At 38.6% G+C, this 461,373-nt stretch carries 478 protein-coding genes, 1 other RNA gene, 1 pseudogene and 9 riboswitches (1 of these 489 cut by a window edge); of the genes and pseudogenes, 339 read left to right on the forward strand and 141 right to left on the reverse strand.

Translation table 11 applies throughout. The annotated features are described in order from the left end of the window. From yfmF to cobT, 27 genes are all read left to right on the forward strand, one after another. A protein-coding gene (gene yfmF / locus MHB42_RS05430; protein ID WP_340804807.1) for an EF-P 5-aminopentanol modification-associated protein YfmF crosses the window boundary here: on the forward strand, window positions 1-87 show its final stretch. The gene continues 1,185 nt to the left of window position 1, outside the view; only the last 87 of its 1,272 coding nucleotides appear in the window; the start codon falls outside the window, past its left edge; it ends in the stop codon at window positions 85-87. Beyond that, window positions 84-1,385 (forward strand): EF-P 5-aminopentanol modification-associated protein YfmH, encoded by a 1,302-nt coding sequence (yfmH, locus tag MHB42_RS05435; protein ID WP_340804809.1) that lies wholly within the window; start codon window positions 84-86, stop codon window positions 1,383-1,385. The genes yfmF and yfmH overlap by 4 nt, the downstream gene beginning before the upstream one ends. Beyond that, window positions 1,382-2,110: an elongation factor P 5-aminopentanone reductase gene (gene ymfI, locus MHB42_RS05440; RefSeq protein WP_340804810.1), complete on the forward strand. Its 729-nt coding sequence runs from the start codon at window positions 1,382-1,384 to the stop codon at window positions 2,108-2,110. Before yfmH ends, ymfI begins: the two co-directional genes overlap by 4 nt. 44 nt (window positions 2,111-2,154) lie before the next feature. Then, a complete protein-coding gene (locus MHB42_RS05445; protein WP_340804812.1) occupies window positions 2,155-2,412 on the forward strand; it encodes a DUF3243 domain-containing protein in 258 nt (85 codons plus the stop codon). 217 nt (window positions 2,413-2,629) lie between these two features. Further along, window positions 2,630-3,415, forward strand: coding sequence for a DUF3388 domain-containing protein (locus tag MHB42_RS05450; protein WP_340808539.1), 786 nt, complete (start codon window positions 2,630-2,632; stop codon window positions 3,413-3,415). 16 nt (window positions 3,416-3,431) lie between these two features. After that, complete coding sequence (locus tag MHB42_RS05455; RefSeq protein WP_340804813.1) at window positions 3,432-4,358, forward strand: helix-turn-helix domain-containing protein; 927 nt, start codon at window positions 3,432-3,434, stop codon at window positions 4,356-4,358. A gap of 47 nt (window positions 4,359-4,405) precedes the next feature. Continuing rightward, window positions 4,406-4,984 carry a CDP-diacylglycerol--glycerol-3-phosphate 3-phosphatidyltransferase gene (gene pgsA / locus MHB42_RS05460; RefSeq protein ID WP_340804814.1) on the forward strand — a complete coding sequence of 193 codons (579 nt, stop codon included), beginning with the start codon at window positions 4,406-4,408 and terminating at the stop codon, window positions 4,982-4,984. Window positions 4,985-5,001: 17 nt separating this feature from the next. Then, window positions 5,002-6,261, forward strand: coding sequence for a competence/damage-inducible protein A (locus tag MHB42_RS05465; protein ID WP_340804815.1), 1,260 nt, complete (start codon window positions 5,002-5,004; stop codon window positions 6,259-6,261). Between the two features lie 163 nt (window positions 6,262-6,424). Continuing rightward, window positions 6,425-7,486 (forward strand): recombinase RecA, encoded by a 1,062-nt coding sequence (recA, locus tag MHB42_RS05470; RefSeq protein WP_340804816.1) that lies wholly within the window; start codon window positions 6,425-6,427, stop codon window positions 7,484-7,486. Window positions 7,487-8,131: 645 nt separating this feature from the next. Then, window positions 8,132-9,691, forward strand: a complete 1,560-nt coding sequence (gene rny, locus MHB42_RS05475) for a ribonuclease Y (protein ID WP_340804817.1) — start codon at window positions 8,132-8,134, stop codon at window positions 9,689-9,691. Window positions 9,692-9,867: 176 nt separating this feature from the next. Next, window positions 9,868-10,665: a TIGR00282 family metallophosphoesterase gene (locus MHB42_RS05480; RefSeq protein WP_340804818.1), complete on the forward strand. Its 798-nt coding sequence runs from the start codon at window positions 9,868-9,870 to the stop codon at window positions 10,663-10,665. A 168-nt stretch (window positions 10,666-10,833) separates the two neighbouring features. Beyond that, complete coding sequence (locus tag MHB42_RS05485; protein WP_004224903.1) at window positions 10,834-11,100, forward strand: stage V sporulation protein S; 267 nt, start codon at window positions 10,834-10,836, stop codon at window positions 11,098-11,100. Between the two features lie 261 nt (window positions 11,101-11,361). Next, window positions 11,362-13,101 carry a 2-oxoacid:acceptor oxidoreductase subunit alpha gene (locus MHB42_RS05490; RefSeq protein WP_340804826.1) on the forward strand — a complete coding sequence of 580 codons (1,740 nt, stop codon included), beginning with the start codon at window positions 11,362-11,364 and terminating at the stop codon, window positions 13,099-13,101. After that, window positions 13,101-13,967 (forward strand): 2-oxoacid:ferredoxin oxidoreductase subunit beta, encoded by an 867-nt coding sequence (locus MHB42_RS05495; RefSeq protein WP_340804828.1) that lies wholly within the window; start codon window positions 13,101-13,103, stop codon window positions 13,965-13,967. Before MHB42_RS05490 ends, MHB42_RS05495 begins: the two co-directional genes overlap by 1 nt. Before the next feature lie 260 nt (window positions 13,968-14,227). Continuing rightward, window positions 14,228-14,605, forward strand: a complete 378-nt coding sequence (locus MHB42_RS05500) for a 2-oxoglutarate ferredoxin oxidoreductase subunit beta (protein ID WP_340804829.1) — start codon at window positions 14,228-14,230, stop codon at window positions 14,603-14,605. Between the two features lie 250 nt (window positions 14,606-14,855). Beyond that, entirely contained in the window at window positions 14,856-16,400 is a 1,545-nt protein-coding gene (miaB, locus tag MHB42_RS05505) for a tRNA (N6-isopentenyl adenosine(37)-C2)-methylthiotransferase MiaB (RefSeq protein ID WP_340804831.1), read from the forward strand. Then, the gene (locus MHB42_RS05510; protein ID WP_340804832.1) at window positions 16,401-16,838 is read left to right on the forward strand and encodes a RicAFT regulatory complex protein RicA family protein; all 438 of its coding nucleotides are present in this window, start codon (window positions 16,401-16,403) and stop codon (window positions 16,836-16,838) included. A gap of 100 nt (window positions 16,839-16,938) precedes the next feature. Continuing rightward, window positions 16,939-17,589 (forward strand): outer spore coat protein CotE, encoded by a 651-nt coding sequence (cotE, locus tag MHB42_RS05515; RefSeq protein WP_340804834.1) that lies wholly within the window; start codon window positions 16,939-16,941, stop codon window positions 17,587-17,589. A gap of 128 nt (window positions 17,590-17,717) precedes the next feature. After that, entirely contained in the window at window positions 17,718-20,288 is a 2,571-nt protein-coding gene (gene mutS / locus MHB42_RS05520) for a DNA mismatch repair protein MutS (protein WP_340804836.1), read from the forward strand. A gap of 15 nt (window positions 20,289-20,303) precedes the next feature. Further along, on the forward strand, window positions 20,304-22,148 hold the full coding sequence (gene mutL, locus MHB42_RS05525; RefSeq protein ID WP_340804837.1) for a DNA mismatch repair endonuclease MutL: 1,845 nt from the start codon (window positions 20,304-20,306) through the stop codon (window positions 22,146-22,148). Between the two features lie 206 nt (window positions 22,149-22,354). Continuing rightward, entirely contained in the window at window positions 22,355-22,573 is a 219-nt protein-coding gene (locus tag MHB42_RS05530; protein WP_340804839.1) for a hypothetical protein, read from the forward strand. Window positions 22,574-22,827: 254 nt separating this feature from the next. Further along, window positions 22,828-24,474 (forward strand): glycerol-3-phosphate dehydrogenase/oxidase, encoded by a 1,647-nt coding sequence (locus MHB42_RS05535; RefSeq protein WP_340804840.1) that lies wholly within the window; start codon window positions 22,828-22,830, stop codon window positions 24,472-24,474. Window positions 24,475-24,477: 3 nt separating this feature from the next. Beyond that, window positions 24,478-25,395: an alpha/beta fold hydrolase gene (locus MHB42_RS05540; protein ID WP_340804841.1), complete on the forward strand. Its 918-nt coding sequence runs from the start codon at window positions 24,478-24,480 to the stop codon at window positions 25,393-25,395. After that, a complete protein-coding gene (gene miaA / locus MHB42_RS05545; protein ID WP_340804843.1) occupies window positions 25,382-26,284 on the forward strand; it encodes a tRNA (adenosine(37)-N6)-dimethylallyltransferase MiaA in 903 nt (300 codons plus the stop codon). The genes MHB42_RS05540 and miaA overlap by 14 nt, the downstream gene beginning before the upstream one ends. 79 nt (window positions 26,285-26,363) lie before the next feature. Beyond that, entirely contained in the window at window positions 26,364-26,591 is a 228-nt protein-coding gene (gene hfq / locus MHB42_RS05550) for an RNA chaperone Hfq (RefSeq protein WP_340804844.1), read from the forward strand. Between the two features lie 98 nt (window positions 26,592-26,689). After that, complete coding sequence (locus tag MHB42_RS05555; protein WP_340804846.1) at window positions 26,690-26,992, forward strand: rhodanese-like domain-containing protein; 303 nt, start codon at window positions 26,690-26,692, stop codon at window positions 26,990-26,992. A gap of 106 nt (window positions 26,993-27,098) precedes the next feature. After that, a riboswitch (cobalamin riboswitch) is annotated at window positions 27,099-27,275 on the forward strand. An 83-nt stretch (window positions 27,276-27,358) separates the two neighbouring features. Next, window positions 27,359-28,423, forward strand: coding sequence for a nicotinate-nucleotide--dimethylbenzimidazole phosphoribosyltransferase (gene cobT / locus MHB42_RS05560; protein ID WP_340808540.1), 1,065 nt, complete (start codon window positions 27,359-27,361; stop codon window positions 28,421-28,423). 46 nt (window positions 28,424-28,469) lie between these two features. On the opposite strand, the gene MHB42_RS05565 is transcribed toward cobT, so the two are convergent. Continuing rightward, on the reverse strand, window positions 28,470-29,075 hold the full coding sequence (locus tag MHB42_RS05565; protein ID WP_340804847.1) for a trimeric intracellular cation channel family protein: 606 nt from the start codon (window positions 29,073-29,075) through the stop codon (window positions 28,470-28,472). A 212-nt stretch (window positions 29,076-29,287) separates the two neighbouring features. Here MHB42_RS05565 and MHB42_RS05570 point away from each other — a divergent pair, with 212 nt between their 5' ends. The 3 genes from MHB42_RS05570 to glnA (MHB42_RS05580) all read left to right on the forward strand — a co-directional run bounded on the left by MHB42_RS05570 (window position 29,288) and on the right by glnA (MHB42_RS05580) (window position 32,462). Further along, window positions 29,288-30,541 carry a methionine gamma-lyase family protein gene (locus MHB42_RS05570; RefSeq protein ID WP_340804849.1) on the forward strand — a complete coding sequence of 418 codons (1,254 nt, stop codon included), beginning with the start codon at window positions 29,288-29,290 and terminating at the stop codon, window positions 30,539-30,541. Window positions 30,542-30,694: 153 nt separating this feature from the next. Then, window positions 30,695-31,072, forward strand: a complete 378-nt coding sequence (locus MHB42_RS05575) for a MerR family transcriptional regulator (protein ID WP_340804851.1) — start codon at window positions 30,695-30,697, stop codon at window positions 31,070-31,072. 55 nt (window positions 31,073-31,127) lie between these two features. After that, window positions 31,128-32,462: a type I glutamate--ammonia ligase gene (gene glnA, locus MHB42_RS05580; protein WP_340804852.1), complete on the forward strand. Its 1,335-nt coding sequence runs from the start codon at window positions 31,128-31,130 to the stop codon at window positions 32,460-32,462. A gap of 63 nt (window positions 32,463-32,525) precedes the next feature. On the opposite strand, the gene MHB42_RS05585 is transcribed toward glnA (MHB42_RS05580), so the two are convergent. After that, window positions 32,526-32,837 (reverse strand): CotD family spore coat protein, encoded by a 312-nt coding sequence (locus tag MHB42_RS05585; protein WP_340804854.1) that lies wholly within the window; start codon window positions 32,835-32,837, stop codon window positions 32,526-32,528. 424 nt (window positions 32,838-33,261) lie between these two features. On the opposite strand from MHB42_RS05585, the gene MHB42_RS05590 reads away from it, so the two are divergent. From MHB42_RS05590 to MHB42_RS05655, 14 genes are all read left to right on the forward strand, one after another. Further along, on the forward strand, window positions 33,262-34,266 hold the full coding sequence (locus MHB42_RS05590) for an ABC transporter substrate-binding protein (protein ID WP_340804856.1): 1,005 nt from the start codon (window positions 33,262-33,264) through the stop codon (window positions 34,264-34,266). Window positions 34,267-34,392: 126 nt separating this feature from the next. Continuing rightward, window positions 34,393-35,409, forward strand: a complete 1,017-nt coding sequence (locus MHB42_RS05595) for a FecCD family ABC transporter permease (RefSeq protein WP_340804858.1) — start codon at window positions 34,393-34,395, stop codon at window positions 35,407-35,409. Continuing rightward, complete coding sequence (locus MHB42_RS05600) at window positions 35,402-36,442, forward strand: FecCD family ABC transporter permease (RefSeq protein ID WP_340804859.1); 1,041 nt, start codon at window positions 35,402-35,404, stop codon at window positions 36,440-36,442. Before MHB42_RS05595 ends, MHB42_RS05600 begins: the two co-directional genes overlap by 8 nt. A 39-nt stretch (window positions 36,443-36,481) precedes the next feature. Beyond that, entirely contained in the window at window positions 36,482-37,309 is an 828-nt protein-coding gene (locus tag MHB42_RS05605) for an ABC transporter ATP-binding protein (protein WP_340804861.1), read from the forward strand. Then, window positions 37,306-37,638: a hypothetical protein gene (locus MHB42_RS05610; protein ID WP_340804863.1), complete on the forward strand. Its 333-nt coding sequence runs from the start codon at window positions 37,306-37,308 to the stop codon at window positions 37,636-37,638. Before MHB42_RS05605 ends, MHB42_RS05610 begins: the two co-directional genes overlap by 4 nt. A 259-nt stretch (window positions 37,639-37,897) precedes the next feature. Then, window positions 37,898-38,020, forward strand: coding sequence for a (2Fe-2S)-binding protein (locus tag MHB42_RS05615; protein WP_340804864.1), 123 nt, complete (start codon window positions 37,898-37,900; stop codon window positions 38,018-38,020). A gap of 456 nt (window positions 38,021-38,476) precedes the next feature. Then, window positions 38,477-39,772, forward strand: coding sequence for a YjiH family protein (locus MHB42_RS05620; protein ID WP_340804866.1), 1,296 nt, complete (start codon window positions 38,477-38,479; stop codon window positions 39,770-39,772). 76 nt (window positions 39,773-39,848) lie between these two features. Then, window positions 39,849-40,912 (forward strand): IS630 family transposase gene (locus MHB42_RS05625; protein WP_340808510.1). Its coding sequence is split into 2 segments (ribosomal slippage): window positions 39,849-40,370 and window positions 40,373-40,912, totalling 1,062 coding nucleotides; the frame shifts between segments, so codons are not numbered across the junction. A 219-nt stretch (window positions 40,913-41,131) separates the two neighbouring features. Continuing rightward, a complete protein-coding gene (locus MHB42_RS05630; protein ID WP_340804867.1) occupies window positions 41,132-42,058 on the forward strand; it encodes a CAP domain-containing protein in 927 nt (308 codons plus the stop codon). Between the two features lie 236 nt (window positions 42,059-42,294). Then, window positions 42,295-42,412, forward strand: a riboswitch (FMN riboswitch). 83 nt (window positions 42,413-42,495) lie between these two features. Further along, window positions 42,496-42,613, forward strand: a riboswitch (FMN riboswitch). A gap of 84 nt (window positions 42,614-42,697) precedes the next feature. Further along, a riboswitch (FMN riboswitch) is annotated at window positions 42,698-42,815 on the forward strand. 84 nt (window positions 42,816-42,899) lie between these two features. Next, window positions 42,900-43,017, forward strand: a riboswitch (FMN riboswitch). Window positions 43,018-43,101: 84 nt separating this feature from the next. Beyond that, window positions 43,102-43,219, forward strand: a riboswitch (FMN riboswitch). Window positions 43,220-43,315: 96 nt separating this feature from the next. Continuing rightward, the gene (gene ribD / locus MHB42_RS05635; RefSeq protein ID WP_340804869.1) at window positions 43,316-44,347 is read left to right on the forward strand and encodes a bifunctional diaminohydroxyphosphoribosylaminopyrimidine deaminase/5-amino-6-(5-phosphoribosylamino)uracil reductase RibD; all 1,032 of its coding nucleotides are present in this window, start codon (window positions 43,316-43,318) and stop codon (window positions 44,345-44,347) included. A gap of 9 nt (window positions 44,348-44,356) precedes the next feature. Further along, complete coding sequence (gene ribE / locus MHB42_RS05640) at window positions 44,357-44,989, forward strand: riboflavin synthase (RefSeq protein ID WP_340804871.1); 633 nt, start codon at window positions 44,357-44,359, stop codon at window positions 44,987-44,989. Between the two features lie 12 nt (window positions 44,990-45,001). After that, complete coding sequence (locus MHB42_RS05645) at window positions 45,002-46,189, forward strand: bifunctional 3,4-dihydroxy-2-butanone-4-phosphate synthase/GTP cyclohydrolase II (RefSeq protein ID WP_340804872.1); 1,188 nt, start codon at window positions 45,002-45,004, stop codon at window positions 46,187-46,189. Window positions 46,190-46,201: 12 nt separating this feature from the next. Next, on the forward strand, window positions 46,202-46,666 hold the full coding sequence (gene ribH / locus MHB42_RS05650) for a 6,7-dimethyl-8-ribityllumazine synthase (RefSeq protein WP_340804875.1): 465 nt from the start codon (window positions 46,202-46,204) through the stop codon (window positions 46,664-46,666). A gap of 449 nt (window positions 46,667-47,115) precedes the next feature. Next, a complete protein-coding gene (locus MHB42_RS05655; protein WP_340804877.1) occupies window positions 47,116-48,189 on the forward strand; it encodes a PQQ-dependent sugar dehydrogenase in 1,074 nt (357 codons plus the stop codon). Between the two features lie 136 nt (window positions 48,190-48,325). Here MHB42_RS05655 and MHB42_RS05660 read toward each other — a convergent pair whose 3' ends face one another. From MHB42_RS05660 to MHB42_RS05670, 3 genes are read right to left on the reverse strand one after another with little or no spacing between them, the layout of a single operon-like run. Further along, window positions 48,326-49,021, reverse strand: coding sequence for a hypothetical protein (locus tag MHB42_RS05660; RefSeq protein WP_340804878.1), 696 nt, complete (start codon window positions 49,019-49,021; stop codon window positions 48,326-48,328). A 60-nt stretch (window positions 49,022-49,081) separates the two neighbouring features. Further along, window positions 49,082-49,381, reverse strand: coding sequence for a hypothetical protein (locus MHB42_RS05665; RefSeq protein ID WP_340804880.1), 300 nt, complete (start codon window positions 49,379-49,381; stop codon window positions 49,082-49,084). A gap of 2 nt (window positions 49,382-49,383) precedes the next feature. Then, on the reverse strand, window positions 49,384-49,797 hold the full coding sequence (locus MHB42_RS05670; RefSeq protein ID WP_340808541.1) for an ATP-binding cassette domain-containing protein: 414 nt from the start codon (window positions 49,795-49,797) through the stop codon (window positions 49,384-49,386). A 426-nt stretch (window positions 49,798-50,223) separates the two neighbouring features. On the opposite strand from MHB42_RS05670, the gene MHB42_RS05675 reads away from it, so the two are divergent. Beyond that, window positions 50,224-50,919, forward strand: coding sequence for a hypothetical protein (locus MHB42_RS05675; RefSeq protein ID WP_340804881.1), 696 nt, complete (start codon window positions 50,224-50,226; stop codon window positions 50,917-50,919). Further along, window positions 50,903-52,978, forward strand: coding sequence for an InlB B-repeat-containing protein (locus MHB42_RS05680; protein ID WP_340804882.1), 2,076 nt, complete (start codon window positions 50,903-50,905; stop codon window positions 52,976-52,978). Before MHB42_RS05675 ends, MHB42_RS05680 begins: the two co-directional genes overlap by 17 nt. 121 nt (window positions 52,979-53,099) lie before the next feature. On the opposite strand, the gene MHB42_RS05685 is transcribed toward MHB42_RS05680, so the two are convergent. Further along, window positions 53,100-53,621, reverse strand: a complete 522-nt coding sequence (locus MHB42_RS05685; RefSeq protein ID WP_340804884.1) for a JAB domain-containing protein — start codon at window positions 53,619-53,621, stop codon at window positions 53,100-53,102. 462 nt (window positions 53,622-54,083) lie between these two features. Between MHB42_RS05685 and MHB42_RS05690 the strand changes: the two genes are divergently transcribed. After that, window positions 54,084-54,752 carry a hypothetical protein gene (locus tag MHB42_RS05690; protein ID WP_340804885.1) on the forward strand — a complete coding sequence of 223 codons (669 nt, stop codon included), beginning with the start codon at window positions 54,084-54,086 and terminating at the stop codon, window positions 54,750-54,752. Between the two features lie 51 nt (window positions 54,753-54,803). Here the strand turns inward: MHB42_RS05690 and MHB42_RS05695 are convergent, their stop codons facing one another. From MHB42_RS05695 to MHB42_RS05705, 3 genes are all read right to left on the reverse strand, one after another. Then, window positions 54,804-55,130: a hypothetical protein gene (locus MHB42_RS05695; RefSeq protein WP_340804886.1), complete on the reverse strand. Its 327-nt coding sequence runs from the start codon at window positions 55,128-55,130 to the stop codon at window positions 54,804-54,806. Between the two features lie 69 nt (window positions 55,131-55,199). Beyond that, window positions 55,200-55,409 (reverse strand): hypothetical protein, encoded by a 210-nt coding sequence (locus MHB42_RS05700; RefSeq protein WP_340804887.1) that lies wholly within the window; start codon window positions 55,407-55,409, stop codon window positions 55,200-55,202. Window positions 55,410-55,581: 172 nt separating this feature from the next. Next, window positions 55,582-55,947 (reverse strand): BlaI/MecI/CopY family transcriptional regulator, encoded by a 366-nt coding sequence (locus MHB42_RS05705; protein WP_327037041.1) that lies wholly within the window; start codon window positions 55,945-55,947, stop codon window positions 55,582-55,584. Window positions 55,948-56,180: 233 nt separating this feature from the next. Between MHB42_RS05705 and MHB42_RS05710 the strand changes: the two genes are divergently transcribed. Both MHB42_RS05710 and MHB42_RS05715 read left to right on the forward strand, forming a co-directional pair. Continuing rightward, entirely contained in the window at window positions 56,181-57,317 is a 1,137-nt protein-coding gene (locus MHB42_RS05710) for an ISL3 family transposase (RefSeq protein WP_340804888.1), read from the forward strand. A gap of 47 nt (window positions 57,318-57,364) precedes the next feature. Beyond that, window positions 57,365-58,894, forward strand: coding sequence for a recombinase family protein (locus tag MHB42_RS05715; RefSeq protein ID WP_340804889.1), 1,530 nt, complete (start codon window positions 57,365-57,367; stop codon window positions 58,892-58,894). Here MHB42_RS05715 and MHB42_RS05720 read toward each other — a convergent pair. Next, window positions 58,866-59,051, reverse strand: coding sequence for a hypothetical protein (locus MHB42_RS05720; protein ID WP_340804891.1), 186 nt, complete (start codon window positions 59,049-59,051; stop codon window positions 58,866-58,868). The genes MHB42_RS05715 and MHB42_RS05720 overlap by 29 nt on opposite strands. Before the next feature lie 3 nt (window positions 59,052-59,054). After that, on the reverse strand, window positions 59,055-59,426 hold the full coding sequence (locus MHB42_RS05725) for a GntR family transcriptional regulator (protein ID WP_340804892.1): 372 nt from the start codon (window positions 59,424-59,426) through the stop codon (window positions 59,055-59,057). A 267-nt stretch (window positions 59,427-59,693) separates the two neighbouring features. Between MHB42_RS05725 and MHB42_RS05730 the strand changes: the two genes are divergently transcribed. After that, complete coding sequence (locus tag MHB42_RS05730; RefSeq protein ID WP_340804893.1) at window positions 59,694-59,945, forward strand: phage holin; 252 nt, start codon at window positions 59,694-59,696, stop codon at window positions 59,943-59,945. Between the two features lie 81 nt (window positions 59,946-60,026). Beyond that, window positions 60,027-62,153, forward strand: a complete 2,127-nt coding sequence (locus MHB42_RS05735) for an ABC transporter C-terminal domain-containing protein (protein WP_340804895.1) — start codon at window positions 60,027-60,029, stop codon at window positions 62,151-62,153. Between the two features lie 127 nt (window positions 62,154-62,280). On the opposite strand, the gene MHB42_RS05740 is transcribed toward MHB42_RS05735, so the two are convergent. The 3 genes from MHB42_RS05740 to MHB42_RS05750 are packed head-to-tail and all read right to left on the reverse strand — an operon-like array spanning window position 62,281 to window position 64,820. Then, on the reverse strand, window positions 62,281-63,957 hold the full coding sequence (locus MHB42_RS05740) for a DUF7305 domain-containing protein (RefSeq protein WP_340804896.1): 1,677 nt from the start codon (window positions 63,955-63,957) through the stop codon (window positions 62,281-62,283). 16 nt (window positions 63,958-63,973) lie between these two features. After that, the gene (locus MHB42_RS05745) at window positions 63,974-64,399 is read right to left on the reverse strand and encodes a PulJ/GspJ family protein (protein WP_340804897.1); all 426 of its coding nucleotides are present in this window, start codon (window positions 64,397-64,399) and stop codon (window positions 63,974-63,976) included. A gap of 7 nt (window positions 64,400-64,406) precedes the next feature. After that, window positions 64,407-64,820: a type IV pilus modification PilV family protein gene (locus MHB42_RS05750; protein WP_340804899.1), complete on the reverse strand. Its 414-nt coding sequence runs from the start codon at window positions 64,818-64,820 to the stop codon at window positions 64,407-64,409. A gap of 361 nt (window positions 64,821-65,181) precedes the next feature. Here MHB42_RS05750 and MHB42_RS05755 point away from each other — a divergent pair, with 361 nt between their 5' ends. From MHB42_RS05755 to MHB42_RS05805, 11 genes are all read left to right on the forward strand, one after another. Next, window positions 65,182-66,513, forward strand: a complete 1,332-nt coding sequence (locus MHB42_RS05755) for a VanW family protein (RefSeq protein WP_340804900.1) — start codon at window positions 65,182-65,184, stop codon at window positions 66,511-66,513. 17 nt (window positions 66,514-66,530) lie between these two features. Then, window positions 66,531-68,201 (forward strand): GspE/PulE family protein, encoded by a 1,671-nt coding sequence (locus MHB42_RS05760; protein WP_340804902.1) that lies wholly within the window; start codon window positions 66,531-66,533, stop codon window positions 68,199-68,201. Between the two features lie 11 nt (window positions 68,202-68,212). After that, complete coding sequence (locus MHB42_RS05765) at window positions 68,213-69,259, forward strand: type IV pilus twitching motility protein PilT (protein ID WP_340804904.1); 1,047 nt, start codon at window positions 68,213-68,215, stop codon at window positions 69,257-69,259. After that, a complete protein-coding gene (locus tag MHB42_RS05770; RefSeq protein WP_340804906.1) occupies window positions 69,256-70,461 on the forward strand; it encodes a type II secretion system F family protein in 1,206 nt (401 codons plus the stop codon). The genes MHB42_RS05765 and MHB42_RS05770 overlap by 4 nt, the downstream gene beginning before the upstream one ends. A gap of 121 nt (window positions 70,462-70,582) precedes the next feature. Beyond that, a complete protein-coding gene (locus MHB42_RS05775; RefSeq protein WP_340804908.1) occupies window positions 70,583-71,050 on the forward strand; it encodes a prepilin-type N-terminal cleavage/methylation domain-containing protein in 468 nt (155 codons plus the stop codon). A gap of 57 nt (window positions 71,051-71,107) precedes the next feature. Next, complete coding sequence (locus MHB42_RS05780; RefSeq protein WP_340804910.1) at window positions 71,108-71,563, forward strand: prepilin-type N-terminal cleavage/methylation domain-containing protein; 456 nt, start codon at window positions 71,108-71,110, stop codon at window positions 71,561-71,563. 111 nt (window positions 71,564-71,674) lie between these two features. Continuing rightward, complete coding sequence (pilM, locus tag MHB42_RS05785; RefSeq protein ID WP_340804911.1) at window positions 71,675-72,649, forward strand: type IV pilus biogenesis protein PilM; 975 nt, start codon at window positions 71,675-71,677, stop codon at window positions 72,647-72,649. Further along, window positions 72,649-73,242 (forward strand): hypothetical protein, encoded by a 594-nt coding sequence (locus tag MHB42_RS05790; protein WP_340804913.1) that lies wholly within the window; start codon window positions 72,649-72,651, stop codon window positions 73,240-73,242. The genes pilM and MHB42_RS05790 overlap by 1 nt, the downstream gene beginning before the upstream one ends. Beyond that, window positions 73,239-73,928, forward strand: coding sequence for a hypothetical protein (locus tag MHB42_RS05795; RefSeq protein WP_340804915.1), 690 nt, complete (start codon window positions 73,239-73,241; stop codon window positions 73,926-73,928). The genes MHB42_RS05790 and MHB42_RS05795 overlap by 4 nt, the downstream gene beginning before the upstream one ends. A 61-nt stretch (window positions 73,929-73,989) precedes the next feature. Further along, window positions 73,990-74,742 carry a prepilin peptidase gene (locus MHB42_RS05800; protein ID WP_340804916.1) on the forward strand — a complete coding sequence of 251 codons (753 nt, stop codon included), beginning with the start codon at window positions 73,990-73,992 and terminating at the stop codon, window positions 74,740-74,742. A 34-nt stretch (window positions 74,743-74,776) separates the two neighbouring features. Further along, window positions 74,777-75,499 (forward strand): gamma-glutamyl-gamma-aminobutyrate hydrolase family protein, encoded by a 723-nt coding sequence (locus MHB42_RS05805; RefSeq protein WP_340804918.1) that lies wholly within the window; start codon window positions 74,777-74,779, stop codon window positions 75,497-75,499. Between the two features lie 261 nt (window positions 75,500-75,760). On the opposite strand, the gene lexA is transcribed toward MHB42_RS05805, so the two are convergent. Continuing rightward, the gene (lexA, locus tag MHB42_RS05810; RefSeq protein WP_340804920.1) at window positions 75,761-76,378 is read right to left on the reverse strand and encodes a transcriptional repressor LexA; all 618 of its coding nucleotides are present in this window, start codon (window positions 76,376-76,378) and stop codon (window positions 75,761-75,763) included. A 166-nt stretch (window positions 76,379-76,544) separates the two neighbouring features. Between lexA and yneA the strand changes: the two genes are divergently transcribed. Then, a complete protein-coding gene (gene yneA / locus MHB42_RS05815; protein ID WP_340804923.1) occupies window positions 76,545-76,859 on the forward strand; it encodes a cell division suppressor protein YneA in 315 nt (104 codons plus the stop codon). Next, on the forward strand, window positions 76,856-77,524 hold the full coding sequence (locus MHB42_RS05820; RefSeq protein ID WP_340804926.1) for a YneB family resolvase-like protein: 669 nt from the start codon (window positions 76,856-76,858) through the stop codon (window positions 77,522-77,524). Before yneA ends, MHB42_RS05820 begins: the two co-directional genes overlap by 4 nt. A 15-nt stretch (window positions 77,525-77,539) precedes the next feature. On the opposite strand, the gene def is transcribed toward MHB42_RS05820, so the two are convergent. Both def and MHB42_RS05830 read right to left on the reverse strand, forming a co-directional pair. Further along, on the reverse strand, window positions 77,540-78,118 hold the full coding sequence (gene def / locus MHB42_RS05825) for a peptide deformylase (protein WP_340804928.1): 579 nt from the start codon (window positions 78,116-78,118) through the stop codon (window positions 77,540-77,542). Next, window positions 78,111-78,302 (reverse strand): helix-turn-helix transcriptional regulator, encoded by a 192-nt coding sequence (locus tag MHB42_RS05830; protein WP_340804930.1) that lies wholly within the window; start codon window positions 78,300-78,302, stop codon window positions 78,111-78,113. Before MHB42_RS05830 ends, def begins: the two co-directional genes overlap by 8 nt. A gap of 256 nt (window positions 78,303-78,558) precedes the next feature. Between MHB42_RS05830 and MHB42_RS05835 the strand changes: the two genes are divergently transcribed. After that, complete coding sequence (locus MHB42_RS05835) at window positions 78,559-78,792, forward strand: DUF896 domain-containing protein (RefSeq protein WP_340804932.1); 234 nt, start codon at window positions 78,559-78,561, stop codon at window positions 78,790-78,792. Between the two features lie 126 nt (window positions 78,793-78,918). Continuing rightward, window positions 78,919-80,913: a transketolase gene (tkt, locus tag MHB42_RS05840; RefSeq protein ID WP_340804934.1), complete on the forward strand. Its 1,995-nt coding sequence runs from the start codon at window positions 78,919-78,921 to the stop codon at window positions 80,911-80,913. A 403-nt stretch (window positions 80,914-81,316) separates the two neighbouring features. Here tkt and MHB42_RS05845 read toward each other — a convergent pair whose 3' ends face one another. The 6 genes from MHB42_RS05845 to MHB42_RS05870 form a co-directional block, all read right to left on the reverse strand. Next, window positions 81,317-82,243 carry a DUF2268 domain-containing putative Zn-dependent protease gene (locus MHB42_RS05845; protein WP_340804935.1) on the reverse strand — a complete coding sequence of 309 codons (927 nt, stop codon included), beginning with the start codon at window positions 82,241-82,243 and terminating at the stop codon, window positions 81,317-81,319. A 279-nt stretch (window positions 82,244-82,522) separates the two neighbouring features. Continuing rightward, entirely contained in the window at window positions 82,523-83,158 is a 636-nt protein-coding gene (locus MHB42_RS05850) for a response regulator transcription factor (protein WP_340804937.1), read from the reverse strand. After that, window positions 83,130-84,167 carry a sensor histidine kinase gene (locus MHB42_RS05855; RefSeq protein ID WP_340804939.1) on the reverse strand — a complete coding sequence of 346 codons (1,038 nt, stop codon included), beginning with the start codon at window positions 84,165-84,167 and terminating at the stop codon, window positions 83,130-83,132. Before MHB42_RS05855 ends, MHB42_RS05850 begins: the two co-directional genes overlap by 29 nt. Further along, complete coding sequence (liaF, locus tag MHB42_RS05860) at window positions 84,164-84,847, reverse strand: cell wall-active antibiotics response protein LiaF (protein WP_340804941.1); 684 nt, start codon at window positions 84,845-84,847, stop codon at window positions 84,164-84,166. The genes MHB42_RS05855 and liaF overlap by 4 nt, the downstream gene beginning before the upstream one ends. Window positions 84,848-84,960: 113 nt before the next feature. Further along, a complete protein-coding gene (locus tag MHB42_RS05865; protein WP_340804943.1) occupies window positions 84,961-85,599 on the reverse strand; it encodes a PspA/IM30 family protein in 639 nt (212 codons plus the stop codon). 15 nt (window positions 85,600-85,614) lie between these two features. Next, window positions 85,615-85,971, reverse strand: coding sequence for a lmo0954 family membrane protein (locus MHB42_RS05870; protein ID WP_340804945.1), 357 nt, complete (start codon window positions 85,969-85,971; stop codon window positions 85,615-85,617). A gap of 251 nt (window positions 85,972-86,222) precedes the next feature. On the opposite strand from MHB42_RS05870, the gene sirA reads away from it, so the two are divergent. The 3 genes from sirA to MHB42_RS05885 all read left to right on the forward strand — a co-directional run bounded on the left by sirA (window position 86,223) and on the right by MHB42_RS05885 (window position 87,663). Next, on the forward strand, window positions 86,223-86,648 hold the full coding sequence (gene sirA / locus MHB42_RS05875) for a sporulation inhibitor of replication protein SirA (RefSeq protein WP_340804947.1): 426 nt from the start codon (window positions 86,223-86,225) through the stop codon (window positions 86,646-86,648). A 99-nt stretch (window positions 86,649-86,747) separates the two neighbouring features. Further along, window positions 86,748-86,966, forward strand: coding sequence for a YneF family protein (locus MHB42_RS05880; RefSeq protein ID WP_004232154.1), 219 nt, complete (start codon window positions 86,748-86,750; stop codon window positions 86,964-86,966). Between the two features lie 226 nt (window positions 86,967-87,192). Further along, window positions 87,193-87,663 carry an S-ribosylhomocysteine lyase gene (locus MHB42_RS05885; RefSeq protein ID WP_340804964.1) on the forward strand — a complete coding sequence of 157 codons (471 nt, stop codon included), beginning with the start codon at window positions 87,193-87,195 and terminating at the stop codon, window positions 87,661-87,663. Between the two features lie 47 nt (window positions 87,664-87,710). Here the strand turns inward: MHB42_RS05885 and MHB42_RS05890 are convergent, their stop codons facing one another. Continuing rightward, entirely contained in the window at window positions 87,711-88,688 is a 978-nt protein-coding gene (locus MHB42_RS05890) for an alpha/beta hydrolase (RefSeq protein ID WP_340804966.1), read from the reverse strand. Between the two features lie 206 nt (window positions 88,689-88,894). On the opposite strand from MHB42_RS05890, the gene MHB42_RS05895 reads away from it, so the two are divergent. The 3 genes from MHB42_RS05895 to MHB42_RS05905 are packed head-to-tail and all read left to right on the forward strand — an operon-like array spanning window position 88,895 to window position 90,895. After that, window positions 88,895-90,079, forward strand: a complete 1,185-nt coding sequence (locus MHB42_RS05895; protein WP_340804967.1) for an acetyl-CoA C-acetyltransferase — start codon at window positions 88,895-88,897, stop codon at window positions 90,077-90,079. Between the two features lie 22 nt (window positions 90,080-90,101). Beyond that, window positions 90,102-90,368 carry a YqkE family protein gene (locus MHB42_RS05900; RefSeq protein WP_340804968.1) on the forward strand — a complete coding sequence of 89 codons (267 nt, stop codon included), beginning with the start codon at window positions 90,102-90,104 and terminating at the stop codon, window positions 90,366-90,368. 2 nt (window positions 90,369-90,370) lie between these two features. Continuing rightward, window positions 90,371-90,895, forward strand: coding sequence for a hypothetical protein (locus tag MHB42_RS05905; protein WP_340804969.1), 525 nt, complete (start codon window positions 90,371-90,373; stop codon window positions 90,893-90,895). A gap of 50 nt (window positions 90,896-90,945) precedes the next feature. On the opposite strand, the gene MHB42_RS05910 is transcribed toward MHB42_RS05905, so the two are convergent. Next, window positions 90,946-91,422, reverse strand: a complete 477-nt coding sequence (locus tag MHB42_RS05910) for a VanZ family protein (RefSeq protein WP_340804971.1) — start codon at window positions 91,420-91,422, stop codon at window positions 90,946-90,948. After that, a complete protein-coding gene (locus MHB42_RS05915) occupies window positions 91,419-92,318 on the reverse strand; it encodes an aldo/keto reductase (protein WP_340804972.1) in 900 nt (299 codons plus the stop codon). Before MHB42_RS05915 ends, MHB42_RS05910 begins: the two co-directional genes overlap by 4 nt. A 76-nt stretch (window positions 92,319-92,394) precedes the next feature. On the opposite strand from MHB42_RS05915, the gene MHB42_RS05920 reads away from it, so the two are divergent. The 6 genes from MHB42_RS05920 to MHB42_RS05945 all read left to right on the forward strand — a co-directional run bounded on the left by MHB42_RS05920 (window position 92,395) and on the right by MHB42_RS05945 (window position 97,714). Then, complete coding sequence (locus tag MHB42_RS05920) at window positions 92,395-92,946, forward strand: NUDIX hydrolase (protein WP_340804974.1); 552 nt, start codon at window positions 92,395-92,397, stop codon at window positions 92,944-92,946. 58 nt (window positions 92,947-93,004) lie between these two features. Continuing rightward, a complete protein-coding gene (locus tag MHB42_RS05925; RefSeq protein ID WP_340804977.1) occupies window positions 93,005-93,517 on the forward strand; it encodes a hypothetical protein in 513 nt (170 codons plus the stop codon). Window positions 93,518-93,639: 122 nt separating this feature from the next. Next, a complete protein-coding gene (gene fur / locus MHB42_RS05930; RefSeq protein ID WP_053994113.1) occupies window positions 93,640-94,104 on the forward strand; it encodes a ferric iron uptake transcriptional regulator in 465 nt (154 codons plus the stop codon). 177 nt (window positions 94,105-94,281) lie between these two features. Further along, entirely contained in the window at window positions 94,282-95,184 is a 903-nt protein-coding gene (xerD, locus tag MHB42_RS05935) for a site-specific tyrosine recombinase XerD (RefSeq protein WP_340804980.1), read from the forward strand. An 84-nt stretch (window positions 95,185-95,268) separates the two neighbouring features. Continuing rightward, window positions 95,269-96,450, forward strand: a complete 1,182-nt coding sequence (gene deoB / locus MHB42_RS05940) for a phosphopentomutase (RefSeq protein WP_340804982.1) — start codon at window positions 95,269-95,271, stop codon at window positions 96,448-96,450. Between the two features lie 13 nt (window positions 96,451-96,463). Then, on the forward strand, window positions 96,464-97,714 hold the full coding sequence (locus MHB42_RS05945) for a thymidine phosphorylase (protein ID WP_340804984.1): 1,251 nt from the start codon (window positions 96,464-96,466) through the stop codon (window positions 97,712-97,714). A 44-nt stretch (window positions 97,715-97,758) separates the two neighbouring features. On the opposite strand, the gene MHB42_RS05950 is transcribed toward MHB42_RS05945, so the two are convergent. Beyond that, window positions 97,759-97,947, reverse strand: coding sequence for a hypothetical protein (locus tag MHB42_RS05950; RefSeq protein WP_340804986.1), 189 nt, complete (start codon window positions 97,945-97,947; stop codon window positions 97,759-97,761). Between the two features lie 87 nt (window positions 97,948-98,034). Here MHB42_RS05950 and spoIIAA point away from each other — a divergent pair, with 87 nt between their 5' ends. The 6 genes from spoIIAA to MHB42_RS05980 all read left to right on the forward strand — a co-directional run bounded on the left by spoIIAA (window position 98,035) and on the right by MHB42_RS05980 (window position 103,123). Next, entirely contained in the window at window positions 98,035-98,388 is a 354-nt protein-coding gene (gene spoIIAA, locus MHB42_RS05955) for an anti-sigma F factor antagonist (protein WP_340804987.1), read from the forward strand. After that, window positions 98,381-98,821 (forward strand): anti-sigma F factor, encoded by a 441-nt coding sequence (gene spoIIAB, locus MHB42_RS05960; RefSeq protein WP_340804989.1) that lies wholly within the window; start codon window positions 98,381-98,383, stop codon window positions 98,819-98,821. Before spoIIAA ends, spoIIAB begins: the two co-directional genes overlap by 8 nt. A 10-nt stretch (window positions 98,822-98,831) precedes the next feature. Further along, entirely contained in the window at window positions 98,832-99,623 is a 792-nt protein-coding gene (gene sigF / locus MHB42_RS05965; protein ID WP_340804990.1) for an RNA polymerase sporulation sigma factor SigF, read from the forward strand. A gap of 15 nt (window positions 99,624-99,638) precedes the next feature. Continuing rightward, entirely contained in the window at window positions 99,639-101,087 is a 1,449-nt protein-coding gene (locus MHB42_RS05970) for a spore germination protein (RefSeq protein WP_340804991.1), read from the forward strand. 145 nt (window positions 101,088-101,232) lie between these two features. Then, window positions 101,233-102,552, forward strand: coding sequence for a diaminopimelate decarboxylase (gene lysA / locus MHB42_RS05975; protein WP_340804992.1), 1,320 nt, complete (start codon window positions 101,233-101,235; stop codon window positions 102,550-102,552). 199 nt (window positions 102,553-102,751) lie between these two features. Beyond that, window positions 102,752-103,123: a GNAT family N-acetyltransferase gene (locus tag MHB42_RS05980; RefSeq protein ID WP_340804993.1), complete on the forward strand. Its 372-nt coding sequence runs from the start codon at window positions 102,752-102,754 to the stop codon at window positions 103,121-103,123. Here the strand turns inward: MHB42_RS05980 and MHB42_RS05985 are convergent. After that, window positions 103,120-103,626 carry a DUF309 domain-containing protein gene (locus MHB42_RS05985; RefSeq protein WP_340804995.1) on the reverse strand — a complete coding sequence of 169 codons (507 nt, stop codon included), beginning with the start codon at window positions 103,624-103,626 and terminating at the stop codon, window positions 103,120-103,122. The two genes, MHB42_RS05980 and MHB42_RS05985, sit on opposite strands and share 4 nt — an antisense overlap. Window positions 103,627-103,681: 55 nt before the next feature. On the opposite strand from MHB42_RS05985, the gene MHB42_RS05990 reads away from it, so the two are divergent. The 13 genes from MHB42_RS05990 (at window position 103,682) to MHB42_RS06050 (ending at window position 118,033) form a co-directional block, all read left to right on the forward strand. Next, window positions 103,682-104,461 carry a segregation/condensation protein A gene (locus tag MHB42_RS05990; protein WP_340804996.1) on the forward strand — a complete coding sequence of 260 codons (780 nt, stop codon included), beginning with the start codon at window positions 103,682-103,684 and terminating at the stop codon, window positions 104,459-104,461. Beyond that, a complete protein-coding gene (scpB, locus tag MHB42_RS05995; RefSeq protein WP_340804998.1) occupies window positions 104,433-105,026 on the forward strand; it encodes an SMC-Scp complex subunit ScpB in 594 nt (197 codons plus the stop codon). The genes MHB42_RS05990 and scpB overlap by 29 nt, the downstream gene beginning before the upstream one ends. Window positions 105,027-105,068: 42 nt before the next feature. After that, window positions 105,069-106,139 (forward strand): D-alanyl-D-alanine carboxypeptidase family protein, encoded by a 1,071-nt coding sequence (locus MHB42_RS06000; protein WP_340804999.1) that lies wholly within the window; start codon window positions 105,069-105,071, stop codon window positions 106,137-106,139. Window positions 106,140-106,413: 274 nt separating this feature from the next. Further along, entirely contained in the window at window positions 106,414-107,145 is a 732-nt protein-coding gene (locus MHB42_RS06005) for a pseudouridine synthase (protein ID WP_340805001.1), read from the forward strand. A gap of 336 nt (window positions 107,146-107,481) precedes the next feature. Beyond that, window positions 107,482-108,015, forward strand: a complete 534-nt coding sequence (gene resA / locus MHB42_RS06010; RefSeq protein ID WP_340805002.1) for a thiol-disulfide oxidoreductase ResA — start codon at window positions 107,482-107,484, stop codon at window positions 108,013-108,015. Window positions 108,016-108,028: 13 nt separating this feature from the next. Continuing rightward, window positions 108,029-109,702, forward strand: a complete 1,674-nt coding sequence (gene resB, locus MHB42_RS06015; RefSeq protein ID WP_340805003.1) for a cytochrome c biogenesis protein ResB — start codon at window positions 108,029-108,031, stop codon at window positions 109,700-109,702. Beyond that, complete coding sequence (ccsB, locus tag MHB42_RS06020) at window positions 109,702-110,883, forward strand: c-type cytochrome biogenesis protein CcsB (protein ID WP_340805004.1); 1,182 nt, start codon at window positions 109,702-109,704, stop codon at window positions 110,881-110,883. Before resB ends, ccsB begins: the two co-directional genes overlap by 1 nt. Window positions 110,884-110,998: 115 nt before the next feature. Next, entirely contained in the window at window positions 110,999-111,715 is a 717-nt protein-coding gene (locus MHB42_RS06025; protein WP_340805005.1) for a response regulator transcription factor, read from the forward strand. Then, entirely contained in the window at window positions 111,708-113,483 is a 1,776-nt protein-coding gene (locus tag MHB42_RS06030) for an ATP-binding protein (protein ID WP_340805007.1), read from the forward strand. Before MHB42_RS06025 ends, MHB42_RS06030 begins: the two co-directional genes overlap by 8 nt. Before the next feature lie 78 nt (window positions 113,484-113,561). Then, a complete protein-coding gene (gene sigX, locus MHB42_RS06035; protein WP_402894161.1) occupies window positions 113,562-114,095 on the forward strand; it encodes an RNA polymerase sigma factor SigX in 534 nt (177 codons plus the stop codon). Further along, on the forward strand, window positions 114,092-115,375 hold the full coding sequence (locus MHB42_RS06040; protein ID WP_340805009.1) for an RNA polymerase subunit sigma: 1,284 nt from the start codon (window positions 114,092-114,094) through the stop codon (window positions 115,373-115,375). Before sigX ends, MHB42_RS06040 begins: the two co-directional genes overlap by 4 nt. A gap of 139 nt (window positions 115,376-115,514) precedes the next feature. Continuing rightward, a riboswitch (FMN riboswitch) is annotated at window positions 115,515-115,700 on the forward strand. A gap of 217 nt (window positions 115,701-115,917) precedes the next feature. Next, on the forward strand, window positions 115,918-116,505 hold the full coding sequence (locus tag MHB42_RS06045) for an ECF transporter S component (RefSeq protein WP_340805011.1): 588 nt from the start codon (window positions 115,918-115,920) through the stop codon (window positions 116,503-116,505). A gap of 181 nt (window positions 116,506-116,686) precedes the next feature. Further along, window positions 116,687-118,033, forward strand: coding sequence for a sodium-dependent transporter (locus MHB42_RS06050; RefSeq protein WP_340805013.1), 1,347 nt, complete (start codon window positions 116,687-116,689; stop codon window positions 118,031-118,033). Between the two features lie 52 nt (window positions 118,034-118,085). Here the strand turns inward: MHB42_RS06050 and MHB42_RS06055 are convergent, their stop codons facing one another. From MHB42_RS06055 to MHB42_RS06070, 4 genes are read right to left on the reverse strand one after another with little or no spacing between them, the layout of a single operon-like run. Further along, window positions 118,086-118,472 carry an STAS domain-containing protein gene (locus MHB42_RS06055; protein ID WP_340805015.1) on the reverse strand — a complete coding sequence of 129 codons (387 nt, stop codon included), beginning with the start codon at window positions 118,470-118,472 and terminating at the stop codon, window positions 118,086-118,088. Between the two features lie 57 nt (window positions 118,473-118,529). After that, a complete protein-coding gene (locus MHB42_RS06060) occupies window positions 118,530-120,224 on the reverse strand; it encodes a methyl-accepting chemotaxis protein (RefSeq protein WP_340805017.1) in 1,695 nt (564 codons plus the stop codon). A 21-nt stretch (window positions 120,225-120,245) separates the two neighbouring features. Further along, window positions 120,246-120,668, reverse strand: a complete 423-nt coding sequence (locus MHB42_RS06065; protein WP_340805019.1) for an ATP-binding protein — start codon at window positions 120,666-120,668, stop codon at window positions 120,246-120,248. Window positions 120,669-120,671: 3 nt separating this feature from the next. Then, complete coding sequence (locus tag MHB42_RS06070; RefSeq protein ID WP_340805021.1) at window positions 120,672-121,805, reverse strand: fused response regulator/phosphatase; 1,134 nt, start codon at window positions 121,803-121,805, stop codon at window positions 120,672-120,674. A gap of 378 nt (window positions 121,806-122,183) precedes the next feature. On the opposite strand from MHB42_RS06070, the gene glnA (MHB42_RS06075) reads away from it, so the two are divergent. From glnA (MHB42_RS06075) to MHB42_RS06085, 3 genes are all read left to right on the forward strand, one after another. Further along, entirely contained in the window at window positions 122,184-123,518 is a 1,335-nt protein-coding gene (gene glnA / locus MHB42_RS06075) for a type I glutamate--ammonia ligase (protein ID WP_340805023.1), read from the forward strand. 183 nt (window positions 123,519-123,701) lie between these two features. Then, a complete protein-coding gene (locus tag MHB42_RS06080; RefSeq protein WP_340805025.1) occupies window positions 123,702-123,884 on the forward strand; it encodes a sporulation protein Cse60 in 183 nt (60 codons plus the stop codon). Between the two features lie 131 nt (window positions 123,885-124,015). Next, a complete protein-coding gene (locus MHB42_RS06085) occupies window positions 124,016-124,879 on the forward strand; it encodes an AraC family transcriptional regulator (protein ID WP_340805026.1) in 864 nt (287 codons plus the stop codon). A 46-nt stretch (window positions 124,880-124,925) separates the two neighbouring features. Here the strand turns inward: MHB42_RS06085 and fba are convergent, their stop codons facing one another. From fba to MHB42_RS06115, 6 genes are all read right to left on the reverse strand, one after another. Then, window positions 124,926-125,783 (reverse strand): class II fructose-1,6-bisphosphate aldolase, encoded by an 858-nt coding sequence (fba, locus tag MHB42_RS06090; protein WP_340805028.1) that lies wholly within the window; start codon window positions 125,781-125,783, stop codon window positions 124,926-124,928. Window positions 125,784-125,812: 29 nt separating this feature from the next. Further along, on the reverse strand, window positions 125,813-127,726 hold the full coding sequence (gene iolD, locus MHB42_RS06095) for a 3D-(3,5/4)-trihydroxycyclohexane-1,2-dione acylhydrolase (decyclizing) (RefSeq protein WP_340805029.1): 1,914 nt from the start codon (window positions 127,724-127,726) through the stop codon (window positions 125,813-125,815). A 29-nt stretch (window positions 127,727-127,755) separates the two neighbouring features. Next, entirely contained in the window at window positions 127,756-128,736 is a 981-nt protein-coding gene (iolC, locus tag MHB42_RS06100; protein ID WP_340805031.1) for a 5-dehydro-2-deoxygluconokinase, read from the reverse strand. Between the two features lie 42 nt (window positions 128,737-128,778). Next, window positions 128,779-129,597: a 5-deoxy-glucuronate isomerase gene (iolB, locus tag MHB42_RS06105; RefSeq protein ID WP_340805032.1), complete on the reverse strand. Its 819-nt coding sequence runs from the start codon at window positions 129,595-129,597 to the stop codon at window positions 128,779-128,781. Window positions 129,598-129,684: 87 nt separating this feature from the next. Beyond that, entirely contained in the window at window positions 129,685-131,142 is a 1,458-nt protein-coding gene (locus MHB42_RS06110) for a CoA-acylating methylmalonate-semialdehyde dehydrogenase (protein ID WP_340805034.1), read from the reverse strand. Window positions 131,143-131,197: 55 nt separating this feature from the next. Next, window positions 131,198-131,587 (reverse strand): tautomerase family protein, encoded by a 390-nt coding sequence (locus MHB42_RS06115; RefSeq protein WP_340805035.1) that lies wholly within the window; start codon window positions 131,585-131,587, stop codon window positions 131,198-131,200. 473 nt (window positions 131,588-132,060) lie between these two features. Here MHB42_RS06115 and MHB42_RS06120 point away from each other — a divergent pair, with 473 nt between their 5' ends. The 5 genes from MHB42_RS06120 to MHB42_RS20660 all read left to right on the forward strand — a co-directional run bounded on the left by MHB42_RS06120 (window position 132,061) and on the right by MHB42_RS20660 (window position 135,549). Continuing rightward, window positions 132,061-132,819 (forward strand): DeoR/GlpR family DNA-binding transcription regulator, encoded by a 759-nt coding sequence (locus tag MHB42_RS06120; protein WP_340805038.1) that lies wholly within the window; start codon window positions 132,061-132,063, stop codon window positions 132,817-132,819. A gap of 42 nt (window positions 132,820-132,861) precedes the next feature. Beyond that, window positions 132,862-134,022: an MFS transporter gene (locus MHB42_RS06125; RefSeq protein ID WP_340805040.1), complete on the forward strand. Its 1,161-nt coding sequence runs from the start codon at window positions 132,862-132,864 to the stop codon at window positions 134,020-134,022. A 15-nt stretch (window positions 134,023-134,037) separates the two neighbouring features. Further along, complete coding sequence (locus tag MHB42_RS06130; RefSeq protein WP_340805041.1) at window positions 134,038-134,973, forward strand: aldo/keto reductase; 936 nt, start codon at window positions 134,038-134,040, stop codon at window positions 134,971-134,973. Window positions 134,974-135,129: 156 nt separating this feature from the next. Next, a complete protein-coding gene (locus MHB42_RS06135; protein WP_340805042.1) occupies window positions 135,130-135,339 on the forward strand; it encodes a hypothetical protein in 210 nt (69 codons plus the stop codon). Window positions 135,340-135,342: 3 nt separating this feature from the next. Next, the gene (locus MHB42_RS20660; protein WP_445299987.1) at window positions 135,343-135,549 is read left to right on the forward strand and encodes a helix-turn-helix domain-containing protein; all 207 of its coding nucleotides are present in this window, start codon (window positions 135,343-135,345) and stop codon (window positions 135,547-135,549) included. 131 nt (window positions 135,550-135,680) lie between these two features. On the opposite strand, the gene MHB42_RS06140 is transcribed toward MHB42_RS20660, so the two are convergent. Further along, window positions 135,681-136,520 (reverse strand): helix-turn-helix transcriptional regulator, encoded by an 840-nt coding sequence (locus MHB42_RS06140; RefSeq protein ID WP_340805043.1) that lies wholly within the window; start codon window positions 136,518-136,520, stop codon window positions 135,681-135,683. 189 nt (window positions 136,521-136,709) lie between these two features. Between MHB42_RS06140 and MHB42_RS06145 the strand changes: the two genes are divergently transcribed. From MHB42_RS06145 to MHB42_RS06200, 12 genes are all read left to right on the forward strand, one after another. Continuing rightward, window positions 136,710-137,855 carry a Gfo/Idh/MocA family protein gene (locus MHB42_RS06145; protein ID WP_340805045.1) on the forward strand — a complete coding sequence of 382 codons (1,146 nt, stop codon included), beginning with the start codon at window positions 136,710-136,712 and terminating at the stop codon, window positions 137,853-137,855. Continuing rightward, window positions 137,852-138,733 carry a sugar phosphate isomerase/epimerase family protein gene (locus MHB42_RS06150; RefSeq protein WP_340805047.1) on the forward strand — a complete coding sequence of 294 codons (882 nt, stop codon included), beginning with the start codon at window positions 137,852-137,854 and terminating at the stop codon, window positions 138,731-138,733. Before MHB42_RS06145 ends, MHB42_RS06150 begins: the two co-directional genes overlap by 4 nt. Before the next feature lie 491 nt (window positions 138,734-139,224). Further along, on the forward strand, window positions 139,225-140,217 hold the full coding sequence (locus tag MHB42_RS06155) for a Gfo/Idh/MocA family protein (RefSeq protein WP_340805049.1): 993 nt from the start codon (window positions 139,225-139,227) through the stop codon (window positions 140,215-140,217). Then, the gene (locus MHB42_RS06160; RefSeq protein ID WP_340805050.1) at window positions 140,210-141,208 is read left to right on the forward strand and encodes a Gfo/Idh/MocA family oxidoreductase; all 999 of its coding nucleotides are present in this window, start codon (window positions 140,210-140,212) and stop codon (window positions 141,206-141,208) included. Before MHB42_RS06155 ends, MHB42_RS06160 begins: the two co-directional genes overlap by 8 nt. A gap of 18 nt (window positions 141,209-141,226) precedes the next feature. After that, window positions 141,227-142,729 carry a sugar ABC transporter ATP-binding protein gene (locus MHB42_RS06165; protein ID WP_340805052.1) on the forward strand — a complete coding sequence of 501 codons (1,503 nt, stop codon included), beginning with the start codon at window positions 141,227-141,229 and terminating at the stop codon, window positions 142,727-142,729. Between the two features lie 19 nt (window positions 142,730-142,748). Continuing rightward, window positions 142,749-143,741, forward strand: a complete 993-nt coding sequence (locus tag MHB42_RS06170; RefSeq protein ID WP_340805054.1) for an ABC transporter permease — start codon at window positions 142,749-142,751, stop codon at window positions 143,739-143,741. Between the two features lie 46 nt (window positions 143,742-143,787). Beyond that, window positions 143,788-144,765 carry a sugar ABC transporter substrate-binding protein gene (locus MHB42_RS06175; RefSeq protein WP_340805055.1) on the forward strand — a complete coding sequence of 326 codons (978 nt, stop codon included), beginning with the start codon at window positions 143,788-143,790 and terminating at the stop codon, window positions 144,763-144,765. Window positions 144,766-144,837: 72 nt separating this feature from the next. Next, entirely contained in the window at window positions 144,838-145,845 is a 1,008-nt protein-coding gene (locus MHB42_RS06180) for a LacI family DNA-binding transcriptional regulator (protein WP_340805057.1), read from the forward strand. Window positions 145,846-145,928: 83 nt separating this feature from the next. Beyond that, a complete protein-coding gene (gene iolG, locus MHB42_RS06185; RefSeq protein WP_340805058.1) occupies window positions 145,929-146,939 on the forward strand; it encodes an inositol 2-dehydrogenase in 1,011 nt (336 codons plus the stop codon). Window positions 146,940-147,020: 81 nt separating this feature from the next. Continuing rightward, on the forward strand, window positions 147,021-147,917 hold the full coding sequence (iolE, locus tag MHB42_RS06190; protein WP_340805060.1) for a myo-inosose-2 dehydratase: 897 nt from the start codon (window positions 147,021-147,023) through the stop codon (window positions 147,915-147,917). A gap of 93 nt (window positions 147,918-148,010) precedes the next feature. After that, on the forward strand, window positions 148,011-148,823 hold the full coding sequence (locus MHB42_RS06195) for a sugar phosphate isomerase/epimerase family protein (RefSeq protein ID WP_340805062.1): 813 nt from the start codon (window positions 148,011-148,013) through the stop codon (window positions 148,821-148,823). 153 nt (window positions 148,824-148,976) lie between these two features. Further along, window positions 148,977-149,477 (forward strand): pyridoxamine 5'-phosphate oxidase family protein, encoded by a 501-nt coding sequence (locus tag MHB42_RS06200; protein WP_340805063.1) that lies wholly within the window; start codon window positions 148,977-148,979, stop codon window positions 149,475-149,477. 75 nt (window positions 149,478-149,552) lie between these two features. On the opposite strand, the gene MHB42_RS06205 is transcribed toward MHB42_RS06200, so the two are convergent. From MHB42_RS06205 to MHB42_RS06215, 3 genes are all read right to left on the reverse strand, one after another. Further along, on the reverse strand, window positions 149,553-149,867 hold the full coding sequence (locus MHB42_RS06205) for a DUF5713 family protein (protein ID WP_340805065.1): 315 nt from the start codon (window positions 149,865-149,867) through the stop codon (window positions 149,553-149,555). 16 nt (window positions 149,868-149,883) lie between these two features. After that, window positions 149,884-150,231 carry a hypothetical protein gene (locus MHB42_RS06210; protein ID WP_340805066.1) on the reverse strand — a complete coding sequence of 116 codons (348 nt, stop codon included), beginning with the start codon at window positions 150,229-150,231 and terminating at the stop codon, window positions 149,884-149,886. 230 nt (window positions 150,232-150,461) lie between these two features. After that, complete coding sequence (locus tag MHB42_RS06215) at window positions 150,462-150,725, reverse strand: Parvovirus coat protein VP1-like protein (protein WP_340805067.1); 264 nt, start codon at window positions 150,723-150,725, stop codon at window positions 150,462-150,464. A gap of 183 nt (window positions 150,726-150,908) precedes the next feature. Here MHB42_RS06215 and MHB42_RS06220 point away from each other — a divergent pair, with 183 nt between their 5' ends. Both MHB42_RS06220 and MHB42_RS06225 read left to right on the forward strand, forming a co-directional pair. Then, the gene (locus tag MHB42_RS06220; RefSeq protein ID WP_340805068.1) at window positions 150,909-151,928 is read left to right on the forward strand and encodes a DUF418 domain-containing protein; all 1,020 of its coding nucleotides are present in this window, start codon (window positions 150,909-150,911) and stop codon (window positions 151,926-151,928) included. 111 nt (window positions 151,929-152,039) lie between these two features. Continuing rightward, window positions 152,040-152,249 (forward strand): hypothetical protein, encoded by a 210-nt coding sequence (locus tag MHB42_RS06225; RefSeq protein ID WP_340805069.1) that lies wholly within the window; start codon window positions 152,040-152,042, stop codon window positions 152,247-152,249. Window positions 152,250-152,306: 57 nt separating this feature from the next. On the opposite strand, the gene MHB42_RS06230 is transcribed toward MHB42_RS06225, so the two are convergent. Further along, window positions 152,307-152,777, reverse strand: a complete 471-nt coding sequence (locus MHB42_RS06230) for a YbaK/EbsC family protein (protein ID WP_340805070.1) — start codon at window positions 152,775-152,777, stop codon at window positions 152,307-152,309. Between the two features lie 122 nt (window positions 152,778-152,899). Between MHB42_RS06230 and MHB42_RS06235 the strand changes: the two genes are divergently transcribed. The 3 genes from MHB42_RS06235 (at window position 152,900) to MHB42_RS06245 (ending at window position 154,895) form a co-directional block, all read left to right on the forward strand. Continuing rightward, a complete protein-coding gene (locus MHB42_RS06235) occupies window positions 152,900-154,048 on the forward strand; it encodes a PstS family phosphate ABC transporter substrate-binding protein (protein ID WP_340805072.1) in 1,149 nt (382 codons plus the stop codon). A 32-nt stretch (window positions 154,049-154,080) separates the two neighbouring features. Further along, window positions 154,081-154,177, forward strand: a riboswitch (guanidine-I (ykkC/yxkD leader). 62 nt (window positions 154,178-154,239) lie between these two features. Next, the gene (locus tag MHB42_RS06240) at window positions 154,240-154,581 is read left to right on the forward strand and encodes a DMT family transporter (protein WP_340805074.1); all 342 of its coding nucleotides are present in this window, start codon (window positions 154,240-154,242) and stop codon (window positions 154,579-154,581) included. Beyond that, entirely contained in the window at window positions 154,581-154,895 is a 315-nt protein-coding gene (locus MHB42_RS06245) for a DMT family transporter (RefSeq protein WP_340805075.1), read from the forward strand. Before MHB42_RS06240 ends, MHB42_RS06245 begins: the two co-directional genes overlap by 1 nt. 46 nt (window positions 154,896-154,941) lie before the next feature. Here MHB42_RS06245 and MHB42_RS06250 read toward each other — a convergent pair whose 3' ends face one another. The 8 genes from MHB42_RS06250 to MHB42_RS06285 form a co-directional block, all read right to left on the reverse strand. Further along, a complete protein-coding gene (locus MHB42_RS06250; protein WP_340805077.1) occupies window positions 154,942-155,826 on the reverse strand; it encodes a glycine betaine ABC transporter substrate-binding protein in 885 nt (294 codons plus the stop codon). Between the two features lie 81 nt (window positions 155,827-155,907). Beyond that, window positions 155,908-156,756 carry an ABC transporter permease gene (locus MHB42_RS06255; protein WP_340805079.1) on the reverse strand — a complete coding sequence of 283 codons (849 nt, stop codon included), beginning with the start codon at window positions 156,754-156,756 and terminating at the stop codon, window positions 155,908-155,910. Further along, window positions 156,749-157,948 carry a quaternary amine ABC transporter ATP-binding protein gene (locus MHB42_RS06260; protein ID WP_340805081.1) on the reverse strand — a complete coding sequence of 400 codons (1,200 nt, stop codon included), beginning with the start codon at window positions 157,946-157,948 and terminating at the stop codon, window positions 156,749-156,751. The genes MHB42_RS06255 and MHB42_RS06260 overlap by 8 nt, the downstream gene beginning before the upstream one ends. A 158-nt stretch (window positions 157,949-158,106) precedes the next feature. Beyond that, window positions 158,107-158,742 (reverse strand): TrkA C-terminal domain-containing protein, encoded by a 636-nt coding sequence (locus MHB42_RS06265; protein WP_340805082.1) that lies wholly within the window; start codon window positions 158,740-158,742, stop codon window positions 158,107-158,109. A gap of 320 nt (window positions 158,743-159,062) precedes the next feature. Beyond that, a complete protein-coding gene (solA, locus tag MHB42_RS06270; protein ID WP_340805083.1) occupies window positions 159,063-160,181 on the reverse strand; it encodes an N-methyl-L-tryptophan oxidase in 1,119 nt (372 codons plus the stop codon). A 111-nt stretch (window positions 160,182-160,292) separates the two neighbouring features. Next, window positions 160,293-161,642 (reverse strand): uracil-xanthine permease family protein, encoded by a 1,350-nt coding sequence (locus MHB42_RS06275; RefSeq protein WP_340805084.1) that lies wholly within the window; start codon window positions 161,640-161,642, stop codon window positions 160,293-160,295. A gap of 108 nt (window positions 161,643-161,750) precedes the next feature. Then, the gene (guaD, locus tag MHB42_RS06280; protein ID WP_340805085.1) at window positions 161,751-163,118 is read right to left on the reverse strand and encodes a guanine deaminase; all 1,368 of its coding nucleotides are present in this window, start codon (window positions 163,116-163,118) and stop codon (window positions 161,751-161,753) included. Between the two features lie 210 nt (window positions 163,119-163,328). Continuing rightward, window positions 163,329-164,216, reverse strand: coding sequence for a LysR family transcriptional regulator (locus tag MHB42_RS06285; protein ID WP_340805086.1), 888 nt, complete (start codon window positions 164,214-164,216; stop codon window positions 163,329-163,331). Window positions 164,217-164,336: 120 nt separating this feature from the next. Here MHB42_RS06285 and MHB42_RS06290 point away from each other — a divergent pair, with 120 nt between their 5' ends. Next, a complete protein-coding gene (locus MHB42_RS06290; RefSeq protein WP_340805087.1) occupies window positions 164,337-165,524 on the forward strand; it encodes a YbfB/YjiJ family MFS transporter in 1,188 nt (395 codons plus the stop codon). Window positions 165,525-165,569: 45 nt separating this feature from the next. Here MHB42_RS06290 and MHB42_RS06295 read toward each other — a convergent pair whose 3' ends face one another. Genes MHB42_RS06295 through MHB42_RS06310 form a run of 4 tightly spaced genes read right to left on the reverse strand, consistent with a single transcriptional unit; the run spans window position 165,570 to window position 169,498 of the window. Continuing rightward, window positions 165,570-166,370: an ABC transporter ATP-binding protein gene (locus MHB42_RS06295; RefSeq protein ID WP_340808543.1), complete on the reverse strand. Its 801-nt coding sequence runs from the start codon at window positions 166,368-166,370 to the stop codon at window positions 165,570-165,572. Continuing rightward, entirely contained in the window at window positions 166,370-167,401 is a 1,032-nt protein-coding gene (locus MHB42_RS06300; protein ID WP_340805088.1) for a FecCD family ABC transporter permease, read from the reverse strand. Before MHB42_RS06300 ends, MHB42_RS06295 begins: the two co-directional genes overlap by 1 nt. After that, window positions 167,398-168,432: a FecCD family ABC transporter permease gene (locus tag MHB42_RS06305; protein ID WP_340805089.1), complete on the reverse strand. Its 1,035-nt coding sequence runs from the start codon at window positions 168,430-168,432 to the stop codon at window positions 167,398-167,400. The genes MHB42_RS06300 and MHB42_RS06305 overlap by 4 nt, the downstream gene beginning before the upstream one ends. A 1-nt stretch (window position 168,433) precedes the next feature. Continuing rightward, on the reverse strand, window positions 168,434-169,498 hold the full coding sequence (locus tag MHB42_RS06310; RefSeq protein WP_340805091.1) for an iron-siderophore ABC transporter substrate-binding protein: 1,065 nt from the start codon (window positions 169,496-169,498) through the stop codon (window positions 168,434-168,436). Between the two features lie 219 nt (window positions 169,499-169,717). Here MHB42_RS06310 and MHB42_RS06315 point away from each other — a divergent pair, with 219 nt between their 5' ends. The 3 genes from MHB42_RS06315 to MHB42_RS06325 all read left to right on the forward strand — a co-directional run bounded on the left by MHB42_RS06315 (window position 169,718) and on the right by MHB42_RS06325 (window position 171,913). Further along, window positions 169,718-170,263 carry a DUF6886 family protein gene (locus tag MHB42_RS06315; protein WP_340805093.1) on the forward strand — a complete coding sequence of 182 codons (546 nt, stop codon included), beginning with the start codon at window positions 169,718-169,720 and terminating at the stop codon, window positions 170,261-170,263. Between the two features lie 32 nt (window positions 170,264-170,295). Beyond that, complete coding sequence (locus tag MHB42_RS06320) at window positions 170,296-171,039, forward strand: DUF4184 family protein (RefSeq protein WP_340805094.1); 744 nt, start codon at window positions 170,296-170,298, stop codon at window positions 171,037-171,039. Between the two features lie 421 nt (window positions 171,040-171,460). Next, entirely contained in the window at window positions 171,461-171,913 is a 453-nt protein-coding gene (locus MHB42_RS06325) for a DUF523 domain-containing protein (RefSeq protein ID WP_340805096.1), read from the forward strand. Window positions 171,914-171,942: 29 nt separating this feature from the next. Here MHB42_RS06325 and MHB42_RS06330 read toward each other — a convergent pair whose 3' ends face one another. Together MHB42_RS06330 and MHB42_RS06335 are read right to left on the reverse strand one after the other, a co-directional pair. Beyond that, window positions 171,943-172,959, reverse strand: coding sequence for an ABC transporter permease (locus tag MHB42_RS06330; RefSeq protein ID WP_340805097.1), 1,017 nt, complete (start codon window positions 172,957-172,959; stop codon window positions 171,943-171,945). Then, window positions 172,956-173,684, reverse strand: coding sequence for an ABC transporter ATP-binding protein (locus MHB42_RS06335; protein ID WP_340805098.1), 729 nt, complete (start codon window positions 173,682-173,684; stop codon window positions 172,956-172,958). Before MHB42_RS06335 ends, MHB42_RS06330 begins: the two co-directional genes overlap by 4 nt. A 114-nt stretch (window positions 173,685-173,798) precedes the next feature. On the opposite strand from MHB42_RS06335, the gene MHB42_RS06340 reads away from it, so the two are divergent. After that, window positions 173,799-174,395, forward strand: a complete 597-nt coding sequence (locus tag MHB42_RS06340; protein ID WP_340805099.1) for a TetR/AcrR family transcriptional regulator — start codon at window positions 173,799-173,801, stop codon at window positions 174,393-174,395. Window positions 174,396-174,430: 35 nt separating this feature from the next. On the opposite strand, the gene MHB42_RS06345 is transcribed toward MHB42_RS06340, so the two are convergent. The 9 genes from MHB42_RS06345 to MHB42_RS06385 form a co-directional block, all read right to left on the reverse strand. Next, window positions 174,431-175,288, reverse strand: a complete 858-nt coding sequence (locus MHB42_RS06345; RefSeq protein WP_340805100.1) for a hypothetical protein — start codon at window positions 175,286-175,288, stop codon at window positions 174,431-174,433. 102 nt (window positions 175,289-175,390) lie between these two features. Further along, on the reverse strand, window positions 175,391-175,705 hold the full coding sequence (locus MHB42_RS06350) for a hypothetical protein (protein ID WP_340805101.1): 315 nt from the start codon (window positions 175,703-175,705) through the stop codon (window positions 175,391-175,393). 165 nt (window positions 175,706-175,870) lie between these two features. Beyond that, window positions 175,871-176,731, reverse strand: coding sequence for a YitT family protein (locus MHB42_RS06355; RefSeq protein WP_340805102.1), 861 nt, complete (start codon window positions 176,729-176,731; stop codon window positions 175,871-175,873). A 32-nt stretch (window positions 176,732-176,763) separates the two neighbouring features. Beyond that, window positions 176,764-177,303, reverse strand: a complete 540-nt coding sequence (locus MHB42_RS06360) for a transcriptional regulator (protein ID WP_340805103.1) — start codon at window positions 177,301-177,303, stop codon at window positions 176,764-176,766. A gap of 455 nt (window positions 177,304-177,758) precedes the next feature. Further along, the gene (locus tag MHB42_RS06365; RefSeq protein WP_340805105.1) at window positions 177,759-178,523 is read right to left on the reverse strand and encodes an ABC transporter ATP-binding protein; all 765 of its coding nucleotides are present in this window, start codon (window positions 178,521-178,523) and stop codon (window positions 177,759-177,761) included. Beyond that, window positions 178,520-180,847 (reverse strand): ABC transporter permease, encoded by a 2,328-nt coding sequence (locus MHB42_RS06370; RefSeq protein WP_340805106.1) that lies wholly within the window; start codon window positions 180,845-180,847, stop codon window positions 178,520-178,522. Before MHB42_RS06370 ends, MHB42_RS06365 begins: the two co-directional genes overlap by 4 nt. Before the next feature lie 8 nt (window positions 180,848-180,855). Beyond that, window positions 180,856-182,103 (reverse strand): MFS transporter, encoded by a 1,248-nt coding sequence (locus MHB42_RS06375; protein ID WP_340805108.1) that lies wholly within the window; start codon window positions 182,101-182,103, stop codon window positions 180,856-180,858. Window positions 182,104-182,185: 82 nt separating this feature from the next. Continuing rightward, a complete protein-coding gene (locus tag MHB42_RS06380) occupies window positions 182,186-182,821 on the reverse strand; it encodes a TetR/AcrR family transcriptional regulator (RefSeq protein WP_340805110.1) in 636 nt (211 codons plus the stop codon). A gap of 535 nt (window positions 182,822-183,356) precedes the next feature. Continuing rightward, window positions 183,357-184,754, reverse strand: a complete 1,398-nt coding sequence (locus tag MHB42_RS06385) for a hypothetical protein (RefSeq protein ID WP_340805112.1) — start codon at window positions 184,752-184,754, stop codon at window positions 183,357-183,359. Between the two features lie 351 nt (window positions 184,755-185,105). On the opposite strand from MHB42_RS06385, the gene MHB42_RS06390 reads away from it, so the two are divergent. From MHB42_RS06390 to MHB42_RS06480, 20 genes are all read left to right on the forward strand, one after another. After that, a complete protein-coding gene (locus MHB42_RS06390; protein ID WP_340805113.1) occupies window positions 185,106-185,447 on the forward strand; it encodes a DMT family transporter in 342 nt (113 codons plus the stop codon). Window position 185,448: 1 nt separating this feature from the next. Then, on the forward strand, window positions 185,449-185,763 hold the full coding sequence (locus tag MHB42_RS06395; protein WP_340805116.1) for a DMT family transporter: 315 nt from the start codon (window positions 185,449-185,451) through the stop codon (window positions 185,761-185,763). A 27-nt stretch (window positions 185,764-185,790) separates the two neighbouring features. After that, the gene (locus tag MHB42_RS06400; protein WP_340805117.1) at window positions 185,791-186,372 is read left to right on the forward strand and encodes a TetR/AcrR family transcriptional regulator; all 582 of its coding nucleotides are present in this window, start codon (window positions 185,791-185,793) and stop codon (window positions 186,370-186,372) included. A 383-nt stretch (window positions 186,373-186,755) separates the two neighbouring features. Further along, window positions 186,756-187,427, forward strand: a complete 672-nt coding sequence (locus tag MHB42_RS06405; RefSeq protein WP_340805119.1) for a GntR family transcriptional regulator — start codon at window positions 186,756-186,758, stop codon at window positions 187,425-187,427. A 358-nt stretch (window positions 187,428-187,785) separates the two neighbouring features. Continuing rightward, window positions 187,786-188,991 (forward strand): 4-hydroxyphenylacetate 3-hydroxylase family protein, encoded by a 1,206-nt coding sequence (locus MHB42_RS06410; protein WP_340805120.1) that lies wholly within the window; start codon window positions 187,786-187,788, stop codon window positions 188,989-188,991. Beyond that, on the forward strand, window positions 188,936-189,253 hold the full coding sequence (locus tag MHB42_RS20665; RefSeq protein WP_445299970.1) for a 4-hydroxyphenylacetate 3-hydroxylase C-terminal domain-containing protein: 318 nt from the start codon (window positions 188,936-188,938) through the stop codon (window positions 189,251-189,253). The genes MHB42_RS06410 and MHB42_RS20665 overlap by 56 nt, the downstream gene beginning before the upstream one ends. A gap of 28 nt (window positions 189,254-189,281) precedes the next feature. After that, window positions 189,282-190,073: a carbon-nitrogen family hydrolase gene (locus MHB42_RS06415; protein ID WP_340805121.1), complete on the forward strand. Its 792-nt coding sequence runs from the start codon at window positions 189,282-189,284 to the stop codon at window positions 190,071-190,073. Then, on the forward strand, window positions 190,073-190,747 hold the full coding sequence (locus MHB42_RS06420; protein ID WP_340805122.1) for a DUF2848 family protein: 675 nt from the start codon (window positions 190,073-190,075) through the stop codon (window positions 190,745-190,747). Before MHB42_RS06415 ends, MHB42_RS06420 begins: the two co-directional genes overlap by 1 nt. 1 nt (window position 190,748) lies before the next feature. Further along, window positions 190,749-191,465: a hypothetical protein gene (locus MHB42_RS06425; RefSeq protein WP_340805123.1), complete on the forward strand. Its 717-nt coding sequence runs from the start codon at window positions 190,749-190,751 to the stop codon at window positions 191,463-191,465. 225 nt (window positions 191,466-191,690) lie between these two features. Further along, on the forward strand, window positions 191,691-192,530 hold the full coding sequence (locus tag MHB42_RS06430) for an FAD synthetase family protein (RefSeq protein ID WP_340805124.1): 840 nt from the start codon (window positions 191,691-191,693) through the stop codon (window positions 192,528-192,530). 53 nt (window positions 192,531-192,583) lie between these two features. After that, window positions 192,584-193,912 carry an MFS transporter gene (locus MHB42_RS06435; RefSeq protein WP_340805125.1) on the forward strand — a complete coding sequence of 443 codons (1,329 nt, stop codon included), beginning with the start codon at window positions 192,584-192,586 and terminating at the stop codon, window positions 193,910-193,912. A 150-nt stretch (window positions 193,913-194,062) separates the two neighbouring features. Beyond that, window positions 194,063-194,536, forward strand: a complete 474-nt coding sequence (locus MHB42_RS06440; protein ID WP_340808544.1) for a flavin reductase family protein — start codon at window positions 194,063-194,065, stop codon at window positions 194,534-194,536. 353 nt (window positions 194,537-194,889) lie between these two features. Next, window positions 194,890-195,756: a GTP cyclohydrolase FolE2 gene (folE2, locus tag MHB42_RS06445; protein WP_340805126.1), complete on the forward strand. Its 867-nt coding sequence runs from the start codon at window positions 194,890-194,892 to the stop codon at window positions 195,754-195,756. 17 nt (window positions 195,757-195,773) lie between these two features. Beyond that, window positions 195,774-196,310 (forward strand): dCTP deaminase, encoded by a 537-nt coding sequence (gene dcd, locus MHB42_RS06450; protein WP_340805127.1) that lies wholly within the window; start codon window positions 195,774-195,776, stop codon window positions 196,308-196,310. Between the two features lie 80 nt (window positions 196,311-196,390). After that, complete coding sequence (locus MHB42_RS06455; protein WP_340805128.1) at window positions 196,391-197,587, forward strand: GTP-binding protein; 1,197 nt, start codon at window positions 196,391-196,393, stop codon at window positions 197,585-197,587. Beyond that, entirely contained in the window at window positions 197,550-198,515 is a 966-nt protein-coding gene (locus MHB42_RS06460) for a CobW family GTP-binding protein (RefSeq protein WP_340805129.1), read from the forward strand. The genes MHB42_RS06455 and MHB42_RS06460 overlap by 38 nt, the downstream gene beginning before the upstream one ends. 26 nt (window positions 198,516-198,541) lie before the next feature. Continuing rightward, a complete protein-coding gene (locus MHB42_RS06465; RefSeq protein ID WP_340805130.1) occupies window positions 198,542-199,723 on the forward strand; it encodes a GTP-binding protein in 1,182 nt (393 codons plus the stop codon). A gap of 33 nt (window positions 199,724-199,756) precedes the next feature. Further along, complete coding sequence (locus MHB42_RS06470) at window positions 199,757-200,344, forward strand: hypothetical protein (protein WP_340805131.1); 588 nt, start codon at window positions 199,757-199,759, stop codon at window positions 200,342-200,344. A gap of 119 nt (window positions 200,345-200,463) precedes the next feature. Beyond that, a complete protein-coding gene (locus MHB42_RS06475) occupies window positions 200,464-201,366 on the forward strand; it encodes an NAD(P)/FAD-dependent oxidoreductase (protein ID WP_340805132.1) in 903 nt (300 codons plus the stop codon). Between the two features lie 414 nt (window positions 201,367-201,780). After that, window positions 201,781-204,267, forward strand: coding sequence for an S-layer homology domain-containing protein (locus MHB42_RS06480; protein ID WP_340805133.1), 2,487 nt, complete (start codon window positions 201,781-201,783; stop codon window positions 204,265-204,267). Window positions 204,268-204,370: 103 nt separating this feature from the next. Here the strand turns inward: MHB42_RS06480 and MHB42_RS06485 are convergent, their stop codons facing one another. Next, entirely contained in the window at window positions 204,371-205,147 is a 777-nt protein-coding gene (locus MHB42_RS06485; protein WP_340805134.1) for an acetoin reductase, read from the reverse strand. Window positions 205,148-205,499: 352 nt separating this feature from the next. Between MHB42_RS06485 and MHB42_RS06490 the strand changes: the two genes are divergently transcribed. The 5 genes from MHB42_RS06490 (at window position 205,500) to MHB42_RS06510 (ending at window position 209,095) form a co-directional block, all read left to right on the forward strand. Continuing rightward, window positions 205,500-205,871, forward strand: coding sequence for a hypothetical protein (locus MHB42_RS06490; RefSeq protein ID WP_340805135.1), 372 nt, complete (start codon window positions 205,500-205,502; stop codon window positions 205,869-205,871). Window positions 205,872-206,054: 183 nt separating this feature from the next. Beyond that, a complete protein-coding gene (locus MHB42_RS06495; RefSeq protein ID WP_340805136.1) occupies window positions 206,055-206,639 on the forward strand; it encodes a pyridoxamine 5'-phosphate oxidase family protein in 585 nt (194 codons plus the stop codon). 255 nt (window positions 206,640-206,894) lie between these two features. Next, complete coding sequence (gene vanR / locus MHB42_RS06500; protein WP_053994230.1) at window positions 206,895-207,581, forward strand: VanR-ABDEGLN family response regulator transcription factor; 687 nt, start codon at window positions 206,895-206,897, stop codon at window positions 207,579-207,581. 22 nt (window positions 207,582-207,603) lie between these two features. Next, a complete protein-coding gene (gene vanS / locus MHB42_RS06505) occupies window positions 207,604-208,698 on the forward strand; it encodes a vancomycin resistance histidine kinase VanS (RefSeq protein WP_340805137.1) in 1,095 nt (364 codons plus the stop codon). An 88-nt stretch (window positions 208,699-208,786) separates the two neighbouring features. Next, window positions 208,787-209,095, forward strand: coding sequence for a hypothetical protein (locus MHB42_RS06510; RefSeq protein ID WP_340805138.1), 309 nt, complete (start codon window positions 208,787-208,789; stop codon window positions 209,093-209,095). Between the two features lie 170 nt (window positions 209,096-209,265). Here the strand turns inward: MHB42_RS06510 and MHB42_RS06515 are convergent, their stop codons facing one another. Continuing rightward, window positions 209,266-210,585, reverse strand: a complete 1,320-nt coding sequence (locus tag MHB42_RS06515) for an IS1380 family transposase (RefSeq protein WP_340804206.1) — start codon at window positions 210,583-210,585, stop codon at window positions 209,266-209,268. 218 nt (window positions 210,586-210,803) lie between these two features. Here MHB42_RS06515 and MHB42_RS06520 point away from each other — a divergent pair, with 218 nt between their 5' ends. The 3 genes from MHB42_RS06520 (at window position 210,804) to MHB42_RS06530 (ending at window position 213,134) form a co-directional block, all read left to right on the forward strand. After that, a complete protein-coding gene (locus MHB42_RS06520; RefSeq protein WP_340805139.1) occupies window positions 210,804-211,379 on the forward strand; it encodes a D-alanyl-D-alanine carboxypeptidase family protein in 576 nt (191 codons plus the stop codon). Window positions 211,380-211,449: 70 nt separating this feature from the next. Then, window positions 211,450-211,716 (forward strand): hypothetical protein, encoded by a 267-nt coding sequence (locus MHB42_RS06525; RefSeq protein WP_340805140.1) that lies wholly within the window; start codon window positions 211,450-211,452, stop codon window positions 211,714-211,716. 131 nt (window positions 211,717-211,847) lie between these two features. Then, a complete protein-coding gene (locus MHB42_RS06530; protein ID WP_340805141.1) occupies window positions 211,848-213,134 on the forward strand; it encodes an NtaA/DmoA family FMN-dependent monooxygenase in 1,287 nt (428 codons plus the stop codon). Between the two features lie 61 nt (window positions 213,135-213,195). Here the strand turns inward: MHB42_RS06530 and MHB42_RS06535 are convergent, their stop codons facing one another. The 3 genes from MHB42_RS06535 to MHB42_RS06545 form a co-directional block, all read right to left on the reverse strand. Continuing rightward, window positions 213,196-214,104, reverse strand: a complete 909-nt coding sequence (locus MHB42_RS06535; RefSeq protein ID WP_340805142.1) for a TIGR03943 family putative permease subunit — start codon at window positions 214,102-214,104, stop codon at window positions 213,196-213,198. 11 nt (window positions 214,105-214,115) lie between these two features. Next, window positions 214,116-215,114 carry a permease gene (locus tag MHB42_RS06540; protein ID WP_340805143.1) on the reverse strand — a complete coding sequence of 333 codons (999 nt, stop codon included), beginning with the start codon at window positions 215,112-215,114 and terminating at the stop codon, window positions 214,116-214,118. A gap of 162 nt (window positions 215,115-215,276) precedes the next feature. Further along, entirely contained in the window at window positions 215,277-216,476 is a 1,200-nt protein-coding gene (locus tag MHB42_RS06545; RefSeq protein ID WP_340805144.1) for an AraC family transcriptional regulator, read from the reverse strand. A 150-nt stretch (window positions 216,477-216,626) separates the two neighbouring features. Between MHB42_RS06545 and MHB42_RS06550 the strand changes: the two genes are divergently transcribed. The 11 genes from MHB42_RS06550 (at window position 216,627) to MHB42_RS06600 (ending at window position 227,757) form a co-directional block, all read left to right on the forward strand. Then, window positions 216,627-217,385: an SDR family NAD(P)-dependent oxidoreductase gene (locus MHB42_RS06550; RefSeq protein ID WP_340805145.1), complete on the forward strand. Its 759-nt coding sequence runs from the start codon at window positions 216,627-216,629 to the stop codon at window positions 217,383-217,385. A gap of 213 nt (window positions 217,386-217,598) precedes the next feature. Beyond that, window positions 217,599-218,381, forward strand: coding sequence for an IclR family transcriptional regulator (locus MHB42_RS06555; RefSeq protein ID WP_445299971.1), 783 nt, complete (start codon window positions 217,599-217,601; stop codon window positions 218,379-218,381). A gap of 17 nt (window positions 218,382-218,398) precedes the next feature. Beyond that, window positions 218,399-219,853 carry an alpha-ketoglutaric semialdehyde dehydrogenase GucD gene (gene gucD / locus MHB42_RS06560; protein WP_445299972.1) on the forward strand — a complete coding sequence of 485 codons (1,455 nt, stop codon included), beginning with the start codon at window positions 218,399-218,401 and terminating at the stop codon, window positions 219,851-219,853. A gap of 28 nt (window positions 219,854-219,881) precedes the next feature. Further along, on the forward strand, window positions 219,882-220,823 hold the full coding sequence (locus tag MHB42_RS06565; RefSeq protein ID WP_340805148.1) for a U32 family peptidase: 942 nt from the start codon (window positions 219,882-219,884) through the stop codon (window positions 220,821-220,823). A 37-nt stretch (window positions 220,824-220,860) separates the two neighbouring features. Beyond that, window positions 220,861-221,979, forward strand: a complete 1,119-nt coding sequence (locus tag MHB42_RS06570; protein ID WP_340805149.1) for a UxaA family hydrolase — start codon at window positions 220,861-220,863, stop codon at window positions 221,977-221,979. 16 nt (window positions 221,980-221,995) lie between these two features. Further along, complete coding sequence (locus MHB42_RS06575) at window positions 221,996-222,310, forward strand: UxaA family hydrolase (protein WP_340805150.1); 315 nt, start codon at window positions 221,996-221,998, stop codon at window positions 222,308-222,310. Window positions 222,311-222,332: 22 nt separating this feature from the next. Beyond that, window positions 222,333-223,490 (forward strand): UxaA family hydrolase, encoded by a 1,158-nt coding sequence (locus MHB42_RS06580; RefSeq protein WP_340805151.1) that lies wholly within the window; start codon window positions 222,333-222,335, stop codon window positions 223,488-223,490. Window positions 223,491-223,538: 48 nt separating this feature from the next. After that, a complete protein-coding gene (locus tag MHB42_RS06585) occupies window positions 223,539-224,564 on the forward strand; it encodes a 2-keto-3-deoxygluconate permease (protein ID WP_340805152.1) in 1,026 nt (341 codons plus the stop codon). A 580-nt stretch (window positions 224,565-225,144) separates the two neighbouring features. After that, a complete protein-coding gene (locus MHB42_RS06590) occupies window positions 225,145-226,437 on the forward strand; it encodes a M48 family metallopeptidase (protein ID WP_340808545.1) in 1,293 nt (430 codons plus the stop codon). Between the two features lie 66 nt (window positions 226,438-226,503). Next, a complete protein-coding gene (locus MHB42_RS06595; protein WP_340805153.1) occupies window positions 226,504-227,322 on the forward strand; it encodes a YitT family protein in 819 nt (272 codons plus the stop codon). A gap of 78 nt (window positions 227,323-227,400) precedes the next feature. After that, window positions 227,401-227,757: an MmcQ/YjbR family DNA-binding protein gene (locus MHB42_RS06600; protein WP_340805154.1), complete on the forward strand. Its 357-nt coding sequence runs from the start codon at window positions 227,401-227,403 to the stop codon at window positions 227,755-227,757. Window positions 227,758-227,812: 55 nt separating this feature from the next. On the opposite strand, the gene MHB42_RS06605 is transcribed toward MHB42_RS06600, so the two are convergent. Together MHB42_RS06605 and MHB42_RS06610 are read right to left on the reverse strand one after the other, a co-directional pair. Then, window positions 227,813-228,154: a GIY-YIG nuclease family protein gene (locus MHB42_RS06605; protein WP_340805155.1), complete on the reverse strand. Its 342-nt coding sequence runs from the start codon at window positions 228,152-228,154 to the stop codon at window positions 227,813-227,815. A 17-nt stretch (window positions 228,155-228,171) separates the two neighbouring features. Further along, window positions 228,172-228,927 carry a DUF2087 domain-containing protein gene (locus MHB42_RS06610; protein WP_340805156.1) on the reverse strand — a complete coding sequence of 252 codons (756 nt, stop codon included), beginning with the start codon at window positions 228,925-228,927 and terminating at the stop codon, window positions 228,172-228,174. Window positions 228,928-229,129: 202 nt separating this feature from the next. On the opposite strand from MHB42_RS06610, the gene MHB42_RS06615 reads away from it, so the two are divergent. Then, on the forward strand, window positions 229,130-232,162 hold the full coding sequence (locus MHB42_RS06615) for an Alw26I/Eco31I/Esp3I family type II restriction adenine-specific DNA-methyltransferase (RefSeq protein ID WP_340805157.1): 3,033 nt from the start codon (window positions 229,130-229,132) through the stop codon (window positions 232,160-232,162). A gap of 49 nt (window positions 232,163-232,211) precedes the next feature. Here MHB42_RS06615 and MHB42_RS06620 read toward each other — a convergent pair whose 3' ends face one another. Further along, on the reverse strand, window positions 232,212-233,609 hold the full coding sequence (locus MHB42_RS06620) for an Alw26I/Eco31I/Esp3I family type II restriction endonuclease (RefSeq protein ID WP_340805158.1): 1,398 nt from the start codon (window positions 233,607-233,609) through the stop codon (window positions 232,212-232,214). Window positions 233,610-233,779: 170 nt separating this feature from the next. On the opposite strand from MHB42_RS06620, the gene MHB42_RS06625 reads away from it, so the two are divergent. The 7 genes from MHB42_RS06625 to MHB42_RS06655 all read left to right on the forward strand — a co-directional run bounded on the left by MHB42_RS06625 (window position 233,780) and on the right by MHB42_RS06655 (window position 240,822). Further along, window positions 233,780-234,973, forward strand: coding sequence for a multidrug effflux MFS transporter (locus MHB42_RS06625; RefSeq protein WP_340805159.1), 1,194 nt, complete (start codon window positions 233,780-233,782; stop codon window positions 234,971-234,973). A gap of 148 nt (window positions 234,974-235,121) precedes the next feature. Further along, window positions 235,122-235,958, forward strand: a complete 837-nt coding sequence (locus MHB42_RS06630) for a CbrC family protein (protein WP_340805160.1) — start codon at window positions 235,122-235,124, stop codon at window positions 235,956-235,958. 42 nt (window positions 235,959-236,000) lie between these two features. Continuing rightward, entirely contained in the window at window positions 236,001-237,029 is a 1,029-nt protein-coding gene (locus MHB42_RS06635) for an AbrB family transcriptional regulator (protein ID WP_340805161.1), read from the forward strand. Between the two features lie 66 nt (window positions 237,030-237,095). Next, the gene (locus MHB42_RS06640) at window positions 237,096-237,236 is read left to right on the forward strand and encodes an RAxF-45 family protein (protein ID WP_340805162.1); all 141 of its coding nucleotides are present in this window, start codon (window positions 237,096-237,098) and stop codon (window positions 237,234-237,236) included. A 103-nt stretch (window positions 237,237-237,339) separates the two neighbouring features. Then, window positions 237,340-239,139, forward strand: a complete 1,800-nt coding sequence (gene abc-f / locus MHB42_RS06645; RefSeq protein ID WP_340805163.1) for a ribosomal protection-like ABC-F family protein — start codon at window positions 237,340-237,342, stop codon at window positions 239,137-239,139. Further along, window positions 239,132-239,920, forward strand: a complete 789-nt coding sequence (locus MHB42_RS06650) for a GNAT family N-acetyltransferase (protein WP_340805164.1) — start codon at window positions 239,132-239,134, stop codon at window positions 239,918-239,920. The genes abc-f and MHB42_RS06650 overlap by 8 nt, the downstream gene beginning before the upstream one ends. A gap of 167 nt (window positions 239,921-240,087) precedes the next feature. Next, window positions 240,088-240,822, forward strand: coding sequence for a hypothetical protein (locus tag MHB42_RS06655; protein ID WP_340805165.1), 735 nt, complete (start codon window positions 240,088-240,090; stop codon window positions 240,820-240,822). A 136-nt stretch (window positions 240,823-240,958) separates the two neighbouring features. Here the strand turns inward: MHB42_RS06655 and MHB42_RS06660 are convergent, their stop codons facing one another. The 7 genes from MHB42_RS06660 to MHB42_RS06690 all read right to left on the reverse strand — a co-directional run bounded on the left by MHB42_RS06660 (window position 240,959) and on the right by MHB42_RS06690 (window position 245,940). Next, on the reverse strand, window positions 240,959-241,330 hold the full coding sequence (locus MHB42_RS06660; RefSeq protein ID WP_340805166.1) for a hypothetical protein: 372 nt from the start codon (window positions 241,328-241,330) through the stop codon (window positions 240,959-240,961). Between the two features lie 76 nt (window positions 241,331-241,406). Then, window positions 241,407-242,078 carry a M23 family metallopeptidase gene (locus MHB42_RS06665; protein WP_340805167.1) on the reverse strand — a complete coding sequence of 224 codons (672 nt, stop codon included), beginning with the start codon at window positions 242,076-242,078 and terminating at the stop codon, window positions 241,407-241,409. Window positions 242,079-242,089: 11 nt separating this feature from the next. Then, window positions 242,090-242,359, reverse strand: coding sequence for a phage holin family protein (locus MHB42_RS06670; protein ID WP_340805168.1), 270 nt, complete (start codon window positions 242,357-242,359; stop codon window positions 242,090-242,092). 16 nt (window positions 242,360-242,375) lie between these two features. Further along, window positions 242,376-242,789: a hypothetical protein gene (locus tag MHB42_RS06675; protein WP_340805169.1), complete on the reverse strand. Its 414-nt coding sequence runs from the start codon at window positions 242,787-242,789 to the stop codon at window positions 242,376-242,378. Window positions 242,790-242,855: 66 nt separating this feature from the next. After that, window positions 242,856-243,320: a hypothetical protein gene (locus MHB42_RS06680; protein WP_340805170.1), complete on the reverse strand. Its 465-nt coding sequence runs from the start codon at window positions 243,318-243,320 to the stop codon at window positions 242,856-242,858. 18 nt (window positions 243,321-243,338) lie between these two features. Continuing rightward, window positions 243,339-245,309 carry a DNRLRE domain-containing protein gene (locus MHB42_RS06685; protein WP_340805171.1) on the reverse strand — a complete coding sequence of 657 codons (1,971 nt, stop codon included), beginning with the start codon at window positions 245,307-245,309 and terminating at the stop codon, window positions 243,339-243,341. A gap of 31 nt (window positions 245,310-245,340) precedes the next feature. After that, window positions 245,341-245,940, reverse strand: coding sequence for a hypothetical protein (locus MHB42_RS06690; protein WP_340805172.1), 600 nt, complete (start codon window positions 245,938-245,940; stop codon window positions 245,341-245,343). 354 nt (window positions 245,941-246,294) lie between these two features. Between MHB42_RS06690 and MHB42_RS06695 the strand changes: the two genes are divergently transcribed. The 5 genes from MHB42_RS06695 (at window position 246,295) to MHB42_RS06715 (ending at window position 249,536) form a co-directional block, all read left to right on the forward strand. Continuing rightward, complete coding sequence (locus MHB42_RS06695; RefSeq protein ID WP_340805173.1) at window positions 246,295-246,417, forward strand: hypothetical protein; 123 nt, start codon at window positions 246,295-246,297, stop codon at window positions 246,415-246,417. Window positions 246,418-246,517: 100 nt separating this feature from the next. Continuing rightward, window positions 246,518-246,700 carry a hypothetical protein gene (locus MHB42_RS06700; protein ID WP_340805174.1) on the forward strand — a complete coding sequence of 61 codons (183 nt, stop codon included), beginning with the start codon at window positions 246,518-246,520 and terminating at the stop codon, window positions 246,698-246,700. Between the two features lie 66 nt (window positions 246,701-246,766). Continuing rightward, complete coding sequence (locus tag MHB42_RS06705) at window positions 246,767-247,270, forward strand: 3D domain-containing protein (RefSeq protein WP_340805175.1); 504 nt, start codon at window positions 246,767-246,769, stop codon at window positions 247,268-247,270. 142 nt (window positions 247,271-247,412) lie between these two features. Further along, entirely contained in the window at window positions 247,413-247,943 is a 531-nt protein-coding gene (locus MHB42_RS06710) for a hypothetical protein (protein ID WP_340805176.1), read from the forward strand. Between the two features lie 15 nt (window positions 247,944-247,958). Further along, entirely contained in the window at window positions 247,959-249,536 is a 1,578-nt protein-coding gene (locus MHB42_RS06715) for a flotillin family protein (RefSeq protein ID WP_340805177.1), read from the forward strand. A gap of 67 nt (window positions 249,537-249,603) precedes the next feature. On the opposite strand, the gene MHB42_RS06720 is transcribed toward MHB42_RS06715, so the two are convergent. Both MHB42_RS06720 and MHB42_RS06725 read right to left on the reverse strand, forming a co-directional pair. Next, a complete protein-coding gene (locus MHB42_RS06720) occupies window positions 249,604-250,149 on the reverse strand; it encodes a GNAT family N-acetyltransferase (RefSeq protein ID WP_340805178.1) in 546 nt (181 codons plus the stop codon). 16 nt (window positions 250,150-250,165) lie between these two features. Next, complete coding sequence (locus MHB42_RS06725) at window positions 250,166-250,990, reverse strand: methyl-accepting chemotaxis protein (RefSeq protein ID WP_340805179.1); 825 nt, start codon at window positions 250,988-250,990, stop codon at window positions 250,166-250,168. Window positions 250,991-251,184: 194 nt separating this feature from the next. On the opposite strand from MHB42_RS06725, the gene MHB42_RS06730 reads away from it, so the two are divergent. Together MHB42_RS06730 and MHB42_RS06735 are read left to right on the forward strand one after the other, a co-directional pair. After that, a complete protein-coding gene (locus MHB42_RS06730) occupies window positions 251,185-252,375 on the forward strand; it encodes an MFS transporter (protein WP_340808546.1) in 1,191 nt (396 codons plus the stop codon). A 25-nt stretch (window positions 252,376-252,400) separates the two neighbouring features. Beyond that, on the forward strand, window positions 252,401-253,135 hold the full coding sequence (locus MHB42_RS06735) for a sulfite exporter TauE/SafE family protein (protein ID WP_340805180.1): 735 nt from the start codon (window positions 252,401-252,403) through the stop codon (window positions 253,133-253,135). Between the two features lie 43 nt (window positions 253,136-253,178). Here MHB42_RS06735 and MHB42_RS06740 read toward each other — a convergent pair whose 3' ends face one another. From MHB42_RS06740 to MHB42_RS06750, 3 genes are all read right to left on the reverse strand, one after another. Next, window positions 253,179-253,961, reverse strand: a complete 783-nt coding sequence (locus MHB42_RS06740) for an enoyl-ACP reductase FabI (RefSeq protein ID WP_340805181.1) — start codon at window positions 253,959-253,961, stop codon at window positions 253,179-253,181. A gap of 129 nt (window positions 253,962-254,090) precedes the next feature. Then, the gene (locus tag MHB42_RS06745; RefSeq protein WP_340805182.1) at window positions 254,091-254,723 is read right to left on the reverse strand and encodes a hypothetical protein; all 633 of its coding nucleotides are present in this window, start codon (window positions 254,721-254,723) and stop codon (window positions 254,091-254,093) included. An 80-nt stretch (window positions 254,724-254,803) separates the two neighbouring features. After that, the gene (locus tag MHB42_RS06750; RefSeq protein ID WP_340805183.1) at window positions 254,804-255,052 is read right to left on the reverse strand and encodes a ferredoxin; all 249 of its coding nucleotides are present in this window, start codon (window positions 255,050-255,052) and stop codon (window positions 254,804-254,806) included. A 103-nt stretch (window positions 255,053-255,155) separates the two neighbouring features. Between MHB42_RS06750 and MHB42_RS06755 the strand changes: the two genes are divergently transcribed. From MHB42_RS06755 to MHB42_RS06775, 5 genes are all read left to right on the forward strand, one after another. Further along, window positions 255,156-256,184, forward strand: a complete 1,029-nt coding sequence (locus MHB42_RS06755; RefSeq protein ID WP_340805184.1) for a helix-turn-helix domain-containing protein — start codon at window positions 255,156-255,158, stop codon at window positions 256,182-256,184. Then, window positions 256,185-257,627 carry a RecQ family ATP-dependent DNA helicase gene (locus tag MHB42_RS06760; protein WP_340805185.1) on the forward strand — a complete coding sequence of 481 codons (1,443 nt, stop codon included), beginning with the start codon at window positions 256,185-256,187 and terminating at the stop codon, window positions 257,625-257,627. An 84-nt stretch (window positions 257,628-257,711) separates the two neighbouring features. Continuing rightward, window positions 257,712-258,485 carry a LysM peptidoglycan-binding domain-containing protein gene (locus tag MHB42_RS06765; RefSeq protein ID WP_340805186.1) on the forward strand — a complete coding sequence of 258 codons (774 nt, stop codon included), beginning with the start codon at window positions 257,712-257,714 and terminating at the stop codon, window positions 258,483-258,485. 137 nt (window positions 258,486-258,622) lie between these two features. Next, entirely contained in the window at window positions 258,623-259,378 is a 756-nt protein-coding gene (locus tag MHB42_RS06770; protein WP_340805187.1) for a metallophosphoesterase, read from the forward strand. A 107-nt stretch (window positions 259,379-259,485) separates the two neighbouring features. Beyond that, window positions 259,486-260,451, forward strand: coding sequence for a YpdA family putative bacillithiol disulfide reductase (locus MHB42_RS06775; protein WP_340805188.1), 966 nt, complete (start codon window positions 259,486-259,488; stop codon window positions 260,449-260,451). A 101-nt stretch (window positions 260,452-260,552) separates the two neighbouring features. On the opposite strand, the gene MHB42_RS06780 is transcribed toward MHB42_RS06775, so the two are convergent. Beyond that, a complete protein-coding gene (locus MHB42_RS06780) occupies window positions 260,553-261,521 on the reverse strand; it encodes an asparaginase (RefSeq protein ID WP_340805189.1) in 969 nt (322 codons plus the stop codon). 83 nt (window positions 261,522-261,604) lie between these two features. Here MHB42_RS06780 and prsW point away from each other — a divergent pair, with 83 nt between their 5' ends. From prsW to MHB42_RS06965, 37 genes are all read left to right on the forward strand, one after another. Continuing rightward, entirely contained in the window at window positions 261,605-262,279 is a 675-nt protein-coding gene (gene prsW, locus MHB42_RS06785) for a glutamic-type intramembrane protease PrsW (RefSeq protein ID WP_340805190.1), read from the forward strand. Between the two features lie 100 nt (window positions 262,280-262,379). Beyond that, entirely contained in the window at window positions 262,380-263,189 is an 810-nt protein-coding gene (gene sleB / locus MHB42_RS06790) for a spore cortex-lytic enzyme (RefSeq protein WP_340805191.1), read from the forward strand. Window positions 263,190-263,205: 16 nt separating this feature from the next. After that, on the forward strand, window positions 263,206-264,489 hold the full coding sequence (locus tag MHB42_RS06795) for a PepSY1/2 domain-containing protein (RefSeq protein WP_340805192.1): 1,284 nt from the start codon (window positions 263,206-263,208) through the stop codon (window positions 264,487-264,489). An 86-nt stretch (window positions 264,490-264,575) separates the two neighbouring features. Continuing rightward, window positions 264,576-265,235 (forward strand): flagellar brake protein, encoded by a 660-nt coding sequence (locus MHB42_RS06800; RefSeq protein ID WP_340805193.1) that lies wholly within the window; start codon window positions 264,576-264,578, stop codon window positions 265,233-265,235. Window positions 265,236-265,322: 87 nt separating this feature from the next. Beyond that, on the forward strand, window positions 265,323-265,997 hold the full coding sequence (cmk, locus tag MHB42_RS06805) for a (d)CMP kinase (protein WP_340805194.1): 675 nt from the start codon (window positions 265,323-265,325) through the stop codon (window positions 265,995-265,997). A 102-nt stretch (window positions 265,998-266,099) separates the two neighbouring features. Beyond that, entirely contained in the window at window positions 266,100-267,236 is a 1,137-nt protein-coding gene (gene rpsA / locus MHB42_RS06810) for a 30S ribosomal protein S1 (RefSeq protein ID WP_340805195.1), read from the forward strand. A 191-nt stretch (window positions 267,237-267,427) separates the two neighbouring features. Further along, window positions 267,428-268,738, forward strand: a complete 1,311-nt coding sequence (gene der / locus MHB42_RS06815) for a ribosome biogenesis GTPase Der (RefSeq protein WP_340805196.1) — start codon at window positions 267,428-267,430, stop codon at window positions 268,736-268,738. 105 nt (window positions 268,739-268,843) lie between these two features. After that, complete coding sequence (locus MHB42_RS06820; RefSeq protein WP_340805197.1) at window positions 268,844-269,860, forward strand: NAD(P)H-dependent glycerol-3-phosphate dehydrogenase; 1,017 nt, start codon at window positions 268,844-268,846, stop codon at window positions 269,858-269,860. 186 nt (window positions 269,861-270,046) lie between these two features. Then, on the forward strand, window positions 270,047-270,259 hold the full coding sequence (locus MHB42_RS06825) for a DUF2768 domain-containing protein (protein WP_340805198.1): 213 nt from the start codon (window positions 270,047-270,049) through the stop codon (window positions 270,257-270,259). A gap of 23 nt (window positions 270,260-270,282) precedes the next feature. Further along, on the forward strand, window positions 270,283-271,071 hold the full coding sequence (locus tag MHB42_RS06830; RefSeq protein ID WP_340805199.1) for a hypothetical protein: 789 nt from the start codon (window positions 270,283-270,285) through the stop codon (window positions 271,069-271,071). Between the two features lie 92 nt (window positions 271,072-271,163). Beyond that, entirely contained in the window at window positions 271,164-272,642 is a 1,479-nt protein-coding gene (spoIVA, locus tag MHB42_RS06835; protein ID WP_340805200.1) for a stage IV sporulation protein A, read from the forward strand. A 187-nt stretch (window positions 272,643-272,829) separates the two neighbouring features. Further along, complete coding sequence (locus MHB42_RS06840; RefSeq protein ID WP_004232618.1) at window positions 272,830-273,102, forward strand: HU family DNA-binding protein; 273 nt, start codon at window positions 272,830-272,832, stop codon at window positions 273,100-273,102. A gap of 207 nt (window positions 273,103-273,309) precedes the next feature. Continuing rightward, window positions 273,310-273,879, forward strand: coding sequence for a GTP cyclohydrolase I FolE (gene folE / locus MHB42_RS06845; protein ID WP_340805201.1), 570 nt, complete (start codon window positions 273,310-273,312; stop codon window positions 273,877-273,879). A 62-nt stretch (window positions 273,880-273,941) separates the two neighbouring features. Beyond that, window positions 273,942-274,160, forward strand: coding sequence for a trp RNA-binding attenuation protein MtrB (gene mtrB / locus MHB42_RS06850; protein WP_340805202.1), 219 nt, complete (start codon window positions 273,942-273,944; stop codon window positions 274,158-274,160). Between the two features lie 256 nt (window positions 274,161-274,416). Beyond that, window positions 274,417-275,184 carry a heptaprenyl diphosphate synthase component 1 gene (locus MHB42_RS06855; protein ID WP_340805203.1) on the forward strand — a complete coding sequence of 256 codons (768 nt, stop codon included), beginning with the start codon at window positions 274,417-274,419 and terminating at the stop codon, window positions 275,182-275,184. Between the two features lie 15 nt (window positions 275,185-275,199). Next, window positions 275,200-275,904 carry a demethylmenaquinone methyltransferase gene (locus tag MHB42_RS06860; protein WP_340805204.1) on the forward strand — a complete coding sequence of 235 codons (705 nt, stop codon included), beginning with the start codon at window positions 275,200-275,202 and terminating at the stop codon, window positions 275,902-275,904. Window positions 275,905-275,923: 19 nt separating this feature from the next. Beyond that, window positions 275,924-276,898, forward strand: a complete 975-nt coding sequence (gene hepT / locus MHB42_RS06865; RefSeq protein ID WP_340805205.1) for a heptaprenyl diphosphate synthase component II — start codon at window positions 275,924-275,926, stop codon at window positions 276,896-276,898. Between the two features lie 86 nt (window positions 276,899-276,984). Then, the gene (ndk, locus tag MHB42_RS06870; protein WP_340805206.1) at window positions 276,985-277,401 is read left to right on the forward strand and encodes a nucleoside-diphosphate kinase; all 417 of its coding nucleotides are present in this window, start codon (window positions 276,985-276,987) and stop codon (window positions 277,399-277,401) included. A gap of 213 nt (window positions 277,402-277,614) precedes the next feature. Continuing rightward, window positions 277,615-278,763, forward strand: coding sequence for a thiolase family protein (locus MHB42_RS06875; RefSeq protein WP_340805207.1), 1,149 nt, complete (start codon window positions 277,615-277,617; stop codon window positions 278,761-278,763). Window positions 278,764-278,778: 15 nt separating this feature from the next. Beyond that, the gene (locus MHB42_RS06880; RefSeq protein WP_340805208.1) at window positions 278,779-279,546 is read left to right on the forward strand and encodes a 3-hydroxyacyl-CoA dehydrogenase; all 768 of its coding nucleotides are present in this window, start codon (window positions 278,779-278,781) and stop codon (window positions 279,544-279,546) included. Between the two features lie 75 nt (window positions 279,547-279,621). Beyond that, window positions 279,622-281,247 carry a long-chain fatty acid--CoA ligase gene (locus tag MHB42_RS06885; RefSeq protein ID WP_340805209.1) on the forward strand — a complete coding sequence of 542 codons (1,626 nt, stop codon included), beginning with the start codon at window positions 279,622-279,624 and terminating at the stop codon, window positions 281,245-281,247. A 175-nt stretch (window positions 281,248-281,422) separates the two neighbouring features. Then, window positions 281,423-281,653, forward strand: a complete 231-nt coding sequence (locus MHB42_RS06890; protein ID WP_340805210.1) for a hypothetical protein — start codon at window positions 281,423-281,425, stop codon at window positions 281,651-281,653. Between the two features lie 84 nt (window positions 281,654-281,737). Continuing rightward, on the forward strand, window positions 281,738-282,508 hold the full coding sequence (locus MHB42_RS06895) for a CheR family methyltransferase (protein ID WP_340805211.1): 771 nt from the start codon (window positions 281,738-281,740) through the stop codon (window positions 282,506-282,508). Between the two features lie 273 nt (window positions 282,509-282,781). Beyond that, complete coding sequence (aroC, locus tag MHB42_RS06900; RefSeq protein WP_340805212.1) at window positions 282,782-283,963, forward strand: chorismate synthase; 1,182 nt, start codon at window positions 282,782-282,784, stop codon at window positions 283,961-283,963. 3 nt (window positions 283,964-283,966) lie between these two features. Further along, a complete protein-coding gene (aroB, locus tag MHB42_RS06905; RefSeq protein ID WP_340805213.1) occupies window positions 283,967-285,058 on the forward strand; it encodes a 3-dehydroquinate synthase in 1,092 nt (363 codons plus the stop codon). Continuing rightward, a complete protein-coding gene (aroH, locus tag MHB42_RS06910) occupies window positions 285,055-285,423 on the forward strand; it encodes a chorismate mutase (RefSeq protein WP_340805214.1) in 369 nt (122 codons plus the stop codon). The genes aroB and aroH overlap by 4 nt, the downstream gene beginning before the upstream one ends. Before the next feature lie 18 nt (window positions 285,424-285,441). After that, complete coding sequence (gene hisC, locus MHB42_RS06915) at window positions 285,442-286,542, forward strand: histidinol-phosphate transaminase (protein WP_340805215.1); 1,101 nt, start codon at window positions 285,442-285,444, stop codon at window positions 286,540-286,542. Continuing rightward, window positions 286,539-287,636 (forward strand): prephenate dehydrogenase, encoded by a 1,098-nt coding sequence (locus MHB42_RS06920; protein WP_340805216.1) that lies wholly within the window; start codon window positions 286,539-286,541, stop codon window positions 287,634-287,636. Before hisC ends, MHB42_RS06920 begins: the two co-directional genes overlap by 4 nt. An 80-nt stretch (window positions 287,637-287,716) precedes the next feature. Further along, the gene (gene aroA / locus MHB42_RS06925; protein ID WP_340805217.1) at window positions 287,717-289,006 is read left to right on the forward strand and encodes a 3-phosphoshikimate 1-carboxyvinyltransferase; all 1,290 of its coding nucleotides are present in this window, start codon (window positions 287,717-287,719) and stop codon (window positions 289,004-289,006) included. Between the two features lie 111 nt (window positions 289,007-289,117). Beyond that, the gene (locus MHB42_RS06930) at window positions 289,118-290,368 is read left to right on the forward strand and encodes a tetratricopeptide repeat protein (RefSeq protein WP_340808547.1); all 1,251 of its coding nucleotides are present in this window, start codon (window positions 289,118-289,120) and stop codon (window positions 290,366-290,368) included. A 14-nt stretch (window positions 290,369-290,382) separates the two neighbouring features. Beyond that, window positions 290,383-290,940: a ReoY family proteolytic degradation factor gene (locus tag MHB42_RS06935; RefSeq protein ID WP_340805218.1), complete on the forward strand. Its 558-nt coding sequence runs from the start codon at window positions 290,383-290,385 to the stop codon at window positions 290,938-290,940. A gap of 130 nt (window positions 290,941-291,070) precedes the next feature. Continuing rightward, the gene (locus MHB42_RS06940) at window positions 291,071-291,520 is read left to right on the forward strand and encodes a YpiF family protein (protein WP_340805219.1); all 450 of its coding nucleotides are present in this window, start codon (window positions 291,071-291,073) and stop codon (window positions 291,518-291,520) included. Between the two features lie 156 nt (window positions 291,521-291,676). Further along, the gene (locus MHB42_RS06945; RefSeq protein WP_340805220.1) at window positions 291,677-292,183 is read left to right on the forward strand and encodes a QcrA and Rieske domain-containing protein; all 507 of its coding nucleotides are present in this window, start codon (window positions 291,677-291,679) and stop codon (window positions 292,181-292,183) included. Between the two features lie 19 nt (window positions 292,184-292,202). Continuing rightward, complete coding sequence (gene qcrB / locus MHB42_RS06950) at window positions 292,203-292,877, forward strand: menaquinol-cytochrome c reductase cytochrome b subunit (RefSeq protein WP_340805221.1); 675 nt, start codon at window positions 292,203-292,205, stop codon at window positions 292,875-292,877. 41 nt (window positions 292,878-292,918) lie between these two features. Further along, a complete protein-coding gene (locus MHB42_RS06955; RefSeq protein WP_340805222.1) occupies window positions 292,919-293,713 on the forward strand; it encodes a menaquinol-cytochrome c reductase cytochrome b/c subunit in 795 nt (264 codons plus the stop codon). A 194-nt stretch (window positions 293,714-293,907) separates the two neighbouring features. Next, a complete protein-coding gene (locus MHB42_RS06960; protein ID WP_340805223.1) occupies window positions 293,908-294,504 on the forward strand; it encodes a DUF1405 domain-containing protein in 597 nt (198 codons plus the stop codon). A gap of 60 nt (window positions 294,505-294,564) precedes the next feature. Continuing rightward, window positions 294,565-295,239 (forward strand): zinc metallopeptidase, encoded by a 675-nt coding sequence (locus tag MHB42_RS06965; protein ID WP_340808548.1) that lies wholly within the window; start codon window positions 294,565-294,567, stop codon window positions 295,237-295,239. Between the two features lie 163 nt (window positions 295,240-295,402). On the opposite strand, the gene MHB42_RS06970 is transcribed toward MHB42_RS06965, so the two are convergent. The 3 genes from MHB42_RS06970 to MHB42_RS06980 form a co-directional block, all read right to left on the reverse strand. Further along, entirely contained in the window at window positions 295,403-296,752 is a 1,350-nt protein-coding gene (locus MHB42_RS06970; protein WP_340803925.1) for an IS1182 family transposase, read from the reverse strand. Window positions 296,753-297,100: 348 nt separating this feature from the next. After that, window positions 297,101-297,466 (reverse strand): pilus assembly protein PilB, encoded by a 366-nt coding sequence (locus MHB42_RS06975; protein WP_340805224.1) that lies wholly within the window; start codon window positions 297,464-297,466, stop codon window positions 297,101-297,103. 118 nt (window positions 297,467-297,584) lie between these two features. Beyond that, the gene (locus MHB42_RS06980) at window positions 297,585-298,454 is read right to left on the reverse strand and encodes a YitT family protein (protein WP_340805225.1); all 870 of its coding nucleotides are present in this window, start codon (window positions 298,452-298,454) and stop codon (window positions 297,585-297,587) included. Between the two features lie 150 nt (window positions 298,455-298,604). On the opposite strand from MHB42_RS06980, the gene MHB42_RS06985 reads away from it, so the two are divergent. From MHB42_RS06985 to MHB42_RS07015, 7 genes are all read left to right on the forward strand, one after another. Further along, a complete protein-coding gene (locus tag MHB42_RS06985; protein WP_340804000.1) occupies window positions 298,605-299,732 on the forward strand; it encodes an IS4 family transposase in 1,128 nt (375 codons plus the stop codon). Between the two features lie 101 nt (window positions 299,733-299,833). Next, window positions 299,834-300,169, forward strand: a complete 336-nt coding sequence (locus MHB42_RS06990) for a nucleotide pyrophosphohydrolase (protein ID WP_340805226.1) — start codon at window positions 299,834-299,836, stop codon at window positions 300,167-300,169. Further along, complete coding sequence (gene dapB / locus MHB42_RS06995) at window positions 300,169-300,966, forward strand: 4-hydroxy-tetrahydrodipicolinate reductase (protein ID WP_340805227.1); 798 nt, start codon at window positions 300,169-300,171, stop codon at window positions 300,964-300,966. The genes MHB42_RS06990 and dapB overlap by 1 nt, the downstream gene beginning before the upstream one ends. Before the next feature lie 19 nt (window positions 300,967-300,985). Further along, entirely contained in the window at window positions 300,986-301,390 is a 405-nt protein-coding gene (gene mgsA / locus MHB42_RS07000; RefSeq protein WP_340805228.1) for a methylglyoxal synthase, read from the forward strand. Window positions 301,391-301,487: 97 nt separating this feature from the next. Next, window positions 301,488-302,633, forward strand: coding sequence for an N-acetyl-alpha-D-glucosaminyl L-malate synthase BshA (gene bshA, locus MHB42_RS07005; RefSeq protein WP_340805229.1), 1,146 nt, complete (start codon window positions 301,488-301,490; stop codon window positions 302,631-302,633). Continuing rightward, the gene (locus tag MHB42_RS07010) at window positions 302,620-303,789 is read left to right on the forward strand and encodes a CCA tRNA nucleotidyltransferase (protein WP_340808549.1); all 1,170 of its coding nucleotides are present in this window, start codon (window positions 302,620-302,622) and stop codon (window positions 303,787-303,789) included. The genes bshA and MHB42_RS07010 overlap by 14 nt, the downstream gene beginning before the upstream one ends. A gap of 86 nt (window positions 303,790-303,875) precedes the next feature. After that, window positions 303,876-304,859, forward strand: coding sequence for a biotin--[acetyl-CoA-carboxylase] ligase (locus MHB42_RS07015; protein WP_340805230.1), 984 nt, complete (start codon window positions 303,876-303,878; stop codon window positions 304,857-304,859). Window positions 304,860-304,925: 66 nt separating this feature from the next. Here MHB42_RS07015 and MHB42_RS07020 read toward each other — a convergent pair whose 3' ends face one another. Genes MHB42_RS07020 through MHB42_RS07030 form a run of 3 tightly spaced genes read right to left on the reverse strand, consistent with a single transcriptional unit; the run spans window position 304,926 to window position 306,677 of the window. Further along, window positions 304,926-305,762 carry a DUF4097 family beta strand repeat-containing protein gene (locus MHB42_RS07020; protein WP_340805231.1) on the reverse strand — a complete coding sequence of 279 codons (837 nt, stop codon included), beginning with the start codon at window positions 305,760-305,762 and terminating at the stop codon, window positions 304,926-304,928. Continuing rightward, window positions 305,759-306,364: a DUF1700 domain-containing protein gene (locus tag MHB42_RS07025; RefSeq protein ID WP_340805232.1), complete on the reverse strand. Its 606-nt coding sequence runs from the start codon at window positions 306,362-306,364 to the stop codon at window positions 305,759-305,761. Before MHB42_RS07025 ends, MHB42_RS07020 begins: the two co-directional genes overlap by 4 nt. Then, window positions 306,357-306,677 carry a PadR family transcriptional regulator gene (locus MHB42_RS07030; protein WP_340805233.1) on the reverse strand — a complete coding sequence of 107 codons (321 nt, stop codon included), beginning with the start codon at window positions 306,675-306,677 and terminating at the stop codon, window positions 306,357-306,359. Before MHB42_RS07030 ends, MHB42_RS07025 begins: the two co-directional genes overlap by 8 nt. Window positions 306,678-307,079: 402 nt before the next feature. On the opposite strand from MHB42_RS07030, the gene panB reads away from it, so the two are divergent. The 5 genes from panB (at window position 307,080) to dinG (ending at window position 314,376) form a co-directional block, all read left to right on the forward strand. Then, a complete protein-coding gene (panB, locus tag MHB42_RS07035) occupies window positions 307,080-307,916 on the forward strand; it encodes a 3-methyl-2-oxobutanoate hydroxymethyltransferase (protein WP_340805234.1) in 837 nt (278 codons plus the stop codon). Beyond that, window positions 307,916-308,770: a pantoate--beta-alanine ligase gene (gene panC / locus MHB42_RS07040; RefSeq protein WP_340805235.1), complete on the forward strand. Its 855-nt coding sequence runs from the start codon at window positions 307,916-307,918 to the stop codon at window positions 308,768-308,770. Before panB ends, panC begins: the two co-directional genes overlap by 1 nt. 1 nt (window position 308,771) lies before the next feature. Further along, window positions 308,772-309,155 (forward strand): aspartate 1-decarboxylase, encoded by a 384-nt coding sequence (panD, locus tag MHB42_RS07045; protein WP_340805236.1) that lies wholly within the window; start codon window positions 308,772-308,774, stop codon window positions 309,153-309,155. 157 nt (window positions 309,156-309,312) lie between these two features. Further along, window positions 309,313-311,457: a 5'-nucleotidase C-terminal domain-containing protein gene (locus MHB42_RS07050; RefSeq protein ID WP_340805237.1), complete on the forward strand. Its 2,145-nt coding sequence runs from the start codon at window positions 309,313-309,315 to the stop codon at window positions 311,455-311,457. 144 nt (window positions 311,458-311,601) lie between these two features. Further along, entirely contained in the window at window positions 311,602-314,376 is a 2,775-nt protein-coding gene (gene dinG / locus MHB42_RS07055; protein WP_340805238.1) for an ATP-dependent DNA helicase DinG, read from the forward strand. Between the two features lie 93 nt (window positions 314,377-314,469). Here the strand turns inward: dinG and MHB42_RS07060 are convergent, their stop codons facing one another. Beyond that, window positions 314,470-315,123, reverse strand: coding sequence for a TetR/AcrR family transcriptional regulator (locus MHB42_RS07060; protein WP_340808550.1), 654 nt, complete (start codon window positions 315,121-315,123; stop codon window positions 314,470-314,472). A gap of 140 nt (window positions 315,124-315,263) precedes the next feature. Between MHB42_RS07060 and MHB42_RS07065 the strand changes: the two genes are divergently transcribed. The 5 genes from MHB42_RS07065 to MHB42_RS07085 all read left to right on the forward strand — a co-directional run bounded on the left by MHB42_RS07065 (window position 315,264) and on the right by MHB42_RS07085 (window position 318,715). Then, window positions 315,264-316,103 carry an MFS transporter gene (locus tag MHB42_RS07065; protein ID WP_340805239.1) on the forward strand — a complete coding sequence of 280 codons (840 nt, stop codon included), beginning with the start codon at window positions 315,264-315,266 and terminating at the stop codon, window positions 316,101-316,103. A gap of 281 nt (window positions 316,104-316,384) precedes the next feature. Then, window positions 316,385-316,546: a hypothetical protein gene (locus MHB42_RS07070; RefSeq protein ID WP_340805240.1), complete on the forward strand. Its 162-nt coding sequence runs from the start codon at window positions 316,385-316,387 to the stop codon at window positions 316,544-316,546. A 204-nt stretch (window positions 316,547-316,750) separates the two neighbouring features. After that, complete coding sequence (locus MHB42_RS07075; protein WP_340805241.1) at window positions 316,751-317,320, forward strand: bifunctional transcriptional activator/DNA repair enzyme AdaA; 570 nt, start codon at window positions 316,751-316,753, stop codon at window positions 317,318-317,320. Next, window positions 317,317-318,231: a DNA-3-methyladenine glycosylase family protein gene (locus tag MHB42_RS07080; protein ID WP_340805242.1), complete on the forward strand. Its 915-nt coding sequence runs from the start codon at window positions 317,317-317,319 to the stop codon at window positions 318,229-318,231. Before MHB42_RS07075 ends, MHB42_RS07080 begins: the two co-directional genes overlap by 4 nt. After that, a complete protein-coding gene (locus tag MHB42_RS07085; RefSeq protein WP_340805243.1) occupies window positions 318,218-318,715 on the forward strand; it encodes a methylated-DNA--[protein]-cysteine S-methyltransferase in 498 nt (165 codons plus the stop codon). The genes MHB42_RS07080 and MHB42_RS07085 overlap by 14 nt, the downstream gene beginning before the upstream one ends. A 110-nt stretch (window positions 318,716-318,825) precedes the next feature. Here the strand turns inward: MHB42_RS07085 and MHB42_RS07090 are convergent, their stop codons facing one another. Beyond that, window positions 318,826-319,995: a PucR family transcriptional regulator gene (locus MHB42_RS07090; RefSeq protein WP_340805244.1), complete on the reverse strand. Its 1,170-nt coding sequence runs from the start codon at window positions 319,993-319,995 to the stop codon at window positions 318,826-318,828. Between the two features lie 139 nt (window positions 319,996-320,134). Here MHB42_RS07090 and MHB42_RS07095 point away from each other — a divergent pair, with 139 nt between their 5' ends. The 6 genes from MHB42_RS07095 (at window position 320,135) to MHB42_RS07120 (ending at window position 327,401) form a co-directional block, all read left to right on the forward strand. Then, entirely contained in the window at window positions 320,135-321,379 is a 1,245-nt protein-coding gene (locus tag MHB42_RS07095; RefSeq protein WP_340805245.1) for a Zn-dependent hydrolase, read from the forward strand. 36 nt (window positions 321,380-321,415) lie between these two features. Next, complete coding sequence (gene hydA, locus MHB42_RS07100; protein WP_340805246.1) at window positions 321,416-322,819, forward strand: dihydropyrimidinase; 1,404 nt, start codon at window positions 321,416-321,418, stop codon at window positions 322,817-322,819. 91 nt (window positions 322,820-322,910) lie between these two features. Next, window positions 322,911-324,278, forward strand: coding sequence for an NAD(P)-dependent oxidoreductase (locus MHB42_RS07105; RefSeq protein ID WP_340805247.1), 1,368 nt, complete (start codon window positions 322,911-322,913; stop codon window positions 324,276-324,278). 14 nt (window positions 324,279-324,292) lie between these two features. Continuing rightward, window positions 324,293-325,555 (forward strand): NAD-dependent dihydropyrimidine dehydrogenase subunit PreA, encoded by a 1,263-nt coding sequence (preA, locus tag MHB42_RS07110; RefSeq protein ID WP_340805248.1) that lies wholly within the window; start codon window positions 324,293-324,295, stop codon window positions 325,553-325,555. 110 nt (window positions 325,556-325,665) lie between these two features. Further along, complete coding sequence (locus MHB42_RS07115; RefSeq protein WP_340805249.1) at window positions 325,666-327,156, forward strand: NCS1 family transporter; 1,491 nt, start codon at window positions 325,666-325,668, stop codon at window positions 327,154-327,156. 35 nt (window positions 327,157-327,191) lie between these two features. Continuing rightward, on the forward strand, window positions 327,192-327,401 hold the full coding sequence (locus tag MHB42_RS07120; protein ID WP_340805250.1) for a hypothetical protein: 210 nt from the start codon (window positions 327,192-327,194) through the stop codon (window positions 327,399-327,401). A gap of 76 nt (window positions 327,402-327,477) precedes the next feature. Here the strand turns inward: MHB42_RS07120 and pgeF are convergent, their stop codons facing one another. Beyond that, the gene (gene pgeF / locus MHB42_RS07125) at window positions 327,478-328,239 is read right to left on the reverse strand and encodes a peptidoglycan editing factor PgeF (protein WP_340805251.1); all 762 of its coding nucleotides are present in this window, start codon (window positions 328,237-328,239) and stop codon (window positions 327,478-327,480) included. Window positions 328,240-328,385: 146 nt separating this feature from the next. Here pgeF and MHB42_RS07130 point away from each other — a divergent pair, with 146 nt between their 5' ends. The 3 genes from MHB42_RS07130 to MHB42_RS07140 all read left to right on the forward strand — a co-directional run bounded on the left by MHB42_RS07130 (window position 328,386) and on the right by MHB42_RS07140 (window position 331,080). Next, complete coding sequence (locus tag MHB42_RS07130; RefSeq protein ID WP_340805252.1) at window positions 328,386-329,012, forward strand: transmembrane-type terpene cyclase; 627 nt, start codon at window positions 328,386-328,388, stop codon at window positions 329,010-329,012. A gap of 231 nt (window positions 329,013-329,243) precedes the next feature. Next, the gene (locus MHB42_RS07135) at window positions 329,244-329,852 is read left to right on the forward strand and encodes a CAP domain-containing protein (protein ID WP_340805253.1); all 609 of its coding nucleotides are present in this window, start codon (window positions 329,244-329,246) and stop codon (window positions 329,850-329,852) included. A 259-nt stretch (window positions 329,853-330,111) separates the two neighbouring features. Then, a complete protein-coding gene (locus MHB42_RS07140) occupies window positions 330,112-331,080 on the forward strand; it encodes a VanW family protein (protein WP_340805254.1) in 969 nt (322 codons plus the stop codon). A 15-nt stretch (window positions 331,081-331,095) separates the two neighbouring features. On the opposite strand, the gene MHB42_RS07145 is transcribed toward MHB42_RS07140, so the two are convergent. Genes MHB42_RS07145 through MHB42_RS07155 form a run of 3 tightly spaced genes read right to left on the reverse strand, consistent with a single transcriptional unit; the run spans window position 331,096 to window position 333,659 of the window. After that, window positions 331,096-331,722: an HAD hydrolase-like protein gene (locus MHB42_RS07145; protein WP_340805255.1), complete on the reverse strand. Its 627-nt coding sequence runs from the start codon at window positions 331,720-331,722 to the stop codon at window positions 331,096-331,098. 60 nt (window positions 331,723-331,782) lie between these two features. Then, on the reverse strand, window positions 331,783-332,553 hold the full coding sequence (locus tag MHB42_RS07150; RefSeq protein ID WP_340805256.1) for a YibE/F family protein: 771 nt from the start codon (window positions 332,551-332,553) through the stop codon (window positions 331,783-331,785). Then, window positions 332,550-333,659 (reverse strand): YibE/F family protein, encoded by a 1,110-nt coding sequence (locus MHB42_RS07155; RefSeq protein WP_340805257.1) that lies wholly within the window; start codon window positions 333,657-333,659, stop codon window positions 332,550-332,552. The genes MHB42_RS07150 and MHB42_RS07155 overlap by 4 nt, the downstream gene beginning before the upstream one ends. A gap of 176 nt (window positions 333,660-333,835) precedes the next feature. On the opposite strand from MHB42_RS07155, the gene MHB42_RS07160 reads away from it, so the two are divergent. From MHB42_RS07160 to MHB42_RS07180, 5 genes are all read left to right on the forward strand, one after another. Then, window positions 333,836-335,290, forward strand: coding sequence for a spore germination protein (locus tag MHB42_RS07160; protein ID WP_445299973.1), 1,455 nt, complete (start codon window positions 333,836-333,838; stop codon window positions 335,288-335,290). Between the two features lie 206 nt (window positions 335,291-335,496). Continuing rightward, window positions 335,497-336,804, forward strand: a complete 1,308-nt coding sequence (locus MHB42_RS07165; RefSeq protein ID WP_340805258.1) for a GHKL domain-containing protein — start codon at window positions 335,497-335,499, stop codon at window positions 336,802-336,804. Between the two features lie 87 nt (window positions 336,805-336,891). Continuing rightward, on the forward strand, window positions 336,892-337,116 hold the full coding sequence (locus tag MHB42_RS07170) for a DUF2829 domain-containing protein (protein WP_340805259.1): 225 nt from the start codon (window positions 336,892-336,894) through the stop codon (window positions 337,114-337,116). Between the two features lie 52 nt (window positions 337,117-337,168). Continuing rightward, window positions 337,169-337,924, forward strand: a complete 756-nt coding sequence (locus MHB42_RS07175; RefSeq protein ID WP_340805260.1) for a 3-oxoacyl-ACP reductase — start codon at window positions 337,169-337,171, stop codon at window positions 337,922-337,924. A 151-nt stretch (window positions 337,925-338,075) separates the two neighbouring features. Beyond that, window positions 338,076-338,585, forward strand: a complete 510-nt coding sequence (locus tag MHB42_RS07180; protein ID WP_340805261.1) for a QueT transporter family protein — start codon at window positions 338,076-338,078, stop codon at window positions 338,583-338,585. Window positions 338,586-338,624: 39 nt separating this feature from the next. On the opposite strand, the gene MHB42_RS07185 is transcribed toward MHB42_RS07180, so the two are convergent. Continuing rightward, the gene (locus tag MHB42_RS07185) at window positions 338,625-339,062 is read right to left on the reverse strand and encodes a MarR family winged helix-turn-helix transcriptional regulator (protein ID WP_340805262.1); all 438 of its coding nucleotides are present in this window, start codon (window positions 339,060-339,062) and stop codon (window positions 338,625-338,627) included. 119 nt (window positions 339,063-339,181) lie between these two features. Here MHB42_RS07185 and MHB42_RS07190 point away from each other — a divergent pair, with 119 nt between their 5' ends. After that, window positions 339,182-339,769 (forward strand): NAD(P)H-dependent oxidoreductase, encoded by a 588-nt coding sequence (locus tag MHB42_RS07190; RefSeq protein ID WP_340808552.1) that lies wholly within the window; start codon window positions 339,182-339,184, stop codon window positions 339,767-339,769. Window positions 339,770-339,787: 18 nt separating this feature from the next. Here the strand turns inward: MHB42_RS07190 and MHB42_RS07195 are convergent, their stop codons facing one another. From MHB42_RS07195 to MHB42_RS07210, 4 genes are all read right to left on the reverse strand, one after another. Further along, window positions 339,788-340,864 carry a sensor histidine kinase gene (locus MHB42_RS07195; protein WP_340805263.1) on the reverse strand — a complete coding sequence of 359 codons (1,077 nt, stop codon included), beginning with the start codon at window positions 340,862-340,864 and terminating at the stop codon, window positions 339,788-339,790. After that, window positions 340,861-341,538 (reverse strand): response regulator transcription factor, encoded by a 678-nt coding sequence (locus MHB42_RS07200; protein ID WP_340808553.1) that lies wholly within the window; start codon window positions 341,536-341,538, stop codon window positions 340,861-340,863. Before MHB42_RS07200 ends, MHB42_RS07195 begins: the two co-directional genes overlap by 4 nt. A 14-nt stretch (window positions 341,539-341,552) precedes the next feature. After that, on the reverse strand, window positions 341,553-343,310 hold the full coding sequence (locus tag MHB42_RS07205; RefSeq protein ID WP_340805264.1) for an ABC transporter ATP-binding protein: 1,758 nt from the start codon (window positions 343,308-343,310) through the stop codon (window positions 341,553-341,555). Between the two features lie 139 nt (window positions 343,311-343,449). After that, window positions 343,450-345,150: a multicopper oxidase family protein gene (locus tag MHB42_RS07210; protein WP_340805265.1), complete on the reverse strand. Its 1,701-nt coding sequence runs from the start codon at window positions 345,148-345,150 to the stop codon at window positions 343,450-343,452. A 371-nt stretch (window positions 345,151-345,521) separates the two neighbouring features. On the opposite strand from MHB42_RS07210, the gene MHB42_RS07215 reads away from it, so the two are divergent. The 6 genes from MHB42_RS07215 to MHB42_RS07240 all read left to right on the forward strand — a co-directional run bounded on the left by MHB42_RS07215 (window position 345,522) and on the right by MHB42_RS07240 (window position 350,331). Beyond that, entirely contained in the window at window positions 345,522-346,004 is a 483-nt protein-coding gene (locus MHB42_RS07215) for a cell wall elongation regulator TseB-like domain-containing protein (RefSeq protein WP_340805266.1), read from the forward strand. A 16-nt stretch (window positions 346,005-346,020) separates the two neighbouring features. Then, window positions 346,021-347,214 carry a pyridoxal phosphate-dependent aminotransferase gene (locus MHB42_RS07220; RefSeq protein WP_340805267.1) on the forward strand — a complete coding sequence of 398 codons (1,194 nt, stop codon included), beginning with the start codon at window positions 346,021-346,023 and terminating at the stop codon, window positions 347,212-347,214. Window positions 347,215-347,242: 28 nt separating this feature from the next. Beyond that, window positions 347,243-348,538, forward strand: a complete 1,296-nt coding sequence (asnS, locus tag MHB42_RS07225) for an asparagine--tRNA ligase (protein ID WP_340805268.1) — start codon at window positions 347,243-347,245, stop codon at window positions 348,536-348,538. Window positions 348,539-348,616: 78 nt separating this feature from the next. Further along, window positions 348,617-349,345 (forward strand): DnaD domain-containing protein, encoded by a 729-nt coding sequence (locus MHB42_RS07230; RefSeq protein WP_340805269.1) that lies wholly within the window; start codon window positions 348,617-348,619, stop codon window positions 349,343-349,345. Window positions 349,346-349,357: 12 nt separating this feature from the next. Continuing rightward, entirely contained in the window at window positions 349,358-350,020 is a 663-nt protein-coding gene (gene nth / locus MHB42_RS07235) for an endonuclease III (protein WP_340805270.1), read from the forward strand. Continuing rightward, window positions 350,017-350,331 carry a YpoC family protein gene (locus tag MHB42_RS07240; protein WP_340805271.1) on the forward strand — a complete coding sequence of 105 codons (315 nt, stop codon included), beginning with the start codon at window positions 350,017-350,019 and terminating at the stop codon, window positions 350,329-350,331. The genes nth and MHB42_RS07240 overlap by 4 nt, the downstream gene beginning before the upstream one ends. Window positions 350,332-350,478: 147 nt before the next feature. Here MHB42_RS07240 and MHB42_RS07245 read toward each other — a convergent pair whose 3' ends face one another. Further along, window positions 350,479-353,151 carry a PBP1A family penicillin-binding protein gene (locus tag MHB42_RS07245; protein WP_340805272.1) on the reverse strand — a complete coding sequence of 891 codons (2,673 nt, stop codon included), beginning with the start codon at window positions 353,149-353,151 and terminating at the stop codon, window positions 350,479-350,481. A 3-nt stretch (window positions 353,152-353,154) separates the two neighbouring features. Then, window positions 353,155-353,796, reverse strand: coding sequence for a Holliday junction resolvase RecU (recU, locus tag MHB42_RS07250; RefSeq protein ID WP_340805273.1), 642 nt, complete (start codon window positions 353,794-353,796; stop codon window positions 353,155-353,157). A gap of 338 nt (window positions 353,797-354,134) precedes the next feature. Between recU and MHB42_RS07255 the strand changes: the two genes are divergently transcribed. The 26 genes from MHB42_RS07255 to MHB42_RS07380 all read left to right on the forward strand — a co-directional run bounded on the left by MHB42_RS07255 (window position 354,135) and on the right by MHB42_RS07380 (window position 380,278). Next, on the forward strand, window positions 354,135-354,329 hold the full coding sequence (locus MHB42_RS07255; protein WP_340805274.1) for an endonuclease: 195 nt from the start codon (window positions 354,135-354,137) through the stop codon (window positions 354,327-354,329). A 56-nt stretch (window positions 354,330-354,385) separates the two neighbouring features. Beyond that, complete coding sequence (locus tag MHB42_RS07260) at window positions 354,386-354,769, forward strand: YppE family protein (RefSeq protein ID WP_340805275.1); 384 nt, start codon at window positions 354,386-354,388, stop codon at window positions 354,767-354,769. Then, window positions 354,744-357,014 (forward strand): DEAD/DEAH box helicase, encoded by a 2,271-nt coding sequence (locus tag MHB42_RS07265; protein WP_340805276.1) that lies wholly within the window; start codon window positions 354,744-354,746, stop codon window positions 357,012-357,014. The genes MHB42_RS07260 and MHB42_RS07265 overlap by 26 nt, the downstream gene beginning before the upstream one ends. Before the next feature lie 196 nt (window positions 357,015-357,210). Next, on the forward strand, window positions 357,211-358,431 hold the full coding sequence (locus tag MHB42_RS07270) for a ribonuclease H-like domain-containing protein (RefSeq protein WP_340805277.1): 1,221 nt from the start codon (window positions 357,211-357,213) through the stop codon (window positions 358,429-358,431). 121 nt (window positions 358,432-358,552) lie between these two features. Beyond that, window positions 358,553-358,870, forward strand: a complete 318-nt coding sequence (gene gpsB, locus MHB42_RS07275; protein WP_340805278.1) for a cell division regulator GpsB — start codon at window positions 358,553-358,555, stop codon at window positions 358,868-358,870. 60 nt (window positions 358,871-358,930) lie between these two features. Continuing rightward, window positions 358,931-359,311: RNase P RNA component class B (gene rnpB, locus MHB42_RS07280), an RNA gene on the forward strand. A gap of 413 nt (window positions 359,312-359,724) precedes the next feature. Beyond that, entirely contained in the window at window positions 359,725-361,470 is a 1,746-nt protein-coding gene (locus MHB42_RS07285) for an EAL domain-containing protein (protein WP_340805279.1), read from the forward strand. A 4-nt stretch (window positions 361,471-361,474) separates the two neighbouring features. Beyond that, entirely contained in the window at window positions 361,475-362,611 is a 1,137-nt protein-coding gene (locus MHB42_RS07290; RefSeq protein ID WP_340805280.1) for a THUMP domain-containing class I SAM-dependent RNA methyltransferase, read from the forward strand. Window positions 362,612-362,696: 85 nt separating this feature from the next. Beyond that, entirely contained in the window at window positions 362,697-364,604 is a 1,908-nt protein-coding gene (locus MHB42_RS07295; protein ID WP_340805281.1) for an ATP-dependent DNA helicase, read from the forward strand. A 285-nt stretch (window positions 364,605-364,889) separates the two neighbouring features. Continuing rightward, window positions 364,890-366,296: a sensor histidine kinase gene (locus MHB42_RS07300; RefSeq protein WP_340805282.1), complete on the forward strand. Its 1,407-nt coding sequence runs from the start codon at window positions 364,890-364,892 to the stop codon at window positions 366,294-366,296. Further along, on the forward strand, window positions 366,289-366,867 hold the full coding sequence (locus tag MHB42_RS07305; protein ID WP_340805283.1) for an ANTAR domain-containing response regulator: 579 nt from the start codon (window positions 366,289-366,291) through the stop codon (window positions 366,865-366,867). Before MHB42_RS07300 ends, MHB42_RS07305 begins: the two co-directional genes overlap by 8 nt. 84 nt (window positions 366,868-366,951) lie before the next feature. Beyond that, complete coding sequence (gene eutH / locus MHB42_RS07310; RefSeq protein ID WP_340805284.1) at window positions 366,952-368,199, forward strand: ethanolamine utilization protein EutH; 1,248 nt, start codon at window positions 366,952-366,954, stop codon at window positions 368,197-368,199. Between the two features lie 21 nt (window positions 368,200-368,220). Next, the gene (locus MHB42_RS07315; RefSeq protein ID WP_274796475.1) at window positions 368,221-368,562 is read left to right on the forward strand and encodes a BMC domain-containing protein; all 342 of its coding nucleotides are present in this window, start codon (window positions 368,221-368,223) and stop codon (window positions 368,560-368,562) included. Between the two features lie 10 nt (window positions 368,563-368,572). Beyond that, window positions 368,573-369,070, forward strand: coding sequence for a EutP/PduV family microcompartment system protein (locus MHB42_RS07320; RefSeq protein WP_340805285.1), 498 nt, complete (start codon window positions 368,573-368,575; stop codon window positions 369,068-369,070). A 19-nt stretch (window positions 369,071-369,089) separates the two neighbouring features. Further along, complete coding sequence (locus MHB42_RS07325) at window positions 369,090-370,511, forward strand: ethanolamine ammonia-lyase reactivating factor EutA (protein WP_340805286.1); 1,422 nt, start codon at window positions 369,090-369,092, stop codon at window positions 370,509-370,511. A 5-nt stretch (window positions 370,512-370,516) separates the two neighbouring features. Further along, the gene (locus MHB42_RS07330; RefSeq protein WP_340805287.1) at window positions 370,517-371,887 is read left to right on the forward strand and encodes an ethanolamine ammonia-lyase subunit EutB; all 1,371 of its coding nucleotides are present in this window, start codon (window positions 370,517-370,519) and stop codon (window positions 371,885-371,887) included. A 9-nt stretch (window positions 371,888-371,896) separates the two neighbouring features. Then, on the forward strand, window positions 371,897-372,895 hold the full coding sequence (gene eutC, locus MHB42_RS07335) for an ethanolamine ammonia-lyase subunit EutC (RefSeq protein ID WP_340805288.1): 999 nt from the start codon (window positions 371,897-371,899) through the stop codon (window positions 372,893-372,895). A gap of 12 nt (window positions 372,896-372,907) precedes the next feature. Then, on the forward strand, window positions 372,908-373,558 hold the full coding sequence (gene eutL, locus MHB42_RS07340) for an ethanolamine utilization microcompartment protein EutL (protein ID WP_340805289.1): 651 nt from the start codon (window positions 372,908-372,910) through the stop codon (window positions 373,556-373,558). Window positions 373,559-373,573: 15 nt separating this feature from the next. Beyond that, window positions 373,574-375,064: an aldehyde dehydrogenase family protein gene (locus MHB42_RS07345; RefSeq protein ID WP_340805290.1), complete on the forward strand. Its 1,491-nt coding sequence runs from the start codon at window positions 373,574-373,576 to the stop codon at window positions 375,062-375,064. Window positions 375,065-375,080: 16 nt separating this feature from the next. After that, a complete protein-coding gene (locus MHB42_RS07350) occupies window positions 375,081-375,359 on the forward strand; it encodes a BMC domain-containing protein (protein WP_004269321.1) in 279 nt (92 codons plus the stop codon). A gap of 81 nt (window positions 375,360-375,440) precedes the next feature. After that, on the forward strand, window positions 375,441-376,031 hold the full coding sequence (locus tag MHB42_RS07355) for a phosphate propanoyltransferase (protein ID WP_340805291.1): 591 nt from the start codon (window positions 375,441-375,443) through the stop codon (window positions 376,029-376,031). Window positions 376,032-376,043: 12 nt separating this feature from the next. After that, entirely contained in the window at window positions 376,044-376,913 is an 870-nt protein-coding gene (locus MHB42_RS07360; protein ID WP_340805292.1) for a phosphate propanoyltransferase, read from the forward strand. A 36-nt stretch (window positions 376,914-376,949) separates the two neighbouring features. After that, window positions 376,950-377,234 carry a EutN/CcmL family microcompartment protein gene (locus MHB42_RS07365; RefSeq protein ID WP_340805293.1) on the forward strand — a complete coding sequence of 95 codons (285 nt, stop codon included), beginning with the start codon at window positions 376,950-376,952 and terminating at the stop codon, window positions 377,232-377,234. Next, window positions 377,227-377,583, forward strand: coding sequence for a BMC domain-containing protein (locus MHB42_RS07370; protein ID WP_340805294.1), 357 nt, complete (start codon window positions 377,227-377,229; stop codon window positions 377,581-377,583). The genes MHB42_RS07365 and MHB42_RS07370 overlap by 8 nt, the downstream gene beginning before the upstream one ends. Further along, window positions 377,583-378,530: a malate dehydrogenase gene (gene mdh / locus MHB42_RS07375; protein WP_340805295.1), complete on the forward strand. Its 948-nt coding sequence runs from the start codon at window positions 377,583-377,585 to the stop codon at window positions 378,528-378,530. Before MHB42_RS07370 ends, mdh begins: the two co-directional genes overlap by 1 nt. 254 nt (window positions 378,531-378,784) lie before the next feature. Next, complete coding sequence (locus MHB42_RS07380) at window positions 378,785-380,278, forward strand: carboxypeptidase M32 (protein WP_340805296.1); 1,494 nt, start codon at window positions 378,785-378,787, stop codon at window positions 380,276-380,278. A gap of 40 nt (window positions 380,279-380,318) precedes the next feature. On the opposite strand, the gene MHB42_RS07385 is transcribed toward MHB42_RS07380, so the two are convergent. The 5 genes from MHB42_RS07385 to MHB42_RS07405 all read right to left on the reverse strand — a co-directional run bounded on the left by MHB42_RS07385 (window position 380,319) and on the right by MHB42_RS07405 (window position 384,062). Further along, window positions 380,319-381,980 (reverse strand): b(o/a)3-type cytochrome-c oxidase subunit 1, encoded by a 1,662-nt coding sequence (locus MHB42_RS07385; RefSeq protein WP_340805297.1) that lies wholly within the window; start codon window positions 381,978-381,980, stop codon window positions 380,319-380,321. Further along, complete coding sequence (locus MHB42_RS07390; RefSeq protein ID WP_340805298.1) at window positions 381,967-382,458, reverse strand: cytochrome B5; 492 nt, start codon at window positions 382,456-382,458, stop codon at window positions 381,967-381,969. Before MHB42_RS07390 ends, MHB42_RS07385 begins: the two co-directional genes overlap by 14 nt. A gap of 24 nt (window positions 382,459-382,482) precedes the next feature. Further along, complete coding sequence (locus MHB42_RS07395; RefSeq protein WP_340805299.1) at window positions 382,483-382,605, reverse strand: hypothetical protein; 123 nt, start codon at window positions 382,603-382,605, stop codon at window positions 382,483-382,485. A 223-nt stretch (window positions 382,606-382,828) separates the two neighbouring features. Further along, entirely contained in the window at window positions 382,829-383,290 is a 462-nt protein-coding gene (locus tag MHB42_RS07400) for a chemotaxis protein CheX (RefSeq protein ID WP_340805300.1), read from the reverse strand. A 490-nt stretch (window positions 383,291-383,780) separates the two neighbouring features. Further along, window positions 383,781-384,062, reverse strand: coding sequence for a LytTR family DNA-binding domain-containing protein (locus MHB42_RS07405; protein ID WP_340805301.1), 282 nt, complete (start codon window positions 384,060-384,062; stop codon window positions 383,781-383,783). Here MHB42_RS07405 and MHB42_RS07410 point away from each other — a divergent pair. The 7 genes and pseudogenes from MHB42_RS07410 to MHB42_RS07440 form a co-directional block, all read left to right on the forward strand. After that, a pseudogene (locus MHB42_RS07410) lies at window positions 384,031-384,194 on the forward strand (c-type cytochrome biogenesis protein CcsB); the annotation flags it as partial. The gene MHB42_RS07405 and the pseudogene MHB42_RS07410 overlap by 32 nt on opposite strands. Window positions 384,195-384,292: 98 nt before the next feature. Continuing rightward, window positions 384,293-387,904 (forward strand): dynamin family protein, encoded by a 3,612-nt coding sequence (locus MHB42_RS07415; RefSeq protein ID WP_340805302.1) that lies wholly within the window; start codon window positions 384,293-384,295, stop codon window positions 387,902-387,904. 10 nt (window positions 387,905-387,914) lie between these two features. Beyond that, window positions 387,915-388,709: a sulfurtransferase gene (locus MHB42_RS07420; protein WP_340805303.1), complete on the forward strand. Its 795-nt coding sequence runs from the start codon at window positions 387,915-387,917 to the stop codon at window positions 388,707-388,709. A 171-nt stretch (window positions 388,710-388,880) separates the two neighbouring features. After that, entirely contained in the window at window positions 388,881-389,654 is a 774-nt protein-coding gene (locus MHB42_RS07425) for a hypothetical protein (protein WP_340805304.1), read from the forward strand. Next, the gene (locus MHB42_RS07430) at window positions 389,647-390,192 is read left to right on the forward strand and encodes a hypothetical protein (protein ID WP_340805305.1); all 546 of its coding nucleotides are present in this window, start codon (window positions 389,647-389,649) and stop codon (window positions 390,190-390,192) included. Before MHB42_RS07425 ends, MHB42_RS07430 begins: the two co-directional genes overlap by 8 nt. Before the next feature lie 54 nt (window positions 390,193-390,246). Continuing rightward, entirely contained in the window at window positions 390,247-391,077 is an 831-nt protein-coding gene (locus MHB42_RS07435; protein ID WP_340805306.1) for an MBL fold metallo-hydrolase, read from the forward strand. 421 nt (window positions 391,078-391,498) lie between these two features. Further along, on the forward strand, window positions 391,499-392,701 hold the full coding sequence (locus MHB42_RS07440) for an NAD(P)-dependent malic enzyme (RefSeq protein ID WP_340805307.1): 1,203 nt from the start codon (window positions 391,499-391,501) through the stop codon (window positions 392,699-392,701). Window positions 392,702-392,743: 42 nt separating this feature from the next. On the opposite strand, the gene MHB42_RS07445 is transcribed toward MHB42_RS07440, so the two are convergent. The 3 genes from MHB42_RS07445 to gdhA all read right to left on the reverse strand — a co-directional run bounded on the left by MHB42_RS07445 (window position 392,744) and on the right by gdhA (window position 395,746). After that, on the reverse strand, window positions 392,744-393,397 hold the full coding sequence (locus MHB42_RS07445) for a YIP1 family protein (RefSeq protein WP_340805308.1): 654 nt from the start codon (window positions 393,395-393,397) through the stop codon (window positions 392,744-392,746). 123 nt (window positions 393,398-393,520) lie between these two features. Beyond that, window positions 393,521-394,207, reverse strand: a complete 687-nt coding sequence (locus MHB42_RS07450) for a phosphoribosylaminoimidazolesuccinocarboxamide synthase (protein ID WP_340805309.1) — start codon at window positions 394,205-394,207, stop codon at window positions 393,521-393,523. Between the two features lie 165 nt (window positions 394,208-394,372). Next, entirely contained in the window at window positions 394,373-395,746 is a 1,374-nt protein-coding gene (gdhA, locus tag MHB42_RS07455; RefSeq protein ID WP_340805310.1) for an NADP-specific glutamate dehydrogenase, read from the reverse strand. A gap of 174 nt (window positions 395,747-395,920) precedes the next feature. On the opposite strand from gdhA, the gene MHB42_RS07460 reads away from it, so the two are divergent. Further along, window positions 395,921-396,394 (forward strand): YaiI/YqxD family protein, encoded by a 474-nt coding sequence (locus MHB42_RS07460; RefSeq protein ID WP_340808554.1) that lies wholly within the window; start codon window positions 395,921-395,923, stop codon window positions 396,392-396,394. Next, on the forward strand, window positions 396,387-397,703 hold the full coding sequence (locus MHB42_RS07465) for a D-serine ammonia-lyase (protein WP_340805311.1): 1,317 nt from the start codon (window positions 396,387-396,389) through the stop codon (window positions 397,701-397,703). Before MHB42_RS07460 ends, MHB42_RS07465 begins: the two co-directional genes overlap by 8 nt. Before the next feature lie 141 nt (window positions 397,704-397,844). Here MHB42_RS07465 and MHB42_RS07470 read toward each other — a convergent pair whose 3' ends face one another. After that, entirely contained in the window at window positions 397,845-399,005 is a 1,161-nt protein-coding gene (locus tag MHB42_RS07470; RefSeq protein WP_340805312.1) for a pyridoxal-phosphate-dependent aminotransferase family protein, read from the reverse strand. A gap of 146 nt (window positions 399,006-399,151) precedes the next feature. Here MHB42_RS07470 and MHB42_RS07475 point away from each other — a divergent pair, with 146 nt between their 5' ends. Further along, on the forward strand, window positions 399,152-399,442 hold the full coding sequence (locus tag MHB42_RS07475) for a hypothetical protein (RefSeq protein WP_340805313.1): 291 nt from the start codon (window positions 399,152-399,154) through the stop codon (window positions 399,440-399,442). Window positions 399,443-399,499: 57 nt separating this feature from the next. Here the strand turns inward: MHB42_RS07475 and MHB42_RS07480 are convergent, their stop codons facing one another. Both MHB42_RS07480 and MHB42_RS07485 read right to left on the reverse strand, forming a co-directional pair. After that, window positions 399,500-399,988, reverse strand: a complete 489-nt coding sequence (locus tag MHB42_RS07480; RefSeq protein WP_340805314.1) for a hypothetical protein — start codon at window positions 399,986-399,988, stop codon at window positions 399,500-399,502. A 326-nt stretch (window positions 399,989-400,314) separates the two neighbouring features. Further along, the gene (locus tag MHB42_RS07485; RefSeq protein ID WP_340805315.1) at window positions 400,315-400,941 is read right to left on the reverse strand and encodes a nitroreductase family protein; all 627 of its coding nucleotides are present in this window, start codon (window positions 400,939-400,941) and stop codon (window positions 400,315-400,317) included. A 180-nt stretch (window positions 400,942-401,121) separates the two neighbouring features. On the opposite strand from MHB42_RS07485, the gene MHB42_RS07490 reads away from it, so the two are divergent. Then, window positions 401,122-401,610 carry a metal-dependent hydrolase gene (locus MHB42_RS07490; RefSeq protein WP_340805316.1) on the forward strand — a complete coding sequence of 163 codons (489 nt, stop codon included), beginning with the start codon at window positions 401,122-401,124 and terminating at the stop codon, window positions 401,608-401,610. 39 nt (window positions 401,611-401,649) lie between these two features. Here MHB42_RS07490 and MHB42_RS07495 read toward each other — a convergent pair whose 3' ends face one another. Next, window positions 401,650-402,471 carry a squalene/phytoene synthase family protein gene (locus MHB42_RS07495; protein ID WP_340805317.1) on the reverse strand — a complete coding sequence of 274 codons (822 nt, stop codon included), beginning with the start codon at window positions 402,469-402,471 and terminating at the stop codon, window positions 401,650-401,652. Between the two features lie 181 nt (window positions 402,472-402,652). Between MHB42_RS07495 and MHB42_RS07500 the strand changes: the two genes are divergently transcribed. The 5 genes from MHB42_RS07500 (at window position 402,653) to MHB42_RS07520 (ending at window position 405,561) form a co-directional block, all read left to right on the forward strand. Continuing rightward, the gene (locus MHB42_RS07500; RefSeq protein WP_340805318.1) at window positions 402,653-403,387 is read left to right on the forward strand and encodes an SDR family NAD(P)-dependent oxidoreductase; all 735 of its coding nucleotides are present in this window, start codon (window positions 402,653-402,655) and stop codon (window positions 403,385-403,387) included. Between the two features lie 394 nt (window positions 403,388-403,781). Continuing rightward, window positions 403,782-404,618, forward strand: coding sequence for a type II pantothenate kinase (gene coaW, locus MHB42_RS07505; protein ID WP_340808555.1), 837 nt, complete (start codon window positions 403,782-403,784; stop codon window positions 404,616-404,618). Between the two features lie 181 nt (window positions 404,619-404,799). Beyond that, window positions 404,800-405,024, forward strand: a complete 225-nt coding sequence (locus MHB42_RS07510; protein ID WP_083448589.1) for a hypothetical protein — start codon at window positions 404,800-404,802, stop codon at window positions 405,022-405,024. Window positions 405,025-405,038: 14 nt separating this feature from the next. Further along, window positions 405,039-405,173, forward strand: a complete 135-nt coding sequence (locus MHB42_RS07515; protein ID WP_340805319.1) for a hypothetical protein — start codon at window positions 405,039-405,041, stop codon at window positions 405,171-405,173. A 61-nt stretch (window positions 405,174-405,234) separates the two neighbouring features. Next, complete coding sequence (locus MHB42_RS07520) at window positions 405,235-405,561, forward strand: DUF3889 domain-containing protein (RefSeq protein WP_340805320.1); 327 nt, start codon at window positions 405,235-405,237, stop codon at window positions 405,559-405,561. A gap of 123 nt (window positions 405,562-405,684) precedes the next feature. Here the strand turns inward: MHB42_RS07520 and MHB42_RS07525 are convergent, their stop codons facing one another. After that, window positions 405,685-406,239 (reverse strand): DJ-1/PfpI family protein, encoded by a 555-nt coding sequence (locus tag MHB42_RS07525; RefSeq protein ID WP_340805321.1) that lies wholly within the window; start codon window positions 406,237-406,239, stop codon window positions 405,685-405,687. A gap of 146 nt (window positions 406,240-406,385) precedes the next feature. On the opposite strand from MHB42_RS07525, the gene MHB42_RS07530 reads away from it, so the two are divergent. Then, a complete protein-coding gene (locus tag MHB42_RS07530; RefSeq protein ID WP_340805322.1) occupies window positions 406,386-406,784 on the forward strand; it encodes a MarR family winged helix-turn-helix transcriptional regulator in 399 nt (132 codons plus the stop codon). 5 nt (window positions 406,785-406,789) lie between these two features. Then, complete coding sequence (locus tag MHB42_RS07535; protein ID WP_340805323.1) at window positions 406,790-407,968, forward strand: MFS transporter; 1,179 nt, start codon at window positions 406,790-406,792, stop codon at window positions 407,966-407,968. A gap of 20 nt (window positions 407,969-407,988) precedes the next feature. On the opposite strand, the gene MHB42_RS07540 is transcribed toward MHB42_RS07535, so the two are convergent. The 5 genes from MHB42_RS07540 to MHB42_RS07560 form a co-directional block, all read right to left on the reverse strand. Continuing rightward, window positions 407,989-408,972 (reverse strand): arsenic resistance protein, encoded by a 984-nt coding sequence (locus tag MHB42_RS07540; protein WP_340805324.1) that lies wholly within the window; start codon window positions 408,970-408,972, stop codon window positions 407,989-407,991. A 260-nt stretch (window positions 408,973-409,232) separates the two neighbouring features. Further along, window positions 409,233-409,979, reverse strand: a complete 747-nt coding sequence (locus MHB42_RS07545; RefSeq protein ID WP_340805325.1) for an amino acid ABC transporter ATP-binding protein — start codon at window positions 409,977-409,979, stop codon at window positions 409,233-409,235. Between the two features lie 11 nt (window positions 409,980-409,990). After that, the gene (locus MHB42_RS07550; protein ID WP_340805326.1) at window positions 409,991-410,647 is read right to left on the reverse strand and encodes an amino acid ABC transporter permease; all 657 of its coding nucleotides are present in this window, start codon (window positions 410,645-410,647) and stop codon (window positions 409,991-409,993) included. Window positions 410,648-410,709: 62 nt separating this feature from the next. Next, complete coding sequence (locus MHB42_RS07555; protein WP_340805327.1) at window positions 410,710-411,510, reverse strand: amino acid ABC transporter substrate-binding protein; 801 nt, start codon at window positions 411,508-411,510, stop codon at window positions 410,710-410,712. Window positions 411,511-411,734: 224 nt separating this feature from the next. Next, window positions 411,735-412,124, reverse strand: coding sequence for a ribonuclease HI family protein (locus tag MHB42_RS07560; protein ID WP_340805328.1), 390 nt, complete (start codon window positions 412,122-412,124; stop codon window positions 411,735-411,737). Window positions 412,125-412,281: 157 nt separating this feature from the next. Between MHB42_RS07560 and MHB42_RS07565 the strand changes: the two genes are divergently transcribed. Next, window positions 412,282-412,473 carry a zinc-finger domain-containing protein gene (locus MHB42_RS07565; RefSeq protein ID WP_340805329.1) on the forward strand — a complete coding sequence of 64 codons (192 nt, stop codon included), beginning with the start codon at window positions 412,282-412,284 and terminating at the stop codon, window positions 412,471-412,473. Window positions 412,474-413,567: 1,094 nt separating this feature from the next. Here MHB42_RS07565 and MHB42_RS07570 read toward each other — a convergent pair. Both MHB42_RS07570 and pepF read right to left on the reverse strand, forming a co-directional pair. Further along, window positions 413,568-414,551 carry an SEC-C domain-containing protein gene (locus tag MHB42_RS07570; protein WP_340805330.1) on the reverse strand — a complete coding sequence of 328 codons (984 nt, stop codon included), beginning with the start codon at window positions 414,549-414,551 and terminating at the stop codon, window positions 413,568-413,570. Between the two features lie 219 nt (window positions 414,552-414,770). Then, a complete protein-coding gene (pepF, locus tag MHB42_RS07575) occupies window positions 414,771-416,582 on the reverse strand; it encodes an oligoendopeptidase F (protein ID WP_340805331.1) in 1,812 nt (603 codons plus the stop codon). 197 nt (window positions 416,583-416,779) lie between these two features. On the opposite strand from pepF, the gene MHB42_RS07580 reads away from it, so the two are divergent. Together MHB42_RS07580 and MHB42_RS07585 are read left to right on the forward strand one after the other, a co-directional pair. After that, window positions 416,780-417,220: a Dps family protein gene (locus tag MHB42_RS07580; RefSeq protein WP_340805332.1), complete on the forward strand. Its 441-nt coding sequence runs from the start codon at window positions 416,780-416,782 to the stop codon at window positions 417,218-417,220. Between the two features lie 151 nt (window positions 417,221-417,371). Next, a complete protein-coding gene (locus tag MHB42_RS07585) occupies window positions 417,372-417,809 on the forward strand; it encodes a general stress protein (RefSeq protein WP_340805333.1) in 438 nt (145 codons plus the stop codon). A 237-nt stretch (window positions 417,810-418,046) separates the two neighbouring features. Here MHB42_RS07585 and MHB42_RS07590 read toward each other — a convergent pair whose 3' ends face one another. Then, window positions 418,047-418,946 carry a DMT family transporter gene (locus tag MHB42_RS07590; RefSeq protein WP_340805334.1) on the reverse strand — a complete coding sequence of 300 codons (900 nt, stop codon included), beginning with the start codon at window positions 418,944-418,946 and terminating at the stop codon, window positions 418,047-418,049. A 134-nt stretch (window positions 418,947-419,080) separates the two neighbouring features. Between MHB42_RS07590 and MHB42_RS07595 the strand changes: the two genes are divergently transcribed. From MHB42_RS07595 to MHB42_RS07605, 3 genes are all read left to right on the forward strand, one after another. Continuing rightward, the gene (locus tag MHB42_RS07595; RefSeq protein ID WP_340805335.1) at window positions 419,081-419,959 is read left to right on the forward strand and encodes a LysR family transcriptional regulator; all 879 of its coding nucleotides are present in this window, start codon (window positions 419,081-419,083) and stop codon (window positions 419,957-419,959) included. A 69-nt stretch (window positions 419,960-420,028) separates the two neighbouring features. Next, the gene (locus tag MHB42_RS07600) at window positions 420,029-420,709 is read left to right on the forward strand and encodes a phosphopantothenoylcysteine decarboxylase domain-containing protein (protein ID WP_340805336.1); all 681 of its coding nucleotides are present in this window, start codon (window positions 420,029-420,031) and stop codon (window positions 420,707-420,709) included. 180 nt (window positions 420,710-420,889) lie between these two features. After that, a riboswitch (SAM riboswitch) is annotated at window positions 420,890-420,976 on the forward strand. A gap of 59 nt (window positions 420,977-421,035) precedes the next feature. Then, complete coding sequence (locus MHB42_RS07605) at window positions 421,036-421,191, forward strand: YezD family protein (RefSeq protein WP_340805337.1); 156 nt, start codon at window positions 421,036-421,038, stop codon at window positions 421,189-421,191. Between the two features lie 89 nt (window positions 421,192-421,280). Here MHB42_RS07605 and MHB42_RS07610 read toward each other — a convergent pair whose 3' ends face one another. Continuing rightward, window positions 421,281-421,766 carry a flavin reductase family protein gene (locus MHB42_RS07610; RefSeq protein ID WP_340805338.1) on the reverse strand — a complete coding sequence of 162 codons (486 nt, stop codon included), beginning with the start codon at window positions 421,764-421,766 and terminating at the stop codon, window positions 421,281-421,283. Window positions 421,767-421,881: 115 nt separating this feature from the next. On the opposite strand from MHB42_RS07610, the gene MHB42_RS07615 reads away from it, so the two are divergent. Then, complete coding sequence (locus tag MHB42_RS07615; protein ID WP_340805339.1) at window positions 421,882-422,667, forward strand: VOC family protein; 786 nt, start codon at window positions 421,882-421,884, stop codon at window positions 422,665-422,667. Between the two features lie 50 nt (window positions 422,668-422,717). Here MHB42_RS07615 and MHB42_RS07620 read toward each other — a convergent pair whose 3' ends face one another. Continuing rightward, window positions 422,718-422,996: an amphi-Trp domain-containing protein gene (locus MHB42_RS07620; protein WP_340805340.1), complete on the reverse strand. Its 279-nt coding sequence runs from the start codon at window positions 422,994-422,996 to the stop codon at window positions 422,718-422,720. Window positions 422,997-423,121: 125 nt separating this feature from the next. Between MHB42_RS07620 and MHB42_RS07625 the strand changes: the two genes are divergently transcribed. The 3 genes from MHB42_RS07625 (at window position 423,122) to MHB42_RS07635 (ending at window position 424,770) form a co-directional block, all read left to right on the forward strand. Further along, a complete protein-coding gene (locus tag MHB42_RS07625; RefSeq protein WP_340805341.1) occupies window positions 423,122-423,904 on the forward strand; it encodes an NRDE family protein in 783 nt (260 codons plus the stop codon). Further along, a complete protein-coding gene (locus MHB42_RS07630; protein ID WP_340805342.1) occupies window positions 423,882-424,346 on the forward strand; it encodes a hypothetical protein in 465 nt (154 codons plus the stop codon). Before MHB42_RS07625 ends, MHB42_RS07630 begins: the two co-directional genes overlap by 23 nt. A gap of 292 nt (window positions 424,347-424,638) precedes the next feature. Then, window positions 424,639-424,770, forward strand: a complete 132-nt coding sequence (locus tag MHB42_RS07635) for a hypothetical protein (protein WP_340805343.1) — start codon at window positions 424,639-424,641, stop codon at window positions 424,768-424,770. Between the two features lie 153 nt (window positions 424,771-424,923). Here the strand turns inward: MHB42_RS07635 and MHB42_RS07640 are convergent, their stop codons facing one another. Further along, complete coding sequence (locus MHB42_RS07640; RefSeq protein ID WP_340805344.1) at window positions 424,924-425,124, reverse strand: cold-shock protein; 201 nt, start codon at window positions 425,122-425,124, stop codon at window positions 424,924-424,926. Between the two features lie 185 nt (window positions 425,125-425,309). On the opposite strand from MHB42_RS07640, the gene MHB42_RS07645 reads away from it, so the two are divergent. From MHB42_RS07645 to MHB42_RS07660, 4 genes are all read left to right on the forward strand, one after another. Next, a complete protein-coding gene (locus tag MHB42_RS07645) occupies window positions 425,310-426,989 on the forward strand; it encodes a formate--tetrahydrofolate ligase (RefSeq protein ID WP_340805345.1) in 1,680 nt (559 codons plus the stop codon). Window positions 426,990-427,077: 88 nt separating this feature from the next. Next, window positions 427,078-427,527, forward strand: a complete 450-nt coding sequence (locus MHB42_RS07650; RefSeq protein ID WP_340805346.1) for a GNAT family N-acetyltransferase — start codon at window positions 427,078-427,080, stop codon at window positions 427,525-427,527. Window positions 427,528-427,578: 51 nt separating this feature from the next. Then, a complete protein-coding gene (locus MHB42_RS07655; RefSeq protein ID WP_340805347.1) occupies window positions 427,579-427,878 on the forward strand; it encodes a cupin domain-containing protein in 300 nt (99 codons plus the stop codon). 175 nt (window positions 427,879-428,053) lie between these two features. Continuing rightward, window positions 428,054-428,677, forward strand: a complete 624-nt coding sequence (locus MHB42_RS07660) for a group-specific protein (protein WP_340805348.1) — start codon at window positions 428,054-428,056, stop codon at window positions 428,675-428,677. Window positions 428,678-428,765: 88 nt separating this feature from the next. Here MHB42_RS07660 and MHB42_RS07665 read toward each other — a convergent pair whose 3' ends face one another. Then, window positions 428,766-429,185, reverse strand: a complete 420-nt coding sequence (locus MHB42_RS07665; protein ID WP_340805349.1) for a DUF4830 domain-containing protein — start codon at window positions 429,183-429,185, stop codon at window positions 428,766-428,768. Between the two features lie 156 nt (window positions 429,186-429,341). Continuing rightward, window positions 429,342-430,079, reverse strand: coding sequence for a hypothetical protein (locus MHB42_RS07670; protein ID WP_340805350.1), 738 nt, complete (start codon window positions 430,077-430,079; stop codon window positions 429,342-429,344). Window positions 430,080-430,240: 161 nt separating this feature from the next. Here MHB42_RS07670 and MHB42_RS07675 point away from each other — a divergent pair, with 161 nt between their 5' ends. The 8 genes from MHB42_RS07675 to MHB42_RS07710 all read left to right on the forward strand — a co-directional run bounded on the left by MHB42_RS07675 (window position 430,241) and on the right by MHB42_RS07710 (window position 441,979). Continuing rightward, the gene (locus tag MHB42_RS07675) at window positions 430,241-432,277 is read left to right on the forward strand and encodes a hydantoinase/oxoprolinase family protein (RefSeq protein ID WP_340805351.1); all 2,037 of its coding nucleotides are present in this window, start codon (window positions 430,241-430,243) and stop codon (window positions 432,275-432,277) included. A 2-nt stretch (window positions 432,278-432,279) separates the two neighbouring features. Next, a complete protein-coding gene (locus MHB42_RS07680) occupies window positions 432,280-433,959 on the forward strand; it encodes a hydantoinase B/oxoprolinase family protein (RefSeq protein WP_340808556.1) in 1,680 nt (559 codons plus the stop codon). 159 nt (window positions 433,960-434,118) lie between these two features. Continuing rightward, on the forward strand, window positions 434,119-435,693 hold the full coding sequence (locus MHB42_RS07685) for an OPT/YSL family transporter (RefSeq protein ID WP_340805352.1): 1,575 nt from the start codon (window positions 434,119-434,121) through the stop codon (window positions 435,691-435,693). A 17-nt stretch (window positions 435,694-435,710) separates the two neighbouring features. Then, complete coding sequence (locus MHB42_RS07690) at window positions 435,711-436,754, forward strand: S-methyl thiohydantoin desulfurase domain-containing protein (RefSeq protein WP_340805353.1); 1,044 nt, start codon at window positions 435,711-435,713, stop codon at window positions 436,752-436,754. A 697-nt stretch (window positions 436,755-437,451) separates the two neighbouring features. Continuing rightward, window positions 437,452-438,066: an HD domain-containing protein gene (locus MHB42_RS07695; RefSeq protein WP_340805354.1), complete on the forward strand. Its 615-nt coding sequence runs from the start codon at window positions 437,452-437,454 to the stop codon at window positions 438,064-438,066. A 251-nt stretch (window positions 438,067-438,317) separates the two neighbouring features. Beyond that, window positions 438,318-440,204, forward strand: a complete 1,887-nt coding sequence (locus MHB42_RS07700) for an ABC-F family ATP-binding cassette domain-containing protein (RefSeq protein ID WP_340805355.1) — start codon at window positions 438,318-438,320, stop codon at window positions 440,202-440,204. Between the two features lie 12 nt (window positions 440,205-440,216). Beyond that, window positions 440,217-441,344 (forward strand): conserved virulence factor C family protein, encoded by a 1,128-nt coding sequence (locus MHB42_RS07705; RefSeq protein WP_340805356.1) that lies wholly within the window; start codon window positions 440,217-440,219, stop codon window positions 441,342-441,344. 203 nt (window positions 441,345-441,547) lie between these two features. Beyond that, window positions 441,548-441,979 (forward strand): GNAT family N-acetyltransferase, encoded by a 432-nt coding sequence (locus tag MHB42_RS07710; RefSeq protein WP_340805357.1) that lies wholly within the window; start codon window positions 441,548-441,550, stop codon window positions 441,977-441,979. Between the two features lie 61 nt (window positions 441,980-442,040). Here the strand turns inward: MHB42_RS07710 and MHB42_RS07715 are convergent, their stop codons facing one another. From MHB42_RS07715 to MHB42_RS07735, 5 genes are all read right to left on the reverse strand, one after another. After that, window positions 442,041-442,436 carry an RDD family protein gene (locus MHB42_RS07715; RefSeq protein ID WP_340805358.1) on the reverse strand — a complete coding sequence of 132 codons (396 nt, stop codon included), beginning with the start codon at window positions 442,434-442,436 and terminating at the stop codon, window positions 442,041-442,043. A gap of 94 nt (window positions 442,437-442,530) precedes the next feature. Next, window positions 442,531-443,409, reverse strand: a complete 879-nt coding sequence (locus tag MHB42_RS07720; protein WP_340805359.1) for a DMT family transporter — start codon at window positions 443,407-443,409, stop codon at window positions 442,531-442,533. Window positions 443,410-443,436: 27 nt separating this feature from the next. Next, a complete protein-coding gene (locus tag MHB42_RS07725; RefSeq protein WP_340805360.1) occupies window positions 443,437-444,687 on the reverse strand; it encodes a glutamate-5-semialdehyde dehydrogenase in 1,251 nt (416 codons plus the stop codon). A gap of 12 nt (window positions 444,688-444,699) precedes the next feature. After that, a complete protein-coding gene (gene proB, locus MHB42_RS07730; RefSeq protein WP_340805361.1) occupies window positions 444,700-445,794 on the reverse strand; it encodes a glutamate 5-kinase in 1,095 nt (364 codons plus the stop codon). A 479-nt stretch (window positions 445,795-446,273) separates the two neighbouring features. Then, complete coding sequence (locus MHB42_RS07735) at window positions 446,274-446,660, reverse strand: sodium:proton antiporter (protein ID WP_340805362.1); 387 nt, start codon at window positions 446,658-446,660, stop codon at window positions 446,274-446,276. Between the two features lie 220 nt (window positions 446,661-446,880). Between MHB42_RS07735 and MHB42_RS07740 the strand changes: the two genes are divergently transcribed. Further along, on the forward strand, window positions 446,881-447,504 hold the full coding sequence (locus tag MHB42_RS07740; RefSeq protein WP_340805363.1) for a LysE family translocator: 624 nt from the start codon (window positions 446,881-446,883) through the stop codon (window positions 447,502-447,504). Window positions 447,505-447,516: 12 nt separating this feature from the next. Further along, entirely contained in the window at window positions 447,517-448,314 is a 798-nt protein-coding gene (locus MHB42_RS07745; RefSeq protein WP_340805364.1) for a DUF1835 domain-containing protein, read from the forward strand. Window positions 448,315-448,352: 38 nt separating this feature from the next. On the opposite strand, the gene MHB42_RS07750 is transcribed toward MHB42_RS07745, so the two are convergent. Continuing rightward, complete coding sequence (locus MHB42_RS07750) at window positions 448,353-449,246, reverse strand: LysR family transcriptional regulator (protein WP_340805365.1); 894 nt, start codon at window positions 449,244-449,246, stop codon at window positions 448,353-448,355. 283 nt (window positions 449,247-449,529) lie between these two features. Between MHB42_RS07750 and MHB42_RS07755 the strand changes: the two genes are divergently transcribed. Together MHB42_RS07755 and brnQ are read left to right on the forward strand one after the other, a co-directional pair. Then, a complete protein-coding gene (locus MHB42_RS07755) occupies window positions 449,530-450,282 on the forward strand; it encodes an alpha/beta hydrolase (protein WP_340805366.1) in 753 nt (250 codons plus the stop codon). 204 nt (window positions 450,283-450,486) lie between these two features. Further along, window positions 450,487-451,836 (forward strand): branched-chain amino acid transport system II carrier protein, encoded by a 1,350-nt coding sequence (gene brnQ, locus MHB42_RS07760; protein WP_340805367.1) that lies wholly within the window; start codon window positions 450,487-450,489, stop codon window positions 451,834-451,836. Between the two features lie 91 nt (window positions 451,837-451,927). Here brnQ and MHB42_RS07765 read toward each other — a convergent pair whose 3' ends face one another. Next, a complete protein-coding gene (locus MHB42_RS07765; protein WP_340805368.1) occupies window positions 451,928-452,686 on the reverse strand; it encodes an SDR family oxidoreductase in 759 nt (252 codons plus the stop codon). A gap of 145 nt (window positions 452,687-452,831) precedes the next feature. Here MHB42_RS07765 and MHB42_RS07770 point away from each other — a divergent pair, with 145 nt between their 5' ends. Then, complete coding sequence (locus MHB42_RS07770) at window positions 452,832-453,407, forward strand: TetR/AcrR family transcriptional regulator (protein WP_340808557.1); 576 nt, start codon at window positions 452,832-452,834, stop codon at window positions 453,405-453,407. Between the two features lie 96 nt (window positions 453,408-453,503). Here the strand turns inward: MHB42_RS07770 and MHB42_RS07775 are convergent, their stop codons facing one another. Both MHB42_RS07775 and MHB42_RS07780 read right to left on the reverse strand, forming a co-directional pair. Then, entirely contained in the window at window positions 453,504-454,676 is a 1,173-nt protein-coding gene (locus tag MHB42_RS07775; RefSeq protein ID WP_340805369.1) for a YhgE/Pip domain-containing protein, read from the reverse strand. 59 nt (window positions 454,677-454,735) lie between these two features. Then, window positions 454,736-455,335 carry a TetR/AcrR family transcriptional regulator gene (locus MHB42_RS07780; RefSeq protein ID WP_445299974.1) on the reverse strand — a complete coding sequence of 200 codons (600 nt, stop codon included), beginning with the start codon at window positions 455,333-455,335 and terminating at the stop codon, window positions 454,736-454,738. 161 nt (window positions 455,336-455,496) lie between these two features. On the opposite strand from MHB42_RS07780, the gene MHB42_RS07785 reads away from it, so the two are divergent. The 7 genes from MHB42_RS07785 to MHB42_RS07815 all read left to right on the forward strand — a co-directional run bounded on the left by MHB42_RS07785 (window position 455,497) and on the right by MHB42_RS07815 (window position 461,133). Continuing rightward, a complete protein-coding gene (locus MHB42_RS07785; RefSeq protein WP_340805371.1) occupies window positions 455,497-455,811 on the forward strand; it encodes a PadR family transcriptional regulator in 315 nt (104 codons plus the stop codon). Between the two features lies 1 nt (window position 455,812). Continuing rightward, on the forward strand, window positions 455,813-456,127 hold the full coding sequence (locus MHB42_RS07790; protein WP_340805372.1) for a DUF2812 domain-containing protein: 315 nt from the start codon (window positions 455,813-455,815) through the stop codon (window positions 456,125-456,127). A gap of 81 nt (window positions 456,128-456,208) precedes the next feature. Beyond that, a protein-coding gene (locus MHB42_RS07795; RefSeq protein ID WP_340808510.1) for an IS630 family transposase occupies window positions 456,209-457,272 on the forward strand; the annotation gives its coding sequence in 2 pieces (ribosomal slippage) (window positions 456,209-456,730 and window positions 456,733-457,272; 1,062 coding nt in all). Between the two features lie 40 nt (window positions 457,273-457,312). Continuing rightward, window positions 457,313-457,498: a hypothetical protein gene (locus MHB42_RS07800; RefSeq protein ID WP_340805373.1), complete on the forward strand. Its 186-nt coding sequence runs from the start codon at window positions 457,313-457,315 to the stop codon at window positions 457,496-457,498. A gap of 11 nt (window positions 457,499-457,509) precedes the next feature. Beyond that, window positions 457,510-458,415 carry an ABC transporter ATP-binding protein gene (locus tag MHB42_RS07805; RefSeq protein WP_340805374.1) on the forward strand — a complete coding sequence of 302 codons (906 nt, stop codon included), beginning with the start codon at window positions 457,510-457,512 and terminating at the stop codon, window positions 458,413-458,415. A gap of 7 nt (window positions 458,416-458,422) precedes the next feature. Next, on the forward strand, window positions 458,423-459,643 hold the full coding sequence (locus MHB42_RS07810) for an ABC transporter permease (protein ID WP_340805375.1): 1,221 nt from the start codon (window positions 458,423-458,425) through the stop codon (window positions 459,641-459,643). Between the two features lie 290 nt (window positions 459,644-459,933). After that, window positions 459,934-461,133 carry a toxic anion resistance protein gene (locus MHB42_RS07815; RefSeq protein ID WP_340805376.1) on the forward strand — a complete coding sequence of 400 codons (1,200 nt, stop codon included), beginning with the start codon at window positions 459,934-459,936 and terminating at the stop codon, window positions 461,131-461,133. Window positions 461,134-461,373 lie beyond the last annotated feature (240 nt).

Below are 461,373 nucleotides of genomic sequence, written 5' to 3' on the forward strand. Positions count from 1 at the left end.
ACGAAGGAAGATGTTGTGGAAATGGCAAAAACAGTGCAGCTTGAAGCGGTCTATTTCTTATATGGAAAGGAGCAAGCCGCACAATGAAAACAATTGAATTTAAGCAATTAGATGAAACACTTTATTATGAAAAGCTAGCGAATGGGTTAGATGTTTATATTTTACCGAAGAAAGGCTTTTCCAAAACATTTGTCACATTTACAACTAAATATGGCTCTGTCGATCGTACATTTGTACCGATTGGTGAAACAGAAAGTGTGACAGTACCAGATGGTATTGCCCATTTTTTAGAGCATAAAATGTTTGAAAAAGAAGATGGAGATGTTTTCCAAAAGTTTAGCGAGTACGGTGCCTCTGCCAATGCCTTTACATCATTTACACGCACGGCTTATTTATTTTCATCGACTGACAATATTTATAAAAGTACAGAAACATTATTAAATTTTGTGCAGGAGCCATACTTTACAGAAGCGACTGTTAACAAGGAAAAGGGTATTATTGGGCAGGAAATTACGATGTATGATGACCAGCCTGATTGGCGTTTATATTTTGGGACAATCGAAAATATGTACCATCACCATCCAGTAAAAATTGATATTGCAGGGACAATTGAATCCATTGATGGGATTACAGCAGACCATTTATATACATGCTACAATACATTTTACCATCCATCCAATATGTTACTATTTGTGATCGGCGCAGTGGAGCCAGAGGAAATGATGACTTTTATTCGTGACAATCAAGGAAAAAAAGAATTCCCAGAGCCTACACCAATTCAACGCTTCTTTGATAAAGAGCCAACAGATGTGGCGATTAAGGAACGTACATTAAAGATGGATGTGCAAAAGCCTAAGGTATATATTGGCTTGAAAGCAAAAGACACAAATCTATCAGGTCAAGAAATGCTAAAGCATGAGCTAGCTGTTCAAATTGCGCTTGAGCTTATATTTGGGCGTACCTCTCATTTTTATGAGCACGTTTATGAGGCAGGCTTAATTGATGAAACATATGCCTTTGATTTTACCTTAGAAAAGGGCTTTGGCTTTGCCATGATTGGTTCTGATTCCACGGAGCCAGACCAATTAGCACAAACGATCATAGCAGAATTAGCAAAATATGAGAAAGATGCTAAGTTTGAAAGCGCTGATTTAGAGCGAATAAAGCGTAAAAAAATCGGCTTCTTCTTACGTGCGCTCAATTCAATTGAGTTTATTGCGAACCAATTTACACGTTATTCATTTAATGACATGAATTTATTCGATGTCGTGCCAGTGCTTGAAGCGTTAACAATTGACGATTTGTATAAGGCATTTGCTTCGATTCAAGGCGAATCTCAACAAACAATATTTAAAATTTTACCAACGAAGCAGGATGTACAATGAAAAAATTTGCGCTTATATTAGGTGCATCAGGTGAGATTGGGCATGCTATTTGTCGAAGTTTAGCAGAAGATGGCTGGTCTATCTATCTGCATTATTCCCATAACGTGCAAGCGGCACAGACGTTATATCAATCCCTCTCTAAAGATTTCCCTGCACAGGAGTTTATGCTTGTACAGGGGGATTTTTCAACATCCACTGGTGCTGATAGCATGGCAGCACAAATTTTTCATGTGCAGGCAATTGTTTTTGCAAATGGGCAAGCGCATTATGCACTGCTTGAAGATACAGCTGTGGAGGATATGGATGCATTATGGCGTGTCCATGTGCAAAATCCAATGCGATTAACGGCTTTATTGTCCGCAAAGCTTCGCAAGCATAATGTTAGCTATGTGCTATTTATTGGCTCCATTTGGGGTGAAGCTGGCTCAGCAGGGGAAACATTGTATGCCACTGTTAAGGGAGCGCAGCATGCCTTTGTTAAGTCCTTTGCCAAGGAAGCGGCATTATCTCGTATTCGGGTCAATGCAATTGCTCCAGGCTTTATTAATACAGCTATGAACAGCCATTTAAGTCAACAGGAGCTCAATTATATTTTGGAAGATATTCCACTAGGCGAAATTGGGCAAACAAAGGATGTAGCTGAAATGGTGCGCTTTTATTTATCAGGCAAGGCTGATTATGTAACAGGACAAATTATCCGATTAAATGGTGGTTGGTACATATAATATTCTCTTTTGCACATACTACATGTGTAAAGGAGGAGGAACATATGACGATTTTAGAAAACTGGCAAAAATGGACATCGTTTTTAGGACAAAATGTCATGCAAGCGGAATCGAGCGGTATGCCAAAGAAAATGATTCAACAAGCTGCCGTACAAATCGGTGAATATTTGGCGACAAATGTCGATCCTAAAAATGAGCAAGAGCGTGTTTTGTCGGATTTATGGGGCGTTGCCTCTGAAGATGAAAAGCATGCGCTGGCGAATTGTGTCGTAAAGCTTGTACAAAATAAGCATGTGCAATAACAAAAGAGGAGAGCCTATCTCCTCTTTTTTCTATACAATTTCACTGAAAACGAGAACGTATGTAAGCATATCAGCTATGCATCTAAAAAAATTAGTAAGTTTTTAAAAATAACGCTATAATTCCGTGCATTCTAACTTTCCATTACATAAAAAATCGGCTATGATGGAACTTATAAAGGATTTTTTACGTTAACTAATAGGAAGGGAACGAGTGTGTTTGAGCGATTGGTACTTTGAATATGAAATTCAGGTGAATCGCCCTGGATTATTAGGAGATATTGCTTCACTTTTAGGGATGCTTCGTGTCAATATTATTTCAATAAATGGTGTCGATAAGGATCGACGAGGTATGTTAGTGCATACAGACAATGATGAAGCGATTGAGCGTTTTCGTACAATTGTTTCGACAATGGAACATATTAACGTAACCAAATTTCGACAACCAAAACTTCGTGACCGACTAGCGCTTAGACATGGTCATTATATTCCTCGAGATGCAGACGAAAAAAATACATTCCACTTTGTGCGAGATGAACTGGGAATTTTAGTCGATTTTATGGCAGAGCTCTTTAAAAAAGAGGGACATAAGTTGATTGGTATACGTGGTATGCCCCGTGTAGGGAAGACCGAGTCTGTTGTTGCAGCAAGTGTTTGTGCCAATAAAAAGTGGATTTTCTTATCATCCACAATGATCAAGCAAACCGTTCGTAATAAACTTGTGGGGGATGAATTTAGTAGTAACAATATTTTTATATTAGATGGGATTGTAACACGTCGTTCATCTGATGAGCGGCATATGCAATTGGTGCGTGAAATGATGAATATGCCGTGCATCAAAGTTGTAGAGCATCCTGATATGTTTGTTCAGCATTCAGAATATAAAATAGAAGATTTTGATTATATTATTGAACTACGTCATCACGTTGATGAAGAAATTACTTATGAAATAATGGAAAAAAATCATATGTCCGAATCTGATTCATTTGGAGGATTTAATTTTTAATTTGATGTTAAAGTAGGTGTTATTAGTGGCAGAATTAGGGACTCGACTGAAAGAGGCGAGACTGTCTAAAGGCTACAGTTTAGACGATTTACAAGAAATAACGAAAATTCAAAAACGTTATTTAGTAGGAATTGAAGAAGGCAATTATTCCATTATGCCCGGTTCGTTTTATGTACGAGCTTTTATTAAGCAATATGCAGAGGCTGTTGGTCTAAACGCAGAGGAAATTTTAGAAACATATAAGAATGAGCTGCCAAGTACACCAAATGATCAAGTAAGCCAATCAATAACAAATAGTCCTAGTAGACGTAAGGTAACAAAAGGCCCTTCCAATAAAATGATGGAGGCTATGCCAAAAATTATTGTCGCTTTATTTATTATTGTTATTATTGTTATTATATGGGTGCTATGGCAATCCAAAAATAATGCACAACCAAATGAGGTTGACAATTCGACTCCTGAAATGGAGTACGATACAAATGTTAAACCAATTGATAGTGAAAAAGATAAAAAAGACAACAAAAATGAAGATACGCAAACAGATGACAAACAGGATACAGATGCTAAAGAAGAAACACCAGCTGATGAAGAACAACCTGAAGATGAAGAAACGAAGCAAACAATTTCCGCGGGTACTGTTGAAGCAGATGGAGCAACAACCTCTTATACGTTAACAGGTACAGATACATTGAAACTTCGCATTGAAGTTTCAGGTCCTACATTTGTTGGGATTCGTAACCAGCAGCAACAAGAATTATTAGCAGATACGCGTGTTTATAATGCTGGAGAAGTAGTAGAGTTTGATGCTACTGCTGAAAGCTATGTGCGTATTCGCCTTGGTAATTCAACGCAGGCTAAAATCTTTATTAATGACGAGCCATTAACGTATGCACAGCAAGTTGTCACGCAAAATATCGTCATCAATTTCAATAAAGAACAGTAGTCATCCTATGGTGACTACTTTCTTTCATCATGAAAGGTGTTAGAAAAATGAACATTCCAAATAAAATTACCATCTCTCGAATTTTACTTATTCCATTCTTTGTTATTGTTATGATGTTTGATTTTGGTTGGGGAACATTGACACTATTTGGTGCAGAGATGCCAGTCCATCATTTTGTTGGAGCGCTTATTTTTATTCTTGCTTCTACAACTGACTGGGTGGATGGTTACTATGCACGTAAATATAACCTTGTCACAACATTTGGGAAATTTTTAGACCCGCTCGCTGATAAATTGCTTGTATCAGCAGCTTTTATTTTAATGGTAGAACTAAAGATGGCACCAGCTTGGATCATCATTCTTATTATTAGCCGTGAATTTGCAGTAACGGGCTTACGACTAATTTTGGCAGGTGAAGGAGAGGTCGTTGCAGCCAATCAGCTTGGCAAAATAAAAACATGGGCACAAATTGTAGCGATTGCAGCGGCTCTTTTACACAATACCATCTTTACACTTATTGGTATTCCATTTGATATCATTATGCTTTATATTGCATTGTTCTTTACACTTTGGTCTGGCTGGGATTATTTCTATCTAAATCGACGTGTATTACTTGAGTCTAAATAAGAAAGGTCTTGTGTATCATGAATGCTGAAATTCTTGCGGTTGGCTCAGAATTATTATTAGGTCAAATTACAAATACAAATGCGAGATTTATCTCCAATCAATTATCAGAGCTAGGTATAAATGTTTTTTATCATACTGTAGTGGGTGATAATGCACAGCGTTTAGAGCAAGCGATTGCAGTTGCAGAATCTCGTGCAGATTTAATTATTTTTTCAGGTGGACTTGGTCCTACAAAGGATGATTTAACAAAGGAAACAATTGCTCGTCATCTTGGCGTGCCACTTGAGCTGGATGAGGTTGCTTTAACATATATTGAGCAATTTTTTGCCAAACGAGGTCGTCCAATGACGGACAATAACCGTAAACAAGCATTAGTATTAGCAGGCAGTGAAGTGCTTGCCAATCATCATGGCATGGCACCAGGTATGATTTTTAAAAAGGATCATCGCACTTATATTTTACTGCCGGGACCACCAAAAGAGCTAGAGCCAATGTTCCAATTTGAGGCAAAGCCAAAGCTTGCAGCTATGTTAAATGATGGGGGAACAATCGCCTCTCATGTTATGCGTTTTTATGGTATTGGTGAGGCGGAGCTTGAAGTACGCGTTCAAGATATTTTAGATGCTCAAACAAATCCAACTGTTGCACCGCTTGCCTCAGACGGTGAGGTAACATTACGCGTCACAGCTAAAGCACCAACAGAGCAGCAGGCACAACAGCTAATTGACGCCAAAGTTGCAGAGATACAGGCACTTGTTGGCGACTATCAATATGGTGTCAATGATGATTCGCTTGCCTCTAAAACAGTTGAAATGCTACTGGATAATAAGCTAACAATTGCAGCTGCGGAAAGTTTAACAGCTGGATTATTTCAATCAGAGCTTGCGGAAATTCCTGGGGTGGGCAATGCATTAATCGGAGGCGTTGTTACCTATACAGCTGATGCGAAAGTAAAACAGCTTGGTATTTCAAAAGCGCTAATTGATACACATGGTGTTGTCAGTAGTGAATGTGCAGCGGCAATGGCAAGTGCTGTGCGGGAAAAATTCGCTACAAATATTGGGATTGGTTTAACAGGAGAAGCTGGTCCTACAGCACATGACCATCAGCCAGTAGGCACAGTATGGATTGGTATTGCGATTAACGATGAGGAGCCTCTTACATACTTGCTACATCTATCTGGTATGCGGAATACAAATCGACTGCGTGCAGTGAAGTTTGCATGCCATTATTTAATGCAGTTATTAGAAGAGCGTGGCTATACAAAGCGTTATTAAAAATAAACTAACAAATAGGAATTTGAGTAGAGAAAAACTGCTCAAATTTTTATTTTGAAGAAAAATCGAATAAATGTTCGCTTTTTTCTTGCGCGATTTCTCAAAAGCAAGTATAGTAGAGATAGATAATAACTAATGAACAGTTTTTGAAGGAGGAAAATAAATGAGTGATCGTAAAGCAGCCTTAGAACAGGCGTTAAAACAAATTGAAAAGAATTTTGGTAAAGGTTCCATCATGAAGCTTGGTGAAAAAACGGATTTAGAAATTGCCACATCTTCAAGTGGCTCATTAGCACTTGATGCTGCATTAGGTGTAGGTGGTTATCCACGTGGACGTATTATTGAAGTATATGGTCCTGAATCATCAGGTAAAACAACTGTTGCACTACATGCTATTGCTGAAGTACAGGCAACGGGTGGACAGGCAGCGTTTATTGACGCAGAGCATGCATTAGACCCAGTGTATGCACAAAAATTAGGGGTTAATATTGATGAGCTATTATTATCGCAGCCAGATACAGGTGAGCAAGCACTTGAAATTGCAGAAGCATTAGTACGTAGTGGAGCCATTGATATTATCGTTATTGACTCTGTTGCAGCATTAGTACCAAAAGCTGAAATTGAAGGAGATATGGGTGACTCTCATGTCGGCTTACAAGCACGTTTAATGTCCCAAGCTTTACGTAAGCTTTCAGGAGCGATCAATAAATCCAAAACAATTGCTATTTTCATTAACCAAGTCCGTGAAAAAATTGGTGTGATGTTTGGCAATCCAGAAACAACACCTGGTGGGCGTGCGCTTAAATTCTACAGCTCCGTGCGTTTAGAAGTTCGTCGTGCAGAGGCAATTAAGCAAGGGAATGATATTGTAGGGAACCGCACAAAGGTTAAAATTGTAAAAAATAAAGTAGCACCACCATTCCGTACAGCTGAAGTAGATATTATGTATGGAGAAGGGATTTCTAAAGAAGGTGAAACAGTCGATTTAGGGGTAGAATTAGATATTGTACAAAAAAGTGGTTCTTGGTATGCATATGGTGATGAGCGCCTAGGTCAAGGACGCGAAAATGCGAAGCAATATTTAAAAGAAAATGCTGCTGTGATGGAGGAAATTGCAAATAAAATTCGCTCTTCTTACGGTATTGCTGCTGCTTCTTATACAATTGCCGCGCATGACGAAGAAGAAATGGATGAAGAATTAATGTCACTTCTTGAAGAAGAATAAGCTAATGCATTGCTCTTGCACGAAAAAGCAGGAGCAATGTATTTTTTTTGTGAAAAATTTGTAGCGATATAATCGTTCTATTGAAAGGTGATGTTGTCTATATTGCTGAATTTTTGCGTAGAATATAGTAGAAGCAACACTAAAATACGAGTTAGCTGCAAATTCAACAACTACACGAGCTTGTAAGAAAATATTTCTTATGTACTGGTTTTAACGAAATGCTAGTAAACATAAAATATTTTCTAGTGTAAAAGTATTAGGCAAAATATTCACTTGATGGATAGGACTTACTTTTTTTAGTTGGCAGGTGAATAGACACCTGACTCTCCTTGACAGCGCTTAAGGCTAGTTATACAATAAAATATGTATAATTTCTGAATTATGACTTTAAATAGGCAATACATTTGATTATATCTTCATTAAATAACTATCTTTCATGAAAGCGATATTACAACTTTCAAAGCTTCCTAGTGAAGTGACCATTGTTGTAATTCCTTTCCAGTGGATGGCTCTATTCTGCTGGATGAAGATACACCCTTTGTGAATAGAATGGATGAACAAAAGTTCCTTGTTGTTCACAAGGCTTATATTGATGTATGCGCCGACTGAAACTGTATTACCCAAATAGCAAGAGGAGGTGTTCATATGGATGGAATTACTATCATCTCCGCTTTGCTTGGACTCATCGTTGGTGCCGCTGTTAGCTATATCTACATGAAAAAAGTGAATGACTCAAAAATCACTGGTGCTAAACATGTTGCTGAAACAATCGTTGAAGAAGGAAAACGAGAAGCGGAGGCAATGAAAAAAGAAGCACTACTTGAAGCCAAAGATGAAACTCACAAATTTCGTATTGAAGCAGAAAATGACATTCGTGAACGTCGTTTAGAACTTCAAAAACAAGAGAACCGTTTATTGCAAAGAGAAGAGAATCTTGACCGCAAGGATGATGCTCTAAATAAGAGAGAAGCAGGCTTAGAGCGTAAAGAACATGCTCTAGCTGAAAGACAACAGCATATTGAACAGATGGAGAGCAAAGTGGACGAGCTCGTTGCATCACAAAAAACAGAGCTAGAACGTATTTCTGCTTTAACAAGAGATGAAGCAAAAACAATTATCTTAAATGAGGTAGAAAAAGAGCTAGCGACTGATATTGCAGTGATGACGAAGGAAGCTGAAACACGTGCGAAGGAAGAGTCCGATAAAAAAGCACGTGAAATTTTATCGTTGGCATTACAACGTTTTGCAGCAGATCATGTAGCAGAAACAACGGTATCTGTCGTGAACTTGCCAAACGATGAAATGAAAGGCCGTATTATTGGTCGGGAAGGCCGTAATATCCGTACATTGGAAACATTAACAGGGATTGATTTAATTATTGATGATACTCCAGAGGCGGTTATTTTATCAGGCTTTGACCCAATTCGTCGTGAAACAGCTCGACTTGCACTTGAAAAGCTTGTACAAGATGGCCGTATTCACCCTGCTCGCATAGAGGAAATGGTGGAAAAAGCTCGTCGTGAAGTGGATGAACAAATTCGCGAAACAGGTGAGCAAACAACATTTGAAATTGGTATTCATAACTTACATCCTGATTTAATGAAAATTTTAGGTCGTATGAAATATCGTACAAGCTACGGACAAAATGTTTTAAAACATTCAATTGAAGTCGCATATTTAGCAGGCTTACTTGCTGCTGAACTTGGCGAGGATGTAGCGTTAGCTCGTCGTGCAGGCTTATTACATGATATCGGTAAAGCAATTGACCATGAGGTTGAAGGTAGCCATGTTGAGATTGGTGTAGAATTAGCAACGAAATATAAGGAACATCCTGTCGTTATTAACAGTATTGCTTCGCATCATGGCGATACAGAGGCAACCTCTGTTATTGCAGTATTAGTGGCTGCAGCTGATGCATTATCAGCAGCTCGTCCAGGTGCACGAAGCGAAACACTTGAAAATTATATCCGCAGACTGGAAAAGTTAGAGGAAATTTCAGAAAGCTATGATGGCGTAGAAAAATCTTATGCGATTCAGGCTGGTCGTGAAATCCGTATTATTGTACAACCTGAAAAAATTGATGACCTAGCTTCCCATCGACTTGCACGTGATATTCGCAAACGCATTGAGGAAGAATTGGACTATCCAGGTCATATTAAAGTGACAGTCATTCGTGAAACACGTGCTGTGGAGTACGCGAAATAATATTGAAAGTTAGAGGTTTCTTTAGATAAATATCTGGAGAGCCTCTTTTTTACTGGAAAAGCTTAATTGCTTAATAAACTGCCTAACGTTACAATTAAGGATGTTATTTGAAGCCGGTTATGAAATAAGCCTTGCTGATGGAAAAAGGCATAAGGGAAAGAAAGAGTGGTTAAAAAATGAAGGTTTTATTTATTGGTGATATTGTTGGTTCAATTGGTCGAGATGCAGTGGAAAAATATTTACCTCGCTTAAAAAAGAAATACAATGCTGATGTGGTCATTGCAAACGGTGAAAATGCAGCGGCAGGGCGTGGCATTACTCATAATATTTACAACAGCCTTTTACAAATGGGTGTAGATGTGATTACAATGGGCAATCATACATGGGACAATAAAGATATTTTTGATTTTATTGATGACGCAGATTATTTAATACGCCCTGCTAATTTTTCGAGCGAGGCTCCAGGGAAGGGCATGGTGCAAATTGCTAAAAACGGTGTGACATTATCGGTGATTAATTTACATGGTCGTGTCTTTTTACCTCCACATGAAGACCCATTTGCGATGGCTGATTTGTTGATCGAGGAAGCTCGCCGAACATCACCACTTGTCTTTGTGGACTTTCATGCAGAAGCGACAAGTGAAAAGATTGCGCTTGGCTGGCATTTAGATGGTAAGGCTTCGGCAGTTGTTGGCACACATACACATGTGCAAACAGCCGATGCAAGAATTTATCCAAATGGTACAGCGTATATTACAGATGTCGGCATGACAGGTCCGTATGATGAAATTTTAGGCATGACGAAGGATAGTGTGATTTCTAAATTCCAAACAAATATGCCAACTCGCTTTGAAGTGCCGAAAAAAGGACGTGAGGTATTAAGTGGCTTCTTTGTAGAGATTGATGATAAAACAGGGAAGGCTAGTCACTGTGAACGTATTTATATAAATGACGACTATCCGTTTCAAGGATAAATAAGTCGAAGTTTGTTGGTTTACAACTCTTTTAGTGGGATACAGGATTCTTAGTCTATTTCCTTCTTGTGGAGCATAAAATGTGCTACGGACAATAACTTGAGGTCCAAAAAGGGGGACATGAGTTGTTGAGCGTAAACACTATTCGCGAAACGGGGAGGAATAATTGTGGATTCATTAAAAGTATCATCACGCTCTAATCCAAATTCAGTTGCAGGTGCATTAGTCGCGGTAATCAGAGAAAAAGGGCAAGCAGAAATGCAGGCAGTCGGGGCAGGTGCACTTAACCAAGCCGTGAAAGCAGTGGCCATTGCACGCGGATTTGTAGCGCCAAGTGGCACAGATTTAATTTGCGCGCCAGCGTTTGCTGATATTTTAATTGCTGGCGAAGAACGTACAGCCTTAAAGCTGCTAGTGGAAAAACGCATTCGATAAAAAAGTAATGAAGTAAAATGCCTTGTCACATAATAATGTGGCGAGGCATTTTTTCGTTTTTTCTTTACATATGATAGATGTCACTTGCAATAGAGGCGTGATTTTGCTTAGATTTGAAAATTACAACTTTTTGAAAAAATTTTCAGTCAAAGGTCTGATTTTCGCCTAAATCATTGAGAAACAATAGTACAGAAGGGTTTCTTCGTGTTAAACTTATGAAGGAAAAATAATAGTATACATTGGATTTAAGGAGTTGTTGACATGTTACATCAGCTTTCGTGGAAAGTCGGTGGGCAACAGGGTGAAGGGATTGAGAGTACAGGTGAAATTTTCTCAATGGCAATGAATCGTTTAGGATATTTCCTATACGGTTATCGTCACTTCTCTTCTCGAATTAAAGGTGGCCATACGAATAATAAGATTACAGTTCGTCCAACAGAAGTACGTGCAATTGCGGATGATTTAGATATTTTAGTGGCGTTTGACCAAGAAACAATCGACGTCAATTATCAAGAGCTAACAAATACAGGTGTTATTTTAGCGGATGCAAAATTTGATCCTGTAAAACCAGAAGATTCACAGGCACCATTATTTGCTGTGCCATTTACTGAAATAGCAGCAGAGCTTGGCACTTCATTGATGAAAAATATGGTAGCAATTGGGGCAACAGCTTCATTGCTTAATTTAGATGATGCAGTGTTCCAAAATGTTGTCGATGATATTTTCGGTAAAAAAGGTGAAGAGGTTGTTCAAAAAAATATGGAGGCGATTGCGCGCGGCCATCAAATGATGAATGAGCTTTTAGGTGATCGCGTTGGGGAATGGGAGCTTGCACCAGCAGATGGCAAACGCCGTATGTTTATGATTGGCAACGATGCAATAGCACTGGGTGCAATAGCTGCTGGTACACGCTTTATGGCAGCATATCCAATTACACCAGCCTCTGAAATTATGGAATACTTAATTAAAAAATTACCAAAATTCGGTGGTACGGTTATTCAAACAGAGGATGAAATTGCCGCAGCAACAATGGCGATTGGTGCTAACTTTGGTGGTGTTCGTTCCTTTACAGCTTCGGCAGGTCCTGGTTTGTCATTAATGATGGAGGCAATCGGTCTTTCGGGCATGACAGAGCAGCCACTTGTTGTTGTGGATACGCAGCGTGGTGGTCCTTCAACAGGCTTACCAACAAAGCAAGAGCAATCTGATTTAATGGCAATGCTTTATGGCACACATGGAGAAATCCCTAAAGTAGTTATTGCACCTTCAACAATGGAGGAAGCATTTTTTGATACAATCCAAGCGTTTAATATTGCTGAGGAATTACAGCTCCCTGTTATTTTAATGACCGATTTACAATTATCATTAGGGAAACAATCTGTAGAGCCATTTGATTACAGTAAAATTGAGATTCGCCGTGGTAAAATTGTGACAGATGAGTTGGAAGAAGCGGCAGATAAAGCTTATTTCAAGCGTTATGAAAATACAGACGATGGCATTTCTCCTCGTGTACTTCCTGGTACATTACATGGTATTCACCATGTGACGGGGGTTGAGCATGATGAAACAGGAAAGCCCTCTGAAGCAACAGGCAATCGCCAAATACAAATGGACAAACGCTTCCGTAAGCTTGCACATTTAAAATTTGAACAACCTGTTTATACAAATGCACCATATGATGAGGCGGATATTTTGTTAGTCGGCTTTAACTCAACACGCGGAGCGATTGAAGAGGTGCAGGAACGATTAATTGCACAGGGCATCAAGGTTAACCATGCCCATATTCGTTTAATTCATCCATTCCCATCTGCGGAAGTAGCACCACTTGTAGCGCAGGCGAAAAAAGTGATCGTTGTAGAAAATAACTACACAGGTCAACTAGCCAATATTATGAAAATGAATGTTGGCGGTCACGATAAAATTACGACAATTACAAAATATAATGGTACACCATTCTTGCCAGGTGAATTAGAAAATCGTGTGAAGGAGTTGACTCGCTAATGGCAACATTTAAGGATTTTCGTAATACGGTGAAGCCAAACTGGTGCCCAGGCTGTGGTGACTTCTCTGTACAGGCAGCCATTCAGCGTGCTGCTGCAAATGTAGGCATTGAGCCAAATGAGCTTGCTGTTATTTCAGGGATTGGCTGCTCTGGACGTATTTCAGGCTATATTAATTCCTATGGTTTCCATGGCATCCATGGCCGTGCATTACCAATTGCACAAGGCTTAAAAATGGCAAATCGTGATTTACATGTTATCGCCTCTGGTGGTGATGGTGATGGGTTTGCCATCGGTATGGGGCACACGATTCATGCCATTCGCCGTAATATTGATATTACGTATATTGTTATGGACAACCAAATTTATGGCTTAACAAAAGGGCAAACATCGCCACGCTCTGCAGCAGGCTTTATTACAAAATCGACACCAGGTGGAGCGATTGAACCATCATTAAAACCATTAGAGGTAGCATTGACAAGTGGCGCTACATTTGTGGCACAAGGCTTCTCTACAGATATTAAAGAATTAACAGCTTTAATTGAAGCGGGTATTAATCATAAAGGCTTCTCCTTTATCAATGTCTTTTCACCATGTGTCACATACAATAAAGTAAACACATATGATTGGTTTAAAGAGAACTTAACAAAGCTTGCTGATATTGAAGGCTATGATAATTCAGATCGCGGCATGGCAATGCGTACAGTGATGGAGCATGAGGGCTTAGTAACAGGCATTATTTATCATGATACAGAAACAACTTCTTATCAGGAGAAAGTAACAGGCTACTCAGAGCTACCACTAACAGATATCGATATTAAAATGAGCGAAAACGATTTTAATGAATTAGTAAAAGAGTTTATGTAAAATAGAAAGAGCATTTGGGATCATCGTATCTCAAATGCTTTTTTGCTTAAATCGCGGGTAACAGCCTAAAATTCGTGAGTATTACGCATGGAATCACGGGTAAATGTCTAAACTTCGCAGGTATAATGCACTGAAAGGCGGGTAAACGAAACGCCCAGCATCGTGACAAATCGCAGGTGAATGTATTGCTAGAAAAATAGATGGAGTCTATACAAGCGAAGCTTCTTCAAAAAATGCTACAATAAAAGAAAAAAGAGGCGATGACTGTGAATAACGTCATTGATTTTATTGCAAAGAAAAGGGAACGTGAGGAAAGGCAGCGCGCTCAAGATTTGGAGCGTTATGTGGCTACACAGTGTAATTTTCAGCAACCAGAAAATATTGATGCGCTTGTAGAGGATAGGCTAATTGAAGTGAAGGACCACACATTATTTCTTGGCTTTTTATCCATTTTAAAGGATGCGCAAATAGAGCCGATTGCTATTTTTCAGGATGTATTTTCATTAGAGCCTACACGCTTTGAAATGATCTACAATATGAAATGGTGGTCAGTGGTTCAGTTGGCATTTACATTTTTAACAATTTTAAAGGAAAATGAGCCACATACATATGCTCAATTTTTAGGTCTTTCCACATAATCTAGGTAGATAGCGCATACCTAGATTTTCTTTATCTATGGAATGATGGATAGAATGGAAAAACTGAGGGATAGCATGTCCACTTTGACGGATAGAACCACATAATAGACGGATAGCCAACCAACCATATTTAAGTCGAAAACACGACATTTCATGCACAAACCTTGTAGGATATAGCAACTATTCAGTATAATAGTAAAATGGGAATTCAAGTGCATGGATTTCGTTTGAAAGGAGTTACCTGATTGCAATGAATGAGGAACAACGCTTAGCTAATCAGCAAGTCAATCAACCAAAAAAAGAAGACAAGCCTGAAAAGGATTATAGTAAATATTTTGAGAAGGTTTTTACAGCACCTTCGTTAAAGGATGCTAAAAAGCGTGGGAAAGAAGCGGTTAAATACCATAAAGACTTTAGCATTGCCGAAGAATTTGCTGGCATGGGGAAAGATCGTACCTTCTACATTCGTACGTATGGCTGTCAAATGAATGAGCATGACACAGAAGTAATGGCTGGGATTTTTATGCAGCTTGGCTATACACCAACAGAAATAATTGACGAAGCGGATGTTGTATTATTAAACACATGTGCCATTCGTGAAAATGCAGAAAACAAAGTATTTGGAGAACTTGGCTTTCTGTTAAAATATAAGCGCAAAAATCCAGAAATGCTTATTGGTGTTTGTGGCTGTATGTCGCAAGAGGAATCTGTTGTTAATAAAATTTTAAGAAGCTACCCGCATGTGGATATGGTATTTGGCACACACAATATTCATCGTCTGCCAAATATTTTAAAAGAAGCGTATATGTCGAAGGAAATGGTTGTAGAGGTTTGGTCTAAAGAGGGCGATGTCATTGAAAACCTGCCAAAAAAACGTCTTGGTTCCATTAAGGCTTGGGTCAATATTATGTATGGCTGTGATAAGTTCTGTACGTATTGTATCGTGCCATACACACGTGGAAAGGAGCGCAGTCGACGTCCAGAGGAGATCATTGCAGAAGTGCGTGAGCTAGCAGCAGCGGGCTACAAAGAAATCATGCTGCTGGGGCAAAATGTCAACGCTTATGGCAAGGATTTTGAGGATAGTGACTATCGTCTCGGTGATTTAATGGATGAATTGCGCAAAATTGATATTCCACGTATTCGATTTACAACAAGCCATCCGCGTGATTTCGATGATCATTTGATTGAAGTGCTTGCAAAACGTGGCAATTTAGTGGAACATATTCATTTACCAGTACAATCTGGCTCTAATGACATTTTGAAAATTATGGCACGTAAATATACACGTGAACATTTCCTTGCATTAGTAGCGAAAATTAAAGCAGCGATTCCTGATGTTACATTAACAACAGATATTATTGTAGGCTATCCAAATGAAACAGAGGAACAATTTGAGGAAACATTATCCTTATACCGTGAAGTAGGCTTTGAATCAGCATTTACGTATATTTACTCTCCTCGTGAGGGCACGCCAGCTGCAAAAATGACTGACAATGTCCCTGAAGAGGTGAAAAAAGAGCGCCTTCAACGTTTAAATGAAGTTGTTGGTGAATATTCACGCAAAGCATTGGAACGCTTGAAGGGTGAAGTTGTTGAAGTTTTAGTCGAGGGTACAAGTAAAAAACGCGACGATGTTTTAGCAGGCTACACACGTAAAAATCGTCTTGTTAACTTTAAAGCACCAGCAGAAATGATCGGGCAGCTAGTTAAGGTAAAAATAGTCGAAACATCTTCTTATTCATTAACAGGTGAATTTATGGAAGTTGTAAAAAATGAAAAGGTGGAAGCGTAAATGACACAAGTTTTATATACAAAAGAAGATTTAATTAAAAAATCACATGAAATTGCACATATGATTGCCAATACACCAGAGGTTGAATTTTTCAAAAAAGCAGAGGCACAAATTAATGAAAACCAGCTTGTGCGTGAACGTATTGCTAGCTTAAAAAGTTTACAAAAGCAAGCGGTGAATTTCCAGCACCTAGGAAAAGAAAAAGCGTTAAAAATGATTGAAGAGAAAATTGCTAAAATCGAAGAGGAAATTAATGATATTCCTGTTGTACAGCAATTTAAAGAGTCACAAGGTGAGGTTAATTCTTTACTACAATTAGTATCGAATACAATCGCCAACAATGTAACAAATGAAATTATTCGTTCAACAGGCGGTGATGTGCTGCGTGGTGAAACAGGTTCACAGGTAGCTAACTCTCAGCCAGGTAGCTGTTCATAAAGGTCATGACTAGAAAAGCACAAGAAATCAATTTTTCAAACATTGATTTCTTGTGCTTTTTCAATATTGTCGAAAGCAACTTCGTATTGTCTAAAAATATATGTTCACCCAATGGGCGCTACCTGCATATGATGAAGTGAAAAGAGTCGAAGGAGGAATTGCGCTGAAACGTTTACGACAAATCGTGACGAAAGCAGTAGTTGCCAAGGGGAAGAAAAGAACGGAAGAGCGTGTAGTATTATCGCCAACAAATAAACCGACAAGTATTTTAGGATGCTGGGTGATTAATCATACATGCTCCGCGAAAAAAGTCGGAAAGTTTGTGGAGGTAACAGGAAAATTTGATGTCAACGTGTGGTATGCCTATAGTAATCACTCAAAGACAGCGGTATTTTCCGAAACAGTTCATTATAAAGACAAAGTAAAGCTGCACTATCGTGATGGTGAAATTAGTGTCGGTGATGATGTTCGAGTTCGTGTACTGCAAGAGCCAAATTGTATTGAAGCTATCATCTCTCCATGTGGTACAAAATTTGAAATTGTTGTAGAGCGTGAAGTCATTGTTGAAGTAATGGGTGAAACAACAATTTGTATTAGTGTCCATCCACTAGACTATGAAGAAGATTGGAGCTTTAGTGATGAAAGTTCATCATCCTCATCCAGCTCTAGTTCAAGTTCATCTTCAAGCTCTGAGGGAGAAGGTAGGTATGTGTTAGAGTCCTCATCGTTTCCTGATGAACGATCAAGATAAATTAACCAAACATCATTTTTTGATACATGCGAAATGCTAGCATCTTAAAAAAGGTGAAAAAAGCGTTTCGCATGTATCTTTTGTTATAATAAAAGTATCTATTAGGCAAGAGTGAGGGAATTTTTAATATGACGACATATACTCCAATGATGCAACAGTATCTACAGGTAAAAGAAGAATATAAAGATGCCTTTTTATTTTTTAGATTAGGCGACTTTTATGAAATGTTTTTTGAGGATGCGATTAATGCCTCGCAAATTTTAGAGATTACACTAACAAGCCGAGATGCTGGCGCAAAAGAAAGAATTCCAATGTGTGGTGTGCCGCATCATTCGGCTAAAAATTATATTGAAACACTTGTGCAAAAGGGCTACAAAGTGGCAATTTGTGAGCAAACAGAAGACCCAAAGCAAGCAAAAGGTGTAGTCAAGCGTGAAGTTGTACAGTTAATTACACCGGGTACTATTATGGAAGGCAAGACGCTTGACGGTAAATCGAATCATTTTATTGGAGCGGCTGAGCAACTAGATGCTCAAACATTTGGCTACGCTTATTTGGATTTATCGACAGGTGAAGCGGTCGCTTCTTCGCTTGAAGGTGATGGTAAGGCATTATTAATGCAAATGCAGGCTTATGGTATTCGTGAGCTAATTGTGACAGAAAGCTTACAACTATTATTGGCTGAGCATGCAGTGAATGCAGGAATTGTTCTTTCGATTGAAGAAGATGAAATGACCATGGAACAGGCAGCAAGCTATGTAGAGGCTGTACCACAAGCATTACAAATTCCATGCTTACGCTTGCTTGCCTATATCGATAAAACACAAATGCGCTCATTATCGCATATTCAAGCATTTACATTTAATGAGCTTAAAAATTATTTACGCATTGATTCAAGCTCTAAACGTAATCTAGAGCTGATTCAATCGATCCGTGGCGGCGATCAAAAGGGCACACTGCTATGGTTGCTGGATGATACAGTAACAGCAATGGGTGGGCGTAAATTAAAGCAATGGCTACATCAGCCGCTTGCAACACGTTCAGCAATTGAAGCTAGATTGGCGATTGTCACAGATTTATTAGAAGAATATTTTGTACGAACAGAGCTACAAGCCTCTCTAAAACAAGTATATGATCTAGAGCGCTTGGCTGGTCGTGTTGCTTTTGGCAATGTAGGTGGGCGTGATTTAGCACAGCTGCGCGACTCATTACGACAAGTGCCGACGATTCAGCAGCAGCTACTGGACGCTAATAAGGAAACACTTCAACGATTAGGCGCGGCACTCGATACTTGTGCAGATGTTGAGGCATTACTAGCACGAGCTATTACGGATAATCCACCTATTACCATTAAAGAGGGGGATGTGATTCGTGATGGCTATAATGAGCGCTTAGACGAGCTACGCTATGCCGCTCGCAATGGCAAGGATTGGATTGCCCAGCTTGAGCAGGAGGAGCGTGCGAAAACAGGAATTAAAAACTTAAAAATTGGCTATAACCGTATTTTTGGTTACTATATTGAAATTACAAAATCCAATATTCATTTAGCAGATTTAACACGCTATGAGCGCAAGCAAACATTAGCAAACGCTGAGCGTTATATTACGCAGGAATTAAAAGAAAAGGAAGCATTAATTTTAAATGCAGAGGAAGAAAGCTTAACATTAGAATACAACCTATTTGTGGAAATTCGCGATGCATTAAAGGTATTTATTCCACGTGTACAAGCGCTAGCAGCAAGCATTAGCGAATTAGATGTACTATTAAGCTTTGCAAGTGTTTCCGAAAAATATCGTTTTACAAAGCCAGAATTTCATAAGGGGCGTGCGCTTGAGATTATTGAGGGACGACATCCTGTTGTGGAAAAAATGCTCAATAAACAAATGTATGTACCAAACGATTGTATTCTTGAGGAAGCCAATAATATGATGCTCATTACAGGACCTAATATGTCTGGTAAAAGCACTTATATGCGTCAGGTAGCATTAATTGTTGTGATGGCACAAATGGGCTGCTATGTACCTGCTGAAAGGGCAAAGCTGCCGATCACTGATCAAATTTTTACACGTATTGGTGCAGCAGACGATTTAGCAGCAGGACAATCGACATTTATGGTGGAGATGCTTGAATCACAGCATGCTATTATGCATGCAACGAAAAACAGTTTGATGCTATTTGATGAAATCGGGCGTGGAACATCGACTTATGATGGCATGAGCTTGGCGCAATCGATGATGGAATATATTCATGACAAAATTGGAGCAAACACATTGTTCTCTACGCATTATCATGAATTAACAGCGCTTGAAAAGGATTTGCCACGCTTACAGAATGTGCATGTGTCTGCCACTGAAAAAAATGGTACAGTTGTCTTTCTGCATAAGGTGAAAAAGGGCGCGGCTGATAAATCCTACGGTATACATGTAGCACAGCTTGCTCAATTGCCAGAGGAGATTTTAATAAGAGCGCGTGTTTTACTTGAAGATTTTGAGGCAGGTAAAGAGGTAGTGGCTGAAGTGCAGCAAGTAGCGGAGCAGCCTGTACAGATGTCATTATTTGCAGAGGAGGAACCTCTTTCGCCAGCCAAAGCAGAGGTGCTTAAAAAATTAGAAAAGCTCAATATTTTAGGCACATCACCAATGCAGGCGATCAATATTTTATATGAGCTACAGCAAGAGTTACTAAATGCTAAAAAATAAAGGAGTGATACGAGCATGGGAAACATACAAATTATGGACGAATGGCTCTCCAATAAAATTGCAGCAGGGGAAGTAGTAGAACGACCAGCCTCTGTTGTTAAAGAGCTTGTTGAAAATGCGATTGATGCTGGTAGTACATCCATTGATGTTTTTTTACTAGAAGCAGGTCTTACTTCTATTCAAGTAATTGATAATGGTAGTGGGATGGATGAAGAGGATGCTTTAAAATCATTTTCTCGCCATGCAACGAGTAAAATCTATCAGGAGCATGATTTATTTCGCATTCGTACACTTGGCTTTCGCGGAGAGGCCTTGGCATCCATTGCTGCTGTTTCTAAAATGACGCTTATTACATCCAATGGTGAATCGGGTACATATTTAGAGCTTGAGGGTGGACATATGATGACACACAAGCCTGGTCCTTTACGCAAAGGAACAGATATTACCGTATCACAGCTATTTTTTAATACACCTGCTCGTTTAAAATATATGAAAACCATTCAAACAGAGCTTGGGCATACAATTGACCTTATTAATCGACTAGCCCTTGGCAATCCACAAATTGCGTTTCGCTTATTGCACAATGGTCAACAATTGCTGCAAACAAATGGACGAGGCGATGTGCAGCAAGTGCTTGCTGCGATTTATGGTGTCCATAACGCCAAGAAAATGGTGTCGTTCCAAGGCGAGTCACATGATTATAAAATTTCGGGCTTTTTATCCTTACCAGAAATAACGCGTGCTTCGAAAAATTATATGTCCATCTTTGTGAATGGGCGTTGGGTAAAGCATTATTTAGTGCAAAAAACGATTGTGGATGCATACCATACGTATTTACCGATTGAGCGCTTTCCAATTGTTGTGCTTTATATAAAGGGCGACCCCTATTTAACAGATGTAAACGTCCATCCTGCCAAACATCAAATCCGTTTAAGTAAAGAACCTGAGCTTTTAACATTGATTGGGGAAACAGTACGAGAGGCGCTCCGTTCAGTCATGCGTGTGCCACAAATGGAGAAAAAGGAAAAAGTCCAAAAGCCTGCTACGGAGCAATTAAATATATGGAAGCCAGCACCTAAAATGGATGTTGAAAAAATGAACACCATTGTAGAAAAGCTATACAATGTTCAAACCGTCAAGGAGTCTGAGCTTGATAATAGCGTAGAGCCGGAGCCTATTGCTACGATGATGGAGGATAGCTGGCAACCAATGCCACAGCAGGAGGCGGCAGCGGCTGAAGAGGTGCTAGACGTAGCACAGCCGCCCGCTAAGGAACCATTTCCAGCGCTTGAGGTTGTTGGACAAATTCATGGCACCTATATTGTTGCACAAATGGAGGATGGCTTTTATTTAATTGATCAGCATGCCGCACAGGAGCGCATTAAATATGAGTTTTTCCGTGAAAAGGTTGGTCAGGTCAATCCACAGGAGCGTCAGGCATTATTGCTGCCGCTTACCTTCCACTATACAGCCGATGAAGCGCTTATTTTACGGGAAAATAAGCATGAGCTAGAAACTGTAGGGGTGTTTTTAGAGGAATTTGGACAATCCTCCTTTGTCATACGGGAGCATCCAAGCTGGTTTCCTAAAGGTGAGGAACAGGAAATTATCGAGGATTTAATTGAGCAAGTGCTGACAACGAAAAAAGCAGATGTTAAAAAATTACGTGAGGACGCTGCTATTATGATGAGCTGTAAAAAATCCATTAAAGCTAATCATTATTTAACAAAGGAGCAAATGGAGGCATTGCTGCGAGATTTACGCAAGGCAGAAAATCCATTTACATGCCCACATGGACGTCCAGTGCTTATTCATTTTACAACCTATGAAGTAGAAAAAATGTTTAAGCGAGTGATGTAGTGCAAGGGATGAAAATGAAGATTTATTGTTTGGTGATTATCAAAGGGATAGGCTTATATTACTGATTACTCCGTTGCAGCGCGTACAATGCTCTATCATATTGACGAATTGCAATGGAATCAGGAGCCTTGTTAGCTATTAAATATTCTCATGTCAATGCTGCCTGAGGTAAGAAATTTACACAGCAATAGCACCAAATATTTTCTTTGGCAAAAAAATTCCGATTGCAGGCATTGCTGGTGATCAGCAAGCAGCTCTTTTGGGCAAGCTTGCTTTACAAAGGACATGGCAAAAACACGTATGGCATTGGCTGCTTTATACTATTAAATACAGAGCAACAGGTAGTTCAATCTGACAACGTTACCTATACATTAGAGGGCAATGTGTTTCAGCTATCCAATGGCTTCGTACTGCTAAGAATTTAGAAATGTATTCGAAAAAAGTGGAACATACGGAAGTAATATTTTACAGGTAAAGCTGAATGAATCTACAGCACTAGGAGCAGCCTATTTAGCAGGGCTTGCCACAGGTTTTTGGCAAAATCAAGATGAACTATCTGCACTTTGGACAAGTAGGAAAATCTATCAGCCACAAATGAAGGAAAACTAAGCTACAGCACTGTATAAAGGCTGTAGAGGCGACAACAATTTTTAAATTATAGCTATTGGGGGAGAAAAGTATGTTTTCATTTGAGCAGCGTCCTAAAATTTTACTCTATTTAGAGCACTATAGTTTTGATGTACTCGTTATTGGTGGAGGTATTACAGGAGCAGGCATTGCACTAGATGCTGCATCAAGGGGGCTATCTGTTGCCTTAATTGATATGCAAGATTTTTCAGCAGGTACATCGAGTCGTTCAACAAAGCTGATTCACGGGGGTTTACGTTATTTAAAGCAATTCGATGTTGGCGTAGTAGCGGAAGTAGGACGTGAGCGTGAAATTGTTTATGATAATGCCGTTCATGTTACAACACCTGAAAAAATGCTCTTGCCCTTATATAAAAAGGGCTCCCTTAGTCCGCTCACAACATCGCTAGCATTAAAGGTGTATGACCGTTTGGCGGGTGTAAAAAAGCAGGAGCGTCGAACAATGCTAAGCGCAGAGGAAACGCTTGCATTAGAGCCTTTACTAAACCCAGATGGACTTGTTGGTGGTGGCTATTATGTAGAGTATCGTACAGATGATGCACGACTTACCATCGAAGTATTAAAAAAAGCCGCAGAGCATGGAGCACTTTGCGTTAATTATGCTGAGATGACAGCGTTTATTTATGACAGGAAAAAGCTCGTTGGCATTAAGGTAAAGGATCATGTAACAGGCAGAATCTTTGATGTTCATGCCGCACAAATTGTCAATGCAGCAGGTCCTTGGGTGGATGTAATACGACAAAAGGATAAAGTCACGGATAATAAGCAACTACGTTTAACAAAGGGCGTTCATATTGTTGTAAGCCAAAAATATTTTCCGCTGAAGCAGGCTGTTTATTTTGATATTGTGGATGGGCGAATGGCTTTTGCGATTCCACGTGATGGAAAAGCCTATATTGGCACAACAGATACAGTTTTTGAGGGTGACCCAATACATCCTGTTGCAACAAAGAAAGATGTCGATTATTTAATAGAGGCAGCGAAAAAAGTATTTCCAACGGCTACGATTACCAAGGATACAATTGAATCGACATGGGCAGGAGTACGTCCGCTTATCTATGAAAAAGGCAAGGATCCCTCTGAAATCTCCAGAAAGGATGAAATTTGGATAGCACCAAGTGGGTTAATGACGATTGCAGGTGGTAAACTAACAGGCTATCGTCAAATGGCAGAAACCATTGTGGATAAAATTGTGAAGCTTCGTCGCTATAAGCATGCAGGCCCCTGTCTAACACGTGAGCTCTCACTTTCTGGTGCAAAGGGCATCAATGCGATTAATTTCCCTGACTATATCGCCTATAAAGCGCGAGAAGGTGTACAATACGGCTTAAACTATGATGAAGCAAAGCAGCTTGTCCAAAAGTATGGTACAAATGTCGATGCGTTATTTGACCGTGTCAAATATTTGCATGAACACGGTAGCACAATGCCCCTTGCCTTACATGCAATGTTACTGTATGGCATTGAAGCAGAAATGGTCTACACACCAAGTGACTTCTTTATTCGTCGTACAGGTTTATTATACTTTGATATTGAAGCCGTTAAGCTCTATAAGCAGCAGGTTGTACAAGTGATGCAGCAGCGTTTAAATTATACAGAGGCACAAAAAAATGCCTATATCACACAGCTTGATCAAGCGATTATGGATGCGACATATTTTGCGAAAGAGGGAGAGTAACAAATGACACGCTATATTCAAATGTCAGATCAGCATTTTATTTTCACTCGCACATTACAGCCAAAGGCACCATGCATTGGTCATATTCATATTTTACATGGTATGGCAGAGCATAGTGGTCGTTACCTTTCATTTGCACAAACACTGAATGCAGCAGGCTATGCTGTAACAATGCATGATCATCGTGGACATGGCGAAACGGCTGCCTATAATGGCACTTTAGGCTTTTTCGCTGAACATCATGGCTTTGAGCGTGTTGTGAAAGATGCTCATGAGATTATTACACAGCTACACAAGCAGTTTGCTGATGTGCCATTAATACTTTTTGGTCATAGTATGGGTTCATTTATTACAAGACGCTATATTCAACTATATAGCAATAATGTGGATAGAGTGATTTTATGTGGAACAGGCAATGTTACAGCATTACATGCGGTAGGAAATCTTCTTGCTAGGGCATTAGCAAAAGGACTTGGTAAAGAAACAGAGAGTCAGCTATTAAATCAGCTCAGCTTTGGCAGCTTTAATAAGCAATTCCCAAATCCCAAAACGGCTTACGACTGGCTAACTTCTGTCCAGCAAGAGGTTCAAAAATATATTGATGATCCGTATTGTGGCTTTATTCCAACAAATCAATTTTTCGTTGATTTAACAACAGGCTTTACAACATTGAATCGCAAAAAGGAAATCGCTAAAGTGAGGAAGGATTTGCCGATTCTTTTGATAAGCGGCAGCAAGGACCCTGTTGGTGAACAGGGCTTAGGTGTTTACACAGTTGCTGAGCAATTCGCAGCAGCAGGTGTACAGGATGTAACGGTTTATTTATTTGAGGATAAACGTCATGAAATTTTAAATGAAGATAATCAACAAGCAGTTTTTCAAGTTTTATTACGGTGGTTAGAAAAATATGATACAAAGTAGTATAGAGCAGGCTGAAGTGGTAGCCATCGTTGGTCCCACTGCCTCTGGTAAAACAGCGTTAAGCATTGAATTAGCCAAAAAATATAATGGAGAAATTATTAACGGTGATTCCATGCAAATTTATAAGGGGCTAGATATTGGTACAGCTAAAATTACAGAGCAGGAGATGGAGGGAATTCCCCATCATTTACTTAGCTTTTTAGAGCCAACGGAAGCTTTTTCTGTGGCAGATTACCAAAGGCTAGTACGGGACAAAATTGCAGAAATTCAAGCCAGACAGAAGCTTCCCATCATAGTTGGTGGCTCAGGCTTATACATCCAAGCCGTACTTTATGATTTCCAATTTACTGAAGAACGAGTAGATGAAGCGACACGTAAAGCTTACTATGATGAGCTAGCAGCACTCGGCCCAGAGGCAATGCATCATAAGCTACAAAAGCTAGACCCTAAAACAGCCGCAACCATTCATCCTAATAATACACGCCGTGTGATTCGCGCATTGGAAATGCTGGAGTTAAGTGGTGTATCAAAAGCGGCTGAAGCCCAAAATCGTGGACAAGTACCGCTGTATAAGCATGTTATTATTGGGCTAGGGCAAAATATGTCCCGTGAAGTGCTATATGACCGTATTAACCGTCGTGTCGATATCATGATGGAGCAAGGGCTTTTAGACGAAGTAAAAGGTCTATGGCAGCAGAATATTCGAGGTGTGCAGTCCATTCAAGCAATTGGCTACAAGGAATTATATGATTACTTAGATGGCAAATGCTCATTAGAGGAAGCGATTGATAGCTTAAAACAAAATTCACGCCGCTATGCGAAAAGGCAGCTAACTTATTTTCGTAATAAAATGGACGTTTATTTTTTAACAGCCGATGAGCAATTATAGATAAATTACTCATTGATAAATTGGTAGAACATGCTACTATAGGAATGAAGAGGTAGAAAGTTGGTAGGGAGGCTATTGGATGAAATCAATTAATTTGCAAGATGCGTTTTTAAATCAATTACGTAAAAACAGTATTTTTGTCACTGTCTTTTTGTTAAATGGATTTCAGCTAAAGGGAACAGTGAAATCCTATGATAATTTTACCGTTTTATTAATGGATGTTGAACATAAGCAACATCTTATCTACAAGCACGCTATTTCTACATTCGTTCCAGCCAAGCACGTAGAGTTGTTAGAAACTGAATGATAAAGGTTATAAAACAGCTAATGCGTTCTTCGCACTAGCTGTTTTTTAGACTTCAAGCTATAATGATAGAGGAAATTGCTATTTTGGAGGCTATAATAATGAAATCAATGGAAACAACACAATTATTAGAACTATTGGATGCAAATGAAGATTTATATATTATTGATGTACGTGAAGACGATGAGGTTGCACACGGCATGATCCCTGGCGCACAGCATATTGCTCTTGCTACAATCCCTGAGCGCCTAGAAGAATTAGATGTCACAAAGCCATATATTATTGTTTGTAAGGCAGGAGGACGCTCTGCCAATGCCTGCGCTTACTTAGAGGCACATGGATTCGATGTAACAAACCTTGAAGGCGGCATGCTTGCATATGATGGTGAGTTGGAGTTTAAATAACCTCTTTCAAAGAAAACGGATAGAACAGCCAAAATGGCGGATAGAATCCAAAAAGTGACGGATAGAGTGACCGAACTGATGGATAGAAGGTAGAAATAGAAGTTTCAATTATATAAAAGCATTAGGTGCCCATTACGGGAGAATAGGGAATAAAGTGAAAAGCTTTAGCGGACCCGCCACTGTATAAGGGAGTTTCATAGCGAATACCACTGGTGAATAGCTGGGAAGGTGTTATGAAATGTTGAACTTGAGCCAGAAGACCTGCCTGCTTGCTTTGGGAAGATATAGATGATGGAAAAGTCTGTAGTTTATTTGTCATGACAATAAACTACAGACTTTTTTGTTTAAATGAAGGGAGAAATAATGATGCAATTATTACAAAGTACAATTCATAACATTCAGGGTGTTCAGAAGGAGATGATGGAGCAAGCAAAAATGCGAATCGATACACTATGTAAGCCTCCGGGAAGTTTAGGGAAACTGGAGTCCATTGCTGTACAGCTTGCTGGAATAACAGAACAGTTAGTGCCAAGCCTTGAACAAAAGGTCATGATTGTTTGTGCGGCAGATCATGGTGTTTGTGAGGAGGGTGTTACATCCAATCCACAAGATGTTACGCTCCTTCAAACATTAAATTTTCCGAAGGGTGGTACAGGTGTTTGTGCGATTGCCCGTATAACGAATACAAAGGTTGTCACAGTAGATGTTGGTGTTAAAGGGGATATTCCGCCTGATGCTGGTGTTATAATGCAGAAAATTAAATATGGCACTGCTAATATGGCAAGAGGTTCTGCTATGTCCAGAGAGGAAGCGATTCAATCTATTGAAGTCGGGATTCATGTGGCAATGGAGGAAATAGCACAGGGAGCTACTGTACTTGGAACAGGGGAAATGGGGATTGGTAATACAACACCAAGCGCTGCTATATTAGCTGTTTTGACGGGCTGTGATCCTATTGATGTTACAGGGTTTGGTGCAGGTGTTGGTCAAGGGGGCATTGCACATAAAGTAGCTGTTATTAAAAAAGCCATTGCGATTAATCAACCAAATCCTAAAGATATAATTGATGTACTGGCTAAAGTTGGAGGGCTAGAGATAGGAGCGATGGCTGGTGTTATACTTGCTGCTGCTGCACATCGTAAGCCTGTTGTAATTGATGGTTTTATTTCGACTATTGCTGCACTTATTGCCTATAAGCTTGAGCCGAAAGTAAAGGATTATATGATTCCTTCTCATGCCTCAGAGGAGCCGGGTGCTAAAATGGCTGCTGAATTGCTTGGCATTGAGCCGATGCTACATATGAATATGCGCTTAGGAGAAGGCTCTGGCGCAGCCTTAGCCTTCCCGATTTTGGATGCGGCTTGCTCAATGATGAAAAATATGGCGACATTAGAGGAAACGATGAAATTAGAAAAACCAAACAATGTGTGATAGCATTGTTTGGTTTTTTATTAGTGACGGATAGCTAATAGGAAAATTATGCTCTGTTTAATTTACGTAAGGGTAAACGCCATTTCAACATATAAGAAAGAATACGTAATGCTGTAATGATAGCAAATAAAATATAGAGAAAAATATCTCCTGTAAACATTTCAAGCCCAATAATTAGACCTGCAAGTGCAGCCCATACGCCATAGACTTCATCACGAAGCACTAAAGGCTTTCGTCGTGCTAATAAATCGCGCACAATGCCTCCACCTGAGCCTGTTAAAACAGCAGCGACAATAACGGCACTGATGGGCATATCGAGTTTGACCGCATAGAGCGCACCCTGAATTGCAAATGCGGATAAACCAATGGCATCTGTGAAATTACCCCAGCGATGCCAGTGCTGGATAAGGTGATGCGGAAAAATAAAAAAGATTGTAATGGCTGCAAGTGCAATTTGGAACATCATATCTTGCCCCCATAATGTTGTAACAGGCAGACCAATCAATAAATTTCGGATAGCTCCGCCCCCAAAGGCTGTCACAATTCCCAATATATAAACACCGAATAAATCGTACTCCTCTTCCATTGCAATAATTGCTCCTGAAATAGCAAAGGCAATTGTTCCAATAATACTAAAAACTTCCCAAGCCATCTCCTTCATCCCTTCTTAGTAACAAAATATATGAATTTTCTAGCAAAATTTAGCTGCTAAATAGTCCGCACATTAGCTTAGCGTAAATTGCGCAAAGAAACAATAGGCAAGTTTTGCAGGTAGACAAACAAATTGTTAAGATAATATTGGAATAAAGTAAAACATCCGTCAGCGTAAATATACGGGACAACTGTGAAATGGAGAAGAAAAGAATGACGTTTACGACAAATTTATCAGCACAAACGCTAGCATTAGCGGCAAAAATAGAGGGAAAAGTTCAACCCTATCATGCAAAAGTGGAGGAAATGGCATTTTATAATCAGCAAAAAGTATTAGGGGCTTTTCGTAAGCATCAGGTGAGCGACTATCATCTACATCCATCAAATGGCTATGGCTACGATGATGAGGGGCGCGATAATTTAGAGCGTGTTTATGCGGAGGTATTTGGCGCAGAGGCAGCCATTGTACGACCACAAATTATTTCAGGAACACATGCGATTACACTTAGTCTATTCGGTGTACTACGACCTGGCGATGAACTGCTGTATATTTCAGGTCAGCCATATGATACATTGCAAGCCATTGTCGATGGTGGTGACCGAGATACCGGCTCATTAAAGGATTACAATATTGGCTATCGACATGTTGATTTATTGGATAATCAAGCCATTGATTGGGACGGAGTAGCAGCAGCCATTACCGAGCGCACGAAAATGATTGCTATTCAACGCTCTAAGGGCTATGCGACACGTCCATCTTTTACAGTTGCTGATATTGCGGATATGTGTGCGACAGTGCGTAAATTAGCACCACACGCTGTTATTTTTGTTGATAATTGTTATGGTGAGTTTGTAGAGGCACAGGAGCCAACAGAGGTTGGGGCTGATTTAATGGCAGGCTCACTTATTAAAAATCCAGGTGGCGGCTTAGCAAAAATCGGTGGCTATATTGCAGGGCGTGCAGATTTAGTGGAAAAATGTGCTTATCGTATGACATCTCCAGGGATTGGGGCAGAAGCGGGCGCTACCTTAAATACATTGGCTGATTTTTATCAAGGGTTTTTCTTAGCGCCACATGTGGTATCACAATCATTAAAGGGTGCTATTTTTACCGCAGCGATGCTAGAGGAAATTGGAATGAGCACCTCGCCAAGCTACAATGCAAGTCGTACAGATTTAATTCAATCGGTTTCATTCCAAACAGCTGAGCAAATGATTGCCTTTTGTCGTGAAATCCAAGCGAATTCACCGATTAATGCCCACTATGCACCTGAACCAGCCTATATGCCGGGCTATGAGGATGATGTCATTATGGCAGCAGGCACATTTATACAAGGCTCCAGCATTGAGCTAACAGCAGATGGCCCAATACGCCCACCATTTACAGCGTTTATCCAAGGAGGATTAACGTATGAGCATGTAAAATTTGCCATTTGCAGTGCGGTGCAGGCGATTCAAAATAGCTAAATAAAACGTTATAAACTATAAAATTGAATAGTTTTTTACAATTTTTCATCGGTTTTAAAAAAATATAACCAATCATGTTAGGTAACCTTACATGATTGGTTGACAGTGCAAAAATTTCGTTATATGATTAGCGGGTATTGGAGGAGGACTTAAATGAGTCGTGAAATTAGACGAACGATGCCGTTATTATCGATGAGTATTGTGATGCAATTAACAGAACTTTCGGCACGACAAATTCGTTATTATGAAGAACACCATTTAATTGAGCCGCACCGAACAGAGGGCAACCGTCGCATGTTTTCATTAAACGATGTCGACACATTGCTTGAAATTAAAGATTATTTAGAGCAGGGTATGAATATGGCAAAAATTAAAAAGATTTTTGCGAAAAAGAACAATCCTGCTGCAACGATTGATGAACAAGATTTAAGTGATTCAGAATTACGCAAGATTATGCGTGAGGAAATGCGTCAAGCACAGCGCATGCAAAAAGCATCCATCCGACGCGGGGATTTATCTCGTTTCTATTAATTAATAGGAGTGAGTAAACATATAAGCTAGACAAATTATAGGAGTGTGGAAAACTGTGGGTAAATACACAAAAGAGGACATTAAACGTCTTATCGAAGAAAAACATGTAAGCTTTATTCGTTTACAATTTACAGATATTCTTGGCACAATCAAAAACGTTGAGATTCCTGTAAGTCAACTAGACAAAGCATTAGATAATAAAATGATGTTTGATGGCTCATCTATTGAAGGCTTCGTTCGCATTGAAGAATCAGATATGTATTTATATCCTGATCTTGATTCTTTCGTAGTATTCCCTTGGACTTCTGAAAAAGGAAAAGTTGCACGTTTTATTTGTGATGTATATACAGCTAAAGGCGAACCGTTTGCTGGTGACCCACGTAATAACCTGAAACGAATTCTGAAAAAAATGGAAGAAATGGGCTTCTCAAGCTTCAATTTAGGGCCTGAGCCAGAATTCTTCTTATTCAAATTAGATGCAAAAGGCGAACCAACATTAGAAGTAAATGACCATGGCGGTTACTTCGATTTAGCGCCAACTGACCTTGGTGAAAACTGCCGTCGTGATATTGTATTAGAGTTGGAAGAAATGGGCTTTGAAATCGAAGCATCTCACCATGAGGTAGCACCTGGGCAGCATGAAATCGACTTTAAATATGCAGATGCTATAACAGCTTGTGACAATATCCAAACATTTAAGCTTGTTGTAAAAACAATTGCACGTAAGCACGGCTTGCATGCTACATTTATGCCGAAGCCTTTATTTGGCGAAGCTGGTTCTGGTATGCACTTTAATGTGTCATTATTTAGAGGTAAGGAAAATGCATTCTACGATGCATCTACTGAATTAGGACTTTCTGAAACAGCTATGCAGTTTATGGCAGGCGTTCTTGCACATGTTCAAGGCTTTACAGCTGTCACAAATCCAACAGTTAACTCTTATAAACGTCTAGTACCTGGTTATGAAGCACCATGTTATGTAGCATGGTCTGCACAAAACCGTTCACCATTAATTCGTATCCCATCAGCACGTGGTCTTTCTACTCGTGTTGAGGTACGTTCTGTGGACCCATCTGCAAATCCATATTTAGCGATGGCTGTTATTTTAGAAGCGGGTCTAGAAGGTATCCGTCAACAATTAACACCACCAGCAGCGATTAACCGCAATATCTATGTAATGTCAGAGGAAGAGCGTAAAGCGAATGGTATTGAAAACTTACCACCAGCACTTGACGATGCTTTAGCATTACTTGCAAAAGATAAAGTAGCACAAGCAGCTTTAGGTGAGCATATTTACGCAAACTTTAAAGAAGCAAAAGAAATCGAATTCGATATGTACCGCACAACTGTCCATCAGTGGGAGCGCGATCAGTATTTAAAAATGTATTAATCATTCAAAAGGGTGACTCAAATATAACTTTGAGTCGCCCTTTTTCTATTGGCTCGGTTTTAGTTAATAGCCTTTAGATCTATGATGGCATGGTGGCATATGGCAGTGGTTATGTGGTGTGCCGCAAAGCGTATGGTTTTCACAGCATTCATTGACAACTGATTCTGTATATGGGAAATAGTATTGATGGTCAATCATATGTTTGTTTACTGTTGTAATATGTGCAGGTTGTACATGTGGCACAACTGTATGAATATAATTTGTACGTACATATTGTTCTGTTGGTAAAACTTGTGGTGGATCAAATTGCGTTGGCATCATTTGTGGTGGACAGCAGTGTGGACCTTTTGCCGAATGGCGTCTTCGTTGAAACATGTTATTACCTCCTGTTTTGATAAGTTGTAGTTCATTACTAACATATGAAATCTGTTTGAGTGGGGACTATTTATTTGCCTACTAATACATAGGTAAATCTAATAAGTAACTAAAATAATAGAAAACTTATAGTCAACTTATCTACACCTTTGAATGAAATGAACGTTTTTTTAAAACGCTCTTTGTAGAGTCATAAGCTTATTGTATAGAGCAATCGAATTGGTTAAATGCCATGAATGTTTAATTTAAAATAAATTTTTATCTAGGCTCAGCAAATTCTTTTTGTATCCAAAGCGAAGAGCATCAGCGATTGATTAAAAAAGCATGTTTTTTAAAAAATTGATATTGTCAATAAAACAATCGTACAGTATACTCTTTAATTGATAATGATTATTGTTGTCAATTAATTCTTAGGAGGATATGTATGTCAAAATTACCACTACAAAAAAACAATTTTTTTGTACTTTTCACGCTGCTATTAACCTTCGCGTTATTATTAGTCGGGTGTGGGGAGAAAACATCGAATTCCAGTAGTACACAACAAAATGATACAGCAGAAGAAAGTAATACAGAATCTTCTAGTCGTGAAATTACACATGCAATGGGTACTACAACGATTGAAGGCACACCTACAAAAATTGTTACACTATATCAAGGTGCTACAGATGTTGCAGTAGCAATGGGCATTAAGCCAGTTGGGGTAGTAGAATCTTGGGCTGAAGCGCCTGTTTATAATTATTTAAAAAATGATCTTGATGGCGTTGCGATTGTTGGACAAGAAACACAACCAAACCTTGAAGAAATTGCAAAGCTTAAACCAGATTTAATTATTGCTTCGAAAGTACGTCATGAGGAAATTTATGATCAGTTATCACAAATTGCACCAACAGTAGCTCATGAAACAGTATTTGATTTCAAAGGGACGGCTGAAATGATGGGACAAGCAATGCAGCAGGAAGACAAGGTCAAAGTGTTATTAGAAGATTGGGATACACGAGTTGCTGATTTCCAAACAAAAATCAAAGAGAAGCTTGGCGATAAATGGCCATTCCATGTTTCTGTTGTTAACTTTAGAGCAGACCATGCTCGTATTTATGTGACAGGGTATGCGGGTTCTATTTTATCTGAGCTTGGCTTCCAAGGTCCTAAAAATTTAACAGATGATTCTTTAGAAATTGTGAAGCTAACTGACAAGGAAAGCATCACACAAATGAATGCAGATGTTATTTATATGTTTATGGAAAATGATAACACAGTCAAAAAAACTTACGAGGAATGGACAAGCCATCCACTATGGAAAGAGCTGGATGCTGTGAAGGCAAATCAGGTTTATCAGGTAGATGAAATTAATTGGAATCTAGCTGGTGGAATCATTAGTGCTAATTTAATGTTAGATGATATTTATGACAAATTTGAATTAGAAAGATAGTAAATAAGGGCTGTTTAAAGTGTGAGAGCATGCTTAACACAGCCCTCTTATTGTAGTGTTTGAGCATTTTTGAAACCTACAACTATATGCGTAAGATAAATTGTAGAGCAAGAAAGTTGGCGTAAAATGAGAATTATTCTTTCTAGTACCTCGATGAAACAAATAGGCTTATTCATCAGTTGTTTGATTCTTTTGCTGGCATTTATCATCAGCACAGCTATTGGTCAAACGTCCATACCTTTCTCGTCAATCTATGATGCCATTTTTCATTTTGATGCTACTAACAAGGAGCATGTTATTATTCGAACATCTAGATTTACAAGAGCTGTGATTGCTACAGTAGTTGGCGCAGGTCTTGCTATAGCAGGGGCGTTAATGCGAGCATTAACAAGAAATCCTCTAGCAGCCCCTGATATTTTAGGTATTAATGCAGGAGCTATATTTTTTATTGTCAGCGCGATTACGCTATTTTCCATTAGTTCTTTAATGAGCTATATGTGGATTGCCTTTTTAGGGGCAGGTGTAGCGGGTGCTATGGTATTTTTCCTTGGCTCATTAGGACGAGATGGTTTAACACCGATTAAGATAGTATTAGCTGGTGCAGCGATTACAGCTCTATTTATCTCGTTTACGCAAGGGCTTTTAGTTATTGATGAACAGGGTTTACAAAGCGTCTTGTTTTGGCTAGCAGGTTCTGTATCGGGTCGTAGCATTGACATGCTTGTACCTGTCCTACCGTTTATTTTGGTGGTCACAGTCGTAGCAATATTTATGGGACGTTCTATCAATATTCTACAATCAGGTGATGATATTGCCAAAGGATTAGGACAACGAACAATGATTACGAAAATTACACTAGGTATAATAATTATTATACTTGCAGGCAGTTCAGTAGCTGTTGCAGGTTCAATCGGCTTTATTGGTTTGATTGTCCCTCATCTTGCCATTCATCTTGTTGGGATGGATTATCGCTGGATTATTCCGTATAGTGCCGTATTGGGAGCAATATTGCTACTATTAGCTGATATAGCAGCGAGATATGTAATTATGCCATTAGAAATGCCGATTGGCGTCATGACTGCCTTAATCGGAGCTCCCTTCTTCATCTATATTGCACGAAAGGGGTTAGCGAAAAATGCCTAATTATATGACGGTACGGACAAAATCTAATCGTATATCGTTTCAAATTGCCAAAAGAACTTGCTGGATTCTATTACTATTAAGCTTATTATTAGTGATTATTACGATTCTTAGTTTATCTGTAGGCAGTGAGTTTATCCACCCTATCACAGTGGTGAAAGAATTATTAGGCTATGGGAATGAAGATTACGATTTTGTCTTACATACATTAAGGCTGCCACGTGTATTAATGGCACTATTAGTTGGTGCTGCGTTAGGGGTTGCTGGTTTAATTTTACAAGGAATTATTCGTAATCCTCTTGCTGCTCCAGACATTATTGGTGTAACGAGTGGAGCGTCAATGGGTGCGATTGTCTTTATCGTATATTTTATGGGGTCTGTCAGCATTCAGTTTTTACCTTTAGCTGCTATTTTAGGTGCTGCCATTATCTCCTTTATTATTTATCTCCTATCATGGAGAAAAGGGGTCACACCTATTCGGATGGTGCTTATTGGTATCGGGATTTCTGCCTTAGCCAAGGCAGTTGTGACCATGCTCCTTGTCATCAGTGAAGTAGCCGCAACAACAAAGGCCTATTTATGGCTGACAGGTAGTTTGTATGGGGCGAATATGCAGGATGTCTATTTGCTATTACCATGGCTAGTTATTTTATTGCCACTAACGTTTATTTTGGCAAGAACAGTGAATGTAAAGGAGTTAGGAGATGACATAGCGATAGGGCTAGGTGTAAAAGTGCAAGTGTATCGTTTGCTTTTTCTACTCATTAGTGTGATGCTAGCTGGCTCTGCTGTCGCTTTTGCTGGTGGCATTGCCTTTGTTGGATTAGTGGCCCCTCATATGAGCAGAATGCTTGTCGGGCGTTCCTTTGCAGGATTAATTCCTGTGACAGCTATTATAGGTGGAATCATTGTTATTGTAGCTGATATTGTGGCACGAACAGCCTTTTTACCGAAGGATTTACCAACAGGCGTATTTACAGCTGCCATTGGCGCACCGTTCTTTATTTATTTACTATTTAGAACACGTAATCAATAAAGCTATAGGATAAAAGCGTGAGAAGAGGGTGACAGAATTTTGAAAAATATCTTAGAAGCACAAAATTTACATGTAAGCTATGGTGAAAATTTTATTTTGGAGGATTTGAATCTTCAAATACCAAAAGGCAAAATTACAGTATTAGTAGGGGCTAACGGTTGTGGGAAATCCACACTACTTCGAACATTTGCACGACTACAAAAAGCACAGTCAGGTGAAATTTTCTTAGATGATAATAAACTCGATGCCATTCCAACTAAAGAGGTGGCAAAACGTTTAGCTATTTTACCGCAGGGTCCTGTTGCGCCAGAAGGATTAACCGTTCAGCAATTGATTAAACAAGGTCGCTATCCTCATCAAAGCTGGTTAAAGCAATGGTCTACAGAGGATGAAAAAATTGTAAACAATGCACTTGAGGTAACACAGATGACTGAATTTGCTGATCGACCAGTAGATGCATTATCAGGCGGTCAGCGGCAACGTGTATGGATTGCCATGACATTAGCTCAAAAAACAGACCTTATTTTACTAGATGAGCCTACAACCTATTTAGATATGGCTCATCAAGTAGAAATTTTAGATTTACTATTTGAGTTAAATGAAAATGAAGGACGTACAGTCGTTATGGTATTACATGATTTAAACTTGGCCTGTCGCTATGCCCATCATATTGTGGCGGTGCGTAATAAACAGGTTTATGCGCAAGGTAGGCCAGAGGAGGTAGTGACAGCTGAAATGGTACAAGCAGTTTTTCGTATGGATTGTACAATTATTAACGACCCGCTATTCGGTACACCATTATGTGTTCCACATGGCAAGGGACGAACCGTCCAAACGGAGGAATTAGAGCAGGTAGGGATTAGTTGAGCTTAACACTGTCAGCTGAAGAAATATCAGTTTTGCTACGAGATTATCGCTTAACGATAGAGCCAACTGAAGATACTACTTACTCTCTATGTGCCAAAAATTTATTGGACAATGAACAAGCTCTAGCATATTTACAAAAAATTGCTCACTTCTTTCAGTTACTATCTACATTAGTGACAGCATCGTTATTTGCGAAGCGCTATAGCGTCCTAACGATGACCTCAGCATTCTACGTTATGTCAAAATACGATAAAAGGCTACATTGTAGAATTAATAATATTCGGCTAATAGATAGCACGGTGTCAGTACTAGTAGAAGATTGTGAATGAGGTTCTCAAAGAAATCTTTGCAAATAATTTAGCGAAGGTGTGACAATCATTAACGGCAATAAGTAAAGTTCCAAAAACAATCCTATGGGAAAATACAACGATTTATGTAAATTGGCTCTATAAAACAAAAATAAAAGAAGGAACCAGTGAGCAAGAAATAGCTCGTATACAAGAGGATTATCAGTATATTGTAAACGAAGCGCCAGGCTCCCTTTTTGGTGAAAGAAAGAATCCTTTAACGAACTATTGTAGACCTAAAGTGACAATCAAAGAATTGGAGCAACCAATACGCTTGAGCAAAACATGCTGTTTTTATTATCACACCTCTGAAGAAGCGAATGACTTTTGTATCTCCTGCCCGAAAATAAAAATGCCAAGTTAACCCCATGAAGTATTTACAACTCCCCAAAGTGAATAGACGGTTCCGTTTATTCACTTTTCTTTTTCCCACTATCATTTCCGTTAAATATCATGAGAAATATGAATGCATAAATATGCATAAAAATGTGAGGTTGAACCGAGCTTATGTTAGCGTTTACAATAGTTCTACAAAGTAGATTTGTTATAAAAACATGAATGAAGTTAGTTTTTTTCTGGATTAAACATTAAACTTCAAAGTTTTTGTAAAAGTTTTATAATAGCGGGAGGAATGCTGTATTGAATGAAAAGGGATGATTGTAACCGATATTTTTTATCATAAACAAAGGGGGCATGTTTAGACAGTTTGTACCACATAGAAGGAATATGATAATAAAGTAGTTATTTTCCATATAATGTCGATTGTAATTGTTTAGCAAAAATTTGTACTAGTAAAACAAGAAATGAGGTTTTGTCAAAAATGAAAAAGTATGCTACTTCCACGTATTTTTATTTTATTATTCCATCTTTAATCGGTATATTTTTATTTATGACACCAGTTTTATCAGATGGTGTCTGGAAAGTACCAATAGCTATTTTAGCGAATCAATTTGCAGGTATAGTTGCACCTATAATAAGTTATTTCACTGTTATAATGTTCGCCATTTCTGCCATTGGAGCGCTTATTGCGAAATTTATTCCTCGTAGAAATGCTAAAGAGCCCAGTATTTTAGATACATTATTTTATGTGAATTGGTTTTGGACGATTGTACGCTGTCTTGGTTTAGTGTTTGCATCAATGGTCGTTTTTAATTTTGGGCCTGCTGCTATTAATAATGAAAATACAGGTGGCTTGCTAATGGACCCAAATGGTGGACTTGTGACGTTTTTATTTACCATATTTTTATTCGCAGGGTTCCTTCTACCTTTTTTAACAAATTTCGGACTGCTTGAGTTTTTCGGTACAATGATGGTTCGTATTATGCGACCTCTTTTTAAAAGCCCAGGACGTTCATCCATTGATGCCCTTACATCATGGGTTGGTGATGGAACAATTGGGGTATTAATGACAAGTAAGCAATATGAGATGGGGAACTACACAAAAAAAGAAGCGGCTATTATTGCAACAAGCTTCTCTGTTGTATCTATTACATTTTGTATTGTTGTATTGGAAACAGTAGGTTTAGCAAACTATTTTATCCCATACTATTTAACAGTTGTTCTTTGTGGTCTTGTGCTAGCCATTATTATGCCACGAATTTATCCACTTGCTCAGAAAGAAGATACTTATATTGATGGTACACCGGTAGACTATTCACGTGAGAAGTTACCAGAGGGCTATAGTGCTGCATCGCATGGTTTAGAACATGCACTTGCTGTTGCACAGGCAAATCGTGATCCACGCCAATTTGTAAAGGATGGCTCAAGAAATGTTATTGATTTATGGATTGGTGTTGCACCGATTGTTATGGCTTTTGGTACAACTGCCTTAATGCTAGCTGAGTTTACAAGTATTTTCTCTGTCTTAGGGAAACCATTTGAGCCGATTTTAACAGTGCTTGGTTTACCAGAGGCAGCAGAGGCAGCACAAACAATGGTTGTAGGTTTTGCAGATATGTTCCTACCTTCAATTTTAGGTGCAGGTATTGAGTCAGAAGTAACAAGATTTGTGATTGCGGTTGTTTCTGTATCACAGCTCATTTATATGTCAGAAGTAGGTGGTCTTATTTTAGGAACAAAAATTCCACTGAAATTTTTTGACCTATATATAAGGTGATTAACTTTTAGACTTACACTCTTTTTCTTCGTTTTCCTGTATACTATTCTTAATAGATATGAAACGGAGAAAAATGATGCGTAAAATTGTCCTAATTCCTGAAGAACAAATTCCTGCTGCTTTAGAAGAATTAAAGCTTGTCATGAAAGAAGAAAACAATCATAAAATGTTCGTTCGCTACCAAGTGATTTATATGTTACTTTCCGGCGAATCGTATGAAAAAATTGTCGACTATACAGGTCTTTCTTTAGCGACGCTGTTCAATTATCGCAAAGCTTATTGTGAAAAAGGGATCGCTGGACTTGGACGTAAAAAACAACCTGGTCGAAAGCGTCATTTAACGGCTGAACAAGAAGCACGAGTCGTCGCGACAATTGTCAACCAAACGCCTAAAGATGCTGGTTTTCCCGTTGAAATGAACTGGACAGCGCCTCTTCTTCGCGATTGGATTGAGCGAACATTTGGTGTGTCTTTTTCTGTACGTGGGACACGTGATTTATTGTACCGTCTTGGTTTAAGTTATACGAAACCAACGTATACATTGGAAAAAGCAGACCCCCTCAAACAAGCAGTTTTCCTTGAAAAATTTGAACAGGCGAAAAAAAACTAATTCATGGTCAAATTGATCGTATTTTATTTGAAGACGAGTCAATGATCCGTGATTACCAAGCGATTTCCAACACGTGGTTTCTTAAAGGTCAACAAAAAATCATTCCAACATATGGCCGACATCAAGGGGTTAAGCTAATTGGTACATTGGATTACGAAACGGGCGATGTATTTTGCGTGCAAGAAGAACAATATACCGCTGTTGAATTCCTAAGTTTTTTAGAAAAAGTCATCGCTCGTTATCCGAATGAACGCATCGTGATGGTATTAGACAATGCGCGCATACACCATGCGAAATTGATTCAACCATTTTTAGAAAAGTATCAAGATTTCTTTGAATTTCTGTTCCTTCCGCCGTACAGTCCCAATTTAAATTTAATCGAAGGACTGTGGAAATGGATGAAGACAACGGTGATCCACAATGTCTTTTACTCAAATGTCGGAAAGATTCAACGTGCTGTCCAAGGCTTTATCCAAATGATTAATCAAACACCTGAAAATACGGTGAATAGGCTGTGCTTGAAACTCTAATTTTCTTTCACCGTATATATAGTTATTTTATTTATATTACGTACATTGATTTCATTACCAATTGCAGCAGCGGTGGGGCACTTGCTATTTTAATAAAAATGATCAAGATATTACGATACCTTCCTTGTCTAATATATATATTCGACTATAGATTCATAGAAAATTAAATAGTAAAATTAGGGTAAGAATAACTATAAATGGACAAGGAGGGTGTTACTTATGCTAAAAAAATGGTTCGCTATATTTGCGATAGTGTTACTAATATTTCCTGTCTTAACGCCTATAACGCATGCTAGTGCAAGTGGGGATACAGCGGTTGCAGCGATAAAAAAGTCGGTAATTCAGAAAAAGCCATATAGAACATTTGCATCAGAATATGATATGGAATGGGAAATGGCATCTAAAAACTATCGGCAATTTTATTTAGTTGGTCGTAAAAATAATAAAATTGTTGGTGGCTATGATACACGTAAAGGTCAGTCTTTGTTTGGCATTAAAATTGGTGAATCAAGCACAACTGTGACGAAAAAATATGGTACACCAGTGGACGCTATTTTAAAGGGTATGACTAAGTATACGAAATCTTATAAAGATGCGTATGGTCAAACAACACACGGTACATATCTTATTGATGGTAAATATGTAACATTTTTCTATGATGTACATGCTAAAAATACGGTTCGTTCGATTTTATGGGTAACGAAGGAAATAGAACTATCGAAAAATGGCTTCTACGCACAAGCATCCCAAGCACGTCAAAAAAGCTTTGAGGAATTAACAGTACATTTGATGAATCAAGCACGTGTATCAGAAGGCATAGCTGCACTTTCCTACGCATCACAGTATAATCAGATTGGTCGTCTTCATAGCCTTGATATGGTTACTAATCAGTATTTTGATCATACAAATCTGAAAGGGCAAGAGCCTTGGGATCGTATGAAGGCTGGCGGTATAGAATATTCCTATGCGGGTGAAAATATTGCATATGGTCAATATAGTGCTATTTATGCACATGAAGCACTAATGAACTCATTAGGACATCGTCAAAATATTTTACAGGCTAAATTTACGCATGCATTTGTAGGTGTACAATTCTCAAATAAAAATATTCCATACTACACAATTGGATTTTATACACCTAGGTAAATAAAGCACTGAACTTATTGAAAAAAGAAAGGGCTGAGAAGGAAAGTGCCTTGTTCTCATTCAATAGTTCAGTGCTTTTTTATTCTGTATGAATCAGTATAGGATGAAGGAAACTTTCACTAATTGAAGGCTTACTTTGTAAAGTTTAGAGCAGCAATAACTTTTTAGCTATAAAGTATTTTTAGAAAATGGCTAGATTTTTTTAATGATTGCTGTATAATTAGACGCAATATGAATAGTACCTTCGGGGTCGGGTGCAAATCCCAATCGGCGGTAAAGCCCGCGAGCTTAAATAAGCAGGATTCGGTGAAATTCCGAGGCCGACAGTAATAGTCTGGATGAGAGAAGGTAGGCAAAAAAGCGACAGAGATGTGGCTTTATTTGATGATGCTTATTTTGACCCCACAGTAGAATGTGAGGTCATTTTTAATTGAATAAAAGTCCTTCGGGGTCGGGTGCAAGTCCCAATCGGCGGTAAAGCCCGCGAGCTTAAATAAGCAGGATTCGGTGAAATTCCGAGGCCGGCAGTAATAGTCTGGATGAGAGAAGGTAGGCAAAAAAGCGACAGAGATGTGGCTTTATTTGACAATGCCAAAAATGACCCCGCAGTAGAATGTAGGGTCATTTTTTAATTGAATAAAAGTCCTTCGGGGTCGGGTGCAAGTCCCAATCGGCGGTAAAGCCCGCGAGCTTAAATAAGCAGGATTCGGTGAGATTCCGAAGCCGACAGTAATAGTCTGGATGAGAGAAGGTAGGCAAAAAAGCGACAGAGATGTGGCTTTATTTGACAATGCCAAAAATGACCCCGCAGTAGAATGTAGGGTCATTTTTTAATTGAATAAAAGTCCTTCGGGGTCGGGTGCAAGTCCCAATCGGCGGTAAAGCCCGCGAGCTTAAATAAGCAGGATTCGGTGAGATTCCGAGGCCGACAGTAATAGTCTGGATGAGAGAAGGTAGGCAAAAAAGCGACAGAGATGTGGCTTTATTTGACAATGCCAAAAATGACCCCGCAGTAGAATGTAGGGTCATTTTTTAATTGAATAAAAGTCCTTCGGGGTCGGGTGCAAGTCCCAATCGGCGGTAAAGCCCGCGAGCTTAAATAAGCAGGATTCGGTGAAATTCCGAAGCCGACAGTAACAGTCTGGATGAGAGAAGGTAGGCAAAAAGCTAGCAATTATGCTGGTTTATTTAGTGATGCCTTTTCCGTAAAAGCCCCTTATTTTAAGGTGGCTTTTTATTTTTAAAGGAGGTGAGGAAATGAATGACAAACAAATTATGCAATTTGCTATAGATTTGGCGAAATCAGGAAGCAATCAAACCGCTCCCAATCCATTAGTGGGCTGTGTTATTACAAAAGATCAGGAGATTATAGGCTTTGGAGCACATCTTAAGGCAGGTGAGGCACATGCAGAAATCAATGCGTTAAAAATTGCAGGTGAGAAAGCGCAAGGGGCAACTGTGTATGTCACGCTTGAGCCTTGTAGCCATATTGGACAAACTGGTCCCTGTGTAGAGGCACTTATTCAAGCACAGGTAACACATGTTTTTATTGCCACGCTTGATCCGAATCCACTTGTTGCTGGACGAGGTGTCCAAAGGTTAGAGGAGGCAGGTATTACAGTAAGTGTGGGATTATGTGAGCATGAAGCAAGAGCATTAAATGAAGCATTTTTCTACTATATCTCACAGCGCTTACCCTATGTGACATTAAAGCAAGCTATTTCATTAGATGGCAAAATTACTGCTGAAAAGGGGAAGCAAACAGCCATTACAGGTCGACAAGTTCAAGAAGATGTTCATAATGCGCGTGCAGTGCATGATGCTATTTTAGTTGGCTCAAACACTGTTTGTATAGATGATCCAAGTTTAACAAATCGGTTAGGTACATCAATGAAGCAGCCGATTCGAGTTGTGATTGATCGAGAGGGGAAAGTTCCAAGTTCGGCGAAAGTATTGAATGACAATATAGCTCCAACATGGCTTTTTACAGCAAAGCCACGTTATTTTGCAGGAGTTCGTACATTTGTAATAGCAGATTGCTCCTTGCGCAATATTTTAAGAATACTGGCAGCTGAAGGCATTATGACAGTATATGTTGAAGCTGGCTGTCAAATGGCAGATGCCTTTTTACAGCAACGGCTTGTCCAAAAAATGATAGTGTATATCGCTCCGAAATTATTGGGCGCTGAGGCACTTTCAATGGCAACAGAGGCTTTAGCAGGAGCATTTACTTTTACTGAAGTTGAAAAAATAGGTGAGGATATTAAATTAACGCTAACAATGAAATGAGGTGAGCATTTGTTTACAGGAATTATTGAGGAGCTTGGGACGATTAAGCAAATGGCAAAAGGGCAAGAATCCATTGCTTTGACGATTGGTGTTCAAAAGATTACGCACGATTTAAAAATCGGCGATAGCATTGCTGTTAATGGCGTATGTTTAACGGTAACAAGCTTTACGAATATGCAATTTACAGCTGATGTAATGCCAGAAACAATACGTGCAACAGCCCTTTCACAATTACAAATAGGTGCTACGGTTAACATAGAGCGTGCGATGAGTGCCAATGGTCGATTTGGTGGACATTTTGTATCGGGACATATTGATGAAGTAGGCACGATTTTGCGTAAACGTCCGTTTGCCAATGCAGTTTATTTTGATATAAGAGTTTCTCAAGAGGCAAGTGCGTTATGCATACCCCGTGGCTCAATTGCAATTGATGGTATTAGTTTAACGATTTTTGGGTTACAAAAGGAGCTTGTGACAGTATCTATTATTCCTCATACAATCCATGAAACAACACTGGGCTTTAAGCGGGAAGGGGACCTTGTAAATATCGAAACAGATGTGCTAGGAAAGTATATTGCGAAACAGCTACAGGCAAAATCAACAACATTAACGGCAGAGTTTTTACAACAACATGGATTTTAAAGGTGGGATAGTATGTTTAACACAATTGAAGAAGCACTAGCTGACTTAAAGCAGGGAAAAGTAATTATTGTTGTCGATGATGAGAATCGCGAAAATGAAGGAGATTTTGTTGTATTAGCGGAATATGCAACACCAGAGGTTATTAATTTTATGGCTACATATGGAAAAGGGCTAATTTGTACCCCTGTTAGTACACAAATAGCGCAATTGCTAAAGCTAGCGCCAATGGTTCAGCATAATACTGATCATCATCAAACTGCCTTTACAGTAAGCATTGATCATATTGATACAACTACAGGGATTAGTGCATTTCAACGGGCATTAACGATTGAAAAAATGCTGGATGAACATGCACAGCCATTGCATTTTCGCCGCCCGGGGCATATTTTTCCATTAATTGCACAGGACAATGGCGTTCTTGCAAGACCTGGACATACAGAAGCAGCTGTTGATTTAGCCATGCTTTGTGGCAGTAAGCAAGCGGGTGTTATTTGCGAAATTATGAATGAGGACGGTACGATGGCTCGTCTACCGCAATTAAAAGAGCTTGCTCAACGCTTTCAAATGAAGCTTATAACAATTGAAAGCTTAATCCATTATCGCCTTGCAACAGAGCAAATTATCTCACGCGAAGCGAGCATTCAATTACCATCTCATTATGGTGACTTTACAATGATTGGCTACGCGAACGCTATTGATGCTAAGGAGCATGTTGCCATTATTAAAGGGGATTTACAGCATGTCACAGCACCACTTATTCGTATTCACTCAGAATGCTTAACAGGTGATGTTTTTGGCTCCAAACGCTGTGATTGCGGTGCGCAGCTACAAACAGCGCTTGCTACGATTGAGCAGGAAGGGGTAGGGGCAGTTCTTTATATGCGACAGGAAGGACGAGGTATAGGCTTATTCAATAAACTAAAAGCCTATGAATTACAGGAGCAAGGCTACGATACAGTAGAGGCAAATGAAATGCTTGGCTATGCGAGTGAGCTGCGTGATTACAGCTTATGTGCACAAATGCTAAAAGATTTAGGTGTCACATCTATTCGTTTAATGACGAACAATCCTGATAAAGTAGCACAGCTTGAACGATATGGTATTACAGTGGTGGAGCGTGTACCACTTATCGCTGGTTTAGTAGCAGAAAATGCTCATTATATGGATACAAAAAAAGAAAAAATGGCGCATTTATTATAGGAGGAATGAAGTATGGTTAAAACATTGGAAGCACAGCTGGTAGGTACTGGATTAACAATAGGGATTGTTGTTGGACGTTTTAATGAGTTTATTAATGATAAATTATTGGCAGGTGCCATTGATGGCTTAAAGCGTCACGGTGTAGAGGACGATGCTATTGAAGTTGCTTGGGTGCCGGGCGCATTTGAAGTGCCCTTTATAGCGAAAAAAATGGCAGAGTCTAAAAAATATGATGCTGTTATTGGGCTTGGTACGGTTATCCGTGGAGCAACAACACACTATGATTATGTATGTAATGAATCAGCAAAAGGTATTGCTAACGTAGGCTTACAAACAGGTGTACCAACGATTTTTGGCATTGTCACAACAGAAACGATTGAGCAAGCCATCGAGCGAGCTGGTACAAAGGCAGGCAATAAAGGCTATGATGCTGCTATTGCTGCTATTGAGATGGCAAATTTAACGAAAATGTTATAGCTATTAGCTCATAGTTTAGAGAGAAACCCCAGCTTCATGAATGGAGCTTCTCCTACCTATAGAAAAATACGCTCTTGTAAATTATAAAAAATGTTTGCTGAACTTGAAAACACAGCCTTTAGCATAAGGTTAAATGGTTGAAAGCAAAGCTCACTACTAATATTGCCTGATGCTCTTCTTCTGTAAGATTTGTTCATTGTCTTAATCATGTAGGCTACGATCAATGCAATGGATTAGCTGTAGCAGACATAGGCTCTTGCGTTGCCACTACAAGAATATAGCATATGGTCTGCTTTCTATGCTTATTTGCTATAGATATTTATTCGATATAGGTATTTGCTAACCTTACCATCCCATTCTATAATCGCCTTAAGAGAGGTTTGGTAGGATGATTGTAGCATTGATTTAGGATATAGTAGAAAAAATTGAAAAGCTTAGGGAGGATAACGATGAAAAAGACATTAGCACTCTACTTGCTGATAATCGCTTTACTCGTAGGTTGTTCTGCAAATACGCCACAAGCAAATGATACAGAAAAGGAGCAACAGCTATCTGATGAGAAGATAGAGGTGATTGCAGAAAATTTAGATGCACCTTGGTCCATTCATAAAATCGACAATACATTTTATCTAACAGAGAGATCAGGTAGTATTGTCAAAATAGAGGGAGAAAAAGTACAACGACAAAGTGTAAAGCTTGACAAAGAGCTATCAACAGCATCAGAGGCGGGGCTGCTTGGCTTTGTTGTAGCACCAGATTTTTTAACGTCCAATAAAGCGTATGCGTACTATACGTATGAAGATGCTGACGGTCAATTTAATCGCATTGTTACGTTACAGCTTGAGGATAATAGGTGGATAGAAGAAAGCGTGCTTGTAGATCAAATTCCAAGTGGTACTTATCATCATGGAGGAAGATTGAAAATAGGACCAGATGAAAAGCTTTATGCAACAACGGGAGATGCATCTAATCGCGATATTGCACAAAATCTTGCATCATTAGGTGGGAAAATTTTAAGAATGAATTTGGATGGAACCATTCCAAGTGATAATCCTATTCCAGAATCCTTTATTTATAGCTATGGACACCGCAACCCTCAAGGGCTTACTTGGTCAACAGATGAAACAATGTATGCAAGTGAACATGGAAACCAGGCGAATGATGAGGTTAATGTAATTCATGCGGGTCAAAATTACGGCTGGCCGATTATTGAAGGCAAGGAGGCACAAGAAAATTTAATTGCACCACTGTTTACTTCAGGAAGCGATACAACTTGGGCACCATCTGGTATGGCTTATTATAATGGTCATTTATATGTAGCGGCATTAAGAGGGACAGCCGTCCTACAATTTAATTTAGATACGAAAGAAATACATAAGGTCATCACGAACTTAGGTAGAATTCGGGATGTCTTGATTGAAGATGACTTTCTTTATTTTATTAGCAATAATTCGGATGGTCGGGGAAATCCACAAGAGCATGATGATAAGCTCTATCGTATTCCACTGTCTGCATTGGAGTAATAATAAGGCTGAGGCATCAAAATATTGCCCTAGCCACAGAGTAGCAGCAAGCTAAAATCTAAAAAAATTGGGTTTATAGCAACCTAATTTAAATATAATAGACAAAATCGAAAAAATCGACTTTGTCTATTATTTTTTATGCAGGATTTACCGAAACTTTACGCATACTGGCTGCAATAATAAGATACAGTAAGATGCTAAAAAGAAGTAGCCCGCTAATAAGTGTTGCAATGGATGATGCTGTTAGGAAGTCAAACAATGGGGAATACCACTCGAAAATCACCATTAAAATCGGAATAAACGCAAGCAAGCCAAGAAAACTATAGCCGCCTAATATCCCTAAACGATAAAACACAACATTTAAAAGAAGACCAGAGCTAAGGCAGAATAATAGTAAAACAGTATCCAAAGCCATCATTTGTAAAAATGAAGGGGATGTACCAAAAAATAAAATTGGATGGATAATAAGTACATCTTTGACATGTAATAAGCTTGAAACGTAAGAAATAATTTTATGTGCACAAGCAATGATAAACACACCTATAAGGCTCCAGCTAATAAAAAATAGTCCAATATTCAACATATATTGCTGGCGGCTAACATCAAGCTTTAAAAAATAAGGTAAAGTTTTATTTAAAAACTTAGCTGCCATTGAACTATAGAAAATATAGACGGGAATGGATATCGTCATAGCAAATGTTACATATTGACCAAAAAATGCATCTATAAAAAATGCCAATAGTATAATGGAACATAAAATGCCCCAAAAAATAATAATATTTTTCTTATAGCTTTGAATGAGAATATAAAAGCTACCCTTTAATGTTGTCATTTTCCTGACCTCGCCTTCTGTTTACTTAAATACACCAGCATATCTTGTAGAGAAACCGATTCAAGCTTGACATTTTGTATGGACAATTGCAACCATTTCTTGCATAAACATATGTTGATGGATAATGGCTAATTCACCAATGGCCGCTACAACATCAGTAGCATTAACCTTAACCGCAACAATATGCTGATACCATTCATCAGCCGTTTTTTGAAGTAATAGCTGCCCTTCTTGTAAAATAAAAAATTCCTCAAATAATTCACTAGCTTCGTCAGTTAAATGTGTCGATAAAATATATAATCGTGGATTATCAATTTGCTGGTCGATTAGCAAATCATAAAACATACTACGTGCTGCCACATCTAAGCCAATATAGGGCTAATGGCTGCATTGCTTGCAAAGCCTGTAATAATGCCAAGTGCAGATACCATACCCTTTGATAGGCTCCGCACTTTATCCTTTGGATTTAGCGCAAATGCTTGCAGCAATTCATGTGCAAGCTCCTCATCCCATTTTGGATAGAAAAAGCTGTTTGCCTTTAATGCTTGCGCAATGGTCATATCTTCTTGAAAGTTGCCGCTCTCAGCGATAAAGTAAATATCACGTAAAGTAGAAGGGGCGTTGAAAACATTGTCCCCATTGACTAAAATTGTGCCGTTTGTTGGGGCAATAAGTCCTGCTAAAAGATTTAAAAAGGTCGTTTTACCAGCGCCATTCGGAGCATGTACATATAGACAACCGTTTGAAACCCTTGATATACAAGGCTTTATAGAAATCTAAAGACAATTAAACACATCTATAATCACACCTAAAACATCATTTGAAAGATATTTTATCGACAGATGGCGTTTTTAAATGGGCATTTTCTTTGACCAAACAAAATGAATAGACGTAGATTGTTCTGAGAAACCATGAATTGGAAGCACAAATAATAGAATGGGTGACTGACTATTTCGTTTTGCCTGACACAGAGATAACGAACTTTCCGTTTTTCCTTTTTAATAGCTACCCTACTATTTTATTTTGAGAACAGTCTTATATGTATTGAGCTAAGTTAATCAACCTTTTTTAGATTAATTTTTATTGTTTAACCTAATTTTAACCTTCGCTCTGTATAATTTATCCACGTAAAACAAAATCAATGGAAAGGAACCATGCACATGCAACGAAAAACCAAACAACCCCTTGCTTTTCTAGCAATAATGGTCTTATTCATGCAAATGCTATTTGGTAGTCTACCAGTAATGGCGATAGATGAGAATAATACAATAAGCTCTATCGTCACACAAATACCTACGACCTCCGCAGATAGTGCAGCCATCACACAACAGACAACGACAGCGGATAGTGCGGTGATTTATGTGAAACAAGGAGCAAGTGGAGATGGTACAAGCTGGGCAAATGCCTTTGGCGATTTACAGTCAGCACTTGACGAAGCATCCACTAAATTAACAGCAGGAGCAACAACTGTACAAATTTGGCTGGCACAAGGGACGTATATACCATCGGAAAAAGTTGGTGGAACAACAGACCGTTATAATACCTTCCAAATGCAAAATAATGTTGCGATTTACGGGGGCTTTAATGGCACAGAAACCACTGTTACAGAACGAGATTGGAAGAATCATAAAACGATGTTAAGTGGGGATATTGATAATACCCCAACGGATAATACAGGAAATGCTTATCGTGTCTTTTATCATCCATCTGGCTTGAATTTAAATGATACGGCGATTTTAGATGGTGTAACCATTACAGGAGGAAATGCGGATCATCCAGATACTCCAGAAAGGAATGGGGGCGGTATGTACAATGCTAATAGTAGCCCTTCACTTACGAATGTGATATTCAGTAGCAATACCGCATCTTATTATGGAGGGCATGTACAATACTTATAGTAGCCCCTCTCTCACAAATGTGATGTTCAGTAGCAATGCCGCATTATCTTATGGAGGTGGCATGTATAATGCTAATAGTAACCCTTCTCTCACGAATGTGACGTTTAGTAACAATACCGTATCTTCTGTCCTCAGCGGTGGCGGGGGCATGTACAATGCTAATAGTAGCCCCTCTCTCACGAATGTGATGTTCAGTAGCAATACCGCATCTTATAGCGTAGGTGGGGGCATGTACAATGTTAATAGTAGCCCCTCTCTCACAAATGTGACGTTTGATCGCAATGCCGCAGCTTTTGGAGGGGGCATGTACAATTCCTATAGTAGTAGCCCCACCCTAACAAACGTCACAATGATTGGCAATAAAGGCACAAACGCTATTTATGGCGGCAGTGCAAACAGTAAAATTCACAATAGTATTATCGTAGGTAATGCTGGCAACCCAGCACTTGCTAACTATAGTGGTACGATTGAAAATAGCTTATTGGATGTAGAAGAAAATGGGCAGGTGCTAGCCAAATTTCATCAGTCAACAACGGATATACAACCTGATACGTACACACCAGACGCTATTTTCATTGACCCAAATCAGCAAGATTATCAACTACGAGCAGGGTCGCCCGCGATTAATAAAGGAAACAATGCGCTCAATACACAATCGACTGACCTTTTAGGCAACCCACGTAGGCAAGGTAGCTTCATCGATTTAGGCGCGTATGAATCGGAATTCGCTTACCATGTAATGTATGAAGCAAATGGCGCAACAGGTGATATACCTGTTGATAAACTGACTTATAAACAAGGCGGTGCTGTAAACATACAAAATCGTGGCAACTTAGCAAGAACAGGTTTTACATTTACAGGCTGGAATACACAAGCAGATGGTCAAGGACAGGACTATGCTGAAAATGCCTCTTTCACAATGAACGCACAAAATCAGACATTCTATGCAAAATGGACAACAAACCCAACCTATACAGTGACCTACGATAAAAATGGCGCAACAGGCGGTACTGTGCCAAAAGACAATGGAGTCTACGAAGAAAATGACCATGTAACCGTACAAGGCAATAGCGGTCAGCTCGTCAGAACAGGCTATATATTCAAGGGTTGGAACACGCAAGCAGATGGTAAAGGAACATCCTATGCTGAAAATGCAACATTTCTAATGGGAAAAACCAATGTGACACTGTATGCCGAGTGGACAGCGAACCCACCCGCAACAGGCGGAGGCAGTAATCCACCATCTGTATCGAATGGCAACGACTACTCACCACCAACAAAAGTAACCATCACCTTGCAGACGAATGGTGGCACAGCTTTACAACCAATCGAAATACCCTACAACACAAAAATAAGTGATATACCTCGCCCAACAAGAGAAGGTTATCGTTTTGACGGTTGGTATCAAGATGAAGCACTGACAAAGCCATGGGCAGAGGAAACGATTGTGCGAGAAAATATCTCGCTTTACGCAAAATGGACAGCATTATCTGTGGAAGAGCCAAAGCAGCCACAAGAACCGCCATTACCAAAGCCAAACGTGACATTTCGTGATGTAGAAAGACATTGGGCAAAAGATATGATTGAGGAACTAGCAGCACTAGGCATTATTCAAGGCTATGAGGATGGGTCTTTTCGTCCAAACGCACCGATTAGTCGTATGCATGTGGCAGTGTTATTGACGAGAGCCTTTTCACTCGAAACAGTAAGAACCGCTGAGGATTTCTCAGATGTACCTAAAAATCATCCTTACTATGAGGCGATTGCGATATTACAACAAGCAGGCATTGTAGATGGGGCAAATGGTGCGTTCCTCCCAGCAGAAAATATGACAAGAGCACAATTAGCGAAAGTCCTTGTGGGCGTACTAGGGCTAACACCACAAGGCACAAGTTCATTTAAAGATGTAGATAGCCAACATTGGAGTGCAGGCTATATTGCGGTGTTAGAGCGTGAAGGCATTGCATTAGGCGATAATGGCAATTTCCGCCTAAATGAACCTGTTACAAGAGCGCAGTTTGTTGCCTTTTTATATCGGATTATGCGAATAGAAAAATAACCATTTCATAAGAAAACCTGAATAATTATCGTCACATGTTCATGGAGGAGGATGGCATGAACATGTGCCGTATTTTCACTTGTTAAGCATTTTCAATCAAGTGAAAAGATTGTTTATTTGTCTAGTAGAAGTAGCTTTTTTCTTTTAGCGAGATAAACTGATTACTTGTCACGATTAAATGGTCGAGTAATTCCACCCCTATTATTTCCCCTGCTTGTTGCAAGCGTTCTGTCACTACTTCATCCTCTGGACTTGGCGTACAATTGGAACGCACATGATTATGTGCCACGATGATAGACGCCGCATTTTGCATTATTGCTGTTTTAAAGACTTCTCTTGGTGATACAAGGTTCATATCGAGTGTACCTATGTGACAGCGATGCAAAGATAACAATTCATTTTGAGTAGACAGACAAGCCACTAAAAATATTTCTCTCCCCTCATCACTCATAAACTTGATAGCACTACTCGCAAAATCTTCTGGACTTCTTACCGTATGCTGATTTAACTGCTCAGCAAGGTATTTCTTTGGTAACTTGCGTCTTTCTGCCCTTAATCGAATGATTTCATAGATAGGTTGGAATAATTGTTTTCTGTCATTTTCTTTCCCTCCACGAATTTTTTCGATTGCTTGAAGCCGCAATCTCGAAGTCGGAAGGCTGAATTTTTTCCGATTTCTTGGTAGACCACAGAAATTCGGCATCCACTACATGGCAAGAAATTGTGGAACAATAACTCAAAAATTTTTGTGGCGATAGCCTGTTGACAAAAAATTTTGATGGTTCTTGCCATGTAGTGGGTGAAACTTAGAAAAGGACGTGTTAGGCAGAATCTGACATGTTCTTTTCTTAGTTGAACTGCCGAATTTACAGTGGCGAAAGAAATCGAATAAATTCTCATAATAAAAGGAATGCTTGACGCATTCCTCTCATCTTTTCTTTTTTTGCATAAATGATTTACTATCAATGTATTTAATAATTATATTAGGATGTGTCTAAAATGTTACAGAAAACAAAAAAACTTTTTATCACTTCATAATTTTACAAAATTCGACATATAAGCGATTATATAATACATATAATTACATTAAAGGAGGAAATATAACATGAAGAAAAAAATATCCATTTTATTAGCGGTATTGATGTTAACAATCTTCACTTTTTTACCTATTTCTGGACTTGCTAAAACATCAGATAACCTTAGCCAGCAAGAAATAGAGAGCATCTTAGAAAATGAAGGTATATTATCAACAACAAATAGAGTTACTACTCTTGAAGAATTGGAGATAATAGACAATTACTTTGAAGAAAATGCTAATGCAAAAGTTGAAAACATTGAAGAGGTATTAAAAAAATTAGATTTAGAAGATGTTGAAGTAATACCTGCCGAAGAAATCGAGCCGTTAATAAATGCTACTAGTATTCAACCATTTTTACCTAACGCTGGTATGGTAATGTTCCGTAATGTTAGCCATTCTGATACACTTTTCTATGCTACACTGTACGCTAGAAATATTGGTGTAGATAGCATTGACCAAATAGGTGGCAATCTTTATGGTTATGCAATATTACCAAATACGAATTATTATACACCAGTTGTTAAACAATTTTTTAATGAAACAAGTATCAAACCATTTATAGACAGAAAAATAGGAGATTACAATATTCCTCACTACAAAAATAAAGCCTCATTTATGGCTGAATATGTAGTAAGAGATGGAAGCAAAACTGTTACGCCTACCCCTGCTGGTGTTACCTTCCTTGGTATAAAATAAATAATGTTAATAAAACATCTTATGAACTATTCATTCATAAGATGTTTTATATTATTTTGGAAGTTTAAAAAAACCAGTGTCTTTTATTTCGTAGTGTGTAGAATTTTTAACCGTTTCAAAAGAATAAAACATAAAATTACCCTCTGCAAAATCTATAAAAAAAGTTGTGTTTTCAAAATTATTCAATACATTATTAAAAAACTCAATACGATTAAAATTTTCTTCTAATTTAAATACCTCTAGTGTTTTTTCTAATGATTCTCTTAAAGCAACTCTATCAGTAACCTCTATTTTTTGCACAAATCCTTCTATGTTTCTAGGTCTACTTTCTAATATTTCTGTAATTTCACTTTCACTCAAATATTTAGAATCGCTCATAAATCTCTTGAATACCTCCTTATTCTATATATTTGTGTATTGCAAAATAAAAGTGCAGAGTATTGCAATCTAACTTGGCGTTGTGACTTTACTTGGAGTGGTAGGCATATGATAGCCTTGTTCGGCAAAGCCAGCCATTGATATAGCTAGCTTTTTAGCTTGGTACTCATAACCACAGAGGCTCCATGTCAAGTTAAAACATTGTGTAATTGCAATACTATGTATTTTTTCTTTGCAAATACATATTCCTAATTTATCATTAATTTCTAAATTATTCAATAAATATTATTGTTAAATAACTTGTGAAATATACCATTTATTAAAGCTATTCTATTAATTATTTCACCTTAAGAAAATGGTGGATTTAGGATGACCAAGAAAATTTAACTATTACGAAAACGCAGGCAAAATAGTGATAATATGAGAAGTGCCCTATAGTCCTATCATTAACCTATCTATTCACCTGCTTCTCTGAAAGCCATTGTTCCAATTCATCATCTACTACTCTCTCACCGTAGAGTGTCGTTAAAAAGGTTTTCACAGACCCTTGATACATTGTATCTAATATACTTTTAGCTTCCCTTTTCTTGTATTCTCTAAATGTTATACAAGGGCTATAATGATTCATGCGCCATTTTCCTCTTGTTACAGATAATAATCCTTTATCAACTAATTGAGATAAAAAGGTATTGATGGTTTGTCCTTTCCAAGCTTTTTCTACAAAGATTTCTAATAATTCACTTGATGTAACAGAACGATTCAGTTCCCAAATGATTTGCATAATTTCCATTTCGGTATTCGTTAATTTATGGAACACAGACAAATAATTCACCTCTTTTCTATGAACCCTTTATTTTATAAACTTCAATGATATGGTAAATATTACTATAACTTCATAGTTTTGGTTCTTCACCATAACTTGTGGTTGACTTCCTATTAATTCAATAATTTCATATTTTCTATAGAAGAAAAGCGAAAACTCACGTATCGTAATTGTTGTCGAAACAAACCACGAGAGGAGTTTTCGCTTTGTACTCCAAGTTTATCAAAATGCTATTACCGTTACCATCTTTTTTCGAAGTTTCTTTTCCATCTGACGAAGAACCAAATGTATTTCCTGCTACTGTAGGTGCTTATTCAGTGCCATGTCCAATTTGCCAAGGGAAAACGATTCGTCATGCGCAAACATTACGTCGTTTTCGTCATGGCTATGCTTGGCACCTCGGATTTATTTGGATTGAGATGGCGATTCCACGTCATCGTTGTGTTGCTTGCGACCTCACATTTACCTATGACTTCGGTTTAGGAATTATCCAAGCGTCTTCAGCTATGTTTCGTAAAGAACTTGTAAGGCGTTGCCACGGGCGTTCCATTGCTGATGTGGCACGTGAATATGAACTGCCCTACACGACGGTTGAGCGTTGGTATTACTTGCTGGCAGCTAATGAATTAACGGATGAAATCGCCACTACTATTTGTGTAGACGAGTTCGCTTTGCGCAAAGGACATCATTATGCGACCAGTGTTTTAAATGCCGACTCAGGTCGTATTTTGGCAATTGTTCCTCATCGAAATCAGGACGCTATTACCACTGCTTTACAAAAAGTAACAGGTCCAATTCGTGCGGTGGTCAGTGATTTCGCTCCAGCGATGGCGAATGCGATACAAGCCGTTTATCCCACTGCGATTCATGTGCTGGATCGCTTTCATCTCGTGCAATTTTTCACCGATGCCCAGCAGCGAAGACGCCGGTATTTAGGAGAAGCCAAAAAGCATCATCAATCGCGATTCATTGACCGTTGTTTGGCACGAAAACCTGAACAATTAACGGATGAAGAACGTGGATTTGTTGCACAGTGGCATCAGGAAGATTTGCCTACAAAATACATTTATCAAGCATTGAATCATATGCGTTATGTACTAAAAGCAACAACGATGACACAAGCAAAACGACGATTAACAGAATGGTTTAAACGGTATCAATTTCATCTTTGTAGTGCCGTTTCTAAAATCGCAAAAACATTGAGTACACGTGAAAAAGCATTGCTAGATACCATTATTTCACCGCTATCAAATGGCATGATGGAAGGAACGAATAATAAAATTAAACTTATTAAAAGACGTGGTTTTGGCTATCGAAATGAAAACCGTTTATTTCTTCGTTTACGTTTAGAAATAGGTCACTGATTTTGTCACCCACGGCTTTTGGTGAAGAACCATAGTTTTGTGAATATATGATATTTCAGGATGATGGACAATCTGGTACAACCGACTATGAACGAATAGATTTTCAACGGATGATACGAGATATTGAAACAGGCAAAGTGGACTGTATTATTTGTAAGACGCTTGCGAGAGCTTTTCGGAATTATTCTGACCAAGGCTATTTTTTAGAAAGAATATTCCCTCTCTACAATGTGCACTTTATTAGCATAGGCGACCCAGCTATTGACACCTATATAAATCCAGAGGTCATACAGGGATTAGAAGTGCCAATGACAGGACTATTGAATGACCGTTATGCTGCTCGTATATCAAACGATGTTCGTCGTACTCTTAATACAAAACGACGAAATGGTGAATTTATCGGCTCATTCGCTCCTTACGGCTATAAAAAGAACCCTGAAAATAAAAATCATCTTATTATTGATGAAGAAGCCGCACAAGTTGTCCACAACATTTACCATTGGTTTGTCTATGATGGCATGAGTAAAGCAGGGCTTGTGAAACATTTAAACGAATTAGGTGTTCCAATACCATCTCAGTATAAACGACAAAAAGGGTTTAATCACCGTACACCCAATGATACTAAGAATGATGGCATGTGGGCTTTAGGGACAATCCATCGTATCTTAACCAATGAAATGTATATTGGTACAATGGTACAGGGTCAACAGCGAGTGGTTAGCTATAAAATTCATGATAAAATTACACCACCAGAAGAAGAATGGTTTGTGGTGGAAAACACACATGAACCAATTATTAAAAAATCTTTATTTAAAAAAGCCCAAAGTTTACAAAAACGTGATACCCGTACCACACCAGATGAAAAAAACGTCCATCTTTTCTCTGGCTTCCTTCATTGTCCAGACTGCGGAATGGGCATGACAAGGAAAATAAAGCGACACCAAAGAAAAACAGGATTGAAAGAATATGCTTATTATGTTTGTTCTACCTATGCGATTAAACATAAAGGAAAATGCACACTTCATAGCATGAATGTAGAGGACATCACAGAAGTTGTATTACGAGCGATACAAACACAAATAGTGCTTGTGGATGATATGACCATCATCGTTCAAGAAATTAATAAACAGCCTATTGTTCGGACAAAATCAAAACAATTAGAACAGCTATACAAGGTAAAACAACAAGAGCTAGAAAAAATAACAGCCGTCACAGATAATCTATATATGGATTGGAAAACTGGAGATATTACAAAAGCTGAATATTCATGGATGAAAGCTAAATTTGAGCAGAAAATGAATGAAGTGACACAGGTGATTGCCAACCTCGAAACCGAAATGGCGACTGTTCAAAAAGGCATTGGTGTGAACCATTCCTATCTCCAAACATTTTTAAAGCATAAAAATATTCAAGCACTTGACCGAGGTTTATTGATTGAGCTGATTGATACGATTTATATTCATGAGAACAAAGAAATGACGATTCAATTTAATTTTGCAGACCAGCATCAGCATATGTTGGAATTTATTCAACAAAACAAGAAGCCATTCATGACAATGAAAAACCAAGTGATGTGATTCGCTGACTTGGTTCTTTCCCCTTAAATTCTTCTATATATGCTCCATTATGACCTAAAAATTTAATAATCTTTGGACCTTCTATTGTAAATGTCATATTTTTTAAAACGGTTTTATGTTTATAAGATTTCACAATATTTTTTACTTCAATTTTCACGTATTATCCCCCCTGTAGCATTTTTTGTAATTCTTCATCGGAAATACCTAATCGCCGAGCCTCCTTTTTTAATAGCTCAATATGCTGTTGCAAGAAATTTTCTTTGCGCTTAGCAATTAAAATATTTTTTGCATCTGGATGTACAAACATACCAACACCTCTTTTTTTATAAATAAGACCTTTATCCACTAACTCATTCACACCTTTCCCAGCAGTAGCAGGGTTAATCTGGTATTCCTTAGCAAATTCATTTGTGGAGGGAAGGCGATCCTCAGGCTGTAACTGTCCATCTAAAATAGCATTCTCAACCCTTTCACGAATTTGTTGGAAAATAGGCTTCTCATTATTAAAAGAATGAATCGCAATGCACCTCACTGTTCATTGGTTAATTGCATGTGTAACTAACCATATAACGTTAAGCTTTTTTGTCAATCAAATATTTAACGAAGCAGCTATATGTAGGTGATGTTTCTTTACGATAAAAAATGGTTATAGAATCTTAAAGAGTAGCACGGATAGAAACTTTTCCCATCGCAAAATATTATCAACAATATTACATGAGAGGATAGTAGCTCCATGTTTGCATATATGCGATAAAAGTGCTGTGCATATACTGACAGTAAAGGGGGGAGGTGAGCTTTTATGAGAATTAACTGGAAGGTTCGTCTTCAACATATACCATTTTTACTGGGGCTATTTTCACTATTACTGTTACTAGCACAGCAGGTAGCGGCTATTTTTGGCTTTGAATTAACAAATGCAATGGGTGACCAAATTTCCTCTATTTTCAATACAATTTTATCCATTCTTGTGCTACTAGGCGTAGTTGTAGACCCAACAACAAAAGGCACAAGTGATAGTGAACGAGCTTTAATGTATCGAAGACCAAGATAAAATAAACTAAAAGTGTAATTTTACAATTTTGATATATATGTTATAATGTTAAAAAATTGATAGAGTAGGGAGGGTGATTGCATGTCCCTTGAATTGGAGCGAAGAATTGCTAAGCTTGAAGAGGAGATGGCGGATTTACGCCAGGAATTACAGCACTTAAAACATACGCAAGGCTCTGAGAAAATAAACACGCTTAATGCCAGACAATCAATGATTGAGCAGGCAAGACCAGTAGTACCAAAACCAACACCACCAAAGCCACTAAGAGAACCAATCAATAAACCAGCACTTACACCAAAGCCAAAGTCAGCGAAAGTGCCAGAAAAAGAGGTGCAACCACAGCCAACGATGGAGGAACGTGTTATGTGGGCACTTCCAAAGGTCTTTATGGTTATTTTAGTAATGGGGGTGCTTTGGGGATTAAAGCTTGTTAGTGATTATGGTTATTTATCGAATGGCGTAAAAATCATCCTCGCCTATGCATTATCGGTAGGGCTAGCAGCAATAGCCTATGGGCTGGAGCGTAAAAAAGCAGGCTCATCTGCCATTACGATTTCATTATATGGTGGGGCATTTATTGTTGGTATTTTAACAACAGCAGCTAGCGCTATTTTATATAACATGATCGCTTTAACACCAGCTCTTGGTATTACGTTTGTTTATATTGGCTATGGAATTGCTATTAGTTATTTTAAGAAAAACGAAGCACTTACTATATTTGTTGCATTTACATCTTTATTATTACCATATTTACTAGAATATATGGACTTTAATGCTGTTATTATTTCAACCTTTGTTATCGTGCTATTTGCGATGCTGCAAATAGTCATTTATCAGCATAAGCAAAAGCTGGCACTTTATGTTGCAACATTTTTCTCTGTTGTTGCTGTAAGTGTTGTTGCATTTATGAACTACGAGCAACGACTTGTATTTGCACTAGGTCTACTTGCTATTTTGGCAATCTTTTATGCAAGCTGGTGTCTTTTATATAATGCACAATCTAAATGGAAGCCACTCCATATTGGCTGTTATTTTACATTGAGTACATTTAGTTTGTTATTAATGAATTTGATAATCCCTTCTCTTAATGTAGGGGAATGGTTATTATTTATCTTTATAGGCTTATTAGCTGCTGTGGCTGCATACAGTTACCGACAAAAGTGGCAGGAAGTATTTGATAGTGCGATTACGCTTGCATTTGTTATTTTATGTAATGCACTCTTAATTATGAATATACCAAATAATGTAGAAGACTTACTTTACCCACTTATTACCTTTGCAGGTGTCATGATGAGCTTACGCTTACGGGCAAGTATGATGAAGGTTGTAAGTTCGGGTAGTTTTATGATAACGTTGGTGCTTAACTTTATCTTCCATGAACCAATGCCGTTCTTTAGCATTGATCATTTAAGCCTAGTAATGCCAATTGTATATCTTGCTGTGATTTATGTATATGCAAGACGTCCAAAAGAGGTATTATCGCCATTTGAAAAGGTTATGAAAGATTTATATGTCATTGATATTTTAGCTGTTATCACAGTAGGCTACTTCTTAGCCTATATTAGCAAGCTAGATACAGCTTATATTGTTAGCATGGATAATGTTCCATATATGATGTGTATCGCATTAGCAGTGTTATTTACAGTGTCACTATTTGTACAGGAGCACTATAAAGGGCGTGCCTTAACACCAGTGCTTGGCGCATTTTTCTTATTATTTGCGATTATGGTCGGCACAAGGCCAGCAATGATGGAAAGCTTAAATCTTGGAACAAGAATCATTTACCTTGCCGTAATTGTAGCAATTATTGTGGACATTATTGTCAAAGGCTATATTTATCGCTTATACGAAAAGCATATCGAGAAATATGTAGATGCCATTGTCACATCAGGCATTATACTAACGATGATATCCGTTTTAGGATTTGTACAACAATTTACGTACAATAATATGCTGGATTGGAAAGTAAGCATTGCCTTTACAACACTGACATTATTCCTAACAGCTAGCATTGCTCTTTGGCTTAGCTCAACCCATCAGTTCAAAGCATTACGCACAACAGGCTTTCTTATTTTAGTCGTAGCATTTATCAAACTAATCTTCTTCGACCTATCCGCCCTTGATTTATTAATTAGAGCCATCCTATTTATCACAATCGGTGGTATTGGGATGCTGTTATCAGGTAGGCTGCTGCGGAAGAAGGAATAAAGTAAGGGGATATGGTTATCAGTAGAAGGTAACCATACAAATAAAAAATGCCAAGGCGTTGATTTAACTAGCGCTTTGGCTTTTATGCTGCTAATGAAAGAAACCTTTTCAACAGCTTTCGGCTATTTTATATTTCTAGTATAATATCTTCTGTGATATTTATATCATCAGGCTGAGGCGGAGATGTATTTGGCGGATTACCATTACCTGTACCGCCACCACTACCAGTTCCGCTATTTCCTTTTGAAGCATTGCTTTCACTGAATGTAATAGAAGCACCACCATCCACAAGAATCGTATCTGCAACGATCGCTCCTTTAATATGTGCACCTGCCACTACCTTCACGTCAGCATTCGGTGCAATAATATGCTGTCCCTCTGAATTAAAGCCACCATTAAATGTAATATTATCTCCACCAGAGTAGACATTACCCTTTACACCAACACCGCTTGTAAATGTTAAATCTGCTTCTTTTGCATAAAGTGAGCCATTAATCTGTGTTTCACCTAAAATCGTTACCGGTTTAGTGCCACTATATAAAAAGTTGATTTGACTAACGTCGCCGCCATTATTAAAGGAGCCTTTAATATTGAGCGAGTCTTTGACGTAAATATTGAGCTTTCCTGTACCAATAATTTTAATATGCCCTTGTAAAATATTTAGGTCTTCAATATAGAGGTCTTTATCGGTATCACCCACATTGATAGTAATGGTATTATTTTGATCAACTTTAAATTCTTTAAAATGTGTATCACCAGTTAAATTAAGTGTGTAATTATTTGTTATATAATTAATTGCTTGGAAATTACCATTATTAATAACATTTGTTTTATTCCATGGATCCGCTGCTGCCTCTTGATTAGGAGGGTAACTTAATTGAGAGAGAGTATTCATTCGATCATCTGGAAAAGGTGCAAGTACGTTGCCAGATGGAAAATCCTTACTGTCCGTGACTTGATCTTTATATTTATTAAGACCATCATTATCGACATTAAATTTATCTGGAGAAGTACCTATAGTTCCATTTATAGAGGCTCCACCTTTTAGTGTAATCGTTCCACCAGCACTTGCCACATTGCCATTAATAGTACCTCCCGCATTCACAATAATATTGCCCTTTGTTTGTACCGTATATTCATTTGGAATAAAATGACCGTCACTAGTCGAGCCACCACCCGATCCTCCAGTAGTACCATCACTTGATCCCCCAGTAGTACCATCATTCGATCCTTCTGAAGTGACTTCTAATACTGCTGTTACATTTTGCTGTAAGGTTCTTTGTATAGATGTGCCTTCGAACTCACCAGTCGACTTAATTGTATATTGAAGGCTGGTTGCATTGTTTAAAGTAATGAATATATTTACTTTAGGTGTATGCCCAAATTGGTCATCAAATGTAGGTGTTTCAAAATTTTCAAATCTTGAGTCATCTAACGCTATTTCTATTCCTACATCTGCTGCTTGTATAGGGTATCCTAAGTTAACTAATTCGGTTTTTAAAAAAGCTTCAAGGTCTGGTGGATCAGGAATTAGCTTTTGCTCATAAAGCCGTTTTTGTTCGTCATATTTTTCTTTTGCTAAATCTTTAGCAGTCTTAAAGTGTTCACGCCCATAATTTAATCCAGCCTCTGCAATATAGTAAACAGACTGATCATCTCGTTCATGATCAGAGGTTTTTAAAGTATTACTTGAAACTTTTAAAATACTTAAACCTAATACCGATATTAAAATAATGGTAAAAAAAACAAGTAGAAAAGTATAGCCATTGTCATTTTTTAATACTACTATTTTATTGTTTTTCATAAAACTCCTCCCACATTTAATTTTTGATACTACGTGAAGTTAATTCTGCATTTATTTCTTTATCAGATGTATTTACAATTTTTATGGTTAGAACAACAGGAGTATCTTTTTTAGCCTCTAGTTTAAATTCTTTAATATTATTTGCAATAATCTCCCCATTTCGGGTAATTGTATTGTTAGAAAGGGTATATGTTTGTTGTCCGTCGCTAGTAGTAAATGTATCAGTAGCATCATCAAATTCCGTTGCTTTTCGAAAATCCTTGGTAATTAATTTAAGTACATAGGAAGTATCCTGTAAATTTTTGTTTTTTGTAGTTTGTTTTTGCTGTGTTGATGTGCTGGAGCTTAATATACTAAATAGAAGAACTGAGATAATGCTGATAATAACGACGACGGCCAATGTTTCGACTAAGGTAAAGCCTTGCTGCTGTTTTTTTCGCATTTTTTTATCAGCCTCCTAATTTATATCTATTTTCTATTTTACTTTTGACACTTGTATCTTCTTTTACTTCTATAATAATAGGTGTTAAGCCTAAGTTGTCAGGGTCTTTTAATGTTACATAAATGTGTACGGCATCGACTTGTTTTACCCAAATATTCTCACTAGTAGATTCTTTATGATAATTTAACTGACCTTCTAAAACTGTTTCTATAGGGTTATTTCGATATTTATAAATACTTTCCATTTCCTTTTGGGCAAGATAGGTAGCATTTACAATATCATCGGAGGTTGCCGTTGTTTTACTCGATTGTAAAAACATGCTCATAAAACTTAAAAGTATAATAGAGATTAACAGAATAGAGGCAATAACTTCAATTAAGGTAAGACCATGCTCTTGCTGGACAAGGTTATTTTTTTTCATAAGTCCCTCCTAATATTTTTAAAAATAAAAATGGGTTTATTTCGATTTATTTATCTTATTACAATTAATTATAAATATTTCTTCCTATTCCAGTGCTCTACAAAGGTGACCACTCATTGGTGAAGAATAGATAAAAATAACTATTAAGGACATTATAACAAATTCCAAGTATGTATCGAGTGAAATTTAAGGTTGTGTATAGTTCTTTATAACTAATTAATGAATTATTTTCGAATTTTTATATGGGTTAGCTAATTAAAATCGGAATAAAGTTGCATTTTTGGTAGTGTCAAAATACTATAGTTGTAGTATTATTTGTATATACTCACAATGCGAAAAGTTCAATAAAAGGATGATGTGAATGAAAACTTACATAAAAATAATTAGCTCATTTTTAGCAATTGTTATAATCGTAGGAATTTTAATTCCATCATTTGTGTTAAATGATACAGTTTTTGCCAAAAATGATGTGAAAAGTTCGACAATTGGTGGTATAAAAATCGAGGCTGATAATCGTTCAGATTTAGTAACAATACTAGAACAAGCTGTTTTAGATTGGCAACAGGCTGAAATAACTATTAGCGGTGCTGATATATCGCAGGTCATTAATCCTAGTCACTTTACTTTTGATGTAGCTGCAGCAATTGCACAATATGAAAATTTAACAAAAAAGCCTTGGTATGCATTTTGGCAAAAGGAAAAGGTTGTACATATTCCGATTCCTGTAACAATTGATGCTGCTGCTATTCAGCAAATCGAGCAAGTAGGTGTTTGGGATATTGATAAAACACTTCAGCAATTAACAATGCAGGCGGGTTATTTAAAAGAGCATGAGGTTGAGGCGGCTATAAATGATGCAGTGATGCAAACAGGGGAAAGAATAGCCTTTCAGGTTGCAGATTTACCAAGTACGGAAAAAGGCATTGCAAAGGTTATTCCATTATTGAATGATGTGACACTTGTACCAAATCAGGCAACCTCCTTACTGACACTGTTAGGAGAGCAGGTGGGTGCTGTCAATGATGCTGGCTTAGATTTTATAGCGTCTACGCTCTATAGTGTACTTCTTCAAACAGACTATGAAATTTTAGAGCGACATTCTCAGCAAGAAAGTCCCTCTTATTTACAGCAAGGGATAGAGGCAGATATAAATGCTGCTTTAGCGAAAGACCTGCAATTTATGAATCGCTCTGAGCAGCTTGGTAAATTAAAAGCAACCATTGAGGGAAATCAATTAAAAATAGAAATTTTTGCAGCAGTCAAAGATAAGGATATTACGGTACGTGTTAGCAAGGACAAAATTGTAAAGCCACGTGTAATTTATCGTTATTCAGATGAATTACAAGCAGGGCAAGAACGTGTTGAACAAGAGGGCAAAGAGGGAGCGCGAGTTGAGGTCTATCGTTCGATTGTACAGGATGGTGCAACAGAGGATCAGTTTGTTAGTAGAGATTACTATGCGCCTCAAAACCGTATTGTGACACGTTCATCAAAGGAGCCTGTTACAGTAACAGCACCAACACAAAATGCTGGTACAAATGCCTCAGACCCTGATTTAGACATAGATTTAGATGGCAATGGCTTACCTGATGTAGAGTCTTCTACACCAGAGGAGTCTTCATCACAGGATGGCCCTGAAATTGTCTATGGCTATTATGATAAGGGTGGTAATTTCGTACAAACAGGTCCATAACGATTGGAGGTAATAGGATGGCAATGAAGCCAGGGCGCAAACGTTTAGGGGATTTACTTGTAGAAGCGGGCGTTATTACAGCTGAGCAGCTAGACTATGCACTAGCGACGAAAATGAAAGATGAGAAATTGGGCGATTTTCTTATTAAGGAAAACTTCTTAACGGAGCAGCAGTTAATTGAAGTATTGGAATTTCAGCTTGGGATTCCACATATTAGCTTAAATCAATTTTCCATTAGCCCTGAGTTATTGCAATTAATTCCAGCGGAGCTTGCTAAACGTACAAATATTATGCCGATTCGCAAGGAAAAAAATAAATTATTTATTGCGATGGAAGATCCTATGGATTATTTTGCCATTGAAGAAGTTCGTATGGCAACAGGCTGTCAAATTGAAACAAGTATTGCAGCCAAGGATGATTTATATCGCACCATTACGAAATATTATGATTTGCAGGAATCGATGGATGCTGCAATGTTGGATATAGCAGCTACAAGCACTGAAACACAAGAGGAAATGGAAAATGAGGATTCTCCAATTGTTCGGCTTGTGAACCAAATTATTGCAAATGGTGTTGCACAGCGCGCAAGTGATATTCATTTTGATCCACAGGAAACTGAGCTGCGTGTGCGTTATCGTGTAGATGGTGTGCTTCGTACTGAACGCTCATTGCCAAAGCATATGCAAAATGTGGTGCTGGCACGTATTAAAATTATGGGTAATCTCAATATTACCGAAAATCGAATTCCACAAGATGGACGTATTAAAACAACGGTTAATTTTAGACCTGTCGATATTCGTTTAGCTACATTGCCAACTGTTTATGGAGAAAAAGTAGTTATGCGAATTTTAGATTTAACAAATGCGGCTAATGATATTGATAAACTTGGCTTTAGTGACAAAAATGAGGCACTTTTTAGAAAAATGATTGCCCATCCTAACGGCATTATGCTAATTACGGGTCCAACAGGGTCAGGGAAATCCTCCACATTGTATGCAGCGCTTTCTCATCTAAATGAGGAGGGCGTGAATATTATTACAGTTGAGGACCCTGTGGAATACCAGTTAGATGGTATTAACCAGATTCAAGTAAAAGAAGAGGTTGGTTTAACCTTTGCAGTAGGCTTGCGTTCTATTTTACGGCAAGACCCCGATATAGTAATGGTAGGGGAAATTCGTGATCTTGAAACAGCACAGATTGCGATTCGTGCATCATTAACAGGTCATTTAGTATTAAGTACATTGCATACAAATAGTGCAGTAGAATCTATTTCAAGGTTACATGATATGGGGATTGAACCATTTTTATTATCCTCCTCACTTGTTGGGATTATGGCACAGCGTCTTGTGCGTAAAGTTTGCCGTGATTGTGCAGAGCTATATACATTTACATCACGTGAGCTTGAAATATTAGAGGAAAATGGTATTGAAGGTGTGACACATGGGAAAAAAGGGCGAGGCTGTCCTGCCTGTAACCATACGGGCTACCGAGGGCGTATGGCAATCCATGAAATTCTTCCTGTTGACCGACAAGTAAAGGATATGATTTTAAGTCGTGTAGGAGATATGGCTTTGCGTGATTATATGAAAGAGCAGGGCTATCACACATTATTAATAGATGGACTATTAAAGGTTGTGGATGGTCAAACAACAACAGCAGAAATTTTACGTGTTGCAAGTGTAGACTAGGGGTGATGGAAATGACAGCATATTCAATTGTTGAATTATTAACATATGCATTTGAGGAAAAAGCATCAGATTTGCATTTAACAAAAGGCATTCCGCCTGTCTATCGTATCCATGGGCAGCTACAGCAATATGGCACAGTGCCACTGGAAACAGAGGACTTAAAGGATATGGTCAAGGTGATTCTCCCTGTGCATAAGCAGCAGGAATTTGAAGAAAAGGGCGAAACAGATTTTAACTTTTCATTGCCTGGGAAATGTCGCTTTCGTGTCAATGCCTATCATCAGCGCAATGAAGTAACCATAGCAGCTCGTTTAATCGAAGCAAAAATTCCTTCTATTGAGGCATTAAACATGCCACAAGTGCTATATCGACTTGCAGAAAAGCCACAAGGACTTATTTTAGTAACAGGCCCTACTGGTTCTGGTAAATCTACAACACTTGCAGCAATGATTGATTATATCAATGAAACAAGGTCGAAACATATTATTACATTAGAAGACCCGATTGAGTATTTGCATACACATAAAAAGTCAATTGTTAATCAGCGTGAGATTGGCGTTGATACAATGAGCTTTGCCAATGGTTTACGTGCATCTTTACGACAAGACCCCGATATTATTTTAGTGGGGGAAATGCGTGATTATGAAACAATTTCAACAGCGATTACGGCTGCTGAAACAGGGCATTTAGTCATGGCAACGCTTCATACAAGTAGTGCACCAACAACTATTGACCGTATTATTGATGTCTTTCCACCACATCAGCAAGGGCAAATTCGTGTACAGCTTGCGAATGTACTGCAAGGCATTGTATCTCAACGTTTATTTGTTCGTAAGGATGTAAAAGGGCGTATTGCAGCAACAGAAATTTTAGTGCAGGCGCCTGCTATTTCAAATTTAATTCGCAATGAAAAAATCCATCAAATTCCAAGTGTTATGCAAACGAGCAAAGCTTTAGGGATGCACACATTAGAGGCTTCAATGCAGCATTTAATTGCAACAGGGAAAATTTCATTGGCAGATGCACGCCCATATATGAACGATGGTGATTATAATTGACAATATTTCGCTATAGTGGTCGTACGAAAACAGGTGCACCAAAAAAGGGCATTATCGAAGCACCTAATAAAAATGTTGCAATGGAAAAGCTAAGAGCACAAGGAATTAATGCGCGAGAACTTCAAGAATCGAATAGCATTTTACATAAAGAGATTGCTATTGGAACAAAAGTAAAACACCAAGACTTTGTTATTTATTGCCGACAGTATGCAACATTAATTCGTGCAGGCGTTTCTGTTGTAGAAGCTACGCATATTTTAGGTGAGCAAACACGTAGTAAACCATTGAAACGAGCATTAATGCAGGTTGAAGAGGATATTCGCAATGGGATGGCATTTTCAGAGGCAGCAGGCAAGCATCCAAAGGTCTTTCCGCTGTTATTTGTCAATATGATGCGCGCAGGCGAGGCAACAGGTAGCGTGGATGATACATTAGATCGCCTAGCAAGCACACTTGAAAAGCAATACAATATTAAGAAAAAAATTCAATCTGCGATGACATATCCAGCGATATTATCACTATTAACAATCGTTGTTGGTATCTTTTTAATGGTTTTTATTGTGCCAACATTTATGGATGCCTTTGAAGAAATGAATTTAGATATGCCATTAATTACGGTTATTGTTGTTGGTATTAGCAATTGGCTTATTCAGTTTTGGCTTCTTGTAGTGCTAGCCTTAACTGTAATAGCTATCAGCCTTCACTTTTTCTATAAAAATAATAAAGAGTTTCATTATGCTGTCAATGTTTTTTTACTGCGAATGCCAATCTTTGGGCAGCTTTTACAAAAGGATGTTATCGCCAGGATGACAAGAACCTTGGCTACATTATTTAGTGGCTCTGTGCCAATTCTACAAGCCCTAACAATTGTTGAAAAGGTTGGGGGGAATCCAGTCATTGGCAAGGTCGTGCTAGAGGCGCGCGATAATTTAGAAAAGGGTGGTACATTATCAGAGCCACTTGAAAAAAGCTGGCTATTTCCACCACTTGTTACGCAAATGACATCTATTGGGGAGCGAACAGGCTCATTGGATTATATGCTTGAAAAAATAGCTGATTTTTATGAGGAAGAAGTAAATCGTGCTGTTGATACGATTAAATCACTTATCGAGCCTTTAATGATTGTTGTGCTTGCACTTGTTGTAGGTGTGATTGTCGCAGCGATTTTCTTACCGATGTTCCAATTATATGAAAATATGTAATATTATCAAAAGATTCGATCGTTACAGATGTCTACTTACGTTAGAGCATACACCTTAAGAAAAGAAATACAGAAAGTGGGTATCTAAATACTTTCCGTTTCACTGATTAAGGGGGAGCGCAATGCTTAAAAATCAAAAAGGTTTAACATTAGTAGAGCTACTAGCCGTTATTGTTATTCTTGCGGTGGTTGCAGCAATTGCAATCCCAGCAATAGGTAATACGATTGATAATTCGCGCTATAAGGCATTAAAGGCAGATGCTATCAATGTGATTCATGCTGCACAGTTTTATTTTATGGAGCATCCAACTGCTGGGCAATGGCAAATGGTTGAAGTAGAAGAATTAGTAGCAGAAGGCTATTTAGATAGTGCAGGTAAAATATTAGAGGCAGATGCAGAAGGTCAAAATGCCAATGTTCAATTTATGGATGGCGCATATTATTTCAATGCCCATGCCATTTATTATAGCAATGGCAAGTATATTAATTTTGATAATGCCACCCTCCAGCATATTGCTGATGATATTCGCAATGGCAGCAAAGGAAACGGCGGCAGATGTATCGGGCGAGATTGTGTAGGCTCGCCATAATGTTCAGAAGCTTGTGTGCACACACTTCATATAAAAAAATTTTAAGGAGGAATCTTTATGTGGAAAAAATGGAAAAACAAAAAGCTATTGAAAAATGAAAAGGGTTTAACATTAGTAGAGTTACTAGCTGTTATTGTGATTCTAGCAATTATCGCAGCAATCGCTGTCCCTGCCATTGGTAACATCATTGATAAATCCAAAGACCGTGCGATTTTAGCAGAAGCATCCAATATCCTTGCAGGTGCAAAAATTGCTTATATTGATGGAGTTTGTGAGGAAAATGGTACATGTAATACAGCCGCATTACAACAATTTGTGGATGGCATTGACTTAACTGAACACGATGCTTCTGCTACTTATGCAGATAATGAGTGGTCCATTTCATATAAAAGATTTGGTGAACTTAGAACGGAGATACTTGGCGATATTACTCTTGGTACTAATAATACATTAACTGAACAGCAACTTAATACAGCATTAACAAATGCAGGCGGAGAACCTGAAACTCCTTAATCAGTCATCCCAACCCATTCAGAAACGTAAATTTTCTTACGTTTCTGGCTGGGAAATGGATGACTAATTGGAAATATCCTTTATACTGAATAGGAAGGGAGGTCTTTTCTCATGTTTAAGAGAAAGAAAAAATCGCATGTTTCGATTGAATTAAAGGATTATGTGCTGCGTGCGATTGTGGCGAAAGGACCAGAGCCTAGTCAGTGGCAAGCTTATGAATATCCTTTAGCAACTGGAATTGTGGAAAATGGCACAATTGTCGATGAAGTAGCTCTTTTTGAGATTATTAAGGAGCAGGTTGTGAAATGGACAGGCAAAAAACAGGCTGTTCGGCTATTTGTGCCTGATACAACCGTATTACTAAAAACGTTTGAACATCCAAAAGATGTGCAATCACAGGAATTGCGTGGCTATGCTGAAATGGAGCTAGGTCACTCGATTCATTTACCCTTTCAAGACCCATTAATTGATGTGTATGATGCGGATGCAGAGGATGGCAAGGCTGTATTATTTGCAGCGCCTTCAGAGGAAATTACCAAAATGGTAGGGATGCTCTTGGATGTTTCCTTAGAGCCTGAAGCTGCAGATATTCGCGCTTTATGTAATATCCGTTTACTGGACCATATGGCATTGCTAGCACCTGATAAAACGTATTTAATTGCTGAATGGTCCATTAATGAGCTATCAATCAGTATTTTTTCCAATGGTCAGGTTGAATTTCTACGTTATCAATCCATTGATACAGATATAGAAAAATGGCAGGGAAAAATGGTTGATGAATTTAATTATCAATTTATTTATAGTGGTGAAACAGAAGAATATCAAATGATTGTTATGGATCAAGTTTTAGAGATTGATCGAATTATGAATTTCTTTAAATTCTCCTTGCATAAAGGTGAAAAAACAGTGGATGAAATGATTATGCTTGGTGATAATCCATTGTTAAAGTCCATAGGAAATTTATTGGCATCTAATTTAGATACACCATTGCTAGTCATTACCGACACACAAATTGAGGAGCTTTTCCCACACTTTAAAAAAGAGTTTTCAACGTTGCTTGGCTTAGCTTTAAAGGAGGTTCATTAATGGTTCCAGATATTAACCTCTTACCGCAGCTTGAAAAAAGAAAAGCTTCTCCAAAGCTTCTCTATGGTTTGATTCTATTACTTATTGGCATTATTATTGCGTATTTTATCTTTTTATTTTTTAATGCTAAAAATGATGTAGCACGTTTAACTGCTGAAGAACAGGCACTCACAACACAGCTTGAGCAATTACGGGAAGAGCTGGATGCAAGACAAAGTGTTGATCAAGGCTCATTGGAGGAGTCTATAGCATTTATTCAAAGCGTTTCCTATCCAGTAACACCACTTATTGATGAAACAAAAATATTATTACCAGCGCAAGCTTATTTGCGTAGCTATGTTTTTGGAGCCAACACAGTCAATATTGAAGTGGATTTTGAAACAATGACAGATATATCAATCTATGTTGAGCGGCTTTTAATGAGCAACTTTTTTACAGATGCACAAATTAATACTGTATCTAACTTTGAGATAGAGCTTGGCGAGCAGAAGGAGCTAACACCTGAGCAAAAATTTAAAGAGGTTCCTCGCTATTCTGTGTCCATTACAGCGACAATTGACTTTATGTATTTAGCTGGAGGACGACGCTCATGAATAAATTAACAAGTAGTAAACATTCAACGATTATTCTGTTAGTTGCTTTAGTAGCTGCTATTTTATTTGCGTTTTACTATTATTTGTTATTACCGAAGTTAGAGGATGTGGCACTGAAGGAAAATAGTGTGACGCAAATACAACAAGAGATTTCTAGTATAAAAGAACAGCTTGCTCAATTGGACAAGGAGCAGGGGCAGCCTACGGTTAATATTTTAACATTAAGACAAAAGCTGCCTGCTACAAGAGCAGTTGAAAAAATTATCCTTGATTTAGCTGAAATTGAGGAAGTGACGGGCACACGTATTGACTCATTAACGGTTCATAATGAGGGTGGAGCTGTTACAGAAGCAGATGTAACTGCCGATCTGAATATGCTGGAGCAAGCCGAAGCAGAAGTAAATGGGGAGCAGAGCGAGGAGCAAACAAATACACCAATTGCCTCTCTTTCGAAGGAATCGCTGCCAGCTAATTTAAAGCTTATTACGTTTATTTTAGAGGTTGATGCACTTGATTCTACTTCTCTTGAAGGCTTCTTACGAGAGATTGAACAACTAGAGCGTGTCATGAAAATAGATACGATTGAGTTTGAATTACCAGGAGAGCAGGAGCAGCTAACACAAGAAGATATTACTTTACAGGCTACGGTTCAAGTGACGACGTTCTATTATGATGGGGAACAATAACGATTATAGACGCACCATACTTCAACTGTATGGGCGTCTATTTGTTTAGGGGGATCACAATTTGACATTGGTTTATACAATTATTTTCTTTGTTTTTGGGCTTGTCTTTGGTTCGTTTTATAATGTCGTTGGCTTACGAATACCAAAAAAGGAATCAATTATCCAGCCACCTTCACATTGCACCAATTGTCATAGGCAATTAACAGCACGTGATTTAGTGCCTGTTTTGTCATATGTATCTTTGGGTGGAAAATGTCGAAGCTGTGGCTATCGAATTTCTTGGCTTTACCCAATGATGGAGCTGCTCACAGGCGTATTCTTTGCCTTTGCTTATTGGCAGCTAGGCTGGGGGCTCGAATTGATTGTCGCATTATTATTTATTTCATTATTGATAATTATCGTTGTATCAGATTTTGCTTATATGCTAATTCCAGATAAGGTGCTGCTATTCTTTTTGCCTTTTCTTCTTATCGGGCGCATATTATCGCCCCTCACACCGTGGTGGGATTGCCTTGTAGGTGCTGTCGTTGGCTTTGGCATATTATATGGTATTGCCGTTGTGTCCAGAGGCGGTATGGGGGGAGGCGATATTAAATTATTCTTTTTAATTGGTCTTGCCCTTGGTACAATAAATGTACTGTTAACACTATTTTTAGCAGCCGTTATTGGTTTAGTTGTCGGGTTAGTAGTATTAGCAAAACGAAAACAAGGAAGAAAAACACCCATTCCATTTGGGCCATCGATTGCATTAGCAGCAATAATTGTTTATTTCTATGGTGACTCGTTTATACATTGGTATTTAGGGTTTTGGTAGTTGTTGAATCTTTCGTAAGTATGGAGGGGATTGGGTGAAGCCAATTATTGGTATTACAGCCTTTGTGGACGATAGTTTATCTTCACAGTTAAATGCTGCTTACAGTAAAAGTATTATTGAAGCAGGAGGTATCCCGCTAATTATTCCCATTGGCGTAGAGCAGGATGTAGCAGAAATATTAGCTCTTACAGATGGTTTATTGCTATCTGGAGGTCATGATATACATCCGTTCCTGTTTGGCGAAGATCCTTCACCAAACATAGGAAAAGTTCATCCCGCAAGAGATGCGGTAGAGGTAGCTTTAATTGAGGAAGCAATTACGCGGAAAATGCCTATTTTCGGTATTTGTCGTGGCTTACAAATATTAAATGTTGCGCTAGGTGGCACATTGTATCAAGATATTGATAGCGACTATGCTGGTACAAAGCTGTTACAGCATGCGCAACAATCAGATCGAATGGTGGCAACGCATTATGTGCAAATTGCGGCTAATAATTTATTAATGGATATAATAGGGCAGGAAAAAATCGCTGTTAATTCATTGCATCATCAGGCTGTAAAGATACTAGCCGATAACTGTCAAGCAGCGGCACTATCAAGTGATGGTATTGTTGAAGCGATGGTGTACAAGGAGCTACCATTTTGTTTAGCTGTGCAGTGGCATCCAGAGGAACTAGCTACTGTAGGAGATCAGCATGCGTTAAAGCTATTCTCAGCATTTATTGAGGCGAGTTTGAAATTTAAGAAACATATGTAGGGTTGTAGGCAAAAGCTATTGAGAAGTTCGCTCTCGCTGGCTTTTGCTTCTTTTATATGCAACCGCAAAGACATACTTAATGCTGGCTTCGATTTATAGTAGCGATACATCATATTGGCTGTAATTTCTTGAATGATTAGTTTGACGCATGGAGCGAATAGCGGTTACTCTCGCAGGAACATTCACCTATAAAAATAAAAAGAGGACATGCTCAGCAAAGAAATGCATAATCCTCAAAAAATTTATGTGTATTTTAAAATATTAATGAACACGGCGATAAAGACCTACAACTTGTCCTAAAATGGAAACTTGATCAACGATAATTGGTTCCATTGTTGAGTTTTCAGGCTGTAAACGGAAATGATTTTTTTCTTTGAAGAAACGCTTGACAGTTGCCTCATCCTCATCTGTCATGGCTACAACAATATCTCCATTATCAGCAGTTGACCTTTGCTTGACAATGACTAAGTCCCCATCTAAAATACCTGCTTCAATCATGGATTCACCCATAATCTCTAACATAAATAATTGATCCTCACTTGTGCCATAGGCATCTGGTAATGGGAAGTATTCTTCGATATTTTCAATCGCTGTAATAGGAGAACCAGCTGTAACTTTCCCGACAAGCGGCACATGAATAACATGTTGCTTTTGAACGGATTCCTCTGGCTCTAAAATTTCAATTGCGCGTGGCTTTGTAGGGTCACGGCGAATAAGACCCTTTTGCTCTAACCGAGCTAAATGACCATGAACCGTTGAGCTTGAAGCAAGTCCAACTGCTTCCCCAATTTCACGTACTGATGGTGGATAACCCTTAGTTCGTACTTCTTCTTTAATGAAAGCTAAAATATCCTCTTGTCTTTTTGAAACTTTTTTCATATTGCTCACCTCTTTTTTCTAATATTATTCTTCTTATTTGTTAGTATAACAGAATACGAACATGTATGCAAACATAGGTTCGAAAAAGTGTTTGACAAAAACGTTTGTTCGTTTTATTATAAGAACATACATTCCGAACAAACATTCTAGAAAAGGGGTAATGACTATGATTTGGTTAAAGAAAAATACGCATATCTCAATTTTAGTAGGAACTTGTTTACTGTTTGCAGCATACCTTTACATTACTGATCCAGGAGATATACGTTACGCAGAAATTCAGGTTGAGCATGGAGATAGCTTATGGTCGTTAGCAGAACAATATCGTGGTAAAATGAGTACAGATGATTGGATTAAGCTTGTAAAAGTAGAAAATGAACTACTAGATATTAAAATTGTAGCTGGTAAATCATTAGTAATACCTGTACTGGATGATCAAGCCAATCGCATCAAAACAATTGAAATTGCGAGAAATGAACAATGAGAAATAATCAACTATCAGCCGTTGTCTATTGTCGTGTGAGCACTGAGAAAGAAACACAAAGCTCCTCTTTAGAGCGTCAGCAGGAAGAACTGCAATGCTATGCAAGGGAGCAGGGCTATGAGGTAAAGGGCGTTTTTCAGGATAAGCATAGTGGCTATGATGTGGAACGAGAAGGCTTGCTTGAAATGCTGGATTTTATTAAAGAAAAGAATATTAATGCTCTTTTTGTACAAGATGAAACACGCTTAGGTCGTGGCAATGCAAGAATGGCGGTGCTACATTTATTGCAAAAATCAGCAACAAATGTGTTTTCTATGCGGGATGCAGGACCTGTTCAGCTAAATGAAATGGATACGATGTTGCTTGAGATTTTAGCGATTGTCGAGGAGTACCAGCGCAGAATTCATAATGCTAAAATTCGTCGTGGTATGCGACGGGCTGTGGAAAATGGCTATCGTCCTGAAAATAACTTATCCAATCGTGGGAATCCATACGGGCAGGAGCGTAAGGAGCTACCAGTCGAAGAAATTATTAATTTGCGTAAGCGTGGATTTACCTTTGAGGAAATTTCAATCACATTGAAGGGATTGGGCTTTGAAGTAAGTAAAGCAACTGTTCATCGCCGATTCCAAGAATATCAAGAAGGATTAGCAGGCAACTCATAAGCCCGCTAATCCTTTTTAATATAAGCTTTCAATTATCACATTATCTGGTAGCTTAAATGGATTTTCTTTATTGATTCTGTCATAAAACATAATGCCGTTTAAATGATCCATTTCATGTTGGACAACAATAGCACCATATCCTTGTAACGACATAATGAATTCTTGCCCGTGTATATCATAGGCTTTTACTTTAATTCGCTCATAGCGCGGTACAAAACCATGAACAGGTCGATTGACAGAGAGGCAGCCTTCTCCTTCAGGTAAGTAAATCATATTTACTGAATGACTGATAATTTTAGGGTTGATAAACATCATTTCCTGCCTTTGTTCATGGTCATTAAACAGTACAGCAAACATTCGTTTATCCAGTCCGATTTGATTCGCAGATAGCCCACTCCCTGGCCGTAATTTGTACTTTTTCGCCAGCATGGGGTCTTGGCTATTTTGTAAATACTGCAGCATGGATAATAAAATATCTTGATCCTCTTTTGTAACAGGTATTGTCACCTCAGCCGTTTTTTTGCGTAATAAAGGCGAGTCCTCATTCACAAAATCTTTCATTGTTATCATATATGCTGGATGAAATTTAGTCATAAATAAATACCTCGTCAATTCGACTATTTAATACTTTAGCGATTTTAAAGGCTAATTCAAGAGTAGGGTCATACTTATCGTTTTCTATACAGTTAATGGTTTGTCGAACAACACCACATTGCTGTGCAAGGTCTGCCTGTGTTAATCCTAATTTTGTTCTTAAGATTTTAATGATATTTTTCACCTATATCCCTCCGCTTTGTCCAAAGTATTAGACATTTAGTATATGAAATTTCTCAATAAATGTCCAACTAATTAGACATTTATCATTGATGCTATTCCTCCTCCTAACCTTGCTTAAATTTGTAGCTCCTTATATAGGGAACGATAATCAATCCCTTCAAGAATGATGAAAGGTTGGTATACCTGCATTTTACGAAAAAGCATGCTATACTTTGCATACTGAGGTTATTAAGATAGATACTGAAAGGTGTGTAATAATGTTATCAAAAGAAAAGCTTAATCGCATTAATGAACTTTCTGCTAAGGCGAAAAGCGGACAATTAACAGAGGCAGAGGCGAAGGAACAAACAGCACTTCGTAAGGAATATTTAGACACATTCCGAGCAACAATGCGCAATACGATTGAAAATGTAAAAGTAGTAGATGTAGAAGGCAATGATGTAACACCAGAGAAGGTTAAACAAGCGAAGAAAAATAAATTTCTAAATTAATGTGACACATTTGCTAAATGTGTGCTGGAAAATACAAATGATATAATAAAAGCATTGTTTTCTAAAGCAATGTTGACTAAACTGTAGAAGAATAAGATTTAGGATGAGAAAGGATGTCACAACATAATGACTCAACATGCGGATCAATTAGCAATTAATGCTATCCGAACTTTGTCAATCGATGCTATTGAAAAAGCAAATTCTGGTCACCCAGGTTTACCAATGGGGGCAGCGCCAATGGCTTATACGCTTTGGACAAAACAATTACGCCATAATCCAGCAAATCCAAAATGGTATAATCGTGATCGTTTTGTATTATCAGCTGGTCATGGTTCGATGCTTCTATACAGCTTACTGCACCTTGGAGGCTATGGTTTACCAATGGAAGAAATTCAAAACTTCCGTCAATGGGATTCATTAACACCAGGACATCCTGAATATGGTCATACAGTAGGCGTAGAGGCAACAACTGGCCCACTTGGACAAGGTATTGCGATGACGGTAGGTATGGCAATGGCAGAGCGTCATTTAGCAGCTACTTACAATAAACCGGGTCATGAAATTGTTGACCATTATACATTTGCCCTATGTGGCGATGGTGACTTAATGGAAGGTGTAGCAGCAGAGGCTATTTCTTTAGCAGGTCACTTAAAGCTTGAAAAATTAATCGTGCTTTACGATTCAAATGATATTTCTTTAGACGGTGATTTAGAAAAATCATTCTCAGAGAACGTGCAAAAACGCTTTGAATCTTATGGTTGGAACTACTTAAAAGTTGAGGATGGCACAGATGTTGCTGCCATTAATGCAGCGATTGAAGAAGCTAAAAAATCAACTGGTAAACCAACATTGATTGAAGTGAAAACAGTTATTGGCTTTGGTTCGCCAAATAAATCAGGTAAAGCAGACTCACATGGTGCGCCACTTGGTACAGATGAGGTTGCCTTAACAAAGGCTGCTTATGAATGGGCACACGAGCCATTCCAAATTCCTGCTGAAGTATACGATACGTTCGCAGCAGCAGCAGAAGTGCAAGGTGCACAGCCTGAGGAAGCTTGGAATGCAAAATTTGCGGCTTATCAACAAGAGTTCCCAGAATTAGCAGCTCAATTTGAAAAAGCAATGAATGGTGAATTACCTGAGAACTTTGCTGCAGCATTACCTGTATATGAGGCAGGTAAATCAGTGGCAACTCGTTCTTCTTCAGGCGATGCTATTAATGCAATCGCGAAGAATACACCATCATTCTTTGGTGGTTCTGCTGACCTTGCTGGCTCTAACAAAACAACGATGAAAGGTGCTGGCGATTTCTCTGCAGATGACTATGCAGGTCGCAATATTTGGTTCGGTGTACGTGAATTTGCAATGGGTGCAGCTTTAAACGGAATGGCTCTTCATGGAGGGCTACATGTCTTTGGTGGTACATTCTTTGTATTCTCTGACTATGTTCGTCCAGCGATTCGTTTATCCGCATTAATGGGCTTACCTGTTACCTATGTCTTTACGCATGACTCCATTGCAGTAGGGGAAGATGGTCCAACACATGAGCCAGTTGAGCATCTTGCATCATTACGTGCAATGCCAAATCTTTCTGTGATTCGTCCAGCAGACGCTAATGAATCAGCAGTAGCTTGGGAGCTTGCCGTAGCATCCGAAAAAACACCAACAGCTTTAGTATTATCTCGCCAAAATCTTCCTGTACTGGATGCCTCTATTGAAACAGTACGTGAAGGTGTTGCAAAAGGTGCTTATACCGTATCTCCTGCTACAAAAGAAGTAGCAGATGCGATTTTAATTGCAACAGGCTCTGAGGTTTCGCTTGCAGTTGAAGCACAAAAAGCATTAAAAGCAGACGGTATTGATGTAGCCGTTGTGTCAATGCCATCTATGGATCGCTTTGAAAAGCAAGATGCAGCCTATAAAGAAGCTGTATTGCCAAAAGCGGTAACAAAACGTCTTGCGATTGAAATGGGTGCATCATTCGGCTGGCATAAATATACAGGCTTTGAAGGTGATGTACTTGCAATTGATAAGTTCGGCGCATCAGCACCAGGTGAATTAGTAATCGAAAAATACGGATTTACAGTAGAAAATGTTGTAGCAAAAGTAAAAGCACTATAAGCTATATAAAAGTACCGCAACACTCAGCGAATTTAAACATCGACTGAGCGTTGCGGTATTTTTTCGTATTTTTCTTTAAAGCAATCTATAAAGCAAGACAGTAACTTACCAATATACCGATAAAAAGGGTAAATACCTTTGCACCACCAATCCCTAGCTTATCAGCAACATGTCAGAGAGCCAAAGAAGCTGTGCAGCAACAATAATGGTTAAGCTGCTGAAAAGGGTGCATAGCCAAATGGGCACTTTCTTTATCAAAACTATCACAAGTAGCATAATGGAGAACAGTAACAGTACGATAAAAACAGGGTCAAGTAATACAAAGTTATTATTTTTAATAAAGTGCTGATAAGTAAAGCGGCTATTCATTTATGGATACTAACGTATCAAACGATAAAAAGTTCTATTGGTAATTTGTAAGATAGTTTCCTTTTTCGAAAATCTCTTTTGCACTTAGGGCAGTCCATTCCTCTACCGTTGTATTTGGGTGTAAATCCAAATAAGACTGAAGCATTTTATAGCCTTCATTATAACCATAATTGTCAGGAAGACCATTTCTCCCTAAAGTAATTTCAAATGATCGCTCTAAGTCCTTCTTTTCAAGGTCCTCTACAATTTTGGACCAATAAACTTTATTATAGGTGAAATCCACTGCTGTACCATTTAGCTTAGGATAAACTAATTTTTCAAACATTACTGCTTTTCCTTCAAACACTATATTATCTAATACCGTTCCTTCAGTTTGAAGACGCTTTTCAGTCCAAACGCTATGATGATATTCATGAGCAATTGAAGTTTTGATAATTTCATCATTATAGTATGTATCGTATAGTACCGCTATTTTACCTGCTCCTATCGTTGCCATACTTGCGATTACATTTGTGGTAGGAAAAACACAGACAGTTGTTTCATTTTTTGTAGGAAGAAGCTCTGCAGATTTAAAAAGTGCTTCTTTTATACTTTTTTCTGTTGCTTCTCTGTCAATTTCTTCACTTAATAATTTATTTGCTGTTAATTGCTTAGGTGTGACATTTAGTACCATTTCAGCTAAGTTTATATATTCACCATTGCTAAAGCATGCATTATATACAGGAGTAATGACCTCCTCCTTATAAATAGCCGATTGTGAACGGCTTGGCTCGCTTTCAACTTGTTCTGTAAAGTTTTGATATAGTTCATAAGCATGGACTATTTTAAATTTTTGCTTTGTTTGAGGATGTTCAAATGATACTGTGATACTGTCAATATCCGGTTTAGATTCTTGAGGTGTGCAGGCACTAACTATCGAACATGTGATGATAAATAGTGCAAAGCCTTGTAAATATTTCATCAATTCAATCCACCCTTTACTTTGAAATTTTTGTATTTTAATTAATAGTACTATATTGTTTAGGGATTTTTAACAAAAAAGGTGAGTAGATAAAAAATATAGTGTTGTATTAATTGGGGTTACATACAGCTTTGGCTTACTGGCGGAATTGAAAAATGAAAAGCCTACATATTTGGTGAATCGTGTCAGTGAGCTGATAAACTTTTTTACTAGAAAATAAGCACTTCAACCTGAGAAAAGAAAAAAACTGCATATCGACATGCAGTTTTCCTATACCTGTTATTTAGCTAAGCCATTTTGAAATGCATAGACAACAGCTTGGGTGCGATCTTGTACCTCAAGCTTTGCTAAAATATTGCTAACATGTGTTTTCACTGTTTTTAAGGCAATATATAGCTCATCAGCAATTTCCTGATTTGCTTTACCTTGTGCCATTAACAATAATACTTCCATTTCGCGCTCTGTAAGCTGCTCATAAAGGGGGACGCTATTGCCATGGCGCATACGATGCATCATTTTAGAGGTAACCTCTGGCTCCAATACCGTTTCACCGCCCATTGTTTTACGAATGGCATCGGCGATTTGTTTTGCGTTCGATGTTTTTAAAATATAGCTTACCGCGCCAGCCTCTAAGGCAGGATAGACTTTATCATCATCTAAAAAACTAGTCACAATCATAATTTTTGCCTCAGGCCATGCCGCTAAAATTTCAGCCGTTGCCTCAGCACCTGTCATAATGGGCATTACATTGTCCATTAAAATAATATCTGGCTTAAGGGCAAGGGCACGCTCAACGGCTTCCTTACCATTTTCAGCCTCACCGACAACCGTAATATCTGGCTGGGCTGATAAATAGGCTGACACGCCAATTCGTACCATTTCATGGTCATCCGCTATAAGCACTTGAATCGTCATGCTCTTCCTCCTTATGTAGTGGAATTTTAACCTCCACAATTGTCCCTTCTCCCGGCACTGATACAATTTTATACGTACAGCCAATTTCAACTGCTCGCTCTGCAATATTTTGCAAGCCGTAGGAGGTTGATTTATCTGCCTCCACATCAAAGCCTGAACCATTATCTTGAATACGTAAAATGGCTAAATCATCACGGGCAATAAGCAACAATTCTACTTCACTAGCCTTTGCATGGCGCAATGTATTAGAAAGAGCCTCCTGTGCGATACGGAATAAATGGTCTTCCTCTGCCTTTGTTAAAGCCATTTCCTCTAGCTCATATTCAATATGGAAGTAAACCTTTTGCTGAAGCTCAATAATTAGCTCCTCTAAGCCTTGTGCCAATGTTTTATTGTGCAGGGCAACAGGTCGTAAATGTAGCAATAAGGCACGCATTTCTAACTGTGCCTGCTGTACAATCTTTTCCACCTGTTTCAGGCTCGTTGCGTTTTCTTCGTTTTCAGTTAAAGCAGAAAGCAGCATGGAGGCTGCGAATAATTGCTGTGATACAGAGTCATGTAGCTCTCTAGCTAGACGCTGGCGCTCCGCAATAATGCGCTCCTGAATAATTTTATCATTCGCCTCTGCTCGTTCATTGGATAGGCGCTGTAAGCTTTTACGCTGCGTATCAATTAATGTACTTGTTTGTTCAATAGCTTTTTTGAATGACTTTGGAAGGCCTTGCTTTTTAGGCAGTACAAAGTCAGGCTCGATTAACTGCTTGATTACCCGTGTTGCCTGTGCCTCTCGTGCACGAGCTGTCATACTTATCCAGCTTGCAATGAGTAAGCTAAGCACAAAAAGACTAAGCACAATAATACCACCAAAAGGAATATTATCATACTGCTGCTGCCATAAAGGCTCCCATGTTTTTTCATCTGGATTTCCCCAAATAGCAACAAGCAGACCAAAAGTAGCGCTCATTAAAATAAAGAATAAGGTAAATAATCTCGAGATAAAGGCAATCATTTACGTAGCACCTCCAAATCTCCAAGCCATGTTGCTACATGAATAACGAGTATCCGCTTCGCATCCTCAGGGTTTCCATCAGAAAAGCTAATGCTTTCATTTACTATACGTTGAGGTCCTACATGCAAGCAAGTAAGCTCACCAAATAGTGTTGTATAGTGCAAACGGAACGGTATTTCATAAGGAAGATAAATTTGCACTTTGCCGATTCCTTGACGAATAGTAATAAAGCTAGTGCCAGTCGGTAAGATTGTTTGCGTTGTATCAATGGTAATATCACCCGCAAGACGCTGAACTTGCACATCTTGCCATTTGTATGCTTCAGTCGGCGCTGACATTGTGCCAATTAAATCACTTTTCGTTGTAGGGAGGGGCTCAAAAAGCTCTGCACCAACTACTTTAGGCTCATTTTCTCGTTGTAAATATTGATAAAGCATATATAAAGGTATCGAAATAATAAATAAACGTAAGCTCCACATCGTGAACAAAGCAATGGCAATGAAGAAAATTCCTGTCCATTTAAAAAAGCGAATTTTTTTGGAAAAGCTTAAATAAAGCAGTACAGCTCCAATTAATAAACAAAATGCACCACCATTATTAAAAACGGTTAGCTCCACAAAGATGAGTAAAAAGAAGCATAGCACCCAAAATGTAAGCTTATTAGTTGTGAAATTTTGCAAGAGGGTCACCCTTCCTTCTACATAATTGTATAGAGAGGGAATGGGTCCCTCTAGTGTGAAACGTGAAAGAATGCGCCGTTTGAAAGTAGGCGCATTGCTTCCATTATACCATGTTATTTATTTTCAATTAGCAACGGTGAATTTTCTTCTGCTGCTTTTTTTTCTAATTCTGCCAGTCTTGCCTCAAAAGTTGTTACTTCATGATCTTTATCGATTTGGTAAGCCAATTTATCAATGTAAGATTCTAAATCCTCAAAGTTTGTTTGATTGTTTTTAGCAATCATACCGTCCATTTGATGGTGGGCGCGTGTAACATTTTCCTTACCCATCAGCTGTAATTGGCGTACTTTCATATCTTTAATTTTATGCTTCATTGTTTCAAATTTGCGCTCTAGCTCAAAGTATTCACGTGTACTTGACTCAATGCTTGCTTGCAATGTATGGTTACGAGCTGTATAAGCTGTTACTTCATCTGTTGCGAAATCAATTAAATCTTGCTCACCACTAGTTTGAGCCAAAGCCAGCTGTGCTTCACGTTTTGCCAGTATATCTGCATTTTGCTTATATTCTTGCTCAAGCTTTTCTTTTAATTGCCCTTGTCGCTCTAATAATTTTCCTGTTTGCTCTGTTTGCTTTTCTGCTTCACGAATATACTGATTTAGCATCGCAATTGGATTTTTTTGTTCCTTTTTATCAAATAAGTGGTGTAAGTCTGCCTCTACTGTATATCTAAAACGTTGAAATAAATTCATATTCATTCTCTCCTTTTATTTTGTTAAGTTTGACCATTCTTTTTCAAAGTTTGTAAATGGGTCTTCTTCTTTTTTACCTTCAAGTGTAGGAATGTTTACATCTTCGCCATTCCATTTTTTATAGACAACATAAACAATAGCAATAGCCGCAAGACCAATCATTGCTGGGATGTTTGAGATTGCTGATAGCACACCGATTAGACCAACTGTAAACCAGAAGATTTTACCGAATGTTGACTTGCTTGCAATATAGAAGTGCATCCCAAGTGCAACAAATAATCCAGAGAATAGTAACCCTGCCAGCGGTCCGATTAAGGCAAGTGCAACACATGCTGCGATGATGCCTCCTGTTAATAATAGAAATTTTTTCATATGTTTTAGCTCCTTTCGTTTGTACCTTTATGTTACCGATTTATGAGATTATCTAAAACGGACTCGAAATTGATTTTGCACTAGGTCTTGAGGCTGAGAACTTTCTAAGCGGCTAGGAAAGAGGAGATTTTTAACTGAAACTAGAAGCTTTTCGACAAAAATAGAAGATAGCTTCCTCCTCCATTTGACAAATTAACAGCATTGGATGAGCTATACTAATGGAAAAGAAACTGAGCGAAGGAGGATTTCTGGTGAGAACCTATTCTATATATAAGATAAAAGAAGAGCATTTAACATTTATTTTTGGCAGAGAGCGCAAGTTGTTGGAAATGATGCAAGGCTGTGAAGACGCCAATGAGAAATCCTTGAAGGAGCTTGCATATATATGTGAATCCATGCATTTCGATGATATTGCAAGAATGCTAGAGCAGCAACTTGATTCCAAATATGCACATTTAGAGAAGACCCGTAATGCTTTGTTTTTAGAACATCCGATAAAAGGAAAAATGGCGATTTATTTAGTTGATCGAAAGATTTGCGTATATTGTGAAGGATCACGAATGCTAGATTTGGATTTATTTCAGATGCTTGCGAAAATGAGTGAACGCTTTATTGCTTTTAATAAGCAGGAAAATGAGTGTGGGTGGTTAAAGCCAATGAAGTATACAATGCATTAGGAAAATTCACTACAATATATAGTAACACGCTATTATTTCATGTATAATGGTGCGTGGAGAGTTTTTTCTCGGTATATTGTAGTGGAGGAGGTTGGTTGTATGCCTACATGGGGCTGGATTATTATCGTAATTATCGCATTAGCAGCGGGCGCGGCACTTGGTTTCTATTTCGCTCGTCAGGCTATGATGAAATATTTAAAAGAAAACCCACCTATTAATGAGCAAATGATTCGTATGATGATGGCGCAAATGGGTCGTACGCCGTCTGAAAAGCAAGTACGTCAAATGATGGCACAAATGAATAAATTCCAAAAATAGTTGGAATAACACAGTAGCTGTTTAGAAAGAGTTCTTTTCTAAGCAGTTTTTTTATGTGGAAATAGAAGTGGTGGATAGAGCCATGAGAGTGACGGATAGAACTGTGAAAGTGACGGATAGCATTCTCAAATTGACGGATAGAGCGTTCAATAATGGGACATCCTTTCGCTTTTTTATTTAAAACTCGTTATAATAATTGAGAGTATGTGAAAAGGGGTTGTCCACTATGACAAAAGAAAAAACAAATGTAGAAAGCTTTGATTTGGATCACACAAAGGTAAAGGCTCCGTATGTGCGTTTAGCGGGTGTGAAAACAGGAAAAAATGGCGATGAAGTGTATAAATATGATATTCGCTTTAAACAGCCGAACAAAGAGCATATGGAAATGCCTGCATTACATTCCTTAGAGCATTTATCAGCGGATATTATTCGTAATTATTCCGATCATATTGTGGATTTTAGTCCAATGGGCTGTCAAACAGGCTTCTATGTATCATTGATCAATCATAATGATTATGAGGATTTATTAACTATTTTAGAGAAAACCTTTACAGATGTAACAAAGGCAACCGCAGTACCTGCCTGCAATGAAGTGCAATGTGGCTGGGCAGCTAGTCATAGTTTAGAGGGTGCACAAGTATTAGCACAAGAGTTTTTAGCAAAGCGCGATGAATGGCATATTGTTTTTGCAGAATAAAAAATGGAAGAAACCTTGCCGAGCTTCAGCAAGGTTTTTTATTTGCCTTAAAAATGAAATGGGATCACATTGGATGAGGAGGAAGCATCTTGGTTAATTTTTGGGTAAATAAAACTTTCTAAAAAATCATGAATTAAATCTTCGTATTCATCCATATTTTCATTAAAGGATTGGGCATGCGCACCTGTATCAAATAGCTTTAATTTTTTAGGGCCTGTTTTTTTATTGTATAAATCCAGTGACATTGATGCTGGTATAAATGCATCTGGAATACTATGGATAAAAAGCACAGGCTTTTGGATGCGCGTTACGGCTTCAGTGGGTGTAATACTTCTGAGGGAGTAACCATCACGTATACGTACAAAAAAATCGGCAAAGCGAACGGGGATAATGGAGCCATACTTAAATTCAGTTTTGGCAATCTGCTTCAACAGCATTGAGAAGTCAGAAAATGCACAGTCAGAAATATAAAAATCAGCACCATCTTCTACTGTTCCAGCATAAAGTAGCATTGTTGCAGCGCCCATTGATTCACCATGAATACCTAGAATAGCGTCCTCGCCAATCATCGCCTTCACGGTTTTGATAACGGCATCGAGGTCGTATTTTTCATAGTGACCATAGCTTGTTGTTTTGCCGCCTGATTCGCCATGACGACGATGGTCAAAAATAACGGAATTATAGCCAAGCCGCTCAAATAAGCGAGCATATTTCACAGAGTTAATTTTATTTTCGGTAACACCGTGACAAATAATGATGGTGTTATTGGTTTGTAAAGGCTGAAACATAATACCTCGAATCGTATAGCCATTGGGTGAATCAATATTGAGCTCGCATTTCAAATTCTTATTGTACCAAGCTTCATCAAAGCGCTTGGCAGTCGTTTCCCGTTCACGAACAAAGTCAGGGTCTTTTTGCTGAATGTACATTAATTTATTAGAAAGCGCAAAGCCGAACAGCCCTGTTGCTGCTGCAGCTAGCGTTGTTGTAATACCTGAGAATAAAAGCATCTTCTTTTTTTTCATACTAAAACACCTCCACATGCTGTTCCTTATTTGTAATGTTCCCAACTGAAATTGTTTAAAACACGACAACATTTTACAATAACTTTAGCAAAACTGCGATTATTTCTATTATCGAAAAACAGCAAAACATTTGTTAAACTATACATATCTGCTAATAGCATATGCATGCAGTGTTGATTTTGAACGGGGAAAAGGGGAGAATAGACATGACAAATGAGGTAGTAATTGTAAGTGCTGTGCGGACAGCAATTGGCTCATTTCAGGGCACATTAAAGGATGTACCAGCAACAGCTTTAGGAAGCATTGTCATTAAAGAGGCATTAGCACGTGCAGGTGTAGCAGGCGAGCAGGTTGATGAAGTGATTATGGGGAATGTTTTATCGGCTGGGCTTGGACAAAATCCAGCGCGTCAGGCAGCCATTAAAGCTGGCTTACCACAGGAGGTATCGGCTTTAACAATTAATAAAGTATGTGGCTCTGGTTTAAAAGCCGTTCATTTAGCAGCACAAGCTATTATGGCAGGAGATGCTGATATTATTGTAGCAGGTGGCTTTGAAAATATGAGTCAAGCACCGTATGTCTTAAAAAATGCGCGAGAAGGCTTCCGTATGGGCGATCAAAAGGTCGTGGATACAATGATTCATGATGGTTTATGGTGCGCTTTTAACGATTATCATATGGGCATTACAGCAGAAAATTTATGTGATGCTTATCAAATTTCACGCGAGGAGCAAGATGCTTTTGCAGCGCGTTCACAGCAACGTGCAGAGGCGGCAATTGCTGCTGGGAAATTTGAGGATGAAATTGTTCCTGTAGCAATTCCACAGCGCAAGGGAGAGCCCATTTTATTTAATAAGGATGAATTTCCACGTGCAGGTGTTACGGCAGAGTCATTAGCAAAGCTACGACCAGCCTTTAAAAAGGAAGGCTCAGTAACAGCAGCGAATGCTTCAGGCATTAATGATGGCGCTGCGGCGGTTGTCGTTATGTCGAAGGACAAGGCACAGGAGTTAGGTCTTCAACCAATGGCACTAATTGCAGCAAATGCAAGTGCAGGCGTTGATCCTGCGATTATGGGAACAGGTCCTGTGAAAGCCGTGCAAAAAGCATTAACAAAAGCAGCAGTAGCATTAGAGGATATTGAGTTAATTGAAGCAAATGAAGCGTTTGCAGCACAATCGATTGCTGTAGATCGTGAATTAGGCTTTAATCATGATAAACTAAATGTAAATGGGGGTGCAATCGCTCTTGGACATCCAATTGGTGCAAGTGGTGCTCGAATTTTAGTGACACTCTTGTATGAGATGCAAAAGCGTGATGCCAAAACGGGCTTAGCCACATTATGTATAGGTGGTGGACAAGGCGTTGCAACAGTTGTGAAGCGCCCTTAATGTCAATAAGAAGGTGAATGCAATGGGAAAGAAACGAAAACAACAGCAACGTACAGATAATAGCATAACAGCTAGCTTGCCAGAGCAAAAGGCAGTGACATTAGCCGATCAGCTAGGAGGCGATGTGCTTGCTAAATTAAAGGCAACGAAGCAGGATTTAACAGCAAAAGAGCGTGCAGCAGAGGAAGAACGCCAAGCACAACTGGCGTTTGAACGCAAGCAACGTGAAAAAAATAAATCCTTTGAAGAACTGCTCAACGAATATGGCGACAAAGGGTCGAAGTATTAAGCATGCTGACAAATCAACAGCAAGTTGCACAGTTTTTAAAGCATGCTATAGTTGAAGACATTTATGAACAATTTAATGTGCTTGTTTGGATTGATTGGCGAGAAGCTGAAGAAGATGTAATTGCTTACTTTAATGAACAGTTGCCTATAACAGACCAAATAGCTTGTAAAATAGCTGAGATCGATAAGCCTAGAGGTGTGGATATTGTGCTAACCTCTCAAGAAAAAATGATGACGATTCCCTTTGCCGATGACCGAACAGATCGAGATAGCGCTATTCGAGCGATGCAGGATATGCTCTCTCCTCGCTATCAAATTCGTTGGTTTATGGAATCATTAGGCGATGATACATTGGCTTTTGTATTGCTGCCAGCTAGACAATGGAAAGAACTAGAGCAGCAATTTGGCAAGCGTAAAGTAGATTATTATTTTCAGCCAGTAACAAATAGCAGTGTGATGTTTGAACTGGATATAGATGAAGTAATGGCATATATACAGCAGAGAGATACAGAACGACCAAATATTTAAAAAAGTACGAGAAATCCATTTATTAATAAGTGATTTCTCGTACTTTTCATTTATAGCTTATTGCTTTGAGAAGTCTTCCGTATTTTCTTGAATGCTACAATGACGCCAACAAATAGAATAGCTCCAGCCGTATCAACGAGTACATCATGGGCGCTCATGGTGCGACCTGGTGTAAAGCTTTGGCGAAATTCGTCCAAGATAGCGATAATGGCAGTTCCAGCAATGGCAACACCTGCTGCAAAGCTTCGTTTGCCCCATGCAAAATAGATAGCAAGAGCGATACACCCAAAGCCAATAAAGTGCGTTAATTTTCGAATTAAAAATTCGATAAATGGAAAATAGCCACGTTCTTCAATTGAAACAACCGTATCCCAATAAGGAATTTTTAATAGAGCTAGCTGTTTTTCAAAAGGCTTATCAGCTAATAGCTCCTCTAGCTCTGGTAGGATACTTTGCTGCTCATAGGTCATGCTGGAGCAAACTACTAATATGCTTAGAAAAGCAATGAAGATAAGCCATTTTTTCATCGATGTTCTTGGTATTGCTCCTGTTTGGTCTGTGTAGTAGCTGTTGTAAAGTCGACAATTGAAGCTATTTTTTCATAGGCGGCGAGCGTTTGTGCCAGCTGTTGCTGTGAGCTTGCTCCAATTACCGTTGAGGCAACTGCTGATTCTTTTAAATTAAAGGCAATTGCTAACGCATGTAAATCATCATAGTGCGAAGCGAGCTTTGTTAGTGTTGTTGTTAGCTCCTCTGTTGTATAGGTGTTAAAGCCATTGCTACGCTGAAGACGTTGCTGCCAGCTATTTGTTAATAAACCTTTTGCAACTGTACCACGTGTGACAACAGATGCACCCTCACTTGCAATAAATTCAAACCATTCCTCAGGGCGACGATCTAATACGCTATATTGCATCATGACACTTTTAGCATGACTTGCTGGTAAAAAGCGTTTTAGTACATTTGGTCTGATAGAGGAAATACCATATTCACGAATAAGTCCATCCTTTTTCAATCCTTCAAATGTATCAATAATACCATCCCAGTCATCCTCAATTGTGCCTCCATGGAGTTGATAGACATCAATATAATCCGTACCTAAACGTTGTAGGCTAGCATGTACAGCTTCTTTTATATAGGACGGTGATGCATCCCAATGCCAACCCTCAACACCTTCTGTCCAGCGATTTCCTACCTTAGTGGCAAGAATCACCTGTTGGCGACGGTTGCCTAAAATTTCTCCAATAATCTTCTCGTTTGTGCCAAAATCATATAAATCGGCTGTATCAATATAGTTGATGCCAGCATCGAGCGCCATATCAACAATACTAGCTGCCTGCTTTTTATCTGCTGATAAAGACATGCCTCCTAAACTAATCTCTGAAATAAATAAGTCACTTGTACCGAGCTGTCTTTTTTTCATAAAAGCGTCCTCCTTCGTTTCCTCTATTTGTAATGGTACAATGAACATATCTGAAGAACAAGCGAGGTTATCGTTAATGAAAAAGTTTGAGGAAAAAACGATTCAAACAACACCCATCTATGATGGTAGAATTATAAAATTACAGATTGATGATGTTACATTACCGAATGGGCAAACTGCCAAACGGGAAATTATTAAGCATCCAGGCGCTGTAGCAGTGATTGCTGTTACGGAGGAAGGGAAATTAGTGCTAGTAGAGCAATATCGGAAGGCACTTGAACGCTCCATTATTGAAATTCCAGCCGGGAAGCTTGAGCCTGGTGAGGAGCCAGTCGTAACAGCACGTCGTGAGCTAGAGGAAGAAACAGGGTATGGGGCGCAAAGCTTAACGTTTTTACAAGCATTTGCCACATCTCCAGGCTTTGCAGATGAGATTATCTATTTATTTGTTGCAAAAGGATTATATAAAATTGACCAGAAAGCAGATTTAGATGAGGATGAATTTGTCGAACTATTAGAAGTTTCGTTGGAAGAGGCACAACAAATGGTAGTAGATCAGCGTATATATGATGCTAAAACTGCATTTGCAGTTGTTTGGCTTGCTGCAAATTTACAAAGTAATCTTTAGCATAATAGAAACGGACGAGCATAAGCTGTACAAACCTTGATAGAAAAGGAGCATGTTTATGTCGCGTACGGTGTCTATATTTTATCACGCTTCCATCATTGCGGTAAGTTTTGTTTGTGGCGTTATTTTCTTTCATATTATTGGTGGGCCGAAAGCGGAGCCATTTATTTTATTTATAGAGCCTCGTTTAGCAGATGGGGACAGGCAATCTATTTTTCGTCTTGTGCTACCTGTTGCTATTTCTATAGGTCTTATACTATTGCTAGCAACACATAGCGTTTTAAAGGTTTTGGTGCGCGTGACCGTTGCAATGCGTGCAACCTTTTTTGGCTTTAGTTCAGTTTTTTTATTACAAAAACTTGAAGCTTTTTGGCTTTATACGATTTGGTGGTTTCCATTTCAGCTTATCTATTGTATATTGTTGCTAGTCCTATGCAATTTGCTTGTACCTGCTTGGTCAAAGCGAAAAATCGGGAAACAGGTATCTGGTCAGACAATTTTGTTGAATTTTATCGCATTTTTCATCATAATAGTTGCTGAGTTTATAATTGTATCTTTTGTGTTAAAATGATGAGTTTACTAAACAGAAACAAAGATCAGATAAAAAAGTAGAAGCATGCTAGAAATCTATTCATTATCTTGTAATAAGATTTACTCCTTTGGTATAATGGAATGAGTTTAGGGGGGCGTCACATGGAGAGCCGAATTGATCGTATAAAAAAACAGTTGCATAGTGCTAGTTACAAGCTGACGCCGCAGCGAGAGGCAACAGTTGCTGTTTTGCTTGAGCACGAAGAAGACCACCTCAGCGCTGAGGATGTTTATCTTTTAGTAAAAGAAAAAGCACCAGAAATTGGTCTAGCTACTGTTTATAGAACGTTAGAATTATTAACGGAGCTCAAAATTGTCGACAAAATCAACTTTGGCGATGGGGTATCGCGTTATGACCTACGCCAAGAGGGAGCTGCCCATTTCCACCATCATCTTGTTTGTATCGAATGTGGTGCTGTTGATGAAATTCAAGAGGATCTGCTTGAAGATGTGGAAGCCGTTGTTGAAAAACGTTGGAACTTTATTATAAAAGATCACCGACTAACTTTCCACGGTATATGCTGGCGCTGTCATGATAAAAACGACGAATCAGATGAAGAAAAATAACAAAAAGCTGTCTGTTTTAATCTTACCTATAGATTGAATCGGGCAGTTTTTTGTTATGTAAAGGCAATCATCGATTTTTAGCGATAATGGTTGGATAATGTCTGATTGGGGAGGCTTTCGCACATTTGTTAGAGCCGTGCTAAAATAGAGCATAATTGATCGTAAGGGGGCGTTGTGATGAATGAATTTCAATATGCAGTAGAGGATTATATCCATTTTATTCAGGTAGAGCGGCAATTATCTGTTAATACATTAGCATCCTATCGCCGAGATTTAGAAAACTATGTGCATTTTTTACAGGAAACAGAAGGGTTAGCTGATTTTAGTCGTGTAGAAAGAACGACCATCTTACGACATTTAGAGCAACTGCGAGCGCAGGGAAAAACAAGTCGGACAATTGCACGTCATATTTCTTCCATTCGTAGCTTCCATCAATTTTTACTGCGAGAAAAACGTGCAGAAACAGACCCAACCGTTCATTTAGAAATGCCAGTAATTGAACAAAAATTACCAAATGTCCTATCCATTGAGGAAATCGAGGCATTGCTAGCAGCGCCAAATCGCAGCAAGCCACAGGGCATTCGTGATTTGGCGATGCTAGAATTATTATATGGGTCAGGTATGCGAATTAGTGAGCTGATTGCATTGGATTTGGCGGATGTTCATATCACGATGGGGTTTGTGCGTGTATTTGGTAAGGGAGGCAAGGAGCGAATTATTCCTCTTGGCAAAAGTGCTCTTGCAGCCATTGATGCCTATTTAAACGGTGCTCGTGGGCAATTACAAGGAAAATACCCAAAAACAGATGCATTTTTTATTAACCAAAGGGGAAAACGTTTAACAAGACAGGGTTGTTGGAAATTAATGAAGGAGCATGCCTTAAAGGCAGGCATCAAACATGAGCTAACACCACATACATTGCGTCATTCTTTTGCCACGCATCTAGTTGAAAATGGTGCAGATTTACGAGCTGTGCAGGAGATGCTTGGTCATGCAGATATTTCCACAACACAAATTTATACACATATTAGTAAAAAAAGATTATCTGAGGTATACAAGCAATTTCATCCACGTGCGTAAAAAATCTGTTTTAGTCAGATGTCTGACCTTTATTTTTCACTTTTTTTTGGTAAAATAGAGTCAAGAGAGTAGGAGGCAATTATTATGAATAAACCGTTTAATAAAATTCATGTCGTTGTAATGGACTCGGTAGGTATTGGTGAGGCACCAGATGCTGCGAGCTTTGGGGACGTTGGTGCACATACATTGGGACACATCGCCGAAAAAATGAATGGGCTTACAATGCCAGTAATGGAGTCCTTTGGCTTAGCGAATATTGAACCATTGCAGGGCATGCAAGCAGCAAGCCAGCCAAAAGCTTATTATGGCAAAATGCAAGAAGCATCTGTTGGGAAAGATACAATGACAGGACATTGGGAAATCATGGGCTTAAATATTGATAAGCCATTTAAAGTTTATCCAGAAGGCTTCCCTGCTGAGCTAATTGCAGAATTAGAGCAACGTACAGGTCGTAAAGTATTATGCAATCAGCCAGCAAGTGGTACACAAGTAATTGAGGACTTTGGCGAGGAGCATATGGCAACAGGTGCAATTATTGTTTATACATCTGCTGACCCTGTTTTACAAATTGCTGCACATGAGGACATCGTGCCATTAGAAGAATTATATAAAATTTGTGAAATCGCACGCGAATTAACATTACAGCCTGAATATTTAGTTGGTCGTGTTATTGCACGTCCATTTGTTGGAACACCAGGTAACTTTACACGTACTGCTAATCGTCATGATTATGCATTAAAGCCTTTTGGCCGTACAACAATGAATGTGATGAAGGATGCTGGCTTCGATGTTATTGCGATTGGAAAAATCTCTGATATTTTCAATGGCGAGGGTGTAACAGATGCGGTACGAACAAAAAATAATATGGATGGTATGGACAAATTTGCTGAAGTTGCACGTCGTGATTTCCGTGGTATGAGCTTCTTAAATTTAGTGGACTTTGATGCTAATTTTGGTCATCGCCGTGATCCATTAGGCTATGGACAGGCATTGCAGGAGTTTGATGCACGTTTACCAGAAATTATCGAGGCAATGTCAGAGGATGATTTATTGATGATTACAGCAGACCATGGCAATGACCCAACCTTCCACGGCACAGATCACACACGTGAATATGTACCGTTAATTGTTTACTCTCCACGTTTTAATGGTGGAGCTGAGCTTGCACTTCGTGAAACTTTTGCAGATATTGCAGCCACGATTGCTGAAAACTTCCAAGTGGAGGCACCACCATTCGGCACAAGTTTCTTAGGCGATTTAAAATAAGGAGGATTTCCCAATGAATATGCTACAGTTGTTTGAAAAGAAAAAACAAGGACTAGAGCTATCTCAAGCTGAAATTCAGTATTTTGTTGAAGGCTATACTACAGGTTCAATTCCAGATTATCAAGCAAGCTCGCTTTTAATGGCAATCCGTTTATTAGGCATGTCTGATGATGAAACATTTTATTTAACAAAGGCAATGATTGAATCAGGTGATGTCATTGATTTATCGTCGATTGAAGGCTTTAAAATTGATAAACATTCAACAGGTGGTGTCGGTGATAAAGTGACACTAATCGTTACACCAATTATTGCTGCCTTAGGAATTCCAGTAGCTAAATTTAGTGGGAAAGGGTTAGGCATTACAGGTGGAACAATTGATAAGCTAGAGTCGATTGAAGGCTTGAAAACAGAGCTTTCATCACAAGAATTTATTGATAATGTCAATAAGCATAAAATTGCGGTTGCTGGACAAACAGGTAATCTTGTGCCAGCCGACAAAAAATTATATGCATTGCGTGATGTAACAGGTACTGTTGACTCCATTCCATTAATTGCGGCATCCATTATGAGTAAAAAAATCGCCAGTGGAGCTGATGGCATTGTACTAGATGTTAAATGTGGCTCAGGTGCATTTATGAAAACAGGGCAGGATGCACAGCTTTTAGCAGATACAATGACAGCTATCGGGGAAAAGCTTGGCCGTAAAGTCGTTGCCCATATTAGTGATATGGATAATCCACTAGGGAAAATGATTGGCAATAAGCTTGAAGTAGTGGAGGCCTATGCTTTATTAAATGGACGTATGGAAGAAACACATGAAGATTTGCTGGATGAATGTGTTGTGATTGCCTCCTTAATGTATCAAGTGGCCGCTGGAGTGGATGAGGCAGAAGCTACAGCAGCAGTTAAGCGCGTGTTAGCAGATGGTTCTGCAGCCGCAAAATTTGAAGAATTTATTGTGGCTCAAGGTGGCGTAATCGCTGACATCGTACAAAAGGACACGGCTTATAAAGCAGCGGTAACAGCATCAGCAGCAGGTACGGTGGAAACCATTAATGCGTTATTAATTGGAGAAGCAAGTGTTAGCCTAGGTGCGGGACGTGTAACAAAGGAATCAGCACTTGATTACGATGCAGGCATTCAATTGATCGCGAAAAAAGGTGATCCTATTACCAGCGGTGATACAATCGCTTATTTATATTCAAACAATCCAATTGATGATGAAACTGTAAGTAAAGTGCAAAAAGCTTATACAATTGCATAGCAATATTTAGCGAGGACGCTCATGTTAAAAGCGCCCTCGCTTTTTTATTGGATAGAATGTTGAAAGTGACGGATAGAACCCTGTAATAGACGGATAGCAGGGCAAAAGTGACGGATAGAATACCACGATGCAAGGAAATTTAGCAGCTTTAATGCATGAAGCGGTTTAGAAAATGCTACTTTATCCCATACTGCATATAAACCTAAAAAGCTATAAGTATGTCGATTTGACACTATTTCGGAAGACTTTGCACTAGTTCTGTCAGGCGCAAGGATTCACCACGTTGCATGTGGAATTGCACGAAGGAGGAGGCGATGTTCATGCATTTTCAATTAGAGATGGTGACAAGGGAAACAGTTGTTATACGTTTATTTGGGGAGCTCGACCATCATGCAGTAGAGCAAATTCGAGCGAAAATTTCAGCAGCCATTTTTCAGGGCACTGTGACAACAATTATTTGGAATTTAGAAGGGTTGTCCTTTATGGATAGCTCGGGTGTTGGCTTAGTGCTTGGGCGAATGCGTGAGTTAGAGGCAGTTGCTGGGCGAACGATTTTATTGAATCCATCGCCAACCATGCGAAAGGTGTTTCAATTTTCAGGACTAGGCCCATGGATGATGGATGGAACAGAAGAACAAGCGATTGATCGAGTAAGGGGGATTGTAAATGGATAACGAAATGACATTAACTTTTTTAGCACTAAGTGAAAATGAAGCTTTAGCACGTGTAGCTGTGACAGGCTTTATTGCACAATTAGACCCAACTATTGATGAGCTATCTGAATTTAAAACAGTTGTTTCAGAAGCTGTTTCCAATGCCATTATTCATGGCTATGAAGAGAATGGCAAAGGTGTTGTGACGGTTCATGCAAAACGTGAGAATGATATTGTTACAGTGTCTGTGATGGATAAAGGCGTTGGGATTGAGGATGTTAGTCGAGCGATGGAGCCGTTATTTACAACGAAAAGTATGATGGAGCGTTCAGGAATGGGCTTTACCATTATGGATAGCTTCTCGGATCAGTTGACAGTTATCTCTAAATGGCAAGAAGGAACAACTGTAACGTTTACGAAGAAATTTCACACAGTGCGCACAGCGGTAATGTGAGGGTAGCATCGTGAAGCCGTTAGAACAGTCGTCCGATAAGCTATTGTCGCAGGAGGAAATGCGTGATTTAATTGCACGCGCACAACAGGGCGATCATGAGGCTCGTAAACGAATGGTAGAAGGGAATACGAGGCTTGTGTGGTCCATTGTTCAACGTTTTACAACAAGAGGTGTTGAGCTTGAGGATTTATTTCAGATTGGCTGCATAGGGCTTATGAAATCTGTCGATAAATTTGATTTAACCTATGATGTAAAATTTTCTACCTATGCAGTGCCAATGATTATTGGTGAGATTCAACGCTTTTTAAGGGATGACGGTATGGTGAAGGTTAGTCGCTCTATTCGTGAGCTGAACTTTAAAATCCGACATGCTACAGATGAATTTATTAAAAAAAATGAGCATCCACCAACCATTCAAGAGTTGGCGCAAGTGCTCGACGTGACAGCTGAGGAAATTGTGACAGCTTCAGATGCGTTAAGGGATCCTGCCTCTTTACATGAGCAATTATATGAAAGCGAAGGGGATTCCATTACCTTAATGGATCAAATGAAGGATGAAAAATCTGAGCAACCCTTTGACTATATTCCGTTAAAAGAAGTGCTGACAAGACTTGAACCAAGAGAGCAGTCTATTATTTATTTACGTTATTTTTCAGATTGTACACAAACGGAAATTGCCAATAGGCTTGGGATATCACAGGTGCAAGTTTCACGATTAGAGAAAAAAATTCTTGCACAGCTAAAAAGCTGGATGGCAACAAGTGCCACGGTGGAGCAAGAAGCAGTAAACAAAGACATCTAAGAAAATGGTGACAGCATGACAAATAAATTATTTAACAGCTTAGAAGAAGCCGAAGAGTTTTTAAAAGAGCAGTTTGGGGACGGCGAATCGTTTGACGTTGGCATCAAACACTTATTTGTCAAGGATTTGCCTGTTCTTTGTGCATATATTAGTGGGCTTGTGGATAGTGAAACGTTAACACAATTACTCTCTAGTATGCTGCCAGATGAGGATTATGAAATTGATGTAGAGGATGAAAAGACGTATTTTGAGTCCTATTTTAATTTTCATGGTCGCTCAGAGGAAACTGAACGCAAAGCATATTTATTAGCGATTTTAAGTGGACAAGTAACCTTTATTACAAAAAGTGGCTATTGTTACGTTGCTGAGCTAAGGGACTATCCAGGGCGTTCCCCAGAGGAGCCTGATAATGAAAAGGTTATACGTGGTTCGAGGGATGGTTTTACAGAAGGCATTTCTCAAAATACAGCTTTAATACGTAGACGAATTCGCAATAGTAATTTACGATTCGAGCTACATAAAATATCCAAAATTGGTCAAACGGATGTTGCCATCGCATATATGAAGGATATTGCTAATGAAGATATGCTTGAAAAATTACGACAGCGTCTTGAACAGATTCATCATGATGGTTTGACAATGGCGGATAAATCACTAGAAGAATGGCTTTTTAAACAAAAGTTTCATCCCGTACCATTTGTGCGCTATACAGAGCGTCCTGATATTGCAGCGGCTCATTTACTTGAGGGGCATATCGCGATTATAGTCGATACTTCGCCATCTGTTATTCTTGTCCCTGCAACAATTTTTCATTTATTACAGCATGCAGAGGAATATAGACAAGCACCCACTGTAGGAACGTTTGTACGTTTTATGCGCTACTTTGGCTCTATTATGGGACTGCTATTATTGCCGCTATGGTATATGTTTGTAACAAATGAATCATTGCTGCCTGATGCCCTCTCCTTTTTAGGAGCGGAGGAGAAATCACATGTTCCGTTATTATTGCAAATACTGATCGCCGATATAGGGATTGAATTTTTAAGGATGGCTGCCATTCATACACCATCACCATTATCAACAGCAATGGGCTTAGTTGCAGGGGTTATTATTGGGCAAATTGCTATTGATGTCGGCTTATTTTCAGCAGAGGTTGTGTTATATACCGCTGTTGCAGCGATTTTAATCTTTATTATTCCATCTTATGAGCTCAGTATTTCCATTAAAATTTTTAGACTGCTGCTCTTACTTATGACAGGTATTTGGGGTGTCAATGGATTATTTATCGGGCTCTTTTTATTGTTTACGTATTTATGTTCATTGCGACCAATGCAGGCTCCCTATTTATGGCCGCTTGTGCCATTTTTCCCAAAAGCGATGTTACGTGTGCTCATTCGTTTCCCAATGACGGAGGACGCATTAAGACCTTATGTAGTCGCTTCCAAGCAGCGAAAAAGATCATAGAAGCCGTTGCGCTCGTTTTTTTCATGTGATAAAGTTCACGTATAGTATTTTGTGATTTTTGCAAAAATTATTGTTATTCATATGAATCCATTGATTTCATTGTAAAAATAACAAAGTGGCACGACATGAAAAAGGAGAGATGCATATGCATTTATATGGAACACAAGCGATTTCTGAAGAGGGTCATTTAACAATTGGACAGGTAGATACACTAGAGCTTGCAAAAGAGTATGGTACACCATTATTTGTGTATGATACAGCACTTATTCGTAAACGTGCACGCAGCTTTATTGATACATTTAACAAGCTAGGCGTAAAAGCAGAGGTAGCTTATGCTTCAAAGGCATTTGCATGTGTAGCAGTATACCAATTAGCAGCAGAAGAAAATTTATCATTGGATGTTGTATCAGGCGGGGAGCTATTTACAGCATTAAAGGCAGGCTTCCCAGTTGAACGCATTCATTTCCATGGTAATAATAAAAGCATTGCTGAACTAGAGCAAGCTTTTGATGCTAATATTGGTTGTATTGTTGTTGATAATTTCTATGAAATAGAGCTTTTAAAAGAAATTTCAGAGCGTCGTCAACAAAAAATGCGTATTTTACTACGTGTGACGCCGGGTGTTGAAGCACATACACATGATTTTATTACAACAGGTCAAGCAGATTCTAAGTTTGGCTTTGATTTAAACAATGGGCAAGCAGATGAGGCTTTCCAACAAACATTCAACCATGAATTTCTAGAGCTACTAGGCTTACATTGTCATATTGGCTCACAAATTTTTGACACGGCTGGCTTTGCATTAGCGGGAGAAAAATTAATTGATAAAATTTCTGATTGGCATAAGGCTCACGAATTTACATGTACTGTGTTAAACTTAGGTGGGGGCTTTGGTATTCGTTATACTGAAGAAGATGCACCGCTTGAACCACAAGTATATGTTGAGGATATGATTACAGTTGTAAAAAATAAAGCAACGGTACTTGGACTGACAATGCCAGAAATTTGGATTGAACCAGGTCGATCACTTGTTGGTGATGCAGGTACATCTCTTTACACAATCGGTTCACAGAAAACAGTGCCAGATGTACGAAAATATATTGCTGTTGATGGTGGTATGAGCGATAATATTCGCCCAGCACTATACGATGCGAAGTATGAGGCGGTTATTGCCAATAAAGCCAATGCATCGAAAGACGAAATCTATACAATTGCTGGTAAGTTATGTGAATCTGGCGATAAATTAATTATTGATGCGAAGCTACAGGAGGCAGCATCAGGCGATGTTTTAGCGATTTTCTGTACAGGTGCATATGGCTACTCAATGGCTAGCAACTATAATCGTGTGCCACGACCTGCTATTGTCTTTGTAGAAGATGGACAGCATCAACTAGCAGTTCGCCGTGAAAGTTATGAAGATATTGTGCAAAACGATCTCCCGCTAACGTTAAAAAAGGGTGAGTAAATTTGAGAAAGAATAAATGGGTACTATTAGCGTCCATTTCAGTTTTTATTTTATTGTGGGGCGTTGTCTATTGGGTGTTGGCGTCTAAAGGTATTCTCGGACCTGGTTCGTAAGACAGAAATTGGCTTGCGGTAAAAGTACAAATCGTGTAGGATAGTCAAAGATTATGTACAGCTAGAAAAAGAGGGAATAGACAAATATGTTAATTCGATATAAAAAAGCGTTAGAGAAAATAGCGATGGGGCTACTTTCGTTTATGCCTAACGAAAAAGACGTAAAAAAGCTTACAGAAACAATCCACTCTTATGAAAATGATGATCATTGGGTTTTATATTTATGGAAAAAGGATGAGGAATATATTGGCATTGTTGGGCTTGTCACAGATGAAGAGAACAATGCTACTATCCAACATGTATCCGTTGTCCCTTCTTATCGGGGCGAGGGCGTTGCGAAAGAAATGCTTCAGGAAGTGGCTGAGCTTGGCCGATATAAAAGCGTGCGTGCAACAGATGAAACACGTACATTTGTGCAAAAGTGTATCAATTGTATAGATGAAAAAGCAGACGACTAAGTGCGTCTGCTTTTTCTTTGTTTGCTTTCTTGTCGCTCTGCAAGAATATGTGAACGATCTCGTAGCATATGTTTATGAAGAAGATAGTTTGAGTTTGTTGAGGGCAACTGTTGTATACGTGCAATCGCTAATTGTTGTAAGCTAGGTGACAGCGGTAGCTGGAATGCTTGAAAGGATTGCCCCATCGTAATAGCGGAAATCGTCTTAGCTACCTGTGTGATGAGCTGCTGATAGTCAACTTCATGGAAAAAAATATGCCCTTTATTATGCTGAAAATTCACGAGTGCCTTTGTTAAAATTCGTTTTGCCCCAGTATGATTTCCACGTCGCCAATGATAGAAGCCTGTTGCAAGCTGGACATAGCCGACAAGAGGATGCATTTTATCACCGGGAGCAATTTCCTTCCAGTATTCCTCTAGCACCTCATGGCACTCAAAAAAATCGTGATTGCCATTGAAATAGGCACAGTAATCAATAAATAAAGTATGATGCTGTGGATGCATTTTAAACTCCTTTCCACTATACTAAAAGAACAGAAAATCTCAGGGTGGTAAAATCATGTCTTATGAAGTAAAATTAGATGCCTTTTCAGGGCCTCTTGATTTATTATTGCATTTAATTCACAGATTGGAAATTGATATCTATGATATTCCAATGGCTGAAATTACACAACAATATATTGACCATATACATGCTATGCAAGTTTTGGAATTAAATGAAGCAAGTGAATATTTAGTAATGGCAGCAACTTTATTGGCCATTAAAAGCCGTATGCTATTGCCGATTCATGAGGGCGAAATGGAGGATGCCGAGTTAGAAGTTGACGAGCCGGACCCGCGTGAGGAACTTGTCCAACGATTAATTGAATATAAAAAATATAAGGAAGCAGCCCATCAATTACAGGAGCTTGAAACAGATAGAGCGCAAGTATTTACAAGGCCACCAGCTGATTTAACAGGCTTAGCCTCAGATGAACAAATGGCTTTGTTTGATTTAAACGTGAATATTTATGATATGCTTGGTGCATTTCAAAAATTAATGCGCCGAAAAAAATTAAAGAAGCCGCTGAAAACAACCGTAGCGAGGCAGGAACGTTCTGTCAAAGATCAAATGCGTTCCGTTGTCGATTCTTTACGGTTAACAGGTGGACGTGCATCATTTTTCGAGCTTTTTCCCTATGAAGATAAACCAACACTTATTCTGACGTTTGTATCACTTCTTGAACTAATGAAACGTCAGGTCGTCATCGTAGAGCAAGCTGGTAACTTTGAAGATTTAACAGTTACCTTACAGAAGGAGGAATGGGAAGATGACGAAAACATTGATGTTACAGAGTAAAATTGAAGCTTTATTATTTGTTGTTGGCGATGATGGCTTAACAATTAAACAATTATCACAGCTTTTAGGAGAACAAGAGGAAGCTATTACACAGGCAGTAGCTGCATTAAAAAAAGCATACGAAGAGGATTTAACAAGAGGCATTACAGTAAAAGAAATAGCAGGGGTATATCAGCTTATTACAAAATTAGAGTTTGCGGATACAATTCAACGGTTAGTAGAAAATCCAACTGCCCAATCATTATCCCAAGCCTCACTTGAGGTATTGGCAATCGTTGCCTATAAACAGCCCATTACCCGTGTGGCAATTGAAGATTTACGCGGTGTCAAATGTGAGCGACCAATTCAAACATTAGTGTCACGAGGTCTTATTAAAGAGGTTGGGCGTTCAGAGGGAACTGGACGTGCTATTCTGTATGGTACAACAAAAGAGTTTTTACATTACTTTGGTTTAAATAGCTTAGAGGAAATGCCGCCTTTACCTGAGGAGGAATTTGCTGACGCAGAGCAAGAAACAGATTTATTTATGACGAAATTCCAAGAAACATTTAGCGATGCAAAATAATTGGCATCATCTATCTAATCTTAGTAAATAAGGAGTGGCTCGTTGCTTCGGTTTGTTCGTTTAATGATTATTATGACCCTTGTGTTAATGGTAATACTGCCGCAAACTAGCTTGGCAAGAGGAGGAAGCGGCTATGCTGTGTTAGATGGAGATACAGGGCGTGTCTTGCTAGCATCCAATAGCGATGCACGGCTGCCTATTGCAAGCTTAACCAAAATCTGGACAGCACTTGTCGTCATTGAAAATAGCAATCTACAGGATGAGGTTGTAATATCGCCAAAGGCTGCTATGGCTGAAGGAAGCTCTATCTATTTACAGGCTGGTGAAACAGTCACAGTGGAAACACTGTTATATGGTTTAATGCTGCGCTCAGGCAATGATGCTGCAACTGCTTTGGCAGAGCATGTAGGAGGCTCTGTGGAGGGCTTTGTAAAATTAATGAATGAAAGAGCAGTGATTGCAGGGCTAACGAATACCGTTTTTATGAATCCTTCTGGTTTACACCATGATGAGCATTTATCCTCAGCAAGAGATACCGCAGAGATGTTAAGAATTGCTTTGCAAAATAAAACCTTTGAAAAAATAGCCTCGACAGTGCTTTATCGTGCAGATACGGTCAATGGTATGCTGTGGGAAAATAAACATCGCTTATTAAGAGAAGGCTCAGGAGCAGTTGCAGAGAAGGAAGATGAAGCGGAGCAGCCCGTCAGCTCTTTAAAGTCGGCTACAGGTATGGCCTTTGCTGGCAAAACAGGCTTTACAAAGGTTGCAGGACGCACGCTCGCAACAGCCTTTCAAAAGGACGGTCAAATATGTATTGTCGTAACATTAAATGAATCAGATGATTGGAATGTCCATCGGGGACTAGCCAATAAAGTTTGGCAAGATTATAGCCTTGAAACAGTTGTCAAAAAGGGCAAATATAACGTTAATAAAAAAGTAGCAATTCGTTTAGAGCAGCCAATTCGTTTACAATTAAATAAAGAAGAAAAAGAAAAGGTACGGCAAGTTTTACATGTGTCAAGAAAGCGCCAAGAAGCCGTATTATCTATCTTCTTAGGAGAAGAGCGCATTTATGCAATACCAGTAAAGGTTGAATCAGCGGATCGTTAAAAACGGTACGCTGATTTTTTTATGTCTGCAATAGCTAACATGAAAACGATTCACTTGTTAGAAAAAGGCACATACTAAATGGGAAGTTATCGTGAATTTATGAATAAAAAAGTATTGCGAATACTCTAAAAAACAAATATGAAATTTGTTTTTCTTTAATAATGCCCGAAAGTATGACATAATTTTCACAGATTAGCGGGAATCATATTCCGATTCATTTGAACGAGATGAACTATTAATAGGATGAATGTGAAAGAAAACTAGAGGTGAAAAAATGGAAAGATTACAAAAGGTTATTGCCTATGCAGGTGTTGCTTCAAGGCGAAAAGCAGAGCAATTAATTGTAGAGGGGAAGGTAAAGGTTAACGGTGTAGTAGTGCGTGAGCTAGGCACAAAGGTATCGAATTCGGACACAATTGAAGTGGAAGGCGTAAAGCTTGAAAAAGAGGATAAGGTTTATTACTTACTATATAAACCGCGCGGAACAATTTCAGCGGTAACAGATGATAAGGGACGCAAAACTGTCACAGATTTATTCCGCCATATTCCGCAACGTATTTTCCCAGTTGGTCGTCTTGACTACGATACATCGGGCTTATTGCTATTGACGAATGATGGTGAATTTTCTTATATGCTGACACATCCAAAGTTTAAAATTGATAAAACATATATTGCGCGTGTGAAAGGTGTGCCAACGATTGAAGGGCTAAAAAAGCTTCAACGAGGCATTAAATTAGAGGATGGCAAGACAGCGCCAGCCAAAGTGAGTATGACATCTTTTGATGAAAAAGCTGGCAAGGCTATTTGTGAAATTACCATTCATGAAGGACGAAATCGACAAGTTCGTCGTATGTTTGAGGCAATTGGTACGCCTGTTGTCAAGTTAAAACGTGAGCGTTTTGCATTTTTAGATTTATACGGTCTTGCACCAGGTGAATATCGAGAGCTAACAAAGCATGAGGTGAAACAACTGCGCGTATTAGCTGAAACAGGAAAGCTTGATTAAGCGAACATTGCCAATAGAATGTGAGGATACTGTGAAGTTTTCACCTTCTTTGTGGTGAAAACGTTCATAAATCATTCATAAATAATCGCTAAGTGTTTTTATAGCATTTTGCTATAATTAAGTGGGAATAGTACATTTACATTACATCCTATTTTATCTTGGTTCAGCAATTTTTTTGTATCTCTGTTCAGAGGGTGTCTAAACGCCCATTGAACCAAGATAAAAGCCTTGGCGGATGTACCTGACGCTAGCGCTTTAGCGTGTATAAAGACGTATATAAAATAAAAAAGTTCGATAACGTCTTTATTGAAAATAGGCAATAGGAGGTTTAGTAGCTTGGAAAAAAAGAAAAAACGCCTTGTACTACGCACGGTTATTTTAACAGTTTTAGCATTAGCTATTGGGTACACGGTTTATGGAACAGCAACAAAAGAAAAAGTAGAATTAGTGAAGGTTGGCTCTGAAGCGCCAGATTTCACATTAGTGGATTTAAACGGTGAGAAGCATAAATTGTCGGATTATAAAGGACAAGGAGTATTTTTAAACTTCTGGGGAACTTGGTGTAAGCCTTGTGAAAAAGAAATGCCTGCGATGGACAACCAATATCAAGTGTATAAAGATAACGGTGTTCAAACATTAGCAGTCAATATTGCACAAACAGATTTTGAAGTGCAAAACTTTGTAGATCGCCATAAATTATCATTCCCAGTCGTGATTGATAAAACAAAAAGTGTAATGACTGCATACAATGTTGGGCAATTACCTGCTACTGTATTAATTGATCCAGATGGTAAAGTTGCAAAAATTATTACAGGTGAAATGACAGAGGAGAATATTGCTTCGTTCATGGAATCAGTGAAACCAAAGTAAGGAGTAAATGACAATGGAAAAAATCATTTGTGCTTGTGGTCACAGTAATCCATATGGCACGAAGCTCTGTGAAAAATGTGGTCGTCCCTTAACAGAAGAAGAACAGCAAAATAAAGTTGTCGATATGCGCTATGACGGTATGGCGATTCGTTCAAAAACGTATAATAAATCAATTGTTGATAAAATTTGGAATTTCTTTTCAAGTGTTAAAGTAGGGATAACCTTAATTATTATCACATTAATTGCTGCTTCAATCGGAACGATGCTACCACAAGAGTTTTACGTAAAAGCGTCTGATATGGAGAAAGGTGCTTATTACGAAGAGGTATATGGTGTATTTGGTAAAATTTATTACACATTAGGGCTTGCCGATTTATATAGCTCATGGTGGTTCCAAATTCTAGTTGGTATGCTAGCTGTATCAATTATTGTAGCAAGTCTTGACCGAGGCATACCGCTTCATAAATCATTAAAGAATCAACGTGTGAAAAGACATGAAAGCTTTATGAAGCGTCAGCGCATTGTTGCCGAAGGGCAGGTAACAGCAGATGCAGAAGAAACGCTTAATAAAGTGGCGCAAAAAATGTCGGAGATGAAATACTCTGTTCGTCGAGATGGTAGCGCTCTCTTAGCTGAGAAAGGACGTTTTTCTCGTTACGGTCCGTACATAAACCATGTCGGCCTTATTATCTTTTTAGGCGGGGTCATGCTACGTCTTGTCCCTGGTTTCTATGTGGATGAATCCATCTGGGTGCGCGAAGGTGAAACACGTGCGATTACTGGAATGGATGGCTATTTTATTGAAAATCGTGATTTTATTTTAGAAACGCATGATGATGAGCCGCAAGGAGAACAGGTTAAACAAAATGTAAATGTTGTAGCGAAAAACTTCCAAACAGATGTTACGCTGTACAAGCAGCCAAAAGATGCATTACCGGGCGATACGGAAAACTTAGAAAAAGTGAAAGACTATTCGATTCGCGTCAATCATCCTTTAAAGGAAGATGGCTATGCTCTTTATCAAATGGATTATCGTTTGAATGAATTAAAGCAAATGAATTTTGAATTAGTGCATAAAACAACAGAAGAATCACTTGGTAGAATAGAAATTGATTTAACAAATCCTAAAAAAGAATATGATTTAGGCAACGGCTCTTCTGTGCAGATTCTTGTTTATACGCCAGATTTTGATGGCTTTGAGAATGGTGAGCCACGAACAAAAACGTCTGTGCCAAATAATCCAGCATTTTTATTTAAAATGACAACACCTGAAACGCCAGAGGGTGAAGTAAGCTTTGTTGAAATTATGCAGCCACCTTTAGAGCCACTTGGTGAAAATCAATATCGCATGAAATTTGCTGGAGCAGAAATGCGTGATATGTCAGGTATTACGGTACGTAAAGATCGAACAATTCCTATTTTATTTGTTGGTGGTGTGATCTTTATGCTTGGTGTAGCTATTGGATCATACTGGAATCATCGTCGTTTATGGCTTCAAGTGGAACCAGATGGTCGTGTATTAATGGCTGCCCATGTTAATAAAAACATGTTTAGCATGAAAAAGGACTTAGATGCTGTGACAGCATTTGCTGCATTGCCGTCATATAAAGATCAATTAGAAAATGATGAGGATAGCGAAGAGTCCGCAAATAGTGGTATTAAAGAAAAGGAAGGTGACAACACCTGATGAGTTTGATTGATATAAGTGGTAACCTATTATATATAGCATTCGTTGCTTATTTAATTGCAACATTGCTATTTGGTGGGTCCATTAAACAAGCGAACGCTACTGGTAAGAACACTGGCAAATGGGGCAAGCTTGCTATTGGCGCAACCATTATTGGGTTCTTATCACAGCTTGGCTATTTTATTACCCGTTGGATTTATACAGGCCATGCACCAGTAAGTAATATGTTTGAGTTTACAACTGCCTTTGGTATGTTTATTATTGGTGCATTTATTTTAATTTACTTTATTTATCGTGTAACAGCACTTGGACTAGTTGCATTGCCAATAGCGCTATTAATTATTGCCTATGCAGCAATGTTCCCAAAAGAAGTAAGTCCATTAGTGCCTTCATTACAAAGTCATTGGTTAACGATTCACGTTATTACAGCAGCATTAGGGCAGTCTATTTTAGCGATCAGTGCTGTGGCAGGGCTTATCTATTTATTAAAAGTAGTAGATGTTAAAAAGCCTTCGAAAGAGCGTTTTTGGTTAGAGGCGGTAATGTATACACTTGTTGTAGTGATTGGCTTTGTAATTGTAACGACTACATTTAATGCAATGGATTATGAATCTAGCTACACATATGTTGATAAAGAGGGTGCATCCCATAAAATCACCTATAATATGCCGCCAATTTTTGGGATGCATGAATATGAAGCAATTGAAGAGCATGGTATGTCACCTATCGTTGAAATGCCAGCACTTATTAATGCGAAAAAATTAACAACGGTTGTTTGGTCATTAATCGTAGGTTCTATTTTATATGGATTGATTCGCTTAATCGCACGTCGTCGTATTAGTGCCATTTTCCAACCATTTGTGAAGCGCGTAAATTTACAATTACTTGATGAAATCGGCTATCGTTCAGTGCTTATTGGCTTCCCATTATTCTCTCTAGGTGCTTTAATCTTTGCGATGATCTGGGCACAAATTGCTTGGAGTCGTTTCTGGGGATGGGACCCAAAAGAGGTATGGGCACTTATTACATGGTTATTTTATGCGGCGTTCCTACATTTACGTCTATCAAAAGGCTGGGAAGGTCGAAAATCTGCTTGGCTAGCATTAATTGGTTTCGGTATTATTTTATTTAACCTAATTGCTGTGAACTTAATTCTTGCAGGTTTACACTCCTACGCATAATTTGTGACATAATAAGCCTTTTCGCGACAGCGAAAAGGCTTTCTTTTCTTTTCAATATGTGTCACACCATGTACAATAGAAGATAGAGAAAGATTAGAAGAGAGGGATCGTGAAAGTGTCAGAAAATATTTCAGTATTAGTAGTAGACGACGAGGATCGTATTCGCCGCTTATTAAAAATGTATTTAGAGCGAGAAGGATACCTTGTTGACGAGGCAGAAAATGGTGAACAAGCGATCGAAAAATCTTTAGAAAAAGAGTATCACTGTATTTTACTTGATATTATGATGCCTGAAAAAGATGGGCTGGAAGTGTGTGCGGAAATTCGAGAACGAGCAACAACGCCGATTATTTTATTAACTGCAAAAGGTGAGGAAGCGAATCGTGTACAAGGCTTTGAGCTTGGCGCAGATGATTATATTGTAAAACCATTTAGTCCTCGTGAGGTTGTGTTACGCGTGAAGGCTATTTTACGCCGCTCACAAGCTTTTTCACCAACGACAAATGCATCTTCCTCAAAGGATTTAGTGGTGTTCCAGCATCTAATGATTGACCATGATGCACATCGTGTCACAGCAGAGGGCATTGAGGTGAATTTAACACCAAAGGAATATGAATTACTATACTTCTTAGCAAAATCGCCAGACAAAGTATTTGACCGTGAACAATTACTAAAAGAGGTTTGGCATTATGATTTCTTTGGGGACTTACGTACAGTCGACACGCATGTTAAACGCTTACGTGAAAAGCTTAATCGTGTGTCAGAAAACGCTGCCAAGATGATTGTGACGGTTTGGGGCGTTGGCTACAAGTTTGAGGTTGTCAATGAATAGAATATGGAATAGTGTTGTCGGGAAGCTATGGGTAACCATATTGCTTCTCGTTTCATTTGTATTATTTGTTTTCACGGTATTAATGCTTGAATTTCTTCAAAATTATCATATGCAGCAAGCGGAAATGTCTTTACGTCAAACGGCTGCAACTGTCGCAAGTATTGTAGATGATAATGAAACGACCGAATCTACCTCAGCATTGCTAAAGGATATTTTGCCAACAGGAACAAATGCGCTTATTGCTATTCGTGATAATGAGGTATCGTTCGCGATGCAGGAGGGCGTCAATAAAAAAGAAATACAAGATACAATTTTAGCGAATCGATCATTTCATGAAATTTTCCAATCAGATAAACCGATTATCAAGGAAATGATGATGCCATCCTCTACTGATCAAGAAAAAATGGAATCCTATGTTGTGCTTGGCTTTCCATTAAATGTGGAGAATGCTGTACATGGTGCTGTTTTTATTTATCAAAGCCCAGATGCATTACATAAAACATCCAAAGAAACAACGAAAATTGTCTTTTTAGCTGCTTTTATTGCATTTGTTTTAACGACATTTTTTGCATTTTTCCTATCCTCACGTATTACCTCACCGCTTAGAAAAATGCGAGAGCTAGCATTTGAAATTGCTAAGGGGAATTTTGAGGCGAAAATGCCAACAGCCCAGAATGATGAAATTGGTCAGCTTGCAGTTGCCTTCAATCAAATGGGGCGTCAATTAAAGCATAATTTAGAGGTTATTAATCAGGAAAATGAACAATTATCGAATATTTTAACATCGATGACAGATGCAGTCATTACCTTTAATCGTGACCGTACAATTCTGCTAAGCAACCCACCAGCAGAGCGTTTAATGCAAAAGTGGTTTGTCAATAAAGGCTCACAAAGCGCAAAACCGATTCCACCTGAGCTTTATCATATGCTTGACCATGTGTTAATGTTTGAGGATAAGCTAGAAGAGGAAATTGAAATGGACGGTAACTATTACACATTTACGATTAGCCCTCTTTATAGCGGTGAAATAATACGCGGAGCTGTCGCTGTTATTCGTGATATGACAGAGCAACATCGCTTAGAAAAGCTGCGCTCAGATTTTATTGCCAATGTTTCGCATGAGCTGCGTACACCTATTGCTATGCTTCAAGGCTATTCAGAAGCATTAATGGATGATGATTTTATTCAAGATCAGGAAGAGCGCAATGAAATTACAAAAATTATTTATGATGAATCAAAACGAATGGGACGTCTTGTGACCGATTTATTAGATTTAGCACGTATGGAATCAGGACATATGACGCTGTATAAAGATGAATTACCTATTAATTCTACATTCGAACGGATTACACAAAAATTTGCACAGGTAGCAAAGGAAAAGCATGTTCGTTTGATTTTTGATAGTGAATTTAATGATGATGCCATGATTAGTATAGATGAGGACCGTATTGAACAAGTGCTAACAAACTTAGTGGATAATGCACTTCGACATACAGATGAAGGAGCAGTTACTGTAAAAGTAGAGCAGGAGCCAACCTTTGCAAAAATTTCTGTGCAGGATACAGGGCATGGCATACCTCAGGAAGATTTACCTTATGTTTTTGAACGATTTTATAAGGCGGATAAGGCACGTACTCGCTCTAAAGGTGGTACAGGGCTTGGCTTAGCCATTGCTCGAAATATTGTCAAGGCACATTCTGGCAATATTATGGTAGACAGCGTGCTGAAAGAAGGCACAACCTTTACGTTTTATTTACCGTTCGAATAATAACAGCGATTGTTATGAATTGGCTGTAACTTCTATGAATGTAAGACGACAAATATTATAGAACGGGGGTGGAGTGCTTTGAATGACTCCGTGTTCCATCGACTATACGATGCATATCATCAAGACGTGTTCCAATTTCTAATATACTTAGTAAAAAACCGTACACTTGCTGAAGATTTGGCGCATGAAGTTTATGTGCGGGTATTGCGCTCATACGACCAATTTGCGGGCAATAGTAGTGAGAAAACGTGGCTTTTTGCCATTGCAAAAAATGTTGCCATTGACCATTTCCGAAAGCAAGCCGTACGCCAGAAGCATTCACTTGATTTCTTTGACTGGGAAACGGAACAACTCCATTCAACCACACCATCACCGGAGGATATGCTACAAGCCAGTGATGAGTTTTTACAGATAGAGTCAGCGCTAGAAAAATGCACTGGCGATCAAAAAATGGTGATTATTATGCGCTATTTTCAAGATTTATCAATTGCAGAAACTGCACAAATCTTAGGTTGGACAGAAGCAAAGGTAAAAACAACGCAGCATCGTGCCATTAAGTTTTTAAGACAACAGCTACAGCCGATTAAAGAACAGGAGGCGAAACGGCAATGACGCACAAGCAATTTGATGATGAGCACCTTGAACATGTATTACACAATGCCCCTAAGCTTTCTGACCACCGTTCTAAAGAGGATATATTAAATCGGTTATTGGCGGATGCCCGCTTGCAAGATAATGCTCACCTTCAAGAAGCTATACAGCAGCCATTAGAGGATGAGCAGTCTACTGCAACAACACGACCAAAGCTTCGTCAAATGCAAATTTTTATGAGTGTTGCAGCGGTTTTTGCGTTAACGATACTGGTAGGCTCACTGCTGATGAATAATAAGGCTGAACAGCAAGACCAGGCTAGCAATGTCGCAACGACACAGTATGCAGATAGTAACGCTGTAGAAGAAAGTGCTGCAAATGCAAAAGATGCCTCTACGCAAAATGATGTGCTCGAATCCAATGTTGTAAAGGAGCATGAGCGCTTTTTATCCTTACGTACATCTGTCTATGAGGATGATCTTACAGATGCTGTCGCTTTCCGTATTGGCTTGGCAGGACGTGACGCAGAAAGTGTTCCAATGACCTATGTAATTCCAAATGAGCGTGTAGCAACTGATTTTGAAGGAGAAAAGCCTTCTACCCTACAAATGTATGAAAAATACGCTCCTCAAATTGATGAGGAAGCGAAAGGCTTTACAGACTATCATCCTTATAAAGGCAAGCTTAAGGAAGAAGAGGATAAGCTTGTCCATGTAGTACCAAAGGAAAATAATTATGATGTGGCATCAGCTACTGTCAATGAATATAAAGGTACTTTGGAAGATACATTCTCCGATTCTGAATATAAGGAAGTTGAGGTTCAAAATGAAGATGGGACACCTTATGAGTTTTCCCAAGAAGGTGAACCAAGCTTGGCGATGTCCTTAACAACTGAAAAACATTATAATTATTATTTATATAAGGATGAAAATGGAGGCGAATATTTATCGCCCGATTTCCGCCAAACATTCCCAACAGTGACAGAGGCATTATTACAAATGAAAAATAAAAATAATGATGTCTATACGCCTGCGATCCCTGAAAACATTACTTATACTGTCAAAGAGGAAGCAGAGGGTGTCATTGTTACATTCGATACACCACTTGATTTAACAGCAATGGAAGCAGTTCGTGCTACACAATTAATTGAGGCAATGACGTTAACTGCTGCTAGCTTTAATCAACAGCTACGTTTGGATAATGTTATCCAGGAAAGCTGGGAGGGGTTCGATTTAACAAATTATTTGCCAAAGCCTGTAGGACCAAATAAACAGTATATGGAAGAAGAGTCAAAGAAATAAAATAAGTGTGGAGTATCCTTCTACAATGGAGGGTGCTCTATTTTTTAATACATACAAATTTAATAGGATTTTTTTGAGCAGAACTATTTACTTTTTCCTAATAATTATTTATAGTAAAGTTGTAATACAAAATAATATGATTCATCTTCGGGGCAGGGTGAAAATCCCGACCGGCGGTAATAGAGTAGTAAACCGTTAATATTTTTTATTAACTTGAGTGGTTTATGTGAAGCTCTTCAGCCCGCGACCTGTGCAAATGTTTTGCATGGCTGACTTGGTGTAATTCCAAGGCCGACAGTTAAAGTCTGGATGGGAGAAGATGGAGGTACGATCGTCATTCATTGTTATTTAACTATGGTCGAGCGCTTTTTTAGCATGCTTTTCTTAAAAGTGTTCAAAAATAGTTAATATTGACGTTTATTAGTCATGCCTTTCTCCCTTATGCTTCCGCTGCATAAGGGTTTTTTCATGCGAACAATGAAGGCGCAGATCGTCACCTTTCTTCTTGCGAGATTGAATCAGCAAAGAGGAGAGAGTTTTCTATGAAGAAAAACATTAAACTTCAATCGTTTATTACGATTGGCATGCTGAGCAGTATTTCATTTTTATTAATGCTATTTAATTTTCCAATTCCGCCATTCCCAGCCTTTTTGGAAGTGGACTTTAGTGACATGCCTGCATTATTAGCAGCGATCACAATGGGACCAGTAGCTGGAATTTTAGTAGAGTTATTTAAAAATGTGTTAGATTGGATTTTCTCAGGTACGCCAACTGGTGTTCCAGTAGGACATATTGCTAACTTTGCAACAGGTATTTTATTTATTTTACCGGTCAGCTTTATTTTTAATCGCTTTAAATCTATGCTAGGGTTAATTGGCGGTTTAGCAACTGGAACAGTTGTAATGGCAGTAGGAATGAGCTTCTTAAACTATGCTGTATTTTTACCAATGTACACATATTTCTTAGGAATGGAACCAGTTGTTGGTGATTCACTTTATAAAATGATTATCGCTGGAATTTTGCCATTTAATATTGTCAAAGGTATTTTATTAACAGCTATTATGGCATTATTATTTACAACAATGCGTAAATGGATTGATCGCCAGCGTTCAATGTATATAACAAAATAAAGAAAATAAGCCTCGGGTATATGATATGCCTGAGGTTTTTTTAATTGGTGGATAGAATAGAAAAAGTGCAGGATAGAATCCCAAAAGTGACGGATAGAGCTAGCTCAAAGGCAAACTAGGCGCGTCTGTTATTTTCATGTAAAATAAAAGGGAGTTTAGCATGTTTGAGGAGATTGAAGAGATGAGTGAAAAAAAGGGACAATGGTCTAGTAAGTTAGGGTTTATTTTAGCGTCAGCGGGTGCGGCAATTGGCTTAGGAGCGATTTGGAAGCTGCCATATGTAATGGGACAAAGTGGGGGAGGCGCATTTTTTCTAATCTTTGTGCTATTTACATTGTTAATTGGCTTACCGATGTTACTATCTGAGTATATTTTAGGGCGTGGCACACAGTCAGAGGCAGTAACCGCCTATAAAAAGATTACGCCAACAAAGCCAGGGTGGGCTTGGATTGGCCGTATGGGCGTGCTCGGCTGTTTTTTACTATTAACGTTCTATAGTGTTGTTGGAGGTTGGATTTTTATTTATAGTGGGCTTGGCATCACTGGCGCTGTTATTGACCCTGCAACTGATCCAACTGAACTATTTGGTAAGATTATTGGAACGCCTTGGATTACATTAGTAGGTCTGGCGTTATTTACGCTAGCAAATGTGCTTGTTATTTCGTTAGGCGTACAAAATGGTATTGAGAAAGCGAATAAATGGATGATGCCATTGTTATTTATGATGTTTATTGTGCTTGTTGTACGCGCAGTGACATTAGATGGTGCATTGGAGGGCATTAAATTCTTTTTATGGCCCGATTTCTCGAATATTACAGGAAGGGCATTGTTAGAGGCGCTAGGGCAATCATTTTTTGGCTTAGCCGTTGGGTTTTCTTGCCTTGTTACATATAGCTCCTATTTAAAAAAGGATGTAAGTCTTCCGAATTCAGCGGGGTCTGTGGTGGTACTAACAGTGCTTGTATCATTTTTAGCGGGCTTAGCGATTTTCCCTGTTGTCTTTGCCTTTGATTTAGAGCCTGCAGCAGGACCGGGTCTATTATTTATGGTGCTGCCAACAGCATTTGGTCAAATGCCATTTGGCGAAGTGTTTTTAGCGATGTTTTTATTACTATTTTTATTTGCCACATTAACGTCTTCATTTAGCTTATATGAAATTATTGTAGCGGCATTTATAGAAAATAGTCAGAAATCGCGTCCTTTATTAACCATTTTACTTGGTAGCATCGTATTTTTAGCAGCGATTCCAGCAGCGCTTTCTTCTAGTGTGTTAGCGAATATAACAATCTTTGAGAAAAGTATTTTTGATGTCACTGATTTTTTAGTATCAAATTTAATGCTACCATTAGGGAATTTCTTAATTGCCATTTTTATTGCCCATATTGTGGAGAAAGAGTTTGTGAGAAAAGAATTGCTGATGGGTAGCCAAATGGGACAAGGCTATTATGTGACATACCGTGTATTAATGCTAGTGGTAGTACCAATTGTGATTCTAGTTGTGTTTATTAATATGCTTTTGCAATACTAAAGAAAATAGGGTGTATTCCTCATTTGGTAGGAATACACCCTATATGGGGCGTTTAATAGTCGTTAAGTGAAAGTTCACCTAACCAATCTTCTCTAATCATTTTTCGTGCCTGCTCCTCGCTTTTTGCAATCGGGAATACTTTATCGACTTGTGATATGGCGAACAGGTTGCGAATGAAATCATCGACAACAATAATGGCGATTTTCTTTTCTTTTACAGATACTTTCTTAGCAAAATTTACAATCATACCAAAGCCAGTGCTATCGATATTTGTTACTTTTTGCATATCGATAATGTACCCATGCTTAGTATTCAAATTAAGCGCTTGAAGCTCTTTTTTTATGTCCTCAATCATTCCGTACTCTAAATCACCAGTAAACGCAATCAAAATATAATCAGTCTTTGTGTCAATATCCATCGCAATTTTCTTCTGATTCATCCTCTAGCGCCTCCATTTTCTTTTTCTTCAAACTTTGAGCTAGTAAGCTCTAAAGACTTAAAATTTAAATTTATTGACCTCATGTTGTAGTTTATCAGCAATTGATGATAATTCATCTGAGTTTTGTGTAATTTCTGCAACGGTTGCATATTGTTCTTCAGATGTAGCAGCAATTTCCTCTGTGGCTGCTGCGGAATCCTCGATAATACGAGAAATATCTTGGATTGCTTGTTGTACGCTTAAGGAGTTGTCGTTTACATTTGTAAATGCGACTTTCATTTGTTCAACGCCTTCTTCGGTTTCAACAACCTTCTCTACAATTTCTTTTAAAGCACTGCCGCCCTTATTAATAATTGTTACTTGCTCCTCTACAGCTAGGAGATTGCTTTCCATTGTTCTTACTGTAACAGATGTTTCAGCTTGAATATCGTTAATAAGATTTGTAATTTGCCCTGCAGCTATACTGGATTGCTCCGCTAGTTGTCGTACCTCCGATGCAACAACAGCAAAGCCTTTCCCTTGTTCACCTGCACGTGCAGCTTCGATAGCTGCATTTAGTGCTAGTAGATTTGTTTGTTCTGCAATACCTGTAATAACAGTGATGATACCACCGATTTCTTCAGAGCGTTTCCCTAGCTTTTGAATGGAATCAGTTGCATAGGATACCGTTTGTGTTACATCATTCAAATGTTTAATAGCTTCATTGATGGCTTCTTCTCCTTTGCGGGCGATATGGGTTGATTCAATCGCACTATTTAAAGTAACTTCTGCCTGCTGTAAGCTATTTGCTACTTCCTCAAGTGTTTTCTGCATCATTGATACGATACGCTCCGCTTGGTCAGATTGAGTCGTTGTACCAACTGCAATATCATTCATTGTCAGCGCAATTTGGTTAGAAGCCTCGCTTGTTTGATGTGATGATTCTGCCAATGAGTGTGAGGAATGAGCAATTTGATTGGCGCTACTAGCTACAATTGATATTGTTTCGGTTAATTGCGTTTTCATATCGTTAAAGGCATGTGCTAAATCAGCGATTTCATCTTTCCCTTTAGGGTTTAATAATTTTACATCTAAATTTAGCTTTGCTAGTTCTTTAGCATTCATACTTAGAATATTAATAGGGTTAATAATTTGCTTTTGTAAAAACCAACTAATACCACCAATCATAAGAATAGCAATTACTAAGGAAGCTACTACATTTTCAAGTGCGGATTTTGTGGCAATGCTTATATAAGGAGCGGTAGGGACGGCGGTTGCCCATACACCAATAACTTCTCCTTGACGATCTAAAATAGGGTCATAGGCTGCTTGATGTAAGCTTCCTAAAACAGTGGCTGAGCCGATAAATCGCTTTTTCTCCCCTAATACAACTGTCGCAACTTCATCGGATACCTTTGTATTTAATGCGCGTTGACCATTTTCGGTGATATTTGTACTAATGCGTGTATCATGCTGAAAAATGGATACAGCATTTCCGTTTGTTAACTTGCCAACCTGCTCGGTTATTTCAAAATTTTCCACCATATTGATGTCGCCTTTATAGAGCTGATTATTTTGGATGGACCATTCTCCTGGATACTTAGCGTCTAAATATTCATAGCTTAGCTGAATATCTGATAACAGCTTTGTATTGGCACTTTCTAACAGATTGTTTTTAGCAATATAAAAATTTATACCTGCTAAAAGGGCAGTAAGTAATAAAATACAGCTAAATATAAGCAAATTTATTTTTTTTCGAATAGACATTTTCATAAAAGCACCCCCAAGTTTACGTTACAACAGAATCTTTTTTGACACTCCAACTAAAAACTTTGTTTCAGAAATATGTTCAAACCAAAGGTGATCCACCATGTTTTTGACAAAAAATAAACCACGACCACGATCAGAATAATCAAGCTCGTTTAAATCAAATTGTAAAATATTGTCCCATTCATTTTCAGCAATTCCTTTTGCCTCATCCATGACTGTTATGATAATTTCTTCGTGAGATTGGATTACATGTACCTGAATCTCCTTTTTTGAGCATTCATCTATTTTTTTCATAGCTTCAACAGCATTTATTACTAATTCATGTACAACAAAGCGCAATTCTCGTTTATAAGGTAGATTGTATACATTTGTGTAATTTTCCATCACTTGATCAATAAAGGCTATGGCATGTGCATCTGGATTTACATTGAGTGTGAATTCCATCATCAATCACCTACCCTGTAATGTAATTGTTATTGAAACTACTGTAATATCATCGCTGTAATCATTATCGAATAAATTGTATTTTTGAGAAAACTTTTGTAATGCATAGCCATTCTCCTGTGAAGCGTACATATAGAAAAAGTCCATATCAATGGATTTTTGCTCGTTTACAGTTAGTAACCCATCCGTATAAAGAATAATACGATGCCAGCCTGATAAAGGTATTGTTTTTTTATTTATTTGAATAGTAGGGAATAATCCGAGGATAGGTGTATTCGCTGGAAGGAATACTGTTTCTCCATATTTTCCAAATAAAAAACCAGAAGGATGAGCAGCGTTCACATAGTGTAAAGTTCCATTTTTAGTATCTATAAGTATGTAGATGGCTGTCATTAAAAATCGGTCCATATCTTCATCAGAAAATAGTTCGTAAATTTGGCGGTTAAGTTCCCGAATCACCATTACTGGATCAATTAATTTGGTAATAATCCCTTTTAATAAAGATCGAATAGACATTGTTACGAGAGATGCAGCGATACCATGCCCCATTGCATCGTATAAAAGAACAGCGGTTAAATGATCATTAATCTTAAACCAACAGTACATATCACCGCCTAATGTATTAGATGTTACATAAAGCCCATCGATCTGAATTTGCTCAAGATTTAATGGAGGTGATAACGCATTTTTTTGGAATTTTTTTGCGATAAATAAGTCCTTTTGAATAATGCTTTCCTGTTCTTTTCGAAGCCTAGTTTCTCGCTGATATTTTAAGGCTACTTGAATGCGAGTCTTAAATTGAGTGAAGTCAAATGGCTTTAAAATAAAATCGAAAATACCAGCTTCAAATACCCTATCAATTGTCACGGTTTTTTCATAAGTAGTGGATAGAAGGATAGGGACATCCACCCAATTTTTTAATGCGTGAATATACTGACAAATTTCCTCGCAATTTTTAAGCGTCATTTTAGCATCGAGTATGATTAATTCCAACTCTTCCTTTAAAGAGGAATCAAATAAATAATTCATTGCTGCTTCTGGTGTGGAAAAGCAATGTATATCTTGAATGTCGATGCGATGAAAATATTTTTGCAGACGCAATACATCATTACTCACGCTGCCAATAATTAATACTGACATGTCTACTAAGTTCACCGCCTTATGTATCTTTCAAGAAGATTTCTAGGAACCTTATTTAATAATTTCTAACTATAAGTATATACGCCATATTTACTGATATAATGCGTAAAACAAAAATTCTAATTCGCTATAAATTTACCAATAAATATAACATTATACAAGACTTTTGTGGTAGAAAGTCAAAGTTAATGGCTAGGAATTTTTTTCATTGTGTAATAATTTCCTAAAAAACAATTAATCGTAAAAAGGCATGAATCATTTCGAAAAATAGAATGTAAGGAAACATTACATAGGTATTGCTTAATATATCTTTTTCATGTAATTTAGAAGCAGTTACAAAACAAATGTTAACTAAAATTACATTGGAGTGGTGAAGAAATGAAGCATTATACAAGAGAAGATATTATACGCCAAGTAAAGGAAGAAAATGTGAAGTTTATTCGCCTACAATTTACGGATATATTAGGAACAATAAAAAATGTAGAGATTCCTGTTAGTCAATTAGAAAAAGCATTAGACAATAAAGTGATGTTTGATGGTTCCTCCATTGAAGGCTTTGTACGCATTGAGGAATCGGATATGTATTTAAAGCCTGACTTCGATACATTCGTTATTTTTCCGTGGACAGCAGAGAAGGGCAAGGTAGCCCGTTTTATTTGTGATATTGCTCGACCAGATGGTACACCTTTTGAGGGTGACCCACGCTCTAATCTAAAGCGTGTTTTAAAGGAAATGGAGGAATTGGGTTTTTCCTCCTTTAACTTAGGGCCAGAGCCAGAGTTTTTTCTATTTAAGGTGGACGATAAAGGGCATCCAACACTTGAATTAAATGATAGTGGTGGTTATTTTGATTTAGCGCCAACTGACCTTGGTGAAAATTGTCGCCGTGATATTGTGCTGGAGCTAGAGGAAATGGGCTTTGAAATTGAGGCTTCCCATCATGAGGTAGCACCTGGTCAGCATGAGATTGATTTTAAATATGCAAGCGCCATTGAGGCATGTGATAATATCCAAACGTTTAAGCTTGTTGTCAAAACAATCGCTGCACAACATGGGCTACATGCAACATTTATGCCAAAGCCATTGTTTGGCGTTAATGGCTCAGGCATGCATTTTAACCTTTCTTTATTTGAAGGAGATAAAAATGCCTTCTACGATGAACATGCAGAGCTACAGCTAAGCCAAACAGCACGTAGCTTTATTGCAGGCATTATGAGGCATGTACATGGTTTTACAGCAATCACGAACCCACTTGTCAATTCTTATAAACGTCTAGTGCCTGGCTATGAGGCTCCTTGCTATGTAGCGTGGTCTGCTCAAAACCGTTCACCACTTATTCGTATTCCAGCAGCACGCGGATTATCCACACGCGTTGAATTACGTTCAGTTGACCCAGCGGCAAACCCTTATTTAGCAATGGCAGTTATTTTAGCAGCCGGGCTTGATGGAATACGAAAAGACTTAACACCACCAGCAGCAGTTGATCGTAATATTTATAAAATGTCACGAGATGAACGTGAGCTAAATGGTATTGAAAGCTTGCCATCCTCATTAGAAAATGCGCTCATTGAATTAGAGATGGATACTACAGTGCGTGAGGCATTAGGGGATCATATTTTAGAAAAATTTACAACGGCTAAAGAAATCGAATGGAATAAATATCGCACACGTGTTCATGGCTGGGAGCGCGAGGAATATTTATCAATGTACTAAAGAAGCCTGTGTAAGCATAATAAAAATCACTTCAGATTAATTTTGAAGTGGTTTTTTATCTTGGTTCAGCAAATTCTTTTTGTATCGAAAGCATTAGCAACAGATGCAATCACGCTGGGGTGTAGTTAATTGTGTGACAATAATCTTCTTCTACTCTATTATTAGGAAAGAGGAGCGTGGACAATGACGCAAATGACTCAAGTTGTGACAATCCAAAACAATGATATTGTGCAATTTGAACAGGATATTAATCGAGCGTTGATAGATTTAACTGACTTTTTTATTATTGATATTAAATACAACACACTTTATATAGGCGAGCAAACCATTATTCATTCAGCACTTATTATTTATAGCGAGCCTTAATCTACAAAGACCTAGCATCCCAAAAAACAGTTTCCCATCACAAAATCTTCCCCGATACTGTCCAACGATAGCATAAAAAGACAGGATAAGTAACTTGTATTATTTTAAGCTATAAGCAAGGAGTGAGAGCAATGAGTTGGATTGAGTCGATTCAAAAAGCCATTAATTTTATCGAGCAGCATTTATTAGAAGACATTACGATTGAGCAGATTGCGCGTGAGGTGAATGCCTCTGTCTTTCATTTTCAACGAACATTTGCCATTTTAACGGATATGTCGATTGCAGAGTATATACGACGAAGAAGATTAACATTAGCTGCACAGGAATTAATAAATACAGAGCATAAAATAATCGATCTCGCCTACAAATATGGCTACGAAACTCCTGAAGCTTTTACAAAAGCGTTTCGCAAGCAGCATTATGTAACGCCTAGTGAAGCAAGAAAAGGGCAAGGACCATTACAATCATACAATCGCCTGGTGATTCAGGTAAGCTTGAAAGGAGTAGAACCAATGAAGTATAAAATCGTAGAAAAAGAGAAGTTTCAGATTGTTGGTGTGAAAAGAACGTACAATTGCCAAGATGGTGAGAATACAAGAGAAATTCCACTGTTTTGGCAAGAGGTCAATCAAAATGGCCTCGACCAGCAGCTTTTCCAATTAAATAATGGTAATATCCATGGAGTGCTAGGTGTTTGTGTACCAAATACAAGCCAAGGGCAAAAAGGCTTTATTGATTACTGGATTGCTACAGATCATGTAGGGGATGCAAAGGAGGGGCTTCTTACAATGGAAGTACCTGCCTCTAAATGGGTCATCTTTGAGGTGCATGGCCCTATGCCAGATGCGATGCAAAATACATGGAAGCAAATTTATTCAGAGTGGTTCCCATCCAATCCATACGAGCCAGCAGGAACAGCAGAGCTTGAGGTTTATCCTCAGGAGGATGCCTATAGCCCTGATGCCTACTCAGAAATTTGGATTCCGATTAAATAAAGACAAAATGGATTTGCCAAAAGATTAGCTTGGCAAATCCATTTTTTTAAGCTTTATGAGAAGAACCAAATAGCTGCATTTTCTCAATAACAACCTTTTCAATAGCATCCATACCTGGCTTTAAAATATCTGGTGGACTATATAAATTTGGATTGCTTGTTAAAATTCCACGAATTGCTTGCGCCCATGCTTGGTTACATTCTGTGTTAACGTTTATTTTGGCATGCCCACATTCAATCGTTTGAATAATTTGATGCTCAGGAATGCCAGAGCCACCATGTAAGGAGAGGGGGACATCCTTTAGATGGTCGGAAATTTCCTTCATTAAATCAAAGGCAAGCTGAGGCTCGCCCTGATAGGGTCCATGAACGGAGCCTAAAGCAGCGGCTAAGACATCAATATTCGTTGCCTCTACTAGCTGGTAGCATTCATTGGGGTCTGCATATTTAATGCCTGATGTCACGCCATCCTCTGTTCCTCCAACAGAGCCAATCTCTGCTTCCACGGAAACATTATAGTTTTTAGCGTAATCGACAACCTCACGAGTTGTCGCAATATTTTCCTCTAACGAAAGCTTAGAGCCGTCGTACATGACAGAACTATAACCTGCATCAATAGCTTCTTTACAGCGTTCAACCGTAAAGCCATGATCTAAATGCAAAACGACAGGCACTGTAATGTTCATTTCCTCTATCATTTTTTGCGCTGTAGCAGCGATTAAGTTAAAACCACCTAAGTAATCCACAATGCGATCTGATGATGCTAAAATAACAGGTGATTGTTGTTGTTCAGCAGCACGCAATATAGCTTCTATCCATTGGAAACTATTAATATTAAATTGTCCAATAGCATAGTGATTTTTTTTTGCTTCTAGTAGCAAATCCTTTAATATGACAAATCCCATAATATACACCTCGTTTTAAAAAGAGCTTGTTAATATTGCTTTGCTGCTTCACGTTGACGCTGATTTTCTTCGTAAGCTTTTTGAACGCTTTCATTGTTGGACACTTCAGCTACACCAACATTCCACCAAGCTTCGTAGCCATCTGTCATTGTTTTTGGTAATACCTTCATTTCAATTAATGTTGAAACAGTTTGCTTTTTAGCATCTTCAATTGCTAGCTTTAATTCTTCTACCGTATTTGCACGATAAACCTTTGCACCATAGCCCTCTGCAACCTTTGCATAATCAATATTTAAAAGCTGATTATCAGTAGTGCGGAATTCCGTAAAGAAGCTGCCACTACCATGCCCCATTTGTAAATTATTAATACAGCCAAAGCCAGCATTATCAAATAACATAATATTGATTTTTTTATTGTATTGCAGTGCAGTGACAAGCTCTGAATGAAGAAGAAGGAAGCTGCCGTCCCCAACCATTGCATAAACTTCTTTTGTCGGCTCTGCTAGTTTAGCCCCTAATGCCCCGGCAATTTCATAGCCCATGCAGGAGTAGCCGTATTCCACGTTATAGCTGTTTGGTGAGGTAGGGTTCCAAATGCGCTGCATATCGCCTGGTAAAGAGCCCGCTGCTGTGACAACAACGGCATCTTTATCTACCGTATCATTGATTGTGCATAATGCGGTTGTTTGTGCAAAGGTTGTATTAAGCGTATCAGCATATTCATTCATCATAGTCTGTGAAAAATGATTTTTAATTTCTGGATCAAAGCCTTCACGCGTAAATGTTATATTGCTTAAACGATTGCGTTCGGCTGTCCATTCATCTTTTAAGGCTGTAATTTGAGAGCCAAAATCTGATTGGTAGTCCTGCAATTCAGCCTCTAATAATTCAAGTGTTGCACGAACATCTGCTACAACTTGGAAGGCATCTAATTTATAGGCTTGGAAACGATTAATATTAATGTTTAAAAAGCTTGCATTATCAAAGTCAAAGGCTGTTTTTGAAGCTGTAGCAAAATCCGTATAACGTGTCCCTAAACCAATTACTAAATCTGCCTCTTTTGCAGCTTTATTGGCTGATAGCGTCCCCGTCACACCTAAACCACCTAAATTATTCGCAAAGTCTGCAGCAATCAGTGATTTACCTGCCTGTGTTTCCACTAAAGGGATATGACATTGTTCAGAGATGCGTGCTAATACTTCTTGTGCCTGAGAGTATTTCGCGCCACCACCAACTACAAAAATAGGTCGTTTACTATTTTTAATAAGCTCAATCGCACCTTGTAGCTCCCGTGCGACAGGTGCTTTACGATCTACGTAATGAACACGCTTTTTAAAGAACGATTCATCATAATCAAATGCCTCACCTTCAACATCTTGCCCAATGCAAATTGTTGCTGGGCCTGCAGTTGCTGGGTTTGTCATCACTTCAAATGCACGAATAAGGCTAGACATTAATTGCTCTGGGCGTGTCACACGATCCCAATAACGGGAAACAGCACGCAACGCATCATTAGTAGAAATATCTGCACTATGCTCATGCTCTATTTGCTGTAATACAGGATTTGGCTGTCTGCTAGAGAAAACATCACCTGGCAAAAACAGTACAGGAATATTATTGGCTAATGCTGTACCTGCTGCGGCTGCCAGATTAGCAGAGCCGGGACCTACAGAAGTTGTCACAGCATAAATCTGTTGACGTAGCTTTTGCTTACTAAAGGCAATAGCTGCATGTGCCATTCCTTGCTCATTTTTTCCTTGGTAAATGTTTAAGCCTTCTCCATATTGCTCTAGTGCTTGCCCGATTCCTAACACATTACCATGACCAAAAATCGTAAAGATGCCATCTACAAATCGAAATTCCTCTCCATCAACATGGATATATTGCTGCTGTAAAAATTTAACGAGTGCTTGCCCTGTTGTTAGGCGAATTTTTTTTCTCATCTCTTGAACCTGCTTTCTAAAAGGAAGTATTAAGAACGCTCTTGAATCAGTTGTTCAATCTCTGCTACAGTTGGCATTGCTTCAGATGAGCTATGTTTACTGACAACAATTGAAGCGGAAGCGCTACCATATTTTAAAGCAGTTTCATAGTCTTTTCCGCTGACAATAGCGTATAAGAAAGCAGAGGCATATGAATCACCAGCACCAAATGTTTTCAGCACCTTTGTTTTATATGCTTGTCCATGATGAACCGCTCCATTTGGTTCATAGGCATAAGAGCCATCCACGCCATGCTTAATCACCACTAATTCTGCACCATGTGCAAATAAATGCTTGACTGTTTCATCATTGTTGCCTGATGTAGATGAGTTTTCCATGACATCATATTCATCGCGTGTACCAATCACAACATCTGAAAGCTCTGCTACTAATGAATAATAAATAGACGTTTCCTCTTGTGAACGCCAAGTATAAGGTCGATAATCTAATTCGAAAATAACTTTCACAGCATGCTTTTTCGCTAGACTAATCGCTTTAATCACTGCTTCACGAGAAGGGCTAAGGGCAAGAGCTGTACCTGAAACAAGTAAAATTTTTGCCTTTTTAATATAGTCTTCATTTACTTCAGACGGCTCTAAATATAAATCTGCTACATTATCACGATACATTAAAATACTACATTCACTAGGACTAAGAATTTCTGTAAAAGCTAAGCCTGCCTTACGCCCTTCTGTATCAAATACCATATTGGACGTATCGACGCCTTTTTCACTCATATATTGTTGGATAAAACGCCCATGTTGATCTTGGGGAATTTTTCCAATAAAGCCAGCTTTTAAGCCAAGCTTACTGCTACCGATGGCAATATTAGCAGGCGAGCCACCAACATATTTTGTGAAAGTCATTGTTTCTTCCATTGGGCGATTGTATTCATTTGCATTTAAGTCAATGCAAGCACGACCAATTGCGATAATATCAAGCTCTCTATCTTGATTAAATGTAAGTGCCATTGAACTCTCTCCTTTTAAATAGATGAAATAAATCGTATTGCTTTATGGACGATGAATAATCCATTCATGATCTGGATCATTATGGAATTTCCAAATGCGTGTTGGGCCAGCCATCACATTTAAGTAATAGGAAGCATAGCCATCAGGAACGCCTACAGGATGATAGCCTTTTGGTACAAGAACAACATCGCCATGTTCAACAGCCATTGTTTCATCTAATGAACGATCATCAGTGTAAACACGCTGGAAAATAAATCCTTGCTGCGGATCAATTTCATGGTAGTAGCTTTCCTCTAAAAATGATTCATCAGGTAAATTATCCTGGTCATGCTTATGAGGAGGGTAGCTTGACCAATTCGCTGCTTCTGTAAATACTTCTACAACAAGCAAGCTGTTTGCTGATGGGTCTGAATCAGGTAAAATATTATGCACCAAACGCTGATTATTATATTGACCGCGATGTTCTACGCCGTTATCAGATGCTTTAATAAGCTTCGTTGGTAATGCTTGATCGGATGGGGCATAGCAAAGAGCAACACGCGCCTTTGTATTTGCTGTAATTTGCACTGTTTTATGATGGGAAACATAGACACTATCTGTTGGTATTCTTGCAAAAACAGATTCACGTGTGCCGATTTCCTCATAGCTTTCTTGACCATCTGTAACACTGATTTTGCCAGTAACTGCAACAATGCATAGCTCTAAATCTGTTAATGCTTCTTCATAAACTGCCTGTGGCTCCAAATCGAGCATTTTAAAGCCGACATAGACTAATTCAGAGTTTTCCTTCGTTACCTCATGGATAAGTGTTACACCTTCAGCAATCATTTTATTTTCAGGTTTTCTAAGTAATTGACTCATTGACAGTCTGCCTCCTCGTTAGAAAGATACATGTAGAAAAAAGAAGGGAAGTGGGGGGAACTTCCCTTCTTAATTTAATAAGCCTAATTAGGAAAAATCAGGCTCATTATAGCGAGCAGTAACAACCTTTTTACGTGTATAGAAGTCTACACCGTCTTTTCCGTTGGCATGTAAAGTTCCGTAGAATGAAGACTTCCAGCCAGAGAATGGGAAGAATGCCATTGGTGCTGGTACACCTAAGTTGATACCTAACATACCTGCATCGATATTTTCACGGAAGTAACGAACAGATAATGCGCTTGTTGTAAATAAACATGCACCATTTGCGAATTCCGATTGGTTTGCGTATTCAACAGCCTCTTTTAAGTTTTTCACACGTACAATAGATAGCACTGGCGCAAAAATTTCCTCTTTCCAAATGGTCATATCTTGCGTTACATTTTCAAAAATTGTTGGGCCTACAAAATAACCGTCCTCATTTTGCTCACCACGCCCATCGCGTACAAGCGTAGCACCTTCAGCAATCCCTTTTTCAATGTAATTTAATGTACGTTGTTTGGCATCTTCGCGAATAACAGGACCTAAGAAAATGCCATCATCTAAACCATTACCCATTGTAATGTCATCTGCAGCTTTTTTAAGGCGAGCGATTAACGCATCTGCAATGGATTCCTCAACCGTCACGACTGCACACGCCATACAGCGCTCACCAGCAGAGCCGAATGCTGCACTAATAATTTCTTTTGTCGCTAAGTCTAAATCTGCATCGGCTAATACAGTTGTATGGTTTTTAGCACCTGTTAACGCTTGTACACGCTTTAGGTTTTGGCTTGCACGTTTATAAACATATTCACCAACTGGCTTAGAACCAACAAATGATACAGCTTTCACAACTGGATGATCTAAAATCCCATTTACCACATCATGAGCGCCATGTACAATGCTAAATACACCCTTTGGCAAGCCAGCTTCATCTAATAATTGTGCCAATCGTTCAGCTAGTAATGGGGTTTTTTCAGATGGCTTTAAAATAAATGCATTACCAAGCGCGATTGCCATTGGAAACATCCAGCAAGGAACCATCATTGGGAAGTTGAATGGTGCAATACCGCCAACTACGCCGATAGGGTAGCGATAATTTGTTGCCTCAATATCAGAAGCGATCGTGGCAAGCGAATCACCCATCATTAACGTAGGGGCACCTGCAGCAAATTCTACGTTTTCAATACCACGACCAACCTCACCAAGTGCCTCTGTATAGCTTTTACCATTTTCCTTTGTAATTAAAGTCGCAAGCTCCTCCTGATGCTCCTGTAGTAAGTTGTGATATTTGAATAGCACTCGTGCACGACGAACAACAGGCGTTTTGCCCCATTTTATTTGCGCTTCCTGTGCCTTTTGTACAGCCTCTTCAAAATCTTCTGAAGTAGAAAGTGGTACTTGTGCTAATACTTCTTTTGTCGCCGGATTGTATACATTCTCATATTGATCTGTTTTACTATCTACCCATTCACCATTAATAAAGTTTTGTAGTTTTCTTGACATTATAAACTCCTCCTTATATTGACAAAGACTAATAGAGCCCTTGAAAAATTTTTATTTATAGTTCACCAGTTAAAAACTGGGCTTGCCCAAAGCCGAAGCTCCATTCGCCTGCACCATTTGTCACAAATGTCACCATTACATCCTTTGGCTCAATATGACAATTTTCTTGGAGAGCAGCCGTTAGTAATTGGTAAAATTCCTTTTTCATCTTATCTGTACGCTGTGTACTAATAATAGTAAAGACCACAACATTGTTGCTTCGTTCAAAGCCAAGCCCTGTGTCCTCAATAATCATTTCCTCAGGCTCATGCTGTGTCACAATTTGATAGCGGTCGCCCTCAGGTACTTGAAATGCTTGTAAAATAACAGTATGTGCTATATTCAAAAGCAGCTTTAATTCGTCTTTTGTTCGCCCTTTGATTACATCAATTTTAACTAAAGGCATTTCCCCACTCCCTTATTGCTTTTAAGAAACAATAAAACAGAATATTTTTTCTTGATTGTTAATTCAGTTATCTCGCTTCTTGTGACGAGTATAACATATAAAATTCAGAAAGTTAACAATAAAATGATTAAAAAATGATACATTTTGGGTTTTATTTGATTATTTTATGGTAAACTTTGATGGTGTATAGCGTAATTATATGGTCGTAAGGAGGTCTTTAGGTAATGTTGAGAAGGGATAAGAAATTTAGTAGAGTGCTTGATGGCAGGGAATAAAGGAAGATTGAGCATAACGAAAGTATTTGCATAATTATAGAGCATTTAGGGAAAAGAAATAAAAATAATGATGAATGCCAATTTTATTCTATGATATAGTATGTAAAATAATAATAATGATAAATGTATAAGAAATTGGTCAACTAATGAGTTGATTTTGGTTGTATACACTATAGAAAATAGCGAGGAGAATGCCCTATGATGAAATCACAACGGATTAAGGCGATTTTAGACTATGTAAGGCAAAAAGAGTCAGCATCATTGGATGAGCTTGTAGAAGTATTTAATGTTTCTAAAAATACGATTCGACGAGATATTCAAGAATTAGCAGAAAACGGGAAAATTACTAAGATACATGGTGGTGTATCGATTGCTAATTCTCAAACAGTGCCCTATCAGGATCGCAAGGTAAAAAAGTTACATGAAAAAAAGCTATTAGCACAGCTTGCAGCACAGTTTGTAGAGGATGACGATATTATTTTTATTGATTCTGGCACAACAACGCTAGAAATGCTGGATTTTATAAAAGATAAAAGAATTACTATTATCACAAACAATCTTGATTTTACATTAGATGCAACATACTATCCGAATTTAAGCATTTATTCAATGGGTGGTATGTTTGAGCGTTCTACGCGCTCTTATGTAGGGACAGAGGGTGTGGAAAACCTTTGTAAATACAATTTCAATAAAGCATTTATGGCGTCTACAGGCATTTCATTACCAAAGGGGATTACAAATTCCGCTCCATTAGAAACGCCTATCAAAACAAAAGTAATTGAAAGAAGTGAACAAGTTTTTGTACTTGTAGATCATAGTAAGTTTGGCAAGTATTCATTAACAACGTATTGTGATTTTACTCAAATTGATTATTTAGTCACTGACCGAAAGCCAGATGATAGTTATTTGAATCATAGTAAAGAATATAATTATAAAATTTTATATCCTGAAAAATAGTCTTTTTAAATAATGATATTTTAAGTATTGCGGAGTGATAAGGTGAAGAAATGGGATCAGTCGCTATTTTTAGTTATTGCATTTATTTTTTGGTTTGCTCATTTTTTATATATACCAATGCTATCTCCGTATATTGAGCAGCTTGGAGGAACATTTACCTTTACTGGTATTGTGCTAGCGAGCTATGGCTTAATGCAATTTTTATTTCGTGTGCCAATTGGTATTGGTTCAGATTTATTAAATAATCGAAAACTATTTGTTGTGCTAGGGATGGCTATTAGTACAGCGAGCTGCTTAGCCTTTGCGCTTACAGCAAGCTTGGAATGGGTATTAATTTCCCGTGCATTAGCTGGTATTGCTGCAGCAACATGGGTTGCCTTTACAATTTTATTTGCTAGCTATGCTGCAGATGACAGGCTACATAGCGCAATGGGCAATCTATCCTTTGCACTTGTCTTTGCACAATTGCTGGGAATGGCATTTAGTGCATGGCTTGTTGAGGCGTTTGGGTGGAGTGCGCCATATTGGATTGGTACAATATTAGGAAGTATTGGGCTACTGCTGTCCTTCTTTATTTCAGAAGGGCATAAAAGGACGGCAAACAAGCCTATTAAGCTACGTGAATTAGGCACAGTTGTCAAAGAGCCGATGCTATTGAAGGTGTCACTACTTTCTATTTTTGCTCATAGCATTATTTTTACAACGATGTTTGGATTTACGACAGCCTATGCATTAGCGAAAGGGTTACGACCAGCTGAAATCAGTCTTGTTGTATTTGCCTTTATGATCCCACATGCCATCGCTACATTAATGAGTGGGAAACCAATTATGTTGAAAATCGGTAAGTGGCGTATCTTGCAGCTAGCTTTTTTAACGACTGCCATCTTTACAATGATGATGGCGCTTATTGATACGAAAATATTTTTTTTATTGCTACAGATGATTAATGGCTTTGCTTTAGGTCTGTTATTCCCATTATTTTTAGGGATGGCTGTAGAGGAAATACCATATGAGAAGCGCGCAACAGCGATGGGTGCATATCAGGCTATTTATGCAATCGGCATGTTTGTTGGACCGTTTTTAGCAGGGCTACTCAATACTTCATTTGGCTTAGAAGCAAGCTTTTATTTTGCTGGCTGTATCGGCATATTAGGATTTATTTGTAGCCTTTTATGGTCTAGAAAGATACCAATTAATCTGTAATAGGGAGTGTTAAGCATGGTGAAAAAAGTACAACTTGGTCAAACAGAGCTTTATGTGAATCCAATTGGTTTTGGTGCAAATGCAGTAGGGGGGCATAATCTATACCCAAATTTAAATGAGGAAGAGGGTCTCGATTTAGTACGTACAGCACTTCAACAAGGGGTCAATTTTATTGATACTGCTTTTATCTATGGTCCAAAGCGTTCTGAGGAGCTAATTGGTGAAGTCGTAAAGGAGCAGGGGAATCGAGCGGAAACGATTATTGCAACAAAGGCTGCCCATGTATTAAATCAGGAAAATAAAAAATTTAATAATCATCCTACCTTTTTAAAAACGGCTGTAGATGAGGCACTTGGACGACTTCAAACTGATTATATCGATCTGTTTTATATTCATTTTCCAGATAATGATACACCAAAGGATGAGGCGGTTGGCGCATTAAAAGAGCTAAAGGATGCTGGGAAAATTCGCGCAATCGGTGTATCTAATTTTTCATTGCAGCAATTGCAGGAGGCAAATAAAGATGGCTATGTAGACGTTGTACAAGGTGAATATAATTTATTATTGCGTGATGCGGAACATGAGCTATTCCCCTATTTAAAGGAGCAGCATATTTCATTTGTGCCCTATTTTCCTTTAGCATCAGGCTTACTAACAGGTAAATTTAATGAACAGGCAACATTTGATGACTTACGCCAAGGGCTGCCATACTTCCAAAAAGAAGTTTTCGCTTCAAACTTGGCAAAGGTGGAGCAGCTTCGTCCAATTGCGGCTGCTAAGAACATTGAAATCGCTCATCTTGTACTAGCATGGTATTTAACACGTGAAGTCATCGATGTTATTATTCCAGGTGCAAAGCGAGCAGAGCAGCTTTTAAATAATTTAAAAACATTGGATGTCCAGTTAACGGCTGAAGAAATCCAATTGATTGATACGATTTTTAGTAAGTAAATAATGTTAAAAATCAGGCTATGCTGTAGAATATAGCCTGATTTTTTTATTTTCTCCTTAAACTATCTGTAATAGAAAACAGGGGAGAGTAGCAGGGATTCCTTCAGCTCAGAATCAATAAAGCTGTCCTATAATTGCCTGACTAACATATTAAATATGACTGAGCATGATCAAATAGATGAAGACGCCATATCGATTTTACTGCATAAAATTCTTTATGAATTAAAGAAGCTATCGAATCAAGTAGATGGCGCTCAAGTACATACAATTAGAAGTGCCATCCAATATCTTGAAAGTCACTATCAACAACCTATAACATTACATGATTTAGCTGATTATGCAGGATTAAGCTCCTATCATTTTTAAAGAATCTTTAAAAAGCATATGAGCTGCTCACCCTATCAATATTTAATTAGTTATCGTATTAATCATGCTAAAAGGCTTTTACATAATACAAATTTATCAATTCAAGAAATTGCCTATGCTAGTGGCTTTAATAATGTCCCTAGTTTTATACAAATGCTTAAAAAGCACACAAATCTATCACCTAAAAAATTCAGAGAAATCAAGTTTTAAAGGTTATAGAAAGCTATCGGCAAACTTAAATAATCCCAAGAAAATGCATCGAGATGAGCTTCTCGATGCATTTTGTTTATCCCGTATTAATGGGCTGTAAAACTCCCACTGATTGAAGATTCACTTTATTTTCAAAAATGAATATCCCGAAATTTTTTAGGGGAGAGGTGAACATGCTTTTTAAAGGTTGTAATAAAATGAGAGGTGCTATTAAAGCCACACATAAATGCAATTTCGTTAATGGTGGAATTGGAATTGTGCAGCATCTTTTTTGCCTGATTAATACGATAGTTAATTAAATATTGCACAGGACTACAATCTAAATGCTTATTGAATATTCTTGTAAAATAATAAGGGCTTAAATAAACATGATTTGAAATATCCTCTAATTTAATATCTTTATGATAGTTGCTTTCAATAAAATGAACTGCTTGCCGCACTTTTTTTTCACTCGTATCATTATTTAATTGAGAGAATTGATTTAGCTCACACAATATATGCTGGATGTAGAGTGAAATATAATGTTCATCTAAATGATTTGTTTCTGCCATTCGTAAAATACGATTCATATAGTCTAAAATAATATGTTGCTCCTCAATTGCATAGACACAGTCGTGTTTATTGTACAGCAAATCAAAATACTCTCGACTAGCATTTCCAGAAAAATGAAACCAATCAAAAATTGTATGGTCAGTAATTGCTTCATAACAATGTGGAAAATGGCAATCAAGAAACACAAAGGAGTTAGCAGCAGCTATAAATTCCTTTCCTTTATGTTGGATTTTCATTTGCCCTTGCTTAATATACAGAAATAAAAAACTATGAAAATTTTCCCTTGTTATTTTATATTCTGTTGTGCAATGAAATGTACCAGAGTAGATAATATAGTACAAGTTTTCCTTTGTAAATTCGTTTGCCATTGTAAAAAATATCTTTGATTGAGGTAGCGTACCTTGATCATGTGCCTTCATTACAGCCAACCCCTTATTTGTGAATGTATAACATTATCATAATTCAGCTTTCTATAAAGGGCAATATATCTAAATTTTTCGGCAATATACCATAATGACTTTCAAAAGGAACTATACTATTATGTCATTACGCAGAAGATATTGTTATTTCTGAATTTTTCGTGAACGATATATGAAGGAGGAATTTTCATGGATGTTAGAATCGGATTAATTGGTGCAGGATGGATGGGAAAAGCTCATACAAGCGCTTTTGCAAACGCTTTAATGGCATTTGGGCCTGAGTATGGTACACCTGTTTTTGAAGTAGTATCAGATGTGAGTGAGGACGCTGCAAAGGCAGCTAAAGAGCAGCTAGGCTTTGCGAGATATACAACAAGCTGGGAGGAAGTAATTCAAGACGAGCGTGTAGATTTAATTGATATTGCAACACCGAATGCTTTTCATTATGAAATTGCTAAGGCAGCATTAACACATGGAAAAAATGTTTACTGTGAAAAGCCTTTAACGTTATCTGCTGAACAATCTGTTGAGTTAGCACAGCTTGCAAAGGACAAAGGGGTTGTCAACTATGTAGGTTATAACAATGTTATGAATCCTGCAAATGCCTATATCAAAACATTAATCGATAAAAATAAGCTAGGCAAAATTGTTAAATTTTCTGGTACATATGATCAGGATGGGCTACTAGACGCATCGTTACCAATTACTTGGAGACATATTAATAAGTTTTCAGGTTCTGGCGCATTAGGTGATCTTGGCTCACATTTATTAAGTATCTCTCAATATCTACTAGGAAATATTGAAAATGTAAACGCTTTATCAAAAATTATTATTCAAGAGCGCCCTGTAAAAGTAGGTTCAGCAGAAATGGCTGAAGTAGAAAATGATGACGTAATCAGTATTTTGGCAAACTATCAAAATGGCGCAATTGGTATGATCTCGGCTAGCCGAATTGCTGCTGGTCGAAAAAATTATTTAGCCTATGAAATTCAAGGTACAGAAGGCTCTGTCTACTATTCATTAGAAAATATGAATGAGGTACATGTCTACTTTACAGGAGATGACTCGGCTGATCGTGGTTTCCGCAAAGTATTTTTAGGACCAGATCATAAAGGATACAGCGCCTTTTATCCAGCAGCAGGTATTGCGATTGGCTACAACGATATGAAGGTTTTAGAAGCACATGAACTATTAGCTGCTGTTACAAAAGGAACTTCCTATGCTTGTGATTTTGAATTTGGAGCAAACATTGATAAAACAGTTAGCGCTATTTTAGTATCAGCACAAGAGCAAAGATGGATCAATGTACACGAAAAAGGAGGAATCACAGTATGAACATAAAGATCGGCAGTGCACCAGATTCTTGGGGCATATGGTTTCCTAACAATGACAAACAAACACCATGGGAAAGATGCTTAAACGAAATGCATGAGGCAGGCTATCAAGGCATAGAGCTTGGACCTTGGGGCTATTTACCAAATAATTATGAGCAATTGAAGGCAGAGCTAGACAAAAGAAATTTAAGCTTAACAGCTACGACATTAGTGGGGGATTTAACCTCTTCCGAAAAGACGGATGAACTAATTGCATTATTGGATGAGATGAGTGCTGTTCAATTAAAATTTCCGACAGCTAAATATGTTGTATTAATTGATGATTGCTATACAGATTTATTTACAGGTGAGCTAGTGCGTTCACCACAGCTAAACGATGAAGAATGGCAGCACTTTGTAGCAAATATTGATCGTATTAAAGACTATGCAAAGGAAAAATACGACTTAGAGGTTGTTTTCCATCCACATGCACAAAGTCATATTGAAACAGAGGAGCAAATCGAACGTTTATTGCAAGATAGCGATATTAATCTTTGTTTAGATACTGGCCATCATGCTTATACGGATGGTGATCCTGTCGAGTTTATGCGTAAATATCATCAGCGCATTCCTTATTTACATGTGAAAAGCTGTGATTTAGCGGTGCGAGAAAAAATGAAGACTGAAAATTGGTCCTTTGCCAAGGCAGTTAGTGAGGATATTATGTGTGAGCCTGAAAAGGGTGTTGTGGATTTTGAGGCATTTGTCCAAGTATTAAAAGATATTGATTATCATGGCTGGGCAGTTGTAGAGCAAGATATGTATCCTGCTCCATTTGATAAACCATTCCCCATTGCTAAAAGAACATATGACTATATTAGTCGACTATTAGAGGAATAGATTGTATGTGTGCAGAAAAATACATTTTTTCTGCACACCCTACTTTATCATTGCCCCGTTTACATAAGTGAATGATAAAAAAATGGTTATTTTATTGTGAAAATTAAATGAAAAATAGTTATTTTTCTTGAAAATAATGATTGCTTTATTAGTAATAATATGAAAAAATATGGTTAATTTATTGGTATGTGTTGGTGAATTGATGATTTTTTGTGAAAAAAATTTAGAAAAACTAAATTTTGTTAGTATAATAATTTGAATTGTTAGATTATTACGTATAAATAGGATATTTACTTGAAAATACTATGTTTTGTAGTAATAGCAACCTATGAATTTTGTTACTTTAAAATAAGAAAAATAGGCATAAATGACAAAATCATAGCTATTACAAGAAAATTATATATTGATTTATTTTTCACAATTTTGTAATATTCAATTTAAGTAAGCGCTTAACTAGATGTATTTTCCTATTATGAAAAGGGGTGATGACCATGAATTGGGGTATTATTAGTGCTGCTAATATTGCATACGATGAGGTTGTTCCAGCTATTCGCCGCTCAGCTACTTCTAAACCATATGCACTTGCTACAAAAACAAAGGACAAGGCACAACGTTTTCAAATTACTAATGTTTATGCCACATATGAAGGTTTATTAGCTGATAAAAATATAACATCTGTATATATACCATTACCGAATGCATTGCACCATGATATGGTGATTAAATCATTAAAATCTAATAAACATGTGCTAGTGGAAAAGCCTGCGACGATTTCACTGGAGGAAATGCAGCATATTGCAGCAACCGTACAGGAAACAGGTCGATATTTTTTAGAAGGCTTTATGTACCAATATCATGAGCAACATAGTAAGATGCGAGAATTATTGCCTTTAATTGGAGAGATAGTACATATTAAAGCTCATTTTTCGTGGTTATTAGAAAATAAAGAAGATATTCGCTTAAATCCATCCTTAGGTGGAGGAGCAATGTATGATGTTGGCTGCTATTGTATGCATGCGATTACACAGTTAATTGGCTTTAAGCCAGTAGCCATTAGTATGGTCAGCAATACGCTTTCTGATATAACGGTTGATCGTACTAGTATTTGTACAATGGTTGATAAGCATGGAAAAACGGCAACCTTTACTTGTTCAATGGAAATGCCATTTCTTGATTACTATGAAATTGTTGGCGAAAAGGGCATGTTGAAAGTTTTGCATAGCTTCCGTCCTGATGTTTCAAAAAATGGCAAAGGCATTGTAGAGCTCTACAACCATGCAGGAGATTTATTAGAGCAGCATGCTATTTGGGATGATCAATATTTAAGACAAATCGAACACTTTGAACAGCAAGTAAATAGTCAAATAGCTTGTGAAAATAGCTTACAGCAATCACTTGAGCTAGCACACTATTTAGAGCAAGCCTATAAATCTGCTTATCAAAAAGGCAAGTTGATGGAAGTGGGGGATATACAACATGCTTAATGTAGCTGTTATTGGATTAGGAAGATTAGGGCGTTGGCATACCTTTAATTTACAGAAAATTAAGAATGTTAATCTTGTAGCTGTTTGTGATTATTCAATCGAAGTTGCACAGCGTGTTGCAACAGAGGCTGGAGTGCCACATTTTACAAATGATGTGGATGAAATTATGCATAATGAGCAAGTGCAAGCAGTTGTGATTGTTACTTCTACAAGTACACATTATGAAATTATTTTAAAGGCAATTGCTGCCAAGAAAGCTATTTTTGTAGAGAAACCCTTAACCATTAATATGGAAGAATCTTTACTTATTCAGCAGGAAATTGAAAAAACAAATATATTTTGTCAAGTAGGCTTTATGCGACGCTTTGACGATGATTATGTAGAAGCAAAGAGAATGATTGAGGCAGGCGCAATTGGCAAGCCGCTTTACTTTAAAGGCATTAGTCGCGATCCAGTTGCACCAGATATAAGCTTTATTCCACGTAGTGGCGGCTTATTTATTGATTTATGTATTCATGATTATGATTTAGCCCGCTTTTTAATGGGCACAGAAGTGAAAGCGATTTCTGCGTTTGGTTGTACCATTAAATATCCTGAGCTAGCACAATATGATGATGTAGACCAAGGTTTCACACATCTTCAACTTGTCAATGGTGCTGCAGGAGATATAGAAGGAAGCCGTTGCGCGTACTATGGCTATGATATTCGAACTGAAATTATCGGTTCAGAGGGCACGCTGCTTATTGGAAGCACAAAAAAATCAAATGTTCATATTTTAACACCACAAGGCAATTTGCATGAAATTATTCCTGCATTTCCGCAACGTTTTGAATCTGCTTATGTCAATGAGTTAAGCGCTTTCGCTGAGGCTGTTCTCAATGAAGCGCCATCACCTGCAACTGTTAAGGATAGTATAAAGGCTTTACAAATTGCTTATGCAGCAACAGCCTCATATAAAGAACAGGGAAAAATAATGACAATCGAGCACTAGAAAGGGAGAGTGTTAACGATGCCTGAAGAAATACTTGTAATGAAAGATGTTTATAAAAGCTTCCAAAATAACCATGTATTAAAGGGAGTAAATCTAGGTGTTCGACGCGGGGAAGTACATGTATTATTAGGCGAAAATGGTGCTGGAAAATCCACACTCATCAAAATTATTACAGGTGCCTATGCAATGGATAAAGGTGAAATGTTTTGGGAAGGTAAGCCTGTTCGCATTACTGGGCCAATATCAGCTATGGAGCTTGGCATTGCGACCATTTATCAGGAATTAAACGTTATTCCAGAGCTAGCTGTATATGAAAATATCTTCTTAGGACGAGAGCTAAAAAAGGGTGGCAAATTTGGCATACTTGATCGGGCAACAATGATTAAGCAAGCTGAGGAGCTATTAACACGTTTAGGGCAAGATCCGAAATTAGCGACAGTTCCGCTTAGTAAATTAGGGATTGGTCAACAGCAGCTTGTAGAAATTGCTAAAGCATTAATTTTAGATGCGAAAGTATTAATTATGGATGAGCCAACAGCAAGTTTAAGTGGTGTGGAGGTAGAGCAGCTTTATAAAATTGTGGAGCAACTACGAGCTGAAGGCATGGCTATAGTATTTATTTCCCATCGCTTTGAAGAGATTCAGCGCTTAGGAGATCGTATTACGATTTTACGTGATGGACAAGGTGTTGAAACGGTAGAGGTTGCCACAACACAGCAAGATTATTGGATTGAGTTAATGGTAGGTCGCTCGCTTGATGAGAAATTCCCTAAAAAGGAATTCGTGCAAGGAGATGTTGGCTTTAAAGTTGAGAACTTTAAAGTGACAGCAAACTCGCCAGCCTTAAATATGGAAATTCATTACGGAGAAATTTTAGGGATTTCTGGGTTAGTAGGAGCGGGACGAACAGAGCTAGCACGAGCTATTTTCGCTGCTGATAAACGACATTCTGGAGAAATTTATATTGATGGTGTGAAGCGAACAATTAATAATCCTCGTCAAGCAATTGAAGCAGGTATTGCTTTTATTACAGAGGATAGAAAATCAGAGGGGTTATTGTTAGATTTACCACTTGATTTTAATGTTTGTTTAGCAAATATGAAGGCATTTAAGGGAGCTGGAAAGCTATTAAATCCTGCTGAAATGCGGAAAGAGGCAGCTAAATACGTCAAGGAATTACAAATTCGTCCAAGCAGCATTGACTTAAATGCACGCAACTTTAGTGGTGGTAATCAGCAAAAAGTAGTCATTGCTAAATGGCTTTGTACAAAGGCGAAAGTTTTTATCTTTGATGAGCCAACGCGAGGAATTGATATTGGAGCAAAAGTTGAAGTATATCGTTTAATGAATCATTTAGTTGATGAAGGTGCACTTGTATTGATGATTTCATCTGATTTGCCAGAAATTTTAGGTATGTGTGATCGCGTGTTAGTGATGAATCAAGGTGATATTACAGCGAATTTACCAATTGCTGAAGCAACGCAGGAAACCATTATGAAAGCAGCAACAATTGGGGCATAGCGTTTGGAGGAGGAGTAGTATGAACGAAGTAACTGAAACGACGTTGAAAGTAGAAGAAAAAGAACAAGGCTGGAAGAAAATATTAAGTAAATTTGGTTCACTTTTGGCATTAATCATTTTAATGGTTGTTTTGACGATTACATCTGATAAATTCCTGACCGTCAGTAACCTGATGAATATTGCAAGACAATCGTCTATTAATGCTTTACTAGCAATTGGTATGCTACTACCAATTTTAACAGCCGGTATTGACTTATCGGTAGGCTCGATTTTAGCGGTGTCCATTATGATTATGGGGATTGTTGCCGTTAATATGGAAATGGGTGCATTAGCTGGAATTGCTGTTTGTTTAATTGTTGGGGCAGCCTTTGGTTTACTAAATGGTTTATTATTAACGAAATTACGCTTACCACATCCATTTATTTCAACATTAGGAACAATGAATATTGCGCGTGGTATTGCCTTAATTATTACGGCAGCCGCACCCATTGCTGGCTTCCCATACTTGGTTCAATTTTTAGGCAGTGAGTTTGTAGGACCTATTCCAGTTAGCTTCTTATTAGTCATTGTTGTCTATATTATCTTCCATATTTTCCTTACACGTACTCAAACAGGGCGCTATATTTATGCGATCGGTGGCAATAAAGAAGCAGCACGCTTATCGGGGATTAATGTAGATCGAGTATTAATTATTGTTTATACAATTAGTGGTTTTATGGCAGCTTTAGCTGGATTAGTCATGGTAGGACGTGTAAACTCAGCCTTCCCATTAGCAGGGCTTTCCTATGAGTTAGATGCAATTGCTGCTGTTATTATTGGTGGCGCGAGCTTCTTTGGTGGGGTAGGAACTGTCTGGGGGACATTAATTGGGGCATTGATTATTGCAGTGCTCCGTAACGGGCTAAATTTACTGAATGTTTCGGCGGATTTCCAAATGACGGTTATTGGTATCGTTATTATCGCTGCCGTTTTTGTAGATGTTTTACGTCAGCGTAAATCTAAATCCAATTAGTGATGTTAGTAAAAAAATATATAAATGAATTTGGAGGCTATTAAATATGAAAAAAGTATTCAAACCATTCCTATCTTTTGCTTTAGTAAGCTCGTTATTTTTAGCAGCATGTGGCGATGATTCGTCATCAGGCTCAGATTCAGGTTCAAGTTCAGGCTCAGATGGTGATAAAAATGTATCAGTTGTTTTAAAAACGGTTTCAAGTCCTTACTGGAAATATGTAGAGGCTGGTGCTAAAAAAGCAGGTGAGGATTTAGGCGTTAATGTAACAGTTGTTGGTCCTTCTGCTGAATCTGAAGTTATTCAGCAAGTAAATATGTTGGAGGATCAAATTAGCCAATCACCTGATGCTATTTTAATTTCACCAACGCAGCCAGATACAGTTATTCCTGCATTGGAAAGAGCAGCAAAGGATATTCCAGTTATTTTAGTAGACTCCGATGCAGATTTTGAAGGAAAAGTATCATTTATCGGTACTGAAAACTACAATGCTGGCGTTGAAGGTGGTAAACAATTAGCAAGTTTGTTGCAATCAGGGGATAAGGTTGTACTTATTTCAGGGGCACTAGGAAATCCTGCAACAGATGATCGCATTAAAGGTGCTAAAGAGGCATTAGAGGAAGCGGGAATGGTGGTTGTTTCTGAACAGCCAGCAGATAGTGATAAAACAAAGGCAATGTCTGTTATGGAAAATATTTTAGAGAAAGACCAAGATGTTAAAGGTGTATTTGCAGCAAGTGATGATATGGCATTAGGTGCATTGCGCGCAGTTCAGGCGAGGGACTTAGATATTAAAGTGTTTGGTGTAAATGGTGATGAAGAGGCTGTTAATTCCATTTTAGAGGATGGCTTAACAGGATCAGTTGCGCAAAATCCATACGATATGGGCTACCAAGGTGTAGAAATTGCTGTAAAAGCAGCGGCAGGTGAGTCTGTGGAGGAACGTATAGATAGTGGGATTACGATTATTACAAAAGAAAATGCACAGGAGCACTTAGATTTCTTAAAATCTATTAGTAAATAACAAGATAGCTATAATATGATTGCGATTATAGGTTATATTAGTAGGGACATCATTAAATAAAAGGAGTAATCAATGAAAAAATCAACTATTTATGATGTGGCAAAAAAAGCTAATGTATCAATTGCTACTGTTTCAAAGGTTGTCAACAATAAAGGACAAATCAGCGAAAAAACACGCAATCATATTAAGCAAGTAATGCAAGAAATGGATTATGAGCCAAGCACTATTGCAAAAGCATTATCAGGAAAAGAAACAAAAACACTTGGTGTAGTCGTACCAAATATTGCAAACCCCTTTTTTGGAGAAATTACACGCGCTTTAGAAAATAAAGCGCGTGAGATTGAATATGCCATTATTATTTGTAGCACATATAATCAGTCAGAGCGAGAAAAGGAATATATTAATTTACTGTTAAAAAAGCAGGTAGATGGCATTATTATTGCAACAGAGCAGCTTGATAGCGAAGTGTTAAAAAAGATCAATAAACGCAATACACCCGTATTGAAGTTCTCTGTCTATGCAGACCCCAATGAAACGGCTAGTGTGACAACAAATAATTATGAAGGTGGCTATATAGCAGCTCGCTATTTATTGGAGAAAGGTCATCAGCATGTTGGTATTATCGGTGATTTATCAAGGGATAGTGAATATAAACGTATTCAAGGATTTTGTAACTATTTTGAAATGCATCAATATGCTGTTCCGCAGTCCCATATTATTTCGTGCAATTCGGAGTTAGTTGAGGCAAAGGTGGTAGCAGAGCAAATACTAGCTTTAGAGCCACGTCCAACCGCATTGTTTGCAACAACCGACTTCTTTGCGATTGTTGCAATAAATGCAGCACTAGAGCAAGGTCTACGCGTGCCAGAGGATTTATCGGTTATTGGCTTTGATAATACAATTTATGCACAGCTTTGTCAGCCACAGCTTACAACAATTGAGCAGCCTGTTGAAGAAATGGCACAGTTAGCTATTCATCAATTATTAAAAATTATTAAAGAAAAAAAATGCGCACCATTTGAACAAATTGTGTTAACACCCAAATTAATTGAAAGACAAAGCGTAAAGCCATATAGCTAAAGTAGAAGGATTTATAGCCATGATAAATCCTTTAAAAAGGCTATTTAGGTTAAGCGGTTACCTAAAAAAGGAGAGATAGAGTTATGGTGAATATTGGCGTGATTGGAGCTGGTCGTATTGGGCAACTTCATATTGATAATTTACTAACAATGCCAGCAATTAATGTAAAGGCAGTAGCGGATGTGTATATCGAAAATGTGCGTGAATGGGCAGAGCAAAGACATATTGAACAGATTACAAATAACCCAATGGATATTATTCAAAATCCAGAAATTGACGCTGTATTTATTTGCAGTCCAACAACAACACATAGTGAGCTAATTAAAGCTGCTGCCCGTGCGAAAAAGCATATTTTCTGTGAAAAGCCTATTAGTTTTTCAACTGACACAACAAAAGAGGCATTAGAGGTTGTGAAAGAAGAAGGTGTTAAGCTACAGGTAGGCTTTAATCGTCGCTTTGATACAAACTTCCATACGATTCAGCAGCAAGTTGCAAATGGGGCAATCGGCTCTACGCATACCTTACGTATTACATCACGTGACCCTCAGCCACCACCGATTGATTATATTAAAACTTCTGGCGGCTTATTTATTGATATGATGATCCATGATTTTGATATGGCTCGCTATGTAATGCAATCAGATGTTGTAGAGGTTCATGCTAAAGGCGCTGTCCTTATTGATGAAAAAATTGGTGAGGCTGGCGATATTGATACAGCTATTGTGCTATTAACATTTGCCAATGGCAGCATTGGAACAATTGAAAATAGCAGAAAAGCGATTTATGGCTATGATCAAAGATTAGAAGTATTTGGCGATAAAGGTGCCTTAGTATCTGAAAATAATCGTCCATCTAATGTGACATATTTTAGTGAAGCTGGTGTCGTAACAGATAAGCCATATCACTTTTTCTTAGAGCGTTATACACAGGCTTATATTTCTGAAGTGGAGCAATTTGTAGCGGCTATTGTCAATAATACAGACGTTGTTTGTTCAGGAAATGATGGTTTACAGGCAGAATTGATTGCTGAGGCTGCTAAAAAATCAATGGAAACAGGTCAGCCTGTACAAATTGCATCTTTATTAGAGGTATAAGTATCTATATAGGAGCGGTCTTTCAATAGAAAAGGCTACTCCTATTTTTATCAGTACATAAAATAATTGGAGGTTATAGTGATGCTTAATAAAAATGATATTCAATTAGGAATTGCCCCAATTGGATGGACAAATGATGATTTACCGGAGCTCGGAAAAGAGGTAACATTTGAACAATGTATTAGTGAGATGGCTTTAGCGGGATTTATAGGCTGTGAAATAGGTAATAAATTTCCAAAGGAGCCTGAAATATTGCATGCTTATTTAGATATTCGTGGTTTACAAGTAGCTTCTGCTTGGTTTAGTGCCTATTTAACGACTGCGCCATATGAAGAAACAGAGCAAGCCTTTGTTAAGCACCGAGATTTTCTACATGCAATGGGTGCAAAAGTGATTGTTGTATCGGAGCAAGGCAAGAGTATTCAAGGTCAGCAGGATGTGGGTGTGATTCGCAATAAGCCTGAATTTACTGAAGAAGAATGGGCGCGACTAACAAACGGATTAGAGCAGCTTGGGCAGCTTGCTAAGGAAAAAGGGATGCGTATTGTTTATCACCATCATATGGGGACAGGCATTCAAAATATACCCGAAATTGATCGTTTAATGGCAGAAACAGATCCAGCGCTTGTATCATTATTATTTGATTGTGGTCATTTATATTTTGCCGAGCAGGATTATTTAGCGGTGTTACGAAAGCATGGAGAGCGTATCCATCATGTCCATTTAAAGGATGTGCGGGCGGATGTGCTAAAAAAGGTTAAAGATGATAACTTAAGCTTTTTAGATGCTGTTAAGGCAGGGGTATACACAGTACCGGGCGATGGTGATATTGATTTCCAGCCTATTTTTACATTATTAGCGGAGATAGGCTATAAAGGCTGGTTTGTTGTAGAGGCTGAACAAGACCCTGCAAAGGCAAATCCATTCCAATATGCAAAAATGGCTCGGTCATATATTGAACAATTAACAGGATTATAATAGTTGCTAACATACGTACATGTAAAATCACACTTTTCTATACTTAATTTAAAAAAGGTGGTTTTTATTATATAAAATTAGGAGCGAAGTACAATGAGCAGAGATTATGGTTTATGTTTATGGACGTTTGGCGATATTTCTTTAGAGGAGAAATGTAAGTTAGCGCAGGAAATTGGTGTTAGCGGTGTAGAGGTGCAGGGTGATGTAACACAAAATCCGCAAGAATTGGCAAATATGCTCGCTACATATAATTTAAAGGTGTTATCTGTTACACCTGATAATGTAGATATTTCTAGTGACAAAGAGGAGGTTCGCTCAAAGGCAGTCCAATATTTTTTAGATTTATTAGACTGGGCACAAGAGTTAGGGGCAAGCCGTATTTGTTTACATGGTGATGTAGGGAAAATAGCGGGATGTGGAGATATTGATAAGGATTGGCGACTACTTGTGGATAGCACTAAAAAAGTGATGAAGAAGGCTGAAGCTTGCAATATGAATGTCGTATTTGAAGTATTGAATCGTTATGAAAACCACCAAGTTGTAACAGGGCAGGAGGCTTTGGCATTAATAGATGCTGTTGGTAGCCCGCGATTATATATGTTATTAGATGCCTACCATATGAATATTGAGGAGGCTAATCCTATCGAGGCATTAAAACAGGCAGGCAATAAGCTAGGAATGTATCATATAGCAGATTCAAATCGTCAAGCAATTGGCAATGGCCATGCAGATTTAAAAGGTCAAGTCGATGCTTTACATGCCATTAACTATACAGAACCAATTATTATGGAGATGGTGGCGGAGGGGCCCAATCCTTTTACAGCCGTTAAAGGGGAAGATTATCTGCATGTGCTGACAGATTATTATCAAACGTCATTAGCCACATTGAAAGAATGGGAGCAGTAACAATTATTTATCTTTTATGAACGTAAAGTCCAAAGCTTACCATCAGCTATTTTGATGATAAGCTTTTTTTCATTGTATAAAAGATGTAAAATAAATATATGTTAAAAGAGCGATGATGTACACGTTCTTAACTTTTTAGAGGGGGAATATCGGATGAGAGGTATCATTGAAAACAAACGTGTAGAAATTTCACAAGAGGAAGCACAAGCATTTTTAAAGCAGGGGAGAGTAGCACATGTAGCAACTGTGGATGAGGATGGCTATCCATATGTAGTTCCCTTTGTGTATGTGTATGAGGGTGATGATAAATTATATTTGCATATTGGTAATCTTCGAGAAAGCCATTTTTGGTCAAATATTCAGCAAAACCCGAAAATCTGTGTAGAGGTAAGTGAGATGGGTGATTTACATCCAGGGAAAAAATATGCCTGTCAATCAGCACTTGTTTATCAAAGCGTTGTACTTTTTGGACATATTACTCGAATTGAGGAGGATATAAAAAAAGAGCGATTCTTTGATGCGCTGCTAGATAAATACGGCAATCCTGAATGGACATTTGAAAAGGAAGGCTATCCAATCCTGCCTAAAATTGAATTATTTGAAGTACAAATCGAAAAAATAACAGGGAAAATTAATCACGGTATGTATCATTAAGTCATATTTTTGAAAGTTCAAGATGCCCCTAAAGTTAGAATTTGGGGGCATCATTGAAGTAATGCTTCGGTTTATTTACCACTCACGCTCTCTTAATGCTTCCTCTACATCAATTGCAATATCATATGCCTGTAATATCGCAATCACCGTTTCTGCAATACTATCCCTGGCAACTGTTTCAAGCTCACTATTATGCTCATAAAATGCATCCTCTAAATCATTAATTGCTAGTGTTATCGTATCAAATTTCTCTTGAATCTCCTCTAGGGAATGGGAGCCCTGCTCTAAATATTGCACAACCTCCTCTAACAATACTTTAATTTTATCAACTAAAAAATCTGGATAATAATCATCCTTATACATTATTTCTAAATAGTTGATTCCTTTCATGATATTCAGCTCCCTTTTAGTTATTTGGCATTTGCCAGCCTTCTTGATCATCCCAAATAGCATCTGTATCATCTAAATGCACATGCCAATCTCCTCCAATGATTGCTCTGCGAATATCCGTCAAACATTGCAGCCAATAAAACAGCGTTTGTACTGTTGCTTCGTAATCATCTACTAAAGGTAGCTTTGTTGATCCTTGAAAAATAGTGTCAGTCGCATCAGCATCATAAACATAAAAGGTTTCCCCAATATTTGACCATTGAAAGTTTTTGTTGTATGTCGTAACAATATCCGTTATTTTTTGCTGTTCTTCGTTGGTTAATGGTTGATTGCGTATACATGTATAATAAAGAGATACACCCATTCTATCTTCTCCTATTCTTTTTTCTATTTATTTCATTATTCTATAGCGTCTTTATTTATACATGATGCAGAAAGCCTTAAAAATTTTGAGCTAATAGGTTTATTGTTTAGGTAAAATATTACATTCGAGAAATAGCTTTATCTATTAGGTATTTAACGAAAGCATCCGATAAATATATCTGAGCGTGAAACTAAAAGGAGCAAAAACATCGTTAAATAATCACTTGAGGGCTAAAAGAATCGATTACGTAATTCAAACACTTTATGAAATAATCTAGCATCTTTAGCTATCTTATGGGGCGTGTTCATAAAAGGGCGTAAGCATTGCTGAAATAATTGATCACAATATCTTGAACGACCGTAGCGCGCATAGCATTCATCATGCTGTTGACAGCAAGCATCTACAGCATTTGTAGGCATGCCAGGACCTGAACAGCCTGGACCACAATAGCGATAGCCCGGGTAGCAAAAACCAAACTTGCGATGTTGATGCATGAAGGTAACCTCTTTTCTAAAATGGTTTTACTGTAAAATATGTCGAATTTCTTGATAAAGAAGGATGAAAAACTAAAACATAAAAATATATTGATTTGTAAGGTTGCTGTAAGCTTAAAAGAAAATAGCTGTAAGGATGGAACGTTATGATAGCTATAGCTTAACAAAAGGAGCATTAGCAATATGAACTCATCCATTCCACAACAAGAACGTATTGTTTCCTTAGATATTATTCGAGGATTAGCGTTATTGGGTATTTTATTTATCAATGTAGGAGCTTATCAGGTTATGATAGAGGGAGGGCCAATGCCTGATTATAGCGGTATTAATGGCGTGATTGATGCCCTTATTAATATCTTTATCGAAAAGAAATTCTTTTCAATTTTTTCTTTTTTATTTGGTGTTGGTTTTTATATTTTTGCCTCACGAGCAGAGGCAAGGGGAGATCAACCGAAACGATGCTTTGCTAGACGTTTAATCGCCTTATTTATCATAGGTATTGTGCATATAGTGATATTTTGGGGTTCGATTTTAGCCATGTATGCAGTCATTGGTTTTTTATTGCTGCCATTTTATCGTGCACAAATGACAACGATTCGTCGATGGCTGTTTGCTATTATGACACTTCACCTACTTGCTATTGTAGGACAATTGTTTATAGCCCATAATAGTGTTGTTAATTTTTTAGGAAATGATGCAATGACCATTTTTATTATGTTTTTAAGTGGTTTTTATGTAGCGAAAGCAGGCTGGATTCAGCAATGTAGCGATAATATTAAATGGATACTATATATAACATGCCCATTCTTTATTGGCTTCTCCATATGGATTTGGTTTGCATCACAGGCAGACTATGCACATATCCAAGCGATCATTAGTCTAGGAACTATTCCAACAGCTTATTTTTATTTGGCTTGCTTATTTATACTCTTGGACAATAAGCAACTAGCAAAGCTCCTTCAGCCCATTGGACGAGTGGGGCAAATGGCTTTAACAAACTATTTATGTCAAAGCTTAATTGGTACAGCAATTATTTCATTGATGGGGCTTGAAGTTGTTTCGCCATCAAATATTGCTGTTATCGCCTTACTTATTTTTGCTATTCAAATTATTTTTAGCGTAATATGGTTTAAATTTTTTACAATGGGGCCGTTTGAAAAGTTATGGCGCTATATGACATATGGTAAAAAAGTTAATGGTTAGTGATGCTTTTGCCACTTAATAATGGAGGCTATCTTTGTATTCCTATAAAAAATGATTTATAGTTAATAGAGATAATGACGTAATCGATTGAACCTTGGGGAGGAGATTGAGATGTTTAAAAGATATTTAGAGAATCGTAGAAAGCGAAAGACGCTACATCGTGCCACACAGGAGTCAACGAATGATCATGCATTTAACACGATAAATATTGCGTCTAGCACTGCAAACGAGCGCTGTGATTCTTATAGTTCCACCTATGATAGCTATTCAAGCTCAAGTGATTCTAGCAGCTCATCTGATTCTGGTGGCTCATGTGATTAAATGAACGCTAAAATTGGCAGCATCTTTAACTAGTGCTGCCAATTTTTTTATGCTTTATTATTGCCAGCCCTTGCATACATCCACCCATTCTTTATAAGGTGTGTAGGTTTCTAGCTCTGAAATAGTGACCTCGATAGCAGAATTACTACTTCCACAGGCTGGGAAGACGGTTGTAAAGCGTTTAAGTGATTCATCTAAATAAATGTCCACATCTTCATTGACACCAAAAGGGCAAACGCCTCCAACATCATGTCCAATTTTGTCCTCCACATCCTCTTTTGCCAGCATTTTTGCCTTTGTACCAAATAATGCTTTATATTTAGCGTTGTCAATTTTCGCATCGCCTGCCGCAACGATTAAGATTGCTTTGTCGTCCACCAGAAATGATAAGGTTTTTGCAATGCGTTCAGGCTCACAGCTCAATGCCTGCGCAGCTAATTCGACAGTGGCAGAGCTTTCCTCCAATTCCTGTATTTTATGTTCAACATGCCAATGTGCTAAATGCTGACGTACTTTTTCAATTGCCATATGTACATTCCTCCTTGCTATACAAAACTAATTTTAACATAATTTTCAGAATATATAGTTGCAAGCGGCTTATTTTTTAAGTATCATTAGTGTAAAATTACACTAAAAGGGAGAGATTAATAATGATGAAGCTTCTACAAATTGTCAGTATATTAATTGCTCTATCATTTGTGACATTTATAGTAACGTTTATTTTAATACTAGGCGGGCATTTACATCTTATGGGGTTAGTCTGGACAATTTCCGCTTGTTTATTTGTGCTAATTGTTTGTAGTATGATGAATTGGTTCAATACAAAAACGAAAAAGGGTTGGGTCATAGGTATTCTTAGTGTGGCATTGCTAATAGCTACCATTCAACCGATTCGCTACTATTATAAGATGAGCATTCCTACTGTAGATGCAGAAATTGATGTCTTTGCCTATGAGCCATTTTCGCGCAATAATAAGGTGATAAAGTCTGATACAGAGGCATCCTTACAGTTAACACAGCCATTGCCACGCTTAGATGGTGCAACAGCTATGTACCCTTTGTATGCGGCATTTGTAGAGGCGACCTATCCTAAAAATAATTATTCACCGTATGACAGTATCGTAAAGGTTAGCCGTACACCAGAAGCCTATCAAAATTTATTAGTAGGCGATACAGATATTATTTTTGTAGCGGCTCCATCTACATCACAGCAATGGCAGGCTGAAAACAAGGGACTAGCATTTAATATGACACCAATTGGACGGGAGGCATTTGTCTTTTTTGTTCATGCTAACAATAGTGTTGATAATTTAACACTTGAGCAGGTAAAGCAAATCTATGCGGGTGATATAACAAATTGGCATGAGGTAGGTGGTCAGGATGATGCCATCCGTGCTTTTCAGCGTCCAGCAGATAGCGGTAGTCAAACAGCACTTGAAAAGCTGATGGGTGATCAGCCTATTATGGAAGCGCCAACTGAAGATATTGCCTCAGGAATGGGCGGTATTATTCAAGAGGTTTCAAAATATCGAAATTATAAAAATGCGATTGGCTATACATTCCGCTATTATTCTACAGAAATGATTCAGAATAAGGAAATAAAATTATTATCCATTGATGGTGTAGCGCCGACAAAGGAAAATATCCAAAATGGTACGTATCCTTTAATAGCTGAATTTTATGCGGTGACAGCAGGAACAGAAAATCCCAATGCGCAGAAGCTGATTGATTGGATATGTTCAGATGAAGGACAGGCAATAATCGAAAAGGTTGGCTATGTGCCAGTGGCAAAGAATTAAAAAATTTGTTATACTAAAAAGAACATAATAGCGTCAAAGTTTTCTAGGGTTCCGTAGCTTATGCTAGTCTGGTCCGAGAGAAAACCACAAATTCATTTTGTGACACGGAAGGATAAAAGCCTGGGAGATACTGTTGTTAGACAGTTTCTTTAGGCTTTTTTTATTTGGCTAAAAATATGGAGGGATTTAGGATGAATAAACAATGGTTCAGTGTTATTATTGCAGCTTGTTTTGAGGTTGGCTGGGTTATTGGCTTAAAGCATGCCAATAGTGTATTAGAATGGATTGGCACAGCTATTGCGATTTTTGTTAGTTTTTATTTACTCATTAAAGCAGGGGAGCATTTACCTGTTGGTACGGTATATGCTGTGTTTGTTGGCTTAGGTACAACAGGAACCGTCTGTGCCGATAGCTTGTTGTTCGGAGAGCCATGGAAGCTGTCGAAAATTATTTGTATTGTTATATTGCTTGCAGGTGTTGTCGGCTTAAAGCTTGTAACAGGTGAGCCACAGGAAAAAGAGGTGACAAGATAATGGCATGGATGGCATTAGTAGTTGCTGGGCTATGTGAAATGATGGGTGTTTATATGATTAGTAAATATAATGAAACAAAGAGCATTAAAAATTTAGGGCTGCTGATTTTAGCATTTGCTTTAAGCTTTGTAGGGCTTGCTTATGCGATGGAAACTTTGCCAATGGGAACAGCCTATGCAATTTGGACAGGTATTGGTGCAGCAGGAGGAGCCCTGCTAGGGATGTTATTTTTTAATGAATCGAAGGACTGGCGACGAGTTGCTTGTATTGTGCTTGTTTTAGGAGCCGCTATTATGTTGAAGCTATTATCATAAAGAAAAAATGCACTTCCGCTATAATGGCGAAAGTGCATTTTTTAGTTTATTTTGTTACATCTTTTGTCCATTCTTCAACTTTATCTGGATTTGCTGCAATCCAGTCTTTAGCAGCATCTTTTGGATCTTTACCATCTGTAATTTCAGACATCACGCTTTCCATATCTTCTGGTGTCCAGTGGAAGTTATCTAGTACAGAATAAACATCTGGTAAATCTTCCTTTAGCCCTTTACGTGCAAATGTATTAATTGTTTCTTCGCCACCATAAGAGCCTTTCGGGTCCTCTAAATATTTAAGGTCGTATTTCGCAAATTTCCAGTGTGGTGACCAGCCTGTAACAACGATTTCTTCCTCATTTTTTAGTGCTTTATCCAATGAAGTTGTCATGGCACCAGAAGAGGAAGTAACAAGGCTCCAATCTGCTAAATTCTCATAGTCTTCTAATGCTTTTTCAGTAGCAGCCGTGATACCAGCACCAGGTTCAATACCTGTAATTGTTTTGTCTGCTTCATTTGTTAAATCTTCAATAGAATTAACATCCATATATTGTGGGACAACTAAGCCAATTTTTGCACCAGCAAGGTTTTCACCAAGCTCATCTAGGTCAGCGCTATATTTATCGTATTGCGTACCGTGTGTATGTGGTAGCCATGCAGCTACCATCCCATCTGCCTCACCTTTTGAAACAGCCTCCCACATAATAGCATTATCAAGTGGTGTTAATGTAACATCATAGCCTAAGTCTTCAAGCACCTGCCCAACAACATTTGTAGAGGCAATTTCTGTATCCCATTCTACATAAGCTAGATTTACCTCTTTAGAGCTGCTGCTGCTGCCAGAATCTGAACCTGAGTCATCACTGCTACAAGCGGCAAGCATTAAGCCTAAGCCTAAAGCCATTCCTATTTTTGATAGTGTTTTGAATTTCATCGAATCTCCCTTTCTCTTGCTAATTTTATATCAAACTGCTATATACCTATCAGCAGGTATAAGCAAGAACGATTAATAATTTTAGGATGCTTTCTTTTTATTAAAGCTTTGCGTTAAGCGGTCAATAATAATCGCAAAAATAACTAAGCCTAAGCCAGCAACAAAACCATTACCAACCTGTGTACGTTGTAGTGCTGTTAATACTTCACGTCCTAGACCAGGCGCACCAATCATAGAGGCGATAACAACCATTGAAAGTGATAGCATAACAGTTTGGTTAATCCCTGCCATAATTGTTGATTTAGCAAGAGGAATTTCTACTTTAAATAGCTTTTGGCTACCTGTACTACCATAAGAGTCAGCTGCTTCCACTAACTCTTTAGGTACTTGACGAATACCTAAGTTTGTCATACGTACAGTTGGTGGTAGGGCGAAGATAACAGATGCGAAAACACCAGGTACAATACCGATACCGAAGAATGCAACCGCAGGAATTAAGTAGACAAAGCCAGGCATTGTTTGCATAAAGTCAAGCACTGGTTTAATAATGCTCTCGGCAATTGTTGATTTGGACATTAGAATTCCAAGTGGGATACCAATAATAATGGATATAATACTTGAAAAGATTACGAGCGTGGTTGTTTCCATAAGATTTGTCCATAAACCTTGATTGTAGATAAACAACAAGCCGATTAATGAAAATACGGCAAGCCCGAATTTTTTGCCTGTAATAAAAAAGGCAAGTATAACAACAAGTGCGATTAAAATAATAGCTGGGATACTAATTAATAAATCAGTGACCTGATTCATGAGTAGCTTTCCGAATTGTTGAATAGAGTTAAAGAACGCAGAAAAGTTACTCGTCAACCAGTCCATAGCTGATTCTACCCATGAAGCCAGTGGTAATTTATTATCTAGAAAGTTATTCATGTACTTCAGCCTCCTCATCGCTCGTTGAAAGTGCTTGGATGACAACGCCTCGAATCAGCACACCTAGTAAGCGTCCATCTTTCACAACGGCAATTGGAGTAGGGGAATTGTAAATCATTCCTAAAATATCCTGAATTAGCATATCTGGAGGAACTGTTAATACTTCTGATTGCACAATTGAATGAACGGTTTGCTCCTGTTGTTTAGCTGCGGCTAATGCATCATCAGCAGTAATATAGCCTTTTAAATGACGATTTTTATCAACAGCCATCAGTAAGCTCACTGCTTCCTGACGCATACGTTTTAGTGCTACTTTAGGACCATCAAGGTCTATATTGACAGAAACAGGTCGCACCATGACATTTTCTGCTGTTAATACTTTTGAACGGTCTACATCTTCAACGAATGTTTTGACATAATCATTTGCTGGATTTGTTAATATCTCTTCACCTGTACCAATTTGAATGATAGAACCATCCTTCATAATAGCGATGCGATCTCCTATGCGTAAAGCTTCATTCAAATCATGGGTAATAAATAAAATCGTTTTTTTCAATGTTTGTTGTAGATCAAGTAGCTCATCCTGCATTTCTTTACGAATTAACGGGTCAAGTGCAGAGAAAGCTTCATCCATTAATAATATTTCAGGGTCATTGGCTAGCGCTCGTGCTAAACCAACACGTTGCTGCATACCACCTGATAATTGGCTGGGATATTGATCTTTGTAAGCGAGTAGTCCAGCATTTTCGAGGGCCTGTTCTGCTTTAGCTTGTCGTTCTTCCTTTGGAACGCCTCGGACTTCAAGGCCGTATTCGGTATTTTGAAGTAATGTACGATGAGGGAATAAACCGAAGTTTTGGAAAACCATACTCATTTTGTTTCTTCTAACAGTTCGTAAACTTTCTTTTCCCATTGTAGAAATATTTTCACCGTCAATATATATATTTCCGCTCGTTGGTTCAATAAGTCGGTTTAAGAGCCGTATAAGTGTTGATTTACCACTTCCTGATAACCCCATAATAACAAAGATTTCACCTTCATTTACTGTAAAGCTTGCATCGTATACACCAACAGTTGCACCTGTTTGTTTTAAGATATCAGTTTTACTTTTTTGTTGCTTAACGAGTTCTAGTGCTTGGGGAATATGCTTACCAAACACTTTAGATACGTGTTCTACTTTTATTTTTTCCATAGAAACATTCCTTCCGTAGAGTATTACTATTTGAGGATAATGATACCCAAAAATAAACAAGTAACAACTTTACTTTAACAAAGAGTTGTCACTTTTGTCAAATCGACAAATTAGAAAAAATCCGCATAAACGCTGTAATATCAGCGCTTATACGGATTTTAATTCGGATATAAAAAACTTTGAACTCGAGCAAAGCTTTCATCATTACCAATAAAATAAATGACGTCACCCTCTTCAAAAGATACATAGGGACCAGGGGATATTAATAATTCATTGCCACGTCGAATACCAACAATTGTGCTAGCAGTATTTTGCCAAAAGTTTAAGGCTTGCACAGTTTGGTGGATGCATGGACTATCAGCAGTTAGCTCTAATTGATAAGGAATAAATGGATTAACCGAACGGAAATGCTCCGTGCGACTAATAAGCTGCTTTGCCTTTTCCTGCAACGTGATAAGTTCTTGCTGTTGCTTGTGAATGCTTGTCAAAAGTTCATTTTGTATTTCATGGATGGATTGCACATCATGAAATTGTCGAACAAACTGCGCCGCTTTTTCATACGATTTAATGATAACACCGCTCCCTTTTGAAGCTTCAACAATTTCTAGGTCTTGTAAAACGGCTATCGCTCTTCTTGCTGTTTCAGCTGAAACATTATACTGACTTGCAAGAGAGGAGCGTGCATAGATTTTATCGCCAATACGATATTTTCTTTCGACAATCTTCGAAGCAAGATCAATGGCTATTTGCTGATATTTTGGTTGCTTGAGTTGAACGTTTTTTTCTAAGTTCATTATTAAACTTCCTTTCGTTGTTACAGGTAATTATAGACGAACCCGCACAGAAGCAATGGCATTTCCATAAACGATTACTAGATAAGTTTATAGGATAACTATTAGTAATAGAGGGGGAGATTCATATAACAATGATTACTGAAAGCAAAGAATATCGTACAAGGTAAAATGGTTAATGTAAAGTATATTACCATAGAAAATATTTGCCTAGTTAAGATATCTATTAGCGTAAGTATACATGATTTTACCCATATAGGAGAGGAGTTAATCTATATATATAAAGGATTGATGCAATCTATGTGCATCAATCCTTTTATCATTTAACAAAATCGACTAATTTTAAATGGTGTTAAATCCTGCTTGCTTGTACCATCTAGGATTAATTCGGAAAGTACCTCGCCAACGGCACTACTAAATTTAAAGCCATGCCCAGAAAAGCCCCCTGCCATGACAATATTGCGATGGTTAGGTAAAAAATCAATAATAAAATCTTCATCTGGTGTCATGGAATATTTGCACGTTTTGCCGTATTTGAATGCACCATGCTGTGGCATAAATTGCTGAATAAATTGCTGTAAATCTTCACGATCATTATCGTCAAAGGGGTGCAATGGTTCATTTGGATCAACCGCTTCTCCGCCATCATGTCGACCTAATTTTAATCCTACACCATCAATGCTTGGAAACCCGTAATAGAAAGAATCTGCTAACTCAATCCCGTAAGCTGGGAAAACAGCATCACGATAAAGCTGTTCATCTGCTTCAAACCAAGCAAAGGTTTTACGTGTTGGTGTAACAGGAATTGATATATTCATAGTTGCTAGTAACTCGGTTGCCCATGCGCCAGCTGTAACAATTAATTGCTTTGCTTGATAGGTAGTATTCGCTGTTTGGATATGTACAATGTCACCTGCTTGAATAGCGAGCACCTTGTCATTTGTTTGCAAGGTTGCACCAGCAGCTAATGCTAATTTTTTATATGCCTGTATACATGCCTCAACACGGAGGACACCTGCTGTTGGTTCAAAGCAAGCGACGAGATTTGCGGGGAGGGCTAATCCCGGCCATTTTTCCATTGCTTCCTCTGCTGAATAACATTCAAGTGCTAAATGGTAGAGCTGTGCACTTGCCTTCACATTTTGAATAGAGGAGCTTGTGGGCTCGCCAATATTAACCACACCTGTTTGTAAAAATAAGCGTTCATCTACTAAACTTTCTAGCTCCTGCCATAGCTCGCCAGCTCTTTTCACAAAAGGTACATAGCTTGTGCCCTCACCATAGGCAAAACGAATAATACGTGTATCCCCATGATGACTGCCTTCCTCATGTGGGGGATTAAAGGCATCTAACAGCAGCACCTTTTTTCCTGCCCTTGCTAAATAATACCCCGCAGCCATGCCCATGGAGCCTGCACCTACAATTACCACATCATATAGCATTCTAAATCCCTACTTTTTTGCTCTAGTATAGCAGAATATAGCGCAATTAAATAGCTAAAAAATGCACAGCACCTGCTACTCAATAGTGGATAGGGAGCTGTGCATAATTATTTACTTAGTATTTGGTAAGATTTTATTCAGGATAATAGCTACTAAAGCTGCTGTTGCAATTGGTGAGCCAAATAAATATTGAATGGTTGTCGGTAAAGAATATAAGAAGTCATCAGGTAGGACGGTTAATGCTAATGTTAAAATAACAGGTATAGCAATAACATACATTTCCTTCTCACCAATATATTCATTTTTCATAACCTGTAAGCCACTAATCGCAATAATACCGCAGACGATAACAAAGACGCCACCAATAACAGCCGAAGGAATAGCTGAAATAAGCGCAGCTAATTTACCAGAGAAGCCAAATACGATAAACCAAGCCCCTACAGCAATAAATACACGGCGGCTGGCAACACCTGTAATCGAGATAACGCCTGCATTTGTTGAATACCCTGTAACAGGTGTAGAGCCTAAAAAGGAAGCAATAAAGCAGCCAATCCCTTCACCAACCACACCACGGTTAATTTGTCGCTCGGTTAATGGCTGGTCGATAACATTACTAATGGCAAACCATGTTCCTGTTGTTTCTGCCATTAACACAATATAAATAATAATCATTGTAATAATTGCTGAAATATTAAAGCTAAAGCCAAAATCGGCAAATGGAATTTGAGGCATACTAAACCAGCGTGCCTGTGATACGGCAGATAAATCTAAAACGCCCATTATATTTGCAGCTATACTGCCTGCGATTAAAGCGATAATAACGGAAGCAATACGAAATACTCGTCCTTTTTGCTGAAAAACAGAGCCTAGCATAACGCAAAGCACTAAAACACCTGCTGTAATTAATGCTAAATAGATATTTTGTGTCATCGATGCGCCTGCGCCATTAAAAATATTATCACTTAATCCGACAGGCATTAATGATAGCCCAACAACAAAAATAATTGTACCGCCAACAATTGGTGGAATAAATATTTTAACAATTTTATTAAAGATACCTGTATAGCCTAAAATAATCACCAAGATTGCCCCAATTAAGCTGGCTCCTAATACGGTACTCCAGCCTAGATCACCACTGCCGCTTGCTGCATAAATTCCAACAATGGCTCCAAGTGGTACATAGGATGGACCCTGTGCCATTGGGAACTTCATACAGAAATGTGTTTGCACAATGGTCGCAAGTCCTGCTGCAATAAAGGTTGATTGAATTAAGGCACTTGCTTGACCTGTTTGTAAGCCAATTAACATAGCAATTAAAAATGGTACAACATACACATCCATTGCCATGACATGTTGTAAGCCAAGCAGTGCTGATTGACCAAAAGAAATTTTCTCATGTGGTAAGACGGTCAATTGTGTTTTTGCTGATTGATTAGCTAGTTTGTTATGCTGCGTTTCCACGGAAATGTACACCTCAAAATGGTAGATTTTAATCAATTACGCTCCAGCGTAATTGTGCCTGTCGCTAATGCTTTCGGTACAAAAAGAATTTGCTGAGCCAAGATCAAATTAGCCTCTAGTATGAACTTTATTGCCCTGCACCCAGACTTCACGAATATTTTCAGGACGAACAAGATACATTATTTTTTGGAAAATATCGTGTAAATCCTCATGCTGGTCGAAAATAGGTAGCTTAGCAGAAGGGATTGCTGTATCAATAACCTGAACATCCCATGCATAGTTTTCCTGTAAACGACCAATAGGAAGGCTTAAGCTTTCGCCTCCACCTGCTGTTGCAAGGTAGAAAGCCTCATTAATTGTAATGCGTGAATTTGGTACGCCACGCTGTGCGGCTGGAATTGTCGTATCCACACCATCCTCTAGCATTCTTGAGGAGATAACAGCTTGGCGTGCATTATCAAAAAGGCTTGGAGAAAACCCACCTGACACATCTGTGCCTAAGCCAATATCCACACCCATTGCATGGAAGCGAGCGATAGGAATAACACTATTAGCAAAATAAGCATTGGAGATTGGGCAATGACCAATAGCTGTCCCTGTTTCAGCAAATAATTGGGCATCCTCATCGCTTAAAAAATTGCAATGTGCCATAACAGATTTATCGCCTAAGAGACCAAAGTCATGCAGGGCAACAGCATCATTTTTATGGAATCGTTCTTTGACATAGCCATGCTCCCAGTCACTTTCGCTACAGTGCGATTGAATATGTGTATCATATTTCGCTGCTAATTCGCCCAAGCCCTTTAAAGCCTCATCTGTACAGCTTGGAATAAAGCGTGGTGTAACAACTGGATAAACACCCTGCTTAGTTGTTTTTGCTAATTCCTTGACAGCCACAATAAACGCCTCTGTATCAGCTAATGCTGCTTGTGTGCTGGCATCGCGATAAAAATCTGGATTTTGCTCGGCATCATCCATCACTACTTTCCCAACAAGTCCACGCTGTCCTTTTTCCGCACAGATTTTTGCCAAAAGGATGCTTGCTTCTTTATGCACAGTGGCAAAATAAAGTGATGTTGTTGTACCATTGGCAAGCAATGTGCTTACTAAATCCTCATAAACCTCTTGGGCAAAAGCTATGTCAGAAAATTTGGATTCGATTGGGAATGTATAGGTATTGAGCCAATCATAAAGTGGAATATCTAATGCTGTACCCGATTGTGCCCATTGTGGTGCATGGACATGTAAATCGACAAAGCCTGGTAAAAGATATTGGCCCTCAGCTAATTGATGGAAATTGCTGTGATGCTGATAGGTAGCTAATAGTTGCGGATAATCCGCATGGTCAGGAGCGACTATTTTTTCGATCATGCCCTCTGCATTAATGAAAAATAAATAGTCCTTTAATAGTTGGATTTCAGTAGGGGATTTACTAGTAAAAGCTGTTCCTTTAAATATTTGCGTATATTCTGTCATAAAAACCACCTTAATGTTCGTTTGTTGTTAATAATACCGATTATTATAGGCTATTATAACGGTTTAGTCTATAAAAAAGCGAATATTCATAGATAGAACTGCTCAATTTATAAGCGTGAGTGCTCAATAAAAGGATGTGTTCGCTCAATACAGGGGTAATTCCGCTCCATTTATAGGCGTTCTACTTTAACATAGAACGCCAACATTTAATCAGATAGATTCATTAATAATATGAAGAAAGCTATGAAAGGAGGAGGCGTAAAGCGGCTCATTTTTTCGTGTACATAAGTAAATAGGGCGCTGAATATCCATATTCTTAATAAAAACTCGCGCAATTTGCTGCTGCTGGATAAAGCTAGAAGCGGCAATGGACGGGGCAAGCATCGTACCATAGCCTGCGGCAATAGCATGAATGGATTCGTTGATACCATCGAGTTGCAGCCCGACTTTAGGTGGTGGAATTTTATGTACTTTACATAAAGCATTTAAAAATTCCTTGGTGGAGCTACCATCCTCCCTTGACACAAAGGGCTGCTGCATTAGCTTTGCCAGTGAAACCGTTTGACCTGCAAGTGGGTGCTGGTAGGGTACAATAAACCAATAGTCTAAATTCATTAGAAATTGATAGGTAATATCAGGATGATGCCCATCTTCTTTAACAATAAAACCTAAATCGGCCTTGTAATGAAGCAGTTCCTCTATAACTTGCTGTGAATTAGCCGTTTTTACATGAATATGAGCGGTTGGGTGAACCTGTTTAAAGTGAGCCAGCCATTTTGGCAATAAAAAATGAGAGGGCACATGTGTAGAAATAATTTGCAATTCCTCATTGCCTGTATTTTTCAACTGTGCTACTTTATTTTCAATATCCAATTCTAAATCAAATAAACGCTGTGCTTGTTTAAATAAAAAGGTTCCATTTTGCGTTAAGGTGATACCTCGACCTTTCGATTCTAATAAACGTAGGCCTAGTTCCTTTTCTAAATTGCGTATTTGAATGGTAACAGCGGGCTGACTAATGCTAAGTGCCTGTGCTGCTTTGGACACGCTGTTAAGCTCAGCAACCTTTGTAAATAAACGCAATGCATGTAAATTCATAAATGATAAACACACCTTTAATAAAAAATTTTTATAATTTCATATATATTATATATTAGATTTATTAATTTTTACTCTGTATCCTTTATATTACAATCAAATATATGGGGGTGAATAACAATGAATCGACAACATATGGGAATTGTTTTTGGTGGCATTTTATTACTAGTAATTGCAATGGGGATTAGTCGATTTGCTTTTACACCGATTCTACCATTTATGCGTCACGATGCAGGGTTTTCATTGGAGGTAGCTGGCTATTTAGCTTCCAGTAATTATATCGGTTATTTTATAGGGGCATTATGGGCAGGGTTTATTGCTCGTCAGCGCAAAACCGTTTTATTAGTGAACGTTGTGATCAATGTGCTATCTGTTGGCATGATGGGCTTGCTAGAAGTATATAGTGTCTGGCTTGTGCTGCGCTTAATCGCTGGTATTACAGGGGGAATTATTTTTGTTTTAACATCCAGTATTATTATGGACTATTTAGCAAAGCAATCACTATCAAGATGGTCAGGCTATGTATTTAGTGGTATTGGTCTTGGCATTGCTATTTCAGGCTTATGTGTGCCAATGATTGAAAAACAATTTGCATGGCAGGGGACATGGATAGGTTTAGGGATAATATCAGCTATTTTTTTAGCCATTACATATCGTTTATGGAAAGGCTTAGGCGTACAGGATAGCATAAAAACAAAGAATACCTTTGATACAACAATGGTAAAGGGCTTTATGCTATGGCTTATTTTATCCTATGGCTTAGAGGGATTAGGCTATATTATTACAGGTACTTTTTTAGTTGATATTATTCATAATATCCCATCTTTACGAGCTTACTCGTCATATAGCTGGGTTATTGTTGGACTAGCTGCGATTCCATCAGCACCTGTTTGGACATTATTATTAGAAAAATTTTCAGCAATAAAAATTTTAATGGCGGCATATATACTTCAAGTGATTGGCATTTTATTACCTGTATTGTCGCAAACCGTATGGAGTGTATTGTTAGCATCGTTTTTATTTGGCTTAACGTTTGTAGGCATTGTTACACTTACAACATCGTATGCACGCCAGCTATTCCCAACACAAAGTGGCTTAGTTGTGTCATTATTAACAACGGTATATGCTTTTGGGCAAATTATAGGACCAATTATCGCGGGGCAGCTTGTAGAGGTTTATAATAGCTATAAAGCGGCACTTGTCTTTGCAGGTGCAATTGTGTTCCTTGCATTGCTTGTCATGCTAGTAGGCAAAGGGCTAACAATGAAAAAGCAAGCTGTCACGGCTATTTCTCAACCACGTTCATAAAAGGCAAAAGGGAATGTCTAGTTTTTTAGACATTCCCTTTTGGGATTAAACAGCATGATAACGACCAACAGGCACAATTAAAGGTGTTTGAGAAACAGGGTCTTCAATCACCATGCTCTCTAAATCAAAGGTTTCTTTAATTAACGCACTTGTTACAATATCTTTTGGTGAGCCTTCAGCCAGTAAATGACCATTTTTTAATGCAAATAGATGGTCTGCATAACGGGCGGAAAGGTTAATATCATGCAGTACCATCACAATCGTTGTACCATGTTTTTTATTTAAATCTGTCAGCAAATCTAAAATTTCCACCTGATATGTAATATCTAAAAATGTTGTGGGCTCATCTAAAAATAAAATATCTGTTTGCTGTGCCAGTGCCATCGCAATCCATACACGCTGGCGCTGACCACCTGACAATTCATCAATATTGCGATCAGCAAATTCTGTAATGTTCATCATGTCAAGTGCCTCTGCAACTGCCTCATAATCTTGCTTTGACCATCCTTTAAATAATGCTTGATGAGGAAATCGACCACGCCCAACTAAATCAGCCACTGTAATGCCTTCTGGCACAATAGGGGATTGAGGTAATAGCCCTAGCACACGCGCTAATTGCTTTGGTGGCATTTGATGAATTGATTTGCCATCTAGGACGACTTGACCACCAGTTGGCTTAATGAGGCGTGCCATTGTTTTTAGCAATGTAGATTTGCCACAACCATTCGCACCAATAATAATGCTAATTTTATTACTTGGGATAGCAATGCTGACATCTTCTAAAATGGTTTTCTGCTCATAGCCAGATGTTAGATGCTCAGCTTGAAGCATATGTGTTGGTTTCATCATATATCTCCCTTTCGATTGATTCGAATTAACAAGTAAATTAAGTATGGTGCACCAATAATGCCTGTAATAACACCTACTGGATATCTAGCTGTAAATGCGAATTGACCAATTAAATCTGCAGCCAATACTAAAATAATGCCAATTAGCCCAGCTGGAAGTATATTTGAAAACCCGACACCTACTAATTTTTTAGCGATTGGCCCAGCAAGGAATGCAACAAAGGCAATTGGTCCTGTAGTTGCCGTAGCAAGTGCAATCATTAATACAGAACAAATAATTAAGATGATTCGCGTTTTATTTGTATCTATCCCTAAAGAGGTAGCGGCTTGTTCACCAAGCTCAAGCATTTCTAAATATTTCCCGAAAAATAATAGGATTGGTGTAAAGATCATCACTGCAATTAGTAATGGGTAAAGTGTTTCCATTTTTGCACCATTTAAGCTTCCACTTAACCATCTCATCGCAGAGGGAATATCATGCGTATTCCCAATTAGCATTAAATAAGAAATGAATGCATTGAGCATTGCCTGAATGCCAATCCCGATTAAAATTAATCGACCAATTGAAAAAGAGGAGCCTTTTGATAACGCATAAATAATAAGCACAGTTGCTAATCCGCCAACAATGGAAGCGATGGACACAATCGTATTGCTTGCCTGTAAAACAATAATACAGAATACAGCAGCCGCGCTTGAACCAGCCGTAATACCAATGACATTTGGGTTTGCTAAAGGGTTGCGTAGCATTGTTTGGAAAACATAGCCGCCAACACCAAATGCAAAGCCAGCAAATGCACCTGCTAGCATTCGTGGTAATCGAATTGTGCCGACAGCAAAGGAAGCCCCCTGTATATGTTGCCCTAAGAGCACATGGATTACATCTTTAACAGGATAAATGGTGTTTCCAAGCATCAGCATTGTGCCGCAAAGTATGATGGCAATAAGAGCGAGTATAGAAGTGGTGATCACAAACCGTCTTGTTCTTCGTTGTCTGCCGTCTATTATGGATTTCAATGTTTCATTCATCATAACGCACGCATTTTCGCTTTCATTGTAATTAAAATTAAGATTGGAGCGCCAATAAAGGCTGTTAAAATACCTACCTCTAGCTCACCGGGACTACCAAGAAGTCGTCCACAAACATCTGACACTGTTAAAATAATCGCTCCTGCTAAGGCGGACATCGGCAGTAAAAAGCGTATATCAGGTCCAATAATAAGACGAACAATATGAGTAGCTAATAAGCCAATAAAGCCAATTGGTCCTGCTAGCGCTGTAGCAGCCCCACATAAAAGCACACCGCCCAGTGCTGCAAATAAACGCAATGTTCCTGTACGAACACCTAAGCCAGTTGCGACTTCATCCCCAAGCGCTAAAGCATTAAGTGCTGGTGCTGTAAAGAGGGCAATCACCATACCTACAATTAAAAATGGTATAAATAGCTGAATGGCATCCCAGCTACCAGCACCTACACTACCAACCTGCCAAAACCGAAATTGATCCATGACATTTGTCCGCGGAATCATCACCGCCACAACTAATGACGATAAAATAGCGCTTGTCGCAGCTCCTGCAAGTACAAGCTTTAGAGGTGTAGCCCCACTTGCCCCCATAGAGCCTATACCAAATACAAAAATCGCTGTGATCATAGCACCAGCAATTGCTAGCCAGATATACTGGCTGGCTGCACTAATATTTAAAAAGGCGATCCCACATACGACAAAAAGGGATGCCCCTGTATTTACCCCTAAAATACTTGGGTCTGCAATTGGATTGCGCGTAACAGCTTGCATTAGTGCCCCAGAAACACCTAATGCCGCTCCGCATAGCAAACTAAAAATTGTTCGAACGATTCGTTGTCGCACAACGCTGGCTTCATGTGACTGGGCATCAGGATGGAATAAACCATCCATCAGTCCAATCCAGCCAATTGTACGAGAACCGAATAGCAGAGAAGCAATCACACATATCGCAAGTACAATGATAAGAAAAAGTAAAACCTTACCAAAATGTTTAGGGATAAAGTATTGCTTTTGTTCGGTAGCTTGTAACTTATTCATATTACTTCACATTTTTTGCAACGTCTGAGATTAAGGATAGGTATTCATCAATTGTATAAGCAATTGATAGTGGGCTAGGCGTACCAGCGGCTGCAAGCGGTGTATTATCACCAATCACAACAACATTGCCATTTTGAATAGCAGGTACTTTCCCTAAAATTGGGTCAGCTTGTAATGCAGGTAAAGTTGTATCATCTCCATAAGCAATGAAAATTTCTACATCAGCTAAAGCATCTGCGTTTTCAGCACTTAATTCAATATAGAAGCTACTGTCATCTGTAATTTGCTGTTTAATGCTTTCAGGATATTCCATCCCTAGCTCCACTAAAAATTCACCACGTGGGTCAGCAGGCGTATAAATATAGAATTTTGATAAGTCTGTTGCGCTAAACATAGCAAATGCTGCTTTTTTACCTTTAATTTCAGGATGCTCATTCACTTTATCTTGAATTAATTTTTCTGTATCTGCGATTAATTGCTGACCTTCAGCAGCCATCCCCATACCTTGCGAATTTAATGTAATTTGGTCACGCCAAGAAGTTACCCAAGGAATTTCTTTATAGGCAACAACGGGTGCGATTTGGCTTAATGTATCGTACTCCTCTTGTGTAATACCAGAGTATGCAGCAAGAATAACATCTGGATTAGAGTCTGCAATTGCCTCAAAGTCTAAACCATCAGTATCTTGATAAATGTTTGGATTTTCTTCACCAAGCTCCTTTAATTTTTCCGCAGTCCAAGGAAGCATCAATTCACCATCTTGAACACCATAGTTTGCTGCGGAGAAGCCTACAGGAACAATACCAAGTGCTAAGGCAACATCATGGTTAGACCAAGCAATTGTTGCGACACGCTCAGGCTTTTTTTCAATAACTGTTTCACCAAAAGCATGTTGAATCGTAATTGGATATTGCTGTTCATCAGTCGTTTCTGATGTATTGTCTTTCGGTTGTTCGTCATCTTTTTTAGCAGTGTCCTCATTAGAAGAATTAGAGCATGCTGCTAAAGCAAAAACGAGTAATGACACTAGCATTAATAGCAGCATAGAATTTTTCATTTTTAGCATGTTAGTAACCTCACTTTATTTTCTCGAATGATAATGATAATCTTTATCACTAGAATAAAATAATACGCTTATTTTAATGAAAGTCAATACAATTTTTTGGCATTTTGTCGTTGTGGAGAAGGAAGAAAGCTGAACACTTTTAAAATATTAGTCTTGCTTCATATATAGAAAAAAGTAATATAACAAGAGAGGGAATTCAACGAAAAAGGAGGAATGACCTTGCGCTTATTTCACGTAAGTGAGAACCCTACTATAGAAATTTTTTATCCCCGTATACCAAAGCGGCAAGATTTAGATACAACAAAAGGGCTTGTATGGGCAATCAATGAAAGATGCTTACCAAATTATTTAACACCGCGAAACTGTCCACGTGTATGTTTTCATGCAGGGGCACAAACAACGGAGCAAGATAAACGAAGCTATCTCTCAACTGCGTCACATGTAGTCGTTATTGAAAGAAAATGGTTTGAAGTATTGAAAAATACGAAACTGTATTTATATGAGTTTGATAGCAGAGAATTTATATTACAGGATGACAATGCAGGCTATTATATTAGTGAGAGAGCGCAAATGCCCATTGCTATCTTTGAGCTTGATGATGTCTATCAAGCATTATTGGTACGGAATGTTGAACTGCGAATCGTAGATAGCTTATGGGACATTTATGATGAAATCCAACAGACAACATTAAATTGGTCAATGTGCAGAATGCGTTTTGCACAGCCTCGATATAGGGAAAACTGTTCTGATAGTAACTTTTCTTAGGCGAAAGCGTCTGAACAAATGGAGGTGAGCGTATGCCATTAACATTTGCACATCCAGCTGCCGTGCTGCCTTTTTCGAGAAAAAGCAAATATATTCATTTTTCAGCGCTTGTACTAGGAAGCATGGCTCCTGACTTTGAATATTTTGTGAGAGGCAGACCAATCGCAGAAATTGGTCATAGCTTAACAGGCTTCTTTATGTTTAATTTACCGCTTATAATGCTTTTTTATATAATTTATCGTGTATGCATCTCGCAAAGCCTTATGCAGCATTTACCAAGATGGTTGCAAGATATAACCTATCAGCCATTAACTAAAAGCAAGCTGATCAATGTAATTATTTTTAGTTATTCAGCACTCTTGGGAATGCTAACGCATGTTGTTTGGGATTCCTTTACACATCAGCATGGGTTTATGGTGACAAAATTAACCATACTATCACAAACCATCCAGATAGGCGGTTTTCAAATACCTATTTATAAATTATTACAGCATGGTAGCACATTGCTTGGAATTGCGTTAATTATAGGCTATGTATATAAGAGAGCAGCCCATTCTTCCAAGAGCTCCTTACCAACTATATATCCAAAGCAGAAATACCTTTTTTGGATGGCTGTTTTTGGCGTAACATTTAGTTTTATATGCTTGTGGTATGCTATTGCTTGGCAGCCATTACACAGCTATGGCATCTTAGTCGTCCGTACAGTTGACGCATTTTTCTGTAGCCTATTAACGATTTCCTTGTTAACTACATATAAAAGGAGATGCTTTGAGTAACCCGAGAAACATCTCCTTTTATTGAATTATTTCCTTTTTAGCTTGGACAAGAGGAAGAATAAATAGATAATAAAGCTTGCATAAACTATTAGCCAAAGAAATCGCCAATAAAAATGATTTGGTATCGTCTTTAGCTGGTCGCCGCTATTCATGATTTCAAGTGAAAGATGGAGTGGCGGTAGCAGCCAAATAAGCCCTTTGATTTGCAAAATAGAATCCTTTAGCGTTGCTAAGACTAATGTAAGTAATAAGATACTTGAACTACCCCCACTTACTCGCTAACGCTCCTTGAAGTGGGAGTCTTCTGTCGGAAAACGATAAAACGCCTGATTATTTTCAAACATAGTGGGGGCAGTATAGGCTTCGTTATCGTGCTACACTTATGAGAGAGCAATCAGCTATAAGGAAATGAGGGATAGTCATGATTTTAATTAGCGCTTGTTTAGCAGGGTTGAATATTCGGTACAATGGCACAAATAGTTTGGATGAGCAAATACAAAAGCTTGTACTAGACAATAAGGCTGTCACGGTTTGCCCTGAGCTTATGGGAGGCTTTTCAACACCCCGTGAACCTGCTGAAATTGTAGGTGGCATTGGAGAAGATGTTCTCGATGGAAAAGCAGCCGTGGTTGAAAAATCAGGTCGTGATGTTACAGAGCTATATGTCAAGGGTGCTTATGCAACATTGCACAAGGCACTAGAAGTAGGCGCAACAAAGGTTATTTTAAAGGAATATAGCCCATCCTGTGGCAGTGTGATGATTTATAATGGTGATTTTAACGGTACTAAAATCGCTGGGGCAGGGGTAACGACTGCGCTATTACGAAGACATGGCATTGAGGTGCTATCAGAGGAAGATTTTCAAAACGTCTAAGGCTCTGCTTTAGAACCTTAGACGATGACTTATAATGAACGATATTTTTTTAAGCTTATAATATTTAAGACAATAAAGACGATGGCAAAACAAGCGAGCACAATGAGATTTAGCAGAATCTCGTTGAAGGAATAGCCTTTATACATCACACCATTTAAAGCATCTGCTGCATAATACAGAGGCATAATATGACCGAGATTTTGCAGCCATTCCGCCATATTATCAAGCGGGAAAAGCCCTGAAAAAAATACCTGTGGCACAATGACCAACGGAATAAATTGCATCATTTGAAACTCTGACGCCGCAAAGCTTGATAGCAATGCACCTAAGGATAGGGATACAAGGGCAACCATCATATTAATCAATAAAACAAGCCAAATCGAGCCAATATGGACAATATCAAGTACATAAATACCAAATAACACAATAATAATTGTTTGTAGCAGGGCAAATAAACCGTAGCCAATCATATAGCCTGCGACAATCTCTGAGCGTTTAATAGGTGTTGCCAGCAACCGCTCCAATGTGCCTGAAGTACGTTCTTTTAATAAAGCGATGCCTGTAATTAAAAAGACAAAGAAGAACACAAAAAAGCCAATTAGCATAGGACTAAAAATATCAAAAATAACTGTATCCCTATCACCATAAATATAGTCTGTTTCGAGATTACCTGTAGAAACTTGCGTAGGCTGTAAAATTTGTGCCAACTGCATCGTTAAAAGCTTTGCCTGAGAAGGGTCATCATTTAATAAAGTGAGCTTTATAGTCTGTTGGTCGATAGCCAGCCAGCCAGTGTACTCTTTTTCTGCTAACTGCTTTTTAGTAAAATCTTGATCTTCAATAATTGTAAAATCTGTGCTCTCTAGCTTTTCCATAAGTGGTGCAGAACCATTGGAAACAACAAGTGTAATCGCAGGCTCATTACTATTAAAAATAAAGTACATTAATGAGAGTACAAGAAGTGGTGCTAAAAATAGTAAGGCGAGCGTGCGTTTATCTCGTTTCATTTGTTGAGTAATTCTTGTGATAATGGCGCCTATTCTCATTGTACATCACCTCCAGCTTTTAAAAACACCTCATCAAAATCTTTCGCTTGATAATGTGCTTTTAATGCTTGCGGTGTGCCCTGTGCAATAATATGTCCACTTCTTAGCATGGCTAGCTGATCGCATCTTTCCGCCTCATCCATTGCATGGGTTGTGACTAAAATCGTTTTTTGTTCTTCCTCTTTTAAACGAATAAGCTCTTGCCAAATCTCCCTTTTTAGCACAGGGTCAATACCAACTGTTGGCTCATCTAAAATTAATAGCTGTGGATTTTGAATAAGTGCAATGGCAAGCGATAATCTACGCTTCATTCCTCCAGAATAATTGATGACTTTTTGCTGTAGATCATCTGTTAAGCGCACAAGATTGGCAGCATAGGCTACACGCTCCATACGCTCCTCTTTTGACAAACAATAAAGCCTTGCAAAAAAATGTAGATTCTCTGCACCTGTTAAATCTTGATAAAGCGCATCATTTTGTGCCATATAGCCAATAGCTTTTAATAATTGCTGATGCGGCACAGCAAAATCCAATACTTGAATAGTGCCTTGATCTGGCTTTAGCATCCCCATAATCATTTTAATCAATGTTGTTTTGCCACAGCCTGATGGACCAAGCAAGCCCATTAATTGTCCCTTTGGAATAGCCAAGGAAAGAGGGGCAATAACCTGTTTATGCTTAAAGCTTTTTTCAAGGTTATGAATAGAAATAGCATAGCTCTCCATAACGATCACTCCTTCACTGAACACAGTGTTGATTTGATAAAAATTTTACGGTAGCATAGGAGCAAATACAATAAACAGTTTGCAGCCATGTGTTAAGTAAATGGAGGAGTAGCTATGTCGATACATGAACAAATGACATTTGAAACAAAGCAGGCGATAAAAAAAGCATTTATTCAACAAATGGAGGAGGTAGGCTTTGAGCGTGTAACCGTTAAAAATTTAGCATTAACCGCCCATATTAATCGAGGCACATTTTATTTACATTATGCGGATAAATTTGCGGTAATGGAGGATATCCAGCAGGAGTTATTGATGGAGCTAGAGAGTCGTGTCAAAAAGGTGCAGCCAGTGGAAGCCTTTCAAACTTTACAAACAGGGCATCTATATCCACCATTTATCAATGTGATTACATGCATTAAAGAACATGCCCCTGCCTTTCGGGTGTTACTAGGAGAGCAGGGAAGCCCTACATTTGCGAAAAAGGTAAAAATAATTTTTAGCAATCATATTTTAGATCGATTAGCCATTGTACGCAAAGAAGTGCAAGACCCAGAATTCCAGCAATATTTCCAAGCCTTTATTGCTTCTGCTATTTTAGGTGTCATTCAGGAATGGCTAGATAGAGGAAATCAGGATTTAAGCGTGGAGGAAATGGTTATGATTCATTTTCGATTACTAAGATTTGTCGGCACGCTTGTATCCTCAGTCTAAAAAAAGAACATGAGGGTAGTAGCCCATCATGTTCCTTATTTTTCATAGTAATCATTCAGTGCAACCTCTAAACGCTCTGCTAAATGCTGTGAAATATAGCGTAGCACAAATTGCTCCTTTTCCATTTCAATTTGGGAGGATTTAAACATCCTTGTCAAAAAGCCTGCTTTATGATTAAGCGCAAATTGCTGTAATGCCTCCGTTCGTAAAGTCGATACGATTTCATTTTCAATATGGCGCTCTCGAATTTTTTGCACAATATCCTTTACGCTATTTTCTTGCAGCTCAAAAATTTGCTGTTGAAGATGGTTATTTTCCTGCTGAAGTGCCAATGTTTCTTGCTGAATTGTATACGTAAAAAAATCCTGATTAATAGTTACCTGCAAAGCCTCCTGCTCATCATTTGGTACAAACTGAAAAAGCCCTGTTTGTATCATTTGATGCAAAACATTTCCAAGCACATCTACCTTATGAGAGAGCTCCTCTGCATCACTTGTTGTAGCAGTAATTTGATGCTTGAGTAGCTGACCATGATCATCAAGCCCAAGTAGATGTTTAATCCCCTTTACACGGTACTCATCCTTTAATAATAAAATCATGCGTAGTCTGACGATAGCTGGAAGATATAAACGAATATTACCATTTGCGTTAGGCGTGGTATTGTCAAAAATATATTGCTCAAATGGTTTTAAATAATAGCGTAGCATCGCATCTGTACTATCAAACCAGCTAGCAACCTCTGCAATCGTATAATGTTGGGCTTCATCAATAGTTGTTAAATAAGCATCCTGATAGAGAACTTCCTCTAAAGGCGTATGTTGTAGCACAGCAAATAACGGATCACCCTGCACAATTTTCAGTACCATCTCTTTTGCATCATTTACTTTCAGCATCCTTTCACACCCCACTTTATTTTTCACATAACGAAAATTACTCTTTATATAGGTTTCTATTCTACTAATAGCAATTGTATGCATATTTTTTGTAAGAAATAATTAAGATGATTCAAGTTGATAGACGGTTATCATATGATGTGTTTGCTGACGATTGGAAACTATTTCGTGCATTGTAGCTAAAAGAGCCGTATTGTTAATCAAAATTTGAATTTCTGTCTGCTTATATTGCTGTTGAAGGTCAATAATATAATCTCTAATAATTGATAGGTGAGAAGGATGTTTGATTTCTACTTCAACAAAAAATGGCAATGTTAAATGAGGAAGCCTGAGATTACCTCCACGCCGAATCCAAACTGCTTCTTGCTGATAATAACGGATAGGTAATTGACGGTTGCTAGCAATAAAAAGGTCCATAGGGGCTCCTCCTTTGAGTGTCTAAGGAAAGTGACGGATAGAATGGCAAAAGTGACGGATAGCACTTCGAGAATGACGGATAGAACAGCAGAAGTGGCGGATAGACTCCCATGAAATAAAATAAAGAGGGACCCTAGCAAATTGTAGGCTCCCACCTTATATAAATTAGTGAATATCACGCTTCTTAAAGTTACCACCACGAACCTCAGCAACATCTGAAATTACCACAAAAGCTCCATCGTCGATATCTTTAATAATAGAAACTAGCTTAGTTTCCTCCATACGGTTAATAACGCAGTATAAAATTTCAGTTGGTTCGTTAGAGAAGCCACCACGCCCATGTGTGTAGGTAATACCACGCCCTAAACGAGCTTGGATAGCATCACCAATTTCCTCTGACTTGGCACTGACCACACGGACTTCTTTCGATTTTTCTAAACCTGCCTGAATAATATCAATCACATTTTTCGCAATATAGTAGGTTAATGCTGAATATAAGGCACTTTCTAAGCCGAAAATAAAGCTTGCCCCTAAGAAAATAAAGGCATTAATAAATAATATAATATCACCGACTGAAAATGGTACTTTACGTGATAATAGAACAGCTAATACCTCAGTACCATCTAAAGCACCGCCATTACGTAAGACAATTCCAATACCAACACCAAGCAAGATACCGCCCGATAAAACAATGAGAAGGGGATCGCTTGGTCCTAAAATTGTTTCAACATCATGTAACAAAACTGTAGCAATAGATAGCGCAGCAATACCTATACTACTCATTAAAGCAAATGTTCTTCCTACTTGTTTATAGCCAATATAAACAAATGGAATATTTAAGATGAACAGTAGCACTCCTAATGGAATACCAAAAAGATGTGCTCCCATAATACTAATCCCTGTTACACCGCCATCAATAACGTTGTTTGGAATTAATACTGCCTCCAGTCCATAGCCAGCAATAGCTGCGCCAATAACAATCATAATAAATTTTCGTATAGTTTCTGATAACTTTCCTTTTTTCATAAATCTTCTCCATTTCTTTAGACAAAATCGACCTAAGGTTTTGGAATAATATTGATCGCAATTGTTTTTGTTTCAGCGTCCTTACTTGAGTCAGCCATATTATAGTATTTGGTTAATAAATCATTTAATTCACGATCAAAACTCATAAATTGATCTTTTGTTAATGTCAAATCAGCTAAGGAAAAAGTTGCTAAATCTGTCGTGCTTTCTTTTTCATCAAGGGAATGTAAATAATTTTGATATTGTGATAACAAAGCCAATTGATAGTAGGAAATATAATTTAATTTTTGCTTTGTTGTAAGCTGTGTCCAATCCTCCTTACTTAGTTTTGCTGCTCCTTCATTTAATGCATAAAATTTCTCTGTAACGGAACGTACCTTTCGTTCCTTCACAATTTTTATAATGTTTTCATCGACTAAAATTTGGATATGACGATATAAGGTAGCCTGTGGTACATCCTTAATAACAGAAATCATCTCCAACGTGCTTAAACCTTCTTCTTTATTGTGCATCAGAGCCTGTAAAATTTTCATTCTCACAGGATGCATTAATACCTCTGCTTTATTACGCATTAACCGATCCTCCTATCAAGAAAAATGAGATGGTATCAGGGGAAGCAATCGAATGTTATCAATATGAGAACATTATCAAAAAATATAATATATATTTTTTTTAAAGATGTACAGTAAAAAGGTAATGCAATTTTTATTATCTATTGTTGTTATTATTGATAATGAGAAGATCTTAAAAATAAATTACGTGATAGATTTGCAAAATTTGCTCAACTTGATTAGGAAGCATTCTTTCGCTCCTTCTAGCTTTTTTACTCGTGGGATTTTTATTTATCTGGACACCGATAGATAAAAGGGGATATTTTAATATGTAAGATGTAATCACCTTTATTTCTAAATATAGGGGATAAATGCATTGTGAAAATCTGGCTGGTAGCTTCGCCTTATTCGCAAAGGACATATCTTAAAATTGCTTTTCAGACACGTCCTTTGTTGTTTTAGCCTAACCTTTTTTATTAAAACCCAAGCTGCACAAGCCAACGATTCAACTGTTGCTCTCGTTTAGATAAATCATTATTTATAGGATTGTATTTTCCTAGAGTTGTTTCAGCAATAATTTCGCCATCGAGCATAAATAATACACGCTCGGTTTTTGCAGCAACTTTGGCATCATGGGTAGCAAGTAAAATCGTTGTGCCTTCTTGGTTAATCGTTGCTAAGACGTCCATTACCTCTGAAGTAGCGGCTGTATTTAAAGCCCCTGTTGGTTCATCGCCAAATAAAATGACTGGGTTGTTTATTAATGCACGGCAAATGGCAACCCTTTGTAATTGCCCACCAGATGCTTGAGTAATATCGTTCTTAGCTAATTGTGCAATACCTAGCTTTACCATTAGCTGTGTAGCGCGCATATTAATTTTTTGACGGCTTTCTTTTTTCGCTAAATAAGCAGATAAAATGATATTGTCGAATAAATTTAAATTTTTTAATAGATGGTGCTGTTGAAAAATAAAGCCCATTGCTTCAAGTCGTAATTGTGCTAATTGTGGCTCAGCCATCGTGCCAATAGTATGCTGTAGAAAGGTAATATGACCTGATGTTGCTTGATCCATGCCACTGACTGTATAAAGTAAAGTAGATTTACCACAGCCTGAGGGCCCCATAATCGCAACAAACTCTCCCTTTTGAAGGGTCAGCTGAATATTTTTCAATACGTGCTGCTCTGTATTGCCGAGAACATATATTTTGTGTAAATGCTGTACTTCTAAAATTGTCATCATTCGTTTCCTCCTAATGTTGTAATGGCAGATTGTCGTTGTAGCTTTGCCGTTGCTAATACAACAGTCCACGTAACGGCGCAAATAAATAATAATGGATAGAAGAAATACACCTGTAATGGCTGGCTTATTAATGTAATATGTGATGCACCAATAAGCATAGCGAGCCTGTTAATTAAATATTGCCCAAGAGTGTTAGATAAAATTGTTCCTATTATAATGGCGATAATTAAAAGCGTTATGGCACGTGTTATATATTGTGTGCGAATCGCTTGCTTCGAAAAGCCTAACCTTTGTAAAATGGCGATTTGCCTTGCATCCCTTGCAAGCAGCATATTGATAAACATCGCTGTAATACATACCGTAATAGATAAGGATATGATAATAGCCAGCAGGGTAATTTGCTTGAGCTGTGCAATATTTGAACCAAGTGTTTGTGCAATATAATGTGTCATATTTGTAATTTTAGCTGTTTTAAATAGCTCACGATATGTTTCTATTTTTTCTTGAGCCGCAACGCCATCTATAATATTTACGCTAATGACATACCAAAGAATAGGAGTAGCCGAGCTGATTGACAACTGTGCTTTTGCTGTTTTACCACCGTTGGTAATATCCTGATAAATACCTGAAACGGTTAATTGCTTCGGCACTTTTTCAACAATAACAGTTAATGAATCGCCTATATCCACGGCGAGTTCGCGTGCCTGTAAAACGGAGAGGGCAATCGAATCCTTTTGTGTCGGTGCAACCCCTTCCACATAACGTAAAGGAAATGCTGTAAAATCACCAATCTCCACCTGTATGCTGTCATATTGTCCATTTGCGACCTCTACCATAAACCTTGCTGTTGTAAATATTGTATATTTTTCCACCTCTACATCTTGTGCAAGGGTAGCTTGCATAGCTTCAAATTGCCTGCGAGTATTGTCGTTGTAGGGCAGGTCGATGCGTATATCACTTTTACTCGCGCCCATATACGTAATAAAGTCTGGTGATTTCACTGTTTGCAGTAAATTCAGTGGCACAAGCATCATAAAGCAGGCTATAATAAAAACTGCACCAATTAAGCGATATATTGGAAAGCGTGCTGCAATATCTTTTATGCCAAGTAATAGGTTGATAGATGGAAATTTACTGCTAGCAATTGCAATCGCTTTCTCTGTCGCAGCTCCTTGCCGAAAAGCTTCTACTACAGAAATACGTTCACAGCTTTTTAAAATGATGTAGCAATATAAAAGGGCGATTAAACAAATTATCGCGACACTGCTAAGCGACAATAAATAGTGAAGTGTGGTCATATGAAATTGCCCCAAATAGTGCGCCATATTTGCAGTAAAGTGCTGTATGATAAACAATGATAGCAGGTAACCACTAATGCCAGCCAGCAGAGTAATCGCAATATATTTTCCTAAATAAAGCAGGCGAATTTGCTTATTCGCAATGCCGATCCCCTTCATAACAGCAATTTCACGCACATCCTCCTCCAATGTTGTCATAACTGTTAAACGAATGCAGAGCATCGCAACAACCATTAAAAGAGCACTTAGAAAAAGCACAATTAACACATTTAGACCGTCTGTTAGCATATTCAGCATCTTAAAAAGTGGGTACGTAATCGTTGGTCCTTGCTGTGGCAAATCAGATGCCTGATATAATTGCTCTAGCTGCTGTATTTGTGCCTGCTCCGTCACTAGAAATTCAATTAAATATTCATGCTGTGCTATTGATTGTGCTAAAGAATGCCAATCCTCCTGATGAATCACAAAGCGCTTAGAGCTAACAATGGATGGATTCATTTGTACATCACGTGTAAAGCTTGAAATAGTAAATTCCTTGTCGACTTGCTCATTGGCAAACCAAATTTTATCGCCAAGCTGCAAATGATATTTTTCCATATAATAAATCGGTACGGCAATTTCTCCTTGTGCAACCTGTAGTGGTTGATTTGTTTCATCTAATAGCAAATCAAATAACTGGTTTTGAGTAACGAAGCTAATATCCATTACACTGCCATTCATTGCCTCACTTTGTGAGCGATTTTCAATAAAAAGCTGTGTTTGTTCAATTGTCAGCATATCAACGATTTGCTGGGCTTCAATAAAAGGATGCTCCATAACAAATGTATCAATTTGCTGCTGATTAATGGGACCTGCATGCATTTGCACAAAGTGGGGTGCTTTTGCCTGCTGAAAAAATTGCTCTACAGATGTAAATAAATGAACAATCATTGTTGTCGCACTTGCCATTAAAAAAGAAGAAAGCAATATAAAGGCGATTAAAGTTAAAGTTAGGATGGGATTTCGTATAATATCTCGTTGTGCCATACGCAAAATCATAGCATTTCCTCACTTTCTTTCTGCTGCCACATTTTTTTTGCTAGAAGGGCTAGTAGCAATACGGCGCAGCTCATTAGTAATACCGACCAATACATAGCATGCTGTGTTGCTTCAAAGACGATGCCATATAAAATTTGGCCAAAGGGAGCAGTACACTGAGCGCTTGCTGTAATAATAGCCATTACTTTACCGAGATGTGCATTGGGTGTTTGCTTTTGCACAGCCGTGATTACGAAAATAGAGAGTATCGTAATCAGCATTGCAATCGCAATACTACAGCCTATAAAAATTAAAATGGATAAAATAAAGCTTTGCTGTAATAAGAAAGGTGTTACTGTAAGGGCAATCGGTATCGTCAATAATGCAATGACTAAAAGCCATTGATAGAGTCGATTCATGCGTAGATGCTTGGCAAATAACCCAATAGATAATGCACCGATAATTGTAGCAAAATCAATAATCCCCATTGCTATACCATAGAGCATATCGCTCACCTGCATTGCCATTCGCAAAATAATCGGGACAGCGACAATAAAGAAGGGTGTTAATAAAAAATTTAAGCTTGCTGCAAGGACAATGCACTTTACAATAAAGTTATGCTGACCAACGTATCGAAATCCTATTTGCAAATCTTTTAAAATGGGTGGTGGCTGTGTCTGCTTGGAAAAAGGAATTTTAATAAATATTTCCAAGATGGCAGAGCAAAAAAACAAAATGGCACTAACCATAACAAGTGTTTTGAAAGGTAGTATAGCGTATAGTACACCACCCAAAACAGGCGCAGCTACTTGTGATAATGCCTGTATTGCTTGAACAATACCATTTGCCTGCTCTAACTTATTGTCTGCGACAAGAAGTGGAATACTAGCGATAACAGCAGGCGAATACATAGCGCTAATCAATGCTAATAAAGTCATAACAATACCAATCACAACAATGGATGGCTGTTGCAGCAATAAAGATAAAAATAAGCAACAAATAATAACACCACTGGCTATATCAAATAGAACCATTAAATTACGCCGATTAAAGCGATCAGCCAGTGCTCCACCGATGGGTGATAAAAGAAGTGGAAGGCTGGATAGTGCGAGCAATCCAGCAAATATATCAGCTCTTCCAGTTATATCTAATACATAAAGTGATAAAGCAAAGCGCAATAAAGCAGCTCCTAAAATGGAAATGATCTGACCTAATACAACAAGTATAAAATCCTTTGAAAAAGCAGGTTTACGAATAGATGTCATAAGGTCCTCCTTCTATATTAGACCGACTGTCGGTCTATATTGTTGGAAAATAGAAAGCGAATCTAGATTGAATCGCTTTACATTAAGATGATTTTAATAAAATGTCTAGCATTTGTTGAAAGCTCCCTGCTTTTGCTCCTAAAGCACGCTCCATTAGCTGGACAAAAGCTGTTGCTCTTTGTAACATCTCCTCTGGCTCCCATTGAAAGAAGCCATCATCGAAAACAACCTGTGCAGAAACGAGTAAAAACTCGACTGTTTCCCTTGGGTAATCTGTATCAAAAATCTTTTCCTCAATGCCTTGCTGAATGACCTCTGTTAAAATGGGTGATAGCCGGTTAACAGCCTGCACTAAGCTTTTTTGATGCATTTCTGCGTTATCTGGCTGATGAAAATGCTCAATTAATTGCTCTTTTTGATCCCCTTGCTGTGGTGCTTGTGCTAGTAAAATCGCAAATAATTTCTCTATTGCTGACATAGTGGAATCACGGGCAATATGCTGCGCCTTTGCTACATCTGCTTGAATAATGCGCTCAATGATGGCATCTAGCACTTCCTCTTTCGATTTGAAGTAATGATAAAAAGTGCCTTTCGCAATGCCGATTGCCTGTAAAATATCATTGATGGTTGTTTTCATATAGCCCTTTGTAACAAAAAGTGTCTGAGCGGTATTTAATATTTCATTGCGCCGCTCCTCATGCTCTTTGACAACTCTCATGTTGAATGCCTCCTGATATGACCGACTGTCGGTCTATTCTTATTATATGCATAGCTTATTGAAAAATGCAAGATATATTGCTTATCTTTGCTGTTGCAAGCAATTGAGTAGATATAAACTTAATTCATTATTATAAGCTTTAAGCAAAGTTTTAAGCAATATAGAAGCTGCTAAATTGAAGCAATTAATTAGCAAGAGCATGTTAAAGCTTGTGTGAAATATTGGGATTGTATTAAAGCTGCTACCTTAGATAAAAAGAAAATCAAGCGACTCAACTCTCATGTAATGATTCGCGATTTAGCATGACACAAAGCTTAACCTTCATACCGTTCACAAAAGCTATTATTACCGTAAAGCCCTTTGCAAAAGCATTTGTGATGGATAAAAAATTTAATGAGGCAAAGAGTGCTACCCAACAGCTTCAGTAGGATTTAAGCAAATACTATACAGTACAACCATCATAAGAAAATCCCTTTAATGTTAAAAGCGATGGACTCGAACACTGTCCATCGCTTAATGCTGCTCTTTGATAGCACTATATTAAAAACATCGCTACTATTGTCGTTACAGCAAGCCCAATCACTACAGGAATTAAGTTACGTCTTGCTAGCTCAAATGGGCTGACATTACAAATAGCGGCTGCTGGAATTAATGCCCAAGGAATTAATGTTCCTCCACCAACAAAAATCGCTGTGATTTGCCCTAAAGCTGTTAACGTAGCCGTACCGCCACCAATAGCATTACCAAATAAGCTACCGACAGAGCCTGCAAGGGAAATACCAGAAAAGCCTGAGCCATCTAATCCAGTAATCGCGCCTACAACCGTTAATGTGACAACGGCTATTTCCTTTGTTAAAGGCACGACTGCGGCAAGCCCAACACCTAGGTCATTGACAATACCGTGCGAGGTAGCGGGTAAATGATCTCCGATAATTTGGATAAAGCCGACATCACCGAGGTAGAAGAAGGCGGCGATTGGGATTACAGGCCCAAACACTTTAAAGCCAAATTGAAAGCCCTGTATCAAATAGCTTGTCGTTTTTTCAAGCCCCTCTTTTTTATGTGCAGCAACACTTAGCAAAAGTAAAATAAAAACAGCAGTTCCACCAACTAATGCAGTAGCATCACCGCCCTGTAGCTGGAAGAGCGACATGGCAATCACATCTGCTATAAAAGCAATCGGAATAAGCACAGCAAAAAACCGCTTTTGCCCCATAGATAGTAAATGTGCAGTTGCTGCTTGTTCACGCTCCTTATCAGCCTCATCAGCAGTGTTTAGTGTTAGTGTTCCACGCTTCATATCGCGTCGCAATAAAATATAAGCAACAACAGTTGTCACAACGCCCATCGTTATAACAAGTGGAATACTAGCCGCTACAACATCCCCAACAGGAATACCCGCAGCATCAGCTGTTAGCTTTGGCGCTCCCTGTATGACAAAATCACTCGATAACGCAATACCATGCCCAAATAAATTCATCGCCATGGCAACGCCCAGTGCTGGCAAACCCGCACGAATCGCCACAGGCAAGAGTACAGCCCCTAGCAGCGCAACAGCGGGAGAGGGCCAGAAAAACCAAGAAATAACCATCATTAGTAGACCAATTGTCCAATAGGCGAGTGCAGGTGTTTTAATAATTTTTGTAAACGGTGCAACCATGATCTCATTAATGCCTGATGCCATCATCACTCGACTCATCGCAACAATAATGGAAATAATAAGAATCGTTGATAGCAGCTCTGTAATAGCATAAATAAAGCTATTAAACACACCACTAATGGAGGCAGTTAAATCGCCAGTTGCCACAATTGCTAGCATAAAGATGCCAAGTATACAAATAAGTGTAGTATCACGGCGTTTCACCATAAATCCAATAATAAGCACGATAAATATGACATAAATCCAATGGAGAGCGGTCAATTCAATCCCCATACAGTTCCCCCTCAATATTCGACCTGATGCTATAGAATATGAGAAGAAAAAAAGTTGGTGATGCATTTGAAAAATTTTGCTTTAAATAGAAAGGTAGGATGAATTGATAATTGAAATAATGAGGGTAATATCATGGCACTTAACCATAAATTCAACCAATTAGCTAGAAGCAAAAATTAACAAATAGAAAAAATGAATTATTTCTGAAAAATATTTAATAAAAAGGTTGCATTTTTATTTTTTTTTACTTAAAATCTAACTAACGTTAGTTAAATTATTGTTTGTTTAGCATATACTATATTTATTAGTGTTAAACGTTATTGGTAAAAACATATATAAAGGAGCAGTTTTATGGCATGGTTATTTCTTATTTTTGGAGGAATTCTAGAAGTAGGTTGGGTTTTAGGGTTGAAGTATTCAAATGGTTTCACAAATATAAAAGTCGTAATTCCAACGGTTGTATTACTGGTATTAAGTTTCTATGCTTTCTCTAAAGCGTTAAAGTTTCTTCCTATATCAACTGCCTATGCTGTTTTTACAGGTCTGGGTTCTTTTGGGACGGCCCTTGTCGGCATGGTATTTTTAGGGGATTCCGTTAGTCTTATAAAGATTGTATTCGTGTTAATGTTAATTAGCTGTATTATTGGGCTTAAATTTATATCCAATCAGTCTGAAACAGAGGATGGTGTATAGGATGAGCTGGTTATTTTTAGTGCTAGCAGGAATAATGGAAGTCGGTGGTGTAATATTTTTAAAATTATCTGAAGGCTTTACGAAAATAAAGCCAACTATTATGTTAATCATATTTATGGGGTTAAGCTTCATCGCTCTATCTATCTCGTTAAAGGAAATACCTGTAAGCATTGGTTATGGTATATGGACAGGAATCGGGGCAGCCGGAAGTGTGTTAATTGGCATGATGGTTTTCAAGGAGCCTAAGGATGCAAAAAAGCTAGTTCTTGTTGGTGGAATTATCATAAGTATTGTTGGGCTGAAATTGGTATCCTAATAGGAGGATATTATAATGAGGTGAGAAATGATGAGTAAGGGAGAAGCAACAAAGCAAGAAATATTGAAGCATGCTCTAATCCTATTCTCTACAAAAGGATATGAAGAAACATCTCTTAAAGAGATAGCAAACAGGGTAAATATTAAAGCACCATCTATTTATGCCTATTTCTCCAGTAAAGAAGAATTGTTTGAAAGTGTCACTAATAATGTTATGAGAGATTATCATCTTTTTATGCGTAACCAATTAAGTTCGTTAAACATGCCTTCTGTAGAGGAAAAATTATACACGCTTATGGAAAAATTAAATAAATATTTTTATGATCATGAGCTGGGCTTTTTTATTAAAAGATATGGAGTCGTGCCTCCTGAGAAATTTAAGGATTTTATGCTTCAAAAATATAATGAATCGGAATCAGAAATTAGAAAATTACTCTATAATATTTTAGAGAGTGAATCGGACAAATACGTTGAAACGGAAACTATTGTGACAGCTTTTCTTTGTATGTTAGATGGTACGCTCTTTTATATGGTGAATTTCTCTACAGAAGAATATGAAAGAAGATTAAAGATAAGCTGGGAAGTTTTTTTGCGGGGGATTGTTAAGTAACAAATAATTATTAGTATGAAAGAACCTTGCAAATGAATAGGAGGATTCTATTACCTTTAATAGATACACCTCCTATTTTAAGTGCTATTTATAAAATTATTGACTCTGTCAGTCTTAGTAGGTGTATGGATTAAACTGTACAATTTTTTGAAAAAAAGGAAGCATTTAGCGCTCTATATTAATATTTTAATAAAGCGGCAGACTTGAACACTGTAAGGATTCATTAACTTCTATTTAAAAATTTCAGAAAAAATAAAAAAATGTTGACTTCTATAAGGCGTTTTTCGTATTATGTATACATAAAACATGAAGAGTTTAACCATTCATATAAATTCAAATTTTTAATGTAGTATGGTAAAGACTTAGTAAAAGGGTGGATTGATATGAAAGAGGTTCAGTTAAAGCCAATAGCGAAGGAAAAAACAACCCAAGATAAAGTTTATAAGCAAATTAAGAAAGCTATATTATTTGGTGGAATTACAAGTGACGAAATTTTTACAGAAGTTCAATTAGCAGAAACACTGAATACTTCAAGAACACCAGTAAGAGCAGCTATTCAAGATTTGGTAAAAGAAGGTTTGCTTGTTGCGATTCCAAGAAAGGGAATGACCGTAAAAAAAATTACTAAAGAGGAACAGGATGAAATCTTTTTAGTAAGAAGTGCTATTGAAGTGGAAGCAGTGAAAAAACTTATTGAAAGAATTACATCGACTGAGCAGCTGAAATCATTGAAAATAATTTTAAAACAACAAGAGGAAGCATTGGAAAATGATGATGCGATTAGATTTATTGAGCTAGATCATGAGTTCCATCTCTCTCTTACCAAATTGGCTAAATTCACGATTATTGAACAAATTTTAACGAATCTTCATAATCTTACTCAGCTTATTGGATTGAGAGCAGTTAGGAAGCCAGGGAGAATGAGAAGTGTTTTAATTGAACACCAGCAGATTGTACAAGCTATAGAAGAAAAAAATCCTGAATTAGCTTCAAAAATGATTTTAAACCATTTAGAAAATACAAAAGAAACATTAGTAGTTATTGATAATTCCTGATAGCTAGAATGTTTTGAAGGGAGGTGTTAAGGAAGTTTACCACTATCTTTAGTAAAGGGTGTACTTCAATCTATTATAAGGCGGGTCTTATGCAAGAGGCTTTCATCTTGATACTATTTAACGGATGCTTCAATTTCGATTTAGCTATAGGTTAAGAAAAACATATTGTGGCATTTGTAAATTAATTTGCTTGAATGAAAGCGCTTGCTTATGAGTATTTGTTGCAATACAAGTTTTTGGGGAAATCAATGTATACACAACACAGTACACAGAGTTCTGAAAAGGGAGTTAATGATTCGTTGAAAGACTGTTTCTTTTAAAAACATCTATTTATTCGATACATGGGGAGGAAGTAAGTATGGTTAGAACAAGTCAAGAGTATTTAGAGGCATTGAAAGATGATAGAGTGATCTACATAAACGGAGAAAGAGTTAAAGATGTAGCAACACACCCTGCTTTTAAAGGAATTACAAATACGATTGCTGGTTTATACGATTTAGCATTAGATGAATCGCAAAATATGACTTATACAACAGAGGATGGCACGCTCGCAAACAAAATTTATATGATTCCAAAGAGTCGTGAAGAGCTAAAGGAACGAAGATTAGCAATTTCTAAATGGTCTCAAGCAACTTGCGGATTTGTTGGCAGAAGCCCTGATCATGTTGCTAGCTTTTTAGCCTCATTTGCTAGTTCACCTGAGGTATTTGAACGTGGGGGAGAAGGTTTTGGAGAAAATGTTGTGAATTTCTACAAGCATGTGCGTGATAAAGATTTATATGTAACATATGTTATCATTCCACCGCAAATTGACCGAAGTAAAGCAGCCCATGAATTGGAAGATAAATTTCTACCAGTGGGTGTTTATGAAGAAAAAGAGGACGGTATTGTTGTAAGAGGCTCTCAAATGCTTGGCACAGCATCAGCAGTATCTGATTATTTATTTGTAAGTTGTCTTACTCCACTACGTCCTGGGGATGAAGACTATGCATTGTCCTTTGTATTACCGATTCATGCAAAAGGGTTAAAATTTTATGCAAGACCTAGTTATGCTGACAAATCACCAAGCACATTTGATTATCCATTATCTTCTCGTTTTGATGAAAGCGATTCATTAGTTGTTTTTGATGATGTATTTATTCCATGGTCAGATATTTTTGTTTACAAAAATATTGATATTGTGAGAGCACAGTTCCATGAAACGCCAGCACACGTATTAGGTAATAATCAAGCCCAAATAAGATTTAGTAATAAATTGAAATTCTTAATTGGTGCAGCACGCAAAGTGACAGCAATGAACGGAATAGATAAGATTCCTTCTGTTCAAGAAAAGCTAGGTGAACTTGCATCTATTGCAGCTTCTGTAGAAGGTAACCTGTTAGCATCCGAATATAATTGTATCATTGATAAAAATGGTGTAGCACGACCAGACCCGCGTTTCCTTTATGGTGTAGTTGGTCAGCAGGATATTATTTATGCTTCAGTTATTAGAATTTTAAGAGAGCTATGTGGGGGAGGCGTTTTACAATTACCTTCTTCCTACAAAGAAACTGATCAATCCTGAAACGAAGGATGATATCTATCAATATATACGTTCTACAGGCGTAGGTGCTGAGGAGAAAATTAAATTATTTAAGTTAGTATGGGATATCATTGGATCAGAATTTAGTGGGAGACATCAACAGTACGAAATGTTCTATAATGGTGCACCATTCGTTACGAAAGGCTATTCATTTAGAAATTATGGATATGAAGAACCAGTGAAAATGGTTGAAGCTTTTTTAGAAAGTTATTCTCTTCCTACACAAGTGGAGGAGCTCGTTTAGGAAATATAGATAAAAGGATGTTGAAAAAATGAAGATTGCATCAATACAATTAGAGATTAAAGATAATGAATCTAAAAACGCTCGTATAGATCGTGTGGAAGCAATGATTGATAAATTAAAGGGTCAAGATTTAATTGTTCTACCTGAAACATGGGCAACTGGGTACTTTGCATTTGATCGATATGTTGATGAATCGGAAGAAATTAATGGAGATTTTGTACAGCGATTCTCTTCAAAGGCAAAAGAAATTCGTTCTTATCTATTTGCAGGCAGCTTTATAGAAAGAAATAATGGAAAATTCTATAACACTAGTGTTTTATTTTCTCCAGAGGGTGCACTTATTGGAACCTATAGAAAAATTCATCTATTCCGTTATGGTTCACAGGAGGGGCAAATTTTAACGAGAGGCAATGAAACAACTGTAGTAGATACAGACTTTGGGAAGGTAGGATTATCAACTTGCTATGATTTACGTTTCCCTGAATTGTACCGTGCAGAAGTAGATTTAGGAGCAGAGCTACTTCTTGTTACATCTGCTTGGCCACATGCCAGATTAGAGCATTGGAAAATATTTAATACAGCGCGAGCATTAGAAAACCAATGTTTCTTAATTTCAAGTAACTGTGTTGGTCAGACGCATGGTGTTCATTTAGGTGGTCATAGTCAAGTGGTTGATCCTTGGGGAATTGTAATGGCAAGTGGAGGCGATGAAGAAACGATTGTAAAAACAGAAATTGATCCATCTCAAATCGCTTCTATTCGTGATGCTTTCCCAAATTTAAAGCATCGAGTTTTAGATAAACAGGAGGAATTAATTTAATGGATATTCATGTTTCTGGAGAACGTATAAGTGTAACTCCAAAACGTCTACTGATTGCTGGTTACACAGGGAAGGATCAGGCATCTGTAAAAAAACATATTGATGAATTAAGAGAGATTGGCGTCCCAGCTCCTCCACAAGTTCCAATGATTTATGATATTTCAACAAATCTTCTTACGACAGATCAATCTATTTCAGTTGTTCAAGAAAGTAGTAGTGGAGAAGCAGAAGTAATTATTATGAGTGTTAAGGGAAAATGGTATGTAGGGCTTGGAAGTGACCATACGGATCGTGAGCTTGAAAAAGTGTCTATTCAAAAATCCAAACAAGTTTGCAGCAAGCCTATCTCTACACAGTTTTGGTCTTTAGATGATATTGAAAATCATTGGGATGACATTGAAATGAGAAGCTGGATGATTGTTGATGGTGATAAGAAAGAGTATCAAGCAGGAACACTTGGAGAATTCCTCCAGCCTAAAGATTTACTTAAAATTATAAAAGAGCGTGGATACTACAGTGAGGATATGGTTGTATTTTGTGGAACGCTTCCTATTATAACTGGTGAATTTATTTACGGTGATGGTTTTTCAGCAGAATTATATGACCGTTTAACGGACAGCAAAATCCAATTAGATTATAAGGTTCATATTCTGACAGATGCGGAGGTTGTATAATATGAGGAAATCAGAAATAGAAGTTACGATTAAGCCTGAACACGAGTTTATTGATTATAAAACGTTTGAAGCAACTCCGTCAAAAACAGTGGAAGGCTCAGCACAACGTATTATTGCTCAAATCCCAGGTACGGAAGTAGCCACTCGTATTCTTGAACTGGGGGCAGGAACAGATACATCTCCAGATGGTGTACAAATCCATGACTTCTGGGAAGAACTATACATTATAGAAGGATCATTAATTGATCTACGTCTAAACGAGGAATTTACGGCGGGAATGGTTGCATGTCGCCCTCCGGGTATGGAGCATGGTCCATGGAAATCACCAAATGGCTGTAAAATTTTCGAAGTTCGTTATTATGCAGACCAAGAAAAAGAAGAACATGAATTTGTGGATTATAAAACGTTTGAAGCAACTCCGTCAAAAACAGTGGAAGGCTCAGCACAACGTATTATTGCTCAAATTCCAGGTACGGAAGTAGCCACTCGTATTCTTGAACTGGGGGCAGGAACAGATACATCTCCAGATGGTGTACAAATTCATGACTTCTGGGAAGAACTATACATTATAGAAGGCTCACTTATTGACCTACGTCTAAACGAGGAATTTACGGCGGGAATGGTTGCGTGTCGCCCTCCGGGTATGGAGCATGGTCCATGGAAATCACCAAATGGCTGTAAAATTTTTGAGGTTCGATATTACACTAATAACGAATAAGTGGTTAAATTATATAGAAGCTAATTAGATGGGGTGAAGAATCTCATCTAAAATGCCTCTGCTATTAATACGTATGTGAAATTCGACAAAATTTCACAATTTTTCTCACTATTTAATGTATACACAGTACAGTATACATAATTGGTGTAAAATTTGTTCCTTTAATAATCAAATAGCTTGTAGAGAAGGTGAAGCATAGTGGAAATTTTACATTTAACACATCCAATGAATGAGCCATTAGACATTCAAGAACCACATGTGATGGCTTTAGGTTTTTTCGATGGTGTTCATTTAGGTCACCAGTTTTTATTACAGCAAGCAAAGAAAATTGCCAACAAAAAAAATTTAAAATTAACTGTTATGACCTTTGATCCTCATCCTAGTGAGATTATCAAATGTGAAGCAGATAGAAAATATTTAACCCCGTTGGCTTCTAAACTTGAAGAAATGTCTAAACATGGTGTAGATAAAGTTTTTGTAATGAATTTTACATTGCCATTCGCTTCACTTCCTGCAAGCGAATTTATTAATCAATATATAATAAATCTTCGTGCAACCCATATTGTTGTGGGCTTTGATTTCACCTTTGGTTATAAAGCCCAAGGCAATGTAGACTATTTACGACAGGTCAGTATGTACAATCCCTTTGAAGTTACAGTAATTTCAAAAAGGGTCACGAATGATAATAAAATAAGTTCAACCTTAATTAGAGAGCTAATAAGTGAAGGCGATGTCCATTTAGTCCCGTACTACTTAGGGAAACATTATGAAATGAATGGGTTGATAAATTTCCCGATGAATTTGTATACACAACAGAAGTTAAATAATATTAAGTTTCAAATTCAGGGGAAGTACATTTTGCCGAAAAGAGGTCTCTATAAAGTGGAAATTACAAATGGGGATAGAACTATTCAAGGTTTCTTTAAGCATAATAGCTCTCACGACAATCACTTTGAGCTGAGCAGTAATAAGCTGGAAAGGTTGAAGCAAGGAAATCAAACAGAAATTACTGTTAAATTTTTTAACAAAGTAGCCTATATGGATACTATACCTATTTGGAATTAAAGTTTATTTACAAATCTGTATTTAAAAATCAAATAGTTGGGGGAATGTGATGAATGAGAAAAGAACAATCAACTGCAAGTTCCCGAAAAGTATTATTCGCTAGTTTAGTGGGCAGTACGATTGAATTTTATGATTTCTTTCTTTATGGTACCGTGGCAGCGCTTGTTTTCAATAAACTGTTTTTCCCAAGCCATGATCCATATGTAAGTCTGTTACTTGCTTACGCTTCCTTTGGTGTTACGTTTTTTATTCGCCCTCTTGGTGGTCTTATTTTTAGCCATATGGGCGATAAATTTGGAAGAAAAAATACCCTTGTTATCTCACTTTTATTAATGGGGATTTCAACAGTATGTATAGGCTTGTTGCCAACGTATAGTACAATCGGAATTTTAGCGCCCATTCTACTTGTATTCTTACGACTCCTACAAGGGGTTGCTGTTGGTGGAGAATGGGGAGGAGCTGTTCTTCTAGCAGTTGAAAATGCACCGAAAGAAAAACGAGGGTTTTATGGAAGTTTCCCAGCGATGGGGATCCCTCTGGGTATGCTACTTGGAACAACAGCTATTTCAATAATGACTTTACTTCCAGAAGGGCAATTTCTTTCATGGGGATGGAGAATTCCTTTTTTACTAAGTGCAGTTTTGGTGATTACTGGTTTATGGATACGCCGTGGCATTGAAGAAACCTCAGCATTTAGTGAAGAAAAACAAAAAGGAAATGTTGTAAAAATCCCTCTTTTTGAAACACTACGTTATCATTGGAAAGCTGTGTTAATTTCATTAGGAGCAAAATGTGTTGAAGTAGGTCCATTCTATCTATTCACAACATTTTTTATCTCCTACGCTACAGATAGCATAGGTTTCACAAGAACTACAGCATTAAACATTATTACTGTTGCAACTATTGTAACGACATTATGTATTCCAATAATGGGGAAATTATCGGATGTATTGGGCCGTAAACGTGTATTCATGATGGGAGCAGCCGGCATTGCTCTCTTCTCGTTCCCTTATTATTATTTATTGTCAACAGCCTCAACATTTTGGGCTTATGCCGTTTCCATTATTGGTTTAGGCATTCTATGGTCTTCCATTGCAAGTATAATTGGCACAATGTTTACAGAAATGTTCAGTACAAATGTTGGCTACACGGGAATAACACTTGGCTATCAAGCAGGATCGGCATTGTTTGGAGGAACTGCTCCTATGATCGCTACTGTCTTACTAAGTGCTTATAATAACTCTTGGGTTCCACTCGCTATTTTTATTGCGATCCTTTCTGTGGCCTCATTTATCTCTGTAACATTTTTACGCAAAGCGCCAGTGATGGAAGAGGGCCTAGTAGATCAATCATTACCTCAGAAAGAGCTAGTTATTAAATAGCTAGGTTGAAAAGGTAGTTGATATAATTTCTGAATATTCAGTTATTTATATCCAAGGTTCCTAAATCAATAGGAAGACACGATAAAATTATTTATAGCTCATTTTAAATCTATAATAAAACACTTTTAATTTTAAGGAGGAAGTCAAATGATGGATGATAGAACTTTTAGAAATGCAATGGGTAAATTTGCTACAGGGGTAACAGTGATTACAACAGTTATAGACGGAGAAGCGCATGGTATGACAGCCAATGCATTTATGTCGGTATCGCTTGACCCAAAATTGGTGTTAATATCAATTGGTGAAAAAGCTAGAATGCTAGATAAAATTAATACGTCAGGCAAATTCGCTGTTAATATATTGTCAGAGGAACAAAAAGAACTATCAATGCATTTTGCGGGACAAATTAAAGAAGAACGTGAAGTTGAATTTGACTGGGTAAATGAACTACCAGTATTAAAGAATGCATTAGCAAATATTGTATGTAATGTTCATAGCAAGCAAATTGCAGGAGATCATACACTCTTTATTGGAGAAGTAACTGATATCGTTATGAGTGAAGGGTCACCACTTGCTTTCTATGAAGGGAAATATAGCACAGTTAGTCAGCTTGTAAACTTGTAAAAGCGGTACATTGTTGAACTGCACCTCACTTGTTAGGTAGTGTCTAACAAGTGAGGTGCAGTTAAATGTAGAGAGTCATGAAAAGTTGAAGTAAGAAAAATGCAAAGGATTGACTTGAAATGGATGTTCAAGCAATCCTTTTTACTATTTGCTGCTATTTTTTATTTATGTTATACGAACCTAAAATCATCAAGAAGTTGAGGGACATATAAAACCAACATGGGGAAAGCAGTATTCAAGAGGAATAGCATTATTTTTGAAAATAGTAATGATTACTATTTTCTTTTATGTTACCATATAAAAGTATTAAACATTAACCTTAAATTTGATAAGTGTTGAAAAGGAGTTTGTGAATGTTGAAAGCAGATACGATTAATTACAAGCTGAAAACTCTATTTCATAGTGAGGAAGCTTTTATCGATCAGCAAGAAGGCTTAAAGGATGTGCAGCAACAAAAGGGGGATTTTGAGTTTGACATTCAAGAAGTAGGAATATCGAATGTCAAATTACCAATCATTTTAAAGGAGCAAGATAGATTACAGACTCCTTTAGCAACAATCAAACTGACAACATCTTTAAAAAGCAATGAACGTGGTACACATATGAGTCGGCTTATTCAAAATCTTGAACTATATTTAGTAAAGCCATTGACACTGCCATTATTAAAAGAATTAGTCCAACAAATAGCCTATTCGTTAAAGCAAGGGCGCGTTGATTTAGCAATTGATTTTCCGTGGGTCTTTGAAACAACTAGTCCTGTTACACAATTAACAAGCACGCAGCATGCTAATCTACAGTTAAACATTCGCTATGATAGTCACCAGACAATGGAGCTATGGGTTGCGATGAAAATAGGGGTCACAACGCTATGTCCATGCTCCAAAGAGATAAGTATCTACGGTGCACATAATCAGCGCGGCTTTATTACAATGCAAGCGAAGGCAGATGAAACAACAATTAGCGACAGCTGGAAACATGACTTAAAAAATATTGCTTTATCGAATGCGAGTGCCCCTATTTATAATGTATTAAAACGTGAGGATGAAAAATTTGTGACGGAGGAAGCATATCAAAATCCAAGATTTGTGGAAGATTTAGCTCGATTGGTGGCAGCGGATTTGGAAGAAGTACACTGGATTAAAAATTATAAAGTAACTTGTGAAAATGAAGAATCCATTCATTTACATAATGCAATTGCTGTCATTGAACGCAATAAATAATGGAAGGAGGGGCATAGATGGTACTTTCAGATCAAACAATACAAAGCTTACTTCATCATGAATCTATGAAAATTCAACCATTAGGAACAAAGCAAATACAACCTGCTTCTGTCGATTTAAGGCTAGGCAACCACTTTTTAAAGGCTATGCCAAATGAAGATAATAGTCTTAATATTACTCAAGCAATGACGTATGAGGAAATAATAGCAGAGAAAATAACTATTCCTCCTAAATCCTTCCTGTTAGCGACAACGAAAGAATATATAGAGTTGCCCAATTTTTTAACAGCCTTTGTGGAGGGAAGAAGTTCTATAGGAAGAATGGGCTTGTTTATCCAAAATGCAGGCTGGGTTGATCCTGGCTTTGCGGGGCAAATCACGTTGGAATTATTTAATGCCAATGATACAGCAGTCGTTATAGAAGAGGGAATTCGGATTTGCCAGCTTGTCTTTGTTAAAACGGATATACCTGTTGTAAATGAGTACAACGGAAAATACAAATATCAAACGAATGCAGTAGGCAGCAAAATTTATTTAGATCAAGATAGAGAATAAAAAAACTTGCAATATGATTTATTTTGTGATTTACTTTGTAAGTATTAAATCGTAATAATTACTATTTAAGGAGGTTGCATATGAAAAAAATACCAGTAACAGTGCTTAGCGGCTATTTAGGTGCGGGAAAAACAACTGTTCTCAATAATATTTTACAAAATGAGAAAAATCTTCGAGTGGCTGTCATTGTCAATGATATGAGTGAAATTAATATTGATGCAGAGCTAGTGGAAATGGGCAGCGGCATCTCTCGTACAGAGGAGAAGTTTGTGGAGCTGTCAAATGGCTGTATTTGCTGTACATTGCGTGAGGATTTATTAATTGAAGTGCAGAAATTAGCTGAAAAGGGCAATATCGATTATATCGTCATTGAATCAACAGGGATTAGTGAGCCAATTCCAGTTGCACAAACATTCTCGTATATTGATGAAGAATTAGGCATTGATTTAACGGCTACATGCAAGCTAGATACGATGGTGACAGTTGTAGATGCTAATCGTTTTTGGCATGATTTCCAATCTGGCGAAAGTCTATTGGATAGAAAGGAAGCTGTTGGGGAGTTAGATGAGCGGGATGTTGCTGATTTATTAATTGATCAAATAGAATTTTGCGATATTTTGCTCCTAAATAAATGTGATTTAGTAGATGAGGAAGAATTAGGGAAGCTTGAGAATGTGATTCGAACGTTACAGCCAGAAGCTAAAATTATTCGTACTATTAATGGTAACATCGACCCTTCAGACATATTGAATACCAATCGCTTTGATTTTGAAAAGGTGTCAAATTCCGCAGGCTGGTTAAAGGAGTTACAGCTAGGGCATGAGAATCATACACCTGAAACAGAAGAATATGGTATTAGCTCGTTCACATATATGAGAAGATTACCATTTCATCCAGAGCGCTTTAAAGAATGGGCAGAGCATATGCCAAAATCAATCGTGAGAGCGAAAGGGATTGTTTGGAGTGCAGCACATCATGATATTGCTATTCTTTTATCGCAGGCAGGACCTTCTGTCAATATTAACCCAGTATCCTATTGGGTAGCTGCTTTACCGAAGCATCAGAAAGAGCAAATATTACAGCAAAATCCAGCAATTCAAGAGGATTGGGATATCGAGTACGGAGATCGCATGACGAAAATCGTTATTATTGGAATGGATTTACCGAAGGATGCTATTGTCAGCAGCTTAGATAAGTGCTTATTAACAAAAGATGAAATGATGGGGGCATGGGACGAGCTTGCAGACCCATTCGGATGGAAGATTAGTGGACGATAGTATGCTTGATAAGGTAGAAATTGTGATCTTAAGTGGCTTTTTGGGCAGCGGCAAAACGACATTACTACAAAATTTATTAGTGCAAGAGCGGCAAAGAAATCGTAAAGTTGCCGTTCTGATGAATGAAATAGGGCAGGTATCCATTGATCGTAACCTATTAAACGACCATACACCGATTGAAGAAATTATTAATGGCTGTATTTGCTGCACGAGCAAAACACAGCTTGAAAATGCTTTATTAACCCTTTATGTGCAAGAAAAACCTGACGTAATCTATATTGAAGGCTCTGGTATAGCACATCCAATGGAAATTTATGATGCATGTCTATTACCAGTAATTGCTCAAAATATTATCGTTAAAAGCATTATTACCGTAGTAGATGGGAATATATGGTCTAGAAAAAATAAATTAAGCTTGCGTATCCAAAAATTGCTGGAAGAGCAAATTCGATATGCTGATCAAATTGTTATTAATAAAGTAGATTTATTAACAAGTGGGCAGTACAACCAAATTGTAGGAGATACAAAGCAATTAAATTCACATGCTATACAACATATGACAACATTTTCAAGATTAAATGTAGAGGACATCATTCATAGAGATCATCCAATTAGTTCAGTGGGTCATGACAAGCTGCATGTGACAGAGCATTTACATGTTTCAAGCCTCACGTATACATTTGATAAACCGATTAATCGGAATCTTTTTATGGAATGGTTAGAACAATTGCCTGTAAGTGTTTATCGAATAAAAGGCTTCCTAAAGTTTGTGGATGATGTAAATAGTATCGCCTTATTTCAATATGCATTTGGTGTACCCTTTTTCTACAGAGAAGAAGTGAATTTACCATTAAACCTTGTCATGATTGGTGAAAATTTAGCGAAAGATTTACTAAAGGAACAATTAAATCAGTTAGAGCAATATTAACATTTGAAAGGAAGTAATCATGCAGTATGACGAAAATACCTGTTACTGTGCTAAGTGGCTACTTAGGCGCAGGAAAAACGACGATACTCAATCAATTATTAGCAAACAGAGATGGTAGAAAAATAGCCGTTATCGTCAATGATATGAGTGAAATCAATATCGATTCACAGTTAATTAAGGAACAAGGCTTTTCTAGAACAACAGAGAAGCTAGTGGAGCTATCGAATGGCTGCATTTGCTGTACATTACGTGAGGATTTAATGATTGAAGTGGAGAAGCTAGTGGCAGCGGGCGATATTGATTCCATTGTTATTGAATCAACAGGGATTAGTGAGCCAATACCTGTCGCTCAAACATTTTCATATATTGATGAGGAAACAGGCATTGATTTAACATCGCACTGTCGATTAGATGCTATGATTACTGTAGTAGATGCCAATCGTTTTTGGTATGACTATGAGAGTGGCGAAACGTTGCTGGAGCGAAAGCAAACAGATGATATTTACGATCAACGCGATGTATCCGATTTATTAATTGATCAAATTGAATTTGCAGATATTATTTGTGTGACGAAGGCAGATTTAGTGACACCTGAATATCTTGAGGTTTTGCAAGCATTTCTTTTAAAGCTAAACCCCGATGCTGAACAGCATATCGTTAAAAATGGCATTATTAAGCCCGAGCTATTATTAGATCGTCATTTATTTGATTTTGATAAAGCAAGCCAGGGCGCTGGTTGGATTAAAGAGCTAAATGAGGAACATGTTCCTGAAACTGAAGAATACGGCATTTCATCATTTGTGTACCGCAGAAGAAGACCTTTTCATCCGCAGCGCTGGTATGAGTGGCTAGATCAGTTACCAGTTGAAATTGTTAGAGCAAAAGGCTTCTTTTGGCTAGCCACAAGAGATATACCTGGCATATTATCACAAGCAGGGGCTTCTATCCAATTTCAAGGAGCTGGTGAATGGATTGCTGATTTACCTCAAGAGCTTCAGGAGGCAGAATTGAAGGAGGACCCAGCATTAAGAGCACGTTGGGATGAAACATACGGTGATAAGCAAACCGAATTAGTTTTTATTGGCATAGAGCTTGATCGTGAAGAAATCGAAAGTGAACTGGATAAATGTTTATTAACAGATGCTGAAATGATGGAGGATTGGCAACAATTTAGTGATCCCTTACCGAAATTTATTGTCAGCACTTGATGAAATGGGCTTTGCATTAGCAGAGCCCTCAGTATGCCTGGCGTATATCATTTATCATTAGATCAGCTGTTGCTTGAATTACAGAAGCTTCATGTTTTAGGATTAAATAAAATTATGCTATTTGGCATGCCAGCTGTTAAAGATGAATTAGGCAGTGGGACATTTCAGAAAGATGACATCATTCAACGTGCTACGCGATTAATGAAAGAAAATTATCCTAATTTTTTAGTGATTGCTGATACATGTATTTGTCAATATACAACAGATGGCCATTGTGGTTTATTGCAGGATGGCGTTATTGTAAATGCTGCCAGCTTAGAAATTCATAATCAAGTGGCTTTATCACAAGCTATTGCTGGAGTTGATATAGTAGCACCAGCAAGTATGATGGATGGATTTGTAGCCTCGATTAGAGCTACATTAGACAATCATGGTTTTGAACATACGCCAATTATGTCCTATGGGATAAAATATAGCTCTGCTTTTTATGGGTCATTTAGAGATGAGCAGCAAGTAGTAGCAGAAACCTTTCTAGGTATGTTTAGAGCAGGTGCGGATGCTATCATTACATATTCCACTAAAGATTGTGCTAAATGGCTACATAATAGCAGAGCCATGTAAAAATAACATTGTATAAAAATTTATATTTAGACATATTCTTATTTGTAGTAATATTTTTTACTTGAATTATAGACAATAAAGGTCTGTAATATATATTTTGAAAATGGAGGAACAGTGTGATGAATAAATATGATTGTATTGTTATTGGGGGCGGACCTGCTGGATTAAGTGCAGCCTTAACTTTAGGAAGAGCGTGTAGAAAGGTTGCTCTATTTGATAATGAAACAAATCGCAATCGTGTGACACAGACATCACATGGCTTTTTAACGAGAGATGGTATTACACCGTTACAATTTAAAAGCATTGCGATGAAGGAATTGGAGGCTTATCCTACTATTTCAGTTTTGCATCAGACCGTTATTGCTATAAAGAAAGAGGAAACTAATTTATTTTTAGTGCAAACAGCCAATAATGAGTCTTATTTATCCGAAAAAATACTATTAGCTACTGGTATACAGGAGGAGTTTTTTCTAGCACAGATTCGACAATATTATGGTAAAAGCTTATTTAGCTGCCCTTATTGTGATGGCTGGGAGCAAAAGGAAAAAGCGTTAGCTATACTAGCAGAAGATGAAGAACATATTCTGCATATGACTAAGCTGGTTTATAATTGGTCACGGGATTTAATGGTGTTTACAAATGGCAATCCATTATCCGATGAAGTTCATCATGAATTGGAGCGTAGAAAGATTAAAATTTATACAGCTACTATTAAAAACTTACATGGCGAGCATGGTAACTTGCAGAGCATTGAATTAGCAACAGGTGACAATATTGCAAGAAGTGGTGGTTTTGTCGTGCCGAGCTTTATGCGTCCAAATAAATTTGCTGAACAATTGCATTGTCAATTTGATGAAAACCAGTGCATTATTACAGACGGCACTGGGCAAACGACAGTGAGCGGCGTATATATTGCAGGTGAAACTAAAAAGGCAGTTCCATCCTCGTTAATGATTGCTGCTGCTGAAGGGTTTCAGGCTGCTGTAAGCATCAATATGGATTTAATAGTAGCTAGATTTTAATGGAGTAAGATTGTTTTCTTGTGCGCTCTAAACTTGAATTGACCTGCCATTATATAAGCTATAGAAGAATATGTTAAAAGGGTTCTTTTGCTGGTATTTCCCTCTATCAAAAGAACCTTTTTTAATGGGCTGGTCAGGTTGTTTTTATGAAAGATTTCCCTCCAAAGCCAGTAGTCTATTAATATTACCGTATTTTTAGCGTTTATTTATTGGAAGCATAGTAATATTATTGTCTAGTAAAGCAAATTTAAGTTTGATTGGTAGATTTCATCATGAAAAACTTAGAAGATGGTTTTACATATTATAGTAACTATCTATTATTTGCGAGAACTATACATATTAAAAAAATAACTAGAGTGGTAATATAGTTTTCAAGGAATAGTATGATTTTTTAAAATTTGGAGGAACCCACATATGACAAAACAACTCAAAGGCCGTAAATTTTTCGTAACAGCAGCTACAGCAGCACTTGTTGCATCTGCTATTGTACCAGTAGCATCAGCAGCTGAATTAAAGGATGCCGATAGTATTTCATCTTGGGCAAAGGAAGCTGTGCAATTTTTAACGGATAAAGGATTTATCCAAGGTGATGAAAAAGGAAACTTCAATCCAGCGGGTACACTTACGCGTGCAGAGGCTGCGGAAGTATTATCAAAAGCGTTAGATTTAAAGGCAACAGGCACAGAGGATTTTTCAGATGTAGATGAAAAAGACTGGTTCTATAATGCGGTGCTTGCAACATCACCAGAATTATTTGATGGGATGGGCAATGGTAAATTTGAGCCAAAAGCACAATTAACAAGAGAACAAGCAGCGAAAGTCATTGTAGAGGGCTATCAATTAACAGGTGAAGCTGATCTTGGTCAATTTGCAGATGCTGCTAAAGCTTCTAAATGGGCTGTATCGTACTTAGAAATAGCTGTTGCTAACGGAGTTATTAACGGTAAAGGTGCACTATTAGCACCACAAGATAAAATTAGCCGAGAAGAATTTGCAACAATGATTAAACGTACAATTGATGCAGTGGAAGATGTAGAGGAAGAAGAGGTAGTGCCAGCCGTAGAAGCTGTAAAAGGATTAAATGCAAGAGAATTTGAGGTTAAATTTAACACAGCTGTTGATGCGAAAGATGCTGTTATTTTAACGAAGTATGCTATTGAAGGCGTAAGCATCACAAACGCCATTATAGCTGAAGATGGCATGACTGTTACATTAACAACGGATAAAGCACTGAAATTAACGCATGGGAAAGTAACTGTAAAACCAATTAAAACAAAGGCAGATGCTACTGTTTTAACAGAAGAATTGAATACATTAACAACGTTTGAGGATAAAACATCTGCTGCTATTCTAGCTGTTGAACCAAAAGATACTACAGCGGTTATTACATTTAATGAGCATGTACAAAATGCAGGAACGGTAAATGTAAATGGTGTTCAACTGCCTGCTGACCGCTACACGCTATCTGATAAAACATTAACAATTACAGGCTTAACACCTGAACAATCTTATAAAGTCGATATTGTGGGCGCAACTGACTTTGCTAATAATATTGCTCATCCTCTTACTGTGAGCTTTACAACGCTGAAACCAGCAGCTGATCATACAAAGCCAACAGTAGCTACAACAGTGAATGGCACAGATATTATCCTTGATTTCTCAGAGGAATTAGTAAAGCAAAATCTTGATGCTAATACAACTACAGAAGAATATGCAAAGGTAACTGTTGGAACAACTGTCTTTTATTTGACGAATGCTCAGCTTAAAGATGCTACAGATAAAACGGTATTCACACTTAATGCGGCATCTGCTTTAGGTACATCGCAATTTATTAATACAAAAATTAAAGTAGAGGGTCATAGAGATTTAGCTGGTAATGTGGGCGACGCATTTGAAACAAATGCTATTTTATCAAAAGACACAACACCTGCTACGCTTGTAGCTGCTTCAGCAAAAATGCTCGTTGCAGATAATAGTAATGTAGCAACAGATGTAGATGCACTATACCTGACGTTTAATGAGCCTGTAACAGTGAATGGCAATTTAACACTTAAATCAAAAAATGGTATTGTTTATACGGCTGGTAGTGTAACAGCAGTAAAAGCCGATGCTGGCGTTGATGTAGATGGTAATGGCAAAATTGAGGGTGCTGAGAAAAATACAGTAAAAGTAGCTATTGATTTAGATAGCAATTCTAGCTATTTATTTGAGCTGGCTGCGAATGCGGTAACAGATGTAGCTGGCAATGTTACAGCAAATACAATAGCATTTAATGTTGCTACTGGAGCGTTTGAAACTGTGCCTGAAACAATTACAGATTCATTAGTATTTGGGGCAACACCTGTAGTAATAACAGATAATCAAGTATTTACGCTTGAATATGCTGCAGATGTGACAGCAGCAGCACTAACAGCAGCAAACTATACACTTGGAGGTCAAGTGCTTCCTGCAGGTACACAGCTACAATTTATAGACGGAACGAAAAAAGTACGCTTTACTTTACCTGAAGGCTCTATTATTGTAAATGGTAACTATGTGCTTGAAGCGCAAAATATTGTCGATACAAAGGGCAATACACTGAAAGGTGGCAAAGCAACAACTCATATAGCATTGAAAGAAAATATTGCACCTGTAGCATCTACGATAACAGCAGTAGATAGTAAAACGTTTAACGTAAACTTTACGGAAGCTATTGCTGAGCAAGATACTGTAACAGGTGTAACAGTGAAGATTGCTGGTTCAACTGTAGAGCCTGCTGCTGTGACTGTAACTGATGGTAAACTTACAGTTACAACGCAACAGGACTTTGCTTTAACAGATAGTATTGTTGTTGAATTTCAAGCAACTAACCTAGCTGATGTGAATAACAACAAAGTGAAAGATAGTTCTGTTACAAAATAATCTAACAATCAGAGCCCTGTGGAGATAGTTCTCTCTACAGGGCTTTTTCAATAAAAAAATCAAGTGCCTTCATAAGAGAAAGCACTTGATGATATTAAAAATTTTAACGGTAAACAAGTCCACCATCTGTGATAATGGCTTGACCAGTGATATAATCTGCATCATCTGAAGCTAGGAAGGACACTAAATTCGCAACATCTTCAGGTGTTTGATAACGTTGTAAAGCAATCCCAGCAGTGAAGTTAGCGAACGGTTCTCCTGGTTGAAGAGCACCATTGCTATGACGCACCATTTCGGCATCAATGCGATCCCACATTTTTGTTTTCGCAACACCTGGGCAATATGCATTGACCGTAATTTGATGTTGTGCTAGCTCTTTTGCAGATGCATGTGTGATAGCTCGTACAGCATGCTTTGTTGCTGAATATGTGCCAAGCATTTCATAGGCTTCATGCCCTGCAATACTACAAGCATTGATAATTTTCCCTTTAGAGCCTTGTGCGATAAATTGCTTCGCAGCTGCTTGTGTACCAAATACTACGCCATTGACATTAATGCCAAATAAGCGATTTAATTCTTGCTCTTCAATTTCTAAAAATGGTGTGACTGCATCTATACCCGCATTGTTAACAAATACATCGAGGCGACCAAAAGCTTCTACAGCCTTGTTAACAAGGTTGATCTGATCCTCCTGCTTCGAAACATCACCAACAACACCAATAATATCTGCCCCTGTATTTTTCAATTCTTCAACAGTTGAATTTAATAATTCCTCATTGATATCGTGTAAAACTACTTGGAAACCATCTTTAATTAAACGTTCTGCAATACCACGACCTAAACCTCCAGCAGAACCTGTTACAACTGCAACCTTTGTCATAAGTATTTCTCCCTTCAGCTACCAAAAGGTTGGTAACTTTATTTTTATCAGTATAAACTGTTAAGGATAAATATCTTTAACACTGTCAGTATAGTATAACTATCGTTTCACTACAAAAATTTTGCTTGTAATATTAAAAATTTTATTATAAAGACCTTATTTTAATTAATGTTTCAAATAAGGCCTTGAAATATTTCGTTAGTTAATTTAAATGATAGGTAAGTTATTCAAGGAGTGGTTCTGTGGAGTCTTGTACTACAAGAAATGGTCGCATCATTTCATAATCTTCATGGTTTATCTTTTATCGACTTCCAATAAATATTATAATAATATCACATAGGGGGGTTAAAGGATGAAGAAAATATTCAATATAACATTGATTTGTATGATGGTCACGGTATTTTGTTCAACTACTCATTCTAGTGCGGATACAAAAGATTTTGATAGGGATGTAGTGCTTATACCCTACAATAAAATATTAACAAAGCTTAGTAAAGAATATGGCATAGATATGTATATTCCAGAAAAAAATAAAGAAAAATTTTTAAATAAGGTGAAAGGGATGACACCGAAAGAATTTGAAAAGCTGCTAAGACAGCAGTATAACGAATCAAAAAAGTATATCACATCACCTTCTTATGACAAGGCAGAGATGGGAGATTCTCCTTATCCTCAACCAATTCCTAATGCAGAGCAAATGATACCAGCAACACCGTTACAATAAAAATAGCTCCGTATAATTTGCGGGTAATTATTTATAAGTACAGACTATTCTCTATAATTTATGCCCAATATAGCTACATGTGTATTTGGCTGTACCCATTTGTTTTCATAGAACTGTCCCTTTTTTGGAGAGCCGTTCTGCTGTAGACTCCTTTTTATAAGATGATAGGAGGATATGATAGAGATGACAACAGCTATTCGAACATTTAAAAGAGCATGTACAGATGAAACCCAAATTCATAAATTTTTAAGAGAGGCACAAACTGCTTTTCTGGGGCTAGTGGACCATAGTGTACCCTATGTAATACCTTTAAATTATGTGGTGAAAGATGGAATTTTTTATTTCCATGGTGCCAATGACGGAAGAAAAATAAACATCATGACTGCCAATCCAAATGCTTGTATAACAATATGCGAAAATTATGGAACAATGGTAGACCCCATTCCTGCGAACACAGATACAGCTTATATGAGTGTCATTGCAAATGGTGTGGTGGAAATTGTGAGGGATTTAGACGAAGCAACTGTGGCTATGCAGGCTATGCTTGATAAATATGTACCAGGTTATTATCAGGCACCTTTATCGAAAACACATATTGATAAATATCAATCATCGCTAGGCAGTAAAACACTTGTATTTAAAATTAAACCTGCTACTATGACGGTTAAAGAGCATAAGCTAAATGAACAAATGCAATATTATCGTGGCAGAGTTGTTACACAGGATATAAACCGAAAATCGAATGAGGAGCCAATTAAAACTACTTAGGTCCAATAGATGGTGTTGGTATATATCTTCCTCTAAAAGGACATGAAATGAATAAAATGGATAGATGGAATTTATGAGTTTTGTTTAGAGAACCAAAAGGAGAGTTGGAACTAGTTAGTATCCGATTCTTCTTTTTAATTTAAAGAGATAGCGTTAAAAAAGGCTACACATATTGATAGATATAGCCATAACTAAGTGCTATAATGCCTCTGAAAATCATTGGAAATTTCGTGTTTATAAAGAGGGGGCATTTAGTTGAATATTTTAGTTGTTGATGATGAACAGGAAATTGCAGATTTAATTGAGCTTTATTTAAAAAATGAAAATTATCATGTATTTAAGTATTATACAGCTCAAGAGGCTTTGGTCTGTATGGAGCGGGAAAAATTGGATTTAGCTATTCTGGATATCATGATGCCAGATATTGATGGCTTTACAATTTTACAGAAAATCCGAGAAGCATTTAATTTTCCAGTGATTATGCTTACGGCTAAGGAAGAAGAAATTGATAAAATAACTGGATTTTCTCTAGGAGCGGATGATTATATTACAAAGCCTTTTCGTCCATTAGAACTGGTTGCACGCGTAAAGGCACAATTACGAAGATTTACCCTGTACAACCAAGGCTCAAAGCAAAATGAGGCTATTATTGATTTTGCTGGTTTGATTATCAACAAGGATACACGACAGGTTTTACTAAATGAAAGACCATTATCGCTTACACCTACAGAATTCTCTATTCTATGGTATTTAAGCTCAAACAGAGGTAAGGTCATTAGTGCCGAGGAATTATTTCGAGAGGTTTGGGGAGAAAAGTATTACAACAGCAATAACACCGTAATGGTGCATATTAGGCATTTACGAGAAAAAATGAACGATTCTGTGGACAATCCAAAGTTTATTAAGACGGTTTGGGGAGTGGGGTATACCATTGATAAATGAGTTTGGAAGACTGAAGAGAAAAATGATTTTACAAATTATTGTTATTCTTGTGATTGCCCTGATAGTCGGTTATTTCATTAACTTCGTATTTATTGACGGTATCTTGCAGGCTCCTTTTGCGGACGTCTTTATGGCTTTTTGTGAAAATATTTTACAATTAGATTATTATGCAGCACGAAACGCGTATAATGTGCTATTTCAACAAAATAAACCATTTTGGCTAGCGATAGGATTTATACTATTACTGCTAATTATTTTTTATATTGCATTGTCCCGTTTTACTCGTTACTTTCATCAAATTAGTACAGGTATTACAATGCTTGCAGATGAGTCAGAAAAGGAAATACATCTACCTGCTGAACTTGATTTTTTAGAGAAGAAATTAAATGATGTGAAAAATAAATTAGAAAAACGTGCAAAGGATGCTCAAGAGGCAGAGCAACGAAAGAATGATCTTGTTGTCTATTTAGCGCATGATATTAAAACACCGTTAACGTCCATTATTGGCTATCTAAGCCTGTTAGATGAAGCAAAGGATATGCCTGTGGAGCAAAAGGAAAAATATGTAGCGGTTACGTTAGAAAAATCAAATAGGCTAGAACAATTAATCAATGAGTTTTTTGAAATCACCAGATTTAATTTACAATCCATTATTTTAGAGAAGGATCTTATTCCACTCAACTATATGTTAATGCAGGTAGCAGATGAATTTTACCCATTATTAGCACCAAAAGGTCAAAAAGCTATCGTTAAAATAGATGAAGACATCACTATTTATGCGGATGGCAATAAATTAGCGAGGGTCTTTAATAATATTTTAAAAAATGCAATGGCTTATAGCCACCCAAATAGTACAATTGAAATTAGTGCTAATAACGAAAATAATCAGACATGGATTTCTTTTATAAATACAGGAAAGACCATTCCTCCTGAAAAATTAAAGATGATATTTGAAAAGTTTTATCGTTTAGATCTTGCGAGGTCCTCACAAACTGGTGGTGCGGGACTTGGCTTAGCCATTTCGAATGAAATTGTACAAGCCCATGGAGGGACTATTACGGCTACCTCTAGCGATGAAAAAACAGTATTTACTGTTAAACTGCCAAACAATTCTTAAGAAATCTTAAGAATTCACTAATAGTTAATTAAAAATAAGCTCCTTTTTTTATGGTTGAATATAAGCATAAAGAGAAGGAGTTGTTTTTATGTTCACTAAAAAAGGTATTTTTAGTATATCGTTTATCATAATTATGTTATTCGTTTATGTTATGGTTTCAAAAGAAACGCCCATATCATTTGTTGACTCTTCAAAAGTAGATGTACTTGCAACGAGTGAAGATATACTTGATGTCGATTTATACAGCTCGAATGCAATTTTAGTTAATTTAGATAACAATCAGGTTTTATTGGATAAAAATAGCGAGGAGAGAATTTATCCTGCATCTTTGACAAAAATGATGACCGTTTTAGTTGCTATTGAACATATTCAAAATTTACACCCGAATTATTCATAGCTAACTGACCTGAGTTCGTTTTGTCATATTTCTTATCACAGACCAAGTTTCTCTGGAATTTAAATGGAGGAATAAATGATTTAGGCCAGTTGATACTTAAAAAATGGGAATTTACCTGTTTTTAGGCAGACTTATCCCTTGGTACGGGTTCGATTTTTTAAAAAAGTGATCTAGTTGGTGGAAAGCTGCTGCACTCTGGTCAGAATGTCTGAAAAGAAGCGCGCATAGACGAAGCTGGACGCTAATTTGAAATGCAGGTAACGACCAGATTTTACAAGTTTACTGGCAACTTTAATTAACCGTGTGCGAATGGTTTGGATTTGAAGCCCATTTTTCGCAGATGGAAACGTTAATGTACGTAACCAATTCGTTAAATTGTAGGCGAGTAAACTGATCATCATGCGTGCTTCGTTCACTTGGAAATCATGGCTTTTCATTTGATCGAATCCGAAGCCATCTTTCGCCTCTTTAATGAAGTTTTCCATTGCGCCACGTTTTTGATAGGACGTGAGAATGGCTTCCGGTGAAAAGGCAGTTTCGCTTAAATTTGTGACGAAAAAGGCATGGGTGAAGAACAGTTCACCTGCTGGGCGTGTAGACTGAATAATGATGCGACGTGACGTATTCCATGAACCAGCCTGATAGATTGACTCCTCCACATAACGTTCGGCTTTTGTGACATCACGGATTTCAGATGTTGGATGTAGTTCTTCCGCAAGTGCTTTCAGTCTGGCGTTCGACTTTAAACGAATGATGTAATAGACCGATTCATCTTCGCAAAGTTTGTATAAGTCGGGTACTGCGAAGCCGCTATCACCACGCACGAGTGTTGTCGTTTCGGGAAAGTTTTCGTTGTAATGATCCAGTAAAGGGCGGACAAATTCCACGACACCGTTTGATGTATACCTATTCCCTGGGCGTAGCTGCGCTTTTAAAAAATCACCGGTGAAGCCGTCAAACGCAACGAGTGGATGAAAGCCGACTGTGCCGTAATGGCTATTGTATGAGGCATTTTCTTGCTTGCCATATGTATCCGCATGAGACGAATCCAGATCAATTAAAAGAGTCGTCGATTGACGTAACTGATGCACCCGGTCCAGTAGTTCTTGATTCGCCGCTTGAAGTTGTTGGAGTGCCTGTTTGTCAAAGCGTTTGAAAAATCGAGATAAAGATGGCTGAGATGCAAGTGCTGGTTTTCCAAGTACACGCGTGAAAACTGGATCGTGCGTTAATGTATCCGCTGCGTCATCCTCGTGATAGCCTGCGATGAGCTGATATATTTTTTGACGAAGAAGTTCCATATTGTCATGGATACAGTAAGAACGCTCATCTTTTAAGTGAAGGTGTTTGGCGATTGTTTTGGAAAAGCCGATTTTTTCATCGAACTCACGGAAGATAAATTGGCCTGTATCAGAAGAAAGCTCACCTCCATCGTGAGTTAATTTCAGTTGGTGATTGAAATGAAGTGTTGTTTGCGGTAATCTAATCATGAGAAGAATCCTTTCTTTTGGTTAGTTCTTGGTCGATTTAACCTTAACAGAAATGGATTCTTTTTTCATTTTTTTAGTGAAAAAGAGAATCCCACAGGAAAGGCGATAAATCGCCTTTCCTGTGGGATTTTGTATTTGGGTGTGAATAATTAGGGTTACAACAAGAAGTTGTGTTACCCAAAAATATATTTCATGATTTATATGAAAAAAATGCTTCAATGGCAGGTTTTCTCCCTAATGAGCAGCTTACAGTAGAGGATTTATTGTATGGTTCCATGTTGCCATCAGGTGCAGAGGCATCTATCGGCTTGGCTGAATATATTACAGGCTCAGAGGAAGAGTTTGTCAAACTTATGAATAACAAGGCTCAACAGCTTGGCATGATAAATACGCATTTTATGAATACAACGGGTCTGCATCACCCAGAACATTATACAACGGTACAGGATATTGCTTTGCTTCTACAGTATGCATTAACAAATAGTGAATTTCGTCAGATTTATACTGCGGAAAGATACTCGATAAAGCAAACAAATCGTCATCCAGAAGGCATGACATTTACCAATCGAATGTTTCAACATATGACTTCAGGCGAGTTGTCAGCAGGGGAAATCTTAGGTGGTAAAACGGGTTATACAGAGGAGGCTGGGTTATGCTTAGCGAGTTTAGCTACAGTCAATGGACAAGAATATATCCTCGTAACAGTAGGAGCCAAAGGAGATCCTCGAACGGAACAATATAATATAACAGATGCATTTTCAGTATATCGTCAATTATCAAGCGGAAACATATGAAAGGTGTTGCGTAGCCGTCTGTAAATAAAGTGAATCTTCAATCAGTGGAGTTTTCCTCCAGCTTCCACTGATGGGTGATAGAGAAGCAGAGGCTAAGAACCTCGCATCCTGTGAAAATGCTTGTGCGACCAACATCGTGTTGACCTTGACCGTTGTTTTTACAGCGTGTCGCCATCGCACAAAAATGCTTATGAATACGGGACAAATTTTAACCAGAGCTTGGGCAAAATTATTTATTATTGAAATCGTCTTTCTAAATGAAGCATTTAATTTAGACAAAGCTCTTTTTACTACTGGAAAACAAAAACAGCACATAAATTGTTCCTGCCGTATGTAAATATTTCACATTCTACTTATCGTTAGCAACGATAATGAGTCAAATAGAGGCAAAGTATTTGATTGCAATCTTAGAAATTAATGCTTATCATGAAAATGATAATCATTTTCAATTGATAGGGAGAGAGTAATTTGCTGAATAAAAGACAACTTATAATTGGTATACATCTAGCTGTACACGGTGAACAGGACAAAAAAGGTGCAATGATTCAGGAGCAAATTGCATTTGCAAAGCGTGCTGAGGCAGCCAAATTAGATTTTGTATTTAAGGCTGATTATTTAATAGCGCACCCAGAGTTAATAGCTAAAACAAAAGGAACAGTTGGACTAGACCCTAGCTTTTTGCTAGCACTCGTAGCGAGAGAAACGCAGCAAATCGGTTTAGTAACAACTATTTCCACATCATTTACACCACCTTATCTTATTGCCCGCCAATTACAATCCTTAAATTGGATTAGTAACGGACGAGTAGGATGGAATGTAGTGACCTCCATTGATGGGGCATATAATTTTAGCAATGCCCCTATGCCATCATCAGAGGAGCGTTATGCTAAAGCGGCTGAATGTACAAACGTTGTTCAGCAGCTATGGCATAGTCACCCTAGTGAAATATTAGAAGCTAACGGAGATTTAGAAAAAATTAAAGACCTTGTAAAGCCTATTGATTATAATGGTGAGTTTTTCCACATTCAAGGTCCTTTAAATATACCTATGCATCCAGCGGGAGATATACCGTTATTTCAGGCAGGTGCATCTGAGGTAGGACGTCAATTTGCGGCAACTGTATCGAATGCGATTTTTGCTGCAACACCAACTATGGATGTTGGCATTGAAATGCGTAATGATTTGCGAAAGCGTGCTGTTGAGGCTGGTCGTTCGGCAGATGATATTCGCTTATTGCCAGGTCTCTATTTCTTTATAGGTGATACATATGAGGAGGCATTGGAAATGCATCAGCAGGCTCATGCCCATTTAACGCTTGAGCGCCGCTATGCTGCATTGGTATCCGTTATTGGACTGGATGTTCGCCACTTGGCACTTCAGGATCGTGTAACAGTTGATCTACTGCCTCCAAAAGATCAAAAGGTTCGTAGTAAAACGCATGCTCATCTTGTGCGGCGCTATATTATGGAGAATAAGCCGACTGTGGAGGAATTACTTGCACGACCCGAGGTAATTGGCTCAGCACATCTTGTAGCCATTGGTACGCCACAGGATATTGTCCAGCAAATCGTTACGTTTTATGATAAGGGTGCATTCGATGGCTTTATTGCTGTGCCAGGTGGTCCAGCGAAATCTTTGGATTTATTCTTTAACGAGGTGATACCTATGCTCGTTGAACGTGGGTTATTCCGAGCCGACTATGAAGGGAGCACATTACGCTCACATCTAGGCTTAGATGTGTTACTACCTAATTAAAGCTACACATAAAAGGAGCAAAGATGTTGCGAATCAACATGCTTTGCCCTTTTAATGCTTGCTAAAAGCTCATTCGAATATTAATTGGGTAGAGATAGGGTGATTCAGGCTGTTCGATTGTTACCCAATTATCAATTTGAATAATAGGTAGGGTAGCACCGTCATAGGTCGTTTGCCCAATTGTACCTACAATCTCAATCCATGTATCCTCCTCAAGCGTAGGAGCCTCTGCAAATTCTGTTAAAAAGCCTACAATGCTTGCATCTGCCACACAATGAGTAATGAGAAATCGTGAAATAACTAGTTGATTTTGACTAAAATCCTCCTCTTTTAAAACAAAGCCCTTTAGCTGTATTTGCTTGCCTAAATAACTCGCTAAATTATTATTAATTTCCTCATAATAAATCGTATAATCCTCGTCTGTCATTTTAAACATTGCTTGCTGGGAGAGCTGTTGCTTTAATTGGTCATATTGCTTCTTTGTCATCTCCTGCTTTTCTTCCATTAATCTAGGATCAGGCTCATGGTCATCATAGATATTGTCATCAATGGTTTCATTGGAAGTAAGATAATCCTCTATTTTTGAACTTTGACTTTGTTGAGCAAGAATAAAGGAAGCTCCTTTTTTATCAGCAATTGCAGCATCTAAAATTTTAGCAGGCACAAAGAAGCCCGTTATAATAGATGCTATAACAATAAGATAGGACAGCATTTTTTGTCGTGTAAAAGGTGATTGTCCATGGTCATGGTGTGAGCAGCAAGCTTGTCTATGATGAGTAGTCTTTGAAACGACTCTTGTTAATTGCACAAGAAATAGCATAAAAAATAGAATAGCGGCTGTTTTACTGAGGTTATCGTATTTTGGGTTAATATATTTTGTTAGTTCCCCCGTCCAATGCAGGCTCGCAATCATCGCAGAAAAAGCAAGTAAAATAACCGCCCTCACTGCTTGCTGAACGTGAAATTTCATGAATTTCCTCCTTACAAATACGGTGAAAGAATAAATAAACTAACATAAACTACTATAGCGACGAGGGCAACTAACCATAAAACAAATTTTAGGCGAAATACACTTATCAGCATAATAGTATTTTTTAAATCAATCATTGGGCCAAAAATTAAAAAGGCAAGGATTGATGGAGTAGAAAAAAGAGAGCTAAATGAAGCACCAATAAAAGCATCCGCTTCTGAACAAAGCGAAAGAATAAAAGCTAAGCCCATCATCACTAAAATAGAGGAGGATATGCCATCACCTATTTCTACAAGTGCTTTAGTAGATACATATGTTTGGACAAAGGCTGCTAACAATGCACCAATAATTAAATATTTTCCTACATCAAAAAATTCATCAACGGCATGTTTACATGTGTTTATTAATTTTGTCATAAAAGCTGTTTGCTGCTCATCCTTTGCTACTGATTGAAGCGCTACAGAGCTTTTAAACTGTGAACCTTTAAAAAATAAGCTAACAAATAAAGCAACTACAATAGCGATTACAAAGCCTATTAGCATACGAAGACTAGCGATCTTTAAATTATTGCCGAATGCCATATAGGTGGAGAGAATAACAATGGGATTAATTAAAGGGCCTGTTAACATAAAACCGATGGCTGCATGGATCGGTACGCCTTTAGCGATCAACCTTCTTACAATTGGCACGATGCCACATTCACAGGCTGGAAATAATGCGCCTACAAAGCAGCTCATCACAACAGCCAGCAATGTATTTTTAGGAATCCACCTTTCAATATGCTCCTCCGTGATAAAAATCTGAATAAAGCCTGCAATTAGAATGCCAATTAAGACGAAAGGCAGTGCTTCAATTAAAATGCTTAAAAATATCGTATGAAGGCTGAGCAAAGAGGAGCTAAAGCTTTTTAGTGCTGAGAAGTTCAGCAACAGTACGGAAAGAAGACTTATGATGAAGATGAAAACTAACCAAAAATTCAGTAAATACTTAGGGAAATGAAGACGCTCCACATGTACCTCCTTGATGCAGTAAAGTGTAATAATTACGTTTTAATATAGATTATGTAAGAGGACATGCAGGTATTCCTCCTATTCATTGATTAGTGCTCAACTAAATAAAGAGAAAGTGGAATAGGCTTAGTGCTACCTTTTCACTTTCTCTTTATTTCATCACTATTTATGCAAATGCTTATTTCTAAATTGCTTGGGTGTAATACCAGTAAATTTTTTAAAAACTTTAATGAAATAGCTTTGGTCTGTAAAATTAAGGAGGGAACCAATGTCTAAGATTGGGTAGTTTGTAAATGTTAATAGCTTTTTTGCTTCGTCAATTCGTTGTTGCTGGATATATTCACTGACTGCAATACCTACCTCCTTTTTAAATAAGGAGGAAAGATAATTTGGACTTAAATGACAAATATCTGAAAGTTGCTCTAATGTTATTTCACTATATATATGATTTTCGATAAAATGCACACATGTTGTGATTGTTGCTGAGTATTTTACTTTATTCGCATATGATACACGGTTCGTATAATCGTAAATCGCCTCCTCCATTAAGGATAGGATGTCGTTTAAGCTGCTTTGTTCCTCAAGCTTTTGTATATAAAAATCACTTAACGTAAAGGCAGTTTCTTCATTTAAACCGCCTTCAATCGCAGCACGACAAATAAGTGCTATTCCTGTAATCATTAGATTTTGTACACTTCTAAAACTGTTTCGCTTGGAAAGCACACCAAGTTCTGCTTCTCCGACAATTGAGTAGTTCAACACTTCATTTAATTTTTCCATACGTCCATTTTTTATATAGTCTAATAATATTTTTTCATAGTAGAGATTTGTATGAACAGTATCATTTCTTCTAGCATAGGAGAGCTCAAGGGTTGTATTTTCTTTATAACGAATAATGGGCTTTAATGTTTGATTGCTTTGCATCACCAATGTTTTTGTTAATTTTTTCTGATAGATCAAATAGTAAACGAATAAACTAATTGCTATAAATTGTTGATAATGAAGGGTAGGAACAGGCTGGTTGTCATAATCGAAATTTTGTTTGACTATGCCATCATTGTCAGGGGCAAGAGCAGGGCCTATTAGAAGCGTTCCTAAATCATGATTATCTTTGTTTAAATTGATAAAGAAAAAGTGAAATTCATCCATTGAGATAAAAATCGGATAGTGATTGGAAGCAGTATCATAAGGATACGCTATTAGTTGCTCTATTAACGAAGTGTAACCTAGATTTTTCTGCAATGCCTTCGATCTATACTCAAAGATTATTTCGCCCAGCGGATTGATATATGTCACAGCAAGTTGATGTGTTTCATAAATTAATTGACCTATGTATTGAAGGTCTAGTAAAGAAATTTTCACTTTTTTACACCTCCATTTTTATTGCTACTGTCAGCATGAAAGCCATTACAACAATGAGAAAGTACCATTTTGTGTAGAATAATACAATAAAATAAGCGGAATTGGCAATAAAATAAATAGTGACTTCAAAATGCTAAGGAGGAATGGAAGATGGATTTTTTAAATAAAATTGCCGTAGTAACAGGCGCTGGAAGTGGTATTGGGAGAGCCAGCAGTTTGAAGCTTGCTAGCAATGGTGCAAAAGTAGTAGTTGTAGATTTCAACAAAGAAACAGGGGAAGAAACATTAAGCTTGATAAAAGAGCAAGGCGGAGAAGGTATCTTCGTGCAGGCAGATGTTTCAAAAAGCGAAGATGTTCAGAAATATGTTAATGTCGCTGTTGATACGTATGGACGCATTGATATATTTTTCAATAATGCGGGAGTTATTCAAAAAATTTCTCCGTTAACAGAGATAGAAGATGCCGAATATGACCGTATTATGGGTATCAATGTGAAAGGTGTATTCCTTGGCTTAAAGCATGTTTTAAAAGTCATGGAGGGACAAGGCAGTGGCTCTATTATTAACACAGCTTCAACAGCAGGTGTTCGTAGTGAGCATAGTATGGCGGCTTATTCTGCAAGTAAGCATGCAGTAGTCGGTTTAACAAAATCCGCTTCATTAGAGTATGTAAAAAAAGGTATTCGCATCAATGCTATTTGTCCAGGTGGAGTGGCAACAGCATTAACAGACAGTGTGACAACTATGTTTGAAACAGGTGGCTATATTCCAGAGGAAATTCCAAATATGCGAATGGGACGCTATGCAAAACCAGAGGAGCTAGCAGAAATGGTTGCGTTCTTGGCATCCGATAAAGCAAGCTATATGACAGGCTCAATCGTGCTTGTTGATGGCGGTTTAACTTTATAAAAGATTGAAATCCAGTGAAAATTCATTCACTGGATTTTTTTAATGGCGTTATAGTATGTGTTTTTTAGCCATGTATCTATTATTTTTTTGTATTAAATTTATCAGAATTTTTAAATTACAGTTGAAATTTATCGAACTACCTGATAGACTCAGTTTAAGGTTTTTATAGTAAAACTTAGTTTTGTATAAAAAACCGATGAGGAGGTGAAAGTTTTGGATAAGAAATATTGGGTTCCTGCGGTAGAACGTGCCCATCTTGTATTAATGGAAATTAGTAAGTCCCCTGATGAACTAAGATTAATTGATTTATCAAAGCGATTAGAAATAAATAAAAGTTCATTGTTCTCTTTATTGAATACGCTGGAATCGCTCGGTTGGGTAATTAAGGAAAATAACGATACTTATCATTTAGGTCCTACAATTGGTATGTTCAACTCTATGTATTTAAGCCAATTTAATTTAATTCAAACCTTCTATAAAGAAGCGATTGATTCGGTTAATAAAATTAATGAGCCTATTCAATTAGGGGTTTTAGATGGCAGTGATGTTGTTTACTTAGGGAAGGTAAATGCTCAAACGAATGTACGCTTAGTCACAGACCCAGGTATGAGATTCCCTGCCTATGCTTCAGCAATTGGGAAGGCACAGATGATTCATTTTAGTAAGCAAGACCTTGAAAAATTGTTTAATGATACGGAATGGGTCAAAAAGACTGACCATACGACAGCTAATATAGATGAGCTATACGATAAAGTACGGCTAGCTAAAGCAAATGGTTATTCCATTGAAAACGAGGAATCGGCGCTTGGCTTCCACTGTGTAGCAGCACCTATTTATAACTTTGAGAATCAAATTATTGCAGCAGTAAGCTTTTCAATGCCAACAGATAGTTGGACGAAAAAATTTAGTGATGCGAAAGAGGAAATATTAAATTTAGCAGCTAAGCTGTCTAAGCTAGCTGGTAGTTCCTATAACTCGAAAGAAAATAATTTGTAATGGTGGAGGAGAGCATTGTGCAAAATACAATATTTAAAAATTTTATTAATAATGAATGGGTAGAATCAAGTTCTCAAAAAACATTGAGCAGTATTAGTCCGATGAATAAACATGAAGTAGTTGGACAAGTAGCAGCATCAGATGTTCAAGATCTTGAAAAAGCTATCCAAAGCGCACATGAGGCAAAGATACAATGGCGAAAATTAGGCCAACATGCTCGTGGACAATTTTTATTTAAAGTAGCGGATATTTTAGAATCACGTTTAGATGAGATTGCAGAAACGATGACAAAGGAAATGGGGAAAACATTGCCAGAGGCTAAGGGCGAAACGGCTCGAGGTGTCGCTATTCTACGTTATTATGCGGGAGAAGGTATGAGAAAAAATGGTGATGTGATTCCTTCCTCAGACAGCGAAGCGCTCATGTTAACAAGAAGAGTGCCTGTAGGGGTTGTAGGAATTATTACACCATGGAATTTCCCAGTAGCGATTCCTATTTGGAAGCTGGCTCCTGCATTAGTTTATGGGAATACAGTTGTGTTCAAACCTGCTACAGAAGCCGCTGTCACTGCTGCAAAGGTGATGGAATGCTTTAGTGAAGCAAATTTACCGAAGGGCGTTTTAAACTTTATTACAGGATCAGGCTCTGTCATTGGACAAGGCATAATTGATCATCCAGGAATTGAGGCTATTACATTTACAGGCTCAGAAACGATTGGGCGAGAAGTATTAAAAGCTGCTGCCGCAAAAGGGATTAAATCACAAGTTGAAATGGGTGGCAAAAACCCTGTCATTGTGACAAAGGATGCTGATATTGAGAAAGCTGTAGAAGGTACAATTAGCGGCGCATTCCGCTCAACAGGACAGAAATGTACAGCTACAAGTAAAGTTATTGTAGAGGCACCTATCTATGAAGCCTTTAAAGAAAAGCTACTAGAAGAAACGAAAAAGATTAAAGTTGGAAATGGCTTACAGGCAGATGTTTGGATGGGTCCATGTGCAAGTGAAAGTCAATTCAATACAGTAAAAGAATATATCAATATTGGGCAAGAGGAAGGCGCTACTTTACTTTTGGGTGGAGAAGTGTTGGATCAGCAGGAATATAAAGATGGCTTTTATGTATCCCCAGCAATTTTTGATAATGTTCAACCAAGCATGAGAATTGCACAAGAGGAAATTTTTGGACCTGTTATTGCATTGATTAAAGTAGCGGATATTCAAGAGGCGATTGATGTTGCAAATGATACAAAATATGGACTGAGTGCTTCCATTTATACACAAAATATTAGCTCGTTTTTAAAGTTTGCTGATGAAATCGAAGCAGGGCTTGTACGAATTAATGCAGAGAGTGCAGGGGTAGAGCTTCAAGCACCATTCGGCGGTATGAAACAATCAGGTGTTGGCTCTCGTGAGCAAGGTGAGGCTGCTCAAGAGTTCTATACAGAAGTAAAAACAATATTTATTAAAGAATAAATTTAAACGTAGAAAGAAGGGCTTTACAATGAATGAATCTCGAAATTTATTAGAATCATTAGGTTATCCATCAACAGACTTAAGTGCTTTACCTAGTTCAGAAAAACGCTTCCCAGATGGAGCTCAATACCGTATTGAGCTTCCAAGCACAGAGGGTCCTCCGGCTTTAAAGGCAACTTTAGAGGAGCTGGATCGATTAGGTATTCAAGTACATCGCATCTCACAAGGCAGTGGTATTATGCTGCAAACGGATGAGGAAATACGTGAAATGTGTGCCCTTACGGCTGAACGAGGGATTGAGCTAAGCTTATTTGTTGGACCACGCGGTACATGGGATATTAGTGCTCAAAACTTTACTTCTGGAGGGAAATTTATTGGCAATCGCCATGAAGGAGCCGACCAGCTTGTGTATGCAATGGAGGATTTAAAGCGCGGGGCACAATTGGGTCTTCGTGGGGCACTTGTTGCTGATGAGGGGCTGCTTTTATTAACAAAAGAAATGAAGGATGCAGGTCAATTACCAAAAGATTTTGTTGTCAAAGCATCTGTTCAAATGGGCGCTGCAAATCCTGTATCAGTTAAAATTATGCAAGAGCTAGGGGCAGATACTTACAATGTGCCAACAGCACTTACCTTGCCAAAGCTAGCTGCTATTCGACAAGCAATAGATATTCCTATCGACCTTTATGTAGAGGTTCCTGATAATTTAGGCGGCTTCCTTCGCTATTACGAAATACCTGAAATTATTCGGGTGTTATCACCAGTGTACATTAAATTTGGGTTGCGCAACCACCAAGATGTATATCCATCTGGTAAACAGTTAGAGAGCTTAAATATCAATCTTGTAAAAGAGCGTGTACGCAGAGCATCTATCGGTATTGAGATGATTAAACGTTATTGCCCAGATGCTAAAACATCCGAGCTAGGAGCAGAAGGATTAGGTATTGCCAAAACTCCCGTTACGAAATAGGCTTGACAAGCAATTATGAAAAAGGTGGGTGAAGATAATGGGATATACGTTTAAAGGATATTTAAGGGAGGATGGCTTAGCAGGAACACGTAATCATATCGGTATCGTGAGTTCTGTTATTTGCTCAAGTGTAATTACAAATGAAATCGCTGACAAAGTACCAGGGGCTATTCCTATTACACATGCCAATGGCTGTGCACAATTAGGCGATGATTTTCAAGTAACGAAAAATATGCTCGCTGGTATTGTTGAAAATCCTAATTTTCATAGTGCGCTACTGATTGGCTTAGGCTGTGAAACCAATCAAGTAGCAGGGCTTTTAAAATCAATTTCGACAACAAAGCCTCTTGAAGGTTTTAGTATTCAACAAATGGCAGGAGGAAAAAATACTGCTGAGCGAGGCATTACTACGGCATTGACTTGGTCTAAGGAGGCGAAGCAAAGTAGTCGCACTGAGCTACCTGCATCTTTGCTGAAGGTTGGTATTGTTACAGAGGATATTGACGAAGCTTCTTTACAAGTAATAGCCCCTGTTATCAATGCCTTAATCGAGCTATTAATTACATCTGGCGCTACGGTTGTTTTTGGACTAACAAAAACGTTAGAGCCAGCTGGCAATCTATTAGCCCTCAATACGCAGGATGCTTCAGCCAAAAAGAATTTAACCTATATAGGAGAAGCGCTTAGTAGAAGAAGATGGGAAAAAGCACAGGGCTATCTACGTACAAACTTTTCAGAGCAGGAAAAAAGCTTAGCAGCTCTTGAATATCAGCTTATCAATACCCATGAAATTCAAAGCCTATTGGACTATAATCAAAAGCCAGCTAAAAACGGCTTACATTTAATTAAAACATCTGGCAGTATCGTTGAAACATTATCGAATTTTGCGTCAGTTGGCTGCAATCTTTCAATTATCCTTTCTAAGCGAGGAATTCTTACAGGCTCTAATGCATTACCATGTATGATTGTCACTGCAAATAATGGTATCAACCATACGAATAATTTAGTTGATTACGAAATTCAAGAAAATCAAATTAGCCAGCAGGCACAAGCATTATTTACACAGTTAATAGAAGTTAGTTCAGGGAAGCTTACAAAATTAGAAGAATATGAATTAGGTGAGTTTGCCATTCCTCATATAGGTACTACATTCTAAACAAGGAGGAAGTCATGTGAAAAATACGTATAACACGATTCTATTAAATCCTATTGATAATATTGTAGTGGCATTACAAAACATTGAAATAAATGACATTGTTGCTAATAGTCATATGAAAAATACGATAAAAGCAATTAGTACGATTCCTTATGGTCATAAAATCGCCATTCGCGCTATTAAAGCGGGAGAAAAGATCATGAAATATGGTGAGTGCATGGGAATAGCAACGAAGGACATCCAAATAGGAGAGCATGTGCATGTACAAAATGTAAGAGGGCTAAATGAAACGGAGCGTCTAACAATTATTAACACACTGTCAAGCGTGTAATAACATAGAAGGGAGCTTGGAGATGAAAAAATTCTACGGTTATCGAAGATCAGATGGTAGTATCGGTGTTAGAAATCATGTGATTGTCCTTAATACAGTCGGTGAATTAAGCGGATTAACGCGCAAGATTGCAAAATTAGTATCAGGCGTAACACCTGTTATTCATTATAGTGGTGCAACTAATTTTCCTGAGGATCAGCAGCAAATATTACGCACATTAGTGGGGACAGCTGGGCATCCAAATGTAAGCGCTGCCCTAATCGTTGGTATGAAGGATGATCCAGTCGCACAAGAGATTGTCACAACACTGCAAGCCAAAAATAGAAGAGTACATGCGGTTTATTTTAATAGTGAAAAATCAATTGCTGCTATCTTTGAAGAATGCAAGCAATGGTTATCAGCAAGTATGGACAGCCGACAATATGATGTCAGGGAAGAAGCTTTATTAACAGAATTAATGGTTGGTCTTGAATGTGGAGGCTCAGATGCATGGTCTGGTATTACAGCGAATCCTTCCATTGGTGCTTTTTCAGATATGTTTGTTGAAGATGGCGGTACAAGTGTCTTAGCTGAAACAACTGAAGCAATCGGCGCAGAACATATTATTGCCAGCAATGCTATAAATCAAGCTGTGCGTGAACAGTTTTTAGCCATTGTCAGAAATTATGAGCAACGCATTAAAGAAACAGGCGAGGATATTCGATCAGCTAACCCTACACCGGGCAATATGGCTGGTGGCTTAACAACCTTAGAAGAAAAGTCATTAGGATGCATTAAAAAGGGTGGTAGTACATCTTTGAAAGAAGTTGTTTGCTATTCACAAGCACCTACAGAAAAAGGCTTTGTCTTTATGGATACACCGGGCTATGATGTTGAATCGGTTTGTGGACTAGCTGCTGGAGGAGCACAAATTGTGCTATTTTCTACAGGGAAAGGCTCTCCAACAGGCTCTCCAATTGTACCTGTTATCAAGATTGGTACAAATCCTAAAGTATATGAAATTATGTCAGAACATATTGATGTGAACGCAGGAAAAATTATCGAAGGTGTATCGACAATAGAGGATATTGGGAAAGAAATTTACTCTTTAGTAGAAGCTGTGGCAAATGGCCATCAAACTGCTGCTGAAAATCATAATAATCAAGAATTTGCTATTTGGAGATTAGCAGAAAGCATTTAAGTAATCCCAAAATCAAAGAATTAGAACGATGAAGAAGGGGTGTAGTGTATGATTAAAAAGAATTTAGAAAAAATTCCAGGTGGTATGATGGTTGTACCATTATTGGTGGCTGCTTGTATTAATACATTTTTTCCTGATTTATTAAGGATAGGAGGGTTTACACAGGCTCTATTTGTAGACTCTGTTCCAGTATTAGCAGCTCTTTATTTATTAACGGCTGGTGCTCAATTAAATATGAAAAGCTTTGGGGTAAGTATTGCCAAAGGCTCTGTTTTATTAGGGGTGAAATGGCTTGTTGCAGCAGTTTTCACATTATTAGCATATATGTTTATGGGGTCGGATGGTCTTTGGTTAGGCTTAGCTCCGTTAGCAATAATGGCTGCCATGTCTAATAGTAATGGGATTGTGTATATGGCTGTAGCCTCTCAATATGGCAATAAAGAGGATAAAGCGGCTTACTCGGTGCTAGTTTTAAATGATGGTCCTTTATTAACAATGATTGCATTAGCTATTTTTGGCGCAATGGGATTTGTTGAAGGAATGTTCTCAGCGACAGCCTTTATTACAGTATTACTACCATTAGCAGTTGGCGTAATCATTGGTAATACAGATATGGAACTGCGTGATATGTTAGTAAAAGGTAGTGATATTATTATTCCTTTCCTATCATTTGCATTAGGAATGGGCATTAATTTAGCTGATGTAATAAAAGGTGGAGCTAGTGGTATTTTATTAGGAGTTTTCACAATTGTATTTACAGGAGGAGCAGCATTTTTAATATTTAAAGCCTTAGGATGGAACCCAATTGTTGGGGCTGCCGAAGGTACTACTGCGGGTAATGCTGTAATGGTTCCAGGAGTAATTGCATCTGCGAATGCGTCATTTGCAGCCATCGCTCCAATTGCAACAGTACAGGTTGCAGCCTCCGCTGTGACGACAGCTATCCTAATCCCTATCGTTTTAACAATATTAGTAAAATATACAAACATTGAAACGACTGATGGAAAAAAGAAAAAGCAAACTTCTTTAGAAAGTATACCTGATACAGCTCGTAAAGAAGACCTCGGCTTATAACAATAATACCTTAAGCTGAAATTATATGGCCGTATAATTTCAGCTTATTTTTATGCCCTCTTATTCGTACATAGCTCCTTCAAAACCATGCTCTACCTTTTACCATTTATTATAACTCAAAATTTTACACAATAAAAGCAATCCACAAATATGTTTCATTTTTGTCAATTATCTACTATGGTTAATTTCTTCAAAATGTGTACCTCCTATTGCCTATAGAGTATATATCGGCAAAAATAACGTTCTTTAGTCTGATGTCTGACGAGAAGAAGAAATTAATTTGAAATGATGATAAATCGTTTTGCTGTCGGCTATTGGTGTAGCATTATGTAAATCTTTTGACTAAGTATATGAGCTTTGAATGCTGATGATAGCTGCTGAATACAGCAATATATAGGCGAGAAGAGGTAATAATAAATACCCATATCAGTCCCTTTGTTAAACAGCAAAATAACTGGAACTAATAGCAAGAAGCAAATGCAATTTGATAAAAAGTCAGAATATCTTTGTTCTAACTTTGCTAAATTTGCTTACACTTACTATAGGACGAACTTTTGGCTGAAGCGAGGGAGGAAGTAACATAGCGAAAAAAATGGGCATTGTTGCGCTACTATTATTCGGTGTTTACGTGCTTTGTATGTATTGGTATATATTCCATAGTGATGGTGGGAAAATACCAAGTGTCTTACAAGGGACGGCTGCAGACCCTGTAATGTTTATGTCAGGGAAGGAGCTTTTTTTAAGTGGTGAATATTCAAAAATACGAAACTTTTTGTTCTTTATTGCAACGCCTTTAGAATGGCTGATTTACTTTTTCATATTGCTTATAGGTGTGTCACGCTATTTTGAGAAACTAACGACATCTCAAACAAAGTGGAAGCTTGTACAAAATGCAGGCTATTTATTTTTGTTATCACTATTGCTCTATATCGTGTTATTGCCGTTAAATTATTATCGCTATTATCTTAGTAAAAGCTATGGCATCAGTACCCAAAACTTTGCATCTTGGATGAAGGACGGTGTGCTTGATTTTTGGGTAAGCTTTGGGATGAGCCTCATTATTGTGACTGTTATTTATTGGCTTATGAAAAAGAGTGAGAAAAGATGGTGGCTTTATACGTGGCTCTTAACGATACCCTTTACAATCTTTGTAATGTTTATTCAGCCTGTTGTGATTGATCCTTTATATAATGATTTTTATCCATTGAAAAATAAAGAGCTGGAAACAAAGATTTTATCGCTTGCAACGCAGGCAAATATTCCAGCGGAGCATGTCTATGAAGTGAATATGGCTGAAAAGACGAATGCTTTAAATGCGTATGTGACAGGCATTGGCAGTAACTCAAGAATTGTACTATGGGATACAACTTTAAATAGACTAACAGACAATGAAATTTTATTTATCATGGCGCATGAAATGGGGCATTATGTAGAAAAGCATATTTATTTTGGTATAGCAGGCTATTTATTATTAACATTAATAGGCTTATGGCTAACCAATAAGGTGATGCGCCGATTGATAGCACGCTATGGGCAGGTATTAAAAATCCATAAAATCAGTAATATTAGCTCATATCCATTGTTTTTACTGATTACCTCTATTTTATTATTTGCCGCAAATCCTGTATCGAACTATATTTCGCGCTATCAGGAAACAAGGGCTGACCAATATGCCATTGCCCTTACAAATGATCGAGAAGCGGCTGTTACAGCATTTCAAAAGCTAACGATTTCAGGCTTAAGCGAGGTGAATCCTCCATTGCTTGTCAAATGGTTCCGCTACACACATCCGCCAATGCTAGAGCGTATTTATAAGGTTGCCGATAATAGGGAGCAGCAACATAGCCCGTTAAAGGAAGAGCGGAAGAAGTAAAGGTTTCTAGCAGGGCTAAATTGGATAATCTATAAGTAAGAGTCGTTGTGAGATAGGGGATACCATATGCGTAATATAATAATCATTACACTTTCTTCCATAGTTGTAGCCTTTGCCTATAATTTTTTATTCATTCCCCATGAAATTTTAAGTGGAGGGTTAAGCGGAATTGCTATTATGCTTGGGCTTATTACACCTCTTAATACAGGTGTGTTAAATTTACTGCTCAATCTGCCTTTATTGATTTTAGGCGTGATCAAGCTTGGCAAGCGCTTTATTAGCTACACAATTCTTTCCGTGGCTGTGTTATCAGTGAGCCTATATGTTATTCCGATATACAAAGCGACACAGGAGCCAATTCTCGCATCTTTGTTTGGCGGTGTTATTGTAGGCTTTGCGATGGGCATGATTTTTCGTGCAGCAGGCTCCTCTGGAGGCTTTGATATTATTGCGATGCTACTAAGCCGTAAACGTGATTTTCCGCTCGGTACGTTACTTGCGGCAATGAATGGTATTGTTGTGGCAGCTTCTGGCTTTATTTTTAGCTGGGATGCTGCATTATTAACACTTGTTTCTATTTATGCAACAGGTAAAGTAGTCGATACCATTCATACAAGCCATATTAAGTTAACGCTCATGATTATTACAAGTAAGGGTGACGCAGTAAAGCAACAGCTGCTGCACAAGCTACATCGTGGCATAACTATTATGGATGCGAAGGGTGCATACTCTGGCGAAGATCGGCAAGTTTTAATTACGGTAATTACACGCTACCAGCTTGCTGATGTTAAAAGCACGATTAAAGAAACCGACCCTCAATCGTTTGTTAATATATTGCAAACAACAGAGGTGATTGGGATGTTTGATCGTAGCACAGGTAAATAACGCTAGTTTTAACACATGTTGTCGATTATACTACTAATAATCGAACGTGTGTTTTTTATTTAGGGAGGAGTTTAAAAGATGAAAAAAGCCATGATTCATGCGTATTGTTTACAGCTTCGTGGAACGACTTATGATTATCAAGAGGAATGGCAGGCAGATCGCTACCATATTGGTGGGAAAATGTATGCGATGATTGGAGGCAATGCAACGGGTAAGCCTGTGCTTACGTTAAAATGTGACCCTGCACGAGCAGAGGAATTACGTGAATCGTATGATAGCATTATACCGGGTTACTATATGAATAAAACCCACTGGAACTCAATTTATATGGATGCCGAAGATGTTCCGATGGAATTGATCGAAAACCTAATCAAACATTCCTATGAGCTTGTTTTCAGCAAATTAACAAAAAAAGTTCAGCAGGAGATTCAATAACGATATAAATCGCGCATTTACCAGTTATGGTGCTAGTAAATGCGCGAGGTGAATATTAATTATAGCCACGTTCGCCATAAGGCTGCAGCGTATCCAGCCATTTTTGCTCTAGCTTTTCCAGCTCTCTTTTAGCATCAAAATAGCCTTCTTCCTTTTTCTTTAAATATTCCACAACCTTCACTTCAAAGGCATCTTGACCAAAGGCATTATAATCAGCCTGAAGCTCCTTATTTGTATGAGTATTCGTTTTTAACATAAATTGAAAACCATTTAAACGTTTTAAATTATTAAAGCTACCAACAAATACTTTTCCTGTTTGTGTGTTGGTCATGGTAAAAACGCCTGCTTCAATTTTTATCTCTTTATACATTTCTTTTAATTCTTTCTTATGATCCATTTAACAAACCTGCTTTCTTATTTTTTAACCCAGTAGGCACTACCATCTGCTGTTCGATCCATAAAGCCGTATTCGATGAGATAGCGGCGGATATGAACATAGTCCTCATAGATTGGTTGAAGGACTGCATTGAGTTCCTTTTCTGTATAGTGTTTCCCTTCCTCCAAAAGCTTTGTAATGGCACGTAGCACTACAATTTTTTGCTTTTCACGCTTGGGCAGGCGAACAAGCCCTTTATCAACACCTTGCGGAAAAAACTTCATTAATAATTGCTGTTCTTCGGAAAGGGTGATGTTATAGCGATCATCAATCATTGTAGCTGTTTTATGAATCGGCACAAAATCGTCTTGCTTGTGATGTTGTTCCTTTAATAACTCCATCATTACCAACAATGTTTTCGCTTGACGTTCCTTTTCTTTTAACGCAAAACGATGATGACGAATCGTTGCAGCACTGCCAATTGTCAGCTCCTCTTGTATCTCCTGATCTGATTTTCCCTCATAAAATAATCGTAAAATATGGCTTTGATGCTCTGTTAAGCCTGTTAGCTTTTTACTTAGACCATTTAAATAATGAAAAACAGATTGATGTGCTGCTGTAATATGCTGCTGCATCATTTTCTCGGCCTCATACAATAAACCTTCATATGGGTAAATAATGCCCTTTTCCACCTTTTCACCACATAATAAGCAGGTAAAATAGGAGCCTTCATCTATATATCCTTTTTTAATGTCCTCGGTTGAAGCCTGCCAAAATTGTTCATTTACATCCACTAGGAAACCTCCTAAAAAACAAACGTATTTATAATTTGTTTATAAATTTATATTTAAAATATCAAATTGTTTAATATAAAGCAATCAAAATGTATCGCACTTCAAATCGCCTACAGGTATTGTTAGATATTGCAAAACGTCTCATTTTTATTGTCTCGTATTTGGTTTTATGCTATATTATTAAAATATTGGAGGTGCTATTTTGAAGGGGCAGAAGATTGCAAATGATTCTAGAACAGCCTTATGGGAAAGAATCAAAGAAGGAAGTAAGCATGTTGAGATGCAGATGAACCCTTTAGAAAGAAAAAGAACGGGGAGCTATTTCACTTCATTAGATTTAACGGATGTAATGATGGAAGAGCTTGTTACTAAAATAGATCAAAGCGGTAAAAATATATGGGAATTAAGGTTTTTAGAACCATGTGCTGGCACAGGTCATTTTGTCTTTTCATATTTAAAGGAAGTTAGTAAATTAAATCTGACTAAAGAAAAGATGGAAGCCTTAATCAATAATATTTATGTTGCAGATATTAATCGAAAGGCTTTAGCGCAATATCAAAAAATGCTTACTGAACTGACAAAATTATATTTTAATATAGAGTTGGATCAACATTATTTTGATACACATATAGGCTCTGGCTTGTTGGTTGATTTAGAGGCAGATACACTTAAATATATTAAAATTACGGATGTTTTTTCAGAGGAAATTATTGCTAACGGCTTTGATATTGTTGTAACAAATCCTCCATATAAAAATTTAAAGGCAGAAAAAAATCACTATAGTCATAGTGACGATTTTAATGCTGATAAATTAAAGTACGCTGAAATTGCTAAGCTAGTGGATAAAACCTTTACTTACTCAACAGAAGGGGTTTTGAATTTATATAAGATTTTTGTTGAGGAAATTATCGCTAATTATACAAATAAAGATGGCTTTATTCATTTACTAATTCCAGCATCTATTCTTTCAGATAAGACATGTGCTAGATTGCGCACATATATGCTGATGGAGCATACTATTTTGTCTGTCAAGCTGATAGGTGAAGGCAGTGGCTATATCGAGGCACAGCAGGCAGTATGTGCAATTGTGATGAAAAACGGGGCTAGTACGGAAACAATCAATGTAACGAAGGATTATTTGAAAAATCCTTATCAAACAACAGATGTGCATATCAACGATATACTTAATAAAAACACTGGCAATGCGATTTTTCCAATTAATCAACAAGAATATTTAATATTGAAGCAGCTTAGAAAATTTCCTATTGTGAAGGACTTGCCATTTATCGTGAATTCAAGAGGGGAGCTAGATTTAACAACCCATAAACAATCAATCGTGAATGGGAACACGGGCTACCCCTTAATTAGAGGAAAGCATATTAAGTATTATGAAATTAATGACGTGGATAACAGCGAATATGTAGATGCTACGTTTGTTCATAATAGTAAAAAGCATAAGTATATAAAAAAAGAACGTATTATTTGCCAGCAAGTTGTCAATATGAAAAAAGAGAGAAGAGTAACCTTTGCCTATATAAAGCCTAACTATGTGCTAGGAAATTCATGTAATTTTATTGCAGTAGATGAAAATAAATATGGCATTGATTTATATGCAATTTTAGGTCTTTTTAATACAACTATTATTAATTGGTTTTTTAAGCTGACAAGTAGTAATAATCATGTGAATAATTATGAAATCGATTGCTTCCCTATTCCTATTCATTCACCTTTGCTGCATAAAATCAGTATGCTTGTACAGCAATATTTAAAAACAAAGGATGAATCATTGATTGAATTAATTGAGGAATATGCATATGAAGCATATGAAATTAAGAAAGTGGAAGAGGATAGTGAGATGCTAGAAGTAAATAAGCTAACGCAAGATTATTACCATGCTATTCAACATATAATTCCAACGATAAGCTTAGAATTAGCTGATAGTATTTTAACTGGAGCTGCTTCACTTGATACAGTGATATTAAAAAGTGGTGTCGATTTAGATGAGCGATCCAAAAAAATAGCGAAAGGCATCACAGCTAAATATAGCAAGATAGCAAATGGCGAAATTTTGAATCATACAACCTTTAAATTAAGTGATTTAGATTTAGAAATGATACGCTCTGTACCACCAGGTGGGAATTGGAAGAATATACCGATGGAAACCGTGGAAAAATCAAAGCGTTTAAAGAGAATTACAGAAACTGGTGGACGAACGACTCTCTATGGTCGTATTGACTATACAAAGCCAAGTTATACGATAACTACATATTTTAATCGACCAGGGAATGGTACATATGTTCATCCCGTGCATGATCGAGTGCTTTCTGTAAGAGAAGCGGCAAGATTTCAATCTTTTAAAGATGATTATTTATTTTTTGGCAATAAGACGCAAATGCTAAAACAGGTTGGAAATGCTGTGCCAACAATACTAGCTTATCAGATTGCTCGTAATATTGTAGAGAAATGTAATTGTCAAAACTCATTAGATTTATTTTGCGGAGCTGGTGGAATGACTGCTGGATTTAAGGAAGCAGGCATCCATTCGGTGCTAAGCAATGATATTGAGGAAAGTGCCTGTATCACGCTGAAAATCAATAATCCAGAGGTAGACGTGCACTGTGGTGATATTACAGTACAGGCTACTAAAGATTATTTAGTGGCAAAAGCGCTTGAGCATTCTGTTGATATTATTTGCGGAGGGCCTCCCTGCCAAGGATTTTCAATGGCTGGCTTTAGATTTATTGATGACCCAAGAAATCAATTATTTAAAGAGTTTGCAGAGGTCGTGTCAAAGGTAAAGCCTAAGGTTATCGTATTTGAAAATGTGGAAGGCTTACTAAGCTTTCAAAATGGCGCTGTTTATACTAGTATTTTAGACATGTTTTCAGAGCTGGGTTATTACACAGAGGGAAGAGTATTGCTTGCAAGCGATTACGGTGTTCCTCAAAAAAGAAAAAGGGTTATTATTATTTGCACAAGAAAGGATATTGGTGTGATGCCAGATGCATTATTCCCTGCTCCCATTACAGCAAATCAGCCAATTACAGCCTATGACGCAATAGGGGATTTAGAGCATGTTGAATGTGCAGAGGATGCCAAATACACAAGCGAACCCGAATCAGCCTATATAAAAGCACTAAAAGGAAAGCTTAGTTACGATCACCTTCTCCATTCCTTGAAGGACGCTGATATTTTAGAGAGTAATGAATTTGGACAGTTGAGCTTACAGCTATAAAGACAGGAAGAGCTAGTTATGCCAATGGATAGCTAGCTCTTTTGTTTTCCTAAAATGTCCTAATGATTTTGCGTTGAATCACCTGAAATAACTCAAAAATTTTATCCTTAATAATAGGTAATGGTCCATCATTGGTAATGTCTTGACATAATAAGCTCAAGGATACTAAATCAGCATTATCCAAGGATGGTTTAGTATTTCTATTTTCTTTTGTAGCATAGTCATGTATAGCTTCAAAGGCGATTCTTTTATAGCGCTCATATTCGTTGGCACTACGTTGTGTAAAGTGGCGTGGCGTTTGCTTTATGATTTCACCGTTTTCATTAAATTCATATGAATAGTTAAAATATGTGTATTTAGGTGCTAAGAAAATTTGCTCCAGCACAGAAGCACCTTTTGCACCACACTGCGTTAATATTTTAGCTAGTATATACATAAAATTTGCCATATTTTGTTTTAAAGCATTGCGGTAAGTAGTTTCAATGATTTCAGGATGCTTTTGGTAGTTTTCTTTAATATATTCCCAAAGTAAGCTTGAATGCTGTGAGATAGGGTAAATATTTGTTTTGTTTTCGATGTCGATTATTTTTTCAATATCGACGAATTGTAAACGATCTCGTTTAGTTGAATTATCACTACCATACATTGGCTGCAAATAGCGTGGATCATGCACAAAGCCTAAAGAAATAGGGCCTATATGGTCAGCGGTAGTGCCTGCAAAAAACTTACTGCCCATAAAGGAGTTTGCCGCATGAATATTGCCATCGCTTAAATATTCATATGCTCGTCTATCCTTTGTATAAGATTTAAGATTTTCCTTTGAACGCCCTTTGTCCTGAATGGCTCTACAGCAGCGATTATAGGTGTGGAAGCCATCAAAGCGGTCTGGGAAGTTTGACATAGCACCAGGGCTTAATATTTTTTTACCTTGATAACGGCAGAGCGATTCTAGTGCATTGATTACTTCATCTTGACTAGCAGTTTGTGAACTAAGCGGAAGCTTACCTTTTTCTATTAGAAACTTGGCAACTTGATGATTTGAGAAGCCCTTTTGCAATAAATCATCCCAAATATCATAGATACAATCTATTTCGCTATATGTAACATTAAATTTCTTTTGAAGAGCTTTAATAAAATTTGCGCTTGGATAGAGATAATACAGGGACATTTCATTTCCACATGTTTGACAAACTTTCTGCTTAGTTGGATGGATTTCTAGCATCACTTTCGCATAGACGCCAGCCTCAATTGGGATACCTAAAGCTTGTGCCTTTTGTTCACACCAAGCTTTGCGCTGCTTGCCAATGCTTGTCGTTGCAGCCGCTATCCACGACCAGCTACCATCATCCCTTTGCTTTATCGGGAGTCCACTATAGGTTGGGTGCTGTACAATAAAATCCATATATTCAACAAAATTCGGATGCCACTCTCTTTTTTCTCTTGCCATTACAAATTCCCCCTTTTCATCTTTTACGAATAAAGAAGAATAAAGTTTCGAAATCTTTAAACACTATTCAACGATTAAAGATGATACGTTTTAAACACTGCCAAAATTATGTTATTGTAGTTGCAGCAATTGTCGCAAGGCGTGTTAATAAAAGGAAAGGATAGACATGATTGAAGACAGCAACAGACAATATACATCATAAAAAATTATGGTTTGTACTTATTTTAGGATCGTTGACGGCATTTGGTCCATTATCGATGGATATGTATTTACCAGCATTGCCGCTTGTTGCAAAAGATTTAGAAACGACAGCCTCTCTTGTACAAATGAGTATTACTTCCTGTTTATTAGGGCTTGCCTTTGGTCAATTATTATTTGGCCCATTAAGTGATATTCATGGACGACGTCGCCCGCTTCTATTTACATTGCTTGTGTACGCAGCAGCTTCCTTATTATGTGCATTTAGTACATCGATTTGGGCATTTATTGGTTTGCGTTTTATTCAAGGATTTGCAGGTGCAGCAGGTATTGTGATTGCAAGGGCATCCGCTAAAGATATGTATTCGGGTAAAGAGCTGACAAAATTTGTGGCACTGCTTTCATTAGTCAATGGAGCAGCACCAATAGTAGCGCCTATTTTGGGCGGTGCTGTCCTGCGCTTTGTACCATGGCCAGCAGTGTTTGTTATTTTAAGCTTAATCGGCGTTGGAATGTTTCTAGCAGTTGCCTTCACGCTTACGGAAACACTGCCAGAAGATAAACGGGCAGAAGGCGGTGTGCTTGCAACGGTAAAAACATTCCATCTCCTTATAAAAGACCGTGTTTTCATGGGAATTGCACTATCACAGGCATTTGTTTCGATGGGGATGTTTGCCTATATCGCAGGCTCTCCATTTGTATTGCAAAATATTTATGGGGCAACACCACAGCAATTTTCCTTTATTTTTGCCGCAAATGGTGTTGGCATTATTATTGCAGCACAAGTTACAGGGAAGCTTGCCAGCCATATGGCAGAGAAAAAATTATTGCTTTACGGCATTATGATGTCATTTAGTGGTGCATTACTGCTACTGCTAGCGATTACATTGCAAGGACCACTTTGGCTCGTGCTTATCGCTTTATTTTTCGTTGTGTCAAGTGTTGGTATTGTTGGGACAACGGCATTTTCACTAGCAATGGAAAGGCAAGGAAGAGCAGCGGGCAGCGCCTCTGCCTTTTTAGGTATTTTACCATTTGGGGGTGGTGCACTTGTGTCACCATTAGTTGGTATTGGTGGAGAGTATACAGCCATTCCTATGAGCATTACTATTTTTGCCTGTAGTGCAGCGGCATGTCTGTTCTATCTTACGCTAGTAAGAGATTAGGATATAATTAGCAGTGACCTACAAAGCGACTAGGGAGCCTCTAGTCGCTTTGCGCTTAAAGTATATTTATAATATTTCGATATACGTTATACTTTACTATGGTAAAATATATAGCTATACATAGGAAAAAATGGAGGCATGGTCTGCCATGACAACAAATCTGATAGAGCAGTGGAATCAGCAAAGAAAGCTATTTAATAGTGCCGATGCCAAAAGTATTAATGAGATGCATAAGCTAAAGGAGCAAGTGAAACAAGCAGAGCCGACAGAAGTGAAGTTGCGTATATTAGTGGAGATTTATTGTATGCTACGTATGTATAACGAGGCGTCTAAAATTTTTACAACGATAATGGATGTAAACAATAAAAAAGACCTGAAAAAATATAGCTCCATTAAATATTGGGTGGATAATCCGCAAAATGTTAGCCCCTTATTGCCACGAGTAATTCAGGAAACAAAGGAGCTAACAACGCCATTACCAATGTTTAAATATATGCCAAATCCACTACAGGCTGGTATTTTTGAAACAGGAGAAATTGTTGTCTGTGATTGCTGTGAGCAAGAAGTGGATATTTATTGTACAAAGGGTATTTATGCGATTGAAGAGGTGGAGTACCTTTGTCCAAGCTGTATTCATAGCGGGCTTGCCGCACAAAAATTTGATGGCGAATTTCAGCAGGATTTATTAAACTCAGAGCTTGTCAGCAATGAGGACTATACAAATGAAGTGCTCTATCGAACACCTGGCTATGTCAGCTGGCAAGGCAATAATTGGCTAGCCCATTGTACGGATTATTGTGCCTTTCTTGGCTATGTTGGCTGGCAGGAGCTAGTGGATATGGGCATTACTGAGGAGCTTGAACATTTTAATGGCTATACAAATGAGGAGCTAGCGACTTCTTTACGCAATAATGGCTCACATCAAGGCTATTTATTTCAATGCTTGGAATGTCAGCAATATATTGTATACTCCGATTGGGATTAAGACGAACGAGCGTGGACAACAATGTTTTAAGGAGTTGCTGTAATGTTTATTTTTGATAGGCATATGTTTATAACATTATGCATTGGCTTATTAGGCGCAATCATTTTTCAATTTTTACATATACCGATGCCATGGATGCTAGGGGCGATTACAGCGGTATTGATTGTGCAATTATCAACAAGCGTGCAATTAAAATGGCATCGTTTTTTTCGTAACTTTGGCTTAGTTGTTGCAGGCTATTCGATTGGCTTTGCTTTTACACCAGAGGCTGTGCGAGATATTCAGCTATTTTTAGGCAGTATTATTGTTTTAAATGTGCTGTTTATCCTGCTATTTTTTGCAGTAAGTTATGTTGTAGCGAAGCGGACGGATTTGGACTTTGCGACAGCCTTAACGTGCTGTGTACCCGGTGGTATGTCACAGATTGTTGCCTTTGCTGAGGAGCAAAAAGATATGGATATAGCGGTTATTACCTTCTTCCAAATTCTTCGTGTGCTATTAATTGTAAGCTTTGTTCCTTTACTAGTTGCAGGGTCTGGTGGACAGAGCACAATGATTGCTGGAACCTATACATGGCATGTAGCTGGCATGCTAGCTCTTTGTGGCTTAGCTGGCTGGTTGGCTCAAAAGATAAAAATTCCAACAAGCTATTTGCTAGGTCCTATCCTTTTCTTAATGGGTATCAATATGGTAGGGGTGGACGTGCCTCAATTACCTGGCTCATTATTGCATATTGCACAGCTTATGATTGGTATTTATATTGGCTTATTATTGAAAAAGGAAGATTTACATTTATCGAAAAGGCATATCTTTTATGCATTTGTATCAGCAGGTCTTTTTATCGGGGCAGCATATGGCTTAACATTTGCCATGACAAGCCTATATAGCCTTGATTTCCGTACAGGCTTTTTAAGCATTGTGCCTGGAGGGCTTGACCAAATGGGGATTATCGCCGCTTCTGTGCATGCTAATGTAACAATTGTGACGGCTTTTCAGCTTTTTCGTGTACTAGTCGTGTCAGTTTTTCTTGTGCCATTTGTAAAGCTCTTTGTGAAAAAAGCGAAAACATAGCCTCTTTTCAAATAATTCGAATAATGTTATAATAGAAATAATTATTGTGAACGGAGGTGAAAAGGAATGAATAAAAACGCTACGAAAACATGTGTAAAAGTGGATACAGCTATGTATTTTGCACGTGTGATTACTTTTGATTTTGCGAACAACGGGAGAGGTCTGTCCATTTTTAAGCAAAATCAAATAATAAACGTAGCGAATTAACCATTCTTTTTCACAAATGATAAGGGAAGAAGACTGCTTGTTAATGAGCAGTCTTTTTTGTGTTTGAAGGATGTTTTCGCACGTTTCATTGGAGGAAAAAACGATGCAAATAAAAGCTGAACAACTACAAAAAATTATTGGTGGTAATGTATTATTTGAAAATTTACAGTTAGAAGTAAATAGTGGGGAGCATGTAGCAATTGTTGGCGTCAATGGCAGTGGCAAAACAACGCTTCTACAATTGCTGGCTGGCATTGATACTCCTGATAAGGGACGTATTATTAAAAGTAAGGAAGCAACGATTGGCTATTTACATCAAATTCCACATTACCTAGAGCATTCTGTGAGGGAAGTGCTGGAGGAGGCATTTGCGGAGCTTTATATATTAAAGGAAAAAATGACACGGCTTGAGCAGGAAATGCAATCGATGGTAACAGATAAAATATTAGTGCAATACGGACAAATACAGGAGCAATTTATGCTACAGGGAGGCTATGAGGTAGAGGCTCAGCTAGCGATGATTGCCAATGGGCTTGAGCTAACAGCTATGCTTGAGCAACCGTTTAGTAGCTTAAGTGGTGGCGAAAAAACAAAGGTGATGCTTGGGCAAATTTTATTAAAAAAGCCCTCTATTTTGCTGCTAGATGAGCCAACGAATCATCTGGATATGCATGCCATTGAATGGCTTGAGCAGTATGTCCGACATTTTGAAGGCATTGTAATCGTTGTATCCCATGACCGCCATTTTATGAATCAGGTGGCACATAAAATTATTGAACTTGAGGATGGCGAGGCTTTTACGTATAACGGTCATTATGATGCCTTTGTGGCACAAAAAGAGGCAAAAATTGAGCAGCAATTTGCGAGCTATGAAGAGCAGCAAAAGAAAATAAAAAAAATGCAGGAAGCGATTAAGCGTTTAAAACAGTGGGCGAATGAAGCGAATCCCCCAAATGCAGCAATGCATAGACGTGCGAAAAGCATGGAAAAAGCGCTGGCGCGGATACAGCGTGTTAAAAAGCCTGTAACGAAAAAGAAAATGAATCTAGCCTTAACAATGGCAGAACGCAGTGGCAAAGAGGTTATGCAGCTAGAAGGTATTTGTCATGGATTTGAACAGCCATTGTTCCAAGATAGTCAGCTTGCTATTTATTTTGGAGAGCGTGTTGCAATCGTTGGTAGCAACGGTTGTGGCAAATCAACATTATTAAAAATCATGCTAGGAGAGATTACGCCAAACCAAGGTATTTGCTCCATTGGCAGCAATGTGAAGTTTGGCTATTTATCACAGCAATTTGAGCATAAAAATCCAACGATTCGCTTAATCGATGCCTTTCGTGAAAGTGTTGCTGTATCTGAGGCTGAGGCTCGTCATATACTCGCACAGTTTTTATTTTACGGCTATGACGTCTTTAAAAAAGTGAAGGATTTAAGTGGTGGCGAAAAAATGCGTTTACGCTTAGCACAATTAATGCATGAGGATATTAATGTCTTAATATTAGATGAACCGACGAACCATTTAGATATTGAGGCAAGAGAGGTATTAGAGGATACATTGGAATCCTTTGAAGGAACGATTATTGGTGTGTCCCATGACCGCTATTTTTTACAAAAAATATTTACGAAAACAGCATGGATTGAAGAGCAAAGAATTACTGTGTTTGAGGGCGATTATGAATGGGCTAGGCATAAGCGACTGGAGCTGATGCAGCAAGTTACAGAGCCAGAGCCAGTAAAGAAAAGATCGTCTATGAAAAAAGAGCTACCAATTGAGCAGCAAATTGAAAAGCTAGAGGCAAAGCTACAGGAGCCAGCACTTGCACAGGAGCAGCGTCAAAAGCTTCAGCAGCAATTAGAGCATTTATATGAAAGCTGGATAGAGGAGGAAACAGAGCATGTATAACTTAGAGCATATGATGCAGCTTGATATTGACTATATAAAAACGTTCAGTGCAATAGAACTGTGTCAGGAAGGGGCTTTTGCTTATAATCAAGCATTACCAAATTATTATGATGCAAACCATGCACATATTTGGCGTAAAATTGATAAACCAGATACGTTTTTACAAGATATTAAAAATTTCTATCAATCGAAAGCACTTATCCCAAGGTTGTATTTATACAATCTTGAGGATAACCTACCTTGCATCCAGGCACTAGAGTACCATGGCTTTCAGTACGAAAGCTTTCTAGATACGATCCAATGCTGGAATGGCGAGTATGCACCACTTACACCAAATAGTGCAATCCAGATTGAACGTGTAACAGATGCCAATATGGAAGAGGCACTAGCAGTTGAAATGAGCATTACGACATTTGGAGAGCCTTCACTTATTCAACAAGCTTTTATGCAAACATATCACTCTCCACATTTTACGTATTATTTATTAAGGATAGATGGGAAAGCATGCTGCTCAGCAAATATTTTTGTAGCAGGAAATCAAGGGAGAGTTGAAAGTGTAGCAACTATTGAAGGCTATAGAGGGCGGGGGCTGATCGGCTATATATTACAGCATATTCAGCAACAGTCCATAGAATGGGGACTAAAGTATTTATGGATTTTACCGATAAATGAACAAGTAGCAAAAGTTTATCATCGCGCAAATTTTAAATCAGTTGGAAAAATCGCATCTATTCATGCGTTCACAGCAGGGAAAAGCCTTCAAGAAATACGACAGCTATAAAATATTGCGAGATAAAATTTCCCATAAACCTTCACTGTTTTGCTATACTAACTAGTACCAGCCATTTAAGATTTTAAATGATTGCTGACAGTTTTTACTTGAAAAAATGCTGTATTCGATTTATGGTCTTTAAAAGATACTTGTTTAATGGACTTGGAGGATAGGAAATGCACGGAATTTATATACGCTATAATGTTTCAGAAGAAATCTCAACAGCTCAATGGCCTAAACAAATAAATGCATTTGCGTATGTTCAACGAGACAAGCCACAACAAGATAATGAAAACTTGCTGTCGATAGAGGAGCTAAAAAGCCATGCTATTCATTATATTAAAAGCTTAAAAGACAATGCAAGTGTACATTTAGTAGAGCAACGCAATGGCGAAATTGAACATTTCAACCGACGTTATATGGAATCGTTAAAAGTAAAAGAAAATATTGATTCACAGCTTATTAATTTAGAAGAAATCCGTCTACTATTGCAATTAATGAATGTACTGAATTTATCACATGGTTTTGGAGAAAATGCTGGAAAGCTTTTACGTCAGGTGACCCCGTATGCAAAAGAGGCGGAGCATCCAACATTTCAAACAACTCGTGTAGAGCGTCATTTCTACGCGGAATTAATTGAACAAATTGAAGCGGTGTATGCACGCATTATGCGCCAGCACAATCCGTCTACAACGGAAATGCAGCACTCAGAAAAGCTCTGGACAACGGTTTGTGAGCAGGCTATTGAAAAGGTGGAGGCGCGAATTGAACGCTTATCATCTATTAAATTAAAGCATGAGAAAAATTTGCTAGAGTTTAGCCAATTAAAAAAGCAAAATATCGAGGCTAAGGAACGCCTTGATCACGCTGTGACTGAGCTTGACGCTATTTTAAATGTTTTAGAATCATAAAAAAGCATGTCTGCCGATTGCAGTGCCAATCGGTGACATGCTTTTTTGGATGAGTGGCGGATAGCGCGATGAAAGTGGTGGATAGGGTGCTAAAAGTGACGGATAGAACGTCAAAAATAGCGGATAGCATGTGCTGTTATTTTTCCTCCGCTCGCTCACGCTTAGCTTGCTTGGAAACACGTAGCAAATCAAGCCCAAGCAATACGACAATAATATAAAATAGCGGGCTTGTGAATGATAGACCAATTTGGGATTTGCCTCCAAGCAATGTTAAGACAATCCATAGCCCAACTGTATATAGTGTTAACCCGACATAAGTTTTTTTGGATAGCTTTTTATATTGACCTTTATCTGCAACAATCTGAATAATTACTAAAACAATTAGTATGATCAAAATTAGTTTTTTCGTTAGTGTCGCAGCAAGCGCTGTGTCAGGGAAAAAGTCATTGACGAATAGTAACGTAAAAAATACTAGAATACAAACATTTAAAATTGTTGAAAGCTTCATGCCCAATCTCCTTAGTTGCCAAAATTCCTTTCTATTGTAACATGGTTTGATTGAATGAATGTATAGAATAGGGAGGTTATTTTTTATTGAAGGAGTCCTGGTATCTTCTCAGCATTGTGGCAAATTGCTCACGCGTTAAAAAATTTTGAGGATTTGAGCCGTCAGTAATACCTTGACCTTTTAACCATTTCCATGCATCACTATGGATTTTAGAGGCATTTTGTGAAGAAATAATCGTTTGCTTTGTTTTTAACGCTTCCTCTAATTGTTTGATTTTATTTAGTAATTCTGTGTATTGTGACATTGTTAACTCTCCTTTGCTAGCTGTTTGATTTAGTAATGAAATATAGTTCATTGGGTCAATCGCATTCGGTTGCCCAGTAGCCCATAGCCCTCGATGAATTTCAAAATGCAAATGGATGCCAAATGCACGACCAATATTGCCCATAACACCAATTTGCTGCCCTTGCCTAACCCTTTGTCCAATCCGCACACAATAGGAATCTAAATGTGCATAATTCGTTTCATATACTTTGCCATTGATTGTATGTCTAATCATTACAACATTCCCATAGCTGCTTAACGCCTGCGCTCGGCTAATAACACCAGCCGCACTAGCATAAATCGGAACCTTCCCTGTTGAGGCAAGATCAACACCTTGATGCCACTCCTTCCCAAACCCAAGATTCCGCCATCCAAACTTACTTGTTAATCTTGCATTTTTTACTGGACAGATAAAGTTTGCCATAGTGAATCACCTCATTTCGGTTTTTTATAGGTTAACGCTTGTGATGAATCTCTTATATGAGCAGTTGTAGGGTCTAGAATGGCGTTGTAGATACTAACAGCAATTAAAGCTAAGACATATGGATTAGAGGCGGCATTTATAAGTAATGTTTTTACACTTTCCCAAGTCGTTAAATCCGCACCTGTAATACCATAGTAGGCAAATAGGGGAGTCATAATGGATAAACCGACTGTAATCCAAAATTGAGGATTATACATACGAACTTTCCAGTTAATTTTCATTGCATCAGGTCCTTTCTTATAGTCCTAACGATTTTAAAATTAGAGCGCCAATAATAGCGGTTGGGATAAGCACCCACCAATGAAGATATTGCTTAATAATGTCACTGAGTGAAACACTGTCCTTGCTGGCCTCCTGCTCTAAATCATCCTCAATACTATCAACTCGTTTGCCAATCTCTTTGACATCCTCCTGCAATTCAATCTGCGACATATTTAATTTTGTTAAATTAACATTGATATTATTAAAAGTTTTATCCAAGCTATTTAATTGTATTTGTTGGTGCTTATTCATTTCCTGCTGCTGTTCAGATACAACTGTTAAACGATGGAGCAATTCATGATTACCCTCTAATTTAGAAATTCGGCTTTCCTGATGTTTTATTTCCACTTCCGCACTAGCCAATCGCTCACCAAATTTTTCATCATGCATTGTTTCACCAACTTTTATAAATTATTAAAGGATAGGAGAAAAATTCACCCCTATCCTTGTAAAAAATCACTGAGCGGCTTCTGAATATTTTAGTAGTGGAATATCCTCAAAAATTTCACAAAATCTATCATAGAGAGCAGCTTTATGACCAGTAAATTCTAGATCACAATTTAAAATTATCTTTTGTAAAGTTTGCAGCATGTCCATTTTCTCTGTTGTTTCTTCTATAATAAAATCTTCATTCATCATCAGCATAATTTGTGTTTGTGCTTCTTTCTCTGCTGTTTTTGAAGGGAAAACAACAAGCGCTTCCTTTTTATCATTGATAGTTTTCGTTTCTGTTACAATATTGCCCTCCTCATCTTTAGCGGCATAGTCATTAATTAATTGCTGTCTTTCCTGCTGTAGAAGCTCTAATTGATTTGACAATAAGTGAATAAAACGAGTTCTCATTCTTGATTCTTTACCTTTTAAAATTAAATTGAATAAGAATGATTGTAGCTCTCCAATTTCATAATTTTTCATTATCATAATAAGTAATCTCCTTTTTTACATAATAAATGCATAGCCAGATATTTCGCCATTTACTACAATGATTGTATGGATATTATTTACCATCAAAATACGTGGTTCAATTACAGCTACGACATCAGCGTCAGCCCAGGTTGGAATAGTAATTTCTGTGTACAGTTTACGCCTAGTTACAGCAATTTCGGTAGCTACTTGAGCTACAGCTTTAATAGCAATAATAGTGTTAACTTGACTAATAAGCTTGACATCAATATCAGTGTTTATATCATCAACATATTTAATAAAGATTTCCGTTTCTTTATCTTGGTCACTGTATCTTTGGACAGTAATAGTAGCTGCTACAGAGGACTTTGTGACAGTAATTTCACTCGGTATATCTGATTTTATATTTGGCTCAATCTCTACCCAAATATCATTTCTATATTTAACTTCAATTTCTGCCTCAACAGCAGGTTTTGAAATAGCAATAATGGTCTGTAGATTTTTATCTTTCTGTACCTTTGAAATAATCTCAGCAGGAATCGCATCTTTACTAGCCCAAATTTCTACAGGAAGAAATGAAGTCCAAATATCAAGTGCTTCAATTTCAATCAAAATGCTACTTTCATCATGGCTTGGAATAGTAATTTCCATGTCAACCTGAGGTACTGTTATTGTAATTTCTGCTTGAATGTTAGAAGCATCACTAATAATGGGTATAATTTCCACAGGAATATAAGGTTTGTTAGCAGAAATCTCAGTTATCATTATTAACTCATCTTTTGGTCTTGGTGTGATTTCAGCAGCTATATTATTGACATGTTTTATATAGATTTCAGTAGCGAGTGTTGTAAAATCGTAAACAGAATCAACCGTAATTTCCGTTTGTATATCTACATTATTGGCGTTATAAATAAAGATTTCGGTTAGCTGCTGGCTTCTTCCTTGAGAGAATATCCTTGAATCAAAATATTCAACTACTAATTCAGGTGGTAGAATCGTTTCTCGAGTGTAAAAGGTTGTTTGAGCAAATTCAGTTTCATTGGATAAGCGAATAATAAACCCATTATTCATCTTTTCTAGTGCAACCCATAATTTTACAATCTTAAGTACATCAAACTCAATATAGCCTTTTGCTGTATTGACTGTAAAATCACTAGAGATTAAATCAATAGGGTGAGGTCGATTTAGGTTAGTGATATTTGTTTCTTGCCATGCGTTATCTGCATTTAAAATTTCTAACCTTAAGCTAGTAGGTACTAAATCCTTGTAATATAAGCGCAAATAAGAGGCTTGTAATACATAGGAAGGGTTAATGGCAGATAAGTCAAACTGTACAAATGAACGCCAAATATCGTTAGTGCTTCTCCCAACAACCATAGATGAAGTATTACCATAATTAATTGATTGATAGGCTAAGCTTTCTCTTGTAAAAGCATCCTGAGTAGGATTAAATATATCTGTTACAATTGGTGGTTGCTGCACTTCATAGATAGCCCACATTCTATTGTGTGGAGGTACTTCAATCGCCGTTTCTACAAAATTATAGCCAATAGGCTGAATTTCAGTATAAACATCTGAATTTCCTCGATACACAATATCTAGGCAAGTATCTTTATCATTAATCCCTAAAGCACGAGAAATCAGTTCAGCTTGTGTATGGTTTTCACTTGACGGTCTAGCAACAATTTCCGTTTCCTGCTCTAATTTTCCAACAGCAATAAGCGTATACTTTGCTTTAAAGCTATTATTAGGGTTTATTTCAAGCTCCGTTAAAATATCTTGATACACATCAAATAATTTAGTATTGGTTTCAAGGTAATCTTTTTCAGATACAGTAATTTCCAAATAAATCTCATCCAATATTTTATTTTCATCATGAAAAAAAGGCTGTATCTCTATAGATGTGATGGGCTTAGCATCAATAGAAGGTACAACCTTAGCTAGTATGTCAAAATCATTTTTTTGAGAGGAGTTTTCCATATTTACTTCAAAATTTTTGTCCTCCATAAATTCACTTCCTTATCACATTGTATTGTGATTAGGCTTTGTCTGCCCTTACGATTATATCAAATGAACCGTTAGCGTCAGGCGTGGCACCTAATTCAGTTTTAAGTCGAATAAAGAATGGTAGTTCTTCATTGTTTTTTAGTACACTACTTAGTTTTAAATCAGAGTGAGGTAAAAAAGGGGAGAGGCTTGTACTGAATTCACATGTCATTCCTGTAGGGAAGTTTGCTGTGTTAGCATACAAATGTACATTTTTTACATCATAGCCATATTGGTTTTTTAAAATAACCTCATGCTCAATTGTAGTTTGACCTGCAATAATGATTCCGAAATCAAGGTATTGTAACACCTCACCAATTTCACTAGAGAAATATTGACCATAGACATCCTTGAACATAAGACCAGAATATGTACCAATAAATTGGGTCGACCAATAATCAGTAGTGCCAAAATAATCTTGAAACTCTATTTTTAATGTGTTCCGATCATCAATTTTAATATCCTTGCTGTTAATAGTTAACTCAAGATTTTGAGGCGATTCACCTAATTTTGTAAAGCTGCCATCAGATGGGTAATAATGAGTGTTATTAATTAGCACACGATATTGCACACGAGTTAAATCATTATCCACTAAAACCCCTTTTAAAACATGACCATTAAAAGAAATATCAATTTTTGCAGTAGTGTTTAATATGTATAAGCTTGTGTCCTTAATAGTTGTAGTATTACGAGGAAGATAATCTTCATATGAAACACTATCCGTTACGATAGTTTAGTACAGCTCGATAATAATCAAGAGAATATTTATTATGTGGTGGAATTTCAGGAAATTATTTATTTATATAATGGGCTCCAGCGAAAATCTATTATAGATAAAAGTATTACATGCTTAAAAAGTTTAAAAGACTATTTAATGGTGCACTATCCAGAACATAAAGTATTGGAAAGAATAATAGATTAATTAATGGAAAATAAGGGGTGTTTAATGGAAAAGTTTTTAGTGAAAGAGTTTGCCTCTACAATCATTGCACAATCAAAAGGTAAAATAAGCGTTATAGATGCTGAAGCATTGGCGATTTGTTTATTTATCAAAGATGAAAAAATATAATGTAGCGTATTTAAGTCAAGGAGGGGTATATAAAAATATTTAAATTAATTAATTGAAAATATATAAATGGAATTCGAATTCATTGAAGGGAATGAGTGAAATGAACATTCTAAAAGATGAGCATACATACAATTTAAAAGTGGATAGTCGCGCTATGGCATTAGCTTATAAAGAAATGGGTGAGCTAAATTTACATATTTCCATGGAGATGGATTATTTGGAGTGGGAGGCACAGAAGATTTTAGAGAGTTTTTTAGAAAAAATAAAGGTGCTAGATATTTAAGAATTGATAGTGGTGTTTAAAGAAATGAGCAATCTATATAAAGTAGTGTTAGTTATTTGTTGTATCATGTTTAGTTTATTGAGCCTTATGGAATATAATGGCTATAATTATAATTATGTTGATAAGCAAGTGATTTTTCAACATACGCCCCAAAATAAATATGAGAATGCTGTTATAGCAATTTATAGCAAAGCACAACAGCTAAAGGTCGTTAAACAGGATAGCCAAAAAGTAGACGGTGCAAACCTAGAAAAAAGCAAGACGAAGTGGCTAACCTTTCATGCCACGTACTATGGACATGATTGTAATGGCTGTAGTGGTATCACAGCGACTGGCATAAATGTTCAAAACAGTATTTATTTTAAAGATTTAAGAATTGTAGCAGTTGACCCAACCATTATTCCATTAGGGTCCATTGTTGAAATTCAAACTCCTAATGAAAGATTTAAGGCAATTGCTGCGGATAAAGGTGGCGCGATTAAAGGGCGTAGATTAGACATACTTGTTGAATCTGAATATATTGCCGCACAGTATGGAAGGCATGATATGCAATTATTCATCATACAGTAGGAGCAGGTCATTCATAATTAATAAAGTTATACATAGTGTTTAGGAGCATGATTTTTGATGCTCCTCTTTTTTTGAATTTTTTTGAAACTTTTTGTAGGAGGCATCCGTATAGTAGATAACAAGATGAAAAGGGGTGAGCAACTTGACGCTATTTGGCTATTCACTCGAACAGGTCTTTTTAGTCGTATTAATTTTCGCAGGTCTTGCAACAATATTGCTAATGTTTTTTGGTGATGCTGTTGAAGGCATTGGGGAAGGGCTGCCTATTTTTAATCCGAGTGTTATTCTATCTTTTATAACGTTGATGTCAGCAGCAGGATTTATTTTAGAAAAACTAGCCTTATTTCCTAGCGTTTGGAATATTATTGCTGCATGTATCATCGGAGCTATTTTAAGTGCCATCTTTTATTTATTTGTACTTGTTCCACTTCGGTCAGCCGATGTTTCCCTAGCCTATACAGAGGAGTCATTAGGTGGTCAGTTAGGAAGGGTTATTGTACCAATTCCCGTAGATGGCTTTGGAGAGGTTGTGATTGAAACAGCGAGCGGTATGATTTCGAAAAGAGCAACAGGCTATAGTAATGAAGCTATTGACTATGATACAACAGTGCTTGTCGTAGATGTGAAGGATGGAACGCTTCTTGTAAAATCTTATGAGAAAAAATTTATATAAAGGAGAGATCGATTTATGTCAATAGAGATTTTAATTGCAATCGGCATTGTAGTATTTATCTTAATCGCACTTATTGGCTTATATGTAACCAAATATCGTACGGCAGGTCCCGATGAGGCACTGATTGTCACAGGTAGCTATCTTGGCTCCAAAAATGTACATACGGATGAGTCAGGAAATCGTATAAAAATTATTCGAGGTGGCGGTACATTTGTATTTCCAATTTTCCAGCAAGCACAACCATTAAGCTTATTATCCAGTAAGCTGGATGTAACAACGCCCGAGGTTTATACAGAGCAAGGTGTACCAGTAATGGCTGATGGTACAGCAATTATAAAAATTGGTGGCTCTATTTCTGAAATTGCTACAGCGGCAGAGCAATTTTTAGGCAAGCAGAAGGATGATCGTGAAAATGAGGCGCGTGAAGTATTAGAGGGTCATTTACGTTCCATTTTAGGCTCGATGACAGTAGAGGAAATTTATAAAAACCGTGATAAGTTCTCTCAGGAAGTGCAGCGAGTGGCTTCTCAAGACTTAGCAAAAATGGGTTTAACAATCGTGTCCTTTACGATTAAAGATGTACGTGATAAAAACGGCTACTTAGAGTCACTTGGTAAGCCTCGTATTGCCCAGGTGAAACGTGATGCTGATATTGCAACAGCTGATGCGGAGAAAGAAACACGTATTAAGCGTGCGGAAGCCTCGAAGGAAGCGCAAAAGGCTGAGCTTGAGCGTGCAACAGAGATTGCGGAAGCGGAAAAAGAAAACCAATTAAAGGTGGCTGAATTCCGCCGTGAGCAAGATATTGCGAAGGCTCGTGCTGACCAAGCGTATGAACTTGAAACAGCGCGTGCCAAGCAGGAAGTAACAGAGCAAGAAATGCAAATTCGCATTATTGAGCGTCAAAAGCAAATTGAATTAGAGGAAAAAGAGATTTTACGTCGTGAGAAGCAATATGACTCTGAGGTGAAAAAGAAAGCAGATGCTGATCGTTATGCGGTTGAGCAAAATGCTTCAGCCGAGAAAATGCGTGAGCTGGCACAGGCAGATGCAGAAAAATATCGCATCGAATCCTTGGCAAAGGCAGAAGCGGAAAAAATTCGCTTAGATGGTCTTGCGAAAGCGGATGCTGAGCGTGCAAAAGGGGAAACAGAGGCAGAAATTATTCGCTTACGTGGTCTTGCAGAAGCCGAGGCAAAACGTAAAATTGCAGAAGCCTTTGAACAATATGGTCAGGCGGCTGTGCTTGATATGATTGTTCGCATGATGCCACAATATGCGAAAGAGCTGGCAAGTCCACTTAGCAATATTGATAAGATTACAGTTGTAGATACTGGTGGCGGTGAAGGCGGCAGTGGCGCTAATAAGGTGACAGCCTATGCAACGAACCTAATGTCTACATTACAGGAATCATTGAAGGAAACTTCAGGGATTGATGTCAAGGAACTAATTGAAAGCTACGCTGGTAAACACACACTACGTCCTGAGCTTGAGCAAATTGCAGCAAGTCTGGAGAAGGATACGGATAATGTGAAATCATCCAATCCGCAGGAGAGTGCGCCCAATAATGATGTGAAATCGCTCAATTCATAGGAGAATGTGCTCAATAATAAGCAAGCGGCCTGACAATGTATAAGTTGTCAGGTCGCTTTTTTAGTTATTATTTTTGTTGCTGCCATTCGCTTACAAGTAAGCCATATACAACATGGTCCACATAATGATCGTAGAGCCATTCTGCTGCGCGAATCGTTCCCTCTTTGACAAAGCCAAGACGTTCAGGGATGGCACGGCTTTTCATATTGCCTTCTGCGGCACGAATTTCTACTTTATGGAGCTGTAAGACATCATAGGCATATTGTAGTAAAGCTTTTACTGCTTTGGTCATAATGCCATGCCCTTGTGCACCTTCGCCAAGCCAATAGCCGATTGTGCCAATTTTATTGTTAGGATTAATGTTGTTAAAGCCAGTGATACCAACAATTTTCTCTTTAAAAAGAATAACAAGGGAAAGGCTGCTATTTGTGGCATGTCCTTTGATGCAGCTCTCAATATAGGCTGTTGTATCTGCTACTTCTTTTGTGAAATCAAGCCACGGTAGCCATTCTCTTAAATACTCCCTAGAGGCATCTGTTAAGGCAAAAACAGCCTCTGCATCCTCTAAAGCGATAGTACGTAACGTTAATTCATTATCAATCGTTATTATCATGTGTGTCACCTCGTTATTATTTTAAGGCATTGTGCATAAAGCCCTTCATTTCTTGGCTAAGCACAGTTAGTTCCTCAATAATTTCGCTAAAATCTTGGACAAGCTGTGCCTGCTCATTTGTTGCATCATTGATTTGCCCCATATTTTGCTTAAGATTTTCAAGGTTTCTATTAATATTTTGTAGTGATGATTCTATATTTTCGGTTGCACTGGACGTTTCAAAGGATAATTTGCGTACCTCCTGTGCCACGATATTAAAGCCAGCACCATGCTGCCCAGCACGAGCCGCCTCAATAGATGCATTTAAGCCAAGTAAATTGGTTTGGCGAGAAATGCTTTTAATTAAATCTGTTACTGCATTTGTTTTTTCAGAATCCTCTAAAGCATGCTGTGCCTGCTTATTAATTTCCTCGCTTGTGGCAGCTAGTTCCTCTGAATGTGAGGCAATGGTATGTACTTTATTTTGTAAATTATTTACAATACGATCCATTGTATTCATATAATCCTCAAGCTTCAGCTCATTATCGATTGGTAGACCAAAGGCTAAGGCACCTACAACTTTGCCATTTTCACGAATTGGGAATGAAAAAGCATTGATGGCTACACCATATACATCCTTTGGAATAATAACATCTGCATTTTTGCCACTAAAGGCAATATAAACATTTTGATCATTAGGATTAACCTTTTGCCCATCTCGATAACCTGAATCCACTCGTTTACCTGCTAAATATTTAACAACGGTTTCACTTTCCTTGTCAACGACACCTACGATTGCTTCTTCTTTTAATGCAAGATGTATATAAGGTGCTGCAAGGGCTAATGCTTCAATAATTTTCATTATAATTCCTCCCAATTTAGCTCAATAGTTAATAACAATGGTAGCATACTATTCGATAGCCAAAAATAGTAAATTACTGAAAATTGAGTACAATTTGTGATGATGCTTAGGTTATGGGCAAAGTATTCGTGTGTTTTTCCAAATAGTGTACTAGAATAATAATTATATGTTGAAGAAGTAAAGGAGAGGGTATGATGGCATTTATACAAAAAGGAACGAAAGCATTTCATAAAGCGAATTGGGCCTTATTTTTAGCAGGTTTTATTACATTTGCTAATTTATATATTACCCAGCCATTGCTCCCTACATTTGCAGAAGAATTTCAAGTATCACCAGCGATTGCTAGTTTATCGCTGTCGGTGACGACCTTTGCCTTGGCAGTTAGTTTAATTATTGTTAGTTCATTGTCTGAGGCATGGGGGCGAAAATCATTAATGACTATCTCCATTTTTGCTGCCTCGATTTTGACGCTTGCACTTGCCTTTGCGCCTAATTTCGAAACAATTTTACTACTGCGTGTATTACAGGGCGTTGTTTTTGCGGGATTGCCAGCGATTGCGATGGCATATTTAGGCGAGGAAATAGACCCAGCAAGCTTAGGGGTTGCAATGGGCTTATATATTAGTGGCAACTCTGTTGGTGGGCTTAGTGGACGAGTTATTATTGGCACATTAACCGATTTTTATAATTGGCATATAGGGATGCTGGTGTTAGGGATTATTAGTCTTGTTATTAGTGTGTTATTTGCTTGGATGCTGCCGAATTCTCAGCATTTTAGCGCTCGGCCATTGCAATTGAAAGCATTAGCAGTAACGCTTTGGCAACATTTAAAAGATCGTTCTATGTTATGTCTTTATAGTATTGGTTTTGTGTTGATGGGCAGTTTTGTTACACTATATAACTATATTGGCTTTAAATTAATGGCTTCTCCCTATAATTTAAGTGCTGCGCTTGTTGGTTGGATATTTGTTATTTACTTAGTAGGTACATTTAGTTCTGCTTGGTTTGGTAGTTTAGCGGATCGCCATGGTCGTCAGCGCATGCTGCTACTAGCGATTGCCATTATGTTTACAGGAGCGGCTGTGACGCTTCATGGGCTACTGAGTGTAAAGATTATTGGTATTACTGTTTTTACGTTTGGCTTTTTTGCAGCGCATTCCATTGCAAGTGGCTGGGTAAGTAGACGAGCATTACATGATAAAGCACAAGCCTCCTCTCTCTATTTATTTTTCTATTATGCGGGTTCAAGTGTTGGTGGAACAGTAGGGGGCATATTTTGGATGAAGTATGGCTGGGAGGGCGTGCTAGCAATGATTGCGGTATTTTTACTCATAGCTTGTGTGCTGTCATTGTTATTAAAGCGTGTTATTGCTGCCGCTTCATAGAAATTTGATTATGTGAGGTGACGATTTGCCAGAATTACTTTTTTACTTTTTTATTATTCTAACAGCGGCTATTTTACAAACAAGTACAGGGTTTGGTTTTTCGATTATGGCCACTCCGTTTTTATTATTGCTGTTTTCACCACAAGAGGCGATGCAAATCAATATATTGCTATCGCTTGTTATTTCATTTTCATTGATTTGGAAGGTTCGCAAGGATATTGACGTTGTGTTGCTAAGAAAGGTGATAATAGGCAGTGTTATAGGGGCTCCTTTTGGTAGTATATTGTTTGCCATAGTTGATGTAACAACATTCAAACTGATTATAGCAGTCCTGCTAATAGGGCTAACAATGCTCTTAATTAAAAACCTTTCGATTCAGCAAACAAGCGGTAGGGATTATGGTGTTGGCTTTATATCAGGAATATTCACAACAAGCATCGGCATGGCTGGACCGCCTCTCTTACTATATTTTGCGAGCACTCATAAAAACAAAGAAACAATTAGAGCAACTTCACTAGCCTACTATATTTTTATTTATTTGATTAGCTTACTATCGCAATTAACAATTGAAGGTACAAGTAAAATGGTGTGGCTTTATAGTATGTATGCCTTGCCCATCGTTTTTATCGGTCTTATTCTAGGGCAATTATTATTTAAAAGGCTCAATCAAAAGCTATTTTTAAAATTGGTGTATCTATTATTATTTGCTGCAGGCATGATGCTATTGATACAAAGTATATGGACAACGCTGAAAACCTAAAAGAAGTATGGAAGAATTACTGATCTTCCATACTTCTTTGTTGTTACCCCATAATATTATAGCCAGCATCGATATAAATCGTTTCGCCTGTCACGCCACGAGAGAGGTGAGAAAGCATAACAATCGTCATATCTGCAACTTCGTCTTGCTGAACATTACGCTTTAATGGAGCTGTTTCCTCAATTTTGTGTAAAATTGTGTTAAAGGAAGGGACACCTTTTGCAGCAAGTGTACGAATAGCACCAGCTGAGATAGCATTGACGCGAATATTATCCTGACCAATATCAGCAGCAAGATAGCGCATTGAAGCTTCTAATGCAGCCTTTGCCACACCCATGACATTGTAGCCATCAAGCACGCGCTCTGCCCCTAGGTAGCTCATTGTAACAATAGAGCCACCCTCTGTCATATAAGGATGTGCAGCCTTTGCTGTTGAAATTAATGAATAGGCACTTGTATCTTGTGCAAAGGCATAACCTTCACGTGTTGTTTCAAGGAAGCGATTGTGTAAATCTTCGGCATGTGCAAAAGCGACAGAGTGCACGATACCATGAATAACCCCAACCTTTGCTCCGATTTCATCAAAAGCAGCCTTTGTGCTATCATCGCTGTTTACATCACATTGCACAACAAGAGAATCAGCTTGTCCAATTGCATCTAATTGCTTTTGTAATTTTTTTAATGAACGTTCTTGACGATAGGTGAAAATTACATTTGCCCCAACATCAAATAGGCGTTTTGCAATGCCCCAAGCAATACTACGGTCATTTGCGACACCCATTACTACGATATTCTTATCTTTTAATTGTAATAAATTATCCATCATTATAAAGAACTCCTTTATGAGATAATATCTGTTATTAGTACCAACTACTAAAATCTTATCATACCTAAAATATCGTTGCAATAATAACATGAAAAGTATAGCTACTAAACTTGCAAAAAATAAGTCTGGTTATTCTTTAAAATACTGCTCATACATATCAAGCGCTTGATTGACGGCGCTATGTACAGCCACTCTAAAACAATTTTGTGTTCGAATTGTTTGTGCAAGTATTTTAAGCATTCTTGTTTGGTTGTGATAAAAGGAGGCATTATAGACTTGACACCGATCATGTAAATAAGCAAGAAAATAGGATCGCCGTGCTTGTCGTAGTACATCAGCCTCAGCGCTTTTTTGAATGGTATTATAAATCCATAGGTCAATCGCATTGCCTAGTTGAAAGGCAATGAAATAATATAAATCATCATTATCATTTTTGTTTATTTTTCGAATTATTTGAATTCTTTGAAGCTCATCAATTAAAAATGTATTAATAGAATAATCAAAGGTTTTTATAGGGTTCAGCACAAGATTGTGATGATGCTGAGATTTTAAGAAAAACCAGTTATTTAAAACAGCAGCCCATGAATCTAGCTCATTTAGGCACTTTGCATGAATATTTGGGAGAATCGTTTGCCATTTTGCAGCAAGATGTTTAAATTGATCCATATGGTTTTCATCAATATGAAATAAACTATGTTCGACTTGTAACTGCTGAAACATCATCATTCCTCCAATAGATTGGTATGTATAATAATGAGCCATAGGATTATGTTGAATGCAAAAGACAAGAATAGATGAAAGAAGGCACCCAGTTAAGGATGCCTTCAAAGGGATTCAGACGATTATTCGTATTTGAGTGCATCCCCATCAAAAGATTCATCTGCTACTTTGATAGAGTCAGTTGGACAACCTTCAAATGCATCTTGCATATCTTCTAATAGATCTTCTGGAACTTCAGCAGTTCCCATGTTATCATCTAAAATAACGAAGGCAATACCTTCATCATCATAATCATAAATATCAGGTGCTGCGGCTCCACATGCGCCACAAGCGATGCATGTATCTTTATCAACTATTGTGTATTTAGCCATTATTTTCTCTCCTTTTATGTTCCTACAAAGCTTCATACTCATTTTAAAGATGTTTATCTTACATTTCAACTTAAATACTATTAAATTGGAGGAATTTGCGTCAATGTTTCATCAAATTTTATTGCAAATCTTTCAAAAACTCAATAAGGAACGAACGATTTCGGCGGCTTATCATGTTTTAAGAGGGAAGCGCTCAGGCCAGACGGTTCAAGATATTGGCTTGTTTCAACTGCATCAATATTTTGGTTTACTGCCAAAATTACCTCGTGCAACATTTGATGAGGCAGTTTCGTTATTTATGCAATATAGTTGGTTAAAAGTGCAGGAATCTGGTCACTTTTACATGGAAAAGCTAGGTCTGCAACGTGCTACACAAACGCCAAGCTTTTTCTTTGATGGTTGGCACTACCGAGGAAATGAGCATGTGTTTTTTGCACGTCTTTCTTTAATTGTGCAAAGCTTGTCACATAAAACGGCAGCTGTACGTTCTTTTACGCCAATTAGTCGAGAGCCGTCGATTCAGGCATGGGTGCGGTCATTTTTGCAGCAGCATCATTATCAGGAAGGGCATTTACAGCAGCAGCTACTAGAAGAATGCACACAGGCATTTCATAAACTTCCTGTCACAGATGCCAATAAACAGCTTGTGCTCTATCGATTAAGCGGCTATCGTTTACCAGGCTGGACATGGCAGCAGCTTGCACATGAGCGCAAGGAAACAGTTTTAGATAGTCAGTTAGCCTTTATTGAGCTATTGCATATATTATTAAATGAAGTACAGCAGCAACAGACTTACCCATTGCTTGGGCAAATAGCGGAGGGGCTAAAAGTTAAAATATTATTAACGGATTCAGCGCAGCAAACCGCCCAATTATATGAGCAAGGCTACTCTATTGAACAAATTGCGCAAATTCGTCAGTTAAAACGTAGCACAATAGAGGATCATTTTGTCGAAATAGCAATGTATGAGCCGAACTTTTCGATTGGTCCATTCGTTTCATTTGAGGAGGCTGAAAAAGTTTGGCAGGCAGCCGAGCACTATCAAACAAAAAAATTAAAAATATTACATGAAGCGCTACAGGATATTAGCTATTTTCAATTAAAGCTTGTTCTTGCGAAAGGAGAAGCATAAATGGAGCTTGAACAATTATTACACAAACATTTTGGTTACTCCTCCTTTCGTCCAGGGCAAAAGGAAGTCATTGAAGCGATTTTACAAGGAAATGATGTGATTGCGTTACTACCAACAGGAATGGGCAAGTCACTATGCTATCAGCTTCCAGCATATGCGTTGCAAAAGCCTATCCTAATTGTGTCGCCATTGCTGTCATTGATGCAGGATCAAGTGGAGGAGCTAAAGCGTTTTGGGGAAAAGAGAGTAGTCGCTTTAAATTCTTTTTTAGCGCCGACAGAAAAGCGTTACGCACTTCATTTTTTAGAGCAATACCGTTTTATCTTTACATCACCTGAAATGCTACTACAGCAGCAGGTGCAAGAAAAGCTGGCACAGATAGAGCTAGGGTTAATCGTAGTAGATGAGGCACATTGTATTTCGCAATGGGGCTTTGATTTTCGACCTGATTATTTAAGGATTGGTGAATGGTTTGCCAAGGAAAATCGCTCACCCATTTTAGCATTATCGGCAACTGCCACCAGTAAAGTTGTGCAGGATATTCGTGAAACACTATCATTAAGGACATCGTTTGAATTTATGTATAATGTAGACCGCCCAAATATTCATTTAGGTCGGGTCTTGCTGGAGGATAAGGCAGAGAAAGCACAGTGGCTTATGCAGCATGTAAAGGAAACGGCAGGACCGGGTATTTTATATGTACCCTCTCGCAAGCGTGCACAGCAATATTGTGAAGCATTTTTACAGGCAGGCATCCGTACAGCAGCATATCATGCAGGCTATGGAGCAGAGGATCGCCAGTTTATTCAGCAGCAATTTATAGATGGTGAGTTAGATTGGATTGTTGCAACAAATGCCTTTGGAATGGGGATTAATAAGCCAAATATACGTCAAGTGATTCATGAATCAATGCCTGCAAATATTGCGAATTATATGCAGGAGATTGGACGTGCTGGACGTGATGGTCAGTCTGCACTTGCTATCTTGCTATATTGTGAGGGTGATGAGGAGCTGGCTAAATTTGTGGTAACAGGCGATTTACCCACTGCTCATCATGTTGATCGTTATCAGGAGTTGCTTGCCCAGCAAATACAGCCAGTGCATATGTTAAAAAATGGCGAATTAAGTGAAACAGCCTTTCGTGTATTGAACTATTGGGTTCAGCAGGAGTCTACAGAGCAAGTAAAGGTTCGATTCAATCATTTAGCCCTAGAAAAATACCATGCAGTAGATGATATGTATAAGCTTATTCAGACAAAAGACTGTATGCGTGACTATCTTGTCGGGTACTTTGGGCAAAAATTGCAGAAAAAGCCAAAAAACTGTTGTGAAAATTGTGGCATCTATTATGATAAAATCAAAAAAGTACGCTTACAGGAAGATGCGAAAATCGATATGATTGCTTGGGAAAGTCGACTACAGCAGCTTTTAATGGGAATGTAGTTACAAACAGAGAGTCATTTACTTTTTTCGTAAAATTCGTCATAATAGAATCATAGAAAGCGTAGTAAGGTTGGGGGAAGGCGAATGAGTAAAGAAGATTATCGTGATAAAATAGAAGAGCATCGTCAGTCATTTGAAGATGAGCAAAAGGAACAACAAACATTATCAAGAGTTTCTAGAATGAATAAAAATGGTAATAAAAACAAAAAACCGAAAAGCTCTAAACGTAAAACACCACTAATGACCATTTTGTTTGTTATCTTTATTCTAATTCCATTAACAATATTAATCTATTTTTGGAAGTTTTATGAGCCAGGAAAAACAATTGAGCAGGCTGAGAAAGAGTCAAATTCAACTGAACAGGTTGTGGAATTAGACCCTTCAGAGGCGTCGGCATCTGATAAGGATAAAGATGATAAAAAAGCGCAGGAGCAATCTGAAAAAGATGCTGAAAAATTAGCGGCTGAACAAAAGGCTGCTGAAGCGGCAAAACAGGCGGAAGCAGCGAAAAAGGCTGAAGAAGCCAAAAAAGCGGAAGAGGCACGGAAAGCTGAGGAAGCAAGAAAGGCTGAAGAAGCAAGAAAAGCAGAAGAGGCACGAAAGGCTGAGGAAGCAAGAAGAGCAGAAGAGGCACGAAAAGCTGAGGCTGCAAGACAAGCTGAAGAAGCGAGAAAAGCGGAAGCAGCAAGGCAAGCCGCTCAAGCAAGCACACATACTGTTAAGCCAAATGAAAACTTATACCGCATTGCCTTAAATCATTACGGTGATGGCAGTGAGGCTACATTAGCGAAAATCCGTGCAGCAAATGGTATGTCTTCTAATACGGTTGTCGTTGGGCAAGTGATTAAGCTACCTTAATAAGCTATTACTTTATAGTAAGTATAAAATGACAGATAAACGTTTATACCAAAACAAACGTATGTCTGATTGGGCAAAAGGCGATTCTTCTTCAAGAAACGAATCGTCTTTTTGCTTTCGTAAGGAGAGACGAGAGAATGCTATATTTAGGGCTATTAGCTTTAGTAGTCATTGGCTTTCTACTGTATATGTGGAAGGTAGCACATGAAAACAATGTTTTATATCACAGGCTTACATTACAGGGTGAGCAGGAAAAGGTGCGATTGTTTTTTATTTCAGATACACATTTACGGAAAGTTAATAAAAAAATGATTACACAGTTAGAGGGGCAGTTTGATGCGGTTATTATTGGTGGTGATTTTGCAGATCGTCGTACACCTATTTCACGTATCCATGAAAATTTAACGCTGTTAACCTCTATAGGACCAACCTATTTTGTTTGGGGAAATAATGATCGAGAAGTGGGGGAGGAGCGGTTAAAGGATATTTTCCAAACACATCATGTTCAAATTATTGTCAATGATGCTGTGCAATTACCAACAAAAAACCGTTTTTGGCTTAGTGCTATTGAAGATACCACGATTAAGGAGCATAGCTTCGACAAAGCTTTTGACAAGGTGGGAGAACATGATTTAGTTGTTTTTATTGCCCATAATCCCGGTGTTTTTGCAAAGGTTCGAGCAAAGTTTCGTGCCGATTTAATGATGGGGGGACATTTACATGGTGGGCAGATTCGCTTTGGTCCTTATGGCGTGCATCCGAACGGTTCATACCGAGAGCGTGATGGTGTGATGACCTTAGTAAGTAACGGCTATGGGACAACATTATTGCCTTTACGTCTTGGAGCAAAGCCGCAATGTCATGTGATTGATATTGATATTTTGAGTAAATAAACAGTCAGAATGTACTAAAAGGCGTATAATAAAGAAGTATTTGATTATTAGATGAGAGCAAGGATTGGCAACTATAGCTAATCTAAAGTTGATTGGAGTGTCAGGAAATGCAGCAAGCAGATGCAATTATTGTTGGAGGCGGTCCCTGTGGCTTAGCAGCAGCAATAGCTTTGCAAAATATTGGATTACAACCGATTGTGATTGAAAAGGGAAATATTGTGAATGCCATTTATCATTACCCTACACATCAAACATTTTTTAGTACGAGTGAACGCTTAGCGATTGGCGATGTGCCTTTTATTATTGAGGGACGTAAGCCAAAGCGCAATCAAGCACTTGTTTACTATCGTGAAGTTGTGCGTATTAAAAATATTCAAGTCAACCGCTTCGAAAAAGTTCAAAGCGTTGTAAAACAGCAGAATATGTTTACAGTAACAACAGATAAAGATTGCTATGAAACGCCATATGTAGTCATTGCAACAGGCTACTATGATCATCCAAATTACTTAAATATTCAGGGTGAGCATTTACCAAAGGTTTTTCATTATTTTAAAGAGGGGCATGAATTTTTCGATACAGATGTGCTGGTGATTGGTGGTAAAAATTCAGCGGTGGATGCAGCGTTAGAGTTAAATAAAGCGGGTGCGCGTGTCACAGTTGTCTATCGAGGCAGTGAATATTCGTCAAGCATTAAGCCATGGGTATTACCTGAATTTGAAGGGGTAGTTAAAACAGGCGAAGTTGCTATGCATTTTAATAGCCATGTAGTAGAAATACGAGAGCATGAGGTTGTTTTAGCAATAGATGGTAAGGAAAGGGTCATCAAAAATGATTTTGTGTTTGCGATGACAGGCTATCATCCAGACCATGCCTTTATTCGAGCAATGGGTGTAACGATTGATGAGGAAACAGGACGTCCATATTTTACACCTGAAACAATGGAAACAAATGTGGAAGGCTTGTTTATTGCAGGTGTTATTGCAGCAGGAAATAATGCCAATGAAATATTTATTGAAAATGGACGCTTCCATGGGGAATGCATTGCCCAAGCAATTGTTCAAAGAAGAAAATAATGCATTGAGGCTGTATAGGCATAAAATCAAGCCTATACAGCCTTTTTTATCTTGGTTCAGACAGGAAAAAGATACCTGACGCTGGGAGTGTAATGATAGGCTTACAGGAAAAAATCTCTTAAATTAAGTGGTGTGCCTGTTGTATTAAGACCAATTAATAATTTTAGCCGTGCCTTTTGTCCATTAATACCTGTAGCAAAAATTGCGCCTAAGTCTTCCAGCATTTTGCCGCCGCCAACATAGCCATAAACACCTTCTGCAATACCATTAAAGCAGCGGGATACAAGTATCACGGGGATGCCTCGCTCTATCAGGCTTTCAATGCCTTTAACAACAGATGGAGGAACATTACCTTGTCCAAGTCCTTCAAGTACAACACCATCATATTTGCACGCAAGGACAATATCTAATAGGTCTTCCTCCATGCCAGCATAAGCTTTTAACAGTGCCACACGCTTTGTTAAATTATGCACATCTACATATTGTCGACGAATAGGGGCATGATGGAATAAGATACGCGACTTTGTAATCAATCCAATCGGCCCGTATTGTGGAGATTGAAAGGTATTCACAGAACTTGTGCTTGTTTTTGTTGTGTTGACAGCAAGATGTACCTCATCATTCATAACGACAAGCACGCCTTTGTTATGTGCTTCTTCATCAACTGCTACCCGAACAGCCTCAACTAGATTATAAATGCCATCAGCACCAAGTTCATTGGAGGAGCGCATCGCACCCGTTAACACAATAGGAATGGCTAAATTGGTTGTTAGCTCTAAGAAATAAGCCGTTTCTTCCAATGTGTCTGTGCCATGTGTAATAACCACACCATCAATCGGTTGTGCTGCCGCTTGTTCTAAAATAAGATTGCGTAATTGCAGCATTTCTGTTGGTGTAATATGCGGGGAAGGAAGGTTAAAAGCCTCGATTTCAATAATTTTTGCTAATGTATTGAGCTTATTGCTTTCCCTTATTAGTGGATTTTCCTTATTTGGCATAACAGCTCCTTCCTCACTCATTGCCATGGAAATGGTGCCACCTGTATGAATTAATAAAATTGTCTTTTTCATAAAAATAAAATCCCCTTTTAAAAAGTTTTTTTGTCATAACATGGTATAATAATAGGAGTCTATTGTTGAAAGGAGCCGGCATCATGATCATTTTATTATCTGCTGCCATTGCTCCCGGTCTAGCGCTTTTTAGTTATTTCTATTTGCGCAATCAGATGGCTACGGAGCCAAGAAAAACTTTATTTCAAACGTTTTTATACGGCGCATTTTTAACGTTCCCAATCATGTTCTTACAATATGTATTAACAGAGGAAGGGGTTTTTCCATATCTGTATCTTCAAGATGTGCTTTTCGCTAGTATCATTGAAGAATTTTTTAAATGGTTTATTTTATTAATCGCTATCTACAACCATGTGGAGTTCGATGACCCTTACGATGGTATTTTATATGGTACAAGTGTATCGCTTGGGTTTGCTACGGTTGAAAATATTCTTTACTTGCTATCATTTGGCTTGGATACGGCATTTATGCGTGCCTTATTACCTGTATCCAGTCATGCATTATTCGGTGTAGTAATGGGCTATTATTATGGACGTGCTAAATTTTCAAAGCTTGTAAAAACAAAAGAAATGATTGCAATGGCACTATGTGCACCCATTGTATTACACATTTTATACAATACAATATTATCATTCAAAGGTCACTGGGTTTATTTAATGATTCCGTTTATGGTGTTTTTATGGTGGTTTGGCTTGCGCAAGGTAAAGCTTGCACATCATCACCTTGTCCAACATTTGCATATGCATAAAAAAATTTAAAGCGTGGAAATCGTCAAAGATTTCCACGCTTTCTTGTTTTGAATTTTCATGTATAAAATGCTTCTTTTGCTTCAAGCTATCTAAAAAAGGAGTGATAAAAGTGCGTTTAGTCAGCATACTTTTTGCTTTGATAGTAGGAATTAGTATAATTGCGATTCCTCAAAATGATGCAATAGCTTTTAGTGACCAGCAAATTACGCGTGGTGCCTACGGAGATGATGTAATCGAATTGCAAGCAAGGCTACAATACTTAGGTTTTTATAAGAGTAAAATTGATGGCAAATTTGGCTATAACACATATTGGGCTTTGCGTAATTTCCAAGAAAAATATGGCCTACCTGTAGATGGCATTGCTGGTACAAAAACAAAGAAGGCGTTAGCAGGCTATTCTGATTACGATGAAAAATGGGTGAAGGCACAATTACAAGCAGGGAATCAGTTTACCTATTATGGAGGAAAGCCTCTCGATCAGCAAGTGAAAAAAGGCACTGGTGGCGGTAATAGTAGTGGTAGCAGCAATAACAATGGCACACAGACACAAGTTCCACCAAAATATACAGAGCGTGATTTACAATTAATGGCGAATGCTGTATATGGAGAAGCTCGGGGAGAGCCGTATGAGGGACAAGTAGCAGTAGCAGCGGTCATTTTAAATCGTTTAGAAAGCCCTGATTTCCCGAATACAATATCAGGTATTATATTCCAACCTTTAGCGTTTACAGCAGTAGCGGACGGTCAAATTTGGCTGGAACCAAATGAACGAGCGAAAGAAGCAGTGATTGATGCCATGAATGGCTGGGATCCTTCTGAAAATGCGCTTTATTATTTCAACCCAAAAACAGCAACAAGCAAATGGATTTGGTCACGTCCGCAAATTAAACAAATAGGAGAGCATATTTTCTGTTCATAAGAAAGGAGGAGTATTGATGAAAACATGGCTTGTGATTCTAACCGCTGCAGTAATTGGGTTAGGAGCGTACAGCATTGATTTACATGGCGATAAAGAAAATTTACAGCGTACCGTACTCGCACAATATACAGATAAGCTAACAGATGCATCTGAAAAGCTGTCCCATCTTCAGCGTGCGGTATCACAATCTTTACTGTTCCAAGATGAACAGGCAATTCATAGTGAGCTTGATTCAGTTTGGCGTTTAAGCTCAGAGGTTCGCTCTTCAATTGCCAATATTCCTATTGGGCAAGAGCTATCGAATGAATGGTTAAACTATTTAGGACGACTGGGCGATGAAGCAAAACGCACAGCAAAAACAGGTGATTATGCAGGTTGGCGTGAAAAAATGCCACAAATTTCAACGAATTTACAATCGCTATCAGATGAATGGACAGCAGCAACCGTTGATTTTTATAAAAATGATGGAAAAATGGATATTTGGGTGAAGCAAGTTGATCAGAAAAATCCAAATACTAATTTCGATACAGTAAAAGATACGTTAAAGGGCTATGGCGAGAAAGATTTCCCGCTAACATTAAGCGAATCAGATTATCAGAAAAAAATTGAGTTAAAAGCATTGCAGGATACAGTGATTACAGAAAAAGAAGCGGTTGAAAAAGTAAAATATTTATTCCCTACGATAAAAGATGCTACATTTACAGTGACAAAGAGCAGTGATACAGCACCATATCCTTTCTACCATATCCAATTCCATCAAGGAATTCGCTTAGGCTATGTTGATTTAACAGAAAAGGGTGGGCATTTATTGTCGTATTTGGTAGAGCGTCCTGTAGATGAGGCGAAGCTATCACAAGAGGAAATTTTGAAAAAAGCACAAGCATATGTGAAGAAGCTAGGCATGGAAGATGTGGCTTATGTAGAATCACGTGAAAATCATCAAGCATGGCATGTGACATTTGCGCGCGTTAATCCAAAAGATCAAGCACTTATCTATGCAGATGGTGTGCAATTAAAAGTTGCGAAAGATACAGGTGAGCTACTAGGAGCAAATGCGATGGAATATATTCAAGAAGAAAACATTAAACCGCAAACAGCTCAGCCAATTGACTGGAAAACGTTCTTCCAAGATGATGTGCATGTACAGGAAGTAAAAAATATTTATACAGATAATGGGCAATTTGAACAGCGGCTTTGCTATGAGGTGATTGCATTACGTGATGGTGCAACACAGGAAACATTCAGAATTGTTGTGGATGCAGAACACCATGATGTGTTAAAAGTAGAATATTTAACGTAAAAACAAGCAAATACTGCCAATTTTTATAGCCAAAATAAGTATAGCATGAGATAATAAGACCATATTTTTTGTACGGGGAGATGCTCATGGAAATAAAAATTGGTACACAATTACAGCTTGAACCAACTTATACAGATCGAGTAGAAAAATTCCGCTGTAAAGTGGTTGAACAACAGGAACATATTCTTTATATTGATTATCCAGTTAATATGGCAACAAAGAAAACGGCATTTTTAATTGATGGCTCAGAGTTTAGAGCGACCTTTCGTACCGAGGATAATCAAGCTTTTGCTTTTAATACAGAGGTGATTGGTCGTAAGGCAGGCACAATTCCAATGATTATGCTGCATTGTCCAAAGCCAGATGAGTTTGTGAAAATTCAACGGCGTGAGTATGTCCGTGTTGAAACACCAGTTGATGTAGCCATTCAGTTTAAAAATTATAAATATCAGCTTGTAACGGCAGATATTAGTGCTGGTGGGCTGGCACTTATTTTGAAAGGCGAAGTAGCTTTCAATGAGGGGGATGAGGTCGATCTAACTGTTGTACTTCCATTTGCCAATGGTGATGTGAAGTATGTGATGACAACAGCAGTAGTGGTGCGTATTTTTGAAAAAGATCATAAGCGCTTGGCGACAATTCAGCTAACAGATACAGATGATGTCGATCAGCAACATATTGTACGTTTTTGCTTTGAGCGCCAGCTAACAAATCGCCGCAAGGAGCTAGACCCATTTCATTCATAAGTTTTTTGGAAAGCCCTCTCTTGGCAGAGGGCTTTTTTGAGGTTATATGGTACAATATGAGGTGATAGAAAGCGGGGAAGAGAAAGTATGAAAAAAAATATTCAAATTGCTATAGACGGGCCTGCGGGTGCTGGTAAAAGCACAATTGCCAAGCTTGTTGCGGAGGCACTTGGCTTTACGTATATTGATACAGGAGCTATGTACCGAGCAGTGACGTATAAAGCGCTACAACAAAGCATACATTTAGATGATGAGGAAAAATTAGCTGATATGCTTGCAACAAGCACAATTGAATTAAAGCCCTCTCCACAGGGGCAGCTTGTTTTTTTAGATGGGCAAAATGTGTCAGCACAAATACGCTCAAATGAGGTAACTTCATCTGTGTCACAAGTAGCTGCTCATGCAAAGGTGCGAGCATTGTTAGTGGCACAACAGCAAAAGCTTGCAGCAAATGGTGGCGTGGTGATGGATGGCAGAGATATTGCTACACATGTATTAAAAGATGCCGAGTTAAAGATTTTTATGTCTGCGACGGTAGAGGAACGTGCAAGAAGACGTCTGATTGATAATCAAAAAAGAGGCATTGACTCCTCTCTCGATAAACTTCAAGAGGAAATTGCCCTGCGGGATAAAAAGGATAGTGAGCGTGCAGCATCGCCACTTATTCAAGCTGAGGATGCAATCTTTTTAGATACAACTGCATTATCCATTGATGAGGCAGCACAAGCTATTTTAAAATTAGCCAAAGAAAGAATGCTATAAAACCTAAAATTTCAGACATTTTTTGAATTTAAAGGATTTATTTTTGTCTTTGTCTGCAATATCGAATAAAATAGTAAGGGAAGATGCGAAGGAGGGTTACATATGTCTGAAGAAATGAATTATGCAGAACAAACATTTAACGAGGGTGATATCGTCAAAGGTATTGCAGAGCAAGTGGATGAAAAAGCAGTATCTGTGTCCATTCCAGGTGCACCGTTTGATGGTATTGTACCGATTAGTGAATTATCAAGCTTACACATTGAGAAAGCGTCTGATGTCATCTCTGTTGGGGATGAATTAGAATTGATGATTACAAAGGTTGAAGAAGAAAATTATGTACTATCCAAACGTAAAGTTGATGCATTAAAAGCATGGGATGCACTTGAACAACAATTTGCGGCTGAGGAAGTTTTCGAAGCGGAAGTAAAGGATATCGTTAAAGGCGGTCTTGTTGTAGATTTAGGTGTGCGTGGCTTTGTACCAGCATCACTTGTAGAAGACTATTTTGTTGACGACTTTGAAGACTATAAAGGCAAATCATTAAGCTTCAAAATTGTGGAGCTTGATAAAGACAAAAATCGCCTGATCTTATCTCATCGTGCTGTAGTGGAAGCAGAAAAGGCTTCTCAAAAGAAACAAGTTATTAATCAAATTCAAGCTGGCGATGTGTTGGATGGCAAAGTACAGCGTTTAGCATCATTTGGTGCGTTTATTGACCTTGGCGGTATTGATGGTCTTGTGCATATTTCACAAGTATCACATGAGCATGTAAGTGATGTGAGCGAGGTTTTATCAGAGGGACAAGAAGTAAAAGTAAAGGTGCTTTCTGTAGACCCGGAAAATGAGCGTATTTCATTATCCATTAAAGAAACGCTTCCTGGGCCTTGGTCAAATATTGAAGAACGTGCTGCCAAAGGTACTGTATTAGATGGCAAAGTAAAGCGTCTAACATCATTCGGTGCATTTGTAGAAGTATTCCCAGGGGTAGAAGGTTTAGTGCATATTTCGCAAATTGCACATAAGCATATTAATACACCGCATGAAGCATTAAAAGAGGGACAAGAGGTACAAGTAAAGGTGCTTGATATTAATGCTGAGGAAGGCCGTTTAGCGCTAAGCATTAAAGAATTACTTGAAAATCCCGAAGCTGAAGAAGTTGTCGACTATGAGCTACCTGAAGAAAATACAGGCTTCTCATTTGGCGATGTCATTGGTGACCAATTAAAAAACTTTAAATAAACAATGGTAGCGGGGATGCATAATCATGCGTCCTCGCTTTTTTGGGGTAACAGACGGATAGAACGCTTAAACTGACGGATAGAATCGTGCAAAAGATGGAAAGCTCTTAAGGAAGTTGCGAATTCTTATGATATAATGGCGTTTTTCGTGTATAATAGCGAAAGACAAGAAGTTGGAAGGATGAAGTACAGATGACGAAACCAGTAGTAGCCATCGTAGGTCGTCCGAACGTAGGTAAGTCAACGATTTTTAATCGTATCGTTGGAGAGCGTGTTTCGATTGTGGAGGATATTCCAGGCGTAACACGTGATCGTATTTATAGTTCGGCAGAGTGGTTAACACATGATTTTAATATTATTGATACAGGTGGCATTGAAATTGGGGATGAGCCGTTTTTAGAGCAAATTCGTCAACAAGCTGAAATTGCCATTGACGAAGCGGATGTTATTATTTTTATGACAAATGGTCGTGAAGGGGTAACAGCAGCGGATGAGCAAGTAGCGAAAATTTTATACAAAACGAAAAAGCCAGTTGTACTAGCTGTCAATAAAATTGATAATCCAGATATGCGTGAAATGATTTATGATTTTTATGCGCTTGGCTTTGGTGAGCCTTGGCCAATTTCTGGCTCGCACGGCTTAGGCTTAGGAGATTTATTGGACGAGTGTGCAAAGCATTTCCCAAAAGAAGATGAAGAGCAGTATGGCGATGATGTCATTAAGTTTTCTTTAATTGGTCGCCCGAATGTTGGGAAATCCTCTTTAGTGAATGCATTCTTAGGGCAAGAGCGTGTGATTGTTAGTAATATTGCTGGGACAACGCGTGATGCGATTGATACGCCGTATGAATATGATGGGCAGGAATATGTCATTATTGATACAGCAGGGATGCGTAAAAAAGGGAAAATCTATGAAACAACAGAGAAATATTCTGTGTTACGTGCTTTACGCGCTATTGAACGCTCAGATGTTGTGCTAGTTGTCCTCAATGCAGAGGAAGGTATTCAAGAGCAGGATAAAAAAATTGCAGGCTATGCACATGAGGCTGGTAAAGCAGTTGTAATTGTTGTGAATAAATGGGATGCCGTTGAAAAAGATGAAAAAACAATGAATGTCTTCACACAGCAAATTCGTGAGCATTTCCTATTTTTAGATTATGCGCCAATTATTTTTGTATCAGCAAATACAAAACAGCGTGTACACCAAATTTTACCGATTATTCAACGTGTAAGTGAAAATCATGCAATGCGTATTCAATCTTCTATTTTAAATGAAGTCATTGAGGATTCTGTAGCACGTAATCCTGCGCCAACAGATAAAGGTCGCCGTTTACGTATTTACTATGCTACACAGGTTGCGATTAAGCCACCAACATTTGTTGTTTTTGTCAATGAACCTGAGCTAATGCACTTCTCGTATGAGCGCTTCCTAGAAAATCGTATCCGTGAAACATTTGATTTTGAAGGAACGCCGATTCGTTTAATTACACGTGCTCGTGCATAAGGGAACAGCATACACATACAATACGCCAATCTGACAGTTTTGTTGGATGGCGTCTTTTTACAAAAAAGAGCAATTGTCAACAACCCAATAAGGGAGGATTTTCGGATGGAAAAAGTTTGTGTACTAGGAGCTGGCTCATGGGGAACAGCCCTTGCCATGGTACTAGCGGAAAATGGCCATGATACACTTGTATGGACACATCGAGCTGAGCAGGCAGAGGAAATCAATAGCCTGCATACAAATAAAAAATATTTACCAAATACAGTATTGCCCACAAATTTGCATGCGACAAATGATATAGCAAAGGCGGCTTCACATGCAACAACAATTGTTGTTGCTGTGCCAACAAAAGCGATTCGAGAGGTTTGTGAAAAATTAACAGCTGTATTAACACAAAAAGCATTATTTGTTCATGTATCAAAAGGGATTGAGCCTGATTCGTTAAAGCGAATTTCTGAAATCTTAGCAGAAAGCCTGCCAGCTAAGTATGTTGAGGACATTGTTGTACTATCAGGGCCAAGCCATGCAGAGGAAGTTGTATTACATCATCCAACAACGGTAACAGCAGCCTGTGCCAATATAGATGCTGCTGAAAAGATACAGGATTTATTTATGAATCAATTTTTCCGTGTCTACACAAATGAGGATGTCATTGGTGTAGAAATCGGGGGCGCTTTGAAAAATGTTATTGCTTTAGCAGCAGGGATTACAGATGGCTTGAACTATGGGGATAATGCAAAGGCGGCACTGATTACGCGAGGGCTTGCAGAAATTTCACGCTTAGGCGTAAAAATGGGCGGCAATCCATTTACATTCTCGGGACTTACAGGCATGGGAGATTTAATTGTAACATGTACAAGTGTACACTCTCGAAATTGGCGTGCAGGCAATATGCTTGGACAAGGCATGAAGCTACCAGAGGTGTTAGAGCAAATGGGAATGGTTGTAGAAGGTGTCCGTACCACAAAGGCAGCCTATCAATTAGCAGAAAAGTATGGAGTAGCAATGCCTATTTCAACAGAGCTGTATAGCGTTCTCTTTAATGATGTAGAGCCGAAAGTGGCTGTTGATGCGTTAATGATGCGCATGAAAAAACGAGAAATAGATGATATGAAGCATTAATATGTTATAGTAAGGCGTCCTAGCAAAGCTGCTAGGATGCCTTATTCTATGCTTATAGAGGATGCGCCTGAAAAGGTTGTCCATTTCTTGATAGTTATAGGGCAACTATTTCTTTTTCACAAAGGCACATAGTATAATGGATGTTGATTGTGTCTGGACATTGAAGGAAAGGTGGTTATCTGATTAATGGGTCCGTTAGCTCATATGCCTGCACTAGATGTAATGTGGGTGTCATTCTATTGTATTGGCTTTATGATTATATCCGTTGGGTTGATTTATTTAGGTCGACATAAAATTTCGAATGTATTTTTACGAACAATTGTCAATTTATGTGCATACATACTGTTTGGTCTTGGCACATTTTTAATGGTACTAGTAGTTGCCACATGGCCAGCATAAAAAATAATGAGGTGTTTAGTAACATGAAAAAATTAAGTGCTTTTCTGCTCGTATGTATAACGGCTATATTATTAGTTGGCTGTGCATATCCAGAAGACGAGAAACGAGCAAAGGTAACGCCTGATGTTGACCAACTTGCGGCTGTTCAGCGTGCCGTTGATGAATATCGCGAAGCAACTGGTGGGCTTGTGCCAATTAAAAACAGTGAAGTAGATACAGATATCTATATTAAATACTTAATCGATTTTGAAAAACTAATGCCAAAGTATTTAACACAGATTCCGGGAAATGCCTATGAAAAAGGTGGTATTTATCAATATATTATTTGGGACCCTGAAAATGCGGCAACAGTAAAACTAGTAGACTTAAATGCAGCAGAGCGTATACGTGAAATAGGGATTCGTAAGCTTTCTAAGCAATACTTGCCGATAGAAGGTGCAATAGCGGATAATGTTTTTCAAATCAATTACAAAGATTTAGGCTATAAAACAGATGTGACAGTGAAAAGCCCCTACTCTGGCGTCGAATTACCTATCTTTATGACAGGTGATGGTGAGCTGCATGTAGACTATGCGATAGATTTAGGGCAGCTTCTTCAAGAGGATAAGCCGGACGTAAAGCCAGGCGATGATATTCGCCAGCTCCTTGTTGAAAAATACCCTGTAGTGCCAGCCTATTCTGTGCCTTATACGGTCGATGATAATGGAGAGCCGATTTATGATATGGCTACCTATGAGGCAGATATGCAAAAGGCAAAAGAACGTCAACAACAAGAGGCAGCAGAGGCGGAAGCAGAAGCAAAGAAAAAATAACCAACGAGCTCCTTACCTTTGTAAGGGGCTTTTTCATATTTGCTGGCAAACTCGCATATAGTGAAAAAGCGTAGATAAAGGAGGCAGAAACCTTGAGTGAAGCAGTATTTAGAGAAATTGCAGAGCGCACAAATGGCGATGTTTATATTGGTGTTGTCGGTCCAGTACGTGTAGGTAAATCAACATTTGTAAAAAAGGTAATGGAATCGGTTGTATTACCAAATATTTTGGATGAAACGGAAAGAATGCGAGCACAAGATGAGTTGCCACAAAGTTCACCAGGGCCAGTCATTATGACTGCTGAGCCGAAGTTTGTGCCTGCCCAAGCAACTCGCATTGTGGTCGGTGAAGATGAAATGCCATTTCAAATTCGCTTGGCAGATTGTGTTGGCTATATTATTGATGGCACAAAGGGCTATGAGGATGAGAATGGGCCAAAATTTGTGCATACACCTTGGCATACAGAGCCTATTCCGTTCCAGGAGGCAGCTAAAATTGGTACAGATAAGGTGATTCGCGATCATGCCAATATTGGGATTGTTGTCACAACAGATGGCACTGTCAATGGTATTAGTCGCCGTGCCGCTGAAAGGGCAGAAGAAGAAATTGTGGAGCAGCTAAAAGAAATTGGCAAGCCATTTGTCATCTTGCTGAATTGTCAAATGCCGGCGAGGGAAGAAACGGTGCAGCTACGCAATGAATTATTTGAGCGTTATAATGTCCCTGTTATTGCTATTTCTATTGATCAAATGAGAGAGTCTGATATTCAATATATTTTGCAAGAGGCATTATTTGAATTTCCGATTCGCACAATTGAGGTGGAAAAACCCGATTGGCTAGATGTATTAGATGCCACACATCCATTGAATGTTGCGCTAATTGATTCAATGGAAGAAGTGCTATCTTCTGTCATGAAAATTCGAGATGTTCAACAAGCATCCGATGCCTTTAAGGCGATTGATTTTATCGATCAAAGTGAGGTAGTACATGTGGATGCTGGGGTGGGCACGGCTGTGATTCGTGTATCCTTACAGGGAGAATTATACAAATCGGTTTGTAATGAATGGCTGGAGGAGCCGATTGAAACGAAAAAAGATTGGCTGCTCTTTATTAAAGAGGCAGCGGAGGCAAAGGAAGCACAAAAACGCTTTAAAAATGCGATTCATGATGCCGATACAACAGGCTATGGTGTCACATTGCCGATGATGCAGGAGTTTGAGCCAACTGCACCAGAGCTTATTAAGCAAAATAATTTCTTTGGTGTACGTATGAAGGCAAAAGCGCCGTCCTATCATATTATTCGTGTAGATATGGAGTCGGAGTTTGCGCCATTAATCGGCTCTGAATTCCATAGTCAGCAGCTGCTAAAAGACTTAAATCATGCCTATTTACATGATCGTGATGCATTATGGAATACACAGCTTTTTGGCACACCATTACATGAAGTGCTAAAAGAGGGCATTCGTTATAAAATGGACGCAGTCCCGCCTACTGCGAAAAAACGTATGCGTCAAACAATTGAACGTATGGTTAATGAAGGTGATCGTGGATTGGTCACATTTATTTTATAGGGCTAACGCTCAAAAAAAGAGTACAGGGCTTTTCGTTTTTATGCGAAAAGTCCTGTTATTTTTGTTTTTTGGGTGAAAAATTGGTTTTTTGGTTATAATCATGTATGAATACAGTTGCGTAGCGGTTTCCTATGTGTTACTCTTTTTACAGAATTGGTTCATGACCCTTTGAGAGGAGGTGAATGGTGTGAATAAAACAGAATTAGTAAACTCTGTTGCTGAAGCTGCAGGTCTTTCTAAAAAAGACGCTTCTAAAGCAGTTGAAGCTGTATTTGATACAATTCAAGATGCTCTTGCAAAGGGTGACAAAGTACAATTAATTGGTTTTGGTAACTTTGAAGTACGTGAGCGTGCGGCTCGTAAAGGTCGTAACCCACAAACTGGTAAAGAAATCGAAATCGCTGCTAGCAAGGTGCCTGCTTTCAAACCAGGTAAGGCGCTTAAAGACGCGGTAAAATAATACACGTCGAGTAGTTACATAGAGCAGTCTTCATGTCAATTGCATGAGGGCTGCTCTTTTTAACTTAATAGTAAATTTACATAGAACATTTGCTAATTTGATCGTAAATTTTTTTGGAAATAAGTAAGTCATTTTGCGCTTGCCTTTTGGATGTGCTACGATGCATAAGGAAATGTGTAATGTTTTGATACGCAGGAGGGTTTTTGGATGTCGAATATTGATTTATTGAAAATAGAGGAAGCGGTAAAAATGATTTTAGAGGCGGTAGGTGAGGACGTTCATCGCGAAGGCTTATTGGATACACCGAAGCGTGTCGCAAAAATGTATGCGGAAATGTTTAGCGGGCTGCATGAGGATGCCAAAGATTATTTTAAAACGGTATTCCATGAGGATCATGAGGAATTAGTGCTTGTAAAGGATATTCCCTTTTATTCGATGTGTGAGCATCATTTAGTGCCTTTTTACGGTAAAGCACATGTTGCATACATACCAAATAACGGCGTTGTCGCTGGGCTTAGTAAGTTAGGTCGTGCTGTTGAAACGATTGCTCGTCGACCACAACTACAAGAGCGTATTACAGCTTCTGTGGCAGATACAATTATGGAAATGCTTGCGCCAAAGGGTGTTTATGTTGTGATTGAGGCAGAGCATATGTGTATGACGATGAGAGGGCTGAAAAAGCCGGGCTCTAAAACGGTAACATCTGTTGCGCGTGGTATTTACGAGGAAGATGCTATAAAACGTAGAGAAGTGCTGTCATTTATTCAAATGTCTTAAATTGTATGTCTAATTATGTTATGATGAACTAAGAATTTGTCGGATTTAAGGAGTGTACAAGAATGTCACAAGATTATATTGTTATTCAAGCAGAGGAAGATGGTGTACATGTTATTGGTTTAACACGTGGAACTGATACAAAATTTCACCATTCAGAAAAACTAGATACCGGCGAAGTAATGATAGCTCAATTTACAGAACATACATCTGCGATGAAAATTCGTGGGAAAGCGCAAATTCATACAGCACATGGTGTTATTCATAGTGAAGCAAAAAAATAATGGCTTTCGTTTATGCAGCATATGCGTCTAGTGACAGCTAATTTCGAAAAGGCTAGATGGAAAAAACGAAAGCTATGGTTTTATGGGCAGTTGGCATTTTCACATCCATTTATGGGAATGCTTTACTGCCTATCCTATTGTGAAGAAAGTAAAAATTTTTTATGTCGAATCGTTGCGTATGCTATAATGACTCAGTAAGCAAACGTTAAGCCTCTACGAAGGTGAACGTATTTGAAAGTGAAATGGAGTAAGGTCTATGAATGCAACATACATTCAAAATTCAATTACACAGTTAAAAACAGAGATTTTCATGGATGTTCGTCATAGAACTTTGCAAAAATACACAGGTGTGCCTGTGCTAGATGAAAATCAATTGTTTTATTTGTTAATCCCATTTTTGAATGGTGAGGAATGGCAACAAGAGCAACAGGAAGCTGCTGTTACGGTTGGTATTGTCTATGCAGCATTAGCAGCGCACGATCATATTAAAGAGCAAGATGCTACATCGAAGGAGCAGCAGCTAACGGTTTTGGCTGGAGATTTTTATAGTGGCCGTTACTATGAAATATTGGCGATGTCTGGAAATGTCGCATTAATTCGAAGCTTGTCGCAAGGAATTGTAGCACGCTGTGAACACCAGATAAAAGTATATGAAACACATCAACGAACAATCGAGCAATGGTACACCTCTATGAGCAATATTGAATCAGGCTTAATTGCTCAATTTTTCAATTTGTATGCTTTTCATGAATATATACCGCTTATTGAAAAAAGTTTATTAATTTTACGTTTGGAAAGAGAATGGATAGCTTATCAACATGGGCAAATGTCTTTAATGGGCAAGGCACTTGAGGAAAGTGTCCAGCAAATTGGCGCAAGCTTTGCAAGTGCCGTCCAAGAGAAAATTAGACAGTTAAAAACAGAGCTATCACAGCTGATTAATCATGCATCATTTTTACAAAGTGATGTGAAACAGGCTTTACGTGCACATGTAGAGGCATCCATTGCGTCTACTAACGGATAAGAGAGGTTTTTCAAAATGGCTAAAACAAAAGAAGAACATGTTCACGAAGTATTTGAAAGTATTTCGGACAACTACGATAAAATGAATGGTGTCATTAGCTTCCAGATGCATGTTGGCTGGCGTAACGATACGATGAAGCGCATGGCTGTAAAACCTGGAGCAAAGGCACTTGATGTATGCTGTGGAACAGCGGATTGGACAGTTGCATTAGCGGAGGCAGTTGGCGAAACGGGCGAGGTTAAGGGACTAGATTTTAGTAAAAATATGCTAAAGGTTGGCGAACAGAAAGTAAAGCCATATCCACAAATTGAGCTGGTTCATGGTAATGCGATGGAATTACCGTTTCCAGACAATACATTTGATTATGTCACAATTGGCTTTGGTCTTCGTAATGTACCAGATTATTTACAAGTTTTAAAGGAAATGCAGCGTGTCGTAAAGCCAGGTGGTATGGTTGTTTGCTTGGAAACATCTCAGTCAGAAATTCCGGGTTATCGTCAACTATTCCGTTTTTATTTTAAATTTATAATGCCGATATTTGGTAAAATATTTGCGAAAAGCTATAAGGAGTATTCTTGGCTACAGGAATCTGCAAATGATTTCCCAGGTATGAAGAAGTTAGCGGCATTGTTTGAGCAGGCAGGATTAGAAAAAGTAACGTACAAAGCATACAGTGGCGGGGCTGCGGCAATGCATATGGGCTTTAAAAAGGTACGTTAATGGGGGAAGGTTTTCACACGTGGAAAAGATGAAGTTAAAACTACTCTATTCCGATTTGAAATCAGATATCGATATCATTGAACGAGAGTTAGAACAAGCAGTGGACTCGTCTTCCTATTTGATCAACGATGCCTCTCTCCATTTACTACAAGCTGGTGGCAAACGGATACGACCAATTTTTGTGTTGCTAGGTGCGAAATTTGGCGAATATGATATTGAGAAGATGAAGGATGTAGCAGTGCCTTTAGAGCTTATTCATATGGCATCTCTTGTACACGATGATGTGATTGATGATTCCGATATGCGACGAGGACGCCCAACGGTCAAATCACAGTGGAATAATAGAGTAGCAATGTACACGGGCGATTTTATTTTTGCACGTGCTCTAGAATATATTACAAAGCTAGAAGACCCACTTGTACATCAAATTTTAGCACGTACAATGGTAGAGATTTGTAACGGTGAAGTCATTCAAATTGAGGATAAATTTAGACTAGATCAAGGTTTAAAAGATTATTTTAGAAGAATTAAACGTAAAACAGCATTGCTTATTTCCTCTAGCTGTGAGCTAGGTGCTGTAGCGGCAGGTGTAGATGCAAAAACAGTACGCCATTTAAAACGCTTCGGCTACTTTGTTGGCATGAGCTTCCAAATCATCGACGATGTGTTAGATATAATGGCAACAGATAAGGAATTAGGAAAGCCAGCAGGTAGTGATTTATTGCAGGGCAATATTACCTTACCGATATTATTGTTGAAAGATGATCCAGAGCTGCAACCATACTTAGTAAAGGTGTTTGCAGGTACATTAACAGAATCGGAACGTCAAAATATGCTGCAATATGTGCGTAAATCTCCTGCGATTGAGCAAGCTAATCGTATGAGTGATAAATACTTAAAAAAGGCTTTACAGGAAATAGAGGCTTTACCAAAACATCCCGTTAAGAAAAAACTGCGTGATGTTGCATTGTTTATGGGTAAGCGCAAATTCTAGCTTTTTGTTGTACAAAGGCTCATTTTTTGTTAATATTTATCGGTAGGTGTAAAACCTGTTAGACGAACTTAAGGAGTGTTTTAAACATGGCAATTGAAAAAACTTTTTTAATGGTTAAGCCAGATGGCGTTGAGCGTCAAGTAATCGGAGATATCGTTGATCGTTTCGAACGTCGCGGTTTTATCATGAAAGGTGCTAAATTAATGGTAATTCCAAAAGAATTAGCAGAAAAGCACTATGCTGAGCATGCTGAGCGTCCATTCTTTGGTGAATTAGTTGACTTCATCACTTCTGGTCCTGTATTCGCTATGGTATGGGAAGGCGAAAATATCATTAAACTTGCTCGTACAATGATGGGTGCAACAAAACCTGAAGAATCTAACCCAGGTACAATCCGTGGTGACTATGCAACAACTGTTTCTCACAACATCATCCACGGTTCTGACTCTCTTGCTTCTGCAGAGCGCGAAATCGGCTTATTCTTCGGTGAAGATTTAGTTTAATTTGTGAATAGATAAAGCAATCTCACAATATTGGGATTGCTTTTTTTATTGTCCAAAAAAACGATGGAATCTATTGCTAGATACATAAAGAATTGTTAAAAACTTCTGTATCATGTACAATAAATGCTATAATATTCTGATAATTAAATAAGGAATATATCGTTAGCCTTCTCAATAAACTGTGAAGGATGATCAAAGAAAAGGGGTATGTAAATGAGGGAAGTGGTGATTGTTGCAGCAGTTCGAACAGCCGTCGGTCGTAGTAGGGGGGCACTGAGTCATGTTCGAGCAGATGATTTAGCAGCGGATGTACTGCAGGAGGCGATACAGCGAGCAGGCATCGACAAGGCACAGGTAGACGATGTCATTTTAGGCTGTGTGACGCAAACCGCTGAACAAGGTGCGAATATTGCACGTACAGCCTTGTTAATGGCAGGTTTTCCTGACAGTGTGCCTGGAGTAACGATTGATCGTCAATGTGGCTCTAGCCAACAGGCTGTTCACTTTGCAGCACAGGCAATTTTAGCGGGGGATATGGATATTGTGATTGCAGGTGGCGTAGAAAGTATGACAAGGGTGCCGATGGGCGCTAATATGGAAAATGCCCATAAAGGTAAACGCTTACAAGAAAATTATACAATTATCCATCAAGGGCTATCAGCAGAGAAAATCGCTGCAAAATGGTCTTTATCGAAAGAGCAGTTGAATCACTATGCCTATCAAAGCCATCAGCGGGCAATTGCTGCCATTGAAGCAGGTCGTTTCCAAGAAGAAATATTACCTATTCAAATACCGCAGGAGGATGGCTCTATGGCAACATTTGCAGTGGATGAGGGTCCGCGCGCAGAAACAACCGTCGATATTTTAAATGGCTTAAAAACGGTGTTTCAGGAGGATGGCGTTATTACAGCAGGAAATGCAAGCCAAATGAGTGACGGGGCATCCGCTGTTGTTGTGATGTCTTTGGACAAGGCACAGGAGCTTGGCATTCGTCCATTGGCTAAAATTAACACAAGGGTTGTTGTAGGCTCTGACCCAACATTAATGCTAACAGGACCAATTGAGGCGACGAGAAAGGCGTTGGAACGAGCAGGCCTTGCAATCGAGGACATTGATACGTATGAGGTCAATGAAGCCTTTGCACCTGTGCCGCTCGTCTGGCTGCATGAAATTGGTGGCGACCCTGAGAAGCTTAATCCAGATGGGGGAGCGATTGCACTAGGGCATCCATTAGGCGCAACAGGGACAAAGCTGCTAACAACGATGCTTTACCGGATGGAGCGGGAAAATTATTGCTATGGCTTACTGGCTATTTGCGAAGGTATGGGGATGGCCAATGCCACGATTATTGAAAAAATGTAAAAGGGGTTATGTTGGATGGAGAACCATGAAATAGTAGCGGTCGTAACGGGTGGTGCATCAGGGTTAGGGGAGGCGACCGTTCGCCATATTGTTGGACAAGGCGGCAAAGCGATTATTTTTGATGTGAATGATGAGCGTGGAGAGGCACTTGTAATGGAGCTGGGGGAAAATGCTCTTTATGCGCGAGTAGATGTGACGAAAGAAGAGGATGTAGCAGCAGGTCTTGAGCAAGCGATTGCCTCTTTTGGCAAGGTGAATGTTGCAGTTAACTGTGCAGGCATTGCGGATGCTAGTAAGGTGCTGTCAAAGCGTGGCGTTCATGCGCTTGGTCTATTTGAAAAAATTATAGCTGTGAATTTAGTAGGTACATTTAATGTGATTCGTTTAGCGGCAGAAAAAATGCAGCATAATGAGCCAAATGAAGATGGGCAGCGTGGCGTTATTATTAACACAGCGTCTGTCGCTGCATTTGATGGGCAAATTGGACAAGCAGCCTATAGTGCTTCAAAGGGTGGTGTAGCTGCGATGACATTGCCAATTGCACGGGAGCTTGCGGCTATTGGTGTGCGTGTAATGACGATTGCACCAGGCTTAATTGAAACGCCAATGTTTGCAACATTACCAGAGCCTGCAAGAGTAGCCCTTGCGCAAATGACACCATTTCCTAAACGTCTTGGTAAGCCAGCGGAGTATGCGCTATTAGTTGATAGTATTATTCGAAATGGCTTGTTAAATGGGGAGGTGATTCGCCTAGATGGAGCTATTCGTATGCAGCCAAAATAAGTAGAAGCTAGTGGATTTGTAGTAGCTGTTGAGCTTGATTATTTCAAAAATTTGTCTACGAAGGGGAGCGTTATAATGCATATGATGGATACACCTTTATTATTAACAAGTTTTTTGAATCGTGCGGAGAGATTTTTTCATGCTAAGAAAATTTATTCACGAACAAGTGCTACAACCATTCATGAGTTTACATATAAAGAGTATGTAAAACGAACTCGTCGATTAGCAGATGCGCTAACAAAGCTGGGCATGGAGCGTGGGATGAAGGTAGGGACATTTGCTTGGAATCATCATCGTCATTTGGAAGCCTATTTTGCCGTGCCTTGTGCAGGAGCGGTGCTGCATATGATTAATATTCGGCTAGCGCCTGAGCATATTGCTTATGTAATTAATCATGCAGAGGATGAAATTTTATTGATTGATGATAATTTAGTGCCACTTATTGCACCAATTGTGCCGCAGCTTACAACAGTCAAGCATTTTATTATTATGGGAGATGCTGTAGATGTGGCATCATTACCAATTCCAAATGCACTGTCCTATGAAGCGCTGTTAGCAGATGCCGATGAGCATTTTACATTCCCAGAGGATTTAGATGAAAATGCACCTGCTGGGATGTGTTATACAAGTGCCACGACTGGTATGCCAAAGGGTGTTGTTTATACGCATCGCAGTATTGTGCTCCATAGCTTAGCAGCGGGGCTTGCAGATAGTATTGCTATTCGCGAATCAGATGTTGTCCTACCAGTTGTACCAATGTTCCATGCTAATGCATGGGGCATGCCATTTGCAAGTGTTGGCTTTGGTGCGACACAAGTATTGCCGGGACCGCTGTTTACACCACAGCTTTTATTGGAATTATTTGAAGTATATAAAGTAACGCTAACAGCAGGCGTGCCAACCATTTGGCTTGGTGTTTTACAGGAGCAACGTCAAAACCCTCGCGATTTATCATCCATGAGATTAATTGTTTGTGGTGGCTCTGCCTCACCAATCGGGCTTGTACGTGGCTTTGAGGAAGAGCTTAATATTCCTTATATGACAGGCTATGGGATGACAGAAACATCGCCGCTTGTCAGTCTATCCACCTATTTAACGCATATGGAGGACTATAGTGCTGATGAAAAAATGAATGTTCGAATTACCCAAGGGATGACAATGCCGCTGATTGAAACACGGATTATCAATGAAAATGGTGAAGTGCCATGGGATGGCAAAACAATGGGAGAACTGACGATTCGAGGCCCATGGATTGCCAATGAATACTACCGTGATGAGCGTACGGAGGAAGCCTTTAAGGATGGCTGGCTTTATACGGGAGATATTGCGGTGATGACGTCTGATGGCTATATTAAAATTACCGATCGTACAAAGGATTTAATTAAGAGCGGTGGGGAATGGATTTCCTCTGTAGACCTTGAGAATGCGTTAATGTCGCATCCAAAAGTATTTGAGGCTGCTGTAATTGCTATTCCACATGAAAAATGGCTTGAACGACCATTAGCCTGTGTAGTGCCAAAGCCTGAATATAAGGATGCCATTTCCAAGGAGGAGCTGCTAGAAAGCTTACAAGCACAGTTCCATAAAACATGGATTCCAGATGATATTGTATTTATTGATGAGGTACCGAAAACATCTGTAGGGAAGTTTTTAAAGGCAAAATTACGAGAAGAATTAAAAGATTATCAAGTACAAGTTTAATGAGGCGCTTAATTCGAAAGAGTGGATGCTCCATCTAAGAAAAAACTGCTCCATATAATGCGATGAAGGTGGTGACAGGCTACCTTCATTTTTTTATGCACATAAATTCCAGAAAAGTGAAACGATTTAGTTGATTTTGCTGTATAATTTTAAGTAACGAAAGGATGTGAACGGATTGTCAATTGCTATTGTAGCGATTATTGGTGGTGTTATTATTTCCTTAGCTGGTATTTTTACAGACGCACATACAAGACAGCAAAAAATTAAGCTAAAGGCAATCGAGAAAGAGCTTGAGCTAGAACAGCTTCGATTAGAAACATATACAATGGAAACTGAAAAAATGCGTCTGGAATTAGAGCAGTCGAAAGTGTTACTATTAGAGGAAAAACAAAACACACAGAAGTAACTAATGATACATGAGAAAGACTATTTCAGGATTGGCTCTTTTCCGCTATAATGGAAATACGATGCTAGAGGGGAAGATGACTGTATGTCTGATTATGAACAATTTATAGAAGGTATTAAGCGCAAAACAGGAATTGATTTAGCGTTATACAAAGAAGCGCAAATGAAAAGACGATTAACCTCTCTTTATGAGAAAAAGGGCTATCGTAATTTTGTGGACTTTCTAAAGGCACTTGAACAAGATCGTGATTTAATGAATGAGTTTTTAGATCGCATGACGATTAATGTTTCCGAATTTTATCGTAATGGTAAGCGTTGGGAAGTATTGCAAAAGAAAATATTTCCGAAATTACTACAAACAAATAAACGTTTGAAAATTTGGAGTGCTGCTTGTTCAACAGGAGAAGAGCCTTATTCATTAGTCATGGTATTATCTCAATTAGTACCTTTATCGCAAATTCAAGTTATCGCCACTGATTTGGATGAAAATGTTATTCAAAAGGCAAAACTAGGAGTTTATCCTGAACGCTCTTTAGCAGAAGTGCCACAAGATATTAAAGCCAAGTATTTTGAACAAGAAGGCTCCTTCTATCGTGTAAAGGATGAAATTAAGCGATGTGTAACCTTTAAAAAGCATAATTTATTAAAGGATTCCTATGATAGCAATTATGATTTAATTGTTTGTCGCAATGTTATGATTTACTTTACAGAGGAAGCGAAAGATCAGATTTATAACGATTTTAGTAAAGCTTTACGCAAGGATGGTATTTTATTTGTTGGATCAACAGAGCAAATTTTTAATCCAGCTCGTTATGAATTTGAGGTAGAGGATACATTCTTCTATCGAAAAAAATAATTAATAATATGAATGAAAAGCATTTGTATGAATGACATCTTAGCTGTTATCTACATACATGAAAGCAAAGCATTGGATAGAGATAATTGATACGCTTTCGCTTACTATAAGCAAAGGCGTATTTTTTATCATAAATCGTTCAGAATATTCACATTTAAGGAATAGTTAATAAGGCGAATGTCTAAAAGCATTGGCAAAAGGACTGTTTTTTTAAAGAATATATGTTATAGTGAAAAATACATACTTTAGCGAGTTGAAGGGAGAAAGTGTTTTATGCGTTACTTAACAGCAGGTGAGTCACATGGACCCCAATTAACAACAATTATTGAGGGGCTACCATCACTCTTACCAATTACAGCAGAAAAAATTAATCATGATTTAAAACGACGTCAAGGAGGTCATGGACGTGGACGTCGCATGCAAATTGAAACAGATACAGTAGAGATTGTTGCAGGCGTACGTCATGGACAAACACTTGGTTCTCCTGTAGCACTAGTTGTCACAAATGATGACTGGAAGCATTGGACAAAAATTATGGGTGCTGAGCCGTTAGCAGATGATGTGAATCCAGAGGAGATTAAACGTCAAATTTCACGACCACGACCAGGTCATGCGGATTTAGTAGGTGGTATGAAATATGGTCATCGTGATTTACGCAATGTTTTGGAGCGTTCTTCAGCCCGTGAAACAACTGTACGTGTAGCAGTGGGCTCTGTGGCAAAGGCATTATTAAATGAATTAGGGATTTCCATTGTGGCACATGTTACAGAAATTGTAGGGATTAAAGCTGATACTTCCTTGGTAGAAGGGAAATCTGCAGATGAAATTCGTGCCATTGTAGAAGCTGACCCATGCTATTGTGTGGACCCAGAGGCATCAGCCAAAATGGTAGAGGCAATTGATGAAGCGAAAAAAGCTGGCGATTCCATTGGTGGCGTTGTGGAGGTTATCATTGAAGGAGTGCCAGCAGGTGTAGGTTCTTATGTTCATTATGATCGTAAGCTGGATGCTAAATTAGCGGCTGCTATGCTATCCATTAATGCATTTAAAGGTGTAGAATTTGGCATTGGCTTTGAAATGGCACGTCGTAAAGGCTCTGAGGTGCATGATGAAATTATTTGGTCTGAAGAAGAGGGCTATACACGTGTGACCAATCGACTTGGTGGCTTAGAGGGCGGAATGTCTACTGGTATGCCAATTGTTGTACGTGGTGTAATGAAGCCAATTCCTACTTTATATAAACCATTACAAAGTGTGGATATTGATACAAAAGAGCCATTTAAAGCAAGCGTTGAACGCTCTGATAGCTGTGCAGTACCAGCAGCATCTATTGTAGCCGAGCATGTTATTGCCTGGGAAATAGCTAATGCAATTTTAGAGCAATTCCATAGTGACCAACTACCACAACTAAAAGCTCAAATTGATGAACATCGACAATATACAAAGGGGTTCTAATGTATGCGTGTACCAGTTGCAACAAAATCACATCATTATGAGGTTGTATTAGGTCATCAGTTTTTAACAGAAGCTATACAAGGATTTGCACATAAGCTAGAAAAAGCAGATAAGCTGATTGTACTGACAGATGCTAATGTGTGGGCAGCACAAGGTGAATATTTCACCTCAAATTTCCCATATGATTTTGAAGTTTTTATATTGCCTGGTGGTGAGGCATGTAAAACATTTGAGCAATATAATGCTGCACAAACATTTTTATTGGAGCAAAAATGCTCACGCAAATCATTTGTTTTTGCCTTTGGCGGAGGAGCTGTCGGCGATTTAACAGGCTTTGTGGCAGCTACCTATATGCGCGGCATTCCATTTATTCAAATTCCAACAACGATTTTAGCGCATGATTCGGCAGTTGGTGGTAAAACAGCCATTAATCATCCATTAGGAAAAAATATGATTGGTGCATTTTATCAGCCTGAAGGTGTTATTTATGATACAGCCTTTTTAGCAAGTTTATCCGAACGTGAAATACGTTCAGGAACAGCAGAATTAATAAAGCATGCGATGATTTCTGATCGCGACTGGCTAGAGAAGCTAATGGCAGCAGATTCGGTGCTTCATTTTAATCAGCATGAATTAGCCGAACAGCTTAAGAAAGGCATTGAAGTGAAGGCACATATTGTTGCTGAGGATGAAACAGAGCAATCTGTACGTAAATTTTTAAACTTAGGTCATACATATGGACATGCCATTGAGGCTGCTGCTGGCTATGGAAAGGTAGCACATGGTGAGGCTGTTATGATTGGGCTTGTCTATTGTTTATTACTAAGCGAACAATACGGCAAGCTAGATCGTGCATTTACCACAGCCTTTTTACAGTTTGCTATCAAAAATGGCTATCCTTTTGAGGCTGTTGCTGAGTATTCATTTGAACAATTAACAACTTATTTGTTGAAGGATAAAAAGACAGAATATGGTATTTTGCAATTTGTATTATTAGAGGACATCGGCAAACCTTTTGTACAAGCTATTGATTTAGCACAATGTCAAGAGGTCGATGCAGAGTATAGAAAGCTATTAGCGGAGGTGCTTGTATGATTCGTGGACTTAGAGGAGCGATAACAATTGAATCTGACAAGCCAGAGCTTGTATGGGATGAAACAGCGCGATTAGTGCGTGAGGTTGTAGCAGTCAATGATGTGGAAATCGATGATATTGCATCGATTGTAATTTCTGCAACACCTGATATTACTTCAGCATTTCCTGCACGTGCAGTACGTTTGATGGAGGGCTGGCAATATGTGCCTGTGATGTGTACACATGAAATGGATGTACCCAATGCATTGCCATTATGTATTCGTGTATTAATTCATGCAAATGTAGAAGTAGCACAGAAAGATGTTAAGCATGTGTATCTTAATGATGCAGTGAAATTAAGACCAGATTTAGCGCAGGCGAAATAAGTAGAGGAGATGTTGTAGATGAAATGGAAACAGCAATTGGATGGTATGCAAGCATATAAGCCAGGGAAACCAATTGAAGAAGTACAACGTGAATATGGCTTAAAGGAAGTTATTAAATTAGCATCAAATGAAAATCCATTTGGATGCTCACCAAAGGTAACTGCTTATTTGCAAAATAATGCAGTGAATCATGCACTTTATCCAGACGGCTACGCTCAAAATTTGCGTACGGCTGTTGCGAATTATTTAGGCGTGCAAGAAACACAACTTCTTTTTGGAAATGGCTCTGATGACTTAATTGCTATTATTACGCGTGCCTTACTGTATCCAGGTGTCAATACTGTGATGGCTGACCCATCCTTCTCTCAATACTGGCATAATGCTGAAATTGAAGGTGCAGAAGTACGCAAAATTCCTTGCGTTGATGGCGCACATGATTTAGATGCGATGGCAGCAGCAATTGATGAACAAACATCTGTTGTATGGGTATGTAGCCCGAATAATCCTACAGGTGTTGTTATTCCTGATGCTGATTTACGTAATTTTTTAGCAAAAGTGCCAAGCGATGTTCTCGTTATTTTAGACGAGGCTTATATTGAATATGTGACACACTCAGGTCATAAAAATACATTGCCGATTATTGATGATTATCCAAATGTTCTTTTATTACGTACATTCTCAAAAGCATATGGTCTTGCCTCGTTCCGCGTTGGCTATGCCATTGGACAGCCTGAGGTCATTGCCAAGCTTGATCCTGTAAGAGCGCCATTTAATAATACAATTTTAAGTCAGGCTGTTGCAGCTATTGCACTTAGTGATCAGGACTATATTCAAGCATGTCGTGATGCAAATGAAAAAGGTAAAAAGCAATATGTTGAGTTTTGTGAAAAGCATAATTTGAAATACTTCCCATCTGATACAAACTTTATTTTCTTTGATACAAAGGCTGATAGTGATGTTGTGTTCCAAGAGCTGATGAAAAAGGGCTTTATTATCCGCAGTGGTAATGCTTTAGGAATGCCAGGATTTATCCGTGTGACAATTGGCACAGAGGCTCAAAATGCAGCATTGCTGAGCCAGCTTGATGTGATTTTAAAGGAACAGGGAGTTTTTGCATGACACGCAAAGTGCTCGTTATCGGGCTAGGCTTAATTGGTGGCTCTATTGCACTTGCTTTACAAAAAGCACCTGAAACTCGAATTATTGGCTATGATGTGGATGCTCAAACACGTGAGCATGCCAAAACATTAAATATTGTCCATGATATTGTCACAGACCCAAAGGAAGTTGCTGCGGATGCTGATGTTATTATTTTTGGCACACCCGTTAATGCAACACTTGAGTGGATGGAGCAATTAAAATCATGGCCATTAAAAAATAAAGTGATTGTAACAGATACAGGAAGTACCAAAAAATTAATTATGCAAAAAGCTGGGGAGCTACGTGAGCTTGGTATTACATTTATTGGTGGACACCCAATGGCAGGCTCTCATAAAAGTGGTGTGTTAGCTGCAAAGGCCCATCTTTTCGAGAATGCTTACTATATGCTAACGCCGCTTGCTGGTGAGGAAATTGTCCATATGGCACAGCTTGAAAGCTTGCTAAAATTCACGCATGCAAAGGTTGTTAGTGTATCTGCCAGCGAACACGATCATATGACAGCGGTTGTTAGTCATTTCCCGCATGTAATTGCTGCCTCACTTGTTCATCAACTAGGAGGCGAGAATGGGGAATACCCAATGACACGTTCCCTTGCAGCAGGTGGTTTTCGTGATGTGACACGTATCGCCTCCTCTAATCCTACCTTATGGCGAGATATTACGTTACAAAATCGTGATGAGCTACTGACACAGCTTGAGGGCTGGGAAAAGGAGATGCATCGCATTAAGGAACTACTAACAAGTGGTACAGCGCAAGATATTGAGGATTATTTTGCTGTTGCTAAAGAGCTGCGAGATGAATTACCAATTGGGGCAGGTGCTATGTATACACCGTTCGATTTATATGTGGATGTTCCTGACTATCCAGGTGTGATTTCAGAGGTGACAGGCTTGCTTGCGGATGAAGCGATTAGTATTACAAATTTAAGAATTGTAGAATCTCGTGAAGATGTTTTTGGTATTCTTGTTATTAGCTTCCAAAGTGAAAATGACCGTGAACGTGCAGCGACATGTATTCAAAAACGAGCGAAATTCGAAACATATATTTCATAGTATATTGATAATAGAGGCGGACTGCTAAGAAAACATTACCTTTCTTGGCAGTCCCGTCTTCATAGAAAGGGAGAAAATCAATGAGTGAAAAAGTTTTGCAATATAATAAGCCTTCTTTACAAGGAGCATTAACGATTCCTGGCGATAAGTCCGTTTCTCACCGTGCTGTGATGTTTGGAGCGATTGCTACAGGTACAACAACAGTGGAAGGTTTTTTATTAGGTGAAGACTGCTTAAGTACCATTGATTGCTTCCAAAAGCTTGGTGCTCGTATTAAGGTAGAGGGAACAAATGTAACAATTCAAAGTCCGGGAATTGACAATTGGCAGGAGCCTACAGAGGTATTGTATACAGGTAACTCAGGCACAACAACACGCTTAATGCTGGGCATTTTAGCAGGTTCTTCGGTTCATTCCGTCATGACAGGAGATGCCTCTATCGGCAAGCGACCAATGCGCCGTGTGATTGACCCGCTACGCCAAATGGGTGCTCACATTACAGGTCGTGCAAATGGACAATATACACCGCTTGCTATTCAAGGAACAAAACTGCAAGCAATTGATTATCAAATGCCTGTAGCGAGCGCACAAGTAAAATCTGCTATTTTACTTGCGGGCTTACGTGCTGAAGGAACGACAATTGTACGAGAAACAGAGGTATCGCGAGATCATACAGAGCGAATGCTGCGTCAATTTGGTGCACATGTAGATGTCAACAATGGGGTTGTTTCCATAGAAGGTGGACAAGCACTTCAAGGAACGCATGTTGCTGTACCAGGCGATATTTCCTCAGCAGCCTTCTTCTTAGTGGCAGGAGCTATTTGCGATAATAGTACAATAACGCTAGAAAATGTCGGCGTTAATCCAACGCGTGATGGTATTATAGAGGTTCTTCAAAAAATGGGGGCAGCAATGACAGTAACGCCAAATGATGCTGCACAAGCGGAGCCTACAGCAACAATACAAATAGCAGCATCATCATTATCCGCTACAACTATTCAAGGCGATATGATTCCACGTTTAATTGATGAAATTCCAATTATTGCACTGCTTGCTACACAAGCACAAGGTCGAACAGTGATTAAAGATGCTGAGGAGCTAAAAGTGAAGGAAACGGATCGTATAACAGCTGTTGTCAATGAGCTAACAAAGCTAGGAGCGAATATTGAAGCAACTGCAGATGGCATGATTATTCAAGGACCAACACCACTGCATGGTGCGAGCCTGCAAACATATGGTGATCATCGTATTGGCATGATGGGTGCAATTGCTGCATTAATTACAGATGGAGCAGTCACATTAGACGACGCTGACTGTATCGCTGTATCATACCCATCATTCTTTGAGCATATTGAAGCCGTGAAGAAATAAGCAATCATAAACTCTCCAAGCTTTTGGGGAGTTTTTTCTTGTTTCAATAGGAAATGTTTTGTAGCATAAAGGTATTAATGAAAGAATAGGTGAATAACTGTGAACAATGCGATGACTGAAATGATGCAAGCACTTGAGCAAGGAAACTTGGCATTAATCGATCAGCTACTGGAATCATTTTTAACAAAGGAGCTACCAGAGGATATCTATGCGCTAGCTGAAATTTTTATGCAATATGGATATATGAAGGAAGCTGACCGTGTGCTGGAGCATTTACAATTTTTATTTCCAGAGGAGGCACAGTTAAAAATAGATCATGCAAATGTGTTAATGGAGCTTGGTGATGAGGACGAGGCATTGGATTTATTATTAGCAATTGATGACACATCACAAGAGTACCCTCAAGCATTACTTGTTCTAGCCGATTATTATCAAATGCAAGGGCTATTTGAGGTAGCGGAAACCCGTATTAATGAGGCATTGGCAATTTTGCCAGACGAGCCATTACTGCACTTTGCGAAAGCCGAGCTGTTATTTGAAACAGGTCGCTTTTTAGAGGCTGCTAGATTGTATGAGGAATTATATGAGCAGCAAGGTGAATTTGCAGGGGTAAACCTTGTAGAGCGACTGGCAGAGGTCTATCGTGCAGGTGCTGCCTATGAAATAGCGTTTGATTATTATGTAAAAGCACTTGAGGATGAGGTAAAGCCTGATGTTTTATTTGGCGCTGCCTATTCTGCTTTCCAATCTCAAAAATATGAGATAGCCATTAAGCAATTGGAGGAATTAAAAGAATTAGACCCTGATTACTTCTCAGCGTATTTATTGCTTGCGGAAAGCTATGCCATGCTAGAGGATAATCAAAAAGCATACACGGCTATACAGGAAGGTTTAAAGCGCGATGAATATGATAAGTCACTCTATTTATTTGCAGGGAAAATGGCACTAAAAAATGGATTACCAGAGGAAGCGGAGCAATATTTGCGTGAGGCAATAGCGCTTGATCCTGAATATATGGAGGCAGTATTGGCTCTTACAGCCATTTTTGGACAGCAGGAGCGTTATGAGGACGTCATCGAATTGTTTGAAACCTTACAGCAAAATGATTTTGAATGGAGTGCGTTATATCCTTTTGCGGCAGAGGCATATGAAAATTTAGAATTGTACGACCGTGCATACGAATTTTACCGTTTGGCATATAATGATTTTAAGGAAGACGCAGCATTTTTAGAAAAATATGTTTACTTTTTAGTAGAGGAAGGCAAACGTTCAGAGGCAAAAGAGGTTCTTGAACAATTATTAAGCATACAACCAGGTGAACCAGTGTGGCAAGAGCTATTAGAAACCTTAGAATTTGAGTAAAGGGGGGAGTGGGTATGACTGCTTCTGTATCAGTTGTTGATAAAAAGGCATTTGTTCGATGGTTTTTAAAAAATTATCAATTGAAGCGACGAGAATGTGTATGGATTTTAAATTATTTATTAAGTAATGATGATCTTTTAAAACGAATCCGTTTTGTGGAGGAAGCTCACTATTGTCCAAGAGCAATGGTGATGTCAACAGTTGATTCAACAGGTGTGCCTTTTCGATTTTATAAAGGCAATGTAATGACGGCAGATGCTGAGAAATCATTCCATGATTTGCGCTTACATGAGCAGGAAGATATGTATATCCAATTGAATTTTCCAAATGTACCACCAAGTGCACAATACTTAGCAGTTCTAGAAGAAAACCCATATATGCCAGAAACACTGCTTGTGAGTGAAAAAGATCGGTTACTGGCGGAAGAACTGCTTTCCAATAGCTTACTCGTATTCCAGGAAGAAAAATTACTTGCACAAATTGATGAGGCTCTTGATAAGGGAGATAAGGAACGTTTTTATGAATTGTCTAATTTGTTACAAGCATTAAAGGAAACAACGAGTCATAGGTAAAATTTGAATGCCCTTTCACCGCTTTAATATGGTAACATTACTAGTGAATGATTGCTTTCACTTTTAATTGGTTATCCTATTAAAGTGTGGAGAAGGGCATTTTATTTTGCAGTAAAAGGAGGTTTGGTAAATGTATTTTAATGCAAACGATGTCACAGCATTTATGGCGCAGAAGGATTTTATTGATACAGCCATTGTGCCACTTGTATCCATCGATCTAGCTGCCGAAAAAATAAAGCAGAGCGGTGCGGAAGCAGATTTTATTATGTCTTTAACATCTTTTATAGAAAAGCAATTTAAGGGACGTCTGCTCGTTATGCCGCCATTTTCGTATATACCATCTTTAAAATCTGATGACTTGCCACAGCAATTAGAAGCACAATTACATAATGCTGGCTTTAAGCATGTGTTCTTCGTTACTTGCGATCATTTTTGGACAAGTATTGGAGATAACGTAAATATGATTTGGTTACCAGCAATTCCACTAGAAAGTATGGATGCGAATGTTAAAAAATCTATCTTGGAAGATCAGTTGCGCCAAGTGATTCCATTGCTTTCGACGAAATGGGCACAAATGTAACATTTAGCTTCAATAAATGTTCACATTCTCCAGCTTTCCACAGAATGCTATATTGACCAAGCTATGGACTTGATATATCATATATATGTCCTAGTATTACTATTTGTAAAAGTATGTCCGTTGGACTGACCTTTAAGTTAGAGGGGGGGAAAATAAGTGAGTAAAAATCGAGTTTCACGTCGTCAGTTTCTAAGCTATACACTGACTGGTGTAGGTGGATTTATGGCGGCAGGTATGCTAATGCCAATGGTTCGTTTTGCAATTGATCCAGTGTTACAAAAGCATGATGGTGGAGATTTTGTGAAAACAGAGCATAAAATCGCTGACCTGACTGAAGAGCCAGTAAAAGTTGACTTTTCATATGAACAAGTGGATGCATGGTACAAATCACAGGTTACAGATGTAGCATGGGTTTATAAAAGTGGCGATCAAATCATTGCCCTTTCACCAGTTTGTAAGCATTTAGGTTGTATGGTGGACTGGGGTGGAGATTCAGCACACCCTGATCAATTCTTCTGCCCATGTCACGCAGGACGTTACGAGAAAAACGGGAAAAACGTTGCAGGTACACCGCCTCTAGGTCCGTTGGATGAATTTGATGTACAAGAAGAAGATGGCTATTTAATGATTGGTCCAGCAAAAGCAAATACTCTAGTTAAATAAGTAAGGGGGTACGACAAAAGTGCTAAATAAAATTTATGATTGGGTCGATGAACGCTTAGATATTACACCGATTTGGCGTGATATTGCCGACCACGAAGTGCCAGAGCACGTTAACCCTGCACATCATTTTTCAGCATTCGTTTATTGCTTTGGTGGATTAACATTCTTCATCACAGTAATTCAAATTTTATCTGGTATGTTCCTAACAATGTACTATGTACCAGACGTTGTGAATGCTTGGAAATCAGTTTATTATTTACAAAACGAAGTAGCATTTGGTGAAATCGTACGTGGTATGCACCACTGGGGAGCTTCATTAGTTATCGTAATGATGTTCTTACATACACTTCGTGTATTCTTCACGGGTTCTTATAAGAAGCCTCGTGAGTTAAACTGGATGGTTGGTGTAGGTATTTTTGGTGTAATGATGGGTCTTGGTTTTACAGGATACTTATTACCATGGGATATGAAAGCATTATTCGCTACAAAAGTAGGTATCGAAATTGCTGCATCTGTACCGTTTATCGGTGAAATGATTAAAATATTATTAGCGGGTGACACAACGATTCTAGGTGCTCAAACGTTAACACGATTCTTTGCGATTCATGTATTCTTCTTGCCTGCAGTATTGTTTGGGTTACTTGCAGCACACTTTATCATGATTCGTCGACAAGGAATTTCAGGACCGTTGTAATGAACGAAACGGTTCAATGATCTTTAAAAGGAGGGGACACTATGCATCGCGGAAAAGGAATGAAATTTGTCGGCGATTCACGTATTAAAGCGAATCACAGAATGCCGAACGTTCCGAAGGATTATTCCGAATATCCAGGTAAGACGGAAGCTTTCTGGCCGAACTTCTTACTGAAGGAATGGATGGTAGGTGCTGTATTTTTAATTGGATACTTGTTATTAACAGTCGCTCACCCGTCACCACTTGAAGGGCCGGCTGATCCAACTAGAGCATATACACCACTACCGGACTGGTACTTCTTATTTATGTATCAACTTTTAAAATACTCATTTGCTTCTGGTCCATACAATGTAATTGGAGCTATTGTGATGCCAGGTCTTGCATTTGGAGCGCTATTATTAATGCCATTTTTAGACAAAGGTCCAGAGCGCCGTCCATCTAAACGTCCATTACCAACAGCGTTTATGCTATTAACATTAGCAGCAATGTTCTACCTAACTTGGGAGTCAGTGGCTAACCATGACTGGGTAGCTCAAAAAGAGATGGGTAAAATTCCAACACAAGTGGAATTTAATGTAGATGAAACACTTCCAGGTTATGCAATTTGGACAGGTGAAACTGGTGAGCAAGCGAAATCATGTATTTCTTGTCACGCTGCTGACTTTACAGAAGCACCAGCAGCACCTGCATTAGGTGGTAATACTTTAACGGCTGAGGAAGTTGAAGATATTATTCATAATGGTCGTGGTGCGATGCCAGCAGGTCAATTCAATGGAACAGATGAAGAAGCAAAGCAATTAGCTGAATTTATTGCAAGCTTAAAACCTGTTGAATAAACTATAATTTAAAAGAGTCAGGAAACTGGCTCTTTTTTTCTACCTTCATGCTGTGGCTGAAACGTAAGCCTAAAAGTTCCCTTATACATAGTAGGATAAAAAAATGGCATTATCGTGCTGTTAAATATTACGGTAGAGGTACATAATAAGCTGTAACTATTTTTAGTAAAGCTGGGAGTCAAGGAGTTGTAATCATGCACATAATACGAGCGAATATTTGGTATCTTCTCACCCATAAATCCTTTTTAATCACCTTGCTCATCATTAATGTAATAGGAACGATTTATGGCTATTATTGGTATGGTTGGCAGCTTGCAATGACGAAGCCTATTTTTTATATTTTTGTACCAGATAGCCCTACAGCGAGCCTCTTTTTTTGCTTTGTTTTGCTAGCTTGGATTATGGGCAAAAGCTGGCCGCTGATGGAAGTTTTAGCGCTTGTTACATTAGTGAAATATGGTTTATGGGCAGATGTCATGAATATTTGGACATTGATTGAAACAGGCTCTATTGGCTGGCAAGGTTGGATGCTTGTAGGTTCACATTTTGCGATGGCAGTACAGGCAGTTTTATATATTCAAAAATACGTTTTTTCTTATGGGCATGTAGTGATAGCGGCTATTTGGACATTGCATAATGATGTCATTGATTATGTTTTTGGACAAATGCCAATGTATCGAGATTTAGCCAACTACACAAGCTATATTGGCTACTTTACATTTTGGTTATCCATTGCCTGTATTTTACTCGCTATTTTCTCAATTAAATGGCGCAAATATTTGCCGAATTAGAGCATTAATTATAAAATTATAGTATCGAGGTAGAAAGGGGTTAGAATATTGTCAACAGGCATGTATATTGTTTATTTTGTAATTATTATGCTGTTGCCGCTTTACGCACAAATGAAGGTAAAGGGGACGTATAAGAAATTTGCAAAACAACGTACAATGAAGGGACAAACAGGTGCAGAGGTAGCGCGTGCGATTTTAGATGCCAATGGTTTATATGATGTACGAGTTGTTCCGACACAAGGTGTGTTGTCAGATCATTATAATCCGGCAACCAAGACTGTTGCTTTATCAGAGAGTAACTTTTATGAAGCGAGTGTTGCAGGTGCTGCTGTAGCTGCCCATGAGGTAGGCCACGCCATCCAACATAAAGAAGCTTATTCTATGCTTACTTTACGCAGTAAGCTCGTTCCAGTGGCTAATATTTCATCAAATATGTCTTGGATTTTCGTAATGATTGGTATTTTTGCAAGTAGTACAAATTTCTTGCTGTTAGGGATTGTCCTATTAGCAGCGGGGGTTGTCTTCCAATTGGTAACATTGCCAGTAGAATTTGATGCATCTAAACGCGCTTTAGTGCAAATGAATTCACTTGGGATTATTACAAATGAAGAGGAGCGTCCAGCACGTAAAGTATTAAGTGCCGCAGCTTTAACATATGTGGCAGCAGCAGCAGTCGCTGTATTAGAGCTATTACGTTTAATTTTAATATTTACAAATATGCGCGGTGATGACTAAGAGAAAACTTGTTATGGTTGTATGACCATAACAAGTCAGACTGTAGACAAAAGCCATCGAGAGGTTCACTCTCGATGGCTTTTGTCATTTTTCTTCCTATTTCTTTTATAGATTTGGTTATATACAACCAAATCTAGCATACTCTTCGAGCATAGTTGCTCTCTTAAGCTACTTGCCACGTCCAAGTAGCCAGTTTCTTTAAATTAATGGCAGCAAAAGTAAGCATCGCCTGCATGGACAATTTTTTTAGACCTCTTAAGGTTGTCCAACGCATACCATGCTTTTCTTTTGCATCCGCAAATACACGCTCAATCGTTTCTTTGCGCTTTGCATAAATCTGTTTGATGTCATAGGAATGGCGTAAATGTTCAGCTTCCTCCACATATGACTCCCAGATATGGCGTTGAATGAGTTTTTGATGATGCTTACTTTCTGTACATTGGGAAAGGTTTGGACACTTCGCACAAATCAAAGGATTCGATTTATATTGCCGATATCCTCCTTTCGTCGTTGTTGCATACTTCAATATCTGCCCTTGTGGGCAAAGATAACAATTATAATGCTCGTCATATATATACTCATGCTTTCGGAAGAATCCATCTTTCGTTTTAGGTCGTGTATACGGAAGAACAGGCAACATTTGATTCTCTAATAAAAAGTTCGTAATCGCTGGTGTTTTATAGGCTGCATCTGCCGCAACAGCGATTGGTTTTTGAACGTTTTGAATGACTCTTTCAACAAGTGGCTGCAATACATGGCTATCGTGCACATTTCCCGGAGTCACAATGGCACCTAAGACAAAGCCCTTTTCATCTGTCGCTGCATGAAAGGAATACGCAAACTGCTTCGTACGTTCATCCTTCACGTAATACCCACTTTCAGGATCTGTCGTGCTTTCCTTTATTTCTTTCCATTCTTCCTTTTCAAACTTCTCCGGGGGAAAGGGCTTTTTTCCGTGTTCTTCACGATCCATATTTAACTCTAATTGAAGTTTTTCTTCATAAGCCCGTGTTTCTTTTCGTACAACCTTTTTATCATACTTCCGTTTATTCGCACTCGCTTTCACATGCGTAGAATCGATAAATAAATGGTCTGCATGGAGGAGTCCTTGATGCATAATCTCTTTTAATATACGATAGAATATCTGCTCAAATATATCAGTGTCTTGAAAGCGACGGACATAATTTTTACCGAAGGTAGAGAAATGCGGGACTTCTGTATGGAAGCCAAATCCTAAAAACCAACGATACGCCATATTCGTTTCAATTTCTTTGATGGTTTGACGCATGGACCGTATACCAAAAACGTACTGAATAAACGTCATTTTAAAGAGAACAACAGGATCAATACTAGGGCGTCCTTTAGCAGAGTAGAGATTTTCTACTAAAGGATAGATAAATGAAAAATCAATAGCCGCCTCTAGTTTTCGCACTAAATGATCTTGGGGAACTAATTGATCAATCGTTAGCATTTCTAATTGTTCACGTTCATTGATTTGATTTTTTGTCATCATGGTTGATCACCTCGAAAGTGTACTTTTTATCAATAGATGAATAAGGAATTCTTTATGTAGAAGTTGATTGGAACGAAGGGTGGCGACTCCTGCGGGAAAAGCGGGAAAGTCGAGATCCTGGACTGAGCGAAGCGAGGGAAGCAGCTCGACCCCGCCCGCGGAAAGCGTCCGCCCGTAGTGGAAATCAACGGCTTTACTTTATTTTATTGTAAAAGAAAAAAGACTGTAGGCAAACTCAAAATTCATTGAGTTTGTCTACAGTCTGACTTGTTATGGTTGTATGACCATAACAAGTTTTTCATCTATTCAAAACCAACTGGCTGCCATAATGGACAAATTCGCTCTGTCCTAATCTCTTTTTAAAAAGGGAATCGTTAAAATTGAGAACAATGGAAAAATCAAATATAAAGACTTTAAATCCATCAGCGTTAAGAACCAAATATCCATACAACCTATCAAAATGAACCCTATACTATTAAACAGCATAAATGAAACAAACCTATTTCCAAGCTTTTCAGAAAGATAAATATTAATAGGAACTACTAAAAAAGCCGTAAATAAATAGATGGCTAAAAACAGCATTATTAACATCGCTAGCCTTAAATACATTTGCTCTGACTCCAATAGTCCTTCAATAAAATGAATACTTAGCACAGTAATGAATGTTACTATTATCGGAAACAAAAGCATCTTCGCTTTATAATTTTTTTCCATTTCTGTTACCTCTCTGAGTTATTATAATCCAGTCCTTCATTTGAACTGAATTATAATAACCATTATGCTAAATTAGTAAAGGAGTGATCCTTCCTAGCAAGTTTTTTCTCTTATTCGTTTAATGCAGTGGCTGTTTTTGTTCATCCAATGTAAAGCCTTCCCCTGCTACATCTCGCACTTCAATAATCGATACGAAAGCATGGGGGTCAACCTCATGGATAATTGATTTTAAACGCACAACTTCATTGCGACCAATCACACAATAAATAACCTCTTTCGGTTGTTTTGTAAAATGCCCATGTCCTTCTAAAATCGTGATGCCTCGCTCCATGCGTAGCGCAATCGTCTTTGCGATAACATCCGATTGCTCAGAAATAATAAGAGCACCACGAGCGGCATATGCACCATCCTGTACGAAATCTATCACACGTGCGCCAACAAAGACTGCCACTAATGTGTACATCATTGAACGAGCATCTAAGAATGTTAACCATGATAGCATAATAACAATGGCATCAAAGATAAACATCGTCTTCCCCATGCTCCAGCCTAAATATTTATGTCCTAGTCGAGCTAAAATATCAACACCACCTGTTGTACCGCCATAGCGGAAAACAATACCAAGCCCTAATCCAACAAAGACACCCGCGAAAAGTGCAACAAGCAGCATATCATCCTCTAAATGAATCGTAAATTGATACTTTTGGAAAACTTTAAGGAAAACAGATACGGATAATGTCCCAACTAACGTATAAATAAAGGATTTTTTTCCAAGTAAACGATAACCAATAATAAACATCGGAATATTTAATAATAGGTTCATTAAGGCAGGGTCCCAACCTAATGTAAAATAAAGTATAAGTGTGATCCCACTAAGTCCACCCTCACCAAGCTGATTTTGCATGTTGAAGTGAACAAAGCCGAAGCTAAAAATTGCCGCTCCGAGCATTATTGCGATAATATTACGAATTTTAAGCTGTTTTAACATTTGACCTCCTGTAGTTCCAATCAATGAAGTAGTGATATCTATTATCACGTCTGTTGATTAACTAAATTTTCCTATAAAAAACTAATAAAAAAGAGAGATTCCATGTAAAATGTAAGTTACCACACCAACATTTACGAGGAGGAATCTCTCATGGCTAAGAATACCACGATTTTCACATTACTTCAAAACTTTATTTCACAGGAAGAACTGGACGGGATTCTAGCTGAGTTTCAGTTTGAAGATACGGCTCGTAAATGTAATGTAGCGACACTTTTAGACTACTTGGTTGGTGCTGCTACATTTGAATGGAAAAGTATGCGCCACGCTGCGGATGTTGCACCCGCACACGGCTTAAAATCAGTGGACTATTCGACACTTTCAAAACGTTTAGGTGAACTGAATTACCTCATCGTGAAGCGTATTTTCGAATTAATTGTCGGCCGATTAAACCGAGCTGCAAGGCGTTCTCTCAAGTTAAAAAAAGAACTTCTGGCAATTGATTCGACAACGATTACGGTCGGAAAAACTCGTTTACCATGGGCGCTTTATCACGGGAATCGTTCAGGGATCAAACTGCACGTCAGCTTTACAAATGAAACAGGTATGCCTCTTCAAATCGTTGAAACAACTGGGCTGAAGCATGATGGTCCAATCGGTGTTCAATTAGAAGATAAGCGTTTTATTTTAGTGGCGGATCGTGCTTATTTTTCAATTGATAAAGTCGATCGATATGCAAAAACGCAGCAGGATTTTGTCATTCGTTTAAAAGAGAATATTCAGTTAAACCGTAAAAAATCGTTACAACGAGCAGCTGTGGAAGGTTCAAATATCGTCGCAGACTTTACTTGTACGCTAGGTACGGCACAAAAACAAACCGAAAAACGCCATCGTATTGTCGAGTTTACCGATTATGAAGGTGCGATTGTACGTGTCGTCACGAATCTTCGCGATGTATCCGCAGAAGAAATCGCAGGCATGTATAAGGAACGTTGGGCAATCGAATCCTTCTTTCGCTGGATTAAACAAAATTTAAATGTGCCAGTATTATTTGGCACGACTAAAAATGCGGTATTTAGTCAGCTTTTCGCCGCGTTAATTGCCTATGTTTTATTAAAGTTTTTACACAGCCGCATTCAGTTGAAATCAGACGTAGACTCCTTGTCATTCGCAGGTTTTACACGCCTGTTTCTTTGGCATGCGCTTCCGGTGAAATGGCGAACGTACGTCGAAGAAATCTTATCATCAGCTCGGATGATTTATCAAAAAAGTGTTACGTGATTTTGGCTAATCAACACGCGTGATCTATTATCTGACATTTTATTGGTTTTGACAACAATGGTGTAAATTTTATACGATGGTAAATAGGAGTGTGATGAACTATGACAGAACAACTATCAATGCAAGCTCTGCAACAACGTGTGGATGATTATATAGGACAATTTAAAGAAGGCTATTTTCCACCATTTGAGCTATTAGCGCGTCTTACAGAGGAGCTTGGTGAGCTATCGCGTGAAGTGCAGGATGTATACGGGCAAAAAAAGAAAAAGAGTACGGAAGGAACAAATAGTATTGAAGAAGAGCTAGGGGACTTTTTCTTTGTCCTAGTATGCTTTGCAAATGCACAAGGCATTCAATTAGATCAAGCACTTTTACGCGTCATACATAAGTTTGAAACGAGAGATAAGGATCGTTGGACAAGAAAGGATGAAGAATAATGTCGATTCGTGTAGCCATTGCAGGAGCAAGAGGAAAAATGGGAGCTGAGGCTGTACATACGGTTATGAAACATGACAAAATGGAATTAGTAGCTGTACTAGATTATAAGGAAGTAGGAAAAACATTAGCTGATTTAGAAATGTTTCCAGCCAGTTACACAGCACCTATCTTTACAGATATGCATGAGCTTGTAGAAGCAACTGCACCAGACGTACTAGTAGACCTAACAAATCCCCATGCAGTATACAAACATACTAAAGAGGCATTGACATTAAATGTGCGACCTGTCATTGGTACAACGGGATTTACAGATGTACAGCTTGAGGAATTAACAGCAATAGCTAAAGAAAAAGAACTAGGCTGTATTATCGCACCCAACTTTGCCATCGGTGCTATTTTAATGATGAAATTCGCCAAAGAAGCAGCAAAATACTTACCTGATGTAGAAATTATAGAAATGCACCACGATCAAAAGCTTGATGCACCCTCTGGCACAGCCGTAAAAACTGCACAATTAATACAAGAGGTTCGTGCACCAAAAGCTCAAGGACATCCAGAAGAAAAAGAAACCATTGCAGGTGCAAGAGGTGGAGATATTGATGGCATGCGTATTCACTCCGTACGCTTACCGGGTTTAGTGGCACACCAGCAAGTATTATTTGGAGGGGATGGGCAGCTGTTAACAATTCGCCATGATTCACTAAATCGTAACTCTTTTATGTCAGGTGTGGCATTTTGTATAGAAGAGGTTATGAAAATGGATCAGCTTGTATATGGTTTAGAAAACATCATTTAAAGATGGGGATGGAAGCTATATGAAAATCGCATTAATTGCACACGATCATAAAAAAGATAATTTAGTACAGTTTGCTATTGCTTACCAAAATATTTTACAGGAGCATACCCTATATGCGACGGGCACAACAGGACAACGTGTAATTGAAGCTACTGGTTTAGAGGTTACACGTTTTCGTTCAGGTCCTCTTGGTGGCGACCAACAAATTGGCGCAATGATTGCCAATAATGATATGGACATGGTCATTTTTTTCCGTGATCCTTTAACAGCACAACCACATGAGCCAGACGTTTCTGCACTTATCCGTCTTTGTGATGTTTACCAAGTGCCACTGGCAACAAATATGGGTACAGCAGAAATACTACTAAAGGGCCTACAGGAAGGCTTTGTGGATTGGAGAATGATACAAGAAAGACGCAATTAATCAATTACGCCTCAGCGTAATTGTCGCTTCGCTTTCGATACAAAAAGAATTTGTTGAACCAAGATAAAAGGCGTGATAAAGAAAGGATGAATATCGAATGAAAAAGCTAAAAATAGGCATTACTTGTTATCCAACAGTTGGAGGCTCTGGTGTTATCGCAACAGAATTAGGCAAAATGCTTGCAGAAAGAGGACATGAAATTCATTTCATTACCTCAAGCGTACCATTTCGTTTGAACAAAATTTATCCAACCGTCTTTTTCCATGAAGTCGAAGTTAATAATTATTCAGTATTTCAATATTCACCATACGATATTGCATTAGCGAGTAAAATGGCAGACGTCATCAAGGATGAAGGGTTGGATGTGTTGCATGTGCATTATGCAATTCCACATGCAGTATGTGCGGTGCTAGCACGCGAAATGAGCGGTCAAGATATTGGCATCGTCACAACGCTTCATGGTACAGATATATCGGTGTTAGGGCAAGATTCTACACTGTCACAGGCTATCAAGTATGGTATTGATAAATCGGATATTGTTACGACTGTATCACATGCCCTAAAAGAGCAAACATATGAATTGATTGATACAACAAAACCAATTGATACAATCTATAACTTTGTGGATGAGCGTGAGTACTTCCCTCGCAATCCAGGAAACTTAAAAGCACAATTCGGTATAGAGGAAGATGAAAAAGTTATTATTCATGTATCAAACTTCCGTAAAATTAAAAACCTTCCACATATTGTAGAGGCATTTATGAAAATCCGCGCAAATATGAAGGCTAAACTATTATTAGTAGGGGATGGCCCTGAAAAGCACCGTGTTATGGATCAAGTAAAGGAGAGTCCATATATGAGTGATGTTTTATTTTTAGGGAAACAAGAAAACCTAGCTGAATTATATGCGATTAGCGACTTGAAACTTCTACTCTCACAGCAAGAGTCATTTGGGCTTGTGCTGTTAGAGGCAATGGCTTGTGGCGTGCCTTGTATCGGATCAAATGTAGGGGGAATCCCAGAGGTTATTGAGCATGGCGTAGATGGCTATATCGTAGAACAAGGGGATACAGATGCAGTAGCAGAGTATGCAGTTCGCTTATTGCAAAATGAAGAACAGTTACTGCGTTTTAGAGAGGCTGCGATTCGCGCCGTGAGCGATAAATTCCATTCCTCTAAAATTGTTGAGCAATATGAACAGCTATATGAGAGGGTTGCAGAAAAAAATCATGCAAAACAATAAAGAATGGCAGGCAGCGTATGTCGTGATTCAACAGCTAGAGCAGGCTGGCTTTGAGGCGGTTATTGTTGGCGGTGCAGTAAGGGATGCTTTACTGCAACGACCTGCTCATGATGTCGATGTTGCGACAAATGCGATGCCTGAGGAAGTAAAAGCGGTTTTTCCACGAACCGTAGATATTGGGATTCAGCATGGGACGGTACTTGTGATCGTACCTGCTGGCTCTGTTGAGGTCACAACCTATCGCACGGATGGCGAATATACGGATCATCGCAGACCAGAGCAAGTTTATTTTGTGCGTTCACTAAAGGAAGACCTGCAACGACGTGACTTTACAATGAATGCGCTTGCTCTAAGACGAGATGGTTCTATTGTTGATTTTTATGGTGGTCGCCAAGATATCGAGCAGCGAGTCATTCGAGCTGTTGGTGATGCACAAAAGCGCTTTGCAGAGGATGCTTTACGCATGCTGCGAGCCATTCGCTTTTCTGCGCAGCTTGATTTTACAATAGTAGCAGATACACTAGCTGCTATCCGCTACCAAGCGGCTGATCTTGCCTTTATTGCGAAAGAGCGTATTAAAGCAGAGCTTGATAAGCTATGGGTAGGACAAGCTGTTTATCGTGCTATTCTTCAATTAGAGGAGAGTAACCTAGCTGCTTATTTAGCAGGCAACTTCCACGCTGAAGATTGGCACTATTTTCATACTGAGGATAAGCTTGTAGGCTGGGCATATTTTGCCTTATTACAGGGAGAGCATTGGCAGGAGATCGTGCGAAATTACCGACTATCCAATAAGGAAATGGCATTTATTCAAGCTGTGATTACAGCCTTTCAAGCTTTGGCAGATGGCTGGACAAATGAGCATTATTTTATGTATACAGAGCAGGAGCTGGAGGTAGCATGTTATTTTGCACAATTAAGGCAGCTAAATGTGCCATATCCACAGCAAAGTATTCGTGAGCTACAAGCACAGCTACCGATTCACCATAAGCAGGAGCTTGTTGTTAATGGTACGGATTTGCTGAAATGGTCTGGTAAAAAGGGTGGTCCTTGGGTAAAGGAGGCATTAGCAAAGATATTGCAAGCTATTCTGCAGCGAGAGCTACAAAATGATCGACAGCAAATAAAAAAGTGGTTAGCACAACACTATTTTTAAGGAAGCATTCAAAGCCGCCCCCTTGCACGGATTTACAGTATGATCTAGACTAAAATAGTGAAGTTGACAAAAGGATTGATGGAAACATGACAAATTCCATAAAGGATAAAATTTTAAAAAGCCTATTAGAGGCAGATGGGGAAGCGGTATCAGGTCAGGACTTAGCAGATGCGCTTGGTGTTTCACGAACGGCTATTTGGAAGCATATGCAGACGCTCCAGGAGGAAGGCTATACCTTTGAAACCATTAAGAAGAAAGGCTATGTCCTAACGGGTGTACCGAATAGCTTAAGCCCAACACAAATTGAATTATTTTTACAAACAGAGCACTTTGGACGTGAAATTCATTATTATGATGTTGTAGATTCTACCCAAATTATTGCCCATAAGCTTGCACAAGAAGGCGCTCCACATGGCACGGTCGTCATTGGCGAGGAACAAACAGCAGGGCGTGGTCGTATGGCTCGCCCATGGGAGTCCGCACATGGCACAGGTATATGGATGACAGTTATTGTGCGACCAGATGTGACACCTCAGCAAGCATCGTCCTATACGCTTGTTGTAGCAGTAGCCATTACAATGGCGATTAAAACATTGTATAAGGATATAGAGCCAGCAATTAAATGGCCGAATGACTTATTGGTGAATGGTAAAAAATGTACGGGTATTTTAACGGAGATGCAGGCTGAGGCGGACTGTGTGCAAGCATTGCTTGTAGGCATTGGGATTAATGCGAATCAAGTAGCTGCTGATTTTTCGCCTGATATTGCTGATATTGCCACATCCTTACGCTTAGAGGCAGGCGAGGAAATTAATCGTGCTACACTAGTCGCATCCATCTTGCACTATTTAGAGCAATTTACAGCGTTATATGTAAAGGAAGGTTTTGCAAGTATAAAAGCGTTGTGGGAGCAACTATCCTGTACAATTGGGCAGCGCATTGAAGTAACAACAATTCGAGAGCGCTTTGAAGGTGTTGCGAGCGGCATTACAGATGATGGTGTGTTACAGCTAACACAGGATGATGGCACTGTGCGAACAATTTATGCTGGCGATATTAAATTACTATAAAAAAGAAGCTGCAAGAAGATAAAACTTGCAGCTTTTCTTTATTTGAAAGAGCAGTGCGGGTAAACGCTATTTTAATGATAAGTCGATATCACCATTTGATGAGGAAATAGTAAGCTGATGCTCACCATTGTATACTTGTGATACGGTATTACCTTGTTCTTTATCATTAATTGTAATATCACCAAAGCTTGTTGTTAGGTCGAAGCCAATATCGTCCTTGCTATTTTGTAAATGCAGCGTTGTATCACCAAAGCTGGAGGTAATCGTAGATGAGCCATAAAGCGTGCCGTTCATATCAATATCGCCATGCTCACTATCAATTGTTAAACCATTATTGATCGCTTGCTGGAATGTTATATCACCGAAGGATTGATTAATCGTTGTTTTTTCACCAGCTGTCTGTTCAAACATAATATCACCATAATCTTGCTGAAGGTCTAGCTGTTGATAATGAAGCTGATGAATAGCTATATCGCCAAAGTTATTGTTGATCGTTAGTGTACTTAGCTCATTATCTGCTGGTACATAGATTTTGATAGAGGGAGAATGCCAGCTACCAAAGCCAAATTCTATACGATTCTTGTTCTTTGTGGCTGTTTCAATAAACAATGTGTCATTGTCAATCTGATATGTGATATCCTGCTCCTCAAGCGCCTTTATTTCCAGCTTATAATCACTACCAGCTGCAATAATTTCCACATCGCCATAATCATTGCGAATATCTATATTTGTAAATGCATCGAGTGTATAAGATTGACTTGCCAATTGTTGCTTGCTTGGCACATGAAAGCCATCCTCATCTTTAATAATAAGCCAGCGACCGCCTGAAAAATAACCAATAAGCGCTAGTAAAATGCCTAATGAAATCATTGCTAGAGCAATAAGGGTGTGCTTTGCAGTCATTTAGAAGCCCCCTTTCTTTTTTTCGTTATTGTATGGAATAATCTCCCTAAGGCTTCAATTGAAATAAGGACGATTTTCTTGATCGCACGCATAATAAGCGGGAAGATTAACACACCTAATCCTGTAATAATAAAACCGACCCCTATAAAGAGCAGTGCAGTTGGCCAATGCTCTGTTAAAATCAGAATGCCTCCAATAACTGCAGCAATGCCACTGACGAAAATACTTGCAGCAGTAGCACCAATCGCAAAGATAATACTAGCAATTACAACCCCAAAGGAAAAAATAAGTGCAATAGCTGCTGCTAATAATGGTAATGAGAGCGGCGCAGATAGAATGGCTAAAATAATTAGCCAAATAGCGGTCATATTCTTTGTTGTTGATTTTGCGGAAGGGGTGTCCAAATCCTTTAAGGCAAAATCCGCTAATATTTGTGCAGCAACATGTGAAGGGGAGCCTAATTGTGCAATCACTTGTTGCTCATTACCCTCTCCCGCCTCGTCAAAATATTCCTCATAATAGGCAAGCGCAGCATCTAACTCATGCGCAGGAAGCCGATGTAATTTTTTTCGTAGCTTTTTTAAGTAGCTTGCTCTATCCATCTAAATTCCCTCCTAAAAGTACACAATCAACCTTTTCCTTATACGTTTGCCATTCCTTCAATAGCTCCAATAATCGTATACGTCCTTGCTCCGTAATTTGATAATAGCGTCTATTTCTACCTTGAAAGGGCTGATCGTAGGTTGTTAAGTAGTTGGCTTTTTGCAAGCGACGTAATACAGGATACAGTGTGGACTCGGATATATCCATCACGGCTTGCACCTGCTGTGTTAATGAGTAACCATAAGCATCCTCTTTATCAACAATGGCGAGTACACAAGCATCCAGTAAAGCTGAACCTAGCTGAAATGTCATCTTTCCACCTCACATTCAAACCTATACTTCATTTTATATTATATGTCATATAGTATGTTAATAGTATATGACGTATAGTATTGTTTGTCAAATAATTAAAAAATAATATTTGAAGATTACGAGGATTATTGTTATAGTATGTGCTGAAGGGCAGTATCCATTGTGAACGGCACCTTCACAAGCGCAAAACTTACAAACAATAAATATCTGCCTTGATCTTGAAAAGACAGGGACGGAAGAAAACGATATGTTCAATAGGCTTGGGATATACTAATCAAGCTTACGTTATGACCTTTGTTTAATACAACAGGTCTATTCCCCATGAACAAAGCACAGCCCTTCTGTCCATTTTTAGCACAGAAGGGTATTTTTGTTTTCTTCCCTTAAAAAGGAGGAGTAAAAATGAAAACAACTTCAGATTTTATCAAAATGAAAGCAGCAGGCGAGAAAATAGCGATGATCACTGCCTATGATTATCCCGCTGCTAAATTTGCTGAAGCTGCGGGTGTTGATATGATTCTTGTCGGAGATTCACTAGGAATGGTCGTGCTTGGCTATGATTCTACAATGCCAGTAACAGTAGCGGATATGGTACATCATGCAAAAGCAGTACGACGTGGTGCAAAGGATACTTTTGTGGTGGTGGATATGCCATTTGGCTCGTATCACGGTGCTATTCATGACACATTAAAAACAGCCATTTCCATGATGCAGCAAACGGGTGCAGATGCCTTGAAGGTAGAGGGTGCTGGCGAGGTGATTGCTGTTATTCAAAAATTAACGGCTGCTGGTATTCCAGTCGTTGCCCATTTAGGCTTATTACCACAGTCAGCAGGCGTGCTTGGTGGCTATAAGGTGCAAGGGAAAACGGCTGAGCAGGCTGCCGCGCTGATTGAGGATGCTAAAAAGTGCGAGGAGGCTGGTGCTTGTGCGGTTGTATTAGAATGTATCCCACATCAGCTAACAGAGCTTGTGGCAGCAAATCTTATTATTCCAACAATCGGCATCGGTGCAGGAGTAGAGGCTGATGGACAGGTGCTTGTATACCACGATATGCTCAGCTACGGCTCACATCATGTACCAAAGTTTGTCCAGCAATTCGCAGATATGGGCAAGGAAGCAAGCAGTGGTATGGTGGAGTATGTAGAGGCGGTCAAAGCTGGCACATTCCCCGCACCAGCGCACTTCTTTACGATGAAAGAGGAAGCATTGGATCAGCTATATGGAGGCGTCAAGTAATGAAAGTCGTAACGACAATCCAAGCATTAACGACAGAAATACAAGCAGCAAAGCAAACGCAACAAACAATTGGGCTTGTGCCAACGATGGGCTATTTACATGATGGGCATTTAACATTGGCACAGGCAGCTCGTGCTGAAAATGATGTTGTTGTGATGAGTATTTTTGTGAACCCAACACAATTTGGACCAAATGAAGATTTTGCAAGCTATCCTCGGGATTTACCTAGAGATACAGCTTTAGCGGAGTCTGCTGGTGTCGATATTGTATTTGCGCCAAGCGTGGAAGAAATGTATCCACATGATGGTGGCATTCGTATTGCGGCAGGTCAGCAAGCAACCATTTTGTGCGGAGCGAGTCGCCCGGGGCATTTTGATGGCGTGTTACAGGTTGTAGCGAAATTATTTCATTTAACACAGCCAACACGAGCATATTTTGGGCAAAAGGATGCACAGCAGGTTGCGATTATTGCCACAATGGTACGGGATTTTAATTTCCCTTTAGAGCTGCGTGTTATACCAGTTGTACGTGAGGCGGATGGCTTGGCAAAATCCTCTCGTAATGTTTATTTAAGCGAGCGAGAGCGTCAGGAGGCTCCTGCTATTTACGAAGCCCTACAGCTAGCTCGGGATAGCTTTTTAGCAACTGGTAATGCCGCAAGTGCGCTTGCAAAGGCAAAGGCTCATATTCAGGCGAGAACACATGGCAATATTGATTACATTGAATTATTGGCATACCCAGATTTAACACCTGTTACAGCGACAACCGAGCAGGTGCTATTAGCAGCCGCCGTTTATATTGGCAAAACACGCTTAATTGATAATTGTATTTTTACTGTGAAAGAGGGACTGTAAAATGCTACGAATGATGATGAATAGTAAAATTCACCGCGCGACAGTGACACAGGCTGATTTAAATTATGTTGGCTCGATCACTATTGATGAGGATATTTTAGATGCAGTAGGGATGCTGGCAAACGAGAAGGTACATGTTGTCAATAATAACAATGGCGCTCGCTTTGAAACATATATTATTGCGGGCAAGCGAGGGTCAGGTGTCATTTGTGTAAATGGCGCAGCAGCACGACTTGTCCAACGTGGCGATATTGTTATTATTATGTCCTATGCATATGTGGATAATGATGAGGCAAAAAATCATAAGCCAACTGTTGCCATTATGGGCGAGGGCAATACAATTCGAGAAATGATTGCTTATGAGCCAGAAGCAACGGTGATGTAAAAAAATAAGCAATACCATTAAACTTTTCTCTATTAAGTTAGCATTTTAAAACACATATTTACTAAAATTGCGAATGTTCTAGTATTTTGTGTCATATTTATGTAGAATTTAGTTGTAAGATTTATCATTCTATTGACTAGTGGAGGTATCATTTGCAATGACAAACAAACGAAACAGATTTTACACAGCAACTGTAGCAGCATTGGCTGTAGCAGCATTGGCAGTAGCACCAGCATCAGCGGCAAGCCCTTTTTCAGATGTCAAGGAAGACCATGCCCACTATGAAGGCATTACTACACTCTATGCAGCAGGTATTGTCAATGGATACCCAGGCGGTACATTTAAACCAGATACGAAAGTTACACGTGGACAAGCTGCGAAAATGATTGCAGGCGCATTGCAGCTAGATACAAAAAATGTAACAAATCCAAATTTTTCAGATGTTCCTGCATCGAATCCCTATTATGGTTCAATCGCAGCGCTTGCTGAGCTCAAAGTTATTTCAGGCTACGATGATGACACATTCCGTCCAAATCAAACGATTACACATGGTAATCTAGCGAAAATTCTAGGTTCTATTCCAACATTACCAGAATTAGAGAGTACTCAAGGCTATGCAGAAGATGCTAGTGTAACACGTGGACAGCTTGCAACCTTTATTGCAGAAGCATTAACAAAATCAGGTATCGAAACACCTGAAGTCCCAGAAACGCCTGAAACACCAACAGAAGATGGCTTTACATTATCAGTTTTACATGTAAATGATACACACTCTCACGCAGAGAACTTCCCTAAATTAGCAACAGCCGTAAAAGAGCAACGTGAAGCAAAAGAAAATGTCTTAACATTACATGCAGGTGACGCATTAACAGGAACATTATACTTTAATGAATTCCAAGGTAAAGCGGATTTAGCGATGATCAATGAAATCGGCTTTGATGCAATGGTGTTTGGTAACCATGAATTTGATTTAGGTTCATCACCTGAAGGTCTTCAAGCATTAGCAGATTTTGTAAAAGGTGCTAAATTCCCATTTGTTGGTGCAAATGTAGACTTCTCAGCAGATGATAAATTCACTGGTTTATTTACAGACTTAGTGTCAAGTGAACCAGAAAACGGCAAGATTTATAATGGTATTGTTAAAGAAATCAATGGTGAAAAAGTAGGTATTTTCGGTTTAACAACAGAAGAAACGAAAGATATCTCTTCCCCAGAAAAAGTGACATTCTCCAATTATATTGATGAAGCGAAAAAAGCAGTGACTGCATTTGAAGGCATGGGTGTTAATAAAATTATCGCTTTAACGCATATCGGCTATAATGATAATCCAAATGTTGATAATGATATTTTATTAGCCAAAAATGTCCCGGGTATTGATGTCATTGTTGGTGCACATGATCATAAGAAATTAGATGAACCATTTGTTGTTGATACAAATACAGTGGGCGAAGAAAAAGATGCAACATTGATCGTACAAGCAAATGAGTATGTGAAATACTTAGGTACGCTTGATGTAACATTTGATGACAATGGTATTGTGACAGAGTATGAGGGTGAATTAATTGACCTTGGAGAAGTAGCAGAAGAGGAAGCACTTGTAAAATTATTAGCACCATATAAAGAAAAGGTAGATGCAGCAAACAATAAAGAAATCGGTGTAACGTTGACGGAGGAATTAGCAAATCCACGTGCAAGTGAAGATAGCCTTGAAAGTGTACGTAGTAACGAAACAGCACTAGGAAATATTATTACAGATGGTATGCTAGCAAAAGCACAACAATATACAGATAAAACAGTTGTTATGGCATTGCAAAATGGTGGCGGTATTCGTGCAGCAATTCCAGCTGGTAATGTTACAGTTGGACAAGTCATTACTGTCCTACCATTTGGTAATACATTGGCATTAATGGATGTTACAGGTGCAGAATTAAAGGCAGCCTTTGAACATTCAGTAAGAAATGCACCACAAGAAAATGGTGGTTTCCTACACATTGCAGGTGCGAAATTACAATATGATTCTTCAAAAGAAGCAGGCGCTCGTGTTGTGTCAATCGAATATTTTGATAAAACAACTAATCAATATGTAGCAATAGAAGATGGCAAAACATATACAGTCGCAACAAATGCTTATACGGCTGGAGGCGGCGATGGCTTTGAAATGTTTGGAAAGGCCTATGAAGAAGGTCGTGTTACAGAATTAGGCTTATCTGACTGGGAAAACTTCCAAGAGCAATTACAATCATTAAAAGAAGTGAAAACAACAACAGAGGGACGTATTGTTGATATTGCTCAACAGCAATAATATGTAACGATATACAAGCAAAGACCGCAATCTTATCTGAGGATTGCGGTCTTTATTTGCTCATAAAGGTGAGGTGAAAGGATGCCGCTAAATTAAATATATGATAAAATTCATCTATCTAATGTGAACTGTGAGTTGAGATGTATGATGGAAAGTCAAAAATATGCAATTGTTGATTTAGAAACGACAGGTCATTCACCAGCAAATGGGGACAGGATGATTCAAATTGCAATTGTCATTATGAAGGATTGGGAAATTGAACGTACCTATACAAAATTTATTGACCCTGGGAAAGCGATCCCATCTTTTATTCAAGATTTAACACATATAACGGATAAGGATGTAAAGGATGCCTTACCATTTGAGGCACATGCCGATTACATATATGAGCTGCTAGCTGATTGTGTATTTGTCGCACATAATGCAGATTTTGACTTATCCTTTTTACAGGCAGAATTTAAACGAGCTGGTTTACCGAAATGGCAAGGTAAAAAAATGGACACGGTGGAGCTAGCGAAAATTCTATTCCCTATGTCCCTTAGCTTTAAATTAGGCGATTTAGCAGCAGACTTGCATATAGAGCTAACAAATGCCCATCGTGCGGATGATGATGCACGTGCGACAGCAGAGCTTTTTAAACGCTGTTGGAAGGAGCTACTAAGCCTACCACAGCTAACACTAGAGCAAATGCATAAACGCTCGTTTCGTCTAAAATCAAATATTTCCCAGTTATTTTTTGAGGCATTGCAAATTAAACGTCAGCACGTTACAACAAATGACAATGTACATTACTATCATCATTTGGCGATTTGTAATGGACGCAAGCAGTATAGTAATGCGAAGGAGTCCATTGATTATCCTCAAACTATAGCAGAGAAGGTAGCCTTAATGTCAAAAGCTATGTCTAATTTTGAGGAGCGCCCTGCCCAATTTATGATGATGGATACAATATGGCAAGCTCTACATGCCAAGCAGGAGTGTGTCATTGAAGCCTCCACAGGGATCGGTAAAACAGCAGGCTATTTACTGCCCGCTATCTTATATGCGCAGGCAGCCAATAAAAAAATAGCTATCAGCACCTATACTTCTTATTTACAGGAGCAGCTTGTAGAGGAGGAGCTACCAAAGATTGAAGAAATTCTCGGCACAAGAGTGAATATTACTGTACTAAAAGGCATGCAGCACTATATCGACCTTGAACGCTTTGAGCAGTGTATGGCTTATGCAGATGAATCCTATGACGATACACTGACCATTTTACAAATTCTTGTGTGGCTAACGAAAACGGAAACAGGTGTGTTAAGTGAGCTAAATGTTTCAGGCGGCGGCCAGCTCTTTTTAGAGAAAATACGTAAAATACCAACTGACAAGCCGTCTAAGAGCTTTGATTTTTATGAGCAGGCTTTACAAAATAGTGCAGTGGCAGACTGTATTGTGACGAATCATGCAATGGTGCTAAGTGATTTAGTGCGCCAAACACCCATCTTTACACAAATTGATGGCTGGGTAATTGATGAGGCACATCAATTTATTCAAGCCGCTATGCAGCAGGATGAGGTGATGTTCTCCTATACGCAATGGAAATATATTTTAGGGCAAATTGGCACAATGGAGGATACAGCCCTTTTTCAGCAATTCAGTGCTGCCGCAAAGAAGAAGCAACGTATATCGATGCAAAGCCTACAGCGACTCGATGCCCAATTTATCCGTTTACAGCGAGCATTCGATGACACCATTCAGCAAGCTTTGAAAACAATACAGCAGCTTACAAAAGGAAAGCAGGCTACTAGTAGTAAACGCACCTTATTTTTAGAGGAGGCGGCATTGGCCAAAGAGCCTTTTATGCAAGTGAGTAAGCTGGCTCAGCAATGGCTTGATCTTGCAATGGAGGCTGGTAAAGCCTTTGAAAACACGCTTGAGCAGTTAGATAAAAGCGATTGCTATATTGTGACAGAATGGCATTATTGGATTCGTGAGCTCAAAATAAAAATTGCTGAATGGGAGGATATTTTCCTAGCACCACAGGATGGCAATTCAGTATGGCTAGAATTTGATATACGTAGCATCCCCGGTAGCTTGCATGTTTTTAAAAAGCCTATGAATGTCACAACTGTTATTAATCAAGTATTAGCACCGATTCGTGAAGAGGCAAGCATTGTTTGGACATCAGGGACATTAACAGTGCCAGGCAATGAGCGCTTTGTCACACGGCAATTAGGTATTGCCAATGATATTGAAGTCATGAAGCTACAAGCACCACCAGCCTATTATGCGGGCGCAAAGGCATATATTGTCACAGATATGCCAGAAATTCAGCATGTTAGTCAGGAAGAATATATTGAGGCAGTCGCTCATGCGATTACACGTACAGTGCGAATGACAGAGGGGCGTTGCTTTGTGCTCTTTACCTCACAGGATATGCTGCGAAAAACAGTCGAGCTAATTCAAGATAGCGAACTGCTGGATGATTATATGCTGTTTGCGCAAGGTGTAACAGGAGGCAGTCGTATGCGTATTTTAAAATCATTCCAAAAGTTTAGCCATGCTGTGCTTTTTGGCACAAATAGCTTTTGGGAAGGTGTAGATGTGCCAGGTGATGCACTCGCCTCTGTGATTGTTGTACGCTTGCCATTTTCCTCACCAGAGGAGCCTGTTTTTAAAGCAAGAGCCAAGTATTTAACAGCGCAAGGGCGCAATTCCTTTACAGAGCTATCCTTACCAGAAGCGATTATGCGCTTTAAGCAAGGCTTTGGTCGCTTAATTCGCTCCTCACAGGATAAAGGAGCCTTTATTGTACTAGACCGTCGCATTACAACAAAATCATATGGCAAGGAATTTATTAAGGCATTACCACCGATTGATGTAAGGAAATTACAGCTTCCTGAGTTATTAAAAGAGCTAAATCATTGGCAGCAATAGAAGCAATCCCTTTTAGCAGCGGCTAAAAGGGATTTTTTTGCACGGCGTCGGTGAAGTATTTAACGTTAGAATAATAGTATGCTGCTATTATAATTAAAGTTGCTTGTTTTTATTTTGCTCATCAAAAATGTTGGCATTTTGAACAATTTCAGTAATATATTTCATAACAATATCAGTTGCTTGCTGTGCATCATAGTTTTTACGATTGTTTAATAGGTTGGTAAACATGCCTTGCCAAATTAAAAGTGTGATTTCATTAATAGCATCTACATTACCCTCAGTTAAGTAGCCTTCTTTTAAAGCGATCTCTAACATAGAACGCCCTCGTTTTGTCAGACTATGTTGAAATAAAATGGTCTGTAAATCTTCTGGGATATTGATTAAATCATTAGGGTAAAAATTATAATAATTTTCCAATAGTGTTTCTGGTGTTTCCCCTAAGTCCATAATAAAGACAGCGTGAAAAATCTGAGGTTGTTTGAAGGAGTATTGACAAAAGCATTCCCAAGCCAATAAGTATTTCTCAATGGGATCTTTGCCTTTTTCAATGTAACGGGCAACTTCGTTGGTATAGTCTTGCATACATCTCATCGAGGCAAAAAATAGAAGATGAGAGATTTCTGAAAAATAATTGTAGATGGTAGCACTATTATAACCAGCTTTATCGGCAATTTTTCTGATCGTTACATTTTCTACTCCTTCTTCTTCGATAATATCTGCTGTGGCGTCCACAAAGTATTTCCACATACGACGCCTTTGTATTTCTTTTTTTTTCAAAGTAAAATCCCTCCGACGAACAATATTTGTAATGTGAATTATTCTTTAAAGGAAAAGCTTTTGGATTTTTTGAAGGTGGACGAGGCGTAACCAATATTATTCAATCTGCTGTGATTTTAGGAATTTTCGCTTTTTTTGCGAAACATATGAGTGATAAAATGGCTCTTTCAGCGGTTATTACGGTGTATTCTGTAATTTGTCTTTTGTTAGGCTTTATGATTATGATGCTGTATAAAGACCCTGACCAGGCAAAGGTTAGCCATGAAGACAAGGAAAGTCGTAAATCATTTGATTGGGCAGTCCTTTGGAAAGTGTTAAGAATGCCAACAACCTGGCTTGCAACAATTCTTATTTTTACGTCCTATGCGATGATTATTAGCTATTATTACATTACACCTTATGCGACGGCAGCGTTTGGCGCGTCTACGCTAATTGCTGCGGCTTTAGGCTACTTCTCTCAATATTGTCGACCAGTTGGTAGCTTTAGTGCAGGCATTATTGGTGATCGAATTGGTGTGTCTAATATGGTGTTAATCGGCTATAGTTTATTAGCACTAGGTTTAGTGGGGCTTATTTTATTACCAGGGAAGGCTTCCTTTATCCTTATGCTCCTAATATTTATTGGGATTATTTATACATCTATGTATGCTTTACAAGCCATGCATTTTGCGATTCTAGTGGAAGGGGATTACCCTGTAGAATCAACAGGAACGGTTTCCATGCCGCTGATGATTATAGGCTATAGTGGTGAAATCTTTATGCCGATTATTGCAGGCGCTTGTTTAGATTATTGGGATGGTACGGCAGGCTATAAAGTGTTCTTCGGTATTTTATTAGGCTTAACGATTGTTGGATTGATTACAGTGATAATTTGGCAACGTGTAACAAAAGAAAAACGACAAGAAATTGCTTTGCAGAGAAAGCATGCGAAGGAACAAGCACTTACTTAAGAAACAACAAAAAAAGACGTCAAGACAAAGCTACTGTCTTAGACGTCTTTTTTTGTAAAATTACCTTACTCAACTAGACCATAACAGCAAGATTGAGGACGCAATGAGCGAATAGTTCCTGCTAAGATAACAGTATGGGGGCTATCCTTATGACGCATATTCAAGTATTTAATGACTTACATGCTACACAAGAGCGAAGGATGTATAATCTGCATTTATATTAGAACAAGCTGGGGAATTGCACATATACAGATGGTGAATGCATTGATTTTCCTCAGCATTTGGCGATTATTCAATCCATTGTAAACCATGTGCATATTCCTCTATTCACAAATATTGAAGCAGGCATCAATATTGAAGACTCTCCTAAACATTTAGCAGGCTTAAGAAGCTTAACAGAGCAGCCCTTTGAAGAAGCAGTAGCAAGGGTAAGGCTTATATAGAAAGGGGGGTAAGCGGTATCTTTTTAATCTTCTTTCTTCGCCAACATTAGCAAATTGCCAGGAATCAGGGATTAGACGTTTTAGCTTTGACAATGCGCTTTCAGATAAAATTGTTGCACATTTAACTGAAAATGCTGCACAATTACTAGAGAATAACGATACGCTATATTTATATCAATAGTTAAAAAGCGGGGTGAGCTAGTGATGGAGCAACCAATTCAGCTATCTTTTGACGAAATGTGGGAAAAAATTATAGCTTGTGATCAAACCTATGATGGGCTATTTTATACGGCCGTTAAAACGACTAAAATTTATTGTCGCCCTTCCTGTAGATCAAGAAAGCCGAAAAAAATAAATGTTGAATTTTACTCGAATATTCAACAAGTAGAAGCGGCTGGCTATCGAGCATGTAAACGATGTCAGCCTGAGATCGAACATTCTCCACATACGCAGCTAATTAAGCATGTGATAGCCTTGCTAGTCAATCAATATAGGCGCAGGCTCACATTACAAGATATGGCAGAGCATGTTGGCATCAGTCCCTTTTATCTTGAACGGTTATTTAAACAAGAAACTGCTGAAACACCTCGCATGTATTTAGAAAAGATTCGAATTGATAAGGCTGCCTATTTATTAAAGCATACAGCCTATACAAATCTGGAAATTTGCTATGAGGTAGGCTTTCAAAGCCCATCCAATTTTTATAAAGTATTTCGACGGTTAAAAAATTGCTCGCCTACAGAATACCGGCAGAAGGAGAAGCTGGCGCTATGAACTGGACTGATTGTGCAAATGGTATAGAGCTTGCTATACCAAAGGACTTTAGTTTTACGGCATGTTTAACATTCTTTCACCGAACAGACCAAGAAATCCTTTATCAAGTTAAGGATGATCTACTCTACAAACTATTGAAAATAGAGGAACAGCTTATTTTATGTAAAATTAGCGCGCAGGTCGCAATACTAAAGGTTGAATTCCCATTGCACCAGCCTACTGCGTGTGAAAAACAATACATTGCCCAATATATTGCCGAATGGTTTGACTTAGCGAGAGATTTGCATGGCTTTTATACAATGGCACAGCAAGATCAAATTTTGCAGCCGCTTGTCGAAACATATAAAGGCTTGCGAGTAATAGGCATTCCCTGTTTATTTGAAGCGCTTACCTGGGCAATTATTGGGCAGCAAATTAATTTACCATTTGCCTACACATTAAAAAGGCGTTTTATCGAATCGTTTGGTGAGCAGCTTATTGTTGAGGGTGATAGCTATTGGCTATTTCCTACACCTGCTAAAATAACGGAAATACAGGTGGAAGATTTACGAAGGCTACAATTTTCACAAAGAAAGGCTGAGTATATAATCGCAATTGCCAAAATTATAGCAAATGGCGAGTTAACAAAGGATGTATTACGGCAGCAGGGCGACTATATAGCAATAAAACAGCATTTAATGACGATTCGTGGAATTGGCGCATGGACTGCTGATTATGTGCTGATGAGATGTTTACAGGAGCCTACTGCATTTCCAATAGCAGACGTTGGCTTACACAATGCTTTGAAAGCACAACTAGCATTAGCACAAAAGCCAACAATAGAGGAAATCAATACTTATGCGCAACATTGGGAGGGCTGGCAGGCTTATGCCACCTTCTATTTATGGAGGTCATTATATGAAACGATATAAACTAGATTATCAATCACCAATTGGTGTGATTGAAATTGAAGGTACAGCTACAGCGATTTATGGCATTAATTTTTCAGAGCGAGAGCAGCTTGTACATATGCCACAGCAAGACACACCGCAAGTTATGCTAGACTGCTACAAGCAACTGGATGAATACTTTATAGGGGAGCGCTTTGACTTTACATTTCCTTATCAATTTGAGGGAACAGCCTTTCAGCAAGCAGTATGGCATGCCTTACCAAATGTTACCTATGGTAAAACGGCTTCCTATAAAGATATTGCTCTTGCTATTCACAATGAAAAGGCGGTAAGAGCTGTTGGTAGTGCGAATGGCAAAAATAATATTAGCATCGTTGTTCCTTGCCACCGCATTATCGGCTCAAATGGGACATTAACAGGCTATGGCGGCGGTATGTGGCGTAAAGAATGGCTGCTCCAGCATGAACAAGCCCACTATGAGAAGATCAAACAGCCAGAGAATTAACGTCTAATGATGAAAATAGGGTGCAACTCTAGGGGAACCAAAATTAATAAATTTCTAGGCATTCGCAATAAAATAAACAGCCCTCAACGGTGAGTCGAGGGCTGTTTATTTTATTGATGTGTTAAGACATCCTCAATTAAAAAGGCAATATATAAATTGGTTTTTGTAAATGGATTACTTAAATCCATATCTAAAAGCATTTCAATTTTTTTGATTTTATAAAGCACTGTATTACGATGAATAAACTGACGCTCACTAATTCTGCTTGTGCTGCCATTTTCCTCAAGGAATATCCGCAAAAAGGACACATAATCGGTATTGTGCAATTCATCATAACGATAAAGCTGCCCTAAAATATCCTGACTAAAGGCCTTCATTAGCGTTTGATTTTGTATCGCCATAATAATTTTATAGACACCTATTTCCTTGTATTTATATAAATACCGATTGTTGTGAAGCTGTGCTAAATGGATAACCGCTAATGACTCCTCATAGCTTGTGCGAATATGCTCAAGCTCTTTATAGAAATTACCTTTACCAATCATTAGATCGACAGCACCATTTTTTAACATAATTTTGTGATAAATATCTTCAACAATTTTTGAGAATGGAATATTTGGTGTATTGATTTGTGCTTTATCAATTAAAAAAATAAGGTGATTTTTATGCTTTAATTTTAGGAAGTGCTTATAGCGATTTTGAAAAGCGAATTGAATCATCACTTCATAGCGGTCAATGGCTGCTTGTGTATCAATGGTTGTACACGTAATAATCGCCAATTCTCTGCCTTGCGGAAATCCTAGCTGTGCTAATTGCTCTTTGATCGAATGAGCGTTATGCTTGTCCTGAAAAAGTAGATGGAATAGCACCTTCTCCTCAACGGACAGCTCTTGATGGTGGCTAGCAATAAATTGAAAGGTTGTTTTTAATAGGTCGGCAATACGATAATGCCATGGCATTTGAAAAATAGGGAAATCATGCTTATTGGCAAAAGCGATAACAGCCTGTGGAATATCAGGAATATATGGACCTATGTTAATGATAAAGCCAGCTACCTTTTTGGCGTAGGCTTGCTGTACAAGCTGTTCTAGAGCATTTTCATATGCATCTATATGAATGCCCGTTGTGACAACTAATTCATTAGGTCTGCAAAACATCATTAAATCAAGGCTTTCTACAACATTAATACCTGTCACGCGTCGATACGTACCACTATGTCCAGCGACTAATGTTAGCATCGGGAATTGAATGCCCTCTACCATTTTACGAATCGTCCCCATATTTTCCCCCCTTATTATGAACATAACGTACCATATAGAATGTGCAGTTGCACATATTTTTTTAGTTTTCTCTCCATATCTCGTAGCTTTTATCTATTTTAGAATGTTTAATAACTACTGTGAAAGAGAGGACTTGCATATGTATAAATGTAATAGTAGACGATTGCAAGAGTTAATCGAACAATTTAGTCGGTTTGGAGCCACTGATAATGGAGGCGTTACACGTTTATCTCTTTCGAATGAGGATATATTAGCGAGAAACTATTTTTGTGAGTGTTGTGAGGCATTGGGGATGAATATTCAAATAGATGATATGGGGAATATTTATGCCACATTGCCCGGCAAAAAGAATGTACCCCCAATTGTGATGGGTTCCCATTTAGACTCGGTTGAAAAGGGTGGAAGATTCGATGGCGTATTAGGTGTATTAACAGCAATCGAAGCGATTCGAACAATTAAAGAAAATGGTATTGATATAGAGATACCTCTTACAATCGTCAATTTTACAAATGAGGAAGGGGCACGCTTTGACCCAGCCATGATGAGTTCAGGGGTGATTACCTCGAAGTTTGCTAAAGAGAAAATGCTGCAATCTACAGATAAAAATGGCATTAGCTTTCAAGAGGCATTACAGGCAAGTGGCTATCAAGGGAAAAAGGAGCATCGTTTAAAAGAAGCACTTGCCTATCTTGAACTGCATATTGAGCAAGGTCCTATATTGGAGGCACAGCAATGTGAAATTGGTGTTGTGGAGGGTGTGCTTGGCATGGTTTGCTATGAGCTAACGATTACGGGGCAATCGAATCATGCGGGAACAACACCGATGTCAATGCGCAAGGATCCTATGATTGTAGCGTCAACGATCATAACGGAGTTACATGAGCAGCTAGGGAACATTGATGAACAGCTTGTCTATACATTTGGTCGTATGCATGTTACACCAAATATTCATACAGTTATTCCAAATAAGGTAACGTTTACGATTGATTCACGTCATCAAAAGCCAGAGGTGATGCAGCAGGTTGAGGATATTTTGCTAGCACTGCCAGAAATGGCGGCGGGCTGTTCTATTCAGCCAGTCAAGCTATGGGGCAGAGAAACGGTGTACTTTGATACCACGATTTGTCATGAAGTAGAGCAAGCCTGTCAGCGCTTTGGGTATACTGCGCATCGTATGTTTAGTGGTGCAGGACATGATGCACAGTATATGGCAAGCATTGTTCCTTCAGCGATGATTTTTGTGCCTAGTATACAAGGTAAAAGTCATTGTGAGGAAGAAGCAACAACCTTTGAGGATTGTGTAAAGGGCGCGGATATTTTATTAGAAACGGTATTAACGCTACAGACGAAATTTAGTATGGGCGAAACATATACATTGCATTAAGCATTCTCTAATTTTGTAACGAAGGGTGAGGGCATAATGAAAAAAATCATTAAAGGTGGACGAGTAGCAACGGCTGCGGATGTTTTTGAGGCAGATATTTTAATTGAGAACGGAAAAATCGCGCAAATTGGGCAAAGCTTAGAGGCTGCTGGTGCGGAAGTAATTGATGCCACTGGTAAGCTTGTACTACCAGGGGGAATTGATCCGCATACACATTTAGATATGCCATTTAATAATACGGTAACAGATGATGACTGGAAATCTGGCACGATTGCAGCAGCATTTGGTGGCACAACGACGATTTTGGATTTTTGTTTAACAGCAGGAGAGGAAAAGCTAGCAACAGCCGTAGCCAAATGGCATAACAAGGCAAAAGGGAAATCTGCTATTGACTATGGGTTCCATTTAATGATTGGTGATTTAACACCAGAAACCACAGCCGAATTACCTAAAATTTTAGAGCAGGAGGGGATTACCTCCATCAAAGTCTTTATGGCATATGCAAAGGAATTTCAAGCGACAGATCGTACATTATTTAAAGCCTTTAAAATTGCCAAGAACCTTGGGGCAGTAGTGATGGTGCATTGTGAGAATGGCTCTGTGATTGATGAGCTTGTGGAAGAAGCGAGAAGCGCTGGTCAGAAGGAGCCAATTTATCATGCATTGACACGTCCAGCAGAGCTTGAGGGTGAGGCAACAAAGCGTGCTATTGAATTAGCGCATATCGCAGGTGCGAAGCTTTATGTCGTGCATGTTACATGCAAGGAAGCAGTGGATGAAATTATTGCTGCGCGTGAAAAGGGCTATGATGTTTATGGTGAAACATGTCCACCATATTTAACGCTTGATCAATCTGCTTTAGCACAGCCGGGCTTTGAGGGTGCAAAATATGTTTGGTCACCACCGCTGCGTCCGAAATACCATCAGGAGCATTTATGGCATGCATTAAAGGCAAAGCAGCTACAGACAATTGGCTCTGACCAATGCTCCTTTAGCTTTAAGGGTAAAAAGCAGCTAGGCTTAAATGACTTCTCGAAAATACCAAATGGCGGACCATTCATTGAAGACCGCTTCAGTATTTTATATTCCGAGGGTGTAGCAAAAGGTAGAATTTCCATCCATGAATTTGTTGATATGATTGCTACGAGTGCCGCAAAAATATTTGGCTTATTCCCGCAAAAGGGAACAATTGCTATTGGCTCTGATGCGGATATTGTTATTTTTGATCCTGAGGCAAAGCGCCAAATTTCTGCTAAAACACATCATATGAATGTTGATTATAACCCATATGAAGGCTGGGAGGTGACGGGTGAACCTGTTAGTGTACTTGTTCGAGGAGAATATGTTATTAAAAACAAGGAATTTGTAGGCGTACTTGGTAGCGGGCAATATATTAAACGTCCATTACAGGCAGTCACGAAGGAAGCAGTGGAGATTTAATGGAGCGGGCCGATTGTTTTGGATGGAGAGCAAAGCAATCGGTTTTGTCGTAGATGCACGGAAAAAATGAACACATGAGGGGGATGTGGAAATGGCTCCGATTCAAGAAAATACGATGACCATGCAGTTGAAGCGTAATTTTGTGGAAATTACCAAGAAAATGACAAAGAGTGAAGCGATTGAGGAAGCCAATCGTTGTCTATATTGCTATGATGCACCTTGTATTCAAGCTTGTCCAACAAGTATTCAAATTCCAAATTTCATAAAAAAAATTGCATCTGGTAATATGAAGGGCTCTGCCACGACTATATTAGAAGCAAACCCTATTGGTGCAAGCTGTGCAAGGGTTTGTCCAACAGAGGAACTATGTGAAGGGGCGTGTGTCTTACATGCTGCAACAAAGCCGATTCGAATTGGCGAGTTACAGCGCTATGCAACAGATTGGGCAATGGAAACAAATGCACAGCTATTTAAGGCTGGGCAAAGCAATGGACAGAAGGTAGCTATTATTGGTGCGGGCCCTGCTGGTTTATCAGCAGCGCGTGAGCTAAGTCGATTAGGCTATCAAGTAACGATTTATGAGGCCGAGGCAAAGGCTGGAGGCTTAGGCAGCTATGGTATTGTCGCATTCCGATTACCAAATGAAGTGGTCGATTGGGAAGTGGCACAAATTGAACAGCTTGGTGTGACGATTCAAACCAATACAACAGTTGGTGTGGATATTACCGCAGATGATATTTTAGCGCAGTACGATAGCGTTATTTTAGCAGTTGGGATGGGGGCAGTACCTAACTTAGGTATTGAAGGTGAGGATTTACAGGGTGTACATGATGCGATTGCATTTGTGCGAGCAACAAAGATAGGAACGCTTACAAATGATCTTGCTGGCAAGCGTGTAGCGGTGATTGGTGCTGGTAATACAGCAATTGATGGTGCAACATGTGCAGTACGTCTAGGGGCAGATAATGTCCAAATTTTATATCGAAGAACACAAAAAGAAATGACAGCGTATAAATTTGAATATGAATTTGCTAAGCAGGATGGGGTGGAATTTAAGTGGTTAACAGCACCAAAGAAAATACTTGGCAATAAAGACGGGCAAGTGACAGGGATTGAATGTGTCAAAATGCAGCTTGGTGAGGCTGGCCCTGATGGACGTCAAAGACCAGAGGAGATAAAGGGTTCTAATTTTGTGATTGAAGTGGATGCCGTTATTAAAGCGATTGGGCAAACGCGCTTTGTTTCGCTAATTGAAGCATTTGGTTTGGCACATACCAATGGGGTTGTTGATATTGATGAAACAACAATGCAAACATCTAATGACAAAGTGTTTGCCTGTGGAGATGTTGTCTTTGGCAATGGACAGGGTGAAGCGATGGTGGTGACCGCTGTACAGCAAGGAAAAGATGCAGCATACAAGATTCATGAACGTTTAAGAAAACCAAGTGAGATTGCATAAAAGGGGGAGCTTACATGGCAGACTTACACATTAATTTAGCGGGCATCCAATCGCCGAATCCATTTTGGCTAGCATCCGCACCACCAACCAATTCAGGTTATCAGGTGCAACGGGCATTTGAAGCAGGCTGGGGTGGTGCTGTATGGAAAACATTAGGGGAGCCGATTTTAAATGTTTCCTCACGCTTTGCTGCTGTTAGCTATAATGGTCAGCGTGTTGCAGGCTTCAACAATATTGAACTTATTACAGACCGTCCGTTAGAAGTAAATTTACAAGAAATTTATGACACGAAAAAGAAATTTCCGAATCACGCGATTATTGCCTCGCTAATGGTGGAGCCAAAGCAGGAAAAGTGGCATGAAATTGTAAAGCGTGTAGAAAATGTGGGGGTGGATGGTCTTGAGCTTAACTTTGGTTGTCCACATGGGATGGCAGAACGAGGAATGGGTTCTGCCTCTGGTCAAGTCCCTGAATTGGTGGAAAAACAAACGTACTGGGTAAAGGAAGTGGCACGTACACCTGTTATTGTCAAGCTAACGCCAAACATTACGGATATTACAGTAACGGCGGAAGCGGCAACAAGAGGCGGAGCAGATGCAGTTAGTATGATTAATACCATTAATAGTTTAGCAGGTGTCGATTTAGAATCATGGAATACAGTGCCACATGTGGCAGGTAAAGGAGCACATGGCGGCTATTGCGGCCCTGCTGTTAAACCAATTGCGCTCAATATGGTGGCAGAATGTGCGCGTAATCCATTGGTCAATGTACCGATTTCAGGTATTGGCGGCATCTCAAGCTGGCAGGATGCAGCAGAGTTTATTTTAATGGGCGCAACAGGCGTGCAGGTATGTACAGCGGCAATGCATCATGGCTTCAGCATTGTCGAGGATATGATTGACGGGTTAAATAATTATTTAGATGATAAAGGCTTAGCATCGGTTATGGACTTGGTTGGTCGCTCTGTGCCAAGGTATTCAAACTGGGGCGATTTAGACTTAAATTATAAAATTGTTGCAGAAATTAATAATGATATTTGTATTAATTGTAATAAATGTCATATTGCCTGTGAGGATACATCACATCAATGTATTGATTTATATACAGAGAATGGGCGTCCAATGCTAAAGGTGCGTGAGGAGGATTGTGTCGGCTGTAATTTATGCTCCATTGTCTGTCCAGTGGATGGTGCGATTACAATGGTTGAACGTCCATCAACGATTCCAGCGATGACGTGGAATGAACGCCAAGCACTGCTAAGCAGTCTAGCAAAATAAAGACGCTTAACTAAAATCGAAATTCCACCTTCCCTCAGCGATTGCGATGGGGGAAGGCATAGCTTCATTGTAAGTTGTCACGGAAATCCACATAAAAGGAGAGAAACTTTATGGAACGTGAAGGGAATTATTTAAAATCCCCAGATTTGCTTCCAGTGACACATCAACAAAGAAATATTGGAACATTTGGTTTTGCGGTAATTTGGGTAGGTATGGCAATTGTGTTAGCTGCCTTTGCCATTGGCGGCTCAGCCATTATCAATCTATCCTTGCCAATGGTGATTTTAGCGACGCTAGTAGGGTCTTGCTTAATCGGTATTTTTATGACATTAATTGGCGATATAGGCATTGAGCATGGTTTATCCTTCCCTGTCTATATGCGTGCCCCATTTGGTATATTTGGTACGCATATCCCTTCACTTGTGCGTGGGGTTACGGCTGCCTGTTGGTTTGGACTCAACACTTATTTTGGGGCATTAGCCATTAACGGTATTTTAAATCTATTATTTAGCTTTGATAATTGGTTTATTTGTTTCCTTGTTTTTGCAACACTTCAGCTTTTTAATACATCACTAGGCATTAAATCGATTGAACGCTTTGCAGATTTAGCCGCACCGATTATTATTTTAATTTCTTGCTGGATGTACTATACACTTGCAGATACAGCAGCAGCGCAAGGTAAAAATGTTTGGACGTGGGTGGAAGCTCCAACAACAGGCTTAGCTGCTTTTACGGCATTTATGGTAGTAGTGATGGCAAATATGGGCTTTTGGGCAACATTAGCAGCAGATATGCCATCATTATCGCGCTTCTTTAAAGCACCGAAAAATGAGCGTAATTGGTTTAAGCGCAATAAAACACAGCTTGTGGGCTCATTAATTGTGATGCCCATTACCAATACATTTATTGTGACAATTGGGGCGATTTGCTATATGGCTGTAGCATCCGCTGACCCTATTAATGCTTTACAGCAAAGTGCAAGCGGCTTTATTTTAGGTATTTTATTGTTGATGATTGTATTAGCGCAATGGTCCACAAATACCTCTGCAAATGTTGTGCCAGCCGCCACGATTTTCTCCAATATTGGCGGGCCAAAAGTACCGTTCTGGGTAGGCGTAGTCATTGCTGGGCTAATCGGTATTTTAGCACAGCCATGGAGCTTATTTGATGTAATGGTCAATGTATTACTCATTATTGGTGGAATCTTAACCGCAATTGTTGGTATTTTATTTGCTGATTATTATTTAATTCGCAAACGTCGTGTATATGTGAAAGACCTTTATGAACTAGAGGGGCAATTTAAGTATTATAAGGGCTTTAATTTCGCTGGTTTAATTGCGTGGGTGATTGGTGGTGCTATCGCCAATATTTTCTCAACCTATTCTGCATTAGTAGGGTTTGTTGTTGGTGCATTTGTCTATTATCTTTTAGCAAAATATTGGTGGTTTAAAAAATACCCACAAGCTGAGCTAGTGGAGCCGAGTGATGCTAAATATTTAGGCATTACAGTTGGACGTAATTTAGATGAATTATTTGGCTCACAGGAACCAGAGGAGGCTGTACTGCCAGAGCAACCAGACCCTTTGTTAGAAATAAAATGATCAGGAAAATTTAAAAGAAGGTGAGAGGATGGCGCATGTCCGAATTCCAACAAAGTACCGAAGAAATCCAAAAAATAGATCAGTATTTGGATAAGGGCTATAAAATTAACTATGTCTATGAAAATTTAAGCGGAATGTTTGTGGAATTTACACGTCAAAAAGAGGCTATATTACTACAAATTTTAACAGCAGATGCACGCAAATATTTCGCTGCCAAATTACAGGAGCAGACATTATTACAATAATTGTAAACGCTATTCCATTTGTTGCCTAAATGGAATAGCGTTTTCGTCTTATGGTATATTAAGCACTTTGCTCGCTTTACCCTTTACGCATAATAAAGCTTAAATGCCTGCCTGCTTGCTTATCTTGACGATAGGAGAAGCCAGTGGGACTTAAAAATGTACATGTTGTATCAATATGGATTTGCGTAGCTGGAATGCCCGCAAGCTCACATTGCTTTTTGACGGTTTGTTGATTATCAATATGATATTTATTCGTATCAGCGTTGTAATACATAAAGTCCTCTGCATAGCCAAGCTGATGGAACTTTTCAAAGACATCCGCATCCACTTCAAACTTTTGCTGACTAAGTGCCATACCAATTTGCACATGGAAATCCTCTGGATGACAATGCTCTTCTGTCAGTAAATGTTGGAATAGCTTAGGCGTAATTTCCTTCACAGTTCCTTGCCAGCCCGAATGAATAACACCAACCAGCCCTGTAGCAGCATGATAAAACATAACAGGCACACAATCGGCTGTAAAGCTACATAATAAAATATGTGGCTCTAGTGTATAAAGCGCATCAGCATTTTTAATTGCGCTATCCATGTGGAGAGCACCACGCCCTTTATCAGCCGCTGTAACACGATGAAAGTTGGCACTATGTGTTTGTTCCGTACAGACAAAGTCCTGTAAATCACAATGTAGGGCAGTTGCTAGTTGTTGACGGTTTTCAATGATATTTTGAGTGTTATCACAAATATGCAATGCCATATTATTGTGCTCGTGCGCCATTATGTTCTTTAAGGTAGTACCTGCAATAAAGCGTTCATTATCTATATAAATTTTTGTTTTCATTTGCTCACCTCATTTTCCTATATAGGATGACTTACGAAATGCATAGGTTGCGTTTTGACGCACCTTCTTTCCCTTGCCTAGACATAATAAATCGCCTCCCTCACATATAGTATGGAGGAGTCATGTAGAGGGGGGAAATATAAACAGTGAATCAACTAAATATATTACTACTTTGCCAATTAGGTATGGGCCTTTTTTGGATTATTACATATCTATTCATTATTTATAAAGGATGGCAAGAGAAAAAATACGGTATGCCTATGGCTGCCATTTGTGCCAATATTTCATGGGAGTTTATCTTTGCTTTTCTCTATCCACAAAATGAACTACAGCGAGTTATTACGCTTATTTGGCTAGTATTAGACATCTTTATATTAATGCAATTTTTACGCTATGCGCCAAAAGAATACAAAAAAATTATTTCTAGCAAATTATTATATTTATCCTTTGTCATCACGTTGATTGCTAGCTTTTTCATTATTTTAGGTATTGTCCATGAGTTTCATGATTTTGAAGGGAAGTACGCAGCATTTTTCCAAAATCTTATGATGTCAGGATTATTTATTGCCTTATTGGTGCAAAGAGGGAATTTAGCTGGTCAATCGATGGGGATAGCTTTCTGTAAAATGATTGGTACGTTGTTCGCGTCAGTTGGCTTTTACCTTTACTTTAGAACACCATTGATTACCATTATCTCTATGGCAACCCTCTTTTATGATTGGCTCTATATTCTATTAATTTATCGATTACAGCATAAAAAATTGGCGAAATAGGCTTTTTTAAACATTCTTTTATTATGCAATTTATTAGTAATGTATCCCAATTACAAGAATGTTGCAACTTTATGACAAGGCTTATATTAAGGAATGGCGTTAGAACGGGCATCAGCATCTTATTCTTTACGTGTGTCATGCAATTGTAAAAATCCTTCCAAATATTTTGTGGTGATTATTGCTTTGTAACGCTTTACGATAATCATAGAGCAAACAGGAAGGATGGTAGATATGTTTAAAAAAATAAAAAAAGTAACACTCGCTTCAGTAGTAGCAGCTTCATTAGTCGTACCAGTAGCGGCAATGGCAGCCGAATCCTATACAGTGACACCGGGTGACACGCTGTGGAAAATTGCCTTAAAAACGGAAACGGGTGTACAGGAGCTAATTGATGCGAATCCACAGCTTGCCAATCCAAATCAAATCGAACCAGGGCAAAACATTCATATCCCTGTAAAGGAACAGGCAAGTGTTGAACAAGAGGTTGTTAAGCTTGTCAATGTGGAACGTGCCAAAGCAGGTCTTCCAGCATTACAAGAGGATTGGGAGCTATCAAGAGTAGCTAAATATAAATCTCAAGATATGCATGATAAAAAATATTTTGACCACACAAGCCCAACATATGGTACACCTTTTACCATGATGAAAAGCTTTGGCATTACGTATAAATCAGCTGGTGAAAATATTGCAAAAGGTCAACGTTCAGCACAAGAAGTCGTAACAGCTTGGATGAACAGTGATGGACATCGCGCCAATATCCTCAGCAAAAGCTACACGCATATCGGTGTAGGATATGTACAGGATGGCAACTACTGGACACAAATGTTTATACAAAAATAATGATATGGAACTGTCCTGAACTTAGCGATGACTAAGGTCAGGACAGTTTTTTAGGATTGAAGTGTGAATGCTTGAGGTTAGGAAAGTAAAGCGTCAATAAGCTAGAGTATAAAGTGTAGTAAATCAAGCATTCTCTAATATCCCTAGGAGAATGTTTTTTTGTGCCAAAACAAATAAAAATACATCAAAAGCAACACACTATTAGCAATAGCCGAATAAGATGTTTCTGTAGTAAAACGATAAAGGTAGGTGTGAGCGGTTGACAAAGAAATGGATAGTTATCGCATGGATAATTTGTACAGCTGGATTGATAGGGTGTCAGGGAAAATCAGCAAACCCTAAAATACCTGAGAGTCAACAGCTAGAAGAGCCTGTAATCTATGAACCAGCACCACAAACCAATCCTGTTGTAGAAGTGGTTGATCCGACTACCAATACAATCATTGATACTATTTCACCACAAGCATTTGGCTATGATACAGATATGCAAGCCTATCAACAGCAAATTGCACAGCTAGCGCAAGATTTGGCAAGAGGAACAGCCACCACTGTGGGCTATGACCAGCATATGGTGCTTGATAAACTGGATGAGCAAGGGAAAATTATCAAGGGTAGACCGCATACAATTTTAAAAGAGCGTGAATTAGTGGAAAGCATACTAGCTGTTTCTGCAACAGGTGGGCAGGTAGAAATGCCACTTACGATTACTAAAAGTAGCTACTCTCTTGACGATATTCCTTATTTAGAGGATGTTGTTGTAGCAACTTATACGACTTATTTTAATCGTGCAGAGGTAGGCAGGAATAAAAATATTGAGCTTTCTGCCAAGGCCATTCATAACATAATTGTTGGCAGTGGCGATTATTTTTCCTTTAACCATATTGTAGGACCAAGAGATGAGGCAAATGGCTACCAGCCTGCACCAGAAATTATAAATAAGCAAATTGTGATGGGCATTGGTGGAGGGATTTGCCAAACATCCTCCACCTTATTTAATGCTGTAGATCAAATTCCAGTGAAATTGATTGAGCGTCATCACCATTCATTAAATATTGGCTATGTGCCAAGAGGAAGGGATGCCACTGTTGCCTATGGTAGCTTAGATTTTCGCTTTCAAAATATTAGCGATGCACCATTTTTAATCAAATCCATCTATGGAGATGATTTTCTAACGATTGAAATTCGAACAGCAGAAAAATATGTAGCCCTTGTTACAAAGCAGCAATAGTGTTTAAACATATAGTTATGCATTATCTATAATCGTTAAAATGTCCCGTGGTGCTGCAGCTTGATAATCGGGTGCTATATGTTGGATGGCTTCTTTTGCATCATAGCCCCATGCTACCCAAATAATCGGGATACCTGCTTTTTGACAGGCGATAATATCTCGTAGCTCATCGCCAATATAGAGTATATCAGATGATGGCATAGAGGCTGCTTTCAGAAACTTTTTCAATACTTTATCCTTGCCTGCAAAAGGGTTTGAGCAAAGCACCTCTGCTACACATTGAATACCGTTTATATTTAGAAATGCTAAAATCGTATCCTTTGCATGAGAGGAAATAATAACGATGTGATAGCCTTTTTGCTCAAGCTCCAGCAGCACCTCCTTTATGCCATCAAAAAGATGAATATGCTGTAATGATTGGTGATACAATTGATAAAATTGCGGTAAAATCACCGGTACTTTATGCAGAGGCAAGTTTAAAAATTTACTGCGCTCTGTAAGTGATAATTTTTTTAATACCGCAATATCTTTAAATTCAAGCTCTTTTAATTGATATTTTTGTGCAATTGTATTCCATGCTGTGATAAGAGCCTTTATAGAATTTGCCAGTGTTCCATCAAAGTCAAAAATCAGATACTTCATCGTCAACACTACTCCTTTATCAGCTAATTGTATGCGAAGAAAGGCTACATCGTATAGGCACTATGCTTGGATTTTTGCCCTTGTTCTTACTAAATAATAGGCATTGATAAAGGAAGCAATAGGGATAATTAATGCAATACCAATCCCTGCACAAACAATTGTCAGCATTTCGGCACTAAACACTTTGGAATTAATAATTTCGCCAATTGAATAGGAGAGGTCTTTAAACCAAATTAATAAGCTTAAATAGCCACCAAAGAAAGCGAAAAATAACGTATTCGTATCAGTTCCTAAAATATCTCTTCCAATGCTTAGACCAGCTGTAAATAGCGATTTTCGACTAATTGCAGGATTGCGATGAAAAATTTCATGCATGGAAGAAGCAATGGAAATAGCTACATCCATAATTGCTCCAATGGTACTCATAATAATAACAGACGCCCCAATTTGCACAAAGTTGACCCCGATATATAAGGAAAAAATACTGATTTCCTCCGTGGATTCCTCACTAAAGCCCTGAATCATTGATTTCTTCGTAACGAACGTAATAAAAAGCAATAAAATAACAATGGTCACCATTGTAGCAATAAAGGCTGTAATGGTTTTGCTGCTTGTTTTATTAATATAAAATAGGCTAATCCAGCTAATAATGGTGCAGGCAATAAACGTTAAAATAACAGGGCTATTTTTAGGATTTGTCATTAAAAAAATTGTAATAAAGAGCACCCCAAAATTTAAAAATAATGATAGGAAGGAACGCAGCCCTTGCTTGCCACCTATCACGATCATTAAAAGACATAAAATAATGGCTAATAAAACAATAACATTCATCCTTCAACCTTCTTTCGATTAATGAAAAATATAGCAATATACTGGCTAATCGGAATCGTTAAAACAACACCGATACCACCTGCTAAGGCACGCGCTAGCTCTAACGAAAGATTTAAGGAAAGTGTAAGTCCTAATGGATAGGAATTTTTTAAATACAGAATAATCATTGGAATGGAGCCACACAGATAAGCAAAAAATAAAATACTTGTAATAGTACCCATAATATCCTTGCCGATTTCCTGCCCTGAAGCTTTTAAAGCCTGCACAGAAATTGTAGGGTCTTGCTCATATAAAGCAAAGATGGAGGATGTCATTGTAATGGATACATCCATCACTGCGCCAAGTGAGCCAATAAATAATCCCGCCATAAAAACGGTGTGATAAGGGCGTGTTAAAAACTGCATTTCCTCATAGCGAAGTCCATTTTCACCCGTTAGCCACATTACGATAGAGCTAATAACAAGGGCAATCGCTGTACCAAGCAATGTTGAAATAATTGCCGCATATGTTTTTGTATGAAAGCCACTAATAAGTAGCAATGAAATCATTGTAAATAAAATCGCACAAATGCCACTAATCAATAATAAGCTTATATGACCATGCTTCACATAAAGGTCTAAAGCAAACGATAAAACAAGTACATTCATCACTAAACTAATAATGGCAAATAAACCTTGCCTTTTGCCAATAATTAATAAGGCGAAAATAAAAATCCAAGCAATGATCACAATTGTTTGATCCCGCTTTACATCTATAATCGTTCCAGTTAGCTCGTTTTGCGTTGTTTGAGCATTAATGGCAACAAAAATTTTGTGACCAACATGATATTGCTGGTCAAAAGCACCTGATGAGGAATATTCATTGGTTAGGTGAATTTGTTGCCCCTTCTGCTGCCCGTTTTTAATAACGGCTGTAAGATGCTGTGTAAATAAATTATCATTATTCTCATACATATCTGTTGTTGGCTCGGATGCTGTCGCCTCTGCTTTTATGACCTCTGCAATGGGACGCTTATAAAATTGCTCATTGTGATGCACAAAAATAATCGAAGCGATACAGCAAAGTGCTAATAAGCCATAGCATGCTGTTTTTTTGAAAATTTGCAAATGAATCACCCCCAATTATTATACAGAAAGAGAAGCGAAAGTGACGGATAGACCTCCAAAATAAACGGATAGCGCACCCAAATCATCTGCATATTTTTCATCACCATGGAGAAAATATGCGTAAGTGTATTTATAATTTTAATAAATGTGCTAATCTTGAGCTGGCTCAGTGGGAGATGAGAAGTATTTCAACAATGGAATTAAATATAAAAATATTGAAATCACTATTTCAACGCTCTGCTGATGTACAATTTCAACAGTATCAATTTCAGCAATATACGGTACATTTTATAACATGTGATGCCATGGTTAATGAACAAATGCTACAGGCAGTTGTTGTTCAGCGGGTTCAGGCCTTATTAGAGGACATCTCTGATGAAGCGTTGGAGGAGCAAATTGAGCAGTATTTATATATTCCTTCTTTGCAAAAGGTGGTAACAAAGGAGGAGGCTATTACAAAGGTTTATAGAGGTCATGTGCTAATATATATTGAAGAGGTTCAATTGCTTTATGCAAGTGATATTGCGCAAAAGCCTAATCGAGAGCCTGGTGAAACAACGCTGGAGCTTGTGGTGAAAGGACCTAGGGATGATTTTATTGAAGATGTTTTTATTAATATCGCTTTATTAAGAAAACGGCTACCAACAAACTCCTTTAGTGTTGATACATTAGAAATTGGTAAGCGCTCGAAAACAACCGTAGCTGTTCTTTATATGGATGATATTGTCAATAAAAATATGTTAGAGCGTATAAAGGTACAGCTTCAAAAGGTTGATTCAGATATTGTGATAAATGGTGACCTTTTGATGGAGGTGGTTGAAGAAACAGGTAAGGTTTTGCCTCGGCATGATTATACGGCTCGCCCTGATTCAGCCATTCAGTCATTAATTCGAGGAAGAATTTTAGTTATGGTTGATGGCGTTTCTTATGCTATTATTACACCTGCCAATATTATGTTGCTTTTTAAATCAGGTGAGGATAATGAATATCCAATAATTGTTAGCTCAATGGAACGCTTGCTTCGGATTGTAGGCGTGTTAATTAGTATGCTGCTGCCAGGATTTTGGCTTGCACTGACAACATATCATCAAGAGCAGCTACCATTCCTGTTATTAGCAACAATTGTAGAATCAAGAACAGGGCTACCGTTTCCAACCATTCTAGAAATATTAATGATGCTCTTTATGTTTGAGCTATTTCGAGAGGCCAATTTACGTTTGCCAAGTGCCATTAGCGGCTCTGTTAGCGTAGTGGGCGGATTAATTATTGGGGATGCTGCCATTAAAGCAGGTGTCACAAGCCCTTCTATGATTGTGGTCATTGCCATTTCAAGTATTGCTGCCTTTACACTCGTGAACCAATCCTTTGTGACAGCTATGAGTATTTTTCGCTTAATTATTATTATTGCGGCTGCTTTTTTTGGCTTATTTGGCTTTTTTATTTCCGTATTTTTCATCCTATTATATACAGCAAATATGCGTGTTCTAGGTGTACCATATATTAACTTTAGTGCAGATTTTGAAAAGGGCAATATTCGAAAATCTTTATTGCGCTTAACACCAAAAGGCTATAGCAGACGACCAGCCTTTTTAAAGCCCGAGGATGGAACACGTACTACCATTAAAAAATAATGGGACTGTCGTGAAGAGCTTCTCGACAGTCCCATTGCTACTCAGCTTGATTACAACTTCATTTTTCATATTTTATAAAATAAAAATTGATTTTATAGCTTAATTTATGTAGGATATACAAGCAATGTTTGCTTACAAATGAAAAATAAAGTTAATTATCTTTAAATTTTTGTTAATTTCTAGAAGATGAGGAAGTTCCGCTTTTTATGAAAAATCGAAAAATAAAACTAATTTTAATACTATCAGCAATGTTATTATGCCTGTTTACAAGCTTAAATATTATTATATCCTATGTAAAAATAAAAAAGACTGTTGAGGAGTCTATTACGAATCAAAGCTTAGAAGCTGCTATTTCTATTGCTTCTTCTATTGATACAGATACATATAAGGAATTTTTAGAGGACCCCCAAAAAAATGATTATTATTGGGAAATAAGAAGCTACTTAAATGATGCAAGAGTAAAAATAGGCGCTTTATTTGTGTATACAATTAAGGTGGATAATCCAGAAGTGTCAAAGGCAATGATTATGGGGATGCCAAGAGATGCTACACAGAATTTTGATATTGGTGAAATTTGTACGGTGCCTGCTAGTGAAGTTCGTAAAGCTTATTATGGTGAAACCTATGTAACAAAGATTATTGATGATGTTGTACATGGTTCTTATGTTTCCGTTGGTGCACCCATTAAAGATGAGGTAGGCGAAATTGTCGGTTATCTTGGCATTGATATTAGTGCAGATATGTTAAATGGTATTAAAGGAAAAATTATAAAAGATAATATTTTTATGTTGATTTTCAATGGTGTCTTAATTTTAGTGGTGATTGCTTCCTTTTTATTGCTACAAAGATGGTATCAAAAAGAGGTGGCAAAGGAAGTCGGTGCTACAGAGGATACATACCAAGCTGAAATTAAAACATTAATTGCTTCCGTATCATCGTTACGCCATGATTTTACAAATCATATTCAAGTGTTACACGGACTGCTGCAATTAGAAAAAACAGAGCAGGCAAAGCAATATTTATGCTCATTATCGAAAGATGTACAAGCCATTAAGTCTTTGCAATTAAATATAGATCATCCAGGTTTATCAATTTTATTGCAAACGAAAAAATTAACAGCTCAAAATCATAATATTGATATGGAATTTACCATTGCTGAAAATGCCTTTCCTAACATTAAAACAACGGATTTAATTAAAATTTTATCGAATTTAATTGATAATGCGATTGAGGCAGCTACTGAATTGCCAGAGGATCAGCGTAAAATTATAATTTGCTGTAAAGCGGATGACAGCTACTATGAATTTAGTGTAACAAATACAGGGCCGAATATTGAAGATGCCAATTATATATTTGACCAAGGCTTCTCTACAAAAAAACAAGAGAATGGAAGAATTAGAGGGCAGGGCTTATTTATTGTGAAGGAAACGATTCAAAAATATAACGGTCAGATTGTTTTCGATTCATCCAAATATCATGAAACAACAGTTATTGTTAAAATTCCAGTGAAATAAGAGCTACACAGATGGAACTGGTAATGGTATCCTAAGGAATATTATCTTGTAGTAGCAGGCTAAAAAACTATATAAAGGATGAAATGTATGACATTTGAAGAGATATTACCACGCTTAAAGGCAGGCCAAAAGGTGATTCGTGAAGGCTGGGGTGGCGCTGAGCTCTATGTAAAGCTTGTTGGTCAAGGCGAGCATGATGGCGAAATATTGAACCCTTATTTTTTAATTAATGTACGAGGTGAGGGCTATACAATGTTTACGCCTACTGTGTGTGACATATTAGCAGAAGATTGGGGCATTGTAGAATTATGATGAAAGAAGTCATCTCGTAGTGGGATGGCTTCTTTCTATAAGGAGCTATTATATGAAGTTTGAAGAATATAACAATAAAACAGTATTTATTACGGGAGCAGCCTCGGGTATTGGCTATGCTCAGGCTGCTGCATTTTTAGAAAACGGGGCAAATGTATTTGGCTTTGATGTAGAGGAGCGAGGACTAATCGATTTACAGCAACAATATCCTGAGCGCTTTGCCTACAAGGTAGGAAGTGTTTGTGAGCATAAGGCTGTGGAGCAGGCGTATGTAGCAGCAATATTGAGATTTCAACAAATTGATATTTTATGTAATACGGCGGGTATTTTAGATGGCTTTGCCAAAACGCTTGAAACAGATGAGACGCTATGGGATAACGTTATGAATACCAATGTCAAGGGAACATTTTTTGTGACAAATATGCTATTACCACATATGGTGGAGCGTGGCGCTGGTACAATTGTTAATATGGCCTCCATTGCGGGGCTTGTTGCGGGTGGCGGTGGAGCAGCCTATACAGCTTCCAAGCATGCCATTGTTGGCTATACAAAGCAGCTAGATTTAGATTATTGTCGCATGGGAATTCGTGCAAATGCAATTGCGCCAGGAGCCATTCAAACGCCGATGAATCAGGCGGACTTTGAAGGGGATGGCGAGATGGCGAAATGGGTAGCCGACGAAACGCCAGCAGGCCGCTGGGCGCAGCCTTATGAGGTCGCAAATTTAACGCTATTTCTAGCAAGCTCAGCCGCAGATTATATTCATGGAGCAGTGCTACCAATCGATGGAGGCTGGCTCATAAAATAGTCTTGTTCACTGCGATAGTCCTTTGCTATAATACGCACGTAAGCAAAAATTCGCTTGCACTACGGCACTTCAGATAGGGCAATTTGCTCTCTTCCTTTGGTCGTAGTTATTACTAAAATAGCGATGTGCTATTTTACAAAGGAGAATAAAATTGAATACATCGATTGTAAAAGAGTCGGGTCGTATTTCTGTAAGTGAGCTTACAAAAACGGCACTTGTTGCAGCTTTATACGTAGCTGTAACGGTTTTATTGTCAGTTATTAGCTTTGGCGCTGTTCAGCTACGATTGTCAGAGATGTTTAATTATCTGGCATTGTACAATAAGCGTTATGTTGTGGCGGTCACATTAGGCGTTATACTTGCCAATTTTATGTCGCCAACATGGATATTGGATGTCCCTATTGGGGGCATTGCGACCTTTCTTGTGTTAATTCTTTGCAGACGCGTAACAAAGCATATGACAAACGATATTGGAAAAATGGTGGTAACCGCATTGATTTTTGCTGTATCAATGTTTACGGTTGCTGGACAATTAACGATTTTGTATGACCTTCCTTTTTGGGCGACATGGTTGACTGTAGGAATTGGAGAATTATTGTCCATGACTGTTGGTGGACTAACGATTTATTTATTAAATAAAAAAATTGATTTATCAAAATAAAATTTCAGGCGAGCCGCCATATTAGGAGGCTCGTCTTTTTTAATCATAGTGCTGAAAGACCTTTTGCTCAAGCGTATGCAGAGCATGCTGAATATCCTTTATATCCTCTGGCGTTGCATGCTGTATAAGCTGTAAAAAGCGTTCTTCGATACAGGCAAAGGCTTGCGCCATCATTTGTTCACCATCCTTGGACAAGCGAATATAGTGCTTTCTTCGATCCTCTGTGTCACTAAATTTTTCAATAAGCTGTCTTTCCTGTAATTTGCGTAGTTCACGGCTTGTGTTTGGTAAGGACATATGCTGGCATTCGCTAATGTCTGTGGGAGTTACAGGCTGACTAACCTTAATATATTCAAGAATTTTATATTGAAGCGGTGTAATATTAGCGACCGTTATATGCTGTGTAAGCTTCTGTGTAACTTGATGGAGAGTTGCTGTAAACGTTATAAACTGATGAAATAATGCGCTTTTATCCAATTGAATCACCTCTTACTGTCAAGATAGCAAAAAACTTATCTTAAAACAATTATCATTTGACAACTAAAATACAGCAGATTATGATATTGTTATCAAATGATAAGCAATGGGGGATTATGATGAATACATTAATTGTTTATACATATCCAAATCATCAAAGCTTAAATTATGCTTTTTTACAGGAGGTGATAAAGGGCTGTCGTGAAAATCCTGCTATTGAGGAGCTTCAAATACTTGATTTATACCAAGAGGAATTCGACCCACGTTTAATTTTCCATGAGCAGCAACGACGTCGAGATATGTATCGGGAGCCGAAAATGGAAAAATATCGTCAGCAGCTTTTATGGGCAGATCAAATTGTCTTTGTTTATCCAATTTGGTGGGGAAGACCCCCAGCAATGCTATTAGGATATATCGATCAATTATTTGCAGCGAATTTTGCCTATCGGGATACAAAGGGGCTATTTCCAGAAGGGCTTTTGACAGGAAAGTCTGTTGTCTGTGTATCGACAATGAAGGGACCGACGCATTATCCATTTATTTGGCTGCATAATGCTCATAAAATATTAATGAAAAGAGCGCTCTTTAACTTTGTTGGCATTAAGAAAGTAAAGTTTTTTGAGTTTGGTCATATGGAAAGTAAAAAGGGAAGGCAGCAGCACAAGCTTCAGAAAATATATCAATATTTTAAAAAAGTAGCTTACTAGCAAAAACTCGTGCAAACGTTATTGATCGTTTGCACGAGCCTGAATAGTATCAATCGGCAATGTTACTGTAAAGATTGTATACGCAGCAAGCTTGCTGTTTACCGTAATTGTGCCATGATGCATATCAATAATTTTTTTAACAATGGCTAAGCCTAAGCCACTGCCACCATTTGCGGCTGTTCGTGCTTGCTCAGCCTTATAAAAGCGTTCGAAAATATGCAATTGCTGTTCCTCTGTTAGACCAATGCCTGTATCTTGTATACGAACAGTGAGTGTGTCGTGCTGCTGTGCGAGCGCTACTGTAATTATGCCTTTAGCGGGTGTAAATTTAATGCTATTTGTCAGTAGGTTCATCCATACTTGGTTCATTAAATCCTCATCTGCTGTAATACTGATGGGGTCAAGTTGAAGGTCAAAGTCTAGCTGCTTTGCCAGCCAGTTTGGTTCAAGGGCTAGTATCACATGGCGTAATTGTTTATCGAGTCGGTAGTGCCTTGCCTCAAATGGATGGTGCTGTGATTCTAAAGATGTTAGTTTTAGTAAATTTTCACTAATTCTTGATAGACGATAACTTTCCATTTCGATAATCTCTAAGTAATGCTGACGCTTGTCCGCAGGTAAATTAATATTTTTTAAGGCTTTGGCAAAGCCGTTAATAGATGTTAAAGGTGACTGAATTTCATGGGAAACATTTGAAATAAATTCCTGACGCATTCTTTCCAGCTCACCTAATTCAACAGCCATATGGTTAATGCCATGGATTAATTGTCCAAATTGGTCTTCTTCATCTGCCTTTAGGTCTAGCTGTATATTGAAATCGCCCTTTGCCATGCGACTTAATGCATCCACAATCGTATCCCAGTAGTTACGTTGTCGGTTCAAGCCAATTAAAAAGATAATAGCCGCTGAACAGGCAAAGAGCAGAAATACACCAATTACGGTTGTTAGTTGCAGCCAAAAGCCATGAGGCGCTATCTCTAAGCGTCCATATAGCCATGTGGTTGCATAATAGGAAATAGCAGCAAAGACAGTATTCGCAATAAGAAACAGGCAAAAAGTGATGATCAATCTTACAAAGAGTCTTCGTTTTCTCATGTCACGAATTCCAAACGATAGCCAAGACCACGAATCGTCCGAATAACAAAGCCGCTACTCTCCTGTGGAAAGCGTTCACGAATTCTTTTAATATGGACATCGACTGTACGCTCATCACCCTCATAATCATAGCCCCAAATTTCTTCAATTAGCTGCTCGCGTGAAAATGTTTTGCCAGCATAGCTTGCCAGTGTAAATAACAGCTCAAACTCCTTTAAGCGCAGTATAATGATTTCGCCATTGACATGAGCTTCATATGTCTGACGATTAAGCTTAATATTGCCAGCTTCAATAATTTGTGATAGGGAAATATGGTATCGTTTTAAAATGGACTTTACACGTACAATAAGCTCGGCTGGTTCAAATGGCTTGACAAGATAATCATCTGTCCCTAGATGGAAGCCTTTGACCTTTTGTGCGGTTTCGCCTTTCGCTGTTAGCATCAGGATGGGTAGCTCTGTATGGAATGAACGGATTTCCTCGCACAATGTCCAGCCATCCATATTAGGCATCATAATATCCATAATGATCATATCGACTTTTTCAGAGGCTAATGTGGACAGTGCATCCACACCGTCTGTTGCCTCTATCACCTCTAGCCCTTCATTTTGTAGAAAGACTTTGACTAATTCTCGAATATGCGCATCATCATCCACTACAAGTAGTTTTGTCATGGCAACAAATCCCTTCATGATTCCTCTTTAATACGTAATTGCTGCTTGGCAAACTCACGATACATCGCATGTGTTTTAAATAGCGTATCATGTGTACCGCAGCCTGTAATATGTCCTTTTTCAACAAATAGTATTTGATCGGCATCTACCACTGTTGATAGGCGGTGTGCAATTACTAATGTTGTGCGACCTTGCATTAAATTATCTAATGCCTTTTGTACATAAATTTCTGATTTACTGTCTAAGCTTGAGGTTGCTTCATCCAGCATTAATATTTGCGGGTCACGCAGCAGGGCTCTAGCTATTGAAATACGTTGACGCTGTCCTCCAGATAGCTTAATGCCTCGTTCCCCAACCTCTGTATCGAATTGCTGTGGCAGCTCATAAATAAATTGGTCCGCATAAGCCATTTTTGCCACGCTTTCCAGCTCTTCATCAGATACATCGCGTTCAATTCCGTAGCAAATATTGTCACGAATTGTTCCTGAGAGCAATGCACTTTCCTGAGCGACATAGCCAATTTGACTGCGCCAAGAGTGGAGTGAAAAGGCTTCAATTGGCGTATCTCCTAGCGTGATACTGCCGCCAGTTGGCTGATAGTAGCGCTCTAATAGAGAAAAGGTAGTTGTTTTACCACCGCCACTTGGCCCTACAATAGCCGTCACCTTGCCTGGCTCAATGGTGAAGTTAATATCGGATAAAATCGGTTCTTCACCATAAGAAAAATCAATGCTTTTTAAATGAATAGGTTGATCCACCTTTTCTAATGTTAAGCCATCGTGGATATGCTCTTCTTCATGCTCCAGCAATGTGCTAATACGCTCTGTAGCTCCCATTGCTTTTTGAAGCTGTGTAAAGAACATCGTTAATTGCGTCATTGGCATAATAATTTGGATTAAATATAAAATAAATGCCACCATATCACCAGCAGTTAGTTCACCAGAGGAAACACGTACACCGCCATAGCCAATAATGGCAACAAGCACGGACATTAAGACAAGGGAAATTAATGGTGAAATTAACGCATGAATTTTTGCCTCTTTTAAACCAAATGTAAAAAGGGTTGTAATGCCTTTTTTTCCACGCTCATATTCGACATGTTCAGCATTAGAAGCCTTTACTAAACGTGTTTCAGGTAAAACCTGATTTAATATCGCTGTAAATTTCGCAGTTTCATCCTGCATCCCCTTAGAAATCACAAACATGCGTTTACCAAGCAGCATTAAAATAATCATTGCCAGCGGTACAGCAATCAGCATGACTAATGTCATTTTCCAATCTAAAATTAACAGAATAATAATGGAACCAACAATGGAAATCACGCCTGATAAACAGTTTGCTAAATGCTCAGTAATCAGCTCTTTGACAACGGCTGTGTCGTTGGTTACACGGCTTAATGTTTCACCTGTATCATGTTCATCGTAATAGGGGATGGGTAAATGCAGTAGCTTGCGCCAAAGCTGATCGCGTAATTTCGCTACAACATGATGCCCAACTCGATTCAAATAATAAATGGATAATCCACTTGCAATCGCTTGTGCAATAAAGGCAATACCAAGTAAAACGATTTGCCAATAATTAAGGGATGCTAATGAAAAGCCATCCACCAATTGTTTTGTAAATAACGGTACGACAAAGCCAACGCCCGTTGTTGCTAAACTCATTACTAAAGCGATAATAAGTAACCAAATCGGAGGCTCCGCTTGTTTCACTAACTGGATAAAGCGTCGCCAGTCTTGTTTTTTTGTTGTTGTTTGTGCTATCTCTTGCAAAGAAATATGCCTCCTTTATACGCTTAATTGCTACGGCTTTTACTATAACACTACTCTATGAACTGAATATGAAATGGTAAACAATGCTCAACATAAAAAGCTATTGAGCGAATATGAATCAGCTCAATAGCACTATTGATTATATTGCTGTATGGGATGGTAGGAAAAGCAGGGGGCTATGCTGTGTATTATTGCCGATATGAAGAGCTATTGCCTCTTGTGTCGTTTCTTCTTTGACTGGATGATGAGCAATCATTTCTTGCTGTGCTACAGGTTGTGTGATGGCTGCATGTGGCTGCTGCACGGCATGCATATCCTTGATCACAAGAATTGGACGCATCATATCATGATCTTCATGCTCAAGGAAGTGACAATGCCACATATAATGACCGCTAAAATCCTTCCAATGCATAATAATTTTGGTGACTTTGCTGGCATCAGCTTTCACGGTATCTTTCCAGCCAAGCTCATAATCACGTGGTGCTTCAGGCGGCCCTGTAAAAACTAGCCTTCCTTCATTTTCATAGAGCTCCACATCAAAGGGTCTACGCTCTAAAATTTTAAATTGCACAAGATGGAGATGTATTGGGTGGACAAAGGGTGTGGTATTAATAAAGCTCCATATTTCAATACTATCTAAGGCTGGCTTTTCTGTGACAGGGTCATGATACATATGATTGCCTAATAGTAGCATTGGTCGCCCAAATTCATCGGTTGTTGCAGTTAATGGCAATTGCCGATCAATATGCGCATGATGCGGATGTAAATCCATTGCCATAGCGAGCCGCTCTGGAATTTCACTAGTATCTTCGCCCTTTAAAGGCACAGTTACTCGAAACTGCATAATAACATTTGTATGCTCATCACTAAAATCTGTATCGGTATTCAGCAAAGTAATAGCCTGCCCCTCACAGCCTGAAAAATCAATAATAATATCTGTACGTTCAGCAGGCAGCAGCTCCACAGCTTGAATATCCTGTGGTGTAGCTAAAAAGCCGCCATCTGTGCCAATTTGAATCATTGGCTGGTCATTTGACAGGCTAAGTATATAGCCTCTGCGATTGGAACCATTGAGCAAGCGAAAGCGATATTTACGTGGCTCCACATTAAGATAGGGCCATAGCTTGCCATTCACAACAATGGTATTGCCGACAAAGCCAGGTGTAATGGATGGATGAACATCTACAGGGAATGGTGGCTCATCTGGATAAAATAATGAGCCATCTTCATGAAAGGATTTATCTTGAATTAATATAGGATATTCGTAGTCGCCACATGGCAGATGACAGCGTTGTTCTAGCGCATCTCTTACTAAATAAAAGCCTGCTAAACCTGCATAGACATTTAAACGTGTTAATGCCATTGCGTGGTCATGATACCATAGTGTAGCAGCAGGCTGATGATTGGTATATTCATGGATTTCCTTGTTAAATTTTGGACCTGTTTGACGGTAATCTCTTGTATACCATGCCTCTGGGTGTCCATCACTTTCCCAATCGACTTTGGCGCCGTGTAAATGTGTAACCGTTCTTACTTCTGGTGAATCACTGGCAGCATGTAGTGAAAAATCGACTGGCAAAAAGTGCTGTAAAGGTAGTTGATTTTTATATTTTACATAGGTTGTTTGATCTTTTATAGCTTCAATCGTTGGTCCTGGATAAAGCCCATTATAGCCCCAAATCATTGAGAGTGGAAAATCCTTATGAAAACGATGCTCTCCCGCCATCATTACTAACTCATAATAATTATATTTTTTAGGCTTCGCGACAATAGGCTTAGGTAGTTCATCGACGAATTTGGGAATTGTTGCTGGGTCAGCAGGATTAATAGGTGTACTCAAAACATCACATCCCTTATTAAAAATAGCTAATTATTCCATCATATGGGTAAAGATAATAGAACATCGGGACAAAAATGGAGAAGCGCATAAAAATTACCACTAATAAGAAACTTTTTGATTAAAAAAGAGATCCTATAAAAGTAAGTAGGGCACTTGTATGAATGATCAGGAAAACTAGTAATATCATATTTTAGCAACATAAAATTAAGAAACACGACAGCACAAAATTGTTGTATAATATTGTGGTATGAGGAAAGAAAGCAGGTTGACAAAATGAAAAGCAAAATGAATGGTACCGTAGCTGTGAATACATACAAACAGCAACTATATGCTATGCAAAATCAGCTTGATAGGAAACATAAGGTGACTGTATGAAAAACTGGTTGATTTTCATTTCTGTCTTTATTGTTTCATTGTCACTTGTCATTAGCGTTTTAGTACTCTGGAAAGCCGAGGCTCCATTTCGTTCAATTGAAGAACAGGCTGAACAGCTGGCAATCGATGCCAAAGCTCTTGCAGCTGTATCGGAGTCCTACACATATAATGGCAAACATTCGTATGTTACCGTGTTCGGGGTAGACGAATATGGTGATAAAAAAGCTGTCTTTGTCCCAACGAATCTGGACGAGGATTCTATTCAGGAAGTGTTATTAGAAGATGGTATTACGGAAAAGCAAGCATTATCGGTTTTTAAAAATGAAGGAAATGTACAAAAAGTCCTCCACATGAAATTAGGCTATGAGGAGCCTGGGGCAGTTTGGGAAATTACCTATCTAAACGACCATGACCAGCTTAACTATGTCTATATTCTGTTTAAGGATGGCAACTGGTGGAAACGTATAACGAATTTATAAGAGGAGTAGATTCTGAATGAAAAATGTATTAGCAAATCGTGTAAAAACTTTAACACCATCTTCAACATTAGCCATTACTGCAAAAGCAAAAGCATTGAAAGAACAAGGGATTGATGTAATCGGTTTAGGAGCTGGTGAACCAGACTTTAATACACCTCAAAATATTTTACATGCAGCCACTGCATCAATGGAAAAGGGTTATACAAAATATACACCTGCTGGCGGACTTCCCGTTTTAAAACAAGCTATTATTGATAAGCTTCAACGTGATAACAGCCTTGCCTATCAGCCAAATGAAGTAATTATTGGTGTTGGGGCAAAGCATATTTTATACACACTATTCCAAGTGATTTTAAATGATGGCGACGAAGTCATTATTCCGATCCCTTACTGGGTATCCTATCCTGAACAAGTAAAGCTAGCAGGTGGTGTACCTGTATATGTAGAGAGCACAGGTGAACAAGGCTATAAAATTACAGCTGACCAACTACGTGCGGCAATCACAGAGAAAACAAAGGCGGTTATTATCAATTCACCTAGCAACCCATCAGGTATGATTTATTCTCGTGAGGAGCTAGCAGAACTTGCTTCTGTCGCAGAAGAAAAAGATATTTTAATCGTGTCAGATGAAATTTATGAGAAGCTTGTATACAATGGTATTGAGCATTTTTCAATTGCACAGCTCTCTGATGCAGTGAAAGCACGTACAATCGTTGTAAATGGTGTGGCAAAATCCCACTCTATGACAGGCTGGCGTATTGGCTATGCGGCAGGAGATGCAACTATTATTAAAGCAATGACTGACCTTGCATCCCACTCGACATCTAATGCGACAACAACAGCACAATATGCAACTGTGGAGGCGTATAATGGTCCACAAGACGCAGTAGAGGAAATGCGTCAAGCGTTTGAATCACGTCTTGAAAAAATTTATCCGCAGTTAAGCGCAATTCCTGGCTTCCAAGTGTTAAAGCCACAGGGTGCATTCTACTTATTCCCAGACGTAGCAGAAGCTATGGCACACACTGGTTACGATTCAGTAGATGCATTCGCTGCGGATATTTTAACAGAGGCGAACGTAGCAGTGGTTCCGGGCTCTGGCTTTGGCACACCAACTACAATGCGATTATCCTATGCTACATCTTTAGAATTATTAGAAGAGGCAGTCCGTCGTATTGATGCATTTGTAAAATCAAAATGGCAAGACTAATCCTTCTAATCGACTTTGGAGGATTTCTATGAAGAAAATTATGATTAAAGATATGCCACAGCATATCGGTGAAACAGTTAAAATTGGCGCTTGGCTGGCGAATAAACGCTCAAGCGGGAAAATTGCCTTCTTACAGCTACGCGATGGCTCTGGCTTTGTGCAGGGTGTTGTCGTAAAAGAAGAGGTAGGCGAGGACATTTTTGCAACAGCAAAGGGTATGACGCAAGAAACGTCCATGTATATTACAGGCGAAGTAAAAGCGGATGAGCGCTCAAGCTTTGGCTGTGAGCTTGCTGTAACAGGGATTGAGGTGCTACACGAAGCAACAGATTTCCCAATTACACCAAAAGAGCATGGTCCTGAATTTTTAATGGACAACCGTCATTTATGGCTACGTTCCCGTAAACAGCATGCCATTATGAAAATCCGCAATGAAATTATTCGTGCGACATACGAATTTTTCAATAACAACGGCTTTACAAAAATGGATCCACCAATTTTAACAGGCTCAGCACCTGAAGGGACATCTGAGCTGTTCCATACAAAATATTTTGATGAGGATGCATACCTTTCTCAATCGGGGCAGCTTTATATGGAAGCGGCTGCGATGGCATTAGGCAAAGTATTTTCATTTGGCCCAACATTCCGTGCCGAAAAATCAAAAACACGCCGTCATTTAATTGAGTTTTGGATGATTGAGCCTGAAATGGCATTTGTGGAATTTGAAGAAAATTTAGAAGTGCAAGAGCAATATGTCGAGCATATCGTACAAGCTGTGCTAAAAAACTGCAAGTTAGATTTAGAGCGACTTGGTCGTGATACATCGACGCTTGAAAATATTAAAGCGCCATTCCCTCGTATTTCTTATGATGATGCGATTAAGCTATTACATGAACAAGGCTTTGATGATATTGAATGGGGCGATGATTTTGGTGCACCGCATGAAACAGCGATTGCTAATACATTTGATAAGCCAGTATTCATTACATGCTATCCAGTAGGCATTAAGCCATTCTATATGCAGCCACACCCAGAGCGTGATGATGTTGTACTATGTGCTGATTTAATTGCACCAGAGGGTTACGGAGAAATTATTGGTGGTTCAGAGCGAATCCATGACTACGATTTATTAAAATCACGTCTGGAAGAGCATAACCTATCATTAGATGCCTATGCTTGGTATTTAGAGCTTCGCAAACATGGCTCTGTACCGCATTCAGGCTTTGGTCTTGGGCTAGAGCGTACAGTGGCATGGATTTCAGGCACAGAGCATATCCGTGAAACAATTCCATTCCCACGTTTACTAAACCGCTTATACCCATAAGCTAATCAATTTAAAAGTCGCGTAGTGGACAATCTACGCGGCTTTTCTACTTACTTAAAGAAGGAGTCTAGAGAAAATATGACCACAAATAATCATCGACTCCATACATGGACTGAACAACGAATGATTTCCATTCCACAGCTTTTTTTTCAGTTTTATAAGGAGTTAAATATCGAGGATGAAGAGGCGTTAATTGTGATGCATTTACTAGCCTTTCATATGGAGGGGAATGACTTTCCAACACCGAATGATTTAAAAAGTCGCCTGACAATGTCTGACAATGAGATTACAACACGTTTGCAGCGCTTAATGCAAAAGGGCTTTCTTGAAATTATGCGTGATGTGGATGCAGGTGGTAAGCTCTATGAAAAATATTCCGTTTATCCGCTTTGGGAGCGAATTATGCAGATGATGGATATGAAAGAGCAGCAAAAATCTGTAACGACACTTCAACAAGAAGAGGGCGAGCTATTTCGATTATTTGAGGAGGAAATGGGGCGTCTTTTATCTCCTTTAGAGCTTGAAAAAATAGGGCTTTGGCTTGATGAGGACAAGCACAGCCCAGCGCTTATTAAGGAGGCACTAAAGGAAGCGGTCTTTGCGGGAAAGCTTAGTATTCGTTATATTGACCGTATTTTATTGGAGTGGAAAAAGAAAAATATTACAACACCACAGGCCGCACAGAAGCAAAGTGAGCAGTTCCGTGAAAAGCAAACCTTTCATAGAATGCCAGCACGAGCAGCTTCACAAGAAACGCAGTCAACGGGTAAAGTGCCATTTTATAACTGGTTAGAAGAAAGAGAATAGGGGGCATCCAGTTTGTTAACGAAAAAACAGTGGGAGCATTGTCTAGCAGAGATGGATCGAATGTTTCCCAACGCACATTGTGAGCTTGTGCATGACAATGCCTTTGAGCTAACAATTGCGACATTATTATCTGCACAATGTACAGATGTGCTTGTCAATAAAGTAACGAAAACATTATTTCAAAAATATAAAACACCTGAGGATTATTTAGCTGTACCATTGGAGGAATTACAGCAGGATATTCGCTCAATCGGGCTTTATCGCAATAAGGCGAAAAATATTCAAGCTTTGTGTCAACGATTGCTAGATGAATATAATGGTGAAATTCCTGCAACAAGGGAAGCGCTTGTGACATTGCCCGGTGTAGGGCGTAAAACAGCGAATGTTGTGTTATCAGTAGCTTTTGATATTCCAGCATTAGCAGTCGATACGCATGTTGAGCGTGTATCAAAGCGTTTAGGGCTTTGTCGATGGAAGGATTCCGTGCTTGAAGTGGAAGAAACGATTATGAAAAAAACGCCGATGGAAAAATGGTCGAAAACGCATCATCAGCTTATTTTCTTTGGGCGTTATCATTGTAAGGCACAAAATCCAGGATGCCATGTCTGTCCGTTGCTTGATGATTGTCGTGAAGGGCAAAAGCGCTTAAAGAAAGGCTTGGTGAAGGAAGCGTGAATATGGAGGCAATTGCCAAGGATAAAGTAGATGCTTGGTTTGCACAATGGCTGACTTTGCAAGAGGCAATTCATGCAGCCCATAATGCTCGAAATGGTGCGGCAAAAGCATTAATGGAAGAAGCCATCGAGCTATTTGACCAGCTTGTACAAGCTGCAGGAGATGAGGTATTGCCGATTAATGGGGTTGAACGACTTGCCTTTATTAAAGCGAAGCCAGGTCAATATGCCTGCTATCGCCAGCTAGATGAACTATTTAAGGAAACAAAAAAGCGCATAGCACGCTTACGCATTCAAGCAACAAAAGGCTAGCTTTGACGAATAGAATGCGTAAAGTGCCGGATAGAGCGCAAAAAGTGACGGATAACATACACAAAGTGTCGGATAGAATCCCAAAAGTGATGGATAATTTAAAAAAGTCGAGCAACATATTTTTTGGATATGCTGCCCGACTTTTTATTATTCTGTGCTTTGCTCTTCTTCTGTTGGACTTAGCGGCTCAGTAGGAACTATTGGCTGCTGCTGAGTAGGATCAATCGGACCATTAGTATCTCCGCCGTTATTGCCGTTATTGCCATTATTTCCGTTATTGTTGCTATTATTATTGCCCTCGCCATTTTCACCATTCTCTATATCGGTTTCATTGCCATCCTCACCAGGATCTGTTGGCAGCTCAGTATCTGGCTCCTCTACTTCCTCTGGCTCTTCGACATCTGGTTCTTCCTCTGTTGTGCCGACGATTTGGAAGGAGGTTGTGCCAGGTTCACTGCGCGTACCGTCCACAATAGCGACAACAGAGATGGTGTAATTACCTTCTTCTAGTGTATTGCTTACCGTTAAGCCTTTGCTATCTGTTGTGCCAAGGATAATGGAGTCGCCACCTTCACGTGTAGCAGACACTTCAAATGAAGTTGGTAATGGCTCATCTGTTTCAGGGTCTAGCATTGCATCATGCTCCCAAGAAATATCAATAGACTGTCCTTCTAAGTCTAAGCTTGCCGTTACATTGTAAGGCGTAGATAATGATGGAGCCTCATAGACGCTAGATACCTCCGTTGGCTCAGTACCACGTACAAATAGCTCTGTTTGACGTAATTCATTTGGCGTATAATCACTCGCTAAACGCAGAGGATTAGAGCCTACTTCAATCGTTGCTTCTACAACTGTACTTGGCTTTTTAAAGCTTTCTGTTTCAACATTCGCTGAAATTTCTTGCATAATCGACTTAAATAAATTTTGCGGTAATCGACGCTCTTCCCATGTTGTAATAGGGTCAAAGTGTTTCTCATAGCCACTCCATATCGCAATGGAGTAGTTTGTTGTGTAGCCAGCAAACCATGAATCTGGCACACTTGTATTTGGTAAATTATACTTGCTAAAATCCTCTGCTGAGTAGTTTGTTGTACCTGTTTTACCTGCAATATCTAAGCCAGGTACATTTGCAGCAGTACCTGATGCATCAGGCTTATTGCCAACTACATCACGCAGCATATCTGTTACCATATAAGCTGTATAATCGCTCATTGCAACAGTAGGCTCAGGCTTGTAGTTTTTAGATGTTTTGCCATCACGATAGACAATTTTAGTAATGGCATGTGGGTCCGTATAGACTCCGTTGTTACCAAAGGCTGCATAAGAGGCTGCCATTTGAATAGGGGACATTGTAATCGCTCCACCGCCAATAGCATCAGATTCATATACATTATCTGTTTCAATGCCTAAACGGCCAATAAATTCCTTCGCTTTATCCGTACCAACCTCTTGCAATGCTTTAACGGCAGGTACGTTACGTGAAGCGTATAGCGCCTTACGAGCGGTAATAGCCCCCATATAGCGACCATCCCAGTTAGTAATAGTTTGCCTTGTTCCTGTGTACGTCATTGGCTCATCGACAAGTGTTTGACCTGTTGACCATTTTAAATATTCAATGGCTGGTCCGTAATCAATTAATGGCTTCATTGTTGAGCCGGGCTGATTTTTTGACAGATCATCTGCGTAGTTAAAGCCACGCTCTGCACCGTAATGACGACCACCACCAACAGCTTGAATTGCCCCTGTTTTTGTATCAATAACCGCAACACCTGATTGAATTTCTTCTGTTGGGAAGTTGCTATCATCATTCATTACATTTTCTACAACCTTTTGTGCTGCTGGATCAAGTGTTGTATAAACCTTAATTCCTTCTGCCATTGCAGTACCATCGCCATTTTCCTCTAGCTCATTAATTACAATATCAAGGAAGGCATCATATTTAGAGCCTGCAAATGATTGGCGTGTGGCATCGTCTGCTAAACCTGCTTGGACGTCTGCTTGCTGTGCTTCTTCCATTTCCGCTTTTGAAATTTTACCGTGCTGATGCATTAACCCTAGTACCGTATTACGACGTTTTTTCGCAAGCTCTGGATTTTTTAATGGATTATAAGCATTCGGGCGCTGTACTAAGCCTGCTAATAATGCTTCTTCTTCTAATGTTAAATCTTTTAATTCTTTGCCATAGAAATATTGAGCTGCTGTACCAAAGCCATAAATACGTCCTGACATCAGCATTTTATTAAAGTACATTTCAAAAATTTCTTCTTTTGAATATTTGCGCTCTAGCTGGAAGGCAAGCCAAGCTTCCTGTGCTTTACGCTTTAATTTCTTTTCATTTTGTAAAAATGAGTTTTTAACAACTTGCTGTGTTAGGGTAGATGCCCCTTGTGCACCGAAGCCATCTCGGAAGTTGGCAAGGATGGCCCCACCTAAACGATAAAAATCCATCCCGTGGTGCTCGAAAAAGCGTACATCTTCGGTTGCTAGAATCGCGTTAACCATATCTTCTGGTATATCTTCGTATTTTATATATTTACGGTTTTCAGCACCGATCGTTGCAAACAGTTCACCGTTTTTATCGTAGAACTCTGAAGAAACAGGGTCCTTCAATAATTCTTCATCAAGCTCTGGTGCCGTGCTAGCATAGTAGGCAAATAACCCAGCGCCTCCAAGTAAACCTACCACCACAATGGTACATAAAGTTAAGAAAATGCGCTTCAACCATGTTTTAGCAGTGGAGGCTGGTTTCTGTTTGTTCTTTTTATTTTTTTCAGCGAGAGCCTTTTGATGCTCTCCCCGTGTTCGACGACGTTCAGTCATTCTCTATTTCTCCTCACTTTCAGACTGGTAGCATTTTGCATCAATGAGCTGTTGGATAATGGGTAAATAATCGATACGTGGATAATAATTGGTTGGAATTTCATATGCCTCTTGCTCGATTGTCGACAAGGGTATCGATTTACGTTTACCATTTTCCATTGCTTTCCAGGCCTTTTGTAAAACTTGGTATGGCACAATAAAATATCGTTCATAGGCTGAAAAACGAACGATAATAAAAGCCACACCATGTTGTTCCGTCACTTGCTGCATATGGGTCATTTGATGCGCGTGAATATTTTTTAATGGGAAACTTGTTTTGGAAGCTGTTTCCTTTGCATCAAAATCGATATAGTGCCCATTCCAAACGCCATTGTAGTCGGTTGTGGAAGGCGTTCTGAAGTAAGCCTCACGAATAACAGCAGCACTACGTGAAGGGTACTCTACTTTGACGATTTGTACAGGAACAGGTTTCTTATGAATAATTGCAAGCCGCCTTTTTATATAATAGTCGTTTGCTTCATTAATTTCATCTTCTAGCGTCTTTCCACGATTGCTAAAAGATAAATCTTTGTTGTTCTTTTTCTCTGCTTTCTGCACAGAAGGATTCGGGGTATACAATTTCCCGTTTGGATAACGAATTGTCATTTAGCTCACCCTCTATTATACTGCTTTTCTAGTCAATAGTTTACCATGTTTTAGTGGCTATTCTCTACTTCTATCAGTTAGACAATAATTTCATTTGCGTCGAAAAATCGCCAGCTCCTGTATTCCTCAAATCGTCAAAATACCAGATAATTTTAAACGTGAAATAGAGGTAGCTCCACATCTTTCAGTAAATAACGATTTTTTAGAATGCACATTCATGCCTAAAATTTTATCGAAAATTTTCTTCTTTCAACTAACTTACGCTTATTTTGTCATGCTTGAAGGTGATTTTATACATGCAAGGAATACTAAAGTAAAGCATAGGAGGAGGCGTTATATTGAACAAGTTAGAGCAATTAATTGCACAGTTAGAGCTGGTGAATCAGCTACTTTGCACGAGAGTGTCACTGGAAAGCAATGCACACTGTATGCATTTTTTTATGCAACTAAAAGCAGTTAGCCAGAAAGTAAGCTTAGCAGAAAAGAGCTGGCAAGTAAAGAATGCTTGTTCGCCTATTAGTAGTGAAAAATGATAGACTTTGGTACACTTATCTCATCAGCAATGAAAGGGAAGAGATGAGGTGCGAATATGTTAGTGTTGGAACAAACAACAAAGTTAATAGAGGAATGCGAGCAATGTGTGACACGCTTTTGGCAAATGCGCGAGGAGGATCGTACACCCGATTTTTATCAAGAGGTAAAGCCGTATGCAGATGAGCTTCACACGCTGTTAACAGAATGGCAGCAAGAAGCCAATCAATGGATACACAGGCACCAGCCCAAATATATGCACACACAGCAAATTGCTTCAGCAAAGGAAGCGATGGAGCAATTTGTTGTGCAATCCTTTTATAAAGAAACAAGTAAAAAACGTTTTTTAGATGCCATCCATTCTACCTTCTATACATTAAAAAACTTTGAACGCTTACTAAAGGAGGTCGTGCAGGATGCTATCGAAGAAACGAACGATTAGTGAGCTTTTAAATGAATGGCGCTATGATGAAGAATTAAAGGAGCGTATTTTACATTGGCAGACGCTTGAGGGGCGACCAGCCAAATATGCGCCTTTTCCAGAAAATCTACATCCATCTTTAAAGAGGGCATTGCAAAAAAGAGGGATTGAGCAGCTTTATACACATCAGCGAGAGGCTTTTGATTTAGCACAAAGCGGCTCTTCCTTTACAGCGGTAACACCGACAGCATCTGGTAAATCATATTGCTATCATTTACCAGTGCTACAAAAAATATTAGAGGATAACAATGCACGTGCCATTTATTTATTTCCAACAAAGGCATTGGCACAGGATCAAAAAAATGACTTAAATGAGCTGATTGAGCAAAGCGGTGAGGAAATTTTAAGCTACACGTATGATGGCGATACAGCTCCAGGGCTTCGTCAAAAGGTACGCAAGGCAGGACATATTGTAATGACGAACCCCGATATGCTACATTCAGGTATACTGCCACATCATACAAAATGGGTGTCCCTCTTTGAAAATTTGCAATATATCGTAATAGATGAGTTGCATACATATAAAGGTGTATTTGGTTCACATGTTGCGCACGTTATTCGCAGACTAAAGCGTATCTGTGAATTTTATGGCAGTCAGCCTGTGTTTATTTGTACATCAGCAACAATTAAAAATCCTCAGGAGCTTGCAGAGCTTTTAACAAATGAATCCCATCAGCTTATTGCTAAATCGGGCGCTCCTGTCGGTAAAAAAACCTTTTTATTTTATAACCCACCGATTATTCATAAAACATTTGGAGTGCGGAGAAGCGCTGTTTTAGAGGTGAGCGATTTAGCAAAAAGGCTTTATACGGCGGGCATTCAATCCATTATTTTTGCAAAAAGCCGCGTGCGCGTTGAGATGATTGTTACCTATTTAAAGGAGCTAACGCGCAATAAACTGCTGGATGAGTCTGTGCGTGGCTATCGAGGCGGCTATTTGCCATCTGAGCGACGCGCGATTGAAAAGGGCTTACGCGATGGAACAATTCAAACGGTTGTTAGTACAAATGCATTAGAATTAGGAGTCGATATTGGTCAATTACAGGCGTGTATTATGACAGGCTATCCAGGGAATATTGCCAGCGCTTGGCAGCAGGCAGGACGCGCAGGAAGAAGGCAGGATGAGGCATTAATTATTTATGTGGCACAATCGTCTGCACTCGATCAATATGTTGTCAATCATCCATTATTTTTACTTGGCAGTACACCTGAGGAGGCACGTATTTATCCTGAAAATATGCTTATTTTAATGGATCATTTAAAATGTGCAGCCTTTGAGCTACCATTTTCCATAGACGATACATATGGCGAATATGACATTCAGGAATTACTGGCCTATTTAGCAGAAGAAGGGATTGTCTTTAAAACAAGCGATAAATGGCATTGGATGAGTGATCGTTTCCCAGCTCATGATATTAGCCTGCGCTCCGCCTCACAGGAAAATGTAGTAATTATTGATATATCTACACCAGCGCAAACAAAGGTGATTGGTGAAATGGATCGTCATAGTGCGATGACATTATTACATGAGGAAGCGATTTATTTGCATCAAGGCATTCAGTTTCAAGTGGAGAAGCTGGATTGGGAGGAAAAGAAGGCCTATGTACGTGAGGTAGATGTTGATTACTATACAGATGCAAATCTTGCAGTAGAAATGAAGGTGCTAGAGGAAGATCGTAGCCGACACTACGTAGGCGGCACAATTAGCTTTGGCGATGTTGGCTTAGTCGCACAGGCAACCATTTTTAAAAAGATACGCTTTGGCACGCATGATAATATTGGGTCAGGGCCGATTCATTTGCCGCCAGATGAAATGCATACAAATGCGTCATGGCTATCCTTTGCAGCACCGGAAAAATGGACAGAGGAGGAGCTAACAGATGCTATGACAGGAGCAGCCTATGCAATGAATGCCTTTATACCATTATTTATCCAATGTGATAGCAGCGATGTTGCGGTTGTGCCTCAGGTCAAGGCAACCCATAATGAGCGTCCAACATTTTTTATTTATGATAAATATCCAGGTGGTATTGGGCTCAGTGAAAAGGTCTATGATTTATGGGAGGATTTATTAGCAAAGACACAGCAGCATGTTATAAATTGCCCTTGTGAATCAGGCTGTCCATCTTGCATTGGCGCACAGGACGCTGTATTAAGTGTCAAAAATAAAGTTGTGAAATTGCTTCAATTGCTAAACGCTTTTTAGTCGCGGGTAAATGTCCCTTTATCGCAGGTATTAGGCTACGCTTCACGCGTAAACATCCTCCCATCGCGGGTATTTGCTGTGATAGCACGGGTAAGTGAATCGTTTGAATGCACCGAATAGTCATGGTAATCTTGCAAGAACTACTACATGTAGAAAAAGAGTGAATGCTATGTCTTACGAAAATAAAATACTACAAATGAAAAAAATGCTCGGTAAAAAATCAACGACTCAGCCAAAAATACAACAACCAGCCTATCAAAAGCCTGCAAAACCAAGCTATACAGAGCAATGGGAAAAGGCGGGGCTCACGGTTGTAGAAAATGATTTTGGCATTGTCTTTAAGCGACAGGTAAGCTATCCATTTTCGTATCAGCATGGTGATTATCAATTGCAATCCTTTTTGGATGCTGTGCAAAAGTGGCAGGCTGCGGACTTTGACCATCCTTATGCGCTTGATAGTGATGAACGTGTGCTGTTTTTTGATACAGAAACAACGGGCTTAAAGGGCGTGGGCACACATATTTTTTTGCTTGGCTTTTTAGAGGTAACAGCGGACAGCTTTATGCTGACGCAATATATTCTTGCTGATCCTGCCCATGAAGCAGCATTGCTGTTTGAATCCAAGCTTTGGCAAAAAACGGCAACGGTTATTACGTATAATGGCAAAAGCTTTGATTGGCCACAGCTTGAAACGCGCTGGACATTGCATCAAAAAACATTACCAAAATTACGTACACAGCGACATATTGATTTATTGCATAGTTCGAAGCGTTTATGGAAAAATGATATGGAACGCTTAAAATTAAAAGCTGTGGAGGAAGAGAAGCTTGGCTTTTCCCGTGTGGGCGATATTCCTGGCTATCTCGCACCAATTATTTATTTAGATGCTGTGAAAAGTGGTATACCAGATGCCTTACTAAAGGTGCTGTATCATAATGAGTGGGATTTACTTTCATTAATTACGCTTTATAGTCACTCTACACATTTATTGTTTGAGGACAATCAGGAGGAATCGGCAAAAACCTTTACCAATATTGGGAAGTGGTATGGCGATTTAAAGGAAAGTACACAAAGTGTTAAAGTGTTAGAAAGGGTGACAGCGCAATTTAATGAGCTAGAGGCGGGCAATGCACACTATTATTTAGCGTTACAGCATAAGAAAAATAAACGCTATAGTGAAGCGATTGATGCTTTTGTGGCATCTCTCCATTTTGTGCAACCAAGAACAAAGTTGCATGCGCTTGAGCAGCTAGCCATACTTTATGAGCATCAAATGAAGGATTATGAGCAGGCCCTTTATTATACGCAAGAAGGCATACAATTAATCCAAAATAATGAGCAATGGAGAGTAGAACAAAAACAAAAATGGGCAATTTCCTGGGAAAAGCGATTACACAGATTAGGAAATAAGAAATAATTTCCTAGGTAAACGCAAGAAACGACAACTTTTGCCTTACAATTGGTGCTTTCAGACGATATAATGTGAGGAAGTATGGTATAATGAATTCGTGTATGTAGTGTGAGGAAGGGCGATGCAAATGGACATTAAATTAACGTCAAAAATGATCCTTGAAAAGGAATTTAAAAAGAATTTTAAAGGCTACAATGTGGAAGAAGTCGATTCTTTTCTTGATGAAATTATTCAAGATTATGAAACGTTTGAAAAAGTGGTGGCCCAGCTACGTGAAGAAAATGGACAACTAAAAGAGGAAAATAGACAGCTAAAAGAAGAAATCGATAGTACACCAAAACGACAACCGATTGCATCGGCAGCGGCTGGTACAACGAATTTTGATATTTTAAAGCGTCTTTCTAATTTAGAAAAGCATGTATTTGGCAGTAAGCTCTATGAATAAATTTGTTCAATAATATTGTCTTTAATATAAAACTTTAGTATAATATTTTGTATCATCATGAAATTCTGGTAATCGCTGCGGCGCTAGACGTCGTAGAGGAAAGTCCATGCTCACACGGTTCTGAGATGACCGTAGTGTTCGTGCTTACTGAAAAAATAAGGTAAGGCAGCTATTATAGCTGACGGCGGAAGGAAAACCTAAGTCTTCGGATATGGTTGAAACTTCCTGAAAGTGCCACAGTGACGAAGCTTGCTTGGAAACTGGCAAGGTGGAACGAGGTAAACCCCACGAGTGAGAAACCCAAATTATGGTAGGGGCACTCTCTAGAAGGAATTGAACGGATAGAGGGACAGAGTTTGCTCTGTAGATAGATGATTACCACCTGATCGTACGAGGCATCAAGCTGTTTGAGTACCCAGGAACAAAACATGGCTTATGGAATTTTTTGATGCTTATCTACAAAATAACAAACGCTCTCCAATTCGGTGGAGAGCTTTTCTTTTGAGCTTATCTTGCTTCAATGGCTGTATCAACTCCCGCTGAGGTAAGATAGAACTTTGAGCGGATGTCACGGATTTGGCAGAGGCACTTTTCAAGTGAGTTCACAAAATCCGGCTACAATTATGCGAAGTATAATTGATAAGGAAAAGTAACCTCGTTAGTCAAGTCTTGGTATACGCGATACGTTTGAGAATAGGCAAAATGTTAGTCAAGCCCCTATCGCTACCTTCGAAGTCATAACACCTGAAGACGGTTATCGCATCATAATTTAAGATAAATTTGTATACATACGAGTTGGTCTACTAGAAATACCCTAATGAGGGGGAGTATAAAAAGATAGGATGGAGCGGGACATGAACGAAGTGAATAATTGGGAAAGTAAGGATGCATTCAGTTTGATTTCAAAATGCCCTACTACCTTAATCTTTAAAATCTTCGAAAATGTATCTGAAGGCATCATGATTACTGATGAAAATAAAAAAATAATAATGGTTAATCCTGCCTTTGAATTTGTAACAGGCTACACACGTGACGATGTTGTAGGAAAAACGCCAGCCGTTTTACAATCAGGTGTACATGAATTGCCATTTTATTTAAAAATGTGGGAACAGATACGACAAGAAGGTATTTGGCAAGGAGAAATATGGAATCGCCGTAAAACAGGGGATCTATATCCTGAATGGCTAACGATTATGCGCGTAACCGATGATAAGGGAGAGATTGTAAATTATTGTGGTATTTTCACAGATTTGTCTGAACGAAAAATTGTTGAAAATGAATTAGAAAAACGTTTGTTAACCGATTCATTAACAGATGTATCCAATCGATTTGCATATATTGAAAGAATGGATAGCCTGCTGGAATCAACGGCTACTGTTTCTCGTTCAGTACAGCATGCTGTTTATTTTTTAGATTTGGATCGCTTTAAGCAAATTAATGATACATTAGGTCATACTGTTGGGGATTTTCTTTTAACGGAAGTGGCGAAACGTTTAAAAAAGCTGCTGAAAAATAAAGATATTATCGCTCGATATGGCGGAGATGAGTTTGTTATTACATTAACAAATGTTAAAAATATAAAAGAAGCCGCAAAGTTCGCAGAGCAGATTATTCATACGATTGAACAGCCAATCAAGGTGAATAATCAAGAGATTTTTATTTCTACAAGTGTTGGCATTAGCATATATCCAACAGATGGGAAAAAAACTGAGGAACTGATTAATTGCGCGGATAAGGCTATGAGCTATTCAAAAAACAATGGCGTAAACGGCTATGCCTTCTATTTTGATGAACTGCATACAGATGCACAGCGTGTTTTATTGCTAGATACAGAGCTAAGAAAAGCGATTGAAAGCCGTGAGTTTGAGCTTTATTTTCAGCCTAAAGTTACAATACAAAATGAACAAATTCAAGGTTTAGAGGCACTTATTAGATGGAACAACGAGAGGCTAGGATTTGTATCCCCAGCAGAGTTTATCCCGTACGCAGAGGAAACGGGCTTAATTATTCCACTAAGTGAGGCCATTATTGAAAAAGCATGTGAGGCTGTTAGTGAAATGCAACAATACGGCTGGAAAATTCCAATAGCCATTAATATTTCGAGCATTCACTTTAAACAGCAAAACTTTTTAGAGTCTATACAAGTAATACTTGAACGCTATAATATGCCCGCGAGTAATTTTGAAATTGAAGTAACAGAGCGCACGGTGATGAATAGTGCGAATGAAACCGTCAGCAAGCTAGTGCGTTTAAAGCAATTAGGCTTTAAAATTTCTATTGATGATTTTGGCACAGGCTATTCATCTTTAAGCTATTTAGTGCGCTTCCCATTGGATTGTTTGAAAATTGATCGCAGCTTTATTCAGCATATTGGCTCACTCGCTGAAAAGCAGGCAGTGGTAGATGCCATTATTCAAATGGCTCATCGACTTAAAATGAAAGTTGTAGCAGAGGGTGTAGAACAAGCACAGCAAGTGGATATACTACGTAAAATGAACTGTGATATTATCCAAGGTTATTATTACAGCAAGCCATTACCAATAAACGAGCTTTTAGAGTTTATGGAGTATTGGGAAATTGAGCATCAAGGAAGGAAATAATCTTATGGCAAACTATCAATTAGTAGCTACAGCTGCAATGGGCTTAGAGGCAATTGTAGCACAAGAAGTTAAGGCACTTGGCTATGAAACAACCGTTGATAATGGCAAAGTATATTTTAATGGAGATGAAACAGCGATTGCGCGCACTAATTTATGGTTGCGTGTAGCAGATCGTGTCAAAATCGTTGTAGGACAATTTCCAGCAAAATCGTTTGAGCAATTATTTGAAAGTGTGAAAGCACTCCCTTGGGAAAAATATTTACCAGTGGATGCTGCCTTCCCAGTATCAGGGAAGTCCGTAAAATCGAAATTATTTAGTGTACCTGATTGTCAAGCCATTACCAAAAAAGCAATCGTTGAGCGAATGAAGCAGCATTATAAGCGTCTTGGCTTTTTAGACGAATCTGGTGCAACATATAAAATTGAGGTTTCAATTTTAAAAGATGTGGCGACACTAACAATTGATACATCTGGTGCTGGCTTGCATAAGCGTGGCTATCGTCAGGCACAGGGTGAAGCACCATTAAAGGAAACATTAGCAGCAGCGCTTGTACAAATCTCAAAATGGAATCCAAATCGTCCGTTTGTTGATCCGTTCTGCGGTTCTGGAACGATTGCATTGGAAGCGGCGATGCTTGGACAAAATATAGCACCAGGCTATAATCGTGAATTTATTTCAGAGCAATGGTCGTGGATGAAAGCTGCCATTTGGGATACTGTTCGTGATGAAGCTGAAAGTTTAGCAAATTACGATCAGCCATTAGAAATTATTGGCTCAGACATTGACCATCGCATGGTCAGCATTGCACAAGAAAATGCGATGGAAGCAGGCTTTGGTGAGTTGATTACGTTTAAGCAAATGCAGGCACGCGATTTTACCACGCAATTAACGGATGGTGTGATGATTGGGAATCCGCCATATGGAGAACGTATTGGTGATGTAGAAGTCGTAGAGCAGGTAATCCGTGATCTCGGTAAAGTGATGAAAAACTATCCAACTTGGTCTGTCTATATGCTATCTTCCATGAAAAATTTTGAAGAATTATATGGTCGACAAGCGACGAAAAAGCGGAAATTATTTAATGGCTTTATCGAAACAAATTATTATCAATTCTGGGGTCAAAAATCTAAAAGAGATTAACGAATACTAACGGAAGATAAGGTTTTTTCTTATCTTCCGTTTCGTCGCGTATAATAGGAACAGATTGTTAGAGGGGGAACATCAATTGCGTAAATCTTTACCATTTGCATTATCAAAGGATCGTTCGTTTTTTGAATCATTAGGTGATTGGATGGGCGATGTTCTTTATGACGAATTACCTGAAAAAGGCTTCGAATGCCGTGATGAACAAATATTTATGGCTTATCAAATTGAACAAGCACTGAAAGAAAAAAATGTGCTTTTTGCAGAAGCAGGTGTGGGTACTGGTAAAACGATTGCTTATTTGCTACCAGCTATTTCCTATGCACGCTACACAGGCAAGCCTGCACTTATTGCTTGTGCCGATGAAACTTTAATCGACCAGCTTGTGAAAGAGGGCGGCGATATTTATAAGCTTCAGCAAACATTAGGGCTCGATATTGATGTTCGTCTTGCAAAATCAAGAGATCAGTACTTATGCTTAAAACGTTTTGAGGAGGCAGAAAAAGTAGAAACAGATGAGTGGATCGATGATATTGCCTTTTCTATTCCTGACGGTGTCTATGCACAGGGCTCGATGATTGCTGTTCATCCATATGGGGAACGGAGCGATTATCCAACGGTGAGCGATGAAGATTGGCAAAAAGTCAACTACAACGCGATTATGCAATGCTCTGTTTGTGACCTTCGTAATCGCTGTGGGCAAACATTACATCGTGCCCATTATCGTAAATCTACAGATCTTGTTATTTGCTCACAAGACTTTTTAATGGAGCATTTAGCGACAAAAGAATCTCGTGAGCGTGAGGGGCAGCTTGCACTACTGCCTGAAGTATCAATGATTGTGCTAGATGAGGGACATCTATTAGAGTATGCGGCGCAAAAGGCAATGACTTATAAAGTGCAGGCAACAACGATTGTTAATTTATTAGAGCGCTTAATGGTGGATGGTGTGCGAGAGCGCACGCTATATGCAATGGAAAAGCTACAGGACGATCATGAGCTATTTTTTGACCAGGTACGTGATGATGTTGTGGCGTCCAATGAGGATCGTAAACGTATTAATAAATCAGCAACACTATTAGCATATGGTAAGCAGCTAATAGATGATGTTGAAGCATTGATGGAGGAATTTGTCTTTGAGTCAGAGATGTATATGATTCCTGAATATGAATTAAATATGGCAGAAGAATATTTAGAGCAATATGAGGCTTCCTTACGTATTTTTATTGCACAGGGCGATGCGGTGGACTGGTTAGAGGAAACAGATGGCGAGGAAACGCTTGTTATTATGCCTCGACTTATTACAGAAGTTTTAGCAGAAAAATTATTTTCTAAAAAGCTGCCAATTGTTTTTTCATCAGCAACATTAGCTGTCAATAAAGATTTCTCATATATTGCCTATAGTTTAGGGATTCGAGATTATCAATCATTTTCTGTCCCTTCGCCATTTGATTATGAAGAAGTGATGAAAATTTATTTACATGAACTTGCTCAAAACGACAAAGCAGCGCGTGTTCAGCAGCTTTTGCGCGATGGTGAAAAGACATTGATTTTATTTAAGTCAAAGCAGGCGATGTTAAACTTTAAGGAGCAATTGCCGTTGATGGAGCGTATGTATGTTGCATTTGAAGGAGATCGAGAGCTATCAGCTATTGTGCGAGATTTCCAGGAAGGAACGATTAAAACATTATGCTCCTATCATTTATGGGAAGGTTTAGATTTACCTGAGGAAGCTTTAACGCGTGTCATTATTTATGACCTGCCATTCCCACCACATGATCCATTATTTGATGCCAAGCGTACATTTGCAGAAAACCCATTTGAAGAGGTGGAGTTACCTTTTATGCAACTCCGCTTGCAGCAAGGGATGGGGCGTTTAATCCGCACCTCAAATGACCATGGTGATATTCATATTTTATTAAACGAAGAGGAACAAAAACAGCGGGCAGCCTTTGACAATATTTTAGCGGTTGTTCCAGAAATAAAGTAGTGAAAAAAGCAAGTTTGCCTAGAAAGCAAGCTTGCTTTTTTGTTATATTAAAATAACTAAATTCGTTCAGGTAAATAATGTTATTTTTAAGAAGGTGTTGAATATTTCTCTTTTAAACTATATAGTTGTTAGTTGTGTAATGAATTTTGATAAAATAAAATGTTTTTTGTATTGAAAATGATTTCACAAAAGGTTTATAATGATGACAAGAATTTTTTAAGAATAGTCATATTGTTGGTTAGCTATTCTTTGATAGGGGGCTTAATCCTGTCGAACGTTCAATCATTGTGTAGAAAATATACAAATCTATCAGCAGCAGATATTGAGAAGTTACTTGAACTAGAAGCTACATTAGCGTACTATGCTGAGCTGACGGATTGTTATATGTTCATCGATTGTATGTTAGAAAATTTACCACATGCAATTGTTGTGGCAGAGGCATTCCCAAAGAAGGAAATTGGTTTATACGAAAAATCTGTTATTGGAAAATTCGTATTTGAAAGCTTTGAACCAGCCGTCTTCGCTGCGTTTAAGCATAAAGAAAAGTCATCCATCTCCAGAGCTGTAACACAGGAGGGCATCACGGTAGAGCAGTATGTTGTGCCAATCTTGAATGTGCAGCAGCAAGTGATTGCAGTGTTAATTCAGGAAAAAATGGTGAAGATGCAAACAACACCAAAGGATGATTTTCACAATATGCCCTTTGCCTTAATTGAGCATATTGTAGAGCCAAATTCTCAGCCGATGCCAGTTGTATCAGATTTATTGGTAGAGTCGATTATTTTAACAAATCATGAAAACAAAGTGATTTATAGTAATCCTGCAGGCTATCGATTCATTTCTGAGCTATCAGGATTGGAAAACTTTGATAATGTTGCATTGGATAAAATGTTACCGTTTTTACAAGAAGTCTATGATCAAGGCGACGATGTCTTTTTCCTAGAAATTACGATTGAGCGTAAATCCTTTATTGTCAAGAAAATTCCAATTCGCAGTCAACATGATAAAGTTACACTGCTAATTATTCATGATCTTACAGAGCTAAAGCTGAAGGAAAATGAACTGATGATGAAAACATTTGCGATACGGGAAATTCACCATCGTGTGAAAAATAATCTGCAAACGGTAACAAGCCTACTACGCTTGCAAATGCGAAATGACTCATCTGCTGCGAATGCAAGTGCTTTTCAAGAGGCATTAAATCGAATATATAGTATTTCATCTGTTTATGAGCTTATTTTAGAAAATGAGGATAACGCCGAAGAGAAGGTAGATGTTATCGCATTAGCTAAAAAAATTGGTCATAAAATGATTGGTACATCCAATACAGCCACAATTCAACTAGCCTTTCAGCATGATAATATGCAGCTATTTTGTCATTCGAAAAAGGCAGTATCGCTTGCACTCATTATTTGTGAGCTATTGCAAAATGCATTAAAGTATGCATTTATCGGTCGCAAGGAAGGAACGATTGATATTCAATTTATGCAGGAAGATTGCAATATTGTGCTTCATATTTCTGACAACGGCGTTGGAATGCAAGAAGTGAAGGCATCTTTCGGTATGGAGATAATCACAAGGCTTGTGGAATATGATTTAGCTGGCTCATTTTCAATTATCCCTAGTGAAGAAGGTACACACACTCAAATTCAGTTTCCTGTAAGTGAGGAGGTATTTATCGTAAATGGCTAGGAAAGTTATGATTGTCGAAGATGAATCACTGATTGCAATTGATTTAAAGTTTATGCTAGAAGATAATGGCTACGAGGTCGTAGCGCAAGCAAATAATGGCGAAGCTGCCATTGAGCTAGCCTTTTTGCATAAGCCACAGTTAATTTTAATGGATATTAAAATGCCTAAGCTGGACGGCTTAAAGGCAAGTAAAATTATTGAACAACAGCTTGGTATACCTGTTCTTTTCATCTCAGCGTATAGTGAGAAAGAATTGTTGCTATATATGAAACAAGATAATATATTAGGCTATGTAATGAAACCGTTTTCCGAAAAAAATGTGTTGCCTGTATTAGAGGTTGCATTCCATCAAATTGATAAATTCAACCGACTCAATGGAGAGCTTTTACATAAGGAAACACAATTAGAAAAGCGAAAAGTCATCGAACGCGCAAAGGGCTTGCTGATGCAGGCTGAAAATATAAGCGAGGACGAGGCTTATCGTAAAATTCGCAATGAAAGTATGCAAACACAGCAGGAAATGGTGCATATCGCCAAACAAATTATTCATACCTTACAAGTCAATAGTTGAAGCAAAGGCGCTTTAAAGAGATTTTTTCTTTAAAGTGCCTTTTTTTATATATATTAATTCATTAAAAAAGGGGTGATGAGTAGGATGGCAATGATAGGAACGGTTATCGTTTATATTATTATGATTTGTGCAGTTTTAGGGGCAATTGGAGCAATCCGAGATGCTGAGTATGGCATTGGTAAAGAATTTATGAATGGTATACATACAGTTGGGCATATTTTTGTCCCTGCAGCAGGAATCATGGCAGTTATACCTTACTTAACATGGTTTATTAGTCATTTTATTAGTCCGATTTTTGAATTTATTGGTGCAGACCCCGCGATTGCAGCGACAACCATTTTAGCTTCGGATATGGGTGGTTACCAATTAGCCAATGCTTTAAAAGAGTCCTATGAGGGATGGGTGATGGCTCTTGTTGTTGGCTTTATGTCAGGTGCTACCATTGTTTTCTCCATTCCAATGGGGCTTGCGATGCTAGACAAGCGTGATCATAAATATATGGCACTAGGCATTATGGCTGGTGTATTAACAATTCCGATTGGTGCATTTATTTCATCGGTTATGATCGTGCTATTTAACACGGAAGTCCGTGAAGTGATTAGTACAACAGAGGCTCCAGCATATGTATTTGCGATTTCAATTTTACAAATATTAATTAATTTATTGCCTTTATTTATTTTTGTTATTTTAATCGCATTAGGCTTAAAGCTTGTGCCAAATGCAATGATTACAGGCTTTATGCTGTTTGGACGCATTATGGATGCGGGGATTAAGCTTGTCCTTGTTTTCTCAATTGTTGAAATTTTTACAGGTCTTTTTACCAAGATTTTTGGTGTATGGGGCTTCGATCCGATTATGGCTGATGAGATCGATCAATTCCGTGCATTGGAAACAGCAGGCTATATCGGGATTATGCTAGCGGGAGCCTTCCCAATGGTGTATTTAATCCGAAAATATGCTTCGAAACCGCTTGAGGCTGCTGGTAAAAAATTAGGCTTATCCTCAGTAGGAAGTGCTGGAATTTTAGCAACTGTTGCCAATATTTTAGCAATGTTTACACTTGTACGCCAAATGCCACCAAAGGATAAAGTTATTAATATTGCATTTGGAGTATGTGCGGCATTTTTATTAGGCGACCATTTATCATTTACAGCTAACTTCCAGCCAACAATTATTTTACCTGTAATTGCTGGTAAGTTTTTAGCAGGTGTGATTGCGATTATTTTAGCGTATAAGCTATCTGTTCCAACGGCTTTAAAGCTAGAAATTGAAGATCGCAAGGCAGGCATTATTAAAGAGGGCGAATATTTAACAGATCAAAAATCTGAATAAAGAAGGGCAAGGTGATAGCAGGTGAGTGAAGAAAAGAAACGGTTTATTCAGGAGTTTGTGCCGGGGAAGCAGCTAACATTAAGTCATTTAATTGCCAATCCTGATCCTGACATGTTTCAAAAGCTTGGCATACAAGAAGCAGGTGCGCTTGGTATTATGACCTGTACGCCAAGTGAAACGGTTATTATCGCAGGAGATTTAGCGACAAAGGCTGCCAATGTCAAATTAGGCTTTTTAGATCGTTTTACAGGCAGTCTTGTTATTGTTGGCAGTGTGTCAGAGGTGGAAATGGCAATGCTAGAAATTAATCGTTTTTTATCTGAGGTATTAGGCTATACACCATCGAAAATAACGAAGTCATAGGATGTGTCATATGAAAAATCGAGTAATGATAATAGGTGGTGTACAGGCAGGAAAGTCAACATTGATGAATACCTTGCTAGGCAAAGAAAGCACAGCCAATAAAACACAGGCACTCGTTTATGATGACTGGATTGTTGATACACCGGGTGAATATATTGAAAACCCTATGTATTACAGAAATATTATGGCAACATCATTGGAAGTGACACATGTTATTTATTTACAGGATGCAACATCAGCTAAAAGCGTGTTTCCACCGCAATTTAGCTTAGGCATCCCTAAAATCCAAATAGGCGTGATTACGAAAATTGATGCACCAAATGCAGATGTTGAACGGGCAACTGAGTTACTAAAAAATGTCATCACGCAAGGTGCTATTGTCAAAACCTCTTCATGGAAAAAGCAGGGCGTGGAGTTTATAGCGCCGCTTATCCAGCTTCGTACTAATGAGGAAATTCGTCAATATGTCAAGGATTGCGATAGTCCGTATCTCATGTATTACCCATAGTGATGAGAGGAGGCATAGGGTGAAAACTGAAAAAATATATAGTGCAGGCATTGATATTGGAACAAGCACCACAAAAATGGTTGTCAGTCGTTTTCTATTAAAAAATGTGGCAGGCGTTACACATGTGCCAAGAATTGAAATTATTGAGAAAACAGTGTTGCATCAAAGTCCTATTATTAAAACACCGTTTCTAAATAAAGACATGATTGATATGCAAAAAATTGAAGCATTTATTTTTCAGCAATATCAATTGGCACAAATTGCACCAACAGATATTTCAACAGGAGCCATTATTATTACAGGTGAATCTGCCACAAAGGAAAATGCACGTGAGGTTGTTCATACGATTGCAGATGGCGCTGGTCATTTTTTAGTTGCTACCGCGGGACCTGATTTAGAGGGCATTATTGCTGCAAAAGGTGCAGGTACATTACAGCAATCAAAGAATTCATCCAAAGTCATTGCCAATATTGATATTGGCGGAGGCACTGCCAATATTGCGGTGATGCAGTTTGGCGAAGTAATTGGTACTTGCACCTTGCATGTTGGTGGTAGATTGATTGAGTTTCAGGCTGGCAAAATTCAATCAATCTCTCCACCGCTCATGCGATTGATGGAAAAATGGCCTCAGCCGTTAGCTGTTGGTGATTCAGCAGAGGATGTGCGAGTGTCACAATGTGTGGAAGAAATGGTTAAGACACTTGCCATGATTTTACACGGTCAATGTCAGGATGAAGGGCATCCATTATTGCTAGGGCATTTACCAAACTGGCATAAACCAGTAGATGCTATCGTCTTTTCTGGTGGTGTAGCTTCCTGCATTTATGAAAATGACTGCACACAGCGTCAATATGATGATCTTGGTGAGAAATTAGCGAAGATGCTGCTACAGCATGAACAGCTCCAATCATTTTTATGGTTACAGCCAAAGGAAACAGCACGTGCCACAGTAACAGGTGCTGGCACACAAACAACTGACATTAGCGGAGCAACAATTCAAGTGGATGCCGAGGTGTTACCGTTAAAAAATGTACCTGTCTTCAACTGTCATATGGATGCATCAATAGACTTTCACACGACAGTGAAGACAGCCGTAGAGCGGGCAGATGATTTATTTACCATACAGGATAATCGTTCACCATTTGCCCTCTATTTTAGTGAATTGCCTTATTTGAGCTTTCAGGATGTCCAGACATTGTGTCAGGCGATTTTGCAGCATTTGGCAATAAAATGCTCCAAGGACATACCAATTATCATAGTCATTCAATCAGATTATGCAAAAATTATTGGTCAAACGATACAGGCAATTGATCCTACAGTGCCAATACTTTGCATCGATCAAATTAAAGTGGATACAGGCGATTATATCGACATTGGAGAGGTTCTGCCATCTGGCGTTGTACCTGTTGTTGTCAAAACACTTGCCTTCCACTCAAAGTAAGGAGGATGAATGTGAATCTATCGGTGATATTTGGTGGAGAAAAATATAATTTTCAATCATTAAAAGATGTAATGGCAAAGGCCAATGAAGAAAAATCAGGTGATCAGCTAGCAGGCATTGCTGCTGAATCCGTACAGCAACGCATTGCCGCAAAGGCTGTGCTCAGTGAGCTATTAGTAAAAGATATTCGAGAAAATCCATTAGTGCCAAAGGAAAATGATGAGGTTTCACGCATTATTGAAGGTGATGTGAATGAACAAATCTATGGCGAAATTAAAAACTGGAGCATTGAGCAGCTCCGAGAGTATATTTTATCGAATGACACAGGTGATCGTGAGCTAAAGCGTTTAAGCAAAGGCATGAATTCTGAAATTATTGCGGCTGTCACAAAGCTGATGTCTAATTTAGACCTTGTTCATGCTGCCAATAAAGTGGAAATTTTATCAACCTGTAATATTACGATTGGGCAAAAGGGGACATTGTCTTCAAGGCTCCAGCCAAACCATCCAACAGACAATATTGATGGCATTATTGCTTCGCTAAAGGAAGGGCTATCCTACGGTATTGGTGATGCTGTTATTGGCATTAACCCTGTGGATGATTCTGTTGAAAGTGTTAAAAAGGTGTTGACTGCGACAAAGGAATTTATCAATGAATGGTCGATTCCTACGCAAAACTGTGTATTGGCACATATTACAACACAGATGAAGGCAATTAAGCAGGGCGCACCCGCAGATATGATTTTCCAAAGTATTGCTGGTACTGAAATTGCGAACCGTTCGTTCGGTATTTCTGCGGATTTAATTCGTGAAGCAGAGGAGCTTATTAAAAAGCAAGGGACAGGAACAGGTCCAAACCTCTTTTATTTTGAAACAGGACAAGGCTCAGAGCTATCGGCAGAGGCTCATATGGGCATTGACCAAGTAACACTAGAATCTCGCAATTATGGCTTTGCAAGACATTTTAATCCTTATATTGTCAATACAGTTGTTGGCTTTATCGGTCCAGAGTATTTATACAATAATAAACAAGTGATTCGAGCAGGTCTAGAAGATCATTTTATGGGTAAGATGCATGGCATTCCAATGGGTGTGGATATTTGCTATACGAACCATATTAAGGCAGACCAAAATGATATTGAGGATTTAAGCGTGCTATTAACAGCAGCAGGCGTCAACTTTATTATTGCTGCACCGATGGGTGATGATGTGATGCTCAATTATCAATCCATGAGCTTCCATGATGTGGCTACATTACTCCAAACATTTGGTAAAAAACCAGCACCAGAATACTTAGCATGGTTAGAGAAAATGGGCATTTATGAAAATGGTCGACTTTCAGCAAGAGCTGGTGATTTATCTATTTTTGAAAGGTAGGTGAGTCGAGTGAATGAACAATTAGTATCGATGATTACACAGCTTGTCATGGAAAAAATGGCGCAAAGTGCAGATAGTCAAGCAGCTAAAGCAACGGCTGCTCCAACAGCACAGCCACTTATTCAATTTTATGATAAGCCAGCGAACTCGCAGCACAGTATAACAGAGCCTGAAGCAGCAGCATCCGAACCATTAATTAAGCTATATCAGCATGGGCAGCTCCATACAGCGTCTACAACGCTTGAGCAGCCATTACCAGAAGCTGCACCAGCGCAGCCATTTCAATTTGATACAGCGCCATTGAATGATAGTGTGCAGGCAGCCCAAAAAAACACACCTGCGCGAATTGGTGTAGGCAGGGCAGGAACACGACCAAAAACAAAAACATGGTTAAAATTCCGACTCGATCATGCAGCAGCAGTGGATGCCGTATATGGTGAAGTATCGGAGGAGCTACTACAAAAGCTGAATGTGTTTCAAGTAACAACAAAAGTGATAGATAAAGAGGAATATATTACAAGACCTGATTTAGGTCGTCGCTTATCGGATGAAGCAAAAGCATTGATTCAGCAAAAATGTAAAGCGCAGCCCACTGTACAAATTATTATTTCCAATGGCTTAAGTGCCAGTGCCATTGAGGAAAATGTACAAGACGTTTACCTAGCCCTTCAGCAAAGCTTAAACAATTTAAATATTGATATGGGGACAACGTTCTATATTGATAAAGGGCGTGTTGCCTTAATGGATGAAATTGGTGAGGTATTACAGCCAGATGTCGTTGTTTATTTAATTGGTGAGCGTCCTGGTCTTGTATCGGCTGAATCCATGAGCGCGTACTTATGCTATAAGCCAAGAATTGGCACGGTGGAGGCGGAGCGCATGGTTATTTCCAATATCCATAAAGGTGGTATTCCGCCATTAGAGGCTGGCGCTTATCTTGGAACAGTCGTACAAAAAATCTTGCATTATCAGGCAAGTGGTGTAGAGCTTGTCGCAAAAGAAGGTTAGGGGGCTAATAAGATGAATCCTCAAAAAATTATGGCACAAATTTTAGCAATGCAAACTATTCCAAGGGTTAATAGTGAATTAGCGCAGCAGCTAGCTTTAAAGCCATCGCACCATAGCATTGGGCTTGTGACACTCACCATTGATGATGTTGCCTATGTAGCATTAGATGAAGCAACGAAAAAAGCAGATGTGGATGTTGTCTATGCGAAAAGCTTCTATGCTGGAGCAGCACATGCATCTGGCCCATTATCAGGAGAGGTAATTGGCATTATTGCTGGCAGTTCACCAGATGAGATTCGTAGCGGACTAGACGCCATTCAGCAAAAAATTCAATTTGATACGTATTTTGAAGCCATTAATAATAATGATAATCATGCATTGTTTGCACATACAGTAGCTAGCTGTGGTACGTATCTTGCTGAGGTGGCAAATGTCAAAGTAGGCACACCCCTTGCATATGTAATCGCCCCACCACTAGAGGCAGTTGTTGGCTTAGATGCAGCATTAAAGGCGGCAGACGTAGAGCTAAAGGTGTTCTTTGGCCCTCCATCAGAAACCAATTTTGGCGGCGGCTTACTAAGCGGCAGTCAATCATCCTGCGAGGCTGCGGCAAATGCCTTTAGAGAAGCCATTGAACAGATAGCAAGAAACCCAGTGATCTAGAAGGGAGGCGGCTTTATGGCCACATTAGACAAAGACTTATTAGCGATTCAGGAAATGAGAGATGCCGTGAAGCAGGCGAATACAGCACAGGCTGCCTATATGCAGTTTTCACAGCAACAAGTAGATAGCATTGTAAAGGCAGTGGCAGATGCGGCATTTAAGGAAGCAGATCGTTTAGCTAAAATGGCTGTGCAAGAAACAGGAATGGGTGTCCCAAATCATAAAAAAATAAAAAATGAAGTAGCTTCACGAGATGTCTTTGAAGATATTAAAGATTTAAAGACAGTTGGCATTGTTGGCTATGACCGCATGAAAAAAGTAGCGGAAATTGCGAGCCCCTTTGGCGTGATTGCAGGTATTGTACCGACGACAAACCCAACGTCTACAGCTATTTTTAAAACATTAATTTCATTAAAAACAAGAAATGCGCTTATTATTAGCCCACATCCATATGCGGTGAAATGTACAAAAGAGGCTTTGGATATTTGTCGAGTAGCTGCAGAGCAAGCAGGTGCACCAGAGGGCTTACTACACTGTTTAACAATGTCATCCATGGAAGCAACCCAGCAGCTAATGAAGCATCCTGATGTACATTTAATTTTAGCAACTGGTGGTGGTGCACTTGTCAAAGCTGCCTATAGCTCAGGCAAGCCAGCTTACGGTGTAGGTCCTGGGAATGTACCCGCTTATATTGAAAAATCGGCTACTATTCAAAAGGCTGTGCGCCAGCTTGTGCAAAGTAAATCATTTGATAATGGGACAATTTGTGCAACAGAGCAGTCCATTATTGTCGATAAAGCGATTGCTGAGGTCGTGCTAACAGAATTGAAGAATAATCATGCCTATATTTTAAATGCCGAGGAAAAGGCGAAGATGGAGCAGTTGATTTCGCCAGTACCAGGGAAAGTAAACCCTAAAATTGTTGGTAAATCTGCCGTTAGCCTAGCACAGTCTGCTGGCATTACAGTACCAGCAGATACGAAAGTGCTTGTTGGATTGGAAACAATGATTGGCAAAAATATACCATTTTCACTTGAAAAGCTATCACCAATCTTTGCACTTTATATAGTAGAAAACAGTACAGAAGCCAAGCAAGTTATGATTGACCTGCTAAATATTGGCGGACGTGGACATACATGCTCCATCCATACAGAAAATACAGCATTAGCAGAACAATTCTCTGTTGAATTACCTGTATCTCGCATTGTGGTGAATACATTATCATCCATCGGTGCAGTAGGCGGTACAACAGGCTTAGCACCATCCTTTACATTAGGCTGTGGTACATTTGGCGGCAATATTACGTCGGACAATATTACAGCAAGACATTTAATCAATATTAAACGTATGGCGTATGGCATTAAAGATGTTGATGTGCCAAAGCCAGAAGTTGAAGTGCAGTCAGTCGTAGAGTCGGTTGTATCACAAGAGCCTGCTCTCGATACAGCAGTGGTGCAACAAATTGTTGACCAAGTATTAAAGCAAATCACATTACAAAATAAATAATTTGGAGGAATGACAAATGAGTACAGCATTAGGAATGGTAGAAACAAAAGGTTTAGTAGGAGCAATTGAAGCAGCGGATGCAATGGTAAAGGCAGCAAGCGTTAATTTAGTAGGAAAAGTACATGTTGGTGGCGGTATTGTAACGGTGCTTGTACGTGGTGATGTAGGCGCAGTGAAAGCAGCAACAGACGCAGGTGCAGCAGCAGCACAACGTGTAGGAGAGCTATTATCTGTCCATGTAATTCCACGTCCACATCATGAATTAGAAATGATTTTACCAAAAGCAGAAGCGTAATGAATCAGTATGGAGAGCTGATTCGGTAGTAGATCAGCTCTCAACTTATGAAACAATCAACTAGATATAGAGGTGGCTTGTGTGACAACAGCAATTAAAACATTTCCAGTTGCCATTTCGGCTCGTCATATCCATCTAAGTGAAGAGGATTTACAAGCACTTTTTGGTCCCAATGCAACGCTTACAAAGGATTTTGACTTATCACAGCCAGGGCAATTTGCTGCCAAAGAGCGCGTTTCAATTGAAGGACCTAAAGGCATTATTCACAATGTTCGCGTATTAGGTCCTGTAAGAGCAGCAACGCAAGTGGAGGTTAGCCGAACAGATGCGATGAAGCTAGGCATTCATCCGCCATTAAGACAATCTGGCGATATTGACAACTCTGCTGGTATTAAGCTGATTCATGGAGAGCGTGAATTAGTGATTCCGCAGGGTGTGATTATTGCACAGGCACATATCCATATGACCGAGGAAGATGCGCAAGCATTAGCAGTACACAATAACGAAGTTGTAGCAGTGGAAGTTGTCAGTGAACGACCTGTGACATTCCGTGGTGTCGTTGTACGTGTTTCCAATGATTTTAGCTTGGAAATGCATATTGATACAGATGAAGCGAATGCAGGCTTTATTGAACAGCAGGCACAAGGAAAATTAGTGAAAGCATCATTGTAAGGAGGAGGTAAGATGCAAGAACATTTAGTGCAAAAAATCGTGGAACAAGTTCTACAGCAAGTATTAAAAAATCAATCTGCCCCTCCACATAACGGTAAAATTCCAATTGGTGTATCCGCTCGCCATGTTCACCTTGCACAGGCAGAGGTGGAGCAGCTATTTGGGAAGGGCTACGAGCTAACACCAAAGTTTGAGCTTTCCCAGCCAGGACAGTTTGCTGCGGAGGAAACCGTCGTTATTGCTGGACCAAAAGGCTCGATTGAACGTGTGCGTATTTTAGGGCCAGCCCGTTCGCTATCGCAGGTGGAGGTAAGCTGGACAGATGCCATGAAATTAGGCTTAAAGCCGCCATTAAGAATTTCAGGTGATATTCAAGGCTCGAGCCCTGTAACATTAATTGGTCCAAAGGGCAGTGTTGTCTTACAGGAAGGGCTAATTGTTGCACAGGCGCATATTCATATGTCGCCTGCAGATAGTGCGAGCTTTAATGTTGTCGATGGACAATCTGTACAAATTAAGATAGCAGGAATACGTCCAATTATTTTATCGAATGTGGTTATTCGTGTATCTGAGCGTTATCGCTTAGAAATGCATATTGATACAGATGAAGCAAATGCAGGATTGATTCAACAGGGTGCACTTGCTGAAATTGTTCACCATCCAGTGTCTGAGCAGCCTATAGCTATGAATGCACAACCTCCAGTTATTCAGCAGGTAGAGCAGCCATCTGTCTATTACTATGATAAAAAGCTGCTTTCACAACTAGACATATTAGCAATAGAGGCACAGGAAATTGTTGTGCCAAAGAAAACCATTGTCACAGCATTGGCGTACGATAAATTACGAGAGTTAAATAAAACATTAACGGTTCGTTCAGAGTAAACAGACAAGCTGTGTCGCGTAAAGAGGGTGACGTTCATGCAAATGGGAAGAGTGATAGGCAGTGTATGGGCAACACGCAAGGAGGAAGGGCTGAATGGTTTAAAATTATTAATCATTCAACCAATTGACTCCAATCAACAGCCGATTCGCACAGAAATTGTTGCAGCAGATCGTATAGGAGCAGGGATTGGTGATGATGTACTTGTGACCAGCGGTGGGTCATCACGCTATATTATGCGAGAAAATCCGCTCCCGATTGATGCAGTTGTTATTGGGATTATTGATTCTACAGAAGTGATGCGAGGTGAGGACAATGAGTAGCGCAATTGGCATGATTGAAACAAAAGGCTTGGTCGGCTCTTATGAAGCAGCCGATGCGATGATTAAGGCAGCCGATGTCACAGTTGTGAAGCAGGAATTTGTGGATGGTGGCATTGTGACAGTGGTTGTCACAGGCGATGTCGGCTCTGTTCAAGCAGCAGTAGAAGCTGGTAAGGCCGCTGCCATAAGAGTCGGAGAATTATTAGGCGCTCATGTCATTCCAAGACCTGATGAAGATGTTTTTAAGATGATTAAGGGGCCAGAAGCACCAAAGAAAAAGCCTTTATCAACGCGTGCTAAAAAAGCAGCAGAAACAACAGCAGCAACGGATAATCGAGGTGAGGCATAATGGCTTTTCGTAAAAATAAAATTGCTGTAATTGGAGCAGGTCATACAGGCTCCACACTAAGTTTATTTTTAGCGCAGAAGGAATTAGGCGATGTTGTGCTTGTCGATATTCCAGAAGCGGAAAATCCAACAAAAGGGAAGGCTTTGGACTTACTACAAACAGGCCCTATCGAAAAGTTTAATGTGTCCATTAAAGGAACAAGCAGCTATGAGGATATTGCGGGTGCAGATATTGTTGTTATTACAGCAGGGCTACCACGTAAACCGGGCATGAGCCGTGATGATTTAGTGACAACCAATGCTAAAATTATACAACAAGTATCAAGACAAATTAAGCACTATGCACCAAACAGCATTGTCGTTGTGCTAAGCAACCCTGTTGATGCCATGACATATGTGTGCCACAAGGAAACAGGCTTTGCGAAGCATCGCATTATTGGTCAATCTGGTGTTTTAGATACAGCTCGCTTCAACACATTTGTTGCACAGGAGCTGCAAATTGCACCAGAGGATGTATCAGGCTTTGTTTTAGGTGGGCATGGTGATGAAATGGTGCCATTAATTCGCTATTCCTATGCAGGTGGCATTCCATTAGAAAAATTGATTCCCCAAGATCGACTACAACAAATCGTTGAACGTACACGTAAAGGTGGCGGCGAAATTGTTGGTTTGCTAGGAAATGGTAGCGCCTATTATGCACCAGCCGCTGCATGTGCGCAAATGGTCGAAATTATTATGAAAGACCAACGAAAAATTATTCCTTCTATTGCTTTATTAGAAGGAGAGTACGGCTATCACGACTTATTTTTAGGTGTGCCAACCATTTTAGGTGGCAATGGTATCGAATCTGTGATTGAATTACATTTAACGCAGGAAGAACAAACAGCACTTCAGCATTCTGCGGAGGCTGTCAAGCAAGTTATTGCCATTTGCCAAAACATAGAATAGTGTAAACAGACACGATTCTCCAGCAATAGCAAGCATCCCCAGCTTGCTATTGCATGTTTGATTGGAAACCGAACAGGACTTAAAAGCTAGAAAAAATCCCCTAAAGGCTGTAGCTAATTTGCTGCAGTCTTTCTTTTTAATGAAGATTTTTGTGATGGAGAAAAAAATGATTCAAGGTGGATTCGAATCATCTTAGCAATAGATGAAATTTTCAAAAATATGATAAACTAGTAACGTAAAAAGGGGGAGAAGCAATGGTTGTTCAGCAATTTACAGACTATGTAAAGAAGATGCAGCATTATGGGGAGGCACTCAATGTAATTTATTGGGATATGCGAACGGGTGCGCCAAAAAAGGGACTAGCACAGCGCTCAGGGGTCGTTGGTACATTGTCAGCCTCCTTATTTGCGATGCAAACAAGTGATGAATTGGGTGAGCTTTTAACAGCATTAGAGGCACAGCAGGCTGATTTGGATGATGTAACACGCCGCTTAGTAGAGGAAGTACGAAAAAATTACGACCAAAATAAAAAAATTCCCGCTGATGAGTATAAGGAGTTTGTCATTTTACAATCTAAGGCAGAAACAGCTTGGGAAGAGGCAAAGGCAACCAATAATTTTGCATTATTCCTGCCTTATTTAGAGGAAATTATTCAATGGCAGAAAAAATTTATTCAGTATTGGGGCATAAAAAATGGCTCCCCATACAATACATTGCTCGATTTATATGAGCCAGAGATGACAACAGATGTCTTAGATCAAGTATTCGGTGATTTACGCGATAAGATTGTGACGCTGGTGCAAAAAATTATGACCGCAGCTAAGCCTGATACAAGCATGCTATATAAGCATTTTCCACGTGAGGCACAGCGAGCATTATCGCTGGAATTGCTCACACAGCTCGGCTATGACTTTGAGGCAGGACGCTTGGATGAAAGTGTCCATCCATTTATGATTGGGCTTAATCTTGGGGATAACCGTATTACAACAAAATATGATGAGCATGATTTCCGCACGGCTATTTTTGGAACAATTCATGAGTGTGGTCATGCGATGTATGAACAAAATATTGATCAAAAGCTTGCGGGACTACCATTAGCAACAGGTACTTCAATGGGCATCCATGAATCGCAATCACTCTTTTATGAAAATTTTGTCGGTAGAAATGAGCAGTTCTGGCAGCACAATTACGAGCGCCTGCAACACTATTCACCAGCCCAGTTTAGAGATGTACCATTAGCAGACTTTTTACGTGCCATTAATATGGTGGAACCATCCTTTATTCGTATTGAAGCGGATGAGTTAACATATCCATTACATATTATGATTCGCTATGAGATTGAACGTGATTTATTTAACGGTGATTTACAGGCGAAGGATTTACCACAAATATGGAATGATAAATATGAGGAATATTTAGGGATACGTCCAGCGACGGATGCACAGGGTGTGCTTCAGGATATGCATTGGTCAGGGGGCATGTTTGGCTACTTCCCATCCTATGCACTAGGAATGATTTATGCAGCACAATGGAAGCATGCGATGGATCAAGATATACCAAACTTTGATGCGCTATTGGCAAAGGGTGAGCTACTGCCTATCCGACAATGGCTAACAGAGAAAATTCATCAGTACGGCGCATTGAAAAAGCCGTTTGAATTGCTGCAAGAAGCGACAGGGGAAGGCTTAAATGCCACATACTTAGCCAACTATTTGCAGGATAAATATACACAACTTTATCAACTATAATGTAAAAGCGATTTCTCAGCTACGAGAAATCGCTTTTTCCTTACCACAATTGATAGCCTTTTGAGCCTGCTGGTGAATTTGAAATAATATCGATAATTGGCACTGTGTAAGCAAATAAAATTAATGCTACTAAAATAACAAGCCATACCTTAAAGTTTTCAAGCAATACTGGTGTCGGACCACTATGCTGATGAACATCGCCTACAGGGAATTCTTCCTCACCTTTTGGTGCAAACCAAGCTAATTGCACAACGATATAGATAATGACAAGGATAGCAATAAAGAGAATTGTTCCACCTACTGCCTGTGCAATTTGATAAGGAATCCAATCATAGGCTTGCTGAGCACCGCCATATTCTGAGTAATCAGAGCGACGAGGTGCACCAATAAGACCTGCAATATGCATGGCAGAGGACATGATTGTCATCCCAACAGCCCATAAAATCCCTGAGAGATTGCTCAGGCTATTTAAAGATTTTGTGAGTGTACGACCTGTTAAATGTGGAATTAACCAGAATGCTGCACCAAAATAGGTTAAGACAACAGCCGTTGCAATTGTTAAATGGAAGTGACCTGTTACCCAAATTGTATTATGGATTAGCTGGTTCATTTGATAGGATGCATTGACAATCCCACCTGCACCTCCAGGAATAAAAGCAACCATACCGATAAATGGAACAAGGAAGCGTGCATCTTTCCATGGTAATTTTTTAAACCAACCGAATAGTCCCTTGCCACCTAGCTCGCGTCCACGTAATTCAAACATCGCAAACATAGAGAAGGCTGTCATTAACGATGGAACGATTACGGCAAATGTTAAAACAACCTGTATAAACTTCCACGTGCCATCAATACCAGGCTCTGTTAGCTGATGGTGAATTCCAACAGGAACCGAGAAGATTAAAAATAACATAAAGGAAAGTCTTGCTAATGAATCAGAGAAAATTTTACCGCCAATTACTTTTGGGATAACCGTATACCAAACCATATAGGCAGGTAATAGCCAGAAGTATACAAGCGCATGGCCAAAATACCAGAATAGTGTACGTGATAGGGCAACATCCACGCGCTCAATGAAGCCTAATGACCACGGAAGCAACTGGAATAATACGGAAACTGCTACACCAAGCGTTGCTACAAACCACATCAAATTATTAACAACGACCATAAATGATAATAATGGGCTACGTTGTCCGCTACCTTTATGCTCTTTGCGCCACTGGACATAGCGTAAAATTTGACCTGCACCACCAACCCAAGAACCAACCACGACAAGTGTAAGGCCTAAATAGAAAATCCAGTGTGCCTGTAATGGCGCATAAAATGTATAAAGAACCGTTGCTTTATTTAATAAAACCATTGTGGCAGCAGCTGCTGTCCCAATTGTCATGAGCCAAAAACCAATCCAGCCAAGCTTGCGTTGACCAGCTGTAAATGTACCTGACGTGCGGCTGACACTAGCAATTTGGAAGCCATAAATAAAGAATGTTGTTAAAATAAGACCAAGTAATACACCGTGAACTGTTAAAACCTGATAATAGCCGATGCCTGCTGGTAATGTAAATTGACCAGAACGCACAAATACTTGTAATAATCCTGCAAGACCGCCTAATAGCAATGCGATAAATGCTACATAAATATGTGCCATAGCTAGCTTTGCATCTCGGCGATCTACCTTTGTCAATGAATTAGTGTGACTCATTTGGGTCCACCACCTTTAGCATAGAGTGCATCATCGTATGTCCTGTACCACAGTATTCATTACATACAATTAAAAACTCGCCGACTTTATTGACTTTTGTGACATATTCTGAAATATAACCAGGCTCAAGCATCATATTGATATTTGTGCCTGCCACCTGAAAGCCGTGCATAACATCCTCACTTGTTGCGATAAATTTCACCTTTGCGCCAAGCGGTACTTCAATTTCCATAGGGTTATAGTTAAATGCTGAGGCAACAACAACTACCTCATAATCCCAATCTTTTCCTTCGACTTTATGAACACCAGGATTATCGAAAGGTGCTGTTTCTTTTACTTTCTCATAATCGAGTGTTTTTTTACCATTGTTCGGATGGGAGCCCTGATGAAATGCCCCAATACCGAGAATGATTAGGAATGCCACTAAAGTAGCGACTCCGAACACAAGCCAATACTTCTCATACTTATGTATGTGCATATGTTTCTGTCCCTTCCTCGTAGATTAAAACCGTCCAATAAATAAATCGAAGCAGTATACCCAAAGTAAAATAATGATGATTCCAATCCCAAAAACTGCATAGAGTGAACCTTTTAAATTGTCATCTGACTTCTTTTTGTTTGCCATTTTTGCCCCTCCTACGCTTTTATAATGATATTGCTTATTGCCATCATATAAAAATTCCTATCATTTTGATGTGAAAAAAATCACACATCCACGTAAATAATGTGAAGAAAGTGTGAAAAATTAACAGCACAAAAAAATAAGCCATCTCAAACTATTTGAGATAGCTTATTGACTATAAATCTTGCAGGCAAATAACAGAACCGTAGCTTATGTGAAATCGTTCTTATTCTTCGTCTTCCTCAATTGTTAATAAAACTGTTAGAGCCCCAATGCTGGGAATGGAAACTGGGAGAGCAAATGCTTTTTCAAAGCCGTATAATTTTGTATTGCCCACCATCACAGTTGGCGGTGTGATATCAATTTCTAAGCTTTCTTGCCCAACAGCTGTACATAAATTTCCTGCAATCATATTGCCAAATTCGCCCGTAAAGGACTCTAACATTTCGCCCTCCAAAGGCATACCGAACATTGTATTGCCAATCCCACTGAACACTTCAGGAGAGGAATCGATGATGACACGACCTTTTAAATCGCCAATTAAGCCAATTAGTACACCCATTTGCTGCTGTTGAAAGGGTTCAGAAATAATGCTAGGTGACTTTACTTCCATATCCATAGGAAGAATCGATTTTAAAGCATGGATCGTCCCGTTTAAAATAGTTTGAAAGTACTTCGAATTACTCATCATTACCGCATCCTTTTTCCGACTTTTCTACATCTTACCATGTAAAAAGGGTAAGATGAAAGTATGTCTTGACGAATTAACATGAAATTTATATGATAAGAGTGAGAATGATTTTCAAATTCATCCGATATACATAAAAAGACTGAATTTTACGAGAAAAGGAGCGGTCAGCAATGACATTCGTATTGATTGGAGCGGCTGTAGCCATTTATATTGGGGTTGGGAAATACGTGGTAAAACAGGCAACTGCACATTTAAAATAAAGCTTTGAAAGACATCGTCCAAATACGGGCTATGTCTTTTTATATGGTAGCTAAGAATATTTTTAAAGTTGAACATTGCTGCCATTTATGTAGCTAAGTATATTGTATTTATAAACAAACATATCCACGTGTATGATTTTTGTGGAGGTTTGTTGAGAAAAATAAAATTGAAAATGGCATAATGGTGAAAATAGCGGCGTTTCTCAATAATTTTACAGCCATCTACATTATGCAAAATCCTCTTTTAAGCTTTTTAACCTTTTTTGAAGCGGCACGATGAGTCGAAAGGCAATTGGGCAACGGCTGCCATTTTCCATTAACACGTAGCGGCTTTTAAAATTGAACTCCTTCACATTTTTTAAATGAATGATAAAGCTTTTATGGCAGCGGAAAAAATGGTCATCTAAATAGGCTAAATCCTTTAAAGCGCCATAAAAGGAATAGTGTCCATTGCGCTCATATAGCTCAAGCTTATGTGGCTGGGACCTAAAGGAAGTATGGGCATTCATCACATGGCTATTTATTACATCTACATATGGCGAAGGGCTGGGAAGGAGAGCGTATAGCATGGCTTTGGCATTATTTTATTTAATCAAATATTTGTGAACTTAGTGATTGCAGGGCTTCATTCATACGCATAATACAAACCGTTTGTTGTTAAATTAGTGTTATACATTGCAAGTCGAATCATGTAGAATACTAAATATGAATAATGAAATAAGAAGGGGTTACTTTTCGTATGAAAGATTTTGAACAGCAATTGGAAGGGCTATTAAAGCAAGCCTCATTGCAATACATAATATATCAGCATAATGGTGATACAGAGCGCATGGATAAAACATCACTTTTTGCTCGAAAAATTCAGCAAAAAGAGTATGTGATTGGCTTTGCAGGCCATTTCTCTGCAGGGAAATCAAGTATGATTAATGCGCTGTCTGGTGAAAATCTACTGGCATCTAGTCCAATTCCAACAAGTGCGAACATCGTAAAAGTCCATAAATCAGAGGAAGACTATGCGATTGTTTACATGCACAATGAAAAGCCTGTAAAATTTGAGGCTGGCTATGATTTTAAAACAGTAAAAGAGCTAAGTAAAAATGGGGATTTAGTGTCACAGATTGAGATTGGACACAGTGCCTCTACACTACCACTAGGTGTCACTGTAATGGATACGCCAGGGGTAGACTCCACAGATGATGCACACCGCATGTCAACGGAATCAGCATTACATATTGCTGATATCGTATTTTATACAATGGACTACAACCATGTGCAGTCGGAATTAAATTTCCAATTCACAAAGCAATTAATGAAATATAATCCAAATGTTTATTTAATTGTCAATATGATTGATAAGCATAAAGATAATGAATTGAGCTTCGAAGAATTTAAAGCAACTGTTCATCAATCCTTTGCAGCATGGGGTGTTGTACCGAAGGGTGTTTTCTTCACATCATTAAGAGAGCCTGAACATCCACATAATGATTTTGAGGCAGTAAAGAAAATCGTGATGGACAGTATGAATGATTGGCAGGAGCAGCTTGTACAAACAGCTACGAATACATTGCGTTTATTGCAAAGCGAGCATGACAATTATTTAATGGAAGAAAGACAGGATCGTTTAGCAATTGATGAAGAAATTTTAAGTGCGGATGACTGGGCACACCATCAAGATATTTTAGAGCAATACAATAAATTAAATCGTCAGGTTGAGCTATTTTCTATTGAGGCATGGAATGAAACATTTGAGGAGCAGCGCAAGGAATTACTTGCCAATGCTGCCATTATGCCAGCCGATTTACGTGACCGCTTGCGTCTATATTTAGAAAGCATGCAGGAGGGCTTTAAAGTAGGGGGCTTCTTTTCGGCGAAGAAAAAAACAGAGGAAGAGCGTAACCGCCGTAAAGAGGATGCCTATAACGCCTATCAAAATGTTGTGCATGCGCAAATTACAGGTCATTTAAAAGGGCTCATGAAAAAGGCATTGAAGGATGTTGGTGCATTAAATGAAGAGCGTGCGACGTCTATTGATGGCTACACGTTTGACCTGCCCTTCTCATTAATTGAGCAGCAAGTGCAAACAGGGTCAATATTGACAGGTGATGCCGTATTAAACTTTGCGAATCGTGTGGCAGAGGCGACCAAGCGTTACTTTATTCAGGAAACGGATCGCTGGAAAGATGAGCAGGCAGCAACACTTGAAGCAGTAGCAACAGAAGCGGCTGCACCATCCAAGCTAAAAATGGCAGCTATGCAGGCGAAGGTGGATGCGATTCGTGCTGTGCTGGAAATCGAAGGCTATCAGCAATATAGTGCAAGCATTATGCACCAAGCAAGCAATGAAGTGCGTCAAATTGCCAACCAACAGCTTGTAGCATGGGAAAATGCCTTTAAGCAAGATTTAGCAGATATTCGTTTATTTGATGAATCCATGCTAAAGCCAAAGGAGGAAGTTGTTCAGCAGGAGGAAGTACAGCAAGCAGTAGCGACAGTAAGCCTTCCAATAGATGGTGTGATTCAACGGGCACTGCATACAGCTAAGGCGGTAAAAGAGGTACAAGGCTTTGCAGAGGTTGCTCAATATCTTGAGCATAAAGTGGAACGCTTACAGAAAAAGGACTTTACGATTGCTTTATTTGGGGCATTTAGTGCAGGGAAATCATCCTTCTCGAATGCCTTGATGGGTGCGAAGGTATTACCTGTATCGCCCAACCCTACTACAGCAGCTATTAATAAAATACGCCCTGTAACGCCTGAGCATCCACATGAAACAGCAGATGTCCAGCTAAAAACAGCGGAGCAAATGCTAGAGGATATTCAGGGCTCCTATGTGGCGATTGGCTTGTCTGTGTCTTCATTGGAGGAGGCATTTAATCGTGCGGATGAAGGGCTTGCCGTTCAGCTAACGGATGAGCGTTTAAATGTGCATAAATCATTTATTCGTGCCTATAAGGAAGGCTATCCAACGTTTAAATCTGAGCTTGGTACAGTTATTCGTGTTGATCGAGAAGAGTTTGAAAAATTTGTTGCACAAGAAAATAAATCATGCTTTGTGGATAATATCGACTTCTATTATGATAGCCCATTAACACGAATGGGCGTTACATTGGTGGATACACCGGGAGCCGATTCCATTAATGCTCGTCATACAGGGGTAGCCTTTGAATATATTCGTAATGCCGATGCCATCCTATTTATTACGTACTATAATCATGCCTTTGCCAAAGCAGACCGTGAGTTTTTAATTCAGCTTGGTCGTGTAAAAGATGCATTTGAGCTCGATAAAATGTTCTTTATTGTCAATGCGATTGACTTGGCAACAACAGAGGAGGAGCAGGAAGACGTTAAGGACTATGTTCGCTCAGAGCTACAGCGCTTCGGTATTCGTTTCCCACGATTGTATGGTGTATCCAGTCTGTTGGCATTAAAGGAAAAAGTAGAGGGCACTGACTTAACATCAGGGATGCCACCGTTTGAGGAAGATTTCCATACATTCTTAAATGATGAATTAAGCGCATTAGCTGTCCAAGCGCTTGCAGAGGAAGTCGATAAAACCGAGCAACGTCTAGCCGATTTAATCGCACAGACAGAGGACAACTTAAAGCGTAAGGATGAACGCTTAGAGGAGTTAGCAGTACTTGAGCAGCATATTCAATCGAAATTTAGCGAGCTGAACACAAGCATGCTAGAAAGTGAAACAAAGCAGGAGCTAGATGAGCTACTGTACTATGTGCTACAGCGTGTTTATTATCGTTATCCTGAGTTCTTTAAGGAAGGCTATAATCCTTCAACATTTGCTGCCATGCCCGCACAGCAAGCGCTGGAGCATGCTTTGAAGGAAGTATTACAAAGCTTACGTTTTGATTTTACACAGGAAATGCGTGTCACAAACTTCCGCTTATCGCAATTTATTAGCAAAAAGATGCAGCAGCGCTTTAAAGATGAAGTACGTGAGCTAAAAGAGCTAAACCGTAGCTTCTCATTCTTAGCCTTTGAATCGTCCGAGCCTAATTTACTTGATTTCGATGGTCCATTTACGGATGCTTCAAAATATGCAAGTGTTAAATCACACTTCCGCAATCAAAAAGCATTCTTTGAGAAAAATGAGAAAGTAAAATTAAGTGAGGCGTTAGAGGCATTAACAAAGCCAGATGCACAGGAGTATTTAGATGCACAAAAGGTTTCCCTTATGACTTGGGCGATTACCTTTATTGCAGAGGAAGCAGAGAATTTACGTCAATATATTTATCATCAAGCACTTGAACAAATTGATACAGAAAGACAGGCATTGCAAGAAGAAAGCCGTTTAGCTTCTTGGAAAGCGATTTATGCACAACTACAATATGCATGAGGTGGTTCATTTGGGAAAAGTATTCAAAACAGTGGATGATATTCAGTTGGATGGTGTCCGCTTTATCGATGCCCGCTACGATTTACAAAATAAAGAGGCTGGCAGAAAAGCATTTGAAGAGGGGCATGCAACAGGAGCGGTTTATCTTGATTTAGAGCAGCAGCTATCAGATATGGATAGCAAAGAGGGGCGTCACCCAATGCCAAGCAAGGAAAAATTGGCATCGGTCTTTCAGGAGCTAGGCTTACGCTATGAGGATCAAATTGTTGTATATGACCAAGGAGCTGCACCATTCGCCCCACGCGCATGGTGGATGCTCACTTATGCTGGCTTTCCAAACGTAATAATTGTTAATGGTGGTGCACCTGCACTCGAAGCCAAAATGCCATTTACGAAGGATGTTATTAAATATCCTCCAACAAAGATTGACTTTGTATGGCGAGATGAGCTGTATGCGCCAAGACAAGCTGTGAAAGCCATTGTGGATGGCGAGGTACAAGCAACTTTACTCGATGCACGTGCGGCTGAACGCTACCGTGGAGAAGTAGAGCCATTGGATAAGGTAGCAGGGCATATTCCAACAGCGAAAAACTTTGATTGGGAGCAGTTAAAGGTAGATGGACAATTAAAGGCAAACGATGCATTGCGCCAAAAAGTGGCACGCGATGAGCATATCGTTGTCTATTGCGGTAGCGGCGTTACAGCCTCACCATTGTATGCGGTGTTAGCAGATGAAGGCTATGATAATATCCAATTATATGTAGGTAGCTTTAGTGATTGGATTACAGAATATGATGTAGAATAAAAAACGCTCACATTCGTGGGCGTTTTTTTATGGGGATGGATAGAACAGCAAAAGTGACGGATAGCACCCCAAATGTGGCGGATAGAACAGTAAAAGTGAGGGATAGCATCTCAAATGTGATGGATAGAACCCAAAATTTATATGATAAAATAGTAGAGTAGGAGGGGAACTATGGGGAATTTTAAACAGGTAGTAGCGATAGGGGTAATTATGCTGTTGCTGCTTGGCAATAGTATAGTGTATGTTCACCATCAATTAGCACAGCCAATAACAGTGCCGCTTATTCAAGATTTTTATCGTAGCAATGATAGTCACCATTTTAAAATTCATTATATAACAAATAAAAGTGATCAGCGCTTCGTGACCCATTTAGAAACAGGTTCTCTTATTTTACTGGAAGAAACAAGTGGTACAACAGATATAATAGAAGAAAATGCGCATCAAGTGGTGCGGGTAGCTTATTTTAGTGGTAACAATCAGGAAATCGATGCCTTGCTGCATAGCAAGCAAGTGTCTTTAGTGCTGAGTGATGGAGAACGACTAACGGCAGCATTGGGCTTAGCATGGGAGGAGCCTCGTCAACAAGGTGATTATTTTCTGGCATCATCTGGCAGTAGCAATGGGGATACCGCTGTCACCTATAAGGTAGCACAGAATACAAGTATTCAGACAGTTCATATACCTGCATGCTTAAAGTCCCGTGTGAACTTTAAGCATGTGGAGGTCGATGGTAAGCAATATAAGGAAGAGGATTTTCCGATTGCTGTGAACGAGGGGCAAACGTTAAATATAGCATTTCAGATTAATGAATCAGCGGCGGATGTTTCTGCAACGGTAAGTGTTAGTGGCCCAGACCATGTATGGCCAGTATCTGTAATCCGAGATGCTCCCTTTCATCTAGAAAGTATACAAAAGGAGTTGCAACAGGATGATTGTTATGGCTGATAAGTGTCAACAATTACAGCTTTTGAAATGGCTATTGATTGCACTAGGCTGCAAGCTTGTGCTATTGAATATGATACCGTTTGCTTATTGTTTGCAACAATTGATTTTTTACGGTGCATGTATAAAGGCTTTCACGTATTGCCCGAGAAAAACATGGATGAACTATTTACTGATTAGCGATATGGTCTTACTGATAATGTATATATTACGAATGACTACATTCACAGGTACATGGTATTTCGTCCTAAGTATCCTCATTGAATTATTGATTATTCTTGAATTAAGTAAAACAGTTGCAGCGATTGAACAGCGCTATTACGGACAGGCTTCGACACCACGTATAATGAAAAGCTATCAATGGCTTGTGCTAGTAGTGGCAGCGAGCTGGACATTTCTAATGAATATTGACTCTTTTACTGCTTCTATCATAGTGCTTATTGGTGTTATGGTACTATTAGCAGTAAAAATTCGTTTGTTCCTTCATATACACGATGTAAGAAAATATATAAAAGTAGCTACCCATGTGAAGGCTTCCTGAAAATGACTCGCTATTCATTTTATGCTACACTTTGGTAAAAAGGGGGAACGTAGGATGTTTAAGCGTGAAACAAGCATAAAGGTGGAGCAGCACAGTGATGTACAATGTGCACATGGAAAAATAGCCGTTCAAGGCTTTGGGATGGGTGTTTATAGTTTCTTTGTGGATGGTTTATTAATTGATACGGGCTCTGCTTCATTGGCACAGGAATTTCAGCCATTTTTTAAGGATTTACCGATCGAACAAATCGCATTAACGCATTCTCATGAGGATCATACAGGCAATGCTGCTTGGCTACAACAGCATATGGATGTCCCCATTTATCTACATCATGAGTCTATCCAGAGCTGTGCAAAGGATGGGGTATATCCATTGTATCGGCAAGCATTATGGGGAGAGCGTCCAGCCTTTACGGCACAACCATTTGGCTCAACCTTGCAAACAGCAACAGCCATATGGGATATTATTGAAACACCTGGCCATACGACCGATCATCTAGCTTTCTATAATCGTGAAGCAGGTGCAATGTTTACAGGTGATCTATATGTTCAAACAAAAACAAAGGTTGTCTTGGATGAAGAAAATATTGTTCATACATTAGCATCTTTAAAAAAATTATTAAACTATGATTTTCAGGAAGTTTATTGCTGTCATGCGGGCTATCTTGCAGATGGACGCAAGCGAATAGTTGAAAAAATTACGTATATTGAAGAAATGGAGGCTAAGGTCCGCCAGCTTTTTGAGCGTGGCTATTCCGTAGAGGAAATAACTAAAAGTATTGTCCCGCGTGATTACCCTATAACACATGTATCCGAGGAGCAATGGTCTTCCAAGCATATGATAACCGCTTTTATTCATCACTTTACACAAGAGTCCTATCGCTAGGGCTCTTTTTTTATCCCGTATTAACAGAGTGTAAGCCCCCCACTGGTTGAAGCTTCACTTTATGTCTAAAACTTTGTGAAAAAATGTGAAGAAAATGTGACAAATCCAGTCACCACAATGGATGCGCTTACATAAGTTTGTGAAAAATTTCTCAATTACATAAGAAAAATACTATGTGAAAAGCTGAACAGTTCAAATGGCTGTAATTGTACATTCATTTAGGATCATCTATTTGTATTGATTATTTTGAAATAATTGATTGTGAAAAGCGTAATTTGACAGAAAAATGTATATAAGCTTGAAAAGTCTAATGCTTTAAAAGAAAATAATAAATTTTCAGAATATTTATTGACTATGCTTTCACAAAGTATTATGATTCTGAAATATAATCATAATTCAACAGGGAAAAGGATGGGGTAAAATGGACGTAATGAAAAAGGCTTTAGAAATGCATGTACACTATAGTGGGAAATTAGAGATCAATTCAAAGGTTCCTGTTAAGGATTCTTATGATCTTAGTCTTGCTTATTCACCGGGAGTAGCTGCACCATGTGTAGAAATTGAAAAAAATCCATCATTGGTCTATGACTATACAATGAAGGGCAATATGGTGGCAGTAGTGTCAGATGGAACAGCAGTGCTAGGCTTAGGTGATATTGGGCCAAAGGCGGCATTGCCAGTAATGGAAGGAAAGGCGATTTTATTAAAGCGTTTTGCCAATGTTGATGCTTTTCCAATTTGCCTAGATACAAAAAGTACGGATGAAATCGTCAGCATTGTGAAGGCGCTTGCTCCAACGTTTGGCGCTGTCAATTTAGAAGACATTTCAGCACCGCGCTGCTTTGAAATTGAAGATCGCCTGCGTCAGGAATGTGATATTCCTGTGTTCCATGATGACCAGCACGGCACAGCGATTGTTGTAGGGGCAGGGATGATTAATGCCAATCGTATTGTCAAAAAAGATGTAGCAACAATGAAGGTTGTTATTAATGGGGCTGGTGCTGCAGGTATTGCGATTTTACGCATCCTTGTGCAAATGGGCTATAAAAATATTTATATGTGTGATACAAAGGGTGTTATTTATGAGGGGCGTCCAGAGGGCATGAATCCGATTAAAGAAACGGTTGCCCATTTAACGAATCCAGAGAAAATTCAAGGCACATTGGATGATGTTCTTGTAGGGGCAGATGTCTTTATTGGCGTATCCGTTGCGAATTTATTAACAGAGGCTCATATTGCGTCTATGAATAACGATCCTATCGTGTTCGCTTTAGCAAATCCAAACCCTGAAATTACCTATGACAATGCGAGAAAATGGGGCGTGCGTGTAATGGGCACAGGTCGTTCAGATTATCCAAACCAAATTAATAATGTGCTAGCATTCCCAGGCATTTTCCGTGGTGCATTAGATGTGCGTGCAACAGATATTAATGAGGCAATGAAAATTGCTGCGGTAGAGGCTATTGCATCGCTTGTAAGTGACGAGGAATTAACAGAGGAATATATCGTACCAAAATCTTTAGATGAACGCGTAGTAGAAATTGTGTCACGTGCTGTTAGTGGTGCGGCTGTTGAATCTGGTGTATCAGAGCTATTCCAACAAAATATCGCATTATCGGTATAAGAAAAAAATCTCCCACTCTCCTAAAGCGAGAGGGGAGATTTTTTACATCATGCCAATACCGACCAATCCAATTATAATAATGAAAATAAAGACAAAGGCAATAATTCCTAACACAATCGAAGGAATGAGGATCGTAAAGAAAGCCATCCAATTTGAAAATTGGTGTGCTTCTGCGATGGCAGCTATGGAAATAATAAATGCCCAAATACTCACAACAATTGTTAGAATAATAGCTGGCCAAAAAATCCAAGGTAGTGGTCCTATGTAATCTGGATTGAATAAAGATTCTGGTGAAGTCATTAACCAAATAAGATAGAACGGAATTAAAATGATAAATGGAATAGCTGTTAGGCTTAAGCCTCTAAATAAATCTGAATAAGTGCCAGTACCTTTAAAAAGCTTACCAAATAGCCATGCGACAAGGGCAGAAAAAGCTGTACTAATCATGCCTACAATTGGGGCGAAAATAATGCATATTAACACTATGAGCCAAGGTGCAACATCATTTAAAAACTCTATATCGACTATCCCAGATAGAATAGAGCCAATATAACCAATTGATAACACCAAAATGGCAAAGCCAATCGTTTTTTCATGAAGCATATAACGAGTTGTTTGCTTTGGGTGTAGCCAAACGGATAAAAATGGATTTAGCTTTATTCTTTCTTCTTGTGGTGATTCATTATAATTTTCCATTAAACTACCTCCAACCTAATAAAATTTGCTGTTTCCTTACTATACGGCTTATATAGGGAAAAGTTTCATAAAAAAGAAGGGTATGTTTAAAAAGTTATCTTAAGACATACCCTTCTGGATGACTTATTCAGCTAGCATAATTTTTTCAAGCTCTAATGGCTCAATATATTGCTCACCTTTATAAGCACGCATATTGCCACCAGAAATTTCATCGATTAGTAAAATCTCATTTGTTTGAGCATCACGACCGAACTCTAATTTAATATCATATAGTGTTAAGCCTTTTTTTGCAAGCTCTGCTGCTACAAACTTTGAAATTTCAATTGTACGTTGTTTTAAAATCGCATATTCTTCATGTGTTAGTAGGTTTAACATTGCCAGTGCATCTTCAGAAATTGGAGGGTCTAGGCGTTCATCATCTTTAATGGTTACTTCGACAAAGGCATCTAGCTCTTGTCCTTCCGTCACATACGCACCGTAGCGGCGTAGGAATGAACCAACTGCTCTAAAGCGGCAAATCACCTCTAAGCCATTGCCAAAAACGGTTGCAGGTTTAACAGTCATTGTTGCGTCCTCAAAGTTAGCATCTACATAATGCGTAGGAACACCTTGTTCATTTAATTTCGCATAGAAATAAGAGGTTAAACGTAAACCAGCTAGACCAGCGCCATCAATTGTTAACCCAACCGTATTAGCACCTGGATCAAATACACCATTTTCACCTGTTACATCATCTTTAAATTTTAATAGATAGTGACCATCTTCTAGCTTAAATACATTTTTTGTTTTTCCTGTATACAATAATTCCACAACAAATCCTCCAATATTTTATAGAATACTACAATTATAACACGAATATTTCAAATGTTTAATAATAAAAATGTTCGTTTAACTAGCTTTTTCTGATTGTTTAACATGTGATTTTTATAGAAAAAAAGGATGATAACGAATAATTGTTATCATCCTTTTTCGAGATTAGTAAATGCCCTCAACAAGCATGCCGTCTGCTACTTTAACAAAGCCAGCAATATTTGCTCCCATTACAAGGTTGCCTGAGAAACCATATTTTTCAGCGGCTGCCTTACTATCTGCATAAATATCTTTCATAATTTGGTGAAGTTTCGCATCTACTTCTTCAAATGACCAAAATACGCGGCTTGAATCTTGTGCCATTTCAAGTGCAGATACTGCTACGCCACCAGCATTTGCTGCTTTGGCAGGACCAAATAATATGCCTGCTTCTAAAAATTCATTGATTGCTTCAAGGTCAGATGGCATATTTGCACCTTCACCGATTGCTTTTACACCATTTGCAATTAATGTACGAGCAGACTCACCATTAATTTCATTTTGTGTTGCACATGGTAGCGCAATATCACAAGGAATTGTCCAAATACCTGTGCAGCCTTCTGTATAAGTAGCATTTGGTCGATAATTTACGTAAGTTGAAATACGGTCACCCTTTACTTCTTTAATTTCTTTGACAACATCTAAATCTAAGCCCTCTGGGTCATACACATAGCCTGAAGAATCAGAGCAAGCAACGACCTTTGCACCATACTGCTGTGATTTTTCGATCGCATAAATGGAAACATTACCAGAGCCTGAAACAACAACTGTTTTTCCTTCGAATGAATCATTTGCGTCTTTTAGCATTTCATTCACAAAATAAACAGTACCATAGCCAGTTGCTTCTTTACGTGCTAAAGAGCCGCCATAGCCAGGTGTTTTACCTGTTAATACACCTGATTCACTAGCTTTTGTTAAACGCTTGTATTGACCCCATAAATAGCCAACTTCACGACCACCTACACCAATATCACCAGCAGGAACATCGACATCTGGACCGATATGGCGGTATAATTCAGTCATAAATGCTTGACAGAAGCGCATAATTTCTGCGTTTGATTTACCTTTTGGATCAAAGTTAGAGCCACCTTTACCGCCGCCAATTGGCTGTCCTGTTAAAGCATTTTTAAAGATTTGCTCAAAGCCTAAGAATTTAATAATTGATTCATTTACAGAAGGATGGAAGCGAAGACCGCCTTTGTATGGTCCCATTACATTGCTATATTGTACACGATAGCCACGGTTCACTTGGACTTGGTTGTTATCATCCTGCCAAGCTACACGGAAGGAAATAATACGATCTGGCTCAACGATACGAGATAAAATATTTGCTTCAATATATTCAGGATGCTGTGCAAAGACAGGCACTAATGAAATAAAAATTTCCTCCGCCGCTTGTAAAAATTCTGCTTGATGACTATTTTGTTGTTTTAATTGTTCAAATACGCCGTCTACGTATTCTTTTGCTAATTGTTCATTGCTTACCGTTGTGATTGTCATAATGAAAACCCCCATTTGATTTTGATAGGTGTATCGTATATGTATTTTTCAAACTATTCAATAAAATATTTTTTGACTTTGTGAAAAATTGAGCAAGAGAGGCTGGGAAAATGTTATTTCGAAATAATTACGGAGTGGATGATTCATCTAATTATGAGAAGGGAATGATGCCTTATTGTAAAGGTTCTAATTGACGCTGATGCCTGTCCAGTAGTGGATTTGGCGCTATCTATATCATCTGAGTTTGAGATTGAAACTATCTTATTTTGCGATACGTCCCACCGTATTGAACGTGATAATGTAATAACAATTATTGTACCAAAAGGACCCGATTCGGTTGATTTTACGCTAGTGAATGCGCTTTCAAAGCATGATATTGTCATTACACAGGATTATGGTTTAGCAGCGATGGTTTTAGCAAGAGGGGGCTATCCAATTGACCAAAATGGACGTGAAATGACCAATGAAAATATCGAACGTTTGCTCGAAATGCGCCATGTTGGACAAAAAATTAGACGTGCAGGGGGACGTACAAGGGGACCGAAAAAAAGAACACAAGAAAACAATATTTCGTTTGAAATGAAATTTCGACAAATTTGTGAACGAGCAATTTTAGCCTATAAAATGGAGGAGTCAATCGATGAATAACAACGATAAAGACACACTATTGCAGCAATTTCCACAGCTAAAAGATATCGCCAAGCACCATACGGTACTATGGGAAAATACAAATTGGTTAAAAGAACCGACTACAACCCTTTTTTCCATGCAAGAGGTAGCAGATGCAGAACAAACATTGCAGCGCTTTTCTTCCTATTTAAAAATCGTATTTCCTGAGCTTGTGGCAAGCAATGGCTTGATTGAATCAGCGATTAAGGCTATTCCTGCAATGAAGCAGGCACTTGAAAAGCTCTATGGGGTCACAATACAAGGGCAATTATTCATGAAATGCGACCATGCATTGCCGATTTCCGGTTCCATTAAAGCACGCGGTGGAATTTATGAAGTACTAAAGCATGCTGAACGGCTAGCATTAGCAAGTGGCAAGCTAAAAAAAGGGGATGATTATGCTGTTTTAGCAACAGAGGAATGGCAGACGTTCTTCCAGCAGTATACGATTGCGGTTGGCTCTACAGGCAACTTAGGCTTAAGTATCGGCATTATGGGCAAGCAGCTCGGCTTTAATGTCGTTGTACATATGTCGAGTGATGCAAAGGAATGGAAAAAGGCTATGCTGCGTGAAAAGGGAGCGACAGTTATTGAACATCAGGCGGATTATAGTGTTGCAGTAGAGCAGGGACGACAGGAAGCTGAACAAGATGCTACGTGTCATTTTATTGATGATGAAAATTCCAAGGACTTGTTTGCAGGCTATGCCGTTGCCGCTAAACGTTTAAAAGATCAATTGGAACAGGCAAATATACTCGTGGATAAGGCACATCCATTGTTCGTCTATTTACCATGTGGGGTAGGGGGAGGTCCAGGAGGTGTTGCCTATGGGTTACGCGAATTATTTGGTGAGCATGTGCATATTTTCTTTGCAGAGCCAGTTGCCTCCCCTTGCATGACCATTGGCTTAATGACAGGTTTACATGATGCGATTAGTGTAGAGGATATTGGTCTTGATAATAAAACTGAAGCGGATGGCCTTGCTGTTGGACGCGCTTCTAAATTTGTAGGCAAGGTGATGGAGCACTATATTAGTGGCTGCTATACAGTGACAGATGAGGAGCTGTTTGCTTCACTCGGCTTAGCGATGGAGCATGAAGGGTTATTTTTAGAGCCTTCCGCACATGCGGGTATGTTTGGCGCTATTCGTCTATGGCAAAAGGGTCAATCCTATTTAGAGAAGCATAGCTTAGTCAATCAGATGGACCAAGCGACACATCTTGTCTGGGCAACTGGTGGCAGTATGGTTCCCGAAGCCATGCGTGCAGCCTATTTAGCCAAACGTTAGGGAAGCTTGCTCAATTTAAGTTGCTAAGTGATCAAAAATGGAAGAGATACGCTCAACACAGGTATGTAAGTGATCAAAACTAGAATCCATTTGCTCAATAAACTAGGAGGAGCCACTTGCTTAAATGGCTCCTCCTAGTTCTTATGCTTTTTGTTGTGCAGCTAAAAAGACCTGCTGTGCGGCAAGAACGCCTGCTCCTGGCTCAAAATCGTAGGAGAAGTCTTTTAGGGCAGCTTCCATTAATGATACGGCTTGTAAAATATCGCTTGGGAAGCAATAGCCCATATGACCGAAGCGGAAAATTTGCCCTTGTAGATGACCAAGTCCACCAGCAAAATCTACATGATAGTGCTGCTTAAGATGCGCTAAAAATTCGCCAAGGTCAATGCCTTGAGGTGCTTTAATAGCTGTAATCGTTGGTGAGGCATATTGCTCCTCCGCTAAAAGCTCGATATTCAGTGCCTTCATAGCACTGCGCACCATATCTTTCATTAATGCATGGCGAGCCACTGTTTGTGCAAAGCCGCCTTCCTGCTCGATTAGCTTGCAAACCTCATGCAGCCCGTAAATCAATGTAATTGCAGGGGTATTTGGTGTCATTCCCTTTTCTGCCCAGCTACGATAGCTGCGTAAATTTAAATAGTAGGATGGTGTTTGATTTTCTTCAATGACTTTCCATGCTCTATCACTAACGCTAACAAGTGAAAGCCCTGGTGGTAGCATCATAGCCTTTTGTGAGCCTGTTACTAAAATATCAATGCCCCAAGCATCCATTTCAGCAGGTACTCCGCCAATACAGCTTACACCATCGACAATAACAAGAGCATCTGTTTCCTCACGAATAACTTGCGCTAATGCTGCAACTGGATTTAAAATACCTGTCGATGTTTCATTGTACGTTACAAATACAGCTTGAATATTATTTAAAGGCTGTAAAAAGGCACGTAGCTCCTCTGCTGTGCAAGCTTGTCCCCATTCCTTTGCCAGCTTATGTACATGGAAGCCGTATTGCTCACAAATCGATACAAAATAATCACCAAATGCGCCAACCGTAATGACAACAACCTCTTCTCCAGCAGAAACCGTATTGACTGCCGCAGCTTCAAGGGCAGCTGTCCCACCTGATGGTAAAAGTAAGATGTCCTGTGTTGTGCCGAAAACGGGCTTTACAAGCTCAGTTGTTTCACGGTATAGCTCTACGAATTCTTGACTTCGATGACTAAAAATATCCTGATTCATCGCAAGCTGAACCTTTTTTGGAATAGGCGTTGGCCCTGGGTGTCTTAAAATATTTTCATACACAATCATCAATCCCCTTTACATAATAGAAATTCTAAATTTTCTAACTAAATAATAACATATTTATTGACCATGCTAGACGCTTTTTTGAAAAACGATGGAAAACCCTGTCATACGAATGATAAAATCTCTTAAAAAGGGGGGATTATATGCAAACAAAAATGCGTTATCCATTTATTTATTTTTTACAACAGCCAAATCATGTGATGGTTTATAAAATTCAGACATTGAAGCATATAACATTAGCGGATATTACGGAAAAGGGTGAATGGCGGCAGTATATGCTTCAGCAGCATGAGCAGTTTGCAACGTTTAACCATGAACAAAGTAGCCCGTTGGAAGGATGGTCTATATGGGGCCCGCAAGATCAATTATATCAGCTTGTCGATTGCATTAATGATTACATACAGCAGCAATCCAGCATTCGAGGGAAGCTCTAAATCGCATAGAAAAGCCTCTTTAGCTTTTTGGCATAAAGAGGCTTTTCCTTAGAGAAGTTATACAACAAATGGTCTATTCATACGCATTAAGCCGTAAATCATAAAGAATAATCCACCTGTGATCAGCGTTAAAATAATGTATAGGACTGCTTTGCCCGTTTCTCCAGACCAACGATAAAATAGGCGATAGGTGAAATAGAGTGTGAAGCCGACAGCACCAATAGAAGCTATCCATCCTATAAATGGTATAAATGAAATGATCAACAGCCCAGCATAAATTAAGATATTTCTTTTAGCTGTTGCACGTACGGTTTCTTGATCGTATCCATCAGCTGTGAGCAAGAACAGGCTATAGACATTAATGATCGGAATCCAAGCGATGTAGGCAACATCTCCAAAGCCATTTGTTTTCGATGCCATAAAATAAATAAGTGCAGTAATCACATAAGCGATTAACCCTAGAACAAGGCTTACCAAAATAATTACAAGAAATAAACCTCCAAAAAATGCATCATAATCATTGTAATAATAAGAATCATAATTCATCCGTAAAACCTCCCTTCGAAAGTAAGTTCCCCTCCATCATAACAAGCTAAAACTATTAATGCTATTATAATTTATAAGTGATATTTATTGAAAATCACACATTTGTACTAGAATAAAGTTTGTTTTTAAATCATATATGATGATTTTTTGCGTAGTTGATACAAAAAATGCAAAAAATATCCTTGGAAAATTTATTAAGCTAGTTTTAGAGAATCATTTTTGCTTCGTTTCTTACTACAAAGCACTACTAGCATATGTCTGAATTAGTTGAACATTCCCTTTTCCATGAAAAAAGCCACCTGATTGACAAGGTGGCTTGATGGATATTAGATAAATTTAGCAATATTGTTCAGCTCAATACGTGAGGAATTATAGGCTGGTGCTGCTGCTTTACCAATGGCAATTAAAATAACTGGGACAATATGATCGGCTAAGTCGAAATATTTCGCAAAGGCTTCTTTTGAAAAGCCTCCCATCGGTACTGTATCATAGCCCATATCTTTAGCCAACAGCATAATTTGCATAGAAATTAAGCCTGCATCGAATGTCACGATGTTTGTTAATGTTTCTTGTGGTAGCTGAGCATAGAGCTTATAGGAGTTGTTAATCATAAAATCTTTTGTTGCTTCATTAATATAGCCAAGCTCGAAATTTTTTGTATAAACAGCCTCTGCATTTTCGTACATCTTTGTATCACCTAGAACGGCAATAATGGCAGAGGCTGTTTCCACTTGCTCCTGATTATTGGCAATGGCGCGTAGCTCTTTTTTGACAGTATCATCTTGAATAACAAGGAAGCGCCATGGCTGTAAGTTACTAGAGGAGGGAGCGGACGTTGCTTCGATTAGCAGCTCTTCTAGTTGGTCTTGTGGAATTTTAAAGCTTGCGTCGTATTTACGAACAGATTTACGTTCATGCATCACTTTATGTAGATGGCTTTTTGTAATAGGCATTAGTGTGATCTCCTTTATGATAAAATGTGTTTTTACTATACGATAAATAAAGTTTTTTTCCAAGTAAATTGCTTGGGATAAAATTCGAGCGTGCGTTCGGAATATATGTTCCCTTTTGCATAAAAGTATGGTACAGTAAATAGGAGAAAAAGATTAGGAAAGAAGGAGTGGATGTAGATTATGCAAGGGAACACCCATATTGTTGGGGGCATTACAGCAGCACTTGCCTTTGCACAATATTCCAATGACAATCCACTTATATTAGTCGGGGCAGGTGCGATTGGTGCATTGCTTCCAGATATATGCCATAAAGGTAGCAAAATTGGTCGTAAATTTCCAATGCTATCGAAGTTTGTCAATACATTATTTGGGCATCGCTCTTTTACACATAGCTTACTATTTTTATTGTTAATGATGGTGGTCTTACATACATTTATCCCCTATAGAGCGATTTCAGTTGGGATCATCATAGGAATGGCGAGTCATATTTTACTCGATATGTGTACAAAGAAAGGGGTTAAATTATTTTTCCCTGCCTCCATAGCTGTGCGCTTTCCATTGACCACAAAAACAGGCAGTAAGGTTGAAAATGCTGTACTGATGCTGCTTGTGATATGCTCGATTTACTTTAGCTATCAATTAATAGCAGAATTTATTGCCTCTGCATAAAGAAAAGCCCTAGCTTTCATGTACTAGGGCTTTTATTAATTAATCAGCTTGTACTTCTTCGACGGTTTGTTCAACCTCTGCGCGTGTCATTTTCTCTCGACCTTCCTGCATTGCCTTTAATGTTTTATGAGCTAATGCCAATGGTAAGCGACAGAATAGTAAAATAGTACGTTTATTGATGTCTGCTATATAAAGGTCTGCCTTGGCAAGATTTTCTTCTGCATAGGCAAATAAATCCTCGCGTGTCCAGCCATCAGGAACAAAGCTTACACCACGCTCATCTAAATCCTCATGCTGGTTGCGTAAAATATTGACGGCTTGTAGTCCACGTCCATAGCCAATTGCTAATTCGCGATCTGTTTGCACATCTGCTCCCCATGCCCAAAGCTCTGATAACATTGTTCCGACAAGCCCTGCGACATAGTATGTATACTCGTCTAAATCTTCACGTGTACGCACCTGCCAATTTGCCTTCGCCCACTTTGCCATACCAAAAGCCATTTCACTTGTAGAAGCCTGTACAATAGGTCGTGATGCATCAGGACAAAATGCTAGCCAATCAGCGAGGCGAAGTGATACTTCAGGTAATTGATCTGCATAAGGTGCGAGTAATGCCTGATAGGCTTCTTCATTAAATGTGTCCTTTAATAACTCACTCGTTGCTGACAATAACTCAAATTTTACATCATTTGTAAGCTTTTCATGGTCTTCAATTTCATCAATCGCACGCATGGCTAAATAAGCGGCTGCTACGGATAGCTTTAAATCATTTTTTAAAAACGTAATTGGTATATAAAAAGTACGGCTTGTATCTTTTAATACTTGCATTGCTTCTTTGTAAAGTCTTTTTTGATCTTTCACTTGTATTCCTCCGTTCAAATGGTTCCACATCTATAGTATATCGTATCGTAAATAGAAAGAAAGATAAAACAGATTGTTCGTAAATAAGAAGATATTCTTTGAAAACGTTTACAAGTAGTGATATAGTTTAATAGTAAACTATTTAAAGCTATATATTTTAATGGAAAGGAAGTTTATAAAGATGGGACGTTTAGAGCATAAAATTGCAATGATTACAGGTGGCGCATCTGGTATGGGGGCGGCAATGGCAAAGCTGTTTGCTGAGGAAGGAGCAACGGTGATCGCAGCAGATATTAACGAGGAAAACCTAGCAAAAATTTCGGAGCTAGACAATGTGGAAGGAATAAAGCTAGATGTTTCCTCTGATGACAATTGGGCGGAGGTAATGGAAGCTATTATTGCTAAATATGGTCGACTAGATATTTTAATTAATAATGCTGGTATTTCCTCGGAAAAAGACCCAGAGCAAATTTCACAGGCTGATTGGACAATGATGCATAATATCAATGCATTCGGCCCATTCCTTGGGATTAAACATGCAGCTAAGTATATGAAGGAAGCAGGGAAGGGCTCCATTGTTAATACATCCTCTTATACAGCCATTATTGGTGCAGGCTTTAATGCCTATACCTCATCGAAAGGATCTTTACGTGCGATTGCGCGTGCAGCCGCAGCAGAGCTTGGTGCATACAATGTTCGAGTAAATACTGTATTTCCTGGTGTTATTGAAACACCTATGACCGCTCAATTATCAGAGGCAAAGGAAGCAATGGAGATGCTTGTCAAAGCTACACCAATGGGACGTCTTGGACAGCCTGAAGAGGTAGCAAAAGCCATTTTATTTTTAGCATCAGACGAAGCTTCCTATATTACAGGGAGCGAGCTTGTAATTGATGGTGGTTACTCTGCACGTTAATCCAAAAATCTGAAAACAAAGTGGAAATGCCTAATAAGCAGGTATTTTCACTTTTTTTATTTTTTTTAGTAGAATGATGATAAAGTTATAAAAAATCATGAAAATACAGTGATAAAATAGAAAAATTTTGCTATTTTTCGTGATTTTTTCATGAAAATTTATGAAGTTATTGCACAATTATTTCAACAGCGTTAAAGTTTAGAAAGGGCGAAAATAGCGGTACATTATTTAAGGGAACATTTAGCCTTTCGAGAACAAATAGAGAAGTCAAGATTTTTTCAGGTTTGCACAAATAGCGCTGCAATAAAATCTTTGACACCTAAGAGAGCATAGTTTTATGAATCATCGGCTACTAAGTACGATGGTATATGCAATAAAAGCAAAGGAGATTGGCATGCCAAAGGCTATAGGAATTGATGCAGGTGGCACATTGACAAAGGTTGCTTATTTAGACAAAAGCAATGAGCTTGTTTTAAAAACCTTTCCGTCGAATGATTTGCACACTGTAAAGGAATGGATTATAAATCATCCAGGTATTGAGGATATTGGTGTGACGGGGGGACGTACAGAACAATTACTTGATGTCATTAAAACAATGAAATCGATTCATTATATAGTGGAATTTGAAGCAACATTGAAAGGTGTCCGATTTTTACTCAATAAAGAAGGCTACTTTTTTGAGCGTAGTATTATTACAAATATTGGGACAGGTACTTCCATTCACTATATGGAAGGCAATACACATATACGTGTTGGCGGGACAGGCATTGGCGGCGGGACATTAATTGGATTGTCAGCGCTTACAACGGGCATTACAGATTATAATGAAATACGGGAATTAGCGGTAGGTGGCAACCGTGAGGGCATTGATTTATTGGTAAAGGATATTTATCAAGGCATGGACACACCGATTGATGGCCATTTAACAGCTAGTAATTTTGGGAAAGTAGGCATTACTAAGTCAACTGAGCACCAAGCACAGGATATTATTGCGACTGTCCAAGGGCTTGTAGGCGAGGTGATTACAACATTAAGTATTCAATATGCAGAGGAAAAACATACGCAGCATATTGTGTATATTGGCTCAACGTTAAGCAATAATGAGCATCTTTCGCGTGTAATTGCAAATTATACACGCACAAAAAAACATACACCTGTTTTTATTAATGACCATGGCTTTTCAGGCGCTGTTGGGGCATTGCTTAATATTACAGAATATACACCTGTCTAGGGACAGAAACGAATGTACATGGCTAAGATCAATTAGTAATGTACATTTTTTTATTTTGGTTCAGTGGGTGTCCAAACGCTCACTGAACAAAGATAAAAGCTCCGGCGGATGTACGCTGGGACGTAATTGGTTACATAAAACGCCGCTATTTGAGCACATTACAAGTAGGAGGTGAAGTGACGTGGGCAAACGCAATAATCGCAATAATAATAAAACGATGAATGTTAGAACGCATAATCCTTTTGGAACCTACAAAAGCAAAGACCTCGATCGTAGTAATAGCAATAATAATAACCCGAACGATAACTTAAATGAGGAGTTTGGCGCTGAATTTGATGCAAAGGCAAAAAATAAAAACAATAAAACAAACCATGATAAAAATCAGCAATCCAATAAAACAAAGTAAGGAAGTGATTTGTGATGGCAAAAAAGAGTAAAACAAGCTTTAAAAAGAAGAAGCAGGAAAAGCCGCACAATAAAAATGATCGTGAGGAATACTCAGCAGAGTTTAACCAAGTGATTCATAATAATCCTCAGCAGCCAAAGCAATCATAAAAATACAGCTCCTTTAGTAGTATGCTTTAGGAGCATGTCTGTTATACGAGGGGATTCCGCTATGAAAAAACTTTCTTTTATGCTGACGCTTTTTTTGGTTGGTTATACAGCACCTTTACCTATCGTCAATGCGCAACAGGAAGCACCAGCTTATGCCAAATGGGGGCAATTGGCTGTCAAGGAGGTAAAGGCAAAATATCCTCAAGCGAAGATTGTGGATTATTTGCATGAGGGTAAAGAAGTTCATGGAGAATCAACGATTGAAAAGTTTAAGCTTTGGCTAACGCAGGGTGATAAGGAATTCGGTGTATATGTTCGAATTAGCTATATCACTGCAACAGGGGAGCTTATTCATATTGCATTGCATGAAAATAATGAGGATGCCTAGAAATGATGGCATCCTCATTTATCCTGTATTAACAGGCTGTAAGACCCCCATTTCAAGACATCAGATACTTAAGTGGGGGATCAACAGCCTGTAAAAATCCGATTGGACGTTTTACTTTATTGGTTAACCCTCTAATTTATCAATAAATTCACGCATTAAGTCTGGTAAATCAGGCCATGCATGTCCACTTACTAAATTACCATCTGTATGGAGATTAGCATCAATATAAGTGCCTCCTGCTACTTGCACCTCTGGCTTGCAGGCAATATAGGCTGTTAGCTCACGTCCCTTTAATACTTCAGGAATCGTTGCAAAAATTTGCGCCGCGTGGCAAACAGCAGCAATTGGTTTCTTAGCTTCAAAGAAATGGCTAACAAGCGCTGGTACATGCTCATTTAAACGAATATACTCTGGCGCACGACCACCAGGAATAATTAGTCCATCAAATTGAGCTGGATCAACATCTGCAAATGCGGCATGTGCCTCTAGCCCATAGGCAGGACGCTCGATATATGTATCGACGCCATCTACAAAATCATGTAAAACCGTTTGTAATTTCTTTGCGGACGGAGCTGCAATGGTCACATCATAGCCTGCCTCTAAACAGCGATAATACGGATAATAAATTTCTAAAGCCTCTACTGCATCCCCTGCTAAAATTAATACCTTTTTGCCCATGATTTCATCTCCCTTATATTGTGAGTCTAACTGCTAAATTCGACATAGCTTAAAAATCTCCTTCCCAATAAAGAAACCTTTACAAAGAAAAAAAGGAGGCGTATAGTATTTATTTAGCTAGTTAAATAATTGTAGGAGGCTACTAGATGAATCCAATATTCCATGCTTTATTTCAAAAAAGCCGCTATTTAACAAATTGCTTAAATGAAGTGTTAAAGCAGCATGAGTTATATAGCTCGCAATGGGCGATTTTATATTGTTTACATAAAAACGGATCCATGACCTTAACCCAAATTTGGAAATACTTAAATGTGGAGGCGCCGAGTATTACAAGAGCGATTACACGACTTGAAACATTGGGCTGGGTTGAACGCTTAGATGGTGAGGATAAGCGTGAAAAAATTGTTACCTTATCCGCACAGGCTGAGGAGCGTTTACCAGCCATTCAGGAAACGATTTTAGCATTTGAGGAAGAAATGGTTGGCTCCCTTACTGTTGAGGAGCAGCAGCAATTTATAGGGCTATTGGAAAAAATGAAAGGTTGATTGACATGCAGCAAGAAGAGCATACACAAATATGGACAAAGCGTTTTATAAGCCTGTTTTTAACGAATATGTCAGTGTTTTTTGTTTTTTACGGGCTTGTTACCACTTTGCCGCTTTATGCCATTGGGGAACTACATCAAACGGATAAGGAGGCGGGTCTATTATTATCCGGCTTTTTACTATCCGCTATTATTGTACGTCCATTCTCAGGGAAGCTATTAGATGTTTTTGGTAAGAAAAAGCTATTACTAGTATCATTAATAGGCTATTTTATTTGTACAGTATTGTATTTAGTGATTCATCCGTTCGGGCTTTTACTTGGGCTTCGATTTATTCAAGGAATTTTCTTTAGTATTATTACAACAGCAGCAGGCTCGCTAGCAGCAGATATTATTCCCGCTAAGCGTAAAGGGGCAGGCTTAGGCTATTTCACCATGTCCACGAATCTTGCCGTTGTCATCGGGCCATTTATCGGCTTATTATTAATTCAATATAGTAGCTTTAACGTATTATTTATTGTGATGAGCATTTGTATATTGGCAGGAGGCTTTTGTGCATTAACGGTAAATACAGATGATTTACCAAAGCCTGCCTCAAAAGGAGCATTAATCTTTAAATTTAATGATTTATTTGAGCGCAAAGCATTGCCAATTGCCGCCATTGCGAGCCTTGTATCGTTTGCCTATGCAAGCGTCCTATCATTTTTATCAATTTATGCACAGCAAAAGGGCTTAATGGCTATTGCCAGCCTTTTTTATGCGGTGTTTGCAGCAGCAATGCTTATTACGCGACCTTATACAGGCAAGCTTTATGATACAAAGGGGCCGCACTATGTGATTTTGCCCGGTTTGATATCCTTTGCCATTGGACTTGTTATGCTGGCATTTGTAGAAGGGGCAGTGCTTTTTTTAAGTGCCGCCGTTTTTGTGGGCTTTGGCTATGGAGCCGTAACAACAAGCTTCCAAGCATTAGCTATTCAATCAACAACCATTCAACGTAGTGGCTATGCAACTGCTACATACTTTACGATGTTCGATCTTGGCATTGCACTGGGCTCCTATATTTTAGGCATGGTGGCTGTACAGGCAGGCTATGCTGTTGTTTATGGAACAGCGGCAATGGTCCTTGGTGTTGTGTTGATAATTTATCTACTACGTCTTGCCAAACAGAGAGCTCATCCATAAAGTACAAGGCATTGAGCATATTAACGCTTAATGCCTTGTACTTTATCCTTCAATAGCCATTTAGGAACGATTTTAATATAAATAAGCTCTCCAATTAGCTCCATAATCGTTTGCATAACAATAACCGCTGCTGCCAATGTCGCCCATGATGCTGGTAAAGCTAATGCTAGTGGAAGAACTACGAGCGAGTTTCTTGTACTCATACTAAAAATTAATGCTCGTCCTGCACCTTGCTCCAACTGAAAAATTACTGCAAGAGAACGGGCGGTAATAGGTGTAATGATTAAATAAGCAACATAAATAGGGATGACGCGGACAATAACCTCAAAATCATTGTAGACTTTGCCAATTTGTGAGGCGACCACCACCATTAAAACAAACGCCATAAATGGTACGGGCAGCCATGCTGTTAGCGCTAACACTTTTTCGCCAAGCCTATTTTTATGAGCCGATAATTGTGTCATAATGGCGATCAGCAAAGGAACAATAATTAGTAATAAAAACGCTTCTAAAAATGGCGCTATTTGTACAATGCCTACCATTTCCTTACCGATAAATAGCCATAGATACAATGGTAGTAAGAGCATTTGGACAACAAATAAAATAGGGGTAGCGGCTAGCATTAGTTGCGCATTGCCCTTACCAAGCTGTGTAAAGACAATAACATAATCAATACATGGTGTTAGCAATACTAAACAAATACCTAATAAAACAGGTGGAGATTGTGGAAGTAGCATTGTTAATAGCCAGAAAATAATAGGGATAATTAAAAAATTCCCGATTAATAATGCCGCAATAAATTTAAAGTTTGCTACTGCCTCACGTAGCTTTAAAAATGGAATCTGCGCAAACATTCCATACATAAGAATGGCGATTAGTGGTGAAATCGTCCAATCCAAGCTGCTGCCAAAATCCTCATGTAGAAGTCCTATCATTCCACCAAGCAGCAGGGCAATCCCATAGACCCAAATTTGTTGACTTTCTAACCATTCTCTTGTAAACATCCTAATTACCATTCCTTTTACTTTTTAAGACGTAATGCTAATAGCTTCATAATAACGATCTTTTAATTTTAAATGTACTTTAACTATTATACTATAATGAACAATAACTATAGCTGAAGGGATTATTGCCAATAGTTATGCATAATTAGCACTCTTCGTCAAAATAGATATTGCCTTATTTATAAATTTCTCAGTGTGGCGACAGCCTTGATACAAGCCTACTAAAAAGGAGAGCAGCACAATAGCTACTCTCCATGCTCTTATTTAAGATTCTTTTGCAAAAATGCCTTTGTGCGGTCATTCTGTGGATTTGTAAAGAATTGATCGGGATGGTTAGTTTCGATAATTTCGCCACCATCCATAAAGACTACCTTGTTGGCAACTTCTCGTGCAAAGCCCATTTCATGCGTTACAACAATCATGGTCATATGATCTTCCGCTAGGCTTTTCATAACCTTTAAAACCTCTCCTGTTAGCTCAGGATCAAGGGCAGAGGTTGGCTCATCAAATAATAAAATTTGAGGATTCATCATTAACGCACGGGCAATAGCTACACGCTGCTTTTGACCGCCTGATAGATTGGCAGGGTATGCCTTTGCTTTATCAGCAAGCCCTGTTTTCTTTAATAAGTCATGGCAGCGAGCCGTAATGGCTTCTGTTGATTCTGTTTTTAATAGGCGAGGAGCCATCTCAAGGTTTTGCTGCACCGTTAAATGGGGAAACAGGTTAAAGTGTTGAAAGACCATACCCATTTTCGCTGTTAAAGCTTTGATGTCCTGTGGCTTTGCATAGCTACCTTCCTGCACCAGATAATCGCCATCCACTAAAATACTACCACCATCAATTTCTTCCAAATGAATTAAGCTTCGTAGCATTGTGCTTTTGCCTGACCCAGAGGGACCGATAACAGCAATGACATCATTTTTCTCTACTGTAAATGTAATTTGTTTAAGAACCTCTACCTTATCAAAGGCTTTCTTTAAGTTTGTTACCTCTATCAATGCCATATGTATCACCTCTATTCAAATTTAAAGCGTTTTTCCAGCCATTTAAAGAACACTGTTAGGACAAGTGTCATTAGTAAATAAATAGCTCCAGCAATAAAGAATGGCGTAATGGTAAAGTCACGATTAACGGCTGTTTGTGCAAAATGCAGCAGCTCTGGCACAGCGACCGCATAGAGTAGAGCCGTATCCTTAATTAATGTTACTGATTCATTTGATAATGCTGGCAATGCTACACGAAACATTTGTGGCAAAATAACGCGTGTTGTCGTTTGCCATTTTGATAAGCCAAGAACTTGGGCTGCCTCATACTGTCCTTTATCAATAGCAAGAAGCCCACCACGGAAAATTTCTGCAAAATAGGCAGCATAATTTAAAATAAAGCCAAGGCAAGCAGCCACAAAACGATCAAGCACTAAATATTCACCGACTACTGGCAGCATCGGTAAACCGAAGCAAATTAATAATAGTTGTAGTAATAGCGGTGTACCACGCATGATGTAAATATATGTATGTGCAAGCCAAGCAAGTGGTTTAATACGACTTTTTACTGCGAGTGTTAATAAAAAGCCGAATGGAATGGATACTAGAATCGCGATAATAAACAGTAATACAGTCATTTTCGCACCTTCTAGCATCGGCAATATCATAGTTTGCCAGTAATCCGCCATAACAAAGTCCCTCCAAAAAGAGTAAGAGCTTCACAAAGGAAACTCTTACTAAAATCCTATCATTATTTTAATACCTTATCTTCGCCAAACCATTTTGTAGAAATTTCAGCAGCCGTACCATCCTCATTCATTTTATCGAGTGCAGCTTGTAGTTTTTCTAATAATGCTTCATTGCCTGGCTTTACACCAATTCCGTATTGCTCAGGTGCAAGTGATTCTTCTAATAGCTTAAATGTATCAGGCTCCTGTGTCATATAATATTCTGCCACAACAGCGTCAATAATAACAGCATCTACACGGCCTGTTTTTAAATCAGATAAAGCTAGTACATTATCCGCAAACTCTGTAATGTTTTTCACTTCTTGATGAATAGGGTTGCTATTTAATGCGTTTGCCGCAGAGGATAGGGATTGAAGACCGATTTCTTTACCTGCTAAATCACTTAGCTGTGCAATCTCTGAATCCGCTTTTGTTACAACAACTTGTGCATTTTCAAGATATGGCTTCGTAAATAATACTTTTTCTTTACGCTCATCTGTAATTGTATAGCCATTCCAAATTAAATCAATACGTCCACTCAGCAGCTCTGCCTCTTTTGTTTTCCAATCAATTGGCTGGAATTCTACCTCTACGCCCATATGCTCTCCTGCTGCTCGTGCTAAATCAATATCAAAGCCAACAATGTCATTTTTTTCATCGCGGAAGCCCATTGGTGCAAATTTATCGTCAATACCAATAATAATTTTTTCGTTGTCAGCAGATGCTGCCGGCTTTTTTTCCGCCGAATCCTCTTTTGCTGTGCTGCATGCTGCTAACACAATTACTGCCATCAGCATCATACATAAAGTTACAATACGTTTCATCCTTTATTTCCCCCAATTATACTATTTCACTTTCGTTTGCTAAATCACTAATGTGTTAAAGGTATCACCATGCTACAACATTGTCAATATTGTTTGGTATTAATCAGAAAATAAAGCGTATTTTCCAGCATTTTTTGAAAAATAATATGGTGGGACAATAAATATAGTGGCAGGAGTGGGGTGAAAGAGGGACTGCTTAGCAAACAGTCCCCGTTAATGTCTGATTAATGTTGGTTATGAATGGCTTGGCGTGCTAAAGCATCTGCTGCTTTATTTTGTGCATCAGGTATCCATTTAATAAAAAATAACTCGAAGCTTGCTGCAAGCGCTAAAGCCTTTTCAAGATAAGGTTTAAATTCCTCGTTTTTCACATATTCTTTTTCCATAGAGGCAACAACAATTTTGGAATCAGAGCGTACAGATACAAATGTGGAGCCGAGCTTTTGTGCCTCTTCAAGACCACGGATTAAAGCTGTAAATTCAGCAATATGATTGTTTGTTTGCCCGATATACTCACTTATTTGTAGATGGTGACCTTCCCCTTTGATAAAAAGTCCAATACCACTAGGACCGGGGTTGCCTGCACTTGCCGCATCAATATATACTTCTAGCATATTATCCCTACTTTGCAATTTAACTTCCCTGTTATTGTACAACATGGTGATGGACATTGTTGAAAAAATAGACAAAATAGTTGCTTGTTTAAAATGAACGCTTCATAATAGAAAGAAGCGAATTTTGAGCATAACCTGAAAGGAGCGAGAGTTTCGTATGGATAAAGTGATGGTTATGAAGGATATTGACGAGCTGCATGACACGTATTGTGCAGATTGCCTCGTTATTCAGCAGTTGCGTAAAGAACGTGGGAAACCTGGAGCTCATCGCTTCTGCATTGAATCCTGTTCAGTTGGCGAAAAGCTACAGTTTTTAGGAGAAGAGCTTTTAAAAGTTTATAGCAAATAATCTCTCCCTTTATATAATGATGTTTAACGATGGAAAGAGGCTGGGACATAACTCATTTTATTGAGAAAAATCAAAAAATGAATGTTATTTTTGTGATTTATTAAAGTATATGTGTTCTAATAACGCAAAAAAATGTTAGACCAAACTTGTAAATGGTCTAACATTTTTTCTTCTATAGTGTTTATTTTTAATATATACATGCTTATGGAAAAATTTCTTTGTGTAGCATCAATAAATAGATGGTCTGCATGGAGGAGTTCATGATGCATCATTTCTTTTGTGATGAATAGAGATTTCCTACTAATGGTTAGATGAAAAATCAATAGCAGCCTCTAATTTTCCTACTAAATGGTCTTGGAAACAAGCGTTAACATTTCTACTTGTTCACGTTCATTTCACGCCAGCTCCAGTTGTACCCGGAAAAGCCAACTGAAGGGCATCAGGTAACTTAATGGAACTGCCATCAAGGATGCGTATACTTCTGAATCTGAATGTGCTGGCAATGGGTAACTTTGAGAACTCTTAGATGGATAGGTTCTCAAATAATCGAAGAAAAATCTGTTCCAAAAAGTTGACGGCATACTCATTAAACCGTTTATCAAGCGCTTGTTTGGACATGGAAAGATTCTGTTTGGTCAGCTTAGCACACAGATGAGTGAGAGAACACCTCGCAATCATGCCGGGCTGGTCGAAAAGCAGGGCAAGAAATGTGTTTACATTTAACTTGCGTTCCCTTTGAATAAAGTTGGTTTCTTTAGCAATGCGGGACAGTTCTTTTGGGCGACAGAAGGTCAAACAACTGCTTCATCTGAAAAACAGGATGTTTGTGCTTCATATGGTATCCCTCCTTACAATTGATGGTAATTACTTATACCATCAAATAGGGAAAAACAATCATTTGATTCTAAAATTCTCTTAAGTTGACATATATGGGGCGGCGACTCCCGCGGAAAGCGTCCGCCCGTAGTGGCAATCAACGGCTTTCCTTGATTTCATTGTAAAAGAAAAAAGACTGTAGGCAAACTCAAAATTCATTGAGTTTGTCTACAGTCTGAAGCTACCTTTGTGATAAAGGTAGCTTTTTTGAATGATGATTATTTTGTCGCAGCATAGCTACTTAAATCTTGGTAATACTTTGTAAGGGAGGAGGCAGAAATATCGAATGTTGCGGCAATTTCTTTTACCGTCATCGATAGCGATTCAAACAGCTCCTTTTCCTGACCATAGCGAATAGCGCCAGCAGCAATAGCAGCCTCTTTACGAGCAGAAGGTTGTCCCTCGATTAAATAATCCTCTAACAGCTCTAATATTGGCTCTGTTTCACGATTATTTTGCTCTAAAAAGTCCTTCACCTGTCTTAGCACATTGCTCTCAAAGTTTGTGAACTCCTCTCCCTTATAACCATTTGAAACAAGTAACTCCCAGAACATTAAATGCTCTTCTTTTAAGAATACATGAACCTTCTTGTTAGATGCCTCAAAGTTTTTCTTAAATTCCTCAAATACTTTTGCATGATCGTCTGGGAAGAAAATAAGCGTGGATACAGCTAAGTAATGTGTCGATTTGGCTGTCCCATCAGGTAAGATAAAGGCAAAGACCTGCATACCCTCTGGAATTGGCTTATTATTTTCACGACGAATATATAGCTCCTCATTTGTGAGCAAATGTGTAGCTTTAAAATATTTTTCCTCAACAGCAGACACCGTACCAATAAAAAGCGTTGGCTGTGACCATTCTTCTAGCACTTTGACAGTGGAAGGTCTGACCGCCTTTTTCTTTGTTTTCTTTAAATAGCCTTTCCAAATAGAGGGCTCTTGATGGAAGAAAAAGTCGTCTAGCGCAATGGCTTCAATTAGCTCACGCTGTAGAACGCTCTCTAATTTAGGCTGCCATGTGCCCACATGCTCGATATAAGCACGAACATCTTTACGCTCAGGATATTCTAGATAAAATGTTTGCAGCACACGCTCTAATTCTTCAACCTGTACAGCTTCTACTGTTACTTGTTGCTTGCCTTCACAACATTTTTTATATTTTTTGCCGCTACCGCATGGGCATGGATCATTACGTTTTACCATAATTAGAACACTTCCTTTGAAAATTGTTAATCAATGTATTGCTAAATAATTTGCGCACTATTAATAATAACGGTACTTTTGTATGAAGAAAAATGATTATCTATTTTGAAATATCTAAAAACATAGCGGGACGCCCTGATTCTAGTATATGTACGCATAGTGCTACTTAGAACTAAAAAAGAAAACGAGCTGCGCCATCAAGCACAGCACCGTTTTCAATTATTGGGCAGCTTCGATTTCAAGTGTTAAGCGTTCCAGCTCATCAATTAAATGACCAATATAGGCAATGGTAGCTTTTAATGGCTGATCCGTTGTAATATCCACGCCCGCCATTTGTGCTAATTCTACAGGCGATTTTGTGCCACCAGCCTGTAGCACGGCTAGCCATTCTTGCACGGCTACATCACCTTCTTGTAAAATACGCTGAGATACCTGTGTAGAAATGGTTAAGCCTGCGCTATATGTGTATGGATACAGCCCCATATAATAGTGCGGTTGACGCATCCATGTAAGCTCAGCACCCTCAGAAATATCGACTGCATCACCCCAAAAATCTTCAAGTACAGAACGTTTTAAGTGATTTAAGATAGTAGCATTGACAGCTTCACCAGCATCAATAAGCTCATATACTTTACGCTGATAAGCAGCCTCTAGTAAATGTGTAACAAAGTTATGATAATATGTTTTCGATACAATATTCGAAATCACCCAACGTTTAAAGCGTAGATCATCATGGTGTGTTAATAAATAATTAGCAAGCAGCATTTCATTCATTGTAGATGGCGCTTCAATAAAGTAGAGCGAAGGGCGACTATTGAAATAAGATTGATGCGCATGTGTATTCGCAAAATGCCCCGCATGGCCAAGCTCATGAACAAGTGTAAAGACTTCATTCATACGCTCATTCCATGACATTAAAATATAAGGGTGGCTACCATATGGACTTGAACAAAAGGCCCCCGTTGATTTCCCTTTGTTTGGTGCATAGTCAATCCAGCGTTCAGCAAAGGCTCTATCCATTAAATGACTATAGTCCTCTCCCATTACTGCTAATGACTTCTCAACGTACTCCTTCGCCTCAGCCATTGAGATTTGTGGGTCATAGTCGGGATCAAGCGCTATTTTTAAATCTGCAAAGGTCATTTGGTCAATGCCGTTTGCTTTTTGAATTAATTTGGCATAGCGACGCATATGTGGCGCAAGCTCTGTTGTAATTAAATCAATTTGACGATGATAAAGAGCAGCATCGACATCCTGATCTAATAGTAAATAATCAATGACAGACTTAAAGCCTCGTAAATCTGCCATTGTTTTTTCCTGCTGGATATGTGTGTTATAAACCTGTGCAGTTGTGTGCTGATAATCACGCAGCTTGCTTGAAAAGGCTGTAAATGCGGCACGACGTACATCTAGATCGGCTTCAAACTCCCAGTCATTTTCAAAAAGTACGAAGCTAAGCGGATGGTTTTCACCATTGACTACAAATTCCCCAAAGTCCATATCCACTAATTTTGTTGTGTTATAGATTTCGTATGGTGCGTCAAATGTTGAGCTAAAGGCAGCAAGCGCTTTTTCTACCTCAGGATGCAGTTGATAGGGCTTGTATTTTAAGAGCTCGGCAATATAGTGCTGATACAGCGGGTTGACTGCTGCGGCTTCCTGTAAAATGGCTTCATCTAAGGCAAGCAGCTCACTGCGAACAAAAGCGATTGCACTGCTAATTTTACCGATGGCTGAGCTATACTTAGCAGCACGCATTTGTGCTTTATCGTCTGTACGGTCTACTTGAAGATTTAAGCTAGCATATGTGCCGATAGGAACAATGCTTTTATAGAGTTCCTCAAAGGCTGTTAGTACATCAATTACTTGCTGTGCATTTGTAATTGTCCCTTGAAACTGTTGCCCAAATTGAAGTGCATCCTCTACAAGCTGCGCAAGCATTGGGTCAAAATCAGCATCGTTTTTTAGTAAGGCGGTTAAATCCCAAGTTTCTTCTACCGCAACATCTTTGCGTAATGGTAAAACATCCATTTTTGAACACCCCTTCATATGTAAGTGACTTTATTATAACGAAACTATTTCGGAAAGGGAAATAATTACGTAGAATAGTGGCAATATTCTTATATTGTAAAATAGATGTTTGAAATAGTGTCAGGTGGGAACAATAAGTACGTAGCCAGCTTGATATAAATGGCTAGAACATTTCATATATTGGAGGAGCTATACGTATGACACAAAATTTAAACAAACAATTAAATAAGTTAGTTGCCACATGGTCTGTGCTTTATACAAAGCTGCACAACTACCATTGGTATGTTACAGGACATGCGTTCTTTACACTCCATGCAAAATTTGAAGAGTTGTATAATGAAGCCACTTTAAATTTAGATGAGATTGCTGAGCGTATCTTATCAAAGGATGGCAAGCCTGTAGCGACATTAAAAGAGCATCTTGAGCTATCGTATGTAGAGGAAGCAACAGGAAATGAAACAACAGAGGAAATGGTTGCAACAACAATTGAGGACTTTGAAAAGGTTATGAAAGCCTTAAATTCAACAATGGAGCTTGCAGCAGAAGAAGGGGACGACCGTACAGAGGACTTACTAAATGCCATGTATCAATCACTTGAAAAACATACATGGATGCTAAAAGCCTTCCTTAGCAAGTAGCATATAATGGGCATTTGGAGCTTGCACGGTTCCAAATGCTTTTTTTGTAACAAATAGATAACAATCTGATAACAGTTTGTAAAAGCTGGTTTGGTTATAGGGTGGAAGGGTAATAAGCTAACTAAGCCATATAAATTAGGAGGAATTGAACATGATGCATGAACAAAACCCACAAATTGAAGTGGCTCATACAAAGGATGAAATGCTTCATATTTTAGAAAGCATGCGTTTAGAGGGCTATCATAAAGAGGATATTCATATTATTGCCAAGGATGCTGAGCAGCTAGAGGATGTTAAATGGGATGATGATGTGCAAACATATGAGGCTGGTAATTGGCGAGACCAATTTAAGTCATGGTTTACAGGCGATTCAGCGGTGGCAGAGGGCTTAAAGCGATTTCCGTTAACAGAAGCTCAAACAGCCTACTATGCACATCTTGTAGAGCAGGGCAGCATTATATTATTTGCTGAGCATGGGGACGATTCAGATCCACTAGAAACACAGCCAATTACGGCAGAGGAGCTCGATAAGCGTTTAGATGAGCAAAAGCGCTCAATTGAGGCAGAGCAGTATCGACGACTTTTATAAATAGTGAATAGACGAAAAGGGATAATTATATGTAAAAGCCATTATTTTGAATGAATATTTCAAAATAATGGCTTTTATAATGAAAGGTTATATGGAATGCATATCAGCCATATTACATAGCAACAACATGGATATTACCAATAAACCTGAAAGTCTTCGCTATATTCTTGTAAAATAGCTGATGATTGTTTTAAGAAAAATAAGGAAGCTAAAGTTACCAAACTTAGCTTCCTTTTCTTATGGCATCACTTTTTCATGTGCATCTTTTTTAATAAAGCGCAATAGATGGAAATGCTCTAATTGTGCCACTATATTACCAAGCAGAATAAAGCTACCACCAATCACTAATTTCATTGTTAGCCCTTCGCCAATAAACATCATCGCAAACATAGCTGCAAAAATAGGCTCTAAGGAAAAAATAAGACCTGTATGTGTAGCAGATGTATATTGTTGTGCAACAGTTTGACCAACAAAGCAAAAAGCACTACAGATAATGCCAAGCCCTAGAATTGCCAGCCAAGCTGTTGGAGAATGGGGCAATGCTGGTGTTTCAAATAAACATGTTAAAATGAGTGCATAGAGCCCTGCAAAGCCGAGCTGATAAATTCCGTAAGAAATAGATTCAACATTGCGCGTAAAGGAGCTATTTAATAGTAAATAAAGGGAATAGCATATTGCCGCAATTGCGACTAATATATCTCCCTTTTGGAAAGCAAATGAACCATTCGCTGTTAGCACCGTAATCCCAATCATTGTACAGATTACGGCAAAGCTCACAGCTCTTGAAGGTAATTTTTTATCAATAAAGCTGCTGAAAATCGGCACTAGCACAACGGTAAGGCTTAAAATAAAGCCTGCATTTGATACGGAAGTAGATTGTAAGCCAAATAAGCTAAGTGCGAACACAATGAATAATAACAACCCTTGAATAGCCGCATATTTTAATGTTTGCCCATTTACTTTAAGCATTCGTTTATAAAAAATAAAACCTGCGATTAAAAATGCGATGATGCAACGCAATGCCACTACATTATAAACCGCCAATGTTTCAAGCCCCATGACCATAAAGGTATAGGATAACCCCCAAAACATTGTCACAATGACCATCAATATATTTGCTTTTCCTTGGATACTCATAATGTTCACCTACAATCTGTGTACTAAAACAGTTTTTCTACTAGAAATTACTATATATCTTGTCTTGTGATTAGTAAAACGAATGTTTATAATGAATAGGATTAAAAATTTTCATGTAAGTAAAGAGGTAATTCATGAGCTTAGTCAAATATGAGATTTTATCAAAGGTGGCAGAGGTAGCAAGCTTTACAAAAGCAGCAGATGCGCTTGGCTTAACACAATCTGCTGTAAGCCATGCGGTATCAAGCTTGGAAAAAGAATTTGGCTTTGCATTGATTCATCGCAGTCGTGCGGGTGTAACCTTAACAAGTGAGGGGCAGACCATGCTAAGGGCGATGCGTCAGGTTTTGGATGCGCAGGAGCTATTGCAGCAGGAGGCTGCGCATATTCTTGGCGTGACACGAGGCAAGGTACGACTTGGCGTGATTTCAAGTATCTCATCGAATTGGATGCCAGAAATTATTCGTATTATGGATAATCAGTTTCCGGGGATACAGGTGGAATTGCGTGAGGGCGATTATTATGAAATCGAGCAATGGCTACTAAGTGGTGAAATTGAAGCGGGATTTTTAAATGGGCAAAAATCAACGCAATATCAATTTACCGAATTGCAGCAGGACCCTTTGCTGTGCATTGTTTCGGATAAAAGCCCTCTTTATGATAAAACAGAGATTGATATTGCGGATTTGGAAGATATGCCCTTTATTATGACCTCCTATAAGGGAACAAATGATGTAAAGGTTTTGTTAGAGCATTATCAGGTAAAACCAAATATTCGCTTTGAGCTATCAGAGGAGGTTGGGATTCTCTCCATGATTTCTCACCATCTTGGGATTAGTATTTTACCGCAGCTTGTTATTCATAATTTACCGCCAACGTTAAAGGCTATACCGTTAAAGCAGGGTGGCTATCGGACAATTGGTATTGCGATGAAACACCATGCCTCTCCTGTAACGAAGAAATTTGCGGAAATTTTAAGTGCTTGGTTAAAGGAGCAAAACAGCGTGCTGTAGCTCTTGAAGCATATCCTTGCATTACGCTAGAATAAAGGTTGTTAGATATTGTAGAAAATAGGTGAGTGTATGGGGACATTACAAGGGAAAACCGTACTCATTACAAGTGGGGGAACGCTTGAAAAATGGGATCGTGTACGGGGGCACACAAATTTATCGAAGGGAACAATGGGCTGTTATTTGGCAGAGGCAGCACTTGCAGCTGGTGCGCATGTTATCTATATGCATGGCTATTTTGCACAGCTACCAGTTAATCATAGCAAAATGCAAACGATTAAATTTGAGGGCATTGAGGACTTAGGCGATAAAATTCGATATGCTGTGCAGAAGCAGCAGGTGGATATTGTCATTATGGCAGCGGCTGGCTCTGATTGGGTCATTGATAAAGTATATGACCAATCAGGCAACTTAATGGAGGAGGCAGGGAAAATGCCTTCCGATGAGCCACCTATTATTCATTTTAAAAAAGCACCAAAAATATTAGGGCAAATAAAGGGCTGGCAACCAAATGTCACATTAGTAGGCTTTAAGCTGGAAGCAACAGATGATGAGGCATTTTTACTTGCGCGTGCAAGATTGCGTATGGACACAGCACAGGCACAATTTATGGTGGCAAATAGCTCTCAATCATTATATGGCGGAGATGAGCCTCATTGGATTGTACCAGCAGAGGGGCAGCCAATTAAGGTAATGGGCAAAGAACAAACAGCGCAAGCATTGATAGCATGCTTACAACAAGAAACTGTGTAGAGGGGATACTTCTGCACAGTTTTTTTATCGTTAGGTGGCGCTAAATGCGTAATTGCCTGCATACAATGCTAGAAGGAATCGAGATAAATAACACATTACAAAGTATTCGACTAGGTTTTCTAATATTTTATATTGACAATTGTATAGCACAATTATAGAATTATTTCCAAGTAAGCAGGGCTCTTATCAAGAGAGGCGGAGGGACTTGGCCCAATGAAGCCTCGGCAACTAATAGAATAGATGCCAATAGTATCTAAGAGATAAAGGGGCTATCCATCAATTGAACTCTTTTGTAACGGAATCAAGAAAAAGAAGGGGTGTATTATATGGCACAGTCGGTAAAAGTAGATGATAAGAAGTTAGAGGCTATCGCGAAGGCTATTCAAAATCTTGAATATGGTGAAGTGCATATTACGATTCAGGATGGTGTAATTGTGCAAATTAATAGGCTCGAAAAACAGAGATTTCCACAGAAGAAATAATGATCATTTCAGTCGAACGATGTCATAAGGCCACAACTAAGCATAAAGGATGTCCTATGCTTACAAGTGGCCCTTTTTTTGTGGAATGCTTAACGATAAAAGCTTTTTGGAATCTCACCAATATGACGGCGATGATACAGTAAAGGCTCTTTTGGTGAATTTGTAATATCTAGCACCTGCCCAATAAAAATAGTATGGTCGCCAGCATCAATCTGTTGATATGTTTTACATTGTAAAATGGCTGCTGTATCATGTAAAATCGGTAGGTCAAAGGAGGACATAGACCACTTTGCCTGAGCAAAACGATCTGGCACTTTGCTGGCAAATAATGTACATAAATGCTCCTGATCACTCGCTAAAATGTTGACCGCAAATGTTGGCGCTGCTGTAAAATAAGCATGGAGCTGAGATTTTTTATCGAGTGACCATAAAATAAGGAGCGGGTCAATCGAAACAGATGCAAAGGAGTTAACGGTTAAGCCAATCGGTTGTGTGTCATGGCATGTAGTAACAACCGTTACGCCTGTAGGGTAATTACCTAGTGCTAATTTAAAAGCAGTTACTTGATCTGTCATTCAAATCACCTCGTTATTATTGTCAATGAAGTTAAATAGCTATCATTGTCTTGCATAAATTTTAAACGAATCCGACATATAGGTAAAGGTAATCGGGAAAGAAAGGGGAATGACCATGACTTTATATTTCGATCATTTGGTTCAGCAAGTGGAATCACCAGAAAATATAAAGGTTTTCTTCAACAAACGAAATATCCATACAGTAAACGGTGGTCAGCATACGATGTGGGGGACTTATAATACATTAAGCTATTTTGGCTTAAGCTATATTGAGCAAATTGCGGTATATGATCGTGATTTATTTGAGCGGGCAGCATTAAACCCCTACACGCTACATTATACGTTTAAACAGGACGAGGAGCGCCAAGGGTTTTCACGAATTGCCTTGCGCACAACAAATATAGAGGCAGAGGGACAACGCTTGCGTGCATTAGGCTTTGATGTGTATGGACCTGAGGCTTGTAGTCGTACAAGACCAGACGGCTCTGTTGTAGAGTGGAAGCTGCTGCATTTTGGTAAGCCTGACCATGCCATTGATTTTCCGTTTTTCATTGAATGGGCGGAGGATGATAAGGAGCGCTTGTCACAATTGCAGGCAAGTGGTGCGCTTCATCCACAGCAAAGCATTACAATGGAGGCGGTGCTGTTTGCAGTAAAGGATGTACAGGCAACCGTTGAGCTTTGGCAGAAGGCATTGCAATTGCCAAAGCCTGAACAGCACGAGCAATATGTATCCTTACAGCTACCAAATATACGCTTGGATTTTTATGATGAGGCAGTTGCCACAGCTATAACCCTTACACCTTTAAAGCAAGGCCCATTTGGTGTGCAATTAAAAGACCCGTATCGCGTAAAAGAAACATTGGTTTGTCCAGGTGCTTTTTATTGGATTAATCGCTAGAAAAGCTACGGCAAGGGGAGTGTAGAATGTCCCTTGCCGTAGTTTTTCAATTATTCAATCGTCATTTTCTTTGGTGCTTGTGTGCCTGTGTACCAATCAAATTCAATTTCAAATGAATGCTTGTCGCCCTTTTTTGTATAGGAGTATTCGATTTTAAGTGGTTCTGTAGGGCTAACAATAGTTTGCTCTGTGCCTTGCACAAATGTAAATTCACCGTTTTCCTTTAGCTTTTGAGCAATTGCTTCAAGCATTGTTGCAAATTCGAGAACGCTTTGCCGTTCCTTATGCTTTAGAACAACCTCCGTCATCGGCTTCATTTGCTTTTGCATCGAAATCCCTCCCTCTTGTATTGTTACCTCTATTATAGCATAAAATGTTAGCGCTACCATTTGCATTGCACTTGTTTCTTGTGTGCTCTATACTATGTTCAATATAAAGAATAGGAGGGCGCGCTATGTGTATTATTGCCATTGGCTATCAGGTGCATCCACAGCATCCTTTACTGATTGCGGCAAATCGTGATGAATTTTATGCAAGACCAACTGAGCGCATGCATAATTGGCAGGATATGCCGCATATTTGGGCTGGTCGAGATTTAGAGAAAATGGGTACATGGCTAGCTGTGAGTAATAATGGGCGGTTTGCAGCAGTCACCAATTATCGCGATCCACAGCTGCCAATTGTCGGTGAAAAATCGAGAGGAGCCGTTCCTATTGCATTTATGAATAGCTCTGTAAGCGCACAGGATTTTGCTGGTCAGCTACAGCAGGAGCGTTATTTATATGGAGGATTAAACGTACTGCTCTATGATGGAACGGAGCTTGTGCATTATAATAATGTACATAATGTGCAAACAATTATTCCACCGGGTATTCATTGTGTATCGAATGCAACCCTCAATACGCCATGGCCTAAAGTAGAGCGTCTAAAGGCAGCTTTTGCTGAAACGCTTCAAACAACAACAGCGGAAGAAGCATTGTTAGCGATTTTAACAGATCCAACAAAGGCAGCCACGAAAGATTTACCAGCAACAGGTATCCCGCTTGCATTAGAGCAACAGCTTTCCTCTATTTTTATTCATATGGATGGCTATGGTACACGAGCCTCAACCGTTGTGAGGCTGCATCAAGCAGGCTGGGATATAATAGAGCGAAGCTTTGAGCATGGCGAATGGACTGGAGATGTACGATTGAAGGTGACAAAAGAGGGGAACAATGATGATTGCTACAATAAATAAAGCTATTCAACAGCTTCCAACTAAATATAGACAGAACGAATTAGCCTACATATCATTAACGGGTAAAAATGAAAGCTTTATCAGAGATCAAATGGCGCTATACTTATATAGGCTTGATAAAAGTTGGTGTAGGGAATATAAACGAATCGACTTAGCGCAATTATCCACTGCCCACCCAACTATGGTAGAAAATATTATTGAAATAACAAGTCTATATACGTCAGATATTGTTCATGATGCACATTTTAAGCGAGATTATTTGCGAAAAATTAAAAATGATATGACTAAAAATGGTAAATATACAACAATAGCTACCAATACATTTATCGTTATGATTGCAACACATTTAAAGGATAACAAGCGTGTTGATGATCTAAATATTGGCTATTCATTTGCGTGTTGTGAGAAGGAAAACGCTTTGTCTAAAGCATTCTCTCGTTGATTGGCGTGAAAGGTGGCGACTCTAGCGGAAAAAGTGCGAGCTGAAAATCCATTTATTTCGGCATTTGCCGAAATAAATGAGTTGAAGCCGCACCCGCAGAAAGCGTCCACCTGTAACAGAAATCAACGAATTCTAAGCGATTCTCTGTAAAATAAAGGTTAATCAACACGCCTGAAAGGATAAGATTGATTCTAAACAGAAGCAATTTGTAAAATATGCTGATGGTATCAATAGAGGGTTAGCAAACTTTCGAGAAAAGGCGCAACCACGAAATGCTGAGGAAGAAAAATATATGATTCAGCAAAAGCTAGAAGGCTATTTGAAAAATGAGCCAATCGAGGTTAAGCACGCATGTAGCATACATATTGGACAGGCATTTGGTACAGAGGTGGAGTTATATTATTGGATACTACAAAAGCAGTAGGGCTGGCTATTGCAAAAAAATGGATTGGAAAAGCGATAGCACTTTCCAATCCATTTTTTATTGAACCTGTATGAATAGCCTGTAAAAACAACGGTTGGTGAAACGTCCAATCAGTGAGAGATGTGCAAAAGCTTCACTGATTGAAGTTTCATTTTATATCTTTATGACATTTGATGCCTGTGGGCCACGGTTGCCTTCCACTACATCAAACGATACTTTTTGCCCTTCTTCAAGTGTACGGAAGCCTTCCTCTTGTATGCCCGTAAAATGTACAAATACATCTTCTCCATTGTCACATTCAATAAATCCGTAACCTTTTTCATTATTGAACCACTTTACGATTCCTTGTTGCATAAGCCATTCGCCTCCAATGCGCTTGAATGTAAAAAGAAAATATGAAAAAATTGCATTTTCTCTTAGAACATACATGAATTAAACAAAGTTGTCAATTGATTGCCGAAATGCTAGTATAACTGCTTTCTTTTTTTTCATCATAAAGACTATAATGGAAATGAACAACATAGAAAGTAGGATGCCAAATGACAACGAAAAATCAACCATTAACAGATTTAGAAATCGCTAGTCAAGCAGTGATGAAACCAATTACGGAAATTGCTGATGCTGCGGGTATTCCAGCGGATGCCCTTGAACAGTATGGGCGCTATAAAGCGAAGATTGACCCATTAAAAATTACAGCCCAAGGCGAGGATGCAAAGGTTGTATTAGTGTCAGCCATTAGTCCAACCCCAGCAGGTGAAGGAAAGTCAACCGTTACTGTAGGGCTTGCAGATGCGCTTCACCAATTGAATAAGAAAGTAATGGTCGCGTTACGTGAGCCATCTCTTGGTCCAGTAATGGGTGTAAAAGGTGGTGCAACTGGCGGTGGCTACGCACAGGTTGTACCAATGGAAGATATTAATTTACATTTCACTGGTGACCTTCATGCGATTACAACAGCCAATAATGCATTAGCTGCTTTTATTGATAATCATATCCACCAAGGCAATGCATTAAACATTGATCCACGACGTATTATTTGGAAGCGTGTGCTAGATATCAATGATCGTGCACTGAGAAAAGTAGTGATTGGCTTAGGTGGCCCCGTGCAAGGAATGCCGCGTGAGGATGGCTTTGATATTACCGTCGCCTCTGAAATTATGGCTGTGTTCTGTTTAGCAACAAGCATTGATGATTTACGCGAGCGTTTAGCAAGTATTGTTATTGGCTATACATTTTTGCGTGAGCCTGTCTTTGTGCGTGATTTACAAGTAGAGGGAGCACTTACATTATTATTAAAGGATGCCTTTAAGCCAAATCTTGTGCAAACATTAGAAGGGACGTCTGCTATTATTCATGGCGGTCCGTTTGCGAATATTGCTCATGGCTGTAATTCTATTATGGCTACACAAACAGCACGTAAGCTAGCTGATATTGTTGTAACAGAAGCGGGCTTTGGCTCGGATTTAGGTGCTGAAAAATTTATGAATATTAAAGCGCGTAAAGCAGGCTTTAAGCCAAGTGCTGTTGTAATTGTTGCAACGATCCGTGCATTAAAAATGCATGGTGGTGTCGCGAAAACAGCACTTGTCGATGAAAATGTAGAGGCACTTCTACAAGGAATTGCCAACCTTGAAAAGCATGTTGAAACAATTCGTACATTTGGTGTCGAACCGATTATTGCATTAAACCGCTTTATTACAGATACAGAGGCTGAGCTAGCGGCTGTCCTAAGCTGGTGTCAGAAGAAAAATGTGCGTATTGCTCGTACAAATGTCTGGGAAGAGGGTGGAAAAGGCGGTATTGCATTAGCGGAGCAAGTGCTAGCCGTACTGGAGGATGAAAATAACTTCTCACCTTTATATGAGGTAACAGAATCTATTGAAGAAAAAGTTCGTAGCATTGTGCAAAAAGTGTATGGTGGGAAAGATGTCCAATTTACAGACCAAGCAAAAAAGCAAATTGCACAAATTGAAAAATTTGGCTGGGATTCTTTGCCGATTTGTATGGCAAAAACACAATATTCCTTATCTGACCAGCCAACTTTACTTGGACGTCCAGAAGGCTTTACAGTCACGATTCGCGAAGTGATTCCAAAGCTAGGTGCTGGCTTCTTAGTTTGTCTAACAGGCGATATTATGACAATGCCTGGCTTACCAAAAACACCAGCCGCTTTACGCATGAATGTTGATAACGAAGGGCATGCGGTAGGGCTGTTTTAAATGAGAGAGATAGGATTTCCAATATTCATTTGAAATCCTATCTTTTATTAATATAAAATGTATAAATATGCGAAAAGGGGATGGTGCTATGCAAATTCAGCGATGTAAAAATCCAGCAGATATAATCCGCATTATCCATGCGGCATTTCAGCGTTATGACAGTGATCCTGTCCCCTCTAGTGCTTTAAAGGAAACGGCACTCTCTATCCAGCAGGAGCTTGATGAAGGCATCATTGTTTTTAGTGTCATAAAGCAGGCTGTTGTAATAGCCGTTGTAAAATGCAAGCTAGAAATAGATACCGTCTATTTTTCCCGCTTAGCTGTGCTACCTGCTGAGCAAGGGCAAGGTATCGCTACACAATTAGTTCATTTTATTGAACACTATGCGAATGCTCACAATTTTAAGCGTGTTAGCTGCAAGGTACGCAAAAGCGAGGATAACAATATTCGCCTCTATACAAAGCTTGGCTATTCTATTATTGCGGAAGAAATAGACGTTATGGTGCCGAATATAACGATGGAAAAAACAATGGTATGATAGGGATAGAGATGTATTTATAGTCATATTAAATAAAGGGAGGCGTTGGAGATGCAACATATTCAAGTAGAGCAGCTTTTACAAAATAAGAGGAAGCATGCAGGCAAGGTTGCCGTTGGTGCGGGCTATGATATGATGACTATTCAATTAAGAGCAGGTGAATCGGTGGCAGAGCATTCAGCACCTGGTGAGGTAATAATTGTTTGCCGCAAAGGGTGCGTGAAGTTTCAGGTGGAAGGACAACTCACAACGCTTGATGCCAATGCACTATTACTGCTTGAGCCAAACGAAAAGCATAGCCTTGAAGCGCTAGAGGATTGCGAGCTTATCGTTATACGCTTGAAAAAATAAGGAATGGAAAAGTTCTGATTATTGCAAATCAGAGCTTTTTTTGTTATTTTCTGTTAGATAGAAGGGAGAGGCATAGAAAAAATAAACATGAATAGTGGCTAATTTTAATGCTTTATGCGTGTGGAGGTGTTATTAGGGGGTTTTCAAATTTAAGGAAGAAAGGAATCGTTAATGAATGTTTCATATAAATGAATTCGAAAATAATAACCTTCTTTTAAAAGTAGATTCACCGTATTCTTTAAACTATTTAGTATTTGTTCAAAATGTTTTTTTAAACAAGAGAGATGGTTCAAATCATTTCCCATCCATAGACAGTTCTAAATGGAGCCTATTACAACAAGATGAATTTCAAGTTAAATTCAAAAGCATTTGGGATGAAGTGATTAGAAAAAATATACAAAGCCCTCACTATGATTATAATGGCGTTCTTGAATCGGATGCTCCATTATATAGACAACTTTTTGAAGGGAATGAAAATGGAGAATATGGTTTTTCCGAGAGTATAAAGTTATTCCAATCTTGGTGGGGTAATATATTCTTTGGAAAGGGAGCTATGGAAATTGTCTATGAAGCTGAAGGAAGCAGAATTTATGATGAGTTAGTAATAGCAATAAAATCGAAGAACCTCATCTTACCAAATAATCAATTAACGATCATGCTCCTATACGATAAACAAACGATCGTTGATAAAAATGTTATGCCATATCACTATGTTTTGCCAATTGAAGAGCTGTTTGTAAATAAAAGCAATATAGTAGCAAATATATTGAAAGATTTGAATGTAAAGGGTCATTGTTAAATAATAAAATGCGCTAATAGCCAATGTTCGTCACATTGATTATTGGTGCATTTTTGAGCGAGAATTTTTAGTATGATATGTGGATCAGTTAGTTCATTGTCTTATTCTCCTGTAGCTTTTTGTTTCTCTCTTCCTCTCCCTTTTTATCCGCAAGATTGAATATACCTGGATAGGCATTTGATACGCCCTTAGCACCAACTATTTCCCCTTCATATTCGTATATGTAGGCTCTATAATTTGTATTTTCAAGGTCTTTTTCAGTTAAGTGATAACTTGTTACCATCAATTCTTGTCCGATATATTGCTCCATAAAAGTAATATTAGCAGCTCTATCGCTTTTGAGAATTTCTGGCGGAATATCATCTATTATGATTTGTTCACTTGAATGAAATGATTTAATTGTCCACCCCAAATTTTCTATATAGGCAAGATGTGCTTTATCAATAGTTTCATTGGTACAGGCAACTAGGATAAGTGTAAAACTTAACATACTCATCAACTTCTTCATAAGTACCTCCTCCTTTGTAATCAGTATACAGGAAGAGGTCCAAAAGATGCTGCAAGTATTGCCATAAAGGCGCTACCATCGAAATGAACGGGCAATTCATGGATGATTGGGTCGCGAATTGATAAAGCAACTCAATCGACTAGTATATAAGCTTGCTCACTTTATTTCTAGTAGAGGGATATCGTGAATAGGAATAGCGATAGGGGTTGCATAGGCTTGCGTATGATAGCTTGCCGTCCGTGACGTGCGTGGCTTTAAATAGATCACGCCATTCTTTACTGTAATAGAAGATACTAAATAATAAATATCCTCATACATATTCAAGTCTAAAAATGCAGCTTTGCGTGTTAGCTGCTCCTTGTAATCATGGTATTCAATAATGGCTGTTGATTTTTCCTGTAAAGATTGAATTTGATAGGAAATGGTCACTTTATATTGGCTTGTTTCCTTTGTTACATGAATGATTTCCATCTCACTGCCTAATTGAAGCAGGAGCTGATAAACATCTTCTACTAAGCCTGCTTGCTGTGCAGTACTAGCGATTTGCTGTAAAACATTGGCGATCAGCTGTAAGAGATAGACCTCTTTTTCCTTTGCTGTTTGGCTATTAAAAGCATCAATCGCCGCACCTACATTATAATAGCGAATGCGCTGCTCAGTTTCTCGATTGGATGGCTGAATCACTTGCGCCTCCAGTAATGGCGTTAATACGATATAGACATGGTCGAAATCGCCTGTCATAAAACCTCTTTCACGAAGCTTTTGGGCAAATCGTGCACATATCAAATGTGCATCCTTTGCTACTTTATAGATGTGACCAATATAAGCAGGCAATGATTTTGTGTGCGTGAGCTCTTCAAATAGTCTAATATCTGCAATTTTTTTCCCTTTCATCTATCTATCCCTCCCGCTATTATGATTTCCACTACTAGCATCAATTGTCAAATGAATTTTTATTGAAAAAATATTGAATTTTCTTTTTATTTTCACTATAATTTATTTAATTCTAAATCGGAAACAATGTACCGATAATAGAAACATGGAGGGGTGGTATTTTGAAAATCGCAACAGATATTGGTGGTACTTTTACAGACCTTGTTTACACAGATGAGCAGGGCAATCTTCATTTTGATAAGGGACATACGACACCGGGTCATTTTGAGGACGGTATATTAAATGTATTGGAGCGACATGTGACAGAGGATTCGTTAATTGAATCATTTATCCATGGCTCAACGGTCATTATTAATACTTTAACGGAACGCAAAGGTGGCGTTGTTGGGTTAATAACAACAAAGGGCTTCCGTGACGTCATAGAGATTGCTCGTGGTAATCGACCAGATTTATATAATTTTAAATATAAAAAGCCAAAGCCTTTTGTGGAGCGTTATTTACGACAAGAAATTGATGAGCGCATTGATTATAAAGGAAATATTATGAAAGCGCTTAATACCGAGGAAGTCGGTGACATCGTGCATCAATTTAAGGAATTGGGTGTAGAGGCGATTGCCATTTCATTGATTCATGGATATAAAAATCCAATTCATGAACAACAGCTAAAGGAAGCGATTTTAAAGCTTTGGCCTGAGGTATATATCACACTTTCAAGTGAAACGATTAAAGAATACCGAGAGTATGAAAGAACAAACACAACAGTCCTTAATTCTTATGTAAAGCCCATTGCACATGCGTATTTAAAAAGCTTACAAGAGAAGCTAGGCACGATTGGTATTACAGACCATTTAAAAATTATGCAATCGAATGGTGGCACAACAAGCTTTGATAAGGCGATGGAATTACCGATTAATCTTGTAGAATCTGGCCCTGTAGCGGGGATGTTTGGTGCAGCAAAATTAGGAGAGCTGCTTAATGAGCCAAATATTATTGCCTTTGATGTTGGAGGCACAACAGCAAAATGCTCACTAATTACAGATAGCAAAGTGAATGTTACAACGGATTATTATATCGAAAGAAATGAAAAGTTTGCGGGCTATCCGATTAAAACGCCTGTTGTAGATATTGTGGAAATTGGGAATGGCGGTGGCTCCATTGCACGCGTCGATCAATTTGGCTCGTTAAAAGTAGGTCCAGATTCTGCTGGCGCAAACCCAGGCCCTGTTGCTTATGGCTTAGGTAATACACAGCCAACCATTACAGATGCCAATGTTTATTTGGGGAGATTATCATTAGCAAATTTTGATCATCCAGCATCAATTGATAAAGTGGAGGAAGCGCTCACTGAAGCAATTGCCAAGCCGTTTAATGTAACGGCAGAGGAAGCGGCACAAGGTATTTTAGATATTGCTAACTCTAATATGTTAAACGCATTAAAGCTAATTTCCATTCGTAAAGGCTATGATCCAGAAGATTTTACAATGGTTGCCTTTGGCGGTGGCGGCCCATTACATGCGATTTATTTAGCGAAAGAATTAGGCATGAAAAAGGTCATTATTCCATATGGCTCCTCTGTCTTTTCGGCATTAGGTATGATGATGACCGAATATCGACAAGATTATATTCAAACAAGCTTAATGAATTTTGATCATCAGCAGCTTGCAGCTATTCAAGAAAATATTGATCAAGCGATTGCCGATGCCTATGCAGATGCACCGCTCACTCAGGAGCATTATGATTTTGAGATCAATTATGATTTACGTTATAAAGGGCAAGAGCACACGGTGAAATTAAATGCATCAACAACGACAATAAATGAAGCGCATCTGGAGCAATTAGTGCAAGCTTTCCATATTAAGCATAAGCAAGAGTTTTCCTTTGATTTACCAGCTACGCCAATTGAATTAGTGAACTTACACATAACGATTTATGGCAAGGATGAGGCTGTGCAATTTAAGGAGCTTGACTTCTCACATATTGATGCGTCAACGTGTATCAAAGCACAGCGTAACCTATATATGAAGGAAACAGGCTGGGTAGAGGTCAATGTCTTTGACCAGCAAAAGCTAGTGCCCGGCTATGTTATTACGGGTCCTGCTATTGTAGAAAATCCAACATCTACAGTCGTTATAGATGAAAACCAATCAATTGAAATTGATAAGTATGGCAATTTGATTGTAGAGATGGAGGCGAAATAATGATGAAAAAAGATGTTTTTGCAGTAGAGATTATTCAGGATTCGTTACTAGCGATAGGTGATGAAATGTTTGTTGCGCTTGCACGTTCTTCGATGAGTCCCGTTATTTATGAGGTATTAGATTATGCCTGTGGCTTAACAGATGCAAAGGGCAATTTAATTAGCCAAGGCAATGGTGTAACAAGCTTTATTGGGATGCTAAGCCCGATGGTGCAGCGTGTTATTGAAAAATTTGATCATGGCAACAAGCTACGTGAGGGCGATGTCATTATTATTAATGACCCATATGTGGGAGGTGGCTCGCATTTATCAGACGTTGGCTTAGTGCTACCAATTTTCTATAATGGCGAAATTATCGCTTATTCTGCTAATAAGGCACACTGGACAGAGGTAGGGGGTATGGACCCAGGCTCATTTACAAGTAATTCCAATGAAATTTATCAGGAAGGTTTGCAGCTACCGGGTGTTAAGCTTTATCAACAAGGTGAGCTAAATGAAGCAATCTATGAAATTATTGCGACAAATGTCCGTTTACCAGAGCTATCAATCGGTGATATGTTTGCACAGGTAGCCGCCTTAAAAACAGGCGAGAAACGCATCGCAGAGCTTTGTCAGAAATTTGGTGCTGCATCAGTGAAGCTGTCCATTCAAAAATTATTGGACAAGGGTGAAAAAATTGCAGAGCTTGAGCTGCAGCATTTACCGAAAGGCGAATTTTATGCGGAGGACTTTATTGAAGGCGATCCATTAAAGGGTGGACCTTATCCAATTAAAGTGAAAGTCACAATTAGTGATGAGGCGTTTATTTGTGACTTTAGAGGCTCACATCCTGCTGTTCATGTACCGATGAACTGCTCACAATTCGGCTTAATGGCAAGTGTGCGTGTGATGTTCCTAGCATTGCTTGGCGATATTGATGTAATTAATGAAGGCGTGTTTAAACGTTTAACCATTATAACGGATGATAATTCCATTGTTTCGGCTAAACGCCCACACCCTGTATCGATGAACTTTGAGGCGCGCATCGGGGCAGCAGATTTAATTTGGAAGGCACTTGCTCCGCATTTACCTGATCGCCTTACTGCTGGTCATTTACAGTCAGTTTGTACGTTTATTTTAACAGGGAAAAACCCTGATAGTCATGAACCATTTTTAATTGTTGAACCATCTGTTGGTGGCTGGGGAGCAGCGAATGATGAGGATGGGCAAAGTGGTCAATACTGTATGGGAGATGGTGAAACATATAATCTTCCTGTTGAAATTGCTGAAACAAAATACGGTATTCAAATTGATGAATATAGCTTAAACTGTGACGACGCTGGTGTAGGGCAATTTAGAGGCGGTTTAGGTGTACGTCGTGTGTATACGGTGAATCATGATGGGCAAAGAGTGTCCGTTAATTTAGGTAGGCATCAATTTGCACCATTCGGCTTAAATGGTGGTGGCGAGGGCTCCCACAATTATTTAGTGATTCATAAAGCAGATGGAACGAAAGTTGGACCAGTGGGTGTACTTGCTAATTATGCATTGCAAAAGGGTGATCGCATTGAGCTTGTTACAGCAACAGGTGGTGGCTATGGCAATCCATTAGAAAGAAGCAAGGAAGCCATTGAGCGAGATATATTAAATGAATATATTTCAGTAGAAGTAGCAAAGCAGCAATATGGCTATCACCATGGCTAAAAGAAGGAGTCCACTACAAGTGAAGCGGTATTTCTAAGCTTATATAGTGTCAGTGTGCTAATAAGAAAGATATAATGCCATTTCTTGTGGATATGCAAAGGGAGAAATATATGCTTGAAACACAGTGTATCACATATTTCAAATAGGGGAGCTGACACTATGAATAATAAAGTATTACATCCTCGGGCTTTGGAGCCTGTTACATTACTAATGATTGTTTTCACCTCTGTAATTGGGGCAATTATTGGGATACAGCTAATTACAACGTTAGGGATTTCTGCGAATACATCCATTGTTGGGGCAATATTTGCGATGATTTTAGGGAGAATTCCAATTGGCAAGCTGATTGCCTTTAAATCTATACATCGACAAAATATTGTGCAAACGGCAATATCAGCAGCTACATTTAGTGCAGCAAGTAGTTTAATGCTGCCAATTGGAATTCCATATGTGCTAGGCTATGAAAATTTAGTATTACCATTGTTTATTGGTGTCGTTTTAGCGATGTTTGTGGATGCTTTATTATTATATAAATTTTTTGATACAAAGGTTTTTCCAGCTGCAGGCACATGGCCACCGGGAATTGCTACCGCTGAGGCAATTAAAGCGGGCGATAAAGGTGGGAAAAATGCCAAAGTATTAATTGGCGGTGTTTTAGTTGGTATTGTAGGGTCTATTTTAAAAATACCGATGTCAGCTTTTGGTGTAGCGTTTATCGGTAATATATGGGCACTAACAATGTTTGGTATTGGTCTGTTACTGCGAGGCTATTCAGTTCAATTATTTAATATTGATTTAAATGAGTATTATATTCCACATGGCATGATGGTTGGTGCTGGGGTTGTGGCATTGTTCCAAGTAGGGTTTTCATTATTGAATAAAAGAGCTGCTAAAAAAGTAGAGGAAGTAAGCTATACGAAGGATGAAAAAGAAATTCGCCAAGGCTTTGGTGTAGGGTTTATTGCTTATTTAGTGATTGCTTTATTAATCGCCTTGTTAGGTGGTTTAATTTCTCATATGTCCTTTGGGATGTTGCTCGGCTTCCTATTATTTGCAGCGGTTGCGGCATTTGTGCATGAGCTTATTGTTGGGATTGCGGCCATGCATGCAGGCTGGTTCCCAGCATTTGCTGTAGCATTTATTACACTGATTGTTGGTATTTTATTGGGCTTCCCAGCACCAGCTCTTGCCCTATTAGCAGGCTATAGCGCAGCGACAGGGGTAGCCTTTGCGGATATGGGCTATGACTTAAAAACTGGCTTTATTTTACGTGGTTATGGTAGTGATCCTGCATTAGAAAAAGAGGGGCGCAAACAGCAGCTCATTGCAGGTATGCTAGCCTTTGCCATTTCAGCAATTGTTGTATTACTATCCTATAAATCTTATTTTGCACAAGATTTAGTAGCACCTGTCAACCATGTGTATGCGGCAACGATTCAATCAGGTGTTACTGGCGATGTAGCAAAGCAATTAATGATTTGGGCAATTCCAGGCGCATTGATTCAATTGCTTGGTGGTGCTAAACGTCAAATGGGTATCCTTTTTGCAACTGGTTTACTATTAGTTAACCCAATTGCTGGATGGGCTGTATTAGTGGGGATTGTACTACGTATTATTTTCACATCTATGACAAAAGGGAAGAAAGAATCTGAAATGACTGTATTTGCAGCAGGGGTTATTGCTGGAGATGCCTTATACAGCTTCTTTACCTCTATTGTGAAAATCGGGAAGTAGAAAGGAGCGTATACTAAATGGTCAAAGCATTAACCTATAACGATGGCATTGCAGCAGTTTATGGAGGTGCAATCCTTGGCGGTGGCGGAGGTGGTCTGCTAGAGGAGGGACTAAAGCTAGTGAAGGAAATCTTTGCGGCTGGGGAGCCTCAATTAGTTGACATAACGGAATTAGATCATAAAGATTTAGTGGCTTGTGTAGCAATGGTTGGCGCGCCTTCAGCAGCCGATCAATATATTTCCAATGAGCAGCTTTGCTGGAGCTACCAAAGCATGAACACGTATATGGACCAACGCTTAAAAGGTATTATTACAAATGAAAATGGAGCCATCACAACGATTAATGGCTGGCTGCAATCCGTCTTAGTAAATGTGCCTGTTGTGGATGCTCCATGCAATGGACGCGCACATCCTACAGGTATTATGGGCTCCTTAAATCTTCATGAACAACAACATTATCAATCACTGCAATTTTATGCAGGTGGTAAGGATCATTTGGCAGTGCAAGGTTTTGTGGAGGGGGATTTACAAAACACGGCAAAAACAGTCCGTCATGCTTCGATTTTAGCTGGCGGCCTCGTTGCCGTTACACGCAATCCTATAACAATTGACTACTTGCGACAACATGGTGCGCCAAATGCGATTACAATGGCTATTGAGCTTGGCTATAGCTTTTTAAATGGACGAACATTTGAGGAGAGATTGTCCAATGTTGTGCAGCAATTAAATGGTGTACACATTGTATCAGGTGAAGTCACAAATTATTCATTAACGAAGGACAATGGCTTTGATATTGGTAAATTAGCGGTTGGTGATTACGAGCTAACCTTCTGGAATGAGTATATGACATTAACGAAGGATGGACAGCTACAGTCAAAATTCCCAGACCTTATGATGACATTTGATATAGATAATATGCTGCCAGTGCCAAGCGCTAGTGTGAAAGAGGGGATGCATGTAGCAGTTATCCATGTGGATCAGCGTTATTTAACCTTAAGCTCAACAATGCAAAATCAAGCATTACTACGAGAAATTGATACAGTGATTGCCAAGATTTTATAAAGCGCATAATAAAAGCTGCCATCATCTACTGAACTGTTAGATGGGCAGCTTTTATTGTTCCTTCAGCGGGAGGGTTAGACATTTTATCAAAATTGTTCCTACTTCCTTTATAGCTTTTATTACCTTTGGCTTATATGAATCATCTATTTTGCTTACACGACTCTACTGGCATTTTCACGTAATGGCTAGCACAAATAGTGCAGGATTTTTCATAAATAGAAGGAGCCACGTTCATATATGCTCAATTGTTGATGCAAAGAAGGTAACAGCTATCCATGAAAAAACGATTACACAAATGCTGCATTAGATGAAAGCCCTTTGGTCGTCCAAACAAGCTAATTATTGTTCACATATTTCAGTATGCACATATTGCTATGTGGGTTTAACAAAAAAATCTTAAGGGAAAGTGTTCACTTTTATTGATTGAGATGAATTAATTTTCTATACATATATCATCTTTAACACAAGCTATTCAATTGCATGCCCGCTGAAGTGAAATTTATATTTGTTGAACACATAGCCTTGTACATCACAGAAATTTGTGAGGCACAGAACAAATTATTTGTTCTGTACATTTATAATACAATATTCAGAAAAATTAGTCAATTGAAATATGCAAAATTTTTTTATTTTTTTTGATGACCGACTACTGTTAAAAATACCGTATAATCAAATAGGAAAGGAATGAATGTAGCCTATGAATCAGTTAATGGATCGAGTACGTGAAGTCTATGCGCAATTTGACGCTAGTCATGATTTTCAGCATATTGAACGTGTTTATCAAAATGCTTTAGCCATTTTACAAACAGAGCCTACAGCAGATGTTGAGGTTGTGAAAATTGCCGTGCTTTTGCATGATGTCAGCGATAAAAAATATACCGATAGCAAAGAGCAAGAGGATAAGCTGATTGCAGAGCTGGCGCTTAGTGAGGAAAAAAAGCAGCATATTCGAGATTGCATCGCACAAGTTTCCTTTAATGGTGGCAATGAGCTAGCGGCAACCTCATTGGAGGCGAAAATTGTGCGAGATGCAGATCGCTTAGATGCAATTGGCGCCATTGGCATTGCTCGTACATTCGCATATGGCGGCGCAAAAGGTCGCAAGCTTTACGATAAGGGTGAAGAAGTACGTATGAATATGACAGAGCAGGAATACCGTCAGAAAAATACGGCGTCTGTAACACATTTTTACGAGAAATTATTATTGCTGAAAGATTTAATGGTGACAGAAAAGGGCAAGCAAATGGCACTTGAACGCCATCAATTTATGGAAAGCTTTTTACAACAGCTACAGCATGAAATTGGTCAATAACTAAAAGGCATCGCGGCTGAATTGCTCGATGCCTTTTGCTTTTAGCTAAAGTATATTAAGGGTTTTGGTAAGAAAGCTGATTAGGGTGAAGCCTCGCTCATAGCAAGCGTTCTATTATAGGAGGTAAGTAGGGTGTTGCTCTTTGTTTACCTGTCAATTGGTGTTATGATGAATAATGGATAGCAATAATCGTCTACATAAAAATCGTGTGGGCATCAACATACCTAACATGAAAGAGATGGAATAGTGGAATGAGTCATTTAATTGTACAAAACTTAACAAAAACGGTTGGCGATAAAACGCTTTTTCAACATATTGAATTTACGATTTATGAAGGAGAGCGAGCAGGCTTAATTGGCATTAATGGAACGGGAAAATCGACCCTGTTATCCATTTTAGCGGGGGACATTGAAGCGGATTCGATGACAATGGATCACCCAAATAAATACCGTATCGCCTATTTGCCGCAGGAGCCGACATTTGAGGCTGGCGAAACGGTTTTACAGGCAGTGTTTGCAGGGAACTCGCCCATTTTACAGTTGAATCGTCAATATGAAGAAACCGTTGCTGCACTCGCAGTAAACCCAACATCTGAAGGTCTGCAAAAAGCGTTATTTAGCTTGCAACAGCGTATGGATGAGGAGCAGGCATGGGATGTGAATGCGCTTGCTAAAACGGCATTGACAAAGCTTGGCATCGAAACATTCGACAAGGAAGTGCTAACGCTATCAGGTGGTCAGCAAAAGCGAGTAGCCTTAGCCAAAGTCTTAATTGAGCCTGCTGATTTATATTTATTGGATGAGCCGACCAACCATTTAGATGTACAGTCAACAGAGTGGCTCCAAGAAATGGTGCTACGCTTAAAAGGCGCTGTTATTTTCATCACCCATGATCGTTATTTCTTAGATGAATTAGCAACACATATTTATGAGCTGGCAGATCAAACCTTGTATCGTCATACAGGGAATTATGGCGACTATTTAGAGGCACGTGCAATTCGTGAGGAAATGAAGGCTGCCTCTGCACAAAAGGATCGCAACCGTTATCGCTCAGAGCTAAAATGGATTCGTCGTGGTGCCAAGGCACGTTCAACAAAGCAAAAGGCACGTATTCAACGCTTTGAAAAGCTGGAGGACAACCTAGAGCGTAAAACAGAGGATGTGTCATTAGACATGGGGCTTGCAACAACGCGCCTTGGTCGTAAGGTGCTGGAGGCTGAGCAGATTTCGAAAGCTTTTGGACAGCAAAAAATCGTTGAAAACTTCTCGTTTTTACTACAGCAGGGTGATCGTATTGGTATTATCGGTGCAAATGGTGTAGGGAAATCAACCTTATTAAATATGCTAGCAGGGGAGCTGACACCTGATCAAGGTGAAATTCTTGTTGGGTCAACGGTAAAGCTGGCACACTTTAAGCAAACATTGCCAAAAATGAATGAAAATGAACGTATGATTGAATATATACGCGAGGCTTCCAATGATATTACAGATGCAGAGGGCGTGCGCTATTCAGCAGCGCAAATGCTAGAGCGCTTTTTATTCCCATTGCATACACATGGCACACCCATTGGCAAATTATCAGGCGGAGAGCGCAAGCGACTGCATTTATTGCGCTTATTAATGGAACAGCCAAATGTGCTATTGCTGGATGAGCCAACAAATGATTTAGATATTGAAACATTAGGGGTGCTGGAGGATTTTATTGAGCATTTCCCTGGCGTTGTGATTACCATTTCCCATGATCGCTTTTTCCTAGATCGTATTGCGAAAAAGCTATGGATTTTAGATGGGCAAGGGCATGTTGAGGAAACGCTTGATCTTTACAGTGAATATTTAGAAAAGCGTGAACAGGCAACTACTATTAAAGTGGAAGCGCCAAAAGTGGACAAAGTAAAGGCAGATAAGCCAAAATCAGAGAAGAAGAAGCTATCGTTTAAAGAGCAAAAAGAATGGGAAACGATTACAGAGGATATTGAAAAAGTAGAAACAGCGATTATGGAAACGGAGGAAGGCATTGCACAGGCTGGCTCAGATTTTACTAAGCTACAGGAGCTAACAGCGAAGCTGGATACGTTAAATGCACAGTATGAGCATTTAATTGAAAGATGGTCTTATTTAGATGAAATTGTCAATGGATAAGGAGCGATAAAGATGAAAATTATCACAATTGAACCAACACCAAGCCCTAATTCAATGAAGGTTGTTGTGGACACAGAGTTACCGTTTGGCAAAAGCTATAACTTTACAAAGGATAACAAAGATGAAGCGACTGGCGAAGCAGCAGCGATTTTAGCGATTGAAGGCGTAAAGGGCGTTTATCATGTTGCGGATTTCTTTGCGGTTGAGCGCAATGCTAAATATGCATGGGAAGGCATTTTAGCAAGCATTCGCCAAGTGCTAGGAGAAGATGTACAAGCACAGGATGACACACAAGTTGCCAATGAGTTTTATGGGGAAGTCTATGTGCATGTGCAATTTTATAAGCAAATACCATTGCAGGTAAAGGTTTTTGATAATCAACGAGAGCACCGTGTGAGCTGTGGTGATCGCTTTGTGACTGCATTTAATCAAATTATTGAGTCAGCCGTTGATGAAAACTATATTTTCCAACGTAAATGGATTGACTATGGTGTGCGCTATGGCGAGCTTGAGGATATTGCAGAGGCTGTACAGCAGGAGATTGATGCTACGTATTCCGCAGAGCGTTTAACAGAAATTGTAGCAGCCATTAACAATGATGATGAAAAAGCAGTGATTAAGCAGCAGAAGCAAAAGGTGACGGTGGAGCAATTTATGCAGCCAGAATGGGAGAAGCGCTTCCAGCTATTAGATCAAATGGCTGATCCAGAGCTTGATGATTTACCGTTATTAGATTTAGCACTGCAGGATGAGCAAATGTCCATTCGTCGACTCGCTACTGTATATTTAGGGATGATTGAGGATGTTGCCGTTGTGCCGTACTTAGAAAAAGCCCTACAGGATAAAAGTGCAGCCGTGCGTCGAACAGCGGGTGACTGTATGAGTGATCTTGGCTTTGTGGAATTTGAGTCAGCGATGCAACAAGCGCTACAGGATAAAAACAAGCTTGTGCGCTGGCGTGCAGCGATGTATTTATATGAGGTTGGCACAGAGCAATCTTTACCAGCATTAAAGGCAGCAGAAGATGATAAAGAATTTGAAGTAAAGCTACAAATCAAAATGGCGATTGCACGTATTGAACAGGGCGAGGAAGCAAAAGGCTCTGTTTGGAAGCAAATGACAGAATCTCGTCAGTCATAACTAAAAAGGCCAGCCGCCGATGCTGGTCTTTTTGATTTGCTCAAAAGTGGGGTGTTTCGCTCAAAAAATCAGGAACAGCGCTCAAAAGAGAGGATATTTCCGCTCCAGCTAAAATATATTTTTATTGTAATTGCAATAAAAACCGTTCTATACTAATAATAGCATCTCAAAAAGAGGATGATTGACACAAGGAGGACTCGCAAATGAGCACGAAAAAAATAACAACAGCAGAAGAGCTACAAACAGCATTGGATATTCGCCGAAAAGTTTTTATTGAAGAGCAACAAGTACCAGAGGAAGAAGAAATAGATGGCTTTGATGCATTAGATGCCCCATGTGACCATATTCTTGTGTACTATCAGGAGCAGCCCGTTGGCGCAGGTAGATTACGAGTAGTGGAAGACTTCGGCAAATTGGAGCGTATTTGTATACTGGAGGAGTTCCGCAAATATGGCCTTGGCAAGGAAATTATTCTAGGGCTAGAGCAAATCGCACAGGAGAAGGGCTTAACAAAAGTAAAATTAGAGGCACAAACGCATGCAGAAGGCTTCTATGAAAAATTAGGCTATAAGAGTGAAGGCGAAGAATTTTTGGATTGTAATATCCCACATATTTTAATGAAAAAATATTGGTAATATAAAATAAAAATCCGCGTAGCTGAACTGATTAACAGAAAGCGAGGCGGATTTTTACTATTTATAATGATTGATCTTGAACAATTGTCCCTGCAATGCGGTCATGTGGCAGACGTTGTCCATTTTGCTCAGCAAATGCTTGTCGATTTTTTAGATAATCAAATGTGCTAATAGTATCTCGATAAGCCATGCGCTTAATAATTTGCGAGCTTGTTAATGCCTGCCCATCCTCGCTTTCCAGCGTTAGGCCCATTGCTTGATAGCCAATGGTTTGCCCCTTGTTGCGAAGCTGTGCATATTCCAATGCCCACATCACAACAGTTGGTGTGACAAGTGCATGGACAGCTTCATTTTTCACCTTTTTTCGTAGGAAGTATTCAATGCCAAATGTAACCGTTGTGGAAATGGCTACATCAATCATATAGGCGGCTGTTCGTTTTGTCGTAATAGATTTCATATCTTTCCTCCTTTAATAAATGGCAGATTGATACTGGCAACTGCTCTGTGTATGGCTTATAAATTTTGCGCCGATAAATGCATTCCTCTTATTGCTAAGCTTGAGAAGACCGTTTTTTCTTTGGTATATAAATGGTATAGAAAATACCGCCAAAAATAAGCAGAATGCCGATTGTTTGTAGCAAGCTTGGCATAAAATCAAGCAGCAGTATATCAAGCAGAATTGCCACAACAGGATCAACAAACACTAATACCGATACAAGAATGGTAGAAAGACTGCGAATACTATCAAAAAATAAATAGTAAACAAAGCCTGTATGAATAAAGCCTGTGCCTAAAATATAGAGCCAATTCGTTGTCGTTAAGCCTTCAAATAATGCAACATCAATAAAGGGCAATAATATCACAATACCAACAATTGTTTGCAAGTATGTTAAGGCATAGGCACTAAGCTTGACAATCGTCTTGCTTGTCAGCATTGTCAGGGCATAAAAAATGGCTGATAATAATGCCCAAATAAAGCCCGACTGCATAAACTGTGAGAAGGACACAAAGTTATGCACACCGATAATAAAAATACTACCAATAAAGCATGTTACTGTTGCTACAAGTGCCTGAATGGTCAGCTTATCCTTTAAAAAAAATGCCCCTAAAATTAAGACAAAAATAGGTGCTAAATTATAAATAGAAATCGCAATGGAAATGGACATTTCCTCAAACGCTTTAAATAAAAATACCCAGTTTAAGACAAGAAAGACACCACAAATAAGCGTCTGGAGAACTTCCTTTTTGTCCCAAACCTCTGTTTTATGCCCACCTGTTAGCAGCCACATTCCTCCTAGAAAGAAGGTGGCACAAATGCATCTAACAAAGACAAGTTCTGTTGCAGGGATACCTGTATGAACAGTGAAAAAGCCAATGGAGCCAAAGAGTGCCATGGATGCAGTTAATTTAAGAATGGCTGAAATGTTCATACATAACCTTCTTTCTGCATGTCCTGCTTATTCGCGGATTTGCCCATTGCCATAAATAAAGTATTTTGTAGATGTTAAGGCAGGTAAGCCCATTGGTCCTCGAGCATGTAGCTTTTGTGTACTAATGCCAATTTCTGCACCATAGCCAAATTCAAAGCCATCTGTAAAGCGTGTTGAGGCATTATGGTAAACGGCTGCTGCATCAACACTATTTAAAAATGTATCGGCAACTAATTGATCTTCCGTTATAATGGCTTCCGAATGATTTGTGCCATAGCGGTGAATATGCTCAATGGCTTCATAAACATTTTCAACAAGCTTCACACTGATGGTTAAGTCAAGATATTCTGTTGCATAGTCCTCCTTTGTCGCTGGAAGAGCAGCCTCAAATGCTTGACAGACAGCCTCATCGCCAATAATTGTCACACCTGCTTGCTGAAGGGCTGTTAGTAGCTGAGTGCCGTACGTTTGAAACCAAGCAGGGTGAATCAGTAAGCTTTCTGCTGCATTACAAACAGAAGGACGCTGTGTTTTAGCATTTAAACAAATCTTTTCAGCTTTTATGTAATCCGCCATTTCATCCACATAAATATGGCAGTTGCCCGCACCTGTTTCAAGTACAGGAACAGTCGCCTCATTTACCACTAAATCAATCAGAGCCTTGCCGCCACGTGGAATTAATACATCTAAATAGTCCTTTAAATGAAATAATTCTTTCGCTGTTTCACGGCTTGTATCCTCAATAAGCTGAACCGCATCAGCAGGGATGGCTGTTGTAGCTAGTGCCCGATGAATACTTGCCACAAGGGCAATATTTGAACATTTAGCAGATGAGCTACCACGTAAAATAACAGCATTGCCTGTCTTTAGAGCAAGTGTGGCTGCATCAACGGTTACATTTGGGCGTGCCTCATAAATCATGCCGATAACACCAAGCGGTACATTGCGCTTTTCAATTTGTAAGCCATTCTCTTTTTCAATGCGCTCTACAACTGTTCCTACTGGATCCTCTAATTTTACAAGTAAGTGAATAGCATCTGCCATCGCTGTAATGCGCTCACTATTCAGCATAATACGATCTAATGTAGAGGAAGGGATGCCCTGTGCCTCACCATTGGCTAGGTCTTTGGCATTTTCAGCAATAATTGCTTGCTGATCAATTAATAATTGCTCGGCAATTTTTGTCAATGCCTCATTTTTTTCACTAGTTGTTTTAATGTTTAAAACATAGCTTGCTGCCTTTGCGCGCTTTCCTTTTTCTTGAATTTCACTCGTCATAAAATTTCCTCCTTAATTTGCTTGAATTTTCAGCCATTTATTGCGATGAATAACCTCACTTGGGTATTTCGGCAGGGCATCTGTTCGCTTGCCCATTGCTGAAGCTAGCTCTAGTGAGGAATATAACACTTCACCACGCCCTAATAGTCCATTTTCGCTATATACCTCTACTACATCGCCACTAACAAAATCACCCTCTACACGATAGACACCTGCAGGCAATAAGCTTTTGCCATTAACTAATAATGCTTGTTCAGCACCACTATCTATAAAGATTTTACCAGATACTTCCGTAAGCGCAATCCATTGTTTATGGTTCGTTAAGACAGCTAGCTCATCATGCTCAATATATGTGCCATCTCCCTGACCTGCTAAAATTGTTACAAGTTTATCAGCACCTTGTCCAGTGCCAATAAAGACTTTCACACCTGCCTGTAAAGCTGCTCGTGCTGCTAATAGCTTGGAAGTCATCCCACCTGTTCCAACCTTTGAGCCTGCTCCATCTGTAAAGGTAAGCATATCCTCCGTAATGGCTGTAAGTCGGTCAATACGCCGAGCCTGTGGGTTTTTGGCAGGATTGGCATTATACAGGCCATTAACATCCGTTAAAATAATAAGCTGATCTGCATGAACAAGACCGCTAACAAGCGCCGAAAGCATATCATTATCACCAAATGTTAATTCGCTAATAGATACTGTGTCGTTTTCATTAATAATCGGTAGCATGGAACGCTCTAATAATTCTTCAAACGTAGCATAGGCATTTTTATAGCATTCCTTTTTTGAAAAATCCGTGCGTGTTAGTAAAATTTGAGCAGGGATAATATCGTAAATGCTAAATAAGGCATTGTATGTTTGTAGCAGCAAGCTTTGCCCAACAGCCGCCGCCGCTTGCCTGCCCTTGACTGTGACAGGACGGGCAGGGTAGCCAAGCTGTTTAAAGCCCGCCGCGACAGCACCTGATGATACAAGCAATACTTCATGTCCTTGCTGCTTTAATGTGGCAATTGCCTGCACATGATCCATTAAACGGACTTTATCGATTTCACCTTTTGAATTGGTTAAAGAGCTACTACCAATTTTCACGACAATTCTTTTTTTCTCCATGACACTACCTCCAGTTGCCGTTTATTTCACATTTTTCATAGAATAAAGATAAAAAAGCCTTTTCATCCTAAAATTTAGGACGAAAAGACCTGCTTTCCGTGGTACCACCTACATTGAATATCATTAGACATTCCACTTTACTCATAACGCTGGAGACTGCGCCTAGTTTGGCTAGGACGATACACGAAGTAGGTTCATAAGTCTTTCTTGTACAATGCCTTGCAGCCGATGAACATTGCTCTCTAGTCAAGCCGTTTCTTACTACTAGTCTTCGTTCGTTTTGTATTATTGACTCAAGAATGCACTACTTCGCTTCGTCTGTCAAGATACATTCCTAAAATTACTTGAAAATTTTGATAAAGCAAACCTTCAATTTGTGAGGGCATCCTCGCTAATGAGTAGCTTTACCGATCATTTTTTTATAGGCTATATCTGACGCTACGCTAAGATTGTTAAGACGGGATAAAAAATGAAGGGTTTTAGGATCGAAGCCACCAAATGGCGATGAGAAGTGGTAGCATGGCTAATATCATCACAAAGAAGCTCCAAAGAACTTGTTTAGCGGAAGACATATTTTTCGGTTTAATGCTCATTTGTTCATAAAGCTGATTAATGGCACGCTGTTCTTTTGTATAAAGCATTGCCTGAAATTCCTCATAATCTTGAATATAACTATCTGGAGGGCGCGGACTAAAGCGTAAATCACGAATGGAATCCGTAATTTCCCGACCCTCCATCCAATAGGTAATAACAGGGGCTAAACCTGCATTTTGTGTTGCTTTTACCTCAATATTATGTGATTTCATCTTATAATAAACCTGACCATGCTCATCCTCGTATCGTGTCACAATATCGCTAACTGCCAATCACAACCACCCCTTGTTCACAGAAATTTGATGTTATATGGGTTTCTTCTATATAAGTATAAGGGATTAGGCGAGAAAAGTATTGCGGAAACGAGAAAAATTTGTGACACGAAAATGTATGAAAAGTTTTCGATAAATTCATAAAGTTACAGCAAATGAGAACTATGTCATGTAGTATAATGTAAATAGTTTGTAAAAGAAGTTGAAGGAAGGGAACATATTGGAACTCTCTACAATATTCGCATTTTTAGGAGCTGCGATTATTTTAACGCTAATGCCAGGGCCAGATAATTTATTTGTCCTTGCTCAAAGCATTACACAGGATAAAATAGCTGGTATTGCCACATCACTTGGGCTTTGTACGGGATTGCTTGTTCATATTAGCGCAGCAGTGCTTGGTATTTCTGCCATGATGTATCAATCCACGGTTATTTTTTCGATTGTAAAGTTCGCAGGAGCAGCGTACTTATTGTACTTAGCTTGGCAATCGTTTCGCGCGAAGGAAGATGCCCTGTCATTGCAACAACAAAGCATACAAGCCTATAAGAAGCTCTATAAAAAAGGCATTTTCATGAATATATTAAATCCAAAGGTATCGTTATTTTTCTTAGCGCTCTTGCCACAGTTTGTCGATCCGTCACAGGGGCATGTGGCTTGGCAGATGCTATTATTGGGTATTGTATTTTTAGTGCAGGCACTTATATTATTTTCATTGTTTAGTATATTTGCGGGTAAAGTACGACAAGTTATTATTGGTAAGCCAACAATAGCAAAACGCTTAAATATTGTGCAAGGTATGTTATTTACATTTATCGGTATACAAATTGCATTAAGTAAACAGTAGGGGGGAATAGAGATGGCTATTTTACATATTACCTTAAGCTTAGCGACTCAGGGCTCCATGAAGCTTGCCATACGTCAACATCATTTACAGCGCAGTGAAGCAGTTTTAAATATTCATGATATTTTCTCGATTGGTCCGCTTGAAAACATGGAAGAACGCAAAAGCTGGTTAGCTTCCCATATTTTTAGAGAGCAGGAGGACCAGCAGCTATATGATGATCTTTATGCAAACTGGCAGAAAAAAATTGCGAATGTGCCATGTGATGTAGATGTATGGATTTGGTATAGCCAAAATGCCCATGAACAAATCGGATTGCGCTATGTGATAAGCGAGTTTGTCAATAAATGCAATATGGTCTATGGCGTTGATGCCACAGAGGGCTTGCAGCGTCTACAAGCAAATACAGATATTCGTTATACAGGTGAGCTATCATCTGAGATGCTGATGAGGCTTCGCGCTGATGCCAAGCGCTTTTCGATTCCAATGTGTCAGCGTCTTGCCAAGGAATGGGAGGAGCTAAAGAGATATCCAAGCACATTGCGTCTATGGGATCAGGGGATTGTCCATGTGGAGGAAAATGCGCTGGATGCGATGCTGTTATCCGCCGTACAGGAGTTACATCAACAGCATCAGCAGGAATGGATTGAGCTTATGCATATAATTGGTGCAGCCTATGATACATTCCATGATTATATTAGTGAGGAATTTTTAATAAATCGTATTATGATGTTAAATAAGCAAGGCTCTTTACAGGTGGAGGGAGATTTAACGGATATTCATGCTTGCCGTGTAAAATATATGGAGGCATAGTAGAACAGGGTTGTGCAAAATTTTGCACAGCCCTGTTTTTATAAGGAGGCATTTTTTTGTTCGTAAAAATCAAAGACAAACTGTTGGAATTGGCGTGCAGATGGTGATAAATAGCGGTTATCCACCCAAGCCATACCAATAATACGTTCACATATCATATCATCCACATGAATTTTCACAATTTTTTTCGGATTGAAGTCCTCATCATCTGGCAATAGTGAAACACCAAGACCTGCACCGACAAAACCAGCGATGGTTGAAACCTCATCACCCTCATAAGTAATATTCGGCTTAATGCCTGCTGCTTGCAGCAAACGATCAGCAGTACGACGCAATGCATAGCCCTTTTTCATTAAAATAAAATTTTCATGCTCCAATTCCTTCATTTTAATGCTTTTACGATGTGCCATTGGATGGTCAATGGGCACGATAATAAAAAGCTCATCACGCCATAGCTCCTGCCAGCAAACAGGTGGCTCCGTATCAATTGCCGCAATTAAACAAAGGTCTAGCTCACCAGCGAGCAATTGCTTTACCTGTGAATGTGAATAGTTTTGTGTAAAGTGAAAGTGGATACGGGGGTGCTTTTGACGAAAGGCACGAATCAAGTCTGGTACAATACTCGTCCCAAGTGTATGTAAAAAACCGAGTGACACATCCCCAAACTCTGGATTATTGAGCTCCTGTAATTCTAAAACAGCCTTTTCATATTCTTTACGCATTCGCTGTACGCGATATAAAAATAGCTCACCATAGCGATTGAGCATAATGGAACGTCCCTGTCGGTCGAAAAGCGGCACACCTAATTCTTCCTCTAGCTTAGAAATTGAACGACTGAGGGCAGGCTGTGAAATCGCTAATGCTTCCGCAGCTCGTGTCATATGCTCTAGTTTTGCAACAGTGACAAAATATTCTAATTGCTGCCACTCCATTTTTTCACCTCTTTTCCCCATAGCAATCAGGTTAACTGCATTATAGCGAGAAACCGCTAGGAAGTATAGGGCGTAAAAATTTTTTCAGAGAATGCAGCATTTTACAAACAGCTTGGAAAGTTTAGGCATGGAAAGCATGATAGTAGCGCTGTTAACCTCACATCATTCATGCATAAGGTGGATTGATTTGATAAAAACTATAAATTATACATTATGAATAAAGGATGGTAAGATAGACACATAAAATACACAATTAACATTTCCGCGAAGGGGATATCATAATATGAAGTTGACAAAACCAGAACCTTTAACAATTGAAGGCGGCAAAAAAGCCGTATTATTACTGCATGGATTTACAGGTAGCACAAAAGATGTAAAAAAGCTAGGGGAATTTTTATCCAAGCGAGGGTATACTGTACATGCACCTATTTACAGTGGACATGGTGTAGAACCTGAAGCATTATTAGAAACAAAACCAGAGGACTGGTGGAACGATGCTGTGAAAGGTTACAAATTTTTACAAGAAAAAGGCTACAAAGAAATCGCTGTTGTAGGGATTTCACTTGGAGGGGTATTCTCATTAAAAGTGGCAGAGAAGTTCCCGGTAAAAGCTTGTGTTGCGATGTGTGCACCGATTACACGTGATAACTCTAAAGGCTTATTTACACGTTTATATCATTATGCTCGTTTATATAAACATTTTGAAAATAAATCAAAGGATCAAATTATTTCAGAGTTGCACGAGCTACGTATTTCACCAAAGGACTCATTAGATGGTGTGACACGTTTAACAGAGGAAACACGTAAAGAATTATCAGAAATTCATGCACCAACATTAGTGCTTCAAGGTGCATTAGACGATGATTTATACCAAGAAAGCGCACCTTTTATTTTAAATACTGTGGACACAGATGACAAGGAAATTATTTGGTATGAAAACTCTGGACATATTATCACATTGGATAAAGAGCGTGATAAAGTGTACGAGGATGTTTATAAATTTTTAGACCATGTGGAATGGTCTGTTGCAAACTAAGAAGGTTTAATCCATTGAAAAGCTGGGCGATAGGATGAAATAGTCATTCAATCGTTCAGTTTTTCTATTTTTACTTAAAATTAAGATAATAAAAAAACTATTGTAATTATAATAAATGCCTGCTACTATAGTGAAATTGTAGAGAAAAATCACTTGCTTACAATAATTTGTGATTATTAAAAACTTCTAAGGAGTACATCTAAGATGCAACAAAAAATACCTTTTTCAACGTATGCAGTCATTGGAACAATGCTATTCGGACTGTATTTTGGAGCAGGCAATCTTATTTTTCCGATTCAGCTAGGTCAACTAGCAGGCACTCATTTTTGGTTTGGCTTAATTGGCTTTTTAGTGACAGCGATTGGGCTACCATTCCTTGGTATTTTAGCAATTGGCTTATCAGGCAGCAATGGCTTACGTGATTTAGCAAGCCGTGTTCATCCTGTATTTGGCATTGTCTTTTCATTAGCCCTTTACTTAACAATAGGCCCATTCTTTGCGATTCCACGTACAGCAACAGTGCCTTTTGTAGTGGGCTTTGAACCATATATTCAAGCACAGCATGCAACATGGCTACTCGCTATATTTAGCTTGTTATTTTTCGTTGTTGTTTATTATTTCTCGTTAAATCCAGCCAAAATTATGGATTATGTTGGGAAATATTTAACACCTGCTTTTTTAATTGTATTATTTATATTGATTATTACAAGCATTGTGAAGCCGATGGGGGAGTTTCAGCAACCGATGGGTGATTATATGGATGCTGCCTTTATGACAGGCTTTAAAGAGGGCTATAATACGATGGACGCCCTTGCCTCACTTGCCTTTGGGATTGTGGTGATTCATGCTATTAAAAATGCAGGTATTTCAGATCGTAAGGCAATTGCTAAAGCGACATGGACATCAGGGATATTTGCGATGGCATTAATGATGCTAATTTACGGTTTGATTACGTATATGGGCGCTTCCAGCATTCAGGCAGTAGGCACTTTTGATAATGGTGGTTTAATTTTTGCCGCAGTAGCTGACCATTATTTCGGCTCATTTGGGGCTATTTTATTGGCGCTTATTATTGTGCTTGCCTGTTTAAAGACAAGCATTGGTTTAATTACCTCCTGCAGTGAGTTCTTTCATGAGGTGTTTCCAAAAATTAGCTATAAATGGTTTGTCTTTTTATTATGCTTTGTATCCTTTACCATTGCGAACTTTGGCTTAAACAATATTATTCAATTTGCGATTCCTGTCTTAATGTTTTTATATCCGTTAGCAATCGTATTAATTTTGCTTGCTTTAAGCTCCTCGTTCTTTAACAATAAGCAAACAGTGTATGCCATCGCAATGCTGTGTACATTTTTTATTAGCCTTATAGACGGCTATAAAGCATTGGTGGACAGTGTGCCCGGAGCACAGCTTGGTATGCTAGATGCCGTGGAAAAGCTCTATTCAACAATATTGCCTTTCTATGATATTGGCTTAGGCTGGATTTTACCAGCGCTAATTGGAGCAGCGATTGGCAGCTTATTCCCAGCGAAAAAAGAAACACGCGCAGAGTAGTCATATACTGCGCGTGTATTTTATAATAAAGCGCGAGTAAATGCTTCAGTATCGCAGGTATTTTATAGTAAGCCGCGTGTATTGTTATACCTTAATACGCTGTCCAGCCACCGTCTATGGCGATCACTTGTCCGTTGACAAAGCTTGCTTCATCAGAGCCAAGGAAAATCGCTAATTGCGCAATTTCTTCTGGCTGCCCAGCACGAGGATTAAGGGATAGACCAAGTGCCTGACGTGCAGCTCCTGCCTCACTAATATTTGTCATCGTAGAGGCGATATTTGTCATAACTGCCCCCGGTGCAATTCCGTTGCAGCGAATATTTTTATCCGCATACATAAAGGCTGTATTTTTTGTTAGCCCTACAACCGCATGCTTAGAGGCTGTGTAAGCAGCACCTGCACGTGCACCATACAAGCCACCAGCAGAAATATTATTCACAAAAACACCATGCCCCTGCGTGAGGAAAATGTCTGTAGCCATCCGCATGGCGCGCATAACCGCCGTTGTATTCACCGCAAACACTTTATCCCAGCGCTCATCAGAAATTTCACCAACTGGCTCCATACCATCCATAATGCCTGCATTATTGACTAATATATCTAATTGACCATAGTTCGTTTTTGTTTCATCAAATAAACGTTGTAAGTCTTCTGTTGATGCGACATTTGTTTGAATCGCAAATGCTGCTCCTCCAGCCGCTTCAATACCTTCTACAACTGCTTGAGCACCCTCTAAATTTAAGTCCGATACAACAACCTTAGCACCTTCTTTAGCATACCCTTCCGCAATGGCTTTGCCCATTCCTGAAGCCGCACCTGTCACAATAGCTACTTTTCCTGCTAATCTCATCTCAAAGACCTCCTAGTTAGATATTGAACATCTGTTCATTAAAATCATATAATAAAGCTGAAAGCGATTTCAATATGCAGAATTTCTCGATATGTTGAGTAATCAACGCTTTTTGGAAAAACTGTTGAATAGGGAGCTGAAAAAAATGCGTACAACGGATTTACGTGTGATTAAAACAAAGCAAGCCTTGCATGCTGCTTTATTGACCTTACTTAGCCAAAAGCCATTGGAGCAAATCTCTATTGCTGAAATATGCAGGGAGGCGAAGGTAAATCGAGGAACCTTCTATTTACATTACGAGCAAAAAGAGGGGCTTTTTGAAGAGTATTTTCAGGAAATTATGGAGGATTTATATCAATGCTATGAAGAACCTTATCGTGCTGTTGCGACGCTGGATACCAATCAATTAGACCCCACTACCATTCGTATTTTCCATCATATTGAGCGCTTTAAAATGTTTTATCGTATCGTATTTTCTAAAAATGTGCCATTAACTTACTATTACATGCTATTTGATGGTATTTATGCGCTGTTAAAGCGCGATATAACAGCACAGCACCATCTGGTAGAGGATATTGCCGTTGATTATTACAGTGCTTATCAGGCAAATGCCATTATTGGGCTTATTATTCAATGGTATCGTAGTGATTTCAGCGATAGCATAAGCTTTCTTAATCAACAATTAGCAGCTATTTTAAAAAATATGGGGACTGATGGATAGAATGAGAAAAGAGGTGGAAAGCTCGCCCAAAAGTAATAGCTAAAGTAGCAATTAAATGCGATGGACCATGTGTGCATGGATCCATCGCTTATTAGTTTATTGAACGGGTGCTGGCTTTAGTGCTACTACTGTGGTGGAGATTGCCATTGTTATAAGAATAATGATGGCTAAGGCACTCGTATTTTGGAGTAAATTATCGGCACTTCCGCCAAATATAATCGTGTAATAGCCATCCGCTCCATAAGTGGCAGGTAGCATAGCTGCCACTTGCTTATAGCCCTCAGACAGCATTATTTTAGGAACAAGAACGCCTGATGTAACTAATTGGAGAGAGAGCGCACAAATATTAAAAACCATGCCCAGATTACCAAAGGCAATAACAAAAACCTGCGCTAAGCAAAGGAAGGCTAAAAACATCACAGATTGAAAGCAATAAATAGATAGCAGGCTTTCGTTACTAGCAATCCCAAAAAGATGCATCAAGCTAATTGTTAATAGTGGTAAGGTAAAGGCTACTGCAATATTCAGTAACTGTCTTGCTAAGAATAATTGCCACTTCGATAGGCTAGCTTGCACAATTTGAGCGGCTTGCTGGTGCTGCATAATCATCACCATAGCACCTACAAAGGAAGAGATAATGACCATGAGGGGTATAAAGTTTGCAGCAAATCCTTTCACATTATTTGTTTTAAGAATGGTTTCATCTGCTGCGTGTGCTTTCACATTCATCATAGTCGTTTTGACAGAAGCAGTAATTTGTTGTGCTGTATTTTGCTCAAAAGGAAGCTGTGCAATTTGCTGTGAAAAGGCTTCTATTGCTTGATTTTGCTGTAATGGATAGAGCGTATGATTTAGCTCTTCTGTTATCTGCTTTGCGGCATTCTCCATGATATTTTTCGCTACACTGGCATTTGCCTGATTAATAGCATAAATAATTTCAGCCTCTTTTCCAGCTTGGATATGATGCGTAAAATCGTCTGGAATTTGCACAATCATATTAATTTGTCTGGCGTTTAATGCTCGTTCTGCTTGAGCCATTGATGAATAGTCCTCTATTGAAAATGGAATGGCACTTTTCATATTCTTTGCTACTTGCTGATCTAATTCAGCATCTTCTGAAACAAAGCCAATTGTTAATTGTCCAACTCTTTCATCGACACCATCATAAGCTGTCATCCAGATTGAAAAGAAGATTAATTGAAAGGCAATGGTAGCGACAATGCCAATATAGGTTTCACGAACACGTAATAATGCCTGTAAACCGCTCATTTAGATATCCCTCCTAAATTTAAGTAAGTACTTACTTGCATTTGTAAGAAAAATTTTTTCTAGGAAACGAGTCCCCTAGAAAAAATAGCTACACTTGTTTGTAGAAGCTCTTCAGTCGGAATGTTAGATACAATCGTTCCAAGTCGTGCACGTGACATAAAATGACCAAAATTAAGGGCAATTAGCGATAACGCTGCTGCTTCAAAATCAACTTCTCTTATTTTCCCTCGCTGATGCATTTCTTGAAAGTAGTGAATAAGCTCCTTTTTAATAAGAAGGGGAATATTCGCAATTTCTTCACTAATTTCAGGAAACTGGATAGACTCCTTAAAGCCGATCATGACAAAATCTTTAATCGACATTAAAAACTGAAAATGCTTCAATGAGAAATTTAATAAATCCTTTTCTAATTCCCATGTTACATTTTGATTAATCTCCTGCTGTAAAAGAGGATAATAAGAAAATTGCTCAATAATGGCTTTTAATAAACCACGCTTATTGCCAAAATGTCGGAAAAGAGTGACCTCATTGACACCTGCTAATTCTGCAATGGATTTGGTTGTTGCAGCTGTATAGCCTTTTTCACTAACCAATTGTAACGCTGCTTCAATGATTCTTTCTGCGGTTCCCTTTGTTGCCAAGTATATACTTCCTTTCATGCAAGTAATTACTTACATGCTAACATAGTGCATTATTATGTGCAATATAAATTATGGTTAAACTTTTAACAGTAAGAGCATTGACAACTATATCGAGTGCTGATATATTTTGGATATATCGACTGGTGATATATTGCTAGGCGATATAAAGGAGGGATTGTATGACACAGGAGCATCCGCCATTAACAGAGGGCGTTTATTATATTTTATTAGCTTTGTATAAGGCAAGGCATGGCTATGGCATTATGCAATTTGTGGAGGAAATTAGCAATGGTCGTGTCCGCTTGGGCGCAGGGACCATTTATGGCGCGATTAAAACCTTACAGGACCGAGGCTGGATTGAGGCGCTTGGTGGAGATGGCAGAAAGAAGGAGTATTTGATTACTGAAGCTGGCAAAACAGTGGTGGAATATGAAATTTTACGATTAAGGGAACTTTTTGATAATGGTATCCGTATAACGAAGGGAGCAGAATAAAGTGAACAAACGGGTGTATCGCTTTTTTATTGACTATGAAAAAGAAGAGCAATGGATTAATGACATGGCTGCTCAGGGCTGGCATTTAAAAAAGGCGTTGATCGGCTATTTTATTTTTGAGCAAGGTCAGCCAGGGGAATACATCTATCGCAATGAGCTGATTTTAGGGAAATCAAAGGATTATTTTGAGTTTTTGACATCGATGCATATTGAGTATGTCACGAAAAATGGTGCATGGGCGTATTATCGAAAAAAAGCAGTAGAGGGATCGTTTGAATTACTATCAGATAATCATTCGAAATTGAACTATATATAAGGTGATTAACTTTTAGACTTACACTCTTTTTCTTCGTTTTCCTGTATACTATTCTTAATAGATATGAAACGGAGAAAAATGATGCGTAAAATTGTCCTAATTCCTGAAGAACAAATTCCTGCTGCTTTAGAAGAATTAAAGCTTGTCATGAAAGAAGAAAACAATCATAAAATGTTCGTTCGCTACCAAGTGATTTATATGTTACTTTCCGGCGAATCGTATGAAAAAATTGTCGACTATACAGGTCTTTCTTTAGCGACGCTGTTCAATTATCGCAAAGCTTATTGTGAAAAAGGGATCGCTGGACTTGGACGTAAAAAACAACCTGGTCGAAAGCGTCATTTAACGGCTGAACAAGAAGCACGAGTCGTCGCGACAATTGTCAACCAAACGCCTAAAGATGCTGGTTTTCCCGTTGAAATGAACTGGACAGCGCCTCTTCTTCGCGATTGGATTGAGCGAACATTTGGTGTGTCTTTTTCTGTACGTGGGACACGTGATTTATTGTACCGTCTTGGTTTAAGTTATACGAAACCAACGTATACATTGGAAAAAGCAGACCCCCTCAAACAAGCAGTTTTCCTTGAAAAATTTGAACAGGCGAAAAAAAACTAATTCATGGTCAAATTGATCGTATTTTATTTGAAGACGAGTCAATGATCCGTGATTACCAAGCGATTTCCAACACGTGGTTTCTTAAAGGTCAACAAAAAATCATTCCAACATATGGCCGACATCAAGGGGTTAAGCTAATTGGTACATTGGATTACGAAACGGGCGATGTATTTTGCGTGCAAGAAGAACAATATACCGCTGTTGAATTCCTAAGTTTTTTAGAAAAAGTCATCGCTCGTTATCCGAATGAACGCATCGTGATGGTATTAGACAATGCGCGCATACACCATGCGAAATTGATTCAACCATTTTTAGAAAAGTATCAAGATTTCTTTGAATTTCTGTTCCTTCCGCCGTACAGTCCCAATTTAAATTTAATCGAAGGACTGTGGAAATGGATGAAGACAACGGTGATCCACAATGTCTTTTACTCAAATGTCGGAAAGATTCAACGTGCTGTCCAAGGCTTTATCCAAATGATTAATCAAACACCTGAAAATACGGTGAATAGGCTGTGCTTGAAACTCTAATTTTCTTTCACCGTATATATATTTAAGATGGGTTCGCAATATGATGTTAGTGTTTGCGGGCTTCGGTATTTTTGCTGGCTGTATGAATATTGTGCAGGAGCATACCCTCAATAAAGGTATTGGACTAGTAGATGCATTGCTTGTATGTTTGCTAGGCATATCCATTCTACAAGTAAGCAAGCGTGTAAAAAGGTTACAAAAAGAAGCACAGTTATTTGAAAGGTAGGAGGAGAAAAGATGACATTACAGCTACAGCATGTCACAAAGAAGTACAAGGATTTTACGGCTGTCAATGATTTGAATTTTACCATTGAAAAGGGTGAAATTTTTGGGCTAATTGGGCAAAATGGAGCGGGAAAAACAACGACATTTCGTATGATTTTAGATTTACAGGAAACAACGGCTGGCACAATTACTTGGGATGATAAGCCCGTAAATGCTATTAATCGTGATATTCTTGGCTATTTACCTGAGGAGCGCGGCATTTTTCCAACGATGAAGGTGGAGGAGCAGCTCTACTTTTTTGGCGAGCTACGTGGCATGAAAAGAGCAGAGCTAAAAAAGGATATTGATTTTTGGATTCAGCGCTTTGAGCTGGAGGAAAAACGCAAAGATAAGGCTGAAACGCTGTCAAAGGGCAATCAGCAAAAGGTTCAGCTGATTGCAAGCTTTATTCATAAGCCACAGTTTTTAATTTTGGATGAGCCGTTTAGTGGCTTAGACCCTGTCAATAAAGATTTATTAAAGGATGCTATTTTACTATTAAAGAAGCAGGGCACAACGATTTTATTTTCCAGTCACCAAATGGATAATGTGGAGGAGCTTTGTGATCATTTATGTCTTTTAAAGCGAGGTGTTTCCTTATTTTCTGGTAGCTTACTAGATTTAAAGAAACAATACGGCAAAACAAAGCTGGCGGTGCGGACAGATTGGTCGACAACGCAATTATTGGCGCTTGAAGGCGTGAAGGATGTGCGCGTGGAAAAGGAGCAAATTGTGTTAATGTTAGAGGACGAGCGCTATGCCCAAAGCATTTTTGAGCAGCTTTCCAATGGCAAGTACATTGAAAAGTTTAGTTTAGATTATTTATCATTGGATGAAATCTTTAAAGACAAGGTAGGTGGTCAGATTGTCGAAGTTTAATTTACTCATGATGCAGTTATATAAATCAAAATTTAAATCAAAATCCTTTATTTTGATGACATGCTTATATGTAGTATTAATGTCTGTGGCTATATTTTGGTCGGATATTAAGGCACTTTTTACAGGGGATGATGAAGCCCAGCAAATTGCTATTGTCAACGACACCTCTGCGGATTTAAGTGGTATTTTTGTATCCAATGGTGATATGGCTTTTACGCAGGATGAACAGGATGTTGCAGCGCTTGAGGAACAGGTGAAGGACGGCAAGCTAGACGCCATTGTGACGATTCAGGATGAAGGTGGTCAGCTCCATGCAGAAATCGCGACATTTACACCATTAAAATTAAATGATCAGACAACATTGTCATCGTTATTACAGTATGCTGGTCAACATTATGCTGTTCAGCAGCTTTCTCTTTCATCTGAGCAAGCAGCACAAATTATGGCTGCTCAAACAACGATTTCTACGAAAAATTTAAATGAGGCATCAGCAGGTGGGAAAAGTGAGGAAGAAAAGCAGTCGGGGCTATGGGTATCGTATGGTATTGGGATTTTAATTTATTTCTTTATTTCCACATTCCTTTCCATGATTACAACTGAAATTGCCTCTGAAAAAGGCTCTCGTGCTATGGAAATGCTGTTAGCAAGCGTCAAGCCAGCCACCCATTTTAAAGCAAAAATTGCAGGTGTACTATTATTAGCCATGACACAAATGGGGATTATTGCTATCGCCTTTTTACTATATGCAAAATTTGCGAAGAATGGCGTCATTTGGGATACAGCCGCTACCATTATTCAAGAGCTCTCAATTAGCTATGTGATGTATGCTATTGTGTTCTTGCTATTGACTATTGTCCTTTATTTAATTGTTGGTGCACTGTTTGGCTCACTTGTATCAAAGGTAGAGGAAGCGGGGCAAGTATTAATGCCTGCCATGATGGTGACATTAATCGGCTTTTATGTCATGCTATCAGGTATCGGCAATCCAGATACACTATTAATTAAAATCTTCTCGTATATCCCCTTTACATCTGGGATGGTCATGCCAATGCGTATAGGTGCTACAGATATTGGGGGCATGGTACCACTACTATCATTAGGTATTTTAATCGCAACAATTGTTGTGGTGTATCTATTTAGCTTATCCTTCTATAAACGCAGTGTGCTAACCTATAGCACGGGTGGCGTGATTCAAAAAATTAAAACAGTCTTAAAAGTGACAACATAATGATTGGAAAGTAGCCTATGCAATATGGCTACTTTTTTTTGATAATTTGCAAATTTAGTCGAATTTCCTCGGTTAACAGGCTATACTTGAGGAATAAGGTGATAATATGCTATCAAGTTTACAAAGTGGCATAGCTATCGAGCGGATAGCTACAACTTGTTATAGTATAATTGACGAAGAAGGTGTTGATTCGTACACCTTACGAAACGCTTCCTTTATTCGTTTAAGATGAAACTTTTTTGCAGCATGATTCGTATAGTACAAGAGAGTAAGTAATAGGGGGTATAGATATGTCTAATAACGAATACCAATCAAAGGACCCATTCGCTTCAGAAAATCCTTTATTTCAGCAGCAACCACAACCAAATCCAGTGATCCAGCAACCACAGGAAAATCCCTTGATGCAGTCAGAGCCACAGCAGCCACCAGTGCTTGTATCAGAGCAGGAGCTGTCGCAAATTGCACAAAACCAGCTACGCTTAAAGCAAGACCCAGAGGTACATGCGCTTGCACAAAAAATTGATGTCAAAGACCAAATTGCTATGCTGGAGCTTGGGAAGGAAACCGCAAATGGTATTTCCACTTTTTCCGATAAAATGCTTGCGACGATGAAAGCGAGTAAGCTTGAAGAATCAAGTGTTTTACTGAATAACTTGAATAAAATTATGGATAAATTTGATCCCCAAGATTTTTCAGAGGAGAAAAAGGGCGGCTTTTTAACAAGGCTCTTTAATAAAGGCAAAGAGCAATTGGAGAGATTTTTAGCCAAATACGATAGCATGAACAAAGAAGTGGATGTTATTTATCGTGAAATTCAAAAATACGAAGGCGAAATGAAGCGAAATACAGTAGACCTTGAAAATTTATATGACCAAAATTTAAACTACTTCCAATCATTAAGCAAGTTTGTAGCAGCGATTGAAGTAAAAATAGATGAGGTTCGCGCATCATTGCCGGCACTTGAGCAAAAGGCACAAACTGGCGATCAGCTAGCAGCAATGGAATATGAAACAATGCTACGCGCTGTGGAATTATTAGAGCAGCGCCGCTATGATTTAGAAATGGCACAGCAGGTATCCTTCCAATCCGCTCCGCAAATTCGTTTAATGCAGCAGGGGAATAACCATTTAATTGCAAAAATTAACTCTGCCTTTGTAACGACGATTCCAATCTTTAAGCAGGGCTTGATTCATGCGGTTACATTAAGACGTCAAAAGCTTATTTCTGATTCCATGAAAGAGTTGGATGACCGTACAAATGAGATGCTTGTACGCAATGCTGAAAATATTAGTAGAAACAGCGTCAATATTGCTCGCCAAGCAGGTAGCCCAAGCATTAAAATCGAAACGATTGAAACAACATGGCAAACGATTATGGCTGGTATTCAGGAAACGAAGCAAATTCAAGCAGAAACAGTTAGAAATCGCGAAGAAGGACGTAAACGCATTGAGCGTTTGCAATTAGAGTACGAAAAACTAAAAAAAATGTAAAAATAGGACTGTTGAGGAAATCATTACTTTCTCAGCAGTCTTTTTTATTTTGCTTCTTATATCGAAAGCATAGAGAAGGTTTCTACTCAACAGGTGTCATGGATTTTGAAGGGGCATTTTCGAAAAAATTCAGACGCAATTGATCTTTTGACAAAAGAATCATGAATGATTATGATAAAATTAAATGAGAATGATTATCATATGAAAAAGGAAGCGAACCAATGATAGACAAAGCAACAC

This window comes from Lysinibacillus sp. FSL K6-0232 (assembly GCF_038008325.1).
In the GTDB taxonomy this organism is placed as follows: domain Bacteria; phylum Bacillota; class Bacilli; order Bacillales_A; family Planococcaceae; genus Lysinibacillus.

What these genes read in the sequence shown, in the direction of transcription:
- MHB42_RS06220 (WP_340805068.1), top strand. Translation starts at nt 150,909, where the DNA reads ATGAACTCATCCATTCCACAACAAGAACGTATTGTTTCCTTAGATATT.
- MHB42_RS06600 (WP_340805154.1), top strand. Translation starts at nt 227,401, where the DNA reads ATGAAAAAAGCCATGATTCATGCGTATTGTTTACAGCTTCGTGGAACG.
- MHB42_RS07530 (WP_340805322.1), top strand. Translation starts at nt 406,386, where the DNA reads ATGAATCCAATATTCCATGCTTTATTTCAAAAAAGCCGCTATTTAACA.
- MHB42_RS07380 (WP_340805296.1), top strand. Translation starts at nt 378,785, where the DNA reads ATGGTTGTTCAGCAATTTACAGACTATGTAAAGAAGATGCAGCATTAT.
- MHB42_RS07655 (WP_340805347.1), top strand. Translation starts at nt 427,579, where the DNA reads ATGCAACATATTCAAGTAGAGCAGCTTTTACAAAATAAGAGGAAGCAT.
- MHB42_RS06985 (WP_340804000.1), top strand. Translation starts at nt 298,605, where the DNA reads ATGGCTAAGAATACCACGATTTTCACATTACTTCAAAACTTTATTTCA.
- MHB42_RS07360 (WP_340805292.1), top strand. Translation starts at nt 376,044, where the DNA reads ATGCAAGAACATTTAGTGCAAAAAATCGTGGAACAAGTTCTACAGCAA.
- MHB42_RS06235 (WP_340805072.1), top strand. Translation starts at nt 152,900, where the DNA reads ATGATGAAGCTTCTACAAATTGTCAGTATATTAATTGCTCTATCATTT.
- MHB42_RS07640 (WP_340805344.1), bottom strand. Translation starts at nt 425,124, where the DNA reads ATGCAACAAGGAATCGTAAAGTGGTTCAATAATGAAAAAGGTTACGGA.
- MHB42_RS06705 (WP_340805175.1), top strand. Translation starts at nt 246,767, where the DNA reads ATGTTTAGTTTATTGAGCCTTATGGAATATAATGGCTATAATTATAAT.
- MHB42_RS07545 (WP_340805325.1), bottom strand. Translation starts at nt 409,979, where the DNA reads ATGGCATTGATAGAGGTAACAAACTTAAAGAAAGCCTTTGATAAGGTA.
- MHB42_RS06725 (WP_340805179.1), bottom strand. Translation starts at nt 250,990, where the DNA reads ATGAAAATTATTGAAGCATTAGCCCTTGCAGCACCTTATATACATCTT.
- MHB42_RS06830 (WP_340805199.1), top strand. Translation starts at nt 270,283, where the DNA reads ATGAAAAAATTAAGTGCTTTTCTGCTCGTATGTATAACGGCTATATTA.
- MHB42_RS07195 (WP_340805263.1), bottom strand. Translation starts at nt 340,864, where the DNA reads ATGAGAAAACGAAGACTCTTTGTAAGATTGATCATCACTTTTTGCCTG.
- MHB42_RS05990 (WP_340804996.1), top strand. Translation starts at nt 103,682, where the DNA reads ATGTCTTATGAAGTAAAATTAGATGCCTTTTCAGGGCCTCTTGATTTA.
- MHB42_RS07775 (WP_340805369.1), bottom strand. Translation starts at nt 454,676, where the DNA reads ATGAGCGGTTTACAGGCATTATTACGTGTTCGTGAAACCTATATTGGC.
- MHB42_RS05740 (WP_340804896.1), bottom strand. Translation starts at nt 63,957, where the DNA reads ATGAAAAACAATAAAATAGTAGTATTAAAAAATGACAATGGCTATACT.
- MHB42_RS06300 (WP_340805088.1), bottom strand. Translation starts at nt 167,401, where the DNA reads ATGATGAATGAAACATTGAAATCCATAATAGACGGCAGACAACGAAGA.
- MHB42_RS07525 (WP_340805321.1), bottom strand. Translation starts at nt 406,239, where the DNA reads ATGGGCAAAAAGGTATTAATTTTAGCAGGGGATGCAGTAGAGGCTTTA.
- MHB42_RS06485 (WP_340805134.1), bottom strand. Translation starts at nt 205,147, where the DNA reads ATGACAAAGGTTGCAGTTGTAACAGGTTCTGCTGGAGGTTTAGGTCGT.
- MHB42_RS06635 (WP_340805161.1), top strand. Translation starts at nt 236,001, where the DNA reads ATGTTTATTTTTGATAGGCATATGTTTATAACATTATGCATTGGCTTA.
- MHB42_RS05790 (WP_340804913.1), top strand. Translation starts at nt 72,649, where the DNA reads ATGGTTCCAGATATTAACCTCTTACCGCAGCTTGAAAAAAGAAAAGCT.
- MHB42_RS05535 (WP_340804840.1), top strand. Translation starts at nt 22,828, where the DNA reads ATGTTTTCATTTGAGCAGCGTCCTAAAATTTTACTCTATTTAGAGCAC.
- MHB42_RS06620 (WP_340805158.1), bottom strand. Translation starts at nt 233,609, where the DNA reads ATGGCAAGAGAAAAAAGAGAGTGGCATCCGAATTTTGTTGAATATATG.
- MHB42_RS07010 (WP_340808549.1), top strand. Translation starts at nt 302,620, where the DNA reads ATGCAAAACAATAAAGAATGGCAGGCAGCGTATGTCGTGATTCAACAG.
- MHB42_RS05600 (WP_340804859.1), top strand. Translation starts at nt 35,402, where the DNA reads ATGCCTAATTATATGACGGTACGGACAAAATCTAATCGTATATCGTTT.
- MHB42_RS07810 (WP_340805375.1), top strand. Translation starts at nt 458,423, where the DNA reads ATGATGCAGTTATATAAATCAAAATTTAAATCAAAATCCTTTATTTTG.
- MHB42_RS06550 (WP_340805145.1), top strand. Translation starts at nt 216,627, where the DNA reads ATGGATTTTTTAAATAAAATTGCCGTAGTAACAGGCGCTGGAAGTGGT.
- MHB42_RS05795 (WP_340804915.1), top strand. Translation starts at nt 73,239, where the DNA reads ATGAATAAATTAACAAGTAGTAAACATTCAACGATTATTCTGTTAGTT.
- aroH (WP_340805214.1), top strand. Translation starts at nt 285,055, where the DNA reads ATGATTCGTGGACTTAGAGGAGCGATAACAATTGAATCTGACAAGCCA.
- ndk (WP_340805206.1), top strand. Translation starts at nt 276,985, where the DNA reads ATGGCAATTGAAAAAACTTTTTTAATGGTTAAGCCAGATGGCGTTGAG.
- eutH (WP_340805284.1), top strand. Translation starts at nt 366,952, where the DNA reads ATGGCAATGATAGGAACGGTTATCGTTTATATTATTATGATTTGTGCA.
- MHB42_RS07815 (WP_340805376.1), top strand. Translation starts at nt 459,934, where the DNA reads ATGTCTAATAACGAATACCAATCAAAGGACCCATTCGCTTCAGAAAAT.
- MHB42_RS06195 (WP_340805062.1), top strand. Translation starts at nt 148,011, where the DNA reads ATGAGCAGAGATTATGGTTTATGTTTATGGACGTTTGGCGATATTTCT.
- resB (WP_340805003.1), top strand. Translation starts at nt 108,029, where the DNA reads ATGGAAAAAATCATTTGTGCTTGTGGTCACAGTAATCCATATGGCACG.
- MHB42_RS07665 (WP_340805349.1), bottom strand. Translation starts at nt 429,185, where the DNA reads ATGAAGAAGTTGATGAGTATGTTAAGTTTTACACTTATCCTAGTTGCC.
- MHB42_RS06465 (WP_340805130.1), top strand. Translation starts at nt 198,542, where the DNA reads ATGACGAAAATACCTGTTACTGTGCTAAGTGGCTACTTAGGCGCAGGA.
- MHB42_RS05565 (WP_340804847.1), bottom strand. Translation starts at nt 29,075, where the DNA reads ATGGCTTGGGAAGTTTTTAGTATTATTGGAACAATTGCCTTTGCTATT.
- MHB42_RS06430 (WP_340805124.1), top strand. Translation starts at nt 191,691, where the DNA reads ATGAATGAGCCATTAGACATTCAAGAACCACATGTGATGGCTTTAGGT.
- dinG (WP_340805238.1), top strand. Translation starts at nt 311,602, where the DNA reads ATGATGGAAAGTCAAAAATATGCAATTGTTGATTTAGAAACGACAGGT.
- MHB42_RS07145 (WP_340805255.1), bottom strand. Translation starts at nt 331,722, where the DNA reads ATGAAGTATCTGATTTTTGACTTTGATGGAACACTGGCAAATTCTATA.
- MHB42_RS06800 (WP_340805193.1), top strand. Translation starts at nt 264,576, where the DNA reads ATGGAAATAAAAATTGGTACACAATTACAGCTTGAACCAACTTATACA.
- cmk (WP_340805194.1), top strand. Translation starts at nt 265,323, where the DNA reads ATGAAAAAAAATATTCAAATTGCTATAGACGGGCCTGCGGGTGCTGGT.
- MHB42_RS06160 (WP_340805050.1), top strand. Translation starts at nt 140,210, where the DNA reads ATGCTTAATGTAGCTGTTATTGGATTAGGAAGATTAGGGCGTTGGCAT.
- der (WP_340805196.1), top strand. Translation starts at nt 267,428, where the DNA reads ATGACGAAACCAGTAGTAGCCATCGTAGGTCGTCCGAACGTAGGTAAG.
- MHB42_RS06510 (WP_340805138.1), top strand. Translation starts at nt 208,787, where the DNA reads ATGTTCACTAAAAAAGGTATTTTTAGTATATCGTTTATCATAATTATG.
- folE2 (WP_340805126.1), top strand. Translation starts at nt 194,890, where the DNA reads ATGTTGAAAGCAGATACGATTAATTACAAGCTGAAAACTCTATTTCAT.
- MHB42_RS06475 (WP_340805132.1), top strand. Translation starts at nt 200,464, where the DNA reads ATGAATAAATATGATTGTATTGTTATTGGGGGCGGACCTGCTGGATTA.
- rny (WP_340804817.1), top strand. Translation starts at nt 8,132, where the DNA reads ATGGATGGAATTACTATCATCTCCGCTTTGCTTGGACTCATCGTTGGT.
- MHB42_RS05695 (WP_340804886.1), bottom strand. Translation starts at nt 55,130, where the DNA reads ATGAGCGATTCTAAATATTTGAGTGAAAGTGAAATTACAGAAATATTA.
- MHB42_RS06765 (WP_340805186.1), top strand. Translation starts at nt 257,712, where the DNA reads ATGAGTAAAGAAGATTATCGTGATAAAATAGAAGAGCATCGTCAGTCA.
- MHB42_RS07650 (WP_340805346.1), top strand. Translation starts at nt 427,078, where the DNA reads ATGCAAATTCAGCGATGTAAAAATCCAGCAGATATAATCCGCATTATC.
- MHB42_RS06225 (WP_340805069.1), top strand. Translation starts at nt 152,040, where the DNA reads ATGTTTAAAAGATATTTAGAGAATCGTAGAAAGCGAAAGACGCTACAT.
- MHB42_RS07425 (WP_340805304.1), top strand. Translation starts at nt 388,881, where the DNA reads ATGGGGAATTTTAAACAGGTAGTAGCGATAGGGGTAATTATGCTGTTG.
- MHB42_RS05850 (WP_340804937.1), bottom strand. Translation starts at nt 83,158, where the DNA reads ATGACGATTCAAGTGCTTATAGCGGATGACCATGAAATGGTACGAATT.
- MHB42_RS05745 (WP_340804897.1), bottom strand. Translation starts at nt 64,399, where the DNA reads ATGCGAAAAAAACAGCAGCAAGGCTTTACCTTAGTCGAAACATTGGCC.
- MHB42_RS06525 (WP_340805140.1), top strand. Translation starts at nt 211,450, where the DNA reads ATGGGTGATAGAGAAGCAGAGGCTAAGAACCTCGCATCCTGTGAAAAT.
- mutS (WP_340804836.1), top strand. Translation starts at nt 17,718, where the DNA reads ATGACGACATATACTCCAATGATGCAACAGTATCTACAGGTAAAAGAA.
- MHB42_RS05540 (WP_340804841.1), top strand. Translation starts at nt 24,478, where the DNA reads ATGACACGCTATATTCAAATGTCAGATCAGCATTTTATTTTCACTCGC.
- MHB42_RS07605 (WP_340805337.1), top strand. Translation starts at nt 421,036, where the DNA reads ATGGCACAGTCGGTAAAAGTAGATGATAAGAAGTTAGAGGCTATCGCG.
- MHB42_RS07370 (WP_340805294.1), top strand. Translation starts at nt 377,227, where the DNA reads ATGAGTAGCGCAATTGGCATGATTGAAACAAAAGGCTTGGTCGGCTCT.
- MHB42_RS06165 (WP_340805052.1), top strand. Translation starts at nt 141,227, where the DNA reads ATGCCTGAAGAAATACTTGTAATGAAAGATGTTTATAAAAGCTTCCAA.
- MHB42_RS06370 (WP_340805106.1), bottom strand. Translation starts at nt 180,847, where the DNA reads ATGGCACAACGAGATATTATACGAAATCCCATCCTAACTTTAACTTTA.
- MHB42_RS05620 (WP_340804866.1), top strand. Translation starts at nt 38,477, where the DNA reads ATGAAAAAGTATGCTACTTCCACGTATTTTTATTTTATTATTCCATCT.
- lysA (WP_340804992.1), top strand. Translation starts at nt 101,233, where the DNA reads ATGCATTTATATGGAACACAAGCGATTTCTGAAGAGGGTCATTTAACA.
- MHB42_RS06715 (WP_340805177.1), top strand. Translation starts at nt 247,959, where the DNA reads ATGTCAATAGAGATTTTAATTGCAATCGGCATTGTAGTATTTATCTTA.
- MHB42_RS06780 (WP_340805189.1), bottom strand. Translation starts at nt 261,521, where the DNA reads ATGAAAAAGACAATTTTATTAATTCATACAGGTGGCACCATTTCCATG.
- MHB42_RS06955 (WP_340805222.1), top strand. Translation starts at nt 292,919, where the DNA reads ATGCATCGCGGAAAAGGAATGAAATTTGTCGGCGATTCACGTATTAAA.
- MHB42_RS05480 (WP_340804818.1), top strand. Translation starts at nt 9,868, where the DNA reads ATGAAGGTTTTATTTATTGGTGATATTGTTGGTTCAATTGGTCGAGAT.
- MHB42_RS07805 (WP_340805374.1), top strand. Translation starts at nt 457,510, where the DNA reads ATGACATTACAGCTACAGCATGTCACAAAGAAGTACAAGGATTTTACG.
- MHB42_RS07725 (WP_340805360.1), bottom strand. Translation starts at nt 444,687, where the DNA reads ATGACGAGTGAAATTCAAGAAAAAGGAAAGCGCGCAAAGGCAGCAAGC.
- solA (WP_340805083.1), bottom strand. Translation starts at nt 160,181, where the DNA reads ATGCTATATGATGTGGTAATTGTAGGTGCAGGCTCCATGGGCATGGCT.
- MHB42_RS06340 (WP_340805099.1), top strand. Translation starts at nt 173,799, where the DNA reads ATGTCGATACATGAACAAATGACATTTGAAACAAAGCAGGCGATAAAA.
- MHB42_RS06565 (WP_340805148.1), top strand. Translation starts at nt 219,882, where the DNA reads ATGAATGAATCTCGAAATTTATTAGAATCATTAGGTTATCCATCAACA.
- MHB42_RS07745 (WP_340805364.1), top strand. Translation starts at nt 447,517, where the DNA reads ATGGCTATTTTACATATTACCTTAAGCTTAGCGACTCAGGGCTCCATG.
- MHB42_RS06065 (WP_340805019.1), bottom strand. Translation starts at nt 120,668, where the DNA reads ATGATGGAATTCACACTCAATGTAAATCCAGATGCACATGCCATAGCC.
- MHB42_RS07200 (WP_340808553.1), bottom strand. Translation starts at nt 341,538, where the DNA reads ATGACAAAACTACTTGTAGTGGATGATGATGCGCATATTCGAGAATTA.
- MHB42_RS05645 (WP_340804872.1), top strand. Translation starts at nt 45,002, where the DNA reads ATGTTTAACACAATTGAAGAAGCACTAGCTGACTTAAAGCAGGGAAAA.
- MHB42_RS07520 (WP_340805320.1), top strand. Translation starts at nt 405,235, where the DNA reads ATGAAAAAACTTTCTTTTATGCTGACGCTTTTTTTGGTTGGTTATACA.
- MHB42_RS05465 (WP_340804815.1), top strand. Translation starts at nt 5,002, where the DNA reads ATGAATGCTGAAATTCTTGCGGTTGGCTCAGAATTATTATTAGGTCAA.
- MHB42_RS05885 (WP_340804964.1), top strand. Translation starts at nt 87,193, where the DNA reads ATGACAAAAGAAAAAACAAATGTAGAAAGCTTTGATTTGGATCACACA.
- MHB42_RS06920 (WP_340805216.1), top strand. Translation starts at nt 286,539, where the DNA reads ATGACACGCAAAGTGCTCGTTATCGGGCTAGGCTTAATTGGTGGCTCT.
- MHB42_RS07220 (WP_340805267.1), top strand. Translation starts at nt 346,021, where the DNA reads ATGAAAAATGTATTAGCAAATCGTGTAAAAACTTTAACACCATCTTCA.
- MHB42_RS07535 (WP_340805323.1), top strand. Translation starts at nt 406,790, where the DNA reads ATGCAGCAAGAAGAGCATACACAAATATGGACAAAGCGTTTTATAAGC.
- MHB42_RS06595 (WP_340805153.1), top strand. Translation starts at nt 226,504, where the DNA reads ATGCGTAATATAATAATCATTACACTTTCTTCCATAGTTGTAGCCTTT.
- MHB42_RS06085 (WP_340805026.1), top strand. Translation starts at nt 124,016, where the DNA reads ATGAGTTGGATTGAGTCGATTCAAAAAGCCATTAATTTTATCGAGCAG.
- vanS (WP_340805137.1), top strand. Translation starts at nt 207,604, where the DNA reads ATGATTTTACAAATTATTGTTATTCTTGTGATTGCCCTGATAGTCGGT.
- MHB42_RS05945 (WP_340804984.1), top strand. Translation starts at nt 96,464, where the DNA reads ATGAATATGCTACAGTTGTTTGAAAAGAAAAAACAAGGACTAGAGCTA.
- hydA (WP_340805246.1), top strand. Translation starts at nt 321,416, where the DNA reads ATGAAAAAAATCATTAAAGGTGGACGAGTAGCAACGGCTGCGGATGTT.
- aroB (WP_340805213.1), top strand. Translation starts at nt 283,967, where the DNA reads ATGCGTGTACCAGTTGCAACAAAATCACATCATTATGAGGTTGTATTA.
- MHB42_RS07395 (WP_340805299.1), bottom strand. Translation starts at nt 382,605, where the DNA reads ATGGCAAACAAAAAGAAGTCAGATGACAATTTAAAAGGTTCACTCTAT.
- MHB42_RS07555 (WP_340805327.1), bottom strand. Translation starts at nt 411,510, where the DNA reads ATGAAACGTATTGTAACTTTATGTATGATGCTGATGGCAGTAATTGTG.
- aroA (WP_340805217.1), top strand. Translation starts at nt 287,717, where the DNA reads ATGAGTGAAAAAGTTTTGCAATATAATAAGCCTTCTTTACAAGGAGCA.
- MHB42_RS07150 (WP_340805256.1), bottom strand. Translation starts at nt 332,553, where the DNA reads ATGAATGTTATTGTTTTATTAGCCATTATTTTATGTCTTTTAATGATC.
- MHB42_RS06585 (WP_340805152.1), top strand. Translation starts at nt 223,539, where the DNA reads ATGATTAAAAAGAATTTAGAAAAAATTCCAGGTGGTATGATGGTTGTA.
- MHB42_RS06895 (WP_340805211.1), top strand. Translation starts at nt 281,738, where the DNA reads ATGTCTGATTATGAACAATTTATAGAAGGTATTAAGCGCAAAACAGGA.
- MHB42_RS07500 (WP_340805318.1), top strand. Translation starts at nt 402,653, where the DNA reads ATGGGACGTTTAGAGCATAAAATTGCAATGATTACAGGTGGCGCATCT.
- preA (WP_340805248.1), top strand. Translation starts at nt 324,293, where the DNA reads ATGGCAGACTTACACATTAATTTAGCGGGCATCCAATCGCCGAATCCA.
- MHB42_RS05570 (WP_340804849.1), top strand. Translation starts at nt 29,288, where the DNA reads ATGACGTTTACGACAAATTTATCAGCACAAACGCTAGCATTAGCGGCA.
- fur (WP_053994113.1), top strand. Translation starts at nt 93,640, where the DNA reads ATGGAGAGCCGAATTGATCGTATAAAAAAACAGTTGCATAGTGCTAGT.
- MHB42_RS05845 (WP_340804935.1), bottom strand. Translation starts at nt 82,243, where the DNA reads ATGAAATATTTACAAGGCTTTGCACTATTTATCATCACATGTTCGATA.
- MHB42_RS07015 (WP_340805230.1), top strand. Translation starts at nt 303,876, where the DNA reads ATGACAAATTCCATAAAGGATAAAATTTTAAAAAGCCTATTAGAGGCA.
- MHB42_RS06395 (WP_340805116.1), top strand. Translation starts at nt 185,449, where the DNA reads ATGAGCTGGTTATTTTTAGTGCTAGCAGGAATAATGGAAGTCGGTGGT.
- eutL (WP_340805289.1), top strand. Translation starts at nt 372,908, where the DNA reads ATGAATCCTCAAAAAATTATGGCACAAATTTTAGCAATGCAAACTATT.
- MHB42_RS06685 (WP_340805171.1), bottom strand. Translation starts at nt 245,309, where the DNA reads ATGGAGGACAAAAATTTTGAAGTAAATATGGAAAACTCCTCTCAAAAA.
- rpsA (WP_340805195.1), top strand. Translation starts at nt 266,100, where the DNA reads ATGTCTGAAGAAATGAATTATGCAGAACAAACATTTAACGAGGGTGAT.
- MHB42_RS05910 (WP_340804971.1), bottom strand. Translation starts at nt 91,422, where the DNA reads ATGAAAAAATGGCTTATCTTCATTGCTTTTCTAAGCATATTAGTAGTT.
- MHB42_RS06365 (WP_340805105.1), bottom strand. Translation starts at nt 178,523, where the DNA reads ATGATGACAATTTTAGAAGTACAGCATTTACACAAAATATATGTTCTC.
- MHB42_RS07135 (WP_340805253.1), top strand. Translation starts at nt 329,244, where the DNA reads ATGTTTAAAAAAATAAAAAAAGTAACACTCGCTTCAGTAGTAGCAGCT.
- MHB42_RS05880 (WP_004232154.1), top strand. Translation starts at nt 86,748, where the DNA reads ATGCCTACATGGGGCTGGATTATTATCGTAATTATCGCATTAGCAGCG.
- hfq (WP_340804844.1), top strand. Translation starts at nt 26,364, where the DNA reads ATGAAATCAATTAATTTGCAAGATGCGTTTTTAAATCAATTACGTAAA.
- MHB42_RS05690 (WP_340804885.1), top strand. Translation starts at nt 54,084, where the DNA reads ATGAAGAAAAAAATATCCATTTTATTAGCGGTATTGATGTTAACAATC.
- MHB42_RS06680 (WP_340805170.1), bottom strand. Translation starts at nt 243,320, where the DNA reads ATGATAATGAAAAATTATGAAATTGGAGAGCTACAATCATTCTTATTC.
- MHB42_RS06205 (WP_340805065.1), bottom strand. Translation starts at nt 149,867, where the DNA reads ATGAAAGGAATCAACTATTTAGAAATAATGTATAAGGATGATTATTAT.
- MHB42_RS07075 (WP_340805241.1), top strand. Translation starts at nt 316,751, where the DNA reads ATGGAGCAACCAATTCAGCTATCTTTTGACGAAATGTGGGAAAAAATT.
- MHB42_RS06375 (WP_340805108.1), bottom strand. Translation starts at nt 182,103, where the DNA reads ATGACATCTATTCGTAAACCTGCTTTTTCAAAGGATTTTATACTTGTT.
- MHB42_RS07365 (WP_340805293.1), top strand. Translation starts at nt 376,950, where the DNA reads ATGCAAATGGGAAGAGTGATAGGCAGTGTATGGGCAACACGCAAGGAG.
- ribH (WP_340804875.1), top strand. Translation starts at nt 46,202, where the DNA reads ATGGTTAAAACATTGGAAGCACAGCTGGTAGGTACTGGATTAACAATA.
- MHB42_RS07715 (WP_340805358.1), bottom strand. Translation starts at nt 442,436, where the DNA reads ATGAAATCTATTACGACAAAACGAACAGCCGCCTATATGATTGATGTA.
- MHB42_RS06885 (WP_340805209.1), top strand. Translation starts at nt 279,622, where the DNA reads ATGCATATGATGGATACACCTTTATTATTAACAAGTTTTTTGAATCGT.
- MHB42_RS06120 (WP_340805038.1), top strand. Translation starts at nt 132,061, where the DNA reads ATGATGAAATCACAACGGATTAAGGCGATTTTAGACTATGTAAGGCAA.
- MHB42_RS07615 (WP_340805339.1), top strand. Translation starts at nt 421,882, where the DNA reads ATGACTTTATATTTCGATCATTTGGTTCAGCAAGTGGAATCACCAGAA.
- MHB42_RS07600 (WP_340805336.1), top strand. Translation starts at nt 420,029, where the DNA reads ATGGGGACATTACAAGGGAAAACCGTACTCATTACAAGTGGGGGAACG.
- MHB42_RS06470 (WP_340805131.1), top strand. Translation starts at nt 199,757, where the DNA reads ATGCCTGGCGTATATCATTTATCATTAGATCAGCTGTTGCTTGAATTA.
- MHB42_RS06335 (WP_340805098.1), bottom strand. Translation starts at nt 173,684, where the DNA reads ATGGAGAGCTATGCTATTTCTATTCATAACCTTGAAAAAAGCTTTAAG.
- MHB42_RS07440 (WP_340805307.1), top strand. Translation starts at nt 391,499, where the DNA reads ATGGACGTAATGAAAAAGGCTTTAGAAATGCATGTACACTATAGTGGG.
- MHB42_RS06050 (WP_340805013.1), top strand. Translation starts at nt 116,687, where the DNA reads ATGAGTGAAAAAAAGGGACAATGGTCTAGTAAGTTAGGGTTTATTTTA.
- MHB42_RS05865 (WP_340804943.1), bottom strand. Translation starts at nt 85,599, where the DNA reads ATGAATTTATTTCAACGTTTTAGATATACAGTAGAGGCAGACTTACAC.
- MHB42_RS07485 (WP_340805315.1), bottom strand. Translation starts at nt 400,941, where the DNA reads ATGCCTATTACAAAAAGCCATCTACATAAAGTGATGCATGAACGTAAA.
- panB (WP_340805234.1), top strand. Translation starts at nt 307,080, where the DNA reads ATGAAAACAACTTCAGATTTTATCAAAATGAAAGCAGCAGGCGAGAAA.
- MHB42_RS06640 (WP_340805162.1), top strand. Translation starts at nt 237,096, where the DNA reads ATGAATAAAAACGCTACGAAAACATGTGTAAAAGTGGATACAGCTATG.
- MHB42_RS07785 (WP_340805371.1), top strand. Translation starts at nt 455,497, where the DNA reads ATGACACAGGAGCATCCGCCATTAACAGAGGGCGTTTATTATATTTTA.
- pepF (WP_340805331.1), bottom strand. Translation starts at nt 416,582, where the DNA reads ATGGATGTTTTACCATTACGCAAAGATGTTGCGGTAGAAGAAACTTGG.
- MHB42_RS07390 (WP_340805298.1), bottom strand. Translation starts at nt 382,458, where the DNA reads ATGCACATACATAAGTATGAGAAGTATTGGCTTGTGTTCGGAGTCGCT.
- MHB42_RS06940 (WP_340805219.1), top strand. Translation starts at nt 291,071, where the DNA reads ATGTATTTTAATGCAAACGATGTCACAGCATTTATGGCGCAGAAGGAT.
- MHB42_RS06310 (WP_340805091.1), bottom strand. Translation starts at nt 169,498, where the DNA reads ATGCTAAAAATGAAAAATTCTATGCTGCTATTAATGCTAGTGTCATTA.
- MHB42_RS06795 (WP_340805192.1), top strand. Translation starts at nt 263,206, where the DNA reads ATGAAAACATGGCTTGTGATTCTAACCGCTGCAGTAATTGGGTTAGGA.
- MHB42_RS06030 (WP_340805007.1), top strand. Translation starts at nt 111,708, where the DNA reads ATGAATAGAATATGGAATAGTGTTGTCGGGAAGCTATGGGTAACCATA.
- MHB42_RS06055 (WP_340805015.1), bottom strand. Translation starts at nt 118,472, where the DNA reads ATGAATCAGAAGAAAATTGCGATGGATATTGACACAAAGACTGATTAT.
- MHB42_RS06435 (WP_340805125.1), top strand. Translation starts at nt 192,584, where the DNA reads ATGAGAAAAGAACAATCAACTGCAAGTTCCCGAAAAGTATTATTCGCT.
- MHB42_RS05675 (WP_340804881.1), top strand. Translation starts at nt 50,224, where the DNA reads ATGGTCTTATTCATGCAAATGCTATTTGGTAGTCTACCAGTAATGGCG.
- MHB42_RS07060 (WP_340808550.1), bottom strand. Translation starts at nt 315,123, where the DNA reads ATGTGGAAATACTTTGTGGACGCCACAGCAGATATTATCGAAGAAGAA.
- MHB42_RS05500 (WP_340804829.1), top strand. Translation starts at nt 14,228, where the DNA reads ATGACTGTGAATAACGTCATTGATTTTATTGCAAAGAAAAGGGAACGT.
- MHB42_RS06740 (WP_340805181.1), bottom strand. Translation starts at nt 253,961, where the DNA reads ATGATGGATAATTTATTACAATTAAAAGATAAGAATATCGTAGTAATG.
- hisC (WP_340805215.1), top strand. Translation starts at nt 285,442, where the DNA reads ATGAAATGGAAACAGCAATTGGATGGTATGCAAGCATATAAGCCAGGG.
- MHB42_RS06490 (WP_340805135.1), top strand. Translation starts at nt 205,500, where the DNA reads ATGAAGAAAATATTCAATATAACATTGATTTGTATGATGGTCACGGTA.
- miaB (WP_340804831.1), top strand. Translation starts at nt 14,856, where the DNA reads ATGAATGAGGAACAACGCTTAGCTAATCAGCAAGTCAATCAACCAAAA.
- MHB42_RS07595 (WP_340805335.1), top strand. Translation starts at nt 419,081, where the DNA reads ATGAGCTTAGTCAAATATGAGATTTTATCAAAGGTGGCAGAGGTAGCA.
- MHB42_RS05595 (WP_340804858.1), top strand. Translation starts at nt 34,393, where the DNA reads ATGAGAATTATTCTTTCTAGTACCTCGATGAAACAAATAGGCTTATTC.
- guaD (WP_340805085.1), bottom strand. Translation starts at nt 163,118, where the DNA reads ATGACAGAATATACGCAAATATTTAAAGGAACAGCTTTTACTAGTAAA.
- MHB42_RS06080 (WP_340805025.1), top strand. Translation starts at nt 123,702, where the DNA reads ATGACGCAAATGACTCAAGTTGTGACAATCCAAAACAATGATATTGTG.
- miaA (WP_340804843.1), top strand. Translation starts at nt 25,382, where the DNA reads ATGATACAAAGTAGTATAGAGCAGGCTGAAGTGGTAGCCATCGTTGGT.
- MHB42_RS06045 (WP_340805011.1), top strand. Translation starts at nt 115,918, where the DNA reads ATGAAGAAAAACATTAAACTTCAATCGTTTATTACGATTGGCATGCTG.
- MHB42_RS05490 (WP_340804826.1), top strand. Translation starts at nt 11,362, where the DNA reads ATGTTACATCAGCTTTCGTGGAAAGTCGGTGGGCAACAGGGTGAAGGG.
- iolE (WP_340805060.1), top strand. Translation starts at nt 147,021, where the DNA reads ATGCTTAATAAAAATGATATTCAATTAGGAATTGCCCCAATTGGATGG.
- iolG (WP_340805058.1), top strand. Translation starts at nt 145,929, where the DNA reads ATGGTGAATATTGGCGTGATTGGAGCTGGTCGTATTGGGCAACTTCAT.
- mgsA (WP_340805228.1), top strand. Translation starts at nt 300,986, where the DNA reads ATGAAAATCGCATTAATTGCACACGATCATAAAAAAGATAATTTAGTA.
- pilM (WP_340804911.1), top strand. Translation starts at nt 71,675, where the DNA reads ATGTTTAAGAGAAAGAAAAAATCGCATGTTTCGATTGAATTAAAGGAT.
- MHB42_RS06670 (WP_340805168.1), bottom strand. Translation starts at nt 242,359, where the DNA reads ATGAAAATTAACTGGAAAGTTCGTATGTATAATCCTCAATTTTGGATT.
- MHB42_RS06700 (WP_340805174.1), top strand. Translation starts at nt 246,518, where the DNA reads ATGAACATTCTAAAAGATGAGCATACATACAATTTAAAAGTGGATAGT.
- def (WP_340804928.1), bottom strand. Translation starts at nt 78,118, where the DNA reads ATGACTAAATTTCATCCAGCATATATGATAACAATGAAAGATTTTGTG.
- MHB42_RS06290 (WP_340805087.1), top strand. Translation starts at nt 164,337, where the DNA reads ATGAATCGACAACATATGGGAATTGTTTTTGGTGGCATTTTATTACTA.
- MHB42_RS07025 (WP_340805232.1), bottom strand. Translation starts at nt 306,364, where the DNA reads ATGGATAGAGCAAGCTACTTAAAAAAGCTACGAAAAAAATTACATCGG.
- MHB42_RS06695 (WP_340805173.1), top strand. Translation starts at nt 246,295, where the DNA reads ATGGAAAAGTTTTTAGTGAAAGAGTTTGCCTCTACAATCATTGCACAA.
- MHB42_RS05495 (WP_340804828.1), top strand. Translation starts at nt 13,101, where the DNA reads ATGGCAACATTTAAGGATTTTCGTAATACGGTGAAGCCAAACTGGTGC.
- MHB42_RS06355 (WP_340805102.1), bottom strand. Translation starts at nt 176,731, where the DNA reads ATGAAAAAAGGAAAGTTATCAGAAACTATACGAAAATTTATTATGATT.
- MHB42_RS07800 (WP_340805373.1), top strand. Translation starts at nt 457,313, where the DNA reads ATGATGTTAGTGTTTGCGGGCTTCGGTATTTTTGCTGGCTGTATGAAT.
- MHB42_RS07105 (WP_340805247.1), top strand. Translation starts at nt 322,911, where the DNA reads ATGGCTCCGATTCAAGAAAATACGATGACCATGCAGTTGAAGCGTAAT.
- MHB42_RS06170 (WP_340805054.1), top strand. Translation starts at nt 142,749, where the DNA reads ATGAACGAAGTAACTGAAACGACGTTGAAAGTAGAAGAAAAAGAACAA.
- recA (WP_340804816.1), top strand. Translation starts at nt 6,425, where the DNA reads ATGAGTGATCGTAAAGCAGCCTTAGAACAGGCGTTAAAACAAATTGAA.
- MHB42_RS07050 (WP_340805237.1), top strand. Translation starts at nt 309,313, where the DNA reads ATGACAAACAAACGAAACAGATTTTACACAGCAACTGTAGCAGCATTG.
- MHB42_RS05855 (WP_340804939.1), bottom strand. Translation starts at nt 84,167, where the DNA reads ATGATTGCCTTTATCTCGAGATTATTTACCTTATTCTTTATTTTAATG.
- MHB42_RS05710 (WP_340804888.1), top strand. Translation starts at nt 56,181, where the DNA reads ATGCTATTACCGTTACCATCTTTTTTCGAAGTTTCTTTTCCATCTGAC.
- MHB42_RS07765 (WP_340805368.1), bottom strand. Translation starts at nt 452,686, where the DNA reads ATGAGATTAGCAGGAAAAGTAGCTATTGTGACAGGTGCGGCTTCAGGA.
- MHB42_RS07270 (WP_340805277.1), top strand. Translation starts at nt 357,211, where the DNA reads ATGAAAAAAATGCTCGGTAAAAAATCAACGACTCAGCCAAAAATACAA.
- MHB42_RS05735 (WP_340804895.1), top strand. Translation starts at nt 60,027, where the DNA reads ATGTCCCTTGAATTGGAGCGAAGAATTGCTAAGCTTGAAGAGGAGATG.
- asnS (WP_340805268.1), top strand. Translation starts at nt 347,243, where the DNA reads ATGAAGAAAATTATGATTAAAGATATGCCACAGCATATCGGTGAAACA.
- MHB42_RS06115 (WP_340805035.1), bottom strand. Translation starts at nt 131,587, where the DNA reads ATGCCTTTAGTTAAAATTGATGTAATCAAAGGGCGAACAAAAGACGAA.
- MHB42_RS06140 (WP_340805043.1), bottom strand. Translation starts at nt 136,520, where the DNA reads ATGAAGGCACATGATCAAGGTACGCTACCTCAATCAAAGATATTTTTT.
- brnQ (WP_340805367.1), top strand. Translation starts at nt 450,487, where the DNA reads ATGCAACAAAAAATACCTTTTTCAACGTATGCAGTCATTGGAACAATG.
- MHB42_RS06240 (WP_340805074.1), top strand. Translation starts at nt 154,240, where the DNA reads ATGAATAAACAATGGTTCAGTGTTATTATTGCAGCTTGTTTTGAGGTT.
- MHB42_RS05835 (WP_340804932.1), top strand. Translation starts at nt 78,559, where the DNA reads ATGTTATCAAAAGAAAAGCTTAATCGCATTAATGAACTTTCTGCTAAG.
- MHB42_RS06405 (WP_340805119.1), top strand. Translation starts at nt 186,756, where the DNA reads ATGAAAGAGGTTCAGTTAAAGCCAATAGCGAAGGAAAAAACAACCCAA.
- MHB42_RS05890 (WP_340804966.1), bottom strand. Translation starts at nt 88,688, where the DNA reads ATGAAAAAAAAGAAGATGCTTTTATTCTCAGGTATTACAACAACGCTA.
- MHB42_RS07540 (WP_340805324.1), bottom strand. Translation starts at nt 408,972, where the DNA reads ATGTTTACAAGAGAATGGTTAGAAAGTCAACAAATTTGGGTCTATGGG.
- MHB42_RS05970 (WP_340804991.1), top strand. Translation starts at nt 99,639, where the DNA reads ATGACAAATAAATTATTTAACAGCTTAGAAGAAGCCGAAGAGTTTTTA.
- MHB42_RS06875 (WP_340805207.1), top strand. Translation starts at nt 277,615, where the DNA reads ATGAGGGAAGTGGTGATTGTTGCAGCAGTTCGAACAGCCGTCGGTCGT.
- MHB42_RS06520 (WP_340805139.1), top strand. Translation starts at nt 210,804, where the DNA reads ATGGCAGGTTTTCTCCCTAATGAGCAGCTTACAGTAGAGGATTTATTG.
- MHB42_RS06215 (WP_340805067.1), bottom strand. Translation starts at nt 150,725, where the DNA reads ATGCATCAACATCGCAAGTTTGGTTTTTGCTACCCGGGCTATCGCTAT.
- MHB42_RS05590 (WP_340804856.1), top strand. Translation starts at nt 33,262, where the DNA reads ATGTCAAAATTACCACTACAAAAAAACAATTTTTTTGTACTTTTCACG.
- MHB42_RS06480 (WP_340805133.1), top strand. Translation starts at nt 201,781, where the DNA reads ATGACAAAACAACTCAAAGGCCGTAAATTTTTCGTAACAGCAGCTACA.
- MHB42_RS07635 (WP_340805343.1), top strand. Translation starts at nt 424,639, where the DNA reads ATGATTCAGCAAAAGCTAGAAGGCTATTTGAAAAATGAGCCAATCGAG.
- MHB42_RS07095 (WP_340805245.1), top strand. Translation starts at nt 320,135, where the DNA reads ATGTATAAATGTAATAGTAGACGATTGCAAGAGTTAATCGAACAATTT.
- MHB42_RS07610 (WP_340805338.1), bottom strand. Translation starts at nt 421,766, where the DNA reads ATGACAGATCAAGTAACTGCTTTTAAATTAGCACTAGGTAATTACCCT.
- MHB42_RS07080 (WP_340805242.1), top strand. Translation starts at nt 317,317, where the DNA reads ATGAACTGGACTGATTGTGCAAATGGTATAGAGCTTGCTATACCAAAG.
- recU (WP_340805273.1), bottom strand. Translation starts at nt 353,796, where the DNA reads ATGACAATTCGTTATCCAAACGGGAAATTGTATACCCCGAATCCTTCT.
- MHB42_RS06745 (WP_340805182.1), bottom strand. Translation starts at nt 254,723, where the DNA reads ATGGCTCATTATTATACATACCAATCTATTGGAGGAATGATGATGTTT.
- cotE (WP_340804834.1), top strand. Translation starts at nt 16,939, where the DNA reads ATGTTCACCCAATGGGCGCTACCTGCATATGATGAAGTGAAAAGAGTC.
- MHB42_RS05445 (WP_340804812.1), top strand. Translation starts at nt 2,155, where the DNA reads ATGACGATTTTAGAAAACTGGCAAAAATGGACATCGTTTTTAGGACAA.
- MHB42_RS07385 (WP_340805297.1), bottom strand. Translation starts at nt 381,980, where the DNA reads ATGAGTCACACTAATTCATTGACAAAGGTAGATCGCCGAGATGCAAAG.
- MHB42_RS06145 (WP_340805045.1), top strand. Translation starts at nt 136,710, where the DNA reads ATGGATGTTAGAATCGGATTAATTGGTGCAGGATGGATGGGAAAAGCT.
- mtrB (WP_340805202.1), top strand. Translation starts at nt 273,942, where the DNA reads ATGTCACAAGATTATATTGTTATTCAAGCAGAGGAAGATGGTGTACAT.
- proB (WP_340805361.1), bottom strand. Translation starts at nt 445,794, where the DNA reads ATGGAGAAAAAAAGAATTGTCGTGAAAATTGGTAGTAGCTCTTTAACC.
- MHB42_RS07465 (WP_340805311.1), top strand. Translation starts at nt 396,387, where the DNA reads ATGAATAACAACGATAAAGACACACTATTGCAGCAATTTCCACAGCTA.
- coaW (WP_340808555.1), top strand. Translation starts at nt 403,782, where the DNA reads ATGCCAAAGGCTATAGGAATTGATGCAGGTGGCACATTGACAAAGGTT.
- MHB42_RS06860 (WP_340805204.1), top strand. Translation starts at nt 275,200, where the DNA reads ATGGCTAAAACAAAAGAAGAACATGTTCACGAAGTATTTGAAAGTATT.
- MHB42_RS06820 (WP_340805197.1), top strand. Translation starts at nt 268,844, where the DNA reads ATGGAAAAAGTTTGTGTACTAGGAGCTGGCTCATGGGGAACAGCCCTT.
- MHB42_RS06260 (WP_340805081.1), bottom strand. Translation starts at nt 157,948, where the DNA reads ATGGAAAAAATAAAAGTAGAACACGTATCTAAAGTGTTTGGTAAGCAT.
- MHB42_RS05760 (WP_340804902.1), top strand. Translation starts at nt 66,531, where the DNA reads ATGGCAATGAAGCCAGGGCGCAAACGTTTAGGGGATTTACTTGTAGAA.
- scpB (WP_340804998.1), top strand. Translation starts at nt 104,433, where the DNA reads ATGACGAAAACATTGATGTTACAGAGTAAAATTGAAGCTTTATTATTT.
- MHB42_RS06325 (WP_340805096.1), top strand. Translation starts at nt 171,461, where the DNA reads ATGATTTTAATTAGCGCTTGTTTAGCAGGGTTGAATATTCGGTACAAT.
- MHB42_RS07115 (WP_340805249.1), top strand. Translation starts at nt 325,666, where the DNA reads ATGGAACGTGAAGGGAATTATTTAAAATCCCCAGATTTGCTTCCAGTG.
- gpsB (WP_340805278.1), top strand. Translation starts at nt 358,553, where the DNA reads ATGGACATTAAATTAACGTCAAAAATGATCCTTGAAAAGGAATTTAAA.
- MHB42_RS05655 (WP_340804877.1), top strand. Translation starts at nt 47,116, where the DNA reads ATGAAAAAGACATTAGCACTCTACTTGCTGATAATCGCTTTACTCGTA.
- MHB42_RS06675 (WP_340805169.1), bottom strand. Translation starts at nt 242,789, where the DNA reads ATGCATGATGAAAAATTTGGTGAGCGATTGGCTAGTGCGGAAGTGGAA.
- MHB42_RS06455 (WP_340805128.1), top strand. Translation starts at nt 196,391, where the DNA reads ATGAAAAAAATACCAGTAACAGTGCTTAGCGGCTATTTAGGTGCGGGA.
- MHB42_RS06265 (WP_340805082.1), bottom strand. Translation starts at nt 158,742, where the DNA reads ATGAACTTAGAAAAAAACGTTCAACTCAAGCAACCAAAATATCAGCAA.
- MHB42_RS07480 (WP_340805314.1), bottom strand. Translation starts at nt 399,988, where the DNA reads ATGAATTATGATTCTTATTATTACAATGATTATGATGCATTTTTTGGA.
- spoIIAB (WP_340804989.1), top strand. Translation starts at nt 98,381, where the DNA reads ATGGATAACGAAATGACATTAACTTTTTTAGCACTAAGTGAAAATGAA.
- MHB42_RS06180 (WP_340805057.1), top strand. Translation starts at nt 144,838, where the DNA reads ATGAAAAAATCAACTATTTATGATGTGGCAAAAAAAGCTAATGTATCA.
- MHB42_RS07780 (WP_445299974.1), bottom strand. Translation starts at nt 455,335, where the DNA reads ATGAAAGGAAGTATATACTTGGCAACAAAGGGAACCGCAGAAAGAATC.
- MHB42_RS06305 (WP_340805089.1), bottom strand. Translation starts at nt 168,432, where the DNA reads ATGAATAAGTTACAAGCTACCGAACAAAAGCAATACTTTATCCCTAAA.
- MHB42_RS05895 (WP_340804967.1), top strand. Translation starts at nt 88,895, where the DNA reads ATGACAAATGAGGTAGTAATTGTAAGTGCTGTGCGGACAGCAATTGGC.
- MHB42_RS07710 (WP_340805357.1), top strand. Translation starts at nt 441,548, where the DNA reads ATGAGCACGAAAAAAATAACAACAGCAGAAGAGCTACAAACAGCATTG.
- MHB42_RS05980 (WP_340804993.1), top strand. Translation starts at nt 102,752, where the DNA reads ATGTTAATTCGATATAAAAAAGCGTTAGAGAAAATAGCGATGGGGCTA.
- MHB42_RS05915 (WP_340804972.1), bottom strand. Translation starts at nt 92,318, where the DNA reads ATGAAAAAAAGACAGCTCGGTACAAGTGACTTATTTATTTCAGAGATT.
- MHB42_RS05780 (WP_340804910.1), top strand. Translation starts at nt 71,108, where the DNA reads ATGTGGAAAAAATGGAAAAACAAAAAGCTATTGAAAAATGAAAAGGGT.
- MHB42_RS07190 (WP_340808552.1), top strand. Translation starts at nt 339,182, where the DNA reads ATGAATACATTAATTGTTTATACATATCCAAATCATCAAAGCTTAAAT.
- mdh (WP_340805295.1), top strand. Translation starts at nt 377,583, where the DNA reads ATGGCTTTTCGTAAAAATAAAATTGCTGTAATTGGAGCAGGTCATACA.
- MHB42_RS07435 (WP_340805306.1), top strand. Translation starts at nt 390,247, where the DNA reads ATGTTTAAGCGTGAAACAAGCATAAAGGTGGAGCAGCACAGTGATGTA.
- MHB42_RS06400 (WP_340805117.1), top strand. Translation starts at nt 185,791, where the DNA reads ATGATGAGTAAGGGAGAAGCAACAAAGCAAGAAATATTGAAGCATGCT.
- MHB42_RS06210 (WP_340805066.1), bottom strand. Translation starts at nt 150,231, where the DNA reads ATGGGTGTATCTCTTTATTATACATGTATACGCAATCAACCATTAACC.
- MHB42_RS07445 (WP_340805308.1), bottom strand. Translation starts at nt 393,397, where the DNA reads ATGGAAAATTATAATGAATCACCACAAGAAGAAAGAATAAAGCTAAAT.
- MHB42_RS07175 (WP_340805260.1), top strand. Translation starts at nt 337,169, where the DNA reads ATGAAGTTTGAAGAATATAACAATAAAACAGTATTTATTACGGGAGCA.
- MHB42_RS05765 (WP_340804904.1), top strand. Translation starts at nt 68,213, where the DNA reads ATGACAGCATATTCAATTGTTGAATTATTAACATATGCATTTGAGGAA.
- MHB42_RS06515 (WP_340804206.1), bottom strand. Translation starts at nt 210,585, where the DNA reads ATGATTAGATTACCGCAAACAACACTTCATTTCAATCACCAACTGAAA.
- MHB42_RS07285 (WP_340805279.1), top strand. Translation starts at nt 359,725, where the DNA reads ATGAACGAAGTGAATAATTGGGAAAGTAAGGATGCATTCAGTTTGATT.
- MHB42_RS06040 (WP_340805009.1), top strand. Translation starts at nt 114,092, where the DNA reads ATGACGCACAAGCAATTTGATGATGAGCACCTTGAACATGTATTACAC.
- iolC (WP_340805031.1), bottom strand. Translation starts at nt 128,736, where the DNA reads ATGGCACTTACATTTAATCAAGATAGAGAGCTTGATATTATCGCAATT.
- MHB42_RS06380 (WP_340805110.1), bottom strand. Translation starts at nt 182,821, where the DNA reads ATGAGAGTTGTCAAAGAGCATGAGGAGCGGCGCAATGAAATATTAAAT.
- MHB42_RS07260 (WP_340805275.1), top strand. Translation starts at nt 354,386, where the DNA reads ATGTTAGTGTTGGAACAAACAACAAAGTTAATAGAGGAATGCGAGCAA.
- MHB42_RS06630 (WP_340805160.1), top strand. Translation starts at nt 235,122, where the DNA reads ATGACAACAAATCTGATAGAGCAGTGGAATCAGCAAAGAAAGCTATTT.
- MHB42_RS05680 (WP_340804882.1), top strand. Translation starts at nt 50,903, where the DNA reads ATGTACAATACTTATAGTAGCCCCTCTCTCACAAATGTGATGTTCAGT.
- MHB42_RS05510 (WP_340804832.1), top strand. Translation starts at nt 16,401, where the DNA reads ATGACACAAGTTTTATATACAAAAGAAGATTTAATTAAAAAATCACAT.
- MHB42_RS06495 (WP_340805136.1), top strand. Translation starts at nt 206,055, where the DNA reads ATGACAACAGCTATTCGAACATTTAAAAGAGCATGTACAGATGAAACC.
- MHB42_RS05820 (WP_340804926.1), top strand. Translation starts at nt 76,856, where the DNA reads ATGAGAAATAATCAACTATCAGCCGTTGTCTATTGTCGTGTGAGCACT.
- MHB42_RS07685 (WP_340805352.1), top strand. Translation starts at nt 434,119, where the DNA reads ATGAATAATAAAGTATTACATCCTCGGGCTTTGGAGCCTGTTACATTA.
- pgeF (WP_340805251.1), bottom strand. Translation starts at nt 328,239, where the DNA reads ATGAAAACAAAAATTTATATAGATAATGAACGCTTTATTGCAGGTACT.
- MHB42_RS06935 (WP_340805218.1), top strand. Translation starts at nt 290,383, where the DNA reads ATGACTGCTTCTGTATCAGTTGTTGATAAAAAGGCATTTGTTCGATGG.
- MHB42_RS06255 (WP_340805079.1), bottom strand. Translation starts at nt 156,756, where the DNA reads ATGAATAACTTTCTAGATAATAAATTACCACTGGCTTCATGGGTAGAA.
- MHB42_RS07645 (WP_340805345.1), top strand. Translation starts at nt 425,310, where the DNA reads ATGACAACGAAAAATCAACCATTAACAGATTTAGAAATCGCTAGTCAA.
- MHB42_RS05715 (WP_340804889.1), top strand. Translation starts at nt 57,365, where the DNA reads ATGATATTTCAGGATGATGGACAATCTGGTACAACCGACTATGAACGA.
- MHB42_RS06930 (WP_340808547.1), top strand. Translation starts at nt 289,118, where the DNA reads ATGACTGAAATGATGCAAGCACTTGAGCAAGGAAACTTGGCATTAATC.
- MHB42_RS07215 (WP_340805266.1), top strand. Translation starts at nt 345,522, where the DNA reads ATGAAAAACTGGTTGATTTTCATTTCTGTCTTTATTGTTTCATTGTCA.
- MHB42_RS07290 (WP_340805280.1), top strand. Translation starts at nt 361,475, where the DNA reads ATGGCAAACTATCAATTAGTAGCTACAGCTGCAATGGGCTTAGAGGCA.
- MHB42_RS07705 (WP_340805356.1), top strand. Translation starts at nt 440,217, where the DNA reads ATGAAAATTATCACAATTGAACCAACACCAAGCCCTAATTCAATGAAG.
- MHB42_RS07165 (WP_340805258.1), top strand. Translation starts at nt 335,497, where the DNA reads ATGAAAAATCGAAAAATAAAACTAATTTTAATACTATCAGCAATGTTA.
- MHB42_RS07620 (WP_340805340.1), bottom strand. Translation starts at nt 422,996, where the DNA reads ATGCAAAAGCAAATGAAGCCGATGACGGAGGTTGTTCTAAAGCATAAG.
- MHB42_RS05755 (WP_340804900.1), top strand. Translation starts at nt 65,182, where the DNA reads ATGAAAACTTACATAAAAATAATTAGCTCATTTTTAGCAATTGTTATA.
- ccsB (WP_340805004.1), top strand. Translation starts at nt 109,702, where the DNA reads ATGAGTTTGATTGATATAAGTGGTAACCTATTATATATAGCATTCGTT.
- MHB42_RS07690 (WP_340805353.1), top strand. Translation starts at nt 435,711, where the DNA reads ATGGTCAAAGCATTAACCTATAACGATGGCATTGCAGCAGTTTATGGA.
- MHB42_RS06990 (WP_340805226.1), top strand. Translation starts at nt 299,834, where the DNA reads ATGACAGAACAACTATCAATGCAAGCTCTGCAACAACGTGTGGATGAT.
- MHB42_RS06005 (WP_340805001.1), top strand. Translation starts at nt 106,414, where the DNA reads ATGGAAAGATTACAAAAGGTTATTGCCTATGCAGGTGTTGCTTCAAGG.
- MHB42_RS06135 (WP_340805042.1), top strand. Translation starts at nt 135,130, where the DNA reads ATGACTGAGCATGATCAAATAGATGAAGACGCCATATCGATTTTACTG.
- ymfI (WP_340804810.1), top strand. Translation starts at nt 1,382, where the DNA reads ATGAAAAAATTTGCGCTTATATTAGGTGCATCAGGTGAGATTGGGCAT.
- MHB42_RS05575 (WP_340804851.1), top strand. Translation starts at nt 30,695, where the DNA reads ATGAGTCGTGAAATTAGACGAACGATGCCGTTATTATCGATGAGTATT.
- MHB42_RS07330 (WP_340805287.1), top strand. Translation starts at nt 370,517, where the DNA reads ATGAATGTGAATCTATCGGTGATATTTGGTGGAGAAAAATATAATTTT.
- MHB42_RS07755 (WP_340805366.1), top strand. Translation starts at nt 449,530, where the DNA reads ATGAAGTTGACAAAACCAGAACCTTTAACAATTGAAGGCGGCAAAAAA.
- MHB42_RS06345 (WP_340805100.1), bottom strand. Translation starts at nt 175,288, where the DNA reads ATGCTGAAAGTAAATGATGCAAAAGAGATGGTACTGAAAATTGTGCAG.
- MHB42_RS06580 (WP_340805151.1), top strand. Translation starts at nt 222,333, where the DNA reads ATGAAAAAATTCTACGGTTATCGAAGATCAGATGGTAGTATCGGTGTT.
- lexA (WP_340804920.1), bottom strand. Translation starts at nt 76,378, where the DNA reads ATGAAAAAAGTTTCAAAAAGACAAGAGGATATTTTAGCTTTCATTAAA.
- MHB42_RS05775 (WP_340804908.1), top strand. Translation starts at nt 70,583, where the DNA reads ATGCTTAAAAATCAAAAAGGTTTAACATTAGTAGAGCTACTAGCCGTT.
- MHB42_RS06760 (WP_340805185.1), top strand. Translation starts at nt 256,185, where the DNA reads ATGGAGCTTGAACAATTATTACACAAACATTTTGGTTACTCCTCCTTT.
- MHB42_RS06350 (WP_340805101.1), bottom strand. Translation starts at nt 175,705, where the DNA reads ATGGACCTTTTTATTGCTAGCAACCGTCAATTACCTATCCGTTATTAT.
- MHB42_RS06665 (WP_340805167.1), bottom strand. Translation starts at nt 242,078, where the DNA reads ATGGCAAACTTTATCTGTCCAGTAAAAAATGCAAGATTAACAAGTAAG.
- MHB42_RS07085 (WP_340805243.1), top strand. Translation starts at nt 318,218, where the DNA reads ATGAAACGATATAAACTAGATTATCAATCACCAATTGGTGTGATTGAA.
- tkt (WP_340804934.1), top strand. Translation starts at nt 78,919, where the DNA reads ATGACTCAACATGCGGATCAATTAGCAATTAATGCTATCCGAACTTTG.
- cobT (WP_340808540.1), top strand. Translation starts at nt 27,359, where the DNA reads ATGCAATTATTACAAAGTACAATTCATAACATTCAGGGTGTTCAGAAG.
- MHB42_RS05660 (WP_340804878.1), bottom strand. Translation starts at nt 49,021, where the DNA reads ATGACAACATTAAAGGGTAGCTTTTATATTCTCATTCAAAGCTATAAG.
- MHB42_RS07090 (WP_340805244.1), bottom strand. Translation starts at nt 319,995, where the DNA reads ATGGGGACGATTCGTAAAATGGTAGAGGGCATTCAATTCCCGATGCTA.
- abc-f (WP_340805163.1), top strand. Translation starts at nt 237,340, where the DNA reads ATGCAAATAAAAGCTGAACAACTACAAAAAATTATTGGTGGTAATGTA.
- glnA (WP_340805023.1), top strand. Translation starts at nt 122,184, where the DNA reads ATGAAGCATTATACAAGAGAAGATATTATACGCCAAGTAAAGGAAGAA.
- MHB42_RS07660 (WP_340805348.1), top strand. Translation starts at nt 428,054, where the DNA reads ATGTTTCATATAAATGAATTCGAAAATAATAACCTTCTTTTAAAAGTA.
- MHB42_RS07305 (WP_340805283.1), top strand. Translation starts at nt 366,289, where the DNA reads ATGGCTAGGAAAGTTATGATTGTCGAAGATGAATCACTGATTGCAATT.
- MHB42_RS06755 (WP_340805184.1), top strand. Translation starts at nt 255,156, where the DNA reads ATGTTTCATCAAATTTTATTGCAAATCTTTCAAAAACTCAATAAGGAA.
- MHB42_RS06155 (WP_340805049.1), top strand. Translation starts at nt 139,225, where the DNA reads ATGAATTGGGGTATTATTAGTGCTGCTAATATTGCATACGATGAGGTT.
- MHB42_RS07490 (WP_340805316.1), top strand. Translation starts at nt 401,122, where the DNA reads ATGCAAGGGAACACCCATATTGTTGGGGGCATTACAGCAGCACTTGCC.
- MHB42_RS05750 (WP_340804899.1), bottom strand. Translation starts at nt 64,820, where the DNA reads ATGAAAAAAAATAACCTTGTCCAGCAAGAGCATGGTCTTACCTTAATT.
- MHB42_RS06175 (WP_340805055.1), top strand. Translation starts at nt 143,788, where the DNA reads ATGAAAAAAGTATTCAAACCATTCCTATCTTTTGCTTTAGTAAGCTCG.
- iolB (WP_340805032.1), bottom strand. Translation starts at nt 129,597, where the DNA reads ATGAGTCAATTACTTAGAAAACCTGAAAATAAAATGATTGCTGAAGGT.
- MHB42_RS06720 (WP_340805178.1), bottom strand. Translation starts at nt 250,149, where the DNA reads ATGATAATAACGATTGATAATGAATTAACGTTACGTACTATCGCTTTA.
- MHB42_RS07625 (WP_340805341.1), top strand. Translation starts at nt 423,122, where the DNA reads ATGTGTATTATTGCCATTGGCTATCAGGTGCATCCACAGCATCCTTTA.
- MHB42_RS06230 (WP_340805070.1), bottom strand. Translation starts at nt 152,777, where the DNA reads ATGGCAATTGAAAAAGTACGTCAGCATTTAGCACATTGGCATGTTGAA.
- MHB42_RS07160 (WP_445299973.1), top strand. Translation starts at nt 333,836, where the DNA reads ATGAGAAGTATTTCAACAATGGAATTAAATATAAAAATATTGAAATCA.
- MHB42_RS06320 (WP_340805094.1), top strand. Translation starts at nt 170,296, where the DNA reads ATGCCATTAACATTTGCACATCCAGCTGCCGTGCTGCCTTTTTCGAGA.
- MHB42_RS06425 (WP_340805123.1), top strand. Translation starts at nt 190,749, where the DNA reads ATGAGGAAATCAGAAATAGAAGTTACGATTAAGCCTGAACACGAGTTT.
- fba (WP_340805028.1), bottom strand. Translation starts at nt 125,783, where the DNA reads ATGGGATTTGTCATATTAAAGGATTTGCTACTAGAAGCAAAAAAAAAT.
- MHB42_RS05920 (WP_340804974.1), top strand. Translation starts at nt 92,395, where the DNA reads ATGAAAAAGTTTGAGGAAAAAACGATTCAAACAACACCCATCTATGAT.
- MHB42_RS06605 (WP_340805155.1), bottom strand. Translation starts at nt 228,154, where the DNA reads ATGGATCATAAGAAAGAATTAAAAGAAATGTATAAAGAGATAAAAATT.
- gdhA (WP_340805310.1), bottom strand. Translation starts at nt 395,746, where the DNA reads ATGACAATCACAACGGTAAGCAATGAACAATTAGCAAAAGAATACGTA.
- MHB42_RS07590 (WP_340805334.1), bottom strand. Translation starts at nt 418,946, where the DNA reads ATGAGTATCCAAGGAAAAGCAAATATATTGATGGTCATTGTGACAATG.
- MHB42_RS07515 (WP_340805319.1), top strand. Translation starts at nt 405,039, where the DNA reads ATGGCAAAAAAGAGTAAAACAAGCTTTAAAAAGAAGAAGCAGGAAAAG.
- MHB42_RS07345 (WP_340805290.1), top strand. Translation starts at nt 373,574, where the DNA reads ATGGCCACATTAGACAAAGACTTATTAGCGATTCAGGAAATGAGAGAT.
- MHB42_RS06570 (WP_340805149.1), top strand. Translation starts at nt 220,861, where the DNA reads ATGGGATATACGTTTAAAGGATATTTAAGGGAGGATGGCTTAGCAGGA.
- MHB42_RS06960 (WP_340805223.1), top strand. Translation starts at nt 293,908, where the DNA reads ATGCACATAATACGAGCGAATATTTGGTATCTTCTCACCCATAAATCC.
- MHB42_RS07750 (WP_340805365.1), bottom strand. Translation starts at nt 449,246, where the DNA reads ATGGAGTGGCAGCAATTAGAATATTTTGTCACTGTTGCAAAACTAGAG.
- MHB42_RS05555 (WP_340804846.1), top strand. Translation starts at nt 26,690, where the DNA reads ATGAAATCAATGGAAACAACACAATTATTAGAACTATTGGATGCAAAT.
- MHB42_RS06110 (WP_340805034.1), bottom strand. Translation starts at nt 131,142, where the DNA reads ATGTCAAGAAAACTACAAAACTTTATTAATGGTGAATGGGTAGATAGT.
- MHB42_RS06330 (WP_340805097.1), bottom strand. Translation starts at nt 172,959, where the DNA reads ATGAGAATAGGCGCCATTATCACAAGAATTACTCAACAAATGAAACGA.
- MHB42_RS07570 (WP_340805330.1), bottom strand. Translation starts at nt 414,551, where the DNA reads ATGGTAAAACGTAATGATCCATGCCCATGCGGTAGCGGCAAAAAATAT.
- MHB42_RS07400 (WP_340805300.1), bottom strand. Translation starts at nt 383,290, where the DNA reads ATGAGTAATTCGAAGTACTTTCAAACTATTTTAAACGGGACGATCCAT.
- MHB42_RS07565 (WP_340805329.1), top strand. Translation starts at nt 412,282, where the DNA reads ATGGATAAAGTGATGGTTATGAAGGATATTGACGAGCTGCATGACACG.
- MHB42_RS06650 (WP_340805164.1), top strand. Translation starts at nt 239,132, where the DNA reads ATGTATAACTTAGAGCATATGATGCAGCTTGATATTGACTATATAAAA.
- yneA (WP_340804923.1), top strand. Translation starts at nt 76,545, where the DNA reads ATGATTTGGTTAAAGAAAAATACGCATATCTCAATTTTAGTAGGAACT.
- MHB42_RS06980 (WP_340805225.1), bottom strand. Translation starts at nt 298,454, where the DNA reads ATGTTAAAACAGCTTAAAATTCGTAATATTATCGCAATAATGCTCGGA.
- MHB42_RS07770 (WP_340808557.1), top strand. Translation starts at nt 452,832, where the DNA reads ATGCGTACAACGGATTTACGTGTGATTAAAACAAAGCAAGCCTTGCAT.
- MHB42_RS07415 (WP_340805302.1), top strand. Translation starts at nt 384,293, where the DNA reads ATGAAAGATTTTGAACAGCAATTGGAAGGGCTATTAAAGCAAGCCTCA.
- MHB42_RS07700 (WP_340805355.1), top strand. Translation starts at nt 438,318, where the DNA reads ATGAGTCATTTAATTGTACAAAACTTAACAAAAACGGTTGGCGATAAA.
- MHB42_RS06410 (WP_340805120.1), top strand. Translation starts at nt 187,786, where the DNA reads ATGGTTAGAACAAGTCAAGAGTATTTAGAGGCATTGAAAGATGATAGA.
- MHB42_RS07670 (WP_340805350.1), bottom strand. Translation starts at nt 430,079, where the DNA reads ATGAAAGGGAAAAAAATTGCAGATATTAGACTATTTGAAGAGCTCACG.
- MHB42_RS07170 (WP_340805259.1), top strand. Translation starts at nt 336,892, where the DNA reads ATGACATTTGAAGAGATATTACCACGCTTAAAGGCAGGCCAAAAGGTG.
- aroC (WP_340805212.1), top strand. Translation starts at nt 282,782, where the DNA reads ATGCGTTACTTAACAGCAGGTGAGTCACATGGACCCCAATTAACAACA.
- mutL (WP_340804837.1), top strand. Translation starts at nt 20,304, where the DNA reads ATGGGAAACATACAAATTATGGACGAATGGCTCTCCAATAAAATTGCA.
- dcd (WP_340805127.1), top strand. Translation starts at nt 195,774, where the DNA reads ATGGTACTTTCAGATCAAACAATACAAAGCTTACTTCATCATGAATCT.
- spoIIAA (WP_340804987.1), top strand. Translation starts at nt 98,035, where the DNA reads ATGCATTTTCAATTAGAGATGGTGACAAGGGAAACAGTTGTTATACGT.
- panC (WP_340805235.1), top strand. Translation starts at nt 307,916, where the DNA reads ATGAAAGTCGTAACGACAATCCAAGCATTAACGACAGAAATACAAGCA.
- MHB42_RS06415 (WP_340805121.1), top strand. Translation starts at nt 189,282, where the DNA reads ATGAAGATTGCATCAATACAATTAGAGATTAAAGATAATGAATCTAAA.
- MHB42_RS07560 (WP_340805328.1), bottom strand. Translation starts at nt 412,124, where the DNA reads ATGCTAGAAGTATATATTGATGCGGCAAGTGCAGGCAACCCCGGTCCT.
- MHB42_RS06070 (WP_340805021.1), bottom strand. Translation starts at nt 121,805, where the DNA reads ATGTCAGTATTAATTATTGGCAGCGTGAGTAATGATGTATTGCGTCTG.
- MHB42_RS07680 (WP_340808556.1), top strand. Translation starts at nt 432,280, where the DNA reads ATGAAAAAAGATGTTTTTGCAGTAGAGATTATTCAGGATTCGTTACTA.
- MHB42_RS07475 (WP_340805313.1), top strand. Translation starts at nt 399,152, where the DNA reads ATGCAAACAAAAATGCGTTATCCATTTATTTATTTTTTACAACAGCCA.
- MHB42_RS06440 (WP_340808544.1), top strand. Translation starts at nt 194,063, where the DNA reads ATGGATGATAGAACTTTTAGAAATGCAATGGGTAAATTTGCTACAGGG.
- MHB42_RS07030 (WP_340805233.1), bottom strand. Translation starts at nt 306,677, where the DNA reads ATGACATTTCAGCTAGGTTCAGCTTTACTGGATGCTTGTGTACTCGCC.
- MHB42_RS07350 (WP_004269321.1), top strand. Translation starts at nt 375,081, where the DNA reads ATGAGTACAGCATTAGGAATGGTAGAAACAAAAGGTTTAGTAGGAGCA.
- MHB42_RS07020 (WP_340805231.1), bottom strand. Translation starts at nt 305,762, where the DNA reads ATGACTGCAAAGCACACCCTTATTGCTCTAGCAATGATTTCATTAGGC.
- MHB42_RS07550 (WP_340805326.1), bottom strand. Translation starts at nt 410,647, where the DNA reads ATGGCGGATTACTGGCAAACTATGATATTGCCGATGCTAGAAGGTGCG.
- MHB42_RS06385 (WP_340805112.1), bottom strand. Translation starts at nt 184,754, where the DNA reads ATGGGGATTGAATTGACCGCTCTCCATTGGATTTATGTCATATTTATC.
- MHB42_RS06250 (WP_340805077.1), bottom strand. Translation starts at nt 155,826, where the DNA reads ATGAAATTCAAAACACTATCAAAAATAGGAATGGCTTTAGGCTTAGGC.
- MHB42_RS07245 (WP_340805272.1), bottom strand. Translation starts at nt 353,151, where the DNA reads ATGACTGAACGTCGTCGAACACGGGGAGAGCATCAAAAGGCTCTCGCT.
- MHB42_RS06855 (WP_340805203.1), top strand. Translation starts at nt 274,417, where the DNA reads ATGAATGCAACATACATTCAAAATTCAATTACACAGTTAAAAACAGAG.
- MHB42_RS06655 (WP_340805165.1), top strand. Translation starts at nt 240,088, where the DNA reads ATGCACGGAATTTATATACGCTATAATGTTTCAGAAGAAATCTCAACA.
- MHB42_RS05870 (WP_340804945.1), bottom strand. Translation starts at nt 85,971, where the DNA reads ATGAAAAAATTTCTATTATTAACAGGAGGCATCATCGCAGCATGTGTT.
- MHB42_RS06130 (WP_340805041.1), top strand. Translation starts at nt 134,038, where the DNA reads ATGGTGAAAAAAGTACAACTTGGTCAAACAGAGCTTTATGTGAATCCA.
- MHB42_RS06730 (WP_340808546.1), top strand. Translation starts at nt 251,185, where the DNA reads ATGGCATTTATACAAAAAGGAACGAAAGCATTTCATAAAGCGAATTGG.
- MHB42_RS05730 (WP_340804893.1), top strand. Translation starts at nt 59,694, where the DNA reads ATGAGAATTAACTGGAAGGTTCGTCTTCAACATATACCATTTTTACTG.
- deoB (WP_340804982.1), top strand. Translation starts at nt 95,269, where the DNA reads ATGAATAAACCGTTTAATAAAATTCATGTCGTTGTAATGGACTCGGTA.
- MHB42_RS07430 (WP_340805305.1), top strand. Translation starts at nt 389,647, where the DNA reads ATGGCTGATAAGTGTCAACAATTACAGCTTTTGAAATGGCTATTGATT.
- iolD (WP_340805029.1), bottom strand. Translation starts at nt 127,726, where the DNA reads ATGAGAAAAAAAATTCGCCTAACAACAGGGCAAGCACTCGTTAAATTT.
- MHB42_RS05900 (WP_340804968.1), top strand. Translation starts at nt 90,102, where the DNA reads ATGGGAAAGAAACGAAAACAACAGCAACGTACAGATAATAGCATAACA.
- MHB42_RS07230 (WP_340805269.1), top strand. Translation starts at nt 348,617, where the DNA reads ATGACCACAAATAATCATCGACTCCATACATGGACTGAACAACGAATG.
- MHB42_RS06535 (WP_340805142.1), bottom strand. Translation starts at nt 214,104, where the DNA reads ATGAAATTTCACGTTCAGCAAGCAGTGAGGGCGGTTATTTTACTTGCT.
- yfmH (WP_340804809.1), top strand. Translation starts at nt 84, where the DNA reads ATGAAAACAATTGAATTTAAGCAATTAGATGAAACACTTTATTATGAA.
- MHB42_RS06880 (WP_340805208.1), top strand. Translation starts at nt 278,779, where the DNA reads ATGGAGAACCATGAAATAGTAGCGGTCGTAACGGGTGGTGCATCAGGG.
- dapB (WP_340805227.1), top strand. Translation starts at nt 300,169, where the DNA reads ATGTCGATTCGTGTAGCCATTGCAGGAGCAAGAGGAAAAATGGGAGCT.
- MHB42_RS06390 (WP_340805113.1), top strand. Translation starts at nt 185,106, where the DNA reads ATGGCATGGTTATTTCTTATTTTTGGAGGAATTCTAGAAGTAGGTTGG.
- bshA (WP_340805229.1), top strand. Translation starts at nt 301,488, where the DNA reads ATGAAAAAGCTAAAAATAGGCATTACTTGTTATCCAACAGTTGGAGGC.
- MHB42_RS06245 (WP_340805075.1), top strand. Translation starts at nt 154,581, where the DNA reads ATGGCATGGATGGCATTAGTAGTTGCTGGGCTATGTGAAATGATGGGT.
- MHB42_RS07630 (WP_340805342.1), top strand. Translation starts at nt 423,882, where the DNA reads ATGATGATTGCTACAATAAATAAAGCTATTCAACAGCTTCCAACTAAA.
- MHB42_RS06360 (WP_340805103.1), bottom strand. Translation starts at nt 177,303, where the DNA reads ATGCGTAATAAAGCAGAGGTATTAATGCATCCTGTGAGAATGAAAATT.
- MHB42_RS05985 (WP_340804995.1), bottom strand. Translation starts at nt 103,626, where the DNA reads ATGCATCCACAGCATCATACTTTATTTATTGATTACTGTGCCTATTTC.
- MHB42_RS06150 (WP_340805047.1), top strand. Translation starts at nt 137,852, where the DNA reads ATGAACATAAAGATCGGCAGTGCACCAGATTCTTGGGGCATATGGTTT.
- MHB42_RS07585 (WP_340805333.1), top strand. Translation starts at nt 417,372, where the DNA reads ATGATGCATGAACAAAACCCACAAATTGAAGTGGCTCATACAAAGGAT.
- MHB42_RS06975 (WP_340805224.1), bottom strand. Translation starts at nt 297,466, where the DNA reads ATGGAAAAAAATTATAAAGCGAAGATGCTTTTGTTTCCGATAATAGTA.
- prsW (WP_340805190.1), top strand. Translation starts at nt 261,605, where the DNA reads ATGATCATTTTATTATCTGCTGCCATTGCTCCCGGTCTAGCGCTTTTT.
- MHB42_RS07265 (WP_340805276.1), top strand. Translation starts at nt 354,744, where the DNA reads ATGCTATCGAAGAAACGAACGATTAGTGAGCTTTTAAATGAATGGCGC.
- folE (WP_340805201.1), top strand. Translation starts at nt 273,310, where the DNA reads ATGTCGAATATTGATTTATTGAAAATAGAGGAAGCGGTAAAAATGATT.
- pgsA (WP_340804814.1), top strand. Translation starts at nt 4,406, where the DNA reads ATGAACATTCCAAATAAAATTACCATCTCTCGAATTTTACTTATTCCA.
- MHB42_RS07695 (WP_340805354.1), top strand. Translation starts at nt 437,452, where the DNA reads ATGAATCAGTTAATGGATCGAGTACGTGAAGTCTATGCGCAATTTGAC.
- MHB42_RS06770 (WP_340805187.1), top strand. Translation starts at nt 258,623, where the DNA reads ATGCTATATTTAGGGCTATTAGCTTTAGTAGTCATTGGCTTTCTACTG.
- panD (WP_340805236.1), top strand. Translation starts at nt 308,772, where the DNA reads ATGCTACGAATGATGATGAATAGTAAAATTCACCGCGCGACAGTGACA.
- MHB42_RS06775 (WP_340805188.1), top strand. Translation starts at nt 259,486, where the DNA reads ATGCAGCAAGCAGATGCAATTATTGTTGGAGGCGGTCCCTGTGGCTTA.
- MHB42_RS05585 (WP_340804854.1), bottom strand. Translation starts at nt 32,837, where the DNA reads ATGTTTCAACGAAGACGCCATTCGGCAAAAGGTCCACACTGCTGTCCA.
- MHB42_RS06970 (WP_340803925.1), bottom strand. Translation starts at nt 296,752, where the DNA reads ATGATGACAAAAAATCAAATCAATGAACGTGAACAATTAGAAATGCTA.
- MHB42_RS06750 (WP_340805183.1), bottom strand. Translation starts at nt 255,052, where the DNA reads ATGGCTAAATACACAATAGTTGATAAAGATACATGCATCGCTTGTGGC.
- MHB42_RS06420 (WP_340805122.1), top strand. Translation starts at nt 190,073, where the DNA reads ATGGATATTCATGTTTCTGGAGAACGTATAAGTGTAACTCCAAAACGT.
- ribD (WP_340804869.1), top strand. Translation starts at nt 43,316, where the DNA reads ATGAATGACAAACAAATTATGCAATTTGCTATAGATTTGGCGAAATCA.
- MHB42_RS07720 (WP_340805359.1), bottom strand. Translation starts at nt 443,409, where the DNA reads ATGAACATTTCAGCCATTCTTAAATTAACTGCATCCATGGCACTCTTT.
- MHB42_RS06200 (WP_340805063.1), top strand. Translation starts at nt 148,977, where the DNA reads ATGAGAGGTATCATTGAAAACAAACGTGTAGAAATTTCACAAGAGGAA.
- MHB42_RS05630 (WP_340804867.1), top strand. Translation starts at nt 41,132, where the DNA reads ATGCTAAAAAAATGGTTCGCTATATTTGCGATAGTGTTACTAATATTT.
- MHB42_RS07580 (WP_340805332.1), top strand. Translation starts at nt 416,780, where the DNA reads ATGACACAAAATTTAAACAAACAATTAAATAAGTTAGTTGCCACATGG.
- MHB42_RS06660 (WP_340805166.1), bottom strand. Translation starts at nt 241,330, where the DNA reads ATGAAGCTTTCAACAATTTTAAATGTTTGTATTCTAGTATTTTTTACG.
- MHB42_RS07405 (WP_340805301.1), bottom strand. Translation starts at nt 384,062, where the DNA reads ATGAATGCCCATACTTCCTTTAGGTCCCAGCCACATAAGCTTGAGCTA.
- MHB42_RS07120 (WP_340805250.1), top strand. Translation starts at nt 327,192, where the DNA reads ATGTCCGAATTCCAACAAAGTACCGAAGAAATCCAAAAAATAGATCAG.
- MHB42_RS06060 (WP_340805017.1), bottom strand. Translation starts at nt 120,224, where the DNA reads ATGAAAATGTCTATTCGAAAAAAAATAAATTTGCTTATATTTAGCTGT.
- MHB42_RS05905 (WP_340804969.1), top strand. Translation starts at nt 90,371, where the DNA reads ATGCTGACAAATCAACAGCAAGTTGCACAGTTTTTAAAGCATGCTATA.
- MHB42_RS06295 (WP_340808543.1), bottom strand. Translation starts at nt 166,370, where the DNA reads ATGAAACCAACACATATGCTTCAAGCTGAGCATCTAACATCTGGCTAT.
- MHB42_RS06965 (WP_340808548.1), top strand. Translation starts at nt 294,565, where the DNA reads ATGTATATTGTTTATTTTGTAATTATTATGCTGTTGCCGCTTTACGCA.
- MHB42_RS06285 (WP_340805086.1), bottom strand. Translation starts at nt 164,216, where the DNA reads ATGAATTTACATGCATTGCGTTTATTTACAAAGGTTGCTGAGCTTAAC.
- MHB42_RS05925 (WP_340804977.1), top strand. Translation starts at nt 93,005, where the DNA reads ATGTCGCGTACGGTGTCTATATTTTATCACGCTTCCATCATTGCGGTA.
- xerD (WP_340804980.1), top strand. Translation starts at nt 94,282, where the DNA reads ATGAATGAATTTCAATATGCAGTAGAGGATTATATCCATTTTATTCAG.
- MHB42_RS06825 (WP_340805198.1), top strand. Translation starts at nt 270,047, where the DNA reads ATGGGTCCGTTAGCTCATATGCCTGCACTAGATGTAATGTGGGTGTCA.
- MHB42_RS07320 (WP_340805285.1), top strand. Translation starts at nt 368,573, where the DNA reads ATGAAAAATCGAGTAATGATAATAGGTGGTGTACAGGCAGGAAAGTCA.